The following is a 455,123-nucleotide window of genomic DNA, read 5'->3' on the forward strand; positions in this document are numbered from 1 at the left end:
CCGGACCCTGGCGGACCTCGGGCGCGCCCTGGAGACCGAGGTCGCGCCGCTGGGCGATGAAGGGGACGGGCACGCGGTGCTCGCGATCGACATCGAGGGGCGGGTCTACAGCGTCGACCACACGGGTGACTGGTACCTGGGTCCGGACATCGACAAGGCCCTGTCCACCCTGGTCACGGGAACCCAGCCGGACCGCCTGACCTCGGCCTGAGCCCGCCTCGGGCCCGTCCGTCCACGGGCCGAGCCCGCCTCGGGCTGAGCCAACCTCGGCCCCGTCCATCCTCGGGCCCGTCCGTCCACGATCGCCGGACGGGCCGGAGAGCGCCCGGACGCGCTCTCAGGCTCCGGCCCCGCCGGCGTCCGGCAGGACCGCCGACACCCGGAAGCCGCCCGCGTCCGTCGGGCCGGAGACGAAGACCCCGCCCAGACCCAGCACCCGCTCCCGCATGCCCACCAGACCGTTGCCCCCACTGGGCAACCCCGCATCCGCCGTGCCCGAGTCCGAGGGGCCGTTCTCCACCTGCATGGCGACCTCCGCCCCCCGGTGCGCCAGCCGCACCCACGTCTTCGCACCGGCCGCGTGCTTGTGCACGTTCGTCAGGGCCTCCTGCACGACCCGGTACGCCGTCTGCTCGACCTCGGGCGGGTACGGACGCGTCTCGCCCTCCACCGAGAGCTCCACCGTCATCCCCGCCGCCCGCGACTCCCCGACCAGCGTCTCCACCTCGTGCAGCCGGGGCCCGTCCTCCGGCGCGGCCGCGGCCACCCGGCCGACGGAGGCGAGCGGCACCTTGGTCACCCGGGCCGCCATCGGCTCGCCCGTGCGCAGCACCCCGAGCATCTCGCGCAACTCGGTCAGCGCCTGCCGCCCCATGTCACCGACCAGCGCCGCGTTGCGCACCGCCTTCGCCGGGTCCTTGGGCGCGACCGCCTGGAGCGCCGCGGCGTGGACCACCATCAGGCTCACCCGGTGGGCGACCACGTCGTGCATCTCCCGGGCGATCCGGGTCCGCTCCTCCGTGCGCGCCCACTCGGCCCGCTCCTCGGCCCGGTCCGCGAGCAGCGACAGCTCCCGCTCCAGCGAGTCAGCCCGCTCCCGCAGGCTCTCCATCAGCCGGCGCCGGGCCCCTATGTAGAGGCCGAACAGCACCGGCGGCGCGGCGAGCCCCACCGCCATGAAGAGGGACAGCATCGGGACGTACCAGTCGCCGGGCCCGAAGTCGGCACTGGCCGACACGCCTTGCCGCAGCCGTACGTACGTGACGATGAACGTGCCCACCAGGGACATGCTCATCAGCACCACGGTGATCCGCCGCGGCACGTCGGACGCGGCCAGCGTGTACAGGCCGACCAGGCCCATCAGGAAGCCCATCTCGGCCGGTGTCGTCGCGACGGACACCAGCACCACGGCGATCGGCCACCGCCGGCGCACCAGCAGCACGGCCCCGGCGAAGAACCCGAACACCACCCCCAGAGGCACCGGCAGCCCGGTGTCCCCGGCGAATTCCACCCCTTCCAACCCGCACTCCAGCGCCGAGAACAGCGCCAGTCCGACATCCAGTGCGACGCTCCGTCGCCGTTCCCACCACCAGTAGCCGCGGGTGGTCGGTCCCGCCGCTTCCCGGTCTTCCCCCGTTGCGGTCATGGCATCCAGCGTACGGGCGGGCGCACCTCATTTTCGGGTGACCTGAACAGCACGTCGCTCGTTCGAACGGAGACGAAACGATCGGCGATCGCCCAAAATGGCGAATCGACCGCCCATTCGACCCATGCGTCCGTATTTCGGATATCGCTTGCCCCATGACACACATCACCAGCGAGTACGCCGACCTCGAGGGCCTTCGGGAGCGGGTCATCGCACCGCGCCGCGAGGGGCTGAGCGTCCGGCAGATCCGGGACCGCCCGCCTTCACGAGACGGCCGATGTGACGGACGCCGAGGATTTCCGGGCGGATGCGACGGGAGCACCGCGCACCGGCTTCATGGGGACGACCCTCGAAAAGCGCACCCCGAGGACCAACCGCAAGAACACGGGCGACACCTGTCACGGCCGCCTCGTCATCCGCGCGGTCAAGAGTGCGGAGCTCCATCGTCGCGGGAAAGGGGCTTGGTACGGCATAGTGTTGAGTGCCGATCCGGCGAACCGGAACAATGTCCGGTTCAGTCGGAATCATTCCCCCATGGTGTAATCAGGCAGCACTGCAAGTTTTGGTCTTGTATGTCCAGGTTCAAATCCTGGTGGGGGAGCAAGACATACGGGCCCCGACCGAACCGGTCGGGGCCCGCACTCATGTCCGGCCCGGCGCCCCCCGGTATCCTGCGGATGTCCATCACCCGAAGCCGAAGGGCATATCCGTGAGCTCCGAACGCCCGGCAGCCGTCGTCGTCCTCGCAGCGGGTGAGGGCACCCGCATGAAGTCGAAGACCCCCAAGGTTCTGCACGAGATCTCCGGGCGCTCGCTCGTCGGACATGTCGTCGCGGCCTCCCGCGAGCTGGAGCCCCAGCACCTCGTCGTGGTCGTCGGCCATGCGAGCGAGCAGGTCACCGCCCACCTCACCGCCGCGGACGCCCAGGTGCGCACCGCCTACCAGGCCGAGCAGAAGGGCACCGGGAACGCGGTGCGCGTCGCGCTCGACGAGCTGGGCGGGACCGTCGCGGGCACCGTGATCGTGGTCTGCGGGGACACCCCGCTGCTGTCCGGCGAGACGCTCACCGCGCTCGCCGCCACCCACACCGCCGACGGCAACGCGGTCACCGTGCTGAGCGCCGAGGTCCCCGACTCGACCGGCTACGGCCGGATCGTCCGCGACCCGGCGACCGGTGCGGTCACCGAGATCGTCGAGCACAAGGACGCCACCGACGCGCAGCGCGCGATCCGGGAGATCAACTCCGGGGTGTTCGCGTTCGACGGGCAGCTGCTCGCCGATGCGCTGGGCAAGGTCCGTACGGACAACAGCCAGGGCGAGGAGTACCTCACCGACGTGCTGTCCATCCTGCGCGAGGCGGGGCACCGGGTCGGCGCCTCGGTCGCCGGGGACCACCGGGAGATCCTCGGGATCAACAACCGGGTGCAGCTCGCCGAGGCCCGCCGGCTGCTGAACCAGCGGCTGTTGGAGCGGGCGATGACGGCCGGTGTGACCGTGGTGGACCCGGCGTCGACGCTGATCGATGTCACCGTGACGTACGAGCGGGACGCGATCGTGCACCCGGGCACCCAACTGCTGGGTACGACACACCTCGCGGAGGACGCCGAGGTGGGGCCGAACTCCCGGCTGACGGACACGGTCGTGCACACGGGCGCCCGGGTGGACAACACCGTCTCGGACGGGGCGGAGGTGGGTCCGGGCGCGCTGGTCGGTCCGTACGCCTATCTGCGGCCGGGTACGCGGCTGGGCGCGAAGGCCAAGGCCGGTGCGTACGTGGAGATGAAGAACGCGACGATCGGCGAGGGCACGAAGGTCCCCCACCTGTCCTACGTCGGTGACGCGACGATCGGCGATCACACCAACATCGGTGCGGCGAGCGTCTTCGTGAACTACGACGGCGTGGCCAAGCACCACACGACGATCGGCTCGCACTGCCGTACCGGGTCGGACAATATGTTTGTGGCTCCCGTCACGGTCGGGGACGGTGTCTACACCGCGGCCGGGTCGGTCATCACCAAGGACGTGCCGTCCGGTTCGCTGGCCGTGGCCCGTGGCCAGCAAAGGAATATCGAGGGCTGGGTGGCCCGCAAGCGTCCGGGCAGCGCGGCCGCGCAGGCGGCTCAGGTCGCGGCGGAGGACGCCGGCGGCGAAAGCTGACCGGAATCAGGCGCGTCGTGCACGGCGTACCGTGATAGATGCTCACCCCATTTCGGCTGGCTCGTTGCACATCGGGACATCTGCGTGCAGCGCCAGGAACACGTCTGAGGAGACTGTGCTGTGACCGGGATCAAGACGACCGGCGAGAAGAAACTGATGTTCTTCTCCGGCCGCGCCCACCCCGAGCTGGCCGAGGAGGTTGCACACCAGCTGGGTGTCGGCCTCGTGCCGACGAAGGCCTTCGATTTCGCCAACGGTGAGATCTACGTCCGCTTCCAGGAGTCCGCCCGCGGCGCCGACTGCTTCCTGATCCAGAGCCACACGGCTCCGATCAACAAGTGGATCATGGAGCAGCTGATCATGCTGGACGCGCTGAAGCGCGCGTCGGCCCGTTCGATCACGGTGATCGTGCCGTTCTACGGCTACGCCCGCCAGGACAAGAAGCACCGCGGCCGCGAGCCGATCTCGGCCCGTCTGATCGCGGACCTGATGAAGACGGCGGGTGCGGACCGCATCCTCACCGTCGACCTGCACACCGACCAGATCCAGGGCTTCTTCGACGGCCCGGTCGACCACCTCTTCGCGCTGCCGATCCTGGCCGACTACGTCGGTGCGAAGGTCGACCGTTCGAAGCTGACGATCGTCTCGCCGGACGCGGGCCGGGTCCGGGTCGCCGACCGCTGGTGCGACCGGCTGGACGCCCCGCTGGCGATCGTGCACAAGCGCCGCGACAAGGACGTGCCGAACCAGGTCAGCGTGCACGAGGTCGTGGGCAACGTCGAGGGCCGGGTCTGTGTCCTGGTCGACGACATGATCGACACGGGCGGCACGATCTGCGCCGCCGCCGACGCCCTGTTCGCGCACGGTGCGGAGGACGTCATAGTGACGGCGACGCACGGTGTCCTCTCGGGTCCGGCCGCCGACCGGCTGAAGAACTCGAAGGTCAGCGAGTTCGTGTTCACGGACACCCTGCCGACCCCGGGCGAGCTGGAGCTCGACAAGATCACGGTGCTCTCGATCGCGCCGACGATCGCCCGCGCGGTGCGCGAGGTCTTCGAGGACGGTTCGGTCACGAGCCTCTTCGAGGAGCAGTAGGCGAAAAGTCGCCACAGAAGATCCACTTGGGGTGCGGCCTCCCCGCCGGGTAGACTCAGCGAGTTGCTCGGCGAGGGAGGCCGTACTCATAGGTACGGCGGTCCGTTATCGACGCGCTCTTCGTAGCAGGCCTGTCGTGGGCCGGGTGACCAATCGGAGTTTTGTCACCTTACGAGGAGTGCAGTCATGGCCGAGATCAAGCTCAACGCCGAGGTCCGTACCGAGTTCGGCAAGGGCGCTGCCCGCCGTTCCCGTCGCGCCAACCTCGTTCCCGCCGTCATCTACGGCCACGGCGCCGAGTCGGTTCACATCTCGCTGCCGGCCCACCAGCTTCAGCTCGCGCTCCGTACCGCCAACGTCCTGATCGGTCTGGAGATCGACGGCAAGGACGTGCTGGTCATCCCGAAGGCCGTGCAGCGCAACGCCCTCAAGGGCAACATCGAGCACGTCGACCTGCTGACCGTGAAGCGCGGCGAGAAGGTCAACGTCGAGGTCGCGGTGCACGTCGAGGGCGAGCTGGCCCCGGGCGGCAACCTGCTCGAGTACGTGATGAACACCCTGCTGGTCGAGGCCGAGGCCACCCACATCCCCAACTCCGTCACGGTCTCCATCGCGGGCCTGGACGCCGGTGCGTCCATCCTCGCCAAGGACATCCCGATGCCGTCCGGTTCCGTGCTGGCCGAGGCCGACCCGGACGCGGTCGTCCTCGCGGTCGTCGCCGCGCAGTCCGAGGAGCCGTCCGCCGAGGGCGACGCCGAGGGCTCCGAGGCCTGAGCCTCACCCCACCTGCTTGACTGACGGGGCGGCGGTCTCCCTCCGGGGGATCCGCCGCCCCGTTTTCCCTGTCCGTGACCCGCCCGTACCCGAGGAGACCCAGCGCGATGTCCGACGCCACCGACCCCTGGCTGATCGTGGGCCTGGGCAATCCCGGTCCCGAGTACGCGGCGAACCGGCACAACGTCGGCTTCATGGTCGCCGATCTGCTCGCGGAGCGGATCGGCGGGAAGTTCAAGCGGGCGTCGAAGGCCCAGGCGCAGGTGCTGGAGGGCCGGATCGGTCCGCCCGGGCCGCTGAGCCGTCGGGTGGTGCTGGCGAAGCCGATGTCGTACATGAACCTGTCCGGCGGTCCGGTGACGGCGTTGCGTGATTTCTACAAGGTGCCGCTCGATCACGTCGTGGCGGTCCATGACGAGTTGGACATCGACTACGGGACGCTGCGGCTGAAGCTGGGCGGCGGCGACAACGGTCACAACGGGCTGAAGTCGATGACGAAGTCGATAGGGCCGGGCTACCACCGGATCCGGTTCGGGATCGGGCGCCCGCCGGGCCGGATGCAGGTGGCCGACTTCGTGCTGAAGGACTTCTCGTCCACGGAGCGCAAGGAGCTCGGGTTCCTGGTGGACCGGGCGGCGGATTCGGTGGAGTGCCTGTTGGCGGAGGGTCTGGAGCGCGCGCAGAGCGCGTACAACTCCTGAGTCCCGGCGTGCCCGAATCCCGACATACCTGCCGGTAATCCTGCTGTTTTCGGCCACAGCTTGACCGGATGCGGGGCGCTGACAAAGGATCGGCCCCCATGAAGCGCAGTTCCTCCCAACGTGCCCTGCACTACGGCCGCGCCGCCGCGCTCGGCTGTGTCGTCCTGCTGTTGCTGGCGGCGGGCGTGATGACCTCGTGGGACTCGGCGCACCACATCGTGCTGGCCAAGGGCCGTGAGCACGGAACGATGACGGTCACCGGGTGCGGCAGCGAGGTGTGCACGGGACCGTACGCGCCGTCGGACGGCGGTGCCGGGCGGTCCCGGGTGTCGGTCGAGAGTTCCGTGGCGGCGAAGAAGGGTGACCGTTTCCCCGTCGTCGTGAAGCCGGGCACCTTCGAGGTCGTGCGGACCGGGACGCCGGGGTTCCTGCACGCGTGGGCGCCGCTCGGCGGGGCGCTGCTCCTGGCCGCGCTGGTGATCGGCGGCGGTCTGCGGCTGCCCCGGACCGCGTGGGGCACCGGGATCGCGGGTGCGGTCCTGCTGGCGGCGACGTTCTTCGCCCTGTGACGGGACCGCACCCGCTACGGCGTTGATCAGCCGGTGTTGCGCAGTCCGGCCGCGACACCGTTGACGGTGAGCAGCAGGGCGCGGGCGAGCAGCGGGTCGGCTTCCTCGCCGCGTTCGGCCGCCTGGCGCTGGCGGGCCAGCAGTGACACCTGGAGGTAGGAGATCGGGTCCAGGTAGGCGTCACGGATGGCGAAGGTCTGCTGGAGCACCGGGCTGGTGCCGAGCAGTTCGGCGTTGCCGGTGATCTTGAGGACTTCCTTCACCGTCAGCGCGTGCTCGGCCTCGATGGCGTCGAAGACGTGCTTGAGCTCGTCGGGGACGAGGGTGTCGACGTAGTGCCGGGCGATGCGCAGGTCGGTCTTGGCCAGGGTCATCTCGACGTTCGAGAGGAAGTTCTGGAAGAAGTGCCACTGCTCGTGCATCTCTTCCAGGACGGTGTCCAGACCGGCCTCGCGCAGTGCCTTGAGGCCGGAGCCGACGCCGTACCAGCCGGGCACGATCTGCCGGGACTGGGTCCAGCCGAAGACCCACGGGATGGCGCGCAGGCCGTCGAGTGAGACGCCCGAGCCGGGGCGGCGGGAGGGCCGCGAGCCCAGGTGCAGGTCGGCGAGCTGGTCCACCGGGGTGGAGGCGAGGAAGTACGTCGGCAGGTCGGGGTCCTCGACGAGCTTGCGGTACGCGGCGTGGGCGGCGTCGGAGACGGTGTCCATGGCCGCGTCCCAGCGGGCCAGGGCCTCGTCGGACTGGCGGGGTGCGGTGTGCAGCGCGGAGGCCTGGAGGGTGGCCGCGACGGTCAGTTCCAGGTTCTCGCGGGCGAGCGCGGGGATGAGGTACTTGTCGGAGATGACCTCGCCCTGCTCGGTCACCTTGATCTCGCCCTCGAGCGTGCCCCAGGGCTGCGCGAGGATCGCGTCGTGCGAGGGGCCGCCGCCGCGGCCGACGGTGCCGCCGCGGCCGTGGAAGAGGCGCAGTCGTACGCCGTAGCGGTGGGCGACGTCGCGGAGCCGGCGCTGGGCGCGGTGGATCTCCCACTGGGAGGTGGTGATGCCGCCGAACTTGGAGGAGTCGGAGTATCCGAGCATGACCTCCTGGACGTCGCCGCGGAGCGAGACGAGCCGGCGGTAGGAGGGGTCGGCGAGCATCTCGTCGAGGATGACGTCGGCTGCCTTGAGCTCGTCGGTGGTCTCCAGGAGCGGGACGATGCCGATCTTGGCCCAGCCGCCGTGCAGGTCGAGGAGGCCTGCCTCGCGGGCGAGGACGGCGGCGGCGAAGACGTCGTCGGCGCCCTGGCACATCGAGATGATGTAGGACTCGATGACCTCGGGGCCGAAGCGTTCGAAGGCTTCCTTGATGGTGTGGAAGACGCCGAGGGTCTTCTCGCCCGCGGCGTCCAGCGGGGCCGGGGTGGGGGCGAGCGGGCGGCGGGAGCGGAGCTCCTTGGCGAGGAGCTTCTGCCGGTAGTCGCGCGGCATGTCGGCGTAGCGCCAGGACTCCTCGCCGAGCCGGTCGAAGAGCTGGCCGAGCGTGTGGTGGTGGGCGTCGGCGTGTTCGCGGACGTCCATGGTGGCGAGCTGGAGGCCGAACGCGGCAAGGGTGCGGATGGTGCGGTCCATCCGGCCGTCGGCGACGATGCCGCCGCGGTGCTCGCGCAGTGAGGTCTGGATGAGGGTCAGGTCGGCGATGAGCTCGGCGGTGCCGAGGTAGTCGCAGCCGGGGCGGTGCGGGGTGCCGGAGGCGAGGCGCTCGCGGGTGTTGACGAGCTTCTGCCGGATGCAGGTGGCCTTGAGGCGGTAAGGCTCCTCGGCGTTCAGCCGCTTGTAGCGGGGGCTGATCTCGGGGAGGCGTTCCAGGTCGGCCTGGAGGGAGGTGAGGAGCTCGTCGGTGGCTCCGGTGTAGCGGATCGAGTTGGAGAGGAGTCCGCGCAGCTGGTCGACGAGTTCGAGGGCGTCGGTGATGCCGTGCTCGTGCTGGAGGATCAGCACGTCCCAGGTGACGGCGGGCGTCACGTTGGGGTTGCCGTCGCGGTCGCCGCCGATCCAGGTGCCGAAGGTGAGGGGGCGGGTGCCGGCGGGCAGCTCGACGCCGACGCGCTCCAGTTCGGCGGCCAGGTCCTCCAGGACGTCGCCCACCGCGTTGGCGTGGAGTTCGTCGAGGTAGTAGATGGCGTTGCGGGCCTCGTCGGCGGGTTCCGGGCGGACGACGCGGAGTTCGTCGGTCTGCCAGATGAGGTCGATGTTCTCGGCGAGCCGGATGTCCTGGCGGCGCCGGTCGGCCTCGATGACGGGGGTTTCCAGGAGCGCGGCGATGCGGCGGAGCTTGTTGAGCACGGAGCGCCGTGCGGCCTCGGTCGGGTGCGCGGTGAAGACGGGCCGTACGTTCAGGTTCTTGACGGTGGCCCGCAGGTGCTCCGGGTCCGCGTCCTTGAGCCGGTCGGCGGTGCGGGCGAGGAGCCCGCCCTCGGCGGCACGCCGGTCGCGCATCTCGTGGGCGCGGTGGACCTGCTCGGTGACGTTGGCGAGGTGGAAGTAGGTGGAGAAGGCGCGCACGAGCTGTGCGGCGGTCTCCAGGTCCGTGTCGCCGAGGAGTTCGGCGGCTGCCTCGCCGTCGGTGCGGGTCAGGGCGCGGACCCGTTCGACGAGGTCGAGGAGCTCCTGGCCCTCCTGACGTACGAGGGTCTCGCCCAGCAGGTCGCCGAGGCGGCGGATGTCGGCGCGCAGCTCGGGGCTGGCGGCAGGGGTCTGGTCGGCACTGCTCACAGTGTGCGGCTCCTTGCAGTGGTAGAGCACGGGATCCGGGGCCCACGGCTGACAGCGGGTGCCACGCCACCCCCGGGAAAGCAGAGTGCGGACCGCGCTGTCCGACCTCTCCAGGATAGGTGTCCGTGCTTTCGGTGCTGTTCGCGCCCCGAAAGGTGTCCGCTGTTCATGGTGGGTACGTCCGGGGTACGCGTTCTGTCCCCTACCCCGTATGACGCCACTCTGTGCCCGGTCGGCCGCTCCCTCTTGTGGCGGGGCTCCGCGCTGCCATACTTACGACGCCGTAGGTTACGGATGCGTAGCCCGGGCTTTCCGTAGCGTTCTCACCCCACAGGGGACTCCCCATGAAGACCAGTCCTGATGTGATCGAGGCCGCCCCGGCGGCCGACGGTCCTCCCTCCGCCACGCTCGGCGGGGACAACAAGCGGTCGATCGAGCAGTTCGCGCTTCTGCTGTTCATCGTCGTGCCGTTCCTGGCCCTGGTCGCGGCGGTGCCGCTGGCCTGGGGCCGTGGTGTCAGCTGGCTCGATCTGGGTCTGCTGGTGGCGATGTACTTCATCGGCTGCCACGGCATCACGATCGGCTTCCATCGCTACTTCACCCATGGCTCGTTCAAGGCGAAGCGTCCGCTCCGTATCGCCCTGGCCGTGGCCGGTTCGCTCGCCGTGGAGGGTCCGGTGGTGCGCTGGGTGGCCGATCACCGCAAGCACCACCGCTTCTCGGACGTCGAGGGCGACCCGCACTCGCCGTGGCGTTTCGGTGAGACGCTGCCGGCCCTGATGAAGGGGCTGTGGTGGGCGCACATCGCCTGGATGTTCGATGAGGAGCAGACGCCGCAGCAGAAGTACGCCCCCGATCTGATCAGGGATCCGGCGATCCGCGGGATCTCGCGCCACTTCCTCTCGTTCACGATCCTGTCGCTGTCCATCCCGCCGCTGGTCGGCGGTCTGGTCACGATGTCGTGGTGGGGTGCGGCGACGGCGTTCTTCTGGGGCTCCCTGGTCCGGGTGGCGCTGCTGCACCATGTGACCTGGTCGATCAACTCCATCTGCCATGCGGTCGGCAAGCGGCCGTTCAAGTCCCGCGACAGGTCCGGGAACGTGTGGTGGCTGGCGATCCTTTCGTGCGGTGAGTCGTGGCACAACCTGCATCACGCGGACCCGACGAGTGCGCGGCACGGTGTGATGAGGGGGCAGATCGATTCGAGTGCCCGGCTGATCCGCTGGTTCGAGAAGTTGGGGTGGGCGACCGATGTGCGCTGGCCCGACGCCGCGCGTATCGAGTCCCGGCGCCACTCGGCGGAGGCCGACGCGGCATGATTGGTGATGTGGCGACCGACGGAAGCACAGGCAGCGAGAACACCCGTCCACCCTCCACCCGGCGGGCCCGACGGGTGCGGATGACCGGCAAGGAACGCCGCGAGCAACTGCTGGACATCGGTCGCACCCTCTTCGCCGACAAGGGTTACGAGGGCACTTCGGTGGAGGAGATCGCGGCGCGCGCCGGGGTCTCCAAGCCGGTTGTCTACGAGCACTTCGGCGGCAAGGAGGGTTTGTACGCCGTGGTGGTGGACCGGGAGATGCGCCAGCTCCTGGACATGGTGACCAGTGCGCTGACCGCCGGTCACCCGCGTGAGCTGCTGGAGCAGGCGGCGTTCGCGCTGCTGGACTACATCGAGACGTACACGGACGGTTTCCGCATCCTGGTGCGTGATTCGCCGGTCGCGCAGTCGACCGGCACCTTCGCCTCGCTCATCAGCGACATCGCCACCCAGGTGGAGGACATCCTGGGCCTGGAGTTCAAGGCCCGGGGCTTCGATCCGAAGCTGGCTCCGCTGTACGCGCAGGCGCTGGTCGGCATGGTGGCGCTGACGGGGCAGTGGTGGATGAACGCCCGGAAGCCGAAGAAGGCCGAGGTCGCGGCGCATCTGGTGAACCTGGCGTGGCACGGCCTGGAGAACCTGGAGTCGAAGCCGCGGCTGATCGGCCACCGCAAGAACTGAGCGGGCGGCGCACGGGGGGCGGCACACGGGACCGGTTCGCAGGGGCAGTTGGCAGGAACGGTTGGGCAGGGGCGTGTCCAAGCCGAGACATTGATGTATTGCCAAACCACTTCAGTCCCGGCAGCCACAGTTGTAGAGTCTGTGACTATCCCGGGAACACTTCACGCTGCATGTGATGCACCTGTGAACACGATTCTCCCGGTTCCACTACTTACCCCTGGGGGGGCTTTGTCTTCTGTGGAAACCGGCCGTTCCGTTCCCGCGCGCTCGAAGCGCGCGCGCCGGATCGCGGCCTGCACCGCACTCGTTCTCTCCGCCGGCATGCTGCTGGCCGCGCCGGCCTCGGCCGATGGCTCGGCGCCCACGCCGCATCGCGCGACGGAGCCCCGCGTCCCCGCCGTCGACGCGCAGCCCACGCTGACGCTGCCGAAGCACACCGCGAAGAAGAAGTCGTCGGCGGCCGCCGCCGAGGGCGCGAAGGCCGCGGTCGTTCCCGCCGAACCGCGCTTCGACGCGGACGGCGACGGCTACAGCGACACGCTCTACCGCGGCATCGACGGGCACTACTACGTCATTCCGACGAACGGGTCGAGCACCTACGAGTTCAGCCTGAACACCGACGACCCGAACGAGAAGTTCAAGGACGTCATCACGCCGGGAGACCTGAACGGCGACGGCAGGCCCGAGCTGCTCACCCTGTCGGCGTCCGGCAGGCTCTCGCTCCACCAGGCCTGGAGCGCCGACAGCTCCGGCTACGCCGACTGGTCCGGCACCGGCTGGCAGAAGTACAACAAGGTCATCGCCGCCGGCGACCTGACCGGCGACGGCCGCGGCGACCTGCTGGCCCGTACCCCGTCCGGTGACATCTACCTGTACGCCGCCAGCGGCAACATCACCAGTGCGCCCTTCAAGGCCGGCGTCAAGGTGGGCTACGGCTGGGGCTCGTACGACCAGATCGTCGGTGCGAACGATGTCAACGGCGACGGGATCGGCGACCTCTACGCCCGTACGCCCGCCGGTGACCTGTACTACTACGCGGGTTCCGGCAACGCCTCGGCGCCGTACAAGGCACGCGTCAAGGTCGGTTACGGGTTCGACGTGTACAACCAGATCATCGCCACCGACGACGCCACCGGTGACGGTCTCGGCGATCTGATGGCCCGTACGCCGGGCGGCACGCTGTACGCGTACGAGTCCACCGGCTACGGCACCTTCCTCAAGCGGACCCAGATCGGCACCGGCTGGAACGTCGCGTCGCTCTTCGGCGGCCAGGGCGGGAACCCGGACTTCGGCAAGAACGAGCTGATGGCCCGCACCAAGGGCGGCACGCTCTACTGGTACTACGCGAAGAACAACGGCAAGCTCAGCGCCCGCGTGCAGGCCAGTGACAGCGGCGGCTGGGCCGGCGCCAACATCAACTTCCCGTCGTCGCTCAACAACGACGGCTTCGCCGACCTGCTGGAGACGTACAACGGCACGCTCTACAACGAGGGTTCCGCCGTCAGCAGCGGCTGGAGCTCCTACAACGCCCTCGTCGGTCCGGGCGACCTGAGCGGCGACGGCAAGGGCGATCTGCTCGGCCGCACCAAGACGGGCGACCTGTACCTCTACCGGGGCAACGGTCTGGGCACCGGCTTCTCCGCCAAGCTCAAGGTCGGCTACGGCTACAACACGTACAACAAGCTGGTCGGCGCCGGTGACCTCAGCGGCGACGGTCTGAACGACATGGTGGCCCGCGCGTCGGACGGCACGCTCTACCTGTACAAGGGCACGGGCGTCGCCACCGCACCCTTCAAGGCGCGCGTCAAGATCGGCACCGGCTACAACATCTACAAGCAGTTCGTCGCACCGGGTGACATCAACGGTGACGGCAAGGCCGATCTGATCGGCGTCGACGGCAAGGGAGACGTGTACCTCTACACGTCCACCGGCACCGGAAAGATCAACAAGCGTGTGAAGGTCGGCTACGGCTGGGACATCTACAACAACATGTACTGAGCGTCCCGCTCGGCCCGGCAGTCCTGAAGTGCCCCGTCCCCGGATCTCCGGGGACGGGGCACTTCCGCGTCACCCGACGGGTCGGTCATCACTTCTCCCGGTGGGTGACGGCGAAGATGCGGCGGAACGGGAAGACCGTGCCGTGCGGACCCGCGGGGTACGCGGCGCGTAGCAGGTCGCGGTATTCGGCGAGGAAGGCGCTCCGTGCCTCCTCGTCGTCGGCGAGGGCGGTGAGGACGGGGCGCAGGCCGGTGCCCTTCACCCAGTCGAGCACGGCGTCCCCGCCGGGCAGCAGGTGCAGATAGGTGGTCTCCCAGACGTCCGCCGTGCGGCCGGGGCCGGTGAGCCGGTCCAGGTAGCCGGCGGGGCTCAGCACCGCGTCGGCGTGGCGCAGCCGGCCGCCCAGCCGGGGGCGCCAGCGCGGGGACTCGGCGAGTTCACGCATCAGGGCGTGGCTGGGCTGCTCGAAGTTGCCGGGGACCTGGAGGGCGAAGGTGCCGCCGGGGGTGAGGGCGTCCAGCCAGTCGGGGAAGCGGTCGGCGTGCCGGGGCACCCACTGGAGCACGGCGTTGGAGACGATGAGGTCGTACGGTTCCCCGGGCGTCCAGGTCGCGGCGTCGGCCTCGGCGAAGTCCAGCAGGGCGGTGGCGTGGGCGCGGGCCCGCTCCAGCATCTGCGGGGAGTTGTCGTAGCCGGTGACCCGGGCCCCGGGCCAGCGCTCGGCGAGCAGCGCGGTGACGTTGCCCGCTCCGCAGCCGAGGTCGGCGATCCGGGGGGCCTCACCGCCCGGGAGCGCGGGGACGCGGGCCAGCAGATCGTGGAAGGGGCGGGTGCGGTGGTCCGCGTGGCGCAGGTACTGCTGCGGATCCCAGAGGGGTGCGGTCATGGCAGTCAGGATCGACCAGAAAGTATCTTGATGTCAAGACACTCGAATTCAAGAGACTTCATGTCGAGGGACCCTCTACACTGATCCATATGGAGGACGAGGTCGACCGACTGGTCGCTGCATGGCGCCGTGAGCGCCCCGACCTCGACGTGGAACCACTCGAGGTCCTCAGCCGGGTCTCCCGCCTGGCCCGCCATCTCGACCGGGCCCGCCGAATCGCCTTCGCCGAGCACCATCTGGAGCCGTGGGAGTTCGACGTCCTCACGTCGCTGCGCCGCGCCGGCGATCCGTACCAGCTCTCCCCCGGCCAGCTGCTCACCCAGACCCTGGTCACCTCGGGCACGATGACCAACCGCATCGACCGGCTGACCAAGAAGAACCTCGTCGAGCGGCTCCCCGACCCCAGCGACCGCCGCGGCGTACTGGTCCGGCTCACCGCCGAGGGCCGCGACAAGGCCGACCAGTCACTGGCCGGCCTGCTCGCCCAGGAGCGCGCCATCCTGGGCGAACTCTCCCGCCACCAGCGCGGCGAACTGGCAGGACTGCTACGCCAGTTGACTGCCCCGTTCGACAACGTCCCCGGCTAGACCGGGCTCCTGGGGCGCCACCGGATCGGCGGGTCCGACGCCCGCCCGTCTGGCCAGCGCGACCGCCGCCAGCGTCGAGTGGACACCCAGCTTGCCCAGCACGTTCTGCATGTGGGTACGCACCGTGTGCGGGGAGAGGAAGAGCCGCTCCGCCACCGCCTTGCGGCCGAGGCCCGCCACCATGCAGCGCAGCACCTCGCACTCGCGCGGGGTCAGTGACTCGACGAGCTCCTCGCTCTCGCTGCGGTGCTTGCGGTCAGCCAGCAGCTCCCGCAGCACCCCGGTGAGCAGGGCGGCGGGCAGATGCGTCTCGTCGCGCAGCACCCCCCGGATGACCGCGAGCAGCCGCTGGAGCGAGCAGTCCTTGGCGACCCAGCCGCAGGCCCCGGCCTGGAGCGCGAGCGCGGCCCGGCGTGGGTCGTCCTTCTCGGCGAGCACCACCGTGCGCACCGACGGCCGGTCCGCCCGGACCCCGGCGACCAGCGAGATGCCGTCGCCCGGCCCGCTGCCCCCGGCGCGCGGAGCGGGCACCGGCACCGGACCGGCGGCCCGGTGGCCCCCCGCCGGGGCCAGGATGCCCAGCTCGGCGTCGACCAGCATCACGTCGTAACCACGCCCCTCGGCGGCCGCGCGTTCCAGACAGCGCAGGGCGGCCGGGCCGCTGCCCGCCGCCGCCACGTCGACGTCCGGCTCGGCCGCGAGCGCCGCGGCGAGCGACTCGGCGAAAATGCGGTGGTCGTCGACCACGAGAACCCGGATACGGACCACAGACACCCCCATGCTGTGCGTGTTCTGGGGCGCCCCGTAGCGTGCGCCCCCCAGCAGCGACGGACCGGCACGGGCACGACACCCGGAACGAGGAGTCGGACCACAGTGCCCCGGCCGCCGCCGTGCACCACCCGCCACCCCGCCCGGGTGTCGCACCCGGCTGTCTCGTACCCCTGAATCAGCACCGGCCCCCACCGGTGCTGTGCATCAGCGTACGGGCGACGGCACGGCGCGGGAGGCTATTGGCAGAACTGATGGCGAGGGCGGTCCTAGGGTGTTGTTCATGTTCCGTCTTGAGACAGAAGTGGACAAAGACCGTCGTCAGCTACTGAGCAGGCGGCTTCGCGAGGACAACACCGCAGGTTCACCGGAGATCCGTGCGTTGCGCGAGAGCACCGCCGCGCACGAAGTCCCGCTGGAGGTATGGGCGCTGGACGTCCACGGGCAGGTCGCCGCCGGGCTGACCGGGCGCACCTGGGCGCACTGGCTCCATGTGGATCTGCTCTGGGTCGACGCCCGGCACCGCGGTTGCGGCCTCGGCTCGCGACTGCTCGCCGAGGCGGAACGGGTGGCCCGCACGGACCGGTCCTGCACCCGCTCCCGGCTGGAGACCTGGGACTTCCAGGCCCCGGACTTCTACCGGAAGCGGGGTTACGAGGTGATGGGGCGGGTCGACAACTACCCGCCGGGCGTCACCGAGTTCACCCTCACCAAGCAGCTCGGCTGAGCCGCCCCGCGCTTCAGCCGAGCTGTGGTCCAGACGCCCCTCAGTTCGGACGATCCGGAGGTTAAGGCGATCCGGTGGTTCAGACGATCCGGTGGGCGCCCGCGGACGGGACGGCGAGGAAGACACCCGGAGCCGCGTAACCCGCCGAAGTGAACGCCTCCAGCACGGACTTGGTGACCGTGTCCGTCTGCGCCTCCTCCACCAGCACGATCGCCGAGCCGCCGAAGCCGCCGCCGGTCATCCGTGCGCCGAGCGCCCCGGCCGCGTTCGCCGTCGCCACCACCAGGTCCAACTCCACGCAGGAGACCCGCAGATCGTCCCGGAGCGAGGCATGACCCGCCGTGAGGACCGGGCCCGCCGAGCGCACATCGCCCGCGTCGAGCAGCGCGATGACCTGCTCGACGCGCTGGTTGTCGCTGACGACATGGCGTACGCAGCGCACGACGGACTCGTCCGCGCCGGCCGCGGCCAGCGTGTCGAGCGCGGCGCCCAGGCCCTCGTACGGAAGCTCGCGCAGCTTACCGATGCCGAGGGCGCGGGCCCCCTCCTCGCAGGCCGCACGCCGCTCCGCGTACGCGCCGTCGCCGAGCGTGTGCTTGACGCGGGTGTCGACGACGATGAGCTGGAGGCCGTGGGCGGCCAGGTCGAAGGGGACCTGGCGCCGGGTGAGGTCGCGGGTGTCCAGGTGCAGGGCGTGGCCCTCGGTGCAGCAGGCCGACGCCATCTGGTCCATGACACCGCAGGGGACCCCGACGAACGCGTTCTCCGCGCGCTGGGCCAGCACCGCCAGCTCGGCGGCGCCGAGGCCGAGGCCGAACAGGTCGTTCAGCGCCAGCCCGGTGACCACTTCGAGGGCGGCGGACGAGGAGAGCCCGGCGCCGGTGGGGACGGTGGAGGTCAGCTGTATGTCGGCGCCGGTGACCGGGTGACCGGCCTCGCGCAGCGCCCAGACGACACCGGCCGGGTAGGCGGTCCAGCCGTGGCCCTCGTTCGGGGCCAGCTCGTCGACCCGGAGCTGGACGACACCGCCCGGCACATCGGTGGAGTGCAGCCGCAGCACGCCGTCGGTGCGGCGCGCGACGGCGGCCCGTGCGGTGTGCGGCAGCGCGAGCGGCATCACGAAGCCGTCGTTGAAGTCGGTGTACTCGCCGATCAGGTTGACCCGGCCGGGGGCGGCCCAGATCCCCTCGGGCGCGGTCCCGTAGAGCTCGGTGAAGGCGGCGGTCAGCTCAGCGTTGTCGGTCATGGTGCGGTGGGCTCCTCTCGGCGGGCGAACGTCCAGGCGTCGGAGACGATTCCGGCCAGGTCCGCGCGGGACGGCTGCCAGCCGAGGCGCTTCCTGGCGGTGGTGGCGGAGGCGACGAGGACGGCCGGGTCGCCGCCGCGGCGCGGGGCCGCGGTCTCGGGGACCGGGTGGCCGGTGACCTCGCGGACCGTCTCGATGACCTCGCGGACCGAGAAGCCGTTGCCGTTGCCGAGGTTGCAGATCAGGTGCTCACCCGCGGTGGCCGCGTCCAGGGCGAGGAGGTGGGCCTCGGCGAGGTCGGCCACGTGGATGTAGTCGCGGACGCAGGTGCCGTCGGGGGTGGGGTAGTCGTCGCCGTAGACGGAGATCGACTCGCGCTGCCCGAGGGCGACCTGGAGGACCAGCGGGATCAGATGGGACTCGGGGCTGTGCCGCTCGCCGCAACTGCCGTACGCCCCGGCCACGTTGAAGTAGCGCAAGGAGACGGCGGCCAGTCCGTGGGCGGCCGCCTCGCCGGTGATCATGTGGTCGACGGCGAGCTTGGTCGCTCCGTACGGGTTGGTCGGGGCGGTGGGGTCGGTCTCCGTGATGGGGCTGGAGACCGGCTCGCCGTAGGTGGCGGCGGTGGAGGAGAAGACCAGGGTGCGCACCCCGGCGTCGCGCATGGCGGCGAGCAGGGCGATGGAGCCGCCGACGTTGTTGACCCAGTACTTCTCCGGGTCGGTGACGGACTCGCCGACCTGGGAGCAGGCGGCGAAGTGCAGCACCGCGTCGTAGGTGGGGTCCAGCCACTTCGCCGCGTCCTGGATGCGGCCCTCGATGAACGCGGCCCCGACCGGGACGCCCTCGCGGAAGCCGGTGGAGAGGTCGTCGAGGACGGTGACGGTGTGCCCCGCCTCCAGCAGGTGCTGGGCGACCACACCGCCCACGTACCCCGCGCCGCCGGTCACCAGGTACTTCTTGGGGGACTTATTCACTCGCTCGCTACCTCTCGCAGTCGCGCGGCCGCGGCCTCCGGCGGCACATCGTTGATGAACACACTCATGCCGGATTCCGAACCCGCGAGGAACTTCAGCTTGCTGGGCGTCCGTCGGACGGTGAAGAGCTCCAGGTGGAGCGCGAACTCGTCCCGTCCCGGAATCCCGAACGGTGCCTGGTGCCAGGCCGAGATGTACGGCGTCGGCGGCTCGTCGGGACCGAATATCCGGTCGAACCGCTTCAAGAGTTCCAGATAGACCCGTGCGAACTCCGTGCGCGCGGCGTCATCGAGGTCCCGCAGGTCGCGGACGCGGCGGCGCGGGTACAGATGGACCTCGTACGGCCAGTGGGCCGCGTACGGCACGAACGCCACCCAGTGCTCGCCCAGGAGCACGATCCGCTCACCGTCGGCCAGCTCGCGGGCGACGATGTCGTCGAAGAGGTTGCCGCCGGTCTCCACCCGGTGCTCCTCCACCGAGCGGAGCATCAGCTCGGTGCGCGGGGTGACGAACGGGTAGCCGTAGATCTGCCCGTGCGGGTGGCCGAGCGTCACGCCGATCTCGGCGCCCCGGTTCTCGAAGCAGAACACCTGCTTGACCTGATCGAGCTCGGCGAACTCGGCGGTGCGGTCGGTCCAGGCCTCCAGCACGAGGCCGGCCTGCTCCTCGCTGAGGGCGGCGAACGACGCGTCGTGGTCGGAGGTGAAGCAGACGACCTCGCAGCGGCCGGAGTCACCGGCGAGCGAGGGGAAGCGGTTCTCGAAGACGACGACGTCGTAGTTGTCGTCGGGAATCTCGCTGAGCCGTCCCTCCTCGGAGGGGCAGAGCGGGCACTCGTCGGCCGGCGGGTGGTACGGACGGCCCTGGCGGTGCGAGGCGATGGCGACGCTGTCCCCGAGCAGGGGGTCCCGGCGGATCTCGGAGGAAGTCGCCACGGCGTCGAGCGGCCGCCGGTCGACGGCGTCCCGGACGACGCCGTCCCGGCTGTCGTAGTAGAGCAGCTCCCGGCCGTCGGCGAGCGTCGTAACCGTCTTCTTCACCAGACTCCTCCCAAACATAACCCAACACAATGAACCACAAATCAACAGGCGCGTCAATGAGTCGGCACTGTGTGGCGTGACGGGGAGTCCCGGGGGACGAAGGCCGGTTTCTTCGGCGGTACCGGACGTCGCAGAGGCGGCCGGGAGGAGTGACGGCGCCCGCCATCGCGGGTGCGCGCAGCGGCTCCGGACGCCGCCCCGGCAGGCCGGCTCAGGAGGCCGGAGTGCGGCGACGGTCAGTACGGACCGTGCGGACAGTGCGATGTGCGGCTATGGCCGGAACGGTGCGGTGCGGTGCGGTGATCAGTGCGGGTATCGGCAGGGACCGGGCGCCTTCAGCCGATGCGGTCCGGCCCCTGCCGTGTCCCGGCGGCCGCCCGGTCCAGCAGGCCGGTGCGGGCGGCGAGGGCCGCCGCCTCCAGCCGGGAGCCGACGCCCAGCTTCATCAGGACGCGCTGCACATGGGTACGGGCGGTGCTCGGCGCGATCCGCATGCCGGCCGCGATCAGCCGGGTGCCCTCGCCCTCCGCGACCCTGACCAGGACCTCGACCTCGCGCGGGGTGAGGAGCTGGAGCAGCCGCTGACCCTCGTCATCCGGCTGGGCCGCCGGGTTGAGCAGCTCGGCGAAGGCGCTCTGGAGCAGTTGCGGCGCGACCGCGGCCTCACCGGCCCGCGCCTTGACGATCGCCCGCTCGACGCCCTCGATGCGCTCGTCGTGACGGACGTAGCCGGCGGCTCCGGCCGCGAAGGCGGCCGCGATCCCCAGCGGACTCGACACCGGCCCGAGCACCACCACGGCGATCTGCGGCCGCCCGCGCCTGATCCTCACGATCGGGTCGAAGGCGCCCGGTTCGGCGGGTGCCGCCGTGCCGAACAGGCAGACCTCCGGGGCCCGGCTGACCACCAGGTCCGCCGCTCCGGCGGCGGGCGCGGCGGCGGCGAGCACCCGGTGGCCGCGCAGTTTCAGCGCCGAGGCGAGCGCCTCGGCGAGCAGTCGGTGGTCATCGACCACCATCAGCCGCACGCTCATCGAGCAACCCCCCGTAGCACTGACGCCAGGCCCCCCGGCCCTCTAGACCCGGCAAGTTACACGCTTGCCCGAGGCCGTGTGCGCTGTGTTGGCCAGAAGGGTCGAGATGGCTGACTTTGCGCTTTTTGAAACGAAGTTGACAGACCGTCACAGCCAACAGGCTCTGTTGTGGTCCGTTGGCTGACAACTACGGATCACTTCTTTCTTCTTTTTTGTGCGGGCCCTCGCCCCGAGGAGGGGAACGACAGTGAAGGGGGGTGGAGCCGGCCGGCTCCACCCCCCTTCACCTGTACCCGGAGGTCAGTTCGCGCGGAAGGAGACGACGAGGTAATCCTTGTCGTTCAGCGAACTCTCCCGCGGCTTGTTGATCAGGGTGTCCGAGATGTACAGCCCGCCGTTGCCGTAGCGGTACTCGGCGTACTCCGCGGAGAAACTGGTCTCCGCGGCCCGGACCGATTCGTCGCTCGGGTTCTCCATCAGCACGGTCTGCTTGAAGGTGCTGCCGTCGATGGAGACGACCTGGCCGCCCTTGTCGTACGGGGGCTCCTTGTACGCGATGATGTTGCCGCCGTCCATGCGCAGCGGGAACATCGTGTAGCGCTCGCCCGCATCGGCCCGGTCGCTGGTCGGCTTGCCGGTGGCGAGGTCGAACGAGACGATCTCGTTGGTGTCGCCGTAGTCCCCGGTGCCCTCGTGCTCCTCGGTGGGCAGGTAGAGGCGGTTGTTGCCGATGGCGAGGTGCTGGCAGCTTTCGACCTTGGTGGAACGGCAGCTCGCCGCGTACTTGTCCGCGTCGGCGGGGATCCTGACCAGGAGCTTGCCAGTGGCCGCGTCGATCGAGAAGAAGTCCGAGATCCCGCTTCCGTCACCGGCGGTGTCGCCGATGTCGGCGGCGACGACGAGCGGCTTGGTGGAGACGATGTTCGCGTAGCCGAGACCGGCCGGCATCTTGTACGAGGAGACAGGGCTTCCCGTGCGGGGGTTCAGGGCCTGAATGGTGAGCTGCGGGTCCTCGTACGTACCGCACCTGCGGACCACCGCGAGTGCCTCGCCGCCGGCGTATCCCCCGTCGTAGCAGCCGTCCGTGCTGACCTTCGGCCGCCAGAGTTCGGCTCCGGTGTTCAGGTCGAACGCCGCACCGCCGTCGCCCCCCGCGGCGATCGTGGTGCCGCTCAGGGTGATCTGGTCGAACAGGGCGGCGTCATCGCTGCTGGTGCTCACGGTGACCGACTTGCTCCACATGAGCTTGCCGGTGTCGAGATCGATGGCACCGACCTGGGTGCAGTTCCGGTACTTCGTCGTCGCCGTCCGCTTGCCGTTCTCGAAGACGACGGCCGTCTTGAAGTCCTTGCTCATGTGCGGGGAGGCGGCACACACCTGGCCGGCCAGCGGGAGCGACCAGAGCCTGGTGCCCTTGGCCAGGTCGTAGCCGACGATCTCGTTGACGCCCGTCTTCACGTACGCCTTGTCGGTCAGCCAGGAACCGGTGACCATGGTGACGTCCGAGACCTTGGGCTGAGGCAGCTGGAAGGCGACCGCGGACTTGGTGTTCGCCGGGACCTTCTCCTTGGCCTCGCCGCCGCCACCGCCGCCGCTGCCACCGCTGCCGCCGTCCTTGCCCTCACCGTTGGTGCCGGAGGACGTGGACGCCTCGTTCTTCTTCTTGTCGCCGTCGCCCCCGCCGGAGGAGTACCAGACACCGGCGCCGACGATCAGCACCACGGCGACCGCCGCGGCGACGATGATCCGCGCCTGGGTGGAGAACTTCTTCGGCCCGTTCCCGCCCTGCGGCGGCTGGTACGGCTGCTGCATCGGGGTGGTCGGGTACCCGTAGCCCTGCTGCGGCGGCTGACCCTGCTGCGGATATCCGTAACCCTGCTGCGGCGGCTGCCCCTGCGGGAACCCGTAGCCCTGCTGCGGCTGACCCTGCGGGAACCCGTAACCGGGCTGCTGCGGGTAGCCGTAGCCGGGCTGCTGCTGGGGCGGGCCGGCGGACGGCGGGGAGCCGTATCCGCCCGGGGGCGGGGTCGGCTGGGCCGGCGGGGTGGCCGGCTGCTTGCCGAACGGGTCGGCGGGCGGTGGTGTGGGGGCGCCGAAACCGCCGGGCGGCGGGTCCTGCGGTGCGCCGAAACCGCCCTGGGGCGGATCGTTGGGCGGCGGCTGGGGCGGCTGCGTCATTGCGTTGCGTACCTCTGGGGAAAGGGAGTCGGTCGGTCGTCCTGAACCGGCCGCGGGCGGGTCTGCCGCCGTCCGCGGCCGGTGGGGTTCCTGCGGGTGCCGTGCTGAGCCGTCACTTGCCGAAGGCCATCATGGTCTTCGTCTCCAGCTCCGCCTCGTCGTTGGAGGCGCTGACCCGCCCGCTCGCGATGAACGAACGGCCGTCCGCGTAGACGATCTTCTCGTCGTAGAAGGAGCTCTCGATCGCCGACGTCGAGGCCGGGTGCCGCAGCAGCATCTGCGGGGTGCCACCGGTCGGCGCCAGGGTGGCGATCCCGCCGCCCTTGTTGTAACCGGCGTCCACGTAGAGCAGCACGTTGCCGCCCTCCATCCGCAGCGGCTTCATCGTCTGCCCGGCCGGGGCGTTCGCCTTCCACTTCGTCCTACCAGTGGTCAGGCTGAACGCGATGACCTTGTTGGTCCGGGCCGAGCCGCTGGTGTCGTCCTGCGTCGCCATGTAGAGCGTGTTGGCGTCGGCCGCGACACCTTCGCAGCCGTCGACGGACCTGCTGAAGATGGCGAAGGCACTGCCACAGCTGGTGACGAACTTGTCGCCCTTGTCACTGACGATCTGGGACCGGAGCGAGCCGTTCTCCTTGAGCGCGAGCACGCTCCACCGCTTGTTGTCCCCGCTGCCCTTGGTCAGCGAGACGATGAGCGGGCTCACCGAGTAGAACCTGTCGATCTCCCAGCCACGCGCGGGCTTGTACGTCCACTTGGGCCGCCCGGTGACGGGGTCGATCTCCTCGATCTCGTGCTGCACGTTCTCGTCGTTGGTACGGCATTTGGTGGCGGCGATCAGCTTGGTGCCGCCCGCGAAGGAGAACGGCTGGCAGTCGCCGTCCCGCTTGCCGAACAGCGCCTTGCCGTCACTCACCCGGTAGGCGTTGGAGGCGCCGGTGCGGCCGACGGTCAACGTGTCGCCGCTGATGGCGAGGGAGATGTCCGACATGATGTCGAAGAGCCCGCTGCTCTTGATCTCCTTCTTCCAGCCCGCCTTGCCGGTGTTGAGGTCGATCAGCTGGAGGTCCGCGCAGTCCGCCTTGGACGTCGTGCCGTTCTTGACCCCGATGACGATCTTGCCGTCGCTGGTGGTCTGCGCCGGGGCGGAGCAGATGTCCGTGCCCAGCTTCAGCGTCCACTTCTGCTTGCCGTCGGCCACCGAGTAGCCGGAGACGGTGCGGTACATGCCCTTGACGACGGTGTCGCCGATGACCCACGGGCCGTACACGTCGGCGCCGTTGCGCGGCAGGTCGACGTCGTTCTTCTGGAGCCAGAGGACCTTCGCCTCGCCGGGCTTGCGCCCGCCGTTCAGGTCGTCGTCGGCCTTGCCGCCGTCGCCACTGCCGTCACCCTCGTCCACGGAGGGCGAGACGGACGGCTTCTGGACGTCGCCGCTCTTCTCCGCGACGGGCTTCTTGTCGTCGTCGCCGCCCACGGCCAGGTAGACGCCGGTGCCTATGACCAGGAGCGCGGCGACCGCGGCACCGATGATCACCGCGGGCTTCCCCTTGAAGGGGCCACGGCCGCCGGGACCCGTCGGACCGGCGGCCGGTGCGCCGGGGTACTGCTGCTGCGGATAGCCGTAACCGGGCTGCTGCGGCTGCCCGTACGGGCCGGGCTGCTGGGCATACGGGCCCGGCTGCTGCGGCTGCCCGTAGGGGCCCGGCTGCTGGGGCTGGCCGTACGGACCCGGCTGCGGCTGGCCGTACGGGCCGGGCTGCTGCGGATAGCCGTACGGGGGCTGCTGCGGCTGGCCCGGCTGCTGCGGATAGCCGTAGCCCGGCTGCGCGGGCGGTGCCTGGGGCGGCTGCGCGGGCGGCGGCGTCCCGGGCGGGCCCTGGGGCGGCTGAGGTACCCCGTGCGGCGGGTCCTGCGGAGCGCCGAAGCCTCCCTGCGGCGGTTGCTGGCTGGGCGGCTGGGTCATCAGCGCGTCCCCCTTCGTGCGGTCCGGTGCCCGTTCCGGACTCCCCCGCGATTCCGCCGGGGCTCCGGGAGTCGGACAAGACCCCCTGAATCCCCGGCGAAACGGAGCGAATCGGGCATGGATCCCGCAGTGTCACGACGGTCGAGCGGGCCTTCTTTGTACCACCCGCCCCACCATGCACCCCGGTTCGGTCCATCGCTGTTCCCAAGGGAGAACCGGCCCGTGATGCCGCCGTTACGCCCCGGCCGTCAGCTGCCGAAGGCCACCAGCGACCGCATCCTGATCTCGTCGTCGTTCATGCCGCTGATCCTCGTCTGCCCGAGGAAGGTGCGTCCGTCCACATAGACGACGCGCGGGTCGAAGAATTCGCGCTCGACATCGGCGCCCGCCGCCGGGTGCCGCACCACCATCTCCCACTTCCCGCCGGTGGGCGGGAGCGAGGCGATGCCGCCCCCCTTGTTCTTGTACGCCGCGAGATACATCAGCAGCTTGCCGCCCTCCGTCCGCATCGGGCGGAGGGGCTGTTCGACCGGGGAGTCGACGGTCCACTTGTGCTTGCCGGTGGCCAGATCGAAGGCGGCGACCCGGTTGCCGGTGCCGGCCTTGGCGTCAATGGTCCCGGTCGCCATGTAGAAGGTGCCGGCGTCCGCGGCCACCCCGCTGCAGTTGTCGAGGTTCATGCCCTCGGTGAGCACGTCCTTGTCGCAGGTGGGCATGTATCCACCCGGTCCGCCGGAGAGCTGGGACCGGTAGGTGCCGTTGGTGTTGAGCACCAGGATGGCCCACTTGTCCGGCTTCTTGAGCGAGACCACCGGGGGGTCGGCCGAGTAGATCTGCGCGACCTCCCAGCCCTTCTTGACCTTGTACGACCACAGCACCTTGCCGGTGACCGGGTCCATCTTCTGTACCAGCTGTTCCTTGTGGTCGTCCGCCGCCGTCTGGCAACTGGCCGCTGCGAGGGCGACGTCGCCACTGGCGAACCCGAACGGCTGGCAGTTGCCGGGGAGCTTCCCGAACAGCACCTTGCCGTCGCTGACCCGGAAGGCGTCGGTCCTGGAGGTGCGCCCCACGGTCACGGTGCCGCCGTTGATCGCCATCCTGAGATCGGAGAGCCCGTCCCACAGGCCCTTGCGGACGTACGACCTGTGCCAGCCGGCCTTGCCGGTCCTGAGGTCGACCATCTGCAGGGCGTTGCACTCCGAGTCGCGCGAGGTGGTGTGCTTGACGCCCAGGACTATCTTGCCGTCGGCGGTCGGCTGCGAGGGCGCCGCACACGCGTTGGTGGGCAGCCGCAGGCTCCACTTGAGCCTGCCGTCCGTGACGTCGTAGCCCGTGACGGTGTGGTACATCGCCTTGACGACGGTGTCGCCGAAGATCCACGGGCCATACACGTCGGCGCCGCCCTGCGGCAGGTCGACACCGCCCTCCTGGAGCCAGAGCATCTTCGCCTCGCCCGGCTTGAGCTCGGCGTTGACGGCGTCGACCTGTGCGCGGGGGCTGGGCTTGTCGTCGTCCGCGTTCTTCGACCTGCTCGGCGAGGGCGAGGGCGACACGTGCGGCTGTCCGGAGCTGAGCCCGGGGCCGGCCGTGGGCTTCCCGCCCTTGCCGTCCCCGTCGGAGAGGAACCAGATACCGGCGCCGGCCAGGAGCACCACCGCGAGCGCGGCGCCGACGATCATCCCGGTCCTGCCGCGGAAACGCCCCCCGCCCCGGGGCCCGCCCGACTGCGGTGGCTGCGGCGGCAGTTGCCCCGGATATCCGTAACCGGGCTGCTGCGGCTGCGCGTACGGGCCGGGCTGCGGCGGATACCCGTATCCGGGCGCGGGCTGCGGCGGCCGGCCGTAACCCGGCGCGGGCTGTGCGTACGGGCCGGGCTGTGCCGGCTGCGCGTACGGGCCGGGTTGTGCCGGCTGCGCGTACGGGCCGGGCTGCGCCGGCTGCGCGTACGGGCCGGGCTGCGCGGGCGCTCCGTACGGGCCGGACGGCTGCGCCGTGCCCTGGCCCGGGGGCGGGAACGTCTCGGGCGGTGGGCCGTACGAGGCTCCGAACTCACCCTGCGGCGGCTGCTGTCCGGGCGGCTCGCTCATCGACCCGTCCCCCTGTTCCTTTGTCACCTGCGGTGTGGCGCGGTGCGTCGGCTACCGCGCCGGGCAAGATCTCTTTCTACCATCCGCCCCACAGGCCCCACAGGTCCCATCGACCACACCAGCCGCACCCACCGCGCCAGTTGCACGGGGGTGCGGCTCAGCACTCAGGCGTCCTCGGCCAGTTCCAGCCAGCGCATCTCCAGCACATCGCGCTCCGCCACCAGTTCACGCAGCTCGGCGTCCAGCTTCGCCACCTTCTCGAAGTCCGTGGCGTTGTCGGCGATCTGGGCGTGCAGCGTCGTCTCGCGGGTCGACATCTTGTCGAGCTGCCGCTCGACCTTCTGCAGCTCCTTCTTCGCCGCACGCGCGGCCTGCTGCGAGACGGCCGGGGCCGCCGCGGGGGCCGGCGAGGAGGACGCGGGCGCGGCGGCGGGGGTGACCGTCCCGGCCATCTGCAGCCTGCGCTCCAGGTACTCGTCGATGCCGCGCGGCAGCATGCGCAGCGACTGGTCGCCGAGCAGTGCCATCACCCGGTCCGTGGTCCGCTCGATGAAGAACCGGTCGTGGGAGATCACGATCATCGACCCGGGCCAGCCGTCGAGCAGGTCCTCCAGCTGGGTCAGGGTCTCGATGTCGAGGTCGTTGGTGGGTTCGTCGAGGAAGAGGACGTTGGGCTCGTCCATCAGCAGGCGCAGGATCTGGAGCCGGCGCCGCTCACCGCCCGACAGATCGCCGACCGGCGTCCACTGCTTCTCCTTCGTGAAGCCGAACTGCTCGCAGAGCTGGCCCGCGGTCATCTCCCGGCCCTTGCCGAGATCGACCCGGTCGCGCACCTGCTGCACCGCTTCGAGCACCCGCAGGTTCGGGTTGAGCTCGGCGACCTCCTGGGAGAGGTAGGCCAGCTTGACGGTCTTGCCGACGATGACCTTCCCGGCCGCGGGCTGCTCCTCGCCCTGGGTACGGGCCGCCACGGCCAGCGCCCGCAGCAGCGAGGTCTTGCCCGCGCCGTTGACCCCGACCAGGCCGATCCGGTCGCCGGGGCCGAGCTGCCAGGTGAGGTGGGTGAGCAGTGTCTTGGGGCCGGCCTGGACGGTCACGTCCTCCAGGTCGAAGACGGTCTTGCCGAGCCGGGCGTTGGCGAACCTCATCAGCGCGCTGGTGTCACGGGGCGGCGGCACGTCGGCGATCAGCTCGTTGGCCGCCTCGATGCGGTAGCGCGGCTTGGACGTACGGGCGGGGGCGCCGCGCCGCAGCCAGGCCAGCTCCTTGCGCATCAGGTTCTGCCGCTTGCCCTCCTCGGTGGCGGCGATCCGTTCCCGTTCGGCACGGGCGAAGACGTAGTCGCTGTAGCCGCCCTCGTACTCGTGGACCGTGCCGCGCTGGACGTCCCACATGCGCGTGCAGACCTGGTCGAGGAACCACCGGTCGTGGGTGACGCAGACCAGCGCCGAGCGGCGGGCGCGCAGATGGCCGGCCAGCCAGGAGATGCCCTCGACGTCGAGGTGGTTGGTCGGCTCGTCGAGGACGATCAGGTCCTGTTCGGCGATGAGCAGCTTGGCGAGCGCGATCCGGCGGCGCTCACCGCCGGAGAGCGGGGCGATGACGGTGTCCAGGCCGTGCTCGAAGCCCGGCAGGTCGAGGCCGCCGAAGAGCCCGGTCAGCACGTCGCGGATCTTGGCGCTGCCCGCCCACTCGTGGTCGGCGAGATCACCGATGACCTCGTGGCGGACCGTCGCCCGCGGGTCGAGCGAGTCGTGCTGGGTCAGGACACCCAGACGCAGCCCGCCGTTGTGGGTGACGCGACCGGTGTCCGCCTCCTCCAGCTTGGCGAGCATCCGGATGAGGGTCGTCTTGCCGTCCCCGTTACGACCGACGACACCGATCCGGTCCCCCTCGGACACGCCGAGGGACACACCGTCGAGCAGCGCACGGGTGCCGTACACCTTGCTGACCTGCTCGACATTGACGAGGTTGACGGCCACTTACGCTCCAGCTCGAAGGAAAACACAGACCTCCAGCGTAGTCGCCACGGTGCGGAGCTCCGCACGAGCGCTCGCTCACCCGTGCGGGCGGGCAGGAACGGACCCTCGTGGGGCCTCGTGCGTGCGATACGTTGCCCGAAATGATCACGGCCCGGGGGCGGGTCCCGCATGGCGCTGGGGTGGGGAACTTCATGGTGGGTCGTACGGTTCGCGGGCTGGTGCCCGTACTGCTGGTCGCGGGGGCGCTGACCGGCTGCTCGTCGGGGTCCGGCGACGGCACGGGGGCGGACGGCAGGCCGGGCGGCGGGGCCGCGACGGGGAGCGCCGCCGGGAGGACCGCGGCCAAGGGCGGCGCGGTCGGCGGCGCCGGTTCCGGGTGCGAGCTGCGCGTCACCTTCGATGTGGCGAAGCACTGGAAGGCGAAGGCCGTGGCCGTCGACACCGACTCGGAGTTCGCCGCGCTCGCCAGGCAGGGCCCGGTCTCCATGGTCTGCGAGATCGACGCGAAGCCCGCGGGGCACATCGGGTTCCTGCGGGTGTGGCAGGGCGACGGCAAGGGCAGCACTCCGCGCCAGGCGCTGGAGGGCTTCGTGAAGGCCGACGAGAACGCCTCGAAGATCACGTACGCACGGACCACGGTCGGGAAGCTGTCCGTGGTCGAGGCCGGCTACACCGTCCACAGCAAGATCATGGACGAGTCGCGCCCGGCACGGGCGTTCGCCGTCGCCACTCCGGACGGACCGGTCGTGGTGCACCTGGGCGGGCTGGACTCGCAGGAGCACCGGGGGATGCTCCCCGCGTACGAGCTGGCGAAGCGGAGCGTGCGGCTCGGCTGACGCGGGTCAGCGCGCCCGCACGCACGGTCCGCGCACCCGATCCGCGCACCCGGCCCGCGCACCCGGCCGGCGTTTGCGCGATGCCCCGGGCCGTACGTCCGCGATGCCCAGGGACGTACATCCGTGATGCTCCGGGCCGTACGTCCGCGAGGCCCAGGGACGCATGTCCGCGACTGCCCCCGGTCAGCAGATCGTGGCGCCCGGTGCCGGGGAGGTGGCGATCCGGGCGTTGCGACACGTCCCCGAGGCCATCAGCGCATCGGCGACCTTGCGGGCGGATGCCTCGTCCTCGGCCAGGAACGCCGTGGTGGGTCCCGATCCGGAGACCAGCGCGGCCGCCGCACCCGCGGTGGTGCCCGCCGCCAGGGTGTCGGCCAGCGAGGGCCGCAGCGACAGCGCCGCGGGCTGGAGGCCGTTGCTCAGGGCGTCGGCGAGGGCGGCGGTGTCACCGGCCCGCAGCGCGTCCAGGAGCGCGCCGGACGCGGCGGGCTCGGGCACCCGGGTGCCCGCCGTGAGCCGGTCGAACTCGCGGTACACGGCCGGGGTGGAGAGGCCGCCGTCGGCGACCGCGAAGACCCAGTGGAACGTGCCGCCGACCTCGACCGGGGTCAGCTGCTCGCCGCGTCCCACCCCGAGGGCCGCGCCGCCGACCAGGCTGAACGGGACATCGCTGCCCAGCTCCGCGCAGATGGCCAGGAGCTCGTCGCGGGTGGCGCCGGTGGACCAGAGCGCGTCGCAGGCCAGCAGGGCACCGGCCCCGTCGGCGCTGCCGCCCGCCATCCCGCCCGCGACGGGGATGTCCTTGGCGATGTGGATGTGCACCCGGGGTTCGATGCCGTGGCGCCCGGCCAGGGCGATGGCTGCGCGGGCCGCGAGGTTGGTGGCGTCGAGCGGGACCTGGGCGGCGTCCGGCCCCGAGCAGGTGATGCGCAGCTCGTCGGCCGGGGTGACGGTGACCTCGTCGTAGAGGCCGACGGCGAGGAAGACGTTGGCCAGGTCGTGGAAGCCGTCGGGGCGCGCGGCGCCGACCGCGAGCTGGACGTTGACCTTGGCCGGTACCCGGACGGTGACGCTCACTCGGCGCTCCCGGCGGGCTGGTCACCGGCAGTGCTCGCGGGTTTGTTCTCGGCGATGGCGGCGAACTCCTCGACCGTCAGTGCCTCGCCGCGGGCCTGCGGCGAGATCCCGGCCGCGACCAGTGCGGCCTCGGCCGCGGGCGCGGAGCCCGCCCAGCCGGACAGGGCCGCGCGCAGCGTCTTGCGGCGCTGGGCGAAGGCCGCGTCGACGACCGCGAAGACCTCGGCCTTGCTCGCCGTGGTCGCGACGGGCTCGGCCCGGCGGACCAGGGACACGAGTCCGGAGTCGACGTTCGGGGCGGGCCAGAAGACCTTGCGGCCGATGGAGCCGGCGCGCTTGACGTCCGTGTACCAGTTGGCCTTCACCGACGGCACTCCGTAGACCTTGTTGCCCGGCCGCGCGGCCAGCCGGTCGGCGACCTCGGCCTGGACCATGACCAGGGTCCGCTCGATGCTCGGGAAGCGGTCGAGCATGGTGAGCAGTACGGGCACGGCGACGTTGTACGGGAGGTTGGCGACCAGTGCGGTCGGCGGCGGGCCCGGCAGTTCCCGTACCTGCATCGCGTCCGAGTGGACGAGGGTGAACCGGTCCGCGCGCTGCGGCATCCGGGCGGCGACCGTGGCCGGCAGGGCGCCCGCGAGCACGTCGTCGATCTCGACGGCGACGACCCGGTCGGCCGCCTCCAGCAGCGCCAGCGTCAGTGACCCCAGACCGGGGCCGACCTCGACCACCACGTCGTCCGGGCGCACCTCCGCGGTCCGCACGATCCGCCGGACCGTGTTGGCGTCGATGACGAAGTTCTGACCGCGCTGCTTGGTGGGGCGTACGCCCAGCGTCGCGGCCAGCTCACGGATGTCTGCGGGGCCCAGGAGGGCGTCGGGCTCTGTGGTGCTCACCCGTCAAGCCTACGGCCGCCGGGCGGCCCCGGATCTCGCCCTCGGTGCCCGGGGCGCCGAGGGAGCCCGCGCCCGCCCGCGCCCGCCGGCGTCCGCCGGACCCTCCGGCGCGGCACGGCCACCCAACGTCGTGAGGACGCGGTCAGTAGTCGAACGCGCGAGCCGTGTTGTCGGCGATCGCCGCGGCCAGGGTGTCCTCGTCGAGGCCCTTCACCGCCGCCATGGCGCGCAGCGTGACCGGGATCAGATAGGGCGCGTTCGGCCGGCCGCGGTACGGGGCGGGGGTCAGGAACGGTGCGTCCGTCTCGACCAGGACCAGCTCCGTGGGCGCGACGGCCAGGGCGTCGCGCAGCGGCTGGGCGTTCTTGAACGTCATGTTGCCCGCGAAGGACATGAAGTACCCGGCGTCCGCGCAGATCCGGGCCATGTCCGCGTCGCCGGAGTAGCAGTGGAACACCGTCCGCTCGGGGGCGCCCGCGTCGGCGAGGACGCGCAGTACATCGGCGTGCGCGTCGCGGTCGTGGATGACGAGCGCCTTGCCGTGCCGCTTGGCGATCTCGATGTGGGCCCGGAAGGACTCCTCCTGGGCCGCCATGCCCTCGGGGCCGGTCCGGAAGTAGTCGAGTCCGGTCTCCCCGACGCCGCGTACGTGGACCAGCGCGGCCAGTGCGTCGATCTCGGCGAGGGCCTCGTGCAGCGCGGCCGTCCCGCCCGCCTCGCGCGCACCCTGCCGCGACGAGCCGTCCGGGTCGCCGTGCACGATGCGGGGCGCCTCGTTGGGGTGCAGGGCCACCGCCGCGTACACGCTCGGGTGCGTGGCGGCGGTCTCGGCGGCCCAGCGGGAGCCCTTCACGTCGCATCCCACCTGGATCACGGTCGTCACGTTCACCGCGGCGGCCCTGGCCAGGCCCTCCTCCACGGTGCCGTCCTGCATGTCCAGGTGGGTGTGCGAATCGGCGACCGGTACCCGGAGGGGTTCGGGCAGCGGCGGGGCTTCGGTACGGCTCATGGCCACGATCGTACGAGGATCGTGGCCCGGGGCCTCACTTGCGGTGGAAGGGATGCAGCAGGTCCGCGAGCTGCCAGTGGTGCTCGCCCGCCGGAACGGCGGTGGCGGCCACCACCTCGGCGTCCCGGTCACGGGCGTCGTCGTCGGGCCGCCGGTTCTGGAGCAGGTGCTGAACCGTCGAGACCCGGCCGGCCCGCATGATCCGTACGACGTGCCCGCCGCAGTTCATGCAGGTGGGCGTGGAAAGGGGCGAGGGCACCCGTTCGCCGTCCGCCTTGTAGACCACGAAAGCATTGTTGGAAGTGTCGACGTGGTGCTCTATTTCGTAGGCCTGTTCCCAGCCGTGTCCGCACCTCATGCAGGCGAAGGCATACGCCTCGTGCACGGTTGTCGCTGCGATCTCACTCATGCCTGCTCCTCTTGTCCGCCGGACAAGCACTCCGGATAATGCGTCCTGTTATCCAGTGGACGCCTTTACCGGCACAAGCGCACCAGGCCCTGTCGAGTGTTGGATCGCTCTTGGCCATCCCGTGGCAAAACGGGCCGGCGCGCGGCTTTCGCTTTGCCTTTCACGATAGTCCTTTACTCTCCGGCGGGCCGGTCCGAGCCGCGTTCTTTGCTGCCACAACGGCGTCGAACACGTCGCGTTTGGGCAGCCCCGCGGCTGCGGCGACGGCGGCGATCGCCTCCTTGCGCCGCTCCCCCGCCTCCTCGCGCACCTGCACCCTGCGCACCAGCTCCTCGGCGTCCAGTGCCTCGGCTCCGGAGTCGGCCGCGCCCTCGACGACGACGGTGATCTCACCGCGTACGCCTTCGGCCGCCCAGGCGGCGAGCTCGGCCAGCGGACCGCGCTTCACTTCCTCGTACGTCTTGGTCAGCTCCCGGCACACGGCGGCGCGCCGGTCGGCGCCGAACACCTCGGCCATCGCGGCCAGGGTGTCGTCGAGCCGGTGCGGGGCCTCGAAGAAGACCATGGTGCGGCGCTCGTCGGCGACCTCGCGGAGCTTGCCGAGGCGTTCGCCGCCCTTGCGCGGCAGGAAGCCCTCGAAACAGAACCGGTCCACCGGCAGCCCGGACAGGGCGAGCGCGGTGAGCACGGCCGACGGACCGGGCACCGCGGTCACCTTGATGCCCTGCTCCACGGCGGCGGCGACGAGCCGGTAGCCGGGGTCGGACACGGACGGCATCCCGGCGTCGGTGACCAGCAGCACCCGGGCGCCGCCGGTCAGCGCCTCGACGAGCTCCGGCGTACGGGCGGACTCGTTGCCCTCGAAATAGGACACGACACGCCCCGTGGTGTGGATGCCCAGCGCCTGGGTCAGCCGGCGCAGCCGGCGGGTGTCCTCGGCGGCGACGACGTCCGCCGTCTCCAGTTCGGTGGCGAGGCGTGGCGGGGCGTCCGCCACATCGCCGATGGGGGTCCCCGCGAGTACCAGCGTTCCAGTTGTTCCAGTCACAACGCCCATCCTCCCAGCACGGGCGACAGCACTCGCACAGATGCGTTCCCTACGATGGCGCGGTGACGAGTACAGCGCCCGAAGCCCCGCAGGGCCAAGACGCCGGGGACCAGTACGGCCCGGAGCCGACTTCCTGGCAGCAGCGGCTGCGCCGCTTCGGTCATTCACCGCGGTCCGGGATCGGGCTGCGGGAACGACTGGTTCCGCCGTACACCCGCCCCGGGAGCCGGCTGTGGGCGGTGCTCGGAGTGCCCCCGGTGTTCGCGGACCGGCTGCTGCGCTGGTCGGCGTGGGGCGGTCCGCTGCTGGTGGCGCTGGTGGCCGGGGTGCTGCGGTTCTGGAACCTGGGCAGCCCGCACGCGGTGATATTCGATGAGACGTATTACGCCAAGGACTCCTGGGCGCTGGTCAACCAGGGCTACGAGGGGTCCTGGCCCAAGGACGTCGACAAGCTGATCCTCAGCGATCCGTCCCGGGTGAAGATCCCCGTCGATCCCGGCTATGTGGTGCACCCGCCGGTCGGCAAGTGGATCATCGGGATCGGTGAGCAGATCTTCGGCTTCACCCCGTTCGGCTGGCGGTTCATGGTCGCGGTGCTCGGCACGCTGTCGGTGCTGATGCTGTGCCGGATCGGCCGCAGGCTCTTCCGCTCGACGTTCCTGGGCTGTCTGGCGGGCGCGCTGCTCGCGGTGGACGGGCTGCACTTCGTGATGAGCCGGACCGCGCTGCTCGACCTGGTGCTGATGTTCTTCGTGCTGGCCGCGTTCGGCTGTCTGCTGATCGACCGCGACTGGGCGAGGCGCCGGCTCGCGGCGGCGCTGCCGGTCGACGCGGAGGGGGTGCTGCGGCCGGACGCCGGCGTCGCGGAGCGGCTGCGGCTCGGTTGGCGGCCGTGGCGGATCGCGGCCGGACTCATGCTCGGCCTGGCCTTCGCCACCAAGTGGAACGGGCTGTACATCATGGTCGCGTTCGGCCTGATGACGGTCCTGTGGGACGTGGGCGCGCGGCGTACGGCGGGCGCGATGCGGCCGTACACGGCGGTCCTGAAGCGGGACCTGGTCCCGGCGTTCGTCTCCACGGTGCCGGTGGCGATCCTGACCTACCTCGCCTCGTGGACCGGCTGGATCATCCACAACTCCCCGACCCGGCACGGCTACTACCGGGACTGGGCGGCGACCGACGGCAAGGGCGGCAGCTGGACCTGGCTGCCGGACTGGCTGCGCAGCCTGTGGCACTACGAGTACCAGGTCTACGAATTCCATGTGAACCTGACGTCCGGTCACACCTACCAGTCCAATCCGTGGAGCTGGATCGTGCTGGGCAGGCCGGTCTCGTACTTCTACGAGGAGCAGAACGGCTGCGCCGCGTCGGAGACCGGCAAGTGCGCACGCGAGGTGCTGGCGATCGGCACGCCGCTGCTGTGGTGGGCCTCGTGCTTCGCGCTGCTGTACGTGCTGTGGCGCTGGCTGTTCCGCCGCGACTGGCGGGCGGGCGCGATCGCCTGCGGGGTGGCCGCGGGCTGGGTGCCGTGGTTCCTGTACCAGGAACGCACCATCTTCCTCTTCTACGCGGTCGTGTTCGTGCCGTTCCTGTGCCTCGCGGTGACGATGATGATCGGCGCGATGCTGGGGCCGGCGGCGGGCACCGGGACAAGACACGAACTGGGCCTGCCGAACAGTGACCCGTCGGGTGAACGGCGCCGGACGGTGGGGGCGGTCGCGGCAGGCGTACTGGTCCTGCTGATTGTCTGGAACTTCATCTATTTCTGGCCCTTGTACACGGGAACCCCCATTCCGGAGAACTCCTGGCGTGATCGCATGTGGCTGGATACCTGGATTTGACCGGTCTGTTCACTCCAGGGCGGATCGCATTCCGATAACAACCTGCTCCACTGTCACACCCATCCCGTAGCGTGCCCGGGAAAGCCCCCTTGAACCTGTTCAAGGGGGCCTCCGGGGGAGGGGGACCGCACGGATGCGCAGTGGGGCGAAGGTGGCCGTGATCGGCGGGGTGTTCGCCGTCGTGGTCGGCGGGGTGGGCTACGGGGCGTACAACGTCCTGGACGGGCTCGGGAACAGCGGCGTCGGGGGCGGCACGGACACCAAGGCCACCTCGGCCGAGGTGAAGACAGGCCCGGTCACCGAGGAAGAGATCGCCGAGACGTCGAAGAAGTTCCTCGCGGCGTGGGCGAAGGGTGACGCGGCCGTCGCGTCCCAGCTCACCAACAACGCGGCGGACGCCGAATCGCTGCTGACGCAGTACAGCGAGTCGGCGCATGTCACCAAGGCCGTGATCACCGCCGGCGCGGCGAGCGGCTCGAAGGTCCCGTACACGGTGAAGGCGACCGTCTCGTACAAGGGGAGGACCAAGGCCTGGTCGTACGCCTCCGACCTGACCGTGGTGCGCGGCCTGACCACCGGCCACCCGCTCGTCGACTGGAAACCCGCCGTCGTCCACCCGCAACTGCGGGACGGCGAGACGCTGGAGACGGGCGAGGCGTCGACCGCGTCGATCGAGGCGGTCGACCGCAACGGACAGGTGCTCAGCAAGGAGAAGTACCCCTCGCTGGGCGGCATCCTGGACGAACTGCGCAAGAAGTACGGCGGGAAGGCCGGCGGCACCGTCGGCATCGAGACCTGGATCAACAGCGCGAACGCGGACGGCATCGACAAGACGCTGCTGACCCTGGTGAAGGGGAAGCCGGGCCGGGTGCAGACCACCCTGGACTCGAAGGTCCAGTCGGCGGCCGAGCGGGCGGTGAAGAAGTTCGACAAGACGTCCGTGGCGGCCGTCGAACCGTCGACCGGCGCGGTCCGGGCCATCGCCAACAACCCGGCGACCGGCTTCGAATCGGCCCGGTGGGCCAGGGTGGCGCCCGGCTCGACGATGAAGATCGTGACCGCCGCGATGATCATCCAGAACGGGCTCGGCAGCGCTAACGGGTCGGTCGAGTGCCCGTCCACGGTGCCCTGGGAGGGCGTGACCTTCCACAACCTGGACGAGTTCTCGATGCCGGCCGCCACCTTGAAGACCGCCTTCGCCCGGTCCTGCAACACCGCTTTCATCAAGCCGATACTGCCGCTGGGCGACAAGCGGGACACGGCGCTCGTCAACGAGGCCTCGCAGTACTTCGGGATCGGCCAGGAATGGCAGACCGGCATCGGCACGTTCGACGGCAACGTGCCCGCGTCACAAGGCGCGGAGACGGCCGCGTCGTTCATCGGCCAGGGCAAGATCCAGATGAACCCGCTGAACATGGCGTCGGTCACCGCCACCGCCGTGGGCGGCAGCTTCCGCCAGCCCTACATCGTCCCTAAGTCCCTGGACAACCGGACCTTCGCCCAGGCGAGTCCGCTGCCCGGCGGGGTCTCGGCTCAGCTGAAGGAGATGCTGCGCTACACCGCGACCAGCGGCGAGGGCACCGCCACCCGGGCCATGGCGAGCGTGGGCGGCGACAAGGGCGGCAAGACGGGCTCGGCGGAGATCGACGGCCACGCCACGTCGGACAGCTGGTTCACCGGCTTCAGCAACGACCTCGCGGCAGCGGCCCTCGTCCAGTCCGGCGGCCACGGCGGGGACGCGGCGGGCCCGGTCGTCGCGGAGGTCCTGCTCGCCGGGCCGTGACGGCGGGGCGCCCGATCGCACGCGGCCTCAGGGCCTTGTCACGCGTACGGCGATGGTCTTCGCCGTACGCGGTCCCGGCACCCGGCACCCGGAATCCGGCTCGCACCCCCCCGGACCACGGCCGATAGCGTGCGGGGCATGAGCTCTTCCGGCACCGGCACCGACACCGACGCCGACGCCCCGACAGGCAGCGACAGCGCCGCCGCCCACCCCCGCTTCGCCGACGCCTTGCGCGAGTCGGGTCTCGACGTCGAGACCCGCCGCTTCCCGGCGGCCACCCGGGCCGCCGCCGAGGCGGCGGCCGCCCTGGGCTGCGCGCTCAGCGAGATCGTCAAGTCGCTGATCTTCGAGGCCGACGGGGTGCCCGTGCTGGTCAGGCACCCGAGGACGCCGAGCCGCATGCGTACGACGTCGTGACCGAGTTCACCGGGACGGCGGCCGGCCTCAAGCTGGCCGGCCAACTCATGCGCCAGCTCGGCACGTTGTGCGTCGCCGGGTACCACCACAGCGGCCCGCGCGAGCTGGACGTCGAGCTCCGGTACCGGGGCGTCACCCTCGTCAACGGCTTCACCCCGCAACGCCACCGCCAACTGGCGGCCCTGCGCGAGGGCCTGCGGCTCATGTCGGAGCGCCCCCTCACCCTGGAGCCCCCGCTGACGCACGAGGTGGCGCTCGACGATCTCGACACGGGCGTCGGGCAGCTGCTGGAGCGGCCGGCCGGGTTCGTGAAGTGCGTCGTCCGCCCCTCGCGCTCCACCTGACGTACACGACTCCCGAACCACCCGGGGCACACAGCGCCCGGCGCATGACCCCACGCGCCGGCAGATCCGCAACTCACCGCAGGCCAGCACCTGTTACCACAAGTAACCCGCCCCGCCCGGACCACTCCGGGCGGGGCGGAGGTCGTTCACGAACTATTGACACGCTCTCGTCAGGAGCGGAACACTCCGGACTGGGAGAGCGCTCTCCCACCCTCATGCACCCCCACCCACGCAGCAGGAGGTCTCCATGCCACGGAGGTCGAGAACGCTCACCGGACTGCTCTTGTTCACCTCGCTGACCCTGACCACGGCGGGGATCGCCGGGATCGCGGCGACAGCGAACGCGTCCACCGGAACGCCGTCCGCGGCGGCGGGTTCGCACGCCGAGCACGCCGCGTACTCCATGCCGGGCATGCCCGGCATGCCCGCGTCCACCCAGGCGTCGGGCGACGACCCGGACGGGGACGGCTACATCATGGCCGACCCGCCGGTCACCGGCGTCACTCCGTCCATGAAGAACCCGCCGTCCCGGTACTTCCACGAGTTCCAGGCCAAGTGCGCCCCGACGCACACGGCGCCGGACGACCCGATCGTGTACCCGGGACAGCCCGGCAAGTCCCATGACCACACGTTCATGGGGAACACCACGACGAACGCCAACACCACCACCGCCTCGCTGGAGTCCGGCGGCACGACCTGCCTGGCGCGCGGCGACAAGTCGGGGTACTGGATGCCGAGCCTGTTCAACGGGCAGCAGAAGATCCTCCCCCGGGGCGTCCAGACCATCTACTACAAGTCGGGAGTCACCGACTACACCAGCGTCCGGCCCTTCCCCCGGGGACTGCGGTACGTCGTCGGCAGCCCGATGCAGAGCAAGGAGGAGTTCAAGAACCTCAAGGGCACCGTCGAAGGCTGGGAGTGCGGCGACCAGTTCAAGAACTACGACTTCCCGGCGACCTGCCCCAACCGTCAGGACGTCCAGCTCAACCTGCGTCTCCAGGCGCCGAGTTGCTGGGACGGCATCCACCTGGACACTCCGGACCACAAGAGCCACATGGCCTACCCGGTGGCCGGGGGTGCAAACTACAACTCCTGCCCGGCCGACCACCCCGTCGCCCTGCCGATGATCGAGTTCAAGATGGCCTGGCCGGTCAACGGTGACATGTCGCAGGTGAAGCTGGCCAGCGGCGCGGGCTTCTCCTTCCACTACGACTTCATGAACGGGTGGGACGCCGCCACGCTCAACGCGATGGTCACCCACTGCGTCAAGGGCGGCCTCCAGTGCGACGCCCGCGGCTACGACGAGACGCACCCGGAGGCGGGCGCGGCGCTCAACGGGAACTACGAACTCCCGTAACCCGCAAGACCGGCCGACCGCACGGCCGCAGCACAGCCGCACAACAGCACAGCCGCGCAATCAGCACCCCCGGGTAAGGGGCCTTTTTTCGGCCGGTCGTGGAGAGCGCTCTCCACGACTACCCGGGCCGCTCCTCCCCCGCTCGCCTCCCACCCGCAAGGAGAGTGACATGCACCAACCCCCCACCCGAACGGCCAAACGCCTCGTGGCCCCGTTCGCGGCAGCGGCTCTGCTGGCCGGCGCCCTGGTGGCCCTCCAGGCGCCCGCCGCCCAGGCGGCCGGCAGCGTCGTCAAGGTCACCGGTTCACAGGGGAACTGGCAGCTGACCGTGAACGGTTCGCCGTATACGGTCAAGGGCCTGACCTGGGGCCCCTCGGTCGCCGACGCCGGGAGGTACATGCCGGACGTGGCGTCCATGGGCGTCAACACCATCCGCACCTGGGGCACCGACGCCTCCAGCAAGCCGCTCTTCGACACGGCGGCGGCCAACGGCATCAAGGTGATCGCCGGATTCTGGCTCCAGCCGGGCGGCGGGCCGGGCAGCGGCGGCTGCGTCAACTACCTGACGGACACCCAGTACAAGAACGACATGCTCGCGGAGTTCCCCAAGTGGGTGAACACCTACAAGGACAACCCCGGCGTGCTGATGTGGAACGTCGGCAACGAGTCGACGCTCGGCCTGCAGAACTGCTACGGCGGTGCCGAGCTGGAGGCCCAGCGCAACGCGTACACCACCTTCGTGAACGACGTCGCGAGGAAGATCCACGCGGTCGACCCCAACCACCCGGTCACCTCGACCGACGCCTGGACCGGTGCCTGGCCGTACTACAAGCGGAACGCCCCGGACCTCGACCTGTACGCCGTCAACGCCTACAACGCGGTCTGCAACATCAAGTCCGACTGGCAGCGGGGGGGTTACGACAAGCCCTACATCGTCACCGAGACGGGCCCGGCCGGTGAGTGGGAGGTCGCCGACGACGCGAACGGCGTCCCGACCGAGCCGACCGACGTGGCCAAGGGCGGGGGCTACACCAAGGCGTGGGGCTGCGTCACCGGGCACACCGGGGTCGCGCTCGGCGCCACGATGTTCCACTACGGCGTCGAGGACGACTTCGGCGGCGTCTGGTTCAACCTGCTGCCGGGCGGCCAGAAGCGGCTCTCGTACTACGCCGTGAAGAAGGCGTACGGGGCGAGAACCTCGGGCGACAACACCCCGCCGGTGATCACGGACATGGCGGTGGACGACGCCACCTCCGGCGTCCCCACCGGGGGTGACGTGCGGATCAGGACCCGGACGTCCGACCCGGACGGCGACGCGATCAGCTACCAGGTGCTGTTCAGCAGCAACTACATCGACCAGAACAAGTCGCTCGTCCCCGCCGAGACCAAGGTCAACGCTGACGGCACGCTGACCGCGAAGGCGCCGAGCAGGACGGGTGTCTACAAGGTCTATGTGAAGGCCACCGACGGCCACGGCAACGCGGGCATCGAGACCAAGTCGCTGAAGGTGATCCCGCCGAAGGCGAACGGGACGAACGTGGCCCTGGGCAAGACCGCCACCGCGTCCTCGTTCCAGACCGACCCGACCGGCGGCTGCCCGTGCGGTGCGGCCAACGCGGTGGACGGGAAGTCCGACACCCGCTGGGCGAGCGACTGGAGCGACCCGCAGTGGCTCCAGGTCGACCTCGGCACCTCGAAGAGCTTCAGGCACGTGCAGATCGCCTGGGAGTCGGCGTACGCCAAAAAGTACGAGATCCAGACGTCCCAGGACGGGCGGAACTGGACGACGGTGAAGTCGGTGACCGACGGCAACGGCGATATCGACGACTTCGACGTCAACGGCACGGGCCGGTACGTGCGGATCAACGGCACGGCCCGCGGCACCGGCTACGGCTACTCGATCTACGAGTTCGGCATCTACAGCTGACGGGAGACCGGCCCTCATGATGATCACTCGCCCGGGGCGGGCACAGCCCTACGCGCTCGGCCTGTTCCGCATCGTCATCGGGTTGCTCTTCACCTGCCACGGGGTCGCCTCGCTGTTCGGCGTCCTCGGTGGCGCACCGGTTCCGGCGGGCACCTGGCCGGGCTGGTACGCCGCGGTCATCCAACTGGCCGGGGGCACCCTGGTGTTCCTCGGCCTCGGTACGAGGACGGCCGCTCTGGTGGGCTCCGGCTCCATGGCCTTCGCGTACTTCGACGTGCACCAGCAGCGGGGCCTGCTCCCGATGGAGAACGGCGGCGAGGCCGCGGTCCTCTTCTGCTGGACGCTGCTGCTGATCGCCTTCTCCGGACCGGGCGCACTCGCCGCCGACCGGCTGTTCAACTCCCGCGGGGCCACCCGGGAGGAGACAGAGGTGCGGCGCAGGCAGCGCCTGCGGGTACCCGCCTGAGGGGACGGATACCCCGCGCACCGGCCTCCCGGGACTGGCCCCGGGAGGCCGGTGCCGTGTGCGCACCCTGCTCCGGAGGGGAGGCCGGCCCCGGAGTGCCCTACTCCTTCGCGAGCGCCTGCCGGAAGCCCGTGTTCACCGCGGTCAGCCCGCCGTCCACGCACAGCGTCGTCCCGGTGACCCAGGCCGCGTCGCGGGAGGCGAGGAAGGCGACGGCGGCCGCGATGTCCTCCGGCTCGCCGACCCGGCCGAGCGGGTAGAGGCCGCTGATCCGGGAGAGCTCGGCGTCGCGGCCGGCCCAGGCATCGGTGCGGATCGTGCCGGGCGCGACCAGGTTGACCCGCACCCCGCGCGGTCCGGCGTGGCCCGCGAGCGTCCTGGTGAGGCTGCCCAGGCCCGCCTTGGCGGCGCTGTAGGAGTGGTTGCCGAAGTCCTGCACACCGTTGACCGAGCCGATGCTGACGATCGCGCCCCGGCCGGACGCCGCGAGGTGCGGCAGCGCGGCGCGCGCGCACCGGTAGGCGCCGCTGAGTGTGACGTCGAGGTCGCGCTCCCAGACCTCGTCCGGCTCGTCCTCGAAGAGCGCGGCGTCCGGGGAGCACGCGTAGGCGTTGTTCACCAGTACGTCGAGCGCGCCGAACGCCGAGACGGCGTGGGCCACCGCCGCCTCGACCGCCGCCCGGTCGGTCACGTCGCAGGCCAGCGAATCGGCCGTGCCGCCGTCCGCGACGATCCCGTCGGCCACCCGCCGGGCCCGGTCCGGGTCCAGGTCGGTGACCAGGACCCGGGCGCCCTCGGCCGCGAGGCGGCGGGCCGTGGCGGCGCCGATGCCCTGGCCCGCACCCGTGATGAGAACGCCGTATCCGTCGAATCGCGCGAGCGCAGCTGAAGTCATAGCGCCGACCGTACTGCGCGGACCAGTGCCTGGGCACGGGGGTCGGCGGTGACTCCCTTCTGCAGACCGTTCGTCACATAGCCGAGCGCGATGCCCGATTCGGGGTCGGCGAAGCCGAGCGAACCGCCCCGGCCGGGGTGGCCGAAGGAGCCCGGGGAGAGGAGCGGGGACGCCGGTCCGTGCAGCATGTAGCCGAGCCCGAACCGGGTGTTGACGACCAGTACCCGGTCGGGGCCCCCGGACTCCTCGGTGCGGGCCAGTGTCAGGGTGGCCGGGGCGAACAGCCGGTGGCCGTCGACCGGCCCGATCATCGCGGCGTAACAGCGGGCCAGGCCCCGGGCGGTGGCGATGCCGTTGGACGCGGCGAGTTCGGCGGCCCGGTAGCCGGGGTCGTTCTCGTCGGGGAACGGGTCGATGGCGCCGAACGCGCGGCGGGTCAGGGAGTCCGGGTCGCCGTAGGCGTCGACGACGGACCGCTTGGGGCGCATCCGCAGCGTGCCGGTGCCGTCGCCGGTGGGTGCCTCGACCGGGCCGATCCGGCCCACCCGGTGGGCCTCGTCCGCCGGGATGCCGAACCAGAAGTCCAGGCCGAGCGGGCGGGCGATCTCCTCGGCGATCCAGCGGCCGAGGGTGCGTCCGGTGACGCGTCGCACCAGTTCGCCGATGAGCCAGCTGTAGGTCTGCGCGTGGTAGCCGTGCTCGGTGCCGGGCTCCCACTGGGGACGCTGGGCGGCGACGGCCCGCGGCCCGCTCACCCCGTCGGCGGCCTCCTCCGGGGTCAGCGTCCGGTCCAGGACCGGGACCCCGGCCCGGTGGGCGAGGAGATGGCGCACGAGTACGCGCTCCTTGCCGTTGGCCTTGAACTCCGGCCAGTAGGTGCCGACCGGGGCGTGCAGATCGATCTGGCCGCGCTGGTGCAGCAGCAGCGGGACGGCGGCGGCGATGCCCTTGCCGGCCGAGCGGACGACCTGCACGGTGTCCACGGCCCACGGCTCCACGCCGTCGACGTCCCTGGTCCCGGCCCACAGGTCGACGACCTTGCGCCCGTGCCGGTAGACGGTGACCGCCGCCCCGCGGTCGCCGCGCTGCTCGAAGTTACGAATGAAGGCATCCCGGACCGGTTCGAATCCGGGCACCGCCGTGCCCCGTACGTCCACGCCTGTTCCCGCGCTCCCGCTCATCCCCCCATGGTGCATGGTTCCGCAGGTCGCGGGTGGGGCGGGTTACCTCATGTTCACCTTCACGGAGCGCGGATCGAGCCCGAAGGGGAGCTCCAGCCGGTGGGCGCGCATGAGTTCCTCGTCGCAGAGGAGGTCCTGGGTGCGGTCGTCGGCGACGATGACGCCGTCGCTGAGGATGACCGCGCGACCGCACAACTCCAGGGCGTACGGCAGGTCGTGGGTGACCATCAGCACGGTGATGTCCAAGGACCGCAGGATGTCGGCGAGTTCGCGGCGGGAGGCCGGGTCCAGGTTGGAGGAGGGCTCGTCCAGGACGAGGATCTCCGGCCGCATCGCGAGGACCGTGGCGACGGCGACGCGGCGGCGCTGGCCGAAGGAGAGGTGGTGCGGCGGCCGGTTGAGGTACTCCTGCATGCCGACCTGCCTGAGCGCGTCGGTGACCCGCTCCTCCAGTTCGGCGCCGCGCAGTCCGCTCGACGCGGGCCCGAAGGCGACGTCCTCGCGGACGGTGGGCATGAAGAGCTGGTCGTCGGGGTCCTGGAAGACGATGCCGACGCGGCGGCGGATCTCGGCGAGGTTGCGCTTCTCGACCGGGAGTCCGGCGACCCGGACGGTTCCGGCGCCCGCGTCGAGGATGCCGTTGAGGTGGAGGACGAGGGTGGTCTTGCCGGCCCCGTTCGGGCCGAGCAGGGCGACGCGCTCGCCGCGTGCGACGGTCAGGTCGACGCCGAAGAGCGCCTGGTGGCCGTCGGGGTAGGCGTACGCGAGGCCGCTGACCTCCAGGGAAGGGGGCGGGGTCGGCGCGGGGGCGGCAGAGGTCTGGCTCATACGGTCCATCCCAGCAGACAGACGACGAGCGCGAGCACGGGGAGTGCCGAGGCGTACGCCCACTGGGCGCGCGAGGCCGTCACCTCGTCGATGACCGGCATGGTGCCGGTGTAGCCGCGGCTGACCATCGCGAGATGGACGCGTTCGCCGCGCTCGTAGGACCTGATGAAGAGGGCGCCGGCCGATTTGGCCAGCACGCCCCACTGCCGTACTCCGCGTGCCTCGAAGCCGCGCGAGCGGCGGGCGATGGACATCCGGCGCATCTCGTCGGTGATCACATCGCCGTAGCGGATCATGAAGGAGGCGATCTGGACGAGCAGCGGCGGCAGCCTGAGGCGTTGCAGGCCGAGCAGCAGGGAGCGCAGTTCGGTGGTGGAGGCGAGGAGCACGGAGGCGGCGACGCCGAGCGTGCCCTTGGCCAGGACGTTCCAGGCGCCCCAGAGGCCGGGGACGCTGACGGAGAGGCCGAGCACCTGTGTCGGTTCGCCGGGCACCACGAACGGCATGAGCAGCGCGAACGCGACGAACGGCACCTCGATCAGCAGCCGCTTGAGGAGGAAGCCGGCCGGGACGCGGGCCAGTACGGCGACGCCCGCGATCAGCAGCGCGTACAGCCCGAAGGCCCAGACCGCCTCGCGCGGGGTGGTGACGACGACCACGACGAAGCAGAAGACGGCGGCGAGTTTGCAGTGCGGCGGCAGGTCGTGGACCGGCGAGTGCCCGTGCCGGTAGAGCTTGTGGGCGTGCCCCGCGCCCATCAGACCTTCTCGCCGGTACGGGAGCCGGCGGCCGCGGACTCGTCCTTCGTCCGGCGGCGGCGGGTGACGACGTAGAAGGCGCCGCTGCCGGCGACGAGGGTGGCGCCGACGCCGATCACTCCGGCCAGTCCGCCGGAGATCCGGGCGTCGGAGACGTCCTTGACGCCGTAGTCGGCGAGCGGGGAGTCCTTGGACGCGTGCTCCTCGGCCTTCTTGTCGATGCCCTGGTCGCTGGCGACCTTCTCCAGGCCGTCGGGGCTGGCGGAGGCGTAGAAGGAGACGAAGCCGGCGAGTACCAGCGCGGTGACCAGGCCGGTGACCCACAGGCCCCGGTCGGAGCGGGCGGCGGGGGACGCGGCGACGGGTTCCCGGGTGGGTGCGTCGACGAGTTCGCCGTCGACCCGGAGCTTGAGCGGGGCGGTGAGTCCGCGGGCGCCGTGGACCAGGTCGGGGCGTACGGCGATGACGGCGCCGACGGTCAGCGCGGTGATCGCGGCCTCGCCGATGCCGATCAGGACGTGGACCCCGGCCATCGCGGTGAAGACCTTGCCGATCGGGATGTCGGTGGTGCCGCCGATCCAGTACATCAGCGTGAAGGCGCAGGCCGCGGCCGGTACGGAGACGAGGGCGGCGACGAAGGAGGCGGCGGTCATGGAGCGGCGGGTGCGCGGCAGCACGCCGACCAGTGCGCGGAAGAGGGCGTACGCGACGACGGTGGTCACGATGCCCATGTCGAGGATGTTCACGCCGAGCGCGGTCAGCCCGCCGTCGGCGAACAGGATGCCCTGCATCAGCAGGACGACGGAGATGCAGAGGATTCCGGTGTACGGCCCCACCAGGATCGCGGCCAGCGCCCCGCCGAGCAGGTGGCCGCTGGTACCGGCGGCGACCGGGAAGTTCAGCATCTGTACGGCGAAGATGAAGGCGGCGACCAGCCCTGCCAGCGGCGCGGTCCGCTCGTCCAGTTCCCGGCGGGCCCCCTTCAGGCTGACGGCCACGGCACCGGCGGCCACGACTCCGGCCGCGGCGGAGACGGGTGCGTTGATGAATCCGTCGGGTACATGCATGGAGGAGGCTCCGCTTCCTGCGTTTCCGCACTGCTGCGCGGGGTCATGAACCTCTCAATAGTAGAGCCTTGTTGCAAACGGTTCGCAAGAGCGCCTCAGTCACAACTACTCAGGGTTTCCATAGTGCCCTTTACGGAAAATATGGGACATTGGAGGGCGAAGACGCATACACAGGAGGAGCCGGCCGATGTCCCCCGTGATCAAAGAACATGCCCGCGCCCGGCTCGTCAGCGACGCCCGCGACCTGCCCACGGTCCCGGTGGAGCTGCGATACGACTCCGCCGACGATCCGCACACGATCCGTGTCGCCTTTCCCGGCGGTCCGGAGTGGTCCCTCGAACGCGACCTGGTGGAGCGCGGACTGCGCGCCCCGGTCGAGCACGGCGGCTACCGGATCTGGCCGTGCGGCCGGGCCCAGCTCGTCGTCGAGTTCCATTCGGCGGCCGACGTCGAGGTGGTGCAGTTCGACAGCGCCCCCCTGGTCCGCTTCCTGCGGCGCACCCACACCGAGACCAGGACCGAGACCACCCGCGCCTGACCCACGTCAGAGGGTTCCGGCGATCCCGCGGGCCGGTACGAGGGGTGCGGTGACCGCCGGGCGGGTCACGGGAGCGGGCTCAGGCACTCACGAACTCCTTGGACCAGAAGCTGCGGTAGATCAGCTTCCGGGAGACGTCCATGAGGTAGGTGATGGCCCGCACCTCGACCTCGCTGAGATCGGGGTGCCAGAGGTCGAACAGGAGCACGGCCCGCCCGGAGTCGGTGTCGTTCCACACCTCGTGCTCGTAGGAGTCGTCGAAGACGAACGCCCTGCCCCGCTCCCACTCCCTCGACCCGGCGCCCACCCGGATGCGGGGGCCGTCCGGGGTGACAAGGCCGAGATGGCACCGCAGATGGGCGTTGGTGTAGCCCGTGTGGGCCGCGATGTGGGTGTGCGGATCCAGGACCGAGAAGTACGTCATCCCGCACCCGAGGGCCCCCGGGATCGGTTCGAGGGCCGCGATGGTCCTCGGGCACGCCTTGACGTTCTTGGGGTACGCCTTCGCCGTGTAGTACAGGTAGTGCGCCGACCAGCGGCCCTCGTCGGCGAGTTCGGTGGGGTTGCCGTTCACGGTCCGCTTGCCCCGCAGTCCGCCCAGGTTCTCGAACTCGGCGGTGATGTCCGCCGTCGCGGCCTCCAGGCCGGCGATCCACGGGAAGCGGTCGTTCTCCCACCACGGCAGCGCGGCGAGACCGGGGATGAAGAGGTTCGGCTGCTGTCCGCCGGTGGTGTGCTGGAGAACCTCGTCCCGGATCGCGATGTCCAGACCCTCGCGGACCCGTTCGACGGAAGACCGGTCGATCCCCTGCTCGTCGATCCACCGCTCCAGATAGGCGGGACTCTGCGAGATCCACGGCTGCATGTGCGCCTCCAAAAGGTGTGGGTGTGGTGTCGTCGGTACCGCTGTCAGCCGGTGAGGATCGCCGTGAGCTTCTCCCGGGCGCTCCCGGGGCTCGTCGTACGCTCGGGGCTCAGGGAGACGAAACCGGTGAGCGAGCGGCGCAGGGTGTCACCGGCGGTGGGATCCACCCGCCCGATGGTGTGAACGGTGTCCGACTTCACCAGGACGAGCCGGTTCGGTTTCGGCACGATGGCCACCGGGCTGGTCGTGCTCCTGTCGATCCGGTTCTCCATCCGGCGGACCAGGTCGCTCTCCGCGTCGTCGTCGGCGTTCGCCGGCTGCGGGTCCTCGTCGATCAGCTTGAGTTCACCGCCCCACGACGGCCGCCACCGGTCGTGAAGGAACAGGATGAACTCACCCTGGCGGCCACGGCCCGCGTCGTTGTGCCAGCCGAGGCGGCTGCCGGCCGGGTACTTCCAGAACGCGAAGGCGATCCTGTTCCAGTCGGTGCTCGCCTCACCGTAGAAGTCGCTGTGCGCGTGGACCGCCCGGGCCAGTTCCTCGTACACCTTCGGCCGGCCACCGGCGTCCACGGAGCCGAGCTCCTCCTTGAACCGCACGCCCTTCGAGCGGAAGGCCGGGCCGTCCTCCTCCGATATGACGCTCTCTCTCCGGGTGAACGTCGCGCGTTCCAACAGATCCTGGGCGCCGGAGAAAACCGGCTCGCTCAGGAAGTCATCGATGATGACGAAGCGCTTTCCGCGCTGGATCTCCCTCACTCTTCCCACCCTTTCCGTCCATGCGTCTTCTCGTTTTCGTGTGCGGTCCGGGCGGCGAACACCGCCTCGCCCCAGCCCGCCACACAGCGGCTCTCCGCCCGCACCAGCACCCGGTCGGGGATCTCCGTGCCGATGGCGTCCTCGATCCTGGAGGCGAGCGCTATCCAGTCGAGGGAGCTCAGCCCGAGCAGGGCGAGATCGAGGGAGCGCAGCTCGGTGTTCCCGACCAGCTCACCGGCGTCCGGGGCGGGTAGGCCCTGTTCGGCCAGTGCCTGGACGACCAGGTCGGCGACCAGCAGATCGCAGGCGTCGCGCCGGTGTGAACCATGGGGGCTCAAGCTGCCTCACGTCCCTTCCGTACCATGTCGGTCAGTGCGTTCCGGTCCGGTTTTCCCACCGTGGTACGGGGCATTTCCCGGCACACGAGGACACGCGGAACAGGTGGCCCGCCACCGTTCCCGGACAGTGCCGCGATCAGGTCCGCCTCGGCCGGCTCCCCCTCGACCACCGCGTGGAAGTCCTCGCACTCCGGGCTTTCGGCCCGGGGGAGAACGAGCAGAAACACATCCCGCACTCCGGCGACCGCGCGCAGGGACTTCTCCACGCTCTCCGTCCGGACGAATCTCCCGTTCAGCCGGAGCGGACCTCGGACCCGCTCCACGAAGTGCACGGAGCCGTCGGCGTCGTGCCGGACGATGTCCCCGCTGCGCCACTCCCGGCCCGGCGGCGCGTGGTCGCCGAGGTAGCCCTCGACCGGCGCGGGCAGCCGCAGGACCAGCTCCCCGCGGGCTCCCGGAGGGGGACGCAGGATGCCGACACCGAAGACCGGCCGGCCCATGCCGCGTTCCCCGAAGAACGTGCCGCCCGTCTCCGAGCAGCCGTACCCGCGCAGGAGCGGCACCCCGAATCGCTCCCGGAACGCGGTGTCGAGCTCGTCGCCGACCCGGCCGGCGCCGGCCATCGCGGCGCGCGGCCGGGACTCGCCCCCGCGCCGGGTGGCGGTCAGCAGCCGTGCCAGGGGCGGGGTGAGCGCGAGGACCGACACGGCCCCGGAATCGATCCGGCGGGCCAGGGTGCCCGCGCGGACGAAGGGCGTGACCTCGATGTCGACGCCGCTGAGCAGCGCGCCCATCGCGACACCCCAGCCGAACGAGTGCACCAGCGGGACGGGCACCGCGACACGGTCACCGGGAACCAGGGCGAGCCCGGTGCGGTAGCCCGTGGCCTCGTACAGCACGCTCGCCACACCGCGCCTGGTCACCTTCGGGCGGTCGGTGCTGCCCGAACTCAGGTGCAGGACCGCGGTGGTGGCGAGGGCGAGGTCGCCGCGCTCCCCGGTCCGGGGGACCACGGACAGATCGCCGGTGACACGACAGGCGTCACGGACGACCTGATCCGCCGTCACTCCGGCCCCCGGTACCGGCATCGGCACCGCGTCCAGCCGCCATGCCGCGACGGTCGCCGTCACCAGGGCCCGCCCCTCCAGGCCACTGAGCACCACCACGTCGCCGGGGCGCACCCCGGCCCGTCCCAGGCTGTCGACGAGGGGCTCGAAGGGGGAGCCCGCCGCGTCGAGGGTCTCGCCGTCGACCCGTACCCCCTGGGACAGGATGCGCCGGGCCAGTTCCGGACGGCCGCTGCTCATCGGACGCTCTCCACTGCCGCCGGCCGCTCCTCGCCCGCCGCGATGACCTTGTCGATCGTGACGATCGGCAGGACGGTGGCGATGCTTCCGGCCACACCGATCCACAGGGTGGGGACGACGCCGATCGCCGTGCCCAGCCAGCCCGCCGCGATCGCCGCGATCGGCATGCTGCCCCACACCACGAAGCGGATGGAGGCGTTCATCCGGCCGAGCAGGTTCTTGGGGCAGAGCTTCTGCCGCAGGCTGACCTGGGTCACGTTGTAGAGGAGCGCCCCGACGGTGAGCCCGAACTCCCCGACCAGCAGGATCGTTCCGGCCAGAACCCTGTCGGAGTCGCCGGCCAGGGCCGCCAGGGGGCTGGCGGCGGTGAAGAACGCGGCGGTGAGCAGGCCCACCGACATGATCGTGCCGACGCTGTACCGCTGCCGGGCCCGGGGGGCGAGCATCGCTCCCAGCACCCCGCCGACGGCGCCGCAGGTCATGATCAGCCCGAGCATGAACGCGTCGAAGCCGATCGTGCGCATGACCAGGACCGGGACCAGGGTGGCCACCATCGTGGCGAAGAAGTTGGACACGCCCATGGAGACCGCGAGCCGCCTGATGACCGGCTGGTCCCGGACGAAGCGCAGCCCTTCCGCGATGTCCGCCCCCAGCCGTCCCTTGGTCCGGGGAGCCAGATCGGACTTCTGCTCACCGTCCTCGGTCACCGCCAGACACAGGAAGCTGGCGAGGTACGCGAAGGCGTCCATGAGCAGGACGACGGGCGCGCTCACGACCCGCATGAGCAGACCGGCCAGCGCGGGTCCGGCCAGGGTGGACACCTGAGCCGTCGATTCCAGGCGCGCGTTGGCCGGGGCGATGTCCTCCTCGGGTACGAGGACGGGGACGTAGGACTGGTAGCCGACGTCGAAGAAGACCGTCACCACGCCGACGACCAGCGCGACCGCGTACAGCGCCCCCATCCCCAGGTCTCCCGTGAACCACAGGACGGGGAGGACGAGTACGGCCAGCGCGCGGGCGAGAGCGGCCCACATCATCGTCCGGCGCTTGAACATCCGGTCCACCCACGCGCCCGCGGGCAGGCCGATCAGGAGGTAGCAGACGGTGGACGCGGCGCCGAGCAGGCCCACCTCCTGGCTGTCGGCGTGCAGGAGGTCGACAGCCGTGACGGACAGTGCGAGCGTGCCGACGCGCGTCCCGAACTGGGAGAGCGTCTGCCCGAACCAGAACCGTCTGAAGTTCGTGGAGGCCACGGAGTACGTGCTCACGAGGCGTACCTCAGGGCGCCTCCCGGGGTCGGCGCGTCGAGGAACACCGAGCCCCGGGTACGCAGGCCGGCTTGTGCGACCAACTCCTGGACGTGCTGCTTGCGGACCACGTAACGGTCCTTCCCGTAGATCAGATAGCGATTGCGGTCGGTCTCTCCGGTGAAGTTCACCGTCATGACGTTGGCACCGGCGGCCAGGCCGCGGGACTGGCCGCCCTGCGACGTCTTCTCCAGAGCGCTCACCGAGGGGATGAGCAGCGAGGGGAGGTGGACCCGGAGTGCGGCGAGCGTGTTGAGGGCGAGCTCGTTGGATCCGATGGGGGCCAGCTGCAGGGGGGTGTTCGGGGCGGGTACGAACGGACTCACGCTGCACATGTGGACCCCGAGCGAGGCCGCCAGCTCGATGTCGTCGACGATGCTGTCGAGGCTCTGGCCGGGCAGGCTGGAGATGAGTCCGGTGCCCACCCGGTAGCCGAGGTCCAGCAGATCCCGCATGCAGCGCAGGCGCTCGTCGAGCGTTTCGTGCCGCATCGCCTCGTGCAGCCGCGGGTCGCTCGTCTCGTGCTTGAGGATGTAGCTCGTCGCGCCGAGTTCCCGCAGGTGCTCGTACTGTCCCCGGCGCATGTTCCCGAGGTTGAGCAGGATCTCCACGCGCCCGTCGAAGAGTTCCCGGATCCGGGGGACTGCCTCCTCGACCGCCGAGAGGTTGCGCGGGGTCTCGCCGCCCTGGACGAGGACGATGTCGATGCCCGCGTCCCGGATCTCCCGTGCCCGGTCGACCATGTCGTCGCTGCTCATGAAGTAGCGGTCGTTGTCACGGGTGTTGTCGCGCCGCATCGGGCAGTAGTCGCAGTTCACCCGGCACACATTGGTGATCTCGATGACGCCGCGCAGGACGACGGTCCGTCCGAAGTGCTCCTCCCTCAGCCGCCGGGCCTCGGCGAAGAGCTCTTCCTGGGCCGGGCCCCTGGCCGTCAGACACCCGCGTATCTCGGATCGCGTGAGCATGTGTGTCACACCTCTCTTCCTGTCGGTCTGCTGGTGGTTCAGCGCTCGGGGACAGCGCGGTGCACGATCTGTTCGGCCACGAGCACCGGGTCCGCCGTCTCGCGATAGGAGTCGACGACCGTGGGCAGATCCGGTGCGAACCGCACCGAGGAGGCGGCCCCGTTGACCGAGACCCCGACCGTGGCTCCCGGGGAGAGCCGGTCACCGCGCAGATGGAGCGCGATCCGACGGGCCCCCGAGACCTCCACCTCGAAGCGGTCCGCGGAGGTCCGCACCGCGTGGACCTCGGCGGCCTTCCCCGGCACGATGCCGTCGACGCCCACCCAGTGGGCGCGTCCGTGCCGGTCCTCGTCGGCCCGGTGGTGGATCTCGGCGGGCCGAGGTGTCCGGTACGTACGGCCCAGCCATCGCTCGAGCCGATGGAACAGCGGACCGTCCGCGTCGAGACCGAGTGTCTCCAGACCGTGTCCGCCGCCGGGTACCTCCTCGTACCGGAGGTCCTCATGGCCCAGTGCGCGCAGCGTGTCGACGGACTCGCGGTCGAAACGCGCCGGTATCTGTTCGTCCGCGCCGCCGTGGACGACGAAGAGGGGCAGCGGCAGGGTGTTGGGGAGCAGGGCCCTGGTCCTCGCGTCGGTGCCGAAGGACTCCCAGACCGAAAGGGCTCCGTTGAGCGGGACGGCGGCGCAGAAGGAGTGCCAGAACCGCATGCCCAGATTCCAGGTGGCCAGGCCGCCCATGGACACCCCGGCGAGGGCGCACCGGTCGGGATCGGCGCCGAGTTCGGTCCGGGCCCAGCGCAGCGCCGCCGGAACGAAGTCCCGGCCGGTCAGGTCCCAGCGCGGCATCCGGAACCGGCTGCCGAAGATTCCCGCGACATCGAGGTTGTTCGACCGCTGCGCCGGAAGCTGCGCCGTCGGGCAGAGGACGGCCAGGGAGAGCCTCTCCCCGAGTGCGGAGAAGTACGGGAGCACCTGCTCCCCGCTGCCCCCGGCACCGTGCAGGACGATCAGGGCGCCCAGGCGCCGGCCGGGGGTGTACGGGGGGACATGGACGGCCATGTCCGTACGGCGGCCGTGCTCGTCGTCCAGCTCCACCACCCCTGACCAGGTGTCCCACGGGCGCTCTTCGTACCGTTCCAGCAACTCGCGCAGCGCCGTCGCGCCGATCTTCCGGTGTCGCAGTTCGGCGAGGACGGCCGTCCGGTCGGGGAGCAGGCACAGCGCGCGTGCTTCCTGCGGCGTCATCTCCGGTCGGCCCCTTCCGTGGTGGTGACGGGTGCGGGTGTGGCGTCGGGTGCGAAGTGCAGACGTCCGATACGGACGGGGGTGCGGCTCAGCCGCCGCGCCCCGGCCGCGGCCAGGGACAGGGTCGCGGAGAGGTCTGCCGCCTGCATGGGGAACTCGATGAAGCGGGCGCCGTGCGCACGGGCCAGTGGTGTGGCGGCCGAGACCAGCTCCCCGAGGTCAGCGACCGAACGTCCGGGGAATCCGCTCAGTACCAGGCGGTGCCGGTCCAGGACCCAGTGGACCCGGGTGGCGCCGCCCGTGGGCCCGAACTCGTCGTGCTCGGCGAGGACGTCGGCGACGAGTGGGGCGGCCGGTGCCCGCCGCGGCAGGTCGAGGACACGGCTCCGGTCCACCGGTCCGGGTACGCGCGCCGGCCGGTCCACGTCCGGGACCGGGATGTCGAACCGGTGGAGCAGGGGCCCGGAGGTCCGCAGGCGCAGCATCCGCGCGAGACCGGCTTCCGGCTTGTGGGGCTCGACCCAGGCGGCGATGCCCGCGTATCCGCTGTCGCGGGCCAACTCCCTTGTCGTGAACCCCAGTTCGAGGGACGCTCCGCTGCCGCGCGCGGAGTCGTCGACGAACACGCCTTTGAGCAGGAGGTGACTGCCCCAGCGCATGCTGCGGTGTACGGCGCCCAGTCCCCCGCCGGGTGAGGTGAGCCCGACCCAGAGATAGTCGTCGCGGGCGGTCAGTTCCCGGGTCAGCGCGGTGGCGTCGAGTCCTTCGACATCGACGATCCGGAGGATCTCGTCGGCGTCGGCCGGCGTCAGCCGGCGCACTCGGCCGATGGTCATGAGGATTCACCTACAGACGGGGGGGTGATCACACGAGCGGCAGTTGCCGGCTCAGCGCGAGGTACGGGAACTCCGTGGGTGCCGCGTCCTGCCGCTCCGCGGGGAGGGGAACCTTGGTCATCCGCTTGCTGGCGTTGCGCGCGGCCATGAAGTTGATCAGCACACGGGCCGGCATGAAGCGGCTGTCGAGGTCCTTGATGATCCAGGAGAACAGGTCGGGGTGGAACGGGTAGAACGTGGGGTCCACCAGTTCCGGGTCCGCCATGCCGAGCTGCCGGGCCATCCCGGTCTCCGGCAGCACCCGGTATCCGACGTGCATCACCAGCTCGCCGTCCTCCAGACGGGAGTTGATGTACTCGGCACTGTTGCGGACGCTCTCGCGGTCCTCTCCTGGGCCGCCGAAGACGACGTTCACCCGCGCCGGGATGCCGTGCCGCCGGCACCGTTCGAGGCACCGGTCGACATGACGGGTGCCGAAGGTCTTGCCCAGGAGCTTCATGACGCGGTCGTCGAGGCTGTCGGGCGAGATGACGACGAACTCGACCTTGCTGATCGCGAGGAGTTCGGCGAACTCGTCGTCGAACGGCTTGGGCGTGAAGTAGGCGGACCAGGTCAGTCCCGGCAGGTCCAGTTCGCTGATCATCCGGACGACGTCCTTGGCGTACCGGAGTTCGCTGTTGAAGATGCCGTCGGTGAAGAACACCCGCCGGATTCCCGAGGCGTGGATGGCGCGGAGCTCCTCCGCGATGAGCTCCAGCGGCCGGAGATCGCCGGCGTTGTCGCCGCTGATGTACGCGTACGGGCAGTAGACGCAGCCCTGGTAGCAGGTCTTGCGGCGCGTCTCCACACCGATCATGGCCTCGCTGAACTGTGTGTAGGTCTCCATCAGCGATCGCGGGTGCCGAAGGGGCTCCGTCATGAACGCGTCGTACCGTCGGCCGGTGATGTTCTGGTGCGCGCCCCGGTACCGGTCCGGGTCGGCCACGATGTCGAGCATGGACTGCTCGCCGGGGCCGACGACACCGACGTCGAACCCGAGCCGCTCCATCAACTGGTCGGCGAAGAGGCTGTACCCCGGTCCGCCGCCGACCAGGAGCGGTTTCCGGTCGCCGAGGGCCTGGCGCACCCGGTCGAGGAAGGCCTGGTAGTGCTCGACGTGGCCGTCGCACGACATGTCGATGGGATCGATGTTGCGGATGGTGAATCCGATCATGTCCCAGGGCTCGGTGACCCAGGACAGATCCTCGACGGCGGCGGGGTTCTCGACGAAGTCGATCAGCCGGGCTTCGTGGTCCGCGCGGACGAGGGCATCCTGCACACACCGCAGGCCGATGGGGAAGATGGGTTCATTGCCCGGCATGGGGAGACTGGCCAGATTGACGAGGGCGACGCGAGCCATCTTCGGTCCTCCGGAATGATTCTGCGACGGACGAGCAGGTGAACAGCGGGGATAGGCCGCGTGAGGTGCGGCCTATCCCCGTCAAGGGCGGCTTTCACCCTGCGCGTCGGTGATCAAGGCGATACGACGCGGTGAATTTCTCTTCTTTTCGGTCAGGCGCTTTTCGGTCAGGCGCAGGAAGGCGCGACCATCTGGTGCAGGAAGTCGGAGTCGACGAGGTCGAAGAGTGCCTCGCAGAGCTTGTCGAAACGCTCCGGGTCGGTCGCCATGAGAACTTCGACCGCTTCCTTCTCCATCAGCATGCCCGAACCGTCGAGGGCCTCACGGGGGTTGTTCGCCAGGTGGCTGGCGAAGTTCTCGTCGTAGCTGAGACGCCCGATCAGGGCCTCCATCGTGTGGGCCGCCTTATTGGCGTCGACGATCTGCGCGGCGGAATACTCGGCAACCTGCTGAGACATTTCCTGTCTCCTCTTCTTCCCTGGGGTCAGGGATAGGCGGGATTGACGAGAAAGAAGCTGGCACGGGTGCCGATGTCCAGTCAACAGAGCTGAAGTGCACACCCGCTCAACCGGAATCGGTGGACGGTTGAATGCGCGCCCGCTCAACCGAAAGCCGTGGACGGTTGAACGCATGCGTTCAACCGTCCACGGCTTTCGTGCTCGTTCGTCAGTCGGAGTCGGACGGCAGGAAGCGCCGCTGAACGGCGTGGACGCCGGCCTGGAACCGGCTCTCCGCCTCGAGATGGGCGAGCAGGCTCGCCACGGTCCTGCGTATCGTCCGGGCCGAGACCCCCATGCGGTGGGCGATCGCCTCATCGGTGCACCCTCGGGCCATCAGGCGCAGTGCTTCGGCCTGTTGCTTGGTGAGCCCGGTTTCCGGCTCCGGTTCGGGACGCACGCCCAGGGGCTGCGCGGACTGCCATACGCTCTCGAAGAGCGCGCACAGGAGCGTGATCGTTCCCGGGTTGTCGACCACGACCGCGCCCGCTCCCGTGTTGCGGCTGTCAGCCGCTATGAGGGCCGTGCGACGGTCGATGACGATGAGTCGGTTGGGCAAGGTGGGAATGGTGCGGATCTCGGCACCCTGCTCCACCAGCCATTCGGCGTGGGACACCGTGGGCGCGTCGCGCCGAATGCTGTCGAGGTATATCGTCCGCATCCGTACCCCTCGGCTGAGGAGTCTCTTGTTGAGAGGACGTGAGGCAGCTGTGTTGGCCGGGGTCTGCGGGCCGCCCGGGGCAAAGGTGAGAAATTCTTCCTGAACCTGACTGTTGAGGATTTCGAGTTGTTCCCTGATGGCCTCGATTCCTGCTATGTACTGGAACCCGGAGCCCGCTCCGGGTGCATAGTCCGGCGCGTACTTGGCAATCGCGTCCGCGACGGCCGCGCGGCTGGATTCGACATGCTGCTGGTGCGCGGCCAGCTCGGCCTGCTGCCGCGCGAGCAGGGCCTCCAGGCCCAGAAGGGGATTCACCGCACGCATCTGTGTCTGATATGCCGTCGATTGCTGGATCAGTGCCAGACGGCTCAGTCGATCCAGCGCCTCGCGTGCCTCGCGCTCCGTCAGTTCGAGCTCGGCCGCCCAGTCGGCGACATCCCCTTCCGGGCGGGCAAGCATGGTCCTGTACACGGCCTCCGCGACCGAATCAATACCCAATCCAGAAAGCAAGTGAACCCCCCCGGGGAACGTCGCCGCTACGTACTCGCTCAAGATCTGGTGCATGCTACCCGGCCCACCTATTCGCGCGGGAGATGAGCGAAATAATCTATCTCGTCCACATTCATCTTGTGCCGCATCCGGCCGGCATGGAACTGCCCGGGTACACGGGCGCGGTCATCACCGCGGCCCTGCCCATTGACGCGGGGGTCCACCATGTCTCCGTGCACCCCTCGGACGGGCCCAACCCGGTCGTCGGCCTGTACCTGGAGTCCAGGACGCTGTCGCGCGCCGAGGCCTTGGCGCGCGATCTGTGGGAAACCGTCGCCGACTCGCATGCGTGGCTGCGCGGGTGGGCCTTTCTCAGGGCGGAGGTCCCCCTGATCCCCGTCAGGCACTGAGCGAGCCGCACCGGCTGCCGTGCCGACGGCCGTGCCTGGTCCCGAGCTTGAGAGCGCTTCCTGTCCCCTTGCGGACATGGCCGCTTTGCTCACCCCTGAACCGCTTCTCCTCGCCCTCGCGAAAGGCCAGACTCGATCGCAGTTCGAGCACCGAGCGAGCACTCACGACGCAGGGGGAGAAAAGAATGACTGCACGTCGAATTGCGCTTTTCACGGCGGCGATCGCGGCTGCGGTGACCTTGACGGGCGGCGTGGCGGCCGACCGGCCGGCGCACCCGGATTCGGTCCGGGCCGACTCGGGCTGGCAGACGCCGGTTCCCGCGACGCAGTCCGGTTCCGGCGAGGAGGCCCCGGCCACTCCTCCGGGAGACGACTCGGGCTGGCAGTAGTGGCTGGTGCGGAGGACCCCCGGGAACCCTCCGGGAGGGCTGCCACGGTGCCGTTGCCCGGGACGACCGGGCCCCGGGGAAACGACCCCGAACACCTGCTCAGGCTCAGGGACGATCTGCGCAGGACCCCGGTGGTCGACGTTCCGCTGCGGGAGCTGCGGGTCGCGGACTCCCCTCGCCGTCGCCTGGAGACTCCGGAACACACCCGTACGCTCGCGGAACTCGGCGAACGGCTGCCGCCCGTGCTGGTGCATCGCGCGTCGATGACGGTCATTGACGGCATCCACCGCCTGCGAGCAGCCCAGCTACGGGGCTGGACCAGCATCGCCGTCCGCTACTTCGACGGCAGCGCGGAGGACGGCCGGCTCCTGGCCGTGGCCCTGAACGTCGTCCACGGCCTGCCCCTGTCGGTCAACGAGCGCACCGCCGCCGTCAAGCGCATCCTGACGAGGCATCCGGAGTGGTCGGACCGGTCCGTGGCCTCGGTGGCGGGCCTGTCACCGACGAAGACGGCCGAGATACGGCGCCGTCTGCTCGGGGACGTCCCACCCGGCACGGCACGCATGGGGCGGGACGGTCGCGTCCGGCCCCTCGACTCCGCCCGCCGCCGCGAACGGGCCGCCGAGCTCCTCCGGGAGAACCCGGAGGCCTCCTTGCGACAGATCGGGAGAGAGGCAGGGCTCTCCCCCGCCACGGTCGCCGATGTCCGGGACCGGATCGCCCGGGGCGAGGGCGCGGTCGCACCACGGCGCACCTCCCGCACCACGGCGCCCGCGACCGGCGCCCCGCCGGTCGCTGCCGCGCAGGCGCCTCCGGATGCCATGGAGATCTTCGGCCTGCTGCGGCGTGATCCCTCCCTGCGCCTCAGCGAGGCCGGACGCTCCGTCCTGCGCCTGCTGGACGCGGGGGCCGCGGTCGCCAGGAACAGGGAAGGCATCGCGGCGAGCCTGCCCTCGCACTGCAAGGCGTCGGTGGCCCGGCTCGCCCAGGTCTACGCGGAGAGCTGGCAGCTCTTCGCCGCCGAACTGCAGCCCGGGGACACGCGGCCCGCGGACCGCCGCTTCCATCCCGGCGGCGAACCCGACCGGTCCGAACGGGCCTCCTGACCGACGGACCGGGCGAGGCTCCGGCCTCCCCGTGGACGCGGTGGGACCGTCCAGGGGGTGTCCGTCAGCCGGGGTCCCTGGGGGAGAACCTCCCCCAGGGACTCCGGCCGCACGCCCTTGCGTCGCGGGCCGACGTGGACCTCTCCGTACGAGGCGGAGTTCAGCAGCGGGGCGGACGCGGCCCCCGCGTACAGCCCCCCAGCTCGACCGGGCGGCCGTGGCGGGTCAGACGCGGCTCAGACGCGGGTCAGCTCGCGCTCACCGCCGTGGTCCGGACCGGCGCCGTCCTCGGCGGAGGTGCCGAGCTCCTTGCGCAGCCCCTCGCCCTCCACGTCCACGTTGGGCAGTATCCGGTCCAGCCGGCGCGGCAGCCACCAGGCCCGCTTGCCGAGCAGGGCGAGGACCGCGGGCACGATCGCCATCCGGACGACGAACGCGTCGAAGAAGACGGCGATGGCCAGCGAGAAGCCGATCATCTTGATCATCTGCTCACCGGAGCCGATGAAGCCGGAGAAGACCGCCATCATGATCACGGCCGCGGCCGTGACCACCCGGGCACCGTCCTTGAAGCCGGTGACGATCGCCTGGCCGGGCTGCTCCCCGTGGACGTACGCCTCACGCATCCGGGTCACGAGGAAGACCTCGTAGTCCATCGCGAGACCGAAGACCACACCGACCATGAAGATCGGCATCATCGACATGATCGGACCGGTCTGCTCGACCCCGAAGAGCGAGCCGAGCCAGCCCCACTGGAAGACCGCGACGACCGCGCCCAGGGCGGCGACGACCGAGAGCAGGAAGCCGAGCGCCGCCTTCAGCGGAACCAGTACCGACCGGAAGACCACCATCAGCAGCAGGAAGGCGAGGCCGACGACGAGCGCCAGGTAGGGCAGCAGCGCGTCGTTCATCTTCTGGGAGAAGTCGATGTTCATCGCGGTGGAGCCGGTGACCAGGACCTCGGCGCCGGTTTCGGACGTGATGTCGCCACCCGCGTCGCGGATCGCGTGGACGACGTTCTCGGTCTCGACCGAGCTCGGCCGGTCCTTCGGGACGACGGTGATCATCGCCGCGTCGCCGGCCTTGTTGAAGTTGGCCGGGGTGACGGCGACGACGCCCGGCATGTCGGAGATCTCGTCGCCGACCCGCTTGGCGGCGGCCTTGCCGTCGGAACTGTTCTCGGTGTCGACGACGACCATCAGCGGGCCGTTGAAGCCGGGGCCGAAGCCCTCGGAGAGCAGGTCGTAGGCGCGGCGCTGGGTGGTGCTGGTGGGCTGGGAGCCGTCGTCCGGCAGGCCCATCTCCAGGGACGCGGCCGGGATCGCGATCGCACCCAGGCCGAGGACGCCGACGAGCAGCACCCACACGGGCTTGCGCAGCACGAACCGTGCCCAGCGGGTGCCCATGTTCGGCTTGGCCTCGGGCCGGTTCTCGGCCTCGGCGGCCTTGCGCGCCTTGCGTCCCATGACCCGCTTGCCCGCGAAGCCCAGCATGGCCGGGACGAGGGTGAGCGCGATGAGGACGGCGATGGCGACCGTGCCGGCCGCGGCGAAGCCCATCTTCGACAGCATCGGGATGTTGACGACGGCCAGGCCGACCAGGGCGATGACCACGGTGAGCCCGGCGAAGACGACCGCGGAACCGGCCGTGCCGACCGCCCGTCCCGCCGCCTCCTCGTGCTCCCGGCCCTCGGCCAGTTCGGCACGGTAGCGGGAGACGATGAAGAGCGCGTAGTCGATGCCGACCGCGAGGCCGATCATCATCGCGAGGATCGAGGTGGTGGAACCGAGGTCCAGCACATTGGCCAGCGCCGTGATCGACGCGACGCCGATGCCGACGCCGATCAGCGCGGTGAGCAGGGGCAGCCCCGCCGCGATGAGCGATCCGAAGGTGATGACCAGCACCACCGCGGCCAGGGCGACGCCGATGATCTCGGTGGCCCCGGTCTCCGGCATCACCTGGAGCGCGTCACCGCCGATCTCCACGGTCATCCCGGTCTTCTGCGCCGTCTCGCCCGCGTCCTTCAGTGCGGTCCGGGTCTCGTCGGTCAGCTCCATCGAGTTGACCTTGTAGGTCACCGAGACATAAGCGGTCGAGCCGTTCTTGGAGACGGCCTTGCCCTCGTACGGGTCGACGACCGCGGCGACCTGCTGCGAGCCGGACTTCAGCTGACCGGCGATCTTCTTGACGTCGGCCTTGTTCGCCGGGTCCGTCATCTTCTGGCCCTCGGGGGCCTTGAAGACGATGCGCGCGGTCGCGCCGTCGGCACTGGCCGCGGGGAATCGCTGTTCCAGCAGGTCGAAGGCCTTCTGCGCCTCCGTACCGGGGATCGAGAAGGAACTGGAGGTGGCGGTGGACGCGGAGGCCGCGCCGACTCCGGCGAGCGCCAGCAGTGCCACCCAGATCAGGGCGACATAGCGGCGGCGCCGGAAGGCGAGCCGTCCGAGCTTGTAGAGGAATGTGGCCACGGAGGCGTACTCCCGGTCAGGTCGTTGAGTGGAAAAGGGCGTGAGGAACCAGCCCGACGACGAGAGCGGCGTGTCAGGTGGGAGGTGAGGAGAGGGCCGTACCGGGGACGGGCGTCAGATTCCGAGAGCGGGGAGGATCACGGAGTCGACGTAGTCGGTGAGGAACGCACGGTCCACCGCGCGGTCCTCGACCAGCTGCCGAGCGGCGAACGCGCCGATCAGCATGTGCGATACGTACTTCAGCGCCGGGTTGTCCGGGCGCAGCTCACCCCGGTCCAGGGCTCGGCGCAGCAGCGTTTCGAGACCGGTCAGTTCCGGCTCGATCAGCAGGTCACGCAGGGCCTGGAGGAGGTCTGGGTTGTTGTGGACGGCATGGCTCAGACCCCGCATCAGCGCGGCGTCCTTCTCCATCTGGCAGTCGTCGGTGCGGCTCAGGACGGCGTGGAAGTCACCGCGCAGCGAGCCGGTGTCGACCTCGCCGAGGGACACCGGCTTGTTGTGCCTCAGAGCCGTGACGACGAGCTCGGGCTTGCTCCCCCACTGGCGGTAGAGGGTGGCCTTGCTGGAACGGGTTCGCGCGGCTACGGCGTCCATGGTCAGGCCGTCGTAGCCGACCTCGCGGAGCAGGTCGAGCACGGCGGCGTACAGCTCGCTCTCACGCTCGGGCGTGAGCCGTGTGCGTGCCATGTGCCGACCTCCCGTTCCTGAGCTCGTACGATCCTGTGCGCTCTCGCGTGCTTCGCACATCAGTCAATCGAACGAAACTGTTTCGTACACATCGACGGTACCCCGGGCGCCGAGCGAAACGAACTCGTTTCGCTTGTGTTGCGCACCACAAGTTGCCGCCGCCCTCTCGCGCGGAAAACATTGGGGGGTGAGTGACGACGTCTCGTATCTCCGGTTCCCGCACCTCCACGAGGATCTGCTCTGCTTCGCCGCAGAGGACGATCTCTGGGTCGCCCCCCTCGCCCCCGAGGGCGACCGGCCCGGACGCGCCTGGCGGGTGACCGTCGACCGCACCAGAGTCGGCCATCCGCGCTTCTCCCCCGACGGGACCCGGATCGCGTACACGACCTGGCGCAGTCTCGACCCCGAGATCCACCTCGCGCCGGTCACCGGCGGCCCGGCCCGCCGGCTCACCTACTGGGGTTCGACGGACGCCCGGGTCTGCGGCTGGACCCCGGACGCCGGGGACGCCGCGCAGATCCTCGCCGTGTCCTCGCACCGGCAGCCGTTCTCGTACTTCTCCTGGGCCTACAGCGTGCCCACGGACGGCAGCCCCGGCGGCAAACTGCCCTGGGGCCCGGTCTCCGACATCGCCGTAGCGGACATCGACGGCGAGCGCCGCACCCTGCTGCTCTCCGGCACCCCGCCGCACGAACCAGCCGCCTGGAAGCGCTACCGGGGCGGGGCGACGGGGCGCCTGTGGCTGCACGGCGAGCGGCTGCTCCCGGACATCGGCGGACACCTCGCCTCGCCGATGTTCGTCGGCGGCCGGATCGCCTTCCTCTCCGACCACGAGGGCGTCGGCAACCTCTACTCCTGCCTGCCCGACGGCAGCGATCTGCGCCGCCACAGCGACCACGACGCGTTCTACGCCCGGCACGCCTCCAGCGACGGGCGGCGGGTCGTCTACCAGTGCGCGGGCGAGCTGTGGCTGGCCGACGACCTGGAGTCGCCGGGCGCGGTGCCCCGCAAGCTGGAGGTACGGCTCGGCGGTCCGCGCGCCGGACGGCGCCCCTACCAGGTGTCGGCCGCCAGCCATGTCGACTCGCTCTCCGTGGACGAGACCGGCCGGGCCAGCGCCGTATCGGTACGCGGCAGCCTGTACTGGCTCACCCACCGCGACGGGCCCGCCCGCACCATCGCCGACACCGCCGGTGTGCGGGTCAGGCTGCCGGAGATGCTCGGCAGCGGCGGCCAGGTGGCGTACGTGACGGACGCGGACGGCGAGGACGCGGTCGAGATCGCCTATCTGCCGCGTGCCAGCGGCGACCGCGCACCGCGTCGGCTCGCCTCCGGCCGGCTCGGCCGGGTCCAGGAGCTGATCGCCGACCCGGACGGAGAACGTCTCGCGATCGCCTCGCACGACGGCCGTCTCCTCCTCCTGGACACGGACGAGGAGACGGCCACCGGCGAACCCACCGAACTCGTCCGCTCCGCCAACGGCCCGGTCCGCGATCTGGCGTTCTCCCCGGACGGGGCCTGGCTGACCTGGTCGCACCCCGGCGTCGGGCGCTCGCTGCGCAAGATCAAACTGGCCCGCATCCTCGGCCCCGGCGCGCCCGTGATCGTCGACGTCACCAACGGCCGCTTCGAGGACGAGAACCCCGTCTTCACGGGCGACGGCCGCTACCTCGCGTTCCTCTCCTGGCGCGGCTTCGACCCGGTGTACGACGTGCACACCGGCGACCTCTCCTTCCCGCTCGGCTGCCGCCCGTACCTGGTCCCGCTGTCCTCGGCGACCCCCTCCCCCTTCGCGCTCTCCCCCGACGGCCGGCCGGCCGCGGGCGGCCTCGACCCGTTGGACTCCGCCGAGGCGGGTGCGGCCGAGGGGTCCACGGTCACCGTCGAGTTCGAGGGCCTGGAGAACCGGGTCACGCCCTTCCCGGTCGCGGCCTCCAAGTACTCGGCGCTCCACCCGGTCAGCGGCGGCGGACTGGTCTGGCTTCGCTGGCCGATCTCCGGCGCACTCGGCGAGACGTTCGCCAACCCGGCGGACATGTCGGGCCGGCCGACCCTGGAGCACTTCAGCATCGCCAAGGCGAAGAAGACCGAACTCGTCGGCCACCTCGACTGGTTCGCCGTCAGCGGCGACGCCTCCCGGCTGGTCGTGATGGACGACGGCGAACTGCGTGCCGTCCCCGCGACCGAGTTGGGCGACAACGACTCCACGGTCTACCTGGACCTGCGCCGCATCCTGCACGACGTCGACCCGGCGGCCGAGTGGCGGCAGGCGTACGGCGAGGCCGGCCGCATCATCCGCTCCTACTTCTGGGAGCCGGACATGTGCGGCATCGACTGGGACGCGATCCTGGCCCAGTACCGCCCGCTGGTCGAACGAGTCGCCACCCCCGACGAGTTCGCCGACCTCCTGCGCGAGGTGCTGGGCGAACTGGGCACCTCGCACGCGTACGTCTCCCCCGCCCGCCGCAACGAGGGCCCGCCGCACTACCAGCGGGCGATGGGCCTGCTCGGCGCGAACCTCTCGTGCCGGGACGGCAACTGGACCATCCGGCGCATCCTGCCCGGCGACTCCTCGGACTCCAAGGCCCGCTCCCCGCTGGCCGGTACGGGCATCAGGGAGGGCGCGGTCCTCACCCACGTGGACGGCCGACCGGTGGACCCGGTCGCCGGCCCCTACCCGCTGCTCTCGGCGGCGGGCGGCACCACGGTCGAGCTGACCTTCAGGCCCGCCGAGGCGGAGGGCCGCTCCCGCCGGGTCGCGATCGTCCCCCTGGTCGACGAACGCCCGCTGCGCTACCAGGACTGGGTGGCCAAACGCCGCGAGGTGGTACGGGAGTTGAGCGACGGCCGCTGCGGCTACCTCCACATCCCCGACATGGGCGGCTCCGGCTGGGCCCAGTTCAACCGGGACCTGCGCCTGGAGGTCTCCCGCGAGGCCCTGATCGTGGACGTACGCGGCAACGCGGGCGGCCACATCAGCGAACTCGTCGTCGAGAAGCTCACCCGCACGATCCTCGGCTGGGACCTCACCCGCAACGCCCAGCCCGTCAGTTACGCCTCCAACGCCCCCCGCGGCCCGGTGGTCGCCCTGGCCGACGAGGCGACGTCCTCCGACGGCGACATGATCACCGCCGTGTTCCGCCTGCTGAAGCTGGGCCCGGTGGTGGGCCAGCGCACCTGGGGCGGCGTGGTCGGCATGACCGGCCGGCACCGGCTGGGCGACGGCACGGTGATCACGGTCCCGATGAACGCGGCGTGGTTCGACGCGTACGGCTGGTCGGTGGAGAACCACGGCGTCTCCCCCGATGCGGAGGCCCTGCGTACGCCGCTGGACTGGGCGGAGGGCCGCCACGCGGTCCTGGACGACGCGGTCTGGATGGCCCTGGACCTCCTGGCAGCGCACCCGTCGGCGACGCCACCGACATACGAGGCGGCCCCGAACCTCAGGCGGCCGGCGTTGCCGCCGCGGTGACGGGGCACCCCTGACCGAGGTGGCAGGGCTGGACCGAGCCGCTACCGCCGGCCTCATCGCCGATCGCTTGGGGCGCGGCCGCCGCTCCGGCCCCCTGAGCGCCCCCTCCGTGCCGGCCGTGCGCTGTGCGGACACCGCCCCGGCACGTTCCAGCCACTCGACGGCGCGCGTAGGCATCCGGCCCGCGCCTGAACGCGACGCCCCCACCGTAGGGCTGGCCGAAAAATGCACGGGCTTCGGCCCGGGCGCCGCCCGGCGCTACCGGCGCGATGTACTCGGCTACCTCTTCCAGAACTACGCCCTGATCGAGAACGCGACTGTCGCCGCCAACCTCGAAGTGGCCATGAAACCGCGCAGGAAGCGGGGGGACTCCCCGACCGTCGCCGACGCCCTCGAACGCGTCGGGCTGGACGGCCGCGAGAAGGAACAGGTCCACCGACTCAGCGGCGGCGAACAGCAGCGCGTCGCGCTGGCCCGCCTCATCGTCAAACAACCGGCCCTCGTGCTGGCCGACGAACCCACCGGCGCGCTCGACCACGACAACACCACCCTGGTGGTGGACATCCTCCGCACGATGAGTGATGACGGCTGCGCCGTGGTCATCGCCACGCACAACGACGCTGTCCGAGACCGCTGCGACACCGTCCTGACGGTAGGAAGCACGACGGAACCGGAGCCCGTCAAGAAAAAGGAGCACGCATGAAGATCCGTCTCGCCTGGGCTGTCCCGCTCGGCATAGTCGTCCTTGCCGCCATCGCGGTCTTCGCCGTCTACGGCACACACGCATTCACCATCGCCGGGCGGATCGCAGAGACGGTCCTCTGACGGCACAGGGCCCGGCGCCGGGCGGCAGTCATGAGCCCGGCCCCCCGCTCCACGCGGAGAGGGGCACGCCCGGAACGAACCGGGCGCGCCCCTCACATGTACCGCGCTACCGCAACGTCAGCGGTCGAACTTCTCGCGATGGTCGTCCGCCATACCCCGGGCCCTGTCACGACCCTGCTCAGACGCGTCGGAGGGGCGGTCGGACCCGCCCTTCGACCGGTCCTTGCCCTCGCTCTTGCCGTCCTTCATCTTCTTCTGCGCCTGGTCGGCAAGATCCTGCGCCTTGTCCTTGAACTGGTCGGCAATGCCCATGCTGTTCACTCCTCGGTGGGATGCGTGGGGATGGCCCCGTAAGGGCCTCGACCAGACTTACACGGCCGGGCATTCACCGCATTTCGATCACTCACGCTGCGTGTGCGCCGCCCGTTCGTCCTGGTCAGCGGCACCGCCCGCACCGACGAGCCCCTTGTTGACGCCGTCCAGCCGCGGGCCGAACCTCTGCATCTCGCGCTGGCCGACGACGCCGATCAGCGTCGGCAGGAAGCCCCGCACGGACTGCATGCCCCGCAGCCACCACTGCGCGTACACATGCGCGGAGCGCCGCTCGATGCCGGCCACTATCCGCTCGACGGCCGGGCCGAGCGGGTACGTCAGGTTCGACGGCCAGGGCAGCCGCTGCCGCAGCTCCCGCATCACGTCGTCCTCGTCGGCGCCGCGCACCATGTCCGTATCGGTCCAGGAGAGGTAGCCGACGCCGACCTTCACGCCCCGGTAGCCGACCTCCGCGCGCAGGCTGTGCGCGAACGCCTCGACGCCCGACTTGGACGCGCAGTACGCGGTCATCATCGGCGCCGGGGTGATCGCGGCGAGCGAGGCGATCTGGAGGAAGTAGCCGCGGCTCTCCATCAGGATCGGCAGGAACGCGCGGCAGGTGACCGCGCCACCGATCAGGTTGACCTCGATGACGCGTCGCCAGGCCACCGGGTCGGAGTCGACGAACGGGCCGCCCGAGGCGACGCCCGCGTTGGCGACGACGACGTCGATCTTGCCGAAGCGCTCCTTGACCTCCTGCGCGACCCGGGCCATCGCCTCGTGGTCGGTGACGTCGGCGTGCCAGTGGTCGCTGTCGCCGTGCAACCGCTCCGAGACCTTCTTCAGCTCGTCCGGCTCCAGGCCGACCAGCGCGAGCTTCGCGCCGCGTGCCGAGAGCTTGCGGGCCAGCAGCTCGCCCACACCGCGTGCGGCGCCCGTGACGACGACGACCTGACCTTCGAGACTGTGCCTGCCGCTCATGCGACCTCCTCCTTGCCCTCTCCATCAGCCCTACCCCGCAACGGGAGATACCCGGTCACGAGTTCCCGGATCCTCGCCGTGACCGCCTCCGGCGCCTCCACCGGCGTCATGTGCCCGAGCCCAGTCAGCTCGGTGAGCCCCAGGCAGTCCGGGAGCGCCGCCGCGATCGCGCGGGCGTGGACGGGCGGCGTCAGCCGGTCCTCCGCACCCGCGATCACCGCGGTGGGCACCCGCAGCTCCCGTACGCCCTCGTCGAGGTCGAGGTCCGCGAGGACGTGGCCCCAGGCGACCCGGGCAGCGCGGGGGCAGGCGTGCACGATCCGGGCGCAGGTGTCGACCCGGTCCGGGGCCGAACCCGCCCCCATCGTCGCGTACTTGAGGATGCGGCGGGACAGCGGTGTGACCGGTCCGAGCGGCGCCCGCGCGCCGAGGATCGCCCGGGTCATCCGGGTCCGGACCGTCCCGGCCCGCATCGGCACGACCCGTGATTCGGCGATCAGCCGCGAACTGCCGGTGCTGCACAGCAGTACGGCGGCCGCGTGCTCGCGCAGCCCGGCCCGCCGGGAAGCGGCCATCATCGTCATGCCGCCCATGGAGTGCCCGACGAGTACGGCCTTCTCGCCCGGTTCCAGCGTGGCGGCGAGCACCGCTTCGAGGTCGTCGGCCAGCGCGTCGGTGGTGTATCCGGCCGGGCCGACGGCGGGTGAGGTGCCGTGGCCCCGCTGGTCGTAGGCGATGACCCGGTGGTCCGCGGCCAGGTCCCGGATCTGCGCGTCCCAGAAGCCGGTGTTGCAGGTCCAGCCGTGGGACAGGACCACCGCGGGGGCGCCGTCCCGTCCGTGCACCTCGACGTGGAGGCGGGAGCCGTCGGCGGAGACGGCCATGAGTTCGCGCACGGGGACCGGCCGGGCGCTCCCGGTGCGCAGGGGGCGGCTCATCCGGCGACCTCCTCGGCGACGGCCTTCTTCGCGTCCCGCTGCGCGGGCACCCGTACGACCTGGTACTCCGAGATGTCGACCGTCCGGGTCGCCCTGCGGAACTCGGCGGTGGTGCCCGGCCAGACCGTGGTGTTGCGGCCGTTGGCGTCCAGGTACCAGCTGGTGCAGCCGCCGGTGTTCCAGACCGTGCGCCTCATCCGGTCCTGGACGCGTCGGTTCCAGGCCCCGACGGCCGAGGGCCGCGCGTCGAGCGCCGCCCGTCCGCCGAGCACGTCCAACTGGCGCAGGTAGTCGGCCATGTAGTTCAGCTGGGCCTCGATCATCAGGATCATCGAGGAGTTCCCGAGGCCCGTGTTGGGGCCGATGATCGTCATCCAGTTGGGGAAGCCGGCCGCGCTCGCACCGCGCAGCGCCCGCATCCCGCCCTTCCACGACTCGGCGAGCGTGACGCCCTCCGCGCCCACCACCCGGTCGGCGATCGGCATGTCCGTCACATGGAAGCCGGTGCCGAGGACGATCGCGTCGACCTCGGCCTCCGTACCGTCGGAGGCGACGACCGTGGAGCCGCGCACCTCGCTCAGACCGGAGGCGACCACGTCCACATTGGGCTGGGCGAGCGCCGGGTAGTAGGCGCTGGAGAGCAGGATGCGCTTGCAGCCGATGCGGTACGAGGGGGTCAGCTTGGCCCGCAGCGCCGGGTCCTTGATGGAGCGCGCCATGTTGGACTTGGCTATCCGCTCGACCAGACCCAGCTGGTCCGGGTGCTTGGTGAAGGCGCTGACCTGCAACTCCCTTATGCCCCAGAGCAGTCCGCGGCGCGCGGTGCCGGTGAACGGAAGCGTGCGGTGCAGCCACCGCTCGGCGCCGCTGATGGCGCGGTCCATCCGCGGCATGACCCACGGCGGGGTGCGCTGGAACAGGGTGAGCCTCGCGGCCTTCGGCTGGAGCGCCGGCACGATCTGTATCGCGGAGGCGCCGGTGCCGATCATCGCGACGCGCTTGCCGGTCAGGTCGGCGTCGTGGTCCCAGCGGGCGGAGTGGAAGACCTTGCCGGGGAAGTCCGCGAGCCCGGGTATGTCGGGCATCTTCGGGTCGGAGAGCGGACCGGTCGCGGAGACGACGACATCGGCCACGACCGTCGTGCCGTTCGCGCTCTCGATGACCCAGTGCAGCTCGTCGCCGTCCCAGCGCATCATCGTCACCTCGTGGTTCAGCCTGAGGTGCGGACGCAGCCCGAAGGTGTCCGCGACATGCTCCAGGTAGGCGCGTATGTGCTCCTGCCCGGAGAAGGTGCGCGGCCAGTCGGGGTTGGGGGCGAACGAGAACGAGTAGAGGTGGGACGGTACGTCGCAGGCGCAGCCCGGGTAGCTGTTGTCGCGCCAGGTGCCGCCGACCGAACCGGCGCGTTCCAGGATCACGAAATCGGTGATGCCCTCGCGGCGGAGCCGGACCGCGGCCCCGAGCCCCCCGAATCCGGATCCGATCACCGCCACTCGTACGTGTTCGTGCTGGGCCATGCTGCCGCCTCCCCGCGGTACGTCACACGACTCTGCCAGCAATCACTGGCATTGTTGGGAGAGTAGAGCAGCCCCGTACCGATGGGTAGGGGGCCGCGAGAGAAAGTTACCGGCGGTACAACATGCGGCCTCCGCCGCCCGGAAGGCCGGTAGGGTGCGGGTGTGGCCGAAGGACGCGAGCACCGCGAGTACCGCATGGAGGAGCTGGCCAAGGAGGCCGGCATCCCCGTACGGACGCTGCGCTTCTACCGGGAGCGAGGCCTGATCTCACCGCCGCGCCGCGAGGGCCGCATCGCCTGGTACGACGATCACCACCTGGCCCGGCTGCGCACCATCGCGGGCCTGCTGGAGCGCGGCCACACCCTCACCGGCATCGCCGACCTGGCCCGCACCTTCGAGAGCGGCCGCGATGTCGCCGAGGTGCTGGGCCTGGGCGAACCGACCGAGGAGACCCCGGTCCGGCTCACGCCCGAACAGCTCGCGGACTACTTCGAGGGCGAGTCCACCCCGGAGAACCTGGCGACCGCCATGGAGCTGGGCTACCTCGGCACGGACGGCGACGAGATCGTGCACATCAGCCGCCGCCTCCTGGAGGTGTCGGCCGAGCTGGTGCGGGAGGGGGTCCCGCTCGCCACGGTCCTCGCCTCCGGCCGCCGGGTCCGCGAGCACGCGGACGCCCTCGCCGACCTCTTCGTCGCCACCCTGCGCACCCACAGCACGGAGGCCGAACCGCCTCAACTGCGCCCGCTGGCACGCGCGGTGGTGGACGCGGAACTCTCCATGGCCCTGGACCGGAGGCTGCGCCGCGACGCGGAGGCGCCGAAGCCGCCGGAGTGACCGGGCCCGCCCCTACCGCTCGTACACCACGGTCACCGGCGCGTGGTCGCTCCAGCGCTCGCCGTGCGTGGCGGCCCGCTCGACCCACGCCTTCGCGGCGCGCGCGGCCAGCCCCGGAGTGGCCACCTGGTAGTCGATGCGCCAGCCCGTGTCGTTGTCGAAGGCGCGCCCCCGGTAGGACCACCACGAGTACGGACCCTCGACGTCCGGGTGCAGGGCGCGTACGACGTCGACGTACGCGGCCTCGTCGAAGACCCGGGTCAGCCACTCCCGCTCCTCAGGGAGGAAGCCGGAGCTCTTCTTGTTGCCCTTCCAGTTCTTGAGGTCGGCCTCCTGGTGGGCGATGTTCCAGTCACCGCACACCACCACCTCACGGCCGTCGGCGGCGGCCCGCGCCTTCAGCCCGGCCAGGTAGGGCAGGAAGGCCGCCATGAAGCGCTCCTTCTCCTCCTGCTTCTCCGTGCCGACCTCACCCGAGGGCAGGTACAGGCTCGCGACCGTGACACCCGGCAGGTCGATCTCGACGTACCGGCCGCTGTCGTCGAACTCCTCGCTCCCGGCGCCACCGAAGCCGCCGAAGCCGATCTGCACCCGCTCGGGCGCCCGGCGGGAGTAGAGCGAGACCCCGGCCCGGCCCTTGGCCGCGGCCGGCGCGTGGACGGTGTGCCAGCCCTCGGGCTCACGCACCTGCGCCGGCAACTGCTGCGGCTCGGCCCGTACTTCCTGGAGGCAGATCACATCGGCGTCGGTCTGCGCCAGCCACTCGACGAAGCCCTTCTTCGCGGCGGCACGGAGACCGTTTACATTCACGGAGGTCACAGTCAGCATTCCGGCACGATACCGACATCACGCATCTGCATACATGTACTATCACCCGTATGAATATTCATACTCGTGCCTTCGATCACCCTGACGCCGTCAAACTCAACGATCGCGTCCAGCTCGAATACGCCGAGCGCTACGGGGACGAGGGCGATATCACACCGCTGGACGCCACGATGTTCGATCCGCCGCACGGCCTGTACCTGATCGCCTACGACGCGTCGGACAGCCCGGTCGCCACCGGCGGCTGGCGCTCGCAGGAGCGCAACGGCGAGGGGTACTCCGACGGGGACGCCGAGCTGAAGCGGATGTACGTGATACCCGAGGGCCGCGGCCATGGTCTGGCCCGCCGCATCCTGGCCGACCTGGAGGCCGACGCCCGTGCGGCCGGCCGCGTCCGCATGGTCCTGGAGACCGGCAACCGGCAGCCCGAGGCGATCGCCCTGTACACCTCCAGTGGCTACGAGCCCTGCGCGAAGTTCGGCCACTACCGGACGTACGAGAGCAGCCTCTGCTACGCCAAGCCGCTGCGGTAGGACGTCACGCCCGGCGGCCCCGGCCCCGGCGCTTACCGGACCCGCCCTACGCCCACGTAGAACCCGCTGCGCTCCACGACCGGCGCCGGCTCCTCCCGGTACCACTCGGTCGCGGGGACGAGCCCGGGTCCGACGAGTTCCAGCCCCTCGAAGAACGGCTCCACCTCGCCGCGTGTGCGCATCCGCAGCGCGATGGCGCCCTTCCGGTACGCCGTCTCGGTCTCCTGCTTCAGCTCCGGATGCTGGTCGGCGGTGCCGTGCGAGAGAACCAGGAAGCTGCCCGGGGCCAGCGCGTCGACCAGGGTGCGGGTGATGCCGTACGGGTCCTGGTCGTCCGGCACGAAGTGCATCAGCGCGATGAGCGACAGGGCGATGGGCCGGTCGAAGTCCAGCAGCCTCCGCGCCCGTTCGAGGATCGCCTCCGGCTCCCGCGCATCGGCGTGGAGGTAGTGCGTGGCCCCTTCGGGGCTGCTGACGAGCAGTGCCTCCGCGTGGCGCAGCACGATCGGGTCGTTGTCCGCGTACACGATCCGGGCCGTCGGCGTGATCGCCTGGACGATCTGGTGGAGGTTGGGCTCCGTGGGGATTCCGGTGCCGATGTCGAGGAACTGGTCGATCCCGCCCCGTGCCAGCCAGGCCGACGCCCGGTGCATGAACGCCCGGTTGCGCGCCGCGTTGCCCCGCGCCTCCTCCGGCAGTTTCTCCGCCACCCGCTGATCGACCGGATAGTTGTCCTTGCCGCCCAGCAGCCAGTCGTAGACGCGCGCGGGGTGAGGCTTGCTGGTATCGATCCGCGGGTGGGGTATGCCGGCCGTCACAGGAAGCTCCTCCGTACGGGAAACACGGTGCTTGCGAGTGCTCTCAGGGTAGGGGCTGTCCCGGATGCCCGGGCCGAATACCCGCGCCGCGCGTTCCGCGTCCGGCGGTGAACCCGTCGAATCAATTCCCTTGCCTCGTAGCGCACTTTAGACGGTACGGGCTTCGGAGAACTGCACGATCCGGCTGATCGTGCTCAAGGACGAAGGGTCGGCCGCGGCCGGGCAGAGCGTTCTGGAGACCTTCCACCAGCTCGGCACAACAGGCGAGGCCATCGAGAGGTTCCGGATGGTGGCACTGGATGTCCCGCCGGAGGCGGACCTGCCGCGGATCCGCAAGCTCTTGGAACACGGTGAGGCCGGGGAATGGTGGCACTGGGAGCAAGGGTGTGTCACTGCCGCCCGGAATTCGACCGCCCGGAAATGAAGCTCCGCAGCGGTTACTCGTGCCTCTGAAGTGGCGCCCCGTTCTCACCGGCGCTCGGCACCCGAACCATGCGTCGCCGTTCCGCACGACAGCTCAACGCTCCTGCCAGGTGACCCGGCAGGGGCTTTGACGTGCGTGGGGTGTTCACGAGTGGGCTCGACGTGCGGCGACGGGGCCCGCGTGAAGATCGTTTCCCCGTCGGCGTGGCTCGTCCGGCGGAGGTGGTGGGCGGCGGGGCCGTGAGTCTCGGGGAGGTAACGAAAGTTCACGCTGCGGTTACCCATTGACTATGGACATCGCTGTACATAGCCTCCAGTTGTTCATAGTTGTCCCCATACAAAGTGGTGGTGCATCGGTGAAGATCGCGGTTGTCGGAAGTTACGGTGCTGGCCTCACCATGCGTGTGCCCAAGTCACCTGCTGCAGGAGAGACCGTTTCGGGCGGGGTGTTCGACCCCGGGCCCGGAGGCAAGGGGAGCAATCAGGCGATCGGGGCCGCCAGGCTGGGTGCCGAGGTGTCGTTGCTGACCGCCGTGGGGGACGACGACTTCGGGCGGGAGGCCCGCGCCCTGTGGCAGCGGGAAGGTGTCGGCGCCGAGCATGTGGTGACCGCGCGGAACCCCACGATGGTGGGGTTCATCCTGGTCGAACCCTCCGGGGAGAACCGCATCGCCATCGCGCCCGGCGCGCTGGACGAGTTGGGAGCCGCCGCGGTCGAGCCGTTCCGTGCGGAGATCGCCTCGGCCGATGTCCTGGTGGTCTCGATGGAGATCCCCGAGGAGGCCGTGGTCGCCGCGCTCCGCGCGGGCCGTGAGGCCGGGACCACCACGCTGCTCAACCCGGCGCCCGCCCGGCCGCTGCCCGAGGACGTCTGGCCGCTCATCGACGTGATCACGCCGAACCAGACAGAGGCACCTGTTCTGCTCGGCCTCGGCGCCGGGCACGGTCTCGGGGACGAGGAACTCGTCCGGGCGCTCCAGGAGCGCACATCGGGCGCCGCCGTCCTCACCCGTGGTGGCGAGGGTGCGCTGATCGCACAGGCGGCCGGGGTGACCCGGGTACCGCCGCACCCGGCCGCGTCCGTCGTCGACACCACCGGTGCGGGTGACTCGTTCACCGCCGCACTCGCCGTCGCCCTCGCCGAAGGGCACGACCTGGACCGGGCGGTGGGGTACGCCGCCGTGGCGGGTGCCCACACCGTGTCCATCGCCGGGGTCATCCCCGCTCTGCCCAACAGAGACCAGCTGAATGCCCTGATTGGAACCGCACGATGACCTCGACCACCGCACCGGCGCGGGAGTTCGCCCTCCCGTTCCGCAGATTGCTCCACGCCCGTGAGTCCGGCGTCTTCGCCGCCCTCGTGCTGCTCTTCGTCCTGGGCGTCTTCCTCTCGCCCAGCTTCGCCCAGTCGGACAACCTGCTGTCGGTCGGGCAGCAGGTCGCCCAGATCGGCATCATGGCCGTCGGCGCGACGTTCGTGATCCTGAACGGCGAGATCGACCTGTCCGTGGGGTCCACCTACGCGCTGTCGGCGATCTCCACGGGAATGCTGATCTCGGACGGCTGGGGCTGGCCGCTCGCGATGCTGGCCGGCCTCGTCGTGGGCGCGGTGGCCGGACTGCTCAACGGGCTGGCGGTCGTCGTCCTCGGGGTGCCGTCGTTCATCGTCACCCTCGGTACGCTCAGCGTCTTCCGCGGCGTCGCGCTGCTCATCTCCGACGGCGCGCCGATCTCCCTCAGTTCCTCCCAGCCGGGCGTCGCGGACTTCAACCTGCTCGGTCAGGGGCTGCTGTTCGGCGTGCTCCCGATGCAGTTCGTGATCTTCGCCGTCGTCGCCGTCATCGGCGTGGTGCTCCTGTCCCGCTCCCGGTTCGGCTTCAACACCTACGCGGTCGGCGGCAATCAGGAGGCCGCGCGGCTCGTCGGCGTCAACGTCAAGCGGGTGAAGCTGACCGCCTTCGTGCTGTCCGGATTCACCGCCGGACTGGCCGGCGTGCTCGGCCTGTCCTTCCTGTCCTACGTCCAGGGCGTCACCGGGCAGGGCATGGAACTCACCGTGATCTCCGCCGTCATCATCGGCGGCGCGGCCCTGTTCGGCGGCTCCGGAACGATGTGGGGAACCGTCATCGGCGTCGCCTTCATCGGACTCCTCCAGAACATCCTCAACGTCAAGGGGATCTCCTCGTTCTGGCAGACCGTCATCACCGGCCTGGTCATCGTCGCCGCGGTGGCCGCCGACACCTGGCAACGCAGGCGCAAGTCCCGCGCCTGAGCACCGCCCGTCACCGGCCCCGCCCCCCGAGCCGCGGTCGTGCGGATCCGCGCCGAACCACCCGGTGCGGACCGTGCCCACCAGCCGGCATCCCTCACAAAGGACTTCCCCATGTCTGCGCGCACTCTCGTCAGAAGCCTCATCGCCACCACCGGTGCCCTGGCCGTCCTGAGCCTCACCGGGTGCGGCGCCATCTCCTCCTCCGACAGCGGAGCCTCCGACGACGGCTCCTTCAAGCTCGCCTCGTACATCCAGCAGCGGATCGACGGCGACAAGCCGATGCGGATCAAGCTCAGCTACCACGACCCCTCGCTGGCCTTCGCCACCCCGATCAGCGCGGGCATGAAGAAGGCGGGCACGGAGTTCAAGGCCGAGACCGCCCTCATCGGACCCACCGGTGGGGACGCCGCCAAGCAGGTGTCCGAGATACAGACGCTGATCCAGCAGAAGGCCGTGGACGGTCTCGCGGTCTCCTCCGCGTCCAGCGACGCGCTGAAGCCGGTCATCGCCCAGGCGTACAACGCGGGCATCCCCGTCATCTCCTTCAACACCGACAACCCCGACTCCAAGCAGATGGGCTTCGTCGGCCAGGACCTCAAGGCATCCGGGGAGTCGCAGGCCAAGCGGCTGCGGGAGGAGCTGAAGGGGACCAAGAGCGGCAAGGTCGTCGTGTTCTCCGTGGACACCGGAGCGGGCTGGTCGCACGACCGCTTCGGCGGCTTCAAGAAGGGCATGGAGGGCAGCGGGCTGGAGATCGTCGGCCCGGTGAACGTCGGCAACGAACCCAGCGCCGCGTACAACACCGTCGAGTCCACGATGTCCGGCCAGTCCGGCGTGGTGGCCGTCGCCGGGCTCGACTGCTGCTCCACGACCGCCGCGGCCAAGTGGGTGTCGGGGGCCAAGAACAAGGGCTCCCTCCCGATGGGCGGCTTCGACCTGCTTCCGCAGACGGCCGAGTACCTGGAGAGCGGCGTCATCAACTTCACGATCAGCCAGAACCCGACCGAGCAGGGCTACCAGGCCGTCAAGGTGCTGTTCGACTTCCTCGCCAAGGGCACCGAGATCACCGGCGTGAACACCGGAGCACAGTTCGTCACCCGGGAAAACCTCGGCGAAGCGACGGTCGAGAAGTGACGGCCGCCGCACGGAAGCTGGCGACAGCCGTCGCCGCGGCCCCCGCGTCCCGGACCGCCGTCAGCGTCCGTGGCCTGTCCCGCAGCTTCGGCCCGGTGCGCGCGCTGACCGATGTCTCCTTCGACGTCCCGGCGGGTGAGGTCACCGCGCTGCTTGGCGAGAACGGGGCCGGCAAGTCGACCCTGCTGAAGATCCTGGCCGGCCTTCAGCCGCCCAGCGAGGGCACGGTCAGCGTCTTCGGCGAGGAGGTCACCTCCTTCGACCCGAGTTCGGTGCTCGACCGCCACGGGGTGGCGATCGTCCCGCAGGAGCTGTCGCTGCTGCCCGACCGCAGCGTCGCGGAGAACGTCCTGAGCGGCGTGGAGCCGGGGCACCGCTGGTTCCCCTCCCGTCGCCGGATGCTGGAGCGGACCGGCGAACTCCTCGCCGGACTGGACCTCCGGCTGGACCCGGCCGCCCCCGTGCGGTCGCTGGACCTCGCCACCCAGCAGCTCGTGGTGGTGGCCCGGTCCGTCGCCCGGGGCTGCCGGGTGCTGATCCTGGACGAACCCACCGCCATGCTCACCCCGGCCGAGGCGGAACGGCTGTTCGCCCTCATGGACAGCCTCAAGGCCGCCGGTACGACGATGCTCTACGTCTCGCACCGCATGCCGGAGGTCTTCCGGCTGGCCGACCACATCCAGGTCCTGCGCGACGGGGCGCACGTCGCCTCCTGGCGGAACGCGGAGACCACGCCCGACCAGGCGGTCGCCGCCATGGTCGGCCGGGAACTCGGCCAGTTCGCCCGCCGTACCGGATACCGGACCGATCCCGAGGCCCGGCCGGCCCTGAAGGTGAGCGAACTGAGCGGCCGACGGCACCGCGAGGTGTCCTTCGAGGTGCGCCCCGGAGAGATCCTCGGGGTGGCCGGGCTGCCGGACTCCGGCCGGGTGGAGATGCTGCACAACATCTTCGGCGGTGAGAAGGGGACCGGCGGTGGCGTCGAGCTGCTGGGCGAGAGCTACGACGGGCGCAACCCGATCGCCAGCGTGGAGCGCCGTCTCGCCTTCGTCCCCGGCGAGCGCCGTGCCCAGGGACTGCTGACGACCATGAGCGTCGGTGAGAACGTCGGCGTACTGACCACCAAGGCGTTCAGCCGTCTCGGTCTGCTCCGGCGCCACGCCTTCGACCGGCAGGCCGCCGAGCAGGCCGGCCGGATGCGGGTCAAGACCGCCACCATGGGCCAGCCCATCACCAGCCTGTCCGGCGGCAACCAGCAGAAGGCCGTACTGGGCCGCTGGCTGGCGATCAACCCCGACGTGCTGATCCTCGACGAGCCGACGCGGGGCGTGGACGTCGGCGCGAAGGCGGAGATCTACGAGCAGCTGTTCACGCTGGCCGAGAAGGGCCTGGCGATCCTCTGCTCCTCCTCCGACCTCCCGGAACTCCTCACCCTCACCGATCGGATCGCGGTGATGAGCGAGGGCCGTGTGGTCGGCATCGTCGAGACCTCGGAGGCGACCGAGGAATCGATCATGACGCTGGCGACCGGGGCGGTACCGGCCGCCTGACGCCCCATCGGGTACGGGCCGTCTGACGCCCCGCCCCACTTACCCACCCACCCGAAAGGAAAGGACCCACCATGAAGCGAAGCGGCATTCTCCACGCCGAACTGAGCGGGGCCCTGGCCACACTCGGCCACACCGATCTGCTGATGGTCGTGGACGCGGGCTTCCCGATCCCCCGCACCGCCCACCGCATCGACCTGGCGGTCGCCGAGAACCTGCCCGACCTGCGGACCGTGCTCGGCCTGATCGCCGAGGAAGTGATCGTCGAGGGCGTGGTCCGGGCCGAGGACGTACCCACCCGGCACCCGCGGCTCGACGAATGGCTGCACGGCCGGTTCCCGGACGCCGAGTTCACCACCCGCCCGCACGCCGAGGTCCTCGGTGAGCTGGCCCACCGGGCGAAGGTCGTCGTCCGCACCGGGGCCTTCGAGCCCTGGGGCAACATCGGCCTCTTCTGCGGCGTCGACGCCCCCCGGTGGTTCGGCGGAGAGGGCGTCGTGGTCCCCGAGGAATACGCCTCCCGGATCTGACCCGTCCGGTGTCGGGCCACATCCACCGTTCCATCCCACTGGTTCATCACAGGAGACAGCTCCATGTCCGAAACCGTTACGACAGCCGCCGACCAACTGCAGCTCACTCCGGCCGAGTTGGCGCCCTACATCCAGCACACCCGCATCGACCCCGACGCGACCCGTGACGACATGGTCGCGCACGCCCAGGAAGCGATCACCTACGGCTTCAACGCCGCGATGGTCCCGGCCTCCTGGCTGCCCGTCGTCGTCTCCGAGCTGAGCGGCACCGGCATCGGTGTGGCCTCGGCGCTGGACTTCCCCACCGTCGGCGTCATGACCAGCGCGGGCAAGGCCGCCGAGGCCGCGGAGATAGCCCGGCTCGGCGCGACCCAGCTCGACATCGGCGTGCAGCTCGGCTGGCTCAAGAGCGGTAGGTTCGACGACTTCCGCGAGGACATCGCGGGCGTCGTCCGCGCCTCCGGTCTGCCCGTCAAGGTCATGCTGGAACTGCCGTTGCTCACCGATGCGGAGAAGGAGGCCGCCATCGAACTGGCGATGGAGGCCGGTGTGTCCTTCCTGAAGAACGCGAGCAGCGGGCAGATCGAGACGGCGAATCCGACGAGTGTTCGCTACCTTGTTGACCGTGCACGGGACGGTGTCCAGGTGAAGGCCTCCGGGTCGATCAAGACGTACCGGCAGTCCCTGGAACTCCTGCGCGCCGGTGCCGTACTGCTCGGCACCAGCGCCGGGACAGCGATCGTGACCGACACCAGCGACGATTCCACCGTCAGTTACTGATCGTCCGCCGCCGTGCCCCGGGCCACCACGGCCGGGGCACGGCGCATCCAATTCCGGAGAGGAGACGTGTCACCCGTGACGGCCGACGAAGGAGGGCTCCCGGACATCCGACGGGACGTCCCTACGGCGATCCACGTCCAGATCTCGGAGCACATCCGACTGCGCATCGCGGGCGGTGAGTGGCCGGCGCACTACCGGCTGAAAAGTGAGCCCGAACTGGCCCTGGAGTTCGGGGTCAGCCGCGGCACCCTGCGCCGGGCGCTGGCGACCCTGATCAAGGAGGGGCTGCTGCGGCAGGTACGGGGACGCGGCACGTACGTCACCTCGACCGTGATCGAACCGGCCATCGCCCAGAAGCTGAGCACGCTGTCAGAGGACTTCGCCAGCCAGGGCGTGGTCACCTCGACCGTGGTGCGGGAGTGTTCACTGATCTCCCCGCCCCGTCCCGTCGCCGCGCTGCTCGACCTGAACCCCGGCGAACGGCAGGTGCTGCGCCTGGTCCGGGTACGCAGCACCACCGAGGGGCCGGTCGCCCTGCTGTTCAACTTCGTGCGCACCGACCTCGCTCCGGGCATCGAGAAGACGGACTTCACCTCCGCCAGCCTCTTCGGGACGCTGGAGGGCAGTCACGGTCTGAAGATCGCGACGGCTCGCCGTACCTTCAGCGCGGAGGCCGCCTCGCCCGAGACTGCGGAAGCTCTCGCCCTGGAGCCGGGCAGCCCGGTGCAGTACCTCCAGCAGGTCACCTATCTCGCCGACGGGCGCCCGGTGGAGTACTCCGACGTGTGGATCCACAGTGGCCGGCTGCGGGTCACGTCGTTGCTGCTGCGCAGATGAACCCGGTGAGGGACCGGGCGGGCCGGCGGGTGTTCACGCGTGGGTGCGAGGTGCGGCGACGAAGCCCGTCGGAGCTCTTTTCCCGTCCCGCCGGAGCTCCTTTCCCGTCCCGCCGGAGCTCCTTTCCCGTCCCGCCGGAGATCGTTCCCCACCGCTGCGCGAACGCTCGAACCCGGGCGGTCGACGCACCGGACGGCCGCGGGACCGGCCGCGCCTCCGGCCCCTCCCTGGTGGCCGGAGGCGCGGTGCTCGACCACGATGGCGGCAAGAGCACGCGAGGCCTCCGACACGTGGGACGGTTCCGATGGATGTTCCGACGGACGCGGAGCGAGAACGCCCCGGGGGCGGCGGTGACGGCGCGGGCCTGGACCGCAGGCGGTTCCTCGGGGCGACCGCGGCGGCCGGCGTCTGGGCCGCGGGCACGATGCTGGCGGGCTGCGACACGCCGTCCGACGGCGACCCGGGTACGCCGCCCGGCCCGTCCGAGGCTTCCCGTCCGGGCGACTCCGGCTGGCGCATCCGTTCGGCGGGTCCGCCCGAGGCCGCGCTCGGCTACACCGACAAGGTGAGCGTCCTGCCGGGCGAGGACTTCGGGCTGTACGTGTCCACCACCGCGCCGGGGTTCCGTGTCTCGGCGTACCGGATGGGCTGGTACGAAGGCGCGCAGGCCCGCCTGGTCTGGCGCTCCGGCAGGGTGGCCGGGCGCATCCAGGAAGATCCGGCTCTGGCTCCCGGCACGCGCACGGTACGGGCGGACTGGAAGCGCACGGTCCTCGTGCACACCGACGGCTGGCCGGAGGGTGCCTACCTGCTCCGCCTCGACGCGGAGAACGGTCACCAGCGATACGTCCCCCTGATCGTTCGCTCGGCGACCGCCAGTGGGAAGACCCTGCTGATCCATGCGCCGGCGACCTGGCAGGCGTACAACCTGTGGGGCGGCTACAGCCTCTACGAGGGCGCCGGCGCGTCGTACGGGACGCGTGCCCTGGCCGTCTCCTTCGCCCGGCCCTACGACAGCAACGGGGCCGAGAAGTTCCTGGTGTACGAGCGGGCCGTGGTCGTCCTCGCGGAGCGGCTGGGCCTACCGCTGGCGTACACCACCGGCCTCGACATCCACCGCGACCCGGCGGTGCTGCGGGGCGCCGTGTCCGCGGTCACGCTCGGCCACGACGAGTACTGGACACCCCAACAGCGGGCGTCCATGACCCGGGCCCGCGACACCGGCACCAACCTGGCCTTCCTCGGCGCCAACACCTGCTTCCGCCGGATCAGGATCGAGGACGGGGACCGCACCGTGGTCTGCTACAAGACCGACTACCGCCACGATCCCCTGTATCCCCGCCACGGCGCCCTGGTGACCACCGACTTCCGCCAGGTACCCGATCCCGACCCGGAATCGTCCTTGACGGGAGTCCTCTACGAGGGCTATCCCACAGACGCCCCCTATGTCGTCCGCAACGCCGGTCACTGGCTCTTCGCGGGCACCGGAGTGAAGCAGGGCGACTCCTTCCCCCACCTCGTCGGCGTCGAATACGACCGTGTCACCCCGGGAGCACTTCCGGACGCGGCGATCGAGATCGTCGCCCACTCCGCCCTGGTCTGCAACGGCAGACGAAGCCACTCCGATTCGGCGTACTACACGGTGCCGAGCGGGGCCGGCGTCTTCGCGTCCGGGACGATGCGGTGGGTCGAGGGCCTCATGGCCGGGACGGAGGAGAACGGGCGTAACCACGGCATGGACGCACGCACCGGAGCCTTCGTGACCCGCACCACCGAGAACCTGCTCCTGGCCTTCGCGGAGGGCCCGGCCGCGAAGGCCAGGCCGGCACCCCGCGACAACGTGCGCGAGGTCTACGGCTCGGCGTGAGACGGACGCGCATGCGCCGGCCGCCCGGCCGGAGCCACGCCGCGACCGTGGTCCACGAGGAGGGTGTGCCACGGTGCGACACCTCGTGGCGGAGGAAGCGGGCCACCGCCGCACACTTCGCGGCAGAGTCCCGGGTGCGCGTGGGGCAGGACAGCCGCGGTGAGCTGTACAAGGCGGTGCGCCGGAACGATCTGCCTCGGTCCCGTGCGGGCTGTTGCCTTCGGCCTGGGCGATCCAGCGGTGACGACTCCGGTCGCGGCGTCGGCGAAGGCTTCGACAGTTCGATCTTGAAGTCGCCGGCGTGGACGTCCTCCTTGATGTCGAGGACGTCCCTCAGCACGATGTCGCGGCCCCTGGCCATCAGCCGCTCCCGCTCCCCGCACATCCGGCCCGGCCGCCCCAGCCGGGTGCTCGGCGGAGCCGACCGGTCACCCGTGTCCGTACCGCCGCACAACGCCTCCATCCTGCCAGCTCCGTACGGGAACGAGGACGGACTGCGGAGGTCAGGATCCTGCACGCCGCCGAGCGGCTGCCAGACGCTGTACGAGGATGTCCCGCGAGGTGTGGTTCAGCCCGCCCGCCGTCAGTTCGTACGCCCAGGGGCACGGCTCGGCCGCCCCAGTCACGACGGCGTCACGAAGACCCCCGAAGCGCGCGATCCGCTCCGCTACCGTCACGTTGCTCTGCCGTCGCCGTGGCCACCACGGCCCAGACCGTCTTCCCCGGTGCCCCCTCGCGGTCGGTCACGCCCCACTCCTGGCACAGCGCCGCGACCAGCACCAGCCCGCGCCCCGCCACCTCATCGCCCGCGGGCAGGACCGCCCGCACGGCCGGCCTGCGCTCCCCCCGGGTGTCGCTGACCTCCACCCGCAGCCGCTCACCGCTCATCCGGACCATCCGCAGCCGGGCGTCCCGGCCGGGGCCCAGCCCGTGCGTGACGGCGTTCGCGGCCAGTTCGCCGACGATCAGGCTCACCGTGTCGTTCACCTCGGAGCCGTACCGGTGGCCCCACTCGTGGACGCGGTGCGAGGCCAGTCGCCGCGCGAGGCGGGCGCCGCGCGCGGTGGAGGAGAAGCGCAGTTCGAAGGTGTCGCCGGTGCGCGGCGCGGGGAGGTCGGTCGTCGTCATGCCCAGGAGTTTCGCGACGAACAACCCGCTCCCACCAGGGGTAACACCCGTACAGGCAGATCCTGTCGGGGGGTGGGGTCATGGCTGTCGGGTCGCGCGGGCCGTACTGTGATTCTTCGGGCCGGCGCGGCGTACCGGCGGGCGCGACGTACGCAATAGCCGGCATCGGCCGGTCCGCGAGGCCCACCACGATCTCGCAGCTGTCCTGGTGGGCCTGCGAGGAGCCACTTCCGTACCGTCAGAAGCGGTTGATCTCGTAGATCTTCTGGCCCGAGGACGAGTAGACCTGTGCATGGTCGGCGGTGTCGAAGGCGACCTTGTAGGTGGCTTGATTCGGGCTCTGCGTCACGACGAGTGTGTAGCGGTCATCGGCGTCCGGCGTGCTGGAGATGGTGCACGTCATCGGGCCACCGATGTCCAGCGGGGCGCCGTTGTTGTAGTAGAAACCAGAACATCTGCCGTCCTCGCCGAAGACCTTCGGGCTGGAGGAGTCGGAGGTCTTCCAGTTGCCGACCATGGCCGCCGAACCGGCCTTTCCCTCGTCGCCACCGGACGAAGCGGTGAGCGCCCGGATACCGAAGACGAGTGCGGCAAGCACCAAGGCGACCGCGAGGACTGTAAGCAGCGGATTCCGCGCAGCGCGGTTGACTACCTTGTTGTTGGCTTTGATGTTGCCGAACACGGTACCCGTGATGGCCGCTCCACCAGCCTGCACGCTACTTGAGGGCACACCGGTCGCCGCAGTGGTGTCCCCGCCGCTCGCCTGCGACGAAACTATGGCCTCCAGAGCCGCCGCGAACCGGGGGTCATGGTCCGCCGCGTCCTGGAGGGCGGTCTCGGCACGCGTACGCGCCGAAGGGGTGGCGTCGCCGTTCTGCTGCGACTCGGACACCAGCCGCTGGATGGCCGGGTCCGTGCCCAACTTGGCTTCCACGAGATCCCACAGCCGCTGTGCGGTCAGCTCCAGCGCGCGGTCCGTGATCCCGTTGAGCTCCGTCCCCGCTCTTCGCGCCTTTCCCGCTGCCCACGCGATCAGCATTCCGACCACGACTTCCATGCCCATGTGTTGTCCTTCTGCCAGTGATCGAGATGACGCCGGTGACACGTAGAAACGCGGACCGCTACTCCGCTGCGGCGGTGTAGGCGCAGTCCTTGTCGTACAGAGTCCCGGCCGGCTTGAAGGCGGAGTCCTTGCTGACGACACCGCACTCGACGTTGTCCACCGTCACGCTGATGGACTTCCACGGCTCGGGGTCGCCGAATCCGTCGGGGCTGTTCGGAGTGATCTCTGTTTCGAACAGGCCCTGCGTGGTGATCGCCCCTTTCGCATCCCCGTACACGCGCGTGGTGACGGACTCCAGGTCTCCGTTGCAGAGGCTCATGCCGTCCGCCCCGACGGAAACGGCCTGCTGGGAGGCCTCCGGCCAGGTGAATCCCTTGACCGTTCGGGGGGTCAGCTCCGTGGTGATCGACACCTCGGCACGTTGCACGCTGTCACCCGGTACGAAGGCGGCGCACTGCTCCTCCATGCCCGGCGGTGTGACACCGGCCTCGTAGATGACGTGTGGCGCGATGGTGATCTTGAGCGTCGCCTGGTAGCCGTCGTGATCCGTGATGTTCAAGACCAACTCCCGCCCCGCGGCCGGGGCCGGTGCAGCGGACGACGTCGAGGGCGAAGGTGACACTGGTGGAGCGACAGGCGTTGCCTCGACCCCCGTGGAAGACGGCTCGTGCGTGCCGCTTGCGCTGTCGGTCGCCTCCCGCGCCGAACCGCAGGCCGCGACGGGCACCAGGCAGGCGAACAGAGCTCCGGCAGCCAGCCGGGTTCTGGGCATGTGGGACCCCCATGTCTGAGTCGTTGGAGGAGAAGCGAGAAACGGAGATGCGCAGGCGCTAACGTCAACAACATTGACAATGAACGGAGTTCGGTGATGTGTGGCGCCTGTGGTGCTGCTGAAAGCTAGCACCTGGACGCAACGGTTGATGTGGGTTCCGGGGTGTTTGCCAGGAACCCGATCGCCCGGCGTCTCAGCGCCGGTTCGCTGCCGCCGTCGGACGGATCCCCTCACTGAGTTCGTTTCATGCTGACGCTGCCGGTCAGGGGGTTGGTGTGGCGGGCGGAGGACAGCCACACCGAGGTCGCCTCGGGGTCCGCGCTCCAGCCACATGACCTGGCGGCGGACCCCGTCCCCAAATGTCTCGTGCCGGGCGACCCACCCCCAGGGACCGACGCCCCTGCGGTGAGCGCTTGTCAGAGGTTCAGAGGTGGGGGCAACGGCCGGCTGGTACGTCGAGCCGCCCCTGCTCCTGCGCCGGCGTACGGAGCAGCTGACCGGGGTTCGCCCTCCGGGCTCGACGCCCGCCCCACCGACCGCCTGACCCCTCCCCCGCCACGCGCCCCTCGCGCCTGCGCGTCGCGCATACCGGCGGCCTACCCCGTAACCCACATGACGGACGTTCACACGGAACTCGCCCTCCAGCCCCCCGGACGGCTCTAGCCTCGTGCCACTGCCTGCTGACCGAAGGAGCCCTGGACCATGGACGTTGCGGCGGCCGATGCCGTGGAGAGTGCGGCGGAGCCGGGCAGCGGGTTCCTGCGCTGCTTCGGCCGCCAGATGAAGCTGCTGCGCGAGGCCGCGGGGCTCACGCAGACGGAGTTGGGCTTACTCATCGGGTACAGCGAGGCGCAGATCGCCGCGGTGGAACAGGGGCGGCGTATCCCGAAGCCGGCGATGATCGACGCGGTGGATCTGGCCGTCGGCGGACGGGGCGTGCTGGTGGCGATGAAGGGGGAGGTGGAGCGGGCCCGGTATCCGTCGTTCTTCCGTCAGTACGTGCAGCTGGAGGCGGAGGCCACGCAGCTCCACGCGTACGAGAACCATGTGGTGAAGGGCCTGTTGCAGACGGAGGAGTACGCGCGAGCGGTCTTCGAGATGTGGCGTCCGCTGCTCGACTCCGACACCGTCGAGCAGCGCGTTTCTGCTCGGATGGACCGCCAGAAGCTCTTCTCCCGGCGCCCGGCACCGCTCCTGAGCTTCGTCATCGAGGAAACCGCCCTACGACGTCCTCTCGGCGGACGGGCCGTATTACGCGGCCAGTTGGAACAGCTACTGCTGTTCGGACACGAGCGGAACATCGAGATCCAGGTCATGCCGACCGACCGCGAAGAGCACGCCGGGCTGGCAGGGGCGTTCACGTTGCTCCACATCGGCGATCAGCGCAGGATGGCGTACGCAGAGGTGCAGGCCGAAAGTGCACTGCACGCGGAACCGAAGAAGGTCGGCGCGTACGAATCGACCTACGGCGTCCTCCGGGCCCAGGCATTGACGCCGAGGGAGTCGCTGGCCTTCATCGAGAGGCTGTTGGGAGAGCAATGAGCAAGGAAGCACCGGCGATGAGCACAGACAAGCGGGTCTGGTTCAAGAGCAGCTACAGCGCGGGGAACGGGGGCGACTGCGTGGAGATCGCAACTGTGCACGCATCTGTGTACATCCGCGACTCCAAGCAGGCTGACGGGCCGGTCCTCAGCGTGGGAAGCGCCGGGTGGGCGCAGTTCGTGCGGATGGCCGCGCGCGGCTGACGCGACTCTTGGCGTATGTGGGCGGGTCCGGTTTCCGGTCCCGCCCACATGTACGTGTACGGGCCTACTCCGCGGCCTTCTTCCGGCCGCCCCGCTTCTTCTCTGGCGCTACGCGCGCAGGTCGGACTCGGACAGGTGGCGTTCGGTGCGGCCCAGGTTGAGGGTGCTCTGGAACTCCTCGGCCGGGTTGCCGTCCCACTCGGCGTCGAACTCGTCGTACCACTGGTGCACCCAGGGCATGGCCTCCTGAAGACCGGCGAGGAGCGGCACGAAGCGGGGGTCTTCCTTCGGCCAGCCGTCCTTCTCCCCCCGGTCGTGGACGAGGTTGGCCAGGGCCTCGGCCTGCTCCCGATGGTTCCAGCCGGCCCAACCGAGGAGGAGGGAGTGGTCGTTGTCGGTGGATGCGTCCGGGTAGGAGATGAACCGCTCCTTGGGGACGTCGAGCTTGCCTCGGTTCGACCAGTAGGAGTGCTTGAGGAAGTCGGCGCCCGAGTACTTCGGCGGGACCGCGATATCGAGCCGCAGCCCGTTGCGGTCCTCCTCTCGCCGCTGCTCCCAGACCTGCTCCCACTGCGCGCGCTTGCGGAGGCCGGTCTCCTTGTAGCGCAGGACGCTGAGGTACGGGACGTGCTCGGGCTCGATGACGGTGGCGAGCACGGTCGCCAGGGAGGCGTCCCGCTTGCCGAGGTGATCGGCGGCGTAGAGGGCCGCGACGGATGGAGGGGCGTCCCCCCGCACCGTGCCGGGCCCGCAGCTCGGTCGCCAGCTCCTCGGCCGTCATGACCCTGCGCTGTTCGGCCAGGATCGTCACCAGCTCGTCGCGGACACGGCCGAGCCACGGCAGGAGCGCCCACTGCTCGATCGCGGCGAGCTGGTTCTTGGAAACGGTGGTCTGGCTGACACCGAGCGCCTTCGCGATGGCCGACTGGGCGGGCCACGGCTCCAGCAGCTCGGCATCCGGAAGCTGGAGAGTGGCACGCACGACGTCGGGGCGCGGCTTGGTGCGGTGGTTGCCCTGCGCCGGAGTGAGCCGGGACGCCAGCGTGTCCACCGACTCCAGCGCGACCTCGGGGGCGTCCGCGGCAACCGGGGCGGGCGCCTTGGGCGCGGGCTTCCTGCGCAGGTCGTGCGTCCACTGACGGTGGCGCAACCCTGACCGCGCAGCCTGGAGCCGAGACTGACCGGGTCCTGATCGGCGGGCGAGCGGAATCCACCGGCGTACTCGATCTCCAGGACGGTACGGCCGGTGGCTCCGTGCGCCGCACGAGCAGCGCACGTGCGGTGGCTCCGGTGCCGAGCACTCGGGTGACCGTCCAGGTGTCGTCCAGCGGCTGACCGGGCTGCACGGTCAACGGATCGGCGACCACACCCCCCGGCCGGTCGGCCGGTGCGGCGTCGGCCTCCGCGGCGTCCAGGAGACGCAGGAAGTCGTCGGGCGACGAGAGCCGCCCCTGCAGATCGGCGGCGGTCGCCCGGAAGACCACGTCGTCCAGGGCGGCCGACACGCTGTCCGCCGCCGCATACGGGTGCAGTCCGCCCTCGGCGGCCAGCCGGTCGACCAGGGCGCTGCGCCGGTCCGCGGGCGGGCGGCCGGTCAGCAGGAGATAGGCGAGGCTGCCCAGGCCGAAGACATCGAGGTCGACAGGGTCGGCGAACTCCTGATCCGTCTCGGGGCGAGATACACCTGGGCGATGTCCGCGATCAGGCCGCCGTCCAGCGGGGTGTCCCCGAGCGACCGGTGCAGTGACGTCTCGAAGTCGCGGGCAGCGGTCTGCCAGTCCGCAATACGCAGGACCGGATCGCTGCCGTCCTCCCGGGCACAGACGTACACCGAGCGGGCGGAGAGGGCACGGTGGTAGAGCGACGGGTTGTGGGCGTATCGCACGGCCTCGGCCAACTGCCGCACCAGATCCAGGCGGACCCGGCCGCCTTCCTGCACCAGACCGTCGTCGCGTACCGCGAGGCGGTCCTCCCAGCCGGGCCCCGCGTCCAGCGCACGCGGTTCCAGCCGCCAGCCGTCCCCGAAGCGGAGATGAGCCGTCGACTGGCTGACCCCGATGCGCTTCATCAGCTTTTCCAGCAGCCGGCTGTCCTGCGGGGTGACCCGCCGGCTCTCCCGCTCGGGCGGGAGCCCCAGCAGGCCGTCCCAGATGGCCCGGCAGACCACTCGTACCGTCGTTGCACCCGAACACCGCGGTGCGCTGGAACTCGTCCAACTCGCTGACCAGGTCCTCGTCATGCAGAAACACCGCGGGCTTGATGTACGGGATGCGCCTGGGATCCTCCTTCATGGCCCGGGCGGCACGCTCCAGCCGGCCCTTGAGTTCCTTCGCCTTGAGATCGGTGAGGTGCAACGGGTTCTTCAGCGTCCGCACCCGGTCGGCGTGGAACTGCCAGGTGTCCCCGTGATTCACCACCCGCCCCGGGTGTCCCTTCAGCTCCAGCAGATACAGGCCACCGGGCACCGCGATCAGCAGGTCGCACTCGTTGACCCGGCCGGAGTCCGCGGTGAACTGGAAGCGCCCACGCCCGGTACGGCTCGGCCCCCGGCATCAGCCGGCGCACTGGTCCAAGCCCTCCTGCTCCCACCGGAAGCCGGAACGGCGCGGCTGGTACCAGTGTTCGCGCGGCTCGGGAGGGCCCGGCTTCGGAGCGGGCGGACGCGGGGCTGACGTCACCGGGTAACCTCCTGAGGCTTGATGGGCGTGTGAATCCCCCCTGGAAGGGCCCTCGATCAGGCCGTACACGAGCGCGGCCAGGGCGGTCACGGACCCAGGAAACGCCAAGATCCCGCCCGATCAACCAGATCGGACGGGATCTTGTGAACTCCTCCTGAGCCAGCTCAGAAACAGTTGCTGCGGTGGGGTGTTCACGAGTGACTCTGACCAGGCGGGACAGAAGCGGTTGAAGATCGCTTCCCAGGTGACCGAAGATCGTTTCCCACTGATGAGGCGGCCACTCGATATCGAGTGGAGTCGGGGCGGCTACGCAAGGCAGAGTGGGACGGTGAGTGAACTGTGGGCACACACCCTGGCGTGGGCAGATGTGGATCCGGCTCGACATCCGTTCGAGATGGACGACGAGGCGGCGGAGGAGTTGGCGAGCCTTGTCGCGCCCTTGCTGCCCAGTGCTGAAGTCGCTCGCGAGGATCGCTGGCGTTCGCTGGATCCCGTCACCGAGTTCCTGGCGGGCCGGTACGGCCGATGGGCCTGCGGATGGAACTGGTCGGTCGGCGAGGGTGACGTCGACGGAGGCGTCGTAGAGGTCTGGTGCTGTTCATCCGACTCCGTGACAACCCCGGATGCGACTGCCCCGCTGGTCGTCGAGGCTCTTCAGGAGTGGCGTGGCTGGCTGGATGACCTGACGGAGCGGTTCGCGGCCCTGGCCCCGTCGGGGAACACCCCGGCGTCTACAGCGGACCTCTGGTACTGGGAGCGGGCGTGCACGCGCTTGGTCACCGTGGTAGCTGGCCGCACCCAGGCCGAGAGTGGCTGGTACGGGCACTGCATGCAGGTCCTCCGATGGTTCCTCGCCTACAACGGCATCAACGAGGGCCAGGCCGAAGAGATCGTCAAGACCGCGGTCGGCGGCCAGTTCGGCAGTTGGATTGCCCCTGACGTTCCGGTGGTCGACGCAGTGAGTTCGCGGTTCGCCAGAGGCGTGGGCGGCATCAGATGACTTCCGGGCCCGGCCAACCGAAGGACAGCCTCGCCGACTGGCTGCTCATCCGGCCGGAGATCTCCTGGCCATCCTGGCGCGGCGTACGCCCCATCACTGAAGCACCGGCCCGCGACGGCTTCCGGAACTTCTTCATGGCAACGCGAGGCGGCCGTGACAGCGAGGGAGCCGCGCGGGTCCTGACCGCTCTCGACTTGGCCTTCGCCGACACGGAGCAGGGCAGGCCGCTGACCTTTGCCCTCATGACGAAGTGGCAGCGGACCGTGCTGGGCCACGACATCGTCGGCTTCCGCACGATGCCGGCCTTCGCGAAGGGCTGCCAGGAGCGTTACGGCCTCGCATCCGATACGCGGGCGCGATTCGAGCGCTGCCTGTCCGAGAGCGCTCAACCTGATCTCCCCCTCCCGTCACGCGCAACCCGGACCTACCTAGACATCCTCTTCTTCCATCCGTTCGAGGACGGCAACGCCCGCGCGGCCATGCTGGCGTTGGCCTTCGTCCTGGCCCGCGAAGGCGTCCTCCTCGACCAGGTTCACCCACTGCAGACCACCCGCTGGGCCGATGACGCGGAAGGCGCGGCCGATCTGGCGGTGCTCCTCGGAATCCTGATCACCGCTGCGGAGCGACGTCCGTCCCACGGGAGGCAGTCATGAACGAACGCGACGTCCTGCTTAACGAGCTCGCGCAGGGGCTGCGCCCGATGCCCCAAGGCATCGAATGGTTCGACAGCCTCGGCCACGAAGAGCAGGCCGAGGTACTGCTCTTCCTGCGCCATCACTGCGTCCAGGCGCGTGCCGTTGCCGAGGACGCGCTGGAGAGCATCCGCCGTGCCGGGCTGCGCCCGACGCATACGCCCGCAGTGCTGATTTCACGAGGCCGGATCGACGAGCAACTGGGAAAGATCGCCAGCCTCACACCTCTCGACGAACGCGGCAAGGCGTTTAGGCTACTGATCGCGGTGCTCGCGATTGCCGACGCGCGGCGGCTTGAGCGCTTCTGCTCCGACGGCTGCAGTCACTGGTGGCACCATCTGTCTGCTGCTGACTGACTGCTCACAGTCTGCTTCCTTTCTCACGCCTCACCTCGACGAGCCCATGGCCATACTCTGCTGCTGTCGAACCATGAAGGAGACGTATGAGGCCCTCTCCCGGCGTGGGAGTTCACCCTGACCTTCCCGGCACTCTCGTTCACTTCACGGGACGCCCACGAAGCAGCGATGACCATCCCCCGGCTCATGCGCATGGGACTGCCGAGGATCGGCTGGTGGGCATCCTCCGTGAGGGGAAGATCCGCGGGAGTGTGCCGTACCGCCAGAGCCAGGCTGTGGTCTGCCTGGGCGAGCCCTCCGATGCCGCTCGTCGAGTCCTGCTTCGCGACGGAATTGGCCCGCGCGGGCCGTACGAGCCGTGGGCGCTTCTACTCGACCGCGAGGCCCTCATAGCCGCTGGTGCCCGGCCCGTTCTCTATCTCTCGGACGAGGAGTTGCTCGCGACTGATGGAATGCCAGCCCGATTCCGTGGCCGGCGAGTGCGCTACGAACCCGGCTCCGCAGATTGGCTGCACGAGCGCGAATGGCGGCTTACGTTCAACGACGACGAAACTCCCGACTTCGTACTCACAGCCGATGCCGTCGCGGGCGTCATCGTCGGCGAACAGGGTTGGATGCCTCCGAGCAACTTCGATGAGCAACCCCTTCCCCACGAGCTCTTCAACTATCCAGAGGCTCTCGATTCGAAGCCACGATGGTGGTGGGACGGCAAGGATCTCGTGGAAGACGGAACATTCGCACTTCGCGAGCGGTATGAGTACGAGAAGTGGTTCCTCCTCGATTTCATGGGCCTCATCTGAACGGTGATCGTCCCCTGTGGATGATGGTGTTTGTGACGAGCATCAGTGGCGACCATGTGAAGGTCCACTTCCGGATGGATGTGGACGAGGACGGCTGGCCGCCGGCGAGCGTCGAGAGCCTGTGGGCGGTGGACCTCGGTGACGGCACGGTGCGTTTGGACAACACTCCCTGGTTCGTACGTGGAGTCGCCAGCGACGACATCGTCCGGGTTTAGATCGACGATGAGGGCGTCCGCTGGGCTGGCGAGACGGTCCGATCCTCAGAGAACTGCACGATCCGGCTGATCGTGTTGAAGGACGGCGGCTCGGCTGGTGGCACTGGGAGGAAGGGTGCGTCACCGCTGCTTGGAGGTCAACGGCCACGGACTGAGCGGCTGCGCGTGCTGCTGGCGGTCCGCCGAGGTCTCTGTCAGTGGCGCCGTGCATGATCGGGCGCATGACACATGGTTCCCGGGATGCCCTTCGCTCTCTCGCCTTGCAGCATCTGTCGCCTGAGGTTGCCGAGAAGTGGCTCGGTCTGCTTCGCCCTGGTGCGCGCCTGGAGGTAGCGGCCGGCTCTGACGATGGCGTCGGTCGGCTCGGCGGCCTCCCGTCCTTGCCGGTCGATGTGGAGTGGCCGGTGTGGGACGGGCACGGCCCGCTCTCCCTCGTCGCCTCGATCGACTGCGGGCGCCTGCCGGCGACTGCGCTGGACATCGATCTGCCCTCAGCAGGGACGCTGCTGTTCTTCTACTTCGATGGGCAGCTGGACGACGGCGACGCTCTCGTTCTGGCCGAGGACCGGGAGAGCTGGGCGGGCGCCCGCGTGCTCTATGTGGCAGCTGACGAGGAGGTGACGGAGCGTGGGGCGCCTGCAGGGCTCAAGCCGTATCCAGTGGTGCCGCTGACCGCTCGGGTGGAGATGACGGCGACCGAGCCGTGGCATCCGTCCGTACGTGCTGCCTTCGCCCCGGGCGCCCCGCTGGGGAACCGGTATGACCACCCCGTCTGCTCGCAGGAGTTCCTCGACGCGCTGTGCGAGTTCGATGATGAGGTAGGGCACCAGATCGGCGGCCACGCTCACTCAGTGCAGAACCCGGTCGAGATCGAGATCGCGGAGGCGGTCCTGGACGACGAGGCATCCTGGGACGACCCGCGGCTGTCCGAGGAGGCGGGCAACTGGGTGCTGCTGGCCCAGTTCGACAGCGAGGACGCCGCGGACATGATGTGGGGCGATGCCGGAGCCCTGTACTGGCTGATCCGCCCGGAAGACCTGGCCGAGCGGCGCTTCGAGCGGGCGATGTTCACCTGGCAGTGCAGCTGATGAGCGCGGCACCTCCCGCCTGGGGAATCCAGTACACGCTGAGCCTGCCGAGTGAGGACGCTGCCCGCGCTGCCGCGGCCGAGCTTTCCGGTATGGGCCACCGTCTGACGGCAGTGCGCGTCCACGATCACTTCCGGTTCGTTCCGTCTAGCTTCTGGTACGGAAAGCCGTCGATGGACCCGGAGCTGGAGGGGTGGTGGCAGATCTTCTCGCTGGCCGTCTACAGCGGGTACGAGCGCATGGCTCTCGAGCCGTTCTTCCGGAGTGAACGGATTCGGGTGGCCGGCCTGGCCCGTGCCCACGGCGGTTTTCAGCAGGGGTGCAGCGAGGGCCATGCTGCGACTCTCGAAGGAGTCTTCCCACGGGACGGCTTGGTCCATGAGCAGGCCGGCGCCGACGTCGCCCTTCCGAGCCCTCTGCCCGAGGATCCCGCGCGGCCTCCGGCCGGGTCGCCGTGGAAGGGCATTGAGGTCGGTGAGCCCGCAGTGCTAGTCCAGGCCGTGGTGGCGGTCGCAGAGCGCATGTACGGCAGCGCGGAGGATGCTCCGGATGCCGTGAGGTGGCTGCTTGATGAGGAGTTCGCGTTCGGCGAGCCCTACGGGTCAACGGGCGAGTTCCTCGGCGATCTCGCGGATGCCGTGGCCCACCAAGGCACCTGCACCGACACCACCGTCGAGGCTGTCCCATTCCTCATGGAGCTGGCCTGCGACGACAGCGTCGCGCCCGGCAGCCGGCTGGTTCTGCTCGGCGACCTCTTGCGGCTTGCTGCTTCGGGGCCAGCTGCAGAGGTCTCCCTGGCCGATCGCATCACCGCACTCGGGGGTGGCTGGGAGGAGTCTGCAGCTGAGTACCTGACACGGCGGGCCATCGGCAGCGAGCTGCCGAGACTGCTGTCCCGCTGGGAGAACGAGAGCGATGCCGTGCGATTCGCTCTCGCCGCCCTCACAGCGCTCTGTGGCTCTCGTGACCAGCGCGCACTCTCAGGGCTGGCCGTTCTCCCGACTCCAGCAGGCAGCTCCCGCGCCGATGTCGTGTCGCTCGTGGCAGCCCTGCTCAGTGACGACCGAGAAGGCTTGGTACCTGCACTGGACGGGCTGGCCTCCTGGTCGCCCCGCGTTGCAGAGAAGGCAGCCAGCCCGAACGTGGATCTTCAGAGTCTGGGACTGGCTATCCTTCCGGGCCTCGTCCTCGAAGACGTGGCGTCAGGAACCGTGGCAGAGCCTGATCCGCCGTAACTGTTGACGATGTTAAGCATTACGACTGGCGTCGCAGACACGCAGGTCAGGGGCGCCAGACATCAAGCTCACGCTTCGTCGTGCCTCAACTGCCATACTTCGTTGGTCATTTGGCTGCCGGGCACGACTGGCATTCCCTACGATGACTGCCGTTGTCCTGTCGTACGGGAGGGCCGAGGAGGGGCGGATGGACTTCACAGGGGCGGGCGAGCCGGATGCGGCTCCCGGGTTGCGGACGGCTGTTGGGATCTACTCCGGCAAGACTGATCGGACATTGGCGCGAATCTCGGAGCTCGAAGCAGAGCTCGCGGACCTCCGAGTCGAGGCGGCAAAGTACGCAAGCACTCGCGATCAGCTGAGCGAAGCTCTCGCCGAGCTCCTCGCGGGTCGCTCGGCGCCGTCCGAGGACGATCAAAGCTCCCAGCAGGAAGCTGACGCGGAGGACGAGGACGGCGATGCGTCCGCCGCCGACGAGTCGGAACCGAGCAAGCCGCCAGAGGAGACGCGTGCCGGGCAGAGCGGGCCTTCACGGTCGCCGTCCGGGCAGTTGATGCAGGCGGTCGAGCAGATCCTCGTGGGCGCCGGACGGCCGATGAAGGTCAAGGACATCACAGAGGCCCTTGGGCGCCCGACCAAGGGCGACGAAGGGCGGGCGCCCATCGAGACGACCCGCCGGACCTGCAAGCGGCTGGTGAAGAACGACCGTGCCGTGGAGCACCCGATCGGCACCTTTGCCGCCCGCCGGGTCACGGAACCGCAGGGAGGGGACGCCTGACGCCGCCACCCCGAACATGAGACGTCCCCTCCTCCCATTACGGGGAGAAGGGGACGGGCTCCGTTGAGCTTGGACCCTCTTCGGAGCCAATGACGTGGACCCTCGTAGTGGCTCACGCATCCCCGAGGCTAGAGCAATCCGCCTCGCCTCGGGGGCGCGTGGCCTATTTCGTCGTTCCCTGGGACGGGTTTCCCTGGGAACGGGAAGGCCGATTTTGATGCGTACTGCGCATTCCGTCCCGCGGGTACAGCGGGACGGCGAGGAAATCTTCAAGGCGGGCAACGGTGACGATGTCCGGCCAGCACCGGCCGGCGAGCAGGTCGGAAATGGCCTGCCGGTTGACCCCGGATCCAGTAGAGACCTGCCGCAGACTTCGCTTCTCGCGCTCCAAGGCGAGCGCGAGCGCGCGGGCGATGGCCTGGACGACTCTGGCAGCGACGTCGTCGATGGCAGAGTCGGGCCAGGATTCCGGATCGCGGGCAAGGTCTCTCGGCGCGGTCTTGCGGGCCAAACCTCCGACCATGTCGATGCACTCCTTTCCGTGAAGATCGCCTTCGACGTCTTCACTGGCTGCTTGTCCAGCCGCTTCTGTTGGTCTGTGACACTGAGCTCGGAGGTCTCCAGCAAGATCCGCGACTACCGGCCCCGGCTGCCGCATCGGCAGTGGGCGCCGGTCGCCGAGCTGGTGAGAGCCACCGTGACGGCGACAGCTCCGGCCACCTGCTACACGGCGGAGCACCTGCTGCACGTGATCGGCCGGATCGCGGTCTGGGCGGACCGGAGCGGGCTGCCGCGCGACCCGGGAACCTGGCTGAGGACCGAGACGATCGACGCCTTCATCCTGTCGGGCTGCACTGCGACTAAGGATTCGACAGTGCTGACCTACCGGACCTGGCTGCGGCGGGCACGGGAAGCTCTGGTGTGGGTCCAGCGCGGAGAGGCCCCTGCGGCTCGGCTTTCCTCTCCCCGTACGCCTCAGTCGCCCTACCACGCCGGAGAGTTGGCTCGTCTGCGGGATTGGGCGAATCATCTGCCGCACCAGGCTCGACTCGACGGCCTCGCCCTCATGGCACTCGGAGCCGGGTGCGGCCTCATGCCGGGCGAGGTCCCGCCCATGCGAGGCAGCCACGTTCGCGTGACCTCCGGTGGGGTTGCGGTGCTGGAGGAGGAGCTGCTCGGCCGGCTCGTGGCGTGCCACTCCGATTGGGAAGGCACGCTGGCCGAGCTGGCAGAGACCTCCGGAACCGGATTTCTCTTCCGGCCGGGACGGAAGGTCACGGCAGCCAAGAACCTCGTCTCTTCCTGGCCTGCCCGCCATCGGCCCCACGCGGGCCTGCCGCCGCTCTCCGCTCGGCGATTGCGGTCGACGTGGATCGTCGGCCGGCTTTCCGAGGGCATCAGTCCGGAGGCGGTCGCTTCCGCCGCGGGCATGGCCTCCCCTGCCGGTTTGGCGGGCTACCACCACTGGGTGCCCCCACTACCCAGGGCGGAGGTGATCCGCTTGCTGCGTGGCCGCCGCTCGTGAGGGCGCGGCCTGAAGCCGACCAGCTGGCCGCCCGTCACGCGCGGCCACGGCTGCGGCCTGGACGGCTCACCGAGATCCCCGACTCCAAGGTCGGCCAGCTGCTGACCGTCCTTGATCGCTCCGGCCTGCCCCAGCAGCTGGAGGACATGCTGCGAGGCCGTCCCGGGCCACCAGGCGTGCGGCCGAGGACCGTACTGGCCGGCCTGATGCTCGCCGTGTACTACACGGGCCGAGCCACAGTCTCCGACGCCTGGCGGATCCTGCACTTCCGCCTCCAGCCCGCAGCCCGCGCCTGGCTCGACGTCCCCGAGATGCCGCCGTCCACAGCACGTGCGTGCATAGCTGCCAGTCGTCGCCTCTACCGAGGGCTGGACCGGATCACCACCATGCTCGATCCGGCACGCTGCGACCGGCGACGGCGCCTGGACCAAGCGGAGGCTGACATCCACTCCGCTGTCTGGGACGAGGCTGCCGGCCGCGCCGCCGCGAACCGGCTCCAACGGCTGGCGAACGATCTCGTACTGGTCCCGGTCCGGCTGGCACAGCAACGCGGATACCTGCGGAACTGGGCCGGTGACGTAGGAGTGGACGCCACCTCGATCCCGGTTCTGGCCGACCCTGACAGCGACCGCTCGGGCACGGCCTCCGTCGAGATCACCGCTGGCTGGCACTTCAGCGGCGGCTCCGACAAGGGCATCTTTGGCTACAGCGCGAACCTGCTCGTCGCCGCCCACTCCCGCACAGGCGAAGGGGCCGCAAAGGGCCGCCGCGCGCCCTCCTATCCGCAGCTCTGCCTCGGCCTCAGCCTGGACACCCCGACCGTTGGTACGGGCGAGAACGCGGTCACCATGCTGAAGCACCTCGCCGAGCTTCGACTGCCGACAGGCACCTGTGCCGCAGATCGCGCCTACACCGGCTGCTCGCCTGAGAACTTCCAGATCCCCGTACGCCGACTCGGCTACCGCCTCGCCCTGGACTACAAGGCGGCCGACCGTGGCATCCAGGGCAGCTGGCAAGGAGCCGTACTGATCGACGGCTCCCTCGCCTGCCCACACATCCCCAACGCCTTGGCCCAGGCCACTCACGGCATGGACGACAAGACCTTCCGCCGACGGCTCGAAGAACTGAAGCCGGTGGCCGCCGAGCGACTTCCCTACTTCCTCAAGCTCAAGCAGAACGCCGATACCCGAGGAACTGTGCGCCTGCAGTGCCCGGCGGCCGGCCCGTCCCCTTCGGTGAACTGCCCACGCCGAGAACGCCTCCGCCCTGCACGACCGACCTCCTCTGGCCCGCCTCAGACCGTGATCAAACTGGCGGACCGCCGCTCCCGCACCAGCCATGCCTCGGCTCGCCCCACCATCCAGCTTCCGGACAGGGAATGGATGGACCCTCCCGGCAAGGAAGCTCTGCCGGCCGTCTGCGGAGCATCCGCTATCAGCGTCCCCGCCGACGCAGCCGGAGACCTGAAGAACGCCAAGTTCCGGCAGGACAGCCACTACCTCAGCGTCGCCTGGGAGCGGATCTACAAGCCGATCCGTTCTCACAACGAGGGCCTCAACGGTCGCTTCAAGGGCGCCGACATGGACATCGGCAACCCGATGCACCGCCGAGCACCCGGCCAGGTGGCCCAGACGCTTCTCATCGCAATCATGGTGACCATCGGAAACCTGGACATCCTGGAAAACTGGCTCTACGAGCGCACAGGCAGTCGGCTCACCGACGCCGACTTCGAGTCCATTCCGGCTCCCGAAGTCCGTGACCGGTCCCATGTCGCCGCGCCACTCGACAAGGGGCGACATCCGCCGGCAAACCTCTGATCGGGCAGCGTCACAACCGCACAGCGCTATCAACAGCCCCGGGCGACCGGGGCCAATTCGCATGCCCCGGCAACGGCCAGGCTCCTGGCGAGCAGCCCGCCAGACCCGATACGCCGCCATCCACCACCCCGAACACGGATCGAACGACCCCCGAAACGACGAAGATCCCGCCCGATCTTGCGATCGGACGGGATCTCGTCACCATTCCTGAGCTAACTCAAGAACAGCCGTGCGGTGGACCTGTGGGGATTTGAACCCCAGACCCCCTCGATGCGAACGAGGTGCGCTACCAGACTGCGCCACAGGCCCTTGCAACGAGTGAAACTTTAGCACCCTCACCGGGGTGCTCGGAAATCCGTTCCGCGCCGGTCAGCCCGAGCCGGCGTCACGGCGCGGGGCGGGGCGGGGCGGCTGCCTCACTCGTTGGCCGCCCGGGGGCGGTCGCCCTCGTCGCACTGGTCGAAGAGGGGGGTCCGGCCCCGGTCGCGGGAGCGGCGGGACTGGTTGGTGCGCCGGCGCGGCGCCGGGTCCGTGGCGGGCGCCGCGGGGTTCGGGTCGGCCGGATGGGTGGGTTCGGCGGTGCTGGAGCGGGCCGCGCTCCAGGTCTCCGGGTTGCCGACCTCGACGCCGCCCGTGGCGCGCGGGGCGACCGGGGCGGTGACATAGGTCGGCAGCGGGACCGGGACCGGCTCCCAGCTGTCGCCCTGGACCCGGCCGCGTTCGCGCTGCTGGTCCACCCACTCCGCGTGGTCCGTCTGCTCGACCAGGGCGCGGCGGCCGGCCTCCTGCGGGGAGACCGTGGGGGTGGGCTCGGGGACGGGGTGGCGCGCCTCGGGGTCCTCGTCGGACTCCGCGGGAGCCGTCGCGGCCGGCTGGTGCCTGCGCGGGCGGTTCTCGCGGAGCCGCTGCGCCGCCACCTCGGCCCGTCGCCGGTCCATGGTGAAGGCGAACCTGCGCCGCTCCTGGGTACGCAGATGCACGATGTACGTGCTCAGCAGCACCGCGGGAACCGCGGGGGCCCAGAGGAAGCCGAGGCCGCCGACCGCCGCGACGACCGCGCCGAGCGTGAAGCCGAGGAAGAGGACGACGGTGGTACGCCGACGACGCGCGAGAACCTGTGTGCGCTGCGCACGCCGGGCTCGTTCGGCATCGATCCCGCCGGGGCGCGAGCGCCGGAAGGTTGCGGATTCGGGGACGGAGGGGGATACGGAACGTTCCCTGGCCGGGCGCTCCTTCGGACCGCGCTCCGGAGTACGAGCCGGGTCGTGCACCCGGACCTCGGTGTGCGCCGGAGGCGCGGAAAAGTTCCGGACGTCGACGGAATCCATTCGGTCCGTGCTCACGTCCGGGCCGGCGTCGGGCGCCGCCTCATCGTCGGTGCATTCCTGCAGCCCCTTGGCATAACGGCGCTCCATGGCCGCCCGTCCGGACAGCAGCCGGATGGCGGTGCTGAAGCGTTCCGTCGGACGGGCCTCGTTGAGCTCGTCCTGCCTGCGGAGCCACATCGGCACCAAGTAGGCGGCCCAGGCCCCGACGATGACTGCGTAGATGAGGCCGCTGCTGCTCACATCTCACACCGTAGAGGGGTTTGCATGGAGGCATCCGCCAATTGGCGCGGCGTGTCGCACGATCCGGCTGATATCACAGACTTTTTTTGTGACTGTTCGGATCCACAGTCGGATCAACAGTCGACGCTTGCGTGTCCCTTAGCAGTCAAACCGCGATCGATTTCGAACATATATTTCATTAAGTGCGATGCTCAGGGTGAGCGGGCCGGGCCCGCCGCCACCTACGGAGCAGTCCGTCGGGCACCTCCTCGGCGGTGAGCGCGTAGATCAGATGGTCCCGCCAGGCACCGTCGATGTGCAGATAGCGGGGCCGGATCCCTTCCTCGCGGAATCCGAGTTTCGCCACGACCCGCCGGCTGGGCGCGTTCTCCGGGCGAATACACACCTCGATCCGGTGCAGTCCGACCGTGCGGAAACAGTGGTCGACGGCGAGGGCGACAGCGGTCGGCATCACCCCGCGGCCCGCCACCTCCCGGTCGACCCAGTAGCCGACATGCCCCGAGCACATCGAGCCCCAGGTGATCCCGGCGACGGTCAGCTGGCCGACCAGCCGGCCCTGGTACTCGATGGCGAAGGGCAGCATCCGGCCGGCGTTGGCCTCGGCCCGCAGATGGCGGATCATCTGCCGGTACGTGGGGCGCCGGGCCACCGGACCGCCGGGGGCGGGCGGCGGCACGGTCGCCTCCCAGGGGCGCAGCCAGTCCCGGTTGCGCCGGTTGACCTCGCGCCACATGGTCTGGTCTCGCAGCTTTATCGGCCGGAGGGCGACATCGCCGTCCACCAGGGTCACCGGCCAGGTCGGGACGTTCAGCTCGGGCTCCCGGGTCGGGGGTGATCGCCGCCGCGGAGCTGGTCGACGGCGTGCACCAGAAGTCGGGTCAGGACCGCGAGCCCGTCACGCACTCCGCCGGTGGAACCGGGCAGATTGACGACGACGGTGCGGCCGGCCACGCCCGCCAGACCGCGCGAGAGCGCGGCCGTGGGGACCTTGTCCCGGCCCTCGGCACGGATCGCCTCGGGGATGCCGGGGATCTCCAGGTCCAGGACGCGGCGGGTCGCCTCGGGGGTGCGGTCGGTGGGCGAGATGCCCGTGCCGCCGGTGGTGACGATGACGTCGTACCCGGCGGCCACGCCGGCCCGCAGCGCCTGCTCGACCGGATCACCGTCGGGGACGACCCGCGGCCCGTCGACGGTGAAGCCGAGCGCTGTCAGCGCCTCGGCGATCAGCGGGCCGCCCTTGTCGGCGTAGACCCCGGCGGCGGCGCGGTTCGACGCGGTCACCACGAGGGCGCGGTAGGCGGACGGCGGTGTGTGCGGCGTGGTCATGCGTCCGCTCCGCCGGGTGCGGTGCGCAGGTAGTCGCCGGACTTTCCGCCCGACTTCGCCTCGACACGGATGTCGGTGATGACCGCGGCCTTGTCGACCGCCTTGATCATGTCGACGACGGTGAGCGCGGCGACCGACACCGCGGTCAGTGCCTCCATCTCCACGCCCGTGCGATCCGTCGTCTTCACGGTGGCGAGGATCTCCACCGCGTCGTCGGCCACGCTCAGGTCGACCTTGACGCCGGAGACGGCGAGCGGGTGGCAGAGGGGGATCAGGTCGGGGGTGCGCTTGGCCCCCATGATCCCGGCGATGCGCGCGGTGGCGAGGGCGTCGCCCTTGGGGACTCCTTCGCTCCGGAGCAGTTCGATGACACGCGGCGAGACGAGGACCCGGCCGCTGGCACGGGCGACGCGCGCGGTGACGTCCTTCTCGGAGACGTCGACCATGCGGGCGGCGCCCGCCTCGTCGATATGCGTCAGCCTGTTCTGCGTACTCAACTAACTCCGCCTAGCGGTAGGGCGCCGGTTGCCCCTGAGCCGCACCGGGGTGCGGGCCCGGGGTCCGGGGGGTGTCCCCCGGAAGGCACAGCGGCAGACACCGTACCGCCACCTGGTGCGGGTCAGCGGATCAGGATCACCTCGGTGTCCGTGCCGGGCTCGGCGGAGGTGACGTCCTCGGGCAGCACGATCAGCGCGTCCGCCTGGGCGAGGGCGGCGATCAGATGCGATCCGGAACCGCCCACGGGAGTGACGGTGCCCGCCTGGGCGTCGTACGTCCCGCGCAGGAACTGCCGTTTGCCGGCGGGCGAGGAGAGTGCCTTGTCGCTGACCAGGGTGGCCCTGGTGGTGGGGCGGTTCACGTCCGGCAAGCCCATCAGGGTGCGGATCGCGGGCCGTACGAACAGCTCGAAGGAGACGTAACTGGAGACCGGGTTGCCCGGCAGCGCCAGCAGCGGGGTGTGCTCCGGGCCGATGGAGCCGAAGCCCTGCGGCTTGCCGGGCTGCATGGCCAGCTTGCGGAAGTCGATGCCGCCCCCCGGCTCGTCCTCGTCGCCCACCGAGGACAGGGCCTCCTTGACCACGTCGTACGCGCCGACGCTGACGCCGCCGGTGGTGACGACGATGTCGGCGCGGATCAACTGGTCCTCGATCGTGGCGCGCAGCGTCTCGGCGTCGTCGGTGACGGCGCCGACCCGGTAGGTGATCGCTCCGGCGTCGCGCGCGGCGGCCGTCAGCGCGAAGCTGTTCGAGTCGTAGATCTGACCGCCGCTCAGTTCCTCGCCGGGCTGGACCAGTTCGCTGCCGGTGGAGATGACGACGACGCGCGGCCGGGGCCGCACCTTCACCGTCGAGCGGCCGATCGCCGCGAGCAGGCCGATCTGCGGCGGCCCGACCACCGAACCGGCGCGCAGCGCCAGATCGCCCGGCCGGACGTCGCTGCCGCGGTCCCTGACATGGGCGCGGGCCTCGACCGGGCGGTGGACGCGGACCTCGCCGCGCGCGCCCTCCGGGGCGTCGCGGTGGGCGCGCATCGCGGCGGCGGGGCCTTCGCCCGTGCCGCCGTCGGTCCACTCGACCGGGATCACGGCCTCCGCGCCGGCGGGCAGCGGGGCGCCGGTCATGATGCGGGCGGCCTCGCCCGGACCCACCCGCTGGCCGCCGAGAAGTCCGGCGTCGCCCGCCGCGATGTCGCCGATGACGGTGAGGACCGCGGGGAACTCCTCGGTGGCGCCCGCCACATCGGCGACGCGGACCGCGTAACCGTCCATCGAGCTGTTGTCGAACGGCGGCAGGGCGATCTCCACCACGACGTCCTCGACCAGGACGCAGCCCTGCGCCTCGGGCAGTTGCAGCTCGATGGGTTCGAGTGGCTGCACCGCGGTGAGGATGTCTTCCAGGTGCTCGTCGACCGACCAGATCGTGCTGCTCAAGGTCTACATCTCCTCGGTGACGTAACTGCGGAGCCAGGTCCGGAACTCCGGGCCCAGATCTTCACGTTCGCACGCGAGCCTGACAATGGCACGGAGGTAGTCGCTCCGGTCGCCGGTGTCATAGCGGCGCCCCTTGAAGACGACGCCGTGCACCGGGCCGCCGATCTTCTCGTCCTCGGCGAGCAGCTGGAGTGCGTCGGTCAGCTGGATCTCGTCACCGCGGCCCGGCTCGGTCCGGCGCAGTATCTCGAAGACCGCGGGGTCCAGGACGTAGCGGCCGATGATGGCGAGGTTGCTGGGCGCGTCGGCCGGTTCGGGCTTCTCGACCAGGCCGGTGATCCGCAGCACATCGCCGTCGGCGGTGGGCTCCACGGCCACGCAGCCGTACTGGTGGATCAGCTCGCGCGGGACCTCCATGAGGGCGACGACGCTGCCGCCCTCGCGCTCCTGGATCTCCACCATGCGGGCCAGCAGCGGGTCGCGGGGATCGATCAGGTCGTCGCCGAGGAGTACCGCGAACGGCTGGTCACCGACGTGCGGCGCCGCGCACAGCACCGCGTGACCGAGGCCGCGCGGGTCGCCCTGGCGGACGTAGTGCATGGTGGCGAGGTCGCTCGACTCCTGGACCTTGCGCAGCCGTTCGGCGTCGCCCTTGCGGGTGAGCGCGGACTCCAGTTCGTAATTACGGTCGAAGTGGTCCTCCAGGGGACGCTTGTTGCGACCGGTGATCATCAGTACGTCGGAGAGTCCGGCGGCCACCGCCTCCTCGACGACGTACTGGATGGCGGGCTTGTCGACGACAGGCAGCATCTCTTTGGGAGTGGCTTTGGTGGCCGGCAGGAAGCGGGTACCGAGGCCCGCCGCCGGGATGACAGCCTTGCTGATCCTGGGGTTCGACTGAGTCATGCGCAGAACCTTAACCGGCGCACATGGGCGGAAGATGATCCTCCGGTTAACTTTGTACTCATATACGACAGTACGAGAGATCTATGGGTGCCCGATTGAACACCGACATGTCCGCAAAGGCGCTGCTGCGGCGTGAACTGCTGGCCGCACGACGCCTCCTGACGGAGGAGGACATCGAGCGGGCCGCCGCGGTTCTGGCCCGTCGCGCACTCGAACTCCCCGAGCTCTCCGGGGCCCGTACCGTCGCCGCCTATGTCTCCGTGGGGCGCGAACCGGGCACCCGCGCCCTGCTGGACGCGCTGCGCACGCGGGGCGTACGGGTGCTGCTGCCGGTGCTCCTGCCGGACAACGACCTGGACTGGGCGCCGTACGAGGGCGCCGGGAGCCTTGCGAAGGCCGGTCGCGGGCTGCTGGAGCCGGACGGGGAGCGGCTCGGCCCCGACGCCGTCCTGGAGGCGGACGTGGTGCTGCTGCCGGGCCTCGCGGTGGACGGGCGCGGGATGCGGCTGGGCCGCGGCGGCGGCAGCTACGACCGGGTGCTGGCACGGCTCTCGGCGGCCGGTGCGCATCCGGCGCTGATCGTCCTGCTGTACGACGACGAGGTGGCCGCACGGGTCCCGGAGGAACCGCACGACCACCCCGTGGACGCGGTGGTGACACCGGCCGGGTCCCGGCGCTTCGGTGACGGCTGAAGCGCCGGGAGCCCGCCCTACGGCTTCAGTGTCAGCGTGTCCTTCGTCGCCCCGGCCACCGCGTTCGTCCCGAAGGACCAGTCGAGCAGCTCGCCGTTGACCCACTTGTCCGTCTGGTCGGTGTAGTGCGCGCTGAACGCGTGCCCGGAGGCGCCGGTGAGGTTGATCCACCGGGACTTGTCCCAGTCCCCCACGTTGACGACCATCCGCATCGACGGAACCCAGACGACCTCGTAGCCGCCGGCCGCGTTCCAGCCGGTGGCGTTCACCGCGGCCTCGCCGCCGCCGAGGTTCCACGGGCCCCGGTTGAGCACCCGCTGGAGCAGTCCGGGCCCCTCCGTACCGAGGGTCTGGTTCTTCAGGGTCAACTGGTGCAGCCGGCCCCAGCTCCAGGTGGTGACGTCCTTGCCGAGCTTGGCCGTCAGCTCCCAGCGGGCGTCCTCCATGGCGCGGGCGAAGAGCTCCTCACGGTTCTCGGTCGCCCTGTCCTTGCGGTTCGCCGGCGCCTTCCACCAGTCGCTGTCCGGCTTCTCCATGAGGTTCTCGACGACCTGGTACCAACGGTCGCCGCCGTCCGGCTGCGCCGAGTCGGGAGCACGCTGACCGCATTCGCGTACCAGCCTGTTCTGCTCGTCGACCGGGCCGGAGCTCTTGGCCGGGGGCACGTTCAGGCATTCGCCCTCGACGCGCATCTCCTTGGGCAGCTTGTCGCCGAAGGCCAGCTTGAGGATGTTGCGCCAGACCGCGTTGAAGTAGGCGGCCGCCGCGGAGTCGGACTCCTGGGTGTAGTCCCAGCCCTCCAGCAGCTTCTGCGCCTCGCGGACGTACTTGTCCGAGATGTTGATCTTCATCAGCTCGGGCACCAGCAGTGCGGCGATCTCGCTGGTGTTGTCCATCTGCATCTTCTGCATGTCGTCGGTCGAGATCTTCCCGCCGCCCTTGATCTTCGACTCGACGAGGTCGTTGATCCGCTGGCTGCGGGAGCCGTAGCCCCAGTCCTTGGTGAGCATGTGCGCGTACGTGTCCTCGTCGACGACCGCCTGGTTGGCGGTGACGATGTACCCGCGCTTGGGGTCGTACTCGTACGGCAGCTCGTCGAAGGGGATCGGGTCCTTCTTCCAGCCGTACTCCGAGGACCAGCCGGGGCTGGGCATCGTGCCGTCGCCGGACTTGCGGACCGGGATCCTGCCGGGGGCCTGGTAGCCGATGTGGCCCTTGGTGTCGGCGTAGATCAGGTTCTGCGAGGGAACCTCGAAGTGCTCGGCCGCCGCGCGGAAGGACGTGAAGTCCTTGGCCCGGTTCAGCTCGAAGACCGCGTCCATGGACTTGCCGGGCTCCAGCGCGGTCCACTTCAGCGCCACCCCGTAGCCGTCCGCACGGTCCGGGGCGGCGTTGGTGACGGGCGCCTTCTGGCCGACCTTCTCCAGCTCGCCGCTGCGGTCGGAGACCAGCGGCCCGTTGTTGGTCTCCCGGACGGTGATGCGCCGGTCCCTGCCGCCCGCGACCTTGATGGTCTCCTCGCGGGTGATGAAGGGCTTCACCTTGCCGTCGTACTGGTAGCCGTCCTCGGAGACCTTCTCCAGGAAGAGGTCGGTGACGTCGGCGCCCAGGTTGGTGAAGCCCCAGGCGATGTCCTGGTTGTGACCGATGATCACACCGGGCATGCCGGAGAAGGTGTAGCCGGCGACGTCGTACTTGCAGGTGGCCGAGACGGCGCGGCAGTGCAGCCCCATCTGGTACCAGAGCGAGGGAAGCTGCGGCGCCAGGTGCGGGTCGTTGGCGAGCAGTGGCTTGTTGGTCGTCGTGTACTTGCCCGAGACCACCCACGAGTTCGACCCGATGCCGGTGCCGTTCGGGCCGAGCAGCGAAGGGATCTCGTCGAGGGTGTCGGAGAGCGCGCCGAGCTGGGTGTTGAGACCCGCCGTCGCGCCCTGCACGGTCGACGAGCCGGGGCCCTCCGACCGCGGCGCCTGCGGGTCGTACTTCCCGGTGACCGGGGAGAGCGCGCCCTCGGCGACGATCGGCTTGTGCTTGTCGTACGGGTAGGGCGGGTACAGGTCTTCGATCTGCTTCGCGTCGAGCCTGCTGGTCATCAGCGAACGGTCGATCTCGTCCTGCATGTTGCCGCGGAGGTCCCAGGCCATGGCCTTCAGCCAGGCGACCGAGTCGACCGGGGTCCACTTCGTCGGCTTGTAGTCGTTGGTGAGGCCGAGCGCCGCGTACTCGACGGAGATGTCCTTGCCGTCGCGGCCCTGGAGGTAGGCGTTCACCCCGTCCGCGTACGACTGGAGGTTCTTCTTGGTCTCCGCGGACAGGACCTTGTCGTACTCCTCCTGGGCGATCTTGCGCCAGCCCAGCGTGCGCAGGAAGGAGTCCGTCTCGACCTGACCGGACCCGAACATCTCGGAGAGCCGTCCGGCCGTCATGTGACGGCGGACGTCCATCTCCCAGAAGCGGTCCTGTGCCTGGACGAATCCCTGGGCACGGAACAGGTCGGCGTCGGAGTCGGCGTAGATCTGCGGAACCCCGTAGCTGTCGCGCTTCACCGCGACATTGCTGTCGAGGCCGGCGAGCCGGACGGTCCCGTTGGTCTGCGGGTACGAGGCCCGCACGGTGGATACGGACCAGAACGTGCCATATCCGATACCCGCGACAAGCGCCAGCACCAGGACGATCACGATCAGGCGGGCGCGTCGCCCCTTCTTCTTGCGCGGCCCGCCACCGGCGGTACCGGTGGAGCCGGAAGAGGCGGTTGTGTTGGCGGGCATCGCTGTCCTTCGAGGGGCAGGGTGGTCCTGGGAGTGCAGGAGCAACCATAGGCGCAGCGCCGAACCCCCTCTGACGCGGTATCGGCATGGTTCGAATTGCGTAGCACTCGCACGAGCACTCGAACGCATCAAGAAAGCGTTAAAGATTAGGTAAGGTAACGAAGTACTGGCCGCCGGAAAACGATCCGGCAGGCGTTCGCAGGGAAGGACCGGCCACTGACTGTCCACGCGCTCAACGAGCTCCTGCTCGTCTGCTCACTTGTCCTGCTCGTCGCGGTGGCGGCGGTACGGATCTCGTCACGCAGCGGGCTCCCGAGCCTGCTCCTGTACCTCGGCATCGGCATCGCCATAGGGCAGGACGGGCTCTTCGACGTCAAGTTCGACAATGCGGAACTGACGCAGGTCATCGGGTACGCGGCCCTGGTCGTGATCCTCGCCGAGGGCGGCCTCGGCACCAAGTGGAAAGAGATCAGACCCGCCCTCCCCGCGGCGGCGATGCTCTCGACCGTCGGTGTCGCGGTGAGCGTGGGCGTGACCGCCGCCGGAGCGCACTACCTGGTCGGCCTGGAGTGGCGGCAGGCGCTGATCATCGGCGCGGTCGTCTCCTCCACGGACGCCGCGGCGGTCTTCTCCGTCCTGCGCAAGGTGCCGTTGCCCGCCCGGATCACCGGTGTCCTGGAGGCCGAGTCCGGCTTCAACGACGCCCCCGTGGTGATCCTGGTGGTGGCCTTCTCGACCGTCGGACCGGTGGACAGCTGGTACGCACTGGTCGGCGAGATAGCACTGGAGCTGGCGATCGGCGCGGCCGTCGGCATCGCGGTCGGCTGGCTCGGCTCGTTCGGGCTGCGGCATGTGGCGCTGCCCGCCTCCGGCCTCTACCCGATCGCCGTGATGGCGATCGCTGTGTCCGCGTACGCGGCGGGCGCCATGGTGCACGGCAGTGGCTTCCTCGCCGTCTACCTCGCGGCGATGATCCTCGGCAACGCCAAGCTGCCTCACTGGCCCGCCACCCGCGGCTTCGCCGACGGACTCGGCTGGCTGGCCCAGATCGGCATGTTCGTCCTGCTCGGACTGCTGGTCACCCCGCACGACCTGCTCGACGACTTCTGGCCCGCCGTCGTCGTGGGCCTGGTGCTCACCGTGGTGGCCCGGCCACTGGAGGTCTTCCTCTCCCTGGCACCGTTCCGGATGCCGTGGCAGGAGAAGACCCTGATGTCCTGGGCCGGGCTGCGCGGCGCCGTGCCCATCGTCCTGGCGACCATTCCGATGGTGTCCGGAATCGAGGGTTCCACCCGGGTCTTCAACATCGTCTTCGTGCTCGTCATCGTCTACACCCTCATCCAGGGCCCGACCCTGCCCTGGCTCGCGAAGGCCCTCAAGATCGCCGAGGACCCGTCCGAGGCAGCCGACCTGGGCGTCGAGTCGGCGCCCCTGGAACGGCTGCGCGGACATCTGCTCTCGGTGGCCATCCCCGCCAAGTCGAAGATGCACGGCGTCGAGGTCGGCGAACTGCGGCTGCCCGCGGGGGCCGCGGTCACCCTCGTCGTACGGGACGACAAGAGCTTCGTCCCGACGCCGCCGACCGTGCTGCGCCGCGGGGACGAGCTGCTGGTGGTGGCGACCGATCCGGTGCGCGACGCGGCCGAGGCACGGCTGCGGGCGGTCGGCCAGGGCGGCAAGCTGGCCGGCTGGCTGGGGACCGACGGGAACCCCGCCGGGGAGCACTTCGCCGGACCGCACGTCTCCCATGCGCTCAGGGCCGTGAAGAACCTGGGCCGGACGCCGGACGAGGCAAGGGCACACGAGAAGAAGGCCCGGGAGGCCAAGGCCCGCGAGGCAAGGACTCGTGAAGCGAAGGCCCGCGAGGCCGAGGACCGTGACGCGAAGGCTCGTGAAGCGAAGGCGCATCAGTGAGAACGCACCCGCGTTCACAGGTTACGGACGGTGACCGGCACGCAATCGCAGGTACATACGGGACCATGCCTGTACTATCGGGAAAACCTGCCCACGCTCCGTGCAGCTGTGCGCACTCCGGTGCCGCACCGCCGTACCGCACGTATCCGGCAGTGACTGAGCCACCGGATGCACATCCAACGTACTCAGTTTCACCGCATTCAGACCCACCGATTACTCAACGATCTTGATCGACCAACTCTGCCTGACGCAGAGCTGGCGCGACCGTATGGCGGTCGTGGCGTCCTCCGCCTCTGCTGCGAGCGCCCGGCATCTACCGCAGTTCCGCGCGAAGAGGACAGCTCTCGGCAGCCCCTGACCAGGTCCGCACACACGTGCCGGCCTGTCCCGCAGGAGCACGGCCACCAGGCGGCAGAAAGGCATGGACCGTGGCGTCCACGGTCTCCGACCGCCCCGGATACGGGCAGTTGCTGCGCACCCCCGGTGCGTGGACCTTCCTCCTGCCGGGCTTCGCCGCACGGCAGCCCTTCGCCATGCTGACCATCGGCATCGTCCTGCTGGTCCAGCACACCACCGGCTCCTACGGCAGCGCGGGCGCGGTCGCGGCCGTGAGCGGCGTCTCCATGGCCCTGTTCGCGCCGCAGACCGGCAAGCTCGCCGACCGGTTCGGGCAGCGGGCCGTACTGCTGCCCGGCGTCCTGGTGCACGCCATCTCCGTGACGGCCCTGACGGCGCTCGCGCTGGCGGACACGCCGATCTGGGCGCTGTTCCTGGCGGCCGTGCCGACGGGTGCCTCCATCCCGCAGATCGGCCCGATGGTGCGGGCCCGCTGGGCGGCCGTGCTCGGGGCGGCGCCCGGCCGTGCGGCCTCCCCGCTGATGTCCACCGCCGCCGCCTTCGAATCGGTGACGGACGAGTTCACCTTCGTCATCGGCCCCGTCATCGCCACCGCACTGTGCACCGGGGTGCATCCGGCGGCGGGACTCATCGCGGAAGGCGTACTGACGCTGGTCGGCGGGCTGTTCTTCGCCGCACAGCGCGCCACCCAGCCGACCGTGCGCGGCGCCGCGTCCCCCGGCTCCCCACGGCACGCCTCCGCGCTGTCCGTACCCGGCGTACGCGTGCTCGCGGTGGCCTTCCTCGGGATCGGCGCGGTCTTCGGCGGCATGCAGGTCTCGCTGACCGCCTTCGCCGAGGAGATCGGCAGCCCCGGCTCGAACGGGGTGCTGTACGGAATCTTCGCGGCCGGCAACATGCTGGCCGGGATCGCCTGCGGGGCCATCGCCTGGAAGACCGGGCCGCGGCGTCGGCTGATCGCCGGATACGCGGCGCTGACCCTGACCGCGTCGGGCCTGTGGGCGGTGCACTCCGTGCCCCTGCTCGCCGGGCTCGGGCTGCTGGTCGGGCTCTGCATCGCGCCCGCCCTGATCAGCGGCTACACGTTGGTCGAGGCGCTGGTGCCGGCGTCCGCCCGGACCGAGGCGTTCACCTGGCTGACGGGTGCGGTCGCGCTCGGGCAGGCGGCGGCCGTGACGGTCGCCGGGCAACTCGCGGACGCCCACGGCGCGAGCACCGGATTCCTGGTGCCGCTGGTGGGTACGGGGCTGGCGCTGATAACCCTGCTGGCGCTGCGTTCCAGGCTCGTCCCGAGCACTTCGGGGCGGACCGTGGCACGTGGTATCGGTCACCGCGGGCCGGTCACGGTGGACTGATCCGGCGGAATACGTCACTATGGAGCGTCGTTAGCACTCATTGAGTCAGAGTGCCAGGAGGAACAAGTGCCGACCTATCAGTACCAGTGCACCGAGTGTGGCGAGGGCCTCGAAGCGGTGCAGAAGTTCACCGATGACGCCCTGACGGTGTGCCCGAGCTGCGAAGGACGCCTGAAGAAGGTGTTCTCGGCGGTCGGCATCGTCTTCAAGGGCTCCGGCTTCTACCGGAACGACAGCCGCGGCTCCTCGTCGAGCAGCACGCCCGCACCGGCCGCCGCGAAGGCCTCCGATTCCGGATCGTCGTCCTCGACGGGGTCGGACTCCAAGTCCTCGGCCTCTTCTTCGTCGTCGACGTCCTCCACTTCGGGCTCTTCGTCGTCGTCTTCTACGGCTTCGTCCTCGTCTTCGTCTTCGTCGAGCGGTTCGTCGGCTGCCTGAACCGCCGCCCCATCCGCTTCGCCCGTGACCCCGTTGATCCACTCGGCGGGGTTCTCGGCGTTTCCGGCCCCGCTAGTGTGATCGCATGGTGAACGCAGAGATCGGTGTGATCGGCGGATCGGGGCTGTACTCCTTCCTGGAGGACGTCACCGAGGTTCGCGTGGAGACCCCCTACGGAGAGCCCAGCGACTCCGTCTTCATGGGCGAGATCGGCGGGCGCCGGGTCGCCTTCCTCCCCCGGCACGGACGCGGCCACCATGTGCCGCCGCACCGCATCAACTACCGCGCCAACCTGTGGGCGCTGCGCTCGGTCGGCGTACGCCAGGTGCTCGGCCCGTGCGCGGTCGGCGGGCTCCGGCCGGAGTACGGGCCGGGAACACTCCTCGTACCGGACCAGCTGGTGGACCGTACGAAGGCCCGCACCCAGACGTTCTACGACGGGGAGACCCGGGCGGACGGAGTGGTGCCGAACGTGGCGCATCTGAGCTTCGCCGACCCCTACTGCCCCAAGGGGCGCAAGGCCGCGCTGGCGGCGGCCCGGGGCCGGGACTGGGAGCCCGTGGACGGCGGCACCCTGGTGGTCATCGAGGGGCCGCGCTTCTCGACCCGGGCGGAATCGCGCTGGCACGCGGCGATGGGCTGGTCGGTGGTCGGCATGACCGGGCACCCGGAGGCCGTCCTCGCCCGCGAACTGGGGCTCTGCTACTCGACGATGACGCTGGTGACGGACCTGGACGCGGGCGCGGAGACCGGCCAGGGCGTCTCCCACGGCGAGGTGCTCGAGGTGTTCGCGGCCAACGTCGACCGGCTGCGCTCGGTCCTCTTCGACGTGGTGGCCGCACTGCCGGCGGAGGCGGACCGCGACTGCCCGTGCGCGCATGCGCTGGACGGAATCGACACGGGGATCGAGCTGCCCTAGGCGGGGTGGGGCGGGTTGTTGGGGCGGGGTTGGTGCTGGGGCGGGGCTGCCGGGGGCTGCGGCGGGGTGGGGCTGGGTCCGTTTTGCTCGGGTCGCCGGCTCGGGCCGTTCTGACTCGGGCCGTTCTGACTCGGGCCGTTCTGACTCGGGCCGCCGGCTCAGGCAGTTGGCTCACGCAGTTGGAGTAGGCAGTTGGAGTAGGGCGCGGATGGGTGAGGGAGTTCTCCACATGGGCTGAGCCGTCCACAGGGCTCAGCGGGAAGCTCTCGAATGCCGGATCGTGAGGCCTGTTCATCCGGGGCCGCTCGATGCCCCACCTTCTTTGTCCCAGGCGGTGTTTGACATGCGCTCATCCGGCTCACCCGTTTCATCGCAGTCCGCTCCACCCTCCGGTTCTCCGCTGATGTGCGCACCCGCGCCCGCACCCTGCGGGGTGCCCGCGTTCCCGCCGCTGCGAGTGCGCGGGGGCAGCGGGCACCGGCTGCGAAGGGCGGTATGGCGCCGACGGCACGCGATGGCTGCCGGGCTGGCCCTGACGGCTGTCGCGCTGGCCGCTTCGGGGCTCGGAGGGGGCGGCGACGGCACGGGGCACGAGGCGTCCGGTGTGGCGACCGGCGCGGCCGGGACGGCACGGGAGCGGGCAGCGCCGCCGGTCCGGCTGGTATCAGCACCGGTCCGGATCGCGGATGCGGCGACGGTCCGGCTCCTGCGGCCGGGAGACCGCGTCGATGTGATCGCGTCCGGTACCGGGACCGACACCGACGCCCGGGTGCTGGCGAAGGGTGCGCGGGTGGCCCAGGTACCAGAGACGTCCGCCGACGGTTCGATGGAGAACGGGACACTCAACGGGGCACTCGTGGTGCTGTCGGTGCCACGAGCCACGGCCGCGACGCTGGCAGGTGCGGGAGTCTCGGCCGGGCTTGCGGTGATTCTGTGCTGATCCGCACTGGCGGACCATCATCCCGCCTGACGAAGACGCGAAATTGGGTTGTATCACCTTGTACTGCCGTAGGTTGCGGAGAAATTTGCTCCCTTTACGGCATATACGAAGGATGGCTCACCCTTGAGCGCGAAGAAGAAGGTCAGTCTGCTGGACGGCTTCAAGGCCTTCCTGATGCGCGGCAATGTCATCGACCTGGCGGTCGCCGTCGTCATCGGCGCCGCGTTCACCAACATCGTGAACACGATCGTCAAGGGCGTCATCAATCCGCTCGTCGGTGCGTTTGGCACCAAGGATCTGGAGAACTACAGCTCCTGCCTCAAGGGCCCCTGCGTGACGGACCCGAAGTCGGGCGAGGCGACCGAGGGAATCCGGATCCTGTGGGGTTCGGTACTCAGCGCCACCCTCGGCTTCGTGATCACCGCTGCCGTCGTCTACTTCCTGATGGTCCTGCCGATGGCGAAGTACCTCGCCAGGCGCGCGGCCGTGCTGGCGGCGAAGGAGGGCGTGCAGGAGACGCTGGAGGTCAGCGAACTGGAGGTGCTCAAGGAGATCCGCGACGCACTGGTCTCGCAGCGCGTCGGCCCGGCCGGGGAGAACCGCGGCCGGCCATCGGGACAGGAGCACAAGGAGTAGGACGCCGCTCCGGGGCGTGGCTGCCCGGGGCTCGGGGTCAGACGTGGTGCGGCGGCTTCTCGTCAAGGAAACGGGCCAGGTCGGAGGCGCTGCCGCCGGAAGGGGCCCGCTCCCCCCATCCCCGGTCCGTGTCGTCCGCGGACTGCTGGTCCAGCGGATCGTCGAAGATCAGCGCCGGCTTGGGCTTCGGCCGGTCCGACGGGTCCTGCTTCGAATCGCGCGGTCCGGGGGCGGGGGCGGTACTCATACCCCCAGGGTACGGCTGTCCTCCAGGGCGCGGCTGCCCTCCGGGGTACGGCTGCGCTCAGCGGCGCGGCTGCCCTCCAGGACACGGCTGCGCTCAGCGGCGCGGCCGTGGTCAGCGGTCCTTCGGGTCGAGCGCCCAGAGGCCGAGCACGACGAGGAACGACAGGCAGAGGAAACCGGCCCCCCACCAGGCAGTGCCGGAGTTGCCCTTCATCCATTCGTCGATGATGACGGTCAGGCCCCAGAGCTGTCCGATGACCACGGTCATGGCCAGGGTCAGCCGGGCTGTGAGCTTCGAGGAGCGCTCCGGTTCCTGGTCGCTGCCGGCTCCCGGTCCCGGTCCGGTGTGGCGGACGCGGGGGTCGCCGTAACCGCTGGTGGCCCGGATCTGCGGGTAGCGCTCATGTACGGGCCGGTTGAGTTCGGGCCGGGCGCTGCCCGGGTGGTACTCCGGGTAGTGCCGACCGGGGTCGGACTGCTGGGAGGCGGGCTGCTGCGGGTCGGGCTGCTGCGGGTCGGGCTGCTGCGGGTCGGGTTGCTGCGGGTCGGGTTGCTGCGGGTCGGGTTGCTGGGAGGTGGTCATGTCGCCCTCCCGTGGATCTCGGCGTCACCGGCTTGGGTGGCCGAGGTGGCCTTCGTGACCAAGGGGAGGGAGGTACGCGAGGGGTGGGAGATGCCGGACGCCGCAGGGGCCTCGGCACCCCTCTTCGCTCCGGGGCAGCCGATCCGGGAGGCCAGGTCCGAGCGGTCCTCGCCCAGCCGGCGGCAGATTCCCTGTTCGATGCTCTCGCCGGAGTGGGTGGTGCCCACCGCCCAGATACTGCCGTCGGTCTGCTCGGCGAGCACCACCTTGGGCAGTCTCCGGGGTGGCGGTCCCGCGGTGACCTCGCCGGTACGGGCATCGAAGACGCCTTCGTGGCAGGGGCAGTACAGCTCGCCCTCGGGGCCCCGGTCCTTCCGCCAGAGCACGGCGCAGGCGAGATGCGTACAGATCGCCGAGTAGCCGACGAGGGTCCCGTCATTGAGCCGGACGGCGACCGCGCGATCCTCCTCGTCCGGATAGCGGAAGGCGACGGACTCCCCTGGCAGCAGTTGGGCGCTGATCCTCTTCGGCGCGAGTGCTTTGGCGTCGTCGGGGTCGCCGTGGCGCGGGAGGATGCCGGAGGCGACGCCGAGTCCGCCGACGGCGAGTCCGCCGGAGACGGTGGCGACAATCCGCAGGTAGTCGCGCCTGGTGGTGAGGGAGTCCGCGGCGATCCGGTCACGCAGGGCCTCACGCGGGTCCCCGGAGGACGGCTGGTCGGTGCCGTTCATCGGCGGACGTCCTTACCGTTGACCTCCACGACGGGCAGACCGCCGGGCACCGGCCACTGGACCTTGTCGGCGGGGACGACCATGGCGACGCCGGTGCGGACCTCGCTCTCGCCGAAGACGAAGGTGTCGGCGACCTGGACGCCGGGGCGTTCGGCCTGGAGTTCCTCGACGGTTCCGTAGAAGAGCGCTCCCGTCGGGCAGACGGTGGCACACATGGGGGCGAGGCCGTAGGCGGTGCGGTCGTAGCAGAGGTTGCACTTCATCTGGAGCTTGGCCTGGAGGTCGATCTTCGGGACACCGAAGGGGCAGGCGTTGACGCAGTTGGCGCAGCCGATGCAGCGGGTGGTGTCCGCCTGCTGCACCACCCCGTCCGCGGTCACCAGGATCGCGTCGGCGGGGCAGACCTCGGCGCACGGGGCAACGGGGTCCTCGCAGTGCATGCAGACCGTGGGAAGGGAGGCGACGGACCGGCCCTCGTCGGTGTAGTCGAGGTGGATCATCGACTTGCCGCGGTGCGAGTCGCATTCCCGGCAGGCGGAGACGCAGGCCTGGCAGCCGATGCAGCGCCCCGGGTCGATAAAGATCGTTCTGCCCATCATGCGGGCCTCAGCTCCTCTCCGAGGTTCCGCGGCCCTGCGGGGCCGTGGGCGGCAACGGGTCGGTACGGGACACCTGGGTCTCCGGGTAGGCGACATGGCCCGGTGCGGCAGGAGGTGCGGGGACCTCGTCGATCTTCTCGGCGTGCTCGATGCGGCAGGCGCACACCTTGTACTCGGGGATCTTGGAGCGGGGGTCCAGGGCGTCGATGGTCAGCGCGTTGGCGGAGGTGGGAACGGGCCAGTGGTAGGGGATGAAGACGGTGTCGGGGCGGATCGCCTCGGTGACCAGGGCGGGGAAGACCTCGCTGCCGCGCCGGGTGACGACGCGGACCGGTTCGCCGTTGCGGAAGCCGTGGGAGGGGTGGATCTCGGCCCAGGGGCGCGGGGTCTGTTCGACGAGGGCGCCCAGACGGCGGGTCTGGTTGCCGGAGAGGAAGTGCGCGACGGTGCGTCCGGTGGTGAGGGACATCGGGTGCTCGTCGTCGTACGGGTCCATCGGCGGGTGCCAGTCGACGACCTGCATATGGATCTTGCCGTCGGGGTGGTAGGTCCTGCCGTCCTCGAAGAGACGGGGTGTGCCGGGGTGGTCGATGGAGGGGCAGGGCCAGGCGATTCCGCCCGTCTCCTCCAGACGTTCGTAGGTGATGCCGTAGTAGTCGTTGACGGTGCCGGCGGAGGCGATCCGCAGTTCGTCGAAGACTTCGCGGGAGCCGGCGAAGGCGAATTTGTCGCCCGCGCCGAGGCGTCTGGCCAGTTCGCACATCACCCAGGTGTCGGTCCGCACACCGGGAGGCGGGTCCTGGGCCTTGTTGTGCTTGACCACGCGGGCCTCGGCGTTGGCCATCACCCCTTCGTCCTCTGCCCAGGTGGTGACGGGGAAGACGACATGGGCGTTGGCAGCGGTCTCGGAAAGGAAGAAATCGAATTGGGCGTGGAACTCTGTCGTGTCGTAACCCTCCTTGACCACTTTGTAGTTGGGGAGGGAGACGAACGGGTTGTTGCAGATACCGATCAGTCCGCGGATCTCGCGGCGTCGCATCTGCCAGACCATTTCCATCATCGACGTTCCGGCGGGCGGGAGTTCGGACTCCTCGATGCCCCAGATCTCACAGATCTGCCGGCGGTGTTCCTCGTTCGCGATCGAGCGGCCGCCCGGCAGGAGGTCGGACTTCTGGCCGTGCTCGCGGCCGCCCTGTCCGTTGCCCTGACCTGTGATGGTTCCGTATCCGGCACCGGGTTTGCCGATGTGCCCGGTGGCCGCGCAGAGGTTGATCACGGCGAGGCAGTTCTCGACGCCCTGCGAGTGGTGCTCGATGCCGCGGGCGTGCCAGGCCATGGCCTTGGGCGCACGGGCGAAGGTGCGGGCGACCTGGACGATCTGTTCGGCGGGGACACCGCAGATCTCCGCGGACCTGGACGGCGGGTACTCGGCGGCCTTGGCCTTCACCTCCTCCCAGCCGGTGGCATGAGCGGCGAGATAGGTCTCGTCGGTGAGCCCTTCCTCGATGACCACGTTCAGCACGGCGTTGAAGAACGCCGAGTCAGTGCCGGGTTTGAGGGCGACATGGATGTCGGCGGTCCGGGCGATGGCCGTCTCGCGCGGGTCGATGACGATCAGGCTGGCCCCACGGTCCCGGGCGCCCCACACGTACTGGGTCATCACGGGAAAGCACTCGCCGACGTTGGAGCCCGCGATCAGCAGGCAGTCGGTGAGCAGGATGTCGGAGAAGGGGTTGCCGGCCCGGTCGATGCCGAAGGCGAGCTTGTTGGCGCCGGCGGCGCTGACCATGCAGAGTCGGCCGTTGTAGTCGACGTGCCGGGACTTGAGGGCGACCCGGGCGAATTTGCCGACCAGATAGGTCTTCTCGGAGAACAGACTGGCTCCGCCGAGCAACCCGAAGGCGTCGTTCCCGTACGTCTGCTGGATGCGCTTGATCTCGGCGACGGTGAAGTCGAGGGCCTCGTCCCAGGAGACCTCCCGGAAGTCCTCCTCACGGGAGCGGCGCATCAGCGGGGCGGTGAGCCGGTCGGGGTGGTTGACCTGCTGGTACGCGTTGATGCCCTTGGGGCACAGGCGCATCCGGTTGATGTCGTGGTTGCGCGGTTCGACGCCGAAGACCTTGCCGGCGCGGTCGACGCGGAGATACATCCCGCACTGGACGCCGCAGAAGCAGCAGTGGGTGGGGACGAGCGTCTCGCCGTTCTGGTCGGCATGCCACTGGTCGGCGGGGATGCCGCCCGCGTCCCGGAAGGCGCGGGTACCCGGCGGCGCGAGGGAGGGGTCGAGGGGAACGGCCGCACGGGGGCCGGCAGCTCGCGGGCCGGCTGCTCGGGGGTCGGCTACTCGGGGATCCGCGGTCACTTGAAGCCCTTCTTCACCTGGGAGAGATAGGCGCTGCCGCGCAGCACCCGCTTGCAGCGCGGGCAGTACTCGGCCCACGCGTCGAAGTCGAGGCTGAGGTCGCGCATGGTGCCGCGGAGGTTGTCGACGTACGGGGCGGTGTCGATGGGCTCCTCGCAGCGGCGGCAGCTGAAGACCTGCTGGTCCTGCCGGCCGGTGTACTTGAACAGCTGCATGCCGACCGCGGCGGGCCGCTGGACGATGTGGAAGAACTTCCCGAACGGGATGTAGATCAGGGTGAAGACCACCGACACCATGTGGAGGATCGCCAGGAACTCGTATCCGCCGCCGTGCAGGAAGATCGAGGAGAAGGTGAGCAGCAGGCCCGTGACGGAGATGACGATGAGCGCGATCAGCGGTACCAGGTCGTAGCCGAACCGCTGGCCCGTGATGGCGCCGCGGTCCTTCATCCGGCGCCACAGGAAGTAGGAGGCGCCCGGGATGACGAGAACGGCGGCGATGTCCAGGCCGTGAAACATCAGCCGGCCGAGGATGTTCAGGGAGTCGAACCCGATGATCTTGAAGCCCCAGATACGCATCTCGTAGCCGGGCCCGGCGCCACTGCCGGAGGTGAAGGTGAACCAGCCCCAGGTCAGCGGGAAGGTGATCAAGGAGGCGAGGATGCAGCCCCAGAAGATCAGCTGGTGGGCGGCCCAGCGGGCGCGGGAGCGGGCGCCGAGGAACTTCTGGAAGCCGAGGTAGGTGGCGATCATCTTCGGCAGGGCCGTGGGGGCCTTACGGAAGTTGGCGACCGAGAAGAGGCTTCCCCAGCCCTTCTTGAGCAGCCGCCGGGCCCCGGGCGCGGAGACCCAGACCGTGTAGCGGTAGGCAACCCCGAAGGCGAGGAAGACCGTGGCCACGGCATAGGGCAGCAGGGCCGAGTCGAAGTTCTCCAGAAGCCTGCTGCCGAGCACGATCGCGAGGACGAGCAGGAGGGAGACGATGACGCCGGCCGCGGTGGCGCGGGCGGTGGCGGACCGGGGAACCGTGGCAGCGGGGCGGGTGGGCCCGTCTGCGGACGGCAGGGTGCCGACCGCCGCGGACGCCCCGGTGCCTGCACCGGGGGCGGGTTGCGCGGTGGCGGCAGAGGGCTCTGGTGGCTCGGTCACTCCGTCACGGTAGGACCGCGTGGGGAAGTTGGTCCTGTTTTATGGCCATACGGGGGTGCGAGTGTTGGAGCGAGGCGGCATCCAGGCGGCCAGGTAGGTGTACCGCCCATACGGCGTGCAGTCCGTCAGACGGCCAGGTAGGTGTCCCGCTCATACGGCATGCAGTCCGGCGGCCAGGTAGGTGTACCGCTCGCACGGCGTGCAGTCCGTCAGGCGGCCAGGTAGGTGCACCGCTCATACGGCATGCAGTCCGTGCGCGGCAACGACTCCCCGGGCGGGGGCGATCCACCCGGGGTGGGCGAGGGCCGACGGTTCCGTCCGAAGCCGGTGCGGCCTACGCCTGCATCGTCCGAGCCGGCCTTACTTCCGGGACCTTGACCCATCGTTCGCTTGTGGATGCGTTCGCGATATTTCGACCTCGCCCGGTCCTTCCGCTCCCGCAGGTACGTTCACCTTGCGCTGACCAGCAGTCAGCCGCCCGCACTCCCGATCACCACCACGATCGCGACCCCGATCGCGATCACCACCCCGATCGCGACCAGAACACGAGGAGTACCGGATGACCGGCCAGGACAGCGCGGACCCGCTGAACCCTTCACAGCCGTCACCACCGTCACAGTCGTCACCGCCCTCACCGCCGTCGGAACCGTCCGAGCCGTCACCACCGTCGGGTCCGCCGCAGCCCGCAGGGCGGCTTGACGCGCTGACCGATGTCGCCTGGGTGCGGGTCGGGCATGCGCGGGTCGTGGGTGAGGGGGCGCTCAGCGGCACCACCGTGATCCTCGCCCCCGAGGGCGGTGCGGTCGCCGCCGTCGATGTGCGCGGCGGCGGCCCCGGCACTCGGGAGACGGACGCGCTCGACCCGCGCAATCTGGTGCAGCGCATCGATGCCGTGGTCCTCACCGGCGGCAGCGCGTACGGCCTGGACGCGGCGTCCGGGGTGATGGCCTGGCTGGAGGAGCAGGGGCGCGGTGTGCGGGTCGGCGCCGATCCGGCACAGGTCGTTCCGGTGGTCCCGGCGGCGTGCGTCTTCGACCTGGGCCGGGGCGGTGACTGGCGGGCCCGCCCGGACGCGTCGACCGGCCGGGCCGCCGTGGAGGACGCCGCGTGCACGGAGCCGGGGGCGGCGGTCGCCGAGGGATGCGTCGGCGCGGGTACCGGTGCGGTCGCCGGGCGGCTGAAGGGCGGGGTGGGGACGGCGAGCGTCCTGCTGCCGTCCGGGATCACGGTGGGCGCGCTGGTCGTGGTGAACGCGGCGGGCTCGGTGCTCGATCCCCGTACCGGGGTGCTGTACGGGGAGTACGGCGCCGCCGAGCCGGCCGTCGCCCCCGCGCCGGAGATCCACCACACGGCGCAACAGCGCCTGGCGCAGGCGCGCGACGCGAACGCGCGCCCCCCGCTCAACACCACGCTCGCCGTCGTCGCCACGGACGCCGATCTCAGCCGGGCGCAGGCGCAGAAGCTCGCGGGCACCGCGCACGACGGACTGGCGCGCGCCATCCGGCCCGTGCATCTGCTGACCGACGGGGACACCGTATTCGCGCTGGCCACCGGCGGACGAACACTGGACCCGGCGAACCCGATCGCGCTCAATGACCTGCTGGCGGCGGGTGCGGAGGCCGTGACCCGTGCCATCGTGAAGGCCGTTCGGGCCGCCACGGGCGTCAACGGCAGCGAAGGCGGCGGCACATATCTCTCGTACAGCGATCTCTACGGTGTGCAGCAGCACTCGCGGCAGCCGGAGGGCGACAGCAGCCCTGAAACCGAATCGCCTTGCACGTAAGGAAGTTCGGAGGAATTGCCGGGAACCTTCTGCGTGTGTCGTAAGTTTTCCTGAAGCCCTGTCACGATGTCAGACCCAGGGACTACGTTGAGCACGCATCGGGTAACACGCGGCGACGGCCTGGAGACAGCACCTTGAGCGATCCGTACGAGACAACCGAGCAGCACCTCGAGCGACTCCTGCGACGGGCTCTCAACTCGTTCGACCTGTCGGACAGCACGGTGGAGCGGCTCGGCACAGCGCTCGCACACAGCAGTTCCCTGCACTCCTCGCACCACAGCTCGACGCTGCACCGCGAGACCTACCGGCATACGTACCTGCTGGCCGACGGCAGCCCGTTCGCCCTCTGGGAGCTGGTGCACTGCGGTCAGCGGGACACCGCGGACCCCCAGTACGGCTCGCAGCCCGGCATCCGGCAGCACGAGCTCTACGACGACGAGGCGGACGTGCACATCGCCGCGGCCCGGCTCGCCGGCTTCTGCGACGCCCTGGTCTTCGGGGACGACGGGCCGCAGGCCGACCTGGAGATCCTCGCCACCCTGATGGCCGCGCCCCCGGCCCCGCTCCCCCGGATGTACGCCCCGGACAACTCCGCGGACCACGCCCGCCGGGTACTGCGCCGCGCGGAGAACGGGAACGTCCCGGGCGAGGAAACCGCCCGCCTGCTGCGGGCCGCCTTCGCCCACCACATCACGCAGATCTTCGGCCGGCAGTGCCAGGTGGACGGGCGGGACGCGGGCTTCACGCTGTACGAGCACGCCTTCCTGCTCCTGGACGGCAGCGAGACGAGCCTGTGGGAGGTCGAGCACACGGCGACACCGGACGGGCGCCACATGTGCGAGGTGTACGGCGACGAGGAGACCGCGCGCATCGCGATGGAGAGCCGTACGCGCATCTGCTGATCGCACGGGGCACGACACGGGGCGGGGCGGGACCGCGGGCCGGTGTCGTGAACGGACATGACGGTGCCCGCAACCCCTCAGGGGTGCGGGCACCGTCACACGCTCAGACCGCTCTCAGTCCGGCCCCAGCCCGCTCAGTGTGCGAGCGCGGGCTCCTTGGCGGGTTCCGCGGTGGGGTCGGCCGCCGCCTCGCCGCCATCCTCCTCCACGTGCTGCTTCGGCCGGGCCGGCAGTGCGAACATCACCAGGAAGATCACCCCGAGCACTCCGGCCACCCACCACAGCGAGTGCTGGAATGCCTCGGCGAACGCCGGCCCCACCTCCGCGGGCTTGAGCTTGTCCCCGATCGACCCGAAGAAGATGACCGAGACCAGTCCGAGGCCGAGCGCATTGCCCATCTGCTGCACGGTGTTGAACAGCCCGGATGCGGATCCCGAGTGCTCCTTCGGTACCTCGGACAACACCGCGTCGGCCAGCGGGGCCACGATCAGCCCCATGCCGACGCCCATGACGACCAGCGGCAGCGCCATCTGCCAGGACGTGATTCCCATGCCGTAGCGGTCGGACTCCCAGATGTAGAGCATCAGCCCTGCGGCCATCACCAGCGCTCCCGCCTGGAGCACCTTGCGGCCGAAGCGCGGCACCAGCTTCTGTACGGAGATCCCGGCGGCGACCGAGACCGCGATCGAGAACGGGATACCGGTCGTGCCGGCCCGCAGCGCGCTCCAGCCGAGCCCCATCTGCATGTACAGCGTCCAGACCAGGAAGAAGATGCCGAGGCCGATACCGAAGGTCAGCTGCACGGCGATACCGGCGGCGAAGCTCTTGACCCGGAACAGCGACAGCTCGACCAGCGGCGAACCGTCCCGGCGCGTCTTCGACCGCTCGAAGAGCACGAGGACCAGGAAGACCACAAGGCTGCCTGCCATCGAGAAGTAACCCCAGAGCGGCCAGTCCAGCTCCTCGCCGCGGGTCAGCGGGTAGATCAGCATGAGCATCCCCGCTGTCACCAGCACCACACCGATCAGGTCGAGCCGGAGCGCCTTCGGCGCCTTGGACTCGGTGATGAACTTGCGCCCCAGGATCAGACCCGCGACGCCGACCGGCAGGTTGATCAGGAAGATCGGACGCCATTCGAGACCGGCGATGTTCCACTCGGTGAGCAGCGCGCCCAGCAGCGGCCCGGACACGGCACCGAGGCCGACGATCGCGCCGAAGAGACCGAAGACCTTGCCGCGCTCGTGTGCCGGGAAGGTGGCGTGCACGATCGACAGCACCTGCGGGACCATCAGCGCGGCCGTGCCGCCCTGGAGGATGCGGGAGGCGACCAGCATCTCCGGGTTGGCGGCGAAGCCGCACAGCGCGGAGGCCACGGTGAAGCCGCCGATCCCGATGAGGAACAGCCGCTTACGGCCGTAGATGTCGCCGAGCCGGCCCCCGGTGATCAGCCCCGCGGCGAAGGCCAGGGCGTATCCGGCGGTGATCCACTGGATCGAGCTGAACGTGGCACCGGTGTCCCGCTGGATGCTCGGGATGGCGATGTTGACGATCGTGACGTCGACCAGGTCCATGAAGGCCGCGGTCATCACGATGGCCAGCGCGAACCACCGGCGGCGGTCCGAGGAGTCCGAGGACACCGCGGGGGCGGCCGCCCCGGACGGCTGGGGTGCTGAAGAAGTCATACGAAGAAGTTAAATGCCCATTAGGTCAGGTCGTGACCCAATGGGCGGGCATCCTGGGTGACATGACCGACACCCCGGCACGACTGCTGAATCTGCTGTCACTGCTCCAGACGCCGCGCGAGTGGCCGGGCAGTGAACTCGCCGACCGACTCGATGTCAGCCCGCGCACCATCCGCCGGGACGTCGACCGCCTCCGTGACCTGGGATATCCGGTCGAGGCGACGCGCGGTTCGGTCGGCGGCTACCGGCTCGTGGCCGGCACGGCCATGCCACCGTTGCTGCTGGACGACGAGGAGGCGGTGGCGATCGCGGTGGGGCTGCGGGCCGGGGCCGGTCACGCCATCGAGGGCGTCGACGAGGCCTCCGTCAGGGCGCTGGCCAAGCTGGAGCAGGTGCTGCCGTCGCGGCTGCGCCACCGGGTCTCCACCCTCCAGAACGCCACGGTGCCGCTGACCCGCGGTGACGGTGCGACGATCGACCCGCAGACGCTGACCGTGATGGCGTCGGCGGTCACCGGGCGGGAGCGGCTGCGGTTCGCGTACCGCGCGGGGGACGGCGCCGAGACGCGGCGGCAGGTCGAGCCGTACCGCCTGGTCAGCACCGGGTGGCGCTGGTATCTGGTCGCGTACGACCTGGAGCGGGATGCCTGGCGCACCTTCCGGGTCGACCGGGTGAGCGATCCGTATCCGACCGGGGCCCGCTTCGTGCCCCGTGAGCTGCCCACCGGCGATGCGGCGGAGTTCCTGAGCAACTCCATGGCGCGTATCAAGCCGGAGCTGGCGGTCGACGTGAGCTTCGCGGCCCCGGCGGAATTCGTCGCCTCGCGGCTGCCCGCCTCGATCGGCCCGCTGGAGCCGACCGGCGAGCACAGCTGCCGGCTGCGCGCGGTGCTGTCGGACTCGCTGGAGTGGGTGGCGGTGCGGCTGGCGATGGTCGACTGCGAATTCACCGCGCACCGGCCGCCGCAGCTGGTGACGTATCTGAACGATCTGGGCGGCAGGCTCACCCGCGCCGCAGCGCCCCCGGCGGCCCGAAAAGGATGAGCCCCGGCGCCAGGGGGGGGTGGGCGCCGGGACTCAGCTCAGGGGGCCGAAGTGAAGCGGCCCAATTCGGAGGTTACTGGACTTGGGCTCACGCCGCAGCGTCAAAGCCCGTGTCGTGAGCCATTCTCTTCAGTTCGAGCAGCGCGTGCTTCTCGATCTGGCGGATTCGCTCCCGGGTCAGCCCGTGCTGCTTGCCCACCTCGGTCAGCGTCCGCTCCCGGCCGTCCTCGATGCCATAGCGCATTCGGATGATGGAGGCGGTCCGGTTGTCGAGCTTGCCGATCAGGTCCTCCAGCTCCTCACTGCGCAGCAGCGTCATCACCGACTGCTCGGGAGAAACCGCCGAGGTGTCCTCCAGCAGGTCGCCGAACTGCGTGTCGCCGTTGTCGTCCACCGACATGTTCAGGCTGACCGGGTCACGGGCCCAGTCCAGTACGTCACCGACCCGCGATGTCGTGGAGTCGAGCTCGGCGGCGATCTCCGCGTGCTCCGGGTCTCGCCCGTGCTCACGGTTGAACTCGCGCTGTACACGACGGATCCGACCGAGCTCCTCCACCAGGTGGACGGGAAGCCGGATCGTGCGCGACTGGTCGGCTATGGAGCGGGTGATGGCCTGCCGGATCCACCACGTCGCATACGTGGAGAACTTGAAACCCTTGGCGTAGTCGAACTTCTCGACCGCGCGGACCAAGCCCGCGTTGCCCTCCTGGATCAGGTCGAGCAGGGGCAGCCCGGCCCTCGGATACCGGCGGGCGACGGCAACCACGAGTCGGAGGTTGGACCGGATGAATACGTCCTTGGCGCGCTCGCCCTCGGCGACCAGCGCCTCGAGCTCCTCGCGCGAGGCCCCGCCGGCATCGCTCTCCACCACGCCGTCCAGGATCCGCTGCGCGAAGACGCCCGCTTCGACGATCTGCGACAGCTCGACCTCCTTGGCGGCATCGAGCAGCGGTGTACGCGCGATCTCGTCCAGGTACATGCCGACCAGGTCGCGATCGGCGATCTCCCCGCCCACCGCGCGAACACTGCTTGCCCGGCTGGTCCCGCCGGTGGCGGACGAACGACGGGCGACGGCACGGGTTGCCATGCGTGCTCCTTGCTGAGTAGGTCGCGACACCCTTTCGGGTGCCCTGCTTCCGATGGAAACAACGACTGGAATCCGGACAGAATTCCCACGCCTGGCATTCATTTTCGCGATCATGCAGTACCCTGTCGCGTCACCCGGGGAGGGTGCCTGACCCAGTTCGGTGCGCAAGTGCAGGTCAGGCCGGGTATCGAGTCCGGCCTGGAGCCCTCACGGACATCTCCAGCCATGACGCACGTGAGACCGCCCTCACATCCGACACGGTGCCCTCTCGCACTAGGCCAACGCCCCTGGTTGCGCTCTTACTCCGAAGACGGCCCGCACCGGCTCCTGGTTGCCCGGGGATGCCCGTAGTGCCGATGCGAGCCCTTGGTCCAGCCGCGACAACCGGAACCGCGGACCTGGTCCCGGCCGCGGTGCCCTAGGTCCGCAGCCGGTCACGTCCCTACGCCCACAGACCGTGGCATCCCTAGGTCCGCAGCCCGTTACGGAGCGCCGTTGCGGTGCCTAGCGTGATGGCGCATGGACGACACGACGCTCAAGGCACACGACACTTCCGGCACGCTCGACGAAGCACTGGAGCGGCTTCACTCCTTCGGCCCCGAGCGGGAGGGCTGGCTGAGCAATCACGCCCCGATGGCGGTCGAGGCGCTGGTGCACCACGGCCAGGCACCTGGTGTGCACCGGTGGCTGGACCGCTACCGCACGAAACTGGAGGACATGCCGGACCGGTTCACCGAGGTGACCCCGGCCAACTGGCGCGAGGCCCTGGGCGACCCGCGCCGCATCGCCGACTGGACGGCGTACTTCGAGCGCGAGACGGCCGACCGGCCCTGGCGCGAGGTCCTCGCCGAGTGGTGGCCCCGGCTGCTCCCCGGCATCGCGGCCGGCGCCACGCACCCGGTGATCCGGGTCGGGCACTGCGTACGCACCCTGCTGACCTCGGGGGAGAACGCGCCCCGCGTCGCGGAACTCGCCCACGGGCTCGGCTACTGGGCGGCCCGCCATCAGCCGCTGCCCCCGCTGACCGCGCTCCCGCCCGCGCCCGACGCAGCGGCCGCACTGGACGCGGTCGACCGGGTGCCGGACCAGAACGGCGGCATCCGGGAACGGCTCGGGCAGCTCACCGGATTCCCGCTGTGGCCGGGGCAGCCCGTGGCGGACCCCGACCTCGCCCGCGCCCGGCTCCAAGAACTGGTGCGCGCCGCGACCCACCGCTACGCGGCGTACGCGCACGGCTCGCCGGTCATGCTGGTGCACGCCGCCACCGCACCCAATGCCGTACTCCGTACGCTGCCGGCGCTCCCCCGGGAGCTGTGGGCTCCGAGCCTGGGCGCCGCGTGGGCGGCCGGTGCGGCGGTCACCGCCGCGTACTCCCCGGCACGGCCCGCCGACTACCCGGCCGCGCCCGACGGCCTGACCCCCGAGGAGGTCTTCGCGCAGGCTGCCGCGCACGGCGACGACCACACCATCAAGTTCACCGACACCGCACTGGACGTCGGCGGCCCGACCGCGCTGGCCGCCGCGCTCCGCTCGATCGAACTGAACCCGCCGGTCCTCTGATCCCTGCCATGAACCGGGGCCCGTCCGGCGAGCGCGCCCGCCGGACGGGCCCCACGGGGCGTTGCGTCGCACGCCCGCGCCGTACCGGGAGTGCGCGGCGCCGCTCCTAGCCGTACTGCAACGAACGCTTGGCCAGTCCCATCCAGAACCCGTCGATCATGCTGCGCCCCTGGTCGAGGTCGCGCTCCGCGGCGCCCAGCGTCACGAAGAGCGGGGCGAAGTGCTCGGTGCGCGGATGGGCGAGCCGGCCCGCCGGGGACTTGTTCTCGAAGTCCAGCAGCGCGTCGATGTCCTGCGCCTGGAGTGCGCGGCTCCCCCAGTCGTCGAACTCCGCCGACCACCCGGGGGTGCCGCCGCCCGAATGCCGCAGAGCGGCCAGGTTGTGGGTGAAGAAGCCACTGCCGACGATCAGGACGCCCTCGTCGCGCAGCGGCGCGAGCTTGCGCCCGATGTCCATCAGCTTCTGCGGGTCCAGCGTCGGCATGGAGATCTGCAGCACCGGGATGTCGGCCTCCGGGAACATCTCCACCAGCGGGACGTACGCCCCGTGGTCGAGCCCGCGGTCCGGGATGTCCTGGACCGGCGTACCGGCGCCGCGGAGCAGCTTGCGAACGCTCTCGGCCAGCTGCGGGGCGCCCGGGGCGGCGTACCGCACCCGGTAGTAGTGCTCGGGGAAGCCCCAGAAGTCGTAGACGAGCGGAATCGTCTCGGTCGCGCCGAGGGCGAGCGGGGCTTCCTCCCAGTGGGCCGAGACCATGAGGACGGCGGTGGGGCGTGGCAGCCCGGCGGACCAGGCGGCCAGCTCACCGGGCCAGACCGGGTCGTCGGCCAGCGGCGGGGCGCCGTGGGAGAGATAGAGGGCGGGCATGCGCTCCGCGGTGACTGTCATGGCACTCCTCATCTGCTGCTGCTCAAGGTAAGTCTTCTACTGGTGGCCTTCAGAAGGAACTTTTCTTTAACCTTCAAGTTCCCATATTTGGAGACCTTAGCTCTATCTAGTTCAACTTTCAAGAAAAGGTCGTACAGTGGAGTACATGACCACGGCATCAACCGGTGCGCCGCGCTGGCTCACCGATGAAGAACAGAGCGCCTGGCGCGCGTACCTCCACGCCACCACGCTCCTGGAGGACCACCTCGACCGCCAGTTGCAGCGCGATGCCGGCATGCCGCACATCTACTACGGGTTGCTCGTCCAGCTCTCCCAGGCGCCCCGCCGCCAGAAGCGGATGACCGAGCTGGCCAAGGACGCCAAGATCACCCGCTCCCGGCTCTCGCATGCCGTCGCCCGGCTGGAGAAAAGCGGCTGGGTGCGCCGCGAGGACTGCCCGTCCGACAAGCGCGGCCAGAACGCGGTCCTCACCGACGAGGGTCACGAGATGCTCCGCCGCTCGGCGCCGGGCCACGTCAGCGCCGTACGCCAGGCCGTGTTCGACCGGCTCACCCCCGAGCAGGTGCGCTCGCTCGGCGAGATCATGCAGGTCGTCGCCGCCGGACTGCAGCCGGAGGGCACCGACGCGGACCTCCCCTGGCTCCGCTGACCCGCCACCCACCGCACGCACCTCTGCCCCGGCTCCGTCGAACGGAACCGGGGCAGAGTTCGCTTCACGTCGCGCCGGGTCGGCTCAGTGGGCGACGACGGGGATCTTGAGCTCGTCCTCGGCACCGTCGGCGGAACCGGAACCGGAACCACCGGATGTCGTGATCGACGAGGGGCGGCCGGCGTTGATGAAGGTCACCGCGATCGCGGAGGCCACCACCAGGATGCCGACGGCCCACCAGATGGCGCCGGTGAAGCCGTGCACCATCGACTGGAGCTTCAGCAGCTCCGGGTCGGTGGCACCGAGCGCGGCGTGCGAGGTGGCGTACGCCGTGGCGGCCGAGGCGGCGATGGTGTTGAGCAGCGCCGTACCGATCGCACCGCCGACCTGCTGCGAGGTGTTGACCATCGCGGAGGCGACACCCGCGTCACGCGGCTCGATACCGTGCGTGGCCAGCGACATGGCGGGCATGAACGCCGTACCCATACCCAGACCCAGCAGGAGCTGACCCGGCAGGATGACCGCCGCGTAGGACGAGTCGATCTCCAACTGCGTGAGCAACAGCATGCCGACGGCGGCGGTCAGGAAGCCGGGACCCATCAGCATGCGGGCCGGGACCCGGGTCATCAGCCGGGCACCGATCTGCGTCGAACCGGTGATCATTCCCGCGATCATCGGGAGGAAGGCGAAGCCGGTCTTGATCGGCGAGAAGCCCTGGACGACCTGCAGGTAGTACGTGAGGAAGAGGAACAGACCGAACATCGCGATGATGGCCAGGCCCAGCGAGAGGTAGACGCCACCGCGGTTGCGGTCCATCACGACGCGCAGCGGGAGCAGCGGCGACTTGACCCTGGACTCGGTCAGGACGAAGGCCAGCAGCAGCACGGCGGAGGCGACGAACGTACCGATCGTCAGCGTGTCCGACCAGCCGCTGGACTCGACGCGGGTGAATCCGTACACCAGCGAGACCAGACCCAGCGCGGACAGGACGACGCCCGGTATGTCGAGCGAGGAACGGTTGCGGCCACCGGCCGGCTCACGGATCACGAAGTACGCGCCGACGGCGGCGACGATCGCGAACGGGATGTTGACGAAGAACGTCCAGCGCCAGTTCAGCGCCTGGGTGAGGAAGCCGCCGAGGATCAGGCCGACGGCGCCGCCACCACCGGCGATCGCACCGTAGATGCCGAACGCCTTGGCACGCTCCTTGGCGTCGGTGAACATCACCGCGAGCAGCGAGAGGGCCGCGGGGGCGAGCAGGGCGCCGAACACACCCTGGAGTGCGCGCGACCCGAAGAGCATGCCCTGGTTCTGCGCCGCTCCGCCGAGCGCCGAGGCCAGCGCGAAGCCGATCAGGCCGACGACGAAGGTGCGCTTGCGGCCCCAGAGGTCGGCGATCCGTCCTCCGAAGAGCAGCAGTCCGCCGAAGGCGAGGGCGTATGCCGTAATGACCCACTGCTTGTTGGCATCCGTGATGCCAAGGTCCGTCTGGGCGTGCGGCAGCGCGATGTTCACGATCGTGGCATCGAGCACGACCATCAACTGAGCGAGAGCGATGAACGCCAGCGCCTTCCAGCGACTCGGATCAGGGAGTCGGACATCAGCTGTTTTTGACATGGGAGTAGCCACCTAAGGGCGCGCTCGGGCGCGCGAAGTCGTGAACCGTGGATGCGGTGAAAGCTCGAAGAAGCTGGGTGCGGCTCGCTGGGTGCAGCTCAGCGAAAGCGGGAGTCGGACGAGAGTCAGGCGTACGTCGGGCGTGCGTCTGCTGTACGTCGGGCGTGCGTCGGGAAGAAAGGGGTGGTCGAGGCGTGGCGGACGCGTCGGCCGGGCACCCCTCTCAGGAGCCCGGCGCGGTGGTCATGTCCGGCGCCGCAGATCCTCCAAGGTCGCTGCGGTTCCGGGCAGTCGGGACCGGGCCGGGGCCTCCAGTCCGTCCAGGAACAGCTGGATGTGGCGGTGGGTGAACCGGTCGATGTCCATGCAGGCGATGCCGGGCAGCGGCCGGGTGAGCTGGGAGAGGGCGACCAGTACGTCACCGACGGCGATGTCGGCACGCAGGCGCCCCGCGGACATGGCGCGCCCGACGAGTCCTTCGACGGCCTCTTCGAGGCGCCGCCGCTCGGCGAGCAGTTCGGGGTGGTCCTTGTCGAAGCCGCCGGACAGCATCGGGCACAGCGCCCCGATCCGTTCGTCGGCCGCCGCGTGCACGAAGCGGCTGAGCGCGACGAACGGGTCTCCCCCGTCGTTCGCGGCTTCCTCGGCGCGGTCGGTGGTGCGGGAGGTGACCGCGAGGACGACCTCATGGGTCAGTGCCGCCCGGTCGGGGAAGTTCCGGTAGAGCGTGGCGTTGCCGACGCCTGCGCGGCGGGCGACCTCGTCGAGCGGCACATCCGGCCCGAACTCGACGAACATCTCGCGCGCGGCCGTCACGATCCGCTCCCGGTTGCGCATCGCATCGGCCCGCGGGCGGGGCGTACGCGGCTGCGCGTTTCCGGCGGCGGTGCGGGCGACGGTGTCCACGACGGCGCTCCTTCTCTTCCCGGCCTTCCGGCCCGTGCTGTTCGTACGTGTGTTACTCGGGCGACCCCTCCCCGTAACCGGGGACCGCCTCCCCGTTTCGCAGGGACACCGGTGCAAACGGGGAGAGGCTCCCCGGATATTTCCCGACCAAATGTGACCTGCGTCACGTCCTGCCGGGGCGGGAAAATCCCACCCCTTCGGCGCACCCAACGCGCGGCGCCGCGCCACCCGCCACAGGCTGATCGCCAGAGCGCAGCCAGGGTCGGCCGGCTGCCGCGGCCCCGAAGGCGCCTCTATGCATCAGCCTCGCCACCGGATACGCAGGCACCGCCACCCGGTCATCCTTGGCGCGGCAACAGCCCTGGTCATCGCGGCGCTGGCCTCGGCCAGCAACTCGCTCCCGCCGCCCAGCCGGGCCTCCGCGGGACCGGTGGCCAGTACCGGATCGGCCGGTCTCGGCCCGTGCCGGATATCGTCGACCATGGGCGTGCAGATGTCGGAGGGCATGCCGACACAGCCGGGCTACGCCCGCTCCACCGGTCAGATCCATGCGCTCAATCTGATGGTCGACTTCCCGGACGCGCCCGGAACGGAGCCGGCCATGGACCGGCTCGCCGAATTCTTCCCGCAGACCACCGACTGGTTCCGCACCAGCTCGTACGGGCGGCTCACCTATGTGCCGGAAGCCCCGGTGAAGACCTGGCTGCGGATGCCACTGCCGTTCTCGGGATACGGGATCGAGCGCGGATCACCGTACGAACCGGGCTACCGCCACCTCGTCCAGGACATCGTCGCCACCGCCGACCCGAAGGTGAACTTCAGCGCATACGACCTGGTCAACATTATCGTCAGCCCGAACGCCGGGCCCTCCGCCCTGGACACCGTGCTGTCCGTGACCTTCTCGGGCAACAACGACGCCCCGTACGCGGACGGCGTGCCGCTCGCCAACGCGTCCTTCGTCTACAGCCGCCAGGACGACGGCTCGGGGTCGTACGCCCAGACCGGATACCGCGTCCTGCCGCACGAGAACGGCCATGTGTTCGGCCTGCCCGACCTCTACACGATGGAGGGCGGCGGCTCGGTCGGGCACTGGGACATCATGTCCGAGGACTGGGGCGCCAATAACGACCTGCTGGGCTGGCACAAGTGGAAGCTCGGCTGGCTGGACAACAGCCAGATCAGCTGTGCCTCCCGGCCCGGCACCAGCGACCACGTCCTCGAACCGCTGGCCACCCGCGGCGGCATGAAGCTGGCGTTCGTGCCGCTGACCGCGGAGTCCGGCTACGCGGTGGAGGTACGAACCCAGGCGGGCAACGACCAGGCGGTCTGCCGGCCCGGCGTACTGATCTACAAGGTGAGCTCGGACGTCGACACCGGCCAGGGACCCATTTCCGTCGCGGACAGCACCAAGGACAGCAGCGGCTGCACCCGGCTGCCCAATGTGCACGCCGAGCTCTCCGACGCCCCGTTCCAGCCCGGCCAGACCTTCACCGACCGGGCCAGCGGGATACACATATCGGTGGTCGACAAGGACGCCAAGGGGAACTACCGGGTACGAATAACTCGCCCCTGACCGCCCGCGCCCCCTGCTCCACCGTCCCCGCGCAGCTCCCGCTCGACCGGACCGCGCAGCTCCTGTTCGACCAGGCCGCGCAGTTCCCGCTTGAGGAGCTTCCCGGTGGCGTTGCGCGGCAGTGGCTCACCGGACACCAGCACATGGGCCGGGACCTTGAACGCGGCCAGGCTCCGCCGCACATGCACCCGCAGCTCCTCGGTCGTGGCGACGGCACCGGGACGGAGCCGGACCACCGCGGCGACCTCCTCGCCCAGCACCGGGTGGGCCACCCCCAGGACCGCCGCGTCCTCGACATCCGGGTGGTCGTGCAGCACCGCCTCGACCTCGATGCAGTACACGTTCTCACCGCCGCGGAGCACCATGTCCTTGATCCGGTCGACGACACTGACCCGCCCTTCGTGGACCACGGCAAGGTCTCCGGTACGGAACCAGCCACCGGTGAACGCCTGCGCCGTCGCCGCCTCGTCCTGCCAGTAGCCCCGGACCAGTGCCTGGCCGCGCAGCCACAGCTCGCCGACCTCGCCCTCGGGCAGCGCCTCCCCCGCCGGATCGGCGATCCGCACCTCCGTGGTGGGGGTCGGGCGGCCGACGCTGCCCGGGTGCAGCCGGTAGTCGGCGCCGAAATTCGCCATGACGCCACCGCTGGTCTCGGTCAGTCCGTACCCGTTGCGCGGCTCGATCCGCTCGCCGTATCGGGCGGTCAGGCGAGCGACCAGATCCGGCGGGGCGGCCGCCCCGCCCGTGCTGAGCATCTGGAGGCTCTCCAGCACGTCACCCTCCTGGATGGCCTCGGCGAGCAGCTGAAGCGCGGTGGCCGGCACTCCGGCGTATTGCGTCACCCGGTGCTCGCGGATCAGCCGCAGCGCCTCCTCCGCGTCCCACTTGCGCATCAGGACGAGGGCGCCGCCCGCCGACATCGTGGCGTAGACGCTGGTGAACGCGGCGACGTGGAAGAACGGAAACGTCAGCAGCGTGACGGGCGCGGGCCCCTGTCCCGGGATGATCCCCCGGCTGAGTGCGGATGCCGCCGCGTGGAACCGCGGGTTGCGCGCGGCGCCCGCCTGAGCGAGTTGCGTGGCGACGGCCCCCTTGGGCCTGCCGGTGGTGCCGGAGGTGTAGATGATCGTCGCGTCGTCCTCCGGCCGGATATCGACCTCCGGCGGCGCGGCGAACGGATCGGGGGCGGGCAGGTCCTCGTACCACTCGACCCCGCCCGGCACCTCCACCTCGCGGGCCTCGCGGGCCCCGCGGGCCTCGTCGTGAAAGACGATCACGCGGGCCTCGGACCTACGGGCCCAGGCCGCGACCCGCGGCATCCGTTCCCCGTCGACCAGGAGGACCCGCGGTCCGGAGTCGTCGAGCGCGTAGGTGAGCTCGTCCTCGGTCCACCAGGCGTTCAGCGGGACGGCGACCAGGCCGGCCAGCTGGACCGCCCAGAACGCGATCTGCCACTCAGGGTGATTACGCATCGCCACCACGGCCCGGTCGCCCGCCCGGAGCCCGTACGTGTCACTCAGCCGGCACGCCAGCGCGGAGGCCGCGGCGAAGAACTCGGCGTACGAATAGCTGCGCTCCGCCGCGATCAGGAACGGCTGGTCCCCGAACGCCCAAGTGGTCTCCACGAACTCACGGAGAGTCCTGGGCCCGTCCGCGTACACGAGCGAGCCCGCCTCCGGCCCGTCCTCAGCACGCACGACGGCGAACGGGCCCCCCGGTCCGGTCAGTGCGGTCTCCACCCGGGCAGCGATCGCAGCTGTGGCGACCTCGGCCGCTGAGGCCGCTGAGGCCGGCAGAGCGGGCTCTCCCGCCCCTCCGGCGGGCTCTGGAGCGGGTGTGGCTGGGGTCGGGTCGGTGTGCGGCACGAACGACCTTTCTAAGCGCTTGCTCAGGGCCTTCGTGACGCTATGCCCACGCCTGCCCTCCGTCAAGGCATCGCCCGGCACCCGGCACCCGGCACCCGGCACCCGGCACCCGGCACCCGGCACCCGGCACCCGGCCAGCATCCCCCCTTGCGCCTCACCTGTGTCGCACGTCTACCTCCATCTCCCTGCCCCCGCCCCAACCCCGCCCCTCTCGCTCTCCTCGCCTCAGGCCTTGCCTGTCCCCGGCAGTGCCTTCATCTCGTCGACCACGGCTCGCTGGGTGATCGCGGTCCGCGCGGTGACCGTGCCCGCCGCTATTCCCTCGGCCTCCCGGATCTGGACGGTGCGCGCGCCAAGGTAGTCGTACGACTTTGCGTCGAAGATCCACTCCGTACGCTCGCCCGCCTCCTCGTCGACCCGCGCTATGGCGATTCCGCGCCGCCCCACCGCGTCCTTCGCCTCGTCCACCAGCACCACGCCCGGAATCTTCGCGGCAGCCCGGTACAGCGCTGCGGTCAGCTGGGCGGGCATCAACTGCTCCGCCACCAGATCACCGATGGCGGTGAATGCCTCCTGGTTCCTTCCATTGCCCAGTTCCCCGGTCTCGGCATAGATCTTCTTCAGCAGCGCGTCCGGGTCCGCGGGCAAGGCCTTGAGGTAGTTGTAGCTGGGCGCGGACAGATGGGGCTCGACGTCGCTGTCCAGATCCATGCCCTCCGTCGAGGTGGTGCCGTTGCCCGCCTCGATCAGCCAGCCCTTGCGTCCGTTCGGCGACATCCACACCTCGCGCGGGTGCAGCTTCTGCACCCATGTCTTCTTCTCGCCGGTGCTGACGTTGTGTTCCAGAGAGAGCCATGACACCTGACTCTTGACGTAGATGAACTGCCCCGGTTCCGGCTCCAGCAGCGCCTCCTTGCCGGCCGCCGCCGAGATCCGGTCCACAGCGCCGCCCAGCCCCTGCGTCGTCCCCGGCACCACCCGCACGACAGGGGCGGGCACCAGGGCCTGCGCCCCGTCCTCCTGCCCGAGCCCGAGCCGGCCGACGCCCACCACACCGGCTAGCACGACTACCGCCACCGCCGCACCGATCAACGCGACCTTGCGACGGGACCGACGCTCCACCACCGGAGGCGGCGGCGAGAACACCGGGAACTGCCGCAACTCCATTTGCGGCCTCGCCTGGTGCTGCTGGATCTCGTTCATCAAGTGCTCCTCAAGCATGGTCAGGCGGTCTTGAGGCAGCTCCGGATCGCCCGGCCCCGGCAACAGCCGAGCCAGCTCCGCATGGTCGAGCGGCTCTCGCCGCCGCCAGGGGGTGCGAATCATCGGCCACTCTCCTCGTTCGACCGGACCGCCGCGATGCGGTCACCCTGTACTTGTCCGCGCACCACGACCGGTTCCACCTTGATTCGCGAGCGCCGCAACTCCCCCTCCGTGAGCTTGCGCAGCCGGGTCCGCGCCCGCGACAGCCTCGATCTCACCGTCCCGACCGGCACCCCCAGCGCCTCGGCGGCCTCCGCGTATCCGAGACCTGACCAGACGCACAGCGCGAACACCTCACGCTCGGACCTCCGCAGCATCCCCAGCGCGACCTTCGCCGCAGCCAACTCCTCGGAATCCGCTATCCGCCCGACCAACTCGTCGGCGAAGTCCGGCAGTACGTCTCGCAGGGGCAGCCGGGCCAACGCCCTGTCATGGCGCCGGGCCGCACGCCCCGTATTGCGCAGCACATTGACCGCGATCCCCATCAGCCATGGCCGCGGGCTCTCGCCTTCGTCCCGCAACTTCTCCCGCAGCCGCCACGCCTCCAGGAAGGTGAGCGATACAACATCCTCAGACATGGCCCAATTCCCCGTACTGCGCACGGCGTGGCGGTAGACCAGCTGTGCGTAGTCACGGAAAAGCTCCCTGAAGGCATCAGGGTCCCCCGCGCGAATGCGGACATGCATCGAGTAGTTCACGTCTTGTCTTGTCCGCCTGACCCCGCCAGTTCCAGTGACCCACGTCACACTCAATCAACTGCGGGACAACACGGAACGTCACCCAACTCTCGTGGGAGCAGCTCGTGAGATCGGCTCAGGGGATCGGCTCGCGGAACCAGCTCGCGGAACCAGCTCGTGGGATCAGCTCGTGGGATCAGCTCGTGGGATCAGCTCGTGGGATCAGCTCGTGGGATCAGCTCGAGGGATCAGCTCGAGGGATCCCTCTCCCGCCGAGAGGCTGCGGCCCGTAACCTCCGCAAGCCGGCCGTAGTACTCCGCGGACCGACTCTCGAAGTCCACCCAGGCGGACAGCCCGGTCGGATCGCTGCCAGGCCCGCGCAGCAGGTCGACCGAGACCTGCGCGAACTGCTGGACTCTGCCTTCCCGTTCCGCCTTGTCCAACAGCGGGCGAAGTGCAGCCACGGCGGCCAAGGCGCGCCGACGCTGCGACCGTCCCGCACCCAGCAGGCTCCTGCGCCCTGCGGCAGGTGCGGCGTCGAACAGCAACGGCTCCAGCCGTGCGGCCAGTTCCCCTCCCTCCTCCGCCGCATTCCTCGCCCGTGGCCCGGCCTCCACCAGCACCCGCAGCGCGACGATCAGTGCCGTGGTCCGGGGCTCGGGCCGGTCCGCATCCAGCCGCACCGCCACGGCCTCGCCCACTTCGCCGGCGATCCGCCGCGCAACGGCGACCCTCTCCTCGACAGCACCCCGCCCCGCCCCGACGCGCCTCGGATCCGCGGGATCCGCGTCCAACAGCTCACGGTGCAGAGGGGCCCAGGCCATGCGTACCGCTTCCACGGCCCGCAGATGGTCCTGGGCCACCAGCCCGGCGGCCTCCGACAGCCGTCGCGCCCGGCGGACGACCTCCGGGTTCGCGCCACGCGTCCGGGACAGGGCGCGAATGTTCCCGCCGACGACGCCGACGATCGTCAGGAACACCCCGGCCACCAGCAGTCTGTCGGAGAGCCAGATCCGCGCATCGGCGTCGCTGTCCTCCTCCAGCGAGTACAGCTCGCCCTTGTCCGAACCTTCAGCGACCACGAATCCGGTGTCCCAGCCGAAGCCGCTGTCCGTGTCGAAGTACGGCGCTTTGAGGATCGCGTCCCGTTCGGCTTCGCACAGGTACGGCGCTTCGCGCTCGCGGTGCTCGAAGGGGTCCGTCCACCTGACCGTGCAGGCCCCGTCAGGCTTCTCGTCGAGCACGGTCAGGTCGATCTGCCGAAGTTCGGGAAGGTCCGGAGTCGCCAGGAACAGACCCAACGAGCATCCGATCAGCACCAGGCCGAGTGACAGCACCCACCGGAACACGGGCACATGCCGCATCTGCCCCTCCCTCAATCTCGTCGGCAGGAGATCCTGCGAGAACAGTTTGCGCCTCACCTGGCCGGGCGATCAAGAAAGGAAGTTCCGCCCGACTTCCGGTCGATTGCAGGTTTCCTGCCGCTACGTGTTGATGACACCGGCCGGGATGTGCCACGGGCGGGTAGGTGAATCCCTTGCGACCGGGCCCAGGCACGGGCAACGCCCCTCTCGACGACTGTGGTTGCCTGCGGTTGCGGTTGCGGTTGCAGGCAAGCCATACGTCCCCGACCCCGGTGCACCGGCTGCCTGTCGCGCAAACCGGGTGACGCGTGCGCAGAGGGCCGGATGCCGACCTCCCCTTACGCTGTTCCCGTGCACTCCACCGAGATGACGCCATCCATGGTCCGGTCTCGGGCGCGGATCGTGGGCTCCGGCGCTGCTTTTCTCATACTTTCGCCCTTTGTTGCGCGACTGCTCGCTTTGGCAGATCTGATTCCCGTCGGTGCGTCCGTGATCTGCGCCCTGACCGGAGGACTCGTCGGCTTCCTCCTGTTGCAGGTGCTGTGCGAGGAAACCGGGCTGGTCCGGTGTTCGATGTCACGTGTGACCGCCCGAACGCTGACCGGTGTGCGGTCCGTGGATCTCACGCGCATCAGAGGTGTCCGGCTGCACACCAGCGTCAGCCGCGGCGGCAGGGCTTCTCACACTGTCGTGGTGCGTGACAGCAACGGTGTGCGCATAGGCCTCACCTCGGTCAGAAGCCAGCGGGCTCTGGTGCGTGCCCTGCAGCGCACCAATGCTGACGTGCACGGTGGGCCACATGTCAGCCTGGCCGCTCGGGCTCATCTCGGCCTGGGGGACCGATGGCATCGCACACTCCACACCGCAATCACCCTCCTCCTGCAGGTGATCTCCATTTGCCTCTACTTGTCGCTCGTCCTCAAACTCGCGGGCTCCTGACCAGAGGAGGTCCGGCGACGCCGTCCAGAGGCACAAACCGCTCGCGTTGCGGCCGACGTGGCCGGTCGTCGTCAACCGGTCACAGCTCAGCGGTGGGCGACGGGCCGGTCCAGCCGGATCCGCTCCCCTCGGGCCGGATCAACAGATGCCAGGGGCCACGACGCCGCATCGCGCTCGGCCCGCTCCGCCGGCAGCGCTTGCCGCTCCATCGTCCACGCTGATCATCGTCCGGCCGATCACGGCGCTGCCGCCGATGCCACCGATGAGCCCGTGGCGACGCTCGCGATCCGATGCACTCACGGGTCACAGGCGAGCGGGTGCGGACGTGTGATGTCCCCGCCCAGTTCGGCGGTCGTCAAGGGCTCCATCAGCCTGACCAACGCAAGCGGGCATGACGCGATGATCGTCGGCGCTTCAATGGCGGAGAGAACATCCGGCAGCCCTGCCCCGCGGCTCGCCCCGTCACACGGCAGGTCACCAAACCGACACGCCGCCCGCATCCTGCGCCGTTTAAACCCGTGCGGAAGCCCTCCACCTCCCCGGATCCGCTACGCTGTCCTGGCCGGTCGTCGGTCGCCTTGGTGCGCCTACGCCGCGGCGCCTTCGTAGCTCAGGGGATAGAGCACCGCTCTCCTAAAGCGGGTGTCGCAGGTTCGAATCCTGCCGGGGGCACAACGCAATAAGCCGCTGACCTGGGGTTTCTCCCCCAGGAAGGCGCTCTACTCGGCCTCGGACTTCTCGTCCGGGGCCGTTTGCGTGAGCGGTGCGTGAGCGGTGCGTGAGCGGTGCGTGAGCGGTGCGTGAGCGGACGGGCCGCCAGGCTCCGCTATTTCTCCCGACGGATCAGCACCATCCGGCACGGACTCCGATCCGGTTTCGCAACCTTGTCTACCTCGGCTAGTGCCTCCGGGGCGGCGCCCTAGGAGGGCGCGTGCATGCGGCACAAGTCGGGCTGCGGCCGTGGCGATCGCCAGATCCGCCTCAGGGAGGAGACTCGCGTCCCCCTGCCCGACGTGATCGAGGAATGACCGACTCTCCTGGATGCCTTTCAAGTGGGCACCGGCCGCGTAGGCTTGAGCCGGCAACTACGGCAAATCATCGCGACCACCGACGTCCACTCCGCCTTCGACTCGGCCGCTCCGATGCTCACCCACCTCCACGCTGCGAGGCCCGACAGCCTGATCGTGGACTGCGGAGACTTCTTCGAGGGGAGCGGCTACTACCACCTCGGCGAGGGAGGCATCGAGCGCGAAGTCCTCACCACTCTGTACGACCTGCTCGCGCCCGGAAACCACGGGTGGCCGCACTACTTCGAGCCGCGGCTGCACCGGATGACGGTGTGCGCGAACACGACCGACGACTGCGGCACGCCGCTCTTCGACCGCGTGCGCATCCGGGACATCGGAGGACGACGGGTCGCTGTCACCGCGGTGATGGGGCCACAGGCGTTCAACGCCATCCCTGCCGACCAGCGCGCCGGCCACCGCATCAGCAACCCGGCCCAGGCTCTGCACGAAGTGATGCAGGAGAACCACCACAGGGCTGACTCGTGGATGGTGCTGTCCCACTCCGGCTTCGAGGAGGACCTGAAGCTGGCCGCAGCCTGCCCGCGCGCCGATGTCATCTTCGCCGGGCACTGCCACAGCAACAGCTTCGGCCCCGCGCATGTCGGCGACACCCTCGTGGTCAAGGGCCGCGAACTCGGTGCCGGATACGCCGCAGCCGAGCCTGTCGGCAGCGGCTGGGGCGCCCGCATCGAGTGCTTCCCCGACGCTCATTCCGTTCCTCGCGAACTCACCTCGCTGATGGAGAAGATCTCAGCCATCGGACTGCGACTGAGAAGCCCCATCGGCGCTGTGGACGAGCGCCTCCGAGATGCGCCCTTGGATCGCCGCAGACTGCTCGAAGAGATCGCCGGTCGACTGCACTCCGGCCTCGGCGCTGACGCGGTCATCCTCAACGAGACCGCCCTGCGTCCGGTGCAACTCGGCGCCACGCTGACCCTCGGCGACCTGCTGGCCATCGAGCCCTTCGGTAACCAGCTCGTGCACGCGTTCCTCCCCGAGCAGCACGTCCAGGACCACGGCAAGCTGCTCGACCACCTCACCGAACTCGTCGGCCCCCTGATCGTCGCCCCTGCGTCTCTTCCCCCGGCGATCCGAACCGTGCTGACCACCGACTACCTCGCCGACAGCCACCTCGGCGGGCGTACTCATCAAGCAGGCGTACGGCTTCGTCAAGCCGTGCGCCATGTCCTGACCACCTCGCTCGCCAGCTCCGCAGTCCCTCAAGAAGGAGGCCAGTAATGATCCTCACCGGACCTGAGATCAAGGCTGCCGTGGCCAACGGACGCTTACGGATCACCCCCTTCACCCCGGACCAGACGAACCCCAACAGCTACAACGTCCGCCTCGGTCCGACCTTGCTGACGTATGCCGCCAAGGTGATCGACGCCCACCAGACCAATCCCACGCGCTCGATCCTGATCGGCGAGGACGGATACGTCCTGCAGCCCGGCGAGCTGTACCTCGGCCACACCGTGGAGGAGGTCGGCTCGGACATCTTCGTCCCCCTGCTCTTCGGCCGCTCCTCGGTCGGACGCCTCGGCCTGTTCGTCGAGATCACCGCGCCGATCGGCGACATCGGCTTCCACGGTCAGTGGACCTTGATGCTCTCGCCCATCCGCCCGCTGCGGGTGTACGCGGGCATGAAGATCGGGCAGATCATGTTCTTCGTCTCCACCGGCGACGTCGACCTGTACCGCGGCAAGTACCAGGGAGCCGCCGGCCCCCAGCCCTCCCGCTACTGGCAGGACACCCCGCCCATCCAGGCGGTCGCCTCGTGATCGTCACGGGCTCAGCCATCGCCGCTGCCGTCAGCACGGGAGAGATCACCATCTCCCCCTATGAGCCCGAGCGGATCTCACCCAACTCCTACGACTGGCGGCTGGGCGACACGATCCGCATCTGTGACGGCGACCTCGACGCCGCCTCCCGCACCACCTTCACCGAACACCCCATCCCCACGACCGGTTTGGTCCTGAAACCCGGAGTGCTCTACCTCGGCATCACTCTGGAGACGACCGGCTCGGAAACGTACGCACAACTACTCAACGGGAACCGCACCATCGGCGCCCTCGGCATCTGGGTCCACGTCTCCGCCCCGCTTGGCCACCAGGGCCACGCGATCCGCTGGACCTTGGAGATCCGCGTCGCCAGGCCCGCCCCCGTCTACCCGGGAATGACCTTCGGCAAGCTCGTCTTCCTCACCACCGTCGGCAGCCCGTCCAGTTACCAGCAACAACGAGCCAAGTACGCGGCGACGAACGGCATCGACATCTCCCGCCTGTACGAAGAGATCCGTCAAGGAGCTTTGTGAAGTCCGTCGTTCGCTCGACCGCGGGCCCGCTGGCTGCTACCTGCCTCGACCTTCCTGTGGGTAGCCCCGGCGGCAGCGTCGAACTCTTCCTCGACCTCTATACCGGCGACGAGCCCCTCATCCCCGCGCGGGCCTTCATGCTGGCGCCCGCAGGCCCCAGGGAGCAATTGTCAATTCCTGTGGATCACCGTGCGGAGCCTTGAGTGGCCCGCAGCCAATGATCGAGGACTGCGAATGGCAACGGTTCGGCGGTGCGCTCTCCCGGGTGGCGCCCGTACCGGAACTCTTCGTGGGGCGGCCACGAGAGCCATTGTCAGAGGCGATTGGCAAGATTGCGGCCATGAATGTCACTCCTGTCACTCCGCCACGGCCGATCGACGTTGCCGCGGTCTTTCCCCAACTGGTCCCGCTGGCCCGCACGGCGACCCGCCTGCACCCCCGCCCTGGGGCGCCGACGTGGCACGACAGCTCGATCGGCGGGCCGCTGCTGTGGCCCGCCGAGGAGCCGTGGCCACACTGCGAGGAACCGCATGTGGTGGATGGCATCAACCCAGCTCAGTCCCCGGCGGATCTGCGGCTGGAGCGACGGATCTTCGCCGCCTCGCACGGCCGGGACCTGACTCCGGAGGAACGGGAGACTCTCGAGCGGATCCGACCCCCTCGGACGTATCCGGTGAGCCTGGCGGTCCGGACCTACGACGGCCCCATAGCGATGCTGCCCGTCGCGCAGCTGTACGTACGGGATGTACCCGATCTGAGCCCGCCGGAGGGCAAGGACCTGCTGCAGGTTCTGTGGTGCCCCTTCGACCATCCGATCATGCCCAGGACCCTGCTCTTCTGGCGTTCCGCAGCCGCCGTCACCGACATCCTCGACACGCCCCCCGAGCCGCCCGCAGTGCAGTTCGACGGCTATCTACCGGAACCGTGCGTGCTCGAACCGGAACAGATCACCGAGTACCCCGACCATCTGGAGCTGAGCGAAGAACTGCGGGAGCAGCTCAAGCAGTGGAGTGTGCCGCAGGCAGCAGAGGAAGACATGGACCCGGACACGTACTACGACTGTGTGCTGTCCAACGCACCTGGCTGGAAGGTCGGCGGCTGGCCCGCTTGGAACTCCACCGACCCCAGCCCGCAGCCCTGCTCCAAGTGCGGCACCGGCATGGAGGTCCTGATGACCGTCGCCACGTTCGAGGAAGGGGACGACGCCGGGAACAGCTGGTCTCCGTACCCCCACCCAGGCGCGGGACCGTACCCCGGCCACCGCGGCTACAACGCGACCGGGGTCCAGATAGGCAGCGGCTACCGGCAGCACCTGTTCGTCTGCCCGGCGGAGCCCGAGCACCCGCACATCGAGTTGATGACGTAGCCCGCCCCCAGTGTGCAGTCGGGGCGTCACGGTGCGGGCATGCCGTGACGCCGGGTGGCCGCGAGGCTCAGGGTGCCTAGCTGCGGCCCGACATCCGAGAAGGAAGCAGGCCCATCCCTGACACGACCGCGACGCATCGTCCCAGGTTGAGCGCGTCCCGGTGAGCTTGCCGGTCGGTAAAGTCGACGTCCAGGAACAGCAGGGGGCGTTCCTCGCGCTCACTCATGCCGCGGCCTCCTGCTCACGCTCGACCAGGACGCCGCGTTCGAAGCAGGCGCCGTTGCGGACGAGGGCAACGAGGTGGGGTGCGGTGATCGCGCGCCAGCGGGCCTGAGCGGACTCGGCGAGCTTGAACACCATCGCCAGGGCCGCGGCCGGGCTGCCGGCGCCGCGGGTGACCTTGGTCCGCAGCTTCACCGTGCTGAAGGTCGACTCGATCGGATTCGTCGTGCGCAGATGGACCCAGTGCTGGGCCGGGAAGTCGTAGAACGCCAGGAGTTCGTCGACGTCGTCGGTAATCTTCTTGACGGCCTTGGGCCACTTCGCGCCGTAGGCGCGCCCGAAGTCCTTCACCGCCTTCTCGGCGTGAGCGCGGTCCTCGGCGTTGTAGATCTCCTGCAGTGCCTTCTTCGCGCCGGGCTGTGCCGACTTCGGCAGGGCGTTGACCACGTTCCGGGTTTTGTGAACCCAGCACCTTTGATGCTTGGCCTGCGGAAACACCTCGGTCAGAGCCCGCCACAGGCCCATGGCTCCGTCGCCGACGACGAGCTCGGGATCGCGCATGCCGCGCCGGCGGCAGTCCCGCAGGAGGTCGGCCCAGGACTCGGTCGACTCGCGCAGGCCCTCGGCGAGCGCGATCAGCTCCTTGCTGCCGTCGGTGCGCACGCCCATGAGGACCAGGACGCAGGAGCGGGCCTGGCCGAGGCGGACCTTGGGGTGGACGCCGTCGGCCCACACGTACACGTAGTCGGATCCGGACAGGTCCCGGTCCTGGAAGGCGGCGTGATCGTCGCGCCACTGCTTGGTCAGCCGGGTCACCGTGGCCGGCGAGAGCCCAGCGGCCGAGCCGAGGAACTGCTCCATCGCGGGCACGAAGTCGCCGGAGGACAGACCGTGCAGGTAGAGCAGGGGCAGGACCTCGCTGATCTTCGGGGACTTCCGGCACCAGGGGGCGAGGATCTTCGACGAGAACCGCTTGCGCTCGCCCGTCTCGCCATCGACCCGCTTGTCGTTCACCCGCGGCGCCTTCACCGCGATCGGCCCGGCGGCGGTGGTCACCGTCCGCTCGCGGTGGTGGCCGTTACGGACCACCAGACGGCGGCCGACCTCGTCCCGCTCGCCCGCCAACTCGGCTATGTACTGATTGACTTCGGCTTCCAGGGCCGCGGCGAGCATCCGACGGGCGCCCACACGGACGATGTCGTCCATCAGGGAGCCGCTCTGGGTGGTGCCGTCCTCGTTGACTACGCTCAGCACGGGCGTGCCTTCCCGACCCGCGCTGCAACGCGGGCCTACTCGATGACCAGAAATCGATCACTCGGGAAGGTACGCCCTCCGCGTTCCGCGAGGCACCCCTCCCGAGTCCGATCCACAGGTCTTGAGCATTGCTCGCCCCAGGCCCCGTCTCCCATCGGGCCTCAACCTGCTCGCCGTGTCCGGGAAGTGCCTGGAAGGTGCTGGCTTCAGTCGCTACGTCGCAGCGCTGCGCCGGGCCCTGGTGACCGCGATCGATCCAGCGCAGATCGGCGTTCTGCACCTGCACCATCTCGCGTTCGGCGCCACCCCCGCGCTTCTCCGGGCACTTCCGGCACACCCGAGGATCGCGATGGTCCACGGCACCGACCTGCTGTTTGCCGAAGCCCACCGCGACCAGCTCCAGGTGCTGCGCGAGACAGCGAGGGCCGCCGACGCAATCGTGGTCTCCACCGGTGCCATGGCCGATCACCTGCTCAAACTTGCCCTACAAACAGACCGCCGCAAGGTCGTCCACATCCCGTGGGGCATCCCCGACCATCTGCTCACTGATCCACCGGCCCGGCCCGCCCGCACGTCAACCAGCCATCTGCGAGTCCTGTACGCAGGACGGCTGACATCCGAGAAGGGGGTCGCGCGCCTCATCACCGGCCTGGCGCCCATTCCGGGTGTCGAGCTGAGCGTCGCTGCCCCCAGAGCCCAGTTCCGCGCCTTGACCCCGCTGCTCCAGCGGGCCGGCGTGCGGGCCCGGTATCTCGGCTGGCTCCGCCGTCCACAGCTGTGGAAAGCCTTCACCGAACACGACGTGCTGGTCCTGCCGTCCACCACCCTGGAGGCCATGGGCCTGGTCGCGCTGGAAGCCCAAGCCTGCGGCCTGCCTGTCCTGTACCAACCCGTGCCCGGCCTCACCGAGGTCCTCGCAGGGTCCGCAGTGGCCACCGACTTCACGCAGTCCACCGCACTCGCCCGCTACCTGAACCGGCTGCGGACCGCACCGGGACTGCTGCCCGCTCTCCGACAGGCGGGCTACGCGAACGCCGCCCGCTACCCGCTCTCGACGACCGCTCAAGCCCTGACGGACCTGGGCCGCCAGCTCACATGAACGTCGCACAGCAGACAATGCCGCCACGCCGATCGCCCACCGGACCCGCCCACGTCACTACGCTGACCCGGCGGGATGCACACGGCGAACAGGGAGACCATGACGTACCGCACCGACAGCATCGAACAGCTCCTGAGTGAAGGCGTCCGCGACAAGGTCTACCCAGGCGCCGTATGGGCCGTCGGTGACGCTGCCGGCATCCAAGCCTCCGGCTCCACCGGAGTGCTCGACCCCGACGACCCCGGTACGCCGATGCGGTCTGACACCATTTTCGATGCCGCCAGCCTGACGAAGATCCTCGCGGTGTGGGCATCGATCGGCGCCCTCTGGGAGGAAGGCAAACTCGCTCTCGACATCCCACTCGGCACCTTCTGGTCCGAAGTCGACGGGCACCCGCTCGGGGGCGCAACCGCCCGCCAACTGCTGACCCATACGGCCGGCGTTCCGCTGCGAGCCCAGCTCAAGAACCTCTACGGCACGGACCCACAAGACGTTCGTGACGGAGTCCTCCACGAAGCCCTGCACCGTCCCCCCGGCGAGGCCGTCGAGTACACCGATCGAGCCGCTCTCATCCTCGGATACCTCGCCGAGCATCTCGCCGGCCAACGCCTCGACGAGCTCGCGACTCAGCGGACGTGGCAGCCGCTGGGCATGCATACGACCCGCTTCGGGCCGCTGCCCGCCGAGACCGCCTCACGATGCGCCCCGACCGAACTCGACCCGGAGACCGACGCCCACCTCAAGGGCATCGCCCACGACTTCTCCGCACGGCTCCTGGGCGGAGTGTGCGGGATTGCCGGCGCCTTCACCGTCATGGACGACCTCTGCGCCTTCCTGCGCTACATGCTCGACCCCATCAACGCGCCCAGCCGGGCAGGGTTCGGCTCCGCCTGGACCGCGGAATCCCTGACCATCCAGACCGGCGACCTGCAGCCGGTACGCGGCCTGTTCTGGCACCCCGCGCCCGGAACTACCCCAACCGACGATATCTGGGTCCACTACGGCTTCACCGGCACGGGCATGTGGATCTCGCCCCGTCAGCAACGTTGGGCAGTGCTCCTGACCAACAAGCTCTACTACACCCGCGACCGCCAGCCCCTGACGGACATCCGCAACGCCTTTCGTGGGCTCGCCTTCGACTGAGACCGCAGGCTGTCCTTCGCGGTCGCATCAGCCACGCGAAGGACGATGCCCGCGGCCGACGCCCCCAGGTACGCGCTTCACAGCACGCTGGGCGACACCTCGCTGAGGTCCAGTCTCGCCGCGTCAGGTGCGCCTGCCAGGTCGCCGGCCGTGAGTGCGGACAGGTAGCGCTCGGCGTCCAGAGCCGCCGAAGCGCCACTGCCGGCTGCGGTGATGGCCTGCCTGTACGTGTGGTCCACGACGTCGCCTGCGCCGAAGACACCGGGGATGTTCGTCCGGGTGGTGGGTGCGGCGACCTTGAGGTATCCCTCCTCGTCCAGATCGAGCTGACCGCGGAAGAGGTCGGTACGCGGGTCGTGCCCGATCGCGATGAACAGCCCGGTGGCCGCGACATCGCGTGTGGCGCCGGTGAAGACGTCCCGGAGGAGAATGCCGCCGAGCATGGGACCGTCCTGTCTGAGTTCGGCGACCTCGGTGTCGAAGGCGAAGGAGATCTTGTCGTCGGCGAAAGCCCGGTTCTGCATGACCTTCGAGGCGCGCAGGGCGGAGCGGCGGTGGACGACGGTCACAGACTTCGCGAAGCGGGTCAGGAAGGTGGCCTCCTCCATGGCGGTGTCACCGCCGCCAACCACGACGATGTCGCGGTCCCGGAAGAAGAATCCATCGCAGGTGGCGCACCAGGACACACCGCGGCCGGAAAGTTCTTCTTCTCCGGGTATGCCGAGCTTGCGGTAGCCGGAGCCGGTCGCGACGATCACCGTCCTGGCTCGGTGGACGGTGCCGGCGGAGTCGGTGAGGAGTTTCACGGGGCCGGTGAGGTCGACGTCGGTGATGTCGTCGTCGATCATCTCGGCGCCGAACTTCTCGGCCTGGGCCCGCATCTTGTCCATGAGGTCGGGGCCGTCGACACCGTCGGGGAAGCCGGGGAAGTTCTCGACCTCGGTGGTGGTGGTCAGGGAGCCGCCGACGAAGACGCTGCTGCCGAAGAGGACGGGCCGCAGCTGGGCGCGGGCAGTGTAGAGGGCGGCGGTGTAGCCGGCGGGGCCGGACCCGATGACGACGACGTCACGTATCTCGCTCACGCCGTGACCTCCGGGGCGATCTCCTTGATCAGGCCCTCAATCAGGGTCTTGATCTCGTCGCGGATGGGGCGGACGGCTTCCACGCCCTGACCGGCCGGGTCGTCCAGCTTCCAGTCGAGGTAGCGCTTGCCGGGGAAGACGGGGCACGTATCGCCGCAGCCCATCGTGATGCACACGTCGGACTCGCGGACCGCGTCGATCGTGAGGATCTTCGGGGTCTCGGCGGAGATGTCGATGCCGACCTCGGCCATCGCCTCGACGGCGGCGGGGTTGACGGCGGCGCCCGGATTCGAGCCGGCGGAACGGACCTCGACCCGGTCCCCGGCCAGATGGGTCAGCCAGGCGGCCGCCATCTGGGAGCGGCCCGCATTGTGGACACAGACGAACAGGACGGACGGCTTGCCGGAAGAGTCGGCCATGATGATCGTTCTCTCTCGTCGCACGGCGGAACTCACCCGCCAATGACTTCAGCCCCCGCTGGTATCAGCGGGTGATGATGTGAGAGTATCAGTGCATGCTGACTTCAGTCGATCCTGATCTGATCCGGGTGCTGGGCGATCCGCTCCGCCTCCAGATCGTGACCCTGCTGGCGCGCGAGACGCTCTGTACGACGCACCTGGTCGAGGAGACCGGCGCGAAGCAGACCAACCTCTCCAACCACATGAAGGTCCTGCGCGAGGCCGGAGTGGTGGAGACCGAGCCCTGCGGTCGCTTCACCTACTACAAGCTCAAGCCCGAGGTCCTGGCCGGGCTCTCCGAGCAGTTCGCGGCACTGGCCGACTCCGCGCGTACCGCTTCCGAGAACAAGAGGGCCTGCCCGTGACGTCCACCGAGCCCACCACTTCACCCGCTCCGGTCGGCGGTGGGGACGATTCGATCGTCAAGAAGCTCTCCACCCTCGACCGCTACCTCGCAGTGTGGATCCTGCTCGCCATGGCCATCGGCCTCGGCCTGGGCCGCCTGATCCCGGGGATGAACGACGCGCTCGCGGAGATCGAGATCGGCGGGATCTCCCTGCCGATCGCGCTCGGCCTGCTCGTGATGATGTACCCGGTCCTGGCCAAGGTCCGCTACGACAAGCTCGACCGCGTCACCGGCGACCGCAAACTGATGGTCTCCTCGCTGGTCATCAACTGGATCGTCGGGCCCGCCGTCATGTTCGCGCTGGCGTGGATCTTCCTGCCGGACCTGCCCGAATACCGCACCGGCCTGATCATCGTCGGCCTGGCCCGCTGCATCGCCATGGTCATCATCTGGAACGACCTCGCCTGCGGCGACCGCGAAGCCGCCGCCGTCCTCGTCGCACTCAACTCAGTGTTCCAGGTACTCGCGTTCGGCCTGCTGGGCTGGTTCTACCTCGACCTGCTGCCGCGCTGGATGAACCTCGGCGACGGCCAGGGCCTGGACGTGTCGGTGTGGCACATCGCGCTGAACGTCATCATCTTCCTCGGCATCCCGCTGCTGGCCGGCTTCCTCACCCGCCGCATCGGCGAACAGAAGATGGGCCGCGAGAAGTACGAGCAGAAGTTCCTGCCGAAGATCGGCCCCTGGGCGCTGTACGGGCTGCTGTTTACGATCGTCATCCTGTTCGCCCTGCAGGGAAAGACGATCACCTCGCAGCCGCTGGACGTCGTACGCATCGCACTGCCGCTCCTCGTGTACTTCGCGATCATGTTCTTCGGCACGTTCCTCCTCGGCAAGGGCCTGGGGCTGGCCTACGACCGCACGGCGACGCTGGCGTTCACCGCGGCGGGCAACAACTTCGAGCTGGCCATCGCCGTCGCCATCGCCACCTTCGGCGTCACCTCCGGCCAGGCCCTGTCCGGCGTCGTCGGCCCGCTCATCGAAGTTCCGGTGCTGATCGGCCTGGTGTACGTCGCGCTGGCCTGGCGCAAGAAGTTCGCCCCCTCAGCGCTCGCCACCCCGCAAAAGGACGCCTGAGGCGATGCGTCCTGACGCCGTGACCAGGCAGACGGACGTGGTGGTGATCGGCGGCGGGCAAGCTGGGCTCGCCGCCGGATACCACCTGCGCCGCAAGAAGCTGGACTTCGTGATCCTGGACGCGCAGGGCACACCCGGCGGGGCCTGGCAGCACACCTGGGACTCCCTGCACATGTTCTCGCCGGCAGCCTTCTCCTCGCTGCCCGGCCGGATCATGCCGGCCCAGCCGGGCCACGAGTACCCGGACGCCGGGCACGTCGTGGAGTACCTGAGCGACTACGAGCAGCGCTACGAACTGCCCGTGCACCGCCCGGTCCGGGTCCAGCAGGTACGCCGGGACGGCGATCGGCTGTGGGTGGAGACGGACAAGGACATCTGGTCCGCCCGGGCCGTGGTCTCGGCGACCGGCACCTGGTGGCGCCCCTTCCTGCCCGCCACCCCCGGCCGGAACGATTTCGCCGGCCGGCAGCTGCACACCACCGGCTACCGGAGACCGTCCGACTTCTCCGGGCAGCGAGTCGTCGTGGTCGGCGGCGGGAACTCCGGAGCGCAGATCGCCGCGGATCTCGCCACCCACGACGGGGTCGATCCGACCTGGGTCACCCAGCGCCCGCCACGCTTCCTCGCTGACGACATCGACGGCCGGGCCCTGTTCGACGCCGCGACCGCCCGGCGCCGCGCCCTGGACGAAGGACGCACCGATACCGGCGGCGTCGCCTCACTGGGCGACATCGTCGCTGTCCCGCCCGTTCGCGAGGCGCGGGATGCCGGACTGCTCAAGGCGTCCCCGATGTTCACCCGGCTCACCGCCGACGGCATCGAGTGGGCGGACGGCACACGGGCCACAGCCGACGCCGTTATCTGGTGCACCGGCTTCCGCCCCGCCCTGTCCCACCTCGCCCCGCTGGGGCTTCGGGGACCACGCGGCCACATCCCCACGCACGGCACGCGGGCGGCCGGGGAACCGCGCCTGCACCTGCTCGGCTACGGCGACTGGACCGGCCCCGCCTCCGCCACCCTCATCGGCGTCGGCCGCCCGGCCCGCGACACCACCGCAGAGATCGCCGAACTCCTCAGCCGCTGAAGGCATCCGAGCCGGCGCCTCCGGTAACGGACTCGATTGCGGCGCGACTGGGGCGGCTCAATTGACGTGATGGCTGCGGCGTTCGATCAGTTGCACATCCCGCCATATGCCATGGAGTCGGCCGACGCGTTCCCGAGTCCCGATGACGCGGAACCCAGCCTGCTGGTGCAAGGCGAGACTGGCCGCGTTCTCGGGAAAGATCCCCGACTGGATGGTCCAGATCCCGGACGCCTCCGTGGACGCGATCAATGCGTGCAGCAGAGCGCGAGCAATACCCTGCCCGCGGGCGTCCGGGTGCACGTAGACGGAATGCTCGACCACGCCGGCGTATGCGGCGCGGGCAGAGACAGCCGAGACGGCGATCCAGCCGACCACGGCAGCATCGGGGGTGAGTGCGACCAGGCGGTGATTGGGCAGCCTCGATTTGTCGAACGCCTCCCAAGAGGGGGCGGCTGTCTCGAAGGTGGCGTTGCCTTCATCGATCCCGGACTGGTAGATCGCCAGGACCTGCTGGGCGTGTTCGGCAAGCATGGGAGTGAGGGTGAACTGCGCGGGCACTGCGATTCCTTCCTGCCGCACGATGCTGGCGCCGATTGTGCCGCGTTGCGGCGACGGGTCGAACAGGCCCCGTCCCATCTCAGTGCTCCGGCTTACGGACGGATGCGACGCGGGTGCGGCCGTATGCCGCCGGCCCGGTCTATGGCCTGGTCGGTCACGCAGGACACTTGCAATCGGTACCTAGGTACAGGTTTACCGTCGGAGGTGTCCCCCTTTTTTGGGGACGTGACGACGGGAGTGAGCGCGATGAGTGATCTGGCGTGGGTGCCGCAGTCCTGCACGCTGCCCACCGAGGAACGCCCCCTGCGGGTCGCAGAGTGGGATGAGCTGTTCACCGAGCACCTGACCTCGATGTCGCGGCCGGGACCGCTGCGGCTGCACCTGGACCTGGCCGGCGGACCCGGCATCGAGGAGCAGGTGCGGGATCTGGCGGAGCGGGAGGGCGGCTGCTGCTCGTTCTTCGCCTTCACCGTCACCCCGGGCGAGAACCTGATCGGCCTGGACATTGCGGTGGACCAGCAGCACGCCGTGGTCCTGGAGGCCCTGGCCGTACGGACCGCCGCCGGAGGCCGGCGGTGAGCGCGGGGCTGCGCAGCGGGCAGGTCGCAGAGGCGGCCGGGGTGAACGTCCAGACCCTGCGCTATTACGAGCGGCGCGGTCTGCTGGCCGAGCCGGACCGCAGTAACGGCGGTCACCGCCTGTACGGCGAGGAAGCGGTGACCGCGCTGCGGGTGATCAAGGCCGCGCAGCGACTCGGGTTCACGCTGGAGGAGGTTGCCGAGCTGCTGGAGGCGGGCCGCCATCGGCACGGCCGCCCCGTCGCGGGGCTCCAGGACCACGCCACGGCCAAGCTCGCCGAAGTCGACGCGAAGATCACCGATCTCACCACCATCCGCACCGCCCTGGCCGCGGCAGTCGAAGCCGGGTGCGACGACCTGGCCGTCTGCGCCGGAAGCCCCTGCTGCCCCATCCCCTTCACCGACCTTGCCGAGGAGAAGCGTCATGCCGGACCCTGTTGCTGATCCGCGCGCTCACCGGGCGCCGAAGGCCCTGAGCGGCCTGGCCGCTCTGGCCTGCGTGGCGTGCTGCGCGCTTCCGGTCCTGATCACGGCCGGGGTCGTCGGCGCAGGCGCCGGGGCGGTGGTGGGCTGGCTGCCTCCTGTCGCCCTCGTCCTTTCGGTACTCGCGGCCGGGACCTGGTGGCTCGGCCGGCGTCGTGGCTCCTGTTCCTGCTCCTCCTCGACGAAGACCATGGGCGGGGACGGGTGTGGCTGCAAGGCGTCGGGGGACCCGTTGAAGATCACGGGCGGGGGCCGCCGGGCTTGACCTTCGAGTCGAGGTGAAGGTTTACGGTCGCCCGATGAGCACGATGCGGATCTCCCAGCTCGCCGAACGCAGCGGTGTCCCGGCGACCACCCTGCGTTTCTACGAGACGGCCGGTCTGCTGCCCGCCGAGCGGACCCCGGCCGGCTACCGCCTGTACGGGCAGGACGCGGTCGACCGCCTCGCGTTCATCGGGGGGCGGCCAAGCACTTGGGCCTGCCGCTGGAGGAGATCGCCGAACTGCTCGGGGTGTGGCAGGCGAGGGCCTGCCAGGAGGTGAAGGCCGACCTGCGCGAGCGGGTCGTGGCCCGGATCGCGGAGGCCGAGCGACGGGCAGTCGAGCTGGCCGCGTTCACCGCCTCCCTCCACCAGGCAGTGGAGCATCTGGACGAGCTGCCCGACCGTGAGGACCGCTGCGACCCGCACTACGCCTTCCTCGCCCTGGTCCCCGCCCACACCCCGGCGTGACCCTCGACCGCCCACACCTCGGTTCCGTGCCTCTGCGGCCAGGAGCTCTTCCCCCCACCTCGCCATGTCCCTGAGCAAGGAGCACGTACGTTGTCGCTGCCATCCGGCCTGGTCGAAGCCATGGAGCGCCGACGGGCGGGCCATCGTGTTCACCGGCGCGACCCGCAATTCCCTCGTTGTCCTCCCCCTCGCCCTGGCGCTGCCTGACACCCTGGCCGTCGCCGCAGTTGTCGTGGTCACCCAGACCCTCGTCGAGGTGATCGGCATGGTCGTGTACGTCCGCACGGTCCCACGCCTGCTCCCAGCCCCCAGCGCCCGCCCCCGCGCGGGCCAGGGGTAGGTCAATCCCGCTTACTCCCGCACGACCCCGTCGTCGCCTCATTTCCGATTGCGTCAGAGCACCCGGCTGCCCTCGAAACAGGTGACCGGCTAGCGAGCTGCAGTCGGGCCGCCCCCGGTCGTCGTTACGGCAGCAACCGAGTGGGGAACGAGGAGCAGCATTGGCCGTTTTCACGGCTCTGGCCGGAGTTTCGTGAAGGGCCAGGTCGTCGGAGTGGAGGTGGCTGGGATTCAGCGGCACCCTTCGTAGGTCGCTACCCAGCAGCCACAACCATGCCGGCCGTGACCTGAGGACGGTTGGGGAGCAGCGACGCCAGGTTGTCCCTTACGAAGTCCGCCGCCCGCTCGATCGACTCTTCGGCCCCGGCCTGGTCTTCAAAGACGCTGGTAGAGACCATCACTCCGTCCCCGGCGTCCACCCAGTAGTAGGCCACGAATCCGGGGGCTCGGCGGAGGAGAGGCACGAATCCCTCATCCACTCGGCGTCCCGCCTCGGCACAGTCAGTCACTCCTTCGTAACGCCGAATTACTGCGTACACAGCTGATCTCCTCACAGATCCCAAGTTCACCTTGCGCGAAGCGACCTACCCCCACCGAGCATCTTTCGCTCGGGGGACTCCCGGAAGCGACCCGTATAGGCGCACCGGTGATCCAAACCGGGGATCTGCTGTGGCCGAGGCTGAGCGAACCGGGACATCACGGAAGTCCGGTCAGAGCCGTGTTCACAGATCCTCATCAAGGTCGCGCCTTCGTCTGACCTGTGCGAATCCGGGCCCGGCCTCGTTCGGAGTCGGTGTGACCGCTGGCGTCACAGAGTTGAGCCAGAGCCCGTTCTCATGAACAGAGCCACTCAGTGCTTCCGCAGCCGTGACAGCACGTCCCCCGCGTCCCGGCCGACGCCGCGCAGGGTCTTGGAGGAGAAGCTGCGCTGGAACTCCATGCCTACAAAACCGAAGCCCGGCACGGTCGTGGCAACGCCGCCCCTGTGCAGTGGTGCGCCGTCGGAGCCGAGGGCGCCACTGTCGCGGAGGTAGGGGAAGGTGAGCCGGTAGCCGGTGGCGAGCAGGACTGTGTCGACGGATTGCTTCGTTCCGTCAGCCCACACCACGCCCTCGTTGGTGAACCGGGTGAACATGGCGCGGCGTTCAACACCGTGCCGGTCCAGTGCGGCCAGGTAGCGGCCGTCATCGATGACGGAGACGGGCACCTTCGCCAGCCGCCGTCGGATCGGGGCGATGTCGAGGCGGGTGTGCCCCAGCCACCAGTGCAGGTCCCGGCCGAGCGGGCGCTGGGGCATCCAGCCGATCGGGCGCCGGCTGGCCAGGGTGGTGTCAGCGACCGCGCCGAGGTCCGCGGCGATCTGAATCGCGGAGTTGCCTCCACCGACCACGACGACGCGCTGCCCGGCGAACGCGTCGGGGCTGCGGTAGTCGGCGGCGTGCAGTACTTGCCCTCCGAAGTCCTGGCGTCCAGGAAGGTCCGGAGTGAAGGGGGTGCCGTAGTCGCCGGTCGCGGCGATGACCGCCCCGGCGGTGAACTTCCGCCCGTCGCTGGCGAGTACGGACCAGGCGCCATCCTGGTGCGTAACGGAGGTGACGGAGGTCGAGGTGCGGATGTCGGCGGGCAGGCGGTTGGCGTAGGCGCGCAGGTAGTTCATGACTTCGTCCCGGCGCGGGTATCCGTCCGGGTCGCCGGGGAAGCGCATACCGGGAAGGGAGGAGTACCGGCCCGGGGAGAACAGCGTGAGGCTGTCGTAGTAGCGCGGCCAGGAGCCGCCCGGCTCCTCCGCGGCTTCCAGGATCAGAATGCGGGTGAAGCCGTGTCGCGGCGCGAGGGCCGCTGTGGCCAGGCCGGACTGCCCGGCGCCGATGACGATGAGATCGGCATGTTCCATGAGAACGTAACCCTTCACGTGAGTCGTTATTTCGGGAAGTGACGAAATGTTGAGCAGGAAGCTGTGACAGAGAACGACATCGAGACGTCCGCGGTGGATCCGGCGACGGCCGACTTTCTCAAGGCCCTCGCCAGCGAAACCCGTCAGAAGGTGCTGCAGCAGTTCACCGGCGGGATCGAGCTGACGGTCGGCGAGATCGCCGACCGCTGCACACTGAAGCCGTCGACCGCCTCGGAGCACCTGAGCCTGCTGCGCCGCGGCGGCCTGGTGATCTCACGCAAGGAAGGGAAACAGGTCTACTACCGGGCCGACGGTGCCACGATGACCGAGCGCGTCTCCGCGCTCCAGGCATACCTGGCACGCTGCTGTCCGCCCGGCTGCGCCGACTGACCCGCAGGCGCGAACCGGAGGTCAGGTGCGCAGGTCGAGCATGGCGGACATGGCTGCCACGACGGGCGGGGCGACCTTGTAGTACACCCAGGTCCCGCGCCGTTCCGAGGTCAGCAGGCCCGCCTCGCGCAGCTTCTTCAAGTGATGCGACACGGTCGGCTGGGAGACCCCGACGTCGGAGATGTCGCACACGCACGCCTCGCCACCTACATGCGAGGCGACCTTGGAGAACAGCCGCAGCCGCACCGGGTCGGATAGCGCCTTGAACATCGCGGCCATCTTCTCCGCGTCGTTCTGCGACAGCTCCCCGGCGGTGATCGGCGGGCAGCACGGCACGACCGTTCCGGCGTCCAGCACCGGCAACTCCACCATCCGTGAATTCGACATACGTCTATGTTGACACTCATCGATACCGCTGGCAACCTTTCGATATAGACAGCAATCGAAACAGCGGCCGGGAACGGTCGCCCATCCCGGAGGACATCACCGCCATGACCACCACTGCAGACCTTCCGGTTGTCGTCATCGGCGCCGGCCCCGCCGGGCTGGCAGCCGCCGCCCACCTGGTCGAACGCGGCATCGAGCCGCTGGTCCTGGAGACCGGCCCCACCGCCGCCACCGCGGTGCGCGGCTGGTCGCACGTGCGGCTGTTCTCGACCTGGAGCGAGCTGACCGACCCGGCCGCCGAGAAGCTCCTGGCACCCACCGGATGGGCTCGGCCCGAGGCAGACACATATCCCACCGGCGGGGACTGGGCCGAGCACTACCTCCAGCCCCTCGCCGACGTCCTCGGCGACAAGGTCCGCTACGACGCCACCGTCACCGGCGTCTCCCGCCTCGGCCGCGACCGGATCGTCGACGCCGACCGCGAGCAGCAGCCCTTCACCCTCCGCATCACGCGCGCCGACGGCACCGAGGAACGGATCCTGAGCCGCGCCGTGATCGACGCGTCCGGCACCTGGTCCACCCCCGCCCCGATCAGCGCCGACGGACTGCCCGCCCTGGGCGAGCACGCCGCCTCCGCCCGCATCTCCTACCGCATCCCCGACCTCAAGGACCCGGCCGTCCTTGCCCGGTACGCCGGAAAGCGCACCGCCGTCATCGGATCCGGGGCCTCCGCCTTCACCGCTCTCGCCACGCTCGCCGGCGTAGCGAAGGATGAGCCCGGCACGCACTCCGTGTGGATCCTGCGCCGCGGTATCAGCGGCTCCACCTTCGGTGGTGGAAGCGCCGACCAGCTCCCCGCACGTGGCGCCCTGGGCCTGGCCGCGAAGGCGGCCGTCGACGACGGGTACGCCGACGCCGTCACCGGCTTCCGCACCGAGGCCGTCGAACCCGCCGCCGACGGCCGGCTGGTCCTCGTCGGCGAGGACGGCCGGCGCCTCGACCCGGTGGACGAGGTCATCGTCCTGACGGGCCTGCGCCCCGACCTGTCCTTCCTGTCGGAGCTCCGCCTCGCCCTGGACGAGCGCCTGCAGGCACCGGTGGAGCTCGCCCCGCTCATCGACCCGAACCAGCACTCCTGCGGCACCGTCTACCCCCACGGCCACCGCGAACTGTCCCACCCCGAGCAGGGCGTCTACCTGGTCGGCATGAAGTCCTACGGACGCGCCCCCACCTTCCTCGCCATGACCGGCTACGAGCAGGTCCGCTCCGTCGCCGCCGCCCTCGCGGGCGACATCGAAGCCGCCGACCGCGTCGAACTCACCCTCCCCGAGACCGGGGTCTGCGGCGGCGCCGGCCTCTTCGACGACCCCGCCGCCGGACAGGACGACGAGGGCGGCTGCTGCGCTCCGGCCGCACCCGCCCTCGTACAGATCGGCACCGGCCTCTCCCTGCCGCTGGCGGCCACTGAGGACGCCTCGTCCGGCGGTTGCTGCGGGTCCTGAACCACCGCGCCCGGCCACCTTCGGCCGGGCGCGTCCGCATGAGTCAGGAGGAACGTCATGTCACGAGTGCAGCTCGCCCTACGCGTCCCCGACCTCCAAGCCTCAATCGCCTTCTACAGTACCGCGTTTGGGATGGCATCCGAACTGGGAAAACCCTGGTGCGAGGTCGCGCGGGGGCCCGTACCTGCGGGACGGTCAGGCGTCCGCCGTCGCGGGCCCCGTGGAGGCGACGCGCATGTCCGTGCGGTGCGGAAAGGCCGCGACGTTCCGGCCGACTATGCGGCCGGAGACCATCGCCCAGCCGATGTGCAGGCCGTGGTTGAGGAGTTGCAGGCCGCCCTGACCGGTGGACCCGGCGGCCCACAGGCCGGGCACGGGCGTACCGTCCTCACGTACCACGCGCAGCTGGTCGTCAACGCCGAGGCCGCCGTCGGCGAGCGTGACGTAGGCGTTCATGGGGCCCAGCGCGTAGAACGGACCCTGCGCGACGCCGTTCCCCAGGTGCTGGCGGCCGTGGTCCTCGTCCCTGCCGTCCTGCACGTTCTGGTTCCACCGGTCCACCGTGGCGCGCAGGGTGTTCGGGTCGACACCGATCTTGCCCGCCAGTTCCTCCAGGGTGTCGGCGCGGTGGTACACGTCCGGCCTGAAGCGCTTGTAGTCCTGCACGTACGCGTACGCGACGCCGGGGAACGTGGAGACCGGGTTCGGCCACGCCGAGAACTTCCGCGCGATCTGCTCGTCGAACACCATGAACCCCGTGTTGCTGCCCGTGGCGGCCACCGCCCGGGCCATCGCCGAGTCGGTGTCCTCGTTCGCCAGACGGCGCCCCGCACCGTCCACGAGGATCGCCCCCGCCCGGTACATGGTGACGTTCGGGCCGATCCAGCTGGTCAGCGCACCTCGGATCACGTACGCCAGCAGGTTCTTCGGCAGCCGCTCCACGACGAATCGCATCACCCGGTTCAGCGCGGGGACCGCCGGCAGCATCTTGATCAGGTCCGGCCGCTTCGACGGCGCGAACCGCAGGCCCTCGTAGAGGCGGTCCATCTGCAGGGTGTACCCGCCGGCCTCCTCGCCCAGGTAGAAACCGTCGCCGGTGTTCGCCGGGTTCACCGGCGGGATCTTCGCCGCGTCCTCGCCGACGTGCTTCGCCTTCAGCTCCGTGGAGGCGGAGTAGTCGCCGGTCGTCAGGACGACGCCCCGGCGCCCGAAGTACCGCGTGCCGTTCGCCGCCGCACCGATGATCTCTCCGTCGGCGTTGCGCAGCAGCTCGTCCACCGGCATCGACGTGTGGATCCTCACGCCCAGCCGGCGGCACTCCCGCAGCAGCGCGTCACGGTAGGCCCGCGAGTTCGGCAGCACGTTGTGCATGCGCGGCTTCTCGTACGGCGGCTCCGGCGTCGGGCCCAGGAACTGCACCCCCAGCGACGACAACCACTCCACCGTCGGCCCGGCGTTCTCCGCCAGGATCCGCCGCAACGACTGGTTCTCCCGCGCCTCGTACGGACCGTTCGCCGTCTTCATGTCCTCGACGAACAGGTCGATGCTGTCGTTCACCCCCGCTCGGAACTGGTAACTCGTGTTCGCCGCGGTGAACGACCCCACGGACAGCGCGGTGGAGCCACCCACCTCCGAACACTTCTCCAGCACGACGACCGACGCCCCGCTGCTCGCCGCCGAGATCGCGGCCGACATGCCGGAACCGCCGGCTCCCACGATCAGGACGTCTGCGGTGTAGACCATGATTCTTCTCCTCGTCAGGTTCCGTGGCTCAGACGCCGGCGGGCACGTCGGCCCGCGGGCGGGGCTCGGCGCTCGCAGCCCGGGCGGCGCTGCGTCCGGCTCGCCGTCCGGTGATGTAGGCAGGGGCGAGGCCGCCCGCGTACCCGTGGTTGGACAGCCCCCCGATGTCCGCCCCGGCGGCGTGCAGGCCGGGCACGGGGCGGCCGTCGGGGTCCAGGACCCGGGCCTGGTCGTCGACGCGCACGCCGCCGAAGGTGAAGGTGATGCTGGGCTGCACCTTCAGCGCGTAGAACGGGCCGGTCCGCGGGGCACGGGCGCGGGCGGACACCGGGTGCCCGCCCGCGAACCCGCCGCCGGCGGAGGCGGCCGAGACGTAGTCCTGGAGGGTCTGCCCCAGGACGGCCGGGTCGATCCCCCAGGCGGCTGTCCGCGCGACCAGGTCCTCCAGGGTGTCGGCCTGGGCGTGCAGGGCTCCGTTGTCGACAGCGACCTGGTAGCGGTCCACGACACCCAACCCGGGGAAGGGCTCGTCGGTGCCGACGGTGGAGCGCACGTGGTCGTCGAAGACCAGCACGCCGCCGGCCTGCGGCTGCTGCAGGAGCACCTGGTTGAGGATCTCGTCGCCCAGGGTCTCGTCGACGAACCGGCGGCCCTCCAGGTTCACCAGGACGGCGTGGTCGGAGTAGTACTGCGAGTTCGGCAGGAAGTCCTTGGGCTCGAAGCTGTTCACCGGGGCCCCGATGAGATGTCCGTAGAACGTGCTCATCGCGGTGCTGCCGCCGGCCCCGGCCTGCCGGGCCAGGCGCAGGCCGTCGCCGACGCTGCCCGGGTTGGAGCGCAGCAGCAGCCGGTCGGCGTTCGGCCCCATCGCACGGGTCAGCTCGTCGCGCGCGCCCTGGAAGCCGCCGCCCGCCAGCACCACCGCCGGGGCCTCGTACCGCACCCGGCCCTGTGCGGCGCGGGCCAGCAGGCCCGTGACCGCGCCGTCGTCGTCCTGCAGGACCTGCAGCGCCGCCGTGTCGGTGCGGCACACGCCACCGCCCGCCTCCACCTGGGCCCGGCACCAGGCCAGGATCGCGAGGATGTCCGTGGAGTACCCGATGCCGAACGTCATGATGTCCGTCTTCGGAGTGTCGGACACCCGCTCGCCGGTGGCGCGCAGCTCCCGCAGGCACTCGGCGTAGTCCTCCACGACGGCGCGGCCCAGGGCCTCGTCCCCGAGGGGGACGCGGCGCCGGTAGGCGTCCAGGTCGGGGGCCGTCCAGAACATGCCCGCCGACAGGGCCGTGGACCCACCGAACGTGTCCCGCTTCTCCAGGAGCGCCACCCGGGCGCCCTCCCGCGTGGCCGCAACCGCGGCCGAGGAACCGGCGACACCGGACCCCACCACGACGACGTCGAAGCTCTCCGTGTGCACGGTGCTCATGCCGCGACCTCCTCCTGCTCGCTGCTGTCCTGGCGCTGCTCGCCGCTGTTCTCGCGCTGCGGATCGGTCCCGGCGAGGGCGGCGCCGAGCATGTGCCCGAACACCGCGCCCTTGCCCAGGGACGTGCCGGTGATGTACGTGGCCCCGTGAAAGCCGCCCACGACCTCCCCGACGGCGTACAGGCCGCCGATCGGCTCGCCGTCGACGGTGGTGACCTGAGCGTCCGGGGTGACGGTCACCCCGCAGTAGGTCGTCGTCATCAGCGCCTTGGCGGGGTAGGCGTAGTACGGCGGGGCGTCGATCGGCGTCAGCTCGCCCACGCCGTTGCACAGGCCGGTGCGTCCCTGCTCGTCCGCGGCTTTCCCGGCGACGGCGGCGTTGTAGCGCTCAATCGTGGCGACCAGTCCCTCGGGGGCGACGCCGGCCAGGCCGGCGAGCTCCTCGAGGGTGTCGGCCTCGTGCAGGTGCCCCAGTCCCTGCAGGGTGTCCATGTCCTTCAGGGGGATGCCGCGGTGGGACTGCGCGCGCACCCGTGAGTCGAAGACCTGCACGCCGAGTCCGCCAGGCTGGTCCAGGACGGCCCGGCCGAGCGCTTTGTAGTCGATCGACTCGTCCACAAACCGCCTTCCGGCCGTGTTCACGACGATCGCGCCCATGTAGTAGGCGGTCAGCAGCTCGTGGAACTCCTCGCCCGTCTCGGGATGGGAGCCGTAGGTCGCCGCCACGAACGACATGTCCGCCATCCCGGCGCCCAGGCGCCAGGCCATGCGCAGGCCGTCGCCGGTGTTGCCGCGCCCGCCGTACGGGATGGCGGCCAGCTGCTCCGGCGCGAAGACCTTCAGCATCTCGGTGCCGCGGCTGAACCCGCCCGTGGCCAGCACGACGCCCCGGCGGCCGTACAGCTCCACCGGCCCGTCCGGGCCCTCCGCCAGAACGCCCACGACCCGTCCGTCGTCGGTCAGCAGACGCTGTGCGGCCGTGCCCGTCAGCGTGGTGCCGCCCGCTGCGGCGAACGCCGCGTGCAGGGTCGCCAGGACCTCCTTGATCTCGCTGTTGTGCCCGCGTGCGGCGGACATCCCGGAGCTGATCGCCACCTCCCGGAACCGCACCCCGTGGTCCTTCAGGAACCGGTGGGCGGCGTGCTGGTGGGCCAGGTAGGTGTCCACCAGGTCCGGGTCGTTCAGGTGCCCGCCGCCCTCCAGCAGGTCGTGCCGGAACAGGTCCTCGGAGTCCTCGATGCCCTCCTCGGTCTGCTCCGGGGTGCCGGAGAAGGCGAACCAGCCGCCGCTCATCGCCGAGGAGCCGCCCAGAGCGGGCTGCTTCTCGACCAGTAGGACGTCCAGCCCTGCCTCGGTGGCCGTGGTCGCGGTGGTCTGCCCGGCGATGCCGGAGCCCAGGACCACCAGGTCGTGCTCACTGCGGTGCTTCATGGTGCGTCGCTCTCCTCGTCGAGGTCGGTGCACGAGGTCGGTGCACGGGGTCGTGACGTGGCCGCTGGGGCGGCCCGTAGCGGGATCAGGCGCGCGGTGCCCAGCCACCGTCGACGTCGATGCTGGTGCCGGTGATGTAGGACGCCTGCGGGGACAACAGGAACTCCACGGCCGCCGCGACCTCCTCCGGGCGCGCGTACCGGTGGGCCGGGACCTGGTCCACGATCGGGCCGGTCGGCGGGACCTGGCCCATCATCGGCGTCCGCACGAAACCCGGGGCGACCCCGTTGACCCGGATGCGTCGCCCGGCCAGCTCGTGCGCCAGACTGATCGTCAGGTTCGCCAGCGCGGCCTTCGAGGCCCCGTAGACCATCGCCGACGGCAGGAACGGCGGGTAGAGGGCGCCCGCCGGGCCGCCGGTCCCCGTGCGCCCCGCGATCGACAGCAGGTTCACGATGCTCGCGCTGCCGTCGTCGGGCATCAGCGGGGCGGCCTCCCGCACCAGGAAGAACGGCGCGGCCACGTTGACCGCCATCACCTGGTGGAACAGGTCGTCGTCGATCTCGGCCAGCTCGATCTTGCGACCCTCCCGCTTCGGGGAGATGCCGACGGCGTTCACGACGGCCCCGATCGGGGCCAGGCTCGTGGCCGCCGCCGCGAGGTCCGCGTTCACGGCCGACGACGTCAGGTCGCCGCCGAAGCCGAGGTGGCCCTCGCCGGGCAGGCCCTTCGCGGTGGCCTCGGCACGGGCGCCGTCGACGTCCGCGACGACCACGCGGTAGCCGGACTGCGCCAGCCGGGCCGAGATCACGGAGCCGATGCCGCCGGCCCCGCCGGTCACGATCGCCGAACGCTCGGGGTTCGAGCTCCTTGAGGCTTCCGCGGTCTGCGCGGGCAGGGAAGGGGTGGTGGTCATGTCAGGCACCTCCGACGGTGTCGTCCTCCTGCCGCGGGGCCGCGGACAGGGCGTTGCTGGTGGGGGTGGCCTACTCGGCCGGGACGTCGGCGCGATCCGCCGCGCGGCCGCCGTCGAAGTGGTGGCGCTCGCCCTCGAGCGTGCGGTAGTCGCCCATGCGGGCCATCACGAGCAGCGCGACGACGATCGTCGTGGCCCAGAAGGCCGTGATGCCGAGCGTGGAACCGCCCGAGACCTCCAGCAGCCACGAGGCCAGGAACGGCGCCGGGGCCGCGAACAGGAGGTTGGTGCCCGTCAGGGCCAGGGCCGAGCCGGTGTAGCGCATGCGGGTCGGGAAGGCCTCGGCGAACAGGGCGCCCTGCCCGGCGTTGCCGAACTGCGCGCACACCAGGGCGAAGGAGACCATCAGCAAGGCAGCCGGGAAGCTGCCGGTGTCGACCACGGGGAAGAACACGACGGCGGCCACGAGGGTGCCGGTCGAGCCCGCCATCAGGACCCGACGCCGCCCGAAGCGGTCCGCCGCGCGACCGCCGCACCAGATCGCCACGACCGAGCACAGGTTCGCGATCGTCACGATGGTGAACGTCTGGCTGCGGGAGAAGCCGATGTTCGTCAGGTAGCTCAGGCCGTACACACTGACCACGTAGAACGTGATGACGATCGGGGAGAACGCCAGGATCAGGCGCACGATCGTGGCGCCGTGGCCGCGCAGCACCTCGGCAGGCGTGCTGGTCGCGGCTGCGGCTTCTGCCACGTCCTCCCGGAAGACCGGGGTCTCCTCCACCTTGAGACGGATGTAGACGCCCACGGCGACCAGCAGGATGCTCGCCAGGAACGGGACGCGCCAGCCCCAGGCCATGAACGCCTGCTCGCTCAGCGTGGCCGACAGAAGCGTCAGGGCCAGATTCGCGGCGACCTGGCTGATCGGCGAGCCCATCGCCATCAGCGCCCCGTAGAAGGCGCGCCGGTCCCTTGGCGCGTGCTCCATGGTCATCAGCTGGGCCCCGGTGGCCTCCCCGCCGAGGGCGAACCCCTGGACGAAGCGCATCGCCACCAGAAGGATCGGCGCGGCCGCCCCGATCTGCGAGACCGGCGGCAAGAGGCCGATCGCCAGGGAAGCGGCCCCCATCGAGACGAAGGTGATCAGCAGGATCTTGCGGCGCCCGACCTTGTCCCCCAGGTGGCCGAAGACGATGCCGCCCAGAGGGCGGGCGAAGAACCCGACGCCGAACGTGGCGAACGAGGCCAGCAGGCCGGCCGCCTCACCCATCCCGTTGAAGAACAGGGCCGGGAAGACGGTGGCGGCCATGGCGCCGTAGACGGCGAAGTCGAACCACTCCAGCGCGGACCCGAAGGTCCCGCTGGTCACGGCCCTGCGCGCCTGTGGCGGGGCGGGCCTGCGCTTGCGGCGGATGCCGGGAGACTGCTGCTGGATGGCGCTCATCCCGAAACCCCTTCGTCTCAACACGGAGCGAGCCGCGGGGCCGTCCGAACAGCCACGTCCGTGTGGCCCTCCCGCTCCCGGGCTTGCGTGACCGTAGTCACTTACTTGCGAACAGTGCAATGAAAGGTAGGTTTGTTGCATGGAGCGCAATGAAGGATTTCGCGTGGAGGCGGCCCACCGCGTGCTCGTCCTCGTTAAACTGCTGGGCTCGGCGGGCTCGTTGAGCGTCACGGAGGCCGCCGCCGCCCTCGACGTCAACCCGTCCACCGCCCAGCGGCTGCTGGCCACGATGGTCGGAGACGGGTTCGCCCGGCAGGGCGAGCGCCGCCGCTACCTTCCCGGTCCCGAGATGGCCCGCCCCGCCGCGGCCGCCGCCCCCACCCTGCGCGACCAGGTGCGCCCCTATCTGGAGCAGCTCTTCGAGGAGGTCAACGAGACCGTCCACCTCGCCACCCTGGTCGGCACCGAGATCCACCACGTCGACGGCATCGAGGCCACCGAGCACGTCATCCGGTTCGGTCTGCGCACCGGCGTGCGCCTCTCCGCCCACGTCACCTCGTCCGGCAAGGCCATGCTCGCCGGCCTCTCCGACGACGACGTCCAGGCCCGCTACCAGGTGGCCTCCAGCGGTCGCCGTCGACGCCCCCTCGGGGCCGACATGGACCGTCTGCGGGAAGCCCTGGACAAGGTGCGCAAGCAGCGCATCGCCTCCAACTTCGAGGAGAGCGAGGTCGGCGTGGCCGCGTTCGCCATCAGCCTCGGCAGCCAGGAGGGGCAGCACGCCGCCCTCAGCGTCGCCCTGCCCGTCATGCGGTGCGGCCGCGCCGACGTCACCCGCTTCGGCGAGGCCCTCGTCGCCGTCGCCGACCGCTACCTCGCCGACCAGGGCCGGGCACGCTGAGGCGGGGTGGGCACCCTCGTCGTGAGGGCACCCACCCCGCCTCGGGTACGTGAAGGACGCGTCAGTCGATCTGGCGGCCCAGCTGCGCCAGGGGGACCTTGTGGGTCTCGCGGGCCGTGGCCACGGCGATCGCGGAGATCACGCAGGCCAGGGAGGTGAACGCGGCCGCCGGCCACCAGGAGTCGCCGGTGGCGGTGGAGACGGCCTGGATGATCGTCGGGGAGAACCCGGTCAGGATCATGCCCAGTTGCAGACCCACAGCCATGCCGCTGACGCGGAAGCGGACGTTGAACATCTCGCTGAAGAAGGCCGGGTACACGGCGTTCGTCGCGGCGAACCCGAGCGTGATGGTCAGGAAGAAGCCCAGGTAGATCATCGGCACGTCCGCGTTCCCGACGGCCCAGAAGAACTGCCACACCGCCGCGGCGCCGAACAGGTTGCCGCCGATCAGCACCGGGCGGCGGCCCACCTTGTCGCTCAGCGCGGCGAACAGCGGCTGCGTCACCAGGGCAGTGGCGTACCCGAACACGACCGCCCACAGCATCGTCGAGGAGGGTACGCCCACCACGTGCGTCGCGTACGTCAGGCCCCACACCGGCACCACCGAGCTGATGACGATCAGGAAGGCCGCGAAGACTACGCGCACCACGTCCGCCGACTGGTGCTTGAAGACCAGGCCGATGGGCGCCTTGGCGACCTTGCCCTGCTCCTTCTGCTCCCGGAACGCCTTCGGGTCCTCCAGAGCGCGGCGGATGACCACGCCCACGATCACGATGACCGCGGAGGCCCAGAACGGCACCCGCCAGCCCCAGGCCATCATCTGCTTCTCGGGAAGCGCCGCCACCCCGATGAACGCCAAGGTGGCCAGGATGTAGCCCACCCAGATGCCGTTGATCATCCACGAGCAGTACAGGCCTCGGCGTCCCTCCGGGGCGTGTTCCAGCGTCAGGGACGCCGAGCCGGAGGCCTCGCCGCCCACCGACAGACCCTGGAACAGGCGCAGCGTGATCAGCACGGCCGGCGCCCACATGCCGATCGACGCGTACGAGGGAAGGCAGCCGATAAGGAACGTCGCCACGCCCATCGCCATCAGCGTGATGATCATGATGTTGCGGCGCCCGAACCGGTCACCGATGTGACCGGCCAGGAATCCGCCCAGCGGGCGGGCCACGTACGCCACGCCGTAGGAGCCCAGGCTCAGCAGCAGACCCATCGCCCCGGCGTCCGGGAAGAACACCTGGCTGAACACCAGGGCCGAGGCCGAGGCGTAGATGTACATGTCGTAGTACTCCAGCGCAGAGCCCACGAAACCGGCAGCGGAGGCCTTCTTGCCCTGGCTGAGGCCGCCCTTGCCGGAGGCGGTGGAGGCAGGGACCGCGCCGGGCTTCAGCGGCACCCCGGTCGCGCCTGAGGGAGAGACGGATGACCTGCTCGTCATTGACATGGTGCGTCGTCCTGTTCGTCGGGAGTCGCGCGTCGTCGCACGCCTCGGTGTCAGTAATCCGCCCGGCCGCCCGAGGCGTCGTACACGAACCCGGTCGTGAACGAGGCCTGGGGCGAGACGATGTAGGAGACCAGGTGCGCGATCTCCTGCACGGTGCCGAAGCGGTGCATCGGGATCAGGGACTTCTGCACCTCCTGGCGCTCCGGCGCCATGCCTTGGATCAGGGGCGTCTCCACCGACGCCGGCGCGACGGCGTTCACCGTCACGCCGGAGGCGGCATACTCCTTGCCGACGGCCTTGACCATCCCGATCACCCCTGCCTTCGAGGCCGAGTAGGCCGCCATCTGCGGGTTGCCCTCCTTGCCCGCCACGGAGGCGATGTGCACGACCCGTCCGTAGCCGCGCGGCAGCATCAGCTCCAGCGCCGCGCGCGTCACCGTGAACGCACCCCCCAGGTTGAGGTCCACGATCCGCTCGAACGTCTCCTGCGACGTCTCCACCGTCGGGGCGACCGGGCCGAGGATCCCCGCGCAGTTCACGACGATCTCGAGCGCCCCGAACGCCTCCTCGGCACCCTTCAGCGCCGACTCCACCGACGCCACGTCCGTGACGTCCACCGGGCCCGTCATGCCCGCCACCTCGTCGCCCCACGAGGCCGACGGCAGGTCCAGGGCCAGCGTCTTGATCCCCTGCGCGCGCAGTGTCTCCACGATCGCGGCCCCCATGCCGCTGGAGGCGCCGACCACGACCGCGTGCTGCTCCTGCGGAGCCCCGTCGCCCGGGCCCCGGCCACCCGATTCGCACTGCTGATGATCTGCTGTCATGTTGCTCTCCCTGTGAACGTCGTCCGCTGTTCACCGAGGCGCCGCCCCCTGCCCCGGAATGGTGTGACGGTAAGCTCACTTGCGGTGGTAGCAAAGCGTTCACGAAAAAGTTGCGTTGAGCGCAATGAGCGCATAGCGGTGCCGAGGAGGCCTTCCGTATCGCTGGGTGGCCGCACGGTGGCCGGGGGAACAGCGGCGGCGGGTTCGTCGGGAGAAGTGCAACGCACCCTGGGCTCGGTCCCAGGGGCGCTCGAGCGGATCAAGCACCCACCGCTGAACGAGCGCCCCGGTGAGCTCAGTGGAACGGGGACGCAGCGATGCGGCTGATCAGCTCGGTGCGACGGACGCGCAGCTCGGCCAGGGCACACGTGACGGCAATCCGGTGGGCTTCGACCAAGGGGCCGAGCTCTGGGGGGGGCTCGACCACGCCAGAGAAGAGCGGGGCCGCCCACGCGGCTGTCGGCGCCTGCGCTCCGCCCGGCAAGACGGCCGGGGCGGGCGGGAGGTGGCCGGCCCGTCCGTGAAACGTGTACGGCCGTGTCGCCGTCGGGGAGTTGATGACCCCGCAGCCGCAGGGGTAACAGCAGCCGCTCACCCAGCCGGTCGCCCTCGACGCCCGGCTCGGGCAGCTCGGCGAGGAACTCGGCCACCAGCTCGCCGAGGCCCGTTTCGTCCCCAGCCCGCTCCACCCACAGCCTCATGCAGTTCCAGCCGCACTGGCGGTGTGTACGGCCGGTGCTGAGCAGGGTCCGTCGGCTCAGGAGCAGCAGGTGCTCACGAGGCCCCGGCTCTTTCAGGAAGGCGGTGACCGCTCGCTCGCCACGGAATCTACTGAGCCCCTGGAGACACTTCGCCGCATCGTCGCGCAGCCAGTGGCGTGACGGGGCCGACCACTTGGCCAGCCGCTCCAGGACCTGGGCTCGTGATCCGGCCGCGTAGATCTCCCGTACCGCGGCCCACACGCTCTTCGTCCCCGCGCCGGCGAACCGCTCCAGACTGCTCAGCGCCTCCGCGGGGAACTTCGCACCGATCCGAGTGCCGTACGCGGCTTGGGCGCGCGCCTGGAAGTCACGGGGCTGGGATCAGCGCGACAGCAGGCGCTGAACCCGGGGGCGAGCAGCGGATCGGTCACCGCCCGTTCCAGTGCCCAGGCCGCCGCGAATCCTTCTCCGCACCGACTTTGATCTGTTTCTGATCCATGCGAATCAGCTGTTCCAGAGAAGCAGTTGTCAGAGGACCAGGGCAGAATGCTCGGAGGGCCCACTTGATGCGCTGGGCGCGCGCCAGGGGCGCACACCGGATCGATGAGCGCCCATGCAGCAGCCTCGGCTACTACGCGGATGCCGGCCGACGGGGAGGGGCGTGAGCGAGATCAGCGCCGTAGGCCGCGCTCAGATCACCTTCGCGGACCGATTCGCGTGTGGTCCGCAGGACGGTTTCCAGGCGGCTGTCCGACAGGGCCGCGTCGGTGTACCGCGGGCCGCGTCCGGTGGTCGTGCCCGAGCCCCAGATCATGACGGCAACGAACAGGTCGCGCAGCGCGTCGGGATCGTCGCCGGCTCGTTCTCGTATCGCCGCCAGGTCGTCCCGGCTGATCCGGCGCTCTTGCCCCTGGCCGCTCGCGTGTTCCCTCACGGCATCAAGAACGTGTCCCGCCCCGTGTGGCTCGAGCCATGGGCGCCAGGTCTCGGGGCGGAATCGCACCGGTCCCTGGCTGCGTCCCGCATGGGTGTCGACGAGTTTCCGTAGCTGTTCCAACGCTGCCCCCTCCCCGGTACGGCGGTAAGCCGCGTGCCGCAGCCTAGGGGTGCCGAGGGCCGGGCGCCCGGTCCTTGCTCATCTCGGTACCGGGGAACGTTTCGTGCGGGGTCGGGCGTGGTGGAGGTCAGTGGAGGTCAGTGGAGTCATCTGCGGCAAGAGCATGGGCGCACGGCCGGTTGCCGACTAGAGTCGGCCCGTCACTGGTGGTTATGTGGCCAGGGCCTGGTGCACGCCGCCGGGTCGCTGGTGGGGAGGGCCTGTAGAGCATGAGTCGTCGCTCCAATGGGTTGGTCGGTGTGTGGGCTGAAGCGCAGCGCCAACAGCAACGTCAACGTGAGGCGCAAGCCAGGTATCAGCGGGATCAGGAGCGGCAGCAACGCGCCTACCAGCGAGAGCTCGCACGCAGTCATCGGGAGCAGAAGGCGGCCTACCGGGAGCAGCGCGAGGCGGAGGCGCGGCGGCGTACGGAGGAGCTCGATGCGCGGGTCGAGTCGTTGCAGGGGTTGCTCGCGGCCGGGTGCCGGGCTCCGGCGTTCAGGGCCGAGGCGCTGACTCGGGCGGAGCGGGTCGAGCCGTTCACCCCGGGGCAGCTCGGGCATCCCGTCCGGATGCCGGACCCCAACCAGTATCAGCCGCAGAGTGGTTGGACCGCTTCACGGCGGGCTCAGGCGCAGGAGGAGGCCCGGTCCAGGTTCGAGCGCGACCTGCGGGCGGCTCAGGCCGCGGAAGCTCAGCGTCAGCACCAGTTGGCCGCCTACCGGTCGCAGTACCAGCAGTGGGCCGACAACCAGTTGGGCGAGGTCCGTCGTCACAACGCCGGCATCGCGGAGATGACGGCCGGGCTTCGCAACGCGGATCCCGAGGCCGCGGTCGAGTACTTCTCCGCCGCTCTCTACGCATCGACCGGGTGGCCGGACGACCTGCCGCGTCAGGTGTCCGCTGCGTACGACTCCGGTGCGCGCCAGTTGGTACTGAACTGGGAACTGCCCAGGTACGACGTCGTCCCCGAGGCGAAGTCGGTGCGGTACATGGTCAACGCCGATCAGGAGAAGGAGTCTCCCCGGCCGGTCGCGCAGCGCCGGTCCTTGTACCGGGACGTACTCGCGCAGTGTCTTCTGCTGGTGCTGCGTGATCTCTTCGCCGCCGATGAGTTCGGTGCGCTGGAGTCGGTCGCGTTGAACGGGTTCGTGGACGATCACGACCCGACGACCGGTCGACGGGCGCCCATGGTCCTCGGCACGGTCATGGCTTCCCGTTCGACCTTCGCCGCGCTGCATCTGGAGCAGGTGAACGCCGTCAACTGCCTGGTGGACGGGCTCCGGGGGCAGTTGTCGTCGCGCCCCGACCAGTACGCGGCCGTGCGGCCGGGCCGGGTTCCCGAGTCCGTCGGGAACGGTGTCGTCACCCATGGGGGCGACGAGGAGCCGGATCTGTACGAGATGGACCCCATCGCCTTCGAGGTGCTGGTCGCCGAACTGTTCCGGGCCATGGGGATGCAGGCCGTGACCACGCAACGCTCGAACGACGGTGGTGTGGACGTCGATGCGCTGGACCCGGCCCCGATTCGCGGCGGCAAGATCGTCGTCCAGGTCAAGCGCTACCGCAACACCGTGCCCCCGACCGCCGTCCGCGACCTGTACGGCACCGTCCAGGATGCCGGCGCCAACAAGGGGGTGCTGGTCACGACTTCCGGGTTCGGCCCCGGCTCGCACACCTTCGCCAACGGCAAGCCCCTGGAACTGGTGGCCGGCTCCGAACTGGTCGACCTGCTGCACCGCCACGGGCTGCGCGGGCGGCTGGGCAGTGGCGAGCGCCCGGTCCCGGCGCAGCGGACGGCGCCGGAGAGCGGGACCGGCGCGGACGACCACAACGTGCTGGGCATGTACTGGTCGGGCGGCGTCGCCCTGGACGTGTGCGCGCTCGTCTGCCACGGCAACCAGGTGCTGGACGACGACCACTTCGTCTTCTACAACAACCCCCGGACACCGGACGGCACGGTCCGCGCGCTCATCCCCGTCGCGCCGGACAAGGCCGCCATCCAGGTCTCCTTCGATGCCCTTCCGGCCCGCGCCGACCGCCTCGTCGTCATCGCCGCGGTCGATCCGGTCGCCAACCCCTCCGCCGACCTGTCCGAGTTCTCCGACGCCGGTATTCGGCTGCTCGACTCCGAGCGGACCCCCCTCGGCCGGTTGGACGTCTCCGACGGCCGCAGCGGCGAAACCGCCCTCGTGCTGGGGTCCTTCCGACGCCGCGCGAACGGCGACTGGGAGTTCGTCACCGGCGGCAGGGGGTACCGAGGCGGCTTGGAGGAACTGGTCCGGGAGTACGGGATCGAGGTGGACTAGCGGGCCGTCGCTGACGTCATCTCTTGCGCACGACCGTGGCGATGGCCACCGACATGGCCGTGAACAGCACCGACACCACGAGCGAGGCGAAGAACAGGGCCTCCAGCCAACCCGCGTTCGCGCCGGTGAGCGTTCCGCTCGCGGAAGCGCACGCCACCTCCGGCGGGAAGCTCTGTCTCCGTACGTCGTAACAGGCGTTGGGCAGGTCGTCGTTGATCACGTACGCGTTCAGCCAGAGCAGGGCCCAGGTGATCAGGAAGACGCCCACCGAGGCGAAGGAGACGCCCCACAGCAGCGTCGGGCGATCCGGAACGGCCTTTTCGGGCGGGGTGGTTGCTGCATTGGTGGCTGCGTTGGCCGGTGTCTGGGGCGGCGTCATGGGCCGACAGCGTACCGGCGGGTTCCGATGGCCTGTTCCCGCCGGTCGCCGGTCACCGGTCTCACCGACGACGAACTGCGCACCATCCGCACGCCGCTCTACCTGGTGCTGGGGAAGCGGAGCCTGCTGGTGCACCCGCGGCGACAGGTCGAGCGAGTCCCGCGCCTGGTGCCGGGCGCGGCAGCCGAGATCATCGGCCACACCGGACACGGGCCCCAGATCGACCACGCCGCCGACGTCAACGCCCGCGTGCTGACGTTCCTGACCGAGACCGAGACCGCAACTGAGGCCGACACCGACACCGCCCTCGGCGTACGCACCGAGGCGATCAGCCTGCTCGCCATGACGGCCGGGCTCGGGATCAGCGTCCTGACCGGGCAGCGCGGCGTGGAGTCCGCCATCGCCGTCCTGGCCACCAGCTCGACCGGATCTTCCGGGGCGACGGGCAGCGCGGCTGGCCGAGCGGGCGGGCCACCGGCCGGCCGTCAGGCGGTTCGCGCGCCCACGCCCCGGGCCGTGGCCACGATGTGCCGGAGCGCCGCGATGGGCCCGCCCGCTCCGGCGTCAGCTCTCCGTCGGCGGCATCAGCGCAGTTCGTCCGGGCACGGTGTCCCCGGCGACAGCTGGTACGGCGCGCCCAGCCGGTACTCGCCGGGGCTCGGCGCCAGCAGTTCCGTCCACTCGTCGCCGTACTCGTCCTCGTCCAGCTTGATCAGGCAGCCGTTCGTGTTGGCGAACTCCCTCGGGGTGTCCTTGTCCTCGCGCTGTTTGGACCTTTCGGTCTCCTGCGGCCGCTCCACGCTCCGGCCCTCCTCGTCGAGCACGGCCAGCCAGCGCGAGTACGGGATACGGATCAGCACCCGGCCCGCCTTCTTGACCTGGATGGTCAGCTCCCCCGCACCGGCCCGGTCCACCGTCGCCGGCGGGTCGGCCAGCGGCACCGGACTGTCCACCGAGTAGAGCCGCCAGTTGGAGTTGGACCAGATCGGCTTCAGGTACGACAGCCCCTTGCTGACCAGCTCCGTCTCCTGCACCGCGCCACTGGAGTCGGGAGAGCCCTGCGGCAGCACCACATAGTGCACGGCCCAGCGGTCGAGCCACTGCCGATAGTTGACGGCGTCCAGCGTGTCGTCGTAGAAGAGCGGGTTGCGCTCCATGTCGGCCTGCCGGTTCCAGCCGCGGGCCAGGTTCACCACCGGAGCCAGCGCGGACGCCTCCCGGTGGCTGCTCGGGGGGATCACCTCGACGCGGCCGCGTTCGGCACCGACCCTCTGGAGCTGGTTGACCAGCGGGGCCAGCTCGCGGGTCCAGGACGCCGTGGGCGCGGTCCGGACGATGTCGTCGACGCCCTTGTACCCGATCCAGAAGTTCAGCCCGGCGAACGCGACGACCAGCGCGTACCACCGCCGGGAGCGCGGCTCCACGTACGGCAGCGCGGCCAGCAGCACCACGCCGGCGAACAGCATCGCCATCCGCGACACGTTCGAGCCGATCTGCGAGTCCACCACATACGTGAGCAGCGTCCCGATGCCGTACACCGCGGCCGCCGTCCGCACCGTCTTCCAGTCGCGCGGCACGAGGACGAAGACCAGGGCCGCGAAGATGAACGGCAGCGACAGCGTCGCGATCGACATCGGCTGGGTACCGGAGAACGGGAACAGCCACGCGGACAGCGCCACCACCACGACCGGGGCCAGCCCCAGCGCGTACGCCCCGGGGCGGCGCTTGTTCAGGAACAGGGCGGCGGCGACCACACCGAGGAAGAGCCCGGCCACCGGGCTGCCGGCGGTCGCGAGCCCGGCGAGGGGCGCGGCGACGGCCGCCTTCGCCCACCGCTTGTGCCGCCAGCGGTACGGCCAGCAGAACACCGCCGCCACCGCACCGATCGCGAACATCATGCCGAGCCCGAACGTCACCCGGCCCGAAAGCGCGTTGCACAGGTACGCGAAGACGCCGGCCATCGAGCAGGCGATCGGATTGCGGACGGCCCGCACCCTGACCAGGATCAGCGCGGTCAGCCCCGCCGAGACCGTACCGGCGACCATCATCGTCGTACGGACACCGAGCACCGACATCAGATACGGCGAGACGACGCTGTACGAGACGGGGTGCATGCCCCCGTACCAGGCGAGGTTGTACGCGGTTCCGGGGTGCCGGCCCACGAACTCGGCCCAGGCGTCCTGGGCCGCGATGTCGCCGCCGCTGTTCGCGAAGAAGAAGAACCAGAGGACGTGCGTGACGGCCGCGGCCGCCGTCGCGATGGTCACCGGATGCCGCAGCAGCCGCACGGTGCGGGTGGCGGCGGGCGGGGTGATACCCGGCTCCGGAGCGCACGGGGCCGGCACTTGGGTCCGCATACTGCCGTTACTGCCCCTCTTGCCTCTGGTGTCGGCCGCCTCGCGGCCCGATTTCGGCTCCGCGGTGGTCACTGCGGCTCTCCCCGTCTTCCGAGTTCCCGTCCCGTACCCCGAGCGTCCTGCGCCGTGCGACGTGCACCGATCATCCATGAGGACGTGTCCCCGCGCCCTTGAGTTGTTCCGGGACGCTAACACGTACGCGAACGGGGAAGGGGTGCCAGGATCGGCGCCCCTTCCCCGTCGCGTAATCGTACGATTCCGGCCGTCGACGGCCTGTGCTCAGGCCGTCGTCAGGCTGGCTGAACCGGTCAGCCGACCCGGGTCAGTTTCTCACCGGCCGTCGGTTCCGTCAGGTCGTTCTGCAGCGCGACCGCCACCTTCACCTGGCTGGCACCCTCACCGACGGTGAGCGTGCCGACATGCGTACCGGCTGCCGCCGAGTGCGGGATCGCCCTGCCGTCGTCGTTCAGTTCGAGCTTGACCGTGAGGCCGGACCAGCCGACCGCCTTCACGTCCTTGGTCGCGACGACGGGAGTGGTGCCGCCCAGGCCGTCGTCGACCGTGCCGACGACATCGCCCTTCTTGACGATCTTGGCGCCCTCCAGCAGGTCCAGCGTGGCCAGCATGACCTTCTTGCTGGCCGCGTTCACCGCGTCGATGATCGAGTTCTTGTCGTACTGCCCGAGCACCGCCCCGACGATGAGCTGGTCCGTGCCGTCGACCATCTTGTGCGCGGCGAAGAGCAGGTTGCCGCCCGCCTTGGTGGTGGAGCCGGTCTTGATGCCGAGAGCGTTGTTGTAGGGCACGAGCGTGTTGTAGTTCCGCCAGGTCTTGCCCGACGGGTCCTTCCACTCCGGCAGCTTGGTGATGTCCATCAGCGCCGGGAACTCGACGAGCTTCTCCCCCAGCTTCACCAGGTCCTCCGCGGTGCTGACCGTCGATGCGGTGAGCCCGGAGGGATCGGTGTAGGTGGTGTTCTTCATGCCCAGCTCGTCGGCGGTCGCGTTCATCTTCTCGACGAACGCCTTCTCCGAGCCAGCGTCCCAGCGCGCCAGCAGCCGGGCGATGTTGTTCGCCGACGGGATCATCAGAGCGGCGAGCGCGTCGCGCTCGGAGAGGACGTCGCCCTCCTTCACCGTGTCGAGGGTGGACTCACCCTCGGTGAACAGCTGGCCGTCCGACTCCGCCTTGGCGTCGATCTTGATGCCAGGCCCCTTCTGGCCGCGCTTGAGCGGGTGGTCCTTGAGCACGAGGTACGCGGTCATCGCCTTGGCGACACTCGCGATCGGCACCGGCTTCTGCTCGCCGAACGAGCCGACCTTGCCGAGCCCGGTCGCCGCCATGTAGCCCTGGCCCTGGTCCGGCCACGGCAGCGACGGCTTGGCGCCCTCGAAGGTGTACGTCGGCTTCGCCGACAGCGTGAGCGTGGGGTCGGGCAGCGGGCGCACCAACTGCACGATTGCAAACGCGATCAGCAGCAGAAGGACCAGCGGCGTCCAGATCTTGACCCTCCGCACGGCGGTGCGGACCGGGGTCTCCGGCGGCGGCGGGGTGTTCGTCAGCTCGGCCAGCAGGTCGAGCGGCGGCCTGGGCGGCATCGGCTGCTGCCGGGTCCGCTCGGCGCCACTGAGCGACGCGTCGGGCGACAGCTGGGCGGCCCACACAGGACCGGACGCCGGCGCGGACCGGTCCGGGCCGGACGCCGGTGCGGGGGCCCCGGGGCTGCGCGGCGCAGGGTCCGGCCGTACGTCGTCGGCGCGCAGCGGTACGAACTTGCTGGTCCGCTCGGCGGGGGACTCGGGCTCGGACTTCCGGCCGGACTCCGGCTCGGAGCCGGGCTTCGGCTTCGTACCCGCGGGGGGCGGCGGCGGGGTGATCTTCAGCGCGGTCGTCGGCTGGTCGACGCGGGGCAGCCGGGGCGTCTTGAAGACGGCCGTCGGCTGATCGATCCCGCGCTTGTCGCCATCGGCCTGCGCATCTTCGGCGACGGGGGCCTTCTCGTCGGACTCCCCGTCGGCCTTCGCGTCGGCCTTCGCGTCGGCCTTCGCGTCGGCCTTCGCGTCAGCCTGTTTGCCGACCTTCGCGTCAGCCTTTTCGTCGGGCTTCGGCTCGGACTTCTGCTCGGCCTTCGGCTCGAGCTTCGGCTCGGCCTTCCGCTCGGAGTCCCCGCTGGGCTCCGGGTGGGAGTCCGTGCCCGGTTCCTCACGGGTACGGGGCACGCGGGCCTCGCTCGCCGCGGTCGCATCCGAGCGCCCAGCCGGTCCCTTGACCGGTTCGACCGGTTCCTTGACCGGTTCCGCGACCTGCTTGGCGGCTTCCGCCGCAGGCTCGGGCTCCGAGTCGTCGCGCGAGTCGTCGGCCGTGCCGTCGCCGGCCCGGCCGCCACCGGCCTCGCCGTCCTGCTCGTCACCGTCCGTCGACACCCAGGCGGCAACCGCCGCACGCAGCCGCGCATCGCCCTCCTCGGGCTCAGCGGGCTCGGCGGCGTCGTCCCCGGGCCCGTCAGCCGCGCTCTCCGGCTCCCCCGGCTCCTCCGCCGCACCGGCCGCCCCAGCGGGCTCGACGCCCTCCGCAGGCTCCGCGGGCTCCCCGACCGCCTCCGCGGCGCCCGACTCGGCCCCAGGGGCCTCCACCGAGCCCTGAGGGCCTTCAGGGGTCTCCTCCGCGGCCTCGGGGCCGGAGGTCACGTCGTCATCGGCACCAACGCCGGTGCCGGCGCCCGCAACCGAGTCCGCCTCCGCGTCCGCGTCCGTGTCGGACTCGGACAGAGGCTCACCATCGACCCCCGGCTCTGACCGCTGCGTGCTGAAAACGGCCGTCGCCGTCTCCGCCCTGCCGCCGGACTCCGCCGGGGAGGCGGGTTCGTGGAACACCGCGAGCCGCGGATCATGCTCGCTCCGAGCCGTTCCCGACGACTTCTGCTGCTCCGACTTGTCGGGGGACTCGCCCGCCACCGATGCCTCCTCCATGCGGCACGGGGACATCCCCGCGCTGTCCGAACCATCTACCAGTGTCCCGTGTGAACCCTCGGCCGGGCTGTGAGACGAGAACGACATACCTACTGGTTCCAGTACAAAGCACCCACGCGCCCTCGACAGACGGATGTGAGAGGGGTCACCCTGTCACTCATCCACGCGGGGAGGCATGGATGGGCAGGAGCCGCAGAACAATTCCGGAGGAGCTTCTGCTGCTCGCTCTGGACCCGACCACGGGTACCACAGCGCAGCCGCAGTCGCTCGACCTCGGCCTGGCCGGAGCCCAGCTAGTAGAGCTGGCCCTGGCAGGACGGATAGCCCCTGACGGGGATCGTATCGCCGTGGTGATGCCACGGCCGACAGGAGATCCGACTCTGGACTCCGCACTGGAACTGCTGCGCAGACGCGGCAGCCCGGTTCGGGCCGTCCACTGGATTGGCGGACCCCGACTGGGGCTTCGCCAGATCTACCTCGCTCATCTGGAGCGGTGCGGCATGGTGCATGCCGTGGCGGGCCAGATGTGCGGAGTGCTGCCGACAACTCGCTACCAGGCGACGGACACGGCAATCAGCCGGGACATCAAGGCCCGGCTGGACAGCGCGATCCGCACCGGCGTACCGCCGGACCCGCGGACCGCGGCGCTCGCCGCACTGGCCCACGCGGTCGGACTCGGCAAGCACCTGTACCCCGGGAACGAGGGGCGCTCCTCGCGCTCCCGGCTCCGGGACCTGATCAGACACGACCCGATGGGCGGTCTCGTGGCGCATGCCGTGATGGACGTCCAGAACGGGGCGGTCGCACAACCGCGCCGCAACCAGACGGCCGGTGTGCCGTTGCAACCGCAAGTGCAGTCGCAGTCACGCCGCGACAGCATGGCGCACACCGCGGCCCACTAGGGCAGCCCGGGCGTCGACGCAGCACCCTCACCACCCGCTTCATCGGAAGTGCACCATTCACACCGCGCCACCGCAGCACACAGCACCACCGCAACAACCGAATACCGCCGCACCGACGTCCCCAAAGACCCGGTTCGGGAGCCGCACCAAGCGCGGGGCAGCCGGTACCACCGGCTGCCCCGCGCCGCTGCGTGTGGCCATTTCCCAGCGCGGCCGGGGGCGAGGGTGGCAATCTGCTGAGCAGTAGATACGCACAGCTACACAGCCGGAGGTGCCGTTTCCGTGCCGTCCAACGTCAATCCCACCGTCAGACGACGCCGGTTGGGTCAGGAATTGCGCCGCCTGCGCGAGATCAAGGGCATGACGGCCGAGGAGGTGGCGGAGCGACTGCTGGTCTCGCAGTCGAAGATCAGCCGCCTGGAGAACGGCCGCCGTTCCATCAGCCAACGCGATGTCCGCGATCTCTGCGGGGTGTACGACGTCGAGGACCTCCGGGTCGTCGACTCACTCATGCAGATGGCCAAGGACTCCCGCCAGCAGGGCTGGTGGCATGCCTTCGGCGACATCCCGTACAGCGTCTACATCGGCCTGGAGACCGACGCCGAGTCGCTGCGGGTGTACGAACCCCAGGTGGTCCCGGGTCTGCTGCAGACCCGGCAGTACGCCGAGGCCCTGATCAACGGCGCGTTGCCGGAGGCTCCGCAGACCGACATCGACAAGCGCGTCAGCGTCCGTTCGCGCCGTCAGGACCGGGTCAACGCCCCGGAGCAACCGCTGCGGTTGTGGGCCGTGATCGACGAGTCCGCGCTGCGCCGGCTCGTCGGCGGCAAGCAGGTGATGATCGAGCAGTTGGAGCGCCTGGTGGAGCTTTCACACCTGCCGCACGTGACCGTCCAGGTGCTGCCGTTCGAAATGGGCGCCCATCCAGGCATCAACGGGCAGTACGCGATCCTGGAATTCCCGGATGCCGCGGATTCCAGCGTCGTCTACATCGAGGGAGTCACCAGCGACCTCTATCTGGAGAAGGCGAATGACGTGCAGCGGTACAGCGTCATGTACGAGCACCTGCGGGCACAGGCCCTGAACGTGGAGCAGACAAGGCATTTCATCGAGAAGATCGCGAAGGACTACACGCAACTGAACTCGGCGTGAATCCCGGCCGGACGGGCACTTAGACCAGTCAGCCCGTAAAGTCCGGAATGAGAGAAAAGCAGCGATGTTACGAGTGGGGCGACGGCAAGGTACACCGTCGCCGCCTCGTAGCGGAAGACCTGCAGGGTATATGCCATCCGGTCGAGTGAACGGCCCCTTCACTCGGGGAGCTTGGCGAGTAGCGTCGATCACGCCAGCAGGTCCCCACAGATCCTCGTTGGCGACACTCACACAACTCTCTGAACCGGAGTGAACATGGCCATTCTTCAGGGCGCTACGAATAACTGGACGAAGTCGTCGTACTCCGGGGGCAACGGCGCCTGCGTCGAAGTCAGGTCCCCTCTCGTGCAGGCGATTGCCGTACGCGACTCGAAGACCCCCGCGGGCCCTTCGATCAATTTCGTCCCCGGCGCCTGGAACGCGTTCGTGCGTGATGTCGCCAAGGGTGCCGTCGACGCCTGACCGATGGTTTCCCGACGCTGTATCGCCGCACCGATCCAGGTGCTGCCGGTAGCCCTCTCGACCGGTTCGCCGTCCTGGCCGAGGGGGCTCCCCGCGAAACTCCGGGGAGCCGAGGAGCCGGGGGAAACGGAACCGCGCCCCGACAGCGCCCGCCCAGCCACTCGGGCAGCCCCACCACTCGGCAGCCCGCTCCCCGGTTCAGCGCAACTGATCCACGTACCGGTCCGTGCCCGGCACGGTCGGGATGAACGGCGCCACCAACTCCACCCGCCCCAGGCCTGATTCCGATACCGCCACGTCGAGCCCGGTGAAGTGCCCGTCCCAGCACTCCCTCGGATCCTCCTGGAGGAACCAGAGCAGGGTCAGCCGGGTGTCGACGCCCTCGACCTGCTTCACGTACGTCATCCGGTCGCCCGGCAACGGGGTGGGACGGAACACCGTCACCATCGCCGCGGGCGACCCGCCCAGCCGCTTCGGCAGATGCCGTGAGCGCAGCCACTCCAGCAACTCGGCGCGCTGCCCCGGCCCTTCGGCGTCGATCACCTCGAGGACCAGTCCGCGGTACGGATGGTCGAGTGCGTGGAAGTCCCGGGGCCCCGCGGCACCGTCCCGGTAGACCGTCGCCTCGTGGTCCTGGAACGCCGTGAAGACATGGGTGCGGTCCTGGTAGACCCGGCCGTCCCGGTTCAGCCGCTCGTTGATCCCGACGGTCCACTTCATGTGGTCGTCGTAGCGACCCTCCGTCACCCAGTACGTGGACAGGTAGCACCCGGCGCCGACGGGCGTGGCGATCGCGGACTTCTCCGGATACCGCAGCCCCTGGAGCTCCCGGGTGGCCACCCAGCGCCGCCCCGCCGCCATCCAGGGCATCGCCATCGCGCCGGCGTAGTAGTGGTCGTCCTCGTACCAGCGGTTGTACGCGTACTCATGGCCCGGGTGCGGTTCCACCATGGTGATCAGCGCGTGGCCGGGACGTACTCCGTACGGTCCCAGCGCGGCCAGTTCGGCGTACGTTTCGCTGCGCGTCCCGCCGCCCTGATCCGCCTCTTCCCGCGTTCCCTCGCTCATGCCGTTCCCCTTCCGTACTGTGCCGGAGGGATCTACTCTGACGCCCCGTCAGGAGAACTGCCAGAGCCGGGAGGCCACCGATGTTGCTCGCGGGGAAGACCGTCATCGTGTCCGGGGTGGGTGCCGGGCTCGGGCATCGGATCGCGGCCACGGTCGTGCGGGACGGGGGCAACGCGGTCCTCGGGGCGCGCACCGCGGCCAATCTCGTGAAGTCGGCCGCCGAGATCGATCCCGAGGGGCTGCACACCGCGCACGTGCCCACGGACATCACCGACGAGGCGCAGTGCGAGGCGCTCGCGGCGCTGGCCGTGGAGCGGTTCGGGCGGATCGACGCGGTGGTCCATGTCGCCGCCTGGGACAGCTACTTCGGGGGCATCGAGGACGCCGACCTCGACACCTGGAAGTCGGTCATCGACGTCAATCTGCTCGGCACCCTGCGGATGACGCGCGCCTGCCTGCCCGCCCTGAAGGAGCGGGGCGGATCGGTCGTCGTCATCGGTACGCAGTCCGCGGTGGCCGCGCCTTCCCAGGTGCGGCAGGCGGCGTACGCGGCCTCCAAGGGCGCGCTCACCTCCGCGATGTACTCCATGGCCTGGGAGTTCGGCCCGGATCGGATCCGGGTGAACACGGTACTGCCGGGCTGGATGTGGGGGCCGCCGGTGCAGGCCTACGTCCAGTTCACGGCCCACACCGAGGGGGTGCCCGAGGCGGAGGTGCTGGAGCGGCTCTCCGGGCGCATGGCGCTTCCGGAGCTGGCCACGGACGGCGATGTGGCGGAGGCCGCGGTGTTCCTGGCCTCCGACCGGGCGCGGGCGATCACCGGGCAGTCCCTGCTGGTCAACGCCGGCGAGCTGATGCGCTGAAGCGTCCAGCACACCCAGCAGGACCAGCAAGCCCACCACGTCCAGCAGGCCCGCCACATCCAGCACGTCCAGCACGTCCACCGGGGTATCGGCTGATTCAGTCGCCCTCCTTCTCGGCCGCACGGGACCCGCATCCCGTGCGGTCTTTCTGTGCTCCTCGGCGCTCCTGGACGTTCCGTCGCTCTCTGCACAGCCTGACGAAGTGCCTGCTCATGGTGTGGCCGTCGTCACGTTCACGACAACGCCCACGCGGGTCAAGAACGAGTAAAAACGTTCGACTTACTGATCGTCGTTCACATCCCTGACCGTTGGGACCTTGACCGAGGGACCGGACAGGCGGTTCAATCCCCGATGTCCCCGCTCCCGCACGGGGCCCCGCTGAACGGCCGTACTGACGAAGTGCTTCCCCGTTCACAAGGCGGACCCCAGGAGGGGGCACATGAACAGTCTCGACTGGGTCGTGCTCATCGGCTACTTCGGCGTGATGATCGCGATCGGGCTCTGGTCCCACAAGCGCGTCGACAACGTCAGCGACTTCTTCACGGCCGGCGGCAGGATGCCGTGGTGGCTGTCGGGCATCTCGCACCACATGTCCGGCTACAGCGCCGTGATGTTCACCGGCTACGCCGGTATCGCGTACCAGTACGGCGTCACGTCGTTCGTGACGTGGTCGCTGCCGATCGCCATCGGCATCGGGATCGGCGCCAAGCTCTTCGCCCCCCGGCTCAACCGGCTGCGCTCACGGCTGCACGTCGCGTCTCCGCTCGAATACCTGAAGAACCGCTACAACATCCAGACCCAGCAGGCGCTCGCCTGGTCCGGTCTGCTGCTGAAGATCGTGGACGTCGGTGCCAAGTGGGCCGCCATCGCCACCCTGCTCTCCGTCTTCACCGGCATCAGCCTGACCCAGGGCATCTTCATCACCGGCCTCATCACGGCCGTCTACTGCACGGTCGGCGGTCTGTGGGCCGACGCGCTCACCGAGCTGGGGCAGTTCGTCATCCAGCTGTTCGCCGGTATCGCGATGCTGGTCACCGCGATGAGCAAGCTGGACGGCTTCAGCACCCTGTGGACGGTCTGGGACAAGCTGCCCGAGGGTCACACGGACCCGACGGCCGGTCCGTACACCGTGACCTTCCTGCTGGCGTACCTGTTCATCAAGACCTTCGAGTACAACGGCGGCATGTGGAACCAGGCCCAGCGCTACATGGCCACGGACTCCGCCGCCTCCGCGACCCGCTCGGCCCGGCTCTCCGCCGTCCTGTGGCTGGTCTGGCCGACGGTCCTGTTCTTCCCGATGTGGTGCGCCCCGCTGCTGGTCCACGCGCAGAAGCCGGACGCCTCCGACAGCTACGCGCTGATGACCGAGCAGCTGCTGCCGCACGGTCTGCTGGGTCTCGTCGTCGTCGGCTTCTTCTCGCACACGATGGCCATGTGCTCATCGGACGCCAACGCCATTGCGGCCGTCTTCACCCGCGACATCGCCCCGGTCTTCTCCAAGGCCGCCCGCAACTGGAGCGCCCGCGCCGGACTGCTGGCAGCGCGTCTCTCCACGCTCGGCTTCCTGGGCCTGTCGATGGCGCTGGCGACCCAGATCAACTCGCCGACGTTCAAGGACATCATCTCCGTCGTCATCAAGTGGGTCGCCGGTCTGATGGGGCCGATCGCCATCCCGTTCATGCTCGGTCTGCTGCGCCGCTTCCGTAAGTCGGGACCGACGGCGGCGCTCACCAGCTGGGCGGCCGGTCTGCTGGCGTTCTTCTTCACCAACTACAACTTCGACGGTTCGGTCAAGACAAACGTGGCGCTGCAGTACCAGGTCGCGCTGCCGCTGGCGATCTCGCTGGTGCTCTACGTCGTCATCGGCTTCATCAAGCCGGAGGACACCCCGGAGCGCGACGCGATCATCGAGCAGATCAACACGGACGACGACGGCCCGGCCACCGGCGCGACCGTGCCGGCCCAGAGCGGCCCCGAGGACGTGACGCTCGCCAAGGGCGCGAACAGTGCGAACGGCGTGCAGGGCGGTCAGGGCGTGACGGACTGACGCTCGCGGCCGCACGGAACGTCGGTGAGGGGTGACGGGTCACGGGACGCGGCGGCGTTCCGTGACCCGCCGCCGCTCCTTCAGCCGCACTCCGGCTGCCTCCCCGGCGTCGGTGAGGTGCGGGCGCCGTCCGGCGTCGGTCCACCGGGGCATCAACGACGAGGGGGCTCCCCCGCGTTCAGCCGCGCGGGTAGCGCGCCAGCCAGCCCGCCGCGACGGCGGCCGGGCTGTGCAGGGCGGGGCCCTGGGTCATCTCCATGGCGAAGTCGTCGGCGAGTTCGAGCAGCGTCGCCCGGCCCTCCAGTTCGGCGAGCCAGGCCGGCGGCAGCGCCGTCTCGCCGTGCAGCGCACCGAGCAGTGCCCCGCACAGGGCCCCGGTGGCCGAGGACGGCCCGCCGTGGTTCACGGCCAGCCGCAAGCCGTGCCGGACGTCCTCGCCCACCAGGGCGCAGTACACGGCGACGGCGAGCACCTCCTCGGCGGAGTCCGTGGCGCCCAGCGACTCTATGAGGGCGGGCCCGGGTATCCCCTGCCGCACGGTGCCGAGGGCCTGTTGGAGTGCCTCGGTGACGGGTTCGTGGCCCGGACGCCCGGCGAGCAGGGCGAGGGCGTGCTGCACGGAACCGTCCAGCGTCTCGCCGCGCGCCAGCCCGTGCACCATCACGGCGAGGGCGCCCGCCGAGAGCAGGGCGGTGGGGTGTCCGTGGGTCTGGGCGGCGCACTCGAGGGCCAACTGGAGGACGAGTTGCGGCTCCCAGCCGACCAGCAGCCCGAAGGGGGCGGAGCGGGTGAGTGCGGCCGAATCGTGTGCGGCGGGGTTCTTGGGCCGGTCGAGGTTGCCCATGGTGGTGTCGCCGAAGCCGTTCAGGCATTCCCGGGTGGGGGCGCGGCGGGCGTAGAGCCACTCCTGCCCGGCGAGCCAGCCGTTGTCCTTGCGGCGTTCGTCGGGCCCCCAGTCGTGCTGGGTGGCGGCCCACCGCAGATGCGCCTGGTGCACGTCGGTGGGCGGGTGCCAGGCGCCGGTGTCGCGGCGGACCTGGGCGCGGATCAGCCCGTCGACGGTGAACAGGTTGAGCTGGGTGACGGCGGTGACACAGCCGCGCCCGCCGTGCGCGGGGACGAAGTCGGTGACGGCGTCGGCGCCATGGGCCTCGCGGATCTCCTCCAGCGACAGCTCGCTGACGCCCGCGCCGAGCGCGTCGCCGATGGCGCCGCCCAGCAGCGCGCCACGTACCCGGCTGCGGAAGTCCTGCTGCTCGGCGCGGCCCCAGACGGCTGTGGTCCCTGTGCTCACCGTGCCCCTCCCCGTCGGTCCGCGCGTGTGCTGCCGCGCGGTAGCTGCGCAGCACTGTAATCGAACGACCACACGGTCAAGGGGGCGGAACAGTATGTACGAAGTGGCGGTTCGGTTCAGCTTTGCGCGGCATTCTCCGGGGATTCCCCCCGCAACCGCCGCCCCCTGCTGTCCGCGACAGCGACGGAGGCGGCACGAACTGCGTCGAGGTGTCCGACAGCTTCCCCGCCCTCGTCCCGGTCCGCGACAGCAAGACCCCCGACGGCCCGGCGCTCGTCTTCGGGCCGTCGGCCTGGTCCGCGTTCGTGGGGTTCGCGGCCGGCCGCTGAACGCCCGCGTCGCGGCGTGCTCCGCACGGGCCGGGGCGGCCGGTCCAGGTGGTGGGGTCCCGGCCGCGAGGCCGATATCTCGTTGCGCGGCTCGGTGACCGGCGCGATGATCGCCGGATGGCATCCCCCCATCCCGACGGCCGCGCCGGAATCGACGCCGCGCTCGTGAAGCGCCTGATCGACGCCCAGTTCCCGCGATGGAGCGGTCTGCCGGTGACACCGGTGGAGGTGGACGGCTGGGACAACCGGACGTACCGCCTCGGCGACGCGATGACGGTGCGCCTGCCCACGGCCGCCGGTTATGTCCCCGCCGTGGCGAAGGAGCACCACTGGCTGCCGCGCCTCGCCCCGTCGCTACCGGTCGCCGTGCCCCCGGTGCTGGCTCTGGGCGCGCCGGGCGAGGGCTATCCGTTCCCGTGGTCGGTCCGCCGCTGGCTGCGCGGTGAGACGGCAGCCCCCGACCGCATCGACGACCTTCCCCGGTTCGCGGTCTCCGTGGCGGACTTCCTCATCGCCCTCCGGCGCTGCGACGCGTCCGACGGCCCGCCCGCCGGGGAGCACAGCTGCTACCGGGGCGCCCCGCCCGCCCACTACGACGAGGAGACCCGGCGCTGTCTGACCGCGCTGGGGGACCACGTGGACACGGACCGGGCGCGCAGCGTCTGGGAGGCGGCGCTCACCACACGATGGTCCGGTCCGCCCGTGTGGTTCCACGGCGACATCGCCCCCGGCAACCTGCTCGTCGCCGACGGCGAGCTGACGGCCGTCATCGACTTCGGTACGTCGGGGACCGGCGACCCCGCCTGCGATCTGGTGATCGCCTGGGGGATGTTCTCCGGCGACAGCCGGGAGGCGTTCCGGCACGCGGTCGGCCAGGACGCCGGAACCTGGGCACGGGCCCGCGGCTGGGCCCTGTGGAAGGCGCTGCTGAAGCTGACGGAACACATCGGCACGGACCCCGCGCAGGCCGCGCGCGAACTGCGCGTCGTCGAAGCGGTGTTGGCCGATCACGAGCGGTTCGGCTGAGGCGGCACACCTCACCCCTTCCAGGGCCGTCCGGGCGGGTCCTCATTGATTGGGGAGGCGTGCGGAGTAGATGGACGGGGTGTCGAGTCTCCGGGAGACGAGCACGGCGCCGGTGACGGCGAGAAGGAGCGGGACCATCAGGACGTCGATGGTGTGGGTGAGTTCCAGCATGAGGACGACGGCGGCGACGGGCGCCTGCATGGCGGCCGCGAGAACGGCCGCGGCGCCGATGACCGCGTGACCTGGCCGGCACCGGCAGCAGCGGCACGCTCCCGCTGATCGCGGGCACCGCGGTGGTGCTCGCCGCGGGCGCCGGCCTGGTGATGGCGTCCCGCCGCCGCTCCAAGCGCGCCTGATCCGCGAAGCTCCCGGTCCGGGCTCATGACCGAGCCCGGACCGGCGGGCTGACCGGGAACCGCCCCGGCCGTCCCGGGGACAGCCCCGCACCGTCCTACCGGGGCAGCACCGGCAGCAGCTCCGGCAGGTGGCCGTCCGAGGCGGCGGCCGCCGCGACCCGCTCCTCGGGGACCTCCCCGTACAGCGTCGTACGCGGCTTCGCCGGACGCCCCGCGAGGTCGGCGATGGCGACCAGGTCCTGGACCGAGCGGTACGAGCCGTAACCGGATCCGGCCATCCGGGAGATGGTCTCCTCCATCAGCGTGCCGCCCAGGTCGTTCGCGCCCGAGCGGAGCATTTCGGCCGCGCCCTCCGTGCCGAGCTTCACCCAGCTGGTCTGGATGTTGGTGATGTGCGGGTGGAGGAGGAGCCGGGCCATCGCGGTGACGGCCCGGTTGTCGCGGTCGGTCGGGCCGGGACGGGCGATGCCGGCCAGGTACACGGGCGCGTTGGTGTGGATGAAGGGCAGCGTCACGAACTCGGTGAGGCCGCCGGTCTCCTGCTGAAGGGCGGCCAGGGTCCGCAGGTGGCCCAGCCAGTGGCGGGGCTGGTCGACATGGCCGTACATCATCGTGGACGAGGAGCGCAGGCCCACCTCGTGGGCGGTCCTGATGACTTCCAGCCAGGTCGCCGTGGGCAGCTTGCCCTTGGTGAGGACCCAGCGGACCTCGTCGTCCAGGATCTCGGCGGCGGTGCCGGGGATCGAGTCGAGCCCGGCCTCCTTCGCGGCGGTCAGCCAGTCACGGACGGACAGGCCGGTGCGGGTCGCGCCGTTGACGACCTCCATCGGCGAGAACGCGTGGACGTGCATGCCCGGAACGCGTTCCTTCACCGCCCGCGCGATGTCGAAGTACGCGGTGCCGGGCAGGTCCGGGTGGATACCGCCCTGCATGCAGACCTCGACGGCGCCGACGTCCCACGCCTGCGCGGCCCGGTCGGCGACCTGGTCGAGGGAGAGGGTGTACGCGTCGGCGTCGGTGCGCCGCTGGGCGAAGGCGCAGAACCGGCAGCCGGTGTAGCAGACGTTGGTGAAGTTGATGTTGCGCGTGACGATGTACGTGACGTCGTCGCCGACCACGTCCCGGCGCAGCGTGTCGGCGATCCGGCACAGCTCGTCCAGCGCCGGACCGTCCGCGTGCAGCAGGGTGAGCGCCTGGTCGTCGGTGAGCTTCGTCGGGTCGTCGGCGGCCTGGCTCAGGGCGGCCTTCACATCGCCGTCGATGCGGGACGGGACCATGCCGGGGGCGGCGGCCTCGCGGAGCGCCTCCCAGTCCCCGTACACCTCGTCGAAGTCGTCGCGGCGGTCGGCGGTGCGGCCCTCGGTGTCGATGGTGTGGTGCAGATCGGTGCGGCCGGAGGCGTTGAAACCCTCGTCGGGCTCCTGCCAGGGCAGTCCGACGGGGATCGCCCCCTCCTTCGCGAGCCCGGTCTCCGGGTCGGCGAGGGCGCGGACGTGCGGGAGGAGGCGCGGGTCGAGCCAGGGTTCGCCGCGCTGGATGAACTCCGGGTAGATGGTGAGCCGTTCGCGCAGCGCGAAGCCGGACTCCGCGGTCCTCGCCGCCAGGTCGTCGATGTGCGGCCAGGGGCGCTCGGGGTTCACATGGTCGGGCGTGAGCGGCGAGACGCCGCCCCAGTCGTCGATGCCTGCGCCGATGAGCAGCGCGAACTCGGCGTCGACGAGGTTCGGCGGGGCCTGGATGCGGGCGGACGGGCCGAGGATGTGGCGGGCGACGGCGATGGCCGCGGCCAGCTCCTCCAGCTCCGCGTCCGGCATCGCGCGCATCGCGGTGTCGGGCTTGGCGCGGAAGTTCTGGACGATGACTTCCTGGATGCCGTGGTAGGCGCGGGCCGTTTTGCGCAGCTCGAAGAGGGAGTCGGCGCGCTCCTCGTACGACTCGCCGATGCCGATCAGGATGCCCGTGGTGAACGGGACGTTGGAGCGGCCGGCGTCCTGGAGCACGCGCAGCCGTACGGCCGGTTCCTTGTCCGGTGAGCCGTGGTGCGGGCCGCCCGGCTCGGACCACAGCCGCGTCGCGGTCGTCTCCAGCATCATGCCCATGGAGGGGGCGACGGGCTTGAGCCGCTGGAGGTCGGTCCAGGTGAGCACGCCGGGGTTGAGGTGCGGGAGGAGGCCGGTCTCCTCCAGTACCCGGATCGCCATGGCGCGCACGTACGCCAGGGTGTCGTCGTACCCCTCGGCCTCCAGCCACTCGCGCGCCTCGGGCCAGCGGTCCTCGGGCCGGTCGCCCAGGGTGAACAGCGCTTCCTTGCAGCCCATCGCCGCGCCCTCGCGGGCGATGGCGAGCACCTCGTCCGGGGACAGGAACATGCCGTGGCCGTCGCGCCGGAGCTTGCCGGGCACGGTGACGAAGGTGCAGTAGTGGCACTTGTCGCGGCAGAGCCGGGTCAGGGGGATGAAGACCTTGCGGGAGTACGTGATGACACCCGGCCGGCCGGCCGCCGCCAGGCCCGCGTCCCGCACCCGGGCGGCGGAGGCGGCGAGATCCGTCAGATCGTCGCCACGCGCCTGGAGCAGGACGGCGGCCTCGGTCACATCGAGGGCGACACCGTCGCGGGCCCGTTTGAGGGCACGTCGCATGGAATTGGTGGTGGGGCGTCCGCGCTGAGGATCGGTCATGAACCGAGCATACGAGCGAGTAGCAGGCCGTTGACCGGCCGGATCTCCCACGAGCCCCACCCGCCCCCGGCATCCCATGTCCCACAGCTCGCGCCCGCCCCGGCGCCGGGATCTCCCCTCGGCCCCGCCCGCCCCTGGCGCCTCGGCCGCGCAGCGGTCCGCGCCCCGTAGGGTCGGCACGGTGATGGAAACGATCGTCTTCGACATCGGCGAGACACTCGTCCGCGACGACCGCTACTGGGCCTCCTGGGCCAACTGGCTGGGCGTCCCGCCGCACACCCTGAGTGCGCTGGTCGGGGCCGCGGTCGCCCAGGGGCGGGACAGCGCCGACGCGCTGAGCATCCTGCGCCCCGACATGGACATCGCGGAGGCCTCGCTCGCCCGGACCGCGGCCGGGCGAGGTGAGCACCTGGCCGAGTCGGACCTGTACCCGGACGTACGCCCGGCGCTGGCGGAGCTGCGCGCGCTGGGTGTGCGGGTGGTGGTCGCGGGCAACGGGACGGTGCGGGCGGGCGAGCTCCTGCGGGCGCTGGACCTGCCCGTGGATCTCGTCGTCACCTCGGACGAGTGGGGTGTCGCCAAGCCGGACACGGAGTTCTTCGCGCGGGTGCTGGAGGTGTCCGGGGCTGCCCCGGGATCGACGCTGTACGTGGGCGACCACCCGGCCAACGACCTGTTCCCGGCCAAGTCGTGCGGGCTGCAGGCCGCGCACATCCGGCGCGGGGCGTGCGGGTACTGGTGGGCGGATCACCCCGATGTCGTCGCCACCGCGGACTTCCGCCTCAACGCGCTGACGGACCTCCCGGCCCTCCTGAACCAGGTGCCGGACGCGCCCCGCCCGAGGGCGCTGCGGGCTCTGTAGCTCCCGCCACCGGGTGCGCCGACGCCGTCCCCGGGCCTGTCGGGACAGGCTCCGTCCCGGGTCCCGTCGGAACATGCCGGAGAGTCACACACGGTGATTATGTGAAGATTGATGATATTTAGAAAGTTTCGTCCGAAATACGACCTGCCCGAGTTGTTGGCATTTGCGGTGAGTCGTAGTGTCGATAGTGCCGTGGCAGAAGCAAGGAGCGGCACATCAACCTCCTGAAGGAGGCCAAGATGAACGCACGCAACATCTTCCGTAACAGGGACAGGGACCGCGACTGGGGTGACGGCGACCGAGGCTACGGCCGAGACCGTGGCGGCTGGTACGGAGACCGAGGATACGGACGCGGAGACCGTTTCGGCGGTCGCGGCGGCCGGTGGTGCGGCTACTGACCGTAGGTCCCCCCAAACCCCCATTCGAGGCGGACTCGCGCCGAGCGCGCGAGTCCGTCTTGCGGTGGGCCCGCCGTCCATGGCATCGGATCCATGGCCCGAGCAGCTCTGTGACGTGACGCCATGAGCCTTCGCAGCTCAGCCCGGCGCCCAGCGCCCCCCGAGGAGCCGACTCAGCACTCGGCGACGGACATCCCGATCCGTACCGACCCCATCAGCATCGCGCTGGCGTTCCGGCGCTTCTGGCCACTGACCAGGGGCGACCGGCGCTGGATCGTGTTGATCTGCGTGTTCGCCATCATCGCGGCGATCGCCGAGACCATCACGATCCTGCTCTTCGCCGAACTCACCGACACCGCTCTGCGGAACGGCTCCGTCAGCGCCTTCTGGAAGCCCGCCGGCCAGTGGCTCGCCGTGGCGGTCATCGGTGCGGTGGTGGGGTACCTGGGCAGCTCGCTCGCGGCGTGGACCGCCGAGCGCTTCGTGCTCCGGCTACGGGCGCGGGTCTTCTCGCACCTCCAGACGCTGCCGCCGCACTTCTTCCAGCGCAACCGCCGCGGTGACCTGGTGGAGCGGCTGACCGGTGACGTGGACGCCATCGAACAGCTGGTGGTGACCGGCATCGTGGCAGTGGTGTCGGCCGTGTTCAGCGCCCTCTTCTACGCCGCCGCGGCTCTGTGGCTGCGGTGGGAACTGGCCCTCGCCACCTTCCTCCTGATTCCGCTCTTCTACGCCGCGACCCGCAGCTTCACCGGACGCCTGCGCGAGGTGTCCCGCCGCGGACGTGCGGCGGACGGCGCCATCACGGCGGTGGTCGAGGAGACCCTGGTCAACGTCGTCCTGACCCAGGCGTACAACCGGCAGCGCGACGAGGAGGAACGGCTCCTCGACAAGGCGCGCAAGCGGCTGAAGGCGGCGGTCACGGCCGTGCGGCTCACCGCGCTCTACGCACAAGTCGTCGAGGTCCTCGAAACGTTCTGCATCCTGACGATCATCGGCCTCGGGGCATGGGAGATCTCCGCGGGGCGGATGAGCCTCGGCCAGCTCCTCGCCTTCGCCGCCTTCATCGGTTACCTCTACCCGCCGGTCCGCTCGCTCGGCCAGTTCGGCCTCACGGCGACCGCGGCCACCGCCGGAGCCGAGCGCCTGCTGGAGATCCTCGACTCCTCGCCCGCCGTCACCGACCAGGCCGGTTCCGCGGCCACCCCGGCCCGGGGCCGCGCGTTCGGCGCGGTGGAGGCACGCCAGGTCCGCTTCCACTACCCCAACAACACCGAGCCGGTTCTCCACGAGCTGTCGTTCACGGCGAACCCCGGGGAACTGCTGGTCATCACCGGCCCCAGCGGCGCGGGCAAGTCGACCCTGGCCGCCCTGCTGCTGAGGTTCTACGACCCCGACGCCGGCAGCATCCGGCTGGACGGGGTGTCCGTGGATCAGCTGCCGCTGGCCTATCTCCGCCAGAACATCACGCTGCTGCCCCAGGACACCCTCGTCCTGCACGACACCATCGAGGTGAACATCGGCTGCGGGCGGGACGGTGCCACCCACCAGGACGTCGTGGAGGCCGCGCGGGCCGCCGACGCCGATGCCTTCATCCGGGCCCTCCCGGACGGTTACGACACCATCGTCTCCCCCGGCACCTCCCGGCTCTCCGGAGGACAGCTGCAACGTGTCGCGATCGCCCGCGCCATGTTGCGCGACGCGCCCGTCCTGCTGCTCGACGAGCCCACCACCGGACTCGACACCCTGGCCGCGGAGCGCATCCTCACCCCGCTGCGACGCCTCGCCGAAGGACGTACCACCATCGTGATCACGCACGATCTGTCGCTGGCCGCCGACGCCGACCGCATCCTGGTCCTGGACGGGGGACGGCTGGTGCAGTCGGGTACGCACACCCAACTCCTCGGCCGCAGCGGCCTGTACGCCACCCTGTTCGACGCCCACCCCCGGCCGCACAACGGCACCGCGTACACCGCCGCCCGACCACCCGGGATGCACTGGCAGTAACGGCGGCGGAGACCCGGCCATCCGCCAGGGCCTCACCGCACCCACGTAGCCGCCGTCCGCGGTGGGCCCCGACTCGAACGTGCCGCGAAGGCTGTCGGCTCGTTCGCACAGGCCCACCAGTCCGTGATGCGCGCCGGGCGGCGAAAGCGCCGGCCGGGGCGCGGAGGTAACGGAAGTTCGCCCGTCAGGTCGTCATCAGATGCGCACGCCGGCCAGGAAGGAACCGATGGTGCTCATCGACTCGTAGCGGACGTTGGCACCCGTGTACGGGGCGTGGAGCACGGTGTTGTTGCCCGCGTAGAGCCCCACGTGCGTGTTGTTGTTGAAGAAGACCAGGTCGCCCGGCTTCAGCTGGCTCTGCCCGACGCGGGTGCCCTGGTTGATCTGGGTGTACGTGGTGCGGGTGATCTGGACACCGGCCTGGGCGTAGGCCCACTGGGTCAGACCCGAGCAGTCGAACGAGTTGGGGCCGGTGGCCTGCCACTGGTACGGCTTGCCGATGCGCGTTTCGGCGGCCCGCAGGGCGGCGGCGCCGAGGGCGGACGCCGGAACCTCGTTGCCGAGCTCGACCCGGTCACCGGTGGTGCGGCTGGCGCGCACCTTCTCACCGGCGGCGCGACTGGCGGCCGCGGCGTCGTCACGCATCTGCTGGCGCTCGGCGGCGGTGAGGGTGTTGAGCACCCGCTGCGCCTCGGCGAGCCTGGCCTGCTGCTGCTTCTTCTTCTCACCGAGCGTCTTGCGGATGTCCGCGAGGTCACTCAGCTTGTCCTGGGCCTCCTTGCGCTCCTGCGCGAGGGTCCGCTGCTTCGCCTGGATCTTGGCCAGCGAATCGGACTGCCTGGCCGTCAACTGGTCCAGCGCGGAAGCCTGGTCGAGGAAGGTGTCCGGGTCCGAGGCGAGGAACAGCTGCACCGAGGGGTCGATGCCGCCGGAGCGGTACTGCGCGGCAGCGATCGAACCGAGGCCGGCGCGGAGCGCGTTGAGCTCCTGCTGACCACGCGCCGCCTTGTCCTGCAGCGCCCCTACCTGCTTCTCGAGCTTGTCCTGCTTCTCCTTGGCCCCGTTGTAGTACTCGGTGGCCACCTCGGCCTCGTGGTTGAGCTTGTCGACCTTCGCCTTGACCTCGCTCTTGGTCGGCTTGGGGTCGGCGTTGGCGGCCTGAGAGGACAGGACCACGGCGGCAGCGGCGGTCACGGTGAGCACAGTCACTCGGGCGCGGCTCGGGTTCTTGGGACGACGGTGGGACGCCACGAAGGCGAGCTCCTTCTTCCTCGAGCCGCCTACCGGGCTAAGGGGGAACGTATCCCCGGCTCCGTACACGTCACGGACTCGGCGGTTCCTTCGCTGCCACCCCGGATGGGTGATCAACCGTGCGAAGGTTCGAAGGCCAACCTTAGTGACCATCTTGTAATCATTTCAATCTCAGCAGGGTTAATCCCTCCACACCAAGCACTTCTTTACCTCACATCGCACGTCGCGTGACGGCGACTTGACGGCCAGTGGCATAACGTCCGGCAAGTCGCGACAAATCTCACCAGGCGCACGAAAGCCGCTTCGGAAACAAGAGGGGCACAACGGGCGCCACCTCTGCCACCGTCCCCCAATTTCCCTTTGGCCTAAGGTCATTGCCCATGACCGGACTTCCCTCGTACCTCAAGGCGACATCGGACGCCTACGACGCCATGGCCGTCGTCTACGCGGACTTCGTCCGTGACAGCCTCGATGCCCTCCCGCTGGACCGCGCGGTGCTGGCCGCCTTCGCCGAGCTCGCGCGGGCGAACGATGCCGGGCCGGTCGCCGAGCTGGGATGCGGCCCCGGATACCTCACGGCGCACCTGCGGAGCCTGGGACTGGACGCCTTCGGCATCGACCTGTCACCGGTGATGATCGCTCTCGCCCGAGAGGCGTACCCGGAGCTGCGGTTCGAGGTCGGCTCGATGGACGCGCTGGACCTGGCCGACGGCGAACTGGGCGGCATTGTGTCCTGGTACTCGGCCATCCACACCCCGCCGCAGGAACTGCCGCCCTACTTCACCGAGTTCCGTCGGCTCCTGCCCCCGGGCGGCGTCCTCCTGTTCGCTTTCTTCGAGGCCGGGGGCGGGCCGGTGACGGCCTTCGACCACAAGGTCACGACGGCCTACCGGTGGCCGATCGACGACCTCGCCGGACTGGCCCGGGACGCCGGGTTCGAGGAAGTCGGCCGGATGCTGCGCGAGCCCCTCGACGGGGAGCGGTTCCGCCGCGGGCACCTGCTGATGCGGGCACGGTAAGGGACGCCCGAAGGCCCCTGGAGCAACGGCTCCGCGAACAGCTCCCGCCGGTTTCCGCCTCGGCGGTGGTCCTAGAGGTACTCCGCGTAAGCGTCCAGTGTCCGTAGTACCTCCGCCTCGCCCGCCGGAGGCAGTTGGAGCACGACCTCCTCGATTCCCAGGTCCGCGTAGTGCGCCAGCTTGCCCGTGCCCGGCAGGACCGCGTACGGGACCACCTGGAGGTCCTTCGGGTCGCGGCCCGCCGACTCCCAGGCGGTACGGAGCTTCGGCACGGACTCCGCCAGGCCGCGGCCGCCGATCGGGAGCCAGCCGTCCGCGTACTCCACGACGTGCGCGAACAGCTTCGGGCCCGCCGCTCCGCCGATCAGGGTGCGCGGGCCGACCACCGGGCCGCGGGGCTGCTGGAACGGCTTCGGGTAGGCGTGACTGGCCTGGACCGAGCCGAACTCGCCTTCGTAAGCGGTCGGTTCGTCGGACCAGAGGGCGCGCATCAGCGCCATGCGGTCACGGACGAGGTCGCGGCGGGTGCGCCAGTCCACGCCGTGGTCGGCGGCCTCCTCGACGTTCCAGCCGAAGCCGAGACCCAGCGTGAAGCGGCCGGCGGAGAGGTGGTCGAGGGTGGCGATCTGCTTGGCCAGGTCGATCGGGTCGTGCTGGGCGATCAGGGTGATGCCGGTGCCGAGCGCCAGGCGTTCGGTGACCGCGGCGGCCTGCGCGAGGGCCACGAAGGGATCCAGGGTGCGGCCGTACTCGGGCGGCAGCTCGCCGCCCGCCGGGTACGGGGTCTGCCTGCTCACCGGGATATGGGTGTGCTCCGGGAGGTAGAGCCCGGCGAATCCCCGCTGCTCCAGCTGGCGCGCGAGGCGCACCGGTGTGATCGTCTCGTCGGTGAGGAAGATCGTTGTGGCGATCCGCATACGAGGACACCTCCGTCGTTGTCTGGTGACCGCCCCAACGTATGCCGTCCGGTGCGCAATTCCGAGCCTCCGACGCCTGTCCCGCTCCGGGTGCGATTGCTCGTGGGCGCGGCGCCCCTCGCGCCCCGTCCCGGCCCGCCGGGACGGGGCGCGTGCGGGGCGAGAGGCCCTACGGCAGCCGTGCGGCGTGCAGCGTGGGCTTCGCCAGGCTCATGACCGCCCCCGGTGACGCGACCTGCATGGTGTTCGCGGTGCCCTGGTAGAACCAGCGCCAACTGCCGGAAGCGGACGCGTCGACGGTGACGCCGACCTTGCCCGCGCTGTTCGTCCTCACGGTCTTCACCGTCGCGTACGAGGCGGCTCCGGCCTTCTTGAACTGGAGCTTGAGACTCTGACCGCCGTAGCCGCGGTACTTCAGCGCCTCCCAGTCGGCCCGTGCCAGCGCGCCGGTCACCTTGACCTGTCTGCTGTCACTGAAGGGGTTGGGGCGGGTGGCGGTCGCCGTCAGCGTCGCGGCGCGCTTGAACTTGAACGGGGCGGCCCGGTCGAAGATCCAGTAATCCCCGTCGTTCGCCTGGACGTTGCCCCACGCGGCCCACTCACCGGCGGTGAGGTTGGCGTCGGTGTCGCTGTACCAGGGGAACGCGTGCGGGTCGAAGCGCATCGTCGCCGTGCACTCCGAGGTGGTGTGGCTCAGCTTCCTGCAACTGGTCCCGATCAAGTCGACCGGGCCGCTCGCGTTGGAACCGGTACCGCTCACGTCGATGTGCCGCAGCTTCTTGACGCCCGAGTTGTCCTTGATCGTCAGCTTGACCGGGAAGGTCACCGTCTTGCTGATGCCGACGATGACGCTCTTGCCGTTGTTGGTCACGCCCTTGGTGATACGGATGTCGCCCCGGCCCTCGGCCTGCGCCGACGACGACCCCAGCACGGTCATGACCACCGCGGTGGCCACCGTGCCCCACAGCACATGTCTTCGCATGTCCCCTCCTTCTCGCCATCCGCACCAGGTGCGGTCGCGGATGCGTCGGCACAGCGTAGAGGCCGTGTCCGGCACGTCGGCACGGATTCCTGCCGGCCGTGTGCGGGAGCGGTGAGCGCAGGCCGTCTGGTCCCGCCACGTCGGCGCTGCCATCATGCGAGATGTGACTCAACTCGACGGGGCCGTGGCCGCGTTGGTGAGTGCGGCGGGTGTGTACGGGGTGCTGGCCGTCCTGTGGGTGGCGCGGAGCCGGTCCGACCGGGCGGCTGCCGCCTCGCTCGGCCGCGTGGACATCGATCCGTACCATGCCGTCGCCACGGCGGGTCAACCGTACGACGCCGACGAGCACGCGGCGGCGGTGCTGCTGCTCGCCGGGCGCCTGCGGATAGGCGCCGACGGGCAGTTGAGCGTGGCGGACGACGGCGGCACCGGGGCCGGTGCCGGTGCCGTTGTCGACCACCCCGTCGCCGCGGCCCTCCAGGACGGCCTGCCAGGACCTGATCCGCTCGAGGGGCCCCGGGTGAGGTGCTTCGTTCGGATCAGGCCGTGCTCTCGCGCACCCTGCTCCACGCCGCCTTCGGTGTGTATGGGGAGGCCGCCGTCCTGGGCTTTGCCTTCACCGAGGCGGACCGCAGGTCCGTGCTGTCCCAACTGGCCTCGGCGGTGTACCGGAGCGGTCCGCCCGCCGGGGTGAGGCCGAGGGCGGCCAGCTCCGACTGCGGATCGGTGGTGCGGCTGAACAGGCCGCCCGCCGAGACCGCCCCGTTGCGCTGGAACCCCATGGCCGTCGGGAGCTGAGCCGTGGCGTAGAAGTAGGCCTCGCCGCTGATGCTGAACGATCCCCTCGTGGTGTCGTGGACCTGGCCGGCGTTCCTGATCAGCGAGGTCATGCCGAAGGTGTCGTGCCCCCCGTCGTGGATGGAGCCGTCCGCGTCGACCTGCCACAACTCCCAGTACTGGAGCTCGCTCCCGTTGACCGTGCCGCCGGTCTGCACGTAGGCGTCCAGCCCCGGCCCGTCGATCGGGGACCAGCCCTGGCCGGTGTGCCGCTCCACGGCGAATCTCCTGGTCACCTTCTGGATGAGCACCCCCTGCTGCGGGTTGGTGATCTCCCATTCCCGCACCCGGGAGAAGTTGCCACAGACGCCTTCCTCGTTCTCGCCGCTCTGGACGGCGGCGCCGATGGCCGGTGCGGGCCCGGTGGCAGACGGAGCCCGCTGGACGGCGGCGTGGTCGTGTGCCGTGCCCCCGCTGCTGCGCTGCGCCTCGGCCCGGGTGGTGTCGCGCGGCCGCGGGGCGGCCATGACCCGGTGCGCGTTGGCCTCCGCGGCCCGCTCGAAACGGTCGGCGGGGTCCGACACCTTCAGCCCGGTCCCGTCGTCCGTTCCCGCGACCGGCCCCGAACGCTGCTGGACCACATGGGTCAGTTCGTGGGCGAGGGTGTGCTCGTCGGTCTTCGCAGCACCCAGAACGACGTGATTGCCGGACGTGTACGCGCGGGCGCCGATCTCTGCGGCGGAGCGCTGGGCGGTGGCGTCCGTGTGCAGCCGGACGTCGGAGAAGTCCGTGCCGAACCTGGCCTCCATGTCCTCGCGCACCGGCTGTTCGAGCGGGCGGCCCGTCGTGCCCAGCACATCGCGCACCGCCGACCTCTGCACGGGACGGTTCGCGAGCATCCGTGCGACGGCCGCGTTCCCCACGGTTCGCTGCAGTGCCGCTGTCCGCGCCTCGGATCCCGGTTCCGCGACCGAACCGGGAGGCCGGTCCGACTCCTGGTCCCGCGGGCGTGGACGGTGGGCTCGGGTGGTGCGCCGTTCCTGCTCGTGCTCGGGCATGGGGCCTCCAGCCATCAGTCCGTCCGGTCCCCTTGATACCGCGTCGCGCCCGGTCGGCCCATGGGCGCCGGGGACGGTCCTGGGGCACCCTCGCTGCACTCCCGGGCCGCACTCCCGGGGCGCTCGCCACTCCGGCCGGCCGGACCTGTTCGGCCGGCCGGAGTGGCGCGGGCGGACGGCCGCCCGGAAGGACCGGCCGCCTCAGCCCGGCCAGACGATCGCCTGGAGTTCGCTGTACGCGTGCAGGGCGTACGAGCCGACGTCGCGTCCGACACCGCTCCGCTTGAACCCGCCGAACGGGGCCTCCATGTTCCGGCCGATGGTGTTCACGCCGACCCCGCCCGCCCGCAGTCTGCGGGCGACGCGGAAGGCGCGGGCCACATCGCCGGACCAGACGTAGTCGATCAGTCCGTAGTCGCTGTCGTTGGCCAGCGCGATGCCCTCCTCCTCGTCGTCGAAGGGGACGACCACCACGACCGGGCCGAAGATCTCCTCCCGCACCACCCGCATGTCCGGCGTGCAGTCGGCCAGCAGGGTGGGGGCGACGTAGAAGCCGCGGCCGGTCGGGGCGGGGCGTTCGCCACCCGTGACGACCCGGGCCCCCTCCTTGCGGCCCAGTTCGACGTACGACTCGACGCGGTCGCGGTGGGCGGCGGAGATGACCGGGCCGACCACCGTGCCCTTCGCCGTCGGATCGCCGACCGTCAGCTGCCCGGCGTACACCGTGAGCTTCTCGATCAGGGCGTCGTGGACGGCCCGTTGGACCAGGACGCGGGTCGGAGCCGTACAGATCTGACCGCTGTAGAACGAGAACGTGGTGCCGATGCCCGCCACCGCCGAGTCGAGGTCGGCGTCGTCGAGCACGACGGCGGCGCCCTTCCCGCCCAGCTCCATCAACTGCCGCTTCATGGACCGGCCGCAGACCTCGGCGATGCGCCGGCCGACGGACGTGGAGCCGGTGAAGCTGACCATGTCGACATCGGGCGAGTCCACGGCGGCCTCACCCGCTTCGGCCCCCGAACCGCTGACGACGTTGACGACACCCGCCGGCACGCCCGCCTCCGCGAGCGCCTCGGCCATCCGGAAGACGGAGAGCGGGTCCTGCGGTGCGGGTTTCACGACGACCGTGTTGCCCATCGCGAGCGCGGGGGCGATCTTGCCGGCCGGGTTGGCCCAGGGGTTGTTGTACGAGGTGACGCAGGTGACGACGCCCACGGGCTGGCGGACGGCGAGCGCCCCGAAGATCCCGGCCCGGCCCATCGGCCCGGCCTCGTTGATCTGCGGCGGGACCGCCTCCTCCACCGGTTCCAGCGCGCCCTTCGCGTACCGCCGGAACCGGGCGGCGCCGACGGCCACCTGCATCCCGCGCGCGGTCGCGGTGGTGGCGCCGCTCTCCGCCTGGGCGAGGGCGGCGTTGGCCGTGAAGTCCCGTTGCATCAGGTCGGCGGCGCGGTCGAGGATCGCGGCGCGCTCCTCGGGGCGGGTGCGGGACCAGGTGGCGAAGGCCTCGCGGGCCGCGGCGGCCGCCTCGTACACCTGCGCGCGGCTCGCCTCGGGGGCGAGACCGACGACCTCCTCGGTCGCCGGGTCGATCACCTCGTAGTGACCGCTCGCGGGCTCGGTCCACTCGCCGCCGATGAAGAGGCGCTGGGGTGTCGTGGTCATACCGTGCTCACCGTCCGGGTGTCTCGTCCGGAGCGGAGGACCGTCCCGGGAACCGCGCCGGTCACCTTGTCGTCGCGCAGCGTCTCCACCCCGTTGACCCGGACCGACACGATGCCCAGGGCCTTGGAGTCGAGCCGGGGGCTGTCGCCGGGCAGGTCGTGGACGAGGGTGGCGGGGCCCGCGTCGATGCGTTCGGGGTCGAAGAGTACGAGGTCGGCGTGGAAGCCCTCCGCGATGCGGCCGCGGTCGCGCAGGCCGAAGAGGCGCGCGGGGTCGTCGGTGAGCATCTTGACGGCCGCTTCGAGCGGGACGAGCTTGCGGCCGCGCAGGCAGTCGCCGATGAAGCGGGTGGTGTACGGGGCGCCGCACATCCGGTCCAGGTGGGCGCCCGCGTCGGAGCCGCCGAGCATGACGTCCTCGTGCTCCCAGGTCCGCCGGCGCAGCGCCCAGGAGTCGGGGTCGTTGTCGGTGGGCATCGGCCACAGGACCGTACGCAGTTCGTCGGCGGCGCAGATCTCGACGAGGCAGTGGAAGGGGTCCTGCCCGCGTTCGGCGGCGATGTCGTTGACGACCCGCCCGCCGAGGCCCTCGTTGGCCGCGCTGTAGGTATCGCCGATGACGTACCGGCCGAAGTTCGCGAGGCGCCGGAAGACGCCGGCCTCCTTGCTGTTGGCCCGGCGGAGCATCTCGGTGCGGGTGTCCGCGTCGCGGAGGCGTTCGATGCGCTCGGGGACGGGCAGGGACAGGATGTCGCCCCAGCCGGGGATCAGGTTGAGGGCGCAGAACGTGCCGAGCGACATGTTCATCGGGGTCAGGATCGGCATCGTGAGCGCGACGATCCGGCCGCCCGCGCGGCGGGCGCGTTCGCTGGGGACCAGCTGGCGCGGCACGCGCTCGGGCACGGAGGCGTCGATCGTCAGGACGTTCCAGTTCAGCGGGCGTCCGGCGGCGGCCGTCATGTCGACGAACAGGTCGATCTCCTCGTCGGAGAAATGGTCGAGGCAGCCCGCGACGATCGCCTCGATCTGGGTGCCCTCGTGTTCGCCGACGGCGCGCGAGAGCGCGAGGAGTTCCTCGGGGAGCGCGTGCCGGGAGGCGACCGGCTGTCCGTCGCCGTCGGCATGGGTGGAGGACTGGGTGGTGGACAGGCCCCACGCCCCGGCGTCCATCGCGTCGTGGAACAGGGCCAGCATGGCGTCCAGTTGGGCGGGGGTGGGCTGTCCGCCGACGGCGTCGGGGCCCATCACGTGCCGGCGCAGGGCGCAGTGCCCGACCATGAACCCGGCGTTGACGGCTATCCGCCCGTCGAGCGCGTCGAGGTACTCGCGGAAGGTGGACCAGCTCCAGTCGACGCCCTCCTCCAGGGCCTTGAGCGCCATGCCCTCGACCCGCGACATCATCCGCCGGGTGTAGTCGGCGTCCTCGGGCCGGTCCGGGTGGAGCGGGGCGAGGGTGAATCCGCAGTTGCCCCCGGCGACGGTGGTGACGCCGTGGTTCATCGACGGGGTGGCGTACGGGTCCCAGAAGAGCTGGGCGTCGTAGTGGGTGTGCGGGTCGACGAAGCCGGGTGCGAGGACGAGTCCGGTGGCGTCCTCGGTGGTCGCGGCGGGCTCGGCGGCCGTACCGGGTTCCGCGATGACGGCGATACGGCCGTCGCGGATCCCGATGTCCGCGAGGTAGGGGGGCCCGCCGGTGCCGTCCACGACGGTCACTCCGCGGATGAGGTGGTCGAGCATGACGGGGTCCCCTTCTCGGTGGCGGTCGGCGCGCCTTCTCGGTGGCGGCTGCTGCGCCTTCTCGGTGGCGGCTGGTGTGCCGTCTCGGCGGTAGCTGCTGCGCCTTCTCGGCGGTAGCTGCTGCGCCGTCTCGGCGGTAGCTGCTGCGCCTTCTCGGTGGCGGTTGGTGCGCCGGGGTGCGTACGGCCGTGAGTACGCACCCCGGCTCGCGGAGCGGCGGTCCGGGAAGACGCCGCTCGTGTGGGGGTGTGGGTCGAGCCCCTCCGGAGTTCGAGGAGCGGGGTACGGGGGCGGGGCCCCCGCGACTACGCGGCGTCGTCACGGGGGCTGGACCCCCCGCGACTACGCCGCGTCGCGGAACCGCGTGGTCCGGTGGACCGGGTCCGTGTCGATCTTCGGGATCACGTGCTCACCGATCAGCTTGATCGAGTTCATCGTGTCCTCGGGACTGATCCCGATCGGCAGCCCGAAGCTCAGCTGGTCCGCCCCCGCCCGCTCCCACCGCCGGCACTGGGCCAGCACCTCGTCCGGATCGCCGCAGATCATCAGCTCCTCGGCGATGAGGAGTTCGATGATCTCCTCGGAGTACTCCGGCAGCAGCTCCGGCCACTCCGGAACGCCGTCCGGCCGCGGGAACGTGTCGTGGTAGCGGAACAGCAGCGACTGGAGGTAGTTCAGCCCGCCGCCCACCGCGATCTCGACGGCCTTCGCGTGGGTCTCGGCGCAGATCGCCGTCGAGGTGACCATCACGTTGTCGTTGACGAAGTCGCCGACCGGCTCCGCGTCCTTGACGGCCGTCTTGTAGGACTCGACGACCCACTCCATGTCGGACACCTTCTGCACGCTGAAGCCCAGCACGCCGAGCCCCTTCTTGCCCGCCATGGCGTACGAGGGCGGCGAGCCGGCCGCGTACCACATCGCCGGGTGCGACTTCCCGTACGGCTTGGGCAGGATCTTGCGCGGCGGCAGTGACCAGTGCTTGCCCTGGAAGCCGACGTACTCGTCCTGGAGCCACATCTTGGGGAACTCGGCGATGGTCTCTTCCCAGAGCTCCTTGGTGTGGTTCATGTCGGTGATGCCCGGCATGAACCCGAGGATCTCGTGGCTGCCCGCACCGCGGCCGGAGCCGAATTCGAAGCGCCCCTCCGACAGGTGGTCGAGCATGGCGACCTTCTCGGCCACCTTCACCGGGTGGTTGACCGGGGCGAGCGGGTTGAAGATGCCGGACCCGAGGTGGATGCGGTCCGTGGCGTGCGCGAGGTAGCCCAGGTACACGTCGTTGGCCGAGAGATGCGAGTACTCCTCCAGGAAGTGGTGCTCGGAGGCCCAGGCGTACTTGAAGCCGGACTTGTCCGCCTGGATGACGTACTCGGTCTCCTCGATCAGCGCCTTGTGCTCTGCCCCGGGGTCCGCCTTGGCCCGCGCAGCGGGCACATACCCCTGTACAAAGAGCCCGAATTCCAAGGGGGTTCACCGTCCTCAATCGTTTCTGACACTCCGTCAGATTTTGATGGGTCCGACTGTTCCACCGACGCCCGGACCCGTCAATAGCTGACGCCCCGTCAGGTGTGCTGGGTGGTGCGGTCAGAAGAGGCTGACGCCCGCCAGCCACCCGCCGTCTATGACGAACGGCTGCCCGGTGATGTACGAGGAGTCGTCCGAGGTCAGGAACAGTGCGAGCGCCGCGACCTCCTCGGGCCGGCCGATCCGCCCGAGCGGGACGAGCTTGCGGTAGAGCTGGTCCACCGCGGCCTTCGACTCCTCGGGGTCCGCGTCGGGGTCCAGCGCCGCGGGATTGGTCATCGCGGTGTCCACCGCGCCGGGGCAGACGGCGTTGACCCGGATGCCCTTCGCCGCCAGCTCCACCGCCGCCACCTTGGTCAGGCCCAGCACCGCGTGCTTGGTCGCGGCGTACGCACCCACGAACGCCATGCCGGTGAGCCCGGTGTACGAGGCCGTGTTGACGATGGTCCCGCCCCCCGCGGCCTCGATCTCCGGCGCGACGGTCTTGATCCCCAGGAAGGCCCCCACCTGGTTGACCTGCACCACCTGCTGGAACTCCTCCAGCGGCGTGGTCACCAGCTCGTTGAAGCGCAGGATTCCCGCGTTGTTGACCAGCCCGTCGATCTGCCCGAAGGCGCCCTTCGCGGCGGCGACCGCGGCCTGCCAGTCCGCCTCCCGGCTCACGTCCAGGTGCACGAACAGCGCGGTCTCCTCGCCCAGTTCCTTCGCGAGCGCCTCGCCCTGCTCGTCGAGCACATCGGCGATCACCACCCGCGCGCCCTCGGCCGCGAAGAGCCGCGCCTCCTGCTCGCCCTGCCCGCGTGCCGCGCCGCTGATCAGCACGGTCCGCCCGTCCAGCTTGCCCATGGCCTGACTCCTACCTGTCGAGGTGAGGTGCGACATCGGCGGCGAACGCCGCCATCTGATCAGTCAGTTCGGTCCTGCCTCGGCTGCGGAACCGCACCTGGATCTGGTGCACGCCCATCGCCGCGTACTCCCGCAGCGACTCGGCGAGCGCCTCCGGCTTCCCGCTGAGGGTGCGCCGCCCCACGGCCCAGTCCGGCTCGCCCACGTACAGCGGCTCGGTGATGGCCCCGACGACGATCGGCTCCTCCACTCCCGCCGCCTCCCGCAGGGCGTGCAGCCGGGCGATCTGCGCGGGCAGCCTGCCCCGCGGATCACCCTGCGGCAGCCAGCCGTCCCCCCGCACGGCCGCCCTGCGCACCGCGGCGGGCGAGGAGCCGCCCACCCAGACCGGCACCCGTTCCTGGGCGGGCCGGGGCAGCTGGCCGAGCCCGCCGAAGGAGAACCGCTCCCCGGCGAACTCCGGGTACTCCTCCGGCCCGAGTGCGGCCTTCAGGGCGTCGACGGTCTCGTCGAGCACGGCGCCCCGCCCGTCGAAGTCCGCCCCGAGCGCGTCGAACTCCTCCCGCACATGCCCGGCCCCGACCCCGAGGATCAGCCGGCCGCCACTGAGGTGGTCGAGGGTCGCGTACTGCTTGGCGGTGGCCAGCGGATGCCGCAGCCCGACGACGGCGACATGGCTCATCAGCAGCACCCGCTCGGTGACCCCCGCGAGGAAGGCGAGCGTGGCCACCGGGTCGTACCAGACGGTACTCATCGCCTCCGCGAGCCGCCGGGGGATGGCGACATGGTCACAGCTCGCCAGATAGCTGAACCCGGCGCGGTCTGCGGTGCGGGCGATCTCGGCGAGGTCCGCAGGGGTGGCCCCGGCCTCCCATGACTCCGCGTACATGGCACTCTGCGACTGGATCGGGAGCTGCATCCCGTACGACAGCGGTCCGGCGGGCAGTATCGGCACCGAACGGCCTCCTTCCCCAAATCTGACGCTACGTCATATGACGCGTGCGCGGCCATCGTCATACCTGATGCCCCATCAGGCAAGGGGTGGGGCGAACCCGGCTCGGGTGACCGTCAGCTCGGGTTCAGCGCACGCCTGGCCGAGTTGATGACCTTGTGGGCGTCGGCCCCGTACACCGCGGACTCCCGGAGGGTCTTCCAGACCCTCGAGTACAAGGCGATGTTGTTGGCGTCGTCCAACCACATTTCGGCGTGCCATTCCTCCGCGACGACCAGGCGGCCGTCAAGGACCCAGAGTCCGTTGGCGGGAACGATCTTCACGGGCGCCGTGAACGGGATGACGCCCAGTTCGACCGCGTCCATGCCGATCAGGCCCGTGAGGCGGTCGAGCTGGCGACCAGCACGGAGGGAGGGCAGATCAGCGACCGCAGCGCCGCTTCCCACATCAGCACGTGCAGCTTGTGGCCGGACCGGTACAGCCACTCTTGCCGCCGCACCCGCGAGCGCACCGCGTCCTCGATGTCGTCGGCTCCGCCCAGCAGCTGGGCGGCCCTCATTGCTCCCAAGTACCCTCGTGTCACGTCGACTTGTATTAAACGGCACACCCCCAGTGTGCGCTGATCTGCAAGTAGTTCAGGAAGCCGGAACTGCTGCCTCCGGTGGACGACGAGGAGCCGTCTGCCGTCACATAAACCATTCCGGCCCCCGGTGGCACCACGGAGTGCACGGCCCCCTGCCCCGGCTTCCAGAGGTCCGGCAGGCCCCCGCGAGGCCCCTGGACATACTTCCGGGGGGGCCTCGCGCTGTTCAGCGGGTACTGCCGCCGGGCTCGGTCTCGCCCGGTCGGCGGTCCTCTACTTCCGGTACAGCTCCTCGATCTCCGCCTCGAAGTCCCGCGCGATCGCGTCCCGCTTCAGCTTCAGTGACGGCGTCAGATGGCCGCCCTCCTCGGTGAAGTCCACCGGCAGGACGGTGAACTTGCGGATCGACTCGGCGCGCGAGACGAGCCGGTTGGCCTCGTCGACCGCGCGTTGCAGCGCGGTGCGCAGCTCCTCGTCGTGGATCAGTTCGCGCAGCGGGACGTCCTCCTTCTTCTTCATCCGGCGCCAGTGGGACAGCCCGTCCGGCTCCAGGGTGATCAGGGCGGTGACGAACGAGCGGTTGTCGCCGACCACCATGCACTGGCTGACCAGCGGGTGGGCGCGCAGCCAGTCCTCCAGCGGGGCCGGGGTGACGTTCTTGCCGCCCGAGGTGATGATGATGTCCTTCTTGCGGCCGGTGATCGTGAGGTAGCCGTCCTCGTCGAGCGCGCCCAGGTCCCCGGTGGCGAACCAGCCGCCGTCCAGCGTGGGGACGGCCTCGCCGCGTTCGGCGTCCCAGTAGCCCTGGAACACCTGGCCGCCGCTGAGCAGCACCTCGCCGTCCTGCGCGATGCGGACGGCGGTGCCCGGCAGCGGCCAGCCGACCGTGCCCAGACGTGGCCTGAGGGGCGGGGTCACGGTGGCCGCCGCGGTGGTCTCCGTCAGTCCGTAGCCCTCGAAGATCTCGATGCCCACGCCCGCGTAGAAGGCGGCGAGCCGGCTGCCCAGCGGGGAGCCGCCGCAGATCGCGTACCGGACCTCGCCGCCGAGCGCGGCCCGGATGCGGCGGTAGACCAGCGGGTCGTACACGGCGCGTGCCGCCCGCAGTCCCAGGCCGGGGCCGGGTCCGGTGCCGTGCTCGGCGGCCTCGACGGCCTGGCCGTAGCGCTGGGCGATCCGCGCGGCCCGGTCGAAGGACGAGGCTCGTCCCATCTTCTCGGCGGTGGCCCGGCCGGTGTTGTAGACCTTCTCCAGTACGTACGGGATGGCCAGCAGGAACGACGGTTTGAACCCGGCCAGGTCGGTGAGCAGGTCCTCGGTCCGGATCGACGGGGCGTGGCCCAGGCGGACCCGCGCGCGCAGACAGCCGATCGCGACCATCCTGCCGAAGACGTGCGACAGCGGCAGGAACAGCAGGGTGGACGCAGGGGACTTGCTGACCGATTTGAAGACCGGGTGCAGCAGCTCGACGGCGTTGTCGACCTCGGCGAAGAAGTTGCCGTGGGTCAGCACGCAGCCCTTGGGACGGCCGGTGGTGCCCGAGGTGTAGATGAGGGTGGCGGGGGTCCCCGGTTCCAGCGTGGCGCGCCGGGCCGCGACGGCGTCGTCGGGGACGTCCCTGCCGAGCTTCCTCAGCCGGCCCAGCACGCCCGTGTCGAACTGCCAGAGGTGGGTGAGGTCGCCGAGCTGCTTGCGCTCCTGGCTGATGACGCGGCTCTGTTCGGCCGTCTCGACGGCGCAGGCGACCGCGCCCGAGTCCTGGAGTATCCAGCGGGCCTGGAAGGCGGAGGAGGTCGGGTAGATGGGGACGGTGACCAGACCGGCGGCCCAGGCCGCGAAGTCGAGCAGCGTCCACTCGTACGTCGTACGGGCCATGATCGCGATGCGGTCGCCGCCCCGCAGCCCTTCCGCGATCAGGCCCTTGGCGACGGCGAGCACCTCGCCCGCGAAGTCCGCCGCCGTCACGTCCTGCCAGCTGCCGTCCGGCTGCTTGCGGCTGAGGACGGCGTCGGCCGGGGCCTCGCGGGCGTTGTCGAACGGGATCTCGGCGAGCGAGCCGCGGCGGACGGGCGGGGCGAGCGCCGGTACGGAGACCTGCTGGACGCTGCCGTCGGCCGCCCTGACCTTGGTCGGCTCGACCAGAACGGGCGCGGTGGATGTGTCGCGTGGCGTGGACATGTGCGGCTCCTCGGCATCGGGGTCGGGATCAAGCCACTTACGGATCAACCGGATCGCGGATCGGTCGGCCCGCCGATCGGTCGGCCCGCCGATCGGTCGGCCCGCCGATCGGTCAGCTCGCAGAACGGTCAGCTCGCAGAACGGTCAGCTCGCGGATCGGTCGGCTCGCGGAACACCGGACTACGGAACACCGGCTTACGAATCAGCCGGCTCGCGGAACAACCGGCGCATCACTCAACCGACCTACTGCTCAGGCACGTTCGAGGATGGCCGTGACGCCCTGGCCGCCCGCCGCGCAGATCGAGATCAGCCCGCGGCCCGGCGCGTCCCGTTCCGCGAGGAGCTTGGCGAGGGTGGCGACGATCCGCGCGCCCGTCGCGGCGAACGGGTGCCCGGTGGCGAGTGAGGAACCCGCCACGTTGAGCTTCTCCCGGTCGACCGGGGCGAGCCCCGCCTTCTCCCAGGCGGCCAGCGTGGCGAGCACCTGGGAGGCGAACGCCTCGTGGACCTCGAAGAGGTCGAAGTCCTCGACGGTCAGCCCGGCCCGCTCCAGCAGCCGCGGCACCGCGTGCGCGGGCGCCATCAGCAGACCCTCCTCACCGCCCACGTGGTCGACCGCCGCGGTCTCGTAGAGCGCGAGGTGGGCCAGGGGTTCCAGCCCGTGCCGCTGCGCCCACTCGTCGCTCGCCAGCAGCACCGTCGCGGCGCCGTCCGTGAGCGGGGTGGAGTTGCCCGCGGTCATCGTCGCGTCCGGGTGGTCCGCGCCGAACACCGGCTTCAACGTGGCGAGTTTCTCCACCGTGGAGCCGGGGCGAAGGTTCTGGTCGCGGTCCAGGCCGAGGTACGGGACGACGAGGTCGTCCAGGAACCCCCGGTCGTACGCGGCGGCCAGGCGCCGGTGGCTGGTGGCGGCGAGGAGGTCCTGGTCCTCACGGGCGATGTCCCACCGGCGGGCGGTGACCGCCGCGTGGTCGCCCATCGAGAGGCCGGTGCGCGGTTCGGCGTTGCGCGGGATGTCCGGGACGAGATGCCGGGGACGTACGCCCGTCAACGCCTTGACCCGGCCCCCCGCCGACTTCGCCCGCCGGGCCGACAGCAGCAGCCTGCGCAGCTCGTCGTTGACGCCGAGGGGCGCGTCGCTCGTGGTGTCCGCGCCGCCCGCGACCGCGGAGTCGATCGCCCCGAGCATGATCTTGTTCGCGGCGGCGATGACGGCCTGGAGGCCGGTGCCGCACGCCTGCTGGATGTCGTACGCGGGCGTGTGCGGGTCGAGCCGCGAGCCGAGCACGGTCTCCCGGGCCAGGTTGAAGTCCCGGCTGTGCTTGAGGACCGCGCCCGCCACGAACTCGCCGACCCGCTGCCCCTGGAGCCCGAACCGCTCGACCAGACCGTCCAGCGCGGCCGTCAGCATCTGCTGGTTGGAGGCCTGCGCGTACGGCCCGTCCGAGCGTGCGAAGGGGATACGGCTGCCACCGATGACCGCGACCCTGCGGGGTTGCGGGAGAGCGAGGGGGATCAACTCGACCAACTCATCTCGACCAACTCCTGACCCTTGAGTAACCTTACTCTGGAGTAAATCTATGACCGAGCAGGGAGTCTGGACAATGGCCGACCGCTATCTGCACTTCACCAGCACAGCAACCGGCCGATTCCTGACCCGGAGAACCGGCCTGCCGCAGCCCGCACCGCTGCGCCGCTGGACGCTGGAGTCCCAGTCGCTGACCGGCCCGGTGCTCCACCTCACCGCCGGGGACTCCACCGTGACGGACCGGCTCGGCGCGATCCTCGCCGCGACCGGCCTGGAGGTGCGGGCGAGCGCCGACCGGCCGGCCGCGGTCGTCCTGGACGCCACGGCCGTGGACACCGCCGCCGGGCTCGGGCACGTGCACGCCGCACTGCACCCCGTCATCCGCTCGCTCGCACCGGGCGGCCGCGTCGTCGTCCTCGGGGTGCGCCCGTCCCCGGACGACCACCACCAGGCCGCCGCCCAGCAGGCCCTCGAAGGCTTTGTGCGCTCACTCGGCAAGGAGGTCGGCAAGGGCGCCACCGTGCAGTTGCTGCGCCTCGCACCCGGCGCGGTCGCCGGTGCCGAATCCACCCTGCGCTTCCTGCTGTCGCCCCGGTCCGCGTACATCAGCGGCCAGGTCATCGAGGTGACCTCGGCCGCCCCCGACCGGGTCGCCGACTGGGCCGCCCCGCTCGCCGGACGCATCGCGCTGGTCACCGGCGCGGCCCGCGGCATCGGCGCCGCGGTCGCCCAGGTGCTGGCCCGGGACGGCGCCCACGTCATCTGCCTGGACATCCCGCAGGCCCGGGAGGACCTGGTGCGCACCGCCGACCGGCTCGGCGCCGCCGCCCTGGCGCTGGACATCACCGCGGACGACGCGGCGGCCCGGATCTCCGCCGCCGCCCCGGACGGCCTCGACATCCTCGTCCACAACGCCGGTATCACCCGTGACCGGCGGCTCGCCAACATGGCCGCCGACCGCTGGGCCTCGGTCATCGACGTCAACCTCGGCAGCGTCCTGCGCACCACGGACGCGCTGCTGAAGACCGGCACCGTCAACCGCGGCGGCCGGATCGTCGCCACCGCCTCCATCGCGGGCATCGCCGGCAACAACGGCCAGACCAACTACGCGGCCAGCAAGGCGGGTGTCATCGGCCTGGTCCGCTCGCTCGCCCCGCGCGCCGCCGCCGAGCACGGTGTCACCGTCAACGCGGTCGCCCCCGGCTTCATCGAGACGAAGATGACCGCGGCCGTCCCGCTGTTCATCCGCGAGGCGGGCCGCCGGATGAACTCCCTCTCGCAGGGCGGCCTCCCGGTCGATGTCGCCGAGACGACCGCCTGGTTCGCCCAGCCCGCGTCGAGCGCCGTCAACGGCCAGGTCGTCCGGGTCTGCGGCCAGAGCCTGCTGGGAGCGTGACCCGGTGGCGAGCCTGATCCTGTCCCTGGTCCGCGGCGCCGCCACCTCCCCGTTCAAACGGCCCGGCCGGCCGGGCGCCGTGCTCCCGGCCGGCCGGGAGACCCGCCCGGCCGGGGCCGTCGCCCCCGGACCGCTGGCCGCGTACAGCAGGATCTGCGGCTTCGCCGAGTCGGGCACCCTGCCGGTCACCTACCCCCATGTCCTGGCCTTCCCGCTCGCCATGCGGCTGATGACCCGGCGGCGCTTCCCACTGCCGGTCACCGGGCTCGTCCACACCTGGATCGAGATCACCGCACACCGGGTGCTGCACCCGACGGATCGGCTCGAACTCACGGTGTACGCACAGCGGTTGACACCGCACCGGCGCGGCACCGAGGTCACGGTGGTCACCGAGGCGCGGCTGTCGGGCGAGCTGGTGTGGGAGTCCCGCAGCGGCTACCTGTCCCGTCACGCGACGCGCACGAGCACAGGCACGAGCACAGGCGCAGGCACGAGCACGGGCACAGGCACCAGCGCGGGCACAACGACGGAAACCACCGCACCAACCACAGAAACCACCCCGGCACATGCACAGGCGCTGCCCGTCGTCGCCGAGTGGCGGCTGCCCGCCGACCTCGGCCGGCGCTACGGAGCCGCGTCGGGCGACCGCAACCCCATCCACCTGTACCCGCTGACGGCGAAGCTGTTCGGCTTCCCGCGGGCCATCGCGCACGGCATGTGGACCGTGGCCCGCTGTCTCGCCGAGGCCCCGCAGCCACACCTGATCCACACCGTGCGGGCCGACTTCAAGGCACCCGTCCTGCTGCCCGGCACCGTCACCTACACGTCCGACGGCACCGGATTCCAGCTCCGCGAACGCGAGGGGACCGGCGACGGCGAGGGCGGTCGCGTCCACCTCATCGGGACGGCGGCTGCCAGGGACGGCCGTTCATGAGGTTCTCCAGACCGGCCCAGGAGAAGTTCATCAAGGTGGCCGCGGCCTCCTTCGCCGAGACGCCCGGAGTCTCGTTCGCCCAGCCGGCGAGCGCCTCCGCGGCACCCACCAACGCCTCGGCGAGCCCCGCCACATCACGGTCCGGGAGCGCCGGATCGCGGTGCGCCTCGCGCGCCGCGGCCCCGATCAGACCCGTCACGAACGCAACGATCTCATCGCGCATCACGCTCATCTCGGTGGCGAACGGCTCCCCGTGCGTACGCGCCTGCCGGTACAGCACCGACCAGCCGTCCGGGTTCTCCGCCGTGTGCGTGAAGAACGCCCGCAGCCCGGCCCACAGTTGACGATCGGCCGGCAGCCCCGGCTCCGCCCCCGACCACACCGCCGCGAGCAGCGCCTGCGCCTCGCGCCGGATGCACGCGGTGAACAGCTCATCCTTGGAATTCAGGTACAAATACACCAAAGGCTTGGACACCCCGGCCAGCTCGGCGATCTCGTCCATCGAGGCGGCCCGGTAGCCGCGCCGCCCGAAGGTCCGCACCGCGGCGTCCATCATCTGCTGCTCGCGCACGGCGCGCGGTATCCGTTTGCCCTTCACGGCACCCACGTCGACTTCCTCCCGCCCCCGCTGCACTGCTCCCCGGCAAGAGTACGGCGCGGGGCCCGGCCCCGTCGTACGGCCGGGGTGCCACGAAACCCGGGTGGCCGGTGAACGACGCATTCGCAAAACGGCTGTGCCCCGTACCCAGGTGTGAGGGTACGGGGCACAGCCGCAGGGTTCAGCGGGATCAGGCGGGGACGGGCACCGCGGCCTTCTCGCTGTCGCGCACCTCGACGTCGTCGATCGGCGAGGCCGAGGCCGAGTTGTACGCGTCGTGGTCGAGGATCTTCTCGCGGGCCGAGACGAGCACCGGGACCAGCGCCTGGCCGGCGACGTTCGTGGCCGTCCGCATCATGTCCAGGATCGGGTCAATGGCCATCAGCAGGCCGACGCCCTCCAGCGGGAGGCCCAGCGTCGACAGCGTCAGGGTCAGCATGACCGTGGCGCCGGTGAGACCGGCGGTGGCCGCCGAGCCGATCACCGAGACGAACGCGATCAGGATGTAGTCACCGACACCCAGCTGGACGTCGAAGATCTGCGCGATGAAGATCGCGGCGAGCGCCGGGTAGATCGCGGCGCAGCCGTCCATCTTGGTCGTCGCACCGAACGGGACCGCGAAGGAGGCGTACTCCTTCGGGACGCCGAGGCGCTCGGTGACCCGCTGGGTGACCGGCATGGTGCCGACCGAGGAGCGCGAGACGAAGGCCAGCTGGATCGCGGGCCAGGCGCCCTTGAAGAACTGGAGCGGGCTGATCTTGGCGACGGTGGCGAGGAGCAGCGGATAGACGCCGAACATCACCAGGGCGCAGCCGATGTAGACGTCGGCGGTGAACGTCGCGTACTTGCCGATCAGGTCCCAGCCGTAGTCGGCGATCGCGTAGCCGATGAGGCCGATGGTGCCGATGGGGGCGAGGCGGATGACCCACCACAGGGCCTTCTGGAGGAGCTCCAGGATCGACTCGCTGAGGGTGAGGATCGGCTTGGCCTTGTCGCCGAGCTGGATCGCGGCGATGCCCGCGACGGCGGCCATGAAGACGATCTGAAGGACGTTCAGATCGGTGAACGGCGTGATCACGTTGGACGGGATGATGCCGGTCAGGAAGTCGAGCCAGGAGCCCTTGGTCTCGGAGAGCTTGCCGTCCCTCGGCGTGAGGCCGGTGCCGGAGCCCGGGTTGGTGATCAGGCCGATCGCGAGGCCGATGGCGACCGCGATCAGCGAGGTGATCATGAACCAGAGGATGGTGCGGCCGGCCAGCCTGGCGGCGTTGTTGACCTTGCGCAGGTTGGTGATCGACACCAGGATCGCGAAGAAGACGAGGGGCGCGACGGCCAGCTTCAGCAGCTGGATGAAGATGTGGCCGACCTTGTCGAGCGTGGTGTAGAGCCAGCCGATGTCCTGGCTGCGGGCGAGCCAGCCGAGCAGGACGCCGAGGACGAGACCGGCGACGATCTGCGCCCAGAACGGGACCTTGGGTATGCGGAAACCGGAGCCGGAGGGCTCATCGGTGGTGGTGGACGCGGGGTTCGCGGACACGAAACACTCCAGATGTGACGCATCGGGACGCACGGGGACAGCGTGCGGGGGACGGGGTTGCGGCGCCCGCGTCAGAGGCGGCGCCGCTGCATGATGCCGTTCAGACGTTGCGGCAACAGACCGCGGACATACAGCGGCAGAGATCGACATGCAGGCGCGCCACGAGCGGGATGCTCGCGGCAGGTCGGAGGCGCACAGCTGTCTTCATGCCGAACACGTTAACACTTGAACTTTGAGAACCTCAAAGGTCTTCTTTGGGTCATGATCGTCGACGAGCGGGCGCGATTATGGACGAACTACCCCACAACGGGCCCCGAGATACGCGAAAACCCCAGTACAGGAGCGGTCGCTCCGGCGCTGGGGTTTCGAAAAGAAAGGGGACGGGTGAGGGAGCTTACATTTCCCTTACCCGGCACTCACTGGGTGACACTGTCCTCGCGGGTCCGGTTGGCCTCAAGGCGTGCCTTGGTCCGGTCGACCGTGGAGACGATCTGCTCGGACATCTCGTCGCGCTGCTTGCGCAGCAGGACGTAGCTGAGCGGCGCGGAGAGCACGAGGGCGAGCAGGACGACCCAGATGACGTTCGAGCCCCCCGCCCCGGAGGGCAGCAGCCCGAAGTTGACGGCTACGGCGGCGAGCGCGAAGCAGCCGACGAAGATACTGAGACGCATCGCGGTGTACCGGATCATTGCGCTCGGCCTTGCAGCGGACACAGCTCGCCTTCTCTCTACGTGACAGTCCTGCCCGTCCAGTGAAGCATGCCCCACGATCGGTCGGTTCGGAGGGCTCCGCGAAGCGCCCCGGACCGCCCACCGCGGGGGCCCGGCCGCCCTCAGCCGAGCGGCAGCAGCATGATGATGTCGTCGCGGTCGTCCCCCTCGGCCACCCGGATCGCACCCGGCACCCGGCCGACCTCCTTGTAGCCGCAGGAGGCGTAGAAGCGGTCGACGCCCGTACCGCCCCGGCAGGTGAGCCTGATGGCCTCGACGCCACCGATGGTGCGCGCGGCGTCGGCGGCCGCGGCCATCAGATCGCGCCCGTATCCGCGGCCCTGGTGACGGGGGTGGACCATCACCGTGTAGAGCCAGACCCAGTGCGCCATCAGCCGGTGCGTGTTGCGGGTGAGGAAGGCCGTGGCGGCGACGGTCCCCTCCTCGTCGCGGCCGACGAGCAGCCGGGCGCGGCCCTCAGCCATGGCGGTGAGGTGACCGACCAGATCGGGCCGGACGTCCTCGACCGTGACGGGCGGCACGAAGCCCACCGCGCCGCCCGCGTTGGACACATCGGCCCAGAGCGTGACGATGCCGTCCCGCAGGGATCTGTCGAAGGCGGGGTCCAATTCGAAAGTAAGTGCCATAAGCACAGATTAACCATTACGGACTCCGTGCTCAAACCCCGTCCGAAACGCGAGAAAGCTCCGGCCGGGGACGGCGGCCGGAGCTTTCGTGCAGCTGCGCGCGCCGGGGCGCGCGCCGGGTCAGACCCGCATGGGCTGCGGCGACTCGCGCCGCTCCGCGTCCGGGCCCGGGTACTCACGGATGATCTCGTACCGGGTGTTGCGCTCGACGGGCCGGAAGCCCGCGTCACGGATCAGTTCCAGCAGATCGTCACGGCCGAGCTTGTTCGGCGTGCCGTAGTTGTCCGCGTCGTGCGTGATCTTGTACTCGACGACCGAGCCGTCCATGTCGTCCGCGCCGTGCTGGAGCGCGAGCTGGGCGGTCTGCACACCGTGCATCACCCAGAACACCTTGACGTGCGGGACGTTGTCGAAGAGCAGCCTGGAGACCGCGAAGGTCTTCAGCGCCTCCGCGCCGGTCGCCATCGTCGTCCGCGCCTGGAGCTTGTTGCGGATCTTGCCGTCCTTCATGTCCACGAAGTCGTGCTGGTAGCGCAGCGGGATGAAGACCTGGAAGCCGCCGGTCTCGTCCTGGAGCTCACGCAGCCGCAGCACGTGGTCGACGCGGTGACGGGGCTCCTCGATGTGCCCGTACAGCATCGTCGCCGGGGTCTTGAGACCCTTCTCGTGCGCGAGCCGGTGGATCCGCGACCAGTCCTCCCAGTGGGTGGCGTGGTCGACGATGTGCTGACGGACCTCCCAGTCGAAGATCTCCGCACCGCCACCGGTCAGCGACTCCAGACCGGCCTCGATGAGCTCGTCGAGGATCTCGGAGGCGGACAGCCCCGAGATGGTCTCGAAGTGGTGGATCTCAGTGGCGGTGAACGCCTTGAGGGAGACCTCCGGCAGCGCTTCCTTCAGCGCGCTCAGCGAACGCGGGTAGTAGCGCCACGGCAGGGTGGGGTGCAGCCCGTTGACGATGTGCAGCTCGGTGAGGCTCTCGCCCTCCATCGCCTTCGCGAGACGGACGGCCTCCTCGATGCGCATCGTGTACGCGTCCTTCTCGCCCGGCTTGCGCTGGAACGAGCAGTACGCACACGACGCGGTGCACACGTTCGTCATGTTGAGGTGGCGGTTGACGTTGAAGTGGACGACGTCGCCGTTCTTGCGCGTACGCACCTCATGGGCCAGACCGCCGAGCCACGCCAGGTCGTCGGACTCGTAGAGCGCGATCCCGTCCTCACGGGTCAGCCGCTCGCCGGCCCGGACCTTCTGCTCCAGCTCGCGCTTGAGTCCCGCGTCCACTAGGGCGCCTCCCATTTCTCTACGTAACAGACTCCACTCACCGTACGCCTAGCCCTCTTCGGGGAGGTCCCCGACCCGGTTCTCCCACTTGGTGGACAGCACGACCGTGGTGCGGGTGCGCGAGACGCCCCTGGTGCCGCTGAGCCGCCGGATGGTCTTCTCCAGGCCGTCCACGTCACCGACCCGCACCTTGAGCATGTAGGAGTCGTCGCCTGCGATGAACCAGGCGTCCTCGATCTCGGCGAGGTCCTTCAGCCGGTGCGCGACGTCCTCGTGGTCCGCGGCGTCGGAGAGCGAGATGCCGATCAGTGCCGTGACCCCGAGGCCGAGCGAGGCGGCGTCGACGGTGGCGCGATAGCCGGTGATGACCCCGGCGGTCTCCAGCCGGTTGATCCGGTCGGTGACGCTGGGCCCGGAGAGTCCCACGAGCCGGCCCAGCTCCGCGTACGAGGCCCTGCCGTTCTCCCTGAGTGCCTGGATGAGCTGCCTGTCCACCGCGTCCATGTGGCTGGAACCTTCCATTATTCAGCAGTATCGCGAGTCTACGTGTAGAATCTAAGGCATGCAGGCCTCATCGCCTGCAAATCTTCCCGAACATCCAAAAAATGCTTTCGAATCTTCAGGAGTGAAAACACCGTGTACACGATCGAGATGGCCTACGCCCGGATGCGCGAGCTGCAGGACCTGGCCAACCGCTCGCGTGCCCATCAGCCCGCCGCGGCCCACCGGGTCGACAAGACCCGCACCCCCCGCGCCGCCAAGAAGCGCTGACCCCACCCGGATCAGCCACGGGAGCCACCACCGAGCTCTCCCTCCCAACGGCGGTACAGCAGATGCGGCACCCCTGCCGCGTCCAGCACCCGCCCCGCGACGAAATCCACCAGATCCTGGATATGCGTCGCACCCGCGTAGAACGCCGGAGAGGCGGGCAGCACGACCGCGCCCGCCTCGTCCAGGGCCACCATGTGCTTGAGCGTCTGACCGCTCAGCGGCGTTTCGCGCACGGCGACGACCAGCTTCCGCCGCTCCTTGAGCGTCACGCTCGCGGCCCGCTGCAACAGATCCTTCGAGAGCCCGAGCGCCACCCCGGCCACGCACGCCGTCGACGCCGGGACGATCAGCATCCCCTTCGCCGGGTACGACCCCGAGGACGGCCCCGCGGCCAGATCGCCGGCCGCCCAGTGACGCACACCGGTCACGTCCGCCTCGAAGGTGTTCGGCTTCCCGTCCGCGCCCCGCGCCAGCCAGCTGCGCAGGTCTTCCTGCCAGTGCGCGTCACGGAACGCGATCCCGGTCTCGTCCAGCAGGGTCAGCCGTGACGCCCGGCTCACCACCAGATCGACGCTCTCCCCCGCGGCCAGCAGACCGCGCAGCACCGCAGCGGCGAATGGTGTGCCCGAAGCGCCCGAAACCCCGACAATCCAAGGCTGCCGCTGCTGCTGACTCACTGAAATCCCGGAATCCACGGAACCGAGCCTATCCGGCACGCACCACCCGGAACCGAGCCAGGGGCTCCGCCGCACGACAGGTGCGACAACTTTCGGCCGCCGACGCCGCCCGGCCGCTCAGGCCGTCAGGCCCCGCACCAGCAAATCGAGCAACGCGCACGCGAACAGGGCGATCCCGATGAACCCGTTGACCGAGAAGAACGCCCGGTTCAGCCGCGACAGATCGTGCGGCCGCACCACCCGGTGCTCGTACACGAAGGCCACGGCGACGATCACCATGCCGATCCAGTAGAAGAGCCCCGCCTCGGTGGCCAGTCCGAACCAGACCAGCAGGCCCGTCGTCACCACGTGGCACACCCGCGCCCCCCACAGCGCGGCCGGGATACCGAACCGTGCCGGGACCGAGAGCACCCCGTGGGCCCGGTCGGCCTGCACGTCCTGGCAGGCGAAGATCAGGTCGAAGCCGCCGATCCAGACGCCGACGGCCAGCCCCAGGATCACCGCTTCCCACGACCAGCTCCCGGTCACCGCCAGCCAGGCACCGACCGGCCCCATGGCCTGGGCGATCCCCAGGATCGCGTGCGGGTAGTTCGTGAACCGCTTCCCGTACGGATAGACCACCATCGGGATCACCGCGAGCGGTGCCAGCACCAGACAGAGCGGGTTCAGCAGCGCCGCCGCACCGAGGAAGACGACGACGGCGACGAGCGCACCCGTCCACGCGGAGCGCACCGACACCGCACCCGTCACCAGCTCACGGCCGGCGGTACGCGGGTTACGGGCGTCGATCTCCCGGTCGATGATCCGGTTCGCGGCCATCGCGAAGGTACGCAGCCCGACCATGGCGACGGTGACGAGCAGCAGCGTGACCCAGTGGACCGACTCGTCGTCCCGGAACATCGCGGCCAGGGCGGCGATGAACGCGAAGGGCAGCGCGAAGACCGAGTGCTCGATCATCACGAGCCGCAGGAACGCCTTGACCTTGCTGTTCGGTTGCGCGGACCCCGAGCCCAGGGTCGCTTCGGCTGCGGTCACAGTCCGTATTCCTTCCATCGTCGCGTCACCCGATCGGAGGTCTCGGGGTCGGACTCGACCATGTCCGGCCAGCCACCGTCCCGGGTGTAGCCCTCCTCGGGCCACTTCTTCGTCGCGTCGACACCGGCCTTGCCGCCCCAGAACTGCTGGTAGGAGGCATGGTCGAGATGGTCGACGGGCCCCTCGGCAACGGTCAGGTCCCGCGCGTAGTCGGTGTTGCCCAGCGCCCGCCAGGACACCTCGTGCAGATCGTGGACATCGCAGTCGGAGTCCACCACGACGATCAGCTTGGTCAGCGACATCATGTGCGCGCCCCAGATGGCACTCATCACCTTCTGGGCGTGCTTCGGGTACTTCTTGTCGATCGAGACGATCGCACAGTTGTGGAAACCGCCGGACTCGGGCAGGTGGTAGTCCACGATGTCCGGCACGATGATCTTGAGCAGCGGCAGGAAGAACCGCTCGGTGGCCCGCCCCAGCGGCCCGTCCTCGGTCGGCGGCCGGCCCACCACGATCGACTGGAGCAGCGGACGCTTCCGCATCGTCACGCAGTCGATGGTCAGCGCGGGGAACGGCTCCTGCGGCGTGTAGAAGCCGGTGTGGTCGCCGAACGGCCCCTCGGGCAGCATCTCTCCGGGCTCCAGCCATCCCTCGATGACGACCTCGGCCTGCGCGGGGACCTGGAGCGGGACGGTCTTGCAGTCGACCATCTCGATGCGCTTGCCCTGGATGAACCCGGCGAACAGGTACTCGTCGATGTCCCCGGGCAGTGGTGCGGTGGAGGCGTACGTCACCGCGGGCGGCGCCCCGAAGGCGATGGCGACCGGCAGCCGCTCACCGCGCTTGGCGGCGACCTGGTAGTGGTTGCGGCTGTCCTTGTGGATCTGCCAGTGCATCCCGATGGTGCGGCGGTCGTGGCGCTGGAGCCGGTAGAGCCCCAGATTCCGTACGCCGGTCTCGGGGTGCTTGGTGTGCGTGAGCCCCAGGTTGAAGAACGAGCCGCCGTCCTTGGGCCAGGTGAACAGCGCGGGCAGCCGGTCGAGGTCCACGTCGTCGCCGGTGAGGACGACCTCCTGCACGGGGGCGTTCTCGGACTTCACCTTCTTCGGCGGCACGTGAACCATCGTCCCGAGCTTGCCGAAGGCCTCCCGGACCCCGACGAAGCCGTGCGGCAGCTCCGGCTTGAGCAGCCCGCCGATCTTGTCGCTGATCTCCGCGTACGACTTCAACCCGAGCGCCTTGAGCAGCCGCTTGTCGGTGCCGAACACGTTCATGGCCAGGGGCATCGATGAGCCCTTGACGTTCTCGAAGAGCAGCGCGGGCCCGCCGGCCTTGTTCACCCGGTCGACGATCTCACCGACCTCCAGGTAGGGGTCGACCTCGGCCTTGATGCGCTTGAGCTCGCCCTCGCGCTCCAGCGCCCGGAGGAGGGATCGCAGATCGTCGTAAGCCATGCCGTCCAGTCTGACATCCCCCCTGACGTCGGCCGCCGGGGCTCCCCCGCCACGCCCCCGTGTGCGGGTGCCGTCGCCGGGCCGCCCGCCCCGCGGCCACCATCTGGCGCGCCAAATGTGGCCGTCGGGGAAGGCGGTGTCGCCGCCGTCGTGGACCCACGGCCCGGAGCGGCATCACCGCATCCGGGACGACGTCACGTCAACGCCGTTGGTGATCAGGGGTGTTGGCGTCGGCCAGCAATTGGTCATACAGCCCGGCCGCGGATCCGGTCACCTCTGTGTGCGCCACATTCGTGCGAGGCACGGGTCGCGATTCGTCTCCGAGCACCAGGTCGGGGTCGAACATGACGATGGTCACCGCGACGATGAGCATGATCACCGGTCCGGCGATCATGGCGAGGAGGGTCCGGCCGGCCGTGCGGCGTCCGTCCGACGCGTCACCCGTTCCTCCGGTTCGGACATCTCGTACGACAGCCCGCTGACGCTGCTGAGCCTCGCTGTCGCCACCGCCGTCACCGCCGTGGGCGTCTTCCTCGTCGGCCACCTGGGATCGCGGGTGAAGGTCCTGGCCGTGGCCGGAGTGCTCATGGGGCTGGGGGTCGCGGCCATGCACTACATCGGAATGGCCGCCATGCGGGTGCACGGCCGCATGCACTACGACACGGCGACCGTGGCCCTGTCCGTGCTCATCGCACCCGTACGCGTACCTGCTCGCCGTGGGGCGTAACCGCCACCGGCTACCCTTGGGGCCCGTCACCGGGGCGGGGCTCTGCCCCGCCAACTCTCCTCGGGGGGACTCTTCCACCATGCTCCGGGCCCTGATCTATCTCCTGCCGTTCGCGCTGACGATCTACGCGTTCATCGACTGCCTGAACACCCCGGAGGACGAGGCCAAGCACCTGCCGAAGGTGGCCTGGGTCTTCATCATCCTGCTGTTCTGGGTCGTCGGCCCGATCGTGTGGCTGGCCGCGGGCAAGATGCGCGAGGTGCCCGCCGACGGCCGTACGCCCTCCGAATGGCACCGCAGCCGGCGCAACCGGTGGGTGGCGCCGGACGACAACCCCGACTTCCTCAAGTCCCTGAAGGACGAGAACAAGAAGGACGAGTCGCTCCTGAAGGACTGGGAGGCGGACCTGCGCCGCCGGGAGGACGAGCTCAAGCGGCGCGACAGCGGGGCGGGTCCGGAGGGGTCGGCGCCGCCCGCCTCGTGACGCGGGAAGCGTCCTGTGCACGGACGGCTGCCCATACCCGCGGGACGGGGTGTGGGCAGCCGTTTGAACGAACCGGGCTGTCCGCGGGGTGCGTACCGCACCCGTGACGTGAGGTCTCAGACGCCGGCGTAGGAGTGCTTGCCGGTGACGAAGATGTTCACGCCGTAGTAGTTGAAGATCCAGCAGCCGAAGGCGATCAGCGCCAGGTAGGCGGCCTTGCGGCCCTTCCAGCCGGCGGTGGCGCGGGCGTGCAGGTAGCAGGCGTAGGCGACCCAGGTGATGAAGGACCAGACCTCCTTGGGGTCCCAGCCCCAGTAGCGGCCCCAGGCGTCTCCCGCCCAGATCGCGCCCGCGATGATCGTGAACGTCCACAGCGGGAAGACAGCCGCGTTGATCCGGTACGAGAACTTGTCGAGGCTCGACGCGGCGGGCAGCCGGGAGAGCACGGACTCGGCGAACGCGCCCGGCCGGCCCCCGTTGGCGAGCTTGCTCTCGTAGCTGTCGCGGAAGAGGTACATCAGGGTGGCGACCCCGCCGAGGAAGAACACGGCACCGCAGATGATCGCGGTGGAGACGTGGATCCACAGCCAGTACGAGTGCAGTGCGGGCACCAGTTGGTCGCTGGAGGTGTACAGCACGGTGGTCGCGATACCGAGGTCCAGCAGGACGACGGTGACCAGGATCAGCCCCATCCAGCGGACGTTCTTCCTCAGCGCCAGCAGGGTCAGGTACGTGCCGACCGCCACCGCCGAGAAGGTGATGGAGAACTCGTACATGTTGCCCCAGGGGGCACGCTCCACGGACAGGGCTCGGGTGATGACGCCGCCGGCCTGGACGAGGAAGGCGAGCACGGTCATGGAGACCGCGATCCGCCCGTAGAGGTCGCCCTTGAACGTGCCGCCGGCCGCGCCGGGCCCGTCCGGGACGTCGCGGGACCCGGCCGCGGAACGGGTGATGATCTTCGGCCGGTCCAGTACGGCGGTGGTCCCGGCCCTCTGCGCGACCTCCACCTTCACCGTCGCGGCGACGGCTTCCCGCGTGGTCAGCGCTGCGGCGGTGCGGCCGACCTTGCTGCGGCTGCCGAACACCCACTCCGCGATGTGCGCGAAGAAGGCCAGCGTGTAGACGGCCATCGACGAATAGATCAGCACATTGCTGGTGTGTGCCAGGTTCTCATTGGTTGCGGCGGCGAGATTCACTTCTCAGCCCCTTCGGAAGGTGCTACGGAGGACGCGTCGACGACGTCGGGGTCCGGATCGGGTTCGGGGTCGGTGTCAGGGCCGGGCGCGGTGGGCGCCACGGCGTTGAGCGTGACCGCGAGATCGGCCAGCTCCTCGGGAAGCTTCGCGGACTCGCTGCGGCCGAGCCCGGCCATCTCGACGACGGTGACGCCGTCGCTGCCGCGTACGGCCCGGACCCAGACCCGGCGCCGCTGGATGAACAGGGAACCGGCGAGACCGGCGATCGCACCGATGGCCCCGGTGAGCGCCCAGCCGCTGGCGGGCTGCTCCGAGATCTGGAAGCTGGCCCACTCGTCGAGGCCCTCGAAGGTGATCGAGCCGGCCCCGTCGGGCAGCTTCATCGTCTCGCCGATGAGCAGTCGCTGCTTGAGCTGCCCGCCCTTGGAGTCCTTGAACTCCTTCATCTTGCGCTTGTCCAGCTGGTACACGTTCTGCGCCAGCCCGGAGTCGGGTCCGAGGTAGCCGTGGAAGCCGTTGAGGGCCAGCACGGGCATGTCGGCGGCCGGGAACTGCGAGAACATCGTGCCCTTGCCGTTGCCCGCGAAGGTCGGCACGAAGAACGCCTGGAAACCGAGCTGGTCCCGCTTGCCGTTCTTGTCCCTGTAGCCGTCCAGGACCTTGATCGCACCGCTGGAGGTGACGTTGTTGTCGATCGGCAGCAACGGCACGGCGGCCTTGTAGACCTCCTTGCCCCTGCCGTCCTTGACGGAGACGACGGGCGCGTAGCCGTGGGCGTTGAGATAGACCTTGGTGCCGTCGACGACGAGGGGCTCGTTGACCTTGATGACGGACTTCTTCGGCTTGCCGTACGCGCCCTCGGAGTACGTGACATGCGCCTCGTAGGTGCGCGGCGTACCGATCTGCGGGCCGCTGCGCTCGTACGTGCCGATGAACTTGTCGAGGGTGAAGCTGAAGGGGACCAGCGAGTCGTTGTCGAAGAGCGATCCGGACTTGAAGTCGTCGTACTGGGTGATCGTGTTGGAGAAGCCGTCGCCCTCGACGATCAGCTTGCCGCCCTCGGACTTGAAGAGCTGACCCAGGGCGAAGGCCACCAGCATCACGATGAGCGCGATGTGGAACATCAGGTTCCCGGCCTCGCGCAGATAGCCCTTCTCGGCGGCGACCGCGTCCCCGTCGACATGGGCGCGGTAGCGGCGCTTGCGCATCATGCCGAGCGCGGCCTCGCGGACCTGCTCGGGATCGGCCTCGGTGCGCCAGGTGGTGTACGCGGGCAGCCTGGTCAGCCGCTTGGGGGCGCCCGGCGGGCGGCTGCGCAGCTGGCCGACGAAGGTGCCGGTGCGCGGCACGATGCAGCCGATGAGCGAGACGAACAGCAGGATGTAGATCGCGGAGAACCACACCGAGCTGTAGACGTCGAAGAACTGGAGCTTCTCGTAGATCGGCGAGACGGTGGTGTGCAGCCCCTTGAAGGTCTGCACCTTGAGCTCGTCGACGCTGTTCTGCGGGATCAGTGAGCCGGGGATGGCGCCGAGCGACAGCAGGAACAAGAGGATCAGCGCGACCCGCATGGAGGTGAGCTGCCGCCAGAACCAGCGGACCCAGCCGATGATCCCCATGGCCGGCAGAGCGGCCAGGGACTCCTCGCGCGGGGCGGTGGAGAGCTGGGAACCGGCGGCGCCGAGCTCACGGGCGGTGTCCCGGTCCTGCTCGGCGCGCACCTCCCGCTCGTCGGGGCGCTCGCGCTCCTGGGGCGGGTTGGACTTGGTGTTGCTCATTGGAACTCAGATCCCCACACTGAAGCCGTCGGACCAGCCCTGCAATTCCTGCATCATGCTGCCCCACGCGCCGGTCAGCAGGAGCAGCCCGGTCACGATCATCATGCCGCCGCCGATGCGCATGACCCAGGCGTAGTGGCTCTTGACCCAGCTGAACGCGCCGAGCGCCTTGCGGAAGGCGACGGCGGCGAGCACGAAGGGCAGACCGAGCCCGAGACAGTAGGCGACGGTCAGTATCGCTCCGCGTCCGGCGGTTCCCTGGTCCATCGCGAGGATGCTCACCGAGCTGAGCGTCGGCCCCAGGCAGGGCGTCCAGCCGATCCCGAAGAGCGCGCCCAGCAGCGGGGCTCCCACCAGGCCGGTCACCGGCTTCTTGTGGATACGGAACTCACGCTGCGTCATCCACGGCATCAGGCCCATGAAGAAGATCCCCATGAGGATCATCAGCACACCGAGCACCTTGGTGAGCGGTCCGCTGTTCGCCTGGAGCGTGTCGCCGAAGTATCCGAAGAGCGCGCCGCCGGAGACGAACACGGCGGTGAAGCCGAACACGAAGAGCGAGGCACCGGCGACCATGCGCCCGCGTCGGGCGTCCGCCAGATCCGCGCCGCTGACCCCGGTGACGTAACTGAGGTAACCGGGGACGAGCGGCAGGACACACGGCGAGAAGAAGGAGACGAGCCCCCCGAGCACGGCGATGGGCAGGGCGACCAGCAGGGCCCCGCTCATGACGGTGTGGTTGGTTTCGGCGAGGATGATCACCTGATCACTTCTCCGCGATCAACGGGTCGATCATCTTGTGCAGCTCGGTGTCGTCGATCCCGGTCAGGGTGCGCGCCGCGATCTTCCCGTCCCGGTCGATGACGACGGTCGACGGGATGGACTGCGGCTTGAGCGTGCCCTTGGGAAAGCGGAGCAGGAGCTTCCCGGTCGGGTCGTAGAAGCTCGGGTAGGCGACCCCGAAGTCCTTCTCGAAGCTGATCGCCGGGCCGCGCTGCGAATCGCGGGTGTTGATCCCGAGGAACTGGACGTCCTCGGCGGTGGCCTTGGCCACCTTGGTGAAGTACTTCGCCTCCAGGCGGCAGGGGCCGCACCATGAGCCCCACACGTTCAGGACGACGACCTTGCCCTTGTAGTCGGCGAGGCTGAGCTGCTTACCGTCCAGGCTCTCGCCCTCGAGCTTCGGAGCGGCGACACGGTCACCCCTGGCCACCGTGGAGATTCCGCCGCTGCCCGTGACGAAGTGCGTATCGCCACCGCCGCCGGTCTTGTTGCCCGTGCCGCACGCGCTCAGCGTCAGCGCGAGCGCGACGGCCGCCGCGGGGGCGGCGAGCAGGGTGAAGCGGCGTCGGGATGCGCGGCCATGGCTCATGTGAAAAGTTTCGCATGACCGTTTCGAGGATCTTGGGCACCCCCCTCGGTGCCCGTAAAGCCCGTTGTCAGGCTTGTTTAAAGAAGGCGTTCCAGCCGCCCGCGGGCGCCTCTCCGACCTCCAGAGTGCGGAGCTTCGCGAGTACCGCCGGGTCCTGGACGTCGAGCCAGTCGACGAACTGCCGGAAGGAGACGAGGCGCACATCCGGCTTCCCCGCGATGTACTTGAGCGCGTCCTCGACCGCATCCATGTAGATGCCGCCGTTCCACTCCTCGAAATGGTTTCCGATGTAGAACGGGGCGCGGTTCGTCTCGTACGTGCGCTTGAAACCGCCGATGTACGACTGGGTGGCCTGTTCGCGCCAGCCCGGATACCGGGACGGCATTCCCTTGGTCGAGTTATTCGACTGGTTGGCCAGGATGTTGTAGTCCATCGAGAGGACCTCGAAGCCGTGCCCGGGGAAGGGGATGCCCTGGAGCGGCAGGTCCCAGATGCCCATGCGCTTCGAGGGCCACACCTGTGTGCCGCCGGGCGAGCTGGCGTCGTAGCGCCAGCCGAGCTTCTTCGCCGTGGGCAGCAGATTCTCCTGTCCGAGCAGACAGGGGGTGCGGCCGCCGATGAGTTCCTTGCGGTAGTCGAAGGGCAGCGGATCGAGGTCGGTCCAGCCGCTGTTGGTGCGCCACTCGGTGACGAAGGAGACCGACTGATCGATTTCGCTCTGCCACTGGGAGGCGGACCAGTTCTCGACAGATCCGGAACCGCCGCAGAAATGCCCGTTGAAGTGGGTGCCGATCTCATGGCCGTCGAACCAGGCCTGGCGTACGTTCTTCAGCGTCGCCTTGATGTGATCGTCGGTGAGGTATCCGATGTCGGAGGCGCCGATGGGGTTGTTGGGCGGACGGTAGAGGGATTTCTTCGATTCGGGCAGCAGATAGAGACCGGAGAGGAAGAAGGTCATCGCCGCGTTGTGTTCCTTGGCGAGTTTCAGGAAACGCGGGAACAGCCCATTGCCGACCTCGCCGGCACCGTCCCAGGAAAAGATCACGAACTGCGGCGGCGTCTGCCCCGGTTCGAGCGCGACCGGCGCGGCCGGCTGATGCGGCTGCTTTCCGGTGTCCGCGGTGGAACCGTCCCCGATGGCCCTGACGTCCTTCTTCGCGGGTCCGGTCCCCTTGACGGCACCGTCGGCACCCTTCGCGGTCTTGTCCGGCCCCGCCCGGCCGGTGTCGGCGGAGTCGGACGAACTGCAGCCCGCCACCCCGATGGCGGCCGCGGCCCCAAGCCCGGCTCCGAGCAAACCCCTTCGGCTGATGTCACGCATGCGGTTCCCATCTGCGGTCGTTTTGCCTCAAGTCCATACAAACTGCCAGAGGCTTAGATGGGCGAAACAACACGAGGGTTCCCCGAATAGCACACGATTCTTTGCGTAACCAGCCCCCAGCCATGACCGAACGCAAGACCGAATGCCCACGGCCCACGACCCGAAACTCACGGCCCGTGAAACGGCAGGGCGAAACCCCCGACGGCCGGGTTCCGGCCGTCCGGTCCGGACAGATCAAGCCGGTCCGGTGTCCGAGGACAGAACACCGGCCGGGGGCGCCCCGCAGCCGACACGGGGCCCCCGACCCGGGAGCGACTATGCGCCGAACCCCTTGGACGCACCCTTCACCGGCTTCGCCCCCGCCAGCAGATGCGCAGGCACCAGATCCCGCGCCGGCTCCGAGTACCCGACGGACACGATCTTGTCCCCCTGGTACGTGAAGCTGGTCAGCGAGGCGAGCGTGCACTGCCGCTTGCGCGGGTCGTGCCACAGCCGCCGCCGCTCCACGAAGCTCCGCACGATCCAGATCGGCAGCTGATGGCTGACGCACACCGCCTCGTGCCCACGGGCCGCGTCACGCGCCGCGTCCAGGGCGCCCATCATCCGGACGACCTGCTCGATGTACGGCTCGCCCCAGGACGGCCGGAACGGGTTCGTCAGGTGCTTCCAGTTGTCCGGCTTGCGCAGCGCCCCGTCGCCGACGCCGAACGTCTTGCCCTCGAAGACGTTGGCGGCCTCGATGAGCCGCCCGTCGGTGGCGAGGTCCAGGCCGTGCGCCTTGGCGATGGGAGTCGCCGTCTCCTGGGCGCGCTCCAGCGGGGAGGCGACGACGTGCGTGATGTCGCGCTTCTCCAGGTGCTCGGCGACCCGGTCGGCCATCTGCCGGCCGAGCTCGGAGAGGTGGAAGCCGGGGCGGCGCCCGTACAGCACGCCGTCCGGGTTGTGCACCTCTCCGTGACGCATCAGGTGGACGACGGTGATGTCCTGGCGATCCGTACTGCTGCTGGTCTCGCTCATGCGGTGGCCTCCGATGCGGCGCGGGCTGCGGCGGGCAGCGCGGCGGCGATCCGCTCCACCGCCCGGGTGTCGTGGGCGGTGGAGACGAACCACGACTCGAACGCCGACGGCGGCAGATAGACGCCCTGCGCCAGCATCGAGTGGAAGAACGGGGTGAAGCGGAAGGCTTCCTGCTGCTTGGCGTCCTCGTAGTCACGGACCGGCCGGTCCGTGAAGAACACGGAGAACATGTTGCTCGCCGCCTGCACGGTGTGCGCGACCCCCTCCTTGGTCAGGGCCTCGCTCACCAGCCCCCGGAGCTCCGCGGAGACCGCGTCCAGCTTGGTGTACGCGGCGTCGTCCAGCAGGCGCAACTGGGCGAGACCGGCGGCGGTCGCGACCGGGTTCCCGGAGAGGGTGCCCGCCTGGTAGACCGGGCCGGCCGGGGCCAGGTGCGCCATCACGTCTGCGCGCCCGCCGAAGGCCGCGGCCGGGAAGCCGCCGCCCATCACCTTGCCGAAGGTCATCAGGTCGGGCCGCACCCCGTCGACGCCGAACCAGCCGGCCTTCGACGTACGGAACCCGGTCATGACCTCGTCGGAGATGTACAGCGCGCCGTTGGCGGCGCAGATCTCCTTGAGCCCGGCGTTGAAACCGTCCAGCGGCGGTACGACGCCCATGTTGCCCGGCGACGCCTCGGTGATCACGCAGGCGATCTCGCCGGGCTGCGCGGCGAACGCGGCCCGCACGGCGTCCAGGTCGTTGTACGGCACCACGATCGTGTCGCCGGCCTGGGCGCCGGTGACCCCCGGCGTGTCCGGCAGCCCGAAGGTCGCCACCCCGGACCCGGCGGCGGCGAGCAGCGCGTCGACGTGACCGTGGTAACAACCGGCGAACTTCACGATCTTCGCCCGGCCGGTGAAACCGCGGGCCAGGCGGATGGCGGACATGGTCGCCTCGGTGCCGGACGACACGAGCCGTACCTGCTCCACCGGCTCGACCCGGGCGACGATCTCCTCGGCGAGGGCGACCTCGCCCTCGCCGGGCGTACCGAACGAGGTGCCGCGGGCGACAGCCTCCTGAACTGCGGCGATGACCTCGGGGTGGGAATGGCCGAGAATCATCGGCCCCCACGAACACACGAGGTCGACGTACTCACGGCCGTCGGCATCGGTGAGGTACGGACCGGTACCGGACACCATGAAGCGGGGCGTACCGCCCACGGCCCGGAAGGCACGTACGGGAGAGTTCACGCCGCCGGGCGTCACGAGGGACGCGCGGTCGAAAAGCGTCTGCGAAACTGGGGCGTCATAGGGAAAGCTCACACATGCCATGGTGTCAGAGCCACGGACAGTCTTGCGGACAGGTGTTTCACCGCACGCCCGTGGGGGAGGTCACTGACACGATGATCGGGTTGCGCGGCGGGGGCCGTGTCTCCTAGTTAGTAGTCGGGTGGATGAGATATGCATCGCGGTGGCGGAGTGGGCGAAGGGACCGACGACCTGGGGCCCGAGCCTGCCCGGCGAGGGCGGCACCGGCGCGAGGCTGAGCGCAGGCAGGGCATACAGGCCGGCGGTGCGCAGGTCGGTGGCGGAGCCGAAAGCAGGAGTGGTGGCCGGGTGGGGGTGACCTACAAGTACTTCGGGGCTCCCGACGGGGCCACTGCCGCACGTGTGCCCATTTCCATGCGCCCGGAGGAGCTCGGCGGCGACGAACTGGGCATGGGCGGCATGTTCAGCAAGATCAAGCCGGAGACGGTGGCCGCGATGGTCCTCACCGGCATACAGGGCATACCCCTGCACAAGGTCCCGCCGCTGGAGCTGGTCGTCCTGCACCCCGACTACGCGGTGGTCAGGCTCCCCATGACGGTCGTGGACCCGCTGCGCGGCGTCGGCGAGGAGTCGGTGGGCGCCGCGGCCTTCATCTGGTCCACCGTCCCGGACCGCGGCGGCCCCCGCGATGCGTACAACGTCTACCAACTGCTCCACGAGTGGCAGGACTTCTCGCACCGGCTGCATGATGCGGGGCATCAGGCGTACTGCCTGGTGTGGCCCTGAGCCGGGGTTCCTGGGGAGATGGGTGGGGTTATTTCGGACCCCACCCATGACAGTGCCTGAGATAGCCTTCAGGCCGGTCGAGCCGGCCTGGAGCGCGGTACCGGTGCTACCACCGGCCCGTCTCCCCGGGCCGCGCGCCGAACCCGGCATGCCCGTTACCGAGTACCGGGCTCTCCGCCGTTGTTGCCGTGGGTTGTCTCCCTCGGGCGCTCGCCCATGGAGTGGGGAGCGGCCCGGTACAGGCGATTCGGGCCTGTACCGGGCTACCGGCCTACGTGCAGCCCCCAGCCGGGTCAGGTGCGACATTGGTTGGGGTCGTCCCCCTCAAAAGCGCTCGTGTTCGCTTGAGGACGGTCGTGTGGGATATCCCGAGATCGGCCGCAATGCTCCGGGCCGACTCACCGGCCGATCGCCGTGCCGCCATGGCTGCGTCCGAGAGTTCGAGGCCCCGGTGTCCGACGGTCCGCCGGACACCCTTCTCGTCCAGCCGCTTCGCCACGGTGTGCCGACTCACACCGAGATCTTCGGCGATGACCTGGATCTGCTCACGCCCCTCCGTGTAGCGCAGGGCGATTTCGTCGTTCGACAGCGGTAGCACCAGACGATTGCCACGACGCGGTACGTCATGTCGGCTCAGAACGCGGAGAATCGTCCGCGTACTCACCCCGTACGCCGCGCCCAACGCGCTTGCGGACTCATGATCCTCGTAGCGCTCGATGATGTCCTGCACCGGCAGCTCGGACGGCTGAGTCGAGGGCGGGTCCCCCCACGCATTCATCGTTGGTCTCTGCCGGCAGGCTTCTTCACAGCTCGCCACGCCGGAATTGCTCCTCCAGTACCGCCAGGTCGGCGGTGTTGACCCGTCTGTTCCGCACGCCTTCTCCCCAGTCGCCGACGAGTTCGGCAAAGACCTCGACGTTCGCCATGTCCAGCTGTCCATCAACCGCGAAGAGGGCCAGCGGGTTCTCTGCCGCCGGCACGCCCCTCTCGCACCGCGGGCACAGAAGCGCCTGCCGCCGGCTGCGGACCTCCTGGCCGCGCGGCCGGCGGCTCGTCCACTTGGACGTCGATCTCATCTGGGCCAGTCACACAACGCCGACCCAGACGTCCGCGCCAAGCGTGCCCTTGATGTCGGATGCCACCTGCGTGGGATCCACCTCGAAGCCGAGAGCGTAGACGACCGTCTTGCCGGGGGCCAGCACCTGGAGCCGAACCGGGCTGTCTCCCTTGTGCGCCGAGAGGATGCGCTTCAGCTCCTGGACTGTGGGTTCGTTGATCCGGTGGGAACGCAACTGGAGTCGAACGGGAGGCTTCCCACCGCTCTCGGCAGACGACACATCCAGCACTTCCAGCTCTTGGCCCGCGATACTGACCACGCCATCACGGTCATTGAGCCGGCCTGCGACGGAAACCACGCTGTCTGGAATCAAGGCGTGCTGCACCAGCGCGTACGAGGCCGGGAAGTAGAGGACTTCCATCTCTCCGTCACGGTCCGCCAGGTTGACGATCGCCCAGGCGTTTCCCTGCTTGGTCATGCGGCGGTCGACGCTCGTGATGAGCCCGGCGAGCTTCACCATGCCCTCGGTCCGGCCTGATCCAAGGAGTTCACTGATCGTGGTGTCTCGGTGGCGGGACAGGATGTGTTCGGTGCCGTCCAATGGGTGGGCCGAGACATACATTCCGAGCATCTCCCGCTCGGTGGCAAGCAGTTGCTTGCGTGGCCACTCAGAGTCGTCGATCTTGAAGTCCAGGCCGAATGCAGGGGCGTCATCGCTTCCACCCAGGTCGCCGAAAAGATCGTCCTGGCCGATTGCCGCTTGCTTCTTCACCGGGATGATGGAGTCGATGGCGTCCTCGTGGATCGCGGACAGTCCCTTGCGGGAGTGGCCGAGCGAGTCGAAGGATCCCCCCTTGATCAGAGATTCCACGGCTCGCTTGTTGAGAGCGCCGATGTCGGCCTTGTCGAGGAAGTCCGCGAAGGAGGAGAATTTCCCCTGCGACTTTCGGGTGGCGACCAGGGACTCGATCACGTTCTCACCGACATTGCGGATGGAACGCAGACCGAAGCGGACGCTGTCGCCGATGGCTGTGAAGTTGCCGATGGACTCGTTCACATCCGGGGGCAGAACCTGCACACCCATCTTGCGTGCATCGGCCAGGTAGATGCCGGCCTTGTCCTTGTCGTCACCGACAGAGGTGAGGAGGGCAGCCATGTACTCGGCCGGGAAATTCGCCTTGAGGTAGGCGGTCCAGAACGACACCAGCCCGTAGCCGGCGGTGTGACTCTTGTTGAACGCGTAGCCCGAGAAGGGGAGCATGACGTCCCACAGAGCCTTGATCGACTCTTCGGAGTACCCGTTGTCCTTCATGCCGCCGTGGAACTTCTCCCACTCCGCAGCAAGTACCTCGGGCTTCTTCTTACCCATGGCTCGGCGCAACAGGTCTGCGCCGCCGAGGGTGTACCCGGCAAGCTGCCGGGCGATGGCCATGATCTGCTCCTGGTAGACGAGCAGGTGGAACGTGTTGCCGAGAATGGGTTCCAGCGCGTCCTGCAGCTCAGGATGGATCGGCGCGATCTCTTGGCGGCCGGTCTTGCGATGCGCATAGTTGGTGTGCGCGTTGGCCGCCATCGGGCCAGGCCGGTAGAGGGCAAGGGCGGCCGCGATGTCTTCGAACCGAGTCGGTTCCATCAGCTTCAGAAGAGTGCGCATGCCACCGCCGTCAAGCTGGAAAACGCCGAAGGTGTCACCTCGGGCCAAGAGCTTGTACGTGGTGGCGTCGTCCAGCGGAATCGGCTGATCACCATTCTGCGGGACAGTGTCCGTGGTGATGCTGAGTCCGCGGTTCTCGCGAATATTCTGGATCGCATGGTCAATCACACCGAGGTTTCGCAGGCCAAGAAAGTCCATCTTGACCAGCCCCATGTCCTCACAGCTGGGGTAGTCGAAACCAGTGATCTTCACGCCATCCTTGGCGCGCATGTGCAAGGGGATTCGGTCGGTGAGCCGTGTCTTGGAAAGAATGACCGCAGCCGCGTGAACGCCCGTGTTGCGAATCAGTCCCTCGACGCCCTTCGCGCCGTCCACGACCTTCTTGACATCCAGCTCGTTCTCGTACAGAGCTCGAATTTCCCCGGCTTCCCCATAGCGGGGGTGGGAGGAATCGAAAATTCCGTTGATGGGAATTGATTTTCCCATCACATCCGGCGGCAGTGCTTTCGTGATGCGCTCGCCATGGCTGAATGGATAGCCCAAGAGGCGCGACGTGTCCTTGATCGCGTTCTTGGCCTTCAATTTTCCGAAGGTGTTCACCATTGCCGTGAACTCGTCGCCGTATTTATCGACGACGTAGCGCACCATGCGGTCGCGGTGGCGGTCGTCGAAGTCAAGGTCGACGTCCGGCGGGTTGATGCGCTCGGGGTTCAGGAACCGCTCGAAAAGCAGGCCGTGTTCCAGGGGGCACAACTCAGTGATACGAGTGGCGTAGGCGACGATCGACCCGGTTGCCGAACCACGTCCGGGACCCACAGGGATCTTGTTGTCCCGGGCGTACTGGCAAATGTCGGCGACAACGAGGAAGTAGCTGCTGAAGCCCATCGGACCGATGACCTTCATCTCGGTCTCGAACCGCTCCATGACGTGATCGGGAACGGGAGAGCCGTAGCGCATTTCCAGACCCTTGATGCACTCACGGCGCAGGTAGGTCTCCTGAGTTTCTCCCTCCGGGACCTCCGGATACTGCGGCATCTCGTCTTCTGGCGCAAAGACTTCCTCATACGACTCGATGCGCTCCGCGATGAGCAGCGTGTTGTCGCATGCCTCGGGGATTTCCGAGAAGAGCTCCCGCATCTGGGCGGCCGTCTTGAGGTAATAGCCGCTTCCGTTGAATCGGAACCGCCCTGGATCGTCCTTGTTCTTGCCTACACCGATGCACAGGAGATTGTCGTGGGCATCGGCATGCTCCTCCAGGACGTAGTGCGCATCGTTCGTGGCCAGCAGCGGAATGTCCAGGTCCTTGGCCAGCCGGAGAAGATCCGCCCGGACGTTGCGCTCCAGGTCCAGGCCGTGGTCCATCAGCTCCAGGAAGTAGTTTTCCTTGCCCAGGATGTCCTGGTAAGAGGCCGCCACTTCCCGTGCTTCGTCGTACTGGTTCAGCCGCAGGCGGGTTTGGATGGCTCCGGACGGGCAGCCAGTCGTACCGATGATTCCCTCGGCATGCTCGGAGATCAGCTCCATGTCCATCCGGGGCTTGCCCGCGGGGAACTGTCCCGTGTAGCTGGCCTCGGTCGACAGGAAGAAGAGGTTCCGCAGCCCCTGGACGTTCCGTGCCCACATGGTCATGTGGGTGAAGCGGCCACCACCCGAAACGTCCTTCGAGCCCTCGCCATCGTCCGACATGGCCCGGACGCCGCCGGGGCCCCAGAACTCCTGCTTGCGGTTACGCCGCGAGGAGGGAGCGACGTACGCCTCGATGCCGATGATTGGCTTCACGCCATCGAAGCCCTTGGCCACCTGCTGGAACTCATACGCACCGAACATGTTTCCGTGATCGGACATCGCGATCGCCGGCATCTCCTGCCGGGCGACCTCCTCGAACATCGGCTTGAGCCGCTGGGCCCCGTCGAGCATCGAGTATTCGGTGTGATTGTGCAGGTGAACGAAGGAATCAGGCACCGGGTGCGCACCTCCAAGAGGGGACTGGGAAGAGCCCAGTTTATCTCCGGAGCGACGCTCGCCAGGTGCTTGACCGCCTGCTCCGAAATGGATCAGAGCGAGCAGAAACGATGACCTCGTCGTATGACTGAAAGTCGCTGCCTCAATCCCGTGTGTAGCGCGCGTCTGTCGGGAGCCGGCCCACGTTTGTCGCATCCTTGCGAGCCCGACCACTCCCCACGGATAGCCAAAGACGCCGTCTCGCGCGCTCTTCAACAGGCCGGGAGTACCCCGCCGGCGTACCGCTCGATGATTGGTGGCCCGTGACCGTGTGGCCTTGGTCGGCGGCTCTCTCTGGGCAGATCCGCTCCTCCATCCGCTCCACGAGTGGCAGGACTTCTCCCACCGGCCGCACGACTCTCGCCGGGCCCGCTGGTGCGTCCCCGGCCGTGTCCCCCGTTGTCCGTGATCCGGGTCAGAGGATGGCGGCCTTCTGGCCGTGCCGGGGGTGGCGGTTGATGTGGATGTCGTTGGCTGCGAGACAGGCGAACTGTCCGGTGAGGTAGCCGGAGCGGGCGTTCGTGATCAAAGTGGTGTGACGGCCGGTGTGACGGGCCAGTGCGAGAACGTCGGACCAGTGGCTGTAGCGCATCACGAGCGCGAGCGGACCGGGCGGAACGGTCGCCGGCAGTTCCGGGTCCAGGGCAGCGGTGGCGACGACGGCTTCGTGCAGGTACGGGGAGATGTCCGGTCGGGGGGTTCCGGTGAGGACCGGCCGGAAGGGACCGTCGGCGGTGACGCACCGGACGAAGTGGGCGAAGCTCTCGCTGGGGCGGCTCCCCGGAAGGCAGGACATCGCACCCGCCGGTAGTCGAGCGGCCGTAGCGGTGAGACGGCTCAGGAGTGCGTCGTGATGCCTGTCGTGGACCACGACGAGCGGGGCGGCTGTGCAACCCCGCCCGGCTCGGCCGAAGCAGGCGTGGCGGGCTTGGGTGACGGCCGTTCGCAGGTTGGCGTCGTGACGGACGACGAGCAGGCCGGGCCGGCGCGTTCCCGGGGTGGTCTCCGGGCAGCATCGGGGGACAACGGTGTCCACGTGTTCGTCGAGCACCGCGGCGGTGAGGGATCCGGGCGCCGCGACGACCATCTGCCAGGTCCCGGGGGGAAGACCGGATGCCGTTGCGGCCGCGCACAGCCGGGCGGCGAGCACGGCCGTGCGGGGGGAGACGTGGCTGATGACGGCGCTGCCGTTCAGGAGCGCGGGCACCGCGGCTTCGAGCAGGGAGACGAGGGGCCTGCAGTCGTCGGCGTGGGTGGCGACGGTCCCGGGCGGTTGCGGAGGCTGCCGACGGATGAAGGCGAGGGGGTCGGGGCGGGTGCGGCTGTGTCGCACGGTGCGCCGGGCGTCGCGGGACTCGGCTGTCGCGTCGGCGCCGCACAGGCCCGAGCCGTGGGCCAGGAGCGCACAGAGGTACGTCCGGTGCCGGGTGATCCAGGTGTGCAGGCCTGCGAGGACGTTCCTGCGGCAGCCGGCCGAGGACTGCGACCACATCTGCCGGGCGAGGGCGGCCGTGGCGATCGCCGTGAGAACGTCTGCGGGCGTGGAGTGGGGGATGGTGGCGGCCGGCCGGCCGGTCATCAGGCTGCGTACGTCGCTGACGGGTCCGGTGCCGCTGACGGCCATGGCGTGCTGGGCGGCGGCTGGCAGCGGACCGCCGAGGAGTGTGGTGGCGGTGAAGAGGGGTGGGGGCTGCCGGTTCATCGCTGTCCCTCCCCCGGTCGGCCGCCGGGGAGGAGTTCGGACGGTACGGGTGCGGGAGGCGCCGCCGGTCGGGGCACCCGCGAGACGGCGGGCAGGGTGGTGGGGCGCATGCGCCGGAAGCCTTTCGGCACCCACCAGTTGCCGGATCCGGCCAGTGCCATCACCGCGGGGACCAGCAGGGGCCGGATGAGCAGGGTGTCGATGAGCAGTGAGAGTGCGACGGTCACGCCGATGAGCTTGATCACGGTGATGTCGGCGGAGGCGAGAGCGAGCAGTACGGCGATGACGACGGCGGCGGAGGCCGTGAACAGCGGCGCGGCGGACTGCAGTCCGACCGCTGTCGCCCGGACCGTGTCGCGGGTGCGTGCGTGGGCTTCCCCGATACGGGAGAGCAGGAGGACTTCGTAGTCCATGGAGAGCCCGAATGCCAGGCAGATCGCCACCATCGGGGTCAGCAGGTCGGTGGTTCCGGTGACGGTGAAATCGCCCACCCATGAACGCAGATGGCCCTCCTGGAAGATCCAGACCATGCCCCCGGCGGTCGCCGTGAGGCTGAGGAGGTTCATCAGGAGTGCCTTGACGGGCAGGAAGAGGCTGCGGGTGAACAGCCCGAGGAGGGCCAGGGTGCAGAGGATGACCAGTGCGGCGGCGTAGGGGAGCCGTTGGGCGATGGCTGTTTTGATGTCGGACAGTTCCGCCGCCGGCCCGGCGAGCCGGACGGCGACCGGGGCGTCGGTGGCGCGTACGGAGCTCGCCAGCGCCGCACCGGCCGGGCCGTAAGCCGCCGGTGGGCCGCTCACGGCGACCCAGGTCCCGGCTGCCGCGCGGTGCCGGTCCGCGAGGTCGGCGCAAGTGGCGCGTCGGACGAGCGGATCCGTGGGGGCCGCCGGGCAACTCATGACGGAACGGCCGAGAACGTAGACGCCGGTGACGGTCCGCACGCCGGCAGCCCCCGGGAGGGCGGACAAGTGGAGTGCGTAGGAGTCCAGTTCGCGCAGGCTCCGTGGGGAGTCGGCCTGCCAGTGCGGCAGCACCACGTCGATGGGGGACCCCGCGACTGCGGGAAGGCCGGCGCGCAGGTCGCGTGCCGCGCTTGCCACGGGAGCGGTCGGGGGCAGGACGCGCTCGTCGCTGAGACCGAAGACGGCGCCGCGAAACGGCAGGGCAAGCGCGATCAGCACCAGCAGACCGCCGACGCTCACCGCAACGGGCCGCCGCATGACCGAGGTTGCCAGCCGGTACCACCGCCCGCGCTCCACCGGCCCCCGCAGGCGCCGACGCGCGAACCAGTCCGTGCCGGCCCGTCGTCCGCCGAGGCAGGACAGGGCCGCCGGGACGACCAGGAGCGCGGCGACGGCAGCCAGCGCCACGACCGCCAGCCCCGCCCAGGCGAGGGAGCGCAGGAAGTACAGCGGAAGGAGCAGCAGCCCGGTCAGGGCGGATCCGACGACCGCCGCGGACACCACGACGGTGCGGCCGCCGGTGATCATCATCCGCTGGATCGCGGCGTCGTGCGGTACGTCGGCGGCGCGTTCCTCACGGTAGCGGGCGACCAGGAACAGGCTGTAGTCGACGGCCATGGCCATGCCCACGGCGGTGGTGAGGTTCAGCGCGAACACCGACACCTCCGTCCATGCGGTCAGTGCGCGCAGCACCGCCATGGCGCCTGCCACGGCCACCGCGCCGACGAGCAGGGGCAGCAACGCCGCCCACAGACTCCCGAAGGCCCAGAGCAGGAGCAGCAACACAGCCGGGGTGGCGATGAGTTCGGCGGCGCGCAGATCCCGTCCGCTCTGGTCCTCGAGATCCTTCAGGGCTGCGGCCTGCCCCGTCGCCCTGACCTCCAGTGGTCCCTGGCGTCCCATGACTTCGGGGAGCAGCCGGTCCATCGCGGCGCGCACATCGCCGGCGCTGCCGTGCAGGCGCACCAGAGCAACGGCGGTGTGCCCGTCCGGCGTACGCAGCCGCTGCGTCAGCGCGTTCGCCGCGCCTGCTGCCGCGGGCGTTGCCGGTGTGCCGTGGCGAACGGCGCCGGTCCAGTAGGAGTCCACATCGGTGACGCGGTGGTCGGCGAGCAGGCGGGAGACCAGCCGCAGGCCGTTGCGCCGGGCTTCCGGCGCGTCGACCGTGCCCCGGGTGTGAGCCAGCAGGACTAAGTCGGGGGCGCCGCCGCCGAAACCCTCCATGGTCTTGTGGGTCACGGCGGAGGGCGCGGATCCTGGAACGAAGCCGCCGTTGACCAGCCGCCCGCTGACGTCGTATCCGGCCAGGGCGAAGAGCAGAGTCAGCGCCGCGGCCAGCAGCAGCACGCCGCGCCGCCATCGCACGGCGACGCGCCCTGTCGCGGCCAGCAGCCGGCCGGCGCCCTGGGGCGCTGCCCCACGTTGATGCGGTGCCTTTGTGTCTCGCGCGCCCATGCATCTCTCAATCCGGTTCGAGCCTCCCTCGGCTTCACCGTTCGGTTCGGTGTCGGCCACTCGGCCACTCGACCACTCGGCCGCTTGACCGCTTGACCGCTTGACCGCTTGACCGCTTCGGGTAGGCAATTTCACGGAAGGAACGAGGCGCAGCCGGTCCAGGGCACGGCCGGTTTCGCCCTCTCAGCGGTGAAAGGGCGCCGGTACCGGTGGCGTAATGAGCGTCTACAGCACTCTGATTGAAGAGGACATGCAAAGCGCACAGAAAGGGTCCCTCTTTGGAGTGGAACCGGGGCCCGGATAAGCCGTCTTTGACTAATTCGGGTGCTGCTGCGACTTCCGGCCGGTATAGGTTCGGGAGCTCGTGAGACAGAGCTCCGAGTGTGCAATCCACTCCACAGAGAATGCGAAGACGGGTCATGCCGGAAACGGTTCAATCGACCGAACGGGCCGCCGGTCTCCCGTACGAGAGGTCCGCCGGTTCCACGATCGCCTTGACCGGCGCCACCGGTTTCCTCGCCTCCCACCTGCTGTTGCGCCTGCTGCCACATGACGTCCGGGTGGTGGCCCTGGTGCGCAAGCCCCCGCAACGGGCCCTGTCCTCCCTTGCCTGCGCCCTGCGATCAGCGGGAGCACCGGAAGAGACCGTGCAACGGATCCCTCATCAGGTACGCGCCGTCCAGGTCGGTCTGGACCGCCCGCAACTAGGCCTGTCCGAAGCAGAATTCCGCACCATCTCAGACAGTGTCGATGCCGTATGGCACTGCGCCGCGCTCACCAAACTGCATGGCGCCGCCGAGGAACTGCACCGGACCAATGTGGAAGGCACCCGGCACATTCTCGCCCTGGCGACAGCCGGTGGCCGTAAACCGCCGCTGTTCCATGTCAGTACGGCATTCGTGGCCGGAGCACAGCTGGAAGGCGTCGTCCCGGAGCGGCAGTTGGATTCCGCTCACGGATTCCTCACTCCTTACGAGGAGTCCAAGCATCGCGCCGAGAATCTGGTCCACCGCTGGGCACGTGACAACGGCCGTTCCGCCACGATCTTTCGGCCCAGCGTGCTGCTGAGCGAACGCAGTGCACTGCCCCGGGCCCCTCAGCACACCTACGCCGTCCTGGCTGCCAAGCTCGCCCTCTTCCTTCGGCATTCGCTCCGCGACCTGCCGAGCCCGGCCCCTCCCCCGTCATCCGATCGCACGAGTCAACCAGCCTCCTTCGCGGATCAGTTGGTGGTCCGCCTGGTGGGCGCACCCGACTCCGGCATCAACCTGCTGCAGGTCGAGGACGCGGCACTGGCGATGCTGCGGCTGGCAGAGAACGCGCCCCGAGGCCCCGGGGCCCGTGTCCACCACATCGTGCACCCCGTCGAGACGCCCGTGGAACAGATCAATAACGCGCTGCAGCGGTCCACTCCCCGGCTTCGTCTGGAGCTGGTCACCAACCGCCCGGACCCCACGGGTCTGGAGCGCGCCATCGACCGGTTCGGGGCCGAGGCCACCGCCTACCTCGGGCTGCGCCGCCGCTACGAACGCAGCAGCCTGCGGGATCTGGAGTGCCGCCACCTGCTCAACCCGCCCGCACCCATCGACAGTTCCTATCTCGACGCCGCCCTCAGCCCGCCGCCCTCGGCCCACTGAGCCGGTCCGCCAGCACAGGAGTAAGACATGAGCGTTCCGATGCAAGACCAGATCACTGACATCATCTGCGAGCACTTCGGCATCGACCGGGCCGAGATCACACCGTCCACCACGTTCGAGGACCTGGACATGGACTCGCTGGCTCTGGCGGAGACCGTCGTCGTCCTCGAAGACCGGTACGGGCTCCAGTTCCCCGAAATCGAGGGGTCGTTCAGTCCCGACGTCACCCTGGCGCAGGCAGCCGACGCCCTTTCGCTGCTGCTGACGGCCGTTCCCGCCGCGTCATGACCACCCGCTCCGTCTCCGTCACCGGTCTGGGCATGACCACGCCAGCCGGGGTGGGGGCCGCGGCAACCTGGGCCGGCTTGCTCACAGGCATCCCCACTGCCACACCGGATCCTCGACTGGAGGGCATGCCGGTCGCGTTCTCCTGCCAGATCCCCGGGTTCGACGCCGTCAAGGCCATCGGCCGCCGCATCGTCTGGCGCACCGACCGGTTCGTGCACCTCGCACTCCTCACCGCACGGGAAGCCCTCGCGGACTCCGGCCTCGACCCCGCCGCCTGGGACGGCAACCGGGTCGGGGTCGTGATCGGCGTCGGCGCGAGCAGCCAGGACACCGCCTCACGCGAGTACGGGCATCTGGCCCGTGGCGCCTACCGGGCGCTGTCGCCGACCGACGTGCCCCGCAGCATGCCCAATATGGCGCCCGCCGAGATCGCCATCGACTGCCAGGCCACCGGGCCCAACTTCGCCGTCAGTACCGCCTGTGCGTCGGGGGCGACGGCCATCGGGCTCGCCCGCGACCTGATCGTCTCCGGAACGTGCGACATCGTCATCGCCGGAGGCAGCGAATCCGCCGGCTCCTCACGCCTGGCGGCCGGAGCGTTCTGGCGGATGGGTGCCCTCTCCTCCCGGTGCCACGACCCCGCCGGAGCCTCCCGCCCCTTTGACGCGGACCGTGACGGCTTCGTCCTCGGCGAAGGCGCCGGCATCCTCATCCTGGAGGAAACCCGCCACGCCAGAGCACGGCGCGCCCCGATCCGCGCCCACCTGGCCGGATACGGCACCACCTGCGACGCCCACCACTGGACCACCCCCCACCCCGAGGGCCGCGGCACCGTACAGGCCCTGCGCACCGCTCTCGGCAACGCCGCTCTCGCACCCTCGGACATCGGCCACGTCAACGCCCACGCAACGTCAACCCCCGCCAACGACATCAGCGAAGCCGAAGCCCTGCGCGCCGTCTTCCACACGCCCCCGCCCGTCACCGCCACCAAGAGCGTCATCGGCCACGCCATCGCGGGCGCCGGTGCGATCGAGGCGGCGGTCAGCGTCCTGAGCCTCACCACTCAGACCATTCATCCCACCGCCAACCTCGAGCGGCACGATCCCGCCATCGACCTCGACATCGTCACCAAACAGCCCCGGCAGCAGCGGATGACCGCCGTGGCGAGTACCTCCCTCGGTTTCGGCGGACAGAACACCGCCCTGATCTTCACCAGCGCATGACCCGCGCCCCGCTCCCCGCAGGCCCGCCGCCCCTCTTGGCCTGCCCCACCCTCAACGAGGGCGGGTTCGGTGCGGCGCTGGGCCGCCTCACCGAACCGACGGGTCCCACCCTGCGCCCGGTCACTCTCGCGGGTGGCCTGCGCGCCTGGGCCACGACGGATGCCGTCGTGGCCCGGGCCGTACTCACCGATCCGCGTCTGACCAATGACGTCAGAGAGGTGGGCCGGCCCGTGCAGGGCTTCCCCCTCCGCCGTTATCCGGAGGATTTCTTCGCCCACGCACCGCAGTTGCTCTCCGCCTCCGGAGACCGCCACCGCAGGATGCGCCGGATCGTGGCCCCCTTCTTCACCGCCGCCGCAGCGGCGGGGACGGCCGCCAGGCTGCGGTGCGAGGTCGCACAGATCATCCGGTCGCTGGCCGGCCGCGACCGCGTCGACATCGTCGCCGATCTCGCCCTGCCGCTGGCAGGCGCCACCGTCGGCGAGGTCCTCGGCGTTCCGCGCGAGCGACGCCGGAGCACCGTGACGGCCGCCCTTGCCGCCAGCGCGGCAGCCCCGGGGACGGAGACGGCCCGGTCGGCGCAGCGCGCCTTCTCCCGCGCCGTCCTGCAGATCATCGGCACGGCCCGCCACTCCTCCGCCCCCACCGCCGCCACCGCCCTGCTGCACGCCAACCGGACGGGAGAACTCACCAACGCCGAAATGGCCGGGATGCTGGGCATGCTGCTCATCGGCACCATCGACTCGCTCGCCACCGTCATCCCGGCGGGCACGCTCCTGGCCATGCGGCGCCCCGATGTCAGGCGCGGCCTCAGCCACGGCCTCAGTCCTGGTCGCGGCCACGATCTCAGCCACGGTCACGGTCGCGATCTCAATCACGGCCTCAGTCACGGCACGGAGTACACGAGGGCGCTCACCGAGGAGATCCTGCGCCTGAACCCGTCGTTCCAGCACACCGGTTGGCGATTCACCCGCGAGTCCTGCGCCATCGCGGGCACCTCGCTGCCCCAAGGCACCGTGGTCGTCGCCTCCTTGCTCTCCGCCAACCTCGACCCCACGGCGTGGCCCGACCCGCTGCGCGCCGACCCGCACCGCCGGGCGCCCAGCAGCCATCTGTCCTTCGGACACGGACCGCACTACTGCCTCGGCGCGGCGCTCGGACGCCGACTCGTCCACGACGCCCTCACCGGTCTCTTCAGCCGGCTCCCCCGCCTGAACCCTGCCGCCCCCGCGCACGAGCTCATTTGGCACGGGGTCTGCTTGCGCAGGCTGAACCAGCTTCCGGTGGACACCCACACCTCGGCCCGCACTGGCCGGCCAAGACCGACCGGCACCTGAGGCCTTTCTGAATCCGGCCATTCATTGGCCGAAGAATGATCTTCAGTTGGCCTGTCGAACCTGCCGATGCAGGAGGCACAGACACTGAAGGAGGCCTGCCATGGGCGACACTCTGCTGGCCCTGTCGATCCCCGTGCTGGTCTTCTCCGGCGGCATCTACGCCGCGTGTGAGAGCTGGTGGCGGCGCCGGCACCCGGCGCCGCCGTCCCCGTACACCCATCAGGCGGCCCGCCTCGCCGAGCGCGCGATGCTGGTGGACGCGGAGAGGATCGTGGACGGCGCGTACGAATCCCTCGGCGCGCTCTACGACGGGCCGAGTGTGCCGGGGGCGCGCGTTCCGGCCACCGATGCCACGCCCGGGGCCGCCACGGGACCGGACCGCGACCGGCAGCCGCGGGTGACGCGGTGAGGGTCCCGCCGGAATCGGCCGCGTCATGGGGTCGACCGCCATGGCCGCCCTCAAGGACTGATGCTCACCGCCAGCACGGTCCGCTGTCAGTGCCCCGTCCTACAGTTTTGGCATGGAGCACCCCACAGCATCATCCGTACGGATCGAGCCCTGGTCGGACAACGACCTGGAGCTGCTCCGTCGTGCCAACGCACCGGAGCTGATGGACCACCTGGGCGGCCCCGAGTCGGAGGAGCAGCTCATAAATCGCCACGGCCGCTACCTGGCACTGAGCGCGGACCGGACGGGCCGGGGCAGGATGTTCCGCATCGCGCTGACCGGCGAGGACGAGGCCGTGGGCGCCATCGGATTCTGGGAGCGCACCTGGCAGGGCCAGGAGGTCTACGAGACGGGGTGGGCCGTTCTCGCGGGGTTCCAGGGTCGGGGCATCGCGTCGGCCGCGACCGTGGCCGTCGCCGAGCAGGCGCGCGCCGAGCGCAAGCGCCGCTATCTGCACGCCTACCCGTCCGTGGCCAACGGCGCGTCGAACGGGGTGTGCCGCAAGGCGGGGTTCACCCTGCTCGGCGCGTGCGAGGTCGAGTACCCGCCCGGCCATCCGCTGCTGACGAACGACTGGCGGCTGGACCTCCACCCGGATCGTTGAGCGGTTCCCCACTACCCACTCGCCACTCCCCCACTGGCCACCCGCACCCCGCCCTCACCCCACGCCCCGCCCACGCCCGAAATCCCTGGCCCGCACACTCGGCCCAATGGCATCCTGACCAGGTGAACGGACCGGAGATCCACCTCGAAGTCGCCCCTGAACTGAGGCTCTTCGTCGCGCACGAACGCCGCAGGGGGCGGACGGCCGTGACCACCGACGGCGCGTCCACCCTCGGCCACGTCGTCGAATCGCTCGGAGTCCCGCTCACCGAGGCCGGACAGCTCCTCGTCGACGGCCGCCCCGTACCGTTCTCCCACATTCCCGCCGCGGGCGAAGCGGTCGACGTACAAGCCGTGCAGCGCCCCCAGCACGTACCGGGCGCGCCCCTGCGCTTCCTCCTCGACGTCCACCTCGGCACCCTCGCGCGGCGGCTGCGGCTGCTCGGCGTGGATGCCGCCTACGAGTACGAGGACATCGGCGACCCCGCACTGGCCACGCGCTCGGCGAAGGAGCGGCGCGTCCTGCTCTCCCGGGACCGGGGGCTGCTCCACCGGCGGGAGATCTGGGCGGGGGCGTACGTCTACAGCGACCGGCCCGAGGCGCAGCTGCGCGACGTGCTGGGGCGGTTCGCGCCCGAGCTCGCCCCGTGGAGCCGGTGCACCGCCTGCAACGGACGGCTGGCGGCGGCCGACAAGGACACCGTGGGTGCGCGGCTGGAGGACGGCACTCAGCGCTCGTACGACGTCTTCGCGCAGTGCACGGAGTGCGACCGGGTGTACTGGCGCGGCGCCCACCACGCCCGGCTGGAGGCGATCGTCACCGAAGCGGTCCGCGACTTCGGAGGCTCGCCCGCCGGGCCGCCGGACCCGTCCGGCGACTGAGCGGAACGCGGCACTCCCCCCGCCCGACCCCGGGCATGGCATGTCCCGACGTCACCCCGGCCACGGCGCGTCCCGACGTCACCCCGGGCATGGCATGTCCCGACGTCACCCCGGCCACGGCGCGTCCCGACGTCACCCCGACCCGCCGTCGCCGTCGCCCTCACCGGTGGCCTCAGAAGACGTACTCGTCCCCGGTGGCCGGAGCCAGTACCTCATGTTCGCTGTTCTTCGAATCCCGGTCCGTCGCCCCGCCGTTCCACACGGTGTCGATCCGGACGACCACCTCCGCCGGCCGCCCCAGAAGCTGCAGTTCAAGCGCGAGCTTCCCCTGTCGGGAGCCGTCCGCGCCCAGTGGGCCCGTGCGGCACAGCACGGTCTGCTGGTCGGCCTGGAGGCATTCCCCGGGCAGCTCCTGCCGACCGGAGAGCGGCACGGACACCCGTAGCCGGACGGTGACCCCGGCAAGGTTCGAGGGGCCGCTGTTCTGGCTGACCAGCCAGATGCCGAGCCCGGTGCCCCACAGCGAGACATGCCCGTGGTGCGACACATCCGCCTCCGGGGCGATGCTCGGCACCACCGGAGCAGCCACCGGAGCAGCCACCGAAGAAGCCACGGAAGAAGTAACGGGGGAAGTCGCCGGAGAAGGGCCCGGAGGAGCCACCGGACGCACCACCGGCGAGCCCGCCCGAGAAGCCACCGCCGTGCCCCCCGGCGCACCGACGGCCGCGGCCGTCCCGCCCGCGCCCAGCGCCAGAGCCGACGCCATCGCCGCCGCAGCGGACACCTTCAGACGAGCCTTTCGCGTCACTGACATGCCCTGAAGATACAGATTTGCACGAATTATCCATATCTTCCTACCAGTTCGGCGCGTCTCCAGCCGTCCGCTCCGGCTGCTCGCGCTGGCCGTCCGCTCCGGCCGTCCGCTCCGGCCGTCCACGCTCCTCACGCCCACCACGCATGACACGCTGCTCACATGTCCGTGTTCCGCTCCATCGCCCTGTTCGTCGTCGCCGCGCTCTTCGAGATCGGTGGCGCCTGGCTCGTCTGGCAAGGCGTCCGGGAGCACCGCGGCTGGGCATGGATCGGTGCGGGCGTCATCGCGCTGGCCACGTACGGGTTCGTCGCCACGCTCCAGCCGGACGGCGAGTTCGGGCGTGTGCTCGCCGCGTACGGCGGGGTCTTCGTGGCGGGGTCGATCGTCTGGGGCATGGTCGCCGACGGCTACCGGCCCGACCGCTGGGACGTGACCGGCGCGCTGGTCTGCCTGGCCGGCATGGCCGTGATCATGTACGCCCCCCGCAACCACTGACCGCGCCCCTGCCTATCCTGGCCCCGTACCGATCAGCTGTCCGAGGAGCCCGCCATGGCCGCATCCCCCATCGCCGTCATCACCGGAGCGAGCAGCGGCATCGGTGCCGCGACCGCCCGGCAGCTGGCGGCCGCCGGCTATCGTGTCGTGATCACCGCACGCCGCAAGGACCGCATCGAGGCGCTCGCCGCCGAGATCACCGCGGCGGGCCACGAGGCCACGGCCTACGCGCTGGACGTCACCGACCGCACCGCGGTCGACGAGTTCGCCACCGCGTTCCGCGGCCTCGCCGTCCTGGTCAACAACGCGGGCGGCGCGCTCGGGGCGGACCCCGTCGCCACCGGCGACCCGGCCGACTGGCGCCAGATGTACGAGACCAACGTCATCGGCACCCTCAACGTCACCCAGGCCCTGCTCCCCGCCCTCACCGCGAGCGGCGACGGCACCATCGTCATCCTCTCCTCGACCGCGGGTCTCTCCGCCTACGAGGGCGGCGGCGGCTACGTGGCCGCCAAGCACGGCGAGCACGTCCTGGCCGAGACCCTGCGCCTGGAGATCGTCGGCACCCCGGTCCGCGTCATCGAGGTCGCCCCCGGCATGGTCAAGACGGAGGAGTTCGCCACCACCCGCTTCCGCGGCGACACCGAGAAGGCCGCCAAGGTCTACGCGGGCGTCGACGCCCCCCTCAGCGCCGACGACGTGGCCGACACGATCACCTGGGCCGTCACCCGCCCCAGCCACGTGAACATCGACCTCCTGGTGGTCCGCCCCCGCGCCCAGGCCTCCAACTCCAAGGTCCACCGCACCGCCTGAACGAACCACGCCCGGCGAGACGGCCGGGGCGAGTCCACCCCCGTGGGTCTCGCCCCGGCCCCGCCCGCACCGGGCCCGGCGCGCTCAGCCCTTCACGCAGATGACCTGCTTCAGCTTCGCGACGACCTCCACCAGGTCGCGCTGCTGATCGATGACCTTCTCGATCGGCTTGTACGCGCCCGGGATCTCGTCCAGGACACCGGAGTCCTTGCGGCACTCCACGCCCCGCGTCTGCTCCTCCAGGTCCTTCGTCGAGAAGCGCCGCTTGGCGGCGTTCCGGCTCATCTTGCGGCCCGCGCCGTGCGAGGCCGAGTTGAAGGACTTCTCGTTGCCGAGGCCCTTCACGATGTACGAGCCGGTGCCCATCGAGCCCGGAATGATCCCGAAGTCACCGGAGCCGGCCCGGATGGCGCCCTTACGGGTGACCAGCAGGTCCATGCCGTCGTACCGTTCCTCCGCCACGTAGTTGTGGTGACAGGAGATGACTGGTTCGAAGGTCACCTTGGCCTTCTTGAACTCCTTGCGGACCACGTCCTGGAAGAGCGCCATCATGATCGCGCGGTTGTGCTTCGCGTACTCCTGCGCCCAGAACAGGTCGTTGCGGTAGGCCTGCATAGGCGGGGTGTCCGCGATGAAGACCGCCAGGTCGCGGTCGACCAGGTCCTGGTTGTGCGGCAGCTTCTGCGCCTCGCCGATGTGGAAGGCGGCCAGTTCGTTGCCGACGTTCCGGGAGCCGGAGTGCAGCATCAACCAGACCGAACCCGACTCGTCGAGGCAGAACTCGACGAAGTGGTTCCCCGCTCCGAGCGTTCCCATCTGCTTGGTGGCACGTTCCCGACGGAATTTGACCGCATCGGCCACCCCGTCGAACCGCTGCCAGAAGTCGTCCCAGTCGGTGGACGCGAGCCCGTGCAGCCGGCCCGGGTCCACCGGCTCGTCGTGCATCCCGCGGCCCACCGGAATGGCCTGCTCGATCTTCGACCGGAGCCGGGACAGGTCGCCGGGCAGGTCGTTGGCGGTCAGCGAGGTCTTCACCGCGGACATTCCGCAGCCGATGTCCACACCCACCGCCGCCGGGCAGACCGCACCGTGCATGGCGATGACCGAGCCGACCGTGGCGCCCTTGCCGAAGTGGACGTCGGGCATGACGGCCAGGCCCTTGATCCAGGGCAGCGTGGCGACGTTGCGCAGCTGCTGCATCGCGACGTCCTCGACCGAGGCCGGGTCGGTCCACATACGGATGGGGACCTGCGCGCCCGGCACCTCTACATACGACATAGTTCCTCTATTCCCCCGAAAAGTCTGAAAGCGCAAAACCGGTGCCAAGATCGACAAAAGTATCGGCCGACCGGCATTCACAGCGGCGCGTGCGATACACATTGTGTCCACCGGCCGCCGACGAGCGGCAACCGTTTTTCGCACGAAGGGAGCCCAGGACCGTGCGACGAATGGCTTACGCACCCGGCGCCGTGCTCATTGCAGCGCTCGCGGTCGGCTGCAGCAGCGGCACCGGAACCGGTGGCGCCGCCGCCGACAGCAAGCCCGGCACCCTGGCCACTTCCGCCGCCCCTCCGGGCAAGTACCGCACCCTTCCCGAGGCCTGCCGCTCCATCGCGCCGGCCACGTTGAAGGATCTGCTGCCCGGCGCCTCCGAACTGCCCGAGGCCCAGCAGGAGAAGGTGTTCGACGGTTCGCCCACCGTCACGTACGACACCGACCGCCGGGTCGGCTGCCGCTGGAAGAGCGAGGCGCCCGACGGCGCCCACAGCCTCTTCGTCGACTTCGAGCGCGTCGTCTCGTACGACCCGTCCGTGAGCGACGACGACCGCGCCCGCGAGGTGTACGCGAAGAAGGAGGCCGCCGCCGACCTGCCGTCGGCCTCCACCCTGCCCGACGGAACGGAGAACGGCACCCCGGGCTCCCCGTCCGGGACCGCGAGCGCAAAGCCGGGCGAGGACGCGGACAAGCCCACGGCCGCGGCCGGGAAGACCGGCGGGGACGCGGGGAGCGCCGGGAGCACCACGGACGGCAGCACCGCCGAGAACCTCCAGCCCCGCGTCCTCGACACTCTCGGTGACAGTGCGTTTCTGGATGATCAGCTCACCCGCGCTGGTTCCACCGCACAGCACCGCACGGTGAGCGTGGTGTTCCGCACATCGAACGTCATCGTGACCGTCCAGTACACCGCGCAGCCGGCCCTCTCCACCGAGGTCCCCGACAGCAAGGAACTGCAGGAGAAGGCCCAGGCACTGGGCCGAGAACTGGTCGACAGCTTCAGCAAGTAACCCCGTCCCCGGCCGGTCCGGCCCGGCTGCCGGCCATCCCTCGGGCCGTCCGGCCGAGGCGGCATCCGGCTGCCGTCCGTCGTACCGTGGCCCTCCGGAACCACCGTCCGCCGGCCGTCCGCACCACGCCGGCGTCCCACGTCCACCGACCGTCCGGCCGCCCGACGCCGCGCCACCCGAGTGAAGGAACCATGCACCGATCAGCTCCGCGACTCACCCGCATACTCGCCTGCGCCGCCGTTCCGGTGATGCTCGTCGTCGCCGGCTGCTCGTCGGACTCCGACGGCGAGAAGGACAAGGCCTCGTCCTCGTCCCCCGCGCCGGAAGCGACGAAGTCGGAAGCGATGGTCGCGGCGGCGAGGTTCGCCGAGCTGCCCGACCCGTGCAAGTCGATCACCGCGAGTACCGCCAAGTCCCTGGTCCCCGCGGCCAAGGACAAGAACGGCACACCGGGCAGGTCCAGCGACACCGCCGCCCGCGGCAGCTGCTCCTGGAACGGCCTGGACGACAACGGCATCAAGGGCTCCCAGTACCGCTGGCTCGACGTCGGCTTCACCCGCTTCGGCTCGGACCAGTCCCTGGGCAGCGGTGCCGACCGGGCCGGGGACGACCTCACGAAGCAGATCGCCAAGGCCAAGGCGGCCGAGGGTGCGAAGAAGCTCGACGCGGCTCCCGTCAGCGGCATCGGCGAGACGGCGACCAGGATCACGTACGACCTCGACAAGACCGGTGAGGACTTCAAGTACGCGACGATCGTGGCCCGTACGGGCAATGTCGTCGTCACCCTCACCTACAACGGCGCGGGCTACGCGGGCGCGAAGACCCCGTCCGCCGACGACATCCAGAAGGGCGCCGAGAAGGCCGCCAAGGAGGCCGTCGCCGCGGTGGCCACCGCGAACGAGAGCAAGAAGGTGGGCGCGTCCCCCGAGCCCTCGGGCAAGGCGAGCGACAACGCGACCAAGAAGGCAACCGACAAGGCCGCGGGCAAGGCGGCGGGCAAGACGATCGAGAAGGCCTCCCTCACGTCCTCCGCGAAGCCGTCCGCCAAGTCCTCCGCCAAGGACGCGAAGTAGCCCTCCGGCACCCCGCGGCCCCAACACCGCGGCCCAGAAGCGGATTCACGAAGCCCGGTCCTCGTCCGAGAACCGGGCTTCGCCCCTCCCCGCGCGACGCGTCACGCCCGCATGTGCCAGGCTGTGCCCGCCAGAACTCGAAATCGTCCTTCCAGACCGGACGTCGGAGACGAAGAAGCGGAGAGGGGATCGCGAGTGGCCGCGATGCAGCTGACACGCACGCACCGAATACTCATCGGGCTCGTGGTCGCCGGTGCGGTGCTCATCGCAGCGATCGGCTTCGCGGGCTCGTACGCCGCCGTGCGCGAACTCGCCCTGCAAAAGGGCTTCGGGCACTTCTCGCTGGTCTTCCCGATCGGCATCGACGCCGGCATCTGCGTCCTGCTGGCGCTGGACCTGCTGCTGACGTGGATGCGCATCCCGTTCCCGCTGCTGCGCCAGACGGCGTGGATGCTGACCGTCGCGACGATCGCGTTCAACGGTGCGGCCGCGTGGCCGGACCCGCTGGGCGTCGGCATGCACGCCGTGATCCCGGTGCTGTTCGTGGTCTCCGTCGAGGCCGCCCGGCACGCCGTGGGCCGGATCGCCGACATCACGGCCGACAAGCACATGGAGGGGGTCCGCCTCACCCGCTGGCTGCTCTCCCCCGTCCCGACGTTCAGGCTGTGGCGGCGGATGAAGCTGTGGGAGCTGCGGTCCTACGAGCAGGTCATCAAGCTCGAACAGGACCGGCTGATCTACCAGGCCCGCCTCCAGGCCCGCTTCGGCCGCAACTGGCGCCGCAAGGCCCCCGTCGAGTCCCTGATGCCGCTCCGCCTCGCGAAGTACGGCGTCCCGCTGGCCGAGACCGGCCCGGCCGGACTCGCCGCCGCGGGCATCGAACCGGTCCTGCTGCCTCCGTCCCCCGCCGCCGCGCCTGTCGCGGCCGTCGAGACGGCCCAGCCCCAGCAGCCCGAACTCGTCGCCGCCCGGCAGCAGGAGCAGCACGCCGAGCCGCAGCAGCAGCAACAACCCCAGCCGCAACGGCCGCAGAGCGCCTTCCAGCCGCACTCCCAAGCCCAGGCCCAAACGCAGGCCCAGGCCCCCGCCCCTGCCTCCCACGAGAGCCCGTGGTTCAAGGCACAGGCGCCGGACGGTGCGTACGAGGGTTCGTACAACCCGACGTACGTCGATGCCATGGAGCCCGGCCCGGTCATGATCCCGACGGGCCCCGGCCGCACCCGCCCGCTGGGCAACGTGGGCACGATCGGCGCCATGCCCAACCCGCGCAACGAGCAGCCACTGCCGACGCACGAGGCACCCCAAGCGCCCCAGACCTCTCAGATGCCTCAGACTCAGACACCCCAGACCTCTCAGCCCGCCGAGGCCGACGAGGTCCCGCAGGAGCCGAAGCCCGTCGCCGAGGCGGCCGAGGAATGGGCCGAGGAGTGGGCGCAGGAGGACGCGGAGTTCAGCAAGGTCGCCTACGAGGCCTTCGCCGCGTTCGTGACGCAGCACAGCACGTACCCCAGCATCGAGGTCCTCGACATACACCTGTCGGACCGTCACAACGTGCGGCACCCGCGCAGCGCGGCCCTGCTCCGCCAGCTGATCCAGGGCTTCAAGAACCGCTACCACGCCGAACTGGAAGCGGACCACATCGCATAAGCGGCAACACCGAGGACAACAGCAACAACAGAATCAACAGCAACAACAACGAAGGGCCGTCACCCGCAGAACGGGGTGACGGCCCTTCGTCGATACCTACGCGCCGAGCAGCCTGCGCACCCGGTCCGCCCCGACCGCGAGCAGCAGCGTGGGCAGCCGCGGCCCCGTGTCCCGGCTGACGAGCAGCCGGTACAGCAGCGCGAAGAACGACCGCTGCGCGGCCTTCAGCTCGGGCGTCGGCTTGGCATCCGCTTCCAGCCCGGCCAGCGTCTTCGGTACGCCGTAGACGAGCGTGGTCAGCCCGTCCAGCGACCAGTGCGAGTCGAGCCCCGCCACCAGCAGCCGCAGCGATTCGCGGCCCTGGTCGTCGAGCGAGCCGAGGAGTTCCTTGTCGGGCTCGTCGCGGACGATGGTGCGGGCCTCGGCCGGGACCTGGGTGGTGATCCAGTTCTCGGCCCGGTCCAGCCGCGGCCTGGCCTCGTCCAGCGAGGTCAGCGGGTTGTCCGGGTCCAGCTCGCTGAGGATGCGCAGCGTCTGGTCCTCGGCCCCGGCGGTGATGTCGGCGACCGAGGCGAGGGTGCGGTACGGCAGCGGGCGCGGCGTACGCGGCAGCTCACCGGCGGCCGTCCCGATCGCGCGGGCGTACGCGGCGGCGTCGGCCGGCAGCACGGAGCCGTCGGCGACCTTGCGCTCCAGCGAGTCCCACTCGTCGTAGAGCCGCTGGATCTCCTGGTCGAAGGCGATCTTGAAGGACTGGTTGGGCCTGCGGCGCGCGTACAGCCAGCGAAGCAGCGGCGCCTCCATGATCTTCAGCGCGTCGGCCGGGGTCGGCACACCGCCCTTGGAGGAGGACATCTTCGCCATGCCGGAGATGCCGACGAAGGCGTACATCGGTCCGATCGGCTGCACGCCGTCGAAGATCTCGCGGACGATCTGGCCGCCGACGACGAACGAGGAACCGGGCGAGGAGTGGTCCACCCCGCTCGGCTCGAAGATCACGCCCTCGAACGCCCAGCGCATCGGCCAGTCGACCTTCCAGACCAGCTTGCCGCGGTTGAACTCCTTCAGGCGGACCGTCTCGGCGAAGCCGCAGGCCGTGCAGGTGTAGTTCAGCTCGGTGCTCTCGTCGTCGTACGACGTGACCGTGGTGAGGTCCTTCTCGCAGTTGCCGCAGTAGGGCTTGTACGGGAAGTAGCCGGCCGAACCGCCGCTGCCGTCGTCCTCGCTCGCCGCGCCGGAACCGGCCTCGGCCTCCAGCTCGGCCTCGTCGGCCTTCTTCTGCTGCGGCTTCCTGCCCTTGCCCGGGGCGCCGCCCGCCGCCGGGTCCTTCTTGGTCCGGTAGCGGTCCAGGACTGCGTCGATGTCGGCGCGGTGCCGCATCGCGTGCAGGATCTGCTCGCGGTACGTGCCCGCGAGGTACTGCTCCGTCTGGCTGATTCCGTCGTACTCGACGCCCAGCTCGTCCAAGGCCGCCGTCATGGTGGCCTTGAAGTGCTCGGCCCAGTTCGGGTACGCGGAGCCGGCCGGGGCGGGCACCGAGGTCAGCGGCTTGCCGATGTGCTCGGCCCAGGACTCGTCGACACCCGGGACGCCGTTGGGCACCTTGCGGTAGCGGTCGTAGTCGTCCCAGGAGATCAGGTGCCGGACGGTGTGACCGCGGCGGCGGATCTCGTCGGCGACCAGGTGCGGGGTCATGACCTCGCGGAGGTTGCCCAGGTGGATCGGGCCGGACGGGGAGAGACCGGAGGCGACGACGACCGGTTTGCCAGGCGCACGACGCTCCGATTCGGCGATGACATCGTCCGCGAAGCGGGAGACCCAGTCGGTCTCGGTGCTGCTCTGACTCTGAGCCACGGTCGGCACGTCCTTCTCTCTTGTAGGACTCATAGGGGCGCTCGCCATTCTCCCAGGTACCACCCGCAGCGCGAAAACGGCTTTACTCACCGTGGGATACTCGGTGCCATCCCTTGTACTCCTACGGAAACGGCAGCCAGCTGATGGCCTCGGTCAATTCCCTCGCTTCCACGCTCCAGCAGCAGCTGGCGGACGCCCTGACGGCAGCCCTGCCCGATGCCGGTACCGCGGACCCGCTGCTGCGCCGAAGTGACCGGGCCGACTTCCAGGCCAACGGGATCCTGGCCCTCGCCAAGAAGCTCAAGGGCAACCCGCGCGAGCTGGCCGCCCAGGTCACGGCCGCCCTCCCGGCGAGCGACCTGATCAAGGACATCGAGGTCTCCGGCCCCGGCTTCCTGAACATCACGCTCTCCGACAAGTCGATCGTCGAGACGCTCGCCGCCCGTGCCGCGGACGGCGAGGGCCGGCTCGGCGTCCCGTACAACAGCGCCGCGGGCACCACGGTCATCGACTACGCCCAGCCGAACGTGGCCAAGGAGATGCACGTCGGTCACCTGCGGTCCGCCGTGATCGGTGACGCGATGGTGCAGATCCTGGAGTTCACCGGCGAGTCCGTGGTCCGCCGCCACCACATCGGCGACTGGGGCACCCAGTTCGGCATGCTCATCCAGTACCTGATCGAGCACCCCGACGAGCTGAACCACGAGGCCGACAAGGGCGACAAGGGCGACGGCGAAGCCGCCATGTCGTCCCTGAACCGGCTCTACAAGGCATCCCGGGTGCTCTTCGACTCCGACGAGGAGTTCAAGGCCCGCTCGCGGGACCGGGTGGTGGCCCTCCAGGCCGGTGAGGCGGAGACGCTCGCCATGTGGCAGCGGTTCGTCGACGAGTCGAAGATCTACTTCTACTCGGTCTTCGACAAGCTCGACATGAAGATCAGCGACCCCGACATCGTCGGCGAGTCCGGCTACAACGACATGCTCGAGGAGACCTGCCGGATCCTGGAGGAGACGGGCGTCGCCGTCCGCTCCGAGGGTGCGCTCTGCGTCTTCTTCGACGACGTGCTGGGCCCGGACGGGAACAAGGTCCCGCTCATCGTCAAGAAGACGAACGGCGGCTACGGCTACGCGGCGACCGACCTCTCCGCGATCCGCGACCGGGTGCGGAACCTCAAGGCGGACACCCTGCTGTACGTGGTGGACGTGCGGCAGTCCCTGCACTTCAAGATGGTCTTCGAGACGGCCCGCCGGGCCGGCTGGCTGAGCGGCGACGTCAAGGCGCACCAGCTGGCGTTCGGCACCATCCTCGGCAAGGACGGCAAGCCGTTCAAGACCCGTGAGGGTGTCACGGTCAAGCTGGAGGACCTGCTGGACGAGGCGGTCGAGCGGGCGACGGCCGTGGTCCGGGAGAAGGCCGGGAAGATCGGCCTGACCGAGGACGAGATCGTCGAGAACGGCCGGTACGTCGGCATCGGCGCCGTGAAGTACGCGGACCTGTCGACCTCCGCCGTGCGGGACTACAAGTTCGACCTGGACCAGATGGTGTCGCTGCACGGCGACACGTCCGTCTACCTCCAGTACGCGTACGCGCGCATCCGGTCGATCCTGCGCAAGGCCGGCGACGCGAAGCCGGTCGCGCACCCGGAGCTGGAGCTGGCCCCGGCCGAGCGGGCGCTGGGTCTGCACCTGGACCAGTTCGGCGAGGTGCTGTCCGAGGTGGCGGCGGGCTACGAGCCGCACAAGCTGGCGGCGTACCTCTACCAGCTGGCCTCGCACTACACGACGTTCTACGACCAGTGCCACGTCCTGAGCGACGACAACTCGCCCGAGGTCGTCGAGAACCGGCTGTTCCTCTGCGACGTCACCGCCCGCACGCTCCACCAGGGCATGGCGCTGCTCGGCATCCGGACGCCCGAGCGGCTCTGACCACCACGCGTTCCCGACACGCCGCGCGTTCCCGACACGCGGGGCCGCTGACACGAGGGCCGCTGACACTCTCCGGGCCTACCCACCCGGAGTGCTGTCAGCGGCCCTTCACGCGTCCGGCCCCGGGCACGACTCCGCGCGGTGGATGCCTCAGGAGGCTGTGACGCCCACGGTTGTGACGTCCGCGCCGATGTCGCACCAGGTGGTGGAAGTGCCACCGGACACCACGCGGTTACCGAAGTGCCGGTAGGTGCCGTATCCGGGCTTGAAGCAGTCGATGAACTCGGTGAACGCTCCGCCCGTACAGCTGATGGAGGCACCGTGATGGCCTGCGCTCCCGACCAGAGGTTTGGGGTTTCCGCAGGAAAGCCTGCCGCGGCCGGCGAGGCCAGTCCCAAGCGGCCGCCCGAGCCGGAGCGCGTCCGGAACGGGCGAGCGCCGAAGCGCGCGGCTCACATAGCGGGCGGCGGACAATCAGCCGAAGATCGACCACGGACAGTTATCAGTCGAACCCGCAACGCAGTCATCGCCGGCTGCTTCGCCCCGGACCGCGAACTACTCGGGCCGGCCCAGCGCCCACCCGGACACGTCGGCCAGCCGCCCGCGCCACAGCGGCAGCCGCAGCGGAGCCGCACCGCCGAGGACGAGCGTGGCGTCGCGCAGATGGATCCACCGGGGGAGCTGCTTCGCGTCCTCGTCGGCGCGGAGTTCCTTGATGCCCTGGTCCACGGTCTCGGGGAACTCGGCGATGAGGTTGGCGCCCTCGCCCTCGACCTGGCGCAGACTCCTGGCCCAGTCCGCCTTCCAGGCCTCGTGGCCGATCACGTCACCGTGCAGCACACCGGCCGGGACGGTCAGCGTGAGCGGCAGGCCGGAGCGCATTTCCCGGTCGAGGAGTTGGAGCAGCAGCTGGAGCTGGAGATCGGGCACCGGTTCGGTGATCATCGCGGGCGAGTCCGGTGCGAGGTCTGCGGACTCGTTCATGGGCTGTTCCCTTCGCCTCGGCGGCCACCCCGAACCGCTGGAGCCAGGGGCGAAACCGCACTGTCTGGTCCCGCACACCTGCCCCTTGGGAGGCGTCGCACGCCTCCGTACGGAGGGCCACCCGTACGGAGCAATTTCGGATACACGGCCATGGCTCGGGTACACGCAGCCAGGACCGGCCAACGAGCCATTCCCTCTGGGGTGAATCCACATGACCAAACAGTGCGCCGCACCCGACTTCTCCGCCGAGGAGGTGTTTTCGCAGGCCGCACCCCCACCGCTCCGGGCTTCGGATGCCCGCGAGGCCGCCGCCGACTTCGTCGCGGGACTGAATCCGGCGCCGTCCGCCCGCGCGGTCCAGAACCTGGTGCTGCTCTCCTCCGAGCTGGTGACGAACGCGATCCGCTACGCCGGAGGCGTCACCGCCCTGTCGTTCGGGGCCGATCAGCGTGCGCTGCACGTACGGGTCGTCGACCCCAGCCCCACCCAGCCACAGTGCCGCGCCCCGGACCTGACCGGCCGGACGGGCGGCTTCGGCTGGCCGATGGTCCTACGGCTGGCCAGCAACGTCACCGTCCACCGTCACGGCAGCCGGGGCAAAACCATTCTGGCCACCCTGACGCGCTGACCGGTCACCGGCCGACCGGTTCACCGGCAGCCGCCCCGGAAGGCGGCGGAACCGCCGACCGGCCACCTACGGCTCAGACAGCGCCCAGGAGTCCGAGCACCTTCCTGACCGCCTCGACCACCGGCTCCCCGACCGTCGACACCGTGGCCGCGACACCGGCGACCGCGAGCAACGCGCGATGCCGCTCCTCCGGCGCCTGCGACGCGTCGGCCCCACCGGAGAGGGCGGGCAGGTTGTCGTCGAGTACCCGGGCACTGGCGGGCGGGAGCTGCGCCCGCAGCTCATCGACCAACCGCAGCAGTTCCCGTACCGCATCCCGCAACTCCGGGAAGTCGGGGGCGGACGGCGCGAAGTGGTTGTTCTGGATGCCCGTGTTCCCCGAGCCGCCATACATGTTCACGTTGTCGCCGCTCATGAGTTCGCGATCCAAGAAGCCCGAAGGCCCCGCGCTCACCCTCGCCCCCACCACCTGGGCCGCGTTCACCGGGCACGTAGGACGCTGACCGGCTCGACTGTCAGTGGGGCCGTTTAGGGTCACCGACATGGCGACGCTCCCGAATCCACTCCGTTCCCCGGCCGACGCAGGTCTGGAACTCCCGCCCGGCACGCTCGTGGACGACACGGTCGACGGCTCATGGCACGAACCGCTGCTCTGGTACGCGGACGAGTCCGCGTCCCCCGGCTCGTGGGCCGCGCTGCACACGTTGGGGCGCCCCTTCGGGCTGCTGCCGGTAATGGTCGACGGCGGGATGCGCACCCAGTGGCCCGAGCACTGGGACCTCATCCCGGCCCAGACGACGTATCCCGGAGACCATGACGCCGAGGACATACTGAGCGAGGCGTGGGAGGCGTACGCCGACGACGAGCTGGCCCTCGACGACTCCGCGAAGGACTGGCCGGGTCTGGCCCCGGCGCCGGCCGAGGCGGGGCCGGACGCCCCAGACGCCCTGGCGGCAGAGATCGCGGACCAGCTGACCGAGATGAACTTCTCACCGGCCGGAATGCGGGCGGCGCTGGTGCCCGCGCGGCGCAGCGCGGACATACCGGCGGCGATCGGCTGGTCCGGGCCGCTCAACCACGAGAACGACGTCGCCCGGCTCTGCGCGGTGCTGCGCTCCTGGGAGGACCGGTTCGGGGCCCGTGTCGTGGTGCTCGGCTTCGACACGATGGTCGTCTCCGTGAGCCGCCCGCCGACCACGACCGCCGAGGCCGAGGCACTGGCCGCCGAGCACTTCGCGTTCTGCCCTGACAACATCCAGCAGTCGACGCTCAACTCCCTCCAGGTATACGCGGAGAAGGCGCTGCTGAACCAGGAGACCTGGGCGTTCTGGTGGGACTGAGCCGCGCGGGCTGCTAGGGGGTGGTGGAGTGCGCGGCTGTCGCGGGCAGTTCCACCGTGACGCGGATTCCGCCGGCGGAGCGCGGGGTGAGGGTGAGTGTTCCGTCGTGTGCCTGGGTGATGGTCTTGACGATTGCCAGGCCGAGGCCGACGCCGGCGTGGTCGGTGTGTACGCGCTCGGTGCCGCGCCGGAACGGTTCGGTGAGCGTCGAGGCCAGCTCCGGGGTGACCGTCTCGCCGGTGTTCTCGACGGTGAGCACCACGGTCTCGGGGCGGACGCCGGTGGTGACCCACACGGTGCCCCCTTCGGGAAGGTTGTGGACGATCGCGTTGTGCACGAGGTTCGTGACCAGTTGCAGCAGCAGCGCCGGCGATCCGTTCGTGGGAGTGATGTCGCCGCGCGTCTCGATGGTGACGCCACGCCTTTCGGCGATGGGCAGGAGCGTCTCGGCGGCTTCTTCCGCCATGAGGGACAGGTCCACGCGCTCGCGGGTGAAGGCCCGCTGCTCGGTGCGGCTGACCAGGAGCAGTGCCTCGGTGAGATCGATCGCCCGGGTGTTGACGGCGTGGAGGCGGTCGATGAGTTCGCCGGTGTCGCGGTCCGGATCGGCGCGGGCCACGTCGAGAAGCGTCTTCGAGACCGCCAGCGGGGTGCGCAGTTCGTGAGAGGCGTTGGCCGCGAACCGCTGCTGCTCGGCAACATGTGCTTCGAGCCGGGCGAGCATCACGTCGAAGGCGTCGGCCAGTTCGCTGAACTCGTCCTTGCGGCCCCCGAGCCGGACCCGGTGGGAGAGCGTTCCGGTCGTGGCCAGGCGGGTGGCATCCGTGATGCGGTTGAGGGGGGCGAGCACCCTGCCCGCGAGGACCCACCCGCCCGCGAGCCCGAAGACCAGCAGGAACGCCATGACGGCGGCGACCGCCGGCACGAAACCGCGCAGGAGGGCGGAACGGTCCAGCGTTCCCCCGATGATGGTCGTCACGTTGGGCAGGGAATTCACCAGGTACAGCCACATCGCCACGAGCAGCAGGACGCCGGCCAGCATGAGGAATCCGGCGTAGCTGAGGGTGAGTTTGGCGCGGACGCTCAGCCCGGGCGCCCTATCCACGGTCGCGGCCTTCCCGTCCTGTGCCGGGCGAAGGGTCGATGCGGTAGCCGACACCCGGCACGGTGGCGATGATCGCGGGTTCTCCGAGGCGTTTGCGCAGGGCCGAGACGGTGATGCGCACGGCATTGGTGAAGGGGTCGGCGTTCTCGTCCCACGCCCGCTCCAGCAGCTCCTCCGCGCTGACGAGACCACCTTCGGCAGCGACGAGGACCTCGAGCACGGCGAACTGCTTCCTGGTCAGAGCGACGAAGCGGCCGTCCCGGTAGACCTCTCGGCGGAACGGGTCCAGCCGCAGATCGGCGATCTCCCGCACGGGAGGCCGGCTGTGGGCACGTCGGCGGTCGAGTGCCCTGAGCCTGAGCACGAGTTCCCGGAGATCGAAGGGCTTCGTGAGGTAGTCGTCGGCGCCGAGTTCGAACCCGGAGGCCTTGTCGTCGAGGCGGTCGGCCGCGGTGAGCATGAGGATCGGCATACCGCTGCCGGAGGCGACGATGCTTCGGGCGATCTCGTCACCGGAGGGTCCGGGGATGTCGCGGTCCAGGACGGCGATGTCGTAGGTGTTGATGCCCAGCAGCTCCAGAGCGGTGTCGCCGTCACCTGCGATGTCGGCCGCGATGGCCTCCAGGCGCAGGCCATCGCGGATGGCCTCTGCCAGGTAGGGCTCGTCCTCGACGATCAGCACACGCATGCCGTCAATGTTACGAGTCGGCACATATCGTCGATATATCGAGAACCGCATACGCACCGGTAACACCGCGCGGCCTTGACTGGCGAGATGACCCGCCCCCCACGACAGGCCCCGAAGCTCTCGCCCTCCTCGGCCGCGACCGCAGCAACGTCCCCGCCTGTGCAGGCCTGGAGACGCGGCCCAGTGCTCGCGGCGACGGCGCTGCTGCTCGGCCTGATCATGCTGCTGCACGCGAAGATCACGGACCGATGGGGCCTCGGCAGCCTGGTGGAGACCTTCTTGCCATGGTTCGGCCTGTGCGTGCCGGTCCTGCTTGCCGGGGCGGTGCGGCGCCGCTCCCCCGCAGCGGGGATCGCGCTGCTGCTGCCGGTAGCGGTGTGGCTGAACCTCTTCGGCGGGCTGCTCAGCGACAAGTCCCACCCGGTCAGCGATCTCACCGTGGCCAGCCACAATGTCGGCGCCGACAACCCCGACCCTGCCCGTACCGCGCGGGCCCTGGCCGCATCCGGGGCGGACGTGCTGGCCCTGGAGGAGATCACCCTTCAGGACAGGGGCACGTACGAGAAGGAGCTGGCCAGGGCCTACCCTCACCACACGGTCCAGGGCACGGTCGGGCTGTGGAGCAAGTTGCCGCTGTCCGGCACAGGGCCGGTGGACATCAAGATGGACTACGGGCCGCTGGGGGACACCAAGCCGGTCGACGTCAAGATGGGCTACAACCGGGCGCTGCGCACCACGGTGGCCACGGACCAGGGTCCGCTGGCGGTGTACGTGGCCCATCTGGGGTCCGTACGCGTGTTTCCCCGGAACGGCTTCTGGACGGGCAGCCGGGACCGGGGTGCGGAGGCGCTCAACGAGGCCGTCGCCGCCGAGCCGAACGAGCGGGTGGTGGTGCTCGGTGACCTGAACGGCACAACGGACGACCGCTCCTTCGACGGTCTCACCTCGCAGCTGGAATCGGCCCAGGAGAAGGCCGGGGACGGCTTCGGCTTCAGCTATCCGGCAGCCTTCCCGGTGGTGCGGATCGACCAGATCCTGGTCCGGGGCGTGGAGACGGACAGCTCCTGGGTGCTACCGGCCACCGGCAGCGACCACCTGCCGGTGGCGGCAGGAATCAGCTGGTGAACGGGCATCCGGTGCCGTTCAGGTTCAGGGGGTTTTGAGGAGGTCGCGGAGTCCGGCGACGAGTTTGGTGATGTCGCGTTCGGCGGGCGGGTCCGTCGGGGCGCCGGTGCTGGTGCCGGTGGCGGTGGTGGTCTTCGGCTGTCGGCAGGGGTGGCAGAGGCCGTCGGGAAGTGCTTCGGGGCGGCCGGGGGTGCCGCATTCGGTGCACTCCATCATCACGCGTCGGGCGGGGGTCGCGGCGGGCGGCGGTGTTTCAGGGAGGTTGGCGAGGTTTTACCAACCACCCTTCTTTCCCTACCGGTTAAAGAAGGCGCTCGAATCTCGGAGCTCGTGGCTCGACGCTCGGATCTCGAAGCTCGGATCCCGAGCCCCGAGCCCCGGACCGCCCCGCCCCTCATACGCTCGAACGAGTGAACACCCCTCTCGAAGCCCGAGCCCCGAGACCCGAGCTTCGAGCCTCAAGCCCCGAGCCCCGAGCTTCGAGTGGGCGTCAGACGATCTCCCACTTGGAACTGTCCCTGTCGTACCGGTACTCCGGCCGTCCCGCGATGCTGCTCGTACGGAACGGCTGACCGCCGTCGTCGATGCGCAGGGTGCCCGTCCGGCCGCCGCTGCTCCACTCCAACTCCAGGTACCAGCTGACGTCGTGGCCCTCCACGTGCGCGTCCAGGTCGAAGACCTCCACGTCGTTGGAGGAGACGCGGAACGGGAAGCCCTTCGCCGGGATCTTCTTGTCACCCTGCTTCCCCGCCACGGGGGTGAGCGTGGGACGGCTGTTGTCCAGGCCGATGTCGAAGGACTGGGGCTCGATCCCGCTCCCGCAGCCCTCGCCCATCGAGAACGCGGACCGCTTCAGGGGCGCGCGGCGGTTCAGCACCCGCACGTTCAGGTCCTTCAGGACGACCGCCTGCTCCGAAGTGCCCTGCACGGTGAGTTCGAGGAGCATCTGGCCGCCGTCCACCCCGCCCAGCGCGCGGGCCCAGCCACGGGTGTCCTGCGGTACGGGCGGCGGGGGCACGACGTCGGCGTTCTGGTCCAGCAGGTAGTACTGCCCGCAGGGCTCTTCCCAGTTGTACGAGCTGATGGTGACGGTCGGCGGCCGGCCGGTGTCGGTCTTCGGCGCGCTCCCCGCCTCGGGCGAGGCGGGCTTCGACGGGGCCGTGGACGGTGTGGCGGAACCAGTGGTCGCCGATGCGCTCGGCGTCCGCGACGGGCTGGGCGACACGGAGGCGCTCTGCGAGGCGCCGGACACGGCGTCCGTCTCCTTGTCGTCCACCAGGTCCGACGCGCCCGGGGTGCCCACGGCGACGTCCTCGCTCGCTCGCCCGGTGAGCTGGTTCGCGACGACGGCGGTGGGCACGGTGAGCGCGACGACGGCCGCCGCCGCGAGCAGTACGCGAGTGCGGGCGGACGCGCGCCGCCAGCGGTTGCCCGAGGCGGCGGGCACGACCAGGTGCTCACGCTCCAGGTCGGCCGGGGGTGCGGGCTCGGGCTCGGGTTCCGGCTCGCGCCCGCGCTCGGGCACAGAAGCCGGATCCGGAGCAGGAGCAGGCGCAGGAACAGCAGCAGCCTGAGCGGGAACAGCAGGAACAACAGGGGCGGAAACAGGAGCCGCCCCGCTCTCCGCCTTCCCGCGCCGCCGCGCCGCCTCTGCGACGATCCACCGCCGATGCAGCTCCACGAGTTCATCGGACGTGGCCCCACACAGCCGGGCCAACCGTTCCACTGACCCGTACTCGTTGGGGACGGCGTCCCCGTTGCAGTACCGATGGAGCGTCGACGTGCTGACGTGCAGTTTCGCGGCGAGCACCCCGTAACTGCGTCCCGAACGGTCCTTCAGTTCCTTGAGCAGGGCCGCGAAATCCTCGGCCTCCGGTGTCGCCACTGCGGCGTTCCCCCTCCTGGTTCGTCCCGGAACACCGTTCCAGGGACGTGGAATCTGCCCAGGTCACAGTACGCGCAGGCATTCCAGCATCCCCAATGGATCTGCAGGTGTTGCGGCCGGAATCCGCCGCCCCGCAATCTGTGACCACACCGCAGAGACCACGGGGGACGAGCAATGAGAACGCTCTTCCGCATCGAGCTCATCGATGTCCTGGCCATCGGCGTGGTGATCGTGACAGGCACGGTCGTCATGATCCTCATCCAACGGCACTGATCCACTTCCGCTGATCCACCACACTTCACGGGGAGTACCACCATGCGCAGCAACCGCATCCGCACCACCGCCCTCGCCGCCACCGCCCTCCTTGCCGCCCTCTCGCTCACCGCATGCAGTGGTGACGACGTCAGCACGAGCGACAACGGCAAGGCGGCGGCGTCCGCTCCGGCGGCGAACAGCTCCGCCAAGCAGTCCCAGTCGCCGACCACCGCGCCGGAGAAGGACGGCACCGACGCCGACACCAACGCCGACGACACCAGCGCCGACACCGACAACGGCAAGACGGGCGGCACGTCGGAGAGCACCGCCCAGGTCGGCACGAACGGCAAGAAGGGCGGCACCGCCTCCGCGGACAAGGCAGGCAACACCAACAGCAGCACCAAGACGGTCACCTGCACCGGCGACAACACCAAGGTCACCGTCACCAAGGTGAGCCGCCCCGTCAACCACCTGCTGCTCACCCTGACGAACGCGGGCCCCCACCTCTGCAACGCCTACTACGCGCCCAAGCTCCGCTTCGACGACGCGCAGGCCGTCTTCCCGATCCTGGAGGACAGCCGGCCGCAGGCCGTCGTGACGCTCGACCGGGGCCAGTCCGCCTACGCCTCCATCGGCCTGACCGGCGAGCCCGGCAACGGCCCGGCCCCCCGCAAGGCCACCCACCTCCAGGTCAACTTCTCCGGCAAGAGCCCCGAGGGCTCCACGGGCACCTCGGCCGAGCTGTCGCTCCCGGCCAACACCTACTGGGACGACAACGGCTTCGTCACCTACTGGCAGACCGAGATGGCCGACGCCCTCCAGTACTGAGCCCGTACGCGGGGGCGGCCCCGGAGCCGAACCGGATCCGCCGCCCCGCCGCTCGCTCCCCCTACGATGGCTGCCATGGCCATGCTCGTACACCTGACCCCAGCTGCGAACGCGGCCCGTATCCGGAAGTCCGGGATACGGGCCGTCAGCCATGGCCGCGTCGAGGACGGCAGCAACACGAGCGCGAAGGGCCTGTTCTGCTTCCCGGTCCTGCCTTCCTACACGCTGACCCACCAGTGGCTGCGCGAGCTCGCCCGCCGGGGCGGCCCGCGCGGCCTCGTCGCGGTCCAGCTCCGGCTGCCGGACGACGAACCCGTCACGGTCGGCCACTACTGCAACCGGCCGGGCCGGGCCCACCTCTCCACCACGGCGAGCGGGGCCGTGCGAAGGGTGGCCGCGCTGGAGGACCCGCGGGGCTGGGAGGTCTTCGTCCCCCGGGCCGTCACCCGAGCCGAGATCCACCGGGTGCGCGCCGTGCGCCAGTTGACCGGCTGGCGGTACTTCCCCGACTCCAACGGCAAGCGGCCCTGTACCTGTTACGGCTGCCGGGTGCGCGGCGAGTACGGCTCGCAGCGGCTGCGCCGGCGCAGGCCGCACCCGCTCGACGGACCGGCGCCCGCAACTCCCGTCCTCCTCAGGCGGATCGCCGACGGCGGCGACCCGGGCGACGCGGCACAACTGTGCGCGGCCCTGCACTGGCTGGGCATGCGCCGACGGGGCCCGGTCGGACAGCTGGCCCACCTCGCCGACCACCCCGACGCCACCGTCCGCACGGCCCTGGTCGAGGCCGTGGCCGGCTGGTCGACACCCGGCGTCGACACACTGCTCCGGCGCCTGTCCGAGGACCCGGACGAGGACGTACGCGAAGCCGTCGGCTGCACCGAACGGCTGCCCCCGGCCTGAGCCGAAGGACACGCACGGGGAATGCGCCGCCGCCCACGGGGAAGTCACACACAATGGACCGGACAGAGAGCCTCATCGACCAGTTCCGCGCACAGCCCCCCGAGAGCGACAAGAGGCGCGAACTCGTCGCGGGAGTGAGCGGCATACTCGCGGACCGGCCCGACCACCCGGCGGCCCTGCCGTTCCTCGCCTCGGTGACCGAGGACACCGAGGAGTACGAGCTCGCCAGGATCGAGGCGGCGACGGCCCTGCGGATGTGGCCGCCCACGGACGACGCGCACCGGCAACGGGCCGCCCGCGCACTGCTCGCCGTGATGCGCGGCCCCGACGAGGACCTGGTGCGGCAGTACGTGGCCATGGCGCTCGGCCCCTACGCGGACGATCCGGAGATCCACGACGCGATGGCGGCCGCCGTCCTCTTCGACGAGGACCAGCTCGTCCGGGACAACGCCCTGGCCGCGCTCAGCCACGCGGGCCCGAGCGACGGCCGGGCCGAGGTGCTGCACCGGCTCGCCGACGACCGGACACTGGGCCGGGAGGCGGCCCGCATCCTCACGGCCTGGGGCCTCGGACCGGCGGTCTGAGGGACCGGCCCCCGCCCTCAGCCCTCGCCCCCGGACAGCCTCACCGGCCGACATGTGGGGCATCGTGGGTCATCGTCCACCGTTGCAGCGGCTACGACGACGCGGGGCGCCTGATCACGAGCGGCCCGCGCATGACGGCGCCGCCAGGCGGGTCGGGTGCCCGCCCCGTCCCGGTGCAGGTCTCGGTGTCGATGCCCCTGCGCTACGCGCTGACCAGGTCGGCCAACCTCACCTTCACACGGCTCGGCAAGCACATCGGGCTGAAGAAGGTGAAGAAGATGGCGGTCGCGGCCGGGCTGCGCGAGGAGAGCCTGGCCCGCCTGGACAAGTCCTTCCCCCTCGGCACGTCCACACCGAGCGCGGTCAGGATGGCGGACGCGTACACCGCCTTCAGCAACAACGGCATGGGGGCCGAGCCCTACTCGGTGACCGGGGTGACGCGGGACGGCGAGACGGTCAAGGGCTTCGGGAAGGCGGAACCGCAGCGCGCGATGAACGCCTCCGTGGCGCACGACGTGAAGGACAGCCTGGGGATCGTGGCCTGGACGTCACTGGCCCGGGACAGGAAGTTCGACGCGCTCGCCGATTCCAGGACCCTCGACGACCTCTCGGCGGGCGCGACCCATGAGGACGACCGGATGAGGTCGGCCTGGTTCATCGGCCACGCCGAGGGGCTGACCACGGCGGTGACGATGTTCCGCAACAAGCCGGGAACCCCTCAACTACTGGGAATGCAGGGTGTCGGCGGAGACGATTCGGAGCGCGGGAACGTCTTCCCGCTCCGGATCTGGACCACCTACGCCACCGGAAAGTAGGCCCGCCGGCCGACCGGGGCCGCGACGCGAAAGTCCCGCCTCCGGACCCGTGGTACGTCACAGGTCCGGGGGCGGGACTTTCGCGTACCCGCTTCAGGAACCGCCGCGCCCCAGCCGCTGCGCGACCTCCGTCGCCCAGTACGTCAGGATCATCTGCGCGCCCGCCCGCCGGATACCGGTCAGGCTCTCCATGATCGCCGCGTCCCGGTCGATCCAGCCCCGCTCCGCGGCGGCCTCGATCATCGAGTACTCGCCACTGATCTGGTACGCCGCCACCGGCACGTCCACCGACTCCGCGACCTTCGCCAGGACGTCCAGATACGGTCCGGCCGGCTTGACCATGACCATGTCCGCACCCTCGCCGAGGTCGAGCGCGAGCTCGCGCAGGGACTCGCGGAAGTTGGCCGGGTCCTGCTGGTACGTCTTGCGGTCACCCTTGAGCGAGGAGCCGACGGCCTCGCGGAACGGGCCGTAGAAGGCGGAGGAGTACTTCGCCGTGTACGCGAGGATCGACACGTCCTCGTGCCCCGTCTGGTCCAGCGCGTCACGGACCACCCCGACCTGGCCGTCCATCATGCCGCTGGGGCCGACCACATGGGCGCCCGCGTCGGCCTGGACCTGCGCCATCTCCGCGTACCGCTCCAGCGTCGCGTCGTTGTCGACCCGGCCGTCCTCGGTCAGCACACCGCAGTGGCCGTGGTCGGTGTACTCGTCCAGACAGAGGTCGGACATGATGACGAGATCGTCACCGACCTCCTCGCGGACCGCGCGCAGACCGACCTGGAGGATGCCGTCCGGGTCGGTGCCCGCCGTGCCGCGGGCGTCCTTCTTCTCGTCCAGCGGCACACCGAACAGCATGATCCCGCTGACCCCGGCCGACACCGCGTCGACCGCGGCCTTCCGCAGGGTGTCCAGGGTGTGCTGCCGCACGCCCGGCATGGCCGCGATGGCGACCGGGGCGTCGATGCCCTCGCGCACGAACGCGGGCAGGATCAGGTTCGCCGGATCGAGCCGCGTCTCGGCGACCATGCGCCGCATCACGGGGGTCGTCCGCAGCCGCCGGGGGCGAGAGCCGGGGAAGTTTCCGTACACAGTCATCCTTCGAGACTAGACCCGCACACATCAGCGTCTTACCGACACCTGCGCCGGGAAAAGAGGGCCCGTTCAGCAGAGCGGGCCCGGCCGCTTCACGAAGAAGCGGCGGGGCCCCGCACTCAGCACGCCGGATCAGGTCGTCGTACGACGCCGCCGCGCACCGGGACGCCGCTCGCTCGGCCGCGTCACCGGGTCACCGGCCTCCTTCGCCGCTTCCCGGCGCTGCGCACCGAACGCCGCGAGGGCCTCGGCCAGCTTGTGCACCGAGGGCTCCGGGGACAGGACGTCCACGCGCAGACCGTGCTCCTCGGCGGTCTTCGCCGTGGCCGGGCCGATGCACGCGATGACGGTCACGTTGTGCGGCTTGCCGGCGATGCCGACGAGGTTGCGCACCGTCGAGGACGAGGTGAAGAGCACCGCGTCGAAACCGCCGCCCTTGATGGCCTCACGCGTGTCGGCGGGCGGCGGCGAGGCGCGGACCGTGCGGTACGCGGTGACGTCGTCGACCTCCCAGCCGAGCTCGATGAGACCGGCCACCAGCGTCTCGGTGGCGATGTCGGCACGCGGCAGGAAGACACGATCGATCGGGTCGAAGACCGGGTCGTACGGCGGCCAGTCCTCCAGCAGACCGGCGGCGGACTGCTCACCGGACGGCACCAGATCCGGCTTCACACCGAAGTCGACGAGCGCGGCGGCGGTCTGCTCGCCGACGGCCGCGACCTTGATCCCGGCGAAGGCACGGGCATCGAGCCCGTACTCCTCGAACTTCTCCCGGACGGCCTTCACCGCGTTGACACTGGTGAACGCGATCCACTCGTAGCGGCCCGTGACCAGGCCCTTGACCGCGCGCTCCATCTGCTGGGGCGTACGCGGCGGCTCGACGGCGATCGTCGGAACCTCGTGCGGCACCGCACCGTACGAACGCAACTGGTCGGAGAGCGACGCCGACTGCTCCTTCGTACGCGGCACGAGCACCTTCCAGCCGAACATCGGCTTGGACTCGAACCACGCGAGCTGGTCGCGCTGGGCAGCGGAGCTGCGCTCCCCGACCACGGCTATGACGGGCCGGTGCCCCTCCGGCGACGGAAGGACCTTGGCCTGCTTGAAGAGCTGGGCGATGGTGCCCAGCGTCGCCGTCCAGGTGCGCTGCCGGGTCGTCGTGCCCGCGACCGTCACGATCAGCGGGGTGTCGGGCTTGCGGCCCGCCGAGACCAGCTCACCGGCGGCCGCGGCCACCGCGTCGAGCGACGTCGAGATGACGCACGTGGCATCGCTCGCGCCGACCTCGCTCCAGCAGCGGTCCGAGGCGGTACGGGCGTCGACGAACCGGACGTCGGCGCCCCGCGCGTCCCGCAGCGGCACCCCGGCGTACGCGGGCACCCCCACGACGTTGGCGACACCGGGTACGACCTCGAAGGGAATACCGGCGGCGGCGCAGGCCAGCATCTCGCTGCCCGCGTTCCCGTCCAGTCCCGGGTCACCGGAGACGGCACGGACGACCCGCCTGCCGCCCTTCGCGGCCTCCATGACAAGATTGACCGCATCCCTGAGAACGGGAACACCGACAGTTGTTGACTGCCCGTCAACAACCGTCAGCTCAGGCGTGCTTACGCCTGCCCGCGCATGGCAGCGAACGACGCCGAGAACGTCCGGCTCGGCGACAAGAACGTCCGCGCTCGCAAGCGCCTCGACGGCGCGCAGAGTCAGCAGTCCCGGGTCGCCGGGACCGGCGCCGAGGAAGGTGACGTGCCCTGCGGACAGGACAGGGAAATCGGATGCGGCGGGGCCGGTGGGGCTCAAAGTGCTCGCTCCCCCATAAGACCGGCCGCACCCTTGGCAAGCATCTCGGCCGCGAGTTCGCGACCGAGCGCCGCCGCGTCGTCGTGCGACGTGGGAACGGGACCGGTGGTGGACAGCTGCACCAGCGAGGAACCGTCGGTGGACCCGACGACACCGCGCAGACGCAGTTCGTTGACAGCCTGGCCGTCGGCCAGGAGGTCGGCAAGCGCACCCACAGGTGCGGAGCAGCCGGCCTCCAGGGCGGCGAGCAGGGCACGCTCGGCGGTCACGGCGGCCCGGGTGAACGGGTCGTCGAGCTCCGCGAGCGCGGCGGCGAGGTCAGCGCTGCTGGCAGCGCATTCGATCGCCAGTGCTCCCTGACCGGGAGCGGGCAGAACGGTGTCGACCGACAGGAAATCGGTCACCTCACCGGTCCGGCCGAGACGGCTGAGTCCGGCCGCGGCGAGTACCACCGCGTCCAGTTCACCGCTTCGAACAAAACCAATACGCGTATCGACGTTCCCGCGGATCGGCACGGTCTCGATGTCGAGACCGTGACTGCGGGCGTACGCGTTGAGCTGCGCCATACGACGCGGCGAGCCGGTGCCGATCCGGGAGCCGGACGGCAGCTGCCCGAGGGTCAGCCCGTCCCGCGCCACCAGCACGTCACGCGGGTCCTCGCGCACCGGCACGGCGGCCAGCACGAGGTCCTCGGGCTGCGTGGTCGGCAGGTCCTTCAGCGAGTGGACGGCGAAGTCCACATCGCCGCGGAGCAGGGCTTCGCGCAGCGCGGCGACGAATACGCCGGTCCCGCCGATCTGCGCGAGGTGCTCCCGGGAGATGTCCCCGTACGTGGTGATCTCGACGAGCTCGACGGCCCGCCCGGTCACCTCGCTGACGGCCTCGGCCACCAGGCCGGACTGCGCCATGGCGAGCTTGCTGCGCCGGGTCCCCAGCCGCAGCGGCTCGGTGGCCCCCGCGCCCAGGGGTGAGTTGTCGGTCATGACCGCCCTCGATTCGGGTCGTTCAGGTCTGCCCGGGAGACGGCGGCGACCGTCTGCGGGTCGAGGTCGAAGAGTTCCCGCAGCGCATCGGCGTACCCGGCGCCGCCGGGCTCGCTGGCGAGCTGCTTGACCCGCACGGTGGGCGCGTGCAGGAGCTTGTCGACGACGCGGCGCACGGTCTGCGAGATCTCGGCGCGCTGCTTTTCGTCCAGGTCGGGAAGGCGTCCGTCCAGCCGTGCGATCTCGCCCGCGACCACTCCGGCGGCCATCGTGCGCAGGGCGACGACGGTGGGAGTGATGTGGGCGGCGCGCTGGGCGGCACCGAAGGCGGCGACCTCGTCGGCCACGATGGTGCGCACCTGGTCCACATCGGCGGCCATCGGGGCATCGGCGGACGCCTCGGCGAGCGACTCGATGTCGACGAGGCGCACACCGTCGAGGCGGCCGGCGCCGCCGTCGATGTCGCGCGGCATCGCCAGGTCCAGCAGGGCCAAGCGGACCGGGCCGGTGGACTGGGCGGGCAGGGTGACCCGGCGGACGGCCTGGGCCTGCGCGGTCGCGGTGGCGGAACCGTTCTCCACCCACGCCGCGTGCTGGTCGAGGTCGGCGGGCGGCGCGGCGGAGGGTGCGTCGGGCGCCTCCTCGGCGGAGTCGAAGTCCAGCCCGAGCGCACCGGCGACGGCCTCGGCACTCAGTACCAGACCGGTCGCACCGGTGCAGGAGACGACGACATCGGCACGTGTCAGTTCGTCGGCGACCGCGGCCATCTCCACGGCACGGGCAACCACTCCGGTGCCGCCGGCCTCGCCGAGGATCTCGACCAGCCGGTCGGCGCGGGCCCGGGTGCGGTTGGCGACGACGATCTCGGCGACACCGGTACGGGCCAGGGTCGCGGCGGCCAGCGAGGACATCGAGCCCGCGCCGATCACCAGGGCGCGCTTGCCCTTCGCCCAGACACCGGGGTCGCGCCCCTCGGCCAGCTGCTCCAGACCGAAGGTGACGAGCGACTGCCCGGCCCGGTCGATCCCGGTCTCGCTGTGGGCGCGCTTGCCGACCCGCAGGGCCTGCTGGAAGAGGTCGTTCAGCAGCCGGCCGGCGGTGTGGAGCTCCTGCCCCAGCGCCAGCGCGTCCTTGATCTGGCCGAGGATCTGGCCCTCGCCCACGACCATCGAGTCCAGTCCGCAGGCCACCGAGAAGAGGTGGTGGACGGCCCGGTCCTCGTAGTGCACATAGAGATACGGAGTGAGCTCGTCCAGACCGACGCCGCTGTGCCGGGCGAGCTGCATGGACAGCTCGGCGACGCCCGCGTGGAACTTGTCCACGTCGGCGTACAGCTCGATGCGGTTGCAGGTGGCGAGGACGGCGGCCTCGACCGCGGGTTCCGCGGCGAGGGTGTCCCGCAACAGCTCGGCCTGGGTACCGGCAGCCAGCGAGGCCCGCTCCAGCACGGAGACGGGGGCGCTGCGATGGCTCAGCCCTACGACAAGGAGACTCATGCCGGCATCACGGCGGGCATGTCCCCGTCGGGTCCCTTCCGGCTGGTGGTCGCGGCACGCACGGGCGGTGCGGCCGGGTCGAAGGCACTGTCCGCGGCGGCGTCCTCGCCGGCCTTGCGCTGCTCGTGGAAGGCGAGGATCTGAAGCTCGATGGAGAGGTCGACCTTGCGCACGTCAACACCGTCGGGCACCGAGAGCACGGTCGGGGCGAAGTTCAGGATGGAGGTGACACCGGCGGCCACGAGCCGGTCGCAGACCTGCTGCGCCGCACCGGGCGGGGTGGTGATCACACCGATCGACACGCCGTTCTCGCTGATGATCCGGTCCAGGTCGTCGGCGTGCTGGACGGGGATACCCGCGACGGGCGTCCCGGCCATGGCGGGGTCGGCGTCGATCAGCGCGGCGACCCGGAAGCCACGGGAGGCGAATCCGCCGTAGTTGGCGAGCGCGGCCCCGAGGTTGCCGATGCCGATGATGGCGACCGGCCAGTCCTGGGTGAGGCCGAGTTCACGGGAGATCTGGTAGACGAGATACTCGACGTCGTAGCCGACTCCGCGCGTCCCGTACGAACCGAGGTAGCTGAAGTCCTTGCGGAGCTTGGCGGAGTTGACCCCCGCCGCCGCAGCGAGCTCCTCGGAGGAGACCGTGGGCACCGAGCGCTCGGAGAGCGCGGTCAGCGCACGGAGATACAACGGAAGTCGGGCGACGGTGGCCTCGGGAATTCCTCGGCTACGGGTCGCCGGTCGGTGATTTCGGCCAGTTGCCACGGTGCTCCTGCTGGATGAGCGGGGCTGCAGGCGGCCGCATGTCCCATGGCCGCCCCGTCGAATGCAGGCTATGTCTTTGTGAACGCGTGCACAAAGATAGTGTCCGATTTGTCCGGTCAAAGTGACCGGGGTCACGCACATTCGTCGCGCGATCCAGGAACCACCGATCGCATCAGCCCGATGCGGGCCCGAAGGGGGCAAAGCGGAACACACTCCTCACGACTACGCCCCCGGGACCACTCAAAACGCCCACGATGGTAACCGGGTTTCGGTCAGGAAATCAGCGCGCTGCGCAGTCTTGCCGGGTCCACCCGCCAGAACGTGTGCTGTTCGTTATCAATGAGGACCACGGGGATCTGCTCCCAGTACTCCCGGTACAGCTCCTCGTCCCCGGTGATGTCCTTCTCCTCCCAGGATGCGCCGGTCTCCTCGCAGACCGCGCGCACCACCAGCCTGGCATCGTCACAGAGGTGACACCCGGGCTTCCCGACAAGGGTCACCACCCGGTCCGCGGGCTTCTTCTTCGTACGACGCAACAGGGCACTCATGCCCTTCATTCTGCGCCGGGAACGGAGCTGCTCCGACCTTCATCCGCTACGCCCGGAATCACCCGTTTAACAATTCGGTCCCCGAGAGTTCACGCCGACGCATCCCGGCAGGTCCGGAAGGGCCGAACCAACTGGCTATGCTCACGACATGGCCGCTCTTGGATGGCTCACACCCCGTAGGCGTTCCGCGACAGCACGGAGCGTGCTGGCAGGCGAGGCAGCAGCAGAAGCAGCGCGGAAATCTTCGCTCGACGCCGAGCGGTCCGCCGACACCGACGCCGCTACCGAAGCCGAGGCCCGCGCCGCGTCCGGCACCGAGGCCCCGGAACCCGAGTTCCCCGTCGTCGGTGACGACCGGGCCGCCGCCTTCTTCGACCTCGACAACACCGTCATGCAGGGCGCGGCGATCTTCCACTTCGGTCGCGGCCTGTACAAACGGAAGTTCTTCGAACGCCGCGAGCTGACCCGGTTCGCCTGGCAGCAGGCCTGGTTCAGGCTGGCCGGCGTGGAGGACCCCGAACACATGCAGGACGCGCGCGACAGCGCCCTGTCCATCGTCAAGGGCCACCGCGTCTCCGAGCTGATGTCCATCGGCGAGGAGATCTACGACGAGTACATGGCCGACCGCATCTGGCCCGGCACCCGTGCCCTCGCCCAGGCCCACCTCGACGCCGGCCAGAAGGTCTGGCTGGTCACCGCCGCCCCGGTGGAGACCGCCACGATCATCGCCCGCCGCCTCGGCCTGACCGGCGCGCTCGGCACGGTCGCCGAATCCGTCGACGGGGTCTACACCGGACGCCTGGTCGGCGAGCCGCTGCACGGCCCCGCGAAGGCCGAGGCGGTACGCGCCCTGGCCGCGGCGGAGGGCCTGGACCTGGCGCGCTGCGCCGCGTACAGCGACTCACACAACGACATCCCGATGCTGTCCCTGGTCGGACACCCGTACGCGATCAACCCGGACGCCAAGCTCCGTAAGTACGCCCGCGCCCGCGACTGGCGGCTGCGCGACTACCGGACGGGACGCAAGGCCGCCAAGGTCGGCATCCCGGCCGCGGCGGGCGTGGGCGCCCTCGCGGGCGGCACCGCCGCCGCCGTCGCCCTGCACCGCCGCCGCCGCTGACCCCGGCCGCCCCGCCGGTCGGGTTGCCGCACCCGACCACAACCCGTCGCGGCTAGCGACAGATCCCGAAGCGATTCGATCAACAAACGATCACAACGGGCTACTTAATGTGTCGAATAGTCGCTACAGAAGCGACGTAATCGGTGATTTTAGCAACTGGGTGTAGCACAGCCTGTACGAAGCGTTATTCTCCTCAGACGCATTCCGGAACCCACCACTCACTACGACGAGTGACGGTTTCGCACTGCACGTGATGGAAGCTCTGCCTCTGGGAGTCCCGTGTACCCACACGTCGGGGTTGACGCCTCGGGCCTGGCTACGCTGCGCGCAACGGTCGCCGACCGCTTGCGCGGCTTCGTCCCCACCGCGTACGCCGTACCCGCCTTTGCCACCCCTGCACCTGCCGGCCCTTGCTACGCGCTGGCCGAACGCGGTGCGGCGGTCGGAAGACGCAGCAACCGCGGCGCAACAACCACGTCCACCGTTCGTCGGCCGACGGCCGACAGCGACAGCGCGCGCATGATGGATCTCGTCGAGCGCGCACAGGCCGGTGAGGCTGACGCCTTCGGCCGCCTCTATGACCAGTACAGCGACACCGTGTACCGCTACATCTACTACCGCGTGGGCGGCAAGGCGACGGCGGAGGACCTCACGAGTGAGACCTTCCTGCGCGCCCTGCGGCGCATCTCCACGTTCACCTGGCAGGGCCGCGACTTCGGCGCCTGGCTGGTCACCATCGCTCGCAACCTGGTCGCCGACCACTTCAAGTCCAGTCGTTTCCGACTGGAAGTGACCACCGGCGAAATGCTCGACGCCAACGAGGTCGAGCGCAGCCCCGAGGACTCCGTCCTGGAGTCCCTCTCCAATGCCGCACTGCTGCAAGCCGTGCGCCGACTCAACCCCCAGCAGCAGGAGTGCGTGACCCTGCGCTTCCTGCAGGGCCTCTCGGTCGCCGAGACCGCCCGGGTGATGGGCAAGAACGAGGGCGCGATCAAGACCCTGCAGTACCGCGCCGTCCGCACACTTGCCCGACTCCTTCCGGACGATGCCCGCTGACCTCACCCCGGACCGAATCACTCTCGGCGATACGTTCATCCCTCACTGGTCCGATCATCCTTCGTGCGTAACCCAACTGCCGCGCCACTCGTTGTGCCGGTTGCAGGCCCCCTGTCGTCACTCCATGTCCGCAGCCACTCACTCAATCGTGTGGATGCGCTCAAGGTGTGCAACCTTCCGGACCCTCAGGGGAGTCGACCGTCATGACGAGAGGAGGTGCCGCCAGTGATCGCAAACGTTTCGGCACACCGGCGGGCGAACGCCTTCGCCCAGGCCGTGGAGGAGCAGTCGCTCCGCGGTGCGGCGGCCGTACAGCCCGAGGAACCGGCCGAACCGGCCGACCGCGGACCGCTGTTGGCCCTGGCGAACGGCCTCGGCGAGCTACCGAAGCCGATGTTGGATCCCGAGGTCAAAGTGGTGCAGCGAGCCCAGCTCGTCGCCGCCATGGAGGCCATGTTCGCCGCGGGCGGCGCGTCCGCGGACCCTACAGTGCCCGAACAACGGAGCAAGGGGGCCCACCGGGCCTCCCCGCTCCGCAAACTGCGCCCCAGGTCGCGCTGGACGAAGGGCCTCGCGGCCGGCGGACTCACCGTCGGTGTGGCCGCGGGAGCCTTCGGCGGAGTGGCCGCCGCCAGCTCCGACGCCCTCCCGGGTGATTCGCTCTACGGGCTGAAGCGCGGCATGGAGGACATCCACCTCAACCTGGCCGGCAGCGACACCGACCGCGGCGAGGTCTACCTGGACCAGGCATCGACCCGGCTCAGCGAAGCCCGCAGGCTGATGGAGCGCGGCCGCGCGGGCGACCTCGACCACGAACAGCTCGGCGAGGTCAGACGCACGCTCAACGGCATGACCCACGACGCCATCGAGGGCCACCGCCTGCTCCACGCGGCCTACCAGCGGGACGGCGCCATCGGCCCGATCCAGGCCCTGGACTCCTTCTCCCGCTCGCACCGCGACAGCTGGACCAGTCTCCGCGACCGGCTGCCCGTCCAGCTGGCCGAGGTCGGTGACCAGGTGAGCTCGGTCTTCGCGGCCATAGACGAGGAAGTCGCGCCGCTGCAGTCGCTGTTCCCCCGCGCCCCGGAGAAGCGCGGCGGATCCCAGCAGTCCGGCTCGACGGACACCGGCACCGGCACCGGCACCGCCTCCTCGCAGAAGCCCTCCCCCTCGTCCTCGTCGCCCGCCGAAGCACACGACGGCAGCAAGGGCACCAGCTCCTCACCCCACCCGTCGGACTCGGGCAGCACCCCGGAGGACGGCCTGATCGGAGGCGGCGCGGACGACCTCTTCGACCCGCCGTCGCCGGACACCACCACACCGACGAACGGCAGCCCGAGTACGGCGCCCACGCCGGACATCACCCTGCCCCCGCTGATCCCCGGCCTGATCGGAGGCCTCGGGATCGACGGCAAGAACGAATCCTGACCAACCGCCGGACGGGCAGCATCAAGCCCGTCCGGCGGTTGAGGCCGTCCGGCGCTTCAAGCCCTCCGGCGGCTGAAGGACGACGCGCCCGCCCGGACGCGCCCGGCCCTCAGAAGAACACCGACCGCCGCTGCACCAGCAGCTTGTACAGCGTGTGCTGGATCTGCTCCCGCACCTGATCCGTCAGATTGAACATCAGCATCGGATCCTCCGCCGCCTCCACCGGATACCCGTCCGTGGGAATCGGCTCACCGAACTGGATCGTCCACTTCGTCGGCAACGGCACCGCCCCGAGCGGCCCCAGCCACGGAAACGTCGGCGTGATCGGGAAGTACGGCGTACCCAGCAGCCGCGCCAGGGTCTTGGAGTTACCGATCATCGGGTAGATCTCCTCCGCCCCCACGATCGAGCACGGCACGATCGGCACCCCGGCCCGCAGCGCCGTCGACACGAAGCCGCCCCGCCCGAAGCGCTGGAGCTTGTACCGCTCGCCGAACGGCTTGCCGATGCCCTTGAAGCCCTCCGGCATCACCCCGACGACCTCACCCTGCCTCAGCAGCCGCTCCGCGTCCTCCGCACAGGCCAGCGTGTGCCCGGCCTTGCGGGCCAACTCGTTGACGACCGGCAGCATGAAGACCAGGTCCGCGGCGAGCAGCCGCAGATGCCGCCCCGCCGGATGGTTGTCGTGCACCGCGACCTGGAGCATCAGCCCGTCCAGCGGCAGCGTCCCGGAGTGGTTGGCCACGACGAGCGCCCCGCCGTCCGACGGAATGTTCTCGATGCCCTTCACCTCGACCCGGAAGTACTTCTCGTACATGGGCCGCAGCACCGACATCAGCACCTGGTCGGTGAGTTCCTTGTCGTAGCCGAACTCGTCGACGTCGTACTCACCCGTGACCCGCCGCCGCAAGAACGCGAGCCCGCCCGCGATCCGCCGGTCCCAGCCACCCCGTCCCGTGTCCTCGGGAGCCACTGCAGCCTCCTCGGGCCTCTCCGGACCCGCCGTCGGCCCCTCCGACGGCAGCCCGGCGTCCAGCTGCCCCGGCAGGGCGCTCACGGACCCGTTGCCGCGTCCCGGGGACCGCCGCCGCGCAGCACGCGACGAGCCCCCCGACCGCGAACGGTCGTCATCGAACGGAATGACCTTGGCATCCGCCATCGTCGGTGCGCTCCTCTACCTGACGCTCGGAGTCGGGTGTGTGTCGCCGCCGGCCCCGGTGGTCCCCGGAGCCCCGCCGGTCCCCCCGGCGAACGGCATCGCTGCCAGTCTGTCGACGGCCCGGCCCACCGCCTCGGGCGGCAGCAACCCCGGTCTCCGGCTGCGCGCGAAGTCCGCGAACGTCTCCACGGTGGTGAACCGCGGCCGAAAGCCCAGGGTTTCGCGCATCTGGACCGTGGAAACCACCCTGCCATGGGTGAGCAGCCGGATCTGCTCCGGCGAGAAGTCCGTCATCCCCACCGTACGGAGCGCCTGCCCCACCCAGGTGACCGCGGGCAGCAGCAGCGGCATGGTCGGCCTCCCCAGCCGCCGCGAGCACTGCGAGAGCAGCAGCACCCCGTCCCCGGCGATATTGAAGGTGCCACTGTTCAGCGTCCCGCGCAGGGGTTCGCTCGCGGCGATGCCGAGTACGTCGATGACGTCGTCCTCGTGCACGAACTGGAGCCTCGGGTCGTACCCGAACACCGTCGGCAGCACCGGCAGCGACAGATAGTCAGCCAGCGGCGAATCCGCGCCCGGCCCCAGGATGTTCGCGAACCTGAGCACGCACACGGCCACGTCGGGCCTGCGGCGCGCGAAGCCCCGTACGTACCCCTCGACCTCCACCGCGTCCTTCGCGAAGCCCCCGCTCGGCAGGGACTTGGGCGGGGTCGTCTCGTGGAAGACCGCCGGATCGCGGGGGGCGGAGCCGTACACGCCCGTACTGGACTTGACCACCAGCCGCTGAACGGACGGGGCCTTCTGACACGCACCGAGCAACTGCATGGTGCCGATGACGTTGGTCTCCTTGACCGCGCTGCGGCCCTGGGTCCCGAGACCCATTCCGCTGACGTCCAGGTGGACGACCGTGTCGACCGCGTGTTCGGCAAGAACTCTGGCGATGGCGGGCTGTCGGATGTCCGCCGTCACGAAGACGGCGTCCCCCAGCTGATGGCCGGGCGCGATCGCGTCGACCGCGATAACCCGGTCCACGCCCGGATCACGCTGGATGCGCCGCACGAACCGGCCGCCCAGTTGCCGGGCCGCTCCCGTGACGAGCACGACCTTCCCCAAGATCAGCGCCTTCCGTCGGTCTCCCGTGAAGTGAGTCGGAGGGTCCCTCGAAGAGGTTCTCCCCCGGTCGTCACCGTAGCGGGTGGATGTTGCCCTGTGACGACCGCGCGGCAGGCTTGTGCCGCGTGATGGCCCGAATGCGTGCACCCGCCGTACACATGGTCCGCGACAGCACCGCAGCCCTCCCGCCGAAAAGGCGGAAGGGCTGCGGATTTCACGAACTGCGTTCGCCTACTTCTTGTTGCGACGCTGAACGCGAGTGCGCTTGAGCAGCTTGCGGTGCTTCTTCTTGGCCATCCGCTTGCGCCGCTTCTTAATGACAGAGCCCACGACTACCCTCGCTCACTTCTTCTTCACTGGTGCGGGGCGTCTGGGCCCACACGACCTACGTCGGCCTAGCCTACCCGCCACCGGGTGAGGGACGTAATCCGAGGGGAATGTCAGGCCGACCCCACCCCCACGAAGGACTCCCGGAGATACTCGTGAACCGCTTGCTCCGGCACCCGGAAGGACCTTCCCACCCGGATCGCCGGCAGATGACCACTGTGCACCAAGCGGTACACGGTCATCTTCGACACTCGCATGACCGACGCGACTTCCGCCACGGTCAGAAACTTGACCTCGTTGAGAGGCCTCTCGCTGTCAGCAGCCATGATCCACCTGTACCTTCCGCACGCGACGCGCACCGGCTTCCCCTCCGGTGACTCTTCGTCGATGTGCGCTCACTGCCCAGATTAGGGGCGTGTGATGCGAGTGGGGAAGAGGAGAGACGATCGGCCAACTACTGTGACAGACACGCCCGATTGAGTACATAGCGAGTGAGCGGCAGATAGTAGGCGGACCGCACGGCGTCGTCGAGCGGAACGGCGACCGACACCCGCCCCTCGGCCTCACCGACGAACAGCGCCGGATCGTCCGTATCGGCCAGCCCGATCGCCTCGATACCCAGCTGACCTGCCCCGCAGACCCATCCGTGGTCCCCGACGACCAGTTCCGGCAGCGGCCCCCGGCCCTCCGCGGCAGCGTCCAGGACGACCCTGACCGGCAGCGGTGAGTGGGAGTGTGCGCCGGTACCACCACCGGGCACCCGCGCGCCGGGTTCGCGCACCAGCGCGACTCCCCGTACGTAGTCAAGGTTGTACGTGCGTACGCCGAACCGGGTCGTTATGTCGATACATCGGCCCTGCGCGGGGGTGAGTACGGCGCACCCCACCGCCGACAAAGCGTCTGCCAGTGCTGCGTAGAAGCCGAGCAGCCGGTGCGGATGCCCCGTCCCGAACAGCACCGGCGCCTGCCGGAGAGCCGCGTCCGACAGCCGCGCGGCAAACGCGTCCAGCCCCGCCAGCGTCCGCTCCGGATCGATCACATCGGGACCCGAGACATGCTCGGGATCGTCCGAGACCCCACACTTCTCGGCCATGAGACGGAGAAGCTCCCGCTCCCCCCAGTCCTGTCCGGGATCGAGGCCGAGGGTCACCCGGGGGTCCCTGGCCGCGAAGAGCCGATAACTCCGCAGACTCACCTCCCGCGAGGTGGCCACGGGCCCGGCCAGCCGGGCCGCCAGCAGATGCGCGCGCAGCGCGCCGGTGCTCAACACCCTGCCGATGCTCCTCCACCCGCACCGCCCGGGGGCCAAAACCCGGGTCACCCCCCACAGTTGGCGTAACCCGTGCACCCCGGCCGACCGTGCGTCAGGTCAGCAGGCCCCGCAGCGGAAACGCCGCACGCCGGGTGGCCAGCACCGCCTGGTCCAGCCGGTCCGCCGGGTCGTAACCCTCTTCCCACGACTTCCACGACGGGGTGCGCCCGTCCGTCATCCGGGCCGGCCCGAGCTGCCGGGTCCGGGCGTACACCTCGTCCCGCCAGGACGACGGAATCACCGACTCCGGGTCGATGGGCGCATGCGCGGCGATCCCCACCAGATGAGTCCAGGACCGCGGAACCACGTCCACCACCGCATAGCCGCCCCCGCCGAGCGCCACCCAGCGCCCGCCGTCCGCGTACTCATGGGCGAGGTCGTGGCAGGCCGCCATCACGGCACGCTGAGCGTCCAGCGACACCGCGAGATGGGCCAGCGGATCCTCGAAGTGCGTGTCGGCCCCGTGCTGCGTCACCAGGACCTGCGGCCGGAAGTCCGCCAGCAGCTCCGGCACCACCGCGTGGAACGCCCGCAGCCACCCCGCGTCCCCCGTCCCGGCCGGCAGCGCCACGTTCACCGCACCGCCCGCGCCCGCACCCGCGCCGGTCTCCTCCGGCCAGCCGGTCTGCGGGAACAGCGTCCGCGGGTGCTCGTGCAGCGAGACCGTCAGTACCCTCGGGTCCTCCCAGAAGGCCGTCTGTACGCCGTCACCGTGGTGCACGTCCACATCGATGTACGCGACCCGTTCCGCACCCAGCTCCAGCAGCCGCGCGATGGCGAGTGCCGGGTCGTTGTAGATGCAGAAGCCCGCAGCACTGCCGGGCATGGCGTGGTGGAGCCCGCCGGTGAAGTTCACCGCGTGTCCGGTGTCACCCCGCCACACCGCCTCCGCCGCCGCCACCGACTGCCCCGCGATCAGCGCCGACACCTCGTGCATCCCGGCGAATGCCGGGTCGTCCGTCGTCCCGAGCCCGTAGTTCTGGTCGGCGTGGTCCGGATCCACCGAGGCCGCCCGCACGGCGGCCACGTAGTCGGAGCGGTGCACGAGCCGCAGCGTGGACTCCCCGGCGGGCTTGGCCGCCACCACATCCACCGCACGGTCGAGACCGAACGCCCGCACCAGACCCATCGTCAGCACGAGTCTGACCGGGTCCATGGGATGACTGTCCCCGAAGTCGTATCCCGTTACTGCGTCATCCCACATCAACTGTGCGCGGCCGCTCATGCCCGCCACCGTATCGGGCGGGCTCCGCGTCGAACGACTTGGCGTACACCAGAATCGCGAGCACCAGCACCATCGGGACGAGCATCGCGCCCCGGTAGCTCCAGGCGTCCCCGAGCCCTCCCACCAGGGGCGAGCCGACCAGGAAGCCCACGTAGTTGAAGATGTTCAGCCGGGCGATGGCGGTGTCACTCGCACCGGGGAACATCCGTCCCGCGGCCGCGAACGTCTGCGGCACGACCACACACAGCCCGAACCCCAGCAGCGTGAACCCGAGCATCCCGACCCAGGCCCCGCCCGCGACGGCCACCACACCGAACCCGGCCGCGGCGAGCACACTCCCGAACCGCACCACGGCCACCGCGCCGAACCGCCGCACCCCGAAGTCCCCGACGGCCCGGCCCAGCAACGTCGTCACCATGTAGACGTTGTACGGAACGGTCGAGAGCTGCTCCGAGCTCCCCAGCACGTCCTGCAGATACTTGGCGCTCCAGTTGGAGACGGTCGAGTCCCCGATGTACGCGAAGCTCATCACCAGACAGAGCGGCATCAGCAGCTTGAACGAGACCGAGACGGCCTTGTCCTTCGCCGCGCGCTGTCCCTCGTCCTCCTGATTCCCCTCGACGTACCACCGGCTCCCGACGAGCGCCACGGGCAACAGCAGCACCACGACCGGTAGGTACGAGGCCAGCAGCGACAGATCCCAGTGCGCCCCGGCCCACGCCAGCGATGCCCCGGCGATCCCGCCAAGGCTGTACGCGGCGTGGAAGCCGAGCATGATGGAGCGTCCGTACGCCCGCTGAAGGCTGACACCGATCATGTTCGTGGAGGCGTCCAGCGCACCGACGGCCAGCCCGAACACACCGAGCGCCAGGGCTGCCTCCCACAACTCGCTCCCGGCACCGACACCGAGCAGCGCGAGCAGCACGAGGGGCTGCGTCCACCGCAGGACCACGCGCGGCCGTACCCGCGCGACCACCTTCTCGGTGACCACGCTGCCCACGCCGGCCAGGATCGGCACGGCGGCGAGGAACACGGGCAGCAGGCCGTCGGATATCCCGTACCGGTCCTGAATGGCGGGGATCCGCGTCACGAGGGAAGCGAACGTGACGCCCTGCACGAAGAAGCTCAACGTGAGGGAGGCTCTGCCGTGCCGCAAACGTGCATCTGTCATGGGCGCGAGCGTAGAGCCAGTTCCTACCCATCGGTAGATGTGTCAGGCGAGCAATTCCCTCAGTTGTCCCATGTCGGAGAAATGCCCGGTCACCCCGGCCAGCCGGTCCGCCGGCATCATCGAGGTGAAGCCGTACACATCCATCCCCGCGGCCCTGGCCGCCTCCACTCCGAGCGGGCTGTCCTCGATGACGACGCACTTCTCCGGCCGCACGCCCATCCGGTCGGCGGCGTGCAGGAACAGGTCGGGCGCCGGTTTTCCCCGCCCCACGTCCTCGGCGCTGAAGATCCACTCCTCCTCGAACCACTGGTCGAGCCCGGTCTTGAGGTGCCCGACCCGGATCCGCTCGTGGCTGCCGGAAGAAGCGACACAGTACGGAACCCCCTCGGCGACGAGATCCCCCAGCACCTCCTCGACGCCGGGTACGGGTTGAAGCTCCTGCCGGAACGCGGCGAACACCCGCGAATGGAAGGTGTCGTCGAAGTCCGCGGGCAGCTTCTCCCCACCCCGCTCCTCGACGAGGTCGTGCACCCGGTGCACGGCGGCCCCCATGTAGTCGCGGAGCGAGTCCTCGTACGAGGTGGGGTGCCCGAGCTCCGTGAGGTAGTCGGCCAGGATGGTGTTGGAGATCGGCTCGCTGTCCACGAGCACACCGTCGTTGTCGAAGATGACCAGTTCGTAGCGCATGCCACGACCTTAAACTGTCCGGAACGCAGAAAAGCCCCGTGCCACAAGGGCACGGGGCTTAACTATCAAAAGGAGTTCGGCGGCGTCCTACTCTCCCACAGGGTCCCCCCTGCAGTACCATCGGCGCTGAAAGGCTTAGCTTCCGGGTTCGGAATGTAACCGGGCGTTTCCCTAACGCAATGACCACCGAAACACTATGAAATTAACCAACACCGGAACAAAACACGGCCGTTCGTTATTTCAGAACTAACACAGTGGACGCGAGCAACTGAGGACAAGCCCTCGGCCTATTAGTACCAGTCAGCTCCACCCGTTACCGGGCTTCCACATCTGGCCTATCAACCCAGTCGTCTACTGGGAGCCTTAACCCTTCAAGAGGGTGGGAATACTCATCTCGAAGCAGGCTTCCCGCTTAGATGCTTTCAGCGGTTATCCTTTCCGAACGTAGCCAACCAGCCATGCCCTTGGCAGGACAACTGGCACACCAGAGGTTCGTCCGTCCCGGTCCTCTCGTACTAGGGACAGCCCTTCTCAATATTCCTACGCGCACAGCGGATAGGGACCGAACTGTCTCACGACGTTCTAAACCCAGCTCGCGTACCGCTTTAATGGGCGAACAGCCCAACCCTTGGGACCGACTCCAGCCCCAGGATGCGACGAGCCGACATCGAGGTGCCAAACCATCCCGTCGATATGGACTCTTGGGGAAGATCAGCCTGTTATCCCCGGGGTACCTTTTATCCGTTGAGCGACAGCGCTTCCACAAGCCACTGCCGGATCACTAGTCCCGACTTTCGTCCCTGCTCGACCCGTCGGTCTCACAGTCAAGCTCCCTTGTGCACTTACACTCAACACCTGATTGCCAACCAGGCTGAGGGAACCTTTGGGCGCCTCCGTTACTCTTTAGGAGGCAACCGCCCCAGTTAAACTACCCATCAGACACTGTCCCTGATCCGGATCACGGACCCAGGTTAGACATCCAGCACGACCAGAGTGGTATTTCAACGACGACTCCACAACCACTGGCGTGGCCGCTTCAAAGTCTCCCACCTATCCTACACAAGCCGAACCGAACACCAATATCAAACTATAGTAAAGGTCCCGGGGTCTTTCCGTCCTGCTGCGCGAAACGAGCATCTTTACTCGTAGTGCAATTTCACCGGGCCTATGGTTGAGACAGTCGAGAAGTCGTTACGCCATTCGTGCAGGTCGGAACTTACCCGACAAGGAATTTCGCTACCTTAGGATGGTTATAGTTACCACCGCCGTTTACTGGCGCTTAAGTTCTCAGCTTCGCCGACCCGAAAGTCAGCTAACCGGTCCCCTTAACGTTCCAGCACCGGGCAGGCGTCAGTCCGTATACATCGCCTTACGGCTTCGCACGGACCTGTGTTTTTAGTAAACAGTCGCTTCTCGCTGGTCTCTGCGGCCACCCCCAGCTCACCGAGTAAATCGGATCACCAGTGATGGCCCCCCTTCTCCCGAAGTTACGGGGGCATTTTGCCGAGTTCCTTAACCATAGTTCACCCGAACGCCTCGGTATTCTCTACCTGACCACCTGAGTCGGTTTAGGGTACGGGCCGCCATGAAACTCGCTAGAGGCTTTTCTCGACAGCATAGGATCATCCACTTCACCACAATCGGCTCGGCATCAGGTCTCAGCCTTAATGTGTGACGGATTTACCTACCACACGGCCTACACCCTTACCCCGGGACTACCACCGCCCGGGCTGGACTACCTTCCTGCGTCACCCCATCGCTTACCTAATACAAGTCTGGTTCGTCGGCTCCACCACTACCCTCAACTCCGAAGAGATCGGGCCGGCTTCACGGACTTAGCATCGCCTGATTCAGTATTGGGCGTTTCAAAGCGGGTACCGGAATATCAACCGGTTGTCCATCGACTACGCCTGTCGGCCTCGCCTTAGGTCCCGACTTACCCTGGGCAGATCAGCTTGACCCAGGAACCCTTAGTCAATCGGCGCACACGTTTCTCACGTGTGTATCGCTACTCATGCCTGCATTCTCACTCGTGAACCGTCCACAACTCGCTTCCGCGGCTGCTTCACCCGGCACACGACGCTCCCCTACCCATCCACACAGGCGTTGGCCCTATATGTGTGAATGACACGACTTCGGCGGTACGCTTGAGCCCCGCTACATTGTCGGCGCGGAATCACTTGACCAGTGAGCTATTACGCACTCTTTCAAGGGTGGCTGCTTCTAAGCCAACCTCCTGGTTGTCTCTGCGACTCCACATCCTTTCCCACTTAGCGTACGCTTAGGGGCCTTAGTCGATGCTCTGGGCTGTTTCCCTCTCGACCATGGAGCTTATCCCCCACAGTCTCACTGCCGTGCTCTCACTTACCGGCATTCGGAGTTTGGCTAAGGTCAGTAACCCGGTAGGGCCCATCGCCTATCCAGTGCTCTACCTCCGGCAAGAAACACACGACGCTGCACCTAAATGCATTTCGGGGAGAACCAGCTATCACGGAGTTTGATTGGCCTTTCACCCCTAACCACAGGTCATCCCCCAGGTTTTCAACCCTGGTGGGTTCGGTCCTCCACGAAGTCTTACCTCCGCTTCAACCTGCCCATGGCTAGATCACTCCGCTTCGGGTCTTGAGCGCGCTACTAAATCGCCCTATTCGGACTCGCTTTCGCTACGGCTTCCCCACACGGGTTAACCTCGCAACACACCGCAAACTCGCAGGCTCATTCTTCAAAAGGCACGCAGTCACGACGCACCGAGCAAGCTCGATGCGCGACGCTCCCACGGCTTGTAGGCACACGGTTTCAGGTACTATTTCACTCCGCTCCCGCGGTACTTTTCACCATTCCCTCACGGTACTATCCGCTATCGGTCACCAGGGAATATTTAGGCTTAACGGGTGGTCCCGCCAGATTCACACGGGATTTCTCGGGCCCCGTGCTACTTGGGTGTCTCTTAAACGAGCCGTTGATGTTTCAGCTACGGGGGTCTTACCCTCTACGCCGGACCTTTCGCATGTCCTTCGCCTACATCAACGGTTTCTGACTCGTCTCACAGCCGGCAGACCGTGAAAAAGAGATCCCACAACCCCGCATGCGCAACCCCTGCCGGGTATCACACGCATACGGTTTGGCCTGATCCAGTTTCGCTCGCCACTACTCCCGGAATCACGGTTGTTTTCTCTTCCTGAGGGTACTGAGATGTTTCACTTCCCCTCGTTCCCTCCACACTGCCTATGTGTTCAGCAGTGGGTGACAGCCCATGACGACTGCCGGGTTTCCCCATTCGGACACCCCCGGATCAAAGCTTGGTTGACAGCTCCCCGGGGCCTATCGTGGCCTCCCACGTCCTTCATCGGTTCCTGGTGCCAAGGCATCCACCGTGCGCCCTTAAAAACTTGGCCACAGATGCTCGCGTCCACTGTGCAGTTCTCAAACAACGACCAGCCACCCGTCACACACCGCATACACGATGCTTTACCGGGGCCGGCAACCGAAGGACGACCAATGACGGCCGTACCTTCAGATACCCAACAGCGTGCCCGACCCGACCGATCACTTCCCACATTCCACGCCGAAGCAGTACTAGTGAAAAACAACCTGTCGTGCCGAATAGTCAACGTTCCACCCATGAGCTGACCACCGTCGATCATTTGCCGACGTAGTGGCTCTGGATTCCTTGCGGAATCTAGATGCTCCTTAGAAAGGAGGTGATCCAGCCGCACCTTCCGGTACGGCTACCTTGTTACGACTTCGTCCCAATCGCCAGTCCCACCTTCGACAGCTCCCTCCCACAAGGGGTTGGGCCACCGGCTTCGGGTGTTACCGACTTTCGTGACGTGACGGGCGGTGTGTACAAGGCCCGGGAACGTATTCACCGCAGCAATGCTGATCTGCGATTACTAGCAACTCCGACTTCATGGGGTCGAGTTGCAGACCCCAATCCGAACTGAGACCGGCTTTTTGAGATTCGCTCCGCCTCGCGGCATCGCAGCTCATTGTACCGGCCATTGTAGCACGTGTGCAGCCCAAGACATAAGGGGCATGATGACTTGACGTCGTCCCCACCTTCCTCCGAGTTGACCCCGGCAGTCTCCTGTGAGTCCCCATCACCCCGAAGGGCATGCTGGCAACACAGAACAAGGGTTGCGCTCGTTGCGGGACTTAACCCAACATCTCACGACACGAGCTGACGACAGCCATGCACCACCTGTATACCGACCACAAGGGGGGCACCATCTCTGATGCTTTCCGGTATATGTCAAGCCTTGGTAAGGTTCTTCGCGTTGCGTCGAATTAAGCCACATGCTCCGCTGCTTGTGCGGGCCCCCGTCAATTCCTTTGAGTTTTAGCCTTGCGGCCGTACTCCCCAGGCGGGGAACTTAATGCGTTAGCTGCGGCACCGACGACGTGGAATGTCGCCAACACCTAGTTCCCAACGTTTACGGCGTGGACTACCAGGGTATCTAATCCTGTTCGCTCCCCACGCTTTCGCTCCTCAGCGTCAGTAATGGCCCAGAGATCCGCCTTCGCCACCGGTGTTCCTCCTGATATCTGCGCATTTCACCGCTACACCAGGAATTCCGATCTCCCCTACCACACTCTAGCCTGCCCGTATCGACTGCAGACCCGGGGTTAAGCCCCGGGCTTTCACAACCGACGCAACAAGCCGCCTACGAGCTCTTTACGCCCAATAATTCCGGACAACGCTTGCGCCCTACGTATTACCGCGGCTGCTGGCACGTAGTTAGCCGGCGCTTCTTCTGCAGGTACCGTCACTTTCGCTTCTTCCCTGCTGAAAGAGGTTTACAACCCGAAGGCCGTCATCCCTCACGCGGCGTCGCTGCATCAGGCTTTCGCCCATTGTGCAATATTCCCCACTGCTGCCTCCCGTAGGAGTCTGGGCCGTGTCTCAGTCCCAGTGTGGCCGGTCGCCCTCTCAGGCCGGCTACCCGTCGTCGCCTTGGTAGGCCATTACCCCACCAACTAGCTGATAGGCCGCGGGCTCATCCTTCACCGCCGGAGCTTTTAACCTTCCCCCATGAGAGGGAAAGTATTATCCGGTATTAGACCCCGTTTCCAGGGCTTGTCCCAGAGTGAAGGGCAGATTGCCCACGTGTTACTCACCCGTTCGCCACTAATCCACCCCGAAGGGCTTCATCGTTCGACTTGCATGTGTTAAGCACGCCGCCAGCGTTCGTCCTGAGCCAGGATCAAACTCTCCGTGAATGTTTTCCCGTAATCGGGATGACACCACGAGAGCGGAACAATCAAGTCGGAATATGACCGATCGTCCACTGTGTCCTCGCTATGTGCATTGCCTGCCAGACCCGTAAGGAATCTGCCAGGACTTTCAAAGGAACCTCGAACCTGCCGAAGCAGGTCGGGGTATCAACATATCTGGCGTTGACTTTTGGCACGCTGTTGAGTTCTCAAGGAACGGACGCTTCCTTTGTACTCACCGCAGAACATTTTCTGCGGCTTTCCTCCGGGCGCTTCCCTTCGGTCTTGCGTTTCCGACTCTATCAGACTCTTTCGTGTCCGATTCCCGGTCGAAGCGGGTTTCGCATTTTCGCTTTCCAGTTCTTCGCTTTCGCGTTTCCCTTTCCGGCGAGTCCGACTCTATCAGATCCTTTCGGGCCCGATTCCCAGTCAGTGGGGCTTGTCTTTCCGGCTGTTGGGCCGTTCCGACGAGTGAGACATTAGCGGATTCCAGGGCCCCGACGCTAATCGGGGTCACGTTCCTTCGAACGCGGATTCCTCATTCCACAAATGCGCACGCAAAGACAGGCGACAGCTGTCGCTCACTCGTTGTGGTTACTGCGGAATGGCTGTCCGGGGACCGACCGGGGTCGGCGCTCACGTCGGACAACTCGGAGCACACTACGGTTGCGGGCCGGGCGTGTCAACCCCGGGTCCTGCCGGGGTGTGGTGGAAGGCCAGACGGTAGTCACGGGGGCTGGTGGACAGGTGGGTCGCGAAGTGCTGGCGCATGGTGATCTCGCTGCCGAAGCCGGTGCGGCGGGCGACCTCGGGGAGGGGTAGGTCGGTGCGCTCCAGAAGCTTCTGAGCTGCGGCGATGCGTTGGGTGATCAGCCAGCGCAGTGGAGCGGTGCCGGTGGTCGCCCGGAAGTGGCGGGCGAAGGAGCGCGGGGACATGCCCGCACGGGCGGCGAGGCCGGCCACTGTGTGCGGTTGGGCCAGATGTGTCAGGGCGAAGGCTCGTACCTCGGCGAGGGTGTCGGCATCGCGGTCGGCGTGCGGGGTGGGGTGCTCGATGAACTGGGCCTGGGTTCCGGTACGGAACGGGGCCGTGACCATCGAACGCGCGATCGTCGCCGCGGCCTCCGCGCCATGGGCCGTACGGACGAGGTGGAGGCAGAGATCGATGCCGGCCGCCGTGCCCGCGGATGTCCAGAGGTTGTCGTCGTGGACGAAGAGTGCGTCACGGACGACCTTCACGCCGGGGTGGTGGGTGCGCAGGAGGTCGGTGAGGTTCCAGTGGGTGACTGCCCGGCGGCCGTCCAGGAGCCCCGCCTGGGCGAGCGTGAAGGCGCCCCCGCAGAGGGCGGCGATCGGGGTGGCTCGGGCATGGGCGCGTCGCAGGGCTTCGAGGACCGGGCCGGGGGCCGGTGTCAGGTGGTCGTCGAGACCGGGGACCACGATCAGGTCGGCGCGGGACAGCCAGGCGAGCGTGCGGTCGGGGGTCAGCGAGAGGCCGCCGCGCAGCAGGATGGGAGCGGGGGCGGCCGCGGTGCGGCGCAGGTCGAATGCCGGGACGCCCCGGTCGGTGCGGTCCACACCCCAGACCTCCGTGATGACCGAGACATCGAACGCGCGGATGCCCGGAAAGGAGACGAGGGCGATTCGGTACGGGGTGGGGGTGGGGGCGGGGGTGGCGGGCATGGTGGCAGTAAAGCATCGGTCGATGACTTTTCGACCTCTGGGCCGCCGTGCTCCCGGGCGGCAGCATCGTTGCCATGGATATCGCGGAGAACGCAGCGCTGGTCGTGGTGGATGTACAGCAGGGATTCGAGGAGGAGGAGTACTGGGGGCCGCGGAACAATCCCTCGGCGGACCGGAACATCGCCGGGCTGATCGCTGCCTGGCAGTCCAGCGGGCGGCCGGTCGTGTTCGTACGGCATGACTCGCGTGCGCCGGATTCGCCGCTGCGGGTGGGGCATCCGGGGAACGGCTTCAAGCCGTACGTGGAGGAACGGCGGGGAAAGGGCGGTGGGCCCGAACTGTTTCTGACGAAGAGCGTGAACTCGGCGTTCTACGGGACGCCCGATCTGGGGGCGTGGCTGCGCGCGGGCGGGGTGCGGCAGATCGTGGTGGCCGGGATCCAGACCAATATGTGCGCGGAGACGACGGCGCGGATGGCGGGGAACCTGGGTTACGAGGTGTTCTTCGCGCTCGATGCGACCTACACCTTCGACGGGGTCGGCCCGTGGGGGTGGACGCTCGGGGCGGACGAGCTGGCGCGGGCCACCGCCGTGTCGCTGCACGGCGGTGGGTTCGCGGAGGTGGTGCGCAGTGCGGAGCTGATCGCTGCCGCCGCGCAGTAGCTCAGCCGTTGCCGGAGGCGAGTTCGCGGCTGCGGTCGCGGGCGGCTTCGAGGGCGGCGATGAGGGCGGCGCGTACGCCGTGGTTCTCCAGTTCGCGGATGGCGCTGATGGTGGTGCCGGCCGGGCTGGTGACGGCCTCGCGGAGTTTGACCGGGTGCTCGCCGCTGTCCCGGAGCATCACGGCGGCGCCGATGGCGGCCTGGACGATCAGGTCGTGGGCCTGGGCGCGGGGCAGGCCCAGCAGGATGCCGGCGTCCGTCATCGCCTCGACGAGGAAGTAGAAGTACGCGGGGCCCGAGCCGGAGAGCGCGGTGGCCGCGTCCTGCTGGGACTCGGGGACGCGCAGGGTCTTGCCGACCCCGCCGAAGATCGTCTCGGTGGTGGCGAGGTGCCCCGGGGTGGCGTGGCTGCCGGCTGAGATGACGGACATGCCCTCGTCGACCAGGACGGGGGTGTTCGGCATGACGCGGACGACCGGGGTGCCCTCGGCGAGGCGGTCCTCGATGAACGCGGTCGTGATGCCGGCCGCGGCGCTGATGACCAGGTGGTCGGCGGTGACATGGGCGGAGAGCTCGTCGAGGAGCCGGCCCATGTCCTGGGGCTTGGCCGCGAGGATGAGGATGTCGGCGCGCTCGGCGGCCTCGGCGTTGCTGACGGAGTCGACTCCGTAGCGGTTGCGGAGCTCCTCGGCACGCTCGGAGCGGCGGGTGGTGACCAGCAGGTTCGCCGGGCGCCACCCGGCCCGGATCATGCCGCTGAGCAGGGCCTCGCCGATCTTGCCGGTACCGAGGACTGCGACTGTCTGGGTCATGCGGTTCACCCTCCGGGCGGTGCCGGCTGTTCTAGGTGCCGGCTGTTTCAAGGTGCTGGCGGTTCGCGGTGCTGGCGGTTCGCGGTGCCGGCCGTACTTGGGGCCGGCTGTTCCTGGTGCGCGTGACCGCCATCCTCGCACCGGGCCGTCAGGTGGTCCGGCGGCGGAGGGTGGCTGCGCCGAGGGCGAGGACCAGGAGTGCGCAGCCCGCCACGATCAGGACGTCTCGGACGAAGTTGCCGGTGGTGTCCGGGTGCTGGAGGACCTCGTTCATGCCGTCGACCGCGTATGACATGGGCAGGACGTTCGAGATCGCTTCGAGGAAGGGTGCCATTCGGTCCCGGGCGATGAAAAGTCCGCAGAGCAGGAGCTGCGGGAAGATCACGGCTGGCATGAACTGGACGGCCTGGAACTCGGATGCCGCGAAGGCCGAGACGAACAGGCCGAGAGCCGTGCCGAGCAGGGCGTCGAGCACCGCGACCAGGAGGAGCAGCCACGCGGATCCGGTGACGTCCAGGCCGAGCGCCCACAACGACAGGCCGGTGGCCAGGAACGACTGGACGACGGCGACGGCGCCGAACGCGAGGGCGTAGCCGGCGATCAGGTCGCCCTTGCCGAGCGGCATGGCGAGGAGGCGTTCGAGGGTGCCCGAGGTGCGCTCGCGCAGGGTGGCGATCGAGGTCACCAGGAACATCGTGATCAGCGGGAAGATGCCGAGCAGCGAGGCGCCGATGGAGTTGAAGGTCCCGGCGCTGCCGTCGAAGACGTACCGCAGCAGCGTGATCATCACGACCGGGATCAGCAGGAGCAGCCCGATGGTGCGCGGGTCGTGGGTCAGCTGGCGCAGGACGCGGGCGGCGGTGGCGAGGGTGCGGGCGGCGCTCAGGACGGATGAGCCGGTCGCCGGGGGCGGTGTCGGGGTGCGCGTCGTGCTCGTGCTCGTGCTCATCGGGCGTTCTCCTGACGGGTGGCGGCCGCGTCGACCAGGTGGAGGAAGGCTTCTTCGACGGTGTCGGTGCGGGAGGCGGCGCGCAGTGCCTCGGGGGTGTCGTCGGCGAGGATCTCGCCCTCGCGCATCAGGAGCAGCCGGTGGCAGCGTTCGGCCTCGTCCATGACGTGCGAGGAGACGAGGATGGTGGTGCCGCGGTCGGCGGCGAGGCTGTGGAAGAGGTTCCACAGATCGCGTCGCAGCACCGGGTCCAGACCGACGGTGGGTTCGTCGAGGACGAGGAGTTCCGGGGTGCCGAGCAGTGCGACGGCGAGGGAGACACGGGTGCGCTGGCCGCCGGAGAGGGTGCCGGCGAGGGCGCCGGAGTGGGTGGTCAGGTCGACCTCGGTGATGGCGCGGGTGACGGCTTCGCGGCGGGCGACCCGGTGTCGGCGGCCCGGCTGCAGGATCGCCGCGAAGTAGTCGAGGTTCTGCCGGACGGTGAGGTCCGTGTAGACGGACGGCGCCTGGGTGACGTACCCGATCCGCGGCCGGAGGGTGGGGTGGCCCGCGGGGCTGCCCAGGACGTCGAGGGTGCCGGTGACCTTGGCCTGGGTGCCGACCACGGCCCGCATCAGGGTGGACTTGCCGCAGCCGGAGGGGCCGAGGAGCCCGGTGATCCTGCCTGGCTCGACGGTGAAGTCAAGGCCTTTCAGGACGGTGCGGTTGCCTCGTACGACGGTGAGGCCGCGGGCCTTGATGGCGACGCCCGAAGAATTCATCATGTGATGAATTTTGTCGTGGCGGCACGCCCCCGTCAAGGGAGCGGGCGCCGCACTCCGGTTCGGGCGCCGCGCATCCGGTTCAGCGGATGGCCACGTTCAGATCGACGACGTAGGTCTCCTCCACCGTGCCGTCCGGGAAGTGAGGTGCGAGGTGCTCGCGCTCCTCGGAGAGGAAGCGCCGGACGGGCTCGTCGCCGAGGATCAGGAAGGCGGAGTGGCTGCCCAGGTTGGCGAGGTGGGTGGCCAGGGGGACGCGCCGGGTCCAGGGCACGCGACGGTGTACGAACGTGAGTTCGGGCGGCAGGTCGTGGCCGTGGGCGGGCGAGCCGTGGGCGCCGGTGACCTCGGTTCTTTTCGGGGTCGCGGGCGCGGGCGCGGCTTCGGTATGTGCTTCGGGGCCGGCTTTCGTGCGGGCCTCGGCGCCGAAGAAGCGGCGCAGGCGGGCGTCCTGCTCGGCGATCCACGGGACGGTGTCGTCGGCGACGTTCCACCACAGGGCGAGCGCACCGCCCGGCCGCAGGACGCGCATGGCCTCGGGGGCGGAGCGGGTGGGGTCGGTCCAGTGCCAGGACTGGGCGTACGTGATCAGGTCGGCCGAGGCCGCGGCGAAGGGGAGGCGGTTGCCGTCGCCCCGTACCAACGGGACGTCCGGCAGGGTCCGCCGTAGTTCCGCCGCCATGCCGGGGCCCGGTTCGACGGCGACGACCCGGGCACCCCGGTCATGGAGGCGGCGGGTCGAGATGCCGGTTCCCGCGCCGATGTCGAGGGTGCGGGAGCCCCGCAGCGGGCGGTCGGCGAGTTCCTCGACGGCGTCGAGGAGGGCGTCCGGGTATCCGGGGCGGGCCGTGCCGTACTGGGCGGCGGCGCGGTCGAACGACAGGGCGCGCGGGGGCGCGGGCGAGGGGCGCGCGGACGGGCTCGAGTCCGGGATATTCGGGGTGTCTGTAGCGGCCATGCGGCCATGGTGGCCTCGGCGGCGCTGCCGGGGCGAGGCGTTGCGGCGGTTGTGGGGCCTGGGTCGCCCGGCCGGGCGACAGGCGACACGGGCCGGATCGCCTCCGGCCGTGCGTGCCGCGTCGCTTCGCGCTACTTGCGGCGGGCCTTCTTCGCCTTGGCCGTCTTACGGGCTGCCGGATTTCCGGTCCGGGCCGACCGTCGCTTCGCGTACCGGACCTGGGCCGCCTCGTACTCCGCGCGCCGGAGCTTCTCGCCCGGCGCCTCGGTGAACGTACGGAAGAAGTACGCGAGCAGCGAGCCGATGAAGCCGATCGTCTTGAGGCCGCGCAGATTGTCCTCGCGGCCGGGGTCGGCCGGGCGGCTGCCGAAGCCCTCCCAGGTCTTGCGGAAGGCGATCGCGCTGCAGATGGCGAACATCAGGACCACCAGGATGCCGACGAAACTGCCGACGTCGGCGATCTCCAGACCCTGGTAGGCGAACCGCAGCAGGAAGCAGGAGGCGGCGGTCGCGGCGAGCGAGCCGACGGCGACTCCTGCGCGGCGCAGACCGTAGTTGCCGTCGTGGGCGACCCAGCTCGTGCCGAAGAAGCGGATGGGCTCGGGCTGCGGGCCGGGGGCGGTCGCGGTGGCGCCTGCGGGTGCCGTCGCGGACTCGGTGGTGCCGGGCGCCGTGCCGTCGGGGATCTCGCTGTTCTCGCTCACGAGGTCGATTATCCCAGGCCCGGGCCTGCGACGGGCCGGCCCGGGACGGCGGGCGGTGGCGCCGGGCCCGCTCCGGGCGGGCACGGCGCCGTCGCGCGTCAGCCGCAGTGTCCCCACGAGCTCGTGTAGGTGTACGTCCCTACGCCTGCCTCGATCATGCCGCCCCACTTCACACAGCGGTTGCCGGCGGAGAGCCGGACCGGGCCCGCGTACGAGGAGTACGTCCCCTGGTCCTTGGCCTGCCCCTTGCCGTCCCCGTCCACGTCGAGCCAGGCGCCGGTCGTCAGCGCGTAACCGCTGGTGGCGGAGGCGTGGAAGGTGACCACGCAGTTGTACTTGGTGCTCGCGTTGTAGAGCAGGTAGACGCGGGCCAGTTCGGCCGACGAGTTCCGGAACGCGTGCGAGTCGAGCTGGGTGTATCCGGATCCGCAGACACCGGCCGGGGTGGCGGCGGCCGAAGCCGCCCCGGCCGGGGCGACGCCGAGGACCGCGAGGGCGGCAACGGCTGACGCGATGACCGCTGATCGCCGTACGGAAGTGCGCATGGTGCCCCAATCATGATCATGCATGACAAGGGTGCGAGCTTACTGCGATCACTCGGATGCAAGGAGTAGTTTTCGCGCCACGACGGGCTGTGTCGGCGGGCCCGGCCCCTCGTGGGAGGGGCCGGACACCGACGGGTTCTCAGCCGAGCTTGGAGACGTCGCGGACGGCGCCGCGGTCCGCGCTGGTCGCCATGGCCGCGTAGGCGCGCAGTGCCGCCGAGACCTTGCGCTCGCGGTTCTTCGGCGCGTACACACCGTTCAGCGCCTCACGGCGGGTGGTCAGCTCGGCGTCGGGGACCAGGAGCTCGATCGAGCGGTTCGGGATGTCGATCCGGATCCGGTCGCCGTCCTCGACGAGCGCGATCGTCCCGCCCGATGCCGCCTCCGGCGAGGCATGTCCGATGGACAGGCCCGACGTACCGCCGGAGAAGCGTCCGTCGGTGACCAGTGCGCAGCTCTTGCCGAGGCCGCGGCCCTTGAGGAACGACGTCGGGTAGAGCATCTCCTGCATACCGGGGCCGCCGCGCGGGCCCTCGTAACGGATGACGACGACGTCGCCCTCCTTGATCTCCTTGCGGAGGATCTTGTCGACGGCTTCGTCCTGCGACTCGCAGACGACCGCCGGGCCCTCGAAGGTCCAGATCGACTCGTCGACGCCGGCCGTCTTCACGACGCAGCCGTCCACGGCGAGGTTCCCCTTGAGGACCGCGAGGCCGCCGTCCTTGGAGTACGCGTGCGCCATGTCGCGGATGCAGCCGCCGGCCGCGTCCACGTCGAGGGTCTCCCAGCGCTCGGACTGCGAGAAGGCGGTGGCGGAACGGACGCAGCCGGGGGCCGCGTGCCACATCTCGACGGCCTCCGGGGACGGTGAGCCGCCGCGGATGTCCCAGTTCTTGAGCCACTCGGCGAGCGTGTCGGAGTGCACCGAGTGCACGCCCTCGTTGAGCAGACCGCCGCGGTGGAGCTCACCGAGGATGGCGGGGATGCCGCCCGCCCGGTGGATGTCCTCCATGTAGTACGTGCCGCCGGGCGCCACGTTGGGGGCGACCTTGGAGAGGCAGGGGACCCGGCGCGAGACCTCGTTGATGTCGTCGAGGCCGTACGCCAGCTGGGCCTCCTCGGCGGCGGCCAGCAGGTGCAGGATCGTGTTGGTCGACCCTCCCATGGCGATGTCCAGCGCCATCGCGTTGTCGAACGCGGCGCGGGTGCCGATGGCGCGCGGCAGGACCGTCTCGTCGTCCTGCTCGTAGTAGCGCTTGGTGATCTCGACGACCGTGCGGCCGGCCTCCTCGTACAGCGCCTTGCGGGCGGTGTGCGTGGCGAGGACGGAGCCGTTGCCGGGGAGGGAGAGGCCGAGGGCCTCGGTCAGGCAGTTCATCGAGTTGGCGGTGAACATGCCGGAACAGCTGCCGCAGGTGGGGCAGGCGTTCTCCTCGATGCGGAGCATGTCCTCGTCGGAGACGTTCTCGTTGACCGCGTCGCTGATGGCGTTGATCAGGTCCAGCTTGCGGACCGTGCCGTCGACGAGGGTGGCCTTGCCGGCCTCCATCGGGCCACCGGAGACGAAGACCGTGGGGATGTTGAGGCGCATCGCGGCCATCAGCATGCCCGGGGTGATCTTGTCGCAGTTCGAGATGCAGATCAGCGCGTCGGCGCAGTGCGCCTCGACCATGTACTCGACGGAGTCGGCGATCAGGTCGCGGGACGGGAGGCTGTAGAGCATCCCGGCGTGGCCCATCGCGATGCCGTCGTCGACCGCGATGGTGTTGAACTCGCGGGGCACCGCGCCCGCGGCCTTGATCGCGTCGGAGACGATCCGGCCGACGGGGGCGAGGTGGGTGTGGCCGGGGACGAACTCCGTGAAGGAGTTGGCGACCGCGATGATCGGCTTGCCGATGTCCTCGCTGGCTACGCCCGAGGCCCGCATAAGGGCGCGGGCGCCCGCCATGTTGCGGCCGTGGGTGACAGTGCGGGACCTCAGCTGGGGCATCGTCTCTCGCTCCTTCGACAGAAAAGACTGATTCCGAGCGTACGCCTCCGGTGCCGGAATGTGGACAAGGTGTCCGGGATCCGGGATCGAGGGAGGCGGCGGAGGCTATTCCTCTGTCAGGTAGCGCTGCAGTGTGGGGGCCACCATCGCGACAATCTTTTCCGGGGGCGCCGATGCCAGTGGTTCTGCCTGGATCACGTACCGCAGCACCGCGATGCCCACCATGTGCGACGCGGCCAGTTCCGCGCGGAAGGCGGCGTCGGGGACGTCCAGCTGGTCCGCGATCCGGCCCAGCAGGCGTCGCAGCACGAAGACGCGCAGGCCCTTCGCCGCCGCCTCGTGGGTCATGGCCGAGCGCATGACCGCCAGCAACGGGGCCCTGGACACCGGGTTCTCCCACACCTCGATGAAGTAGCCGGCCAGCCGCTCCCCCAGGCCCTCCGTGCTGCTGCCGAGGATGTCCGGGATCGCCAGCGCGGGCTCGAAGGAGAGCTCGACCGCGGCGGCGAAGACCTCGTCCTTCGTACCGAAGTAGTGGTGGACCAGTGCCGCGTCCACGTCGGCCGCCTTCGCGATGCCGCGGATCGACGTCTTGTCGTAGCCGCGCTGCGCGAATTCGTTGCGGGCGGCCTCCAGAATGCGGGTGCGGGCATCGGGGCCGGTCGTCGACTCGGCGCGGGATGGACGGCCGCGGCGTCTGGGGCCGGTGCTCGGGGTCCCGTCGCCCGTGGTCATGAGCGCGGCGCCCGTACGGAGGACGACGCGAGGTGCAGCCGGGTGAACGCCAGGGCCTCGGCGAGGTCGGCCTCGCGTTCCGCCGACGACATCGCCCGGCGGGTGTTGACCTCGACGACGACATGGCCGTCGAATCCCGTACCGGCCAGCCGCTCCAGCAGCTCCGCGCAGGGCTGGTCGCCCCGGCCCGGCACCAGGTGCTCGTCCTTGCCTGAGCCCTTGCCGTCGGCGAGGTGGACGTGGGCCAGCCGGTCGCCCATGCGGTCGACCATGGCCAGGCCGTCCGTGCGGGCGGTCGAGGTGTGCGAGAGGTCGACGGTGAAGTGCCGGTAGTCGTCGTTGGTGACGTCCCAGTCCGGGGCGTACGCCAGCATCTCCCGGTCCCGGTAGCGCCACGGGTACATGTTCTCGACGGCGAACCGCACATCGGTCTCGTCCGCCATCCGCCAGATCCCGGTGACGAAGTCACGCGCGTACTGCCGCTGCCAGCGAAAGGGCGGGTGGACCACGACGGTCGACGCCCCGAGCTTCTCCGCGGCCGCCCGCGCCCGCTGGAGCTTGACCCAGGGATCGGTGGACCAGACGCGTTGCGTGATCAGCAGACAAGGGGCGTGAACAGCCAGAATCGGCATCCGGTGGTAGTCCGCGAGCCTGCGCAGGGCCTCGATGTCCTGGCTGACGGGATCGGTCCAGACCATGACCTCGACACCGTCGTAGCCCAGACGCGCGGCGATCTCGAAGGCCGTCGCCGTCGACTCCGGATAGACGGAGGCCGTCGACAGGGCGACCTTCGCATCCGGGATGCGCACCACTGGTTCTGCCACGCAGACAGCGTACGGGCCGCGGTGCGTCGCGCCGAGAGAAGCCCGGCTGAAAGTGAGAAGGCCCATGGGGTTCTCCGCGCCCGTCCGCGGTGGCCGTCAGTTCAGGGCCGGCGCGTCCCGTGTCGGCAGATGGTCCAGGCGGCGCAGGATGACGCCCTCGCGCAGCGCCCAGGGGCAGATCTCCAGCTCCTCGACGCCCAGGAGGTCCATGGCGCCCTCCGCGACCAGCGCCCCCGCCAGCAGCTGGGCGGACCGACCGTCGGAGACGCCGGGCAGGCGCCCGCGCTCCTCGACCGTCATCGCCGCCAGCTTCGGCACCCACTCCTCCAGTGCCTTGCGGCTGAGGGTGCGCTGCACGTACAGCCCCTCGGTGGAGCGGGCGGCGCCCGCGATCCTGGCGAGCTGCTTGAAGGTCTTGGACGTGGCCACGACATGGTCGGGGCGGCCGAAGCGGGTGAACTCGCCGACGCTGCGGGCGATCCTCGCCCGTACGTGCCGGCGCAGCGCCTTCACCTCCGCCGGGTCCGGCGGATCGCCGCGCAGCCAGCCGGCCGTGAGGCGTCCGGCGCCGAGCGGCAGCGACACGGCCGCGTCCGGCTCCTCGTCGATGCCGTACGCGATCTCCAGCGAGCCGCCGCCGATGTCCAGGACCAGCAGCTTGCCCGCCGACCAGCCGAACCAGCGGCGGGCGGCGAGGAAGGTGAGCCGGGCCTCCTCCGCGCCGCTGAGGACCGCGAGGTCGATGCCCGTCTCGTCCCGCACCCGGGCCAGCACCGTGTCGGCGTTGCTCGCCTCCCGCACCGCCGAGGTGGCGAACGCCAGTACGTCCTCGCAGCCCTTGTCCTCGGCGGCCTGCGCCGCGTCGGCGACGGTCGCCACCAGCCGGTCCACGCCGAGCGGGCCGATCGCGCCGTCCTCGTCGAGGAGTTCGGCCAGGCGCAGCTCCGCCTTGTGCGAGTGCGCGGGCAGCGGGCGGGCGCCGGGGTGCGCGTCCACGACCAGCAGATGAACCGTGTTCGACCCCACGTCGAGGACTCCGAGTCTCATATGCAGAACGCTACTGCGGCGGTCCGTCTTACTCTTGGCCCGTGCCAAAGACGAAAAAGGCGAAGCCGGACAAAATCACGACGAAGCAGAAAACGAAGCAGGAGATGCAGCAGCCGAAGACAAAGGGACCCAACGAGTCCGACGAGACGGGGATCGACTTCGCGCGGGCCTGGGTGGAGTTCCCGGACCCCGCCGACGACGAGCAGGTCTTCCGCTGCGACCTGACCTGGCTGACGTCCAGGTGGAGCTGCATCTTCGGCAGTGGCTGCCAGGGCATCCAGGCCGGGCGCGCGGACGACGGGTGCTGCACGCTCGGCGCCCACTTCTCCGACGAGGACGACGAGAAGCGGGTGGCCGGTCACGTCGCCCGGCTGACCCCCGATCTGTGGCAGTTCCACGACGTGGGTACGCAGTCGGGCTGGGTGCAGACCGACGACGACGGCGAGCGCCAGACCCGGCGCTGGGAGGGTTCGTGCATCTTCCAGAACCGGCCCGGTTTCGCGGCGGGGGCCGGCTGCTCACTGCACATCCTCGCGCTGCGGGAGGGCAAGGAGCCGCTGGAGACCAAGCCGGACGTGTGCTGGCAGCTGCCGGTCCGGCGTACCTACGACTGGATCGACCGGCCCGACGACACCCGGGTGCTCCAGGTGACGATCGGTGAGTACGACCGCAGGGGATGGGGCCCCGGCGGTCATGACCTGCACTGGTGGTGCACGTCGGCGACGTCGGCGCACGGGGCCGGGGAGCCGGTGTACGTGTCGTACCGCCCGGAGCTGACCGAGCTGATGGGCAAGGAGGCGTACGACCGGCTGGTCGGGCTGTGCGAGGAGCGGCTCGCCTCGCTGCTACCGATGGCGCCCCACCCGGCCGATCCGACGGCGTAGGCCCCTGGGGCGCGGGTCCCGGAGCAGGGGGCACGGGTCCCGGGCGGGTCCCGGGGCGCGGGTCCCGGGGCGCGGGTCGCTTGCCGCCGCGGGGCCGTCTCGCCGGCGGCAGGGTCGCTTGCCGCCGCGGGGCCGTCCCGCCGGTCAGTTCGCCGGTGGTGGGACGCTCGGGCTCTTCTCCGGGCCGGTCCGGGTCGACGGGTCGGGGGACGGGCTCGGCCCGCCCGGGTCCGTCGGTGTGGTGGTGGGATCCGTCGGGTCGGCAGTCGGGTCCGGCGGGTCCGGTGTCGGCTCCGTGGGATCCGGTGAGGACGACGGCGGGTCCGACGGGTCGTGCGGGTGGGGGCGGGGGCGCGGGTGGAGCGTGCCGCTCGGCCGTGAAGGCCACGAGGACCATGAAGGCTGCGAAGGCTGTGCCGGGTGCGGTCTGTCGCGCGACGGCCGTCTCCCGCCGTACCCGTGAATCGCGACGACCGATCCCGACGGGGTGACGGCGACCCGTGCGGTCCAGTGCGAGGCCGGTTCGCGCCCGTGGTCGACGAGGACGCGGATCGTGACGCTGCCGCCTGCTGCGAGCTTCCCGGACGAGTTGCCGAGGCGCAGCCAGGACGCGGAGGTCCGGGCCGACCAGGCGACCGGGCCGGACCTCGACGCGGTGAGGGTGATCATCGTCGTGCCGCCGGGCGAACGTGCCTCGACGGTGAGGGCGCCCGCCCGCCCCGCGTCCGGCCCCGCGCCCGTGTCCACGCTGATGACCTCGGCGGAGACGTCCGGGAGGCCGCCGTCGTCCGTGAAGCGGGGGCCGGACTCGAGGCTGGCGTTGCCCGCGTTCGCGTAATGGCCGTACGGGTCGCCGCCGTGGCTGCCGTCCGCCTCGGTCGCGGTGACCGAGGACCCTTCGTGCCCCTCGCCGGTGAGCGGCGCCCCCCGGTACGCGGACCACAGGGCGATCACCGGGGCGGCGACGACCGTGGCGACCACTGTCGTCGTCATGACCCTCGACCGCAGCCGGTCCCGGCGCGCGGCATGGTCCTTGGGGTCCATCGGGAAGCCCGCCCGGTCGAACCGCGGAGTGGCGGACCGATTCTTCTGGTGCTTCTGGGCGTGGATCATGGCCACATAGGCGGACGGGCGCGGCGCCTCGACGACCGCCAGCGCGGCGACCGGGGGGACGGCCGCACCCGGCCAGGGGCCCTCGGCGCCGGCCCGCTCGGCGGCGTTGCGGCAGCGGGGGCAGTCGTCCACATGCCGAACGAGCTCGCGGCGCAGGGTCGCGGAGAGCAGCACGCGCTGATCGCCGGTGAGCCTGCCGACCGTGGGGCAGTTGCCCGACTCGGCGACGGCGAGCGCGGCCCTGGTCCGCTCCACCTCGCAGGCGGCCGCTGCCAGGAGTTCTCTGGCCGCCGCGGCCTCCAGACCGAGGACGGCGGCGACCGCGACCGGGGTGAGCCGGTGCCGTACCGCGAGCTCCAGTGCCTCCCGCTGTTCGGGGGTGGTGCCCGCGGCCTCGGGCCAGGCCAGCTGGGCCAGCTCGCGGCGGTGCGCCTCGGCCGCCGCGGGGGTCTCCGGGGCGGCGGCGGACTGCGGCTTCGCGGACCGGGGCGCGGAGGGCGGTGCGGAGGGCGGTGCGGTCGGGGCCTTCGGTGCGTGGGCGGCGACCGGGGGTGGGGGCGTGCGCCGTCCTGCGCGCGCCCCTTGCGCGGCCGGGGCGTGGCGGCTCTCCTTCGCCGACTGCCCGCGCGCCCGCGCCTTGTCGTGCCGGCGGTGCGCCTGGCGGCCCTGTTCCCGCTCGGCGAGCCTGCGCAGACACGTCCACCTGGCCAGCGCGTACAGCCAGGTTTTACGTTCCTCCTCGCCCGTGGGACACCGTCCGCCCTGCCGTTCCGCCAGCGCGAGCACACCGCCGAGCGCGTCGGTGGCGGCATCGTGGTCGCAGAGCACGGAGAGGCAGTAGGTGAACAGGCCGTCGAGATGCGGCTCGTAACGGGCAGGCGGCTGCTTCGGCGAGGAGTGCGGCGCGCGATGCCGCACCCGATGTGCGCCGGGGGTGTTCGTGTGGATCTCCAGCCAGCTGCTCGTCACCTTGCGACCGTAGGCAGGACGGGGCATGCCCCTCGCGCCCCTTGAGTAGATTTAACCCTTACGGGTGAACGTATCGCTTGAAAGCGGACAGGAACCCCTGATTCCGACGCGGGAGGGCGGCGTGCGCTCCCCCCGTCGCACCGCGCCGGACGGCACTGTCCGAGGTCACCTATACGGTGGCGCCATGGCTGCCCGTACGAAATCCGCGAAGGACCGGCCGTCCTACCGCTGCACGGAATGCGGCTGGACGACCGCCAAGTGGCTCGGCCGCTGCCCCGAGTGCCAGGCGTGGGGGACGGTCGAGGAGTTCGGCGGCGCCCCCGCGGTACGGACCACGGCGGCCGGCCGCGTCTCCACCGCCGCGCTCCCGATCGGCCAGGTCGACAGCCGGCAGGCCACCGCCCGCTCGACCGGCGTCAGTGAGCTGGACCGGGTGCTGGGCGGCGGGCTGGTGCCCGGTGCCGTCGTGCTGTTCGCGGGTGAGCCGGGCGTCGGGAAGTCCACCCTGCTGCTGGATGTGGCGGCCAAGGCGGCAAGCGAGGAACGCCGCACGCTCTATGTGACCGCCGAGGAGTCCGCCAGCCAGGTCAGGCTGCGCGCCGACCGGATCGGGGCGATCAACGACCATCTGTACCTGGCCGCCGAGACCGATCTGTCCGCGGTCCTCGGCCATCTGGACGCGGTCAAGCCGTCGCTGCTCGTCCTGGACTCCGTACAGACCGTGGCCTCACCCGAGATCGATGGGGCGCCCGGCGGCATGGCGCAGGTCCGCGAGGTCGCCGGGGCGCTCATCCGCGCCTCCAAGGAGCGCGGCATGTCGACCATGCTGGTCGGCCACGTCACCAAGGACGGGGCGATCGCCGGGCCCCGTCTGCTGGAGCACCTCGTCGATGTGGTGCTGTCCTTCGAGGGCGACCGCCATGCCCGGCTCCGGCTCGTGCGCGGCGTGAAGAACCGGTACGGGGCGACCGACGAGGTCGGCTGCTTCGAGCTCCACGACGAGGGCATCACCGGTCTCGCCGATCCGTCCGGGCTCTTCCTCACCCGCCGCGACGAACCCGTGCCCGGCACCTGTCTGACCGTCACCCTCGAGGGCAAGCGGCCGCTGGTCGCCGAGGTGCAGGCGCTCACGGTCGATTCCCAGATCCCTTCACCCCGGCGCACGACCTCGGGGCTCGAAACGTCCCGGGTGTCGATGATGCTGGCCGTGCTGGAGCAGCGCGGCCGGATCAGCTCGCTGGGCAAACGGGACATCTACAGCGCGACGGTCGGCGGCGTGAAGCTCACCGAGCCCGCCGCGGACCTCGCGATCGCGCTGGCCCTGGCCAGTGCGGCGAGTGACACACCGCTGCCCAAGAACCTTGTGGCGATCGGCGAGGTGGGGCTCGCGGGCGAGGTCAGAAGGGTCACGGGGGTCCAGCGCAGACTGGCGGAGGCGCACCGGCTGGGCTTCACGCACGCGCTGGTTCCGACCGATCCGGGAAAGGTCCCGGCCGGTATGAAGGTCACGGAAGTCGCCAACATGGGCGACGCGCTGAGAGTGCTCCCGCGCCGGTCCCGTACACAGGCCCCACAGGAGGACGGCGCACGCCGGTAGACTTTGCCCTGGTCTCGCCCGTCCGTACGAACGGTATGAGGGACGTAGGGTCTTCGTTTGGCTCACCCCGCGAGCCCGGCATGATCCAGACGGGAAGCCCCAAGGGCACCGCGAACCTGTGACCGGAGGAGTGCAGTGGCAGCCAGCGACCGGGCAGCATCGCCCGGAAAATCCGGCCAAGGCACCGGTAACGAGGCGCTGATGCGCGCCTCGTTGACCGCCGTCGCGCCCGGAATGGCCCTGCGGGACGGCCTGGAGCGCATTCTCCGAGGCAACACCGGCGGGCTGATCGTGCTCGGCATGGACAAGACCGTCGAGTCGATGTGCACCGGCGGCTTCGTGCTGGACGTGGAATTCACCGCGACCCGGCTGCGTGAGCTGGCCAAGCTCGACGGGGCGTTGATCCTCGACAAGGACATGACCAAGATCCTGCGGGCCGGCGTGCAGCTGGTCCCGGACGCCTCCATCCCCACCGAGGAGACCGGCACCCGCCACCGCACGGCGGACCGGGTCTCCAGGCAGTGCAACTTCCCGGTGGTCTCGGTCTCGCAGTCGATGCACCTCATCGCGCTGTACGTGCACGGGCAGCGCCGGGTCCTGGAGGAGTCCGCCGCGATCCTCTCCCGCGCCAATCAGGCGCTCGCCACGCTGGAGCGGTACAAGCTCCGGCTCGACGAGGTCGCGGGCACGCTCTCCGCTCTGGAGATCGAGGACCTGGTGACCGTCCGGGACGTGACCGCCGTCGCGCAGCGTCTTGAGATGGTGCGCCGGATCGCGACCGAGATCGCCGAGTACGTGGTGGAGCTGGGGACCGACGGCCGGCTCCTCTCGCTCCAGCTCGACGAGCTGATCGCGGGCGTTGAGCCGGAGCGCGAGCTGGTCGTGCGCGACTACGTGCCGGAGCCGACCGCGAAGCGGTCGCGCACGGTGGCGGAGGCGCTCACCGAACTGGACGCGCTGTCCCACACCGAGCTGCTCGAACTCGCCGTCGTGGCAAGGGCGCTGGGTTACAGCGGCTCCCCCGAGACGCTGGATTCGGCGGTCTCGCCGCGCGGTTTCCGGCTGCTGGCCAAGGTGCCGCGGCTGCCCGGGGCGATCATCGACCGGCTCGTGGAGCACTTCGGCGGTCTGCAGAAGCTGCTCGCGGCGAGTGTGGACGATCTCCAGACGGTGGACGGGGTCGGCGAGGCGCGGGCGCGGAGCGTGCGCGAGGGCCTGTCCCGGCTGGCCGAGTCGTCGATTCTCGAACGGTACGTGTAGCCCCCCGCTGCCGCGCGCCCGTCCGGGGCGGCGCGGTGGCGGTGACAATGGCAGCGGCAGTGGCTTTAGCGGGTGCGTTGACGGCTCGTCGATGGCTCGTCGACGGCGCCTGAGTACGGCGCGTGAAGTGTTCGGCGGGACCCGGTGGATCGCACCGGGCCCCGACCGCGTTCAGGTCCCGGTGGCCGAGGTCAGTGCCCGGTCAGTCCTTCGCGAGGACGAACGAGGCGCGCTTCACGGGCTCGCCCGGCGCCTTGGCCTCGACCAGATACGTGCCGGGGCCGGCCTTCCCCGCGGGCGGCGTCGCGCACTTCGGGGCGCTCTTCGCGCGGTTCCACTCCACGGTGTGCACGACGGTCGCGCCCGCCGGGACCTTCAGCAGCACGGCGGCCGCGTTGCGCGGGCAGTCCTTGGAGGACCACACCTCGTTGTCGTCGCCACCGGCTTCGGTGATGGTGAGGACCGCGCTCTTCGGGCCGAAGTCGGCCTTGCAGGCGGTGGACGAGGTGTTCTTGGCGATCAGCCGGAACTTCGGCTTCTCGTCGGGTCCGTAACTGATGGCCGTCTTCAGGGTCAACTGGAGTGCGCCGGGCGTGCAGTCGGGGATCGTGGAACCGGCCGGGAGCTGCTGCCCTGCGGTTCCGCCACCGCCGGAGGCGCCGCCCGGACCGGAGCCCGAGCCGCCGTCCGTACCGCTGCCCGAACCGGAACCGGCCTTGCCGGAGCCGCCGTTGGCTCCGCCCGAGCCGCCCGAGCCCCCGTTGGCTCCGCCCGAGCCGGTGTCCGAACCTCCGCCGCCGCTGTCGTCACTCCCGCCCGAGTCACCCGACTCGTCGCGCCCGCCCGGCTGTTCACTGATGGCCGGGCCGGAGACGGAGGGTCCTGGCGTGATCGCGTCAGCGGGGCCGGAGCCGGGAGCCTTGGAGTCGTCGTGATTCCCCTTGCCGTCACGGGAGGTGACGGCCCATACGATCAGCAACGCGAGCAGCGCGATCAGCGTCGCCGCTACCGCCCTCCGTCGCCAGTAGATGGTGGAGGGAAGCGGCCCGATCGGATTACGCAGAGAACCCACGGCTCAAACTGTACGAGAGATCGGCCTCAACTCCCGCCCCACCCGCCGCCCTGATCCGCAATTTTGCCGATCATCATCCCGGGACGGCCCGTTCCCCGCTCCCGGCGTCCACGAAGCGCCCACAACGGTGATCGCCCAACGTGACCAAGGGGGCCGGATGCCTACCCTCCGTCACGCGGACGGTTCACATCCGAACGGAACCCGGAACGCTGCGGACGGAACCCGGAACGGTGGATTTCGACGCCCCCGGTGGAGCGGAGGCCGGACCGACGGGCCCGATGCGGCCACTTGCCGCAACCGGATCCGGGGGTGTGCGGCCACTTGCCGGATCGGAGGTCCGGTGGCGTGGGGACAGACGGGTGGCACTATCACTCCAAGGGCTCTTATGAGGGGTGACACCCCCGTGCCCCGGACCGTCGTCCGCCCTTCCGTGTCAGGATCGGGAGTGCGATGACTGCCACGACAGCGACACAGACGACCCCCGCCTCCCTCCATACCCCCGTCATCGGGTGGTTCGACCAGCACGCCCGCGATCTGCCCTGGCGCCGCCCCGAAGCGGGCGCCTGGGGTGTGATGGTGAGTGAGTTCATGCTGCAACAGACCCCCGTCAACCGGGTGCTCCCGGTGTACGAGCAGTGGCTGGCCCGCTGGCCGCGCCCCGCCGACCTCGCGGCGGACCCTCCCGGCGAGGCGGTCCGCTCCTGGGGCCGGCTCGGCTACCCCCGGCGAGCGCTGCGGCTGCACGGGGCCGCCCAGGCAATAACGGAACGACACGGCGGCGACGTACCGAGCGAGCACGCCCAGCTGCTCGCACTGCCCGGCATCGGTGAGTACACGGCGGCGGCCGTGGCCTCGTTCGCGTACCGGCAGCGGCACGCCGTCCTCGACACGAACGTCCGCAGGGTGTTCGCGCGGGCCGCGACCGGCATCCAGTACCCGCCGAACGCGACCACCGCCGCCGAGCGCAAGCTCGCCCGCGCGCTGCTCCCCGACGAGAGCGAGCAGGCGGCGCAGTGGGCCGCCGCGACGATGGAGCTCGGGGCCCTCGTCTGCACCGCGAAGAACGAGGACTGCACGCGCTGCCCGATCGCCACGCAGTGTGCCTGGCGGCTGGCCGGAAAGCCCGCACACCAAGGGCCCCCGCGCCGCGGCCAGACCTACGCCGGTACGGACCGGCAGGTGCGCGGCAGGCTGCTCGCCGTGCTGCGCGAGACGGTGACACCGGTGCCGCAGTCGGCGCTGGACGCCGTGTGGGAGGAACCGGTGCAGCGGGCCCGTGCGCTGGACGGCCTGGTCGCCGACGGCCTCGTCGAACCACTGGCCGGCGGCCAGTACCGGCTGCCGCTGACCTGACGGCCGGGCGGGACCTCCCGCCCGGCCCCGGGGGCAGGCCCGTAACGCACCCCTGTAACGGCCTCGCCCGCACCCCCGTAACGGCCTCACCCACGGCCATAAGGGCCCTTTGTCCCACTCCTCCTGTGCTGTTACACAACCGATGGGCAGCCGTGCGTCGGCGTATGGCTGCTCCGCACAGGCCCGTGACAACCGCTCCGTAGCGTCACCGACGTCAGCCCGACGACCAAGCGGCTGGCAGCGGTACCACGGGGATCCACGGGGACGGAGGCGGTTGTTATGGCGCAGGGCGAGGTGCTCGGATTCGAGGAGTACGTGCGTACCCGGCAGGAGGCGCTGCTGCGCAGCGCACGCCGGCTGGTCCCCGACCCCGTGGACGCGCAGGACCTGCTGCAGACCGCCCTGGCCCGCACCTTCGGCCGCTGGGACGGCATCGCCGACAAGTCCCTCGCCGACGCCTATCTGCGTCGCGTCATGATCAACACCCGGACCGAGTGGTGGCGGGCCCGCAAGCTGGACGAGGTCCCCACCGAGCAGCTCCCCGACGCCAGCGTCGAGGACGGCACCGAGCAGCGTGCCGACCGCGCCCTGCTGATGGACGTTCTGGGCGTACTGGCTCCCAAGCAGCGCAGCGTCGTCGTGCTGCGACACTGGGAGCAGATGAGCACGGAGGAGACCGCCGCGGCGCTCGGAATGTCGGCCGGTACGGTGAAGAGCACCCTGCACCGCGCCTTGGCGCGGCTGCGCCAGGAACTGGAGAGCAGGGAAGAGGCCGGCCGGGTGGCCCGGATCCGCGAGGACCGGGAGCACAGGCCGGCCGTCCGTGCGGCAGCTCCGGTGCGGCCTCGGGCACAGACCGGGACGCCGGGGATCGGGCGTCATGACGAGCGGGGGCGGGAGCGGTGCGCGGCCTGACAGGCGGCGGTGACGGCGACGGGATCGACGGCGCGGTCACCGACGGGCGAAGCGGGAACAGGACCGGTGACGGGGACGGACGGCTCCCCACCGGATGGGCGGCGAGCGGTACGGCTCTGGCCGGGCTCGCCGTCATCGGCCTGTTCGCCGTCAGCTGCTCCACCGGTGGCACCGGCACCCGCGACGAGGGCCCGGCGGGCACCCAGCCGGTCGCGCAGATCACGCCGACCCCCACGACACCGTCCAGGGCCAAGCCGACCCCCCGGGTCGACGCCGTGGCCCTGCTCAAGGCGGACACGAGGGTGAGCGAACGGGTCCGGACGGACCTGAAGCCCTGCACCGGCAAGGAGTACCCGGTGGACACCTCGTACGGCAAGCTGACCGGCGGCCCCTCCGCCGACGTCGTGGTGAACGTCATGACCTGCGGCGATTCGGTGGGCGTCGGCACCTATGTGTACCGGCCCCGCGGCAACGGCACGTACGAGAACGTGTTCACCACCGAGCAGCCCGCCGTCTACGGAACCATCGACCGCGGTGATCTGGTGGTGACGACGCAGGTCTACGGGAAGAAGGACTCGGTCTCCTATCCCTCGGGCGAGGAAGTGATCACGTACCACTGGGCGAACACCCGGTTCAGCGAGCAGGACCGGGTGCACAACGACTTCAACCGAGCCGTCGGTACCGGGGAAGGGGAACTCCCGGAGCCCACGGACCCGACGAAGAACTGAGAGCGTTCCGATGGCCGAGACCCATGTCCTGTTCGTCGAGGACGACGACGTCATCCGCGAGGCCACCCAGCTGGCGCTGGAACGGGACGGCTTCGTGGTCACCGCGATGCCCGACGGTCTCCGGGGACTCGACGCGTTCCGGGCCGACCGGCCCGATATCGCCCTGCTCGACGTGATGGTGCCCGGACTGGACGGGGTGAGCCTGTGCCGTCGCATCCGGGACGAGTCGACGGTTCCCGTGATCATGCTGTCGGCCCGTGCCGATTCGATCGATGTGGTGCTCGGCCTGGAGGCCGGGGCCGACGACTACGTCACCAAGCCCTTCGACGGCGCGGTGCTGGTCGCCAGGATCCGCGCCGTGCTGCGCCGCTTCGGCCACGCGTCGGGCGGCCGGCCGGGCGGCGCCGCCGAGACCGAGGCCGGGCCCGGTGGCGGTGTGCTGGTCTTCGGCGACCTGGAGATCGACACCGAAGGCATGGAAGTGCGCAGGGGCGGCGAGCAGGTGAGCCTGACCCCGACCGAGATGCGGCTGCTGCTGGAGTTCTCGGCCGCGCCCGGCACGGTGCTCTCCCGCGACAAGCTGCTGGAACGGGTCTGGGACTACGGCTGGGGTGGCGACACCCGGGTCGTGGACGTCCATGTGCAGCGGCTGCGCACGAAGATCGGCCAGGACCGGATCGAGACGGTCCGCGGCTTCGGCTACAAGCTCAGGGCATGAGGCGGCCGGTCCTGCGGACGAGTGTCCGCTGGAAGATCAGCATCGCGATCGCCGCGGTCGGCGCCCTGATCGCGGTCGCGCTGAGCCTGGTCGTGCACAACGCGGCCAGGGTCTCGATGCTGGAGAACGCCCGCGAGGTCCAGCTGGAGCGGCTGACCTACGCCCAACTGCTCTACGAGGCGACGAAGACGAAGAAGGCCGACCCCCGCTTCGGGGCGAAGCTCAACGATCCGACGATGCCGAAGAGCCTGCGCCAGGAGACCCGGAAGAACCGGCGTGCCACGCATGTGGAGGACGGCGGCGGGGTGCCTGACGTCTGGGCAGCCGTACCGCTGGCCAATGGCGACGTCCTCTCGCTGCACACCCGTTTCGCCGACCGTTCCACCATGATCATGGGCGATCTCGACCGGGCCCTGATCATCGGATCGGTCTCGGTCGTCTTCGGCGGCTCAGCGCTGGGTGTGCTGATCGGCGGCCAGCTGTCGCGCCGGCTGCGCAAGGCGGCCGCTGCGGCCGGGACGGTCGCACAGGGCCATACGGAGGTCCGGGTCCGGGACGCCGTCGGCGGCGTCGTCCGGGACGAGACCGATGAGCTGGCCGGGGCGGTGGATGCCCTCACGGACGCGCTGAACGAGCGGATCGAGGCCGAGCGCCGGGTCACCGCGGACATCGCGCACGAACTGCGCACCCCGGTGACGGGGCTGCTGACGGCGGCCGAGCTACTGCCGCCCGGCCGCCCGACGGAGCTCGTACGGGACCGGGCGCAGGCGCTGCGCACGCTGGTCGAGGACGTGCTGGAGGTGGCCCGGCTGGACAGTGCGTCCGAGCGGGCCGAGCTGCAGGAGGTCGCGCTGGGCGACTTCGTCAGCCGCCGGATCGCGCTGCTGAACCCGGAGGTGCGGGTCCAGGTGGTCCACGAGTCGTGGGTCAGTACCGATCCGCGCCGGCTGGAGCGCATTCTGGGCAATCTGCTGGTCAACGCCGCCAAGCACGGCTCCACCCCGGTGGAGGTGACGGTCGAGGGCCGGGTGGTGCGCATCCGCGACCACGGCACGGGCTTCCCGGCGGCCCTGCTGCGGGAGGGCCCGAGCCGGTTCCGTACCGGAAGCAGCGACCGGGCCGGGCACGGCCACGGGCTGGGGCTGACGATCGCGGCCGGTCAGGCCCGGGTCCTCGGCGCCCGGCTGACCTTCCGCAACGCCGCCCCCGAGGGCGCGGTCAAGGGCAACGGCGGGGCGATCGCCGTGCTGTGGCTGCCCGAGCACGCGCCGACCGACACCGGCAGCTATCCGTTGCTCCAGCTGGCCGAACAGCGCGGCCCCCAATCGAACGGCAGGACGGCCACCGGTAGCGGCAAGGGCCCCGATCGCAGGTCGCCCGACGGCCTCTGAGCGGTCCGGACGGACGAACGGACGGACACGGCGACGGGGAGGCCCCGGGGTGCGCGCACCCCGGGGCCTCCCCGTGTCGGACAGCAGCCGGCCGGATCAGCCCGCCGCGTCCGCGACGGGCTCCGGACCCGCTCCCCGCAGCGGCACCTCCTTGACGAACAGCGACGCCACCACGGCGATCAGGCCGACCGAGGCGCCCACCAGGAAGGCGAGGTGCGTACCGGACGACACCGCGAACTCGTACGCCTCACGCACCGGGACCGGCAGCTTCGCCAGACTCGCCGCGTCCAGCTGGGCGGACGCCGTGGTGGCCGCCCCGCCGCCACGGGCCACCATCTCGTCCTGCACCCGCCCGGTGAACAGCGCACCCATGATGGCGACGCCGAAGGAGCTGCCGAGCGTACGGAACAGGGTGGTGGCGGACGAGGCGACGCCCATGTCCTTCAGCTCGACGCTGTTCTGCGCGACGAGCATCGTGATCTGCATCAGGAAGCCCATGCCCGCTCCGAGCACGGCCATGTAGATGCCGGAGGTGAAACGGGTGGTGCCGGTGTCCATCTGCGAGAGCAGGAAGAGACCGGCCACCATCAGGATCGAGCCGACGATCGGGAAGATCTTGTACCGGCCGCTGCTGGTGGTGATCCGGCCGGCGATCAGCGAGACGATCATCATCGACAGCAGCATCGGCAGGAGCAGCAGTCCCGAGTTGGTCGCGGAGGCGCCCTGGACGGACTGCTGGAAGAGCGGCAGGAAGAGCACCGCGCCGAACATCACGAAGCCCGACATGAAGCCGACCACGGACATCAGGGTGAAGTTCCGGTTGCGGAAGACGTGCAGCGGGATGATCGGCTCCGCGGCCTTCGTCTCGACGAAGAGGAAGCCGGCCAGCGACGCGACACCGATCGCGATGAGCTCCATGATGACGGCGGAGTTCCAGTCGTACTGCGAGCCGCCCCAGGTGGTGACCAGCACGATCGAGGTGATGCCGACCGTCAGCAGCCCGGCGCCGAGATAGTCGACCTTCGACTTGGTGCGTTCCTGTTTGGGCAGGTGCAGTACAGCGGTGACCATGCCCAGGGCGACGGCGCCCAGCGGCAGGTTGATGTAGAAGCTCCAGCGCCAGCCGAGGTGGTCGGTGATGGTGCCGCCGACCAGCGGTCCGCCGATCATGGCGATCGCCATCACGCCGGCCATCAGGCCCTGGTACTTGCCGCGCTCGCGAGGCGGCACCAGGTCACCGATGATCGCCATGACGCCGACCATCAGACCACCGGCACCGAGGCCCTGGATCGCGCGGAAGCCGATCAGCTGGCCCATGTCCTGGGACATTCCGCTGAGGACCGAGCCGATCAGGAAGAGCACGATGGACGTGAGGAATATGCCCTTGCGGCCGTACATGTCGCCGAGCTTGCCCCAGATGGGGGTGGAGGCGGCGGTGGCCAGGGTATAGGCGGTGACGACCCAGGACAGGTGCTCCAGCCCGCCGAGGTCACCGACGATGGTCGGCATCGCGGTGCCGACGATGAGGTTGTCGAGCATGGCCAGCAGCATGGCGATCATCAGGGCGAGCATCACCACCCGGACGCTGCGCTGCTGCGGCTCGCGTTTCGGCTTGCGGTCGGCTGCCTTCCCGCCCGTCCCCGTCGCCGTCTTCAGGTCCGACATGTTCCCCAACTCCCCTGATCCCCTGCACACCGCGCACTTACTTGACGCCCGGCTAGTTGACTACAGTGGGGGAAAGTACTCCCGTAACTAGCCGGGCGTCAAGTAAGTATGGGAGAGCGCCATGAGCAGCACGTCGCAGCCACGCCGGGGCAACACCCGCCAGCGCATCCAGGACGTCGCTCTGGAACTCTTCGCCGAGCAGGGCTACGAGAAGACCTCACTGCGTGAGATCTCCGAGAAGCTGGACGTCACCAAGGCCGCGCTCTACTACCACTTCAAGACGAAGGAAGACATCCTCGTCAGCATCTTCGAGGACCTCAACCGGCCCGTCACGGATGTGATCGCCTGGGGCCGGGAGCAGCCGCGCACCCTGGAGACGAAGAAGGAGATCCTCGCCCGCTACAGCGAAGCGCTGACCAAGGCCGCCCCGCTCTTCCGCTTCATGCAGGAGAACCAGGCGACCGTGCGCGACCTGAGCATCGGCGCGACGATCAAGGACCGGGTGCTGGGCCTGGTCGACCTGATCAAGGATCCCGACGCCCCGCTCACCGATCAGGTGCGGTGCCTCAGCGCGATCTTCACCCTGCACGCCGGCATGTTCGGGCTCAAAGACATCGACGGCGACGCCGAGGACAAGCGCAAGGCCGTCCTCGAGGTCGCCGTCGATCTGGTGACCCGGGCGCATGACCCGGGTGCCGACCGGTAACGGTCGCCGTGTCCCGGTCCGATCGGATCGGACCGGACCGGGACACGGTTGTGCTGTCGCGGCCCGATCAGGTCGGGACGCGGTTGCGGTGTCGCGGCCCGATCAGACCGAGACGCCCTGCTTGTGCAGGTAGGAGACCGGGTTGACCGCGGAGCCGTAGTTCGCGGTGGTCCGGATCTCGAAGTGCAGGTGCGGGCCGCTGGAGTTGCCGGTGTTGCCGGAGAGGGCGATCTTCTGGCCCTTCTCCACGGACTGGCCGATGTGCACGTCGACCTGCGAGAGGTGCGCGTACTGCGAGTAGGTGCCGTTGCCGTGCTTGATCACAATGGCGTTGCCGTACGCGGGACCGTCGCCGCCACCGTTCGGGCCGGCCTTCACGACGGTGCCGTTGTGCGCGGCCGCGACCTTGGTGCCGATCGGCACGGCGAAGTCCTGGCCGGAGTGCTTGTGTGCCCAGCGGCTGCCGTCGTTGCCGTAGCTCGCGCTCAGCTCGTACTGGGAGACCGGGGTCACCCAGCTCAGCTTCGCGGCGGCGGCCTTCTCGGCCTCGGCCTTCTTGACAGCCACCTGCTCGGCTACCTTGGCCGCCTTGCCCTGCGCGGCCGCCTGCTGGGCGACCGACTCGGCCGCGCCGGCGTTCACCAGGCTCGCGGCGCCGATGGTCCCCGTCGTGCCGACCGCGAACGCAGCGCCCGCACCGAGAACCATCGACGTCCCCAGACCGGCCGCCACCACAGCGCCACGCACACGGGAGGCGGACGGACGGTGGGAGTGCTTGAACGTAACGCGCTTCGACATAGGCGGAAAACCTCCGAAGATGACTGGACCCGGCATTCGAACCGGGCTGGCCATTCCTTGGTAACCCGCACCCCCGCCAGTACTCAACCCCCCCATCTACGATGAAAAGCCGTAGTCGGAGCCTCGGGAATTCGCCGCGGCAGGTCCCGGATCACCCCTCGCACCCACCACCGAAAGTCTTCGCCGGGACAGGTTTAACCCCAGCTTGAAACCGAACTAATCGGACACAACGCTGCCATTCGGGCACTTCGTCCCGCGTCCCCGAAAGACCCTCCGAATGCGGGGCCAAAGGCCCCTTTCGCGATCAAGCCCTTTTCTCCTAAGGCGCCTAGTAGGCCCCGAAAGGGCTGTGCGCCTTGTCACCGGCCGTGGGACCAAGGGCTGTCCGTTTCGGGACCTTCGGCCCGGGGCCGATCACGGCCCCGGGACCTCGCGCTACACGGCGGACAGGCCGGTCACCTTCTTGGCGTGCAGGGCCACCACCTGCTTGCCCGCTGCCGCCAGGTACCACTGCTGGACGTCGCCGCTGCCGTCGTCGTAGGTCCAGCGCAGCTTCCCGGTGCCTGCGTCGAAGGCATGGATGCCGCCGTGCTCGTCCAGTTCCGTCGCCCCGTAGAGGACGTCGCCCACCTTGGCGAACTGCCAGGGGACGGCGATCTCCAGGAGGCCCACGTGGTGCCAGATCTTCTTCCCGGTCGCGGAGTCGGCCGCCCAGAGGCCGTGAACGCTGTCGGAGGCGTAGAGAACGCCGTCCAGGACCGCCGGATCGTTGAACCGGCCGAACTCCTCGGTCCCGAAGGACCAGTGCTCCTTGCCGTCGGCCAGGTCGTAGGCGCGCATCCGGTCCCCGTTGGCGAGGATGACCAGTCCGTCGTGGACCGCGAAGGAGCGGTTGTTGGACCGGCCGATCTTCTTCGTCCAGGTCTGGCGCCCGGTCGCGGCGTCGCGCACCGTGAGGTTCTCCCGGAAGTCGGTGTAGACGAGACGGCCGCCGGCCACCACCGCGGTGATGCCGTTCTCCTCCGTCCCGTGGTCCCGCTGCTCGCGCCAGACGACCTTGCCCGATGTGGTGTCGATCGCGGCGATCACGTTGTCCGGCGTCCGGAATTCCTTGTCCAGGATCCCCGCGACGACGTAGACGTGGTTGGCGTCCACGGCGATGACCCGGGGCTGGGAGTACTTGTCCCCCAGCCGGCTCCGCCAGGTCTCCCGGCCCGTCGCGGGGTTCAGGCCGACGACGTTCCCGTCGTACTTCGCGCTCGCGAGGTAGAGCGTCCCGTCGCCGATGAGCATGTTGGCGCCGGGGGTGGTGACGTCCTTGCGGGACCACACCTCCTTGCCGGTGGACAGGTCGCGCCCCACCAGCGGGTCGCCCGCCACGACCACCACGTTGCCGGCCACGGCGAGTGCGGTGATCGCGACCAGTCCGTCGTTCGTCGAGGGGACCTGCCACCGGGCCCGGGGTGTGCCGCCCGGCGCGGGCGTGCCGGCCCCTTCCCCGGGCTTGCCCGTCCCCGTCCCCGTCCCTGGGCTCTGTGTGCCGCCGCCACCGCCGGGCGCGTCGTCCTCGGGCCCGTCACTCGCGCACCTCACGCACCTCACGCACCTCGCGCACCTCGCGCACGGAGAAGGGGCTGCCCCGGACCGGTCGAAACCGGTCCGGGGCAGCCCCTTCGATGCGCTCGGGCGCTACGCGCCTGTCACGCTTCCTTCGTCATGTTCGGGCCGGAGCCGCCTGCCGCCTGCTCGATCGGGGGGACGTCGGGCAGAGCCGACTTCTCCTCGCCGCGGAAGGTGAACTTCTTCTCGTCACCCTCGCCCTCGACGCCGACGACCACGATGTGACCGGCACGCAGCTCACCGAAGAGGATCTTCTCGGAGAGGATGTCCTCGATCTCGCGCTGGATCGTCCGGCGCAGCGGCCGGGCGCCCATCACGGGGTCGTAGCCCTTCTTCGCCAGGAGCGACTTCGCTTCCGCGCTGAGCTCGATGCCCATGTCGCGGTCCTTCAGCCGCTCGTCCACCTTGGCGAGCATGAGGTCGACGATCTGGATGATGTCTTCCTCGGTGAGCTGGTGGAAGACGACGGTGTCATCGACACGGTTGAGGAACTCGGGCCGGAAGTGCTGCTTGAGCTCTTCGTTGACCTTGTTCTTCATCCGGTCGTAGTTCGTCTTCACGTCACCCTGGGCGGCGAAGCCCAGGTTGAAGCCCTTGGAGATGTCCCTGGTCCCGAGGTTGGTCGTCATGATGATGACCGTGTTCTTGAAGTCCACGACCCGGCCCTGGGAGTCGGTCAGGCGACCGTCCTCCAGAATCTGGAGCAGGGAATTGAAGATATCGGGGTGGGCCTTCTCGACCTCGTCGAAGAGGACGACGGAGAACGGCTTGCGGCGCACCTTCTCGGTGAGCTGACCGCCCTCTTCGTACCCCACGTACCCGGGGGGCGAGCCGAAGAGACGGGAAACCGTGTGCTTCTCGCTGAACTCCGACATGTCGAGGGCGATCAGCGCGTCCTCGTCACCGAAGAGGAATTCGGCGAGCGTCTTGGAGAGCTCGGTCTTACCGACACCGGACGGACCGGCGAAGATGAACGAGCCGCCGGGACGCTTCGGGTCCTTCAGACCCGCTCGCGTACGACGGATCGCCTGCGAGAGCGCCTTGATGGCGTCCTTCTGACCGATGACGCGCTTGTGGAGCTCGTCCTCCATGCGCAGCAGGCGGGAGGACTCCTCCTCCGTCAGCTTGAAGACCGGAATGCCGGTGGCGGTGGCGAGGACCTCGGCGATGAGCTCGCCGTCGACCTCGGCCACGACGTCCATGTCGCCGGCCTTCCACTCCTTCTCGCGCTTGGTCTTCGCCGCCAGCAGCTGCTTCTCCTTGTCGCGGAGGGAAGCTGCCTTCTCGAAGTCCTGGGAGTCGATGGCCGACTCCTTGTCGCGGCGGACGCCCGCGATCTTCTCGTCGAACTCGCGGAGGTCCGGCGGCGCGGTCATTCGGCGGATGCGCATCCGGGAACCGGCCTCGTCGATCAGGTCGATCGCCTTGTCCGGCAGGAAGCGGTCCGAGATGTAGCGGTCGGCCAGCGTCGCGGCCTGGACCAGCGCCTCGTCCGTGATGGACACGCGGTGGTGAGCCTCGTAGCGGTCGCGCAGACCCTTGAGGATCTCGATGGTGTGCGGGAGCGACGGCTCCGCGACCTGGATGGGCTGGAAGCGGCGCTCGAGAGCGGCGTCCTTCTCCAGGTGCTTGCGGTACTCGTCGAGCGTGGTGGCACCGATGGTCTGGAGCTCGCCTCGCGCCAGCATGGGCTTGAGGATGCTCGCCGCGTCGATCGCGCCCTCGGCGGCACCCGCACCCACCAGGGTGTGGAGCTCGTCGATGAACAGGATGATGTCCCCGCGGGTGCGGATCTCCTTGAGCACCTTCTTCAGGCGCTCCTCGAAGTCACCGCGGTAGCGGGAACCGGCGACCAGCGCACCGAGGTCGAGGGTGTAGAGGTGCTTGTCCTTGAGGGTCTCGGGCACCTCGCCCTTGACGATGGCCTGCGCCAGACCCTCGACGACCGCCGTCTTGCCGACGCCGGGCTCGCCGATGAGGACCGGGTTGTTCTTCGTACGGCGGGACAGCACCTGCATGACCCGCTCGATCTCCTTCTCGCGCCCGATGACCGGGTCGAGCTTGGATTCACGAGCGGCCTGGGTGAGATTCCGGCCGAACTGGTCCAGCACCAGGGACGTGGAGGGCGTGCCCTCCGCGGGGCCGCCCGCGGTGGCCGCCTCCTTGCTGCCCGAGTAGCCGGAGAGCAGCTGGATGACCTGCTGGCGCACCCGGTTCAGGTCGGCGCCCAGCTTCACGAGGACCTGGGCTGCGACGCCCTCGCCCTCGCGGATCAGGCCGAGCAGGATGTGCTCGGTACCGATGTAGTTGTGGCCGAGCTGAAGGGCCTCGCGGAGCGACAGCTCCAGGACCTTCTTGGCTCGGGGAGTGAAGGGGATGTGGCCGGACGGGGCCTGCTGGCCCTGACCGATGATCTCCTCCACCTGCTGGCGGACCGCCTCGAGCGAAATCCCGAGGCTCTCCAGGGCCTTAGCGGCGACACCCTCACCCTCGTGGATCAGGCCCAGGAGGATGTGCTCGGTGCCGATGTAGTTGTGGTTGAGCATCCGGGCTTCTTCCTGAGCCAGGACGACAACCCGCCGCGCGCGGTCGGTGAACCTCTCGAACATCGTTAATCGCTCCTCAGAGCGGTCAGGCAGTAAGGGGTCGATCCCCTCCCTGTCCTTCCGCAGCTTAGTCCCGCAAGCGGGGACCGCTCATTTCAACTGCCGACACCCGTCGATGGCCTCCTGCCCCGAACGCCGACACCTGCTCCAACCCGATGGTGCGAGACGATGTTCCCGCAGGCCAGGCAGATACCCCGATCACCAGTACGCCGATGGCGAACGTGAGACGTCCGGTAGCCGCGTGTCGCCCCTCCCCACTAGGGATGTCTTACCCGCAATTACAGACAGTCCATGCGGGGTACGTGGGTTCCCTCCGCTACGGGCGAACATCTTCGTACTCCTGAATGCGCCCGCACGCCCCCAACCCGAACACACTACGCGCTCCGTCGCGGACTCTGCGTAACCCCGGGGCCGGATCGGGAGTTCTTCCGGCATGGCCCTCACCGTCCCGCCTCCCCGCACGTCACTTCCCGCCGAGCGGGACCGCTGTGCCGAAGGTGAACGGCGAGGCGGCTGCGCCCAGTGGTACGAGCAGGAGCTCGGCTGGGCCACCGCCGGTGTCGCTCCGGTGCGGCTGCTGACCGGGCTGCGGTTCGACGCGCTCGTCGTCCCCGCCGCCGCGGGTCACGCGGCGCTGCGGCGCGTGGGCCGCACGGGGCCCGTGGCGCTCATGGGCCGGCGGATGAGCCTGCTGGTGGCAGCGGGGAGCGCGGATGAGCTTCCCGGGCTGCTCGACTGGCTGGAGTGGGGCCCAGTCACCCTCGCGCTGACCGTTCTCGGCACGGGCGGACGGATCACCGCACCGCCACCGCCGGGCCGGCCGGGCCCGCCGGGGGCCGCCGTATGGCTGCGGCCCCCCTGGCCACTGCGCGAGCAGGAGGGGGAACCGGTGCTCCCGGCCCTCTCCGGCTTCGGGAGCAGGGGTGGGGATGCTCCCGATCTCGTCAGGCTCGTGGACGCCGTAGCGACGGAATGCCACCGGGCCCGACTGATGCGTGCCCGGACGAGGCTGTCCTCCGATGACCCGGCTGCTCAGCCGTTGGCCTTCTCGTAGGCCTCACGGATGTCCGCGGGAACACGGCCGCGGTCATTCACGTTGTGGCCGTTCTCGCGCGCCCACTTACGGATCTCGGCGGTGTCCTTGTTGCCGCCGGGAACCGCACGGCCCTTGCCACGCCCGGAGGCGGCACGGCCACCGGTACGGCGACCGCCCTTGGCGTAAGGCTCGAGCAGCGTACGGAGCTTGTCCGCGTTGCTCGTGGTGAGGTCGATCTCGTACGTCTTGCCATCCAGAGCGAACGTGACGGTCTCGTCCGCCTCGCCGCCGTCGAGGTCGTCAACAAGAAGGACCTGAACCTTCTGTGCCACCGGATTTCCTTTCATCGAAAATGGAGTACGCGGAAAGGAAACCGCTTTTCCCCGGAAAACACAAACCCCCGGGAGAGGTTCAGGAGCGCAACAGGACGGGAAACGTGCGCGATTCGGACATAGGGCTCGGGGTTCTTCCGACGGTCACAGGTGCAGAAGCATCCGGCTGTTGCCCAAGGTGTTCGGCTTCACCCGTTCGAGACCGAGGAACTCCGCGACTCCCTCGTCATAGGAACGCAGCAGCTCGCTGTAGACATCTCCGTCCACCGGCGTCTCTCCGATCTCCACGAAGCCGTGCTTCGCGAAGAAGTCGACTTCGAAGGTGAGACAGAAAACCCGGCGCACGCCCAGCCAGCGGGCGGTCTGCAACAACTTGTCGAGCACTTGGTGACCGACTCCGGCGCCCTTGACGCTGTGATCGACCGCGAGAGTACGCACTTCGGCGAGGTCTTCCCACATCACATGCAGTGCGCCGCAGCCGATGACCCGGGCGTCCGCGTCACGTTCGGCGATCCAGAACTCCTGGATGTCCTCGTAAAGCGTGACCGTCGCTTTGTCCAGCAGGATGCCTTCGCGCACGTAGCCGTCGAGGAGACGCCGGACGGCTGCGACATCGCTCGTCCTCGCACGTCGGACGGTGATGGCTGCGTTTATAACCGACGGTTCGGTCTGGAAATCGGTTTGCGGAAGCTCTGAGGACATACGCCGACGCTATCGCCCGGCCTCCGGCTCCGCCCCATCGGCCGCTTCGACGCCTTCATCGGCACGTTCATCGACGACTTCTTCGACTGGCTCATCGACTGGTTCATCGACCGCTTCACCGGTCGGCGGTACGGCGTCCTTGGGAAGGGGCACAACCATGCGCATGGCGTCCCGGAGAGCCTCACGCTGCTCGGCCGACATCATGCCGAAGAACGCGACCAGCGCGGCAGCCGGGTTGTCACTCGTGGACCAGGCTTCGTTCATCAGTGCGGCCGAGTACGCGGCACGGGTGGAGACCGCCGTATATCGATATGCACGGCCGTCCACTTCCCGGCGCACCCAGCCCTTCTGATGGAGATTGTCCATTACCGTCATGACGGTGGTGTAGGCGATGGACCGTTCCCGCTGAAGATCTTCAAGAACTTCCCGCACGGTGACCGGACGGTTCCATTGCCAGACCCGGGTCATCACGGCGTCTTCCAGCTCTCCCAATTGACGGGGCACAGCGCCACCCTAGTGCTAAATGTCTGGAATGGCCGTTTATTCGCACAACAAAAGGGCGCACGGCTCGCTCGGAGCCGTACGCCCTTCGTACGATGCCGCGCGCAATGCGCGCGGATTTACGGAGTCAGACCGCTTCGGTCCGCGGGGCCTGGTGGGCCGACTCGGCGCGGCTGATCGCCGCATCCACGGCCGCGTCTTCCTTGGCCTTGTTGGGACCGCCCTGGCTCTTGACGATCGTCACGACCAGGCCGATGAAGAAGGCTGCCATCACCACGGGGGGCACGAGCGCGGATACGTAGTCCATGCCGTCCAGAGTAGCGAGGCCGGTACGGACTTCCGCGCACCCCCTCCGCGTCGCGGCGCGCTACCCCGCGGCCCGCTGCTGCGGCGGGGGCGCGGGGCGGCGGCGGGGCGGGAAGACCTCCGAGGGCTTCGGCGCCGGACGTTCGGACGGCGCCGCCGGACGGGCCGGGGCGGCCGGGGCCGCCGGAACCTTCGGCTTCTCGGACTCCGCGGCACGGCCGCCGGGCAGCGCGAGCAGCCTGCTGCGGGGCGCCGGGGTCGTCGCGGAGACGGAGCGCCCGGCCAGCCGGGCGCGCACCGAACTCTCCGCGAGCGCCTGACAGCGCTCCAGGAGCGCCGCGGCGGTCGGCCCACCGCGCAGGGCGCGCAGCGCGGCCAGATCCTCGGGGCGGGGGTCGTACCCGGCGGCCAGGGCGTCCTGGAGGAGCTCCAGATAGCCGCTGAGGGAACCGGGGAGGGCGTCTCGGTAGCGGACGAGGTCGGCGAGGAGGAAGGCGCGCAGCCGTCCGGCCTCGCCGGCCGTCTCGTCCACGGAGCCCGCTAGTCGCAGGCAGTCCTGGACGTCCTCGTCGGGCAGGGGCGCGGGGTGGAGGGCGATGGCGAGGGCACGTCGGAGCACTCGCAGCTCGTCCGCGCTGAACGCCATACCGCCGCGTGATCCGTAGGGCGTGGGCATGACGCGACAATACGTGCTAAATGGACAAAATCCGCTTAACTGGCCGTCGGGCGGCGCGGCGGCTCCGATGAGCCACCGCGCCGTGAGCCGCCGGTCAGGGCCTCGCGGCCGGGCACCGGCTACATGCGCGACACGTTGCGCTCGTACACCAGGCGCAGGCCGATGAGCGTGAGCCAGGGCTCGTGCTCGTCGATGACCGAGGACTCCCCCAGCACCATGGGAGCGAGGCCGCCCGTCGCGATGACGGTGACGTCGTCGGGGTCGGCCGCCAGTTCCTTCTTCATCCGCCCGACGACACCGTCGACCTGGCCGGCGAAGCCGTAGATGATGCCCGCCTGCATGGCCTCCACGGTGTTCTTGCCGATCACGCTGCGCGGCCGGGCCAGCTCGATCTTGCGCAGCTGCGCGCCCTTGACGCCGAGCGCCTCGACCGAGATCTCGATGCCGGGAGAGATGACACCGCCGGTGTACTCGCCCCGGGCGGAGACCGCGTCGAAGGTGGTGGCCGTGCCGAAGTCGACGACGATCGCCGGACCGCCGTACAGGTCGACGGCGGCGACCGCGTTGATGATGCGGTCCGCGCCGACCTCCTTCGGGTTGTCCATGAGGATCGGCACGCCCGTCTTGATGCCGGGCTCGACGAGAACGGCGGGGACGTCGCCGTAGTAGCGGCGGGTCACCTCGCGCAGCTCGTGCAGGACCGCCGGGACGGTCGAGCAGATGGCGATGCCCTCGATGCCGTCGCCCAGCTCCATGCCCAGCAGCGGGTGCATGCCCATCAGCCCCTGGAGCAGCACCGCGAGCTCGTCCGCGGTGCGGCGGGCATCGGTGGAGATCCGCCAGTGCTCGACGATCTCCTCACCGTCGAACAGACCGAGCACGGTGTGGGTGTTTCCGACGTCGATGGTGAGCAGCATCAGGCGTCGGCCCCGTCGGTGTCGCGGAAGTCCAGGCCGATGTCGAGGATCGGCGAGGAGTGGGTGAGCGCGCCGACGGCCAGGTAGTCCACACCGGCCTCGGCGTAGGCGCGGGCGGAGTCGAGCGACAGCCGCCCCGAGGACTCCAGGGCCGCGCGGCCGCCCACGAGCGCAACAGCCTCGGCCGTCTGCGACGGGGTGAAGTTGTCCAGCAGGATCAGATCGGCGCCCGCGTCCAGCACCTCGGTGACCTGGTCCATCGTGTCGACCTCGACCTCGATCGGAACGTCCGGGAACTCGGCCCTGACCCGCTTGAAGGCCTCGGCCACCCCGCCCGCCGCGATGACGTGGTTGTCCTTGACGAGCGCGGCGTCGGACAGCGACATGCGGTGGTTGACCCCGCCGCCGCAGCGCACCGCGTACTTCTCCAGGGCGCGCAGGCCGGGAGTGGTCTTGCGGGTGTCACGGACCTTGGCCTTCGTGCCTTCGAGCACGTCGGCCCAGGCGCGGGTGGCGGTGGCGATGCCGGAGAGCCTGCAGAGCAGGTTGAGCGCGCCGCGCTCGCCGGTGAGCAGGTCACGGGTGCGGGTGGTGACGGTCAGCAGCTTCTGGCCGGCGACGACGCGGTCGCCGTCCTCGACGTGCCGCTCGACCTCGAACTCGGACGTGCAGACGATGGACAGGACGGCCTCCGCGACGTGCAGACCGGCCACCACACCCGCCTCACGGGCGGTGAAGTCGCCGGTGGCCACGGCGTCCGCGGAGACGGTGGCCACGGTCGTGACGTCCACCCCGCCGTCGAGGTCCTCCGCGATGGCGACGTGCGCGACGTCCTCGACCTGTACCGGGTCCAGGCCCGCGTCGGCGAGGATCTGGGCGAGCGTGGGGTCCAGGCCGCACTCCAGCCCGTCCGGGTCGTAGCCGTCGTCCCCGCCGCAGCCGCAGCCGTCGCCGCAGCCGCCCGCGGCAGGTGCGGGCGCGCCGATCTGGATCAGCGGTACGTCCACGGGTGTGGGGCGCGGATTCTCTTCGGGCGTGCTCACGGTTACGGCTCCTCGGGAGTGGGGTGGGTGGTGCTTGCTGCTGCGCAGTCTGCTGCCCCGGACGGGCGTACGGGGCCGAACGCCTCGGTAGCCGTCCGACGGAGGACCAGCGCCTCGGGGGTGAGCCGTACGACGAGGTGGCGGCGCCAGTTCTCGTCGTCGCGCTCGGGCCGGTCCTCGCGCCAGTGGCAGCCGCGGGTCTCCTCGCGGCTGCCGGCGGCCGCGACCAGGACCCGGGAGACCAGGAGCAGGTTGGCGACCTCCCATGCCTCGACGCCGGGCACCACGGCCTTCGGCCCGGCCGTGCCGGACTCCAGGGCCGCACTGCGGTGCAGGTCCTCCAGCTCCTCCGCGGCCGTGGCGAGGCTGTCCGCCGAGCGCAGGACACCGGCGCCGCGGGTCATGATGCGCTGGATCGTGCCCCGGGCCTCGGGGGACGGCAGCGGCGAGGTCACCGGGTGGGCGACGACGGCCTCGGCGCCCGCGTGGGGGCGGTCCGCGACGATGTCGGCCGCGATGCGCTCGGCGAACACCAGTCCTTCGAGGAGCGAGTTGGAGGCCAGCCGGTTGGCGCCGTGCACACCGGTGCACGCGACCTCGCCGCAGGCGTACAGACCGGGCACGGTCGTCCGTCCCCGCAGGTCGGTGCGGATGCCGCCGGAGGCGTAGTGCGCGGCCGGGGCGACCGGGATCGGCTCGTTGACCGGGTCGATGCCGTGGGCCCGGCAGGCCGCCAGGATGGTGGGGAAGCGCCGCTCCCACATCTCGGCGCCGAAGTGGCGGGCGTCGAGGTACATGTGCTCGGTGCCGTTCAGCTGCGCCTGGCGGGTGATGGCCTTGGCGACGATGTCGCGCGGGGCGAGCTCCGCCATCTCGTGCTGCCCGAGCATGAAGCGCGTACCGGACGCGTCGACGAGGTGGGCGCCCTCGCCCCGTACCGCCTCCGACACCAGGGGCTGCTGGCCCTGCGACCCGGCGCCGAGGAAGAGGACCGTGGGGTGGAACTGGACGAACTCGAGGTCGGAGACCTCCGCGCCGGCCCGCAGTGCGAGCGCCACACCGTCGCCGGTGGAGACCGACGGGTTGGTGGTGGCCGAGAAGACCTGGCCCATGCCGCCGGTGGCGAGGACCACCGCGGGGGCGTGGACCGCGCCGACGCCGTCGTGCTGGCCCTCGCCCATGACGTGCAGGGTGACACCGGCCGTACGGCCCTCGGCGTCGGTGAGGAGGTCGAGCACGAGGGCGTTCTCGACGGTGTGCAGGGCTGCCGAGCGGACCGCCTCGACCAGGGCGCGGGAGATCTCCGCACCGGTCGCGTCACCGCCCGCGTGGGCGATGCGGCGGCGGTGGTGGCCGCCCTCGCGGGTCAGCGCGATGGTGCCGTCGTCCGTGGTGTCGAAGTGGGCGCCGGTCCCGATCAGCCGCCGTACGGCGTCGGGGCCCTCGGTGACCAGGGTCCGTACCGCCGCCTCGTCGCACAGGCCCGCGCCCGCGACCAGGGTGTCGTCCAGGTGCTGCTCGGGGGTGTCCCCCTCGCCGAGGGCAGCCGCGATACCGCCCTGTGCCCAGCGGGTCGAGCCGTCGTCCAGGCGGGCCTTGGTGACCACGACGGTGGTGAGGCCCGCGGCGGCGCAGCGCAGCGCGGTGGTGAGGCCGGCCACGCCGGAGCCGACCACCACGACATCGGCGTCGATGGACCAGCCGGGGGCGGGGGCGGTCAGCCGTATTCCGGTCACGTGGTGGCTCCGAAGGTCAGCGGGATGTTGTCGATGAGCCGGGTGGCGCCCACTCGCGCGGCGACGGCGAGCACGGCGTCACCCGCGGTGCGGTCGTCGGGGATCTCGGTGAAGTCCGCCGGGTCCACGAGCGCCACGTAGTCGAGGGCCAGCGGGGGCTGTTCGGCCGCCGCGTCGTCCAGGACCGCGCGGGCGGCGGCGCGCACGGCGGCCGGTCCGCCGTCCGGCCTGGCCCGGGCGACGGCCTGCGCGTCGGCGGCCAGCCGGGCCTCGCCGAGCCGGGTGAGCCCGGCGGCCCGGTCCTCGCTCCCCCCGCCGGCCAGCGCGCGGGCGTGCAGCGCCTGCTGGGCGGCGAGCCGGTCGCGGGCGGCGAACAGGGCCCGGGACAGGGCGAGGGCGGTGTGGCGCTCGTGCGCGTCGAGGAAGCGGTTGCGGCTGGAGAGCGCGAGGCCGTCGGGCTCCCGGGCCGTCTCCACCCCCACGATCTCCACGGGGAAGTTCAGATCGCGCACCATGCGGCGGATCAGCGCGAGCTGCTGGGCGTCCTTCTGCCCGAAGAACGCCAGGTCCGGGCCGGTGAGGTGGAGCAGCTTGGCGACGACGGTGAGCATGCCGTCGAAGTGCCCGGGGCGCGCGGCCCCTTCGAGGCGCTCGCCCATCGGACCGGCCGAGATCCGGACCTGCGGTTCCCCACCGGGGTAGACCTCGTCCACGGACGGGGCGAAGACCGCGTCGGCACCGGCCGCGCCCGCGAGGGCGAGATCGGCGTCGAGCGTGCGGGGGTAGCGGTCGAGGTCCGCGGCCTCCCCGAACTGGAGCGGGTTGACGAAGACGGTGACGACGACCTGGCCGGCCCGGCCGACAACCGCGCGTGCGGTACGGATCAGGGAGGCGTGGCCCTCGTGCAGGGCGCCCATGGTCATCACGACGGCGCGCTCGGGCCGGGGCGCGCCCGGCGCTGCGGGGGCGTACGCCTCCAGTTCGGCGGCGGTGCGGAGCAGGGTGGCGGCGACGGGGTCGGTCATCGGGACTCCTCCGGTCCGGTGCTGCCTGTGCTGCCGGTGCTCCCGGTACGGCCGCCGTCGGCCAGGACGCCGAGCAGGTCCTCGGCGAGTTCCGGCTTGAGCATGCCGTGGGCGAGGGCGCGGTCGGCGGTGGCACGGGCCATCGCGACGTACCCGGCCACCGTCTGCGGGGCGTGGGTGCGCAGCTCGCCGATGTGCGCGGCGACCGTGCCGGCGTCGCCGCGGGCGACCGGGCCGGTCAGGGCGGCGTCACCGGAGCGCAGGGCGTTGTCGAGCGCGGCGCCGAGCAGCGGGCCGAGCATCCGGTCGGGGGCGGCGACCCCCGCCGTGCGCAGCAGCTCCATCGACTGGGCGACCAGGGTGACCAGGTGGTTCGCGCCGAGGGCGAGAGCCGCGTGGTAGAGCGGGCGGGACTCCTCGGCGATCCACTCGGGCTCGCCGCCCATCTCGATGACCAGCGCCTCGGCGGCGAGCCTCAGCTGCTCGGGGGCGGTGACACCGAAGGAGCAGCCGGCCAGCCGCTGGACGTCCACCGAGGTGCCGGTGAACGTCATCGCGGGGTGCAGTGCGAGCGGCAGGGCGCCGGCCCGCAGCGCGGGGTCCAGCACCTTCGTCCCGTACCGCCCCGAGGTGTGCACGATCAGCTGTCCCGGCCGGACCGCGCCGGTCTCGGCAAGGCCTTCGACGAGGCCCGGCAGGGCGTCGTCGGGGACGGTCAGCAGGACCAGCTCGGCACGTGCCAGGACCTCGGCGGGCGTCACCAGGGGGACGTCGGGGAGCAGGGCGGCGGCGCGGCGCACCGAGGCGTCGGAGACGCCCGAGACGGCGACGGGGCGGTGTCCCGCGAGCCGCAGGGCCGCGGCCAGCGCGGGGCCGACACGGCCTGCGCCGACGACGCCGACGGTGAGGCGGGCGGGGCGGTCCCTCGCGTCGAGGGGCTCCTTGGGGGCTGTTTCATTCACGCGGCAGTGGCCTTCCGTTCCAGTCCGCGGGGGGTACCGGACGATTTCTCTGCATGCTACGCCAGCGTTTCGCCCGGCTCCCGTCTGTCCACAGGCTGTGGAAAACTCCGGGCCCCGACGCCCGCGGCACGGGCCGGGCCGGTCCTGGCCGCTCCGACGGGGGCCGGACGGTCGGACGGGCCGGTCGGACGAACCGGCTGAACGAACCGGTCGGACGAACCGGTCGGACCGGGCCTCGGATATCCCGTGGGCGGGAGTCCCGTTCTGCGTGATGATCGTCCCATGGCAGACAAGAACGAACAGGTGCGCGACGAAGCGGCGGGCGAGGCACAGGGAGCGGACGGACACGGAGGCGCGAACGGACACGGGGGCACGGAGGACGACGCCGCGCGGCTCCGCCGGGTCGCCGCGTGGCGGCAGGCCGAGCGGACCCTGTACCGGGCGCCGATGGAGCGCTCGCTCGGCGAACACCTGGCCTCGCTGGCCGCCGACGCCGGCACGCTCACCGATCTCGGACAGCCCGCGGACATCTACGGTGACGGCGTCGTCGCGGAGCTGGAGCAGCGGATCGCCGAGGTGCTGGGCATGGAGGCCGTCGCGTTCTTCCCGACCGGGACGATGGCGCAGCAGGTCGCGCTGCGGTGCTGGGCGGGGCGCACCGGCAGTCCGGTGGTGGCGCTGCATCCGCTCGCCCACCCCGAGGTGCACGAGCGCGGTGCGCTGGGGGCGGTGAGCGGGCTGCGTACCGTGCACCCGACGTCCGGGCCCCGGCTGCCCACGGCGGACGAGGTCCGCGACTTCGACGAGCCGTTCGGCACCCTGATGCTGGAGCTGCCGCTGCGTGACGCGGGCTTCGTCCTGCCCACCTGGGAGGAGCTGGAGGCGGTGGTGGCGGCCGCGCGCGAACGCGACGCGGTGGTCCACTTCGACGGGGCTCGGCTGTGGGAGTGCGCGACGCACTTCGGGCGGGAGCTGCCGGAGATCGCGGCGCTCGCGGACAGTGTGTACGTGTCGTTCTACAAGACCCTCGGCGGGATCTCCGGGGCCGCGCTCGCCGGTCCGGCGTCGCTGATCGAGGAGGCCCGCACCTGGCGGCACCGGTACGGCGGCCAGGTCTTCCAGCAGTTCCCCGCGGCGCTCTTCGCGCTGAGCGGCCTGGAGCGGGAGCTGCCGAAGCTGCCGTCGTACGTGGCGCAGGCGCGGCTGGTGGCCGCGGCGCTGGCCGAGGGGTTCGCGGAGGCCGGTGCCGGGTGGTTCCGGGTACATCCCGAGCCGCCGCACACCCACCAGTTCCAGGTGTGGCTGCCCTACTCGCCCGACGTTCTGTCGGAGGCCTCGGTGCGGCTGGCGGAGGAGACGGGCGTGGTGCTCTTCCGTAAGTGGCACCCGGCGTCCGCCGGACCTCCCGGGCTCTCCTTCACGGAGGTCACGGTGACGGAAGCGGGGCTGGAGTGGACGGCGGCGGACGTGAAGGCGGCGTTGGGCGCGTTCCTGAAGCGGGTGGCTCAGCAGGAGTGAGGCGTGCCCGGCGCCCCGATTGACGCCAACCGTCAATCGGGGACCGGCCCGCCCCGCTCACCCCGCACCATGGAGGGGTGAGCGTGACCATCGACATCGCGGGGCTGGACCCCGGACGCATCGTCTTCGAGACCTCCCCCCTCGCGGAGCTGGGGCTCGCCCTGCACGCGCTCTCCGAGCCGGGGCACCACCCGGGTCTGCACGGCTGGGCGACGGCCACCACGACGGCGCTGGAGCCGGACCTCGCCGACCGGCTGCACGAGGCGGAGTTCCTGTGGCGGAACACCTTCTCGGACATCTTCATGGCGTTCGCGGGGGTCCGCGGCGGCAACGGCAGGACGGGCGCCGACCTCGCGGAGGACCTGGACATCCTCGACCGGCTGGACGACGAGCGCTTCGTCGCCGCGGCCCTGGAGTTCACCTGCACCGGTCTGTACGGGGCGGGCGCGCCCTCGCCCCTCGTCGACGCCGGAATGCGCGCCCGCGCCCTGGACATGGCGGCGGCGCGCGGCCCTCAGCAGGCGGAGTTCGCCAAGCAGCTGCTGACCGACCCCGCCTCCGTACGCCGCTGGATCCGGCGCCTCTTCGAGGACTGCGACCAGGCGTTCTTCGCGGACACCTGGCAGCGGGTGCGGGTCCAGCTGGCGGCCGACGCCCGGCACAAGACGGATCTGCTGCGGCGCAAGGGGATCGGCGAGGCGATGGGCGCGGTGTCCACCGCGGTGTCGCTCGACGCGGCCGGGGACCGGATCCGCATCGACAAACTGACCGAGGGCTCGACCGACGCCGCCGCCCCGGCCGTCGGCGCCGGGCTCACGCTCATCCCGACCAGCTTCGGCTGGCCGCATCTGACGGTGCTGCACGCGCCGGGCTGGCGTCCGGTGATCCACTACCCCGTGCACCGGGCCGAGCTGCCCTCCCCCGCCTCCGTCGAGCTGCTTCAGCTGCGGATGGAGGCGCTGGCCCACCCGATGCGGATGCGGCTGTGCCGCAACATCGCCCGTTCCCCGTACACGACCGGGGAACTCGCCGACACGCACGGCATCACGTCCCCCGAGGTCTCCCGCCATCTCACGGTGCTGAAGAGGGCCGGCCTGATCACGACCCGGCGCCGCGGCCGGTACGTGCTGCACCAGCTGGACGTGACCGTCGTGGCGCGGCTCGGCAGCGACTTCCTGGAGGGCATCCTGCGCTGACCGCCGCACCCACGCCCGCCCCGCCCCGTGCGGCGGTTCGGTCGAACCGGATGTGCCCGAGGCCCGTCCAGCCCGCCGCATCCGGTGCCGCAGCGCGCTGTCCGTGTCCGGCAGCAGGGTGAGCCCCGCCGATCCGGCGGTCCGGTCGGCCACCTGCGGGACCGTCAGCCGGTCGGTACGGATGTGCTCGGCGAACTCCGGGGCCGCGAGCCGCTCCGGGCCATGGTCCGGTTCCTCCACCGCGAAGCTCTCGTGCTTCGGTCCGCGCCCCGGTCCGCGTTCGCTCAGCCGCCGCAGCACCGTCCCGCGCCCGGCGAGCGGGGCGAAGTGGTGCACCGGGTGCCCGTCCTCGCGCAGCCGCCCGACGATCTCCGCGTAAGAGCCGGAGTCGACCGGCGTCATCGGGGCGATCACCGTGCCGGGGTGCTCGCGCAGCGCGATGTCCAGCACTGCGCGCACCCCCTGCCGCCAGGCCGTCAGATCCTGGACGTCACCGTGGAGTCCGGGCGGCAGCGTCCGGTGCGGCCCGGAGCCGATGTGCTCCGGATCGCGGACCGCGCTGCCGCCGCTTCAGCCCGTACGCCGTCTGCGTCGTGCCGCCCCCGAAGGGACCGTTGATCCAGAGCAGCGCGCCCGTGATCAGCCGGCCCCGCCGCCGGCGCGCACCAGCCCGGTCTCGTAGGCGAGGACGACGACCTGCACCCGGTCGCGCAGCCCCAGCTTGGTCAGGATGCGGCCGACATGCGTCTTCACGGTCGCCTCGGAGAGCACCAGCCGCGCGGCGATCTCGCCGTTGGACAGGCCCTGGGCGACCAGCAGCATCACCTCGCGTTCGCGTTCGGTGAGCTTCGCGATGTCCTTGTGGCGGGGCTCCTCCTTACTGCTCGGCAGCATCGGCGAGAAGCGGTCGAGCAGCCGGCGGGTGGTGGACGGGGCGACGACCGCGTCGCCGCTGTGCACGGAACGGATCGCGGCGAGCAGTTCGCCCGGCGGCACGTCCTTGAGCATGAAGCCGCTGGCCCCGGCCTTCAGCCCGGAGAACGCGTACTCGTCGAGGTCGAACGTCGTCAGGATGAGCACCTTGGGCGCATCGGGCTCCGCGCAGATGCGACGGGTGGCCTCGACGCCGTCCAGCCTCGGCATCCGCACGTCCATCAGCACCACGTCGACCGCGGTGGACCGGAGGTTCTCGATCGCCTCCAGGCCGTCGCCGGCCTCGGCGACGACCTCCATGTCCGGCTGCGCGGCCAGCACCATCCGGAAGCCGGTACGCAACAGCACCTGGTCGTCGACGAGCATCACGCGGATCGCCATGGGGTCCCTGTCTCCTGTTTCGTTCTGCGGTCGGTCGTCGATGGGCAAGGACCTAGTCGGCCGGTTTGAGCGGCAGCAGCGCGCTGATCCGGAACCCGCCGCCGGGGCGCGGTCCCGCGTCCAGCGTGCCGCCGACCATGCCGACCCGCTCGCGCATGCCGATCATCCCGTGGCCCGCGCCGTCGGCGCCGCCGTCCTCGTACAGTTCGTGCGCGGCACCCCGGCCGTCGTCCTCCACCAGCAGGCCGAGCCCGTCGTCGAAGTACACCAGCCGCACACTGGCCCCGGCGTTCGGGCCGCCGTGCTTGCGCGTGTTGGTCAGCGCCTCCTGCACGATCCGGTACGCGGTCAGCTCGACGCCGCTGGGCAGCGGGCGCGGAGTGCCCTCGATCTTGAAGTCGACGGCCAGCCCGGACTGTCTGACCTGGCCGACCAGGTCCTCGATCTGTTCGACGTCGGGCTGCGGGACGTACTCCCCGCTCTCCCGCACATCACCGGTCCTCAGCACACCGAGCAGCCGCCGCATCTCCGCGAGCGCCTGCCTGCCGGTGCTGGAGATGGTCTCCAGCGCCTGCCGTGCCTGGTCGGGCGCCGCATCCATGACATAGGCGGCGCCGTCGGCCTGGACCACCATCACCGAGACGTTGTGCGCGACGACATCGTGGAGTTCGCGGGCGATACGGGCCCGCTCGGCGGCCACCGCGACCTTCGACTGCGCCTCGCGCTCCCGCTCCAGCCGGGCGGCGCGCTCCTCCAGCTGGTCGAAGTAGGCCCGCCGGGTCCGCATCGAGTCGCCGAGCACCCAGGCCAGCACGAACGGCACCGTCATCACGACGACGACGAACACCGTCTGCACCCAGCCGCCCGGCTCCTCGAACGGCCAGCGGATCTGGGAGAGCCCGGCCGCGCACAGGCTGCACGTCAGGGCGAGCCGGGACGCCCAGCGCTCACCGACGGTGGCCACGGTGAAGGTGATCACGAGCATCGCGAAGTTCGCGGTGTTCGGCCTGACCCCGAACACCAGCTGGGCGACCCCCATCGCGATGGCGAGCAGCAGCATCTTCTCGGGTGCGCGGCGGCGCAGTGCGACGACGACGCTGAGACCGATCACGACCGGCAGCACGGCGAAGTACTCACCACTGCCATGCCCGGCACCGCTCACAACGGTCACGCCGGAGATCCCGAGGAGGAAGACAGCCCAGAAACTGTCGACGCCCGTCGGGTGTCTGCGGATGAAATCGTAGAGGCGCTGCACGTAACCCAGCGTAGGGACAGGCGACAGGTGCGTGGGTCAGCCAAAGGACCGATCCAGGTCCGGAGACCGTACTCCCCAAGGTGGAGACTTGAACACGTGACGGATGACTGGCAGGGGTGGCAGGAGGCGGCCGAGACCGCTTTGTACGGGGACGGGGGGTTCTACCGGAGCCCCGAAGGGCCCGCGGGTCATTTCCGCACCTCCGTGCACGCCTCCCCGCTGTTCGCCGCGGCCGTCGCCCGGCTGCTGGTCAGGACGGCCGGGGAGCTCGGGACCGGTTCGGTGGACCTGGTGGATCTGGGAGCGGGGCGCGGCGAGCTGTTGACGGGGGTGCTCGCGGCGCTGCCGGCGGAGGGCGGCGACGGTCTCGCGGTACGGGCGTACGCCGTGGAGCTCGCCGCGCGCCCCTCAGGTCTGGACCCACGGGTGGAGTGGTGCGCGAAGCCCCCCCAGGGCGTGCGCGGACTGCTGTTCGCCAACGAGTGGCTGGACAACGTGCCGACGCCGGTCGCCGAGACGGACCCGGACGGCGTCGAACGTTACGTCCTGGTCCGGCCGTCGGACGGTACGGAGCGGCTGGGCGAGCCGGTGAGCGGGGCCGACGCACGGTGGCTGAGCCGCTGGTGGCCGTCGGCGGGTCCGGGCAGCCGGGCGGAGATCGGCCGCTCGCGCGACGAGGCGTGGGCGCGTGCGGTGTCCACGCTGTCCGGCGGGCTCGCGGTGGCGGTGGACTACATGCACGTACGGGAGGCGCGGCCGCCCTTCGGAACGCTGACCGGCTTCCGGGCGGGGCGCGAGGTGCGACCCGTGCCGGACGGCAGCTGCGACCTCACGTCGCACGTGGCGCTGGACGCGTGCGCGGCGGCGGGCGGCCCGGGCGCGGAGATCCGTACCCAGCGCGAGGCGCTGCACGGGCTGGGCATCAGCGGCGGGCGCCCGCCGCTGTCCCTGGCGTCGAGCGACCCGGCCGGCTACGTACGGGCGCTGGCCGGGGCGGCTGAGGCGGCGGAGCTGACGGCACGCGGCGGCCTCGGCGACTTCGGCTGGCTGACGCAACGGGTCCCCGGCCCCGCCGGCGTCTGAGGCGCGGGGCCCGGGGCGCAGCCCGGGGACTCCCGGCCGCAGGGAATACTGTCCCGCATGACGGAGACGACAGTCGGCATCGGCGGCGCGGCGGAGAGCACCGACATGGTGCTCAACATCGGCCCGCAGCACCCCTCCACGCACGGCGTGCTCCGGCTGAGGATCGTCCTGGACGGCGAACGCGTCCAGCACGCCGAACCGGTCATCGGCTATATGCACCGCGGCGCGGAGAAGCTCTTCGAGGCCCGCGACTACCGGCAGATCGTGATGCTGGCCAACCGCCACGACTGGCTGTCGGCGTTCTCCAACGAGCTGGGCGTCGTGATGGCCGTCGAGCGCATGCTCGGCATGGAGGTCCCGGAGCGCGCGGTCTGGACCCGCACCCTGCTGGCGGAGCTGAACCGGGTCCTCAACCACCTGATGTTCCTCGGCTCCTACCCGCTGGAACTGGGCGGGATCACCCCGGTGTTCTACGCGTTCCGGGAGCGCGAGGAGCTCCAGACCGTCATGGAGGAGGTCTCCGGCGGCCGGATGCACTACATGTTCAACCGGGTCGGCGGCCTCAAGGAGGACCTCCCGGCGGGCTGGCTCGGCCGCGCCCGGGACGCCGTCGCCTCGGTCCGGTCCCGGATGGACGTGTACGACAAGCTGGTCCTCGGCAACGAGATCTTCCGCGGCCGCACCCGCGGGGTGGGGGTGCTGTCGGCCGGGGCCGTGCACGCGTACGGGGTGTCCGGGCCGATCGCCCGCGCCTCGGGCGTCGACTTCGACCTGCGGCGCGACGAGCCGTATCTCGCGTACGGGGAGCTCCAGGACACCCTGAAGGTCGTCACCCGCACCGAGGGCGACTGCCTGGCCCGGTTCGAGTGCCTGCTGGACCAGACGCACAACGCCCTGGACCTGGCGGACGCCTGCCTGGACCGGATGGCGGACCTGGCGCCCGGTCCGATCAACCAGCGGCTGCCCAAGGTCCTGAAAGCCCCCGAGGGCCACACCTACGCCTGGACGGAGAACCCGCTCGGCGTCAACGGCTACTACCTGGTGTCCAAGGGTGAGAAGACCCCGTACCGGCTGAAGCTACGCTCGGCCTCGTTCAACAACATCCAGGCGCTCACCGAGCTGCTGCCCGGCACCCTGGTCGCCGACATGGTGGCGATCCTGGGCTCGCTGTTCTTCGTCGTCGGCGACATCGACAAGTAGCGGCCGGCTCTCTTCCCGGGCTGCCACCACCCCGGGACGAAAGCCGGCCGCTCCGCTACGAGATCGCGCTGCGCAGCACCGCGACGTCCAGTTGCTCGGTCTCGTCGTGCGCGGTCAGGTCGATGACCTTGCCGACGGCCCGGTTCTCGGCCGCGCCCGTGCGGTGCGCGGCCAGCGCCTCCTCGCCCACCACGTCGGCGAGGTCCTCGTTCTGCACGGACTCGATCGCGGCGTGCGCCTTCTGCGTACCGAAGAAGTCGAAGCTGCCCTGCGGCACCAGGTGGCGGCGGGCCGCGGCGTACGGAACGACCGCGCTGGCGGCCGGTACGGCGCGCTGGGCGGGCAGTGCCTGGGGCGGCCGGGACGCGGGCAGGGCGGCCGCCGGGCGGCGGTGCTGCTCGCCGTCCGTCGTGACGGCGGCGTGCGCGGCGGCAGCGTGCCTCCCCCTCGGCTCCTGCGCCTCCTGGGCCCGCTCCGCGAGATCGCGCTTCCTGGCCCGCTCGGCGGTGCGCCGCGCCTCCTGGAGCGCCCCGTTGCGCGTGAGGTCCTCCAGTGCCTGGGCGGCGCGCAGATATCCGGCGGGCGTCGGGGTGCTGCGCGCGGCGGGCAGTTCGCGGGGCGGCGCGGTCACCTCCAGGGCGAGCTGCCGGCGGCTCTCCAGCACACTGGCCCGCTCGGTCTCGGCGTTCGCGTACCGCCGCAGCAGCGCGGCGTGCTCACCACGGAGCGCGGCGAGCTCGACGCGCTTGCGGCGCAGCTTCGTCTCCAGACGGGCGCGCAGTTCGCGCGACTCCTCCAGATCGGTCTCGATCTCCGCTATGCGTTCCTCGGCACGCCACTCGTCGCTGGTGCGGGCGCGCGTCAGTTCCGCGACGCGACGGCCTGCCTCCTGGTCCCAGCTGCGCATCAGATAGGCGCCGGTCAGGGCAGCGGCCGCCGCGGCGGCGACCAGCGCGCGCAGGACCAGGGGTTCGGCGAGCAGCCAGGCTCCCGCAGCGCAGAGAACCGCGGCGCCGGCAACGGCCGAAGGCGGAAGGATTCTGTGCAGAGGTGGCGAATGGCGATGGCGTCCACGTGACATGGCCTGAAATTTACCGTGCGTACGGGCTGCTTGGGGGGCCGCCCGGCAATCTGTTCCCCGCCGGTTACCTGACGGCCCCCGAAACACGCACTTCCGCTCCCCCGGACGGGACTTCCGGTACGCCTTCCGGTACTCCGCGTCGCCCGGCCGAAGCCCCTTCCCCGGGCCTTCGTTACTTCTTGATCAAACCCTTTGACTGGAGGTATTCCTTGGCCGCGTCCTCCGGCTTGGCGCGCTCGGCGTCGACCTTGCGGTTCAGTTCCGCCAGGTCCTGGGTGGTGAGTGCGCCGGTGAGCCTGCCGAGCGCGTCGGCGATGTCCTGGGCGCCCGCGTCCTTGGCATTGACGACCGGCAGAACGTTGTCCGCGTTCTGCAGCTTCTTGTCGTCGTCCAGGAAAACCAGGTCGTAAGTGTCCAGCACCGCGTCCGTGGTGGTGGTGAGGACCAGTTGGTCCTTGCCGTCCTTGACCGCCTGCTTGGACTGCGGGGTGCCGACTCCCTTGGGGTCGATGCCGGTGACGTCGATGCCGTACGTCTTCTTCAGTCCGGGTGCGCAGAACGCCCGTACCTCGCACTCGTCACCCGCCGCGATCTTCACCTTGATCTTGGAGGCGCCGAGGTCCGAAAGCGTCTCCAGCTTGTTCTTCGCGGCGAATTCCTTGGTGACCGCGAAGGCGTTCTGGTCGATCGCCTTGCCGGCCGGCAGCACCTTCAGCCCGATCGGAGTGGCGAGCTTCTCCAGAGCGGCGACGGTGGCCGCGGTGTCGCCCGACGCGACCGGCTTCTCCTCGGCCGCCTTCGCCCCGTTCACCTTGGCGTTGAGGAATTCGGCGATCGTCGCGGCATATTCCGGTACGACGTCGATCTCGCCCTTCTCCAGCGAGGGTTCGTACAGTTCACGGTTCTTCACCGTGGTGATCGAGGTGCTGTATCCGGCGTCGGCCAGGATCTGCGAGTAGAGCTCCGCGAGCACCTTGGACTCGGTGAAGGCGGCGGCGCCGATGACGAGCGAGCCCTTCTTCGCGGAGTCGCCGCCGGCCGGGGTGCCCTTGTCCTTCTCCAGGCTGTCGCCGCCGCAGGCGGCGAGCGAGCCCGCCAGCGCGACGATGCCGATGACCGCGCCGGCTATGCGCGAGGTCTTGCTCATGATGTTCTCCGTCCACGGCAACAGGGCCATATGCGATATGCGATGTCGGTTACGAGAGCCGGCCGCGGGGCTCATGCCGTCCGGCGGCGGCGAAGCGGTGACAGCATCCGGTCGAGGGCGACCAGCACCGTCTCCACCAGCAGTGCGAGCACGGCGACCAGCAGTGCCCCCGCGACGACCTGCGGGGTGTTGTACGTGTTGAAACCGGCGGTGATGATCCGGCCGAGACCGCCCTGGCCGACCATCGCGGCGATCGTCGCGGTGGCCACCACCTGGACGGCGGCCGAGCGCAGCCCGGTCATGATCATCGGGTAGGCCAGCGGGAGTTCGACGCGTACGAAGAGCTGGCCGCCCGACATACCCATCCCGCGCGCGGCCTCCGTCACCGAACGGTCCACCTCGGTCATCCCGACGTGGGCGTTGGTCAGCAGCGGCGGCACGGCGAACAGCACCAGGGCGATGATCGTCGGCACGTATCCGCTGTTGCGCAGCGGCGAGACCATGAAGAGCGCCAGCACCGCGAAGACCGGGACCGCCCGCCCCACATTGGAGATGTTGACCGCCAGCGCGCCCCCCTTCCCGATGTGCCCGAGGAAGAGCGCGATGGGCAGCGCGATGACGCAGGACAGGGCGAGCGCCACCCCGCTGACGTACAGGTGCTCACCGAGCCGGTGGGCCACCCCGCTCTCCCCCGACCAGTTGGCACCGGTGGTGAGCCAGGTCCAGGCCTCGCCGAGAACTCCCATGGGTCAGACCGCCTTCGCCGCGCCGGCCGTGTCCACGGCGTCGCGGGTCCTTGATATCCGGGTCCACGGAGTCAGCAGCCGCTGCACGCCGAGCAGCAGCAGGTCCGCGACCACCGCGAGCAGTACGCAGAGCACCGAGGCGGCCAGCACCTGGGCCTTGAAGAAGCTCGGCAGGGCGTCGTCGATGAGGTTGCCCAGTCCGCCGCGGCCGACGATCGAGCCGATCGTCGTCAGCGCGACCGTGGACACCGTGGCGATCCGTATCCCGGCCATCAGGGCGGGCAGCGCGAGCGGCAGCTCCACCTCCCACAGCAGCCGGGCCGGGCCGTAACCCATGCCCCGTGCCGCCTCCTTCGCCTCCAGGGGAACCGCCTCCAGACCCGCCAGGATGTTCCGCACGAGAATGGTCAGCGAATACAGCACCAGACCGGTGACGACCAGCGCCGCGGAGAGCCCGAAAAGCGGCAGCAGCAGCGAGAACATCGCGAGTGACGGCACGGTGTAGAGCACCGTGGTCAGCCCGAGAACCGGTCCGGCGAAGCGCCGGCTGCGACGCGCGAGCAGTGCCAGCGGGAATGCCACGGCAACCCCGATCGCCACCGAGACCGCGGTGATCCAGATGTGCTGGACCGTCGCATCGGTCAACTCCTGGCTGCGGGAACGGAGATACTCCCCGCAGATCCAGTCGTTCGTCACCAGGCAGTTCTGTCCGGCCATCCGTCCCCCACCTCCCGATCACCCTCTCGTACTGATGTCCGGCGAGCCTATCCTCGACCACTGACAATCGCCGAGGCCGTTGTATTCCAGAAACATGTCCTTCACAGAACACGCGCCACAATGGGGAACCATGATCCGTTTCGAGCACGTCACCAAGCGGTATGCGGACGGCACCACCGCCGTCGACGATCTTTCCTTCGAGGTCGCCGAGGGTGAACTCGTCACGCTCGTCGGGCCATCGGGGTGCGGCAAGACGACCACCATGAAGATGGTGAACCGGCTGATCGAACCGACCGAGGGCCGGATATTCCTCGACGGGGACGACATATCAGCCATCGACCCCGTCCAACTGCGCCGCCGTATCGGCTACGTGATCCAGCAGGTCGGGCTGTTCCCGCACAAAACGGTCCTGGAGAACACCGCGACCGTGCCCCATCTCCTCGGCTGGAAACGGGGAAAGGGCCGCGAACGCGCAGCGGAACTCCTCGACCTGGTCGGACTCGATCCTTCCGTTTATGGCGACCGATATCCGGAACAGCTCTCGGGCGGTCAGCGCCAACGGGTGGGCGTGGCAAGGGCACTGGCCGCCGACCCGCCCGTTCTGCTGATGGACGAGCCTTTCGGCGCAGTCGACCCGGTCGTCCGGGAACGGCTGCAGAACGAATTCCTGAAGCTTCAGGCGCAGGTCCGCAAAACCGTGCTGTTCGTCACGCACGACATCGAGGAGGCCGTCCGCCTCGGCGACCGCATCGCCGTCTACGGACAGGGCTCGATCGAGCAGTTCGACTCACCGGCCACCGTGCTCGGCGCCCCCGCCACCGGCTATGTCGCGGACTTCGTCGGCGCGGACCGAGGGCTCAAGCGGCTCTCGGTCACCCCCATCGAGGAGAGCGACCTCGACCAGCCGCCGGTCGTCCACCTCGACGACTCGCTGGCCACGGCGACCGAACGGCTGCGTGCCGAGGGCGCGCGCTGGGCCGTCGTACTGGACGGCGATGACCATCTGCACGGCTGGATCCCTGCCGGTGACGCGCTCGGTGACGCGCTCGGCGGCGCCAAGGGCACCGTGCGCGAGCACGCCCGTCGGATGGAGGCCTGGCTGCCCGTCGGTGCCCCGCTCAAGCAGGCGTTCGCCACCATGCTCCAGCACGACGCCGGCTGGATCGCGGTCATCGACAAGGAGAGCGCGGGCCGGTTCCTGGGCGTGCTCACCCCGGCCCGCCTCCACGAGGCGCTGCGCCGGTCGATCGACGCGGACGACCGGTCCGTGCCGCGTGCCGAGGTGGCCGTCGAGAGCGTGGCGAGCGTGACCAAGACCGCGGGCGCGTGAGCAGGCCGCACCCCAGCCGCGCCCGAGCCGCGCCACAGCCGCGCCCGAGCCGCAGCCCAGCCGCACGCGAGCCTCACCAGAGCCTCACCACAGCCGCACCCCGGCCGCACGCGAGCCGCAGCCCAGCCGCACGCGAGCCTCACCACAGCCGCACGCGAGCCGCAGCACGGCCGCACCCCGGCCGCACGCAGGCCGGCTCAACGAGAACCGACCCACCCCGGACCGGGTCAGTTCTCGCTGAGCCGGCTGCTCATCCACTCCAGGGCGGCGGGAATCTCCCGGCGCCAGGTGTTGAAGTTGTGCCCGCCGCTGCCGAGCACGATCGACGAGGCCTCGGCGGGTGACTTCACCTTGGCCAGGAACTGCCGCGTGGCGGCGTAGTTCCCCTCGCCGTGGCGGGAGGTCGTCACCAGGAAGGACGAGTCGGGCATCGGCCGGTGGTCCAGGATCCACAGCAGGTCGGCGTGGTCGCGTGCCCGCTGGTCGCCATGGAAGAGGTCACCGGTCGTCGGGTCCTCGGCCGCCTTGTAGTACGCGGAGAGCCCCGCGCTCGCCGTGAACCGGCCCGGGTGGTGCAGCCCGATCTTCAGGGCGCAGTAGCCGCCGGTCGAATTGCCGATGATGCCCCAGTTGCGGGCCTGCTTGCCCACCCGGTAGCCGGCCGAGATCGCCCGCGGCAGATCCACCGCGAAGAACGTCTCGGTCTGCGGACCGTCCTTTATGTTCACGCACTCGGTGTCCCGCGGCGGCGCCAGCGTCGGCCGCAGCATCACCAGGATCATCGGCTGCGCCCGCCCCGCTTTCACTCCATCGAGTGCCGTGCGGGGGTACCGCAGTCCCTTGATGAGGTTCTCCGAAGTGCCCGGGTAGCCCGTGAGCACCACGACCGCGGGAAATCTCCGGTGGGCGTACGCCTCCTGGAAGTACTCCGGCGGCAGATACACGTACGCCGAGCTCTCGATCTTGGAGTGCCGGCCCGCGATCACGACCTTGTCGATCCGGCCGCCCCGGGTGGGCAGCGATCCGCCCGGCACGTCGGGCCGCTGCGTCCCCACCCGGACGATATTCTTCGCGGCCAGGGTCCCGGCGGCGTGGTCCGTGACCACACCCAGCTCCTGCTTCTGACCGAGCAGGTCCGCCCAGGAGCCGTAGAAGAGGAACGAGTTGTTGGCCAGCAGGCCGACCGACACGAAAACCGCCAGCTGGGTCGCCAGCAGCAGACCGACCCTGCCGAGCACCATGGGGGCACCGCGCCGGGCGAACCGCGGCCAGAGCCAGATCGTGACGGCGAACAGCACGACGGCCAGCGCGATCGCCAGGATCAGTACTGCTTTGCCGGTAAGGCCCATGACGGTTGAACTTTCTTGTCAGGAATTTTCCTGGATACGGGTGAACCCGCGGCCCGGAAGCCTCGTCCTAGAGGTCGCACGTTGTCCGCAGGGCTCCGGCCGGCGGACTCCAATGAATCTCTCGCGGAACCATGGGAAGCGATGTCTGTCACGCTAGATGGGGATAAGTCGGGATCGGTTCCGAATAGTGCACGCAAGTTCGTGCACGGACCGCGACCCGAAACCGTACCGGTGCTCGTCGGCACCGCCTGCACCGTAGTCGGCCTGATCGACGTCGCCGCCGGGGTCTTCCCGCGCTTCCGCCACAGCCGGATGCACACCCTCGCCGAGGTCCTCCCCGGCGCCCTCGGCCCCTTCGCCGCCGCGCTCTCGCTGAGCGTCGGCGTCCTGCTGCTGCTCCTGGCCCACGGCCTCAAGCGGCACAAGCGACGGGCCTGGCGGGCGGCCGTCGTGCTGCTCCCGGCCGGTGCGCTGTCCCAGTTCGTCTACCGGCACTCGGTGCTGGGCGCGGTCGTCTCGCTGACGCTGTGCTACCTGCTGGTACGCCACCGGAGTGAATTCGCCGCGCTTCCCGACCCGCGCAGCCGTTGGAGGGCGCTGGCCAACTTCGTCCTCCTCGGCGCGGGTTCGCTCGGCCTCGGTCTGGTCATCGTCAGCGTCCACCCTGGCCGGCTGGTCGGGAACCCCAGCATCGTCGACCGGCTCCAGCACGTGCTGTACGGCCTGTTCGGTTTCGAGGGCCCGGTCGAGTACGCCGGTGTCACCTCCTGGACCGTGGGCTACTCGCTCGGCGCGCTCGGCCTGCTGACCGCCGTCACCACGATCTACCTCGCGTTCCGCCCCGAACATCCTGCCGCTCGCCTCACCGAGGACGACGAGACCCGGCTGCGCGCGCTGCTGGACCGGCACGGCCGCCGTGACTCGCTCGGCCACTTCGCGCTCCGCCGCGACAAGGGCGTGGTGTTCTCCCCCAGCGGCAAGGCCGCCGTCTGCTACCGGGTGGTGTCCGGGGTGATGCTGGCCAGCGGCGACCCGATCGGCGACGTGGAGGCCTGGCCGGGCGCCATCGAACGGTTCATGGACGAGGCCCGGGCCCACGCCTGGACACCTGCCGTGATGGGCTGCAGCGAGACCGGCGGCGAGGTCTGGACCCGCGAGACCGGACTGGACGCCCTGGAGCTCGGCGACGAGGCGGTGGTGGACGCCGCGGATTTCTCCCTCGCCGGACGCGCGATGCGCAATGTGCGCCAGATGGTGAAGCGGATTGAGCGCGGCGGATACGAGACCCGGGTCCGGCGCGTGGCCGACATCGGCGAGGCCGAACTCGCCCGCATCCGGCGGGCCGCGGCCGAGTGGCGCGGCACCGACAACGAGCGCGGCTTCTCCATGGCGCTCGGCCGGATCGGCGACGGCGCCGACGCGGACTGCTTCATCGCCACCGCCCACAAGGCCGACGAACAGAGCGCCGATTCCCCGTACGGTGACCTGAAGGCCGTGCTCCACTTCGTCCCCTGGGGTACCGACGGCATGTCCCTGGACCTCATGCGCCGCGACCGTGCCGCCGACCCCGGGATGAACGAGCTGCTGATCGTCGCCTCCCTCCAGGCCGCGCCCCGGCTCGGCATCACGCGCGTCTCGCTGAACTTCGCGATGTTCCGCTCCGCGCTGGCCCGCGGCGAGAAACTGGGCGCCGGACCGGTGCTGCGGATCTGGCGCGGCCTGCTGATCTTCCTGTCGCGCTGGTTCCAGATCGAGTCGCTGTACAAGTTCAACGCCAAGTTCCGGCCACGCTGGGAGCCCCGTTTCGTGGTCTACCGCACCGCCCGCGATCTGCCCCGGATCTCGCTGGCGGCCATGCAGGCCGAGGGTTTCGTCAGCTTCGCGCTCCCCCGTGCGCTGGCCCGCAGACTGCCGGGGAACGGGCGGCGTCCGTGCACACACGCACCGGCCGGCACCAGGGAGCACGGCGCCCACGCGGCGTGACCGGCCTCCGGGCGGGCCTACGCTGGTCGTATGAGTACGTTGCGTGGACGAGGCACGGTCCAGGGCCTGCCGGAGTGGGACCGCTGTGCGGTCATGGGTGTCGTCAATGTGACCCCCGACTCCTTCTCCGACGGAGGCCGCTGGTTCGACACCACGGCGGCCGTCAAGCACGGTCTCGACCTGGTCGGCGAGGGCGCCGACCTGGTCGATGTCGGCGGTGAGTCGACCCGCCCCGGCGCCAGCCGGGTGGACGAGTCCGAGGAGCTGCGGCGGGTGGTCCCGGTGGTCCGCGGTCTGGCCTCGGAGGGGGTCACGGTCTCCGTGGACACCATGCGGGCCCGGGTCGCCGAGCAGGCCGTCGCCGCGGGAGCGGTCCTCGTCAACGACGTGAGCGGCGGACTCGCCGACCCGGACATGGTCCCGGTCGTCGCCGCCGCCGGGGTGCCCTTCGTCGTCATGCACTGGCGCGGCTTCAGCGAGTCCATGAACAGCCGGGCGGTGTACGGGGACGTCGTCGCGGAGGTCGTCGAGGAGCTGCGGGCCCGGATGGACGCCGTGGTCACGGGCGGTGTCGCGGCCGAACGGATCGTGATCGACCCCGGTCTCGGCTTCGCCAAGGACGCCGGCCACGACCTCTCGCTCATCGCCCGCCTGGACGCGCTGCACGACCTGGGCCGCCCGCTGCTGGTAGCCGCCTCCCGGAAGCGGTTCCTGGGCCACGTACTGGCCGGAGCGGGCGCCGCCCCGCCGCCCGCCCGCGAACGCGACGCGGCCACCGCCGCGATCTCCGCCCTCTCCGCCCGTGCCGGTGCCTGGGCCGTCCGGGTCCACGAGGTACGGGCCACCGCCGACGCCGTACGCGTCGCCCGCGCCGTCGAGGGAGCCGCGTGAACGAGCCGCAGGACGAGCCCGCGGACGCGGCCGCCGACATCGAGGCGGTCGAGCGGGCCAACACCGCCTTCTACGAGGCGATGGAGCGCGGGGACCTCGACGAACTCACCGGGCTCTGGCTGCCCGGCGAGGACCTCACCGTCTCCTGCGTCCACCCGGGCTGGCCGGTGCTCACCGGCCGCGGGGAGGTGCTGCGCAGTTACGCCCTGATCATGGCGAACACCGAGTACATCCAGTTCTTCCTGACCGACGTCGGGGTCTCCATGACCGGCGACACCGCCCTGGTCACCTGCACCGAGAACATCCTCAGCGGCGGACCGGCCGAGGAAGGCAGCTCGCTGGGGCCGCTCGTCGGCCAACTCGTGGTCGCCACCAATGTGTTCCGGCGCACTCCGGACGGCTGGAAGCTCTGGTCCCACCACGGCTCGCCCGTACTGGCCGAAACCGGCGAGGAAGAGGACGAAGAGTCCCCCTCCTGAATGGGTACAAGCCCGGTGGAGGCTCGAAAAGTGGCTCCCCGGGATTGGAATCGGGCACATCGGGGTATCAGCGGCTACCAGCCCCGTGCGGTCCGCCGTGGCCCCCACGGGCGAGTGCTGTCGGTGCTCGCAGGTAGATTCCAACGAGGACAGGACGCCGCCCGCACGCGGCGCCGTGCCCCTACGACCAACAACAGCAGGAGTGATTCGCGTGGATCGTGTCGCGCTGCGCGGCCTCAAGGCCCGTGGACACCATGGCGTCTTTCCCCGGGAACGGGAAGAGGGACAGACGTTCATCGTGGACCTGGTGCTCGGCCTCGACACCCGTCCCGCGGCAGCCGCCGACGACCTGACGAAGACCGTGCACTACGGCGTGGTCGCCGAGGAGGTCGTCGACGTAGTCAAGGGCGAACCGGTCGATCTGATCGAGACGCTCGCGGAGCGCATCGCCCAGCAGTGCCTCAAGCACGAAGGCGTCGAGGAGGTGGAGGTCGTGGTGCACAAGCCGGATGCCCCCATCACCGTCCCCTTCGACGATGTCACCATCACCATCACCCGGAGCCGAGCATGACTGCATTTTCTACCGAGGGGCAGAGCGACCCGACCGTCCAGCCGGTTCCCGCCTTCGTGGTCGAGCAGGTGGACGCCGCGGACATCACCCTCTCCAACCCCAAACGCGCCGTGATCTCCCTGGGCTCCAATCTCGGCAACCGCCTGGAGACCCTCCAGGGCGCCATCGACGCCCTGGAGGACACCCCGGGCCTCCGGGTCAAGGCGGTCTCCCCGGTGTACGAGACGGAGCCGTGGGGCGTCGACCCCGGCACCCAGCCGTCGTACTTCAACGCGGTGGTCGTCGTGAAGACGACGCTGCCCCCCTCCTCCCTCCTGGAGCGCGGCCAGGCCATCGAAGAGGCCTTCGACCGGGTCCGCGAGGAGCGCTGGGGTCCGCGCACCATCGACGTCGACATCGTGGCGTACGCCGATGTGGTCTCCGACGACCCCGTGCTCACCCTCCCGCACCCGCGGGCCCGCGAGCGCGCCTTCGTCCTCGCCCCGTGGCACGACGTGGATCCCGCCGCCCAACTGCCCGGCGTCGGCCCGGTCGCCGATCTGCTCGCCGGTGTCGGCCGCGGCAGCGTCATGCCCCGGGCCGACCTGGAACTCCGGCTGCCCGAGTAGTCGTTAGGCTCACAGGGACAGCGGGACAGATCACAGGCGGCGAAGGGCGGCTCACCCGGTGAAGCAACTACGGCTCGGAGTACTGGCCGGCATCTTCGCCGCCGCCGGGGTGCTGTCCTGGGGCGGCGCCCGCCTCTGGGACTCCCTCGGCACCCTGCCGGGCGTGCCGCTGGCCGCGCCCATCGTGCTCGCGGTGATCGCCGTCGTCCTGCTGGCGACGGCCCTCTCCATCCGCTCCCGGCTGCGCGCCCAGCGGGAGCGCCGCCCGGGCGCGAAGGGCGTCGAACCGCTGATGGCGGCCCGTGCCGTGGTCTTCGGCCAGGCCAGCGCCCTCGTCGTCGCCCTGGTGTCCGGAATGTACGGCGGCACGGGCGTCTTCCTGCTCGGCTCCCTCGACATGCCGGCCCGCCGCGACCAGGCGATCTACGCCGGCTTCGCGGTCCTGGCCGGCATCGCGGTGATCGCGGCGGCCCTGTTCCTGGAGCGCGTCTGCAAGCTCCCGGACGACGAGGACGACAACAAGAACGCGGCGGGGGCATAGCCCACCGCCCCGCACCGGTCCGCCCCTGACCGGTCCGCCGCAAAGCGTTGAGACGACTTGAGGGCCGGCAGATCCCAGGATCCGCCGGCCCTCGTGCGTGGATCGGGACGGGCGCGGACGGGCCGGCACCGGCCGCGTCAGCGCGCCATGATCAGGCTCATGGCCTCGGCGCGCGTCGCGGGGTCACGGAGCTGTCCGCGTACCGCCGAGGTCAGCGTCTTCGCACCGGGCTTGCGGATCCCGCGCATCGACATGCACATGTGCTCGCACTCCACGACGACGACGACGCCGCGCGGCTCCAGGATCGTCATCAGCGAATCGGCGATCTGGGTGGTGAGCCGCTCCTGGACCTGCGGACGCCGGGCGAAGACGTCCACCAGCCGGGCCAGCTTCGACAGGCCGGTGATCTTGCCGCTGACGGCCGGAATGTACCCGACGTGCGCCACCCCGTGGAACGGCACCAGATGATGTTCACAGGTGCTGAACACTTCGATGTCCTTGACCAGCACCATCTCGTCATGGCCGAGGTCGAACGTGGTCGTCAGGACGTCCTCGGGCGCCTGGTACAGACCCGCGAACACCTCCTTGTACGCCCGCGCCACCCGTCCCGGCGTCTCCCGCAGCCCCTCCCGGTCGGGGTCCTCCCCCACGGCGAAGAGGAGCTCGCGTACGGCCGCCGCGGCCCGCTTCTCGTCGAATTCGCCGATCGAACCCTGGCCGTCCAGCGTCACCGGGTCGGTCATCTGTGCCTCGTTCCTCTGAGCTGTCAGCTGCGTGGACATTCGCGCAGATATACGAAAGCCGCGCCCCCACAGGCTAAACCTGGAGGGCGCGGCATCCATTCCGGGCCCGGTCGAACCCCCTGTGACGGGGGTCGCACGGGTCGGTTTCTAGCTCTCGGGACGCTCCTCGGGGATCGACTCCGTGGCCGGGACAACGTCCGCGGCGGAGGAACCGTTCGCCGTGGTGGCGCCGTTGGTGAGGGCGAGCTCCTTCGGGGAGAGCACCGGAGGCCGGGTGGACGGCGTGCGCCGGGCGGAGCCGGTCCATGCCGGACGGGCCGGGCGCCTGACGATCGGAGCGAAGATCTCGGCGATCTCCGCCTTGCCGAGGGTCTCCTTCTCAAGGAGCTGGAGAACCAGTGCGTCCAGAACGTCTCGGTTCTCGACCAGGATCTCCCACGCGTCGTTGTGCGCGGTCTCGATGAGCTTCTTGACCTCTTCGTCGACCAGCGCGGCGACCTCTTCCGAGTAGTCGCGCTGATGACCCATCTCGCGGCCCACGAACGGTTCGGTGTTGTCGCCACCGAACTTGATCGCGCCGAGCCGCTCCGTCATGCCGTACTGCGTGACCATCGCGCGGGCCGTTGCGGTGGCCTTCTCGATGTCGTTCGCAGCGCCGGTGGTCGGGTCGTGGAAGACCAGCTCCTCGGCCGCGCGCCCGCCCAGCATGTAAGCCAGCTGGTCGAGCATCTCGTTGCGCGTCGTGGAGTACTTGTCCTCCTCCGGGAGCACCATCGTGTAACCGAGGGCGCGGCCGCGGGAGAGGATCGTGATCTTGTGGACCGGGTCCGACTGGGGTGAGGCCGCCGCGACCAGGGCGTGTCCGCCCTCGTGGTACGCGGTGATCTTCTTTTCCTTCTCGGACATGATCCGGGTCCGCTTCTGCGGGCCCGCCACGACGCGGTCGATGGCCTCGTCGAGCATGTTGTTGTCGATCAGCTTCAGATTGCCGCGCGCCGTGAGGAGCGCCGCTTCGTTCAGCACGTTCGACAGGTCGGCACCGGTGAAACCGGGCGTACGACGGGCAACGGCGCCGAGATCGACGTCCGGTGCGACCGGCTTGCCCTTCTGGTGGACCTTGAGGATCTCCAGCCGGCCGATCATGTCCGGCCGGTCGACGGCGATCTGCCGGTCGAAGCGGCCCGGACGCAGCAGCGCCGGGTCGAGGATGTCCGGCCGGTTCGTGGCGGCGATCAGGATCACGCCGCCCTTCACGTCGAAGCCGTCCATCTCGACGAGCAGCTGGTTCAGCGTCTGCTCGCGCTCGTCGTGACCGCCGCCCATACCGGCACCGCGGTGCCGGCCGACGGCGTCGATCTCGTCGACGAAGACGATCGCCGGAGCGTTCGCCTTGGCCTGCTCGAAGAGGTCACGCACTCGGGAGGCACCGACACCGACGAACATCTCGACGAAGTCGGAACCGGAGATCGAGTAGAACGGGACGCCCGCTTCGCCGGCGACGGCGCGTGCGAGCAGCGTCTTGCCCGTGCCGGGAGGCCCGTACAGCAGGACACCCTTGGGGATCTTGGCGCCGACGGCCTGGAACTTCGCCGGCTCCTGGAGGAACTCCTTGATCTCGTAGAGCTCCTCGACCGCCTCGTCCGAGCCCGCCACATCGGCGAACGTCGTCTTCGGGGTGTCCTTGGTGATCAGCTTGGCCTTGGACTTGCCGAACTGCATGACCTTGGAGCCGCCACCCTGCATCTGGTTCATCAGAAACAGGAAGACAACCACGATGAGCACGAAGGGCAGCAGCGAGAAGAGGATCGAGACGAACGGGGACTGCTTCGACGGCGAGACGGTGTAACCCTTCTCGATGTCACCGCTCTCGAACTTCTTCTGCAGCGTGTCGGCCAGCTCGACGCCCTGGTTGCCGATGTAGCTCGCCTGGAACTTGCTGCCGGACTCGCCGGAGAGTTTCTGGCCGGGCTTCAGCTCAATCTTGAGGATTTGATCGTCACCGGTGGTGAGCTTGGCCTGCTCCACCTGGTTCTTACTGATCGCCTGGATCACCTTGCCGGTGTCCACCGTCTTGTAGCCGCCGGACGAGCCGACGACCTGCATCAACACGACCACGGCGAGGACGGCCAGCACGATCCACATGACCGGCCCACGGAAGTATCGCTTCACGTCCATCCATACGGAGCGAAGTCGCCCCGTCCCTCCTGCCCGTAGGTAAATGCTGCGTGTGAGTAAAGACTGTTCTTCGGACGGTACCCCAGCATTGTCACCGAGGACCGCCGAGGACGTCTGTCAAACCCGCCTTCGAAGGCTCAACGGCGGGAAATCGGTGAGGGTTCCCCGCAGACGGCGCGGGTTGCGCCGCACCGCGGTCAGCCGCCGTAGACGTGCGGGGCGAGGGTGCCGACGAAGGGGAGGTTGCGGTACTTCTCCGCGTAGTCCAGCCCATAGCCGACGACGAACTCGCTGGGGATGTCGAAGCCGACCCACTTGCAGTCGAGCGCGACCTTCGCCGCGTCCGGCTTGCGCAGCAGGGTGCAGATCTCCAGCGAGGCGGGCTCGCGCGAGCCCAGGTTCGACATCAGCCAGGACAGGGTCAGACCCGAGTCGATGATGTCCTCGACGATCAGGACGTGCTTGCCCTTGATGTCGGTGTCGAGGTCCTTGAGGATCCGGACGACACCGGAGGACTGGGTGCCCGCGCCGTACGAGGAGACCGCCATCCAGTCCATGGTGACGGGGGTGGACAGGGCGCGTGCCAGGTCCGCCATGACCATCACCGCGCCCTTGAGGACACCCACGAGGAGCAGGTCCTTGCCCGCGTACTCCGCGTCGATCTTCGCGGCCAGCTCGACGAGCTTCGCGTCGATCTCTTCCTTGGTGAGGAGCACCGACTGAAGGTCGGTACCCATGTCCTTCTCGTTCACCCGCGTCTCTTTCTTTGCCTGCCGGGTCCGGGTGGTGACCCGGACCTGCGCGGCCGCTCGCCTGCATGTCAGCCGCTTGTGCGTCAGCTCTGCCGAATCACCAGTCTGCCACCCTGGCGCAGGGCTTCGACGCGGCCGGGCAGGTTGATGGCCTGCTGGCCGCGCCAGCCGGTGATGAGACGGTCGACCTGCTCGATGTGCCGGGCGAAGAGCGAACCGGCCGGTGAGCCCGCTTCTATGGCCGCCCGGCGCAGTACCCGGCGGCGGACGGCGGACGGCAGCGCGTAGAGCTTGGCGCACTCCAGCCGGCCCGCGTCGTCGCGTACGTCACGGTCGGCCTCGGCGGCCCAGGTGTCCAGGGCGTCGGCGTCGTCGCGGGAGAGCTGGGCCGTACGGGCCAGGGCCTCGACGACTCCCTTGCCCAGCGCCTTCTCCAGGGCGGGCAGGCCCTCGTGGCGCAGCCGGGAGCGGGTGTAGGCGGGGTCGATGTTGTGCGGGTCGTCCCAGACGGGCAGGGACTGGACCAGACAGGCCTTGCGGGCGGTCTGCCGGTCGAGTTGGAGGAAGGGGCGGCGGTAGCGGCCGGCCGGGCCGGACGCGGCGGCCATGCCGGAGAGGGAGCGGATGCCGGAGCCGCGGGCGAGGCCCAGCAGCACCGTCTCCGCCTGGTCGTCGCGGGTGTGGCCGAGCAGGACGGCGGCGGCGCCGTGGCGTTCGGCCGCCGCGTCCAGTGCGGCGTAGCGGGCGTCGCGGGCGGCGGCCTCGGGCCCGCCGTCGTGGCCGACCCGCACCGCGACGGCCTCGACCGGGTCGAGGTCCATGGCGGTGAGGCGGTCGGCGACCTCGGCGGCGCGTGCCCCGGAGCCGTCCTGGAGGCCGTGGTCGACGGTGATGCCGCCGGCCCGGACGGCGAGTTTGCGGGCCTCGAAGGCGAGGGCCGAGGCGAGCGCCATGGAATCGGCCCCGCCGGAGCATGCCACCAGCACCAGGGGGGTATTGGGGCGTTCGGGGAGGGTGGCGCGCCGCCCGCCGGTTCCGGCGAGCTCGGGGTGCGGGGCGCGTCCGGCGTGCGTGGTGCGTTCGGCGTGCGTGGTGCGTTCGGTCTGATCGGCGAAGTCGGCGATGACGTCGTGGAGTACGCGGCGGACCGCCAGGCGTATCGCCGCGACCGCAGGATGGGGACCCATGTCCGGTGCCCTTCGTGAAGTTTCGGAGAGGTGCGTCGGAGTGCCGGGACAGGAAAGAGTGCCGTCACTCAGAGTGCGTCGATGGTGACAGAGCAATGCCGTTCATTGAGCATTGCACGCCTTCCCATGCCCCTACGGTCCCTCGGATGGGTGATTACCGGCGCGTTCGTCCGTGGCTGCGAGCCCCTGTTCGCGCCGTGATCATGACTCGGCCCTACGGTGCACCCTCGCGATCCAGTCCTCCGGCTTGGCGATCTCCGCCTTCGTCGGGAGGGTGTTGGGCGAGGTCCAGACCCGGTTGAAGCCGTCCATGCCGACCTCGTCGACCACGACGCGCACGAACCGTTCGCCGTCCCGGTACTGGCGCAGCTTGGCGTCGAGCCCCAGGAGTTTGCGCAGTGCCTGGTCGAGCCGGCTCGCGCCGCGCGCCCTGCGCTGCTGGAACTTCTCCCGGATCTCGCCGACGGAGGACACCACCTCGGGGCCGACGCCGTCCATCACGTAGTCCGCGTGCCCCTCCAGCAGGGACATCACCGCGGTGAGCCTGGCGAGGATCTCGCGCTGGGCGGGGGTCTGCACGACCTCGACGAGGCTGCGCCCGCCGTCCTCGCCCTCCTCGCCCTCGGGCCGGCCGCCGGCCAGTGACTGGGCGGCCTCGCGGAGCCGTTCCAGCACCGTCACCGGGTCGACGTCGGTCTCGTCGAGGAATGACTGGATCTCGCCCTGCAGATGGTCGCGGAGCCAGGGCACCGCGGTGAACTGGGTGCGGTGGGTCTCCTCGTGGAGGGCGACCCAGAGGCGGAAGTCGTGCGGGTCGACCTCCAGTTCCCGCTCGACGTGGACGATGTTCGGCGCGACCAGCAGGAGCCTGCCGCCGCCGTCGGCCGAGGCGGGGAGCTCACGGGTGGCGGGGGCGAACGTCTCGTACTGGCCGAGGACCCTGGAGGCCAGGAACGACAGCAGCATCCCCACCTCCACGCCGGTCACCTTGGAACCGACGGCGCCGAGCACGGCGCCGCCCGCGCTGCCGCCGCGCCGTTCCTCCATCTTCTCCAGGAGGGGGCGCAGCAGCTCGCGGAAGCCCGCCACGTTCGCCTTGATCCAGCCGGCCCGGTCGACGACCAGGACCGGGGTGTCCTCCGGCTCGGTCCCCTCCGGGATCATCCGGGTGAAGCCGCGGACGTGCTCCTCCGCGGCCTTGGCATGCCTGCGCAGCTCCGCGACGACCTCGCGGGCCTCCTCGCGGCTGATCTCCGGCCCCGGCCGTACAAGTCGGGTCGCGGTCGCAACCGCGAGATTCCAGTCGACCATCCCCGCACCACCGATGCTCGTCATGCGTCAACCGTACGTGCTCGGCCCTTGATGCGGTGAGGTGTTGACCGGGCTATCGCTTGCCGGCCGCCAGTGCGGTGGCGAGCGAGTCGAGGGCGGACTGGGCCGCGGACGGGTCGGTGGTGCCCGACGCCAGGAAGGCGAACGCGAGGAGTCTGCCGTGTGCGTCGACGACCGTGCCGGAGAGGGTGTTGACGCCGGTGAGGGTGCCCGTCTTGGCGCGGATCAGGCCGGTGCCGCCGGACTTCGTCGTGTAGCGGCCGCTCAGCGTGCCGCTGAAGCCGGCCACCGGGAGTCCGCTGAGGACGGGGCGCAGTTCGGGGTGGTCCGGATCGGCCGTGCGGGCGAGGAGACCGGCGAGCAGGGCGGCGGTGACCTTGTCCTGGCGGTTCAGTCCGCTGCCGTCGGCGAAGTTCGCGCCCTTCAGCGGCAGTTTCAGCTTGCTGAGCTGTGCGGTGACGGCCTGTCGGCCGCCGTTGAAGTCCGCCGGGCGGCCCGCGACCAGTGCGGTCTGCCGGGCCAGCGCCTCGGCGATGTCGTTGTCGCTGTTGGTCAGCGCCCGCTCGACGAGACCGGACAGCGGGGCGGAGAGGTGCTTGGCGACGGCCCTGGACTTCGCGGCCGCCCGGCCGGACGCGGGTCCGGACCCGGTGGTGATCCCGGCCTTGCCGAGCAGTTCGCCGAAGGCGTCGGCGGCCGCCCTGGCCGGGTCGCCGCTGCGTGGGGCGGGTCCGCTGGTGGTGTCGTCGAGGCGCCCCTCGTTGACCATCAGGGCGCTCACCGGGGCGATGTTCTCGTTGGGGCCGATCGGGTGGAGCGCGGGCCCGGAGTAGCCGGAGGCGTCGTACCGGAGGTGGATCCGGTGGACTCCGCTGTCCTTCAGGGCGCGTGCGGTGTCGGCGGCCAGGGAGCGCAGGGCCGCCCGGTCGAGGGTGGGGTCGCCGCCGCCGACCAGGGTCACGGTGCGGGAGTCCGCGGAGGCCCGGACGGTCGTGGGGATGCGGTGGTCGGGGCCGAGCGCGGTCAGGGCCGCGACCGTGGTGGCGATCTTGACCGTGGAGGCCGGTGTCATGGGGGTGTCGGCCCCCTTGCCGTACAGCCGCTTGCCGGTGGCGGTGTCGATGACGACGGCGCTGGGCCGGGTGCCGAGCGCGGGGTCCTTCAGCAGCGGGCCCAGTACGGCGCGGAGTTCGGCCGCCGCGCCGTCCGGGGCATCCGGCGCGGACCGGTCGGCGGCGGTGCCCAGCGCCGCGAGAACGGCCGGGGCGCTGGGTGCGGGGGCCGGTCCGTCGGGCGCGGCGGGGTCGTGATGTGCGCCACCCGTACGGGCCCGGGCGGCTGCCCAGTCCAGCTCGGCCTTACGCTGACCCGAGTCCCAGGGACCGGCGGCGAGGACGGCGCCGGCTGCGAGCGCCAGGCCGAGGGCGGCGGAGACGGCCGTGAACTGCCAGTTGCTCAACCCGTTCCGCAGGTCCAGGTGGTCCGTGAGGGTCGCCCTGATCAGCTTGCCGAACGGTTTGATCGACGGTCTTTTCACCGGCTCGGCCACCGTTGACCAGCCCCTTTCGCGAGCACGCATCTCCGTGAGGGACACTTAACCATCAGTCGTATGTGTTGATCATGGAGGAGCCACCCGTGGAGTTCGACGTCGTTATCGAGATTCCGAAGGGTTCGCGGAACAAGTACGAGGTGGACCACGAGACCGGTCGGATCCGTCTGGACCGTCGGCTCTTCACCTCGACCAGCTACCCGGCGGACTACGGTTTCGTCGAGAACACCCTCGGCGAGGACGGCGACCCGCTGGACGCGCTGGTCATCCTGGAGGAGCCGACCTTCCCCGGCTGCCTCATCAAGTGCCGCGCCATCGGCATGTTCCGGATGACGGACGAGGCCGGGGGCGACGACAAGCTGCTGTGCGTGCCGGCCTCCGACCCCCGGGTGGAGCACCTGCGCGACATCCACCACGTGTCGGAGTTCGACCGCCTGGAGATCCAGCACTTCTTCGAGGTCTACAAGGACCTGGAGCCCGGCAAGTCCGTCGAGGGCGCCGACTGGGTCGGCCGTGTCGAGGCCGAGGCCGAGATCGAGAACTCGTACAAGCGCCTCGAGGCGCAGGGCGGCGCGCACTGACGTTCCGTTCGCGGTTCCGTCTTCGGTTCCGTTTACGACTCCGAGCAGGCGACGGGCGGTACACCTTCACCGGTGTGCCGCCCGTTTCGCGTGGGTACCCATCTCCGCGGCGATACTGGGCAGGAGCGCTACCGAAGACGCGCAGCCGAGATTGAGTGAGGTCAGTGGTGGCGGAGCAGGGCGGTCCAGAGGACCAGAAGCCCCAGTCCGACGAGGCGCGCAGCGCCTTCTCCCAGCCCTCCGGCGTGGGTAGGCCGACGCCGCCGCCCGAGGATGAGCACCCGACGTCGGAATTCGCTCTTCCGTCCGGTCTGACGCCTGAGCCGCAGGGTTCGGGATCCGGCTCGGGGGCGGGTTCCGCTTCCGGTTCCGCAACGGCCTCGGGATCGGGGTCGGACACCATCGGTTCGGCCTTCGCCCCGCCGCGCACCTACAGCGCCCAGAACTCCCCGCCCGCCTTCACGCCCGCGCACGGCATCCCGATGATCCGGCTGACCAAGGAAGCCCCCTGGCAGGACCGGATGCGCACGATGCTGCGGATGCCGGTCGCCGAGCGCCCGGCGCCGGAGCCGGTCCAGAAGCCCGACGACGCGGGTCCCGCGGTGCCGCGCGTGCTCGACCTGACGCTGCGTATCGGGGAGCTGCTGCTGGCCGGTGGTGAGGGCGCGGAGGACGTCGAGGCGGCGATGTTCGCCGTGACCCGCAGCTACGGTCTCGACCGCTGCGAGCCGACGGTCACCTTCACGCTGCTGTCGATCTCGCACCAGCCCTCGCTGGTCGACGACCCGGTGACGGCGAGCCGTACCGTACGCCGTCGCGGCACCGACTACACCCGGCTGGCCGCGGTCTTCCGGCTCGTCGACGACATCACCACCGAGGAGGGCGAGGTCTCCCTGGAGGAGTCCTACCGGCGCCTCGCGGAGATCCGGCGGAACAGGCATCCGTACCCCGGTTGGGTGCTCACACTGTCCGCCGGCGCCCTGGCCGGTGCGGCATCGGTGCTGGTGGGCGGTGGCGCCCTGGTGTTCGTGGTGGCGGCGATCGGCGCGATGCTCGGGGACCGGCTGGCCTGGCTGTGCGCCGGGCGGGGGCTTCCGGAGTTCTACCAGTTCGTCGCGGCGGCGATGCCGCCCGCCGCGATGGGCGTGGCGCTCACCCTCACCCACTGGTCCGACGTCCGGCCGTCGGCGGTCATCACCGGTGGGCTGTTCGCCCTGCTGCCGGGGAGGGCCCTGGTGGCGGGGGTGCAGGACGGCCTGACCGGCTACTACATCACCGCGGCCGCGCGGCTCCTCGAAGTCTTGTACTTCTTCATCGGCATCGTCACCGGTGTGCTGCTGGTGCTGTACGGGGGCCTCCAGCTGGGGGCCCAGCTGAACCCGGAGGCCCGGCTCATCTCGCACGACCGGCCGGTGATCCAGATCCTGGCGTCGATGGTGCTGAGCCTGGCCTTCGCGATCCTGCTCCAGCAGGAGCGGTCCACGGTGCTGGCGGTGACCCTCAACGGCGGTGTGGCCTGGGTGATCTTCGGGGCGATGACCCGGCCCGGTGGCATCTCGCCGGTGGCGGCCACGGCGGTGGCGGCCGGCCTGGTGGGACTGTTCGGGCAGTTGTTCTCGCGCTACCGGTACACCTCGTCGCTGCCGTTCATCACGGCCGCGATCGGCCCGCTGCTGCCGGGTTCCGCCACGTACTTCGGTCTGCTGGGTATCGCGCAGGACCAGCTGGACCGGGGGCTCGCCTCGCTGTCGACCGCGGTGGCGACGGCCGGGGCCATCGCCATCGGGGTGAATCTGGGAAGCGAGATCTCCCGGCTGTTCATGCGGGTGCCGGGTGCGGTCGCCGGTGCGAACCGCCGCGCGGCCAAACGGACGCGCGGCTTCTGACGTCTTGAGCAGGATCCCGGCAACACGGGCCGGGGAAGGACGGGCCCGGGAAGGGCGTCAGCGCTTGGCGTGACGGCCTCGGCGGCCTCCGGCGGCCGGGTCCTGGCCCTCGTCGCCCCCTGCCGCCGCTTCCTTCTTCGACTTGCTGCGGGCGCGCAGGAACTCGATGCCGATCGGCACGACCGAGATCAGCACGATCAGGATGAGCATCGCCTCGATGTTCTGGTGCACGAACTCGATCTTGCCCAGGACCGCGCCCAGGAGCGTCACACCGACGCCCCAGAGGACCCCGCCGATGATGTTGAACGTGATGAACGAGCGGTAGTTCATCCGGCTCACACCGGCGATGATCGGCGTGAACGTCCGCACGACGGGCACGAAGCGGGCCAGGATCAGCGACTTCGGGCCGTACTTCTCGAAGAAATCGTGGGCCTTCTCGACGTTCTCCTGCTTGAAGAGGCGGGAGTCCGGGCGGTTGAAGAGCGACGGGCCGACCTTGCGGCCGAAGAGATAGCCCACCTGGTCGCCGATGACCGCGGCCAGCGCGACAAGGACGCAGACCAGCCACAACGGGGTGTGCAGCTTGCCCGTCGTCACCAGCAGGCCGGTGGTGAACAGCAGGGAGTCACCGGGCAGGAAGAACCCGATCAGCAGCCCGGACTCGGCAAAGACGATGACCAGTACACCGATCAGCCCGAACTGGCCGATGAGATGGTCCGGGTCCAGCCAGCTCGGTCCGAGCGCAAGCGTATTCAAGGGTCCGGGCTCCAGGATGTGGTAGATGGCGGCTGCGTGGCCGCCCAAAGCTATCAACGCAGCGGAGCGCCTCCGGGTTCCACTGGCCCCCGTGGAGATGCACGAGGGGCAAAGCGGGGCAAAACTCGATCCCAGGAGGTGCCACACCATGGGCATTGAGGATTACGGCGGCGGCCAGAAGGCACAGGCCGATGTACTGGTCGTCACCACCAATGACGTACCCGGCCACCAGGTGACCCAGGTCATCGGTGAGGTGTTCGGCCTGACGGTGCGCTCCCGGCATCTGGGCAGCCAGATCGGCGCCGGCCTGAAGTCCATGATCGGCGGCGAGCTGAAGGGGCTGACCAAGACGCTCGTCGAGACCCGCAACCAGGCGATGGAGCGGCTGGTCGAGCAGGCGAAGGCACGGGGCGCCAACGCGGTGCTGATGATGCGCTTCGACGTGACCGAGGCGGCCGACGTGGGCACGGAGGTCTGTGCGTACGGAACGGCCGCGGTGATCAGCAAACTCTGAACGCGGCCACGGGGACGGGGCGCACGCCCCCGAACCCGGAGGTGGGGCGTACCCCCCGTTACGGGGATCGGCGCACGCCCCACCCCGTAAGCGCGCGCCCCGGCTACTCCTGGCGCTCCGCGTTGGCGTTGATCGCGTCGCGCAGGTGCTCGGCCAGACCCGCTCGCACCGACTCGTAGAACGCCTTGAACCGCGGGTCGGCGACGCGCCCGCTGGGCGAGAGCAGCCCGATGCCGTCGTAGTGGTGCAGGGTGCGCACCGTGACCCCGGCGAATCCGGCGACCTGTCCCACGGAGTGCTCCATGACTCCGCGTCCCCTTCCGTGTGGGTACGCGTCCGAGCATGGGCCCTGACGCGACGTGAGGTGCAACCCCGAAAATCCGCCGAACATCACCCTTTTGAAGGGTTATAAGGCTTTTGCCTGACTATGGTGAGCCGATGGCCACCGACTCCGCTGTCTCCGCCGAACCGTCCCCCGCGCGCCGGCTGCTGCCGCTCCTCGTACCCGCTCTGGCCGTCGGAGTGGTCTCGGCCCTCGTCCTGCTCGGCATCAGCCTGCTCGCCGAAGGGCTGCAGGACGTGCTCTGGAAGAGACTGCCCGACGCGCTGTCGATCGGCGGGTTCTCCTCGCTGTGGATGATCGTGATGCTCACCGCGATCGGGCTGGCGGCCGGTCTGGTCATCCGGGTGGTGCCCGGACGGGCCGGCCCCGATCCGGCGACCACGGGCCTGGTCGATCCGCCACTGCCGCCCGGCGTGGTGCCGGGGCTGCTGGCGGTGACGGTCCTGGCGCTGGCGGGCGGGGTCAGCCTGGGCCCGGAGAACCCGATCACCGCGGCCAACATCGCGCTGGCCTACTGGGCGGGCCGCCGGTTCGCACCGGGCGCCCCGGCCGAACTGTGGGTCTCGCTCGCCGCCGCGGGCACCATCGGCGCACTGTTCGGCACACCGGTCGCCGCCGCACTGATCCTCTCCGAGACGCTGGCCTCACGCCCCGGACCGGGTGCGCTCTGGGACCGGCTCTTCGGCCCGCTGGCGGCGGGGGCCGCGGGGTCGCTCACCATGGCGCTGCTCGCCCACCCCAGCTTCGACCTGTCGCTGCCCGACTACACCCGCGCGCACTGGGGCGACCTGCTCTCCGCGACCGTGATCGCCTCCGCCGGGGCGGTGCTGGGGCTGGCGGCGGTGTACGCCTTCCCCTACGTGCACCGTGCCTTCCGCGCCCTGCGGCATCCGGTCCTGGCGCTGACCCTGGGCGGACTGCTGCTCGGCCTGCTCGGCGCCCTGGGCGGGCATCTCACCCTGTTCAAGGGGCTGGACGAGGTGAAGGAGCTGGCCGCCGATCCGGACGGCTGGTCGGCCGGTCAGTTCGCGGTCATGGCCGTGGTGAAGACCGCGGCCCTGCTGATCGCGGCGACCTGCGGCTTCCGGGGCGGGCGGATCTTCCCGGCCGTGTTCGCCGGCGCCGCCCTCGGCCTGTGCGCCCACGCCCTGGTCGGCGGGGTGCCGGTGGCGCTCGCGGTGACGTGCGGGGTGCTCGGGGTGCTGCTGGCCATCACCCGGCAGGGCTGGCTCAGCCTGTTCACGGCCGCGGTGCTGGCATCCGACACGGCGCTGCTCCCGCTGCTCTGCGTCGCCTCACTGCCGGCCTGGCTGCTGGTGACGGGGCGGCCGCAGATGCAACTGCACGAGGACGGTACGCCGCTGCGGTGAACCCGGGCGGGTGGCGCCGCTACCGGGTTCGTCCGACGCGCCGGTCGCACACGGTGTCCGTATCGTCTGGTTCATCCGTCTTCGTACGGCCTCGCGGCCAGAAACCGAGAAGGGCAGGTCGGCGATGCCACTCCACAAGGGCTCATCCCGCAGCGAACCGTCCGCAAAGCAGCGCAGGCTGGCCCTCAACCCGTTCTTCGGAGAGGCCGATCCGACAGCGGGGATGGAGTCCGCGCCACCCCGGCACCAGCTGCCGGACCGGGCGCTGCCGCCCGCCACCGCGTACCGCCTGGTCCACGACGAGCTGATGCTCGACGGCAACTCACGGCTCAACCTCGCCACCTTCGTCACCACCTGGATGGAGCCTCAGGCCGGGGTGCTGATGGCCGAGTGTGCCGACAAGAACATGATCGACAAGGACGAGTACCCGCGCACCGCCGAGCTGGAACGGCGCTGCGTGGCGATGCTCGCCGACCTCTGGAACGCGCCCGACCCCTCGAAGGCCGTGGGCTGTTCGACGACCGGCTCCAGCGAGGCCTGCATGCTGGCCGGACTCGCGCTCAAACGCCGCTGGGCCGGCCGGAACGCCGACCGCTACCCGGCGACCGCCCGGCCCAATCTGGTCATGGGCGTGAACGTGCAGGTCTGCTGGGACAAGTTCTGCAACTTCTGGGAGGTCGAGCCCCGCCTGGTCCCGATGGAGGGCGACCGCTTCCATATCGACCCACAGGCCGCGGCCGACCTCTGCGACGAGAACACCATCGGCGTGATCGGCATCCTCGGCTCGACCTTCGACGGTTCGTACGAGCCCATCGCGGATCTCTGCGCCGCCCTCGACGCCCTCCAGGAGCGCACCGGCCTCGACGTCCCCGTCCATGTGGACGGGGCGTCCGGGGCGATGGTGGCGCCGTTCCTGGACGAGGACCTGGTCTGGGACTTCCGGCTCCCCCGGGTCGCCTCGATCAACACCTCGGGGCACAAGTACGGGCTGGTCTACCCGGGTGTCGGCTGGGCACTGTGGCGCTCGCCCGCCGAGCTGCCCGAGGAGCTGGTCTTCCGGGTCAACTACCTGGGCGGCGACATGCCGACCTTCGCGCTGAACTTCTCCCGGCCCGGCGCGCAGGTGGTGGCGCAGTACTACACCTTCCTGCGGCTGGGCCGGGAGGGCTACCGGGCCGTGCAGCAGGCGTCCCGGGACGTGGCCGGCGGACTGGCCGAACAGATCGAGGACCTGGGCGACTTCCGGCTCCTCACCCGGGGGAACCAGCTCCCCGTGTTCGCGCTGACGACCGCGCCGGAGGTGACGGCGTACGACGTCTTCGACGTGTCGCGGCGGCTGCGCGAGCGCGGCTGGCTGGTGCCGGCGTACACCTTCCCCGCGAACCGGCAGGATCTGTCGGTGCTGCGGGTCGTGTGCCGCAACGGCTTCTCCTCGGACCTCGCGGAGCTGCTGCTGGAGGACCTGCGGCTGATGCTGCCCGAACTGCGCGCCCAGGAGCACCCGTCGAGCCGGGACCACGGCGCGGCCACGGCGTTCCACCACTGAGACCGACCGGCAGTCGGGCGGCCCCTCAGTGGCTCAGCCGCGCGAACCGCCGTACCGCCGACGGGAGGAACACCGCGAGCAGCTCCAACCGCCCCAGCACCGCAAGGAGTTCGACATGGGCGGCGGCCCAGGAGTCCCCGCCGCCGCCCGGGTTGCCGAAGAGTCCGTGCACCGCCGTGGCCGTCGCCGACATCGGGTTCCACTCGACGGCCGCGTCCAGCAGACCGCATTCGTCAAACTTGATTAGTGGGCATCCCCGGGATCGGCGACACCGGTCGCGTACGGGTTCTCCTCGCCCTCGGCGAGCACGCCGACGAACGGATCGCCCTCACCCGCGAAGGTGTACGCCCCGCCCTCGATACGGGCGATCAGCCCACGCGTCCATTCGGCACCGGCGTCCGCCGAGTGCACCCACATGTTCATGATCTCGCCGATGTGGCCGATCGACTCGGGGCCCGCCTCGGGCGTGTAGTACTCGGTGACCGACGCCCGCCATCTGCCCAGACCCGCCACCCGCTCCTTGAGCAGGGACACCGCCTCGGACCGCTCCAGGTCGACGATGCCGCCCAGGCCCGCCGACAGCACGTCCAGCTTCTGGTCGTACGAGGTCAGCGCCGCGCGCAACAGCGTGAAGTACTCCGCGTCACCCCGTTCGGTGATCTCGTACTCGGTACGCGGCGGGCCGCCGGCCGTGCTCGGGGCGACCTCATGGGCGAGCAGTACGCCCTGCTTCGCCATCTGCTTCAGTGCGTGGTAGATCGACCCCGGCTTGGCGCTGGACCACTCGTGGGCACCCCAGTACTCCAGGTCGTTGCGGATCTGATAGCCGTGCGCCCGGCCGTGCTGCCGCACGGCGCAGAGGACCAGCAGCCGGATCGCGGACATGCCCACCCACCCTTTCTACTCAACTTTGATGAGAGTAGCGGTGCGTGACTCAGAGCGGGAAAACGCTCCGGCCGTGCTGGATCGATATCCACCTCTGGGTGGTGAAGGCCTCCACCGTCGCCTCGCCGTTCAGCCGGCCCGAGCCGGACTTCTTCTCGCCGCCGAAGGCGACCAGCGGGTCGTCCTGGACGGTGGCGTCGTTGACGTGGAACATCCCGCTGCGAATCCGCCGGGCGAACCGCACCCCGCGCTCGGAGTCCGCGGTGAACACGGCGCCGCTGAGCCCGTACGGGCTGTCGTTGGTCATCCGTACGGCCTCCTCCTCTCCGTCGAACGTGGCCAGCAGCGCCACCGGGCCGAAGATCTCCTGGGAGAGCAGCGGGGAGTCGTCCGGGAGTCCGGTGAGCACGGTGGGCTCGACGAGATTGCCCCGGGTGCGGCCCCGGACCGGCGCCGTGGCCCCCTCGGCGATCGCCTGGTCGACCAGGGCGGTCAGCGCGTCCGCCTGGAAGGTGTTGATGACGGGACCGATCTGGGTCTCCGGGTCACGCGGGTCGCCGGTCCGGAGCGCCGCCACCCGTGCGGTGAACTTCTCGGCGAACTCCGGCGCGACGGCCCGGTCCACCAGAATCCGGTTGGCGGCCATGCAGACCTGCCCCTGGTAGACGAAGCGGCTGAAGACCGCCGCGTCGACCGCGTAGTCGATGTCCGCGTCGTCGAGCACCACCAGGGCGCTGTTACCGCTGAGTTCGAGAATGGTGCGCTTGAAGAGCGCGCCCGCCGTCGCGCCGACATGGCGGCCGACCCGGTCCGATCCGGCGAAGGAGATCACCCTGGGGACGGGGTGCGCTATGAACGCGTCACCTATCTCGGCTATGTCGGTGACCAGGATGTTGAGCAGTCCGGCCGGCAGTCCCGCGTCCTGGAAGATCTTGGCGACCAGCCCGCCGCCGACCACCGGGGCGTGCTGGTTCGGCTTGACGACGACCGCGTTGCCGAGCGCCAGGGCCGGCGCGACCGACTTCATCGTCACCAGGAAGGGGAAGTTGAAGGCGCTGATGACGCCGACGACCCCGACGGGCAGCCGGTAGAGGCGGTTCTCCTTGCCGTCCGCCGGGGACGCCAGGATCCGGCCCCCGGAGTGCAACGCCTGATGGGCGGCCTCGCGCAGGAACTCCTGGGCGGCGCGCAGCTCGTACCGTGCCTTGGACCGGGTGCCGCCCAGTTCGTCGATGGCGGCTTCGACGATCTCGTCGGCCAGGTCCTCGGTGATGCGCAGCGCCCGTTCCATGACCCGGCCGCGCTCGTACGGACTCGTGGCGGCCCAGGCCCGCTGCGCGCGCTCGGCCGCACGGTAGGCGCGGTCGACCTCGTCTGCGGTGGCGACGGTGATCGCGGCGAGCTTTTCCCCGTTGTAGGGATTGATATCAATGATGTCCCACGAGCCGGTGCCGGTGCGCCATTCACCGTCGATGTACTGGTCGGCCAGCTCGTGGAAGAAGGACATGCGATCCCTTACTGCAGGTGCAGACTCCTGTTGAGGTGTCATCGTACTGAAATATCAGGAGAGTTGGAGAAGTCCGCGAAGCAGATCGCGACTCTCCTCGGGCCCAGGACTGTCCTTGTGGAGCCGCACCATCGCCTTTTCGTACTGGGCGACTTCTTCGGCCTTGTCCAGATAGAGCGCACTTGTCAGCTGCTCCAAATAGACAATGTCCGACAGGTCGGATTCCGGGAATCGCAGCATCGTAAAGGAGCCGCTCTCCCCCGCGTGCCCGCCAAAACTGAAGGGCATCACCTGGAGAGTGACGTTCGGCTGTTCCGACATTTCGATCAGATGCCGCAATTGTTCGCGCATCACCTCGCGCCCGCCGTACGGCCGGCGCAACGCCGCCTCGTCCAGCACCGCGTGGAAGCTGGGGGCCCGCTCGGCGACGAGGGCCTTCTGCCGCTCCAGCCGCAGCGCGACCCGGCGGTCGATCTCGGCCGCGGGGGCGCCGCGCATTCCCCGGGAGACGACCGCATGGGCGTAGCCCTCGGTCTGCAACAGGCCGTGAACGAACTGGACTTCGTAGATCCGGATGAGCGAGGCAGCCCCCTCCAGACCGATGTATGTCTGGAACCAGCCCGGCAGCACATCGCCGAAACTGTGCCACCAGCCCGCCACGTTGGCCTCGCGGGCCAGGCCGAGCAGGGAGTCGCGCTCCACCTCGTCCGTGACGCCGTAGAGCGTGAGCAGGTCCTCGACGTCCCTGGCCTTGAAGCTCACCCGTCCCAACTCCATGCGGCTGATCTTCGATTCGGAAGCCCGGATGGAGTAGCCGGCCGCCTCACGGGTGATACCACGCGAGTCACGCAGCCGTCTGAGCTGTGAGCCCAGCAGGATGCGCCGCACCACGGATCCACTCGATTCGCCTGCCGCCACTGGTCCAGCCCTCCCCATCGCTTCCCGGACACCGGGGCTCCCCCTGAACCCCAAGAGCCGGATTCTGCCATCAAAACGCTTCAGCCCGTACTCATTCGATTACGGAAACGGGAAGACTTGCCCAAGCCTCCGAAAATCCACACAGGAAGAAATGAGCAAGAACCGTCACGGGGTTGGGCAGTTCAGGCGCGTGCACGTGCATCTGCCCTTGCATCTGCCCGGCGCATTCGGAACCATGGGCGTCGCGCACCTGCGTGCTCGTTCGTGTTGTGCCGCTGTACCCGAGTACCCGTAGTACCGAGACAGCCGCGAATCCCGGGAGTGCCTCGCATGGGGACGAATGGATCGACGATGCTCGAGCCGTTAAGGCAGGGGCTTCCCCCCATCGATCCCTCTGGCGTCTCCGGGTCGGCCACCTGCACACTGCCCGCTCGTTACGAAGCGGTGGGCGGGGCGCGGCAGTTCACCCGTTCGACGCTCACCAGCTGGGATCTGAACGAGCGGTTCGACGATGTCGCACTGGTCGTCTCCGAACTGGTCACCAACGCCCTGCGGCATGCCCTGCCCGCCGATGTCCCGCGCGAACCCCAGGACCCGCCCGTGCGGCTGCACCTGATGCGCTGGACCTCGCGGCTGGTGTGCGCGGTGCGCGACCCGAGCCAGGCGAGCCCGGTGGCCTCCGAGGCCGCCGACTGCGCGGAGTCGGGCCGCGGACTCTTCCTGGTGGAGTCGTTCAGTGACTGCTGGGGCTGGCACCACTCCCCCACACTGAGTGCGGAGAGCACCTCCGGCGCGGGGCTGCGCGGGAAGGTCGTCTGGGCGCTCTTCCGGCTGTCCGACCCGGCTTGACGGACCGCCTGCGGCGCGAACCGCCTGCGGCGCGGACCGTCGGCGGGGCGGACGACCCCGCGCGCGACACTGAGCACGGTGCCGTACGGCCGGACGGCGGTCAGCCCTCCGCTATGAGGTGGTCGAACTCCCCGTCCTTGACGCCGAGCAGCAGCGCCTCTATCTCGGCCGGCGTATAGACCAGCGCCGGCCCGTCGGGGTGGCGCGAATTCCGCATCGCCACATCCCCGTCGGGCAGTTTCGCGAACTCCACGCAGGATCCCTGGGAGTTGCTGTACCTGCTCTTCTGCCAGGCGACTCCGCGAAGCTCTGTGGCCGCCATGCCGTTGTACACGTGGTGCACAGGACGCTCCCCGAGTTGCAAGGTGCAAGTGTCAACTGCCTCGGATCATAGCTGTGTTCAATTTCCCATGCATGAGCGGATGCATGAGCAGATGCACGTGCACGCGCGGTGTTCCTTTGATTACAGCTTCTCGTGGAAGAGACGGGCGACGGACCTGTTCGGCTCCGGATTCCCCGGGCCGACTTCCCCAACCCCGTTGCGACTCACTGGTAACTTGGAGGGTCTTTCGTCATCCAGGGGGAATTCCACATGCGCGAGTTCGTACGTACCGGTGCAGTTGTCGCCACCGGCCTGCTGACCGCGTTCGCGCTCACCGGGTGCGGCAGCGACAGCGACAAGGGGGACACGGGCCAGGGTTCCGGCTCCACCGCGACCCCGGCACCCGGCGGCAGCGACGACTCCGGCTCCGCGACGGGCGGCGAGGACGGCGGCTCCACCGACGGGCTCAAGGCGCTGGAGGGTGCCTGGGCCGGGAAGACCGACGGCAGGGCCGTGGTGCTGTCCGTCGCATCCGGGAAGGCCGTCGTGGTGGCCGACTCCCATGTCTGCACGGGCAGCGCCGAGGGCGCGGACAAGGTGACGCTGGTGCTCAAGTGCGCCGACGGCGACACCGGCCGGACCGCGGGAGCCGTCGAGTCCAACGACGGCAAGACCGTCGTCGTCTCATGGACCGACGGGACGAAGGACACCCTCGGCAAGACCGACGCCGCCTCGCTCGAAGACCTGCCGGGCCTGCCCACCTCGTAACAGCTCTGAAGGGCAGGGCCGTTGACCGACGGCCGGAGGCAGCGGCCGCCGGCCTCAGTCGTCGTCGGACGCACCGAGCCGCGAGCCGCTGTCCAGGCCCCGGGAGAACTCCTCCAGGGCTTCGAGCAGCAGGCCGGCCCCGTTCCGTACGACCGGATCCGGCCCTCCTCCGCGCTGCCGCTCCGCCTCGTCCCACCCCTTCAACGCCTCCCGCACCGGGCCCCAGTCCGGCACCCGCCGCTCCCGTACCGCCTTCGCACCCCGCTCGGTGGCCCGGCGCAGCGCCTCGGCCAGCGGGCCGGCCTCCGGTACGGGGGCGGCGCCGCCCTCCGGGAGGTGCGCCTCCAACAGCATCGCGACCCGGCCCAACTGGGAGAGGGCGTGCTGGGTGTCGTCCGCGGCGGCGCGCGAGAGACCGCGGTGGCGTACCGGTTCGTGCTGGGCGTTGGCCACCGCCTCCTGCCAGGCGACGCGGGTCGCACGGGTGCCGAGCAGCGCGCTGCGGACGTCGTCGTGACCGCGGTCGGCCGGATCGGCGTACTGGTCGATGACCGAGGCGGCGTAACGGCCGCCCGCCTTCAGCCAGTCGCCGAGCCGGTTGCGCAGCCGCGGGGTCTCCCACGCCGGGTAGACGGCGTACGAGATCATCGCGAGGAGCCCGCCGGCGAGGGTGAGGACGACCCGTTCCAGCACGGTCTGCGACCAGTCGTCGCCCGCCATGCCGAGCAGGAAGACGACGTACGCGGCGACGCAGGCCTGCCCGACCCAGTAGCCGGTGCGCATCAGCAGGTACATCAGCAGGGCGCAGACCACGGCGAACGCGGCGGACAGCTCCACGCCCGGGTGGGCGGTCTGGACGAGGGCGGTGGCGAGGAAGACCCCGACGATGGTGCCGCCGAAGCGGGCCACGGCGCGTGAGTACGTCTGGGAGAACTCGGGCCGCATCACCATGACGGCCGTCATCGGTGCCCAGTAGCCGTGGCCGTACGGCAGCAGGCTGCCGAGGAGGTAGCCGACGGCGGCGACGACGGAGATCCGGATGGCGTGCCGCAGGATCGGGGAGCCCTGGTGCAGTTCGCCGCGCATCGACTTGAGCACGACCGGGACCAGCCGCAGCAGGGTGGGACGCCGGTGGCGCCCGGTCGACGGCCGGCCCCGGCCCGCCGTGATGGCGTCGGCGGTCTCCTCGGCGTCGGCCCGTTCCTCCTTGGTGCCGTCGCCCTCGGCCGCCTCGATGACGTCGGAGAGCAGGGCGGCCAGCCGGTCGGCGGCGCGGAGCGGCGGACCGGTGAGCAGCGCCCCGGTGTCGGGGGTCTTCAGCGCGGCGACGGCGCGCTCGGGGAGCCGCACCGGGTCGCCGTGCCGGATCGCCCTCGCCGCCGCGTCGAGCAGCGATCCGGCGGCGGCGAGCAGTTCGCGGACCCGGTCGCGCTCCGGGCCCTCGGCCGGTACGCCCATGGCCGGGTCCGCGAGTGAGGCGAGCACCGGTCTGATCCGCTCGGCGACCCCGCGTGAGCCGCGCAGTTCGGCCGGGCGGCGGCGGGCCTGGCGCGGGGTGACGGCGGCCGCGTCGCGGGCCTCCATCAGCGGCACCGGGTCGAAGTGGGCGACCGGGTCGTGGCGCAGCCTGCGGGCGTAGTCCGCCTCGGCGGCCAGCGCGTCGGCCAGGGCGTCGCGCTGCGCACCCCATCTGCGGACCGGGAACAGCACGATCAGCGCCGCCTGGACCACCCCGCCGAAGGCGATCATCATCGCGTGCAGGGCCGCCTGGGCGACGGAGGTGGGCAGGGTGATCGTCACCAGCATGATCGCGACGTTGGACGCGGCGATGATGCCGCCCGTCGGGCCCGCCGCCCAGGCCAGCCCGGCGATGAAGGTCCAGAGCACCAGCAGGAGCATGAAGAGCGGCAGCCGGGAGCCGGTGACATAGCCGAGGAACGTGGACACGGCGAGGCTCGCACCGGAGACCAGGGCGAGCACCGGCCGCGGCCGCCAGCTGCGCTGGAAGGTGGCGATGGCCGCCTGGAACGCGCCGAACGCGGAGCTGGCCGCGACCACGGGCCCGAAGAGGGCCAGGCTCACGCCGATCACCAGGGCCAGACCGGCCGCGCCTCGGATGGCGATCAGCGGTTCGAGGCGCCGCCGCTCGATCACCAGCCCCGAGCGGGCGGTCTCCTTCAGCGCCCGGAGCCAGCTCATGCCCAGAGCCTAACCGGATCACTTGCCGCTATGCCCGACTTGTCGGGTTCGACGCCATGGCGTCCCCGTCACCGGACCGGCCCGCCCACCGGCCTCAGCCGGAGATCTCCGGTGCGTCCGCGCCCATCCTGGCCCGGTCGGCGGCGGCCGTCCCATGGGTCCAGCCGTCCGGGTCGGTGGCGCCCCGCACCCGGGTGGTCGTGGTCCGCGGGAACATCCGCTCGGCGGCGTCCGTGACCGCCATGTCGCGGGCGGCCAGCACCGGCAGCAGCCCGGGGTCCGCCGCGCCGGACGGGCCGGCCGCGGCGCCCTCGGCGTCGGCCTCCGCGGTGGCGCGGGCGGTGCCGTCGGCCAGTCGGCGGCCCAGCCGCTGGGCGTACGCCATCAGGAAGGACTGCCGGAAGGTCTTGGTCCGTTTGCGCCCGCCGGCCCGCTGGCCCGCCTCGGCCCGGGTCATCGCCACCGTGCCCTGCACCAGCAGCGAGGTGTGGAGCAGCTCCACGGCCTCCAGGTCCGATGCGAAGCCGACGACCGTGGAGAAGCCGAGATCGCTGTTCCACACGGCCCGGCAGCGGTTCGCGGAGGCGACGGCGTCGAGCAGGATCGCCTTGGCCGTCTCGTACGGGGCGTCCACCCCGATCCGACGGGCGCCCGGGGCGCGGCTGCTGTGCGTACGGGCGGCGAGCAGCGCCTCGTCGATGCTGTGCCGGGCCATCAGCTCCTGCGCCTTGGTGGTGAGCGCCTCCGCCTCCTCGGGGAACCCGGTCGCCTCCGCCTTGGCCAGCAGGGCCCGGATGCGGGTCAGCATGCGGGGTTCGTCGTGCGCGGGCGGAAGCCGCAGCCCGTCGCGCGGCGCGCCGGGCGGGGGCCCGACGGGTTCGATGGCGGGCAGCCGCAGGAGCAGCCGGTAGAGCCCAAGGACCGCGGAGGCGTACGAGAACCGGTCGGGCCGGTTGGCCGGCGGCGCCGGGGGCAGCTCGTCCAGCTGGGACTGCCAGCGGGGCGGCAGCCGCTCGTAGCGTCGCACCTCCGAGGCGATCAGTCCGGCGGCCAGACCGGCGGCGTGCTCGTCGAGTTCGCGACGGACGACCCGTACGAGGTCGGCGGGCAGCCAGCCGCGTTCCCAGGCGCGCCGGACGAACTCCTCGCCGCGCCGCAGCAGCTCGGCGTCGCTCGCCGGGTCGGCGGCGGCGAGGGAGGCGCCGGTGTCGAGACCGGCGTCGCCGTCCGAGTAGAGGGCGGCCGCGAATGCCTGGTCGATCACCGGTTCCATGAGGTCAGGGTAGGCGTGGCAGGGTCGGTGAGTTTCATCCACAGCCTGTGGATATCGAACCTTCGGGCGACCCCGACGCCACACGGTGACGCGTCGTACGCCACGCGTTACGGAAGGAGGACGAGCTTCCCCCGTACGTGCCCCGCCTCACTCCGCCGCTGCGCGTCGGCCGCGTCGACGAGCGGCAGGGCCTGCTCGACCTGCACCCGCAGCTCGCCGTCGGCCGCCAGCCGGGCGTGCTCGGCCAGCTGCTCCCCGGACCGGGAGCCGCCCCCGGAGAAGGCGACACCGTACGTGGCCGCGTCCGGGTCGGCGATGGTGACGATCCGGTCGGTGGTGCCGCCACGCAGCTCGATGGAGTCCGGCAGCGCACCGCGCCCCGCCGCGTCGAAGACCGCGTCCACACCCTGGGGAGCGGCATCGCGCACCCGGCCGACCAGCCCGTCCCCGTACTCCACCGGGGTCGCGCCGATCACCCGCAGATAGTCGTGGTTGGCCGCGGACGCCGTACCGATCACGGTCGCGCCCCGGGCCACCGCCAGCTGAACCGCGGCCGAGCCGACGGCTCCGGCCGCCCCGTGCAGCAGCAGCGTCTCGCCCTCGGCCACGGCGAGCTCGTCCAGGACGCGCTGGGCGGTGTTCGCCGCGATGGTCAGCGCCGCCGCGTCCTGCCAGCTCAGCTCCGCCGGCTTGGGCGCGACGAGCGTGGCGTCGGCCAGGGCGTACTCGGCGTAGGACCCGGTGGCGCTCCAGCCCAGCACCTCGTCGCCCACCGCGACACCGGTGACCCCTTCCCCGGTCCGGTCGACCACCCCGGCGAACTCGACGCCCGGGATCGCCGGGAGCGAGGTGGGGAAGGCCTCCTCCATCCAGCCGTGACGGATCTTGTAGTCGATCGGGTTCACGCCGGCGGCCATGACCTTCACCCGTACCTGCCCCGGACCGGGGTGCGGGTCCTCGACCCGGGCGGGGTGCAGGACCTCGGGCCCGCCGAACTCCTCGAAAACGATCGCTTCCATCGTGACTGTCCCCTTCGGTGGCCGCTCCGGGCCCCGGAGCAGGCCCGTTGCCGATCTTCCCGCCTGCGACCCGCCCGCGCACGCCGCCTCGCTGTCAGTCCCGGGTGCCAGACTCGGCCATATGACCGAACGCTGGGCCCTGTCCCCCACGGAGAACGGTGGCGCCCGCCTCGTCCCGCTGGACGGCACCGGCCTGCCCGCCGCCCCGGTCGTGACCGAACCCGATCTGGTCGAGGCCGTCCGCTCCCGCCCCGGTGTCACCCGCTGGGTGTGGCGCTCGACCGCCGAGATCTACCCCCGGCTGCTCGCCGCCGGGGTGCGTGTGGAGCGCTGCTACGACATCGAGGCCGCCGAGTCCCTCCTGCTGGGACACGAGGGCCGGCTCGGCGAACCGCGCTCGGCGGCCGCCGCCCACGCCCGCCTGCGGGGCGCCCCGGTGCCGGCCGATCCGCCGCCGCGCCCGGCGGTGCCCGGCTCCCAGTCCTCCCTGTTCGAACCCCGGTCCGGTGCGGACCTGACCTTCGACGCCCTGCTCCAGGTCTACGCCGACCAGCTGACCCGGCACGACGCCACGGACCACCCGGGGCGGATGCTCCTGCTGACGGCCGTCGAGTCGGCCGGGATGCTGGTCGCCGCCGAGATGAACCGTTCGGGGCTGCCCTGGCGGGCCGACGTCCACCGGGACGTCCTTCAGGAGCTGCTGGGCGAGCGGTACGCGGGCGGTGGCGAGCCGCGCAAGCTGGCCGAGCTGGCGGACGAGGTGTCCGCCGCCTTCGGCCGCAGGGTCCGCCCGGACCTCCCCGCCGACGTGGTGCGGGCGTTCGCACAGGCCGGCATCAAGGTGAAGTCGACCCGCCGCTGGGAGCTGGAGGGGCTGGACCATCCGGCGGTGCGGCCGCTCGTCCAGTACAAGAAGCTGTACCGGATCTGGACGGCGCACGGCTGGAGCTGGCTCCAGGACTGGGTCCGCGACGGTCGCTTCCGCCCCGAGTACCAGCCGGGCGGCGCGGTCAGCGGCCGCTGGACGACCAACGGTGGCGGGGCACTGCAGATCCCCAAGGTGATCCGGCAGGCGGTCGTCGCCGACGAGGGCTGGCGCCTGGTCGTCGCGGACGCCGACCAGATGGAGCCGAGGGTGCTGGCCGCGATCTCCCGCGACCGGGGCCTCATGGAGGTGGCCGGCCACGACGGCGACCTCTACACCGCGCTGTCCGACCGCGCCTTCCACGGCGACCGCGACCACGCCAAGATCGCCCTGCTCGGTGCCGTCTACGGCCAGACCTCGGGGAACGGCCTGAAGAATCTGGCCGCGCTGCGCCGGAGGTTCCCGCACGCCGTCGCCTATGTGGACGATGCCGCGAAGGCCGGAGAGGAAGGCCGTCTCGTACGGACCTGGCTCGGCCGGACCAGTCCGCCCGCAGTGGGCAGCGGGGACGACGGGGAGGCCGGCATGCCGCAGGAGGGCGACGATCTTCCGGCGGACGGCTCCGAGCACCCGGCGGACGGCCGGTTCATGCCCGGTTACGCCTCGTCCAACGCCCGTGCGCGCGGCCGCTTCACCCGTAACTTCGTGGTGCAGGGCAGCGCCGCCGACTGGGCGCTGCTGCTGCTGGCCGCCCTGCGCCAGTCGCTCACCGCCGCCGGACTCCGGGCCGAACTGGTCTTCTTCCAGCACGACGAGGTGATCGTGCACTGTCCGCAGGAGGAGGCCGGGGCGGTGGTGGAGGCGATCCGGGCGGCCGGTGAACTGGCCGGGCGGACCGCCTTCGGTGAGACACCGGTGCGCTTCCCGTTCACCACGGCGGTAGTGCGGCGCTACTCGGACGCGAAGTGACGCGCGACCGTGCGCGGTGACGCGTGGCGACGTGCGGTGACGTGGTGGTCAGCGGCTGTCCGGCGGGGGCGGCGCGTCCTGGCCCCTGCCCCCGGCGGGCGGGGTCCGGAACACGGCGAGTCCATGGTCCAGGGGCCCTGCGGCCAGGTGCCGGTGGCGATGCCGTCCGTTGAGCAGATGGATGGCGAGCGCCACCACGGCGATCATGCCCACTACTACCACCACGGTGATCAGGATCTCCATGCGACATGGCCTCCTCGGGCCGTACCTCGCGTCATTCCAGGCTACTGCGGAGATGCCCGGGACGGCGGCCGGGAAGCGGGCCGGGCCGGGTACGGCGTGTGCCCCGGGGGGGGAGGAGCCCCGGGGCACACGCGCGGCGGTGGTGCCCGCCGGTCCGCTCGTCTACCCGCGTTCCCACAACGCGGGGACGTTCGGCGGCTCCCAGCCGGCCAGGGCGGTGTGCGCCTGCAGACAGCGGTACGCGACCCCGCCGTAGGTGACGCGGTTTCCCGCGTTGTAGAGCGTGCCGGCCGCCCAGCTGCCGCCCGGTTGGGTCGGCGGATCGGTCGGCGGGTCGGTCGGGTTCTGTGCGCCGTCGAGGACGAAGTCGAAGGTCCCCTCCTTGCCGGAGCCGACGGTCCGGACGTTCATCAGGAGCGCCGGGTCGTAGAGGGTGTCGGTGTTGTTGCGCGGCTCGTTCGGGAAGTACAGCTGTGTGGTGAGGACCCGCGAGCCGGGCGCCTGGGCCTTCACGTGGATGTGCCGGGTACGGCCGGGGTACAGCCCCGCCACGACCGTGGAGGGTGAAGGCGCCGGACGCGTCGGTGAACTGGTGGCCGCGGCCCGGCTGCCGGAGACGAACGAGCCGCCGGAGTCTCCGGGTTCGGCGCACACATTGGTGCGCGTCACCCCGGAGACGGTGCCCTCCTGGTAGGTGACGCTGCTGTTGCGCTGCTGGACCGTGCCGCAGTGCCAGCCGGTCGTCGAGCCCGAGCGGCAGACCGACGAGCCCTCCACGCCTCGGTGGAACCGGTGACCGTCACATCACCGTTGCCGTAGCCGTTCACCAGGGGACGCGGGGTCCAGCCGGTGTTCGCGGCGACCCAGGAGTAGTCACGGCCGGGGAAGGTGGAGCCCTGGAAGGAGCCCTGGGCCTGCTGGTTGTAGCCGCTGGTGCTGACGCCCGGGGTTCCGCAGTGCCCGGCGCTGACGAAGCCGCCCTGGGTGCCGCGCTTGACGGAAAAGCCGATGAAGCAGCGGCCCGAGCCGTTCATGTAGTACGCGTCACCGCCGCGCAGATCCGTGAACGTGCGCGGCTGTGCATTCGTTTGACTGATCGTCACCCGTGCGGCCGGTACCCCGGCCTCGGCAAGGAAGGCCTCGCCCGCTCCGCTCCGGCCGGCTTCGACGACGACGCGGTTGCTGCGCACGTCGACGTACCAGACGGGTATGTTCTTCGGCGCCCGGTGCAGCGTCACCCGGTCGAGGGCTGCCTTGGCCGAGGTGAGTTCGGCCAGGCTGTGGCCGACGACGACGGCCCGCGCACCGGCCTCGGTGATCCTGGCGGTGTCCGACGCGTCGGTGGTGGCGACGGTCAGCTCCGCCGCGTCACCGCTCACCCGCGCCCCGGCGAAACCGGCACCGAGGGAGTGCCGCAGCCCGGCGGCCACGGCTGCCGCGCGGGTCTCCTCGCCGATCCTGGTCCGTGCCTGGGCGGCAGTGAGTCCGAGAGCGCGCCGCATCGCCTTGAGCAGACCGGGAGAGAGCCCCTCCGCCCCGGCGACGGGTGTGGAGGGAGCGGCGGCGGGGTCGGCGGACGCGGTGCCGGTCAGCCCGGCCAGGGCGAGCGCGCCGACGGCGACGGTGGCGGCGCACGCGGCCATGGCACGTCTTCGGAGCATGGATCTCTCCACGGAAATCTCCACGGAACTCTCCTTGGTTGCGGGGGAATTGCCGACAACGTAGCCGCGCGCACCCGGCCGAATGAGATCCCGTCCGCCCCATCGCACCACGTTATGGGGTAGCCGTGACCGGCGGCGATACGGCGCAACACCCGCTCCCGGCCTCCCCACGCGCCGCCCGCACGAGTAGGTTCCCCTCATGCGAATAGGCCAACTGCTGGGCACCGGACGCTCCGCCGACGTGTACGAGCTGGACGAGCAGTGGGTCCTGCGGCGTTATCGCCTCGGGCTGGACGCCGGGCGCGAGATGCCCGTCATGTCCTACCTCTCGGCGTCCGGCTACCCGGTCCCCCGGCTCGGTCCGCTGCCCGCGTCGGCCGGTCCCGGCGACCTGGTCCTGCAACGTCTCACCGGTCCGACGATGCTGGAGTCCCTGGTCTCCGGCGAGCTCGGCGGGGGCGAGGGCTCCGCCATGCTGGCGGGCCTGCTCGCCGATCTGCACACCGTCCCGGCCCGGCTCTCGACGGATCCCGAGGACCGGATCCTCCACCTCGACCTGCATCCGGGCAACGTGATGCTGACGGCCGACGGCCCCGTGGTGATCGACTGGAGCAACACCGAGGAGGGACCGCCCGCCCTGGACCGGGCCATGACCGCGCTGATCCTGGCCCAGGTCGCGGTCGATCCCCACATCCCGGCGGCGGCGGGCGCCCGCGCGCTGCTGGACACCCTGATGCCCCTCCTGGCCGCCGACGACGGCATCCCGGCCCGCCACCTCGCCGCCGCGGCGGCCCGTCGCGCCGCCAATCCGACGATGAGCCCGGCCGAACTGGCCCTGATCGGGGAGGCGTCGGCCCTGGTCGCGGTGCTGTCGGGGTGAGATCCGGCCGCCGCTAGGTGCAGGCCGGGCGACGGTCCCCCTCGCGACCTGCCGTCAGAGTTGCTCCAGGCTGTCCGTTCCGTCCTGGCCATAGGACTTCTGGTGCGGAGGCTTGTGATGCGGGGGCTTGTGGTGCGGGGGCCGCGGGTTGCTGAGGGTGATGGTGACCGTCGCCGGCTTGCTCACGATCTGGTTGCCCTGCGGGCCGGTTCCCGCCGCGACCGCGCTGAAGGTCCGCGCCGCGGTGCTGCGCCGCCGACGCTGAGCCCCTCGGTTCCAAATGCTGTTGCGGGCGGCGCGCCCGTGAAGAAGGATCACCACCTGTGACGACAGCCGAACAACAGCCGCAGCCCGTACGGCAATCCCCCGACAGCGCTTCGCCCCGCCCCCTCGCACTGATAACCGGCGTCGGCCGTACGGTCGGCATCGGCGCGGGCATCGCCACGGGGCCGTCGTTCACGGCCGAGCAGCTTCCGCTCCTTGAGGAGCACGGAGTGATGGCCGACGCGACGTCCATGGAGCAGTTCGACGAGTTCTGCACCGGTCGGCCCGGGAAGGCCGTCGGGCTCAGGCTGCGGGTTCCCCTCCCCAAGTCGCTGCACAACATCGCCACATTCGGCAGCGGCAGCCGGTTCGGCGCGTTCGCGACCGATGCGCGCCTCAAGGAGATCCTGGACCGCACGGGGTGCCGGCTGACCCGGCTGCACACCCACACGGGCCAGATGTCCCCGCAGCACCTCACCTACAAGGCGCGGTACCTGCTAGCCGTGGCAGAGGCGTACCCGAGCATCGAGGAGATCGACCTCGGCGGAGGCTTCTTCGCGCTGTACGCGGATCGTGAGCAGGCCAAGCTGGCCTGGGCTTCGGTCGCCGCCGACCTGGACGACTTCGAGCGGAGGACGGGCCGGAGGATCCGGATCCTGGTCGAACCCGGTGCGGCCATCCTCTCGTTCCACGGCTACCTCCTGGCGACGGTCCGCTCCGCCGAGCACGGGCATCCGTCCTTCCAGGCGGACGTGCTCACCGTGGACGCCTCGGCGTGGAACTTCTCTCCGTGGCACAAGCCGCAGTTCATCCCTCTGGCCCCCCGCCACGAGAACGAGGTCCTGCGTCCCACGCTGATCGCCGGTGAAACTCTGTACGAGCACGACTTCTTCGGAGCGGATTCGCTCGGCCCCCGGCACCCCGTTCCGCTGCCCGGGATGAACCGGGGCGACCGCATCGTCATCACCACATCGGGCGCGTACACCATGACCAATTCGCGCAACTTCAACCGGCTCCCCCTGCCTCAGGAGTACGTGTACGCATCGGGGCAGATCGAGAGAATCTGATGAGCACTGTCTCGGGAACCGTCTCCGAAGCGCTCGCCCTGGAGCGTGATCTCCTTTCCGAAATGGCCGGCCTGGCAGCCGACCAAGGGGGCGACGACCGCACGCAATGGACCTCGCACGCCGAGTCGGTCGGCCGGATCGACCTCGGCGACCATGACGATCTCTCGGTCGAACGCCATCTGGTCGAGGCGGCCGCTCGCACGCGGACGCTGCTCCTACGACGCGGGCACCTCATGGACGAAGGGTTCTATCGGTCTCCGGACCTCACGAAGCCTCGCACGCTGCCCGACGGTCAGCGGCTCCACCTCGCCTACGAGCGCAGTCTTCCCGTCGACGCGCTCGAACAGAAGCTGGCGAGTCGGGGCCGTGAACCGTCCGGTGGCTGGCGTCGCCGGACGGTCGCGTTCAGCAGCGGCATGGCCGCGATAACGAACATCCTCCAGAGCCTCACCTACATGCTGAAGCCCTCGGAAGAGAAGCCGATGCGCGTCGATTTCTGGGGAGACTACTTCGAGACCGGCGCGCTTCTGGAATATCTCTCGGGCGCGACGGTGCGCACGCGCAAGGTGGCCCCCCACGACCTCGACGCGGTGTGGTCCGGTCCAGAAGCCTCCGACGTCGTTCTGATCGAGCCGATCCGGTACAACTGGTCGCTCGACGCACTCGACGTGAGCCGGCTGGTGAACGGGTGGCGCCGCGGTCCCGCGCATACTCCCATCGTCGTCGTCGACACCACCCTGGCCTCGCCGACCTGGCCGACCGGCGCGTTCGTGGACGCGCTGGTGTCCCCGTCCGGTGCCCCGCTGGTGGTGGAGGTCCGCTCGGGTCTGAAACTCGACCAGCAGGGCCTGGAGATATCCAACCTCGGTGTCGTGGACGTCTTCCAGCACGATCGGGCCATGAACCCGGCGCTGACCGCGGAGCACGTAGAAGAGACGATCAAGGCGGCAAGGGGCATCACCGGGGCGTGCCCGTCGGCGGCGTCCGTCGCCGCGCTCGACGCGCCTTTCCTGCTGGACGACCAGTAGACCCGTGTCCACAGCGGCTTGCTGTTCCGAAACAACGCCTGGCTGGCGGAGAGGCTGTCCGACGCCACGGACGGCGTGTTCCAGTCGTTCGCGCATCCGTCCCTGTCCGAGGGATCCGGCCGGGCCAACGCCCCCTTCATTGTCTGCGAGCTGCGCGAGAACACCCTGGACAACCACGCCGTGCTCCAGGCGGTGGTGCAGGAAGAGATCGAACGGCGTCGGCTCAACGTCGTCTACGGCAACAGCTTCGGCTTCAGGACCACACGATTCGATCTCATAGTCCCGCGCAAGTCCGAAGGGAACGCGCTGTTCAAGGTCGCGGCAGGTGCGCTCGGAGGGCCGTCCCTGAACCAGTTCTGTGACGTTCTGAGGGACATCGCCTCCTATCCATCCATGGCCAAGTTGCAGGAGAGGTACAAAATGAACGCGGTGAAATGGAAATGACCAGAGAACCCTCTCGGAACCAACTTGGCGATCTCGTCCGCGAATTCAGTCGCAACGAGCGCAGAGCCCTGGTCCTCTTCGCGGTCCTGGCACTCGCCGGCGCAGCCGCGGAAGCGACCGTGCCGCTGCTCGTGGGAGCGTCGCTGAGCGCCGCACTGGATTCGGGATCGGGACGGCTGATCGCGACCCTGCTGGGGCTGGGGGCGGTCCTCGCCTTCGGAATCTTCGCCAACGTCACCCGGAACGCCATCGCCGCCCGGATGAAGGTGCGCAACGCGGTGCAGCTGCGTACCTCGATCAGCGAGAAGGCGGCGCGGGCACCGCGCGAGATGGCGTCGTCCTCGCACCAGGCGCAGGTCGCCACGGTGGTCTCCTACGACGTCGACCGGGTGACCAATTTCCCCATCGCCCGGCTCAAGCTCGTCGCCTCGATCATCGGCATGGTCATCGTCGCCACCTACCTGCTGTGGATCTCGCCGTGGGTGACCCTGCTCATCCTCGCGGGCGTGCCGACCTTTATGTGGCTCACGAAGAAGGTCGCGGAGCCCCTTGAGGAACGCCAGGAGAAGCACCGCGATCTGCTGGGGAAGGTCGTCGAGTTGAGCTCGGACATCGCCCTGGGGCTGCGCATCCTGCGCGGCATCGGCGCCCAGAAGGTCATGCGGAAGCGGTTCGAGAAGGCGTCCCTGGAGACCGAGCAGGCGGGGGTGAGCGTCGCCCAGACCGAGGCGCTCCTCTTCGTCTCGGGCAACCTGCTGCCGGGCATCCTCCTCACCGGTGTTGTGGCACTCGGTGGTCACCTCGCGGCGTCCGGCGCCATCGCGGCCACCGACCTGGTCACGTTCTACGCCGCTTCGGCCTATCTGGTCCTGCCCGTCTCCACCGCGGCCGGCTACAACGGCCTGCACAGCAGCGCACGGGTCGCGGCGAAGAACATCACGGAGATCATCGACATACCGGAAGGCGACTGGCCCGGCCGGCTCGACTCCGTTCCGGCCGACGCGGACATCGTCGACCGGACGACGGGACTGTGCGTGCCGAACGGCGGGCTCAGCGTGCTGATACCCGGATCCGCCACCGACACGACCGAGGAACTGGGCCGTCGGCTCACCGGAATGACGTCGGACTCCGCGGCACTGGTCCTCCTCGGCGGACACCCCCTGCAGGAGTACGACCTCTCCACCCTGCGGGCCGCTCTGCGCTACCACGGCCCGCGCACCACGATGTTCTCCGGCAGCGCCCGCGAGGTCCTGGACCCCGCGTCCCGCCACAGCGAGGAGGACCTCCGGGCGGCCCTGTGGGCGGCTGGCGCCACCGATGTCATCGACCGCCTGCCGGACGGCCTGGAGACGCACATCGACGCCGACGGGCGCAGCCTGTCGGGCGGCCAGCGGCAGCGGCTGATCCTGGCGCGGTCGCTGCTCGGCGAGCCCCCCATGCTGGTACTCGTCGAGCCGACGACGGCTCTCGACGCGGTGACCGAGGTCGAGGTCGCCCGACGCATCGCCCGGTACCGCCAAGGACGCACCACCCTGGTAGTAACGCGCAGCGGCGCCTTCCGTGCCGTGGCCGACCAGGTGCTCCGCACTCAGGAGGAAACCTGTGTCTGACCTCACCCACACCCTGCCGGTGGCGGACGCCCGCACCGTGAAGCGCAGAGTCCAGGAGCTCCTTCTCCGGTTCAAGGGGTGGCTGACCGCGATCGTCCTCGTCCACGCGGGGGCGACGGTCTGCGCGCTGATCCCGCCCCTGGTGCTGGGGGAGATCATCGACAAGGTCTCCGCCCACCAGGAACTCTCCCTCCTGCAGTGGGCCACGGTGATCGCTGTGGCGCTGCTCGTCGGAGCCGTACTCGAGTTCACCGCCGCGAAGTGGTCGTTCGTCCTGGGCGAGCGGGTCTTCTCCCTCCTCCGCATGCAGTTCCTGACCGGTCTGCTCGCCATGCCGCTGCGCCGGGTGGAGAGGGCCGACGCGGGCGAGATCCTGTCGCGCTCCACTTCCGACATGGACGCCCTGCAGGAAGTGACGCGCACCGGTCTCCCGGAGACCATCGTGGGTTCGGTGACGACGGCCATGACCCTCGGCTGCGCCTTCGTCATCAACCCCCTGCTCGCGCTGGGATGCCTCGTCGGGTTCCCGCCGATGATCCTCGCGACCCGGTGGTACGTCCGCCGCTCGGAGAAGGTGTACGGCGACGAACTGGAGGCGCGCGCAGCCGTGTCGAGCCAGGTCACGGAGTCCGTACGAGGCCATGAGGTCATCGAGACGCTGAAGCTGGAGAAGGTCCGGAAGAGCTCCGCCTCGCGAGTCGTCGCGCGCGCGGCCGAGACGGCGCGCGGGCCGATCCGCCTCGAACAGCGTGCCTTCCCCGTCATCCAGGTCGGATACCACCTCCCGCTGCTCGTCGTGGTGGGCTGGGGCGCGTGGCTGGTCCGCGGCGGCAGCGCCGAGGTGGGGCAGGTCGCGGCGATCGCGCTGTACATGCGGGCCATCCTTTCCCCGCTGGACGACCTCATCTACTGGTTCGGCGAGGCCCAGCCGGCCAGGGCGGCGCTCGGCCGCATCCTCGGTGTCGTGGGAGACTCCGCCGCTCCGGAACACGTCGTCCCGAAGGGGCGCACGCCGCTGGAACAGCACGAGGCGCTGAGCGTCCGGCAGCTCTCCTTCGGCTACGTCGACGGCACGAACGTGCTGAACGACATCGACCTGACCGTGCGCACGGGTGAGCGCGTCTGCGTGGTGGGCGCGTCCGGGGCAGGGAAGACCACGCTGGCCCTTCTCCTGGCCGGAATCCTCACTCCCACGTCCGGCAGCATCGGCGTGGCGGGCGCCGGCGGCTCCGACGACACCCGCCTCGACGTCGTCCTAATGACGCAGGAGGACCACGTCTTCGGTGGCACGATCGCCGACAACCTGACGCTGGCCCGGTCCGACGCCTCCGAAGCCGCCGTCAGGCACGCGCTGGAGGCGGTCGGTGCCGACGGCTGGGTCACGTCCATGGACGACGGGCTGCAGACCCGGCTGGGCGCGGACGCGCACACCCTCACCCCTGCTCAGGCGCGCCAGCTCTCCCTCGCCCGGCTGGTCCTGATGCAGCCGAGGGCGCTCATCCTGGACGAGGCCACCGCCGGTCTGTCGGAGGAGGAGTCCAAGCAGTTCGCGATGCTCCTTCCGACCGTCCTGCAGGACACCACCGTCATCCAGATCGCCCACGACCTGTGGGCGGCCCAGAACAGCGACCAGGTCGTCGTCATGGACGACGGCAGCATCGTCGAGCGCGGAAGCCACACGGAACTCCTCGCTTCGGACGGCGTCTACACGCAGCTGTGGAATTCGTGGCACTCGGCGACGCTCACCCCGGGGCAGCCCCGATGACCACGACAGGCGGACAGCTCGCCGACGCGGTTCTCATGATCGCGCCAGGTGCGGCCCGACAGGACACTCCGGACGGGAGGTCTCGGGCACTCGGAGGCGTCTCACCTTCCGTCAGGTGCTTCAAAACGCTCACCAGGTAGTCCATGCCGTTGGACACCGGGGTGTAGAAGACGTCCGGTCGCGGGGACGGACGCTTCGCCTTTTTCGCACCCTGGGCGGGCACGGTAGCCGGCGCCGGGATCTGGCCCGCGATGCCCTTGGCCTCATCGGGGTCCTGCGGTTCAGTCGGATCGGTCATTGGGTCCCCCAGCAGGGACAAGCATTCCAGGGAGAACACCCAGTAACACTGCTGTACTGGTGTTCCCCCAGGCCGTGAGACACGGTAACGCCTTGTAGGAACGGAACAACGGCCAGACCGCCATACGCCCACCCCCATCGTCGCTCTTGACCACCGCCGCTGCACGCCATTTGCACGTTTGGCCACCAGTCGGCCACCGGACAGCCTGCGAGGGGCGATCTGGGTTCTCGATCTGGGTTCAGCAGGGCAAAGGGCATGAAAAAACCCCAGGTCACGGCGAGTGAGTCCTGGGGTAATTCCGAGCCGCCTTCGGGATTCGAACCCGAGACCTACGCATTACGAGTGCGTTGCTCTGGCCAACTGAGCTAAGGCGGCACGCCCTGTCGCACCATGGTGCGATCAGCAGCGGGCCCAAGTCTACACAGTTTCCGGGAGTGCTCCGTACCGCCCTGTCGCCGGGGTGTAGTCGCAGGTCAGCGGCCTGGTGGGTGGGGTCAGGTGCACTTCTTGCCGTCGCTCGGCGGGGTGCCCTCCAGGAGGTACGTGTTGATCGCCGTGTCGATGCAGTGGCTGCCGCGGCCGTACGCCGTGTGCCCGTCGCCCTGGTAGGTGAGGAGGGTCCCGGAGGAGAGCTGCCCGGCCAGGGACTTGGCCCACTTGTACGGGGTGGCCGGGTCCCGGGTGGTGCCGACCACCACGATGGGGGCCGCGCCCTCGGCCTTGATGCGGTGCGGGGTGCCGGTGGCGCGGACCGGCCAGTAGGTGCAGTTCAGGGAGGCCCAGGCGAGCCCCTTGCCGAAGACCGGGGAGGCCTTCGCGAAGGTGGGGAGCGCCTCGGTGACCGCCTCGGCGGAGGCGAAGGCGGGCGGGAGGTCGAGGCAGTTCACGGCCGCGTTGGCGTACATCAGGTTCGCGTACGTGCCGTTGGGCTCGCGCTCGTAGTAGCTGTCCGCCAGGGCGAGCAGGCCGGAACCGTCACCCGCCCGGGCGGTGGTGAGCGCCTCCCGGAGCTGGGGCCATGCCGCCTCGTCGTACATGGCGGCGATGACCCCCGTGGTGGCGAGGGACTCGCCGAGCATGCGGGACTCACCCGTGGGGATCGGTTTGGCGTCGAGGCCGGCGAAGAACTGCTTCAGCCTGTTCGCGGCATCGGAGGCGGACGTGGTGCCGAGCGGGCAGTCGGCCTTCTTCACGCAGTCCCCGGCGAAGGACTGGAACGCCGTATCGAACCCCGCGGTCTGGTCGCGGTTCATCTCGACCGACGGGAGCGACGGGTCCATCGCACCGTCGAGGACGAGCCGGCCGACCCGAGCGGGGAAGAGCTCGGCGTACGTCGCGCCCAGGAAGGTGCCGTACGAGGCCCCGACGTAGTTCAGCCGGTCGTCGCCGAGCAGCGCGCGCAGCATGTCCATGTCGCGTGCCGTATCGACCGTGGAGACATGCGGCAGGATCTCCCCGGAACGCTGCTCGCAGCCCGTGGCGAACTTCTCGAACGCACCGCTCAGCGCGGTGACCTCGGCGGCGTCGTCCGGCGTCTGGTCGACCTGGGTGAAGGCGTCCATCTGCGGACCGGTGAGACATTCGACGGGTTCGCTGCGCGCCACCCCGCGCGGATCGATCGCCACCATGTCGTACCGGGCCCGCACCTGGGCGGGGTAGCCGACCGCGGCGTAGCTCTGGAGATAGCCGACGGCCGATCCGCCGGGGCCGCCCGGGTTCACCAGCAGGGAGCCGATCCGCTTGCCGGGCCCGGTGGCCGTCTTCCGGGAGACGGCCAGCTTGATCTCGCCGCTGTCCGGCTTCGCGTAGTCGAGCGGCGCCTTCATCGTGGCGCACTGGAATCCGGTGACACCGCAGTCCCGCCAGCTGAGGTGCTGCGCGTAGAACGTCTGCAGCGCCGCGGGGACGGGGGACGCGGTGGCCGCCGGTCCGGACGACGAGCCGCTCGTCGTGGAACTTCCACTGCTGCAGCCGGAGATGAGCAGGCCGGCAGTGCCGAGCGCGATGGCGAGAGTGCGGAGCGGGCGCCTGGTGTCCATGTCCGGAGCGTAGCCGCCGGGTGACGACTGGCCCGATTCCCTGCTCATTCGGGTGATTCGGTGGCGGTCGCTGGACCGCAGTGGTCACTGGACCGTGATGGTCACTGCGCCGCGGTGGCTGCTGGGCCGCGGTGCCCGCTGGGCCGCAATGGCCGCTGGGCCGCGGTGGTCACTGCGCCGCATTGGCCGCAATAGCCGCTGGGCTGTTGTCGTCAGCCCGCGCGCAGCGCCATCGTCATGGCCTCCACCGCGAGCAGCGGGGCCACGTTACGATCCAGCGCCCGGCGGCAGGCGATCACTGCCTCGATCCGGCGCAGAGTCCCCTCGGGTGTGGACGAGCGGACAACGCGGTCGAGGGAGTCCTGCGCGTCGACATTGGCGATGGCGATCCGCGAGCCCAGCTGAAGGGCGAGCACATCACGGTAGAAGCCGGTCAGTTCGGTGAGCGCCAGATCAAGGCTGTCGCGCTGCGTACGGGTCTTGCGGCGCTTCTGCTTGTCCTCCAGCTCCTTCATCACCCCGGCCGTGCCCCGCGGCATCCGGCCACCGGCGGACGCGCCGAGCGCCGCCTTCATGTCTTCCGTCTCCTTGACGTCCACGTCCTCGGAGACCTGCTTCGCGTCGTCGGTGGCGGTGTCGATCAGCTCCTGCGCGGCCTTGAGACAGCCGCCGATGTCCTCCACGCGCAGCGGCAGTTTGAGGACCGCCGCTCGACGGGAACGGGCCCGCTCGTCCGTGGCGAGGCGCCGGGCCCTGCCGATGTGTCCCTGGGTGGCGCGGGCCGCGGACGCGGCCCGCTCCGGGTCGATGCCGTCGCGCCGGATCAGGACGTCGGCGACCGCGTCGACCGACGGGGTGCGCAGCGTGAGGTGACGGCAGCGGGAACGGATCGTGGGCAGCACGTCTTCGAGTGAGGGCGCGCAGAGCAGCCACACGGTACGGGGCGCGGGCTCCTCGATCGCTTTCAGCAGGACGTTGCCCGCGCCTTCGGTGAGGCGGTCGGCGTCCTCCATGACGATGACCTGCCAGCGTCCGACGGCCGGCGAGAGCTGGGCGCGGCGGACCAGCTCGCGGGTCTCCTTCACACCGATGGAGAGCAGGTCGGTGCGGATCACGTCGACATCGGCGTGTGTGCCGATGAGGCTGGTGTGGCAGCCGTCGCAGAAACCGCAGCCCGGCGCCCCGCCCAGGGCGCGGTCCGGGCTGGTGCACTGCAGGGCGGCGGCGAAGGCCCGGGCGGCGGTGGACCGTCCGGAGCCCGGCGGGCCGGTGAACAGCCAGGCATGGGTCATCTTCGAGCCGGACGGCACCGGCTCTCGCGCCGCGATGGCGGAGACCAGCACGTCGGCGTCCCGGGCGGCGGCGCCGAGCTGCTCCTGCACCCGGTCCTGGCCGACCAGGTCGTCCCATACGGACATGGGTCACCGCCCTTCCGGTGGTGTGCGGCCGCGCTGCCCTCCCGTGGAACGGCTGCGCGGCCCTGCGTGGCTCTCGTCATGGCTCTCGTCAGGGCTCTCGCCATGACGCTCGCCGTGACTGTCGTCAATCCGGGGTCGATCCATGATCAATCCATGGTCGATCCAGGGATCCGGCATCGATCCTGCTTCTCGTCGATCCGGCGTCGATCCGGCTTCCCATTGTGGGGGACGGGTCTGACAATCCCGGCAGACCGCCGGACCGGCAGGCGCCAGAGGGAGTCCCGGGGCGCCCCAGGACTCCCTCTGCGTACCGGATCAGCGGCGCGGGCGACGTCCCCGGCCCGTGGGTGCGGGGCCCTCGTCGTCGTGGTCGCCGAGCAGTTCGTCCGCCAGCGTCGGCAGATCGTCCAGCGGGGTCTCCTCCGCCCAGTCGGGGCGGGGCCGCCGGGACGACCGGCCGGAGCGCTCCTGCTGGTCCGAGGCCGGCGGCTGGGGCGCATGCGGGTCGGTGACCTGCGGGAGCTCGCGGGTGCGCTCGTTCTCGCGCTCCGGTACGGAGCCGCCCGGGCGCTCGTCCCGGAAGATGCCCCGCGGTACCCGGCCTGCCGGATCGGCGTCCCGCACGGATTCGCGTCCCGCGTCCGGTACCGACGGAAGCACCGTCGTCTCGTCCATGTCACCTGTCGCGTCCCGCCCACCCGAGCGCTCGGACGGGTCGGTGACCTTCGGGATCATCGACGTCTCGGCCTCGTCGGAGGGCCAGGGCGCGGGCGAGGAACGGAACCGGGAACCGGTGGCACCGGACGGCGGCTCCACCGGGGAAGGCACCGGCTGAGTGATCTCGTTCGGGTTGACGATCGGGGTCGGCACCGTCAGCTCGTTGTCCGGCACGGACGCCCCGGACGGCGAGGACGACCCGGACGACGAGGACGACCCGGACGACTGGGACGGCGAGGACGACGAGGACGACCCGGATGCCCGGGAAGCCCTCGCAGCGGCCTCGGCCTCCGCCGCTTCCGCCTCGGCCGCTTCCGCCTCGGCCGCAGCAGCCTCCGCACGCGCGGTCTCCGCCGCGGCAGCCGCCTCCGCCTCGGCCTGACGGCGTGCCGCCTCGGCCCTCAGCAGCGCCTCCTCAGCCTTGCGCTGCTTCTCAAGCCGCCGCTCCTCGGCCTCCTGGCGCAGCCGCGCCTCCTCCGCGGCCTGGCGGCGCAACCGTGCCTGCTCGACCTCGCGGGCCGCTTCCTCGGCCTCCAGCCGGGCCCGCTCCTCCTCCGCGATGCGGCGGGCCTCCTCGGCGCGCTGCCGGGCCTCCTCCGCCTCGCGTTCGGCCTCACGCCGGCGTGCTTCCTCCAGCTCGCGGCGCTTGCGCTCCTCCTCCTCGGCGCGGAGCTTGGCGAGCTGTTCCTGCCGCTCGCGCTCCAGGCGCTCCTCCTCGGCCTTGCGCGCCGCCTCCTCCTCGGCGAGGCGCCTGGCCTCCGCCTCGGCGGCCCTGCGTGCCTCTTCCAGGGCCTTGACCTCGGCCTCGGAGAGCGGAAGGAGCTGGTCGAGCCGGTGCCGTACGACCGTGGTGATCGACTCCGGGTCCTGGCCGGCGTCCACCACCAGATAGCGCGTCGGGTCGGCCGCGGCCAGTGTCAGGAAGCCGGACCGCACCCGGGCGTGGAACTCGGGTGGCTCGGACTCCAGCCGGTCGGGCGCCTCCGTGAACCGTTCCCGCGCGGTCTCCGGATCGACGTCCAGAAGCACCGTCAGATGCGGTACGAGGCCGCTCGTCGCCCACCGCGAGATCCTGGCGATCTCGGTCGGCGCGAGATCACGGCCCGCACCCTGGTACGCGACGGACGAGTCGATGTACCGGTCGGAGATGACGATCGCGCCGCGCTCAAGCGCCGGACGCACGACCGAGTCGACGTGCTCGGCACGGTCCGCGGCGTACAGCAGCGCCTCCGCGCGGTTGGAGAGCCCGGCCGACGACACGTCGAGCAGGATCGACCGCAGTCGTTTGCCGACGGGCGTGGCCCCCGGCTCCCGGGTGACGACGACCTCGTGGCCCTTGGCCCGGATCCACTCGGCGAGCGCCTCGACCTGGGTGGACTTGCCGGCTCCGTCGCCGCCCTCCAGGGCGAGGAAGAAGCCGGTCGCGGCCGGTGCCACGGCCGGCTCGCCGCCGCGCAGCGCCTCGCGCAGATCACGGCGCAGCGGCACTCCGGCACGGTCGTCCGTCTTCGCGAGCACGACCGCGGCGACCGGCAGCAGCAGAGCACCGGTCAGCATCAAGGCGAAAGCGGCACCGCCGTGCGCGAAGACGAAGTCCCCGGCAGTCAGTCGCTGCGTACCGATGGCGGCGGCCAGCAGCGGTCCTCCGACCGCGCCGAGCGCGATCAGGACCCGGACGACGGCCTGGAGGTGTTCGGTGGTCCGGGCCCGACGGAATTCCTCGGACTCCTGGTCGACGAGGACATGGCCGGTGTTCGCGGCGACGCCCGCCGCGTATCCGGCGAGCACGGTGATCAGCAGGACGGTCGCCGTGTCCGGCACCAGGCCCATCAGCAGGAGCGCGACTCCGGTGACGGCGGTGGCCAGGGACAGCAGCCGCCGCCGCGACAGGGTCGGCAGCACCTTGCCGGCGGTGCGGATACCGATACCCGTGCCGCCGGTCAGCGCGAGGATCAGCAGCGCGAGGGTCGCGGGACCGCCGCCCAGGTCGATGGCGTGCAGCACGGCGACGGCGCCCGCGGCGGCGATCGCTCCGGCGACAGCGGCGCAGGTGCCGACGATCAGCGGGGCCGCACCGGTGCGGCCCTTGTCCGGCCCGCTGCCGGTTGACGGCCGGCGCAGCCCCTCCAGGGGCGAGCGCGGCCGGGGCGTGGCCGAACCGGGCAGTTCCAGGAAGTACAGGGTGGAGATGGAGGCGGAGAACAGCCCGGCCGCGACGTACGAGCCGAGGGCCGCCTGGTGGAAGGAGAACCACTGCAGGCCCGAGCCCAGCAGGTTCCCGATCAGCGTGGCGACCAGCAGTACGGCGGCGGCGACCGGGAGGACGGCGAAGTCGGTGCGCAGGGAGAGCCGGCGCAGTGCGTCGAGGTGGTCCGGCAGCGGGCGGACCGCGGCGCCCTCGATGGGCGGGGCGGGCAGCAGCGCGGGGGCGGCGCCCTCCTTGGCGACCCGCCACAGGCGTTCGCCCGCGCCGGTGACGAAGACGGTGATCAGGATCATCATGAGTGCCCTGCCGGGCATCCAGTCGATCCACAGGGGTGCGACGACCAGCAGCGCGAGCCGCAGCCCGTCCGCCCCGATCATCAGCCACCGCCGGTCGATCGGCCCGCCCGGCGCCGTCAGGGTCGTCAACGGCCCCAGGAGTACGGCTCCGAAGAGGAAGGTGGAAATAATCCGGGCACCGAACACGGCGGCGACGGCGAAGGCCGCCCCGCGGTATCCGGATCCGAATGAGCCCTCAAGGACCGCCGCTTGCAGCGACAGCAGCACCAGCACGAGAAGGGCGAGTGCATCGCCGATACCACCGACGAGCTGCGCGCTCCACAACCGCCTCAGCGGGGGAATACGCAACAGGGCTCGTACGGCGCGCTCGCGTGAGTCTGCGGCAAGTGTGTCGGAGGTGGGGCTCACGACCGTTGGCTGCTCGGCTCGCGTCATCCGCCCAGCCTATCGGGAGCAGACCGGTACCCGGGGGCCGCGTCCGAACATACGACCGTCAGGACCCCACCCCGCGTACGTCCCGGACCTTCCGGCTCCCGCCCGGCACCCACCCGCCGAGCTCCGGCGACATCGGCAGGTCCCGCTCCGGCCCGTTGGCCCATTCCGGCTATTCCGGCCTGTCTCGGCCATTGCAGCAGCCACCCCACCTGCCCAGCCGAACCACAGAACCCACAGAACCCACCAGACCCACAGAACTCACCAAACCCACCAAACCCACCAAACCCACTGAACCCACCGAACCGCACAAACGCCGGACGGGCCGGGGAGACACCTCCCCGGCCCGTCCAAAGCCCGTCCGACGTTCAGAAACCCCGTGAGGTCACTCCTCCGTCGACACCGCGGAAGCGGCCTTCTTGTCCGTGGTCTTCTTGGCCGCCGCCGTCGTCTTCTTGGCCGTCGTCTTCTTCGCCACCGTCTTCTTCGCCGCGGCCGCCTTCTTCGCCGGCGCCTTCTTCGCGGTCGCCTTCTTGGCCGGGGCCTTCTTCGCCGTCTTCTTCTTGGCGGGACCCTTGGCACGCTTCTCGGCGAGCAGCTCGTAGCCGCGCTCCGGCGTGATCTCCTCGACGCTGTCGTCGGACCTCAGCGTCGCGTTCGTCTCGCCGTCGGTGACGTACGCGCCGAAGCGGCCGTCCTTCACGACCACCGGCGCCCCGCTCACCGGGTCCGTGCCCAGTTCCTTCAGCGGCGGCTTGGCTGCGGCCCGGCCGCGCTGCTTCGGCTGGGCATAGATCGCCAGCGCCTCTTCGAGCGTGATGTCGAAGAGCTGGTCCTCGGAGGTGAGCGACCGCGAGTCGGTGCCCTTCTTCAGGTACGGGCCGTAGCGGCCGTTCTGCGCGGTGATCTCGACACCCTCGGCGTCCTCGCCGACGACGCGCGGCAGCGACATCAGCTTCAGCGCGTCGGCCAGCGTCACCGTGTCCAGCGACATCGACTTGAAGAGCGAGGCGGTCCGCGGCTTCACCGCGTTCTTGCCGGTCTTCGGGGTGCCCTCGGGCAGCACCTCGGTGACGTACGGACCGTAGCGCCCGTCCTTGGCGATGATCTGGTTCCCGCTGACCGGGTCCGCACCGAGTTCGAAGTCGCCGCTCGGCTTGGCCAGCAGCTCCTCCGCGTACTCGACGGACAGCTCGTCGGGCGCCAGGTCCTCGGGGACGTCCGCGCGCTGGTGGCCCTCGGAGTCCTTCTCGCCGCGCTCGATGTACGGGCCGTACCGGCCGACCCGGAGCTTGATGTCGTTGCCGACGGGGAACGAGGAGATCTCCCGGGCGTCGATGGCGCCGAGATCGGTGACGAGCTCCTTGAGCCCGCCGAGGTGGTCGCCGTCGCCGTTGCCCGCGTCGGAGGCCTTTCCGGCACCGGCCGTGTCGTCACCGGCGGCCGCACCGAAGTAGAAGCGCTTCAGCCACGGCACGGACTTGGCCTCACCGCGTGCGATGCGGTCGAGGTCGTCCTCCATGCGTGCCGTGAAGTCGTAGTCCACGAGCCGGCCGAAGTGCTTCTCCAGCAGGTTGACCACGGCGAACGAGAGGAACGACGGAACGAGCGCCGTGCCCTTCTTGAAGACGTAGCCGCGGTCCAGGATCGTCCCGATGATCGAGGCGTACGTCGACGGGCGGCCGATCTCGCGCTCTTCGAGCTCCTTGACCAGCGAGGCCTCGGTATAACGGGCCGGCGGCTTGGTCGCGTGGCCGTCGACCGAGAGCTCGTCGGCGGACAGCGCGTCGCCCTCCGCGACCTGCGGCAGCCTGCGCTCACGGTCGTCGAGCTCGGCGTTCGGGTCATCAGCACCCTCGACGTACGCCTTCATGAAGCCGTGGAAGGTGATCGTCTTGCCGGACGCGGAGAACTCGGCGTCCCGGCCGTCACTCGCCCGGCCGCCGATCTTGACGGTGACGGAGTTCCCGACCGCGTCCTTCATCTGGGAGGCGACGGTCCGCTTCCAGATCAGCTCGTAGAGCCGGAACTGGTCGCCGGTGAGGCCGGTCTCGGCCGGAGTGCGGAAGCGGTCCCCGGACGGGCGGATCGCCTCGTGCGCCTCCTGCGCGTTCTTGACCTTGCCCGCGTACGTGCGCGGCTTGTCCGGCAGGTAGTTCGCACCGTACAACTGCGTGACCTGGGCACGGGCCGCGGAGATCGCGGTGTCCGAGAGGGTCGTGGAGTCGGTACGCATATAGGTGATGAAGCCGTTCTCGTACAGCTTCTGCGCGACCTGCATGGTGGCCTTGGCCCCGAAGCCCAGTTTCCGGCTCGCCTCCTGCTGGAGGGTCGTCGTACGGAAGGGCGCGTACGGGGAACGGCGGTACGGCTTCGACTCGACGGACCGCACGGCGAACGAGGAGTCGGCGAGCGCGGCGGCCAGGGCGCGGGCGTTCGTCTCGTCCAGGTGCAGCGTCTGACCGGAGGCGGACTTGAGCTGCCCGTCCGGACCGAAGTCGCGGCCCTGGGCGATGCGGCGCCCGTCGACCGCGCTGAGGCGGGCGGTGAGCGTCGAGGGATCGGAGGCGTCACCGGCGCGGCCGGTGGCGAACGCGCCGGTCAGGTCCCAGTACTCGGCGGAACGGAACGCGATGCGCTCGCGCTCCCGCTCGACGACGAGGCGGGTGGCGACGGACTGGACACGGCCCGCGGAGAGCCGCGGCATGACCTTCTTCCACAGAACCGGCGAGACCTCGTAGCCGTAGAGGCGGTCGAGGATTCGGCGGGTCTCCTGGGCGTCGACCATGCGCTGGTTGAGCTCGCGCGGGTTGGCGACGGCGGCCCGGATCGCATCCTTGGTGATCTCGTGGAAGACCATCCGGTGGACCGGGACCTTGGGCTTGAGCACTTCCTGCAGGTGCCACGCGATGGCTTCGCCCTCGCGGTCCTCATCGGTGGCGAGGAAGAGTTCGTCGGACTCGGCCAGCAGCTGCTTGAGCTTCCTGACCTGGGCCTTCTTGTCGGCGTTGACGACATAGATGGGCTGGAAGTCGTTATCGACGTCGACGCCGAGGCGGCGCACCTCGCCGGTGTACTCGTCCGGCACCTCCGCGGCACCGTTCGGGAGGTCGCGGATGTGCCCGACGCTCGCCTCGACGACGTATCCGGGGCCGAGATAGCCCTTGATCGTCTTCGCCTTGGCAGGCGACTCGACGATGACGAGTCGGCGGCCGCCCTGTGCGGTCTCGCTGGTCGGGGACAACTTCGCTCTTCTCTCCGGTCGACGCTCGGTGGGCATCCGGGCAGCGCGATCGCGCTGCCGACAGTGCTGTCGCTGCGGAGTGTGACGGTACAACCCGCCCCCGTGTCAAACGGCAAAAGCCCGCAACGGCCACTCGAACGGTAACCCGACTTCCGCCTTTCCTGCCGCCCGGCCCGCTCGGTCCGCCGCGCACGAGGCGGCTACCTGCTGGTTTCGGAGGTGCCGTGGCTGCGCTGCGGGTGGCGGGGGCGAGGTCCGGGCGGTCCGGGCGTGTTCCGGGGCCCGCCCCGGGCGGCGGGTGGATCTCGGCGGGTTCGGACACGTGTCCGGCCGGAGACTCAGACGTGTGTGAGGCACCACACCCCGAGGACGAGGAAAGCTACGCCGAACACAGTGGCGAGCGCGGTGGAAGCGCCGGAGCTCACCCGGTGCGCCACCGGCGCGCGATGCAGCGTGCGCGCCCCGGTCCACAACAGTAGTGCGGCACCGAACAGCGCGAACACCGCTCCGGCAAAGACCGCAGGTCCGCTCTCCATGCCCGTACGCCTCCCTGTCCCTCCGGCGCGGACCGGGGCGGGTGCCCGCGGGTCATGCAGCGCCGTACGGCTTCGTGTCGCACCGTTCCGGGAGGCTCGCACCGCGGAACGTCGGCGAAACGAACCCTGGGTAAACACCAGGACCGCGCTGTGAACACATCACCCGGGCGCGCGCCCGACGATGGCCTGATTCACATCACGCCCCGCAGCACTTCCTCACAGCGCTTGCTCACAGCACTTCCTCGCGTCACGCCTTCGCATCCCGCCGCGCCGCGCTGCGAGCAGTACGGCGGTCGGCCCGGACAGTGCGCCAACCGGAATCCGCAGACCGAGCAGAACGCATGGACCGGAGAGCGTGAAGACACTGATGACAAGGCCGTTCAGCACATACGGCAGTGCACGTCCGAATCAGAGTGGAGCCCGGTTCCGGGGGCTCACAGCAGCGAATCGCCCTCCCTCAGCCCCTCCCGGACGCGCACCGCCCGTTCCTCGTAGGGCGGGCGGGACAGCGCACAGTGGGGTATCGCGGGGTACAGGCCGCGGAAGGTGTCCCGCAGCAGGCTGATCCCGATCCGCGTCGCACCGAGCGATGGCGCATCCCACTCGATCCGGTCCATCTGGATCACCCGGATGTCCGGCCGGCCGGGGGCAACGGCTCCAGGAAGCCCTCCTCCACCAGCAGCCGGATGGCTTGCGGGGTGCGGTCGCGCAGCAGCACCGGGTCCTCGTTCATCAACTGGGCGATGGCGTCGAGGATTCGTCCCGCGGGCAGCGATCCGTCGCACACGCCCGCGAATCCGGCGCCGACCGCGTCCACCTTCGTCGCACGTCGCATGCCGCGGTTCTGACGGAGCACCACATGTTCCGGATCCTCCGCGCCCGGAAGCCCGACCTGCTCCTGCACGACCTCGGCGGCGAGGATGAAATGACCGGCCAGGAGCGCCGCGTCGTCCTGATCGCGCAGATAGTCCTGCCGGGCGAAGTGCGTCTCGATGGCCGGTCCGAGCGGCTGCTCCACTGCGTGCGGCCACTCCTCGATCACGATCGAGGGCTTCCCGGCGGCTGCCGCGGCGGACTTCCGCAGCGTGATCCAGCCGAAGCCGACGCCCTTGGTCCCACTGGCCTCGAACTCGTCCAGCCAGGCGTCGTACCGCGCGGCGTACTCCGCGGGCTCCGTGCGGTGGTCGCCGCTGTCACGCAGCCACAGCTCCGCGTACTGCGTGACGTCCTGAACCTCGCGCTGCACGATCCAGGCGTCACAGCCGTGCGGCACCCAGGAACGCAACCGGTCCTGCCATTCCTCGTCCTCGGTGTGCTGCCAGTTGGCCAGGAAGTGGGCGTATCCGCCCTCGTTCAGCCGGTCGCCGGTCTGCTGCACCAGGGTCCGGCACAGATCGTCCCCCGCCATGCCGCCGTCGCGGTAGGTGAGCCGGGCGCCGGGCGAGATGACGAAGGGCGGGTTGGAGACGATCAGGTCGTACGTCTCACCGGCGACGGGTTCGTAGAGGGACCCCTCGCGCAGATCGGCCGGGGCGGCGCCGGACAGGGCAAGGGTGAGCCGGGTGAAGTCGAGAGCGCGCGGGTTGAGGTCGGTGGCGGTGACCCTGGTGGCGTGCTGCGAGGCGTGCAACGCCTGAATGCCGGAGCCCGTACCGACATCGAGGGCGGAGGCGACAGGCCTGCGGACGGTGATCCCGGCGAGGGTGGTGGACGCGCCGCCGATACCGAGGACGACACCCTCCTCGTGCGAGCCGATGCCGCCCGCGCCGCCGACAGCACAGCCCAGGTCGGAGACGATGAACCAGTCCTGGCCGTCCGGCCCGCTGTACGGCCGCACGTCGACGGACGCGCGCACCTCGCCGCCGGACTCGGTCAGCCAGCCGTCCGCGACGCATTCCGGCAGCGGCAGCACGGCAGCCACCCGCCCGGCCGGAACCGGGCGCTGGAGGAGGAAGAGCCGCACCAGCGTGTCGAGCGGCGCGTCCCCCCTGGTGGCACGCAACGCCGGAACGGTCTCGCTGCGGGCGAGCGCCGCGTAGGCGGGCGCGCCGAGCAGGTCGAGGAGCCCGTCGGCGGTGAAGGCGGCGGCGAGCAGGGCTTCGCGGAGCCGGGTCGCATGGTCGGGTGCGGGAAGGCTGGTCTTACTCACACGCCCCATTGTGGCGGCTCCCACTGACAACGGCAGCGGCCCGCCGGCCCCTGAGGGGCCGCCGGGCCGGTCGTACGCCCGCCCGTCCGCGGTCGTACAGCTGCTCGTTCGGGGTGCGCGGCCGCAGCCGGGAGCCGTCCGGTTACGACTTCTCGCTGGGCGAGGCGGAAGCCGACGCCTCCTTCGAGGCCTTCGGATCCTTCGAAGCCTTCGGGTCCTTCGGGTCCTCGGAGTTCTTCGGGTCCTTCGGGGGAGCGGCTGCCGGTGATGCCGAGGCCGTCGGCTTCTGACAGCCCTCCTGCTTGGCCATCGCGGTGCCGACCTTGCCGGACTGAAGCTTCTTCAGCGCCTGGTCACCATTGGTGCTGATCTTGTTCAGCTCGTCCGCGATGCCCTTGAGGCCGTCGGCGAACTTCGCCTGGTCCTTCGTGTCGAGGTCATCGACCTGCTTCTGCAGATCCGCGTACGCCGCGGAGGAGGCGTTGAGCTCCTTCACGGCCTCCTTCTGCGTGGTCTCGCCGTCGTCGACCGGCGGCGGGCCCGCCGAGTCGACCGCCGAGCCCAGCGCCTTGTAGGCCTGGGAGATCTGCTGGAAGGCGGCCGAGTCGGTCTTCTGGACGTCGGCGGGCTTGCTGTTGTCGGCGGTCTGCTGCTGGATGGAGGCGTTGGCGTCCGCGATCTTCTGCAACTGGGGCTGGACCTGGTCGCAGACCTTCTTCGCCCAGTCGTTCACCTTGTTGTCGCTGTCGTCGCTGCAGCCCGACAGCGTAAGTACCAGTACCGCACCGCCGGACAGCGCGGCCGCAAGCTTCTTGTTCACCGGATTGGTCCCTTCCAAGGCTCTCGGCCCCGGAACTTACACGCCGAACGCCCTCCATCCAGGCGCCGGACATCCGATGAGTGACCTTTTAGAGCCATTTGCACCAAGCGAAACGAGGGAGATACAACTCACCCACACAGCCCTCGCATACGAGAACACCCGAACGAACGAGCACTCGTTCGTATGGATGGACCAGCGGGCGGACGCCGCATCAGAACGACCGGTCAACGCGTCAGAGCGGACGGACGAGGCATCAGCGTGCCTCGTCCGCCAACCCCTTGGCCTCGCGTTGTCTAGGGCCTCCCGTTCGGAAAGCCGTGTTGACACAGGGGATTGTCGACGCGGCCCCCCTCCGACGGCCGGCTCACTGAACGGCTGCCGGATCGGCGGGCCTGGCGGGGCTGCCCCCGTCCTCGCCTCCGGAGTCGCCCTCGTCCCCCACGGCGATCCCGCGCCGCTTGGAGACGTAGACCGCACCGACGATGACCGCGATGGCGAGGACCGCGACCACCGCGCGCACCCCGACGCTCGCGTCTTCGCCGTAGCTGAACTGCACCACCGCGGGCGCGATGAGCAGAGCCACCAGGTTCATCACCTTGAGCAAGGGGTTGATCGCCGGCCCGGCCGTGTCCTTGAACGGGTCGCCGACCGTGTCACCGATGACGGTCGCCGCATGGGAGTCGCTCCCCTTGCCGCCGTAATGACCGTCCTCGACGAGCTTCTTGGCGTTGTCCCACGCACCGCCGGAGTTGGCGAGGAAGACCGCCATCAGCGTCCCGGTGCCGATCGCGCCGGCGAGGTACGAGCCGAGCGCCCCGACCCCGAAGCTGAAACCGACCGCGATCGGCGCCAGCACCGCCAGCAGACCGGGCGTGGCCAGCTCGCGCAACGCGTCCTTGGTACAGATGTCGACGACGCGCCCGTACTCCGGCTTCTCGGAGTAGTCCATGATCCCGGGGTGCTCGCGGAACTGCCGCCGCACCTCATAAACCACGGCCCCGGCGGACCGGGACACCGCGTTGATGGCCAGCCCGGAGAAGAGGAAGACGACCGCGGCACCGAGGATCAGACCCACCAGGTTGTTGGGCTGCGAGATGTCCAGGCTCAGCCCCGTCTCCCCGGCCGAGGCACCGACGTCGTCGACCGCGGTGGCGATCGCGTCGCGGTAGGAGCCGAAGAGCGCCGCCGCCGCCAGAACGGCGGTGGCGATGGCGATGCCCTTGGTGATGGCCTTGGTCGTGTTGCCGACGGCGTCCAGGTCGGTGAGGACCTGGGCACCGGCGCCGGTGACATCGCCGGACATCTCGGCGATGCCCTGGGCGTTGTCGGAGACCGGGCCGAAGGTGTCCATGGCGACGATGACCCCGACGGTGGTGAGCAGCCCGGTCCCTGCCAGTGCCACCGCGAAGAGCGCCAGCATGATCGACGTACCGCCGAGCAGGAACGCCCCGTAGACGCCGAGCCCGATCAGCAGCGCGGTGTAGACGGCGGACTCCAGACCGATGGCGATACCGGCGAGTACGACGGTGGCCGGTCCGGTCAGCGAGGACTTGCCGATGTCCCTGACCGGACGCCGGTTCGTCTCGGTGAAGTAGCCCGTCAACTGCTGGATCAGGGCTGCGAGCACGATGCCGATGGCAACGGCGACCAGGGCGAAGAGCCGCGGATCCCCGCCGTGCGAGGTGATCGACGCATCGGTGACACCCTCCAGCTCCGCGTACGAGGACGGCAGGTAGACGAAGACCGCCACGGCCACCAGAACGAGCGAGATGACCGCCGAGATGAAGAATCCACGGTTGATGGCGGTCATCCCGCTGCGGTCGCTGCGCCGCGGCGCGACCGCGAAGACCCCGATCATCGCGGTGATCACGCCGATCGCGGGCACGATCAGGGGAAAGGCCAGTCCCGAGTCGCCGAAGGCGGCCTTGCCGAGAATGAGCGCGGCGACCAGTGTCACGGCGTACGACTCGAACAGGTCCGCCGCCATGCCCGCACAGTCCCCGACGTTGTCACCCACGTTGTCGGCGATGGTGGCGGCGTTGCGCGGATCGTCCTCCGGGATGCCCTGTTCCACCTTGCCGACGAGGTCCGCACCGACATCGGCGGCCTTGGTGAAGATGCCGCCGCCGACCCTCATGAACATCGCGATCAGCGCCGCACCGAGTCCGAAGCCCTCCAGCACCTTCGGCGCGTCGGCGGCATAGCCGAGCACCACGCAGGAAGCCCCCAGGAGCCCGAGGCCCACGGTGATCATGCCGACCACACCCCCGGTACGGAATGCGATCTTCATTGCTTTGTGCGAAACAGCGGTGAGATCCTTTTCCGGTTCTCCTTCCGCGGGAGTCGCCTCACGCGCGGCGGCAGCCACCCGCACATTGCTCCGTACGGCGAGACGCATCCCGATGTATCCGGTGGCCGCCGAAAACAGCGCACCCACCAGGAAGAACGCCGAACGTCCCGCGCGCTGAGACCAGTTGTCGGCCGGAAGCAGCAGAAGAAGGAAGAAGACCACAACGGCAAAGATGCCGACCGTGCGCAACTGCCTGGCCAGATAGGCATTTGCGCCTTCCTGGACGGCTGCCGCGATCTCCTTCATGCGATCGGTGCCCTCACCGGCCGCCAGCATCTGACGTGCCAGCAGCTGGGCGACCAGCAGTGCCGCGACCGCGACAACCGCGACGACGATCACGATGACACGGTTGTCATCGGTCAGTACCGCTGCTGCGAGAGTGGTGGGTGGGTCGGAAAGTGCGGAAAACTGCGTCAGTTCTGCCAGTGGTGTGGTGCCGAACCCCGCCATACGTCCTCCTTGACGCTCAGCGCTCAAGACGTGGACGGATTGTAGATAGCAGAACACGATCAAAACAGTGCGCGGTAAATACAATTGACCTTCATCCGCCGAACGGCAATTGATCACCTTCGCCGATAGGGCCGAATGCAGTAATGGGGCAGGCGCATTATCTGGAGATCACTGATCAAGCAGAAATGAAAGAGGCCCTGCTCAGCAGGGCCTCGAAAAGTATCAGGGATGACCGGCTGCACCACCGTTTCGGCCGAACCGGGCCGGCCGGACCGCCCCGGGACGCGCGCGTCCCTCAGGGCAGTACGGTGGCCGGCGTCTTCGGCCAGCTCATCCGGATGACTCCGCCGTCCGCGCCGGATCTGACTTCCACGTCGTCGACCAGTCCGCTGATGACCGCGAGGCCCATCTCGTCCTCGCCGTCGCCCTCCGGGTCGGGTTCCGGCTCATCCGGTCCCGCGCCGGGCGTGGCGCCGGTACGTCCGGACGTACCGGGTACGGCTCCGTCACTGCCGGGGCCCGGCACCTCGTCGCCGACCTCGATGGAGAAGGACTTCTCCTCCTCGATCAGGACGACCGTGACGGGCGCGGTGATGCCGTGGCTGCGGTGCAGCCCGACCGCACGGCTGCAGGCCTCTCCCACGGCGAGTCTGACCTCGTCGAGCACGGCCTCGTCGACCCCGGCCCGGCGCGCCACGGCAGCCGCCACGAGGCGGGCCGTTCTGACGTGTTCGGGCTGGGCGCTGAAGCGGAGTTCAACGGTGGCCATGCGATCCCCCTCGAACGTACGTGTGTGCATCCCAGGAGCCGGGCGTGTCGCCCGGCGCTCCTGGCTCTGTCTTTCCGGACACCGCCAACCGACGCACCTGCCCGGCATCCACCGGACACAGGCCCGACGGATGATGTTCGGACAACATTCGGCCACTGTCCGAGGCCGGCCGCTGACGGACGACCAGAAATGGCCGACGACTGACCGCCAATTGCTGACGGCCGACGACACTGACGACAGAATCCGATCATATGAGCGACCGAATCCGATCGCGCAAGCGACCGGTCGGCAAACAGATCGGACGCCGACCGCCGATCGGGTGAAGGACCGATGGCCGGACGTCGGTCACCGAACTCACCGACCACCGGAATCACCGGCCGCCGACGAATCCGCCGCCATCACCCCGGCCGACTTGCCCCGGAGCTGCCGCCGCACCGACTGCGGTCGCACCCGCTACCGCCGGACCGGCCCTGAAGCCGGTCCGACCGCGGGCAGGCCGTCAGTCGGTTGCCGCAACGGCCTCCTCGACCGTGGTGTGAATGGGGAACACCTTGGTCAGACCGGTGATCCGGAAAATCTTGAGAATGCGCTCCTGGTTGCAGACCAGGCGCAGCGAGCCCTCATGGGCCCGGACACGCTTCAAGCCACCCACCAGTACGCCGAGGCCGGTGGAGTCGAGGAAGTCGACGCCTTCCATGTCGACAACCAAGTGGTAGCTGCCGTCATTCACCAACTCGACCAACTGCTCGCGCAGCTTGGGCGCGGTATACACATCAATCTCGCCACCGACCTCGACGACCGTACGGTCGCCACCAGGGCCGGACACATTGCGAGTCGACAAGGACAGGTCCACGGATCCTCCAGCACCTTGCTATCGAGCGGTCGCCCCTCGGTCTCCCCGGCGGAGCCAGGGGACGGATCGCCAGCCGCGATGGCATTCAATCACTTACCGGCTGTCATGCACGACGCCTTGGGAGCATTGTCCGCCTCGCCAGTGACACACTCGGTGCCGATGGCCAAGAATCACCGCCCCAGTCGACCGCCCGAGAGCGGGGGCTCCCGCCCCTCTCCGGACATGGTCCTCGACCGGCTCGCCGCAGGGGCGGGCCGGTCCGCGCGCATCACTCATACGGAGCACTTGCCCCCGCGTACGGGAACCCATGCCATCTGGCCCGATCGCATCCGTCCAGAAGTGATCGCCGCCATCCAGAGCGCCGGCATCGACCATCCCTGGGCCCATCAGGCAGCGGCGGCGGAGCACGCGTTGGACGGCGAGTCGGTCGTCATCGCCACCGGTACCGCCTCCGGCAAGTCGCTGGCGTACCTGGCTCCGGTCCTCAGCGCCCTCCTGGACGGCTCCGAGGCTCCCAACGGCCGTGGCGCGACCGCCCTCTACCTGGCCCCCACCAAGGCCCTGGCCGCCGACCAGAGGCGCTCGGTGAAGGAACTGGCGGCTCCGCTGGGCAACGGGATCCGTCCCGCGGTCTACGACGGCGACACCCCCGTCGAGGAACGCGAATGGGTACGCCAGTACGCCAACTACGTCCTCACCAACCCCGACATGCTGCACCGCGGGATACTCCCGTCCCACCCCCGCTGGTCCTCCTTCCTGCGTGCCCTGCGCTACGTCGTCATCGACGAGTGCCACACCTACCGGGGCGTCTTCGGCTCCCATGTCGCCCAGGTGGTGCGCCGGCTCCGCCGCCTGTGCGCCCGCTACGGTGCCGATCCCGTCTTCCTCCTGGCCTCCGCCACCGCGGCCGAGCCCTCCGCCGCGGCGGGCCGTCTCACCGGCCTCCCGGTCGTCGAGGTGGCCGACGACGCCTCCCCGCGTGGCGAGCTGGTCTTCGCCCTGTGGGAGCCGCCCCTGACGGAGCTGCACGGCGAGAAGGGCGCCCCCGTGCGCCGCACCGCCACGGCGGAGACCGCGGACCTGCTCACGGATCTGACCGTGCAGGGCGTACGCTCGGTCGCCTTCGTACGTTCCCGGCGTGGCGCCGAGCTCATCTCCGTCATCGCCAAGGAACGCCTCGCGGAGATCGACCGCTCCCTGCCCGCCCGCGTCGCCGCCTATCGCGGGGGCTATCTCCCCGAGGAACGCCGCGCCCTGGAGCGCGCCCTGCACTCCGGTCAGCTGCTCGGCCTGGCCGCCACGACCGCCCTCGAACTCGGCATCGACGTCTCCGGCCTGGACGCCGTCGTCATTGCGGGCTACCCCGGCACGAGGGCTTCGCTGTGGCAGCAGGCCGGACGTGCGGGACGAGCGGGCCAGGGAGCCCTCGCCGTCCTGGTGGCCCGTGACGACCCGCTGGACACCTTCCTCGTCCACCACCCCGAGGCGCTGTTCCAGCAGCCCGTGGAGTCGACCGTCCTCGATCCGGACAACCCGTACGTCCTGGCCCCCCATCTGTGTGCCGCCGCAGCGGAGCTTCCGCTCACCGAACCCGACCTGGAACTCTTCGGCCCCACAACGGCCGGACTGCTGCCGCAGCTGGAAACCGCGAAGCTGCTCCGCAAGCGGCCCTCGGGATGGCACTGGACCCGGCGTGAACGGGCCGCCGACCTCACCGACATCCGGGGCGGGGGCGGCCGCCCTGTCCAGATCGTCGAGGAGGGCACCGGAAGGCTGTTGGGCACCGTCGACGAGTCCGCCGCGCACACCGCCGTCCACGAGGGCGCCGTCCACCTCCACCAGGGCCGCACCTACCTGGTCCGGAAACTGGACCTCGAGGACTCGGCGGCACTGGTCGAGGAGGCGAATCCGCCGTACTCGACGACCGCACGCGACACCACCGCCATCGCCGTCCTGGAGACCGACACCGAGATCCCGTGGGGTGACGGGCGTCTCTGCTACGGCTCCGTGGAAGTCACCAACCAGGTCGTCTCCTTCCTTCGTCGCAAGTTGATCACCGGCGAGGTGCTCGGCGAGACCAAACTGGACCTCCCGCCACGCACCCTGCGCACCCGCGCCGTGTGGTGGACGGTCACCCAGGACCAGCTCGACACCGCCCGGATCAATCCGGAGATCCTGGGCGGCGCGCTGCATGCCGCCGAGCACGCGTCGATCGGGATGCTGCCGCTCTTCGCCACCTGCGACCGCTGGGACATCGGCGGCGTTTCCGTACCGCTGCATCCGGACACCCTGTTGCCGACCGTTTTCGTGTACGACGGCCATCCCGGGGGTGCCGGGTTCGCGGAACGCGCCTTCCACACCGCGCGTGGCTGGCTGACCGCCACGCGTCAGGCCATCGCATCCTGCGAGTGCGATGCGGGCTGCCCGTCGTGCATTCAGTCCCCGAAGTGCGGCAACGGCAACGAGCCACTGCACAAGCGGGGGGCCGTACGCCTGCTCACCGAGCTCCTCCGATCCGCACCTCCTGACCAGGCCGGGCCGATGACGAGTGCCACCGAGCCCTCGGCGGCACCGGGTCCATCGGCAACCCCAGGGCCGCTGTCTGCACCGGACCCAACAGCGGCACCGGACTCATCAGCGACGCATGACCCATCAGCGACGCCGCCCCCTCCGGGCTCCCCAGGCCCTCCCGGCTTTCCGGGCTCTCCGTCTGCTCTGTAGCCGCAGGAGCCGTCGTCGCCGGCCCTGCCCGGGACCTGACCTCCGGTGCGTACGGCCCGAGGCGCACCCTGGCGGCCACATCGGCGATCTCCCCCCGCACGGTGCACCGCACCACTTCCGCCCCTTGTGCCCTGGCAACCTGCTGGGCGGCCCGGCAGGCCTCGGCTGGTCCCTCCAAGGCCCGATCAGCCGCTGCCAGGGCCGCCAGGTCGGCCGCGCCTCCGGCCCGGTGCCGAGCCACCACCACCTGTCCGAGCGCCAGCACCACTGCAAACACCGTGCACAGCGTCACCACGGTCACCGCAGCCCACACAGTCGCCAGCCCCCGGTCCCGCCCCGCATCGCGCCCACAGAGCCCCTTTATCCACTCGCCCGGCACTCGCGGACCTGACCGGGTCATGGCGTCGCACCCACCATGTCCTCGGCCGACGCCACAGCCTCCGCTCTCAGCGTGACGGCCAGCGGCCCGGGGCCAGGGGTCGGCGCGGTCACTCTGACCCGCCACAGCGCCCCGGTCCGTTCCACCTCGACCCCGGCCCGGTCCGGCGCGGCCGAAAGGGCGGCCTCCCGTACGTGTGACTCCGGTTCGGAGCGGGCCGCCGCGCGTGCACCGGCCCGTGCCGCGTCCACACACCGGATCTGGGCCGATGCGGCCGCCAGGGCCCACAACAGGGCGAGGGTGAACACCACCAGCACCGGAATCGCCATGGCGGCCTCCGCCGTCACCGCGCCCCGTTCACCCCACCGCCCCACCTGCCCGGTTCGCCCGCCCACCTGCCCGGTTCGCCCGCCCACCTGCCCGGTTCGCTCCCCGGCTCCCTTCCCGGGACCCGGCGCCACCGCTGTGCCGCTCTCAGAACTTCGCATCGAGGGCGTCCTTCAACAGCGATTGCAACTGCGCCATGACCGGCGCGCTGGTCACCACCTTGTAGAGCACCGCAGCGAACGCACAGGCGGCGATCGTCCCCACCGCGTATTCAGACGTCGTCATACCGCTGTCCGCCCGAGCCCTGCGTACCAGGCTCCATGCCCAATCCATGACTTTCTGCTTCATTTCAAACCCCCGAGAGATTATTTTCTGCCGAAATTAACTCTTTGACCCATGAGCCCTTCGGGCCATCAGGGATTCAGCAATCCCGTTGCCAGACCGATCACCACAGGCGCCACCCCCACCGTGAGAAAGGCGGGAAGGAAGCAGAGCCCGACGGGCGCGGTGATGAGTACGCCGGCCCTCTGCGCGCGCGCCACCGCCGCGCTCGACCGCTCGGCCCGCATCGCTTCGGCCAGCCTGGAAACCGACTCCGCCGCCGGAGCACCGGTCGCACCGGCCCGGTCCAGACAGCGCGCCAGAGCGGCAGCGCCCGGTATCTCCCCGAACCGCCCCCAGGCGACGGTGGGGTCCCCACCGAGCCGGATCTCCGCCGCCGTTCGCGCCAGTTGCTCGCCGACCGGCCCGCCCAGCGACTCCCCCACTGCCTCCGCTGCCTCTCGCGGGCCGGCCCCGACGGAGATGCAGGCCGCCAGCAGGTCCGCGGCCAGCGGAAGCTGACGTACGACCTCCGCAGCCGTTGCCGCCTCCTGGTCCGCCGCATGCGGCGCCTTTCCCAGCCGGGCCCGCTGCCAGCGCCAGGCGCCGTATCCCGCCAGCAGTCCAACCGCCCACCCCAGCAGGCCGCCCACCAGAATCCAGCCCGCCGGCACGACACCCAGCGCCGCCGCCCACTGCCTGGCCGGGGCAGTGGACACCAGCCCGCCGAACCACCCCTGAACCCGGCCGACCGCGCCGACCCGACGCAGCGGACCCACCGCGTCCACCGCCAGAATCGCCGCGCCCCTGCGCCGCACCCGCCGCCCGGTCTGCCGACGGGCCAGGGCAAGCGCCAACTGGGTGCACACGCCCGCCGCCACTCCGACCACCCCCACCCTGTGGACAACTTCACCGAACCCGGCGCTCATACCGCCTCCCCCGCCCGGACGATCCGGCCGGCCCAGAGCAGACCGGCCGCCTCCAGCAAGCCGCCCATCACCAGGCAGACCAGCCCGGCCGTACTGTGCAGCAGCACCCTCAGCGGATGCGCCCCGAGCGCGGCACCGAGGCCCATTCCCAGCACAGGCAACAGAGCCAGCACCGCGACCGTCGACCACGCTCCGGCCAGTTGCGCCCGCAGTTCCTCCCGCCGACGCCGCTCGGCCCGTAACGCGCCCTCCAGCCGGTCCAGACCGGCCGCGAGTCCGGCCCCACCGTCCACAGCCACCCGCCAGCAGGCAGCCACTCCGGCGAGCCCGTCCAAGCCCGGTTCGCGCGCCGCCTGTCCCAACGCTCTCGGGACATCACCCCCGAACCGCGCCGCGGCCGACACCCCCGCCTCGGCCGCACCCATCACCCCCGTTCCGCCGACCCCGACAAGCAGCGCCTGCCCCGGTTCGCGGCCGGCCCTCAGCTCACCCACCACCGCACCGCACAGGTCCATCACCCCGTCGGCCCGGCGCTCCCGGTCCTTGCGCAGTTCCCTTCTCCGCAGCCATCGCCGCACCAGCGGCACCGCGGCCGCCCCCGCGACCATCGGCAGCACGGACTCGCCAAGGACCCCCAGGAGCAGCGCCACCGGCAGGCACAGCCACTCCCGCCGCCCCCTCAGCAACGCCTCGAGCCGCCTCCGGCCGCTCTCCCATCGCTCCTCCCACCAGGGCGACTCATCAGACCCGTTGCCGAACAGCACTCGAGCTCTCCGCCGCCCTTGACTCCGCCCGGCCACCACCATCCAGGCAGCTGCTCCCGCGCACAGCGCCGCCGCATGCACCGCCTCCGGCATCCCCACCTCCGCACCGCTGGTCACAGCTCGCCCCCGATCAGCGACCGCAGCCGCTCCCAGCCCCGTTCCCGCTCGAAGCCGGCCGCGCCCCACCGCAGCGCCGGAACGGTCACCACCAGCCCTGCCGCATTCCGCTCCAGCACCTGGACCTCGGCGATCCGCCGCCGCCCGGCCCGGTCCCGCACGAGATGGACCACCACCGACAGCGCCGCCGCCAACTGACTGTGGAGTGCCGCCCGGTCCAGCCCCGCCGCGGTCCCCAACGCCTCCAGCCGGGCCGGGACATGCTCGGCCGCATTGGCGTGAACCGTCCCGCAACCACCTTCATGACCGGTATTCAGCGCGGCCAGCAACTCGGTGACTTCCGCACCCCGCACCTCCCCGACCACCAGCCTGTCGGGCCGCATGCGCAGGGCCTGACGCACCAGGTCCCGGAGCGTCACCCGCCCGGCACCTTCCTGGTTGGCGGGACGCGATTCCAGGCGTACGACGTGCGGGTGGTCCGGACGCAATTCGGCCGAGTCCTCGGCGAGCACAATCCGCTCCCGCTCCCCCACGGCACCCAGCAGGCTCGCGAGGAGCGTTGTCTTCCCGGCTCCTGTTCCCCCACTGATGAGGTAGGAGACCCGGGCCTCCACCAGTGCCCGAAGCACCTGGTCACCACCTGGGGGTACGGTCCCCGCCGCCACCAGTTCGGCCAGCGAGAAGGCCCTGGGACGGACTACCCGCAACGACAGACAGGTTGACCCGACCGACACCGGTGGCAGCACGGCGTGCATCCGGGTCCCGTCCGGAAGCCGCGCGTCCACCCAGGGCCTGGCATCGTCCAGCCGCCGCCCCGCCACAGCGGCGAGCCGCTGCGCGAGCCTGCGCACCGCCGCCGCGTCGGCGAAGGTCACCCCGGTGAGTTCGAGCCCGCCGCCGCGGTCCACCCACACCCGGTCGGGAGCAGACACCAGAACATCGGTGACAGCGGGATCCGCGAGGAGCGGCTCCAGTACGCCGGTCCCGATCAACTCCCCGCGCAACTCATCTGCAACGCCCAGCACTTCGGCGTCCCCGAGTAACCTCCCCTGGGCCCGCAGCGCGGCCGCGACCCCGGCCGGGGTCGGCGCCGCTCCGCTCTGCGCCAACCGCTGCCGAACAGCGTCGAGAAGCGCCTCTGTCATGAGACACCTCCCACGGCCGGCCCTCCGGCGGCCTCGCCGGCGAGCGCCCGGTCCCAGAAGGCCGAGCAGAACCTGGCCAGCGGTCCGCGAGCACTGCCGCCGGGCGGCTCACCCATCTCCTGCTCAGCCAGCAGCCCTTTTTCCAAGGGGAGTTCACCAGCCAGCGGAAGCCCCATGGCGTGCGCCACCCACTGCTCGTCGAGACCCGACGCGTACGGCCCGCGGGCCACCACCCGGAGGTCGTCGAGCACCATCCCCGCCATCGATGCCACACGTTTTGCCGCCGCGACCGCCCGCAGTTCCCCGGGAACCACCACCAGCCCGAGGTCCATTTGCGCAAGGGCCTCGGCCACCGCCTCATCGACCCGTCGCGGCAGATCCACGACCACCACCCCGCCGAGCCTGCGCGCGGCGGCCAGCACCGCTTGCATGGCCTGCGGCGGGATGACCACCCAGTCGTCGCGACCCCAACTGAGCACCCTCAGCCCGTGCAATGCGGGCAGCGACTCCTCCAGGGCACCGCCGCCGACCCGCCCCTTGGAATGGGCGAAATCAGGCCACCTCATGCCCTCCGCCCGTTCGCCGCCGAGCAACACATCGATGCCGCCACCCAGCGGGTCGCCGTCGATCAGCATGGTCCGCCGCCCGATCCTCGCCGCGGTCACCGCAAGCGCGCAGGCCAGCGTGGACGCACCGGCGCCACCACGGCCGCCGATCACCCCGACGGTGAGCGCCGGCTTGCCGACGCCTTCCGCCGCATTGGCGATCTGGTCGACCAGCCAGTTCTCGGAATCGGGAAGCCGCAGCACGTACTCGGCCCCGATCTCCACGGCCCGGCGCCAGACATCGGGCGCGTCCTGGTCGCGCCCGACGAGCATCACACCCCGCCTACGAGCCGCCCCACGGCACCGGAGTGCCGCGTCGTCCCCGACAAGAACCATGGGAGCCCGATCCCAGCCGCCTCGCCGGTCCGGCAGTGTGTGATGGACCTCGGGCTCCGCTCCGGCGGCTGCGCACAGCCTCAGCAGATCGTCGAGCAGATCCACATCCTCGGTCACGATCAACGGACCGCCCCGTCCCGCCCCGACGGCCGGCAAACGATCCCGTGCGCTGGATTCAGCCACGCTCTCAGCCCCCTTCTTCACTCACCTTCACCGCGGTTCGCGGCGATCCCGGAGCGTTCCGAGGACGGTGATTCCGGAACCCGTGGACTTCACGGGTGGAATCACGGTGCAGCGCTTCAGGAAATCGTGTGGATCTTGCTCAAATACTGTGGACAACTCTGCCGTTGTGAATATCCCCGTCGCTCAAACCGGCGACTTCCGGAGAGCATCCCTTCCATCACGCACCGTGACGATGCATGCTGATGCGAGTCCAGCGCAAACGTGGGCCATTGCGGCCAAGAAGGAGGAGAAATGCTTGATTCCGAACGACAGACACGTGTCCGGACATGCGACGACCCCCGCCGGGGGGGAGAGCGGGGGTCGTCCCCACGGCCGACTCGGGGGGGGAGGAGCCGGACCGGGTTAGCACGGTCGCGAACGATCCGTGACTTCCATGGTGTACCCGAGGGCCTTCTCGGGCAAACCCACACGCCGGGGTTTACGCCGAATGGTGGCCCCCTATGCTCTGCCTTGTGGAAAACTGCTTCTTGCCGCGCACAGCAGCCTTCTTTGACCTGGACAAGACGGTCATTGCGAAGTCTTCGACGCTGACCTTCAGCAAGTCCTTCTACCAAGGCGGGCTGATCAACCGGCGCGCCGTACTGCGCACTGCGTACGCACAGTTCGTGTTCCTCGCCGGGGGCGCAGATCACGACCAGATGGAGCGGATGCGCGAGTATCTCTCCGCGCTCTGCAAAGGCTGGAACGTCCAGCAGGTGAAGGAAATCGTCGCTGAGACCCTGCACGATCTGATCGACCCGATCATCTACGACGAAGCGGCGACGCTCATCGAGGAACATCACACCGCCGGACGCGATGTGGTCATCGTCTCGACCTCCGGCGCCGAAGTCGTCGAACCGATCGGCGAGTTGCTCGGCGCCGACCGCGTCGTCGCGACGCGCATGGTCGTCGGCGACGACGGCTGCTTCACCGGCGAGATGGAGTACTACGCGTACGGGCCGACGAAGGCAGAGGCCATCAGGGCCCTTGCCGTGTCCGAGGGGTACGACCTCGCACGCTGCTACGCCTACAGCGATTCCGCGACCGATGTACCGATGCTGGAGTCCGTCGGCCATCCGCACGCGGTCAATCCGGACCGCGCCCTACGCCGCGAGGCGACCCTCCGGGAATGGCCGATTCTCGTTTTCGATCGCCCGGTCCGCCTCAAGCAGCGGTTGCCCGCCTTCTCGATGCCACCGCGCCCGGCTCTCATGGCCGCGGCAGCGGTGGGGGCGGCCGCCCTCACCGCCGGGCTCGTCTGGTACACCGCCCGTCGGCGCACCGCTGCGACATCCGTCTGACACAGCCCGCCGCCGGCCCGGCGACAGACACCCTGTCTTCCCGGGCGCCGTACGCCCCACCCCGGCAAACCGAGCCGCCGACCACCCCGAATGCTCCAGAACCCAGTCACTGACTACCGTCACCGCTCCCGACTTTCCCTCACTCCCGATTGAACCGACTCGTCCGTAATTGAACCGAAAAGTAAAGAAGTGCGGCCAGCACTACCGCTCACCCGGCACCTGGAGTACAAAGGACTCAACGGCCCGCGAGACCAAGGACATCCGCGAGGATGACCTGTAACGCAGAGAAGGCCCAACGGACCGCGCATGAAAACCGGGTACCCACGCGACGTCGACCCGTCGATTACGGGCCAGCCGCACCAGGAACGGGCGAAGTACCCGACCTGATGGGCATATATCGAGGACGCTTGGTAACTGGGTGGACATGCCAGCGGCGGTACCGACGACGGTACCGCCGCAACCCTTTTCACCAGCTATTTCGCGGCGGCTGAGCCGCCGAGAATCTCCCGACGCCGCTCGTTATGCCGCGCCTCGCTGAAGCGCCTCGCACACTGCCGTCGATTCCCTGACGCCAAGTTCCGCCGCACGCCCGCAGTGCGCGATCCAGGCCGCCATTCCTTCCGGCGTTCCGGACAGATACCCCTCGAAGGCCGCCACGTACGCCGCCCGCCCCTGCTCGGCATGGCCGACCTCTGCCGGGCAGATCGACTTGGGGTCGAGCCCGCTCCCGATCAGCACGATCCGTTCGGCGGTCCGCGCGACCAGACCGTTGTACGAACCGAAGGGACGCAGAGCCAGGAGCTCGCCGTGCACGACGGCGGCCCTCACCAGAGCGGGCGCCTCACTCCCCGAAAGAATGAGCCCGCTGAGCCCTTCCAGCCGTCCCGCCACCTCATCGGCATCGGGCAGCGGCGCTTCGATCAGCGGCTCGTCCACCGACTCGCCCGCCAGCCGGGGCCGCCCGACGGCGTCCTCGGGCGCCGCGCCACCGGCTGCCACCAGATGCAGCCGCGCCAGCACACGCAGCGGCGACTGCCGCCAGATGGAGAGCAGCTGGCCCGCCTCGGCGGTCAACCGCAGAGCGGCCCCGACCACACGCGCCTCGCTGTCCCCGGTGAAGTCGGTACGTCGGCGCACCTCCTCCAGGTTCCAGTCGGCACCGGAGAGCGCAGCCGACCCGCGGGCGCCCCGCAGAGCCGCCTCCGAGGTGACCTCGTTGCTGCGGCGCCGCATGACGCGATGCCCGTAGACACGGTCGACGGCCTTGCGTACGGAGTCCACCGCCTCCGTCACACCCGGCAGGGTGCCCAGGGTGGCGAGCGGGTCCGAGGAAGTCGTACTCATAAGTAGCGAGGCTACGCGCCCCCCGCGCGCCTGCCGCCCCGGAGTGGGCTTCTTCACGAATTTAGACAACAGATAGCGATCGTGCCACTACCCTAGGTGAACATGAAGATCGCTTTCGTAGGGAAGGGCGGCAGCGGCAAGACCACGTTGTCCTCGCTCTTCATCCGCCACCTCGCCGCCAATGAGGCCCATGTCGTCGCGGTGGACGCCGACATCAACCAGCATCTCGGGGCCGCACTCGGCCTCGACGAGGAGGAGGCCGCGGCGCTGCCCGCCATGGGCGCGCAGTTGCCTCTGATCAAGGAGTACCTGCGCGGCAGCAATCCCCGCATCGCTTCGGCCGAGACAATGATCAAGACAACGCCGCCCGGCGAGGGCTCACGACTGCTCCGTGTGTGTGAGGACAACCCGATCTACGACGCATGCGCCCGCACGGTCGGCCTCGACGACGGGGACATCCGGCTGATGGCCACCGGGCCGTTCACCGAGTCGGACCTGGGAGTGGCCTGCTACCACTCCAAGGTCGGCGCGGTCGAGCTCTGCCTCAACCATCTCGTCGACGGCCCCGAGGAATACGTCGTGGTCGACATGACCGCCGGCTCGGACTCCTTCGCCTCGGGGATGTTCACCCGCTTCGACATGACATTCCTGGTAGCGGAGCCAACCCGCAAGGGAGTCTCGGTCTACCGCCAGTACAAGGAGTACGCGCGGGACTTCGGAGTCACGCTGAAGGTCGTCGGCAACAAGGTGCAGGGCGAGGACGACCTGGAGTTCCTGCGCGCGGAGGTCGGCGACGACCTCTTGGTCACCGTCGGCCATTCCGACTGGGTGCGGGCCATGGAGAAGGGCCGCCCCGCCCGCTTCGAGCTCCTGGAAGCGGAGAACCGGATGGCCCTGCAGGCTCTGCAGAACGCCGCGGAGGACTCGCACGGGCAACGCGACTGGGAGCGCTACACACAGCAGATGGTGCACTTCCATCTGAAGAACGCGGAGAGCTGGGGCAACGATAAGACCGGGGTCGATCTGGCGGCCCAGGTGGACCCCTCCTTCGTGCTGGACGAGCACCGCGCACAGACCGGGGCGGCCCAGCCGGTCTGAGCGGCCGATACCTCGACCGAGTTCGGTACGGGTACCCCGGCAACGGGGCTGACCAGTGCCGGACGGGCCTGCTCCGGCCCGTCCGGCACTGGCAGGGCCCGGTTCCGGTCCGTCCGCCGCTCCTCCGGCCCGATCGCCGGCCCGTCCGGATACTGGTCGCGAGCCCGGTTAACGGCCCGTCCGGCGCCGGTTCCCGGCTGGGGCCGCACCGTACACACGCGGCACGGCAGCCCCAGCCGGGCGCATCGTCACTTGTGGTCGGCGGGCTGCCCGGCCGAACCGGCGGGCACCTTCACGGCAGCCTTGCCGCGGCCCTGGTCCTGCCCTTGGCCCTTGGCCTTTCCGGGGCTCGCGGACCCGCCGAGGAAGGCGGTCCAGTTCGTCTTGGGGGCTTCGCCGACCTTCAGTGTGCCGAGCTTCGCGAGCGTCGCCGGATCCTGCGCGTCCAGCCAGTCCGCCAGCTGCTTGAACGACACGCAGCGCACGCCCTTCTTGGTACAGACGGTCTCGATCGTCTGCTCGACGGCACGCATGTACGTGCCACCGTTCCAGGACTCGAAGTGGTTGCCGATGATCAGCGGCGCGCGGTTTCCGTCGTACGAGCGGCCGAAGGCCTGAAGCAGGCCGTCCCGCATCTGATTGCCCCAGTACTCGTGCTGGTCCGGGTCGCCCTGCGTCGTACCGGACTGGTTGAACATGAAGTTGTAGTCCATCGAGAGGGTCTCGAATTCGCGACCCGGCACCGGGACGAGCTGCAACGAGAGGTCCCAGATGCCGCCCTTCTTCTTCGGCCAGACCTGGTTGTTGACACCGCTCGAGTCGTAGCGGAAGCCCATCGAACGTGCGGCGGCCACCATGTTCTTCTGCCCCTCCAGGCAGGGAGTGCGGCCGCCAATGAGTTCCTTGTCGTAGTCGAAGGGCAGCGGTTTCATGCCCTTGAGCTCCGGATCGTTCGACTTCCAGCCCTTCACGAAGGACTTGGCCTGGGTGATCTCGCTCTTCCACTCGGCGACGGACCAGGTGCCGACGCCCCCGTCCTTGCCGCAGAAGTGGCCGTTGAAGTGGGTGCCGATCTCGTTGCCGTCCAGCCAGGCACCCCGCACCTGGGTGAGGGTGTCCCGGATCCCCTTGGTGTCGTTGAAGCCGATGTCGGAACTGCCGGCGTTGTGCTTGGGCGGGTCGTAGAGCTTCCGCTTGGCCTCGGGCAACAGGTAGAGGCCGCTGAGGAAGTACGACATGTTCGCGTCGTACTTCTTGCCCACCTCGCGGAAGTGGGAGAAGAGCTGCTGGCTGTCCTCCCCTGCGCCGTCCCACGAGAACACCACGAACTGCGGCGGCTTCTGGCCGGGGGCCAGCCGCTGCACGGCCGGCTGCTTCGGCTGAGCGCCGGTGAAGGCCGTGGAGCCGTCGCCAATGAGCCGGAACGCACTCTCGGCAGCCTCGCCGACCGCCTTCTTCTTCGCCCCGCCCGCACCGTTCGCCGCGCCGGGTCCCGATGCGCCCGAACCGGGGGTGGGCTCGGAGCAACCGGCCACTCCGGCGACCAGCGCAATGGTAATGACACCCAAGGCGATCCGCTTCGTGGCGGCCATCATCCGCCCACCCTCTTCCTTGCAGATTTGGCTGCGCTGACGTGCCGACATGGCGCGGTCAAAGTCGCACGCACTGCACACAAATCCGAGCGACAGGCCGAATGAAAAGCTGCCTATTCACTGGATTGGGTGATTAGATGGACCATTTGCTCTCAATCATGGACACAAATCTTTACTCTCCATTACGATCTGTTTACCGAGAGTTGAGATATCCCGCCGCTGCACGCCGTGACCCACGGCCGCGTCCCCCATTCCGCGACCGCGCTGCCCCGGAGGAGACGGGAACCATGTCTGCCTGCGTCCCCACACGTCATGACCACTCATCCCGCAGTTCGCGCCCTCCCCGGTCATCGGGAGTAAAGCGACCTCACAGCCCGCCACCGCCGCATCGCGGCGGACGATTCCGCATCGCGGGCGCCGACCTGTCCGCATCGATCACGGTCTTCCTTCTCGCCATCCCCATGTCGCTCGGCCTGGCCGTCGCCATGGATGCCCCGCTGGAAGCCGGCCTCATCTCCGCCGCAGTCGGCGGCATCGTCGCCGGTCTGCTCGGCGGCGCCCCGCTCCAGGTCTCCGGCCCGTCCGCCGGGCTGACCGTGGTGACCGCCGAGTTGATCCAGATCTACGGCTGGCGCACCACCTGTGCGATCACGATCGGCGCAGGCCTGCTGCAGATTCTGCTGGGTTCGCTGCGGGCCGCCCGCAGCGCGCTCGCCGTCAGCCCCGCCATCGTGCACGGCACGCTCGCCGGCATCGGCGTGGCCATCGCACTCGCTCAGCTGCATATCGTGCTCGGCGGTTCACCAGAGAGCTCGGCTGTCGCCAACGCCCTCACACTGCCCGCGCGGTTGGCGCAAGTTGGTCCGGCCGCACCGCTGATCGGTGGTCTCACCATCGCAATTCTGGTGCTGTGGCCCCGGATTCCGGGGCGCCCCGGCCGCATCATGCGGCGGATTCCGGCGGCCCTGGTCTCCGTGGCCGTCGCCACTGCCGTGGCAGCATTCGCCGCACCATCGATCGCACGGGTCGATCTGCCGTCCTGGAACTCTCACGCCCTGCCGGAAATGCCGCAGGGACCCGTACTCGGCCTGGCCACAGCAGTTTTCACGATGATGCTGGTGGCAAGCCTGGAATCCATGCTCGCCGCTGTCGCCGTGGACAAGCTGGCCGCCGACCGGAACAACGAGCGCTCGTCCGAACCGGCCGCAGAATCCGCCACCGAACCGGATGTCGGACCGGCCACCGGACCACATGTCGAACCGGCCACCGAACCCCCCGCCAGACCGGATGTCGGACCGGATGTCGCACCGGCCGTCGAGCGGGACGGCGATCAGACAGTCGAGCACCCGGCCGACCTGTCCAAACCCGGCTCCGGCCAGGCCACGCCCCCCGCCAAACGCTCCGACCTCGACCGGGAACTACGCGCACAAGGCGTCGCCAACGCGGTGTCGGGCCTGCTGGGCGGTCTGGCGGTATCCGGTGGCGCGGTGCGCAGTTCGGCCAACGTGCGCGCCGGGGCCACCAGTCGCGCCTCCACCGTGCTGCATGGCGTCTGGGTGCTGCTCGCCACCGGTCTGCTCGTCACCGCGCTGGAGTGGATCCCGCTGGCCGCCCTCGGCGCGCTCGTGATGGTGGTCGGCATCCAGATGGTGAACTTCGCGCATATCCGTAACGTCCACAGGCACCGGGAGTTCCTGGTGTACGGAGCGACGATCACCGGGGTACTGCTCTTCGGCGTCCTCCAGGGCGTGGCGATCGGGATCGCGGTGGCGGTGGCCGTCGCCCTGCACCGACTGGCGCGGACCAGGGTCAGTGTGACCGAACGGAGCGGTCAGCATCTGGTCGTCGTACGGGGGCAGTTGACGTTTTTGGCTGTGCCGCGGCTCAACCGGACGCTGGGCCAGCTGCCCCAGGACGCGGACGTGGTCGTCGAGCTGGACGGCTTCTTCATCGATCACGCGGCGTACGAGATGATCCAGGACTGGCGCAATGCCCATACCGCCCACGGCGGCCAGGTCGTCTTCACCGGCAGGTCCGGTGGCCGGATCGCCGAGCCCGCCTCGGCAGCGCACTCCTGCTGCCGCCCCTGGACCCCCTGGCGCAACCACCACTGCCACGACCGGCCCGAGCATGTACCCGTCACCGGTTTCGGTCACGAACCCCCCGCCCCAGGCACCACCGGCAGCCCCACCAGCCTCGGAGCCACCCAGGCCGCCACGCCTCCCGAGGTCGCCGCTTCCCCCGGGGCCACCAAGTCAGCCGAAGCCACCACCAGGACCAGCACCAGGACCAGGACCACCCTCACCACCACCACGACCACCACCGCCAAGAGCCCGACGAGCAGCCCAGTCCCGCTCCACCCAGCGCCCACACCCGCGCCCGCTCCCGCTCCAACCCCGGCCGACGCCACCGGCGCCACCGACACCACCCCCGAGGACCTCACCCCCACAGGCACCGAGCGGCCCCCCGGCCGGTCAACCGACTGCCCACCCGATTCCTCACCCACCCCCTCACCCGGCTACGCACCCGACCATGCCGCTGCCCCACCGCGAAGGACCGGCGGGCATCAGCTGGTCAGCGGCCTCAGCTCGTTCCAGCGCAATACAGCTCCCCTGGTGCGTGCAGAGCTCGCAAGACTGGCCAGGGAGGGCCAGCGGCCCTCGCAGCTGTTCATCACCTGCGCGGACTCCCGCCTGGTGACGAGCATGATCACGGCAAGCGGTCCGGGCGACCTGTTCACCGTACGGAACATCGGAAATCTGGTGCCGCCGCCGGATTCCGGGACCGGTGACGATTCGGTGGGCGCGGCGATCGAGTACGCGGTGGACGTACTGGGGGTGGAGTCCATCACCATCTGCGGCCACTCCGGCTGCGGCGCGATGAACGCGCTTCTCGGGGCCAAACCCGACACCCCGGAGACGCCTCTGTGGCGCTGGCTGAGACACGGGATGCCCAGCCTGAAGCGGATGGCCTCCAAGCGTCATGCATGGGCCCGGATCTCGGGCCGGCTGCCCGCCGATGAGGTCGAACAGCTCTGTCTCACCAATGTGGTCCAGCAGCTGGACCACCTGCGGGCCCACGGATCGGTGGCGCGACGCCTCGCGGCGGGCTCGCTCCAACTGCACGGCATGTACTTCCACGTGGCCGAGGCTCAGTCGTATCTGCTGACCGAAGGCGTCGGCGCAGGCCATGGGCTCGACGAGGTCTTCGACCGAATCGGCCCCTCCGCCCCATACGATCCATACGACCCGGCCGAGTTGGCGCGTACCGGCGCCTGAACCGGGTACACCTCGGGTCCGTGAGACCTTGTGGTCACCGCCTCCGCGGCGCCGTGCACCCGGCACCACCGCACGGCACCTCGATGCTCTGCTCCACCCCGCCGCGGGGGCGGGATCGTGCCTCCATACACGAAACACAGGTCTAAACCAATTCCCGGAAGACACTTGTCACCCGGCCTTTGGCCTGATGAGCTATGCCCCGGGACACAACGGACACCCTGGGAATGGGAGATGTCGTGAGCAATGAAAGCCTGGCCAACCTGCTCAAAGAGGAGCGGCGGTTCGCACCGCCTGCCGATCTGGCCGCGAACGCCAACGTCACAGCCGAGGCGTACGAACAGGCCGATGCGGACCGGCTGGGCTTCTGGGCCGAGCAGGCCCGCCGCCTGACTTGGGCCACGGAGCCGACCGAGACGCTCGACTGGAGCAATCCGCCCTTCGCGAAGTGGTTCGCGGACGGCAAGCTCAACGTCGCGTACAACTGCGTGGACCGCCACGTCGAGGCGGGTAATGGTGACCGGGTCGCCATCCACTTCGAGGGCGAGCCCGGCGACAGCCGTGCCATCACCTACGCGGAGCTGAAGGACGAGGTCTCCCGCGCCGCCAACGCCCTCACCGAGCTCGGTGTCGGCAAGGGCGACCGCGTCGCCGTCTATCTGCCGATGATCCCCGAGGCCGCCATCGCGATGCTGGCCTGCGCCCGTATCGGTGCGGCCCACTCGGTGGTCTTCGGCGGCTTCTCCGCGGATGCCATCGCCACCCGCATCCAGGATGCGGACGCGAAGGTCGTCATCACCTCCGACGGCGGATACCGCCGCGGCAAGCCCTCCGCGCTCAAGCCCGCAGTCGACGACGCCGTCTCTCGTATCGAGAGCGTCGAGCACGTCCTGGTCGTCCGGCGTACGGGACAGGACACCGCGTGGACCGAGGGTCGTGACGTCTGGTGGCACGAGATCACCGGCCGTCAGTCCGCCGAGCACACCCCTGAGGCGTTCGAGGCGGAGCAGCCGCTCTTCATCCTCTACACCTCGGGCACCACGGGGAAGCCGAAGGGCATCCTGCACACCTCCGGCGGCTACCTCACGCAGGCGGCGTACACGCACCACGCGGTCTTCGACCTCAAGCCGGAGACCGATGTCTACTGGTGCACCGCCGACATCGGCTGGGTGACGGGACACTCGTACATCGTCTACGGCCCGCTGGCCAACGGCGCGACGCAGGTCATGTACGAGGGCACGCCCGACACCCCGCACCAGGGGCGCTTCTGGGAGATCGTCCAGAAGTACGGCGTATCGATCCTTTACACCGCGCCGACCGCGATCCGTACGTTCATGAAGTGGGGAGACGACATCCCCGCCAAGTTCGACCTGTCGTCGCTGCGCGTGCTCGGGTCGGTCGGTGAGCCGATCAACCCCGAGGCCTGGATGTGGTACCGCAAGCACATCGGCGCCGACAAGTGCCCCATCGTGGACACCTGGTGGCAGACCGAGACCGGCGCGATGATGATCTCGCCGCTTCCCGGTGTCACGGCGACCAAGCCGGGCAGCGCCCAGCGCGCGCTGCCGGGCATCTCCGCCACGGTCGTCGACGACGAGGCCCGTGAGGTTCCGGACGGCGGGGGCGGCTATCTCGTCCTCACCGAGCCGTGGCCGTCGATGCTCCGCACGATCTGGGGCGACGACCAGCGGTTCCTCGACACCTACTGGTCACGCTTCGAGGGCAAGTACTTCGCGGGCGACGGTGCCAAGAAGGACGAGGACGGCGACATCTGGCTGCTCGGCCGGGTCGACGACGTGATGCTGGTGTCCGGGCACAACATCTCGACCACCGAGGTCGAGTCGGCGCTCGTGTCGCACCCGTCGGTCGCCGAGGCCGCCGTGGTCGGTGCGGCCGACGAGACGACCGGTCAGGCCATTGTCGCGTTCGTGATCCTGCGCGGTACGGCGACCGCCTCCGACGAGCTGGTGGCGGAGCTGCGCAACCACGTCGGCACCACGCTCGGCCCCATCGCCAAGCCGAAGCGGGTTCTGCCGGTGGCCGAGCTGCCGAAGACCCGTTCCGGCAAGATCATGCGGCGTCTGCTGCGGGACGTCGCGGAGAACAGGGAGCTGGGGGACGTCACGACGCTCACCGACTCCTCGGTCATGGATCTCATCCAGACCCAGCTTCCGTCGTCCTCCTCCGAGGACTGAGCGCGGGCTGAGCAGGGGCTGAGCTCGGACCGAGCGAGAACTGAGCAGGGACTGAGCAAGGTCTGGGAACGACAGCAGGGACGCCAGCAGGGCGAGCTCCCGGAAGGGCATCCGGCAACATGCCGGATGCCCTTCCGGCATTTAGGGTGAAGATCACTTCCCATGGCCCCGCACACCCCGGGTACAGTGGCAGCTGGTTAATAAAACGATAAGAAATCTCCAAAGGGTGCGCCGGGAAGTCTGGTCGGCAAGTGCAACAGCCATGCCGTCGCTGCCGTACCCACCCGGAGGTCCTCTCTCGTGGCCGCGCCCACCCCCGCACCCCCCTCCCCCCGCCGCACCTTCCTGGGACGCCTCTCGCTCCCGGAGCGGAACTACCTCGCCGACGCGCTGCGTACCGAAACCGTCGGCGGAGTCATCCTGCTGGTCGCCGCGGTGGCCGCGCTGATCTGGGCGAACACCTTCGGATCGAGCTACACAGGCGTCAGCCACCTCCACTTCGGACCCGAGGCGCTCGGTCTGCACCTCTCCGTGGCGCACTGGGCGGCCGACGGACTGCTCGCGATCTTCTTCTTCGTCGCGGGGGTCGAGCTCAAGCGCGAACTCGTCGCAGGTGAACTGCGCGACCCGAAGGCCGCCGCCCTCCCCGTCGTCGCCGCGCTCTGCGGCATGGCCGTGCCGGCGGTCGTCTACACCCTGGTGACGGTGCTCGGCAACGGCTCCACCAGCGGCTGGGCCGTCCCCACGGCCACCGACATCGCCTTCGCGCTCGCCGTACTCGCGGTGATCGGCACCTCGCTGCCGTCCGCGCTCCGTGCGTTCCTGCTGACCCTCGCCGTCGTCGACGACCTCTTCGCGATCCTGATCATCGCGGTCTTCTTCACCGAGAGCATCGACTTCGTCGCGCTCATCGGCGCCTTCGTCGGCCTGGCCGTCTTCTACCTGCTGCTGCGCCTCGACGTCCGCGGCTGGTACGTCTACGTACCGCTCGCCCTGGTCATCTGGGGGCTGATGTACAACAGCGGCGTCCACGCCACCATCGCCGGTGTCGCGATGGGCCTGATGCTGCGCTGCACCAAGCGCGACGGCGAGGAGCACTCCCCCGGCGAACGCGTCGAGCACCTCGTCCGCCCGCTGTCGGCCGGTATCGCCGTACCGCTGTTCGCGCTCTTCTCCGCCGGGGTCTCGCTCTCCGGCGACGCGCTGGCCGGCGTGTTCACCCGGCCCGAGACGCTCGGTGTCGTGCTGGGGCTCGTCGTCGGCAAGACGATAGGGATCTTCGGCGGTACGTGGCTGGCCACCCGGTTCACCAAGGCCGAGCTGAACAAGGATCTGGCCTGGGCCGATGTCTTCGCGGTCGCCTCGCTCGCGGGGATCGGCTTCACCGTCTCACTGCTGATCGGCGAGCTCGCCTTCACCGGCAACGACGACATGATCAACGAGGTCAAGGCGTCGGTTCTGCTGGGCTCCCTGATCGCCGCCGTACTCTCCGGTGTACTGCTCAAACTCCGGGTACGCAGATACCGTGCGCTCTCGGACGCGGAGGAGCTCGACGAGGACGAGTCCGGGGTACCGGACATCTATGAGCAGGACGATCCGGAATACCACCTCCGGATGGCCGCGATCCACGAGCGGAAGGCGGCCGAGCACCGCCGCCTTGCCGAACTGGCGGGGGCAGCGAGCAACAAGCCGGACAGTCCGGCATGATCTGACATCGGATGTGTTGAACAGGAGAGGGAGTCAGGCATGAGCGACCCCGGCAATTACGCGGGCAGCGCCGACCGCAGTCTCGGCCAGCTGGTCGCCTCGGCGACGGCCGAACTGTCGGCGCTGGTACACGACGAGATTGCCCTGGCCAAGGCCGAGGTGCGGCAGGACGTCAGGCGTGGCGTCATCGGCAGCGCGGCGTTCATCGTCACGGGTGTGCTGTTCCTGTTCGCGATCCCGGTGCTGAGCTTCGCGGCCGCGTACGGAATCAACAACCTGGGACTGGGTCTCGCCTGGTCGTTCCTGATCGTGGGCATCGCGTTCATCCTGCTGGGGGCCCTGCTCGCGCTCTTCGGGTACGCCAAGTTCAAGAAGGTCAAGCCGCCGGAGAAGTCCATCGCGTCGGCCAAGCAGTCCGCCGCCGTTCTCCAGGGCGTCAAGCCGCACCCGCGTCCGGGCATCGCCGCGGACGCGATCCTTCCGGCGGGCGGCAGCACACTTGCGGACAAGGCCATCGAGAACCGTCCGGTCCAGGACAAGGCGTCGGTTGTGGCACGCTCATCCACATGACGGTCCCCGATTCCAGCGCATTCGGCCCAGTGGGCCCGGACGACCGGGCGGGCCACGAAGGGCCGGCCGGTCCGGCAGACCCTTCCGCCGCACCGCCACCCCCGGCCTCAGCGTCCTTCACCGGCCCGCTGGGCCCCGCGGCGGGGACCGGTGGCCCCGTCCGTCTGGACGGCCCCTGGACGCACCGGGACGTCGCGGCCAACGGCGCCCGCTTCCACATCGCTGAAATGGGTGAAGGGCCACTGGTCCTGCTCCTGCACGGCTTCCCGCAGTTCTGGTGGACCTGGCGCCACCAGCTGCCCGCGCTCGCCGACGCCGGGTTCCGGGCGGTGGCGATGGACCTGCGCGGGGTGGGCGGCAGCGACCGTACGCCCCGGGGTTACGACCCGGCCAACCTGGCGCTGGACATCACCGGCGTGATCCGGTCACTCGGCGAGCCGGATGCCGCCCTGGTCGGCCACGACATGGGCGGGTACCTCGCCTGGACGGCCGCCGTGATGCGCCCGAAGCTGGTGCGCCGGCTGGTGGTCTGCTCGATGCCTCATCCGCGGCGCTGGCGCTCCTCGATGCTCTCCGACTTCGCGCAGTCCCGCGCGGGCTCGTACATCTGGGGCTTCCAGCGGCCGTGGGTGCCGGAGCGTCAGCTGGTGGCGGACGACGCCGCTTTGGTGGGGCGGCTGATCCATGACTGGGCGGGGCCGCGGACCGCGGACTTCCCCGCCGACTCGACCGTGGACGTCTACCGGCGCGCCATGTCCATCCCGTCGACGGCCCACTGCTCGATCGAGCCGTACCGCTGGATGGTGCGTTCGCTGGCCCGTCCGGACGGTATCCAGTTCAACCGGCGCATGAAGCGGCCGGTGCGGGTGCCCACGCTGCACCTGCACGGTTCACTCGATCCGGCGGTACGCACCCGGAGTTCGGCGGGGTCCGGCGAGTACGTCGAGGCACCGTACCGTTGGCGACTTTTCGACGGTCTGGGGCACTTCCCCCATGAGGAGGATCCGGCCGGATTCTCGGCCGAACTCATCAGCTGGCTCAAGGATTCCGAGCCAGACCGCTAATTGACAGGCACACGAGTCCCGCGAACAGCCACTTGCCTGGCGCATAGGCCAATTGGCTGACGGATGGGCGGTTACCGACCATGAGGCACGGGCAGACGTCGGGGTATGGGCTGGACGCACGACTTCGGTGACGCAGCAGGCAATCGTCGCTCGACCGCCACGGCGGGTCCGGGCACTCATGAGGGGGGCGGCCTCCAAGGCCGGGTGCACGCTATGCATGTTCTGCATGATCCCCGGCTGGGCATTCCGCGCATCCTCCGCCGCCGGGCCCGCTGGGTCTCGGCGCGGCTGCGCCATCCGCGCGGATGACCTTTCGAGTTCCGCGGATGACCAACCGTCCTCCGCGGACGGCTTCGCGGTCCCCCACCACCGCACGCTGAGCCGCCGGCTCGTCGGTCCGCCGGTCCATGGCTCGTCGGACCGGCGGTCCGTGACTCGACGGCCCCCGGCTCGCAGGGGCCCCTGGCTCGTAGGTCGCTTCGGCCTAGATGATCGATTCCAAGGGGTCGGCGATCGTAGGCGGTCTGCGTTCAGCGGGGGTGTCGTTTCCCGTCAGCCTTCTGCGTGGGCACGCACCAACGTGACGTCCGTTTCCTGCCAGCAAACACACGTGCGTCGAGCCAGCATGGGCACATGACCAGGTACACCGTGCTCCCCATTGACACAGCCGTCCTCAAGAAACTGCGGGTTGCCGACGACGCGGGTCGTCCCTGCGCCCCGTACATCGCGACCCGCGACGACCTGGGCTCCCCGCTGCGCTGCTGTCTGCGCCCCATCACGCTCGGCGAGCGGATTGCCCTAATTTCGTACGCCCCGTTGCGTCGCTGGGCCGCCGCGAGGGGTACAGATCCGGGCGCGTACGACGAACAGGGTCCCGTCTTCATCCACGCCGATGACTGCGGCGGGTTCACGCCCCGCGAGAACTATCCCTTCGATCGGCCGGGCGCCCTGCGTACCGTGCGCCGCTATGACGCCCAGGGCCATATCGCAGGTGGCCGCCTGCTAGAGATTCCGGCCGACGCCACGGCTGGCTTCGATGCAGCCTTCGACGATGCGTTTAACGACCCGGACGTGGTGCTCGTGCACGTCAGAGCACTGGAATACGGATGCTTCCACTTCGAGGTGCGACGGCCCTCCGCCGAGGAGCAATAGCCGCCACGCCACCTGAATGATCGATTTCAAGGGATCGCTGCCCGCATGGGACGAGGGAGCCCAAAGTACGGTTGAGACGCCAGACTTGGACTCCCTCGCCACCGCACCGTACGTGAAGACCGACGACCTGCTGAAGGGACTCACCGCATCTCGCGCCGTGGCGGCCACCCGTGGGGATCGCTCCACGACTCACCGATGCCGAGCTGGTCACGCTCGCGATGATGCAGGCCATGCTCGGCTTCACCTCCGAGGCGAAGTGGCTTCGCCACAGCCGCGCTCACTTGCGGCATCTCTTTCCCTACCTGCCGCAGCAGCCCGGCTACAACAAACGGCTGCGCAAGGCCACCGGGCTCCTGCGGCAAGTCACCCGCTTCCTCGCCTCCTCCACCTCCGCATGGAGCGACGACGTCTGGGTCGTCGGCTCCACACCGGTGGAGTGCGGCCGCTCACGCGAGACCGTCAAACCCTCCGACCTGGCCGGATGGGCCGAATACGGGTACTGCGCCAGCCACAGCCGGTTCTTCTGGGGCCTGCGCCTGCACCTGGTCTGCACCCTCCAGGGCCTGCCCATCGCCTTCGCCCTGACCGGAGCCAAAGCCGACGAACGCGAGACACTCCTCGCCCTCCTGGCCGCCAACTCCGACCTCCTGGCCCGCCGTCCCGGCCAGACCCTGATCGGCGACAAGAACTACTTCGGCCGCACCTTCGAACACAACTCGCCGAGCAATCAGTCCAGTTGCTACGGCCGGCCCGCAAAGCCGAACGCGAGCGGCCGGGTGCCCACCTGTTCAAACCCCTACGCCAGGTCATCGAGTCGATCAACGAGACATTCAAGGGACAGCTCGACCTCGAACGGCACCGAGACCGCACACCCGGCGGCGTCATCGTCCGTGTCATGCAGCGCATACTCGCGCTGACCGCCGCGATCTGACACAACGACGCCACCGAGCAGCAAGTCCTACGATCCCTCACCGCCTACGATCACTGACCCCTTGGAATTGATCATCTAGAGGGCACACGCCTGGCTGTCGACCTGCTGGTTGGCGGTGCGGCCCTGGGTGATGTCCTGACGGATCTCGTCGGCAGTCAGCGCGTAGCCGGTGTTCGGGTCGTCGAGCGACTTGGCGAAGACGACTCCGTACACCTTGCCGTCGGGGGTCAGCAGCGGTCCGCCCGAGTTGCCCTGACGGACCGTCGTGAAGAGCGAGTACACATCGCGGCGGACGGTGCCCCGGTGGTAGATGTCCGGGCCGCTGGCGTCGATACGGGCGCGGACCCGCGCGGCGCGTACGTCGTACGCGCCGTTCTCCGGGAAGCCCGCGACGATCGCGCTCTTCCCGGTCTCGGCGTCGTGGTCGGTGTCGGCGAACCGGAGCGGTGTCGCGTCGAGATCCGGGACGTCGAGTACGGCGATGTCGCGCCGCCAGTCGTAGAGGACGACCTTCGCGTCGTACAGCCGTCCCTGGCCGCCGATCTGGACGGTCGGCTCGTCGACGCCACCGACGACGTGGGCGTTGGTCATCACCCGGCGGTCGGAGAAGACGAAGCCGGTGCCCTCGAGGACCTTGCCGCAGCTCGGAGCCGTACCGACGACCTTGACGATGGACTGCTTGGCGCGGGCGGCGACCGGGCTGCCCGCCAGGGCCGGGTCGGGAGCCCTGACTTCGGTGATCGGCTCATTGGCGAACGGGCTGAAGACCTGCGGGAAGCCGTTCTGCGCGAGGACCGAGGAGAAGTCCGCGAACCAGGTGGACGCCTGGGGCGGCATCACCCGGGAGATGCCGAGCAGGACCGAGGAGCTGCGCACCTCCTTGCCCAGCGTCGGCAACGAGGTGCCGGCCAGCGCGGAGCCGATCAGCCAGGACACCAGCAGCATCGCCACGACGTTGACGAGTGCGCCGCCGGTCGCGTCGACGGCACGCGCGGGAGACCACGTGATGTACCGGCGGAGCTTGTTCCCCAGGTGGGTGGTGAAGGCCTGGCCCACCGAGGCGCAGACGATCACGATGACGACCGCGACGATGGCGGCCGTCGAGGAGACCTCGGAGCCGTCCGTCACCTGGTCCCACAGGATCGGCAGCAGATAGACGGCGATGAGACCGCCGCCCAGGAACCCGATCACCGACAGAATGCCGACGACGAACCCCTGGCGGTATCCGATGACCGCGAACCACACGGCGCCGAGCAGCAGCAGGATGTCCAGCACGTTCACCGTCGATAGCCTCACAGATTCGTCACCGGGCCCGTACGTCTCTCTGGGTCCGGGCGAGCCCGGAACAGCGGAGCACGGGAGTCAGCCTGTCATGCGCGCCAGTCGAGTGGCACCTGCTTGGCCCTGTCCCAGGGGCGCTCCCAGCCCGCGAAGTGCAGAATCCGGTCGATCACTCCGGCCGTGAACCCCCATACGAGCGCGGATTCGACCATAAATGCCGGGCCGCGGTGACCGCTGGGGTGGACGGCCGTCGCCCGGTTGGCCGGGTCCGTGAGATCCGCCACGGGAACCGTGAAGACCCGCGCGGTCTCACCCGGGTCGACGACTCCGACCGGGCTGGGTGAACGCCACCAGCCGAGGACCGGAGTCACCACGAAGCTGCTCACGGGGATGTAGAGCCGGGGCAGCACGCCGAAGAGCTGCACACCGTGCGGATCGAGGCCGGTCTCCTCCTCCGCCTCCCGCAGCGCGGCCCTGAGCGGACCCGTCGTCGCCCGGTCGCCGTCCTCGGGGTCCAGGGAGCCGCCGGGAAAGGAGGGTTGCCCGGGGTGCGAGCGCAGGCTCCCGGCACGCTCCATCAGGAGCAACTCGGGCCCCCGCGCGCCCTCGCCGAACAGGACGAGCACGGCCGACTGCCGTCCCGCTCCGCTCTCGGGCGGCAGGAAACGGCTGAGCTGCTGCGGCTCGACGGTGCGCGCGGCGTGCGCGACGGGGTCCAGCCAGCCGGGCAGACCCTCGGTGGTGACGGTGATCGAGGCGTCACGGCCGCCACCCGCCCCGGGCTCGGACGACCCGGCGGCGGCCACCGCGTCCGTACCGTGTTCATGCGTCTTCATGGGCACCCCTCGTCTCACAACGCCTGTCATCACGCATTTCGTTCCGGAGCGGCGCCCCGGGTCAGCCGGCGCCCAAGGCGGGGGCGGGTTCGCCCGGGTACTCCGGCGGCGGGCTCAGCCGCTGGCCCGGCCGGCCCCCCATTTCGTACTTCAGAAGCTTCCGGGCCTTCTCGGGGTCCGTCTCGCCCTCTCCGTACGAGGGACAGAGCGGGGCGATCGGACAGGCACCGCAGGCGGGTTTGCGGGCGTGACAGATGCGACGCCCGTGGAAGACGACACGGTGCGAGAGCATCGTCCACTCGCTCTTGGGGAAGATCGCCGCGATCTCCTCCTCGACTTTCTCCGGATCCTCCTGCTCGGTCCACTTCCAGCGGCGCACCAGCCGTCCGAAATGGGTGTCGACCGTGATGCCCGGCACTCCGAAGGCGTTGCCGAGCACGACGTTGGCGGTCTTGCGGCCGACTCCCGGCAACGTCACGAGGTCCTCGAGGCGTCCGGGCACCTCGCCGCCGAAGTTGTCCCGAAGGGCGGCGGAGAGGCCCAGCAGCGACTTGGTCTTGGCGCGGAAGAAGCCGGTCGGCCGAATGATCTCTTCCATTTCCTCCGGGACGGCCGCGGCCATGTCCTCGGGGGTGGGGTAGGCGGCGAAGAGCGCGGGGGTCGTCTGGTTGACCCTCAGATCGGTGGTCTGGGCGGAGAGGACCGTGGCGACGAGGAGTTCGAAGGGGTTCCTGAAGTCCAGCTCCGGGTGGGCATAGGGGTAGAGCTCGGCGAGCTCACGGTTGATCCGGCGGGCCCTGCGGACCATGGCCAGGTGTGATTCCGGCTTGGCCTTGGATTTCGGCTTCGCCGTCGGCTTGGTCGTTGGTGTCGGCTTGGCCTTCGGCGTCAGCCTGGCCTTCGACTTCGAGCCGGTACGGGATCCGGTGCCGGTGCCGGAGCCGGTGCCGGGGCCTGCGCCATCCGACGGTTCCACCGACCCCACCCGTTCCGCCGACCCCACCCGTTTCATGCGCCCCGCCGAGCTTTTTGTCGCATTTTTCGGCTCACTCGCACCCTGTTCGCCCACAGCGGAATTACGGCCTTCCGACACCCCATCAGCCCCCTTGGCCTGCACTCTCACCGGCGTTCCGGACACCCGGCCAGCCTAGAGCCAGCCGCTGACATCCGCCCCGGTCACCGACGATCCATCCCCAATCGGCCCCCTGCCGTACGTTCGGGCACGTGCGTGCGTCAAACTGGTTTGTGATTGATCGCACTGTTTTACCGTCCGGCATGATGGGGACCACGGTTCCCTGAACAGGCCGACAAGGAGAGAACTCGTGGACGACGTTCTGCGGCGCGCCCCGCTTTTCGCGGCGCTCGATGACGAGCAGGCCGCGGAGCTCCGCGCCTCGATGAGTGAGGTGACCCTCGCGCGCGGCGACGCGCTGTTCCACGAGGGTGACCCGGGCGACCGCCTCTATGTGGTCACCGAGGGCAAGGTGAAGCTCCACCGCACCTCCCCCGACGGACGCGAGAACATGCTGGCGGTCCTCGGCCCCGGCGAACTGATCGGTGAGCTGTCGCTCTTCGACCCGGGCCCGCGCACCGCCACCGCGACGGCGCTGACCGAGGTGAAGCTCCTCGGCCTCGGCCACGGCGACCTCCAGCCCTGGCTGAACGCCCGCCCCGAGGTGGCCACGGCCCTGCTGCGCGCCGTCGCCCGGCGCCTGCGCAAGACCAACGACCAGATGTCCGACCTGGTCTTCTCCGACGTGCCGGGCCGTGTCGCCCGTGCGCTCCTCGACCTGTCGCGCCGCTTCGGCGTGCAGTCCGAGGAAGGCATCCACGTCGTGCACGACCTGACCCAGGAGGAGCTGGCCCAGTTGGTCGGTGCCTCCCGCGAGACGGTCAACAAGGCCCTCGCCGACTTCGCGGGCCGCGGCTGGCTGCGGCTGGAGGCGCGTGCGGTGATCCTGCTCGACGTGGAGCGGCTGGCCAAGCGGTCCCGCTGACCCGGCGTACACAGCATCCGAGGGGCCCCGCCGACACGGCGGGGCCCCTCGCGCGTGGGGGCCGTGGCACGGGTCCCCGGCACCTTCCGGCCGGCCTCGGACCGCGCCGACCTCGGATCAGGCGGACCTCGGATCAGGCCGGCCCCGGATCAAGCCATGCCTCAGATCACACTGTGCCTCAGATCAGGCCGCGCATCAGATCAAGCCGCGCATCAGATCAAGCCGTGCTCCTCCAGATACTCCAGCTGCGCCAGGACCGAGAGTTCCGCCGCCGGCCACAGGGACCGGTCCACGTCCGCGTACACGTGCGCCACCACCTCCGACGACGTCCGGTACCCGGCCTCCACGGCCGTCTCCACCTGGGCCAGCCGGTTCGCGCGGTGGGCCAGGTAGAACTCGACCGCGCCCTGCGCGTCGTCCAGCACCGGGCCGTGCCCCGGCAGCACCGTGTGCACCCCGTCGTCGACCGTCAGCGAACGCAGCCGCCGCAGCGAGTCGAGGTAGTCCCCCAGCCGCCCGTCCGGGTGCGCGATCAGCGTCGTGCCGCGGCCGAGGATCGTGTCCCCCGTCAGCACCGCGCTGTCGGCCGGCAGATGGAACGAGAGCGAATCCTCGGTGTGGCCCGGGGTCGGCACCACGTACATCTCGAGCCCGCCGGTCGTGATCACGTCGCCCGTGCCCAGGCCTTCGTCGCCGAGGCGCAGCCGGGGGTCGAGGGCGCGCACCTTCGTACGGGTCAGCTCGGCGAACCGGGCCGCGCCCTCGGCGTGGTCGGGGTGGCCGTGGGTGAGGAGTGTGAGCGCGATCCGGCGGCCCGCCCGCTCGGCTGTGTCGATGACGGCCCGCAGATGGACGTCGTCCAGTGGGCCCGGGTCGATGACCACCGCGAGATCGGAGTCCGGCTCGGCGACGATCCAGGTGTTGGTGCCGTCCAGCGTCATGGGCGACGCGTTGGGCGCGAGGACGTTGACCGTACGGGTGGTGGCCGGGCCGGACAGCACCCCGCCGCGCGGCTGTCCGGGCAGCGCTGCCGCGTCGCTCATGCCGCCCCGCCCGCGCCGCCGGCCGGGATGTGTTTGGTGAACTCCTCGTGCCCCGGCCAGCTCAGCACCAGCTCGTCGCCCTCCAGCCGCGCCTGTGCGAGTACGGGGGTGAGGTCCTGGGACGACGCCGCCTTCAGCGCCTGCGCGGCGGTGGCGTACGCCCTGAGCCCGCGCAGCGTCGAGACGGTCGGCGGCATCATCAGCAGCTCGCCGCGGTCGTAGCCGTCGGCCGCCTCTCCGGGTTCCGTCCATACGGTGCGGTCGGCCTCCGTGGAGGCGTTGCGGGTGCGCTGACCCGTGGGGAGTGCGGCCACGAAGAACCAGGTGTCGTAGCGGCGGGGTTCGAACTCCGGAGTGATCCAGCGCGCCCACGCGCCGAGCAGGTCCGAGCGCAGGACCAGCCCGCGCCGCCGCAGGAACTCGGCGAACGACAGTTCCCGCGCGACCAGCGCCTCGCGATCGGCCTCCCAGTCCGCACCGGTGGTGTCCGTGACGACGGTGTCCGCGGTCGGGCCCGCGAGCAGGACGCCCGCCTCCTCGTACGTCTCACGCACCGCCGCGCAGACGATCGCCTGCGCCTCGGCCGGCGTGGCGACACCGAGCCGTTCCGCCCAGCTCTCCAGCGCCGGTCCGGCCCAGCCGACGAGCCGCTCGTCGTCGCGCGGGTCGACCCCGCCACCCGGATAGGCGTACGCCCCTCCGGCAAAGGCCATCGAGGTGCGCCGGCGCAGCATGTGGACGGCGGGTCCGCCCCCGGTACCCGCGGCGGCGTCCCGGAGCAGCATCACGGTGGCGGCCCGTCGGGGGGTCGCGGCCGTCAGTTCGCCGGTGGCGAGGGCCCGGATCCGGTCGGGCCATTCGGGTGGGTACCACTGACCATTGGACATGGCCGGAGGCTATCCGGAACCGCGACGATGTTCGAGGGGTCGGTGATCCGTACATGCCCGGTGCACAGATGCCCTGGTCCGGCACCGAGAAGATGCCGGTACGGCGGACAGAAGATCCCGCCCAGTCGTCGTGACCGGACGGGATCGACGGGATCAGAGGGAATCAAGAGGACTCAGGAGGAGTCGGCCGCGAAACGCCGGCTCAGGCTCCGGTCAGCTCGACCTGGACCTCGACCTCGACCGGTGCGTCCAGTGGCAGCACCGCGACGCCCACGGCGCTGCGGGCGTGCACACCCTTGTCGCCGAGCACCGCACCGAGCAGCTCGCTCGCGCCGTTGATCACGGCGGGCTGGCCGGTGAAGTCGGTGGCCGAGGCGACGAAGCCGACGACCTTCACGACGCGCGCGATCCGGTCCAGGTCGCCCGCGACGGACTTCACCGCGGCGAGCGCGTTGAGCGCGCAGATCCTCGCCAGCTCCTTGGCCTCGTCGGGCGTGACCTCCGCGCCGACCTTGCCGGTGACGGCGAGCTTGCCGTCCACCATCGGCAGCTGGCCCGAGGTGTACACGTACACCCCGGACTGCACGGCCGGCTGGTACGAGGCCAGCGGCGGCACGACGTCGGGCAGGACCAGCCCGAGCTCGACGAGCCTCGCCTCGACGACGCCCGCCACTACTGCTTCTCCCGCTTCAGGTAGGCCACGAGCTGCTCGGGGTTGTTCGGGCCGGGAACGACCTGGACCAGCTCCCAGCCGTCCTCGCCCCAGGTGTCCAGAATCTGCTTGGTCGCGTGCACGAGAAGGGGAACAGTCACGTATTCCCATTTACGCTGGCAAGATGCCGTCATGATCACTCCGCAGGTGGTAACAGGTATGGATCTCCACGTAGCAGCCTACGGCCGACCGTCATACGGCCGGCTCAGCGGCAGCGGGGCCGGCCCGGCATCCCAGCGCGGGGCCAACCATGCGCGGTACGAACTGTTCGCTGCGGAGACCGCCCGCGACGGCCGCGAGGCCAAGTGGTGCGGCCACTACGAGGACGTGGGCACGAGCGCGTTCGGCGGGGAGGAGCGCCCCGGCTTCGAACGCCTGCTGAGCGACTGCCGCACGGGCCGCATCAATGTGATCATCGTCTACGACCTCAGCTGCCTGTCAGGGCTCGAACCGTCCGAATCCCTCGGCATCGTGAACGAACTCCTCGGACTCGGGGCAACGATCATCAGCACGACCGAGGGCGTGTTCCGGCAGGGCGACATCATGGATCTGATCCGCCTGATCTTCCGGCTGGACGGGTCCTGCCGGAAGAGCGAGAACAAGAGCGCTGCCGTGCGCGATGCCGTGAAGCAGGCGCGGGCCCTGGGTGGCTATGTGGGCGGGAAGGCACCGTACGGCCGCAAACTGCGTCCGGTGACCCGCCACAACGCCGACGGCGAGCCCATCGCCATTCAGGTTCTGGATACCGAGCCCGACCAGGCCGAGATCATTCAGCGGGTGTGGTGGATCATCCGCGAGAACAAGTCCCGGGCCGTCGCCGCCGGGCCCACGGGGAGGACCGTTCCCGGTTCGCTGGGAAGCATCGTCACGCAGCTCAACGCCGACGGCGTGCCGACGCAGGGCAGCATGCGGGGCAAGAAGACCAAGGGGGGTGCCTGGCACATCAAGACGCTTTCCGGAATGCTGCGGCACCCGCAGTTGGCAGGCTTCGCGAGCGAGCCGATCCATGAGCCGCAGAAGACCGACCGGGCCAAGCTGCGGGTGGTCGGTCACCGCATCCTGCGCGCCGAGGACGGCACCCCGATCCAGGCATGGGAACCGATCATCGAGCCGGGCGACTGGTTCGAGTTGCAGGAGTGGCTGGACAGCCGCCCCAAGCGCAAGTTCGAGAACCGGACCACGGCGCTGCTGACGTCCATGAAGGTCCTGTACTGCGCGTCCGGTTGCACCCGTCCGCTGTCGGCCAACAACGCCGCCCGGCCGGTGGGCGGTTCGTACTTCTGCTCTCGCCCGAAAGGCGTCAAACCGAAGCCCGGGGAGCACGAGGGCGGCTCGTACATCACCCGCGTCGGTGTGGACGATCTCGTCGCACGCCGGATCTTCGCTCTGATCGCAGCGGGCGGGGAGGACCCCGAGACGGGCGACGTGCTGACCGCGGCAGCACAGCGGTACGGAGAGGCCAACGAGAGCCCGGAGACGGCCCAGGAACGACGCACGGTGGCTCGGGAGCGGGCCGATGCCACGCGGTCCCTGGAACAGCTCTACGACGACGCCGTTTTGTACCGGGGCGACGAGATCGGCCGGTCCCGTTGGCAGCGTGACGTGAGACAGCAGCAGAAGCGGCTGGCCGGATGCGACGCCCGCATGGCCGAACTCGGAGAGACGGAAATTCCGCCGTTGCCTGTCGCGTCGTGGCTGGACCAGGACAGCGGCTGGACCGGCGACCCGATCGGCCCCGGCACCTGGTGGGCGAAAGCCTCGCTGAGCGACCGGCGCGACCTGGTCAAGCTGTTCGTCGAGCGGGTGGAGATCCGCAAGGCGCGTGACGACGAGAAGAGCCGGGGGAACAAGGCCGAGCCGGTTGTGGAGCCCCGCGTGACCATCACGTGGGCCAAGCCCGCAGAGCGAAAGCGGGAAGCCGTCGCATAGGCGACGCAGCGACTGCGGCCCTCGTGGGTGCGGCCGCAAGCGCCCCTGCGCGGTCCGTCCCGGCGGAGACGCGGAGCCGGGTTCCCGCTCCTTCCGCCGGGTTCCCGCCCGTTCCGTGGTCCCGTCGGTGCGAGGCGGTGGGAGCGGGCGGGGCGGCCCCGTCCGCTGCCACCCCGCTCATGCCACGCCATATGAGGTAACTAACATATATTCCCACTTGGTCATGACCCGACGGCGATGCCCGTGCGATCCACGGGACGCGCAGCCTCGTGCGTAGCCTGCGGTGTGACTGGTTAGGCTCGAATACGTGAGCAGGTTCCAGGTCGTCAGCGGCAAGGGCGGTACCGGTAAGACCACGGTTGCCGCCGCCCTCGCGCTCGCCCTCGCGACCGAGGGCAGGCGCACCCTCCTCGTCGAGGTCGAGGGCAGACAGGGCATCGCCCAGCTATTCGAGGCGGACTCCCTCCCCTACGAAGAGCGCAAGATCGCCGTCTCGCCGGGCGGCGGGGAGGTGTACGCCCTCGCGATCGACGCCGAGCGCGCCCTCCTCGACTACCTCCAGATGTTCTACAAACTCGGCAGCGCGGGCCGGGCGCTCAAGAAGCTCGGCGCGATCGACTTCGCCACCACGATCGCGCCCGGTGTCCGGGACGTACTGCTCACCGGCAAGGCGTGCGAAGCGGTGCGCCGAAAGGACAAGCAGAACCGGTTCGTCTACGACTACGTGATCATGGATGCGCCGCCGACCGGCCGCATCACCCGCTTCCTCAACGTGAACGACGAGGTGGCGGGGCTGGCCCGGATAGGCCCGATACACAACCAGGCCCAGGCCGTGATGCGCGTGCTGAAGTCCCCGGAGACCGCGGTCCATCTGGTGACCCTGCTGGAGGAGATGCCGGTCCAGGAGACCGCCGACGGCATCGCGGAGCTCCGGGCGGCCGAACTGCCGGTGGGCCGGGTGATCGTGAACATGGTGCGCCCGCATCTGCTGGACGAGGGAGCGCTGCGCACCGCCGCGGGCGGCCGCCGCAAGGAGATCGCCAAGACGCTGACCCGGGCCGGCGTGACCGGCGCCGCGGGGCTCGTGCGTCCGCTGGTCGAGCAGGCCGCCGAGCACGCCCAGCGGGTCGAGCTGGAGCGTGAGCAGCGCACCGTACTGGCGGGCCTCGGACTGCCGGGTTACGAACTCCCGCTGATCGGCGAGGGCATGGACCCGGCCGGGCTGTACGAGCTGGCGATGGAGCTCCGCGGACAGGGCGTGAGCGAAGGGGCGGCTGGACAAGGGGTGGGGTCATGACATCGGACAGAGACCGGGACAGGGCCGGAGCCGCGGGCGCCGAAGCGGATACCGGTGCGCAACGCGCGGACGCGGGCACCGACCCGGGAGGGCCCCCGGGCGCGGACGCCCCGCCGACCGCGACCGCCCCCGTCCTGGATACCGACGCCCTCCTCGACGACCCGGACATCCGGATCGTCGTGTGCTGCGGCTCGGGCGGAGTCGGCAAGACCACGACCGCCGCGGCGCTCGGCGTACGCGCGGCCGAGCGCGGCCGCAAGGTCGTCGTCCTCACCATCGACCCGGCCCGCAGGCTCGCCCAGTCCATGGGCATCGACTCGCTGGACAACATCCCCCGCCGGGTCAAGGGCATCGAGCCGCAGGGCACCGGTGAGCTGCACGCCATGATGCTCGACATGAAGCGGACCTTCGACGAGATCGTCGAGGCGCACGCGGACGGCGAGCGGGCCCGCGCGATTCTGGAGAACCCCTTCTACCAGTCGCTGTCGGCCGGCTTCGCGGGCACGCAGGAGTACATGGCGATGGAGAAGCTCGGTCAGCTGCGGGCGCGCGAGGAGTGGGACCTGATCGTCGTCGACACCCCGCCGTCACGTTCCGCGCTCGATTTCCTGGACGCGCCGAAGCGGCTCGGCTCGTTCCTGGACGGGAAGTTCATCAAGCTGCTGATGGCCCCGGCGAAAATGGGCGGCCGGGCCGGAATGAAGTTCCTCAACGTGGGCATGTCGATGATGACCGGGACGCTCGGCAAGCTGCTCGGCGGCCAGTTCCTGCGGGATGTGCAGACGTTCGTCGCCGCGATGGACACCATGTTCGGCGGATTCCGCACCCGCGCCGATGCCACGTACAAGCTTCTTCAGGCACCCGGCACGGCGTTCCTCGTCGTCGCGACGCCGGAGCGGGACGCGCTCCGTGAGGCTGCGTACTTCGTGGAGCGACTGGCCTCGGAGGACATGCCGCTGGCGGGTCTGGTCCTCAACCGGGTCCACGGCAGTGCGGCCGCCCGGCTCTCGGCCGAGCGCGCGCTGGCCGCCGCAGAAAATCTTGATGCGGCCGGCATTGTGGATCAGAGGGCCGGGAAGGCTGGACTTCGTGAGCCCGACGACTCCCCCGAGGCCGGGACCCCACAGACCACGGACACCGCTGGAGCCGCCACCCCCGACCCGTCCGAGCATGCCTCGGAGCACGAGCCCACCGACACACTCGATGTGACATTCGAGGCCACGCACGAGGCCACACCCGAAGCCGGAGCCCCGGCCGAAACCACGGACTCCGCACGGCCGTCCAACGGCGCCGGATCCGCCGAGCAGCAGCCCACCGGATCCGCCGAACAGCAACCCGCCGTCTCCGTAGAGCAGTTGACCGCAGGCCTGTTGCATCTGCACGCCGAAAGGATGCAGGTGGTCGCGCGCGAACAGCACACACGCGACCGCTTCACCGCGCTGCATCCCGAGGTGGCCGTGACCATGGTGGCCGCGCTGCCCGGAGACGTCCATGACCTCGCGGGGCTGCGAGCCATCGGGGACCGGCTCGCGACCGGTTCGGCCCCGGCCGGAGACGCGTAGTCACCCCGTATTCCGTCACCGCCTGCCGCGCGGAGCGCGTCACGTAACTGACTTCACGAGCCCGCGTCACGTAACCGACTTCACGAACCCACTTCGCGTAGCCCGCTTCACGAGCCGACTTCGCTTGGCCCGCTTCGCGTAGCCCACAACAGGACGCCCGTACCGCGCAGTCCGCCCCCCGGACCGGTCGGCCCGCCGCCCGGGGCTACCCCACGGCGGCGAACGTCTCGTGCAGTTCGTCGTCCTCCAGCCCGATCGCCACGGGCAGGATGCCCGTGGACCGCTCGTACTCGCTGCGTGCGGTCTCCAGCAGCCGGCGCCAGGACGTGACGGTCGGGCGCCTGCGCAGCAGTGCGCGGCGCTCCCGCTCCGTCATTCCGCCCCACACGCCGAACTCGACGCGATTGTCCAGCGCATCGGCCAGGCACTCGGTCCGCACCGGACATCCGGTGCACACCGCCTTGGCTCTGTTCTGCGCTGCCCCTTGTACGAACAGTTCATCCGGATCGGTAGTGCGGCAGGCTGCCTGCGCACTCCAGTCGGTTACCCAGCCCATCCCGGCGCCGTCCTCTCCCGAATCGAGGCTCCCCCACGGCGACAGCGGCATATTCACCGCTGCCAGTTGAGGACGTTACGGAAAGTGGCGACAGCACAACACCCCCTTCGGGCCCAATCTTGAATGGCCCGAACGGACTATGCGTATGCGGCAGATCACCCAGGGGAGTGAGGTGAGGACATGCACGACCATCCCGTCGGAATCGGGACAGATCACCTGGGTCACAACGGACGTTCGATGACACACGAGGCGATTTCGGGAGCGCCTGAACTCGTGGCCGGGTCATGCCCAGGGTCATGCAGGGGGGTTGATACGAAACCGGACTGCTGTGACAGTTGAGAGCAGCTTAGGCCAAGGCATATACGTGTGTCCGGCGAATGAGAACGTAGGCTGCCCCCATGCCAAAGAAGCGCTCGGGCGGGGGTCTCACGACGACCCAGCAGGCCGCCAAGTTCCTCGGTGTCGCCGCACTCTCCGGAGTGGTCCTGGCGGGCATCGCGCTGCCGGCCGCCGGAGCTCTGGGTCTCGCCGCCAAGGGAACGGTCGACGGATTCGACGAGATCCCGGCCAATCTGAAGACTCCGCCGCTGAGTCAGCGAACCACGATCCTGGACAACAAGGGCGGCCAGATCGCCACGGTCTACTCGCGTGACCGCACCGTGGTGCCGCTCAAGAGCATCTCCCCTTACATGCAGAAGGCGATCATCGCGATCGAGGACGCCCGCTTCTACGAGCACGGCGCGGTCGACCTCAAGGGCATCCTGCGCGCGATGAACCGCAATGTTCAGTCGGGCGGGACCGCGCAGGGCGCGTCGACCCTCACCCAGCAGTACGTGAAGAACGTCTTCGTCGAGGAGGCGGGCGACGACCCGGCCAAGGTCGCCGAGGCCACCCAGCAGACGCTCGGCCGCAAGGTGCAGGAGCTGAAGTACGCGATCCAGGTCGAGGAGGAGCTCGGCAAGAACAAGATCCTTGAGAACTACCTCAACATCACCTTCTTCGGGCAGCAGGCGTACGGCGTCGAAGCGGCCTCCCAGCGTTACTTCTCCACGTCGGCGAAGGACCTGAAGGTGGAGGAGGCGGCGCTGCTGGCCGGCATCGTGCAGTCGCCCAGCCGCTACGACCCCGTCAACGACATGCAGGAGGCGACCAAGCGTCGCAACACCGTGCTCCAGCGGATGGCCGATGTCGGTGACATCTCGCAGGACGAGGCGGCGAAGGCCAAAGCCACCCCGATCAAGCTGAAGGTCAAGCGGCCGCAGAACGGCTGCATCACCGCCGTCAGCGGCTCCGGCTTCTTCTGCGACTACGTACGGCAGATCGTCACGGGCGACCCCGCCTTCGGCAAGTCCGCGAAGGACCGAGCCAAGCTCTGGTCGGTCGGCGGGCTCACCATCAAGACGACTCTGGACCCCCGGTCGCAGGCCGCCTCCAACCAGGCCGCCACCTCACGGGTCAACAAGGACGACAAGATCGCCGACGCGGTCGTGCAGGTGAAGCCCGGCACCGGCCAGATCATGGCGATGGCCCAGTCCCGCCCCTACGGACTGGACCAGTCCAAGCACCAGACCGTGCTGAACCTCAGCGTCGACCACAAGATGGGCGGCAGCTACGCCGGCTTCCAGGTCGGGTCGACCTTCAAGCCGATCACCGCGGCGGCGGCACTGGAGAAGGGGATCAGTCCGGCGCAGAGCTTCACCTCGGACCACAAGATCTCGCTGCCCGGTGAAAGCTTCCGTACCTGTGACAACCAGCCGGCGGACAACCGTCCCTGGGAGGTGTCGAACGAGCTGGAGTCGGAGAAGGGCACCTTCGACATGACCAGCGCGCTGGGCAAGTCGATCAACACCTACTTCGCGAAGCTGGAGCAGAAAACCGGTCTCTGCGAGACCCTCTCGATGGCGAAGAAGATCGGCTACATACGCGGCAACAACAAGCCGCTGCAGCCGGTCGCCTCCACCACCCTCGGCGGCCAGGAGTCGACACCGCTGGCGATGGCCTCGGCGTACGCCACCTTCGCCAACCGCGGCAAGTACTGCTCCCCGATCGCGATCCTCTCGGTGACCAAGCCGGACGGCAAGCAGCTCGCCGTACCGAAGTCGCAGTGCACGCAGGCCATGAGCGAGCACACGGCGGACACCATCAACCAGATGCTCAAGGGCGTCGTGGAGGACGGCACCGGACAGCAGGCCGGTCTCAGCGACCGTGACAACGCGGGCAAGACCGGTACGACCGACGAGCGCAAGAACGCCTGGTTCGTCGGCTACACGCCGAACCTGTCCACGGCGGTGTGGGTCGGCAGTGACGGCGCCAAGCAGCACCCGATGAGCAACATCACCATCGGCGGCCAGTACTACGAGGACGTCTGCGGTGGCTGCCTGCCCGGTCCGATCTGGAAGACGGCGATGACCGGCTCCCTGAACGCCTCCGAAACCCCGGCCTTCAATCCGGTCGACGTACCGCGGGCGAAGCCGAAGGAGGACAAGCGCCGGGACAAGGGCCGGGACAGGCGCAAGCCGGGCGACGACGACAAGCCCGGCGACGGCAGCCCCTTCCCCGGCATCAGCATTCCGCCGGACCTGATCGGCGGCAACAACGGCAACGCACGTGGTCAGGACAACGGCGAGACGCAGGGTCCCTGACCTGCCGCAGGTCCACAGACATGAAGGTGGGGCGCACCCGGTCCGGGTGCGCCCCACCTTCATGTCTCTGGACCTGCGGTCGTTCGTCTGCGCAGCCCTGCGGGCCTACCGGACCAACCCGGACCACCGACTTGCCGGACGACATGCCGGACGATCCCCCGGACGACATGCCGGACGATCTCCCGGACGACCTGCCAGGCTGCCCGATCAGACCGCCCGCCGAACGGCCTACCTGCCTGCCTGACCTACCTGCCTGCCTGCCGAACGGCCTGTCGGATGACGTCCGAGGCCCCGGCCCCGGCCTCAGCCCGCGAGAAGCTTCTTGACCTGGGCGGCCACCCGGCCGCCCTCCGCGCGCCCCGCGACCTTCGGGTTCACGATCTTCATCACGGCGCCCATCGCACGAGGCCCCTCGGCACCGCCGGCCTTCGCCTCCTCGACGGCGGACGCCACGATCGCGGCGAGCTCGTCGTCTCCCAGCTGCTGCGGGAGGTAGGCGTCGAGCAGCTCGCCCTCCTTCTTCTCCCGCTCGGCCTGCTCGGTCCGGCCGCCCTGGGAAAAGGCCTCGGCCGCCTCACGGCGCTTCTTCGCCTCCTTGGCGATCACCTTCTGCACCTCGTCGTCGGAGAGTTCGCGGGCCGACTTGCCGCTGACCTCCTCCTTGGTGATCGCGGTGAGGGTCAGCCGGAGCGTGGACGAGGTCAGCTCGTCGCGCGCCTTCATGGCCGTGGTGAGGTCTTCCTTGAGCTTTGACTTGAGCGTGGTCATGTGGTGATTGTGGCAGGTGCGGGGCGCTCGCCGCCCGCCGGTTTTCCTGTCGGCACGTCCTGTCTGCGACGATGGACGCATGCGCGCACGCTACGGAGTACCCCTGAAAATCACGGCGGTCACCGCCGCGGCCGGCGCCGTCGGCCTCGCCTACGCGGCCGGGTTCGAGGCCCGATCGTTCCGCCTTCGCAGGGTCACGATCCCCGTACTCCCGCACGGAGCACGGCCGTTGCGCGTCCTCCAGGTATCCGACATCCACATGGTGAGCGGTCAGCGCAAGAAGCGCACCTGGTTGCAGTCCCTGGCCGGACTGCGCCCGGACTTCGTCGTGAACACCGGCGACAACCTCTCCGACCCGGAGGCGGTACCGGAGCTGCTCGACGCACTCGGCCCGCTGATGGAGCTCCCGGGTGTGTACGTGTTCGGCTCCAACGACTACTACGGCCCGAAGCTCCGCAACCCCGCCCGCTACCTCTTCGAGAAGACCGCGGGCAAGCACGGACTCAACGGGAACGCCCCGGCGGTCGGCGTCGTCCACAACCCGTGGGAGCCGATGCGGGACGCCTTCGACGAGGCGGGCTGGCTGAACCTCTCCAACACGCGCGGCCGCCTCAAGCTCGACGGCCTGGAGCTCGCCTTCACCGGCCTCGACGACCCGCACATCAAGCGCGACCGCTACGCGAAGGTCTCGGGCGGCCCCGAGTCGGGCGCCGACCTCTCCATCGGCGTCGTCCACGCCCCCTACCTGCGCTCCCTGGACGCCTTCACCTCGGACGGCTACCCGCTGATCCTGGCCGGCCACACCCACGGCGGCCAGCTCTGCATCCCCTTCTACGGAGCCCTGGTCACCAACTGCGACCTGGACACGGACCGCGTGAAGGGCCTCTCCTCCCACTCCGTCAACGGCAACCGCGCCTACCTCCACGTCTCCGCGGGCTGCGGCACCAACCGCTACACCCCGGTCCGCTTCGCCTGCCCCCCTGAGGCAACACTGCTGACCCTGACGCCCCGGGACGCGTAACCCTCGTACATCCCCTTCGCCCGCACCCTTCTCGTATACCCCACTCCGGTACGCCGCACCCGCACCCCGATCGGCACAAAAACCGGATTTCGTCTCCGGCCGCCGGTGGGCTAAAGTAATCGATGTCGCCGGGCAACCGACGACGATCGGGGTGTAGCGCAGCTTGGCAGCGCGCTTCGTTCGGGACGAAGAGGTCGTGGGTTCAAATCCCGCCACCCCGACAGCCGTAAGACCAGGTCAGGGGCCTGATCCACTTAGTGGATCGGGCCCCTGAGTGGTTTCCGGGGGCGTCTTGGGAGCCGTTTGGGAGCCGACTTCGGAATGCGACTCCCAGGGAGTCGCCGGTGAGTCGGCCGAGCAGACCTCGTCAATGCCCTACAGGCGATTGCCCAACAGAGCCTCCCCGCAGTCAAGCAGCCGACTCCATCCGTGCGATTTTCCGATACAGGTTGTGCTGAAGCGAGCACACACGGTACTACCGCGCCATGCACCGTTGGTCGCCACTCAATGATCGCCAGCTGGTCCTGCTCACCCGCATCGGGGAGGGGACGGAACCTGTCACCTCGGACAGCCCGGAACTTGCCGCCACCGCGCACGCCCTCAAGGGGCGGGGCTTGATCATCATGCCGAAGCAGGGCGGAAGGTGGCAGGCGGACATCGCCAACGACGGACGTTTCTACTTGGAGCACGGGCACCACCCGGACCAGCCGGAGCGGACTCCACGCAGGCAGCGTTCGGCGGCCCCCAAGCTGACACCACAAGCTGGCCCTCCTAGCCGACAGGCAGCACCCTCGTCTACGGCTTCGAAGCCCTCGCGCCCCTCACCGGCCACAATTGGCTCGGCCCTGATCACCCAAGTGCAGGAGGCCGGCCGCTTCCTCCGCATCCCGAACCCGAGCGACGGGGAGCGGGCCCGCTACCGGCGAGCATTCGATGCTGCGCGGCAATGCGCCCCCGAGGGGTACCACCTCAAGCACACCGGGCGGGAGAGGGGTGATTTCGTTCTCGGCCTGCTCAGGATGACCGGCGAGGACGACACCGAGTGGAATCGGATTCGCCTGGCGCGCAGCCGTGTGATCACCGACGTTGAGGAGGTGGTCGCCGCGGTCACCGCAGACCACAGTGAACCGCCCCGTGTCAGGTGGAGACTCAATTTCATGAAAGGATCGAGTCATGGCACGACCTTCCCGATATCCGCTTGAGCTCCGCCGCCGTGCGGTGCGCATGGTCGCCGAGGTGCGCGACGACTACCCGAACGAGACGGCCGCTCTGCAGGCGGTGACCGAGAAGCTCGGCATCGGCTCCCGCGAGACGCTACGGAACTGGCTGAAGCAGCACGAGATCGACGCGGGCACGCGCCCGGGCACGACATCGGAGGAGTCCGCCCAGCTCAAGGCGTTGAAGAAGGAGAACGCCGAGCTCAAGCGGGCCAACGACATCCTGAAAGCCGCGGCGTCTTTCTTCGCGGCCGAGCTCGACCGGCCACACACACGCTCGTAGCGTTCATCGACGAGCACCGGGCCCGCTTCGGCGGCGTCGAGCCGATCTGCAGGACGCTCACCGAGCACGACTGCAAGATCGCCCCCTCCACCTATTACGCCCACCGCAAGCGACTCCGGGCCCCGTCCGCCCGCACTGTCCGCGACGCCGAGCTGAAGCCGCTCATCCAGCAGATCTTCGAGGCCAACTACCGTGTCTACGGGGCCAGGAAGGTCTGGCGCGAGCTGCACCGCCAAGGCCACATCGTGGCCCGGTGCACCGTCGAACGCCTCATGCGCGAACTCGGCGTCACCGGTGCCGTCCGCGGAAAGAAGATCATCACCACAATCCCGGACAGCTCCGTCGAGCGGGCACCGGATCTGCTGGACCGCAACTTCGTCGCGCCGGCCCCCAACCGCTGCTGGGTCGCGGACTTCACCCAGAACGCCGCGATGGCGACAGCGCCGCCGCACTGGTCCGTTACGCCGCCTGGCGACCGCCCTGGACCCTGCTGATCGCGCTCCGCTTCATCTGCTTACGCCGCGCCCTCTGCTACGCCTCAACTCTGCCACCCGCAGAAAATCCGCACCCCGCTTCTCGCCAGGTGCCGACCGCAGCGCCCCTGCGACACCCGACCGCCCACCACCCAAGCGGAGCCACCGAAGACCTGGGCCGTCTCACAGCGCGAATCGCAGCCCGCATCGACGCCTCCGACCATGCGGATGCCTGGAAGAACCTCGATATACGCGGCTTGCTGCGCGAAGCTCGGGCGCGCGCTGGGCGCCGCAGATGGCTGCTCCTCATCCCGTGCCTGCTCGCCCTCCCCTCCCTGGTCTTCCTCGGCATTGGCTCCTTCCACTCCCAAGCCGACCTCCAGCACTACATCTCCACCGGTCCGCGCCCGCGCATCCTGCTCTACTGCGCGATGGCGGCCCTGGCCTGGATCGCCTGCCTACTCGCCGCCCTGCTACGCACCTGGCGAGCTACGGCCGCCCAGCCCATCGGTGAGCACCTGGCCCTCCACCGCTTCCGCATCACCACCGCCCTCGGCTCCGCCACCACCGGCACGTACCTCCTCCGCCACGGCTTCGACAACGCCGACCCCACCGGCACTCTGACCCCTACCGCACACCTCCTGGAAGCCCTCAACCAAGCAGCATTCTGGATTGGCCTCCTGCTCCTCCTCATATCCCTTGCCGCCCTCTTCCCGCCAGGCGCCGGCCTAGCCATGGCGGGAGGCGGCGCCATGGCCGGAGGCATTGCCACGGCCGGGATCACCGCCGAAGCCGCCATGAACGCCGCCCTTCTGGGCAGTGCCGGGATCGTCCTCATGGCGGCGGGGAGTCAGGGAAGCGGCTGGGGCGAGACCACCTCATCTGGATCCAGCGGAAAGGGTTCTGGGTCAACTGGAAGAAGGGGGAAGTGGCGGGCGCGAGAAGATATCGAAGGCCCTGCTGCGGGGAAAGAGCTACGCTTTCCGCATTCTCGGCATACCGTCTCGGGTTCAGGCACCGGCACACCCAAAGCCAAGAACAGCGTCATCATGCGCGGCCATGAAGGAGAGGTCGCACAGGACATCGAGGGGATCGCTGCCGGGCGAGCAGCGTGGAACAAGAGCCTGTCGCGCTACGAGATAAATGGCCGTACGTACGGGATAGAAGAGAACGGCACGATATTTCCTACAGGCGGACCAAACATAGTCAATCTGAACCGAGTTGAGTACGGAGCCTTGAAGCAGATTGTCCGGGCTCGCGGCGACATTTCAGCAGCCCCACAGCTCGCAAGAGATCCAAATTTTGTGCGAAACCCGGAAGCCATCGAAAAGGCTTTGAAGATCTACAACGGGATCATTCCATGATGTATAATCTGCTGGTTGCCGGCGCGATGGAATCACGCATACTGGTATCCGTTCTGGCATCGTCCTTTGACGTGAGTGTCGCGGATGTGGATGTATCCGACTCCTTCGGTGATACCGACCTGAGGAACTGGGAAGCCGCCGTCTCATGCCAGTACAGCGCCCTTCGCGGGGACCTCTCTTGGGGGTTGGACATCTATGCGCAGGAGTTTGTTGCCGACCCTCCCTCGGAATCGGTGTTGGCTCAGCATGTAGCCGCAGCAACCGAACTGGTGGTCCTTTTCCCTGCCGAGTCGATGCCGCCAAGCGCCTACTGGGCAGCCACCCCCGAAGGAAACATCACGCGGGTACGCCTCTACGAATCCGACGAAGAAGCCCCCGTATATGTGGTTGATGCCGTGGAAATCCCGGTTCGGCAGCTGCCGAACGCAAAGGTGACGAGGATCCCGGAGGTTGTGCGGGAGTTGAGGATTCCCACTCCCATCACGGACAACTTCCGCGAGCAAATGCCCGCACATTTCCTGGCCCAGCGAGGCCCTGAATGGAAGTTCTCGGACGGTCTGGCAGCGTGGGAAATGCTCGTCGCCCACATGGCATCGGGGTGGGCCGGTTCGGGCTGGTGCCCCCCGGACATCTACCGGGAGCGGCTGGCCGCGCGAGACGGGCTGACTACCGTCCCTGACACCCTTCCCCCTCCCGCTGCGGCCGTACTCCGACAGGGGCTTCAGCAACTGGACAGCACCTACGCCCACCTCACCACGGAGGACCCGCAGGGCTCACTGATCGGACTGCTCCTGGGCACGGAGGCGCGTGGCAGGCAACTGGGCTGGTGGTGGCACCGGCGGCCCGAATCACTGCCCTGGTAATCGGCCACCGTACAACTGCCCTTGTTTAAGGGCAGTTCGACCAAAGGGGTACACGGTGGCCTTGTCCCAGCATGAGCTACTTCGCCCGCAGCAGTCGCTGCGTTCGACAGATGGTCTTGAACTTGTCAGTAAAGTCGCCGAGCGGCTGTTGCAGGAGCCGGCGATACCGAAACTGCGGACCGACAACTTCGTCACGTGGGCCACCGGATCGTCTCCCGGGCCGTAGTGATCGCCACCAGTGGAGCCGCGGGCGGGAGCCGCGAGGTCCTGGGCATCATGGTCGGCGACAGCGAGACCGAGGCGTTCCGGGCCACATTCCTGCGCTCGTCGCGCGACCGCGGCCCGACTGGTGTCCGCCTGGTCATCTCCGACAGCCACAGCGGCCTGGTCGAAGCCGTCCGCCAGGTCCTGCTCGGCGGCGCTGCCGGGTCCTCTTCGTCCGCAACGTCTTCTCCGCGATTCCCCAGGGCGCTGCGGAGATGGTCGCCGCGACAATCCGCACGCTCTTCGCTCAGCCCACTGAGGAGCAGGCGCACCGAAGATGCCTGGGTGGACGTGGACTGCGGGGCGTCAACGGCCAGCCAGGGCATCTGCTCGACCGCCGGCGAATCGATCGAGGCTGTCCAGCATCCAGGCGCGCTTGATGTCGCTGCCCCGGTGGCCCGAGTGGTCGTCGATCAAGAGTTCGGCCCCGGGCCAGGCGTTGGCGAGCTCCCATGCGGTGTCCACCGGGCAGCTCAGGTCGAGCCGACCGTGGATGAGCACACCGGGGATGCCGGCCAGGCGTCCTGCGTCCCGGATCACGGCGTTCTCCTCCAGCCAACCGGCGTGCGCGTAGTAGTGCGCCGTGAGTCGAGCGAACGCCAGCACATCGTCCCCCGGCTGACCGTTGTGGACGGCCGGCGCGGTCTTCTGCTGCTCAAGGGAGAGCACCACGTCCTCCCACGTGCACCAGGCCTTCGCCGCCGGGTACCGCACCCGCGGATCGGGATCCCCCAGTAGCCGCGCATACGCCCCGACGACATCGCCGTCGCGATCGGTTCCGGCGCCCTGCCTGAACTGTTCCCACTCATCGGGGAAGAAGCGCCGCACGCCTCGGTAAAGCCAGTCGATCTCCGAGCGCCGGGTCGTGCTGATGGCGCTCAGCATGATCTCCGACACGCGGTGGGGGTTGCGCTCGGCGTAGACGAGGGCGAGCGTGGTGCCCCACGAGCCGCCGGTCAGCAACCATCGGTCAATGTCGAGGTGTTCGCGCAGCAACTCCATGTCTGCGACCAGGCGGTCCGTGGTGTTGTGCCGCAGGTCTGTGTCGGGATCGCTGGCGTGCGGGGTGCTGCGCCCGCATCCGCGCTGGTCGAACAGGACGGCCCGGTAGCGTTCCGGATCGAACATCCGGCGCATGTTCGGCACGCATCCCTGGCCCGGACCCCCGTGCACCATCACGGCCGGCTTGCCGTCCGGGTTTCCGCAGGTTTCCCAGTACACGAGGTTGCCCTCGCCTACATCGAGCATTCCCTGGTCGTACGGCTCGATCGGAGGATAGAGCTCCGTCATGTCCTGCCCCTTCGTCCCGTCAAGACCACGGAGGTCGCTCGACGCCGGGCAGCCTCTCGATCCCGAGCCCGGCCTGGCCAAAACGCTCCGGGCGGTCACACCGTCCGTGCCGCGTGCAGCGCATTGAATGCCCCACAAAGTTCCGACGCGGCGATCGGATGGATCTCCATCCGCACGGGACACACGTCGTCGTCGCCGTTGGGAGTCAGGCGCGCGAAGAAGGCGAAGCCGCTCGCGAAGCCCTGCGCGACCAGTATCACCGCCGGCGACCGATTCACACAGAACTAGGGATCAGAAGGCTTCTGAGGCAAGCTGCGCTGCCTGCCCTCGTCAGTAGTTCAGCTGTCAGCGCGTCGATATTCCACGGGCCTCTCGTTCACCTTCACGATGGCCCCGGCATCAGCGAGATCCCGGAGCACCTGGCGCGCCCGCTTCTTCCCGGTCGCCACGTCAGCGGGTCGGTACCCCGCTCCGAACAGGGCCGTCAGGGCCCGTTCGGCGTCCCAGGATCCACAGAGGGCCTGGATGGCTTCGTCGAGGAATTCGGCGTGTGTCCGTGTGTTGCTCACATGTCCTCCGAGGCTGCCGGTCAACTCGCCTTACGGTAAGGGCCGGATGGGCAAGGAGGTCGGGCCGATCTCGCACTTGTCCGCCACCGCGTGAGCGAGTGTGGGCGCTGTGCCGTCGCTGTACGTTTCCGCGTACGGATCGGGCTTGGCTCGGAGAGGGCGGGATGCCTGGATACGGCCGCTCGGACAGCGAGCGGGACGTGCTGGTAGAGGCCGGGCGGGAATTCCTCGTAGAGCGCGCGGAACCTGGCAGGCTCTTTGGAGACCTGGGCGCTTCCGCGC

General features: G+C 70.0%; 408 protein-coding genes, 4 tRNA genes, 3 rRNA genes and 14 pseudogenes (1 of these 429 only partly in view). 187 read left to right on the top strand and 242 right to left on the bottom strand.

Annotated elements, in window-relative coordinates; translation table 11 throughout:
* Positions 1 to 211 carry the final stretch of an SUKH-3 domain-containing protein gene (locus FHX80_RS10435; RefSeq protein ID WP_145763941.1) on the top strand. Its footprint begins 323 nt before the window's first position, so 211 of the gene's 534 nt are visible here — the last part of the coding sequence; its start codon lies off the left edge, out of view; the stop codon is at positions 209 to 211.
* A gap of 126 nt (positions 212 to 337) precedes the next feature.
* On the opposite strand, the gene FHX80_RS10440 is transcribed toward FHX80_RS10435, so the two are convergent.
* The gene (locus FHX80_RS10440) at positions 338 to 1,645 is read right to left on the bottom strand and encodes a sensor histidine kinase (protein ID WP_145763942.1); all 1,308 of its coding nucleotides are present in this window, start codon (positions 1,643 to 1,645) and stop codon (positions 338 to 340) included.
* 709 nt (positions 1,646 to 2,354) lie between these two features.
* Between FHX80_RS10440 and glmU the strand changes: the two genes are divergently transcribed.
* The 5 genes from glmU to FHX80_RS10465 all read left to right on the top strand — a co-directional run bounded on the left by glmU (position 2,355) and on the right by FHX80_RS10465 (position 6,942).
* Complete coding sequence (glmU, locus tag FHX80_RS10445) at positions 2,355 to 3,803, top strand: bifunctional UDP-N-acetylglucosamine diphosphorylase/glucosamine-1-phosphate N-acetyltransferase GlmU (protein WP_145763943.1); 1,449 nt, start codon at positions 2,355 to 2,357, stop codon at positions 3,801 to 3,803.
* A 120-nt stretch (positions 3,804 to 3,923) separates the two neighbouring features.
* Positions 3,924 to 4,898, top strand: a complete 975-nt coding sequence (locus FHX80_RS10450; RefSeq protein ID WP_024490433.1) for a ribose-phosphate diphosphokinase — start codon at positions 3,924 to 3,926, stop codon at positions 4,896 to 4,898.
* 186 nt (positions 4,899 to 5,084) lie between these two features.
* Positions 5,085 to 5,672, top strand: coding sequence for a 50S ribosomal protein L25/general stress protein Ctc (locus FHX80_RS10455; protein WP_145763944.1), 588 nt, complete (start codon positions 5,085 to 5,087; stop codon positions 5,670 to 5,672).
* A 107-nt stretch (positions 5,673 to 5,779) separates the two neighbouring features.
* The gene (pth, locus tag FHX80_RS10460; RefSeq protein WP_145763945.1) at positions 5,780 to 6,373 is read left to right on the top strand and encodes an aminoacyl-tRNA hydrolase; all 594 of its coding nucleotides are present in this window, start codon (positions 5,780 to 5,782) and stop codon (positions 6,371 to 6,373) included.
* Positions 6,374 to 6,471: 98 nt separating this feature from the next.
* Positions 6,472 to 6,942 (top strand): hypothetical protein, encoded by a 471-nt coding sequence (locus FHX80_RS10465; RefSeq protein ID WP_145763946.1) that lies wholly within the window; start codon positions 6,472 to 6,474, stop codon positions 6,940 to 6,942.
* A gap of 26 nt (positions 6,943 to 6,968) precedes the next feature.
* On the opposite strand, the gene ppc is transcribed toward FHX80_RS10465, so the two are convergent.
* Positions 6,969 to 9,698, bottom strand: a complete 2,730-nt coding sequence (gene ppc / locus FHX80_RS10470) for a phosphoenolpyruvate carboxylase (protein ID WP_145763947.1) — start codon at positions 9,696 to 9,698, stop codon at positions 6,969 to 6,971.
* A 344-nt stretch (positions 9,699 to 10,042) separates the two neighbouring features.
* On the opposite strand from ppc, the gene FHX80_RS10475 reads away from it, so the two are divergent.
* From FHX80_RS10475 to FHX80_RS10485, 3 genes are all read left to right on the top strand, one after another.
* Positions 10,043 to 11,017 (top strand): acyl-CoA desaturase, encoded by a 975-nt coding sequence (locus tag FHX80_RS10475; protein ID WP_145763948.1) that lies wholly within the window; start codon positions 10,043 to 10,045, stop codon positions 11,015 to 11,017.
* The gene (locus tag FHX80_RS10480) at positions 11,014 to 11,700 is read left to right on the top strand and encodes a TetR/AcrR family transcriptional regulator (protein ID WP_145763949.1); all 687 of its coding nucleotides are present in this window, start codon (positions 11,014 to 11,016) and stop codon (positions 11,698 to 11,700) included. The genes FHX80_RS10475 and FHX80_RS10480 overlap by 4 nt, the downstream gene beginning before the upstream one ends.
* A 321-nt stretch (positions 11,701 to 12,021) precedes the next feature.
* Positions 12,022 to 13,698, top strand: coding sequence for an FG-GAP repeat domain-containing protein (locus FHX80_RS10485; RefSeq protein WP_375883786.1), 1,677 nt, complete (start codon positions 12,022 to 12,024; stop codon positions 13,696 to 13,698).
* 88 nt (positions 13,699 to 13,786) lie between these two features.
* Here FHX80_RS10485 and FHX80_RS10490 read toward each other — a convergent pair whose 3' ends face one another.
* On the bottom strand, positions 13,787 to 14,584 hold the full coding sequence (locus FHX80_RS10490; protein ID WP_145763951.1) for a trans-aconitate 2-methyltransferase: 798 nt from the start codon (positions 14,582 to 14,584) through the stop codon (positions 13,787 to 13,789).
* An 89-nt stretch (positions 14,585 to 14,673) separates the two neighbouring features.
* Here FHX80_RS10490 and FHX80_RS10495 point away from each other — a divergent pair, with 89 nt between their 5' ends.
* Positions 14,674 to 15,171, top strand: a complete 498-nt coding sequence (locus FHX80_RS10495) for a MarR family winged helix-turn-helix transcriptional regulator (protein ID WP_145763952.1) — start codon at positions 14,674 to 14,676, stop codon at positions 15,169 to 15,171.
* Here FHX80_RS10495 and FHX80_RS10500 read toward each other — a convergent pair.
* The gene (locus tag FHX80_RS10500; RefSeq protein WP_145763953.1) at positions 15,130 to 15,951 is read right to left on the bottom strand and encodes a response regulator transcription factor; all 822 of its coding nucleotides are present in this window, start codon (positions 15,949 to 15,951) and stop codon (positions 15,130 to 15,132) included. The two genes, FHX80_RS10495 and FHX80_RS10500, sit on opposite strands and share 42 nt — an antisense overlap.
* Before the next feature lie 271 nt (positions 15,952 to 16,222).
* On the opposite strand from FHX80_RS10500, the gene FHX80_RS10505 reads away from it, so the two are divergent.
* Entirely contained in the window at positions 16,223 to 16,666 is a 444-nt protein-coding gene (locus tag FHX80_RS10505) for a GNAT family N-acetyltransferase (protein WP_145763954.1), read from the top strand.
* 79 nt (positions 16,667 to 16,745) lie between these two features.
* On the opposite strand, the gene galK is transcribed toward FHX80_RS10505, so the two are convergent.
* The 8 genes from galK to FHX80_RS10545 all read right to left on the bottom strand — a co-directional run bounded on the left by galK (position 16,746) and on the right by FHX80_RS10545 (position 29,173).
* Positions 16,746 to 17,912 (bottom strand): galactokinase, encoded by a 1,167-nt coding sequence (gene galK, locus FHX80_RS10510; RefSeq protein WP_145763955.1) that lies wholly within the window; start codon positions 17,910 to 17,912, stop codon positions 16,746 to 16,748.
* Positions 17,909 to 18,889 (bottom strand): UDP-glucose 4-epimerase GalE, encoded by a 981-nt coding sequence (galE, locus tag FHX80_RS10515; RefSeq protein WP_145763956.1) that lies wholly within the window; start codon positions 18,887 to 18,889, stop codon positions 17,909 to 17,911. Before galE ends, galK begins: the two co-directional genes overlap by 4 nt.
* On the bottom strand, positions 18,886 to 19,929 hold the full coding sequence (gene galT, locus FHX80_RS10520) for a galactose-1-phosphate uridylyltransferase (protein ID WP_145763957.1): 1,044 nt from the start codon (positions 19,927 to 19,929) through the stop codon (positions 18,886 to 18,888). Before galT ends, galE begins: the two co-directional genes overlap by 4 nt.
* Before the next feature lie 335 nt (positions 19,930 to 20,264).
* The gene (locus FHX80_RS10525; protein ID WP_145763958.1) at positions 20,265 to 20,960 is read right to left on the bottom strand and encodes a response regulator transcription factor; all 696 of its coding nucleotides are present in this window, start codon (positions 20,958 to 20,960) and stop codon (positions 20,265 to 20,267) included.
* Between the two features lie 300 nt (positions 20,961 to 21,260).
* The gene (locus FHX80_RS10530; RefSeq protein ID WP_145763959.1) at positions 21,261 to 23,138 is read right to left on the bottom strand and encodes an outer membrane protein assembly factor BamB family protein; all 1,878 of its coding nucleotides are present in this window, start codon (positions 23,136 to 23,138) and stop codon (positions 21,261 to 21,263) included.
* 112 nt (positions 23,139 to 23,250) lie between these two features.
* Entirely contained in the window at positions 23,251 to 25,104 is a 1,854-nt protein-coding gene (locus FHX80_RS10535) for an outer membrane protein assembly factor BamB family protein (RefSeq protein ID WP_145763960.1), read from the bottom strand.
* 248 nt (positions 25,105 to 25,352) lie between these two features.
* Positions 25,353 to 27,191 carry an outer membrane protein assembly factor BamB family protein gene (locus FHX80_RS10540; RefSeq protein WP_145763961.1) on the bottom strand — a complete coding sequence of 613 codons (1,839 nt, stop codon included), beginning with the start codon at positions 27,189 to 27,191 and terminating at the stop codon, positions 25,353 to 25,355.
* Positions 27,192 to 27,355: 164 nt separating this feature from the next.
* Positions 27,356 to 29,173 (bottom strand): ABC-F family ATP-binding cassette domain-containing protein, encoded by a 1,818-nt coding sequence (locus FHX80_RS10545; protein ID WP_145763962.1) that lies wholly within the window; start codon positions 29,171 to 29,173, stop codon positions 27,356 to 27,358.
* A 191-nt stretch (positions 29,174 to 29,364) separates the two neighbouring features.
* On the opposite strand from FHX80_RS10545, the gene FHX80_RS10550 reads away from it, so the two are divergent.
* Positions 29,365 to 30,009, top strand: coding sequence for a lipoprotein (locus FHX80_RS10550; protein WP_145763963.1), 645 nt, complete (start codon positions 29,365 to 29,367; stop codon positions 30,007 to 30,009).
* Positions 30,010 to 30,192: 183 nt separating this feature from the next.
* Here FHX80_RS10550 and FHX80_RS10555 read toward each other — a convergent pair whose 3' ends face one another.
* The 5 genes from FHX80_RS10555 to rsmI form a co-directional block, all read right to left on the bottom strand.
* The gene (locus FHX80_RS10555; RefSeq protein WP_145763964.1) at positions 30,193 to 31,086 is read right to left on the bottom strand and encodes a 4-(cytidine 5'-diphospho)-2-C-methyl-D-erythritol kinase; all 894 of its coding nucleotides are present in this window, start codon (positions 31,084 to 31,086) and stop codon (positions 30,193 to 30,195) included.
* Positions 31,083 to 31,982 carry a 16S rRNA (adenine(1518)-N(6)/adenine(1519)-N(6))-dimethyltransferase RsmA gene (gene rsmA, locus FHX80_RS10560; RefSeq protein WP_145763965.1) on the bottom strand — a complete coding sequence of 300 codons (900 nt, stop codon included), beginning with the start codon at positions 31,980 to 31,982 and terminating at the stop codon, positions 31,083 to 31,085. Before rsmA ends, FHX80_RS10555 begins: the two co-directional genes overlap by 4 nt.
* A 142-nt stretch (positions 31,983 to 32,124) precedes the next feature.
* Positions 32,125 to 32,991, bottom strand: coding sequence for a TatD family hydrolase (locus tag FHX80_RS10565; RefSeq protein WP_145763966.1), 867 nt, complete (start codon positions 32,989 to 32,991; stop codon positions 32,125 to 32,127).
* A 34-nt stretch (positions 32,992 to 33,025) separates the two neighbouring features.
* The gene (locus FHX80_RS10570) at positions 33,026 to 33,400 is read right to left on the bottom strand and encodes a hypothetical protein (RefSeq protein WP_145763967.1); all 375 of its coding nucleotides are present in this window, start codon (positions 33,398 to 33,400) and stop codon (positions 33,026 to 33,028) included.
* Between the two features lie 160 nt (positions 33,401 to 33,560).
* Positions 33,561 to 34,457, bottom strand: coding sequence for a 16S rRNA (cytidine(1402)-2'-O)-methyltransferase (gene rsmI, locus FHX80_RS10575; protein WP_145763968.1), 897 nt, complete (start codon positions 34,455 to 34,457; stop codon positions 33,561 to 33,563).
* 53 nt (positions 34,458 to 34,510) lie between these two features.
* Between rsmI and FHX80_RS10580 the strand changes: the two genes are divergently transcribed.
* The 7 genes and pseudogenes from FHX80_RS10580 (at position 34,511) to FHX80_RS10610 (ending at position 42,583) form a co-directional block, all read left to right on the top strand.
* Positions 34,511 to 36,289 carry a dolichyl-phosphate-mannose--protein mannosyltransferase gene (locus FHX80_RS10580; protein WP_145763969.1) on the top strand — a complete coding sequence of 593 codons (1,779 nt, stop codon included), beginning with the start codon at positions 34,511 to 34,513 and terminating at the stop codon, positions 36,287 to 36,289.
* A 133-nt stretch (positions 36,290 to 36,422) separates the two neighbouring features.
* The gene (locus FHX80_RS10585) at positions 36,423 to 38,072 is read left to right on the top strand and encodes a penicillin-binding transpeptidase domain-containing protein (protein ID WP_167523392.1); all 1,650 of its coding nucleotides are present in this window, start codon (positions 36,423 to 36,425) and stop codon (positions 38,070 to 38,072) included.
* A gap of 138 nt (positions 38,073 to 38,210) precedes the next feature.
* Positions 38,211 to 38,447 (top strand): annotated as a pseudogene (locus FHX80_RS10590) (YbaK/EbsC family protein); the annotation flags it as partial.
* A gap of 38 nt (positions 38,448 to 38,485) precedes the next feature.
* On the top strand, positions 38,486 to 38,833 hold the full coding sequence (locus FHX80_RS10595; RefSeq protein WP_145763970.1) for an MDR/zinc-dependent alcohol dehydrogenase-like family protein: 348 nt from the start codon (positions 38,486 to 38,488) through the stop codon (positions 38,831 to 38,833).
* A gap of 247 nt (positions 38,834 to 39,080) precedes the next feature.
* Positions 39,081 to 40,190 (top strand): DUF1996 domain-containing protein, encoded by a 1,110-nt coding sequence (locus tag FHX80_RS10600; RefSeq protein ID WP_167523393.1) that lies wholly within the window; start codon positions 39,081 to 39,083, stop codon positions 40,188 to 40,190.
* 169 nt (positions 40,191 to 40,359) lie between these two features.
* Positions 40,360 to 42,117 (top strand): discoidin domain-containing protein, encoded by a 1,758-nt coding sequence (locus FHX80_RS10605; protein ID WP_145763971.1) that lies wholly within the window; start codon positions 40,360 to 40,362, stop codon positions 42,115 to 42,117.
* 19 nt (positions 42,118 to 42,136) lie between these two features.
* Positions 42,137 to 42,583 (top strand): DoxX family protein, encoded by a 447-nt coding sequence (locus tag FHX80_RS10610; protein WP_167523718.1) that lies wholly within the window; start codon positions 42,137 to 42,139, stop codon positions 42,581 to 42,583.
* Positions 42,584 to 42,683: 100 nt separating this feature from the next.
* Here FHX80_RS10610 and FHX80_RS10615 read toward each other — a convergent pair whose 3' ends face one another.
* The 5 genes from FHX80_RS10615 to FHX80_RS10635 all read right to left on the bottom strand — a co-directional run bounded on the left by FHX80_RS10615 (position 42,684) and on the right by FHX80_RS10635 (position 47,312).
* Positions 42,684 to 43,478, bottom strand: coding sequence for an SDR family NAD(P)-dependent oxidoreductase (locus tag FHX80_RS10615; RefSeq protein ID WP_145763973.1), 795 nt, complete (start codon positions 43,476 to 43,478; stop codon positions 42,684 to 42,686).
* A complete protein-coding gene (locus FHX80_RS10620; RefSeq protein WP_145767202.1) occupies positions 43,475 to 44,635 on the bottom strand; it encodes a serine hydrolase domain-containing protein in 1,161 nt (386 codons plus the stop codon). Before FHX80_RS10620 ends, FHX80_RS10615 begins: the two co-directional genes overlap by 4 nt.
* 66 nt (positions 44,636 to 44,701) lie before the next feature.
* On the bottom strand, positions 44,702 to 45,487 hold the full coding sequence (locus FHX80_RS10625; protein WP_145763974.1) for an energy-coupling factor ABC transporter ATP-binding protein: 786 nt from the start codon (positions 45,485 to 45,487) through the stop codon (positions 44,702 to 44,704).
* Entirely contained in the window at positions 45,484 to 46,245 is a 762-nt protein-coding gene (gene cbiQ, locus FHX80_RS10630) for a cobalt ECF transporter T component CbiQ (RefSeq protein ID WP_145763975.1), read from the bottom strand. Before cbiQ ends, FHX80_RS10625 begins: the two co-directional genes overlap by 4 nt.
* Positions 46,245 to 47,312 carry an energy-coupling factor ABC transporter permease gene (locus FHX80_RS10635; RefSeq protein WP_145763976.1) on the bottom strand — a complete coding sequence of 356 codons (1,068 nt, stop codon included), beginning with the start codon at positions 47,310 to 47,312 and terminating at the stop codon, positions 46,245 to 46,247. The genes cbiQ and FHX80_RS10635 overlap by 1 nt, the downstream gene beginning before the upstream one ends.
* Before the next feature lie 187 nt (positions 47,313 to 47,499).
* Here FHX80_RS10635 and FHX80_RS10640 point away from each other — a divergent pair, with 187 nt between their 5' ends.
* Positions 47,500 to 47,850: an SsgA family sporulation/cell division regulator gene (locus tag FHX80_RS10640; protein WP_145763977.1), complete on the top strand. Its 351-nt coding sequence runs from the start codon at positions 47,500 to 47,502 to the stop codon at positions 47,848 to 47,850.
* Between the two features lie 79 nt (positions 47,851 to 47,929).
* On the opposite strand, the gene FHX80_RS10645 is transcribed toward FHX80_RS10640, so the two are convergent.
* From FHX80_RS10645 to FHX80_RS10695, 11 genes are all read right to left on the bottom strand, one after another.
* Complete coding sequence (locus FHX80_RS10645) at positions 47,930 to 48,715, bottom strand: aspartyl/asparaginyl beta-hydroxylase domain-containing protein (RefSeq protein ID WP_145763978.1); 786 nt, start codon at positions 48,713 to 48,715, stop codon at positions 47,930 to 47,932.
* A gap of 44 nt (positions 48,716 to 48,759) precedes the next feature.
* On the bottom strand, positions 48,760 to 49,473 hold the full coding sequence (locus FHX80_RS10650; protein ID WP_167523394.1) for a 2OG-Fe(II) oxygenase: 714 nt from the start codon (positions 49,471 to 49,473) through the stop codon (positions 48,760 to 48,762).
* Positions 49,470 to 49,811 (bottom strand): acyl carrier protein, encoded by a 342-nt coding sequence (locus FHX80_RS10655; protein WP_145763980.1) that lies wholly within the window; start codon positions 49,809 to 49,811, stop codon positions 49,470 to 49,472. Before FHX80_RS10655 ends, FHX80_RS10650 begins: the two co-directional genes overlap by 4 nt.
* A complete protein-coding gene (locus FHX80_RS10660) occupies positions 49,808 to 51,118 on the bottom strand; it encodes a class I adenylate-forming enzyme family protein (RefSeq protein WP_145763981.1) in 1,311 nt (436 codons plus the stop codon). Before FHX80_RS10660 ends, FHX80_RS10655 begins: the two co-directional genes overlap by 4 nt.
* Positions 51,115 to 52,386: an MFS transporter gene (locus FHX80_RS10665; RefSeq protein ID WP_145763982.1), complete on the bottom strand. Its 1,272-nt coding sequence runs from the start codon at positions 52,384 to 52,386 to the stop codon at positions 51,115 to 51,117. Before FHX80_RS10665 ends, FHX80_RS10660 begins: the two co-directional genes overlap by 4 nt.
* Positions 52,383 to 53,393: a biotin synthase BioB gene (locus tag FHX80_RS10670; RefSeq protein ID WP_145763983.1), complete on the bottom strand. Its 1,011-nt coding sequence runs from the start codon at positions 53,391 to 53,393 to the stop codon at positions 52,383 to 52,385. The genes FHX80_RS10665 and FHX80_RS10670 overlap by 4 nt, the downstream gene beginning before the upstream one ends.
* Before the next feature lie 38 nt (positions 53,394 to 53,431).
* A complete protein-coding gene (locus FHX80_RS10675; protein ID WP_145763984.1) occupies positions 53,432 to 54,640 on the bottom strand; it encodes an alpha/beta hydrolase in 1,209 nt (402 codons plus the stop codon).
* Positions 54,637 to 55,476: a hypothetical protein gene (locus FHX80_RS10680; RefSeq protein ID WP_145763985.1), complete on the bottom strand. Its 840-nt coding sequence runs from the start codon at positions 55,474 to 55,476 to the stop codon at positions 54,637 to 54,639. Before FHX80_RS10680 ends, FHX80_RS10675 begins: the two co-directional genes overlap by 4 nt.
* A gap of 28 nt (positions 55,477 to 55,504) precedes the next feature.
* Positions 55,505 to 56,875, bottom strand: a complete 1,371-nt coding sequence (locus FHX80_RS10685; RefSeq protein ID WP_145763986.1) for a B12-binding domain-containing radical SAM protein — start codon at positions 56,873 to 56,875, stop codon at positions 55,505 to 55,507.
* 167 nt (positions 56,876 to 57,042) lie between these two features.
* The gene (locus tag FHX80_RS10690) at positions 57,043 to 57,333 is read right to left on the bottom strand and encodes a hypothetical protein (RefSeq protein ID WP_145763987.1); all 291 of its coding nucleotides are present in this window, start codon (positions 57,331 to 57,333) and stop codon (positions 57,043 to 57,045) included.
* A 208-nt stretch (positions 57,334 to 57,541) separates the two neighbouring features.
* Entirely contained in the window at positions 57,542 to 58,597 is a 1,056-nt protein-coding gene (locus FHX80_RS10695; protein ID WP_244318203.1) for a helix-turn-helix transcriptional regulator, read from the bottom strand.
* 29 nt (positions 58,598 to 58,626) lie between these two features.
* Between FHX80_RS10695 and FHX80_RS10700 the strand changes: the two genes are divergently transcribed.
* The 3 genes from FHX80_RS10700 (at position 58,627) to FHX80_RS10710 (ending at position 60,427) form a co-directional block, all read left to right on the top strand.
* Positions 58,627 to 58,932 (top strand): hypothetical protein, encoded by a 306-nt coding sequence (locus FHX80_RS10700; protein ID WP_145763988.1) that lies wholly within the window; start codon positions 58,627 to 58,629, stop codon positions 58,930 to 58,932.
* 185 nt (positions 58,933 to 59,117) lie between these two features.
* The gene (locus FHX80_RS10705; RefSeq protein ID WP_145763989.1) at positions 59,118 to 59,321 is read left to right on the top strand and encodes a hypothetical protein; all 204 of its coding nucleotides are present in this window, start codon (positions 59,118 to 59,120) and stop codon (positions 59,319 to 59,321) included.
* 47 nt (positions 59,322 to 59,368) lie between these two features.
* On the top strand, positions 59,369 to 60,427 hold the full coding sequence (locus tag FHX80_RS10710; RefSeq protein WP_244318204.1) for a ParB/RepB/Spo0J family partition protein: 1,059 nt from the start codon (positions 59,369 to 59,371) through the stop codon (positions 60,425 to 60,427).
* Between the two features lie 236 nt (positions 60,428 to 60,663).
* Here the strand turns inward: FHX80_RS10710 and FHX80_RS10715 are convergent, their stop codons facing one another.
* Together FHX80_RS10715 and FHX80_RS10720 are read right to left on the bottom strand one after the other, a co-directional pair.
* On the bottom strand, positions 60,664 to 62,892 hold the full coding sequence (locus FHX80_RS10715) for an MMPL family transporter (RefSeq protein ID WP_145763990.1): 2,229 nt from the start codon (positions 62,890 to 62,892) through the stop codon (positions 60,664 to 60,666).
* Positions 62,893 to 63,006: 114 nt separating this feature from the next.
* Complete coding sequence (locus tag FHX80_RS10720) at positions 63,007 to 63,579, bottom strand: TetR/AcrR family transcriptional regulator (protein WP_145763991.1); 573 nt, start codon at positions 63,577 to 63,579, stop codon at positions 63,007 to 63,009.
* 187 nt (positions 63,580 to 63,766) lie between these two features.
* Between FHX80_RS10720 and FHX80_RS10725 the strand changes: the two genes are divergently transcribed.
* The 3 genes from FHX80_RS10725 (at position 63,767) to FHX80_RS36360 (ending at position 67,876) form a co-directional block, all read left to right on the top strand.
* Positions 63,767 to 67,051, top strand: coding sequence for a S41 family peptidase (locus tag FHX80_RS10725; RefSeq protein WP_145763992.1), 3,285 nt, complete (start codon positions 63,767 to 63,769; stop codon positions 67,049 to 67,051).
* A gap of 118 nt (positions 67,052 to 67,169) precedes the next feature.
* Complete coding sequence (locus FHX80_RS10730) at positions 67,170 to 67,754, top strand: ATP-binding cassette domain-containing protein (protein ID WP_244318205.1); 585 nt, start codon at positions 67,170 to 67,172, stop codon at positions 67,752 to 67,754.
* On the top strand, positions 67,751 to 67,876 hold the full coding sequence (locus tag FHX80_RS36360; protein ID WP_280118745.1) for a hypothetical protein: 126 nt from the start codon (positions 67,751 to 67,753) through the stop codon (positions 67,874 to 67,876). Before FHX80_RS10730 ends, FHX80_RS36360 begins: the two co-directional genes overlap by 4 nt.
* Positions 67,877 to 67,993: 117 nt before the next feature.
* On the opposite strand, the gene FHX80_RS10735 is transcribed toward FHX80_RS36360, so the two are convergent.
* From FHX80_RS10735 to FHX80_RS10750, 4 genes are all read right to left on the bottom strand, one after another.
* Entirely contained in the window at positions 67,994 to 68,188 is a 195-nt protein-coding gene (locus FHX80_RS10735; RefSeq protein ID WP_145763993.1) for a hypothetical protein, read from the bottom strand.
* An 87-nt stretch (positions 68,189 to 68,275) separates the two neighbouring features.
* Positions 68,276 to 69,169, bottom strand: coding sequence for an SDR family oxidoreductase (locus FHX80_RS10740; protein WP_145763994.1), 894 nt, complete (start codon positions 69,167 to 69,169; stop codon positions 68,276 to 68,278).
* Positions 69,166 to 70,107 carry an alpha/beta fold hydrolase gene (locus FHX80_RS10745; protein ID WP_145763995.1) on the bottom strand — a complete coding sequence of 314 codons (942 nt, stop codon included), beginning with the start codon at positions 70,105 to 70,107 and terminating at the stop codon, positions 69,166 to 69,168. Before FHX80_RS10745 ends, FHX80_RS10740 begins: the two co-directional genes overlap by 4 nt.
* On the bottom strand, positions 70,104 to 71,624 hold the full coding sequence (locus tag FHX80_RS10750; protein ID WP_145763996.1) for a flavin-containing monooxygenase: 1,521 nt from the start codon (positions 71,622 to 71,624) through the stop codon (positions 70,104 to 70,106). Before FHX80_RS10750 ends, FHX80_RS10745 begins: the two co-directional genes overlap by 4 nt.
* Positions 71,625 to 71,819: 195 nt before the next feature.
* Here FHX80_RS10750 and FHX80_RS10755 point away from each other — a divergent pair, with 195 nt between their 5' ends.
* Positions 71,820 to 72,461 carry a MerR family transcriptional regulator gene (locus tag FHX80_RS10755; protein ID WP_145767206.1) on the top strand — a complete coding sequence of 214 codons (642 nt, stop codon included), beginning with the start codon at positions 71,820 to 71,822 and terminating at the stop codon, positions 72,459 to 72,461.
* A gap of 12 nt (positions 72,462 to 72,473) precedes the next feature.
* Here the strand turns inward: FHX80_RS10755 and FHX80_RS10760 are convergent, their stop codons facing one another.
* A complete protein-coding gene (locus tag FHX80_RS10760) occupies positions 72,474 to 73,289 on the bottom strand; it encodes an exodeoxyribonuclease III (RefSeq protein WP_145763997.1) in 816 nt (271 codons plus the stop codon).
* Positions 73,290 to 73,339: 50 nt separating this feature from the next.
* On the opposite strand from FHX80_RS10760, the gene FHX80_RS10765 reads away from it, so the two are divergent.
* Complete coding sequence (locus FHX80_RS10765; protein WP_145763998.1) at positions 73,340 to 73,819, top strand: GNAT family N-acetyltransferase; 480 nt, start codon at positions 73,340 to 73,342, stop codon at positions 73,817 to 73,819.
* A 32-nt stretch (positions 73,820 to 73,851) separates the two neighbouring features.
* On the opposite strand, the gene FHX80_RS10770 is transcribed toward FHX80_RS10765, so the two are convergent.
* The gene (locus FHX80_RS10770; RefSeq protein ID WP_145763999.1) at positions 73,852 to 74,637 is read right to left on the bottom strand and encodes an SAM-dependent methyltransferase; all 786 of its coding nucleotides are present in this window, start codon (positions 74,635 to 74,637) and stop codon (positions 73,852 to 73,854) included.
* A gap of 166 nt (positions 74,638 to 74,803) precedes the next feature.
* On the opposite strand from FHX80_RS10770, the pseudogene FHX80_RS10775 reads away from it, so the two are divergent.
* From FHX80_RS10775 to FHX80_RS10815, 9 genes and pseudogenes are all read left to right on the top strand, one after another.
* Positions 74,804 to 75,061: pseudogene (locus FHX80_RS10775) on the top strand (DUF4265 domain-containing protein); the annotation flags it as partial.
* A 289-nt stretch (positions 75,062 to 75,350) separates the two neighbouring features.
* On the top strand, positions 75,351 to 76,334 hold the full coding sequence (locus tag FHX80_RS10780; RefSeq protein WP_280118746.1) for a ribokinase: 984 nt from the start codon (positions 75,351 to 75,353) through the stop codon (positions 76,332 to 76,334).
* Positions 76,331 to 77,332 carry an ABC transporter permease gene (locus FHX80_RS10785; RefSeq protein WP_145764002.1) on the top strand — a complete coding sequence of 334 codons (1,002 nt, stop codon included), beginning with the start codon at positions 76,331 to 76,333 and terminating at the stop codon, positions 77,330 to 77,332. Before FHX80_RS10780 ends, FHX80_RS10785 begins: the two co-directional genes overlap by 4 nt.
* Before the next feature lie 111 nt (positions 77,333 to 77,443).
* Positions 77,444 to 78,466, top strand: a complete 1,023-nt coding sequence (locus FHX80_RS10790; RefSeq protein WP_145764003.1) for a substrate-binding domain-containing protein — start codon at positions 77,444 to 77,446, stop codon at positions 78,464 to 78,466.
* The gene (locus tag FHX80_RS10795) at positions 78,463 to 80,016 is read left to right on the top strand and encodes a sugar ABC transporter ATP-binding protein (RefSeq protein WP_145764004.1); all 1,554 of its coding nucleotides are present in this window, start codon (positions 78,463 to 78,465) and stop codon (positions 80,014 to 80,016) included. The genes FHX80_RS10790 and FHX80_RS10795 overlap by 4 nt, the downstream gene beginning before the upstream one ends.
* A gap of 71 nt (positions 80,017 to 80,087) precedes the next feature.
* Positions 80,088 to 80,543 carry a D-ribose pyranase gene (rbsD, locus tag FHX80_RS10800; protein WP_145764005.1) on the top strand — a complete coding sequence of 152 codons (456 nt, stop codon included), beginning with the start codon at positions 80,088 to 80,090 and terminating at the stop codon, positions 80,541 to 80,543.
* Positions 80,544 to 80,606: 63 nt separating this feature from the next.
* On the top strand, positions 80,607 to 81,323 hold the full coding sequence (gene deoC, locus FHX80_RS10805; RefSeq protein WP_145764006.1) for a deoxyribose-phosphate aldolase: 717 nt from the start codon (positions 80,607 to 80,609) through the stop codon (positions 81,321 to 81,323).
* 75 nt (positions 81,324 to 81,398) lie between these two features.
* Positions 81,399 to 82,160 carry a GntR family transcriptional regulator gene (locus FHX80_RS10810; protein WP_145764007.1) on the top strand — a complete coding sequence of 254 codons (762 nt, stop codon included), beginning with the start codon at positions 81,399 to 81,401 and terminating at the stop codon, positions 82,158 to 82,160.
* A gap of 304 nt (positions 82,161 to 82,464) precedes the next feature.
* The gene (locus FHX80_RS10815) at positions 82,465 to 84,027 is read left to right on the top strand and encodes a N,N-dimethylformamidase beta subunit family domain-containing protein (protein WP_244318208.1); all 1,563 of its coding nucleotides are present in this window, start codon (positions 82,465 to 82,467) and stop codon (positions 84,025 to 84,027) included.
* A 633-nt stretch (positions 84,028 to 84,660) separates the two neighbouring features.
* On the opposite strand, the gene FHX80_RS10820 is transcribed toward FHX80_RS10815, so the two are convergent.
* The 3 genes from FHX80_RS10820 to FHX80_RS10830 form a co-directional block, all read right to left on the bottom strand.
* Positions 84,661 to 85,155, bottom strand: a complete 495-nt coding sequence (locus tag FHX80_RS10820; RefSeq protein ID WP_145764008.1) for an ATP-binding protein — start codon at positions 85,153 to 85,155, stop codon at positions 84,661 to 84,663.
* Between the two features lie 238 nt (positions 85,156 to 85,393).
* Complete coding sequence (locus FHX80_RS10825) at positions 85,394 to 86,218, bottom strand: hypothetical protein (protein ID WP_145764009.1); 825 nt, start codon at positions 86,216 to 86,218, stop codon at positions 85,394 to 85,396.
* A 58-nt stretch (positions 86,219 to 86,276) separates the two neighbouring features.
* Entirely contained in the window at positions 86,277 to 86,777 is a 501-nt protein-coding gene (locus FHX80_RS10830; protein WP_145764010.1) for a hypothetical protein, read from the bottom strand.
* 915 nt (positions 86,778 to 87,692) lie between these two features.
* On the opposite strand from FHX80_RS10830, the gene FHX80_RS10835 reads away from it, so the two are divergent.
* A complete protein-coding gene (locus FHX80_RS10835) occupies positions 87,693 to 88,532 on the top strand; it encodes a helix-turn-helix domain-containing protein (protein ID WP_145764011.1) in 840 nt (279 codons plus the stop codon).
* Positions 88,533 to 88,549: 17 nt separating this feature from the next.
* Positions 88,550 to 88,735: a DUF397 domain-containing protein gene (locus FHX80_RS10840; protein ID WP_145764012.1), complete on the top strand. Its 186-nt coding sequence runs from the start codon at positions 88,550 to 88,552 to the stop codon at positions 88,733 to 88,735.
* A 108-nt stretch (positions 88,736 to 88,843) separates the two neighbouring features.
* Here FHX80_RS10840 and FHX80_RS10845 read toward each other — a convergent pair whose 3' ends face one another.
* From FHX80_RS10845 to FHX80_RS35145, 3 genes and pseudogenes are all read right to left on the bottom strand, one after another.
* Positions 88,844 to 89,473, bottom strand: a complete 630-nt coding sequence (locus tag FHX80_RS10845) for a DUF7008 domain-containing protein (RefSeq protein WP_208764622.1) — start codon at positions 89,471 to 89,473, stop codon at positions 88,844 to 88,846.
* Positions 89,474 to 90,329: 856 nt separating this feature from the next.
* Entirely contained in the window at positions 90,330 to 90,902 is a 573-nt protein-coding gene (locus FHX80_RS35140; RefSeq protein WP_208764623.1) for a hypothetical protein, read from the bottom strand.
* Positions 90,903 to 90,987: 85 nt separating this feature from the next.
* Positions 90,988 to 91,233 (bottom strand): annotated as a pseudogene (locus FHX80_RS35145) (nuclease-related domain-containing protein); the annotation flags it as partial.
* Positions 91,234 to 91,741: 508 nt separating this feature from the next.
* Between FHX80_RS35145 and FHX80_RS10855 the strand changes: the two are divergent.
* The 10 genes from FHX80_RS10855 (at position 91,742) to FHX80_RS10905 (ending at position 100,916) form a co-directional block, all read left to right on the top strand.
* Positions 91,742 to 92,413: a hypothetical protein gene (locus FHX80_RS10855; RefSeq protein WP_244318209.1), complete on the top strand. Its 672-nt coding sequence runs from the start codon at positions 91,742 to 91,744 to the stop codon at positions 92,411 to 92,413.
* The gene (locus FHX80_RS10860; protein WP_244318210.1) at positions 92,410 to 93,066 is read left to right on the top strand and encodes a Fic family protein; all 657 of its coding nucleotides are present in this window, start codon (positions 92,410 to 92,412) and stop codon (positions 93,064 to 93,066) included. The genes FHX80_RS10855 and FHX80_RS10860 overlap by 4 nt, the downstream gene beginning before the upstream one ends.
* A complete protein-coding gene (locus FHX80_RS10865) occupies positions 93,063 to 93,461 on the top strand; it encodes a DUF5958 family protein (RefSeq protein WP_145764013.1) in 399 nt (132 codons plus the stop codon). The genes FHX80_RS10860 and FHX80_RS10865 overlap by 4 nt, the downstream gene beginning before the upstream one ends.
* A gap of 215 nt (positions 93,462 to 93,676) precedes the next feature.
* Positions 93,677 to 94,261: a hypothetical protein gene (locus FHX80_RS10870; protein ID WP_145764014.1), complete on the top strand. Its 585-nt coding sequence runs from the start codon at positions 93,677 to 93,679 to the stop codon at positions 94,259 to 94,261.
* A gap of 32 nt (positions 94,262 to 94,293) precedes the next feature.
* Entirely contained in the window at positions 94,294 to 94,476 is a 183-nt protein-coding gene (locus FHX80_RS36750; RefSeq protein WP_425281681.1) for a DUF4265 domain-containing protein, read from the top strand.
* A 380-nt stretch (positions 94,477 to 94,856) separates the two neighbouring features.
* A complete protein-coding gene (locus tag FHX80_RS10880; RefSeq protein WP_244318211.1) occupies positions 94,857 to 95,564 on the top strand; it encodes a YwqG family protein in 708 nt (235 codons plus the stop codon).
* A 92-nt stretch (positions 95,565 to 95,656) separates the two neighbouring features.
* Complete coding sequence (locus FHX80_RS10885) at positions 95,657 to 96,799, top strand: hypothetical protein (protein ID WP_244318212.1); 1,143 nt, start codon at positions 95,657 to 95,659, stop codon at positions 96,797 to 96,799.
* 142 nt (positions 96,800 to 96,941) lie between these two features.
* Positions 96,942 to 97,574 carry a hypothetical protein gene (locus FHX80_RS10890; protein ID WP_145764017.1) on the top strand — a complete coding sequence of 211 codons (633 nt, stop codon included), beginning with the start codon at positions 96,942 to 96,944 and terminating at the stop codon, positions 97,572 to 97,574.
* 217 nt (positions 97,575 to 97,791) lie between these two features.
* On the top strand, positions 97,792 to 99,099 hold the full coding sequence (locus tag FHX80_RS10900; RefSeq protein WP_244318213.1) for a hypothetical protein: 1,308 nt from the start codon (positions 97,792 to 97,794) through the stop codon (positions 99,097 to 99,099).
* Positions 99,096 to 100,916: a hypothetical protein gene (locus FHX80_RS10905; RefSeq protein WP_244318214.1), complete on the top strand. Its 1,821-nt coding sequence runs from the start codon at positions 99,096 to 99,098 to the stop codon at positions 100,914 to 100,916. The genes FHX80_RS10900 and FHX80_RS10905 overlap by 4 nt, the downstream gene beginning before the upstream one ends.
* A gap of 235 nt (positions 100,917 to 101,151) precedes the next feature.
* Here FHX80_RS10905 and FHX80_RS10910 read toward each other — a convergent pair.
* The 7 genes from FHX80_RS10910 to galU form a co-directional block, all read right to left on the bottom strand.
* Positions 101,152 to 101,225: transfer RNA gene (locus FHX80_RS10910), tRNA-Ala, on the bottom strand.
* 107 nt (positions 101,226 to 101,332) lie between these two features.
* The gene (gene sepX, locus FHX80_RS10915) at positions 101,333 to 102,484 is read right to left on the bottom strand and encodes a divisome protein SepX/GlpR (RefSeq protein ID WP_145764018.1); all 1,152 of its coding nucleotides are present in this window, start codon (positions 102,482 to 102,484) and stop codon (positions 101,333 to 101,335) included.
* A gap of 178 nt (positions 102,485 to 102,662) precedes the next feature.
* On the bottom strand, positions 102,663 to 103,274 hold the full coding sequence (locus FHX80_RS10920) for a GNAT family N-acetyltransferase (protein WP_145764019.1): 612 nt from the start codon (positions 103,272 to 103,274) through the stop codon (positions 102,663 to 102,665).
* 17 nt (positions 103,275 to 103,291) lie between these two features.
* Positions 103,292 to 103,810: a MogA/MoaB family molybdenum cofactor biosynthesis protein gene (locus FHX80_RS10925; RefSeq protein WP_145764020.1), complete on the bottom strand. Its 519-nt coding sequence runs from the start codon at positions 103,808 to 103,810 to the stop codon at positions 103,292 to 103,294.
* Positions 103,807 to 104,307 carry a cyclic pyranopterin monophosphate synthase MoaC gene (moaC, locus tag FHX80_RS10930; protein WP_145764021.1) on the bottom strand — a complete coding sequence of 167 codons (501 nt, stop codon included), beginning with the start codon at positions 104,305 to 104,307 and terminating at the stop codon, positions 103,807 to 103,809. The genes FHX80_RS10925 and moaC overlap by 4 nt, the downstream gene beginning before the upstream one ends.
* A gap of 122 nt (positions 104,308 to 104,429) precedes the next feature.
* Entirely contained in the window at positions 104,430 to 105,740 is a 1,311-nt protein-coding gene (gene glp, locus FHX80_RS10935; protein WP_145764022.1) for a molybdotransferase-like divisome protein Glp, read from the bottom strand.
* Between the two features lie 3 nt (positions 105,741 to 105,743).
* Positions 105,744 to 106,646, bottom strand: a complete 903-nt coding sequence (gene galU, locus FHX80_RS10940; RefSeq protein WP_145764023.1) for a UTP--glucose-1-phosphate uridylyltransferase GalU — start codon at positions 106,644 to 106,646, stop codon at positions 105,744 to 105,746.
* Between the two features lie 83 nt (positions 106,647 to 106,729).
* On the opposite strand from galU, the gene FHX80_RS10945 reads away from it, so the two are divergent.
* Positions 106,730 to 107,338, top strand: coding sequence for a 5-formyltetrahydrofolate cyclo-ligase (locus FHX80_RS10945; RefSeq protein ID WP_244318215.1), 609 nt, complete (start codon positions 106,730 to 106,732; stop codon positions 107,336 to 107,338).
* 17 nt (positions 107,339 to 107,355) lie between these two features.
* Here the strand turns inward: FHX80_RS10945 and FHX80_RS10950 are convergent, their stop codons facing one another.
* A complete protein-coding gene (locus FHX80_RS10950; RefSeq protein WP_145764024.1) occupies positions 107,356 to 110,106 on the bottom strand; it encodes a penicillin acylase family protein in 2,751 nt (916 codons plus the stop codon).
* Positions 110,107 to 110,382: 276 nt separating this feature from the next.
* On the opposite strand from FHX80_RS10950, the gene FHX80_RS10955 reads away from it, so the two are divergent.
* The 6 genes from FHX80_RS10955 to FHX80_RS10980 all read left to right on the top strand — a co-directional run bounded on the left by FHX80_RS10955 (position 110,383) and on the right by FHX80_RS10980 (position 116,665).
* Positions 110,383 to 112,020, top strand: a complete 1,638-nt coding sequence (locus FHX80_RS10955) for a potassium/proton antiporter (protein ID WP_244318216.1) — start codon at positions 110,383 to 110,385, stop codon at positions 112,018 to 112,020.
* A 428-nt stretch (positions 112,021 to 112,448) separates the two neighbouring features.
* A complete protein-coding gene (locus FHX80_RS10960) occupies positions 112,449 to 113,732 on the top strand; it encodes an MFS transporter (RefSeq protein ID WP_145764026.1) in 1,284 nt (427 codons plus the stop codon).
* 66 nt (positions 113,733 to 113,798) lie between these two features.
* The gene (locus FHX80_RS10965; protein WP_145764027.1) at positions 113,799 to 114,170 is read left to right on the top strand and encodes an FmdB family zinc ribbon protein; all 372 of its coding nucleotides are present in this window, start codon (positions 113,799 to 113,801) and stop codon (positions 114,168 to 114,170) included.
* A gap of 85 nt (positions 114,171 to 114,255) precedes the next feature.
* A complete protein-coding gene (locus FHX80_RS10970) occupies positions 114,256 to 115,089 on the top strand; it encodes an S-methyl-5'-thioadenosine phosphorylase (protein WP_145764028.1) in 834 nt (277 codons plus the stop codon).
* A gap of 403 nt (positions 115,090 to 115,492) precedes the next feature.
* The gene (locus tag FHX80_RS10975) at positions 115,493 to 116,029 is read left to right on the top strand and encodes an RcpC/CpaB family pilus assembly protein (RefSeq protein WP_244318217.1); all 537 of its coding nucleotides are present in this window, start codon (positions 115,493 to 115,495) and stop codon (positions 116,027 to 116,029) included.
* Between the two features lie 174 nt (positions 116,030 to 116,203).
* Positions 116,204 to 116,665 (top strand): large conductance mechanosensitive channel protein MscL, encoded by a 462-nt coding sequence (locus FHX80_RS10980; protein ID WP_244318550.1) that lies wholly within the window; start codon positions 116,204 to 116,206, stop codon positions 116,663 to 116,665.
* Positions 116,666 to 116,702: 37 nt separating this feature from the next.
* On the opposite strand, the gene FHX80_RS10985 is transcribed toward FHX80_RS10980, so the two are convergent.
* The 6 genes from FHX80_RS10985 to FHX80_RS11010 all read right to left on the bottom strand — a co-directional run bounded on the left by FHX80_RS10985 (position 116,703) and on the right by FHX80_RS11010 (position 122,334).
* Positions 116,703 to 116,912: a hypothetical protein gene (locus FHX80_RS10985; RefSeq protein ID WP_145764030.1), complete on the bottom strand. Its 210-nt coding sequence runs from the start codon at positions 116,910 to 116,912 to the stop codon at positions 116,703 to 116,705.
* 111 nt (positions 116,913 to 117,023) lie between these two features.
* Entirely contained in the window at positions 117,024 to 117,494 is a 471-nt protein-coding gene (locus tag FHX80_RS10990) for a hypothetical protein (RefSeq protein ID WP_145764031.1), read from the bottom strand.
* Positions 117,491 to 118,225, bottom strand: coding sequence for a QcrA and Rieske domain-containing protein (locus tag FHX80_RS10995; RefSeq protein ID WP_145764032.1), 735 nt, complete (start codon positions 118,223 to 118,225; stop codon positions 117,491 to 117,493). Before FHX80_RS10995 ends, FHX80_RS10990 begins: the two co-directional genes overlap by 4 nt.
* Positions 118,222 to 118,824: a 4Fe-4S dicluster domain-containing protein gene (locus FHX80_RS11000; RefSeq protein WP_145764033.1), complete on the bottom strand. Its 603-nt coding sequence runs from the start codon at positions 118,822 to 118,824 to the stop codon at positions 118,222 to 118,224. The genes FHX80_RS10995 and FHX80_RS11000 overlap by 4 nt, the downstream gene beginning before the upstream one ends.
* A gap of 7 nt (positions 118,825 to 118,831) precedes the next feature.
* A complete protein-coding gene (locus FHX80_RS11005) occupies positions 118,832 to 121,186 on the bottom strand; it encodes a molybdopterin oxidoreductase family protein (protein ID WP_145764034.1) in 2,355 nt (784 codons plus the stop codon).
* On the bottom strand, positions 121,183 to 122,334 hold the full coding sequence (locus tag FHX80_RS11010; RefSeq protein ID WP_145764035.1) for an MFS transporter: 1,152 nt from the start codon (positions 122,332 to 122,334) through the stop codon (positions 121,183 to 121,185). The genes FHX80_RS11005 and FHX80_RS11010 overlap by 4 nt, the downstream gene beginning before the upstream one ends.
* A gap of 396 nt (positions 122,335 to 122,730) precedes the next feature.
* Between FHX80_RS11010 and FHX80_RS35600 the strand changes: the two genes are divergently transcribed.
* From FHX80_RS35600 to FHX80_RS11020, 3 genes are all read left to right on the top strand, one after another.
* Positions 122,731 to 123,033, top strand: a complete 303-nt coding sequence (locus FHX80_RS35600; protein WP_244318218.1) for a hypothetical protein — start codon at positions 122,731 to 122,733, stop codon at positions 123,031 to 123,033.
* A 4-nt stretch (positions 123,034 to 123,037) separates the two neighbouring features.
* A complete protein-coding gene (locus tag FHX80_RS11015; protein WP_280118774.1) occupies positions 123,038 to 124,117 on the top strand; it encodes a P1 family peptidase in 1,080 nt (359 codons plus the stop codon).
* A gap of 134 nt (positions 124,118 to 124,251) precedes the next feature.
* Positions 124,252 to 125,019 carry a DUF6227 family protein gene (locus FHX80_RS11020; protein ID WP_145764037.1) on the top strand — a complete coding sequence of 256 codons (768 nt, stop codon included), beginning with the start codon at positions 124,252 to 124,254 and terminating at the stop codon, positions 125,017 to 125,019.
* 134 nt (positions 125,020 to 125,153) lie between these two features.
* On the opposite strand, the gene FHX80_RS11025 is transcribed toward FHX80_RS11020, so the two are convergent.
* The gene (locus FHX80_RS11025) at positions 125,154 to 126,701 is read right to left on the bottom strand and encodes an MFS transporter (protein ID WP_145764038.1); all 1,548 of its coding nucleotides are present in this window, start codon (positions 126,699 to 126,701) and stop codon (positions 125,154 to 125,156) included.
* A 62-nt stretch (positions 126,702 to 126,763) separates the two neighbouring features.
* Between FHX80_RS11025 and FHX80_RS11030 the strand changes: the two genes are divergently transcribed.
* Positions 126,764 to 127,744, top strand: a complete 981-nt coding sequence (locus FHX80_RS11030) for a helix-turn-helix transcriptional regulator (protein WP_145764039.1) — start codon at positions 126,764 to 126,766, stop codon at positions 127,742 to 127,744.
* 88 nt (positions 127,745 to 127,832) lie between these two features.
* Here the strand turns inward: FHX80_RS11030 and FHX80_RS11035 are convergent, their stop codons facing one another.
* On the bottom strand, positions 127,833 to 128,831 hold the full coding sequence (locus FHX80_RS11035; RefSeq protein ID WP_145764040.1) for a sigma-70 family RNA polymerase sigma factor: 999 nt from the start codon (positions 128,829 to 128,831) through the stop codon (positions 127,833 to 127,835).
* Positions 128,832 to 129,350: 519 nt separating this feature from the next.
* Here FHX80_RS11035 and FHX80_RS11040 point away from each other — a divergent pair.
* Positions 129,351 to 130,391 carry a questin oxidase family protein gene (locus tag FHX80_RS11040; RefSeq protein ID WP_145764041.1) on the top strand — a complete coding sequence of 347 codons (1,041 nt, stop codon included), beginning with the start codon at positions 129,351 to 129,353 and terminating at the stop codon, positions 130,389 to 130,391.
* A 106-nt stretch (positions 130,392 to 130,497) separates the two neighbouring features.
* Here FHX80_RS11040 and FHX80_RS11045 read toward each other — a convergent pair whose 3' ends face one another.
* Entirely contained in the window at positions 130,498 to 131,280 is a 783-nt protein-coding gene (locus FHX80_RS11045; protein WP_145764042.1) for a dioxygenase family protein, read from the bottom strand.
* Between the two features lie 136 nt (positions 131,281 to 131,416).
* Between FHX80_RS11045 and FHX80_RS11050 the strand changes: the two genes are divergently transcribed.
* Positions 131,417 to 131,929, top strand: a complete 513-nt coding sequence (locus tag FHX80_RS11050; protein ID WP_208764624.1) for a MarR family winged helix-turn-helix transcriptional regulator — start codon at positions 131,417 to 131,419, stop codon at positions 131,927 to 131,929.
* An 84-nt stretch (positions 131,930 to 132,013) separates the two neighbouring features.
* Here the strand turns inward: FHX80_RS11050 and FHX80_RS11055 are convergent, their stop codons facing one another.
* Both FHX80_RS11055 and FHX80_RS11060 read right to left on the bottom strand, forming a co-directional pair.
* Positions 132,014 to 133,546, bottom strand: coding sequence for an MFS transporter (locus FHX80_RS11055; protein ID WP_145764044.1), 1,533 nt, complete (start codon positions 133,544 to 133,546; stop codon positions 132,014 to 132,016).
* A 243-nt stretch (positions 133,547 to 133,789) separates the two neighbouring features.
* Positions 133,790 to 134,452, bottom strand: coding sequence for a TetR/AcrR family transcriptional regulator (locus FHX80_RS11060; protein ID WP_145764045.1), 663 nt, complete (start codon positions 134,450 to 134,452; stop codon positions 133,790 to 133,792).
* A gap of 295 nt (positions 134,453 to 134,747) precedes the next feature.
* Between FHX80_RS11060 and FHX80_RS11065 the strand changes: the two genes are divergently transcribed.
* A complete protein-coding gene (locus tag FHX80_RS11065) occupies positions 134,748 to 136,025 on the top strand; it encodes a M6 family metalloprotease domain-containing protein (RefSeq protein WP_145764046.1) in 1,278 nt (425 codons plus the stop codon).
* On the opposite strand, the gene FHX80_RS11070 is transcribed toward FHX80_RS11065, so the two are convergent.
* From FHX80_RS11070 to FHX80_RS11085, 4 genes are all read right to left on the bottom strand, one after another.
* The gene (locus FHX80_RS11070) at positions 135,998 to 137,890 is read right to left on the bottom strand and encodes a class I adenylate-forming enzyme family protein (RefSeq protein ID WP_411977528.1); all 1,893 of its coding nucleotides are present in this window, start codon (positions 137,888 to 137,890) and stop codon (positions 135,998 to 136,000) included. The two genes, FHX80_RS11065 and FHX80_RS11070, sit on opposite strands and share 28 nt — an antisense overlap.
* Before the next feature lie 225 nt (positions 137,891 to 138,115).
* Positions 138,116 to 139,216, bottom strand: coding sequence for a CU044_5270 family protein (locus FHX80_RS11075; RefSeq protein ID WP_145764048.1), 1,101 nt, complete (start codon positions 139,214 to 139,216; stop codon positions 138,116 to 138,118).
* The gene (locus tag FHX80_RS11080; protein WP_145767214.1) at positions 139,213 to 139,839 is read right to left on the bottom strand and encodes an RNA polymerase sigma factor; all 627 of its coding nucleotides are present in this window, start codon (positions 139,837 to 139,839) and stop codon (positions 139,213 to 139,215) included. The genes FHX80_RS11075 and FHX80_RS11080 overlap by 4 nt, the downstream gene beginning before the upstream one ends.
* A 213-nt stretch (positions 139,840 to 140,052) precedes the next feature.
* A complete protein-coding gene (locus tag FHX80_RS11085) occupies positions 140,053 to 141,195 on the bottom strand; it encodes a hypothetical protein (RefSeq protein ID WP_208764625.1) in 1,143 nt (380 codons plus the stop codon).
* A 351-nt stretch (positions 141,196 to 141,546) separates the two neighbouring features.
* Between FHX80_RS11085 and FHX80_RS11090 the strand changes: the two genes are divergently transcribed.
* The 7 genes and pseudogenes from FHX80_RS11090 (at position 141,547) to FHX80_RS11120 (ending at position 146,878) form a co-directional block, all read left to right on the top strand.
* Entirely contained in the window at positions 141,547 to 142,134 is a 588-nt protein-coding gene (locus FHX80_RS11090) for a hypothetical protein (RefSeq protein WP_145764049.1), read from the top strand.
* Between the two features lie 599 nt (positions 142,135 to 142,733).
* A tRNA-Arg gene (locus FHX80_RS11095) sits at positions 142,734 to 142,806 on the top strand.
* Positions 142,807 to 143,207: 401 nt separating this feature from the next.
* Entirely contained in the window at positions 143,208 to 144,440 is a 1,233-nt protein-coding gene (locus FHX80_RS11100) for a metallophosphoesterase (RefSeq protein ID WP_145764050.1), read from the top strand.
* Positions 144,440 to 144,979 (top strand): dCTP deaminase, encoded by a 540-nt coding sequence (gene dcd, locus FHX80_RS11105; RefSeq protein WP_145764051.1) that lies wholly within the window; start codon positions 144,440 to 144,442, stop codon positions 144,977 to 144,979. Before FHX80_RS11100 ends, dcd begins: the two co-directional genes overlap by 1 nt.
* The gene (locus tag FHX80_RS11110; RefSeq protein ID WP_145764052.1) at positions 144,976 to 145,512 is read left to right on the top strand and encodes a dCTP deaminase; all 537 of its coding nucleotides are present in this window, start codon (positions 144,976 to 144,978) and stop codon (positions 145,510 to 145,512) included. The genes dcd and FHX80_RS11110 overlap by 4 nt, the downstream gene beginning before the upstream one ends.
* A 29-nt stretch (positions 145,513 to 145,541) precedes the next feature.
* Positions 145,542 to 145,697: pseudogene (locus tag FHX80_RS35605) on the top strand (glycosyltransferase); the annotation flags it as partial.
* Positions 145,698 to 145,852: 155 nt separating this feature from the next.
* The gene (locus FHX80_RS11120) at positions 145,853 to 146,878 is read left to right on the top strand and encodes a hypothetical protein (RefSeq protein WP_145764053.1); all 1,026 of its coding nucleotides are present in this window, start codon (positions 145,853 to 145,855) and stop codon (positions 146,876 to 146,878) included.
* A gap of 76 nt (positions 146,879 to 146,954) precedes the next feature.
* Here the strand turns inward: FHX80_RS11120 and FHX80_RS34660 are convergent, their stop codons facing one another.
* Both FHX80_RS34660 and FHX80_RS11125 read right to left on the bottom strand, forming a co-directional pair.
* The gene (locus FHX80_RS34660) at positions 146,955 to 147,104 is read right to left on the bottom strand and encodes a hypothetical protein (protein ID WP_167523398.1); all 150 of its coding nucleotides are present in this window, start codon (positions 147,102 to 147,104) and stop codon (positions 146,955 to 146,957) included.
* Positions 147,101 to 148,354, bottom strand: coding sequence for an IS256 family transposase (locus FHX80_RS11125; RefSeq protein ID WP_145764054.1), 1,254 nt, complete (start codon positions 148,352 to 148,354; stop codon positions 147,101 to 147,103). Before FHX80_RS11125 ends, FHX80_RS34660 begins: the two co-directional genes overlap by 4 nt.
* Before the next feature lie 52 nt (positions 148,355 to 148,406).
* Here FHX80_RS11125 and FHX80_RS11130 point away from each other — a divergent pair, with 52 nt between their 5' ends.
* Positions 148,407 to 149,453 carry a glycosyltransferase gene (locus FHX80_RS11130; RefSeq protein ID WP_145764055.1) on the top strand — a complete coding sequence of 349 codons (1,047 nt, stop codon included), beginning with the start codon at positions 148,407 to 148,409 and terminating at the stop codon, positions 149,451 to 149,453.
* Positions 149,454 to 149,552: 99 nt separating this feature from the next.
* The gene (locus tag FHX80_RS11135) at positions 149,553 to 150,596 is read left to right on the top strand and encodes a serine hydrolase domain-containing protein (RefSeq protein ID WP_145764056.1); all 1,044 of its coding nucleotides are present in this window, start codon (positions 149,553 to 149,555) and stop codon (positions 150,594 to 150,596) included.
* A gap of 77 nt (positions 150,597 to 150,673) precedes the next feature.
* Here FHX80_RS11135 and trxB read toward each other — a convergent pair whose 3' ends face one another.
* Positions 150,674 to 151,678 (bottom strand): thioredoxin-disulfide reductase, encoded by a 1,005-nt coding sequence (gene trxB / locus FHX80_RS11140; RefSeq protein WP_145764057.1) that lies wholly within the window; start codon positions 151,676 to 151,678, stop codon positions 150,674 to 150,676.
* Positions 151,675 to 152,097, bottom strand: a complete 423-nt coding sequence (locus FHX80_RS11145; protein ID WP_145764058.1) for an arsenate reductase ArsC — start codon at positions 152,095 to 152,097, stop codon at positions 151,675 to 151,677. The genes trxB and FHX80_RS11145 overlap by 4 nt, the downstream gene beginning before the upstream one ends.
* A gap of 95 nt (positions 152,098 to 152,192) precedes the next feature.
* On the opposite strand from FHX80_RS11145, the gene FHX80_RS11150 reads away from it, so the two are divergent.
* The 3 genes from FHX80_RS11150 to FHX80_RS11160 are packed head-to-tail and all read left to right on the top strand — an operon-like array spanning position 152,193 to position 154,703.
* Positions 152,193 to 152,501, top strand: a complete 309-nt coding sequence (locus FHX80_RS11150) for an ArsR/SmtB family transcription factor (RefSeq protein ID WP_145764059.1) — start codon at positions 152,193 to 152,195, stop codon at positions 152,499 to 152,501.
* Entirely contained in the window at positions 152,498 to 153,619 is a 1,122-nt protein-coding gene (arsB, locus tag FHX80_RS11155; protein WP_145764060.1) for an ACR3 family arsenite efflux transporter, read from the top strand. The genes FHX80_RS11150 and arsB overlap by 4 nt, the downstream gene beginning before the upstream one ends.
* 19 nt (positions 153,620 to 153,638) lie before the next feature.
* Positions 153,639 to 154,703 carry an ArsO family NAD(P)H-dependent flavin-containing monooxygenase gene (locus tag FHX80_RS11160; protein ID WP_145767215.1) on the top strand — a complete coding sequence of 355 codons (1,065 nt, stop codon included), beginning with the start codon at positions 153,639 to 153,641 and terminating at the stop codon, positions 154,701 to 154,703.
* 57 nt (positions 154,704 to 154,760) lie between these two features.
* Here the strand turns inward: FHX80_RS11160 and FHX80_RS11165 are convergent, their stop codons facing one another.
* A complete protein-coding gene (locus tag FHX80_RS11165; RefSeq protein WP_244318555.1) occupies positions 154,761 to 155,234 on the bottom strand; it encodes a GNAT family N-acetyltransferase in 474 nt (157 codons plus the stop codon).
* Between the two features lie 273 nt (positions 155,235 to 155,507).
* On the opposite strand from FHX80_RS11165, the gene FHX80_RS11170 reads away from it, so the two are divergent.
* The 6 genes and pseudogenes from FHX80_RS11170 to FHX80_RS11190 all read left to right on the top strand — a co-directional run.
* The gene (locus FHX80_RS11170; protein ID WP_103492413.1) at positions 155,508 to 155,840 is read left to right on the top strand and encodes a hypothetical protein; all 333 of its coding nucleotides are present in this window, start codon (positions 155,508 to 155,510) and stop codon (positions 155,838 to 155,840) included.
* Complete coding sequence (locus tag FHX80_RS11175; RefSeq protein WP_145764062.1) at positions 155,837 to 156,283, top strand: MerR family transcriptional regulator; 447 nt, start codon at positions 155,837 to 155,839, stop codon at positions 156,281 to 156,283. The genes FHX80_RS11170 and FHX80_RS11175 overlap by 4 nt, the downstream gene beginning before the upstream one ends.
* Positions 156,264 to 156,587 (top strand): hypothetical protein, encoded by a 324-nt coding sequence (locus tag FHX80_RS11180; protein WP_145764063.1) that lies wholly within the window; start codon positions 156,264 to 156,266, stop codon positions 156,585 to 156,587. The genes FHX80_RS11175 and FHX80_RS11180 overlap by 20 nt, the downstream gene beginning before the upstream one ends.
* Positions 156,588 to 156,630: 43 nt before the next feature.
* Positions 156,631 to 156,864: a MerR family DNA-binding transcriptional regulator gene (locus FHX80_RS35610; RefSeq protein ID WP_244318556.1), complete on the top strand. Its 234-nt coding sequence runs from the start codon at positions 156,631 to 156,633 to the stop codon at positions 156,862 to 156,864.
* The gene (locus tag FHX80_RS35615; RefSeq protein WP_244318220.1) at positions 156,795 to 157,052 is read left to right on the top strand and encodes a MerR family DNA-binding protein; all 258 of its coding nucleotides are present in this window, start codon (positions 156,795 to 156,797) and stop codon (positions 157,050 to 157,052) included. Before FHX80_RS35610 ends, FHX80_RS35615 begins: the two co-directional genes overlap by 70 nt.
* Before the next feature lie 133 nt (positions 157,053 to 157,185).
* Positions 157,186 to 157,392, top strand: a pseudogene (locus tag FHX80_RS11190) (arsenic resistance protein); the annotation flags it as partial.
* Positions 157,393 to 157,645: 253 nt separating this feature from the next.
* Here FHX80_RS11190 and FHX80_RS11195 read toward each other — a convergent pair.
* Positions 157,646 to 157,855, bottom strand: a complete 210-nt coding sequence (locus FHX80_RS11195; protein ID WP_244318221.1) for a hypothetical protein — start codon at positions 157,853 to 157,855, stop codon at positions 157,646 to 157,648.
* Between the two features lie 386 nt (positions 157,856 to 158,241).
* Positions 158,242 to 159,285, bottom strand: a complete 1,044-nt coding sequence (locus FHX80_RS11200; protein ID WP_145764065.1) for a flavin-containing monooxygenase — start codon at positions 159,283 to 159,285, stop codon at positions 158,242 to 158,244.
* Between the two features lie 63 nt (positions 159,286 to 159,348).
* Here FHX80_RS11200 and FHX80_RS11205 point away from each other — a divergent pair, with 63 nt between their 5' ends.
* Positions 159,349 to 159,675 carry an ArsR/SmtB family transcription factor gene (locus tag FHX80_RS11205; RefSeq protein WP_244318222.1) on the top strand — a complete coding sequence of 109 codons (327 nt, stop codon included), beginning with the start codon at positions 159,349 to 159,351 and terminating at the stop codon, positions 159,673 to 159,675.
* Positions 159,676 to 159,696: 21 nt separating this feature from the next.
* On the opposite strand, the gene FHX80_RS11210 is transcribed toward FHX80_RS11205, so the two are convergent.
* Positions 159,697 to 160,062, bottom strand: a complete 366-nt coding sequence (locus FHX80_RS11210; protein WP_145764066.1) for an ArsR/SmtB family transcription factor — start codon at positions 160,060 to 160,062, stop codon at positions 159,697 to 159,699.
* Positions 160,063 to 160,166: 104 nt separating this feature from the next.
* Between FHX80_RS11210 and FHX80_RS11215 the strand changes: the two genes are divergently transcribed.
* On the top strand, positions 160,167 to 161,564 hold the full coding sequence (locus tag FHX80_RS11215) for an NAD(P)-binding domain-containing protein (protein WP_145764067.1): 1,398 nt from the start codon (positions 160,167 to 160,169) through the stop codon (positions 161,562 to 161,564).
* A gap of 195 nt (positions 161,565 to 161,759) precedes the next feature.
* On the opposite strand, the gene FHX80_RS11225 is transcribed toward FHX80_RS11215, so the two are convergent.
* From FHX80_RS11225 to FHX80_RS11245, 5 genes are all read right to left on the bottom strand, one after another.
* The gene (locus FHX80_RS11225; RefSeq protein WP_145764068.1) at positions 161,760 to 163,307 is read right to left on the bottom strand and encodes an FAD-dependent oxidoreductase; all 1,548 of its coding nucleotides are present in this window, start codon (positions 163,305 to 163,307) and stop codon (positions 161,760 to 161,762) included.
* 28 nt (positions 163,308 to 163,335) lie between these two features.
* Positions 163,336 to 164,733, bottom strand: coding sequence for an FAD-dependent oxidoreductase (locus FHX80_RS11230; RefSeq protein ID WP_145764069.1), 1,398 nt, complete (start codon positions 164,731 to 164,733; stop codon positions 163,336 to 163,338).
* Positions 164,730 to 166,163 (bottom strand): FAD-dependent oxidoreductase, encoded by a 1,434-nt coding sequence (locus tag FHX80_RS11235; protein ID WP_145764070.1) that lies wholly within the window; start codon positions 166,161 to 166,163, stop codon positions 164,730 to 164,732. The genes FHX80_RS11230 and FHX80_RS11235 overlap by 4 nt, the downstream gene beginning before the upstream one ends.
* A gap of 85 nt (positions 166,164 to 166,248) precedes the next feature.
* Complete coding sequence (locus tag FHX80_RS11240) at positions 166,249 to 167,079, bottom strand: SDR family NAD(P)-dependent oxidoreductase (protein WP_145764071.1); 831 nt, start codon at positions 167,077 to 167,079, stop codon at positions 166,249 to 166,251.
* Between the two features lie 70 nt (positions 167,080 to 167,149).
* The gene (locus FHX80_RS11245; RefSeq protein WP_167523405.1) at positions 167,150 to 168,523 is read right to left on the bottom strand and encodes an MFS transporter; all 1,374 of its coding nucleotides are present in this window, start codon (positions 168,521 to 168,523) and stop codon (positions 167,150 to 167,152) included.
* Positions 168,524 to 168,662: 139 nt separating this feature from the next.
* On the opposite strand from FHX80_RS11245, the gene FHX80_RS11250 reads away from it, so the two are divergent.
* Positions 168,663 to 169,424 (top strand): IclR family transcriptional regulator, encoded by a 762-nt coding sequence (locus FHX80_RS11250; protein ID WP_145764073.1) that lies wholly within the window; start codon positions 168,663 to 168,665, stop codon positions 169,422 to 169,424.
* A gap of 61 nt (positions 169,425 to 169,485) precedes the next feature.
* Here the strand turns inward: FHX80_RS11250 and FHX80_RS11255 are convergent, their stop codons facing one another.
* The 3 genes from FHX80_RS11255 to FHX80_RS11265 form a co-directional block, all read right to left on the bottom strand.
* Positions 169,486 to 170,820, bottom strand: a complete 1,335-nt coding sequence (locus FHX80_RS11255) for an MFS transporter (RefSeq protein WP_208764626.1) — start codon at positions 170,818 to 170,820, stop codon at positions 169,486 to 169,488.
* 98 nt (positions 170,821 to 170,918) lie between these two features.
* The gene (locus FHX80_RS11260; protein WP_145764075.1) at positions 170,919 to 171,692 is read right to left on the bottom strand and encodes an SDR family NAD(P)-dependent oxidoreductase; all 774 of its coding nucleotides are present in this window, start codon (positions 171,690 to 171,692) and stop codon (positions 170,919 to 170,921) included.
* 1,332 nt (positions 171,693 to 173,024) lie between these two features.
* Positions 173,025 to 173,396, bottom strand: coding sequence for an 8-oxoguanine DNA glycosylase OGG fold protein (locus tag FHX80_RS11265; RefSeq protein WP_341874041.1), 372 nt, complete (start codon positions 173,394 to 173,396; stop codon positions 173,025 to 173,027).
* 323 nt (positions 173,397 to 173,719) lie between these two features.
* Here FHX80_RS11265 and FHX80_RS11270 point away from each other — a divergent pair, with 323 nt between their 5' ends.
* A complete protein-coding gene (locus FHX80_RS11270; RefSeq protein ID WP_208764628.1) occupies positions 173,720 to 175,798 on the top strand; it encodes a restriction endonuclease in 2,079 nt (692 codons plus the stop codon).
* A 16-nt stretch (positions 175,799 to 175,814) separates the two neighbouring features.
* Here the strand turns inward: FHX80_RS11270 and FHX80_RS11275 are convergent, their stop codons facing one another.
* Positions 175,815 to 176,177, bottom strand: a complete 363-nt coding sequence (locus FHX80_RS11275; RefSeq protein ID WP_145764076.1) for a hypothetical protein — start codon at positions 176,175 to 176,177, stop codon at positions 175,815 to 175,817.
* 39 nt (positions 176,178 to 176,216) lie between these two features.
* On the opposite strand from FHX80_RS11275, the pseudogene FHX80_RS35620 reads away from it, so the two are divergent.
* Positions 176,217 to 176,453 (top strand): annotated as a pseudogene (locus tag FHX80_RS35620) (alpha/beta fold hydrolase); the annotation flags it as partial.
* Between the two features lie 308 nt (positions 176,454 to 176,761).
* On the opposite strand, the gene FHX80_RS11285 reads toward FHX80_RS35620, so the two are convergent.
* Together FHX80_RS11285 and FHX80_RS11290 are read right to left on the bottom strand one after the other, a co-directional pair.
* Entirely contained in the window at positions 176,762 to 178,606 is a 1,845-nt protein-coding gene (locus FHX80_RS11285) for an MFS transporter (RefSeq protein ID WP_145764077.1), read from the bottom strand.
* Between the two features lie 236 nt (positions 178,607 to 178,842).
* Positions 178,843 to 181,503 (bottom strand): serine hydrolase, encoded by a 2,661-nt coding sequence (locus FHX80_RS11290; protein ID WP_244318223.1) that lies wholly within the window; start codon positions 181,501 to 181,503, stop codon positions 178,843 to 178,845.
* Between the two features lie 179 nt (positions 181,504 to 181,682).
* Between FHX80_RS11290 and FHX80_RS11295 the strand changes: the two genes are divergently transcribed.
* The 3 genes from FHX80_RS11295 (at position 181,683) to FHX80_RS11305 (ending at position 184,019) form a co-directional block, all read left to right on the top strand.
* Complete coding sequence (locus FHX80_RS11295) at positions 181,683 to 182,405, top strand: GOLPH3/VPS74 family protein (RefSeq protein ID WP_145764078.1); 723 nt, start codon at positions 181,683 to 181,685, stop codon at positions 182,403 to 182,405.
* Positions 182,406 to 182,687: 282 nt separating this feature from the next.
* Positions 182,688 to 183,557, top strand: coding sequence for a helix-turn-helix domain-containing protein (locus FHX80_RS11300; protein WP_145764079.1), 870 nt, complete (start codon positions 182,688 to 182,690; stop codon positions 183,555 to 183,557).
* 255 nt (positions 183,558 to 183,812) lie between these two features.
* Positions 183,813 to 184,019, top strand: coding sequence for a DUF397 domain-containing protein (locus FHX80_RS11305; RefSeq protein WP_145764080.1), 207 nt, complete (start codon positions 183,813 to 183,815; stop codon positions 184,017 to 184,019).
* A 198-nt stretch (positions 184,020 to 184,217) separates the two neighbouring features.
* Here the strand turns inward: FHX80_RS11305 and FHX80_RS11310 are convergent, their stop codons facing one another.
* Positions 184,218 to 185,087 carry a hypothetical protein gene (locus tag FHX80_RS11310; RefSeq protein ID WP_145764081.1) on the bottom strand — a complete coding sequence of 290 codons (870 nt, stop codon included), beginning with the start codon at positions 185,085 to 185,087 and terminating at the stop codon, positions 184,218 to 184,220.
* A gap of 80 nt (positions 185,088 to 185,167) precedes the next feature.
* Between FHX80_RS11310 and FHX80_RS11315 the strand changes: the two genes are divergently transcribed.
* Both FHX80_RS11315 and FHX80_RS11320 read left to right on the top strand, forming a co-directional pair.
* Positions 185,168 to 185,950 (top strand): SDR family oxidoreductase, encoded by a 783-nt coding sequence (locus tag FHX80_RS11315; RefSeq protein WP_145764082.1) that lies wholly within the window; start codon positions 185,168 to 185,170, stop codon positions 185,948 to 185,950.
* Positions 185,951 to 186,389: 439 nt separating this feature from the next.
* Positions 186,390 to 187,997 (top strand): sodium:solute symporter family protein, encoded by a 1,608-nt coding sequence (locus FHX80_RS11320; RefSeq protein ID WP_145764083.1) that lies wholly within the window; start codon positions 186,390 to 186,392, stop codon positions 187,995 to 187,997.
* A gap of 178 nt (positions 187,998 to 188,175) precedes the next feature.
* On the opposite strand, the gene FHX80_RS11325 is transcribed toward FHX80_RS11320, so the two are convergent.
* A complete protein-coding gene (locus FHX80_RS11325; RefSeq protein WP_145764084.1) occupies positions 188,176 to 189,291 on the bottom strand; it encodes an ADP-ribosylglycohydrolase family protein in 1,116 nt (371 codons plus the stop codon).
* Between the two features lie 131 nt (positions 189,292 to 189,422).
* Between FHX80_RS11325 and FHX80_RS11330 the strand changes: the two genes are divergently transcribed.
* Both FHX80_RS11330 and FHX80_RS11335 read left to right on the top strand, forming a co-directional pair.
* Complete coding sequence (locus tag FHX80_RS11330; protein ID WP_145767219.1) at positions 189,423 to 189,620, top strand: DUF397 domain-containing protein; 198 nt, start codon at positions 189,423 to 189,425, stop codon at positions 189,618 to 189,620.
* 117 nt (positions 189,621 to 189,737) lie between these two features.
* On the top strand, positions 189,738 to 190,646 hold the full coding sequence (locus FHX80_RS11335) for an aminoglycoside phosphotransferase family protein (protein WP_145764085.1): 909 nt from the start codon (positions 189,738 to 189,740) through the stop codon (positions 190,644 to 190,646).
* A 42-nt stretch (positions 190,647 to 190,688) separates the two neighbouring features.
* Here FHX80_RS11335 and FHX80_RS11340 read toward each other — a convergent pair whose 3' ends face one another.
* A complete protein-coding gene (locus tag FHX80_RS11340; protein ID WP_280118775.1) occupies positions 190,689 to 190,877 on the bottom strand; it encodes a chloride channel protein in 189 nt (62 codons plus the stop codon).
* A gap of 11 nt (positions 190,878 to 190,888) precedes the next feature.
* Here FHX80_RS11340 and FHX80_RS11345 point away from each other — a divergent pair, with 11 nt between their 5' ends.
* Positions 190,889 to 191,002, top strand: coding sequence for an LPXTG cell wall anchor domain-containing protein (locus FHX80_RS11345; RefSeq protein WP_145767220.1), 114 nt, complete (start codon positions 190,889 to 190,891; stop codon positions 191,000 to 191,002).
* A 95-nt stretch (positions 191,003 to 191,097) separates the two neighbouring features.
* Here the strand turns inward: FHX80_RS11345 and FHX80_RS11350 are convergent, their stop codons facing one another.
* Positions 191,098 to 193,680, bottom strand: a complete 2,583-nt coding sequence (locus tag FHX80_RS11350; RefSeq protein WP_145764086.1) for a bifunctional FO biosynthesis protein CofGH — start codon at positions 193,678 to 193,680, stop codon at positions 191,098 to 191,100.
* A 184-nt stretch (positions 193,681 to 193,864) separates the two neighbouring features.
* Here FHX80_RS11350 and FHX80_RS11355 point away from each other — a divergent pair, with 184 nt between their 5' ends.
* Together FHX80_RS11355 and FHX80_RS11365 are read left to right on the top strand one after the other, a co-directional pair.
* Positions 193,865 to 194,542, top strand: a complete 678-nt coding sequence (locus FHX80_RS11355; RefSeq protein WP_145767221.1) for an HAD family hydrolase — start codon at positions 193,865 to 193,867, stop codon at positions 194,540 to 194,542.
* Positions 194,543 to 195,063: 521 nt separating this feature from the next.
* A complete protein-coding gene (locus tag FHX80_RS11365; protein ID WP_145764087.1) occupies positions 195,064 to 196,947 on the top strand; it encodes an ABC transporter ATP-binding protein in 1,884 nt (627 codons plus the stop codon).
* A gap of 195 nt (positions 196,948 to 197,142) precedes the next feature.
* Here FHX80_RS11365 and FHX80_RS11370 read toward each other — a convergent pair whose 3' ends face one another.
* Positions 197,143 to 198,198 (bottom strand): C40 family peptidase, encoded by a 1,056-nt coding sequence (locus FHX80_RS11370; RefSeq protein ID WP_145764088.1) that lies wholly within the window; start codon positions 198,196 to 198,198, stop codon positions 197,143 to 197,145.
* A 380-nt stretch (positions 198,199 to 198,578) separates the two neighbouring features.
* Here FHX80_RS11370 and FHX80_RS11375 point away from each other — a divergent pair, with 380 nt between their 5' ends.
* Positions 198,579 to 199,217 (top strand): class I SAM-dependent DNA methyltransferase, encoded by a 639-nt coding sequence (locus FHX80_RS11375; protein ID WP_145764089.1) that lies wholly within the window; start codon positions 198,579 to 198,581, stop codon positions 199,215 to 199,217.
* 71 nt (positions 199,218 to 199,288) lie between these two features.
* On the opposite strand, the gene FHX80_RS11380 is transcribed toward FHX80_RS11375, so the two are convergent.
* The 12 genes and pseudogenes from FHX80_RS11380 to FHX80_RS11430 all read right to left on the bottom strand — a co-directional run bounded on the left by FHX80_RS11380 (position 199,289) and on the right by FHX80_RS11430 (position 213,963).
* Entirely contained in the window at positions 199,289 to 200,134 is an 846-nt protein-coding gene (locus tag FHX80_RS11380) for an LLM class F420-dependent oxidoreductase (RefSeq protein WP_145764090.1), read from the bottom strand.
* Between the two features lie 169 nt (positions 200,135 to 200,303).
* Positions 200,304 to 201,116 (bottom strand): hypothetical protein, encoded by an 813-nt coding sequence (locus FHX80_RS11385; RefSeq protein WP_167523406.1) that lies wholly within the window; start codon positions 201,114 to 201,116, stop codon positions 200,304 to 200,306.
* Between the two features lie 168 nt (positions 201,117 to 201,284).
* The gene (locus tag FHX80_RS36365; protein WP_280118747.1) at positions 201,285 to 201,410 is read right to left on the bottom strand and encodes a hypothetical protein; all 126 of its coding nucleotides are present in this window, start codon (positions 201,408 to 201,410) and stop codon (positions 201,285 to 201,287) included.
* A 245-nt stretch (positions 201,411 to 201,655) separates the two neighbouring features.
* Positions 201,656 to 202,951: an eCIS core domain-containing protein gene (locus FHX80_RS11390; protein ID WP_145764091.1), complete on the bottom strand. Its 1,296-nt coding sequence runs from the start codon at positions 202,949 to 202,951 to the stop codon at positions 201,656 to 201,658.
* Between the two features lie 201 nt (positions 202,952 to 203,152).
* Positions 203,153 to 204,616: an aldehyde dehydrogenase family protein gene (locus FHX80_RS11395; protein WP_145764092.1), complete on the bottom strand. Its 1,464-nt coding sequence runs from the start codon at positions 204,614 to 204,616 to the stop codon at positions 203,153 to 203,155.
* Positions 204,613 to 206,352: an N-acyl-D-amino-acid deacylase family protein gene (locus FHX80_RS11400; RefSeq protein ID WP_145764093.1), complete on the bottom strand. Its 1,740-nt coding sequence runs from the start codon at positions 206,350 to 206,352 to the stop codon at positions 204,613 to 204,615. The genes FHX80_RS11395 and FHX80_RS11400 overlap by 4 nt, the downstream gene beginning before the upstream one ends.
* Positions 206,353 to 206,694: 342 nt before the next feature.
* Positions 206,695 to 207,816 (bottom strand): LLM class flavin-dependent oxidoreductase, encoded by a 1,122-nt coding sequence (locus tag FHX80_RS11405; protein WP_145764094.1) that lies wholly within the window; start codon positions 207,814 to 207,816, stop codon positions 206,695 to 206,697.
* Positions 207,817 to 207,936: 120 nt separating this feature from the next.
* Positions 207,937 to 208,722 carry an SDR family NAD(P)-dependent oxidoreductase gene (locus FHX80_RS11410; RefSeq protein ID WP_145764095.1) on the bottom strand — a complete coding sequence of 262 codons (786 nt, stop codon included), beginning with the start codon at positions 208,720 to 208,722 and terminating at the stop codon, positions 207,937 to 207,939.
* A gap of 10 nt (positions 208,723 to 208,732) precedes the next feature.
* Positions 208,733 to 209,677, bottom strand: a complete 945-nt coding sequence (locus FHX80_RS11415; protein WP_145764096.1) for an LLM class F420-dependent oxidoreductase — start codon at positions 209,675 to 209,677, stop codon at positions 208,733 to 208,735.
* 113 nt (positions 209,678 to 209,790) lie between these two features.
* Positions 209,791 to 210,230: pseudogene (locus FHX80_RS11420) on the bottom strand (Scr1 family TA system antitoxin-like transcriptional regulator); the annotation flags it as partial.
* Positions 210,231 to 210,530: 300 nt separating this feature from the next.
* Positions 210,531 to 212,435: an AMP-dependent synthetase/ligase gene (locus FHX80_RS11425; protein ID WP_145764097.1), complete on the bottom strand. Its 1,905-nt coding sequence runs from the start codon at positions 212,433 to 212,435 to the stop codon at positions 210,531 to 210,533.
* 250 nt (positions 212,436 to 212,685) lie between these two features.
* The gene (locus FHX80_RS11430; protein WP_145764098.1) at positions 212,686 to 213,963 is read right to left on the bottom strand and encodes an acetyl-CoA C-acetyltransferase; all 1,278 of its coding nucleotides are present in this window, start codon (positions 213,961 to 213,963) and stop codon (positions 212,686 to 212,688) included.
* A 76-nt stretch (positions 213,964 to 214,039) separates the two neighbouring features.
* Between FHX80_RS11430 and FHX80_RS11435 the strand changes: the two genes are divergently transcribed.
* Together FHX80_RS11435 and FHX80_RS11440 are read left to right on the top strand one after the other, a co-directional pair.
* Positions 214,040 to 215,359, top strand: a complete 1,320-nt coding sequence (locus FHX80_RS11435) for a 3-oxoacyl-ACP reductase (RefSeq protein WP_145767223.1) — start codon at positions 214,040 to 214,042, stop codon at positions 215,357 to 215,359.
* 4 nt (positions 215,360 to 215,363) lie between these two features.
* Positions 215,364 to 216,293, top strand: coding sequence for a MaoC family dehydratase (locus FHX80_RS11440; RefSeq protein WP_208764629.1), 930 nt, complete (start codon positions 215,364 to 215,366; stop codon positions 216,291 to 216,293).
* Here the strand turns inward: FHX80_RS11440 and FHX80_RS11445 are convergent.
* From FHX80_RS11445 to FHX80_RS11470, 6 genes are all read right to left on the bottom strand, one after another.
* Complete coding sequence (locus FHX80_RS11445) at positions 216,256 to 216,900, bottom strand: TetR/AcrR family transcriptional regulator (RefSeq protein WP_208764630.1); 645 nt, start codon at positions 216,898 to 216,900, stop codon at positions 216,256 to 216,258. The two genes, FHX80_RS11440 and FHX80_RS11445, sit on opposite strands and share 38 nt — an antisense overlap.
* Positions 216,901 to 217,081: 181 nt before the next feature.
* Entirely contained in the window at positions 217,082 to 218,428 is a 1,347-nt protein-coding gene (locus tag FHX80_RS11450) for a dicarboxylate/amino acid:cation symporter (RefSeq protein ID WP_145764100.1), read from the bottom strand.
* 416 nt (positions 218,429 to 218,844) lie between these two features.
* A complete protein-coding gene (locus FHX80_RS11455) occupies positions 218,845 to 219,099 on the bottom strand; it encodes a DUF4229 domain-containing protein (protein ID WP_145764101.1) in 255 nt (84 codons plus the stop codon).
* Positions 219,100 to 219,260: 161 nt separating this feature from the next.
* Positions 219,261 to 219,785: a GNAT family N-acetyltransferase gene (locus FHX80_RS11460; protein WP_208764631.1), complete on the bottom strand. Its 525-nt coding sequence runs from the start codon at positions 219,783 to 219,785 to the stop codon at positions 219,261 to 219,263.
* Between the two features lie 120 nt (positions 219,786 to 219,905).
* Complete coding sequence (mqnE, locus tag FHX80_RS11465; protein WP_145767226.1) at positions 219,906 to 221,069, bottom strand: aminofutalosine synthase MqnE; 1,164 nt, start codon at positions 221,067 to 221,069, stop codon at positions 219,906 to 219,908.
* A 48-nt stretch (positions 221,070 to 221,117) separates the two neighbouring features.
* Positions 221,118 to 221,573 (bottom strand): Lrp/AsnC family transcriptional regulator, encoded by a 456-nt coding sequence (locus FHX80_RS11470; RefSeq protein ID WP_145767227.1) that lies wholly within the window; start codon positions 221,571 to 221,573, stop codon positions 221,118 to 221,120.
* Between the two features lie 132 nt (positions 221,574 to 221,705).
* On the opposite strand from FHX80_RS11470, the gene FHX80_RS36370 reads away from it, so the two are divergent.
* Positions 221,706 to 221,840, top strand: a complete 135-nt coding sequence (locus FHX80_RS36370) for a hypothetical protein (RefSeq protein WP_280118748.1) — start codon at positions 221,706 to 221,708, stop codon at positions 221,838 to 221,840.
* An 11-nt stretch (positions 221,841 to 221,851) separates the two neighbouring features.
* Here the strand turns inward: FHX80_RS36370 and FHX80_RS11475 are convergent, their stop codons facing one another.
* The 4 genes from FHX80_RS11475 to FHX80_RS35150 all read right to left on the bottom strand — a co-directional run bounded on the left by FHX80_RS11475 (position 221,852) and on the right by FHX80_RS35150 (position 225,400).
* A complete protein-coding gene (locus FHX80_RS11475; RefSeq protein ID WP_145767228.1) occupies positions 221,852 to 222,517 on the bottom strand; it encodes a UbiX family flavin prenyltransferase in 666 nt (221 codons plus the stop codon).
* 117 nt (positions 222,518 to 222,634) lie between these two features.
* The gene (mqnP, locus tag FHX80_RS11480) at positions 222,635 to 223,552 is read right to left on the bottom strand and encodes a menaquinone biosynthesis prenyltransferase MqnP (RefSeq protein WP_145764102.1); all 918 of its coding nucleotides are present in this window, start codon (positions 223,550 to 223,552) and stop codon (positions 222,635 to 222,637) included.
* Positions 223,549 to 225,006, bottom strand: a complete 1,458-nt coding sequence (locus FHX80_RS11485; RefSeq protein WP_145764103.1) for a menaquinone biosynthesis decarboxylase — start codon at positions 225,004 to 225,006, stop codon at positions 223,549 to 223,551. The genes mqnP and FHX80_RS11485 overlap by 4 nt, the downstream gene beginning before the upstream one ends.
* Positions 225,007 to 225,205: 199 nt before the next feature.
* Positions 225,206 to 225,400, bottom strand: coding sequence for a hypothetical protein (locus FHX80_RS35150; RefSeq protein WP_208764830.1), 195 nt, complete (start codon positions 225,398 to 225,400; stop codon positions 225,206 to 225,208).
* A 66-nt stretch (positions 225,401 to 225,466) separates the two neighbouring features.
* On the opposite strand from FHX80_RS35150, the gene FHX80_RS35155 reads away from it, so the two are divergent.
* The gene (locus tag FHX80_RS35155; protein WP_208764785.1) at positions 225,467 to 225,733 is read left to right on the top strand and encodes an MHYT domain-containing protein; all 267 of its coding nucleotides are present in this window, start codon (positions 225,467 to 225,469) and stop codon (positions 225,731 to 225,733) included.
* Positions 225,734 to 225,812: 79 nt separating this feature from the next.
* The gene (locus FHX80_RS11495; RefSeq protein WP_145764104.1) at positions 225,813 to 226,217 is read left to right on the top strand and encodes a PLD nuclease N-terminal domain-containing protein; all 405 of its coding nucleotides are present in this window, start codon (positions 225,813 to 225,815) and stop codon (positions 226,215 to 226,217) included.
* A 116-nt stretch (positions 226,218 to 226,333) separates the two neighbouring features.
* Here the strand turns inward: FHX80_RS11495 and ccsB are convergent, their stop codons facing one another.
* From ccsB to hemL, 7 genes are all read right to left on the bottom strand, one after another.
* Positions 226,334 to 227,416 (bottom strand): c-type cytochrome biogenesis protein CcsB, encoded by a 1,083-nt coding sequence (gene ccsB, locus FHX80_RS11500; RefSeq protein WP_145764105.1) that lies wholly within the window; start codon positions 227,414 to 227,416, stop codon positions 226,334 to 226,336.
* Positions 227,413 to 229,194, bottom strand: a complete 1,782-nt coding sequence (resB, locus tag FHX80_RS11505) for a cytochrome c biogenesis protein ResB (protein ID WP_145764106.1) — start codon at positions 229,192 to 229,194, stop codon at positions 227,413 to 227,415. The genes ccsB and resB overlap by 4 nt, the downstream gene beginning before the upstream one ends.
* 6 nt (positions 229,195 to 229,200) lie before the next feature.
* A complete protein-coding gene (locus FHX80_RS11510; RefSeq protein ID WP_145767230.1) occupies positions 229,201 to 229,923 on the bottom strand; it encodes a cytochrome c biogenesis CcdA family protein in 723 nt (240 codons plus the stop codon).
* Positions 229,924 to 229,960: 37 nt separating this feature from the next.
* On the bottom strand, positions 229,961 to 230,566 hold the full coding sequence (locus FHX80_RS11515; RefSeq protein ID WP_145764107.1) for a TlpA family protein disulfide reductase: 606 nt from the start codon (positions 230,564 to 230,566) through the stop codon (positions 229,961 to 229,963).
* 67 nt (positions 230,567 to 230,633) lie between these two features.
* Positions 230,634 to 231,887 (bottom strand): polysaccharide deacetylase family protein, encoded by a 1,254-nt coding sequence (locus tag FHX80_RS11520; RefSeq protein WP_145764108.1) that lies wholly within the window; start codon positions 231,885 to 231,887, stop codon positions 230,634 to 230,636.
* Positions 231,888 to 232,202: 315 nt separating this feature from the next.
* Positions 232,203 to 232,904: a histidine phosphatase family protein gene (locus tag FHX80_RS11525; RefSeq protein ID WP_145764109.1), complete on the bottom strand. Its 702-nt coding sequence runs from the start codon at positions 232,902 to 232,904 to the stop codon at positions 232,203 to 232,205.
* Positions 232,901 to 234,217, bottom strand: a complete 1,317-nt coding sequence (gene hemL / locus FHX80_RS11530; RefSeq protein WP_145764110.1) for a glutamate-1-semialdehyde 2,1-aminomutase — start codon at positions 234,215 to 234,217, stop codon at positions 232,901 to 232,903. Before hemL ends, FHX80_RS11525 begins: the two co-directional genes overlap by 4 nt.
* A 129-nt stretch (positions 234,218 to 234,346) precedes the next feature.
* On the opposite strand from hemL, the gene FHX80_RS11535 reads away from it, so the two are divergent.
* Positions 234,347 to 234,940, top strand: a complete 594-nt coding sequence (locus FHX80_RS11535) for a hypothetical protein (RefSeq protein ID WP_145764111.1) — start codon at positions 234,347 to 234,349, stop codon at positions 234,938 to 234,940.
* A 271-nt stretch (positions 234,941 to 235,211) separates the two neighbouring features.
* Here the strand turns inward: FHX80_RS11535 and FHX80_RS11540 are convergent, their stop codons facing one another.
* The 5 genes from FHX80_RS11540 to FHX80_RS11555 all read right to left on the bottom strand — a co-directional run bounded on the left by FHX80_RS11540 (position 235,212) and on the right by FHX80_RS11555 (position 243,681).
* Positions 235,212 to 235,670 carry a hypothetical protein gene (locus tag FHX80_RS11540; protein ID WP_145764112.1) on the bottom strand — a complete coding sequence of 153 codons (459 nt, stop codon included), beginning with the start codon at positions 235,668 to 235,670 and terminating at the stop codon, positions 235,212 to 235,214.
* A gap of 73 nt (positions 235,671 to 235,743) precedes the next feature.
* Entirely contained in the window at positions 235,744 to 236,016 is a 273-nt protein-coding gene (locus FHX80_RS35630; protein WP_244318226.1) for a DUF6300 family protein, read from the bottom strand.
* Positions 236,017 to 236,025: 9 nt separating this feature from the next.
* Positions 236,026 to 239,613, bottom strand: a complete 3,588-nt coding sequence (gene dnaE, locus FHX80_RS11545; RefSeq protein ID WP_167523410.1) for a DNA polymerase III subunit alpha — start codon at positions 239,611 to 239,613, stop codon at positions 236,026 to 236,028.
* A gap of 454 nt (positions 239,614 to 240,067) precedes the next feature.
* On the bottom strand, positions 240,068 to 241,354 hold the full coding sequence (locus FHX80_RS11550; protein WP_145764113.1) for an aldehyde dehydrogenase family protein: 1,287 nt from the start codon (positions 241,352 to 241,354) through the stop codon (positions 240,068 to 240,070).
* Entirely contained in the window at positions 241,351 to 243,681 is a 2,331-nt protein-coding gene (locus tag FHX80_RS11555; protein WP_167523500.1) for an MMPL family transporter, read from the bottom strand. The genes FHX80_RS11550 and FHX80_RS11555 overlap by 4 nt, the downstream gene beginning before the upstream one ends.
* A 509-nt stretch (positions 243,682 to 244,190) precedes the next feature.
* Between FHX80_RS11555 and FHX80_RS11560 the strand changes: the two genes are divergently transcribed.
* The 7 genes from FHX80_RS11560 (at position 244,191) to FHX80_RS11590 (ending at position 250,189) form a co-directional block, all read left to right on the top strand.
* Positions 244,191 to 245,408 carry an SDR family oxidoreductase gene (locus FHX80_RS11560; RefSeq protein WP_167523502.1) on the top strand — a complete coding sequence of 406 codons (1,218 nt, stop codon included), beginning with the start codon at positions 244,191 to 244,193 and terminating at the stop codon, positions 245,406 to 245,408.
* A gap of 27 nt (positions 245,409 to 245,435) precedes the next feature.
* The gene (locus FHX80_RS11565) at positions 245,436 to 245,696 is read left to right on the top strand and encodes an acyl carrier protein (protein WP_145764116.1); all 261 of its coding nucleotides are present in this window, start codon (positions 245,436 to 245,438) and stop codon (positions 245,694 to 245,696) included.
* The gene (locus FHX80_RS11570) at positions 245,693 to 246,919 is read left to right on the top strand and encodes a beta-ketoacyl-[acyl-carrier-protein] synthase family protein (RefSeq protein ID WP_145764117.1); all 1,227 of its coding nucleotides are present in this window, start codon (positions 245,693 to 245,695) and stop codon (positions 246,917 to 246,919) included. Before FHX80_RS11565 ends, FHX80_RS11570 begins: the two co-directional genes overlap by 4 nt.
* Complete coding sequence (locus tag FHX80_RS11575; protein WP_145764118.1) at positions 246,916 to 248,256, top strand: cytochrome P450; 1,341 nt, start codon at positions 246,916 to 246,918, stop codon at positions 248,254 to 248,256. The genes FHX80_RS11570 and FHX80_RS11575 overlap by 4 nt, the downstream gene beginning before the upstream one ends.
* Before the next feature lie 100 nt (positions 248,257 to 248,356).
* Complete coding sequence (locus FHX80_RS11580; protein ID WP_244318227.1) at positions 248,357 to 248,665, top strand: hypothetical protein; 309 nt, start codon at positions 248,357 to 248,359, stop codon at positions 248,663 to 248,665.
* Between the two features lie 112 nt (positions 248,666 to 248,777).
* The gene (locus FHX80_RS11585) at positions 248,778 to 249,308 is read left to right on the top strand and encodes a GNAT family N-acetyltransferase (RefSeq protein ID WP_145764119.1); all 531 of its coding nucleotides are present in this window, start codon (positions 248,778 to 248,780) and stop codon (positions 249,306 to 249,308) included.
* A gap of 122 nt (positions 249,309 to 249,430) precedes the next feature.
* The gene (locus tag FHX80_RS11590) at positions 249,431 to 250,189 is read left to right on the top strand and encodes a Mut7-C RNAse domain-containing protein (protein ID WP_145764120.1); all 759 of its coding nucleotides are present in this window, start codon (positions 249,431 to 249,433) and stop codon (positions 250,187 to 250,189) included.
* Positions 250,190 to 250,361: 172 nt separating this feature from the next.
* Here the strand turns inward: FHX80_RS11590 and FHX80_RS11595 are convergent, their stop codons facing one another.
* Positions 250,362 to 250,802 carry a hypothetical protein gene (locus tag FHX80_RS11595; protein WP_145764121.1) on the bottom strand — a complete coding sequence of 147 codons (441 nt, stop codon included), beginning with the start codon at positions 250,800 to 250,802 and terminating at the stop codon, positions 250,362 to 250,364.
* A 360-nt stretch (positions 250,803 to 251,162) separates the two neighbouring features.
* Here FHX80_RS11595 and FHX80_RS11600 point away from each other — a divergent pair, with 360 nt between their 5' ends.
* Positions 251,163 to 251,498, top strand: a complete 336-nt coding sequence (locus FHX80_RS11600; RefSeq protein WP_145764122.1) for a YnfA family protein — start codon at positions 251,163 to 251,165, stop codon at positions 251,496 to 251,498.
* A gap of 54 nt (positions 251,499 to 251,552) precedes the next feature.
* Positions 251,553 to 252,311 (top strand): SDR family NAD(P)-dependent oxidoreductase, encoded by a 759-nt coding sequence (locus FHX80_RS11605; protein ID WP_145764123.1) that lies wholly within the window; start codon positions 251,553 to 251,555, stop codon positions 252,309 to 252,311.
* 84 nt (positions 252,312 to 252,395) lie between these two features.
* Here the strand turns inward: FHX80_RS11605 and FHX80_RS11610 are convergent, their stop codons facing one another.
* A complete protein-coding gene (locus FHX80_RS11610; RefSeq protein WP_145764124.1) occupies positions 252,396 to 253,589 on the bottom strand; it encodes an RtcB family protein in 1,194 nt (397 codons plus the stop codon).
* A gap of 170 nt (positions 253,590 to 253,759) precedes the next feature.
* On the opposite strand from FHX80_RS11610, the gene FHX80_RS11615 reads away from it, so the two are divergent.
* From FHX80_RS11615 to FHX80_RS11625, 3 genes are all read left to right on the top strand, one after another.
* Positions 253,760 to 254,596 (top strand): DUF3558 domain-containing protein, encoded by an 837-nt coding sequence (locus tag FHX80_RS11615; protein WP_145764125.1) that lies wholly within the window; start codon positions 253,760 to 253,762, stop codon positions 254,594 to 254,596.
* A gap of 191 nt (positions 254,597 to 254,787) precedes the next feature.
* The gene (locus tag FHX80_RS11620) at positions 254,788 to 255,669 is read left to right on the top strand and encodes a DUF3558 family protein (RefSeq protein WP_145764126.1); all 882 of its coding nucleotides are present in this window, start codon (positions 254,788 to 254,790) and stop codon (positions 255,667 to 255,669) included.
* 204 nt (positions 255,670 to 255,873) lie between these two features.
* Complete coding sequence (locus tag FHX80_RS11625) at positions 255,874 to 257,316, top strand: DUF2637 domain-containing protein (protein ID WP_145764127.1); 1,443 nt, start codon at positions 255,874 to 255,876, stop codon at positions 257,314 to 257,316.
* Positions 257,317 to 257,412: 96 nt separating this feature from the next.
* Here the strand turns inward: FHX80_RS11625 and lysS are convergent, their stop codons facing one another.
* Positions 257,413 to 259,179, bottom strand: coding sequence for a lysine--tRNA ligase (gene lysS, locus FHX80_RS11630; RefSeq protein WP_208764786.1), 1,767 nt, complete (start codon positions 259,177 to 259,179; stop codon positions 257,413 to 257,415).
* A gap of 134 nt (positions 259,180 to 259,313) precedes the next feature.
* Here lysS and argS point away from each other — a divergent pair, with 134 nt between their 5' ends.
* Complete coding sequence (gene argS / locus FHX80_RS11635; RefSeq protein ID WP_145767232.1) at positions 259,314 to 261,095, top strand: arginine--tRNA ligase; 1,782 nt, start codon at positions 259,314 to 259,316, stop codon at positions 261,093 to 261,095.
* 555 nt (positions 261,096 to 261,650) lie between these two features.
* Here argS and FHX80_RS11640 read toward each other — a convergent pair.
* On the bottom strand, positions 261,651 to 262,079 hold the full coding sequence (locus FHX80_RS11640; RefSeq protein WP_145764129.1) for a hypothetical protein: 429 nt from the start codon (positions 262,077 to 262,079) through the stop codon (positions 261,651 to 261,653).
* A gap of 211 nt (positions 262,080 to 262,290) precedes the next feature.
* On the opposite strand from FHX80_RS11640, the gene FHX80_RS11645 reads away from it, so the two are divergent.
* Positions 262,291 to 262,707, top strand: a complete 417-nt coding sequence (locus FHX80_RS11645; protein WP_145764130.1) for an ATP-binding protein — start codon at positions 262,291 to 262,293, stop codon at positions 262,705 to 262,707.
* A 73-nt stretch (positions 262,708 to 262,780) separates the two neighbouring features.
* Here the strand turns inward: FHX80_RS11645 and FHX80_RS11650 are convergent, their stop codons facing one another.
* The gene (locus tag FHX80_RS11650; protein ID WP_145764131.1) at positions 262,781 to 263,122 is read right to left on the bottom strand and encodes a DUF5955 family protein; all 342 of its coding nucleotides are present in this window, start codon (positions 263,120 to 263,122) and stop codon (positions 262,781 to 262,783) included.
* Between FHX80_RS11650 and FHX80_RS11655 the strand changes: the two genes are divergently transcribed.
* Both FHX80_RS11655 and FHX80_RS11660 read left to right on the top strand, forming a co-directional pair.
* Positions 263,121 to 263,210 carry a DUF397 domain-containing protein gene (locus FHX80_RS11655; protein ID WP_167523504.1) on the top strand — a complete coding sequence of 30 codons (90 nt, stop codon included), beginning with the start codon at positions 263,121 to 263,123 and terminating at the stop codon, positions 263,208 to 263,210. The two genes, FHX80_RS11650 and FHX80_RS11655, sit on opposite strands and share 2 nt — an antisense overlap.
* Before the next feature lie 39 nt (positions 263,211 to 263,249).
* Entirely contained in the window at positions 263,250 to 264,047 is a 798-nt protein-coding gene (locus FHX80_RS11660) for a DUF4253 domain-containing protein (protein WP_145764132.1), read from the top strand.
* Between the two features lie 13 nt (positions 264,048 to 264,060).
* On the opposite strand, the gene FHX80_RS11665 is transcribed toward FHX80_RS11660, so the two are convergent.
* Entirely contained in the window at positions 264,061 to 265,152 is a 1,092-nt protein-coding gene (locus FHX80_RS11665; RefSeq protein WP_145764133.1) for a sensor histidine kinase, read from the bottom strand.
* On the bottom strand, positions 265,145 to 265,840 hold the full coding sequence (locus FHX80_RS11670) for a response regulator transcription factor (RefSeq protein WP_145764134.1): 696 nt from the start codon (positions 265,838 to 265,840) through the stop codon (positions 265,145 to 265,147). The genes FHX80_RS11665 and FHX80_RS11670 overlap by 8 nt, the downstream gene beginning before the upstream one ends.
* Before the next feature lie 87 nt (positions 265,841 to 265,927).
* Between FHX80_RS11670 and FHX80_RS11675 the strand changes: the two genes are divergently transcribed.
* Entirely contained in the window at positions 265,928 to 266,965 is a 1,038-nt protein-coding gene (locus tag FHX80_RS11675) for an endonuclease/exonuclease/phosphatase family protein (protein ID WP_145764135.1), read from the top strand.
* Between the two features lie 24 nt (positions 266,966 to 266,989).
* Here FHX80_RS11675 and FHX80_RS35160 read toward each other — a convergent pair whose 3' ends face one another.
* Together FHX80_RS35160 and FHX80_RS11685 are read right to left on the bottom strand one after the other, a co-directional pair.
* Complete coding sequence (locus FHX80_RS35160) at positions 266,990 to 267,184, bottom strand: hypothetical protein (RefSeq protein ID WP_208764632.1); 195 nt, start codon at positions 267,182 to 267,184, stop codon at positions 266,990 to 266,992.
* A 271-nt stretch (positions 267,185 to 267,455) separates the two neighbouring features.
* Positions 267,456 to 268,850 (bottom strand): helix-turn-helix domain-containing protein, encoded by a 1,395-nt coding sequence (locus FHX80_RS11685; RefSeq protein ID WP_145764136.1) that lies wholly within the window; start codon positions 268,848 to 268,850, stop codon positions 267,456 to 267,458.
* A gap of 315 nt (positions 268,851 to 269,165) precedes the next feature.
* Between FHX80_RS11685 and FHX80_RS11690 the strand changes: the two genes are divergently transcribed.
* The 4 genes from FHX80_RS11690 to FHX80_RS11705 all read left to right on the top strand — a co-directional run bounded on the left by FHX80_RS11690 (position 269,166) and on the right by FHX80_RS11705 (position 272,235).
* On the top strand, positions 269,166 to 269,933 hold the full coding sequence (locus tag FHX80_RS11690) for a DUF4232 domain-containing protein (protein WP_145764137.1): 768 nt from the start codon (positions 269,166 to 269,168) through the stop codon (positions 269,931 to 269,933).
* 75 nt (positions 269,934 to 270,008) lie between these two features.
* The gene (locus FHX80_RS11695; RefSeq protein ID WP_208764633.1) at positions 270,009 to 270,836 is read left to right on the top strand and encodes a HEAT repeat domain-containing protein; all 828 of its coding nucleotides are present in this window, start codon (positions 270,009 to 270,011) and stop codon (positions 270,834 to 270,836) included.
* 53 nt (positions 270,837 to 270,889) lie between these two features.
* Entirely contained in the window at positions 270,890 to 271,420 is a 531-nt protein-coding gene (locus FHX80_RS11700) for a HEAT repeat domain-containing protein (protein ID WP_208764634.1), read from the top strand.
* Between the two features lie 131 nt (positions 271,421 to 271,551).
* Positions 271,552 to 272,235, top strand: a complete 684-nt coding sequence (locus FHX80_RS11705; RefSeq protein ID WP_145764138.1) for a penicillin-binding transpeptidase domain-containing protein — start codon at positions 271,552 to 271,554, stop codon at positions 272,233 to 272,235.
* A gap of 93 nt (positions 272,236 to 272,328) precedes the next feature.
* Here the strand turns inward: FHX80_RS11705 and hemB are convergent, their stop codons facing one another.
* The 6 genes from hemB to FHX80_RS11735 form a co-directional block, all read right to left on the bottom strand.
* Positions 272,329 to 273,333 carry a porphobilinogen synthase gene (gene hemB, locus FHX80_RS11710; protein WP_208764635.1) on the bottom strand — a complete coding sequence of 335 codons (1,005 nt, stop codon included), beginning with the start codon at positions 273,331 to 273,333 and terminating at the stop codon, positions 272,329 to 272,331.
* 129 nt (positions 273,334 to 273,462) lie between these two features.
* The gene (locus FHX80_RS11715; protein WP_145764139.1) at positions 273,463 to 275,130 is read right to left on the bottom strand and encodes a bifunctional uroporphyrinogen-III C-methyltransferase/uroporphyrinogen-III synthase; all 1,668 of its coding nucleotides are present in this window, start codon (positions 275,128 to 275,130) and stop codon (positions 273,463 to 273,465) included.
* A complete protein-coding gene (gene hemC / locus FHX80_RS11720) occupies positions 275,127 to 276,113 on the bottom strand; it encodes a hydroxymethylbilane synthase (RefSeq protein WP_145764140.1) in 987 nt (328 codons plus the stop codon). Before hemC ends, FHX80_RS11715 begins: the two co-directional genes overlap by 4 nt.
* On the bottom strand, positions 276,110 to 277,609 hold the full coding sequence (locus tag FHX80_RS11725) for a glutamyl-tRNA reductase (RefSeq protein ID WP_145764141.1): 1,500 nt from the start codon (positions 277,607 to 277,609) through the stop codon (positions 276,110 to 276,112). The genes hemC and FHX80_RS11725 overlap by 4 nt, the downstream gene beginning before the upstream one ends.
* A complete protein-coding gene (locus FHX80_RS11730) occupies positions 277,606 to 278,376 on the bottom strand; it encodes a redox-sensing transcriptional repressor Rex (protein WP_145764142.1) in 771 nt (256 codons plus the stop codon). Before FHX80_RS11730 ends, FHX80_RS11725 begins: the two co-directional genes overlap by 4 nt.
* 272 nt (positions 278,377 to 278,648) lie before the next feature.
* Positions 278,649 to 278,924 (bottom strand): glutaredoxin family protein, encoded by a 276-nt coding sequence (locus tag FHX80_RS11735; RefSeq protein ID WP_145764143.1) that lies wholly within the window; start codon positions 278,922 to 278,924, stop codon positions 278,649 to 278,651.
* A gap of 148 nt (positions 278,925 to 279,072) precedes the next feature.
* Here FHX80_RS11735 and FHX80_RS11740 point away from each other — a divergent pair, with 148 nt between their 5' ends.
* The 3 genes from FHX80_RS11740 to FHX80_RS11750 all read left to right on the top strand — a co-directional run bounded on the left by FHX80_RS11740 (position 279,073) and on the right by FHX80_RS11750 (position 282,528).
* Positions 279,073 to 280,044, top strand: a complete 972-nt coding sequence (locus FHX80_RS11740) for an HAD family hydrolase (RefSeq protein WP_145764144.1) — start codon at positions 279,073 to 279,075, stop codon at positions 280,042 to 280,044.
* Between the two features lie 279 nt (positions 280,045 to 280,323).
* Positions 280,324 to 281,100: an ECF subfamily RNA polymerase sigma factor, BldN family gene (locus FHX80_RS11745; protein ID WP_123460007.1), complete on the top strand. Its 777-nt coding sequence runs from the start codon at positions 280,324 to 280,326 to the stop codon at positions 281,098 to 281,100.
* Positions 281,101 to 281,325: 225 nt separating this feature from the next.
* Complete coding sequence (locus FHX80_RS11750; protein ID WP_145764145.1) at positions 281,326 to 282,528, top strand: DUF5667 domain-containing protein; 1,203 nt, start codon at positions 281,326 to 281,328, stop codon at positions 282,526 to 282,528.
* Between the two features lie 109 nt (positions 282,529 to 282,637).
* Here the strand turns inward: FHX80_RS11750 and FHX80_RS11755 are convergent, their stop codons facing one another.
* The 12 genes from FHX80_RS11755 to FHX80_RS11815 all read right to left on the bottom strand — a co-directional run bounded on the left by FHX80_RS11755 (position 282,638) and on the right by FHX80_RS11815 (position 296,419).
* The gene (locus FHX80_RS11755) at positions 282,638 to 283,687 is read right to left on the bottom strand and encodes a lysophospholipid acyltransferase family protein (protein WP_145764146.1); all 1,050 of its coding nucleotides are present in this window, start codon (positions 283,685 to 283,687) and stop codon (positions 282,638 to 282,640) included.
* Between the two features lie 15 nt (positions 283,688 to 283,702).
* Complete coding sequence (locus tag FHX80_RS11760; protein ID WP_145764147.1) at positions 283,703 to 284,800, bottom strand: NAD-dependent epimerase/dehydratase family protein; 1,098 nt, start codon at positions 284,798 to 284,800, stop codon at positions 283,703 to 283,705.
* A gap of 231 nt (positions 284,801 to 285,031) precedes the next feature.
* Positions 285,032 to 285,130 carry a 30S ribosomal protein bS22 gene (locus FHX80_RS11765; protein ID WP_003948845.1) on the bottom strand — a complete coding sequence of 33 codons (99 nt, stop codon included), beginning with the start codon at positions 285,128 to 285,130 and terminating at the stop codon, positions 285,032 to 285,034.
* A 110-nt stretch (positions 285,131 to 285,240) separates the two neighbouring features.
* Positions 285,241 to 285,453, bottom strand: coding sequence for a helix-turn-helix domain-containing protein (locus FHX80_RS11770; RefSeq protein WP_158072253.1), 213 nt, complete (start codon positions 285,451 to 285,453; stop codon positions 285,241 to 285,243).
* 128 nt (positions 285,454 to 285,581) lie between these two features.
* Positions 285,582 to 286,397 (bottom strand): phosphatase, encoded by an 816-nt coding sequence (locus FHX80_RS11775; RefSeq protein WP_145764148.1) that lies wholly within the window; start codon positions 286,395 to 286,397, stop codon positions 285,582 to 285,584.
* A 94-nt stretch (positions 286,398 to 286,491) separates the two neighbouring features.
* Positions 286,492 to 287,664 carry an acetoin utilization protein AcuC gene (locus FHX80_RS11780; protein WP_145764149.1) on the bottom strand — a complete coding sequence of 391 codons (1,173 nt, stop codon included), beginning with the start codon at positions 287,662 to 287,664 and terminating at the stop codon, positions 286,492 to 286,494.
* Entirely contained in the window at positions 287,633 to 288,835 is a 1,203-nt protein-coding gene (locus tag FHX80_RS11785; RefSeq protein WP_145764150.1) for an MFS transporter, read from the bottom strand. The genes FHX80_RS11780 and FHX80_RS11785 overlap by 32 nt, the downstream gene beginning before the upstream one ends.
* 42 nt (positions 288,836 to 288,877) lie before the next feature.
* Positions 288,878 to 289,522 (bottom strand): HAD family hydrolase, encoded by a 645-nt coding sequence (locus FHX80_RS11790; protein ID WP_145764151.1) that lies wholly within the window; start codon positions 289,520 to 289,522, stop codon positions 288,878 to 288,880.
* A 74-nt stretch (positions 289,523 to 289,596) separates the two neighbouring features.
* A 5S ribosomal RNA gene (rrf, locus tag FHX80_RS11795) occupies positions 289,597 to 289,713 on the bottom strand.
* 79 nt (positions 289,714 to 289,792) lie between these two features.
* Positions 289,793 to 292,917, bottom strand: a 23S ribosomal RNA gene (locus tag FHX80_RS11800).
* Positions 292,918 to 293,216: 299 nt separating this feature from the next.
* Positions 293,217 to 294,742, bottom strand: a 16S ribosomal RNA gene (locus FHX80_RS11805).
* The 16S, 23S and 5S rRNA genes sit together here, the layout of an rRNA operon.
* Before the next feature lie 654 nt (positions 294,743 to 295,396).
* Positions 295,397 to 296,419, bottom strand: coding sequence for a GlxA family transcriptional regulator (locus FHX80_RS11815; RefSeq protein WP_145764152.1), 1,023 nt, complete (start codon positions 296,417 to 296,419; stop codon positions 295,397 to 295,399).
* A gap of 74 nt (positions 296,420 to 296,493) precedes the next feature.
* Between FHX80_RS11815 and FHX80_RS11820 the strand changes: the two genes are divergently transcribed.
* Positions 296,494 to 297,081, top strand: a complete 588-nt coding sequence (locus tag FHX80_RS11820) for a cysteine hydrolase family protein (RefSeq protein WP_145764154.1) — start codon at positions 296,494 to 296,496, stop codon at positions 297,079 to 297,081.
* A 1-nt stretch (position 297,082) separates the two neighbouring features.
* On the opposite strand, the gene proC is transcribed toward FHX80_RS11820, so the two are convergent.
* The 10 genes from proC to FHX80_RS11870 all read right to left on the bottom strand — a co-directional run bounded on the left by proC (position 297,083) and on the right by FHX80_RS11870 (position 306,405).
* Entirely contained in the window at positions 297,083 to 297,892 is an 810-nt protein-coding gene (gene proC, locus FHX80_RS11825; protein ID WP_145764155.1) for a pyrroline-5-carboxylate reductase, read from the bottom strand.
* Positions 297,893 to 298,040: 148 nt separating this feature from the next.
* The gene (locus FHX80_RS11830) at positions 298,041 to 298,841 is read right to left on the bottom strand and encodes an ABC transporter permease (protein ID WP_145764156.1); all 801 of its coding nucleotides are present in this window, start codon (positions 298,839 to 298,841) and stop codon (positions 298,041 to 298,043) included.
* The gene (locus tag FHX80_RS11835) at positions 298,838 to 299,605 is read right to left on the bottom strand and encodes an ABC transporter ATP-binding protein (RefSeq protein WP_145764157.1); all 768 of its coding nucleotides are present in this window, start codon (positions 299,603 to 299,605) and stop codon (positions 298,838 to 298,840) included. Before FHX80_RS11835 ends, FHX80_RS11830 begins: the two co-directional genes overlap by 4 nt.
* 79 nt (positions 299,606 to 299,684) lie before the next feature.
* Entirely contained in the window at positions 299,685 to 300,560 is an 876-nt protein-coding gene (locus FHX80_RS11840) for a class I SAM-dependent methyltransferase (RefSeq protein WP_145764158.1), read from the bottom strand.
* Between the two features lie 131 nt (positions 300,561 to 300,691).
* The gene (locus tag FHX80_RS11845) at positions 300,692 to 301,264 is read right to left on the bottom strand and encodes a hypothetical protein (protein ID WP_145764159.1); all 573 of its coding nucleotides are present in this window, start codon (positions 301,262 to 301,264) and stop codon (positions 300,692 to 300,694) included.
* A gap of 98 nt (positions 301,265 to 301,362) precedes the next feature.
* Positions 301,363 to 301,809 (bottom strand): hypothetical protein, encoded by a 447-nt coding sequence (locus tag FHX80_RS11850; protein WP_145767235.1) that lies wholly within the window; start codon positions 301,807 to 301,809, stop codon positions 301,363 to 301,365.
* Positions 301,810 to 301,948: 139 nt separating this feature from the next.
* Positions 301,949 to 303,799 (bottom strand): dihydroxy-acid dehydratase, encoded by a 1,851-nt coding sequence (ilvD, locus tag FHX80_RS11855; RefSeq protein ID WP_145764160.1) that lies wholly within the window; start codon positions 303,797 to 303,799, stop codon positions 301,949 to 301,951.
* A 105-nt stretch (positions 303,800 to 303,904) separates the two neighbouring features.
* On the bottom strand, positions 303,905 to 304,534 hold the full coding sequence (locus tag FHX80_RS11860) for a TetR/AcrR family transcriptional regulator (RefSeq protein ID WP_145764161.1): 630 nt from the start codon (positions 304,532 to 304,534) through the stop codon (positions 303,905 to 303,907).
* Positions 304,531 to 305,358, bottom strand: coding sequence for a sugar phosphate isomerase/epimerase family protein (locus tag FHX80_RS11865; RefSeq protein ID WP_145764162.1), 828 nt, complete (start codon positions 305,356 to 305,358; stop codon positions 304,531 to 304,533). Before FHX80_RS11865 ends, FHX80_RS11860 begins: the two co-directional genes overlap by 4 nt.
* Before the next feature lie 96 nt (positions 305,359 to 305,454).
* A complete protein-coding gene (locus FHX80_RS11870; RefSeq protein WP_145764164.1) occupies positions 305,455 to 306,405 on the bottom strand; it encodes a Ppx/GppA family phosphatase in 951 nt (316 codons plus the stop codon).
* Positions 306,406 to 306,446: 41 nt separating this feature from the next.
* Between FHX80_RS11870 and FHX80_RS11875 the strand changes: the two genes are divergently transcribed.
* The gene (locus FHX80_RS11875; RefSeq protein ID WP_145764165.1) at positions 306,447 to 307,289 is read left to right on the top strand and encodes a DUF3109 family protein; all 843 of its coding nucleotides are present in this window, start codon (positions 306,447 to 306,449) and stop codon (positions 307,287 to 307,289) included.
* Positions 307,290 to 307,433: 144 nt separating this feature from the next.
* On the opposite strand, the gene FHX80_RS11880 is transcribed toward FHX80_RS11875, so the two are convergent.
* The gene (locus tag FHX80_RS11880) at positions 307,434 to 309,371 is read right to left on the bottom strand and encodes a BACON domain-containing protein (protein WP_145764169.1); all 1,938 of its coding nucleotides are present in this window, start codon (positions 309,369 to 309,371) and stop codon (positions 307,434 to 307,436) included.
* Between the two features lie 184 nt (positions 309,372 to 309,555).
* Between FHX80_RS11880 and radA the strand changes: the two genes are divergently transcribed.
* Positions 309,556 to 310,968 (top strand): DNA repair protein RadA, encoded by a 1,413-nt coding sequence (radA, locus tag FHX80_RS11885; protein ID WP_145764174.1) that lies wholly within the window; start codon positions 309,556 to 309,558, stop codon positions 310,966 to 310,968.
* Between the two features lie 135 nt (positions 310,969 to 311,103).
* Positions 311,104 to 312,228, top strand: coding sequence for a DNA integrity scanning diadenylate cyclase DisA (gene disA / locus FHX80_RS11890; RefSeq protein ID WP_145764181.1), 1,125 nt, complete (start codon positions 311,104 to 311,106; stop codon positions 312,226 to 312,228).
* A 202-nt stretch (positions 312,229 to 312,430) separates the two neighbouring features.
* On the opposite strand, the gene FHX80_RS11895 is transcribed toward disA, so the two are convergent.
* Positions 312,431 to 313,258: a hypothetical protein gene (locus tag FHX80_RS11895; protein WP_145767236.1), complete on the bottom strand. Its 828-nt coding sequence runs from the start codon at positions 313,256 to 313,258 to the stop codon at positions 312,431 to 312,433.
* A gap of 492 nt (positions 313,259 to 313,750) precedes the next feature.
* On the opposite strand from FHX80_RS11895, the gene FHX80_RS11900 reads away from it, so the two are divergent.
* The 5 genes from FHX80_RS11900 (at position 313,751) to cseC (ending at position 318,405) form a co-directional block, all read left to right on the top strand.
* On the top strand, positions 313,751 to 314,653 hold the full coding sequence (locus FHX80_RS11900) for an HhH-GPD family protein (RefSeq protein ID WP_145764182.1): 903 nt from the start codon (positions 313,751 to 313,753) through the stop codon (positions 314,651 to 314,653).
* Positions 314,654 to 314,932: 279 nt separating this feature from the next.
* Positions 314,933 to 315,568, top strand: coding sequence for a SigE family RNA polymerase sigma factor (locus tag FHX80_RS11905; RefSeq protein WP_145764183.1), 636 nt, complete (start codon positions 314,933 to 314,935; stop codon positions 315,566 to 315,568).
* Positions 315,556 to 316,296, top strand: coding sequence for a hypothetical protein (locus FHX80_RS11910; protein ID WP_145764184.1), 741 nt, complete (start codon positions 315,556 to 315,558; stop codon positions 316,294 to 316,296). The genes FHX80_RS11905 and FHX80_RS11910 overlap by 13 nt, the downstream gene beginning before the upstream one ends.
* Before the next feature lie 10 nt (positions 316,297 to 316,306).
* Complete coding sequence (gene cseB / locus FHX80_RS11915) at positions 316,307 to 317,014, top strand: two-component system response regulator CseB (RefSeq protein WP_145764185.1); 708 nt, start codon at positions 316,307 to 316,309, stop codon at positions 317,012 to 317,014.
* On the top strand, positions 317,011 to 318,405 hold the full coding sequence (gene cseC / locus FHX80_RS11920) for a two-component system sensor histidine kinase CseC (RefSeq protein ID WP_244318228.1): 1,395 nt from the start codon (positions 317,011 to 317,013) through the stop codon (positions 318,403 to 318,405). Before cseB ends, cseC begins: the two co-directional genes overlap by 4 nt.
* Positions 318,406 to 318,501: 96 nt before the next feature.
* On the opposite strand, the gene FHX80_RS11925 is transcribed toward cseC, so the two are convergent.
* Positions 318,502 to 320,070, bottom strand: a complete 1,569-nt coding sequence (locus FHX80_RS11925) for an MDR family MFS transporter (protein ID WP_145764186.1) — start codon at positions 320,068 to 320,070, stop codon at positions 318,502 to 318,504.
* A gap of 121 nt (positions 320,071 to 320,191) precedes the next feature.
* Between FHX80_RS11925 and FHX80_RS11930 the strand changes: the two genes are divergently transcribed.
* On the top strand, positions 320,192 to 320,776 hold the full coding sequence (locus FHX80_RS11930) for a TetR/AcrR family transcriptional regulator (protein WP_145764187.1): 585 nt from the start codon (positions 320,192 to 320,194) through the stop codon (positions 320,774 to 320,776).
* A gap of 102 nt (positions 320,777 to 320,878) precedes the next feature.
* Here FHX80_RS11930 and FHX80_RS11935 read toward each other — a convergent pair whose 3' ends face one another.
* The 3 genes from FHX80_RS11935 to FHX80_RS11945 form a co-directional block, all read right to left on the bottom strand.
* Complete coding sequence (locus FHX80_RS11935; protein WP_145764188.1) at positions 320,879 to 321,574, bottom strand: M23 family metallopeptidase; 696 nt, start codon at positions 321,572 to 321,574, stop codon at positions 320,879 to 320,881.
* A gap of 435 nt (positions 321,575 to 322,009) precedes the next feature.
* Positions 322,010 to 323,167, bottom strand: a complete 1,158-nt coding sequence (locus FHX80_RS11940; protein ID WP_244318229.1) for an outer membrane protein assembly factor BamB family protein — start codon at positions 323,165 to 323,167, stop codon at positions 322,010 to 322,012.
* A 107-nt stretch (positions 323,168 to 323,274) separates the two neighbouring features.
* Positions 323,275 to 325,803: an ATP-dependent Clp protease ATP-binding subunit gene (locus FHX80_RS11945; protein WP_145764190.1), complete on the bottom strand. Its 2,529-nt coding sequence runs from the start codon at positions 325,801 to 325,803 to the stop codon at positions 323,275 to 323,277.
* Between the two features lie 430 nt (positions 325,804 to 326,233).
* Between FHX80_RS11945 and FHX80_RS11955 the strand changes: the two genes are divergently transcribed.
* Complete coding sequence (locus FHX80_RS11955) at positions 326,234 to 326,854, top strand: SCO3374 family protein (RefSeq protein ID WP_145764191.1); 621 nt, start codon at positions 326,234 to 326,236, stop codon at positions 326,852 to 326,854.
* Here the strand turns inward: FHX80_RS11955 and FHX80_RS11960 are convergent.
* The 10 genes from FHX80_RS11960 to FHX80_RS12005 all read right to left on the bottom strand — a co-directional run bounded on the left by FHX80_RS11960 (position 326,833) and on the right by FHX80_RS12005 (position 335,036).
* On the bottom strand, positions 326,833 to 327,168 hold the full coding sequence (locus FHX80_RS11960; RefSeq protein WP_024494064.1) for a histone-like nucleoid-structuring protein Lsr2: 336 nt from the start codon (positions 327,166 to 327,168) through the stop codon (positions 326,833 to 326,835). The two genes, FHX80_RS11955 and FHX80_RS11960, sit on opposite strands and share 22 nt — an antisense overlap.
* Positions 327,169 to 327,312: 144 nt before the next feature.
* Positions 327,313 to 327,870 carry an amino-acid N-acetyltransferase gene (locus FHX80_RS11965; protein ID WP_145764192.1) on the bottom strand — a complete coding sequence of 186 codons (558 nt, stop codon included), beginning with the start codon at positions 327,868 to 327,870 and terminating at the stop codon, positions 327,313 to 327,315.
* A 9-nt stretch (positions 327,871 to 327,879) separates the two neighbouring features.
* Positions 327,880 to 328,374 (bottom strand): BlaI/MecI/CopY family transcriptional regulator, encoded by a 495-nt coding sequence (locus FHX80_RS11970; RefSeq protein WP_145764193.1) that lies wholly within the window; start codon positions 328,372 to 328,374, stop codon positions 327,880 to 327,882.
* A 124-nt stretch (positions 328,375 to 328,498) separates the two neighbouring features.
* A complete protein-coding gene (locus FHX80_RS11975) occupies positions 328,499 to 328,678 on the bottom strand; it encodes a hypothetical protein (protein WP_123460042.1) in 180 nt (59 codons plus the stop codon).
* A gap of 60 nt (positions 328,679 to 328,738) precedes the next feature.
* A complete protein-coding gene (locus FHX80_RS11980) occupies positions 328,739 to 329,323 on the bottom strand; it encodes a hypothetical protein (RefSeq protein ID WP_145767237.1) in 585 nt (194 codons plus the stop codon).
* 149 nt (positions 329,324 to 329,472) lie between these two features.
* Positions 329,473 to 330,270, bottom strand: coding sequence for a type III pantothenate kinase (locus FHX80_RS11985; RefSeq protein WP_145764194.1), 798 nt, complete (start codon positions 330,268 to 330,270; stop codon positions 329,473 to 329,475).
* The gene (gene nadC / locus FHX80_RS11990) at positions 330,270 to 331,313 is read right to left on the bottom strand and encodes a carboxylating nicotinate-nucleotide diphosphorylase (protein ID WP_145764195.1); all 1,044 of its coding nucleotides are present in this window, start codon (positions 331,311 to 331,313) and stop codon (positions 330,270 to 330,272) included. The genes FHX80_RS11985 and nadC overlap by 1 nt, the downstream gene beginning before the upstream one ends.
* Positions 331,314 to 331,315: 2 nt before the next feature.
* Complete coding sequence (locus tag FHX80_RS11995) at positions 331,316 to 333,049, bottom strand: L-aspartate oxidase (RefSeq protein ID WP_145764196.1); 1,734 nt, start codon at positions 333,047 to 333,049, stop codon at positions 331,316 to 331,318.
* The gene (gene panC, locus FHX80_RS12000) at positions 333,046 to 334,074 is read right to left on the bottom strand and encodes a pantoate--beta-alanine ligase (RefSeq protein ID WP_145764197.1); all 1,029 of its coding nucleotides are present in this window, start codon (positions 334,072 to 334,074) and stop codon (positions 333,046 to 333,048) included. Before panC ends, FHX80_RS11995 begins: the two co-directional genes overlap by 4 nt.
* Entirely contained in the window at positions 334,071 to 335,036 is a 966-nt protein-coding gene (locus FHX80_RS12005; RefSeq protein ID WP_145764198.1) for a Rossmann-like and DUF2520 domain-containing protein, read from the bottom strand. Before FHX80_RS12005 ends, panC begins: the two co-directional genes overlap by 4 nt.
* A 282-nt stretch (positions 335,037 to 335,318) precedes the next feature.
* On the opposite strand from FHX80_RS12005, the gene FHX80_RS12010 reads away from it, so the two are divergent.
* Together FHX80_RS12010 and FHX80_RS12015 are read left to right on the top strand one after the other, a co-directional pair.
* Positions 335,319 to 336,554, top strand: a complete 1,236-nt coding sequence (locus FHX80_RS12010) for a threonine aldolase family protein (RefSeq protein WP_145764199.1) — start codon at positions 335,319 to 335,321, stop codon at positions 336,552 to 336,554.
* 83 nt (positions 336,555 to 336,637) lie between these two features.
* A complete protein-coding gene (locus FHX80_RS12015) occupies positions 336,638 to 337,750 on the top strand; it encodes a DUF5937 family protein (protein ID WP_145767238.1) in 1,113 nt (370 codons plus the stop codon).
* A gap of 40 nt (positions 337,751 to 337,790) precedes the next feature.
* Here the strand turns inward: FHX80_RS12015 and FHX80_RS35635 are convergent.
* The 3 genes and pseudogenes from FHX80_RS35635 to FHX80_RS12030 form a co-directional block, all read right to left on the bottom strand.
* Positions 337,791 to 338,390 (bottom strand): annotated as a pseudogene (locus tag FHX80_RS35635) (ATP-binding protein); the annotation flags it as partial.
* On the bottom strand, positions 338,390 to 339,064 hold the full coding sequence (locus FHX80_RS12025; RefSeq protein ID WP_145764200.1) for a response regulator: 675 nt from the start codon (positions 339,062 to 339,064) through the stop codon (positions 338,390 to 338,392). The gene FHX80_RS12025 and the pseudogene FHX80_RS35635, both read right to left, overlap by 1 nt.
* A gap of 52 nt (positions 339,065 to 339,116) precedes the next feature.
* Positions 339,117 to 340,319 (bottom strand): sensor histidine kinase, encoded by a 1,203-nt coding sequence (locus FHX80_RS12030; protein ID WP_145764201.1) that lies wholly within the window; start codon positions 340,317 to 340,319, stop codon positions 339,117 to 339,119.
* Positions 340,320 to 340,415: 96 nt separating this feature from the next.
* Here FHX80_RS12030 and FHX80_RS12035 point away from each other — a divergent pair, with 96 nt between their 5' ends.
* Complete coding sequence (locus tag FHX80_RS12035) at positions 340,416 to 341,402, top strand: SAM-dependent methyltransferase (RefSeq protein WP_145764202.1); 987 nt, start codon at positions 340,416 to 340,418, stop codon at positions 341,400 to 341,402.
* A 57-nt stretch (positions 341,403 to 341,459) separates the two neighbouring features.
* Complete coding sequence (locus FHX80_RS12040; RefSeq protein ID WP_145764203.1) at positions 341,460 to 342,602, top strand: NADH-quinone oxidoreductase subunit D; 1,143 nt, start codon at positions 341,460 to 341,462, stop codon at positions 342,600 to 342,602.
* A gap of 55 nt (positions 342,603 to 342,657) precedes the next feature.
* Here FHX80_RS12040 and FHX80_RS12045 read toward each other — a convergent pair whose 3' ends face one another.
* The 4 genes from FHX80_RS12045 to FHX80_RS12060 form a co-directional block, all read right to left on the bottom strand.
* Positions 342,658 to 343,683 carry a hypothetical protein gene (locus FHX80_RS12045; RefSeq protein WP_208764636.1) on the bottom strand — a complete coding sequence of 342 codons (1,026 nt, stop codon included), beginning with the start codon at positions 343,681 to 343,683 and terminating at the stop codon, positions 342,658 to 342,660.
* Positions 343,684 to 343,855: 172 nt separating this feature from the next.
* A complete protein-coding gene (locus FHX80_RS12050; RefSeq protein WP_145764204.1) occupies positions 343,856 to 344,830 on the bottom strand; it encodes an ABC transporter substrate-binding protein in 975 nt (324 codons plus the stop codon).
* A gap of 71 nt (positions 344,831 to 344,901) precedes the next feature.
* Complete coding sequence (locus FHX80_RS12055; protein WP_145764205.1) at positions 344,902 to 345,576, bottom strand: ABC transporter permease; 675 nt, start codon at positions 345,574 to 345,576, stop codon at positions 344,902 to 344,904.
* Positions 345,577 to 345,579: 3 nt separating this feature from the next.
* Positions 345,580 to 346,293, bottom strand: a complete 714-nt coding sequence (locus FHX80_RS12060) for an ABC transporter permease (RefSeq protein ID WP_145764206.1) — start codon at positions 346,291 to 346,293, stop codon at positions 345,580 to 345,582.
* Positions 346,294 to 346,423: 130 nt separating this feature from the next.
* Between FHX80_RS12060 and FHX80_RS12065 the strand changes: the two genes are divergently transcribed.
* Positions 346,424 to 347,623 (top strand): ABC transporter ATP-binding protein, encoded by a 1,200-nt coding sequence (locus tag FHX80_RS12065; RefSeq protein ID WP_145764207.1) that lies wholly within the window; start codon positions 346,424 to 346,426, stop codon positions 347,621 to 347,623.
* 227 nt (positions 347,624 to 347,850) lie between these two features.
* Here the strand turns inward: FHX80_RS12065 and FHX80_RS12070 are convergent, their stop codons facing one another.
* Positions 347,851 to 348,972: an alpha/beta hydrolase-fold protein gene (locus FHX80_RS12070; protein WP_145764208.1), complete on the bottom strand. Its 1,122-nt coding sequence runs from the start codon at positions 348,970 to 348,972 to the stop codon at positions 347,851 to 347,853.
* A 141-nt stretch (positions 348,973 to 349,113) separates the two neighbouring features.
* On the opposite strand from FHX80_RS12070, the gene FHX80_RS12075 reads away from it, so the two are divergent.
* From FHX80_RS12075 to FHX80_RS12100, 6 genes are all read left to right on the top strand, one after another.
* Positions 349,114 to 350,955, top strand: a complete 1,842-nt coding sequence (locus FHX80_RS12075) for a phosphatidylglycerol lysyltransferase domain-containing protein (RefSeq protein WP_208764637.1) — start codon at positions 349,114 to 349,116, stop codon at positions 350,953 to 350,955.
* A 30-nt stretch (positions 350,956 to 350,985) separates the two neighbouring features.
* Positions 350,986 to 351,846 (top strand): dihydropteroate synthase, encoded by an 861-nt coding sequence (folP, locus tag FHX80_RS12080; protein WP_145764210.1) that lies wholly within the window; start codon positions 350,986 to 350,988, stop codon positions 351,844 to 351,846.
* Positions 351,843 to 352,325 (top strand): nuclear transport factor 2 family protein, encoded by a 483-nt coding sequence (locus FHX80_RS12085; protein WP_145764211.1) that lies wholly within the window; start codon positions 351,843 to 351,845, stop codon positions 352,323 to 352,325. The genes folP and FHX80_RS12085 overlap by 4 nt, the downstream gene beginning before the upstream one ends.
* A gap of 211 nt (positions 352,326 to 352,536) precedes the next feature.
* Entirely contained in the window at positions 352,537 to 352,896 is a 360-nt protein-coding gene (gene folB, locus FHX80_RS12090) for a dihydroneopterin aldolase (protein ID WP_024493348.1), read from the top strand.
* Complete coding sequence (folK, locus tag FHX80_RS12095) at positions 352,893 to 353,504, top strand: 2-amino-4-hydroxy-6-hydroxymethyldihydropteridine diphosphokinase (RefSeq protein WP_145764212.1); 612 nt, start codon at positions 352,893 to 352,895, stop codon at positions 353,502 to 353,504. The genes folB and folK overlap by 4 nt, the downstream gene beginning before the upstream one ends.
* A gap of 58 nt (positions 353,505 to 353,562) precedes the next feature.
* Complete coding sequence (locus tag FHX80_RS12100; protein WP_145764213.1) at positions 353,563 to 354,045, top strand: DUF3180 domain-containing protein; 483 nt, start codon at positions 353,563 to 353,565, stop codon at positions 354,043 to 354,045.
* A 137-nt stretch (positions 354,046 to 354,182) separates the two neighbouring features.
* Here the strand turns inward: FHX80_RS12100 and folE are convergent, their stop codons facing one another.
* From folE to dacB, 6 genes are all read right to left on the bottom strand, one after another.
* On the bottom strand, positions 354,183 to 354,788 hold the full coding sequence (gene folE, locus FHX80_RS12105) for a GTP cyclohydrolase I FolE (protein WP_145767240.1): 606 nt from the start codon (positions 354,786 to 354,788) through the stop codon (positions 354,183 to 354,185).
* 147 nt (positions 354,789 to 354,935) lie between these two features.
* The gene (ftsH, locus tag FHX80_RS12110) at positions 354,936 to 356,963 is read right to left on the bottom strand and encodes an ATP-dependent zinc metalloprotease FtsH (RefSeq protein ID WP_145764214.1); all 2,028 of its coding nucleotides are present in this window, start codon (positions 356,961 to 356,963) and stop codon (positions 354,936 to 354,938) included.
* A gap of 197 nt (positions 356,964 to 357,160) precedes the next feature.
* On the bottom strand, positions 357,161 to 357,700 hold the full coding sequence (gene hpt, locus FHX80_RS12115) for a hypoxanthine phosphoribosyltransferase (RefSeq protein WP_145767241.1): 540 nt from the start codon (positions 357,698 to 357,700) through the stop codon (positions 357,161 to 357,163).
* Between the two features lie 98 nt (positions 357,701 to 357,798).
* The gene (tilS, locus tag FHX80_RS12120) at positions 357,799 to 358,902 is read right to left on the bottom strand and encodes a tRNA lysidine(34) synthetase TilS (RefSeq protein ID WP_145764215.1); all 1,104 of its coding nucleotides are present in this window, start codon (positions 358,900 to 358,902) and stop codon (positions 357,799 to 357,801) included.
* Positions 358,903 to 359,103: 201 nt separating this feature from the next.
* Positions 359,104 to 360,237, bottom strand: a complete 1,134-nt coding sequence (locus FHX80_RS12125) for a zinc-dependent metalloprotease (protein WP_145764216.1) — start codon at positions 360,235 to 360,237, stop codon at positions 359,104 to 359,106.
* Between the two features lie 49 nt (positions 360,238 to 360,286).
* Positions 360,287 to 361,783 (bottom strand): D-alanyl-D-alanine carboxypeptidase/D-alanyl-D-alanine endopeptidase, encoded by a 1,497-nt coding sequence (gene dacB / locus FHX80_RS12130; RefSeq protein ID WP_145764217.1) that lies wholly within the window; start codon positions 361,781 to 361,783, stop codon positions 360,287 to 360,289.
* 86 nt (positions 361,784 to 361,869) lie between these two features.
* On the opposite strand from dacB, the gene FHX80_RS12135 reads away from it, so the two are divergent.
* Both FHX80_RS12135 and FHX80_RS12145 read left to right on the top strand, forming a co-directional pair.
* The gene (locus FHX80_RS12135; protein ID WP_123525235.1) at positions 361,870 to 362,364 is read left to right on the top strand and encodes an inorganic diphosphatase; all 495 of its coding nucleotides are present in this window, start codon (positions 361,870 to 361,872) and stop codon (positions 362,362 to 362,364) included.
* A 164-nt stretch (positions 362,365 to 362,528) separates the two neighbouring features.
* Entirely contained in the window at positions 362,529 to 364,250 is a 1,722-nt protein-coding gene (locus tag FHX80_RS12145; protein ID WP_145764218.1) for a threonine/serine exporter family protein, read from the top strand.
* Positions 364,251 to 364,307: 57 nt separating this feature from the next.
* Here the strand turns inward: FHX80_RS12145 and FHX80_RS12150 are convergent, their stop codons facing one another.
* Positions 364,308 to 365,006: a DedA family protein gene (locus tag FHX80_RS12150; RefSeq protein ID WP_145764219.1), complete on the bottom strand. Its 699-nt coding sequence runs from the start codon at positions 365,004 to 365,006 to the stop codon at positions 364,308 to 364,310.
* 148 nt (positions 365,007 to 365,154) lie between these two features.
* On the opposite strand from FHX80_RS12150, the gene FHX80_RS12155 reads away from it, so the two are divergent.
* Positions 365,155 to 365,520 carry a YbjQ family protein gene (locus tag FHX80_RS12155; protein WP_145764220.1) on the top strand — a complete coding sequence of 122 codons (366 nt, stop codon included), beginning with the start codon at positions 365,155 to 365,157 and terminating at the stop codon, positions 365,518 to 365,520.
* A gap of 103 nt (positions 365,521 to 365,623) precedes the next feature.
* Here the strand turns inward: FHX80_RS12155 and FHX80_RS36980 are convergent, their stop codons facing one another.
* Together FHX80_RS36980 and FHX80_RS12160 are read right to left on the bottom strand one after the other, a co-directional pair.
* Positions 365,624 to 365,752 carry a TipAS antibiotic-recognition domain-containing protein gene (locus FHX80_RS36980; protein ID WP_483025191.1) on the bottom strand — a complete coding sequence of 43 codons (129 nt, stop codon included), beginning with the start codon at positions 365,750 to 365,752 and terminating at the stop codon, positions 365,624 to 365,626.
* A pseudogene (locus FHX80_RS12160) lies at positions 365,726 to 365,824 on the bottom strand (MerR family DNA-binding transcriptional regulator); the annotation flags it as partial. The pseudogene FHX80_RS12160 and the gene FHX80_RS36980, both read right to left, overlap by 27 nt.
* A gap of 134 nt (positions 365,825 to 365,958) precedes the next feature.
* Between FHX80_RS12160 and FHX80_RS12165 the strand changes: the two are divergent.
* Together FHX80_RS12165 and gad are read left to right on the top strand one after the other, a co-directional pair.
* A complete protein-coding gene (locus FHX80_RS12165; RefSeq protein WP_145764221.1) occupies positions 365,959 to 367,233 on the top strand; it encodes an ion channel protein in 1,275 nt (424 codons plus the stop codon).
* 124 nt (positions 367,234 to 367,357) lie between these two features.
* Complete coding sequence (gene gad, locus FHX80_RS12170) at positions 367,358 to 368,779, top strand: glutamate decarboxylase (protein WP_145764222.1); 1,422 nt, start codon at positions 367,358 to 367,360, stop codon at positions 368,777 to 368,779.
* Between the two features lie 25 nt (positions 368,780 to 368,804).
* On the opposite strand, the pseudogene FHX80_RS12175 reads toward gad, so the two are convergent.
* From FHX80_RS12175 to FHX80_RS12190, 4 genes and pseudogenes are all read right to left on the bottom strand, one after another.
* Positions 368,805 to 369,005, bottom strand: a pseudogene (locus FHX80_RS12175) (ABC transporter permease); the annotation flags it as partial.
* Positions 369,006 to 369,022: 17 nt separating this feature from the next.
* Positions 369,023 to 369,664 (bottom strand): PadR family transcriptional regulator, encoded by a 642-nt coding sequence (locus tag FHX80_RS12180; RefSeq protein ID WP_145764223.1) that lies wholly within the window; start codon positions 369,662 to 369,664, stop codon positions 369,023 to 369,025.
* 49 nt (positions 369,665 to 369,713) lie between these two features.
* Complete coding sequence (locus FHX80_RS12185) at positions 369,714 to 371,171, bottom strand: aldehyde dehydrogenase family protein (RefSeq protein WP_145764224.1); 1,458 nt, start codon at positions 371,169 to 371,171, stop codon at positions 369,714 to 369,716.
* Between the two features lie 54 nt (positions 371,172 to 371,225).
* On the bottom strand, positions 371,226 to 372,107 hold the full coding sequence (locus tag FHX80_RS12190; RefSeq protein WP_145767242.1) for a helix-turn-helix domain-containing protein: 882 nt from the start codon (positions 372,105 to 372,107) through the stop codon (positions 371,226 to 371,228).
* 333 nt (positions 372,108 to 372,440) lie between these two features.
* Between FHX80_RS12190 and FHX80_RS12195 the strand changes: the two genes are divergently transcribed.
* Complete coding sequence (locus tag FHX80_RS12195; RefSeq protein ID WP_145764225.1) at positions 372,441 to 372,938, top strand: ATP-binding protein; 498 nt, start codon at positions 372,441 to 372,443, stop codon at positions 372,936 to 372,938.
* Positions 372,939 to 373,038: 100 nt separating this feature from the next.
* Here FHX80_RS12195 and FHX80_RS12200 read toward each other — a convergent pair whose 3' ends face one another.
* On the bottom strand, positions 373,039 to 373,281 hold the full coding sequence (locus FHX80_RS12200; protein WP_145764226.1) for a DUF397 domain-containing protein: 243 nt from the start codon (positions 373,279 to 373,281) through the stop codon (positions 373,039 to 373,041).
* Between the two features lie 249 nt (positions 373,282 to 373,530).
* On the opposite strand from FHX80_RS12200, the gene FHX80_RS12210 reads away from it, so the two are divergent.
* On the top strand, positions 373,531 to 374,028 hold the full coding sequence (locus FHX80_RS12210; RefSeq protein ID WP_145764228.1) for a hypothetical protein: 498 nt from the start codon (positions 373,531 to 373,533) through the stop codon (positions 374,026 to 374,028).
* A 54-nt stretch (positions 374,029 to 374,082) separates the two neighbouring features.
* Here FHX80_RS12210 and FHX80_RS12215 read toward each other — a convergent pair whose 3' ends face one another.
* From FHX80_RS12215 to FHX80_RS12225, 3 genes are all read right to left on the bottom strand, one after another.
* Complete coding sequence (locus tag FHX80_RS12215) at positions 374,083 to 376,227, bottom strand: FUSC family protein (protein WP_145764229.1); 2,145 nt, start codon at positions 376,225 to 376,227, stop codon at positions 374,083 to 374,085.
* Between the two features lie 94 nt (positions 376,228 to 376,321).
* Entirely contained in the window at positions 376,322 to 377,500 is a 1,179-nt protein-coding gene (locus tag FHX80_RS12220) for a DUF2786 domain-containing protein (protein WP_145764230.1), read from the bottom strand.
* Between the two features lie 107 nt (positions 377,501 to 377,607).
* Positions 377,608 to 378,519 (bottom strand): NADP-dependent oxidoreductase, encoded by a 912-nt coding sequence (locus FHX80_RS12225; protein ID WP_145764231.1) that lies wholly within the window; start codon positions 378,517 to 378,519, stop codon positions 377,608 to 377,610.
* A 121-nt stretch (positions 378,520 to 378,640) separates the two neighbouring features.
* Between FHX80_RS12225 and FHX80_RS12230 the strand changes: the two genes are divergently transcribed.
* Complete coding sequence (locus FHX80_RS12230; RefSeq protein ID WP_145764232.1) at positions 378,641 to 380,353, top strand: bifunctional 3'-5' exonuclease/DNA polymerase; 1,713 nt, start codon at positions 378,641 to 378,643, stop codon at positions 380,351 to 380,353.
* A gap of 48 nt (positions 380,354 to 380,401) precedes the next feature.
* Here FHX80_RS12230 and FHX80_RS12235 read toward each other — a convergent pair whose 3' ends face one another.
* Both FHX80_RS12235 and FHX80_RS12245 read right to left on the bottom strand, forming a co-directional pair.
* Positions 380,402 to 380,596, bottom strand: a complete 195-nt coding sequence (locus tag FHX80_RS12235) for a hypothetical protein (RefSeq protein ID WP_145764233.1) — start codon at positions 380,594 to 380,596, stop codon at positions 380,402 to 380,404.
* Positions 380,597 to 380,758: 162 nt separating this feature from the next.
* Positions 380,759 to 382,257 (bottom strand): annotated as a pseudogene (locus tag FHX80_RS12245) (carbohydrate-binding protein).
* A gap of 199 nt (positions 382,258 to 382,456) precedes the next feature.
* Between FHX80_RS12245 and FHX80_RS12250 the strand changes: the two are divergent.
* On the top strand, positions 382,457 to 383,137 hold the full coding sequence (locus tag FHX80_RS12250) for a phosphotransferase (RefSeq protein WP_167523507.1): 681 nt from the start codon (positions 382,457 to 382,459) through the stop codon (positions 383,135 to 383,137).
* A 54-nt stretch (positions 383,138 to 383,191) separates the two neighbouring features.
* Here FHX80_RS12250 and FHX80_RS12255 read toward each other — a convergent pair whose 3' ends face one another.
* Positions 383,192 to 383,455, bottom strand: coding sequence for a hypothetical protein (locus tag FHX80_RS12255; RefSeq protein WP_145764234.1), 264 nt, complete (start codon positions 383,453 to 383,455; stop codon positions 383,192 to 383,194).
* Positions 383,456 to 383,460: 5 nt separating this feature from the next.
* Between FHX80_RS12255 and FHX80_RS35165 the strand changes: the two genes are divergently transcribed.
* The 5 genes from FHX80_RS35165 to FHX80_RS12280 are packed head-to-tail and all read left to right on the top strand — an operon-like array spanning position 383,461 to position 389,315.
* Positions 383,461 to 384,468, top strand: a complete 1,008-nt coding sequence (locus tag FHX80_RS35165) for a hypothetical protein (RefSeq protein ID WP_145764235.1) — start codon at positions 383,461 to 383,463, stop codon at positions 384,466 to 384,468.
* Positions 384,468 to 385,496 (top strand): PLP-dependent aminotransferase family protein, encoded by a 1,029-nt coding sequence (locus FHX80_RS12265; RefSeq protein ID WP_145764236.1) that lies wholly within the window; start codon positions 384,468 to 384,470, stop codon positions 385,494 to 385,496. Before FHX80_RS35165 ends, FHX80_RS12265 begins: the two co-directional genes overlap by 1 nt.
* Positions 385,497 to 385,514: 18 nt before the next feature.
* Entirely contained in the window at positions 385,515 to 385,940 is a 426-nt protein-coding gene (locus FHX80_RS12270) for a hypothetical protein (RefSeq protein ID WP_145764237.1), read from the top strand.
* Positions 385,931 to 387,550: an ABC transporter transmembrane domain-containing protein gene (locus FHX80_RS12275; RefSeq protein ID WP_145764238.1), complete on the top strand. Its 1,620-nt coding sequence runs from the start codon at positions 385,931 to 385,933 to the stop codon at positions 387,548 to 387,550. The genes FHX80_RS12270 and FHX80_RS12275 overlap by 10 nt, the downstream gene beginning before the upstream one ends.
* Positions 387,543 to 389,315 (top strand): ABC transporter ATP-binding protein, encoded by a 1,773-nt coding sequence (locus FHX80_RS12280; protein ID WP_167523508.1) that lies wholly within the window; start codon positions 387,543 to 387,545, stop codon positions 389,313 to 389,315. Before FHX80_RS12275 ends, FHX80_RS12280 begins: the two co-directional genes overlap by 8 nt.
* A gap of 599 nt (positions 389,316 to 389,914) precedes the next feature.
* On the opposite strand, the gene FHX80_RS12290 is transcribed toward FHX80_RS12280, so the two are convergent.
* The 12 genes from FHX80_RS12290 to bldG form a co-directional block, all read right to left on the bottom strand.
* Positions 389,915 to 389,988 (bottom strand) — tRNA-Thr (locus tag FHX80_RS12290).
* Between the two features lie 119 nt (positions 389,989 to 390,107).
* On the bottom strand, positions 390,108 to 391,652 hold the full coding sequence (locus FHX80_RS12295) for an alpha/beta hydrolase (protein WP_145764240.1): 1,545 nt from the start codon (positions 391,650 to 391,652) through the stop codon (positions 390,108 to 390,110).
* 212 nt (positions 391,653 to 391,864) lie between these two features.
* Positions 391,865 to 393,070 (bottom strand): DNA polymerase III subunit delta', encoded by a 1,206-nt coding sequence (locus tag FHX80_RS12300; protein ID WP_145764241.1) that lies wholly within the window; start codon positions 393,068 to 393,070, stop codon positions 391,865 to 391,867.
* Between the two features lie 315 nt (positions 393,071 to 393,385).
* Positions 393,386 to 396,724: a dTMP kinase gene (tmk, locus tag FHX80_RS12305; RefSeq protein WP_208764638.1), complete on the bottom strand. Its 3,339-nt coding sequence runs from the start codon at positions 396,722 to 396,724 to the stop codon at positions 393,386 to 393,388.
* Positions 396,725 to 397,106: 382 nt separating this feature from the next.
* Positions 397,107 to 399,965, bottom strand: coding sequence for a type I DNA topoisomerase (gene topA / locus FHX80_RS12315; RefSeq protein WP_145764242.1), 2,859 nt, complete (start codon positions 399,963 to 399,965; stop codon positions 397,107 to 397,109).
* A 338-nt stretch (positions 399,966 to 400,303) separates the two neighbouring features.
* Positions 400,304 to 400,501: a hypothetical protein gene (locus tag FHX80_RS12320; RefSeq protein WP_145764243.1), complete on the bottom strand. Its 198-nt coding sequence runs from the start codon at positions 400,499 to 400,501 to the stop codon at positions 400,304 to 400,306.
* 434 nt (positions 400,502 to 400,935) lie between these two features.
* A complete protein-coding gene (locus FHX80_RS12330; RefSeq protein ID WP_145764244.1) occupies positions 400,936 to 401,118 on the bottom strand; it encodes a hypothetical protein in 183 nt (60 codons plus the stop codon).
* Between the two features lie 5 nt (positions 401,119 to 401,123).
* Positions 401,124 to 402,659 (bottom strand): N5-glutamine methyltransferase family protein, encoded by a 1,536-nt coding sequence (locus FHX80_RS12335; protein ID WP_145764245.1) that lies wholly within the window; start codon positions 402,657 to 402,659, stop codon positions 401,124 to 401,126.
* A 133-nt stretch (positions 402,660 to 402,792) separates the two neighbouring features.
* On the bottom strand, positions 402,793 to 403,470 hold the full coding sequence (locus FHX80_RS12340; protein WP_145764246.1) for a small secreted protein: 678 nt from the start codon (positions 403,468 to 403,470) through the stop codon (positions 402,793 to 402,795).
* A 364-nt stretch (positions 403,471 to 403,834) separates the two neighbouring features.
* Positions 403,835 to 406,270 (bottom strand): sodium-translocating pyrophosphatase, encoded by a 2,436-nt coding sequence (locus FHX80_RS12345; protein WP_145764247.1) that lies wholly within the window; start codon positions 406,268 to 406,270, stop codon positions 403,835 to 403,837.
* A 295-nt stretch (positions 406,271 to 406,565) separates the two neighbouring features.
* A complete protein-coding gene (locus FHX80_RS12350) occupies positions 406,566 to 407,039 on the bottom strand; it encodes an ATP-binding protein (RefSeq protein ID WP_145764248.1) in 474 nt (157 codons plus the stop codon).
* Positions 407,040 to 407,538: 499 nt separating this feature from the next.
* Positions 407,539 to 407,892, bottom strand: a complete 354-nt coding sequence (bldG, locus tag FHX80_RS12355; RefSeq protein WP_078075833.1) for an anti-sigma factor antagonist BldG — start codon at positions 407,890 to 407,892, stop codon at positions 407,539 to 407,541.
* A 78-nt stretch (positions 407,893 to 407,970) separates the two neighbouring features.
* Here bldG and FHX80_RS12360 point away from each other — a divergent pair, with 78 nt between their 5' ends.
* Complete coding sequence (locus tag FHX80_RS12360; RefSeq protein ID WP_244318230.1) at positions 407,971 to 410,613, top strand: DEAD/DEAH box helicase; 2,643 nt, start codon at positions 407,971 to 407,973, stop codon at positions 410,611 to 410,613.
* Positions 410,614 to 410,692: 79 nt separating this feature from the next.
* Here FHX80_RS12360 and FHX80_RS12365 read toward each other — a convergent pair.
* The 7 genes and pseudogenes from FHX80_RS12365 to ssd form a co-directional block, all read right to left on the bottom strand.
* A pseudogene (locus FHX80_RS12365) lies at positions 410,693 to 411,013 on the bottom strand (Rv3654c family TadE-like protein); the annotation flags it as partial.
* Positions 411,010 to 411,339, bottom strand: a complete 330-nt coding sequence (locus FHX80_RS12370) for a TadE family type IV pilus minor pilin (RefSeq protein ID WP_145764249.1) — start codon at positions 411,337 to 411,339, stop codon at positions 411,010 to 411,012. The gene FHX80_RS12370 and the pseudogene FHX80_RS12365, both read right to left, overlap by 4 nt.
* A 127-nt stretch (positions 411,340 to 411,466) precedes the next feature.
* Positions 411,467 to 411,667, bottom strand: a complete 201-nt coding sequence (locus tag FHX80_RS12375) for a DUF4244 domain-containing protein (protein WP_145764250.1) — start codon at positions 411,665 to 411,667, stop codon at positions 411,467 to 411,469.
* Between the two features lie 65 nt (positions 411,668 to 411,732).
* Complete coding sequence (locus FHX80_RS12380; protein WP_145764251.1) at positions 411,733 to 412,569, bottom strand: type II secretion system F family protein; 837 nt, start codon at positions 412,567 to 412,569, stop codon at positions 411,733 to 411,735.
* Positions 412,566 to 413,426, bottom strand: coding sequence for a type II secretion system F family protein (locus tag FHX80_RS12385; protein ID WP_145767246.1), 861 nt, complete (start codon positions 413,424 to 413,426; stop codon positions 412,566 to 412,568). Before FHX80_RS12385 ends, FHX80_RS12380 begins: the two co-directional genes overlap by 4 nt.
* Before the next feature lie 20 nt (positions 413,427 to 413,446).
* Positions 413,447 to 414,595 carry a TadA family conjugal transfer-associated ATPase gene (locus FHX80_RS12390; protein WP_145764252.1) on the bottom strand — a complete coding sequence of 383 codons (1,149 nt, stop codon included), beginning with the start codon at positions 414,593 to 414,595 and terminating at the stop codon, positions 413,447 to 413,449.
* Positions 414,592 to 415,653 carry a septum site-determining protein Ssd gene (ssd, locus tag FHX80_RS12395; protein ID WP_244318561.1) on the bottom strand — a complete coding sequence of 354 codons (1,062 nt, stop codon included), beginning with the start codon at positions 415,651 to 415,653 and terminating at the stop codon, positions 414,592 to 414,594. Before ssd ends, FHX80_RS12390 begins: the two co-directional genes overlap by 4 nt.
* A gap of 566 nt (positions 415,654 to 416,219) precedes the next feature.
* Between ssd and FHX80_RS12400 the strand changes: the two genes are divergently transcribed.
* Positions 416,220 to 417,059: an HAD family hydrolase gene (locus FHX80_RS12400; RefSeq protein ID WP_145764253.1), complete on the top strand. Its 840-nt coding sequence runs from the start codon at positions 416,220 to 416,222 to the stop codon at positions 417,057 to 417,059.
* A gap of 519 nt (positions 417,060 to 417,578) precedes the next feature.
* Here the strand turns inward: FHX80_RS12400 and FHX80_RS12405 are convergent.
* Complete coding sequence (locus tag FHX80_RS12405) at positions 417,579 to 418,403, bottom strand: Fic family protein (RefSeq protein WP_145764254.1); 825 nt, start codon at positions 418,401 to 418,403, stop codon at positions 417,579 to 417,581.
* Positions 418,404 to 418,505: 102 nt separating this feature from the next.
* On the opposite strand from FHX80_RS12405, the gene FHX80_RS12410 reads away from it, so the two are divergent.
* On the top strand, positions 418,506 to 419,501 hold the full coding sequence (locus tag FHX80_RS12410; protein ID WP_145764255.1) for an ATP-binding protein: 996 nt from the start codon (positions 418,506 to 418,508) through the stop codon (positions 419,499 to 419,501).
* Positions 419,502 to 419,749: 248 nt separating this feature from the next.
* Here the strand turns inward: FHX80_RS12410 and FHX80_RS12415 are convergent, their stop codons facing one another.
* A complete protein-coding gene (locus FHX80_RS12415; RefSeq protein WP_145764256.1) occupies positions 419,750 to 421,096 on the bottom strand; it encodes a polysaccharide deacetylase family protein in 1,347 nt (448 codons plus the stop codon).
* A 284-nt stretch (positions 421,097 to 421,380) separates the two neighbouring features.
* On the opposite strand from FHX80_RS12415, the gene FHX80_RS12420 reads away from it, so the two are divergent.
* From FHX80_RS12420 to FHX80_RS12455, 8 genes and pseudogenes are all read left to right on the top strand, one after another.
* On the top strand, positions 421,381 to 424,371 hold the full coding sequence (locus FHX80_RS12420) for a bifunctional SulP family inorganic anion transporter/carbonic anhydrase (RefSeq protein WP_244318232.1): 2,991 nt from the start codon (positions 421,381 to 421,383) through the stop codon (positions 424,369 to 424,371).
* Between the two features lie 194 nt (positions 424,372 to 424,565).
* Positions 424,566 to 426,563, top strand: coding sequence for an acetate--CoA ligase (gene acs / locus FHX80_RS12425; protein ID WP_145764257.1), 1,998 nt, complete (start codon positions 424,566 to 424,568; stop codon positions 426,561 to 426,563).
* 300 nt (positions 426,564 to 426,863) lie between these two features.
* Positions 426,864 to 428,270 carry a Na+/H+ antiporter NhaA gene (gene nhaA / locus FHX80_RS12430; RefSeq protein WP_145764258.1) on the top strand — a complete coding sequence of 469 codons (1,407 nt, stop codon included), beginning with the start codon at positions 426,864 to 426,866 and terminating at the stop codon, positions 428,268 to 428,270.
* Positions 428,271 to 428,309: 39 nt separating this feature from the next.
* Complete coding sequence (locus FHX80_RS12435) at positions 428,310 to 428,840, top strand: phage holin family protein (protein WP_145764259.1); 531 nt, start codon at positions 428,310 to 428,312, stop codon at positions 428,838 to 428,840.
* Positions 428,837 to 429,904, top strand: a complete 1,068-nt coding sequence (locus tag FHX80_RS12440) for an alpha/beta fold hydrolase (protein WP_145764260.1) — start codon at positions 428,837 to 428,839, stop codon at positions 429,902 to 429,904. The genes FHX80_RS12435 and FHX80_RS12440 overlap by 4 nt, the downstream gene beginning before the upstream one ends.
* 105 nt (positions 429,905 to 430,009) lie before the next feature.
* The gene (locus FHX80_RS35640) at positions 430,010 to 430,213 is read left to right on the top strand and encodes a hypothetical protein (protein ID WP_145764261.1); all 204 of its coding nucleotides are present in this window, start codon (positions 430,010 to 430,012) and stop codon (positions 430,211 to 430,213) included.
* 324 nt (positions 430,214 to 430,537) lie between these two features.
* The gene (locus FHX80_RS12450) at positions 430,538 to 431,056 is read left to right on the top strand and encodes a DUF1203 domain-containing protein (protein ID WP_145764262.1); all 519 of its coding nucleotides are present in this window, start codon (positions 430,538 to 430,540) and stop codon (positions 431,054 to 431,056) included.
* 16 nt (positions 431,057 to 431,072) lie between these two features.
* Positions 431,073 to 431,987: pseudogene (locus tag FHX80_RS12455) on the top strand (IS982 family transposase).
* 75 nt (positions 431,988 to 432,062) lie between these two features.
* On the opposite strand, the gene FHX80_RS12460 reads toward FHX80_RS12455, so the two are convergent.
* The 3 genes from FHX80_RS12460 to nth all read right to left on the bottom strand — a co-directional run bounded on the left by FHX80_RS12460 (position 432,063) and on the right by nth (position 435,080).
* The gene (locus FHX80_RS12460; protein WP_145764263.1) at positions 432,063 to 433,268 is read right to left on the bottom strand and encodes a MarP family serine protease; all 1,206 of its coding nucleotides are present in this window, start codon (positions 433,266 to 433,268) and stop codon (positions 432,063 to 432,065) included.
* Between the two features lie 89 nt (positions 433,269 to 433,357).
* Positions 433,358 to 434,104 (bottom strand): NUDIX hydrolase, encoded by a 747-nt coding sequence (locus FHX80_RS12465; protein WP_208764641.1) that lies wholly within the window; start codon positions 434,102 to 434,104, stop codon positions 433,358 to 433,360.
* Positions 434,105 to 434,165: 61 nt separating this feature from the next.
* Positions 434,166 to 435,080 carry an endonuclease III gene (gene nth, locus FHX80_RS12470; RefSeq protein WP_341874016.1) on the bottom strand — a complete coding sequence of 305 codons (915 nt, stop codon included), beginning with the start codon at positions 435,078 to 435,080 and terminating at the stop codon, positions 434,166 to 434,168.
* Between the two features lie 346 nt (positions 435,081 to 435,426).
* On the opposite strand from nth, the gene FHX80_RS12475 reads away from it, so the two are divergent.
* Entirely contained in the window at positions 435,427 to 436,101 is a 675-nt protein-coding gene (locus tag FHX80_RS12475) for a Crp/Fnr family transcriptional regulator (protein ID WP_014046869.1), read from the top strand.
* A 212-nt stretch (positions 436,102 to 436,313) separates the two neighbouring features.
* On the opposite strand, the gene FHX80_RS12480 is transcribed toward FHX80_RS12475, so the two are convergent.
* The 4 genes from FHX80_RS12480 to sp36 all read right to left on the bottom strand — a co-directional run bounded on the left by FHX80_RS12480 (position 436,314) and on the right by sp36 (position 438,877).
* Positions 436,314 to 437,144 carry an MBL fold metallo-hydrolase gene (locus tag FHX80_RS12480; protein WP_145764264.1) on the bottom strand — a complete coding sequence of 277 codons (831 nt, stop codon included), beginning with the start codon at positions 437,142 to 437,144 and terminating at the stop codon, positions 436,314 to 436,316.
* Positions 437,141 to 438,031, bottom strand: coding sequence for an NUDIX hydrolase (locus FHX80_RS12485; RefSeq protein ID WP_145764265.1), 891 nt, complete (start codon positions 438,029 to 438,031; stop codon positions 437,141 to 437,143). Before FHX80_RS12485 ends, FHX80_RS12480 begins: the two co-directional genes overlap by 4 nt.
* Positions 438,032 to 438,233: 202 nt before the next feature.
* Positions 438,234 to 438,704, bottom strand: coding sequence for a RidA family protein (locus tag FHX80_RS12490; RefSeq protein WP_145764266.1), 471 nt, complete (start codon positions 438,702 to 438,704; stop codon positions 438,234 to 438,236).
* The gene (gene sp36 / locus FHX80_RS12495) at positions 438,704 to 438,877 is read right to left on the bottom strand and encodes a Sp36 family protein (protein WP_145764267.1); all 174 of its coding nucleotides are present in this window, start codon (positions 438,875 to 438,877) and stop codon (positions 438,704 to 438,706) included. The genes FHX80_RS12490 and sp36 overlap by 1 nt, the downstream gene beginning before the upstream one ends.
* A 25-nt stretch (positions 438,878 to 438,902) precedes the next feature.
* Here sp36 and FHX80_RS12500 point away from each other — a divergent pair, with 25 nt between their 5' ends.
* The 3 genes from FHX80_RS12500 to bagB all read left to right on the top strand — a co-directional run bounded on the left by FHX80_RS12500 (position 438,903) and on the right by bagB (position 443,531).
* Positions 438,903 to 440,672 carry a recombinase family protein gene (locus tag FHX80_RS12500; protein ID WP_167523509.1) on the top strand — a complete coding sequence of 590 codons (1,770 nt, stop codon included), beginning with the start codon at positions 438,903 to 438,905 and terminating at the stop codon, positions 440,670 to 440,672.
* Positions 440,673 to 440,979: 307 nt separating this feature from the next.
* Positions 440,980 to 441,969 carry an ATPase BagA gene (gene bagA, locus FHX80_RS12505; protein ID WP_145764269.1) on the top strand — a complete coding sequence of 330 codons (990 nt, stop codon included), beginning with the start codon at positions 440,980 to 440,982 and terminating at the stop codon, positions 441,967 to 441,969.
* Positions 441,966 to 443,531: an ATPase BagB gene (gene bagB, locus FHX80_RS12510; RefSeq protein ID WP_244318234.1), complete on the top strand. Its 1,566-nt coding sequence runs from the start codon at positions 441,966 to 441,968 to the stop codon at positions 443,529 to 443,531. The genes bagA and bagB overlap by 4 nt, the downstream gene beginning before the upstream one ends.
* 205 nt (positions 443,532 to 443,736) lie before the next feature.
* On the opposite strand, the gene FHX80_RS12515 is transcribed toward bagB, so the two are convergent.
* Complete coding sequence (locus tag FHX80_RS12515) at positions 443,737 to 444,087, bottom strand: WhiB family transcriptional regulator (RefSeq protein WP_018551136.1); 351 nt, start codon at positions 444,085 to 444,087, stop codon at positions 443,737 to 443,739.
* 398 nt (positions 444,088 to 444,485) lie between these two features.
* On the opposite strand from FHX80_RS12515, the gene FHX80_RS12525 reads away from it, so the two are divergent.
* Positions 444,486 to 446,729 (top strand): transglycosylase domain-containing protein, encoded by a 2,244-nt coding sequence (locus tag FHX80_RS12525; RefSeq protein WP_145764270.1) that lies wholly within the window; start codon positions 444,486 to 444,488, stop codon positions 446,727 to 446,729.
* Positions 446,730 to 447,032: 303 nt separating this feature from the next.
* On the opposite strand, the gene FHX80_RS12535 is transcribed toward FHX80_RS12525, so the two are convergent.
* Positions 447,033 to 447,497 carry a GatB/YqeY domain-containing protein gene (locus tag FHX80_RS12535; protein WP_145764272.1) on the bottom strand — a complete coding sequence of 155 codons (465 nt, stop codon included), beginning with the start codon at positions 447,495 to 447,497 and terminating at the stop codon, positions 447,033 to 447,035.
* A 79-nt stretch (positions 447,498 to 447,576) separates the two neighbouring features.
* On the opposite strand from FHX80_RS12535, the gene FHX80_RS12540 reads away from it, so the two are divergent.
* From FHX80_RS12540 to FHX80_RS12575, 8 genes and pseudogenes are all read left to right on the top strand, one after another.
* Positions 447,577 to 448,518 (top strand): metallophosphoesterase, encoded by a 942-nt coding sequence (locus tag FHX80_RS12540; protein WP_145764273.1) that lies wholly within the window; start codon positions 447,577 to 447,579, stop codon positions 448,516 to 448,518.
* A 147-nt stretch (positions 448,519 to 448,665) separates the two neighbouring features.
* Positions 448,666 to 448,739 (top strand) — tRNA-Pro (locus tag FHX80_RS12545).
* 264 nt (positions 448,740 to 449,003) lie between these two features.
* Positions 449,004 to 449,720: a hypothetical protein gene (locus FHX80_RS12550; protein ID WP_244318235.1), complete on the top strand. Its 717-nt coding sequence runs from the start codon at positions 449,004 to 449,006 to the stop codon at positions 449,718 to 449,720.
* Positions 449,692 to 450,018 (top strand): transposase, encoded by a 327-nt coding sequence (locus tag FHX80_RS12555; protein ID WP_145764274.1) that lies wholly within the window; start codon positions 449,692 to 449,694, stop codon positions 450,016 to 450,018. Before FHX80_RS12550 ends, FHX80_RS12555 begins: the two co-directional genes overlap by 29 nt.
* 152 nt (positions 450,019 to 450,170) lie before the next feature.
* Entirely contained in the window at positions 450,171 to 450,512 is a 342-nt protein-coding gene (locus FHX80_RS34675; RefSeq protein ID WP_280118777.1) for an IS3 family transposase, read from the top strand.
* A gap of 236 nt (positions 450,513 to 450,748) precedes the next feature.
* The gene (locus tag FHX80_RS12565) at positions 450,749 to 451,855 is read left to right on the top strand and encodes a hypothetical protein (protein ID WP_145764276.1); all 1,107 of its coding nucleotides are present in this window, start codon (positions 450,749 to 450,751) and stop codon (positions 451,853 to 451,855) included.
* The gene (locus FHX80_RS35170; protein ID WP_208764642.1) at positions 451,855 to 452,718 is read left to right on the top strand and encodes a hypothetical protein; all 864 of its coding nucleotides are present in this window, start codon (positions 451,855 to 451,857) and stop codon (positions 452,716 to 452,718) included. The genes FHX80_RS12565 and FHX80_RS35170 overlap by 1 nt, the downstream gene beginning before the upstream one ends.
* A 195-nt stretch (positions 452,719 to 452,913) precedes the next feature.
* Positions 452,914 to 453,248, top strand: a pseudogene (locus FHX80_RS12575) (transposase); the annotation flags it as partial.
* A gap of 40 nt (positions 453,249 to 453,288) precedes the next feature.
* Here FHX80_RS12575 and pip read toward each other — a convergent pair.
* The 3 genes from pip to FHX80_RS12585 all read right to left on the bottom strand — a co-directional run bounded on the left by pip (position 453,289) and on the right by FHX80_RS12585 (position 454,865).
* Positions 453,289 to 454,272: a prolyl aminopeptidase gene (gene pip / locus FHX80_RS12580; protein WP_145767254.1), complete on the bottom strand. Its 984-nt coding sequence runs from the start codon at positions 454,270 to 454,272 to the stop codon at positions 453,289 to 453,291.
* Between the two features lie 95 nt (positions 454,273 to 454,367).
* The gene (locus FHX80_RS34680; protein WP_167523513.1) at positions 454,368 to 454,532 is read right to left on the bottom strand and encodes a hypothetical protein; all 165 of its coding nucleotides are present in this window, start codon (positions 454,530 to 454,532) and stop codon (positions 454,368 to 454,370) included.
* Positions 454,533 to 454,610: 78 nt separating this feature from the next.
* Positions 454,611 to 454,865 carry a hypothetical protein gene (locus tag FHX80_RS12585; RefSeq protein ID WP_244318236.1) on the bottom strand — a complete coding sequence of 85 codons (255 nt, stop codon included), beginning with the start codon at positions 454,863 to 454,865 and terminating at the stop codon, positions 454,611 to 454,613.
* Between the last annotated feature and the right edge of the window lie 258 nt (positions 454,866 to 455,123).

The organism is Streptomyces brevispora (assembly GCF_007829885.1).
GTDB classification, from domain to species: domain Bacteria; phylum Actinomycetota; class Actinomycetes; order Streptomycetales; family Streptomycetaceae; genus Streptomyces; species Streptomyces brevispora.

What these genes read in the sequence shown, in the direction of transcription:
- FHX80_RS11965 (WP_145764192.1), bottom strand. Translation starts at nt 327,870, where the DNA reads ATGTCCTCAGAGCTTCCGCAAACCGATTTCCAGACCGAACCGTCGGTT.
- FHX80_RS11790 (WP_145764151.1), bottom strand. Translation starts at nt 289,522, where the DNA reads ATGCGCTACGAACTGGTCATCTTCGACAACGACGGTGTGCTCGTGGAC.
- FHX80_RS12220 (WP_145764230.1), bottom strand. Translation starts at nt 377,500, where the DNA reads ATGGAACCGGTGATCGACCAGGCATTCGCGGCCGCCCTCTACTCGGAC.
- FHX80_RS10865 (WP_145764013.1), top strand. Translation starts at nt 93,063, where the DNA reads ATGAACGAACGCGACGTCCTGCTTAACGAGCTCGCGCAGGGGCTGCGC.
- FHX80_RS11380 (WP_145764090.1), bottom strand. Translation starts at nt 200,134, where the DNA reads ATGCGGATCGCCACAACGATCTTCCTCACCGACGAGACGATCACACCG.
- bagB (WP_244318234.1), top strand. Translation starts at nt 441,966, where the DNA reads ATGACATCGGACAGAGACCGGGACAGGGCCGGAGCCGCGGGCGCCGAA.
- FHX80_RS36360 (WP_280118745.1), top strand. Translation starts at nt 67,751, where the DNA reads ATGAAGATCCGTCTCGCCTGGGCTGTCCCGCTCGGCATAGTCGTCCTT.
- FHX80_RS10765 (WP_145763998.1), top strand. Translation starts at nt 73,340, where the DNA reads ATGAATATTCATACTCGTGCCTTCGATCACCCTGACGCCGTCAAACTC.
- FHX80_RS12075 (WP_208764637.1), top strand. Translation starts at nt 349,114, where the DNA reads ATGTCTGTCACGCTAGATGGGGATAAGTCGGGATCGGTTCCGAATAGT.
- FHX80_RS12320 (WP_145764243.1), bottom strand. Translation starts at nt 400,501, where the DNA reads ATGGAGAGCGGACCTGCGGTCTTTGCCGGAGCGGTGTTCGCGCTGTTC.
- FHX80_RS12230 (WP_145764232.1), top strand. Translation starts at nt 378,641, where the DNA reads ATGACCGAACGCTGGGCCCTGTCCCCCACGGAGAACGGTGGCGCCCGC.
- FHX80_RS12125 (WP_145764216.1), bottom strand. Translation starts at nt 360,237, where the DNA reads ATGACGAGCATCGGTGGTGCGGGGATGGTCGACTGGAATCTCGCGGTT.
- FHX80_RS11930 (WP_145764187.1), top strand. Translation starts at nt 320,192, where the DNA reads ATGAGCAGCACGTCGCAGCCACGCCGGGGCAACACCCGCCAGCGCATC.
- FHX80_RS12215 (WP_145764229.1), bottom strand. Translation starts at nt 376,227, where the DNA reads ATGAGCTGGCTCCGGGCGCTGAAGGAGACCGCCCGCTCGGGGCTGGTG.
- FHX80_RS11410 (WP_145764095.1), bottom strand. Translation starts at nt 208,722, where the DNA reads ATGGGCAAGCTGGACGGGCGGACCGTGCTGATCAGCGGCGCGGCACGC.
- folP (WP_145764210.1), top strand. Translation starts at nt 350,986, where the DNA reads ATGAGTACGTTGCGTGGACGAGGCACGGTCCAGGGCCTGCCGGAGTGG.
- deoC (WP_145764006.1), top strand. Translation starts at nt 80,607, where the DNA reads ATGTCCGAAACCGTTACGACAGCCGCCGACCAACTGCAGCTCACTCCG.
- FHX80_RS10565 (WP_145763966.1), bottom strand. Translation starts at nt 32,991, where the DNA reads ATGAGCCGTACCGAAGCCCCGCCGCTGCCCGAACCCCTCCGGGTACCG.
- FHX80_RS10475 (WP_145763948.1), top strand. Translation starts at nt 10,043, where the DNA reads ATGAAGACCAGTCCTGATGTGATCGAGGCCGCCCCGGCGGCCGACGGT.
- FHX80_RS11640 (WP_145764129.1), bottom strand. Translation starts at nt 262,079, where the DNA reads ATGAACGAGTCCGCAGACCTCGCACCGGACTCGCCCGCGATGATCACC.
- FHX80_RS12400 (WP_145764253.1), top strand. Translation starts at nt 416,220, where the DNA reads ATGCTCTGCCTTGTGGAAAACTGCTTCTTGCCGCGCACAGCAGCCTTC.
- FHX80_RS35150 (WP_208764830.1), bottom strand. Translation starts at nt 225,400, where the DNA reads ATGATCGCCGGACCGGTGATCATGCTCATCGTCGCGGTGACCATCGTC.
- FHX80_RS10815 (WP_244318208.1), top strand. Translation starts at nt 82,465, where the DNA reads ATGGATGTTCCGACGGACGCGGAGCGAGAACGCCCCGGGGGCGGCGGT.
- FHX80_RS12185 (WP_145764224.1), bottom strand. Translation starts at nt 371,171, where the DNA reads ATGTCCTTCTTCCACGAGCTGGCCGACCAGTACATCGACGGTGAATGG.
- FHX80_RS11390 (WP_145764091.1), bottom strand. Translation starts at nt 202,951, where the DNA reads ATGCCCGAGCACGAGCAGGAACGGCGCACCACCCGAGCCCACCGTCCA.
- FHX80_RS10685 (WP_145763986.1), bottom strand. Translation starts at nt 56,875, where the DNA reads ATGGCTCGCGTCGCCCTCGTCAATCTGGCCAGTCTCCCCATGCCGGGC.
- FHX80_RS12360 (WP_244318230.1), top strand. Translation starts at nt 407,971, where the DNA reads ATGGCATTCAATCACTTACCGGCTGTCATGCACGACGCCTTGGGAGCA.
- FHX80_RS10970 (WP_145764028.1), top strand. Translation starts at nt 114,256, where the DNA reads ATGGTGAACGCAGAGATCGGTGTGATCGGCGGATCGGGGCTGTACTCC.
- FHX80_RS10530 (WP_145763959.1), bottom strand. Translation starts at nt 23,138, where the DNA reads ATGACGCAGCCGCCCCAGCCGCCGCCCAACGATCCGCCCCAGGGCGGT.
- FHX80_RS11535 (WP_145764111.1), top strand. Translation starts at nt 234,347, where the DNA reads ATGCATCGCGGTGGCGGAGTGGGCGAAGGGACCGACGACCTGGGGCCC.
- sp36 (WP_145764267.1), bottom strand. Translation starts at nt 438,877, where the DNA reads ATGACGGCATCTTGCCAGCGTAAATGGGAATACGTGACTGTTCCCCTT.
- FHX80_RS11400 (WP_145764093.1), bottom strand. Translation starts at nt 206,352, where the DNA reads ATGCTCGACCACCTCATCCGCGGAGTGACCGTCGTGGACGGCACCGGC.
- FHX80_RS10585 (WP_167523392.1), top strand. Translation starts at nt 36,423, where the DNA reads ATGCGCAGTGGGGCGAAGGTGGCCGTGATCGGCGGGGTGTTCGCCGTC.
- FHX80_RS11580 (WP_244318227.1), top strand. Translation starts at nt 248,357, where the DNA reads ATGGGCGACACTCTGCTGGCCCTGTCGATCCCCGTGCTGGTCTTCTCC.
- FHX80_RS10790 (WP_145764003.1), top strand. Translation starts at nt 77,444, where the DNA reads ATGTCTGCGCGCACTCTCGTCAGAAGCCTCATCGCCACCACCGGTGCC.
- FHX80_RS11725 (WP_145764141.1), bottom strand. Translation starts at nt 277,609, where the DNA reads ATGAGTCTCCTTGTCGTAGGGCTGAGCCATCGCAGCGCCCCCGTCTCC.
- FHX80_RS10680 (WP_145763985.1), bottom strand. Translation starts at nt 55,476, where the DNA reads ATGACCATCGGCCGAGTGCGCCGGCTGACGCCGGCCGACGCCGACGAG.
- FHX80_RS11080 (WP_145767214.1), bottom strand. Translation starts at nt 139,839, where the DNA reads ATGCATGTCCGCATTCGCGCGGGGGACCCTGATGCCTTCAGGGAGCTT.
- FHX80_RS11835 (WP_145764157.1), bottom strand. Translation starts at nt 299,605, where the DNA reads ATGATGAATTCTTCGGGCGTCGCCATCAAGGCCCGCGGCCTCACCGTC.
- FHX80_RS12330 (WP_145764244.1), bottom strand. Translation starts at nt 401,118, where the DNA reads ATGGACCGGATCGAGTGGGATGCGCCATCGCTCGGTGCGACGCGGATC.
- FHX80_RS11455 (WP_145764101.1), bottom strand. Translation starts at nt 219,099, where the DNA reads ATGCGTCTCAGTATCTTCGTCGGCTGCTTCGCGCTCGCCGCCGTAGCC.
- FHX80_RS11650 (WP_145764131.1), bottom strand. Translation starts at nt 263,122, where the DNA reads ATGAGCGGCGACAACGTGAACATGTATGGCGGCTCGGGGAACACGGGC.
- ilvD (WP_145764160.1), bottom strand. Translation starts at nt 303,799, where the DNA reads ATGCCCCAGCTGAGGTCCCGCACTGTCACCCACGGCCGCAACATGGCG.
- FHX80_RS10890 (WP_145764017.1), top strand. Translation starts at nt 96,942, where the DNA reads ATGACTGCCGTTGTCCTGTCGTACGGGAGGGCCGAGGAGGGGCGGATG.
- FHX80_RS10600 (WP_167523393.1), top strand. Translation starts at nt 39,081, where the DNA reads ATGCCACGGAGGTCGAGAACGCTCACCGGACTGCTCTTGTTCACCTCG.
- FHX80_RS11335 (WP_145764085.1), top strand. Translation starts at nt 189,738, where the DNA reads ATGGCATCCCCCCATCCCGACGGCCGCGCCGGAATCGACGCCGCGCTC.
- FHX80_RS11035 (WP_145764040.1), bottom strand. Translation starts at nt 128,831, where the DNA reads ATGGCAACCCGTGCCGTCGCCCGTCGTTCGTCCGCCACCGGCGGGACC.
- FHX80_RS10535 (WP_145763960.1), bottom strand. Translation starts at nt 25,104, where the DNA reads ATGACCCAGCCGCCCAGCCAGCAACCGCCGCAGGGAGGCTTCGGCGCT.
- FHX80_RS10990 (WP_145764031.1), bottom strand. Translation starts at nt 117,494, where the DNA reads ATGACCACCTCCCAGCAACCCGACCCGCAGCAACCCGACCCGCAGCAA.
- FHX80_RS11245 (WP_167523405.1), bottom strand. Translation starts at nt 168,523, where the DNA reads ATGAGCGCCATCCAGCAGCAGTCTCCCGGCATCCGCCGCAAGCGCAGG.
- FHX80_RS10640 (WP_145763977.1), top strand. Translation starts at nt 47,500, where the DNA reads ATGTCCCCCGTGATCAAAGAACATGCCCGCGCCCGGCTCGTCAGCGAC.
- FHX80_RS12165 (WP_145764221.1), top strand. Translation starts at nt 365,959, where the DNA reads ATGGCCACCGACTCCGCTGTCTCCGCCGAACCGTCCCCCGCGCGCCGG.
- FHX80_RS11985 (WP_145764194.1), bottom strand. Translation starts at nt 330,270, where the DNA reads ATGCTGCTCACCATCGACGTCGGAAACACCCACACCGTGCTCGGTCTG.
- FHX80_RS11000 (WP_145764033.1), bottom strand. Translation starts at nt 118,824, where the DNA reads ATGATGGGCAGAACGATCTTTATCGACCCGGGGCGCTGCATCGGCTGC.
- FHX80_RS12440 (WP_145764260.1), top strand. Translation starts at nt 428,837, where the DNA reads ATGACGGTCCCCGATTCCAGCGCATTCGGCCCAGTGGGCCCGGACGAC.
- FHX80_RS10820 (WP_145764008.1), bottom strand. Translation starts at nt 85,155, where the DNA reads ATGACGACGACCGACCTCCCCGCGCCGCGCACCGGCGACACCTTCGAA.
- FHX80_RS11935 (WP_145764188.1), bottom strand. Translation starts at nt 321,574, where the DNA reads ATGTCGAAGCGCGTTACGTTCAAGCACTCCCACCGTCCGTCCGCCTCC.
- FHX80_RS11870 (WP_145764164.1), bottom strand. Translation starts at nt 306,405, where the DNA reads ATGAGACTCGGAGTCCTCGACGTGGGGTCGAACACGGTTCATCTGCTG.
- FHX80_RS10480 (WP_145763949.1), top strand. Translation starts at nt 11,014, where the DNA reads ATGATTGGTGATGTGGCGACCGACGGAAGCACAGGCAGCGAGAACACC.
- FHX80_RS10750 (WP_145763996.1), bottom strand. Translation starts at nt 71,624, where the DNA reads ATGGCCCAGCACGAACACGTACGAGTGGCGGTGATCGGATCCGGATTC.
- FHX80_RS11615 (WP_145764125.1), top strand. Translation starts at nt 253,760, where the DNA reads ATGGCTTACGCACCCGGCGCCGTGCTCATTGCAGCGCTCGCGGTCGGC.
- FHX80_RS11355 (WP_145767221.1), top strand. Translation starts at nt 193,865, where the DNA reads ATGGAAACGATCGTCTTCGACATCGGCGAGACACTCGTCCGCGACGAC.
- FHX80_RS10675 (WP_145763984.1), bottom strand. Translation starts at nt 54,640, where the DNA reads ATGACGCCGCAGGAAGCACGCGCGCTGTGCCTGCTCCCCGACCGGACG.
- FHX80_RS11735 (WP_145764143.1), bottom strand. Translation starts at nt 278,924, where the DNA reads ATGAGTGCCCTGTTGCGTCGTACGAAGAAGAAGCCCGCGGACCGGGTG.
- acs (WP_145764257.1), top strand. Translation starts at nt 424,566, where the DNA reads ATGCCCCGGGACACAACGGACACCCTGGGAATGGGAGATGTCGTGAGC.
- FHX80_RS11365 (WP_145764087.1), top strand. Translation starts at nt 195,064, where the DNA reads ATGAGCCTTCGCAGCTCAGCCCGGCGCCCAGCGCCCCCCGAGGAGCCG.
- FHX80_RS10700 (WP_145763988.1), top strand. Translation starts at nt 58,627, where the DNA reads ATGAGCGAAATAATCTATCTCGTCCACATTCATCTTGTGCCGCATCCG.
- gad (WP_145764222.1), top strand. Translation starts at nt 367,358, where the DNA reads ATGCCACTCCACAAGGGCTCATCCCGCAGCGAACCGTCCGCAAAGCAG.
- FHX80_RS11310 (WP_145764081.1), bottom strand. Translation starts at nt 185,087, where the DNA reads ATGAGCGAGGGAACGCGGGAAGAGGCGGATCAGGGCGGCGGGACGCGC.
- FHX80_RS12060 (WP_145764206.1), bottom strand. Translation starts at nt 346,293, where the DNA reads ATGGCCGGACAGAACTGCCTGGTGACGAACGACTGGATCTGCGGGGAG.
- FHX80_RS11515 (WP_145764107.1), bottom strand. Translation starts at nt 230,566, where the DNA reads ATGAGCCATGGCCGCGCATCCCGACGCCGCTTCACCCTGCTCGCCGCC.
- FHX80_RS12225 (WP_145764231.1), bottom strand. Translation starts at nt 378,519, where the DNA reads ATGGAAGCGATCGTTTTCGAGGAGTTCGGCGGGCCCGAGGTCCTGCAC.
- cbiQ (WP_145763975.1), bottom strand. Translation starts at nt 46,245, where the DNA reads ATGGGCGCGGGGCACGCCCACAAGCTCTACCGGCACGGGCACTCGCCG.
- folE (WP_145767240.1), bottom strand. Translation starts at nt 354,788, where the DNA reads ATGACCGACCCGGTGACGCTGGACGGCCAGGGTTCGATCGGCGAATTC.
- hemL (WP_145764110.1), bottom strand. Translation starts at nt 234,217, where the DNA reads ATGGCATGTGTGAGCTTTCCCTATGACGCCCCAGTTTCGCAGACGCTT.
- FHX80_RS35610 (WP_244318556.1), top strand. Translation starts at nt 156,631, where the DNA reads ATGCGGATCTCCCAGCTCGCCGAACGCAGCGGTGTCCCGGCGACCACC.
- FHX80_RS11135 (WP_145764056.1), top strand. Translation starts at nt 149,553, where the DNA reads ATGACGTACCGCACCGACAGCATCGAACAGCTCCTGAGTGAAGGCGTC.
- FHX80_RS11385 (WP_167523406.1), bottom strand. Translation starts at nt 201,116, where the DNA reads ATGCGAAGACATGTGCTGTGGGGCACGGTGGCCACCGCGGTGGTCATG.
- FHX80_RS12550 (WP_244318235.1), top strand. Translation starts at nt 449,004, where the DNA reads ATGCACCGTTGGTCGCCACTCAATGATCGCCAGCTGGTCCTGCTCACC.
- FHX80_RS11645 (WP_145764130.1), top strand. Translation starts at nt 262,291, where the DNA reads ATGACCAAACAGTGCGCCGCACCCGACTTCTCCGCCGAGGAGGTGTTT.
- FHX80_RS10860 (WP_244318210.1), top strand. Translation starts at nt 92,410, where the DNA reads ATGACTTCCGGGCCCGGCCAACCGAAGGACAGCCTCGCCGACTGGCTG.
- FHX80_RS11820 (WP_145764154.1), top strand. Translation starts at nt 296,494, where the DNA reads ATGGATATCGCGGAGAACGCAGCGCTGGTCGTGGTGGATGTACAGCAG.
- FHX80_RS10840 (WP_145764012.1), top strand. Translation starts at nt 88,550, where the DNA reads ATGAGCACAGACAAGCGGGTCTGGTTCAAGAGCAGCTACAGCGCGGGG.
- FHX80_RS11610 (WP_145764124.1), bottom strand. Translation starts at nt 253,589, where the DNA reads ATGTCGTATGTAGAGGTGCCGGGCGCGCAGGTCCCCATCCGTATGTGG.
- cseC (WP_244318228.1), top strand. Translation starts at nt 317,011, where the DNA reads ATGAGGCGGCCGGTCCTGCGGACGAGTGTCCGCTGGAAGATCAGCATC.
- FHX80_RS12350 (WP_145764248.1), bottom strand. Translation starts at nt 407,039, where the DNA reads ATGGCCACCGTTGAACTCCGCTTCAGCGCCCAGCCCGAACACGTCAGA.
- FHX80_RS12155 (WP_145764220.1), top strand. Translation starts at nt 365,155, where the DNA reads ATGGGCATTGAGGATTACGGCGGCGGCCAGAAGGCACAGGCCGATGTA.
- FHX80_RS10440 (WP_145763942.1), bottom strand. Translation starts at nt 1,645, where the DNA reads ATGACCGCAACGGGGGAAGACCGGGAAGCGGCGGGACCGACCACCCGC.
- FHX80_RS11675 (WP_145764135.1), top strand. Translation starts at nt 265,928, where the DNA reads ATGACCCGCCCCCCACGACAGGCCCCGAAGCTCTCGCCCTCCTCGGCC.
- hpt (WP_145767241.1), bottom strand. Translation starts at nt 357,700, where the DNA reads ATGGGTACCGACCTTCAGTCGGTGCTCCTCACCAAGGAAGAGATCGAC.
- FHX80_RS11055 (WP_145764044.1), bottom strand. Translation starts at nt 133,546, where the DNA reads ATGTCAAAAACAGCTGATGTCCGACTCCCTGATCCGAGTCGCTGGAAG.
- FHX80_RS36365 (WP_280118747.1), bottom strand. Translation starts at nt 201,410, where the DNA reads ATGTCCACGCGGCCGAGCGAGGCGGCAGCCGCCCGGTCGGACCGGCTC.
- FHX80_RS11320 (WP_145764083.1), top strand. Translation starts at nt 186,390, where the DNA reads ATGAACAGTCTCGACTGGGTCGTGCTCATCGGCTACTTCGGCGTGATG.
- FHX80_RS12410 (WP_145764255.1), top strand. Translation starts at nt 418,506, where the DNA reads ATGAAGATCGCTTTCGTAGGGAAGGGCGGCAGCGGCAAGACCACGTTG.
- FHX80_RS10505 (WP_145763954.1), top strand. Translation starts at nt 16,223, where the DNA reads ATGTTCCGTCTTGAGACAGAAGTGGACAAAGACCGTCGTCAGCTACTG.
- FHX80_RS12480 (WP_145764264.1), bottom strand. Translation starts at nt 437,144, where the DNA reads ATGAGCGACGCGGCAGCGCTGCCCGGACAGCCGCGCGGCGGGGTGCTG.
- FHX80_RS12065 (WP_145764207.1), top strand. Translation starts at nt 346,424, where the DNA reads ATGATCCGTTTCGAGCACGTCACCAAGCGGTATGCGGACGGCACCACC.
- FHX80_RS11850 (WP_145767235.1), bottom strand. Translation starts at nt 301,809, where the DNA reads ATGCGCACTTCCGTACGGCGATCAGCGGTCATCGCGTCAGCCGTTGCC.
- tmk (WP_208764638.1), bottom strand. Translation starts at nt 396,724, where the DNA reads ATGACGCGAGCCGAGCAGCCAACGGTCGTGAGCCCCACCTCCGACACA.
- FHX80_RS10785 (WP_145764002.1), top strand. Translation starts at nt 76,331, where the DNA reads ATGACCTCGACCACCGCACCGGCGCGGGAGTTCGCCCTCCCGTTCCGC.
- FHX80_RS12190 (WP_145767242.1), bottom strand. Translation starts at nt 372,107, where the DNA reads ATGGGGAGGGCTGGACCAGTGGCGGCAGGCGAATCGAGTGGATCCGTG.
- FHX80_RS12380 (WP_145764251.1), bottom strand. Translation starts at nt 412,569, where the DNA reads ATGAGCGCCGGGTTCGGTGAAGTTGTCCACAGGGTGGGGGTGGTCGGA.
- FHX80_RS11755 (WP_145764146.1), bottom strand. Translation starts at nt 283,687, where the DNA reads ATGGCGGATGCCAAGGTCATTCCGTTCGATGACGACCGTTCGCGGTCG.
- FHX80_RS12485 (WP_145764265.1), bottom strand. Translation starts at nt 438,031, where the DNA reads ATGTCCAATGGTCAGTGGTACCCACCCGAATGGCCCGACCGGATCCGG.
- FHX80_RS10985 (WP_145764030.1), bottom strand. Translation starts at nt 116,912, where the DNA reads ATGAGTACCGCCCCCGCCCCCGGACCGCGCGATTCGAAGCAGGACCCG.
- FHX80_RS11570 (WP_145764117.1), top strand. Translation starts at nt 245,693, where the DNA reads ATGACCACCCGCTCCGTCTCCGTCACCGGTCTGGGCATGACCACGCCA.
- FHX80_RS35640 (WP_145764261.1), top strand. Translation starts at nt 430,010, where the DNA reads ATGGGCTGGACGCACGACTTCGGTGACGCAGCAGGCAATCGTCGCTCG.
- FHX80_RS11275 (WP_145764076.1), bottom strand. Translation starts at nt 176,177, where the DNA reads ATGACGCCGCCCCAGACACCGGCCAACGCAGCCACCAATGCAGCAACC.
- FHX80_RS12025 (WP_145764200.1), bottom strand. Translation starts at nt 339,064, where the DNA reads ATGGCGATCCGCGTGATGCTCGTCGACGACCAGGTGCTGTTGCGTACC.
- FHX80_RS12415 (WP_145764256.1), bottom strand. Translation starts at nt 421,096, where the DNA reads ATGATGGCCGCCACGAAGCGGATCGCCTTGGGTGTCATTACCATTGCG.
- FHX80_RS10835 (WP_145764011.1), top strand. Translation starts at nt 87,693, where the DNA reads ATGGACGTTGCGGCGGCCGATGCCGTGGAGAGTGCGGCGGAGCCGGGC.
- pth (WP_145763945.1), top strand. Translation starts at nt 5,780, where the DNA reads ATGTCCGACGCCACCGACCCCTGGCTGATCGTGGGCCTGGGCAATCCC.
- FHX80_RS11085 (WP_208764625.1), bottom strand. Translation starts at nt 141,195, where the DNA reads ATGCGGCATGTGCCCGTGTTCCGGTGGGTGCTGTCACTCGGCCTGGTG.
- FHX80_RS11375 (WP_145764089.1), top strand. Translation starts at nt 198,579, where the DNA reads ATGACCGGACTTCCCTCGTACCTCAAGGCGACATCGGACGCCTACGAC.
- FHX80_RS12235 (WP_145764233.1), bottom strand. Translation starts at nt 380,596, where the DNA reads ATGGAGATCCTGATCACCGTGGTGGTAGTAGTGGGCATGATCGCCGTG.
- FHX80_RS11150 (WP_145764059.1), top strand. Translation starts at nt 152,193, where the DNA reads ATGCTGACTTCAGTCGATCCTGATCTGATCCGGGTGCTGGGCGATCCG.
- FHX80_RS10490 (WP_145763951.1), bottom strand. Translation starts at nt 14,584, where the DNA reads ATGACCGCACCCCTCTGGGATCCGCAGCAGTACCTGCGCCACGCGGAC.
- FHX80_RS11315 (WP_145764082.1), top strand. Translation starts at nt 185,168, where the DNA reads ATGTTGCTCGCGGGGAAGACCGTCATCGTGTCCGGGGTGGGTGCCGGG.
- FHX80_RS11740 (WP_145764144.1), top strand. Translation starts at nt 279,073, where the DNA reads ATGGCCGCTCTTGGATGGCTCACACCCCGTAGGCGTTCCGCGACAGCA.
- FHX80_RS12525 (WP_145764270.1), top strand. Translation starts at nt 444,486, where the DNA reads ATGCCAAAGAAGCGCTCGGGCGGGGGTCTCACGACGACCCAGCAGGCC.
- FHX80_RS10695 (WP_244318203.1), bottom strand. Translation starts at nt 58,597, where the DNA reads ATGCACCAGATCTTGAGCGAGTACGTAGCGGCGACGTTCCCCGGGGGG.
- FHX80_RS12275 (WP_145764238.1), top strand. Translation starts at nt 385,931, where the DNA reads ATGGAAATGACCAGAGAACCCTCTCGGAACCAACTTGGCGATCTCGTC.
- FHX80_RS11625 (WP_145764127.1), top strand. Translation starts at nt 255,874, where the DNA reads ATGCAGCTGACACGCACGCACCGAATACTCATCGGGCTCGTGGTCGCC.
- pip (WP_145767254.1), bottom strand. Translation starts at nt 454,272, where the DNA reads ATGACGGAGCTCTATCCTCCGATCGAGCCGTACGACCAGGGAATGCTC.
- FHX80_RS35600 (WP_244318218.1), top strand. Translation starts at nt 122,731, where the DNA reads ATGCGTTCGCGATATTTCGACCTCGCCCGGTCCTTCCGCTCCCGCAGG.
- FHX80_RS10645 (WP_145763978.1), bottom strand. Translation starts at nt 48,715, where the DNA reads ATGCAGCCGTGGATCTCGCAGAGTCCCGCCTATCTGGAGCGGTGGATC.
- FHX80_RS11780 (WP_145764149.1), bottom strand. Translation starts at nt 287,664, where the DNA reads ATGAGCGGCCGCGCACAGTTGATGTGGGATGACGCAGTAACGGGATAC.
- FHX80_RS11120 (WP_145764053.1), top strand. Translation starts at nt 145,853, where the DNA reads ATGAATGTCACTCCTGTCACTCCGCCACGGCCGATCGACGTTGCCGCG.
- FHX80_RS11975 (WP_123460042.1), bottom strand. Translation starts at nt 328,678, where the DNA reads ATGGACTACGTATCCGCGCTCGTGCCCCCCGTGGTGATGGCAGCCTTC.
- FHX80_RS11980 (WP_145767237.1), bottom strand. Translation starts at nt 329,323, where the DNA reads ATGGCGTTCAGCGCGGACGAGCTGCGAGTGCTCCGACGTGCCCTCGCC.
- FHX80_RS12535 (WP_145764272.1), bottom strand. Translation starts at nt 447,497, where the DNA reads ATGACCACGCTCAAGTCAAAGCTCAAGGAAGACCTCACCACGGCCATG.
- FHX80_RS11600 (WP_145764122.1), top strand. Translation starts at nt 251,163, where the DNA reads ATGTCCGTGTTCCGCTCCATCGCCCTGTTCGTCGTCGCCGCGCTCTTC.
- FHX80_RS11705 (WP_145764138.1), top strand. Translation starts at nt 271,552, where the DNA reads ATGACGGCGCCGCCAGGCGGGTCGGGTGCCCGCCCCGTCCCGGTGCAG.
- FHX80_RS11550 (WP_145764113.1), bottom strand. Translation starts at nt 241,354, where the DNA reads ATGAACCGGCAGCCCCCACCCCTCTTCACCGCCACCACACTCCTCGGC.
- FHX80_RS11145 (WP_145764058.1), bottom strand. Translation starts at nt 152,097, where the DNA reads ATGGCCGACTCTTCCGGCAAGCCGTCCGTCCTGTTCGTCTGTGTCCAC.
- FHX80_RS11585 (WP_145764119.1), top strand. Translation starts at nt 248,778, where the DNA reads ATGGAGCACCCCACAGCATCATCCGTACGGATCGAGCCCTGGTCGGAC.
- FHX80_RS11250 (WP_145764073.1), top strand. Translation starts at nt 168,663, where the DNA reads ATGGAGCGCAATGAAGGATTTCGCGTGGAGGCGGCCCACCGCGTGCTC.
- FHX80_RS34660 (WP_167523398.1), bottom strand. Translation starts at nt 147,104, where the DNA reads ATGAGTGAGCGCGAGGAACGCCCCCTGCTGTTCCTGGACGTCGACTTT.
- FHX80_RS12070 (WP_145764208.1), bottom strand. Translation starts at nt 348,972, where the DNA reads ATGGGCCTTACCGGCAAAGCAGTACTGATCCTGGCGATCGCGCTGGCC.
- FHX80_RS35630 (WP_244318226.1), bottom strand. Translation starts at nt 236,016, where the DNA reads ATGAGATCGACGTCCAAGTGGACGAGCCGCCGGCCGCGCGGCCAGGAG.
- FHX80_RS11695 (WP_208764633.1), top strand. Translation starts at nt 270,009, where the DNA reads ATGGCCATGCTCGTACACCTGACCCCAGCTGCGAACGCGGCCCGTATC.
- FHX80_RS11260 (WP_145764075.1), bottom strand. Translation starts at nt 171,692, where the DNA reads ATGACAGCAGATCATCAGCAGTGCGAATCGGGTGGCCGGGGCCCGGGC.
- FHX80_RS10690 (WP_145763987.1), bottom strand. Translation starts at nt 57,333, where the DNA reads ATGTCTCAGCAGGTTGCCGAGTATTCCGCCGCGCAGATCGTCGACGCC.
- panC (WP_145764197.1), bottom strand. Translation starts at nt 334,074, where the DNA reads ATGACCGACCCCGTCGCCGCCACCCTGCTCCGCACCGCCGCCGAACTG.
- FHX80_RS11700 (WP_208764634.1), top strand. Translation starts at nt 270,890, where the DNA reads ATGGACCGGACAGAGAGCCTCATCGACCAGTTCCGCGCACAGCCCCCC.
- FHX80_RS10945 (WP_244318215.1), top strand. Translation starts at nt 106,730, where the DNA reads ATGGGTGCCCGATTGAACACCGACATGTCCGCAAAGGCGCTGCTGCGG.
- FHX80_RS10780 (WP_280118746.1), top strand. Translation starts at nt 75,351, where the DNA reads ATGGACATCGCTGTACATAGCCTCCAGTTGTTCATAGTTGTCCCCATA.
- FHX80_RS10925 (WP_145764020.1), bottom strand. Translation starts at nt 103,810, where the DNA reads ATGACCACGCCGCACACACCGCCGTCCGCCTACCGCGCCCTCGTGGTG.
- FHX80_RS11025 (WP_145764038.1), bottom strand. Translation starts at nt 126,701, where the DNA reads ATGACTTCTTCAGCACCCCAGCCGTCCGGGGCGGCCGCCCCCGCGGTG.
- FHX80_RS11395 (WP_145764092.1), bottom strand. Translation starts at nt 204,616, where the DNA reads ATGACCACGACACCCCAGCGCCTCTTCATCGGCGGCGAGTGGACCGAG.
- FHX80_RS10825 (WP_145764009.1), bottom strand. Translation starts at nt 86,218, where the DNA reads ATGGGCATGGAAGTCGTGGTCGGAATGCTGATCGCGTGGGCAGCGGGA.
- FHX80_RS12405 (WP_145764254.1), bottom strand. Translation starts at nt 418,403, where the DNA reads ATGAGTACGACTTCCTCGGACCCGCTCGCCACCCTGGGCACCCTGCCG.
- FHX80_RS10525 (WP_145763958.1), bottom strand. Translation starts at nt 20,960, where the DNA reads ATGAGCGTGCGGCTGATGGTGGTCGATGACCACCGACTGCTCGCCGAG.
- FHX80_RS10705 (WP_145763989.1), top strand. Translation starts at nt 59,118, where the DNA reads ATGACTGCACGTCGAATTGCGCTTTTCACGGCGGCGATCGCGGCTGCG.
- FHX80_RS12040 (WP_145764203.1), top strand. Translation starts at nt 341,460, where the DNA reads ATGACGGAGACGACAGTCGGCATCGGCGGCGCGGCGGAGAGCACCGAC.
- FHX80_RS12540 (WP_145764273.1), top strand. Translation starts at nt 447,577, where the DNA reads ATGCGCGCACGCTACGGAGTACCCCTGAAAATCACGGCGGTCACCGCC.
- FHX80_RS12335 (WP_145764245.1), bottom strand. Translation starts at nt 402,659, where the DNA reads ATGGGGCGTGTGAGTAAGACCAGCCTTCCCGCACCCGACCATGCGACC.
- FHX80_RS10740 (WP_145763994.1), bottom strand. Translation starts at nt 69,169, where the DNA reads ATGAGCGGCAGGCACAGTCTCGAAGGTCAGGTCGTCGTCGTCACGGGC.
- FHX80_RS11815 (WP_145764152.1), bottom strand. Translation starts at nt 296,419, where the DNA reads ATGCCCGCCACCCCCGCCCCCACCCCCACCCCGTACCGAATCGCCCTC.
- FHX80_RS12420 (WP_244318232.1), top strand. Translation starts at nt 421,381, where the DNA reads ATGTCTGCCTGCGTCCCCACACGTCATGACCACTCATCCCGCAGTTCG.
- FHX80_RS12050 (WP_145764204.1), bottom strand. Translation starts at nt 344,830, where the DNA reads ATGAGCAAGACCTCGCGCATAGCCGGCGCGGTCATCGGCATCGTCGCG.
- FHX80_RS10610 (WP_167523718.1), top strand. Translation starts at nt 42,137, where the DNA reads ATGATCACTCGCCCGGGGCGGGCACAGCCCTACGCGCTCGGCCTGTTC.
- FHX80_RS10485 (WP_375883786.1), top strand. Translation starts at nt 12,022, where the DNA reads ATGCTGCTGGCCGCGCCGGCCTCGGCCGATGGCTCGGCGCCCACGCCG.
- FHX80_RS10975 (WP_244318217.1), top strand. Translation starts at nt 115,493, where the DNA reads ATGTGCGCACCCGCGCCCGCACCCTGCGGGGTGCCCGCGTTCCCGCCG.
- FHX80_RS11525 (WP_145764109.1), bottom strand. Translation starts at nt 232,904, where the DNA reads ATGAGCGAGACCAGCAGCAGTACGGATCGCCAGGACATCACCGTCGTC.
- FHX80_RS10980 (WP_244318550.1), top strand. Translation starts at nt 116,204, where the DNA reads ATGCGCGGCAATGTCATCGACCTGGCGGTCGCCGTCGTCATCGGCGCC.
- FHX80_RS12250 (WP_167523507.1), top strand. Translation starts at nt 382,457, where the DNA reads ATGCGAATAGGCCAACTGCTGGGCACCGGACGCTCCGCCGACGTGTAC.
- FHX80_RS11200 (WP_145764065.1), bottom strand. Translation starts at nt 159,285, where the DNA reads ATGGAACATGCCGATCTCATCGTCATCGGCGCCGGGCAGTCCGGCCTG.
- FHX80_RS11955 (WP_145764191.1), top strand. Translation starts at nt 326,234, where the DNA reads ATGGCCCTCACCGTCCCGCCTCCCCGCACGTCACTTCCCGCCGAGCGG.
- FHX80_RS11030 (WP_145764039.1), top strand. Translation starts at nt 126,764, where the DNA reads ATGACCGACACCCCGGCACGACTGCTGAATCTGCTGTCACTGCTCCAG.
- FHX80_RS11560 (WP_167523502.1), top strand. Translation starts at nt 244,191, where the DNA reads ATGCCGGAAACGGTTCAATCGACCGAACGGGCCGCCGGTCTCCCGTAC.
- FHX80_RS11690 (WP_145764137.1), top strand. Translation starts at nt 269,166, where the DNA reads ATGCGCAGCAACCGCATCCGCACCACCGCCCTCGCCGCCACCGCCCTC.
- FHX80_RS12465 (WP_208764641.1), bottom strand. Translation starts at nt 434,104, where the DNA reads ATGAAGACGCATGAACACGGTACGGACGCGGTGGCCGCCGCCGGGTCG.
- FHX80_RS11900 (WP_145764182.1), top strand. Translation starts at nt 313,751, where the DNA reads ATGACTGCCACGACAGCGACACAGACGACCCCCGCCTCCCTCCATACC.
- FHX80_RS11165 (WP_244318555.1), bottom strand. Translation starts at nt 155,234, where the DNA reads ATGCTTGCCGAACACGCCCAGCAGGTCCTGGCGATCTACCAGTCCGGG.
- FHX80_RS11485 (WP_145764103.1), bottom strand. Translation starts at nt 225,006, where the DNA reads ATGGCTTACGACGATCTGCGATCCCTCCTCCGGGCGCTGGAGCGCGAG.
- FHX80_RS12555 (WP_145764274.1), top strand. Translation starts at nt 449,692, where the DNA reads ATGGCACGACCTTCCCGATATCCGCTTGAGCTCCGCCGCCGTGCGGTG.
- ftsH (WP_145764214.1), bottom strand. Translation starts at nt 356,963, where the DNA reads ATGGACGTGAAGCGATACTTCCGTGGGCCGGTCATGTGGATCGTGCTG.
- FHX80_RS11065 (WP_145764046.1), top strand. Translation starts at nt 134,748, where the DNA reads ATGCATCAGCCTCGCCACCGGATACGCAGGCACCGCCACCCGGTCATC.
- hemC (WP_145764140.1), bottom strand. Translation starts at nt 276,113, where the DNA reads ATGACCGACAACTCACCCCTGGGCGCGGGGGCCACCGAGCCGCTGCGG.
- FHX80_RS10735 (WP_145763993.1), bottom strand. Translation starts at nt 68,188, where the DNA reads ATGGGCATTGCCGACCAGTTCAAGGACAAGGCGCAGGATCTTGCCGAC.
- FHX80_RS12515 (WP_018551136.1), bottom strand. Translation starts at nt 444,087, where the DNA reads ATGGGCTGGGTAACCGACTGGAGTGCGCAGGCAGCCTGCCGCACTACC.
- FHX80_RS11305 (WP_145764080.1), top strand. Translation starts at nt 183,813, where the DNA reads ATGGCCATTCTTCAGGGCGCTACGAATAACTGGACGAAGTCGTCGTAC.
- FHX80_RS11495 (WP_145764104.1), top strand. Translation starts at nt 225,813, where the DNA reads ATGCTCCGGGCCCTGATCTATCTCCTGCCGTTCGCGCTGACGATCTAC.
- FHX80_RS10550 (WP_145763963.1), top strand. Translation starts at nt 29,365, where the DNA reads ATGGTGGGTCGTACGGTTCGCGGGCTGGTGCCCGTACTGCTGGTCGCG.
- FHX80_RS10995 (WP_145764032.1), bottom strand. Translation starts at nt 118,225, where the DNA reads ATGAACGGCACCGACCAGCCGTCCTCCGGGGACCCGCGTGAGGCCCTG.
- FHX80_RS10495 (WP_145763952.1), top strand. Translation starts at nt 14,674, where the DNA reads ATGGAGGACGAGGTCGACCGACTGGTCGCTGCATGGCGCCGTGAGCGC.
- FHX80_RS11620 (WP_145764126.1), top strand. Translation starts at nt 254,788, where the DNA reads ATGCACCGATCAGCTCCGCGACTCACCCGCATACTCGCCTGCGCCGCC.
- FHX80_RS11215 (WP_145764067.1), top strand. Translation starts at nt 160,167, where the DNA reads ATGACCACCACTGCAGACCTTCCGGTTGTCGTCATCGGCGCCGGCCCC.
- FHX80_RS11660 (WP_145764132.1), top strand. Translation starts at nt 263,250, where the DNA reads ATGGCGACGCTCCCGAATCCACTCCGTTCCCCGGCCGACGCAGGTCTG.
- radA (WP_145764174.1), top strand. Translation starts at nt 309,556, where the DNA reads ATGGCTGCCCGTACGAAATCCGCGAAGGACCGGCCGTCCTACCGCTGC.
- FHX80_RS11510 (WP_145767230.1), bottom strand. Translation starts at nt 229,923, where the DNA reads ATGAGCGGGGCCCTGCTGGTCGCCCTGCCCATCGCCGTGCTCGGGGGG.
- FHX80_RS12195 (WP_145764225.1), top strand. Translation starts at nt 372,441, where the DNA reads ATGCTCGAGCCGTTAAGGCAGGGGCTTCCCCCCATCGATCCCTCTGGC.
- FHX80_RS10755 (WP_145767206.1), top strand. Translation starts at nt 71,820, where the DNA reads ATGGAGGAGCTGGCCAAGGAGGCCGGCATCCCCGTACGGACGCTGCGC.
- FHX80_RS12385 (WP_145767246.1), bottom strand. Translation starts at nt 413,426, where the DNA reads ATGCCGGAGGCGGTGCATGCGGCGGCGCTGTGCGCGGGAGCAGCTGCC.
- FHX80_RS11225 (WP_145764068.1), bottom strand. Translation starts at nt 163,307, where the DNA reads ATGGTCTACACCGCAGACGTCCTGATCGTGGGAGCCGGCGGTTCCGGC.
- FHX80_RS10635 (WP_145763976.1), bottom strand. Translation starts at nt 47,312, where the DNA reads ATGCATGTACCCGACGGATTCATCAACGCACCCGTCTCCGCCGCGGCC.
- FHX80_RS11565 (WP_145764116.1), top strand. Translation starts at nt 245,436, where the DNA reads ATGAGCGTTCCGATGCAAGACCAGATCACTGACATCATCTGCGAGCAC.
- FHX80_RS12300 (WP_145764241.1), bottom strand. Translation starts at nt 393,070, where the DNA reads ATGTCCGTATGGGACGACCTGGTCGGCCAGGACCGGGTGCAGGAGCAG.
- argS (WP_145767232.1), top strand. Translation starts at nt 259,314, where the DNA reads ATGGCCTCGGTCAATTCCCTCGCTTCCACGCTCCAGCAGCAGCTGGCG.
- FHX80_RS10500 (WP_145763953.1), bottom strand. Translation starts at nt 15,951, where the DNA reads ATGGGGGTGTCTGTGGTCCGTATCCGGGTTCTCGTGGTCGACGACCAC.
- FHX80_RS12055 (WP_145764205.1), bottom strand. Translation starts at nt 345,576, where the DNA reads ATGGGAGTTCTCGGCGAGGCCTGGACCTGGCTCACCACCGGTGCCAAC.
- FHX80_RS11270 (WP_208764628.1), top strand. Translation starts at nt 173,720, where the DNA reads ATGAGTCGTCGCTCCAATGGGTTGGTCGGTGTGTGGGCTGAAGCGCAG.
- FHX80_RS10540 (WP_145763961.1), bottom strand. Translation starts at nt 27,191, where the DNA reads ATGAGCGAGCCGCCCGGACAGCAGCCGCCGCAGGGTGAGTTCGGAGCC.
- FHX80_RS12180 (WP_145764223.1), bottom strand. Translation starts at nt 369,664, where the DNA reads ATGTCCGCGATCCGGCTGCTGGTCCTCTGCGCCGTGCGGCAGCACGGC.
- FHX80_RS11435 (WP_145767223.1), top strand. Translation starts at nt 214,040, where the DNA reads ATGGCCGACCGCTATCTGCACTTCACCAGCACAGCAACCGGCCGATTC.
- galK (WP_145763955.1), bottom strand. Translation starts at nt 17,912, where the DNA reads ATGACCGACAACGCTGAGCTGACCGCCGCCTTCACCGAGCTCTACGGG.
- FHX80_RS10745 (WP_145763995.1), bottom strand. Translation starts at nt 70,107, where the DNA reads ATGAGCCGCCCCCTGCGCACCGGGAGCGCCCGGCCGGTCCCCGTGCGC.
- proC (WP_145764155.1), bottom strand. Translation starts at nt 297,892, where the DNA reads ATGACCCAGACAGTCGCAGTCCTCGGTACCGGCAAGATCGGCGAGGCC.
- FHX80_RS35170 (WP_208764642.1), top strand. Translation starts at nt 451,855, where the DNA reads ATGTATAATCTGCTGGTTGCCGGCGCGATGGAATCACGCATACTGGTA.
- FHX80_RS11785 (WP_145764150.1), bottom strand. Translation starts at nt 288,835, where the DNA reads ATGACAGATGCACGTTTGCGGCACGGCAGAGCCTCCCTCACGTTGAGC.
- FHX80_RS10900 (WP_244318213.1), top strand. Translation starts at nt 97,792, where the DNA reads ATGCGTACTGCGCATTCCGTCCCGCGGGTACAGCGGGACGGCGAGGAA.
- FHX80_RS11520 (WP_145764108.1), bottom strand. Translation starts at nt 231,887, where the DNA reads ATGCGTGACATCAGCCGAAGGGGTTTGCTCGGAGCCGGGCTTGGGGCC.
- FHX80_RS10660 (WP_145763981.1), bottom strand. Translation starts at nt 51,118, where the DNA reads ATGAGCAGCGGCCGTCCGGAACTGGCCCGGCGCATCCTGTCCCAGGGG.
- FHX80_RS12045 (WP_208764636.1), bottom strand. Translation starts at nt 343,683, where the DNA reads ATGTCACGTGGACGCCATCGCCATTCGCCACCTCTGCACAGAATCCTT.
- FHX80_RS11040 (WP_145764041.1), top strand. Translation starts at nt 129,351, where the DNA reads ATGGACGACACGACGCTCAAGGCACACGACACTTCCGGCACGCTCGAC.
- FHX80_RS10950 (WP_145764024.1), bottom strand. Translation starts at nt 110,106, where the DNA reads ATGCCCGCCAACACAACCGCCTCTTCCGGCTCCACCGGTACCGCCGGT.
- FHX80_RS11295 (WP_145764078.1), top strand. Translation starts at nt 181,683, where the DNA reads ATGGGCAGGAGCCGCAGAACAATTCCGGAGGAGCTTCTGCTGCTCGCT.
- FHX80_RS11170 (WP_103492413.1), top strand. Translation starts at nt 155,508, where the DNA reads ATGAGTGATCTGGCGTGGGTGCCGCAGTCCTGCACGCTGCCCACCGAG.
- folK (WP_145764212.1), top strand. Translation starts at nt 352,893, where the DNA reads ATGACTGCATTTTCTACCGAGGGGCAGAGCGACCCGACCGTCCAGCCG.
- FHX80_RS11425 (WP_145764097.1), bottom strand. Translation starts at nt 212,435, where the DNA reads ATGTCCACGCCACGCGACACATCCACCGCGCCCGTTCTGGTCGAGCCG.
- FHX80_RS10465 (WP_145763946.1), top strand. Translation starts at nt 6,472, where the DNA reads ATGAAGCGCAGTTCCTCCCAACGTGCCCTGCACTACGGCCGCGCCGCC.
- FHX80_RS10455 (WP_145763944.1), top strand. Translation starts at nt 5,085, where the DNA reads ATGGCCGAGATCAAGCTCAACGCCGAGGTCCGTACCGAGTTCGGCAAG.
- FHX80_RS12390 (WP_145764252.1), bottom strand. Translation starts at nt 414,595, where the DNA reads ATGACAGAGGCGCTTCTCGACGCTGTTCGGCAGCGGTTGGCGCAGAGC.
- FHX80_RS12265 (WP_145764236.1), top strand. Translation starts at nt 384,468, where the DNA reads ATGAGCACTGTCTCGGGAACCGTCTCCGAAGCGCTCGCCCTGGAGCGT.
- galU (WP_145764023.1), bottom strand. Translation starts at nt 106,646, where the DNA reads ATGACTCAGTCGAACCCCAGGATCAGCAAGGCTGTCATCCCGGCGGCG.
- FHX80_RS11045 (WP_145764042.1), bottom strand. Translation starts at nt 131,280, where the DNA reads ATGACAGTCACCGCGGAGCGCATGCCCGCCCTCTATCTCTCCCACGGC.
- FHX80_RS11240 (WP_145764071.1), bottom strand. Translation starts at nt 167,079, where the DNA reads ATGACCACCACCCCTTCCCTGCCCGCGCAGACCGCGGAAGCCTCAAGG.
- FHX80_RS11945 (WP_145764190.1), bottom strand. Translation starts at nt 325,803, where the DNA reads ATGTTCGAGAGGTTCACCGACCGCGCGCGGCGGGTTGTCGTCCTGGCT.
- dcd (WP_145764051.1), top strand. Translation starts at nt 144,440, where the DNA reads ATGATCCTCACCGGACCTGAGATCAAGGCTGCCGTGGCCAACGGACGC.
- rsmI (WP_145763968.1), bottom strand. Translation starts at nt 34,457, where the DNA reads ATGGGCGTTGTGACTGGAACAACTGGAACGCTGGTACTCGCGGGGACC.
- FHX80_RS10670 (WP_145763983.1), bottom strand. Translation starts at nt 53,393, where the DNA reads ATGCTCACGCGATCCGAGATACGCGGGTGTCTGACGGCCAGGGGCCCG.
- FHX80_RS11655 (WP_167523504.1), top strand. Translation starts at nt 263,121, where the DNA reads ATGAGTTCGCGATCCAAGAAGCCCGAAGGCCCCGCGCTCACCCTCGCC.
- FHX80_RS10760 (WP_145763997.1), bottom strand. Translation starts at nt 73,289, where the DNA reads ATGCTGACTGTGACCTCCGTGAATGTAAACGGTCTCCGTGCCGCCGCG.
- FHX80_RS11235 (WP_145764070.1), bottom strand. Translation starts at nt 166,163, where the DNA reads ATGAAGCACCGCAGTGAGCACGACCTGGTGGTCCTGGGCTCCGGCATC.
- FHX80_RS10720 (WP_145763991.1), bottom strand. Translation starts at nt 63,579, where the DNA reads ATGGCACGCACACGGCTCACGCCCGAGCGTGAGAGCGAGCTGTACGCC.
- FHX80_RS12375 (WP_145764250.1), bottom strand. Translation starts at nt 411,667, where the DNA reads ATGAAGCAGAAAGTCATGGATTGGGCATGGAGCCTGGTACGCAGGGCT.
- FHX80_RS12010 (WP_145764199.1), top strand. Translation starts at nt 335,319, where the DNA reads ATGGCAGACAAGAACGAACAGGTGCGCGACGAAGCGGCGGGCGAGGCA.
- FHX80_RS11575 (WP_145764118.1), top strand. Translation starts at nt 246,916, where the DNA reads ATGACCCGCGCCCCGCTCCCCGCAGGCCCGCCGCCCCTCTTGGCCTGC.
- FHX80_RS11230 (WP_145764069.1), bottom strand. Translation starts at nt 164,733, where the DNA reads ATGAGCACCGTGCACACGGAGAGCTTCGACGTCGTCGTGGTGGGGTCC.
- FHX80_RS11470 (WP_145767227.1), bottom strand. Translation starts at nt 221,573, where the DNA reads ATGGACGCGGTGGACAGGCAGCTCATCCAGGCACTCAGGGAGAACGGC.
- rbsD (WP_145764005.1), top strand. Translation starts at nt 80,088, where the DNA reads ATGAAGCGAAGCGGCATTCTCCACGCCGAACTGAGCGGGGCCCTGGCC.
- FHX80_RS10605 (WP_145763971.1), top strand. Translation starts at nt 40,360, where the DNA reads ATGCACCAACCCCCCACCCGAACGGCCAAACGCCTCGTGGCCCCGTTC.
- FHX80_RS12210 (WP_145764228.1), top strand. Translation starts at nt 373,531, where the DNA reads ATGCGCGAGTTCGTACGTACCGGTGCAGTTGTCGCCACCGGCCTGCTG.
- FHX80_RS12295 (WP_145764240.1), bottom strand. Translation starts at nt 391,652, where the DNA reads ATGGACACCAGGCGCCCGCTCCGCACTCTCGCCATCGCGCTCGGCACT.
- FHX80_RS11290 (WP_244318223.1), bottom strand. Translation starts at nt 181,503, where the DNA reads ATGGAGGAGGCATCGGTGGCGGGCGAGTCCCCCGACAAGTCGGAGCAG.
- FHX80_RS11925 (WP_145764186.1), bottom strand. Translation starts at nt 320,070, where the DNA reads ATGTCGGACCTGAAGACGGCGACGGGGACGGGCGGGAAGGCAGCCGAC.
- FHX80_RS11605 (WP_145764123.1), top strand. Translation starts at nt 251,553, where the DNA reads ATGGCCGCATCCCCCATCGCCGTCATCACCGGAGCGAGCAGCGGCATC.
- FHX80_RS10570 (WP_145763967.1), bottom strand. Translation starts at nt 33,400, where the DNA reads ATGAGTGAGATCGCAGCGACAACCGTGCACGAGGCGTATGCCTTCGCC.
- FHX80_RS11350 (WP_145764086.1), bottom strand. Translation starts at nt 193,680, where the DNA reads ATGACCGATCCTCAGCGCGGACGCCCCACCACCAATTCCATGCGACGT.
- tilS (WP_145764215.1), bottom strand. Translation starts at nt 358,902, where the DNA reads ATGGGTCCCCATCCTGCGGTCGCGGCGATACGCCTGGCGGTCCGCCGC.
- FHX80_RS10625 (WP_145763974.1), bottom strand. Translation starts at nt 45,487, where the DNA reads ATGAGCCAGACCTCTGCCGCCCCCGCGCCGACCCCGCCCCCTTCCCTG.
- FHX80_RS11075 (WP_145764048.1), bottom strand. Translation starts at nt 139,216, where the DNA reads ATGATTCGCACCCCCTGGCGGCGGCGAGAGCCGCTCGACCATGCGGAG.
- FHX80_RS12500 (WP_167523509.1), top strand. Translation starts at nt 438,903, where the DNA reads ATGGATCTCCACGTAGCAGCCTACGGCCGACCGTCATACGGCCGGCTC.
- FHX80_RS11860 (WP_145764161.1), bottom strand. Translation starts at nt 304,534, where the DNA reads ATGACCACGGGCGACGGGACCCCGAGCACCGGCCCCAGACGCCGCGGC.
- cseB (WP_145764185.1), top strand. Translation starts at nt 316,307, where the DNA reads ATGGCCGAGACCCATGTCCTGTTCGTCGAGGACGACGACGTCATCCGC.
- FHX80_RS11830 (WP_145764156.1), bottom strand. Translation starts at nt 298,841, where the DNA reads ATGAGCACGAGCACGAGCACGACGCGCACCCCGACACCGCCCCCGGCG.
- FHX80_RS11840 (WP_145764158.1), bottom strand. Translation starts at nt 300,560, where the DNA reads ATGGCCGCTACAGACACCCCGAATATCCCGGACTCGAGCCCGTCCGCG.
- FHX80_RS12450 (WP_145764262.1), top strand. Translation starts at nt 430,538, where the DNA reads ATGACCAGGTACACCGTGCTCCCCATTGACACAGCCGTCCTCAAGAAA.
- FHX80_RS11770 (WP_158072253.1), bottom strand. Translation starts at nt 285,453, where the DNA reads ATGGCTGCTGACAGCGAGAGGCCTCTCAACGAGGTCAAGTTTCTGACC.
- FHX80_RS10615 (WP_145763973.1), bottom strand. Translation starts at nt 43,478, where the DNA reads ATGACTTCAGCTGCGCTCGCGCGATTCGACGGATACGGCGTTCTCATC.
- FHX80_RS11905 (WP_145764183.1), top strand. Translation starts at nt 314,933, where the DNA reads ATGGCGCAGGGCGAGGTGCTCGGATTCGAGGAGTACGTGCGTACCCGG.
- FHX80_RS12345 (WP_145764247.1), bottom strand. Translation starts at nt 406,270, where the DNA reads ATGGCGGGGTTCGGCACCACACCACTGGCAGAACTGACGCAGTTTTCC.
- FHX80_RS11210 (WP_145764066.1), bottom strand. Translation starts at nt 160,062, where the DNA reads ATGTCGAATTCACGGATGGTGGAGTTGCCGGTGCTGGACGCCGGAACG.
- FHX80_RS10885 (WP_244318212.1), top strand. Translation starts at nt 95,657, where the DNA reads ATGGGCCACCGTCTGACGGCAGTGCGCGTCCACGATCACTTCCGGTTC.
- FHX80_RS11180 (WP_145764063.1), top strand. Translation starts at nt 156,264, where the DNA reads ATGCCGGACCCTGTTGCTGATCCGCGCGCTCACCGGGCGCCGAAGGCC.
- FHX80_RS11460 (WP_208764631.1), bottom strand. Translation starts at nt 219,785, where the DNA reads ATGGCACTTACTTTCGAATTGGACCCCGCCTTCGACAGATCCCTGCGG.
- hemB (WP_208764635.1), bottom strand. Translation starts at nt 273,333, where the DNA reads ATGACTGTGTACGGAAACTTCCCCGGCTCTCGCCCCCGGCGGCTGCGG.
- FHX80_RS12435 (WP_145764259.1), top strand. Translation starts at nt 428,310, where the DNA reads ATGAGCGACCCCGGCAATTACGCGGGCAGCGCCGACCGCAGTCTCGGC.
- resB (WP_145764106.1), bottom strand. Translation starts at nt 229,194, where the DNA reads ATGAGCAACACCAAGTCCAACCCGCCCCAGGAGCGCGAGCGCCCCGAC.
- FHX80_RS11670 (WP_145764134.1), bottom strand. Translation starts at nt 265,840, where the DNA reads ATGCGTGTGCTGATCGTCGAGGACGAGCCCTACCTGGCAGAGGCCATC.